Annotated in this window: 470 protein-coding genes, 2 tRNA genes, 10 pseudogenes, 1 riboswitch and 3 other annotated features (2 of these 486 cut by a window edge); of the genes and pseudogenes, 283 read left to right on the top strand and 199 right to left on the bottom strand. The window is 28.8% G+C overall.

The features are described from left to right. Positions 1–622, bottom strand: partial view of a PspA/IM30 family protein gene (locus tag M2214_RS10295; protein ID WP_248477187.1) — the 5' portion only. It extends 32 nt beyond the left edge of the window; only the first 622 of its 654 coding nucleotides appear in the window; it begins with the start codon at positions 620–622; its stop codon lies beyond the left edge, outside the window. Positions 623–1,006: 384 nt separating this feature from the next. Between M2214_RS10295 and M2214_RS10290 the strand changes: the two genes are divergently transcribed. From M2214_RS10290 to eutM, 22 genes are all read left to right on the top strand, one after another. Beyond that, positions 1,007–1,792: a histidinol-phosphatase HisJ family protein gene (locus M2214_RS10290; RefSeq protein ID WP_248477178.1), complete on the top strand. Its 786-nt coding sequence runs from the start codon at positions 1,007–1,009 to the stop codon at positions 1,790–1,792. Positions 1,793–1,871: 79 nt separating this feature from the next. Beyond that, positions 1,872–2,039 carry a hypothetical protein gene (locus M2214_RS10285; protein ID WP_248477169.1) on the top strand — a complete coding sequence of 56 codons (168 nt, stop codon included), beginning with the start codon at positions 1,872–1,874 and terminating at the stop codon, positions 2,037–2,039. 283 nt (positions 2,040–2,322) lie between these two features. Then, positions 2,323–3,402, top strand: a complete 1,080-nt coding sequence (locus tag M2214_RS10280) for a hypothetical protein (protein WP_248484816.1) — start codon at positions 2,323–2,325, stop codon at positions 3,400–3,402. Between the two features lie 5 nt (positions 3,403–3,407). Further along, positions 3,408–3,674, top strand: a complete 267-nt coding sequence (locus M2214_RS10275; protein WP_248477166.1) for a hypothetical protein — start codon at positions 3,408–3,410, stop codon at positions 3,672–3,674. A 134-nt stretch (positions 3,675–3,808) separates the two neighbouring features. Then, on the top strand, positions 3,809–4,105 hold the full coding sequence (locus tag M2214_RS10270; protein WP_248477164.1) for a BMC domain-containing protein: 297 nt from the start codon (positions 3,809–3,811) through the stop codon (positions 4,103–4,105). A gap of 27 nt (positions 4,106–4,132) precedes the next feature. Beyond that, the gene (locus tag M2214_RS10265) at positions 4,133–4,435 is read left to right on the top strand and encodes a BMC domain-containing protein (RefSeq protein ID WP_248477162.1); all 303 of its coding nucleotides are present in this window, start codon (positions 4,133–4,135) and stop codon (positions 4,433–4,435) included. Between the two features lie 54 nt (positions 4,436–4,489). Next, entirely contained in the window at positions 4,490–5,980 is a 1,491-nt protein-coding gene (locus M2214_RS10260) for an aldehyde dehydrogenase family protein (protein ID WP_248477159.1), read from the top strand. A gap of 76 nt (positions 5,981–6,056) precedes the next feature. Next, entirely contained in the window at positions 6,057–8,597 is a 2,541-nt protein-coding gene (gene cutC / locus M2214_RS10255) for a choline trimethylamine-lyase (protein WP_248477157.1), read from the top strand. Positions 8,598–8,739: 142 nt separating this feature from the next. Continuing rightward, positions 8,740–9,690 (top strand): choline TMA-lyase-activating enzyme, encoded by a 951-nt coding sequence (gene cutD, locus M2214_RS10250; RefSeq protein WP_248477147.1) that lies wholly within the window; start codon positions 8,740–8,742, stop codon positions 9,688–9,690. A 44-nt stretch (positions 9,691–9,734) separates the two neighbouring features. Beyond that, the gene (gene eutS / locus M2214_RS10245) at positions 9,735–10,088 is read left to right on the top strand and encodes an ethanolamine utilization microcompartment protein EutS (protein ID WP_248477139.1); all 354 of its coding nucleotides are present in this window, start codon (positions 9,735–9,737) and stop codon (positions 10,086–10,088) included. Beyond that, positions 10,085–10,537 (top strand): EutP/PduV family microcompartment system protein, encoded by a 453-nt coding sequence (locus M2214_RS10240; RefSeq protein ID WP_248477137.1) that lies wholly within the window; start codon positions 10,085–10,087, stop codon positions 10,535–10,537. Before eutS ends, M2214_RS10240 begins: the two co-directional genes overlap by 4 nt. Before the next feature lies 1 nt (position 10,538). Next, entirely contained in the window at positions 10,539–11,219 is a 681-nt protein-coding gene (locus M2214_RS10235; RefSeq protein WP_248477135.1) for an ethanolamine utilization protein, read from the top strand. Further along, positions 11,201–12,046, top strand: coding sequence for an ethanolamine utilization protein EutJ (gene eutJ / locus M2214_RS10230; protein WP_248477133.1), 846 nt, complete (start codon positions 11,201–11,203; stop codon positions 12,044–12,046). The genes M2214_RS10235 and eutJ overlap by 19 nt, the downstream gene beginning before the upstream one ends. Before the next feature lie 13 nt (positions 12,047–12,059). Beyond that, positions 12,060–12,359: a BMC domain-containing protein gene (locus M2214_RS10225; RefSeq protein WP_248477131.1), complete on the top strand. Its 300-nt coding sequence runs from the start codon at positions 12,060–12,062 to the stop codon at positions 12,357–12,359. Beyond that, positions 12,353–12,616, top strand: a complete 264-nt coding sequence (locus tag M2214_RS10220) for a EutN/CcmL family microcompartment protein (RefSeq protein ID WP_248477129.1) — start codon at positions 12,353–12,355, stop codon at positions 12,614–12,616. The genes M2214_RS10225 and M2214_RS10220 overlap by 7 nt, the downstream gene beginning before the upstream one ends. Positions 12,617–12,633: 17 nt before the next feature. Beyond that, positions 12,634–13,962: a 4Fe-4S dicluster domain-containing protein gene (locus M2214_RS10215; protein WP_248477127.1), complete on the top strand. Its 1,329-nt coding sequence runs from the start codon at positions 12,634–12,636 to the stop codon at positions 13,960–13,962. A 1-nt stretch (position 13,963) separates the two neighbouring features. Next, a complete protein-coding gene (locus M2214_RS10210) occupies positions 13,964–14,512 on the top strand; it encodes a BMC domain-containing protein (RefSeq protein WP_248477124.1) in 549 nt (182 codons plus the stop codon). Positions 14,513–14,573: 61 nt separating this feature from the next. Then, positions 14,574–15,251 (top strand): cupin domain-containing protein, encoded by a 678-nt coding sequence (locus M2214_RS10205; protein WP_248477110.1) that lies wholly within the window; start codon positions 14,574–14,576, stop codon positions 15,249–15,251. A gap of 19 nt (positions 15,252–15,270) precedes the next feature. Beyond that, complete coding sequence (locus M2214_RS18485; protein ID WP_248477108.1) at positions 15,271–15,873, top strand: BMC domain-containing protein; 603 nt, start codon at positions 15,271–15,273, stop codon at positions 15,871–15,873. A gap of 60 nt (positions 15,874–15,933) precedes the next feature. Then, positions 15,934–17,469 carry an acetaldehyde dehydrogenase (acetylating) gene (locus tag M2214_RS10195; RefSeq protein WP_248477106.1) on the top strand — a complete coding sequence of 512 codons (1,536 nt, stop codon included), beginning with the start codon at positions 15,934–15,936 and terminating at the stop codon, positions 17,467–17,469. Positions 17,470–17,503: 34 nt separating this feature from the next. Continuing rightward, complete coding sequence (locus M2214_RS10190) at positions 17,504–18,121, top strand: phosphate propanoyltransferase (protein WP_334302875.1); 618 nt, start codon at positions 17,504–17,506, stop codon at positions 18,119–18,121. A gap of 20 nt (positions 18,122–18,141) precedes the next feature. Next, positions 18,142–18,435: an ethanolamine utilization microcompartment protein EutM gene (gene eutM, locus M2214_RS10185; RefSeq protein WP_248477102.1), complete on the top strand. Its 294-nt coding sequence runs from the start codon at positions 18,142–18,144 to the stop codon at positions 18,433–18,435. Between the two features lie 134 nt (positions 18,436–18,569). Here the strand turns inward: eutM and M2214_RS10180 are convergent, their stop codons facing one another. The 3 genes from M2214_RS10180 to M2214_RS10170 form a co-directional block, all read right to left on the bottom strand. Then, positions 18,570–19,340 carry a response regulator transcription factor gene (locus tag M2214_RS10180; RefSeq protein WP_248477100.1) on the bottom strand — a complete coding sequence of 257 codons (771 nt, stop codon included), beginning with the start codon at positions 19,338–19,340 and terminating at the stop codon, positions 18,570–18,572. Between the two features lie 5 nt (positions 19,341–19,345). Next, positions 19,346–20,536, bottom strand: coding sequence for a histidine kinase (locus M2214_RS10175; RefSeq protein WP_248477092.1), 1,191 nt, complete (start codon positions 20,534–20,536; stop codon positions 19,346–19,348). A 104-nt stretch (positions 20,537–20,640) separates the two neighbouring features. Continuing rightward, positions 20,641–20,814, bottom strand: a complete 174-nt coding sequence (locus tag M2214_RS10170) for a hypothetical protein (RefSeq protein WP_248477090.1) — start codon at positions 20,812–20,814, stop codon at positions 20,641–20,643. A 211-nt stretch (positions 20,815–21,025) separates the two neighbouring features. Between M2214_RS10170 and M2214_RS10165 the strand changes: the two genes are divergently transcribed. The 17 genes from M2214_RS10165 to M2214_RS10085 all read left to right on the top strand — a co-directional run bounded on the left by M2214_RS10165 (position 21,026) and on the right by M2214_RS10085 (position 36,667). Then, positions 21,026–21,940, top strand: a complete 915-nt coding sequence (locus tag M2214_RS10165) for a choline kinase family protein (protein WP_248477088.1) — start codon at positions 21,026–21,028, stop codon at positions 21,938–21,940. A gap of 558 nt (positions 21,941–22,498) precedes the next feature. Continuing rightward, the gene (locus tag M2214_RS10160; protein WP_248477086.1) at positions 22,499–24,514 is read left to right on the top strand and encodes a methyl-accepting chemotaxis protein; all 2,016 of its coding nucleotides are present in this window, start codon (positions 22,499–22,501) and stop codon (positions 24,512–24,514) included. Between the two features lie 729 nt (positions 24,515–25,243). Next, complete coding sequence (locus tag M2214_RS10155; RefSeq protein WP_248477084.1) at positions 25,244–25,654, top strand: cytochrome b5 domain-containing protein; 411 nt, start codon at positions 25,244–25,246, stop codon at positions 25,652–25,654. 16 nt (positions 25,655–25,670) lie between these two features. After that, positions 25,671–26,543, top strand: coding sequence for a hydrogenase small subunit (locus M2214_RS10150; protein ID WP_248477082.1), 873 nt, complete (start codon positions 25,671–25,673; stop codon positions 26,541–26,543). 14 nt (positions 26,544–26,557) lie between these two features. Further along, the gene (locus M2214_RS10145; RefSeq protein WP_248477073.1) at positions 26,558–27,967 is read left to right on the top strand and encodes a nickel-dependent hydrogenase large subunit; all 1,410 of its coding nucleotides are present in this window, start codon (positions 26,558–26,560) and stop codon (positions 27,965–27,967) included. Between the two features lie 2 nt (positions 27,968–27,969). Further along, entirely contained in the window at positions 27,970–28,437 is a 468-nt protein-coding gene (locus tag M2214_RS10140; RefSeq protein WP_248477065.1) for a hydrogenase maturation protease, read from the top strand. Between the two features lies 1 nt (position 28,438). Further along, the gene (locus tag M2214_RS10135) at positions 28,439–28,681 is read left to right on the top strand and encodes a hydrogenase/urease maturation nickel metallochaperone HypA (protein WP_248477063.1); all 243 of its coding nucleotides are present in this window, start codon (positions 28,439–28,441) and stop codon (positions 28,679–28,681) included. After that, positions 28,682–29,227, top strand: a complete 546-nt coding sequence (locus M2214_RS10130; protein ID WP_326521613.1) for a Kae1-like domain-containing protein — start codon at positions 28,682–28,684, stop codon at positions 29,225–29,227. 4 nt (positions 29,228–29,231) lie between these two features. Beyond that, positions 29,232–29,447 carry a HypC/HybG/HupF family hydrogenase formation chaperone gene (locus tag M2214_RS10125; RefSeq protein ID WP_248477061.1) on the top strand — a complete coding sequence of 72 codons (216 nt, stop codon included), beginning with the start codon at positions 29,232–29,234 and terminating at the stop codon, positions 29,445–29,447. 70 nt (positions 29,448–29,517) lie between these two features. After that, positions 29,518–29,763: an AIR synthase-related protein gene (locus M2214_RS10120; RefSeq protein WP_248477053.1), complete on the top strand. Its 246-nt coding sequence runs from the start codon at positions 29,518–29,520 to the stop codon at positions 29,761–29,763. Between the two features lie 786 nt (positions 29,764–30,549). Then, a complete protein-coding gene (locus M2214_RS10115; RefSeq protein ID WP_248477051.1) occupies positions 30,550–31,626 on the top strand; it encodes an ABC transporter substrate-binding protein in 1,077 nt (358 codons plus the stop codon). A gap of 85 nt (positions 31,627–31,711) precedes the next feature. Continuing rightward, complete coding sequence (locus M2214_RS10110) at positions 31,712–32,521, top strand: ABC transporter ATP-binding protein (protein ID WP_248477049.1); 810 nt, start codon at positions 31,712–31,714, stop codon at positions 32,519–32,521. Then, positions 32,522–33,439 carry an ABC transporter permease gene (locus tag M2214_RS10105; RefSeq protein ID WP_248477047.1) on the top strand — a complete coding sequence of 306 codons (918 nt, stop codon included), beginning with the start codon at positions 32,522–32,524 and terminating at the stop codon, positions 33,437–33,439. A gap of 28 nt (positions 33,440–33,467) precedes the next feature. Then, entirely contained in the window at positions 33,468–34,379 is a 912-nt protein-coding gene (locus tag M2214_RS10100; RefSeq protein WP_248477045.1) for a YibE/F family protein, read from the top strand. A 64-nt stretch (positions 34,380–34,443) separates the two neighbouring features. Continuing rightward, positions 34,444–35,106 carry a corrinoid protein gene (locus M2214_RS10095; RefSeq protein WP_248477043.1) on the top strand — a complete coding sequence of 221 codons (663 nt, stop codon included), beginning with the start codon at positions 34,444–34,446 and terminating at the stop codon, positions 35,104–35,106. After that, a complete protein-coding gene (locus tag M2214_RS10090; RefSeq protein ID WP_248477041.1) occupies positions 35,100–36,173 on the top strand; it encodes a uroporphyrinogen decarboxylase family protein in 1,074 nt (357 codons plus the stop codon). The genes M2214_RS10095 and M2214_RS10090 overlap by 7 nt, the downstream gene beginning before the upstream one ends. A 137-nt stretch (positions 36,174–36,310) precedes the next feature. Beyond that, positions 36,311–36,667, top strand: coding sequence for a transposase (locus tag M2214_RS10085; RefSeq protein WP_248477039.1), 357 nt, complete (start codon positions 36,311–36,313; stop codon positions 36,665–36,667). A 456-nt stretch (positions 36,668–37,123) separates the two neighbouring features. Here the strand turns inward: M2214_RS10085 and pdxR are convergent, their stop codons facing one another. Continuing rightward, positions 37,124–38,530 (bottom strand): MocR-like pyridoxine biosynthesis transcription factor PdxR, encoded by a 1,407-nt coding sequence (gene pdxR / locus M2214_RS10080; RefSeq protein ID WP_248477037.1) that lies wholly within the window; start codon positions 38,528–38,530, stop codon positions 37,124–37,126. Between the two features lie 139 nt (positions 38,531–38,669). Here pdxR and M2214_RS10075 point away from each other — a divergent pair, with 139 nt between their 5' ends. The 3 genes from M2214_RS10075 to M2214_RS10065 all read left to right on the top strand — a co-directional run bounded on the left by M2214_RS10075 (position 38,670) and on the right by M2214_RS10065 (position 41,685). Continuing rightward, complete coding sequence (locus M2214_RS10075) at positions 38,670–39,080, top strand: CGGC domain-containing protein (protein ID WP_248477035.1); 411 nt, start codon at positions 38,670–38,672, stop codon at positions 39,078–39,080. A 255-nt stretch (positions 39,081–39,335) separates the two neighbouring features. Continuing rightward, entirely contained in the window at positions 39,336–39,569 is a 234-nt protein-coding gene (locus M2214_RS10070; protein ID WP_248477033.1) for a hypothetical protein, read from the top strand. A gap of 517 nt (positions 39,570–40,086) precedes the next feature. Then, the gene (locus tag M2214_RS10065) at positions 40,087–41,685 is read left to right on the top strand and encodes a DUF5050 domain-containing protein (protein WP_248477031.1); all 1,599 of its coding nucleotides are present in this window, start codon (positions 40,087–40,089) and stop codon (positions 41,683–41,685) included. Positions 41,686–41,839: 154 nt separating this feature from the next. Here the strand turns inward: M2214_RS10065 and M2214_RS10060 are convergent, their stop codons facing one another. Next, entirely contained in the window at positions 41,840–41,989 is a 150-nt protein-coding gene (locus M2214_RS10060; protein ID WP_248477022.1) for a hypothetical protein, read from the bottom strand. Positions 41,990–42,230: 241 nt separating this feature from the next. Here M2214_RS10060 and M2214_RS10055 point away from each other — a divergent pair, with 241 nt between their 5' ends. The 12 genes and pseudogenes from M2214_RS10055 to M2214_RS10005 all read left to right on the top strand — a co-directional run bounded on the left by M2214_RS10055 (position 42,231) and on the right by M2214_RS10005 (position 52,114). After that, positions 42,231–42,410, top strand: coding sequence for a hypothetical protein (locus M2214_RS10055; RefSeq protein ID WP_248477020.1), 180 nt, complete (start codon positions 42,231–42,233; stop codon positions 42,408–42,410). A 3-nt stretch (positions 42,411–42,413) separates the two neighbouring features. Next, positions 42,414–42,548 (top strand): hypothetical protein, encoded by a 135-nt coding sequence (locus M2214_RS18185; protein ID WP_256466670.1) that lies wholly within the window; start codon positions 42,414–42,416, stop codon positions 42,546–42,548. A 110-nt stretch (positions 42,549–42,658) separates the two neighbouring features. Beyond that, a complete protein-coding gene (gene yidA / locus M2214_RS10050; protein WP_248477018.1) occupies positions 42,659–43,477 on the top strand; it encodes a sugar-phosphatase in 819 nt (272 codons plus the stop codon). A 247-nt stretch (positions 43,478–43,724) separates the two neighbouring features. Next, the gene (locus tag M2214_RS10045) at positions 43,725–45,191 is read left to right on the top strand and encodes an MATE family efflux transporter (RefSeq protein WP_248477016.1); all 1,467 of its coding nucleotides are present in this window, start codon (positions 43,725–43,727) and stop codon (positions 45,189–45,191) included. Beyond that, on the top strand, positions 45,187–45,303 hold the full coding sequence (locus M2214_RS18445) for a DUF255 domain-containing protein (RefSeq protein WP_326521612.1): 117 nt from the start codon (positions 45,187–45,189) through the stop codon (positions 45,301–45,303). The genes M2214_RS10045 and M2214_RS18445 overlap by 5 nt, the downstream gene beginning before the upstream one ends. Before the next feature lie 649 nt (positions 45,304–45,952). After that, the gene (locus M2214_RS10035; protein WP_248477014.1) at positions 45,953–47,374 is read left to right on the top strand and encodes a S41 family peptidase; all 1,422 of its coding nucleotides are present in this window, start codon (positions 45,953–45,955) and stop codon (positions 47,372–47,374) included. Between the two features lie 249 nt (positions 47,375–47,623). Then, positions 47,624–48,577, top strand: coding sequence for a DUF4489 domain-containing protein (locus M2214_RS10030; protein ID WP_248477012.1), 954 nt, complete (start codon positions 47,624–47,626; stop codon positions 48,575–48,577). Positions 48,578–48,592: 15 nt separating this feature from the next. Then, positions 48,593–49,078 carry a DUF4489 domain-containing protein gene (locus tag M2214_RS10025; protein ID WP_248477010.1) on the top strand — a complete coding sequence of 162 codons (486 nt, stop codon included), beginning with the start codon at positions 48,593–48,595 and terminating at the stop codon, positions 49,076–49,078. Positions 49,079–49,254: 176 nt separating this feature from the next. Then, positions 49,255–49,872 (top strand): TetR/AcrR family transcriptional regulator, encoded by a 618-nt coding sequence (locus M2214_RS10020; protein ID WP_248477008.1) that lies wholly within the window; start codon positions 49,255–49,257, stop codon positions 49,870–49,872. Between the two features lie 90 nt (positions 49,873–49,962). Then, positions 49,963–50,799 carry an EFR1 family ferrodoxin gene (locus M2214_RS10015; protein WP_248477006.1) on the top strand — a complete coding sequence of 279 codons (837 nt, stop codon included), beginning with the start codon at positions 49,963–49,965 and terminating at the stop codon, positions 50,797–50,799. A 131-nt stretch (positions 50,800–50,930) separates the two neighbouring features. Further along, positions 50,931–51,179, top strand: a pseudogene (locus M2214_RS18440) (LUD domain-containing protein); the annotation flags it as partial. 548 nt (positions 51,180–51,727) lie between these two features. Continuing rightward, a complete protein-coding gene (locus tag M2214_RS10005; RefSeq protein ID WP_248477004.1) occupies positions 51,728–52,114 on the top strand; it encodes a hypothetical protein in 387 nt (128 codons plus the stop codon). Between the two features lie 388 nt (positions 52,115–52,502). Here the strand turns inward: M2214_RS10005 and M2214_RS10000 are convergent, their stop codons facing one another. Then, positions 52,503–53,195: a hypothetical protein gene (locus M2214_RS10000; RefSeq protein WP_248477002.1), complete on the bottom strand. Its 693-nt coding sequence runs from the start codon at positions 53,193–53,195 to the stop codon at positions 52,503–52,505. Between the two features lie 698 nt (positions 53,196–53,893). Between M2214_RS10000 and M2214_RS09995 the strand changes: the two genes are divergently transcribed. The 6 genes from M2214_RS09995 (at position 53,894) to M2214_RS18175 (ending at position 62,412) form a co-directional block, all read left to right on the top strand. Further along, the gene (locus M2214_RS09995) at positions 53,894–54,220 is read left to right on the top strand and encodes a hypothetical protein (protein WP_248477000.1); all 327 of its coding nucleotides are present in this window, start codon (positions 53,894–53,896) and stop codon (positions 54,218–54,220) included. Between the two features lie 171 nt (positions 54,221–54,391). Beyond that, positions 54,392–55,465: a Wadjet anti-phage system protein JetD domain-containing protein gene (locus M2214_RS09990; RefSeq protein ID WP_248476998.1), complete on the top strand. Its 1,074-nt coding sequence runs from the start codon at positions 54,392–54,394 to the stop codon at positions 55,463–55,465. Next, positions 55,440–57,020, top strand: a complete 1,581-nt coding sequence (locus M2214_RS09985; protein ID WP_248476996.1) for a hypothetical protein — start codon at positions 55,440–55,442, stop codon at positions 57,018–57,020. Before M2214_RS09990 ends, M2214_RS09985 begins: the two co-directional genes overlap by 26 nt. After that, on the top strand, positions 57,010–57,774 hold the full coding sequence (locus M2214_RS09980) for a DUF6063 family protein (protein WP_248476994.1): 765 nt from the start codon (positions 57,010–57,012) through the stop codon (positions 57,772–57,774). The genes M2214_RS09985 and M2214_RS09980 overlap by 11 nt, the downstream gene beginning before the upstream one ends. Then, on the top strand, positions 57,761–62,182 hold the full coding sequence (locus M2214_RS09975; RefSeq protein ID WP_248476992.1) for a coiled-coil domain-containing protein: 4,422 nt from the start codon (positions 57,761–57,763) through the stop codon (positions 62,180–62,182). Before M2214_RS09980 ends, M2214_RS09975 begins: the two co-directional genes overlap by 14 nt. A gap of 107 nt (positions 62,183–62,289) precedes the next feature. Next, the gene (locus tag M2214_RS18175; protein WP_256466669.1) at positions 62,290–62,412 is read left to right on the top strand and encodes a hypothetical protein; all 123 of its coding nucleotides are present in this window, start codon (positions 62,290–62,292) and stop codon (positions 62,410–62,412) included. A 399-nt stretch (positions 62,413–62,811) separates the two neighbouring features. Here the strand turns inward: M2214_RS18175 and M2214_RS09970 are convergent, their stop codons facing one another. Both M2214_RS09970 and M2214_RS09965 read right to left on the bottom strand, forming a co-directional pair. Further along, the gene (locus M2214_RS09970) at positions 62,812–63,477 is read right to left on the bottom strand and encodes a Shedu anti-phage system protein SduA domain-containing protein (RefSeq protein WP_248476990.1); all 666 of its coding nucleotides are present in this window, start codon (positions 63,475–63,477) and stop codon (positions 62,812–62,814) included. 35 nt (positions 63,478–63,512) lie between these two features. Continuing rightward, on the bottom strand, positions 63,513–63,803 hold the full coding sequence (locus tag M2214_RS09965; protein WP_248476988.1) for a hypothetical protein: 291 nt from the start codon (positions 63,801–63,803) through the stop codon (positions 63,513–63,515). A 497-nt stretch (positions 63,804–64,300) separates the two neighbouring features. Here M2214_RS09965 and M2214_RS09960 point away from each other — a divergent pair, with 497 nt between their 5' ends. The 17 genes from M2214_RS09960 to M2214_RS09880 all read left to right on the top strand — a co-directional run bounded on the left by M2214_RS09960 (position 64,301) and on the right by M2214_RS09880 (position 85,187). After that, the gene (locus tag M2214_RS09960; RefSeq protein ID WP_248476986.1) at positions 64,301–64,609 is read left to right on the top strand and encodes a hypothetical protein; all 309 of its coding nucleotides are present in this window, start codon (positions 64,301–64,303) and stop codon (positions 64,607–64,609) included. After that, complete coding sequence (locus M2214_RS09955; protein ID WP_248476984.1) at positions 64,593–66,047, top strand: hypothetical protein; 1,455 nt, start codon at positions 64,593–64,595, stop codon at positions 66,045–66,047. Before M2214_RS09960 ends, M2214_RS09955 begins: the two co-directional genes overlap by 17 nt. 159 nt (positions 66,048–66,206) lie before the next feature. After that, complete coding sequence (locus M2214_RS09950) at positions 66,207–67,268, top strand: HNH endonuclease (RefSeq protein WP_248476982.1); 1,062 nt, start codon at positions 66,207–66,209, stop codon at positions 67,266–67,268. A 298-nt stretch (positions 67,269–67,566) separates the two neighbouring features. After that, complete coding sequence (locus M2214_RS09945; protein WP_248476980.1) at positions 67,567–68,022, top strand: hypothetical protein; 456 nt, start codon at positions 67,567–67,569, stop codon at positions 68,020–68,022. 492 nt (positions 68,023–68,514) lie between these two features. After that, entirely contained in the window at positions 68,515–70,239 is a 1,725-nt protein-coding gene (locus M2214_RS09940) for a hypothetical protein (protein ID WP_248476978.1), read from the top strand. Positions 70,240–70,630: 391 nt separating this feature from the next. After that, positions 70,631–72,664 carry an AAA family ATPase gene (locus M2214_RS09935; protein ID WP_248476976.1) on the top strand — a complete coding sequence of 678 codons (2,034 nt, stop codon included), beginning with the start codon at positions 70,631–70,633 and terminating at the stop codon, positions 72,662–72,664. Position 72,665: 1 nt separating this feature from the next. Beyond that, complete coding sequence (locus M2214_RS09930; protein ID WP_248476974.1) at positions 72,666–74,732, top strand: UvrD-helicase domain-containing protein; 2,067 nt, start codon at positions 72,666–72,668, stop codon at positions 74,730–74,732. A 984-nt stretch (positions 74,733–75,716) separates the two neighbouring features. Further along, positions 75,717–76,373, top strand: a complete 657-nt coding sequence (locus M2214_RS09925; RefSeq protein WP_248476971.1) for a TetR/AcrR family transcriptional regulator — start codon at positions 75,717–75,719, stop codon at positions 76,371–76,373. A gap of 76 nt (positions 76,374–76,449) precedes the next feature. Beyond that, positions 76,450–77,175, top strand: a complete 726-nt coding sequence (locus M2214_RS09920) for an ABC transporter ATP-binding protein (RefSeq protein WP_248476969.1) — start codon at positions 76,450–76,452, stop codon at positions 77,173–77,175. Between the two features lies 1 nt (position 77,176). Then, entirely contained in the window at positions 77,177–77,896 is a 720-nt protein-coding gene (locus M2214_RS09915) for a hypothetical protein (RefSeq protein WP_248476967.1), read from the top strand. A 17-nt stretch (positions 77,897–77,913) separates the two neighbouring features. Continuing rightward, entirely contained in the window at positions 77,914–79,143 is a 1,230-nt protein-coding gene (locus M2214_RS09910) for an MFS transporter (RefSeq protein WP_248476964.1), read from the top strand. Between the two features lie 315 nt (positions 79,144–79,458). Continuing rightward, a complete protein-coding gene (locus tag M2214_RS09905) occupies positions 79,459–79,806 on the top strand; it encodes a hypothetical protein (protein WP_248476962.1) in 348 nt (115 codons plus the stop codon). Positions 79,807–80,173: 367 nt separating this feature from the next. Next, positions 80,174–80,632 carry a hypothetical protein gene (locus tag M2214_RS09900; protein ID WP_248476960.1) on the top strand — a complete coding sequence of 153 codons (459 nt, stop codon included), beginning with the start codon at positions 80,174–80,176 and terminating at the stop codon, positions 80,630–80,632. A gap of 307 nt (positions 80,633–80,939) precedes the next feature. After that, positions 80,940–81,890 carry a leucine-rich repeat domain-containing protein gene (locus M2214_RS09895; protein WP_248476958.1) on the top strand — a complete coding sequence of 317 codons (951 nt, stop codon included), beginning with the start codon at positions 80,940–80,942 and terminating at the stop codon, positions 81,888–81,890. Between the two features lie 128 nt (positions 81,891–82,018). Continuing rightward, the gene (locus M2214_RS09890) at positions 82,019–82,531 is read left to right on the top strand and encodes an SMI1/KNR4 family protein (protein ID WP_248476956.1); all 513 of its coding nucleotides are present in this window, start codon (positions 82,019–82,021) and stop codon (positions 82,529–82,531) included. A 213-nt stretch (positions 82,532–82,744) separates the two neighbouring features. After that, positions 82,745–83,101, top strand: coding sequence for a hypothetical protein (locus M2214_RS09885; RefSeq protein WP_248476954.1), 357 nt, complete (start codon positions 82,745–82,747; stop codon positions 83,099–83,101). A gap of 691 nt (positions 83,102–83,792) precedes the next feature. Then, entirely contained in the window at positions 83,793–85,187 is a 1,395-nt protein-coding gene (locus M2214_RS09880; protein WP_248476946.1) for an S-layer homology domain-containing protein, read from the top strand. Between the two features lie 658 nt (positions 85,188–85,845). On the opposite strand, the gene M2214_RS09875 is transcribed toward M2214_RS09880, so the two are convergent. Further along, positions 85,846–86,286, bottom strand: a complete 441-nt coding sequence (locus tag M2214_RS09875; protein ID WP_248476944.1) for a hypothetical protein — start codon at positions 86,284–86,286, stop codon at positions 85,846–85,848. Between the two features lie 423 nt (positions 86,287–86,709). Between M2214_RS09875 and M2214_RS09870 the strand changes: the two genes are divergently transcribed. The 5 genes from M2214_RS09870 (at position 86,710) to M2214_RS09850 (ending at position 89,934) form a co-directional block, all read left to right on the top strand. Further along, complete coding sequence (locus M2214_RS09870) at positions 86,710–87,492, top strand: stalk domain-containing protein (protein ID WP_408648326.1); 783 nt, start codon at positions 86,710–86,712, stop codon at positions 87,490–87,492. 60 nt (positions 87,493–87,552) lie between these two features. Further along, positions 87,553–87,789: a hypothetical protein gene (locus M2214_RS09865; protein WP_248476933.1), complete on the top strand. Its 237-nt coding sequence runs from the start codon at positions 87,553–87,555 to the stop codon at positions 87,787–87,789. Between the two features lie 44 nt (positions 87,790–87,833). Further along, the gene (locus M2214_RS09860) at positions 87,834–88,256 is read left to right on the top strand and encodes a VOC family protein (protein ID WP_248476931.1); all 423 of its coding nucleotides are present in this window, start codon (positions 87,834–87,836) and stop codon (positions 88,254–88,256) included. 514 nt (positions 88,257–88,770) lie between these two features. Beyond that, on the top strand, positions 88,771–88,914 hold the full coding sequence (locus M2214_RS09855) for a hypothetical protein (RefSeq protein WP_248476923.1): 144 nt from the start codon (positions 88,771–88,773) through the stop codon (positions 88,912–88,914). A gap of 648 nt (positions 88,915–89,562) precedes the next feature. Beyond that, the gene (locus tag M2214_RS09850) at positions 89,563–89,934 is read left to right on the top strand and encodes a hypothetical protein (RefSeq protein WP_248476921.1); all 372 of its coding nucleotides are present in this window, start codon (positions 89,563–89,565) and stop codon (positions 89,932–89,934) included. A 46-nt stretch (positions 89,935–89,980) separates the two neighbouring features. On the opposite strand, the gene M2214_RS18435 is transcribed toward M2214_RS09850, so the two are convergent. Next, positions 89,981–90,148, bottom strand: a complete 168-nt coding sequence (locus M2214_RS18435) for an ATP-binding protein (protein WP_305879796.1) — start codon at positions 90,146–90,148, stop codon at positions 89,981–89,983. A gap of 243 nt (positions 90,149–90,391) precedes the next feature. Between M2214_RS18435 and M2214_RS09840 the strand changes: the two genes are divergently transcribed. After that, entirely contained in the window at positions 90,392–91,489 is a 1,098-nt protein-coding gene (locus tag M2214_RS09840; RefSeq protein ID WP_248476919.1) for a M12 family metallopeptidase, read from the top strand. A 434-nt stretch (positions 91,490–91,923) separates the two neighbouring features. On the opposite strand, the pseudogene M2214_RS18360 reads toward M2214_RS09840, so the two are convergent. After that, a pseudogene (locus M2214_RS18360) lies at positions 91,924–92,022 on the bottom strand (L,D-transpeptidase); the annotation flags it as partial. A 470-nt stretch (positions 92,023–92,492) separates the two neighbouring features. Here M2214_RS18360 and M2214_RS09830 point away from each other — a divergent pair. From M2214_RS09830 to trpA, 22 genes are all read left to right on the top strand, one after another. Continuing rightward, positions 92,493–93,554, top strand: coding sequence for a hypothetical protein (locus M2214_RS09830; protein ID WP_248476917.1), 1,062 nt, complete (start codon positions 92,493–92,495; stop codon positions 93,552–93,554). After that, entirely contained in the window at positions 93,536–94,084 is a 549-nt protein-coding gene (locus M2214_RS09825) for a DUF5050 domain-containing protein (protein ID WP_248476915.1), read from the top strand. The genes M2214_RS09830 and M2214_RS09825 overlap by 19 nt, the downstream gene beginning before the upstream one ends. A gap of 395 nt (positions 94,085–94,479) precedes the next feature. Further along, positions 94,480–95,394, top strand: coding sequence for a DMT family transporter (locus M2214_RS09820; protein ID WP_248476913.1), 915 nt, complete (start codon positions 94,480–94,482; stop codon positions 95,392–95,394). Positions 95,395–96,609: 1,215 nt separating this feature from the next. Then, on the top strand, positions 96,610–96,762 hold the full coding sequence (locus tag M2214_RS09815) for a hypothetical protein (RefSeq protein WP_248476911.1): 153 nt from the start codon (positions 96,610–96,612) through the stop codon (positions 96,760–96,762). A 181-nt stretch (positions 96,763–96,943) separates the two neighbouring features. Next, the gene (locus tag M2214_RS09810; RefSeq protein ID WP_248476902.1) at positions 96,944–97,171 is read left to right on the top strand and encodes an RNA 2'-phosphotransferase; all 228 of its coding nucleotides are present in this window, start codon (positions 96,944–96,946) and stop codon (positions 97,169–97,171) included. Between the two features lie 958 nt (positions 97,172–98,129). Beyond that, the gene (aroF, locus tag M2214_RS09805) at positions 98,130–99,143 is read left to right on the top strand and encodes a 3-deoxy-7-phosphoheptulonate synthase (protein WP_248476900.1); all 1,014 of its coding nucleotides are present in this window, start codon (positions 98,130–98,132) and stop codon (positions 99,141–99,143) included. A 13-nt stretch (positions 99,144–99,156) separates the two neighbouring features. Further along, the gene (locus M2214_RS09800) at positions 99,157–100,005 is read left to right on the top strand and encodes a prephenate dehydrogenase (RefSeq protein WP_248476897.1); all 849 of its coding nucleotides are present in this window, start codon (positions 99,157–99,159) and stop codon (positions 100,003–100,005) included. A gap of 2 nt (positions 100,006–100,007) precedes the next feature. Beyond that, positions 100,008–101,072 (top strand): 3-dehydroquinate synthase, encoded by a 1,065-nt coding sequence (aroB, locus tag M2214_RS09795; RefSeq protein ID WP_248476895.1) that lies wholly within the window; start codon positions 100,008–100,010, stop codon positions 101,070–101,072. Between the two features lie 21 nt (positions 101,073–101,093). Next, positions 101,094–102,395 carry a 3-phosphoshikimate 1-carboxyvinyltransferase gene (gene aroA / locus M2214_RS09790; protein ID WP_248476893.1) on the top strand — a complete coding sequence of 434 codons (1,302 nt, stop codon included), beginning with the start codon at positions 101,094–101,096 and terminating at the stop codon, positions 102,393–102,395. Further along, positions 102,373–103,473, top strand: coding sequence for a chorismate synthase (gene aroC / locus M2214_RS09785; RefSeq protein ID WP_248476879.1), 1,101 nt, complete (start codon positions 102,373–102,375; stop codon positions 103,471–103,473). Before aroA ends, aroC begins: the two co-directional genes overlap by 23 nt. After that, on the top strand, positions 103,461–104,609 hold the full coding sequence (gene pheA, locus M2214_RS09780) for a prephenate dehydratase (RefSeq protein WP_248476877.1): 1,149 nt from the start codon (positions 103,461–103,463) through the stop codon (positions 104,607–104,609). The genes aroC and pheA overlap by 13 nt, the downstream gene beginning before the upstream one ends. Positions 104,610–104,631: 22 nt before the next feature. Beyond that, positions 104,632–105,462, top strand: coding sequence for a shikimate dehydrogenase (gene aroE, locus M2214_RS09775; RefSeq protein ID WP_248476875.1), 831 nt, complete (start codon positions 104,632–104,634; stop codon positions 105,460–105,462). After that, entirely contained in the window at positions 105,459–105,959 is a 501-nt protein-coding gene (locus tag M2214_RS09770) for a shikimate kinase (RefSeq protein WP_248476873.1), read from the top strand. Before aroE ends, M2214_RS09770 begins: the two co-directional genes overlap by 4 nt. 22 nt (positions 105,960–105,981) lie before the next feature. Continuing rightward, positions 105,982–106,413, top strand: coding sequence for a type II 3-dehydroquinate dehydratase (gene aroQ, locus M2214_RS09765; RefSeq protein WP_248476871.1), 432 nt, complete (start codon positions 105,982–105,984; stop codon positions 106,411–106,413). A 35-nt stretch (positions 106,414–106,448) separates the two neighbouring features. Continuing rightward, positions 106,449–107,561, top strand: a complete 1,113-nt coding sequence (gene hisC / locus M2214_RS09760; protein WP_248476869.1) for a histidinol-phosphate transaminase — start codon at positions 106,449–106,451, stop codon at positions 107,559–107,561. Positions 107,562–107,660: 99 nt separating this feature from the next. Beyond that, positions 107,661–107,924: a binding site (T-box leader), on the top strand. A 158-nt stretch (positions 107,925–108,082) separates the two neighbouring features. Further along, positions 108,083–109,552, top strand: a complete 1,470-nt coding sequence (gene trpE, locus M2214_RS09755) for an anthranilate synthase component I (RefSeq protein ID WP_248476867.1) — start codon at positions 108,083–108,085, stop codon at positions 109,550–109,552. Then, positions 109,549–110,112, top strand: a complete 564-nt coding sequence (locus M2214_RS09750; protein ID WP_248476858.1) for an anthranilate synthase component II — start codon at positions 109,549–109,551, stop codon at positions 110,110–110,112. The genes trpE and M2214_RS09750 overlap by 4 nt, the downstream gene beginning before the upstream one ends. Before the next feature lie 18 nt (positions 110,113–110,130). Then, positions 110,131–111,150, top strand: coding sequence for an anthranilate phosphoribosyltransferase (gene trpD / locus M2214_RS09745; RefSeq protein WP_248476856.1), 1,020 nt, complete (start codon positions 110,131–110,133; stop codon positions 111,148–111,150). After that, entirely contained in the window at positions 111,147–111,923 is a 777-nt protein-coding gene (gene trpC, locus M2214_RS09740) for an indole-3-glycerol phosphate synthase TrpC (protein WP_248476854.1), read from the top strand. Before trpD ends, trpC begins: the two co-directional genes overlap by 4 nt. 1 nt (position 111,924) lies before the next feature. Continuing rightward, positions 111,925–112,527 carry a phosphoribosylanthranilate isomerase gene (locus M2214_RS09735; RefSeq protein ID WP_248476852.1) on the top strand — a complete coding sequence of 201 codons (603 nt, stop codon included), beginning with the start codon at positions 111,925–111,927 and terminating at the stop codon, positions 112,525–112,527. Between the two features lies 1 nt (position 112,528). Continuing rightward, positions 112,529–113,731, top strand: coding sequence for a tryptophan synthase subunit beta (trpB, locus tag M2214_RS09730; RefSeq protein ID WP_330651480.1), 1,203 nt, complete (start codon positions 112,529–112,531; stop codon positions 113,729–113,731). After that, positions 113,721–114,515, top strand: a complete 795-nt coding sequence (gene trpA, locus M2214_RS09725) for a tryptophan synthase subunit alpha (protein WP_248476850.1) — start codon at positions 113,721–113,723, stop codon at positions 114,513–114,515. The genes trpB and trpA overlap by 11 nt, the downstream gene beginning before the upstream one ends. Positions 114,516–114,712: 197 nt before the next feature. Here the strand turns inward: trpA and M2214_RS09720 are convergent, their stop codons facing one another. Beyond that, positions 114,713–114,913, bottom strand: a complete 201-nt coding sequence (locus tag M2214_RS09720) for a transposase (protein ID WP_248476841.1) — start codon at positions 114,911–114,913, stop codon at positions 114,713–114,715. A 166-nt stretch (positions 114,914–115,079) separates the two neighbouring features. Between M2214_RS09720 and M2214_RS09715 the strand changes: the two genes are divergently transcribed. The 3 genes from M2214_RS09715 (at position 115,080) to M2214_RS09705 (ending at position 119,542) form a co-directional block, all read left to right on the top strand. Next, on the top strand, positions 115,080–116,798 hold the full coding sequence (locus M2214_RS09715) for a sigma 54-interacting transcriptional regulator (RefSeq protein ID WP_248476838.1): 1,719 nt from the start codon (positions 115,080–115,082) through the stop codon (positions 116,796–116,798). A 260-nt stretch (positions 116,799–117,058) separates the two neighbouring features. Then, positions 117,059–118,021 (top strand): agmatinase, encoded by a 963-nt coding sequence (gene speB, locus M2214_RS09710; RefSeq protein WP_248476822.1) that lies wholly within the window; start codon positions 117,059–117,061, stop codon positions 118,019–118,021. 75 nt (positions 118,022–118,096) lie between these two features. After that, positions 118,097–119,542: a YjiH family protein gene (locus M2214_RS09705; RefSeq protein ID WP_248476812.1), complete on the top strand. Its 1,446-nt coding sequence runs from the start codon at positions 118,097–118,099 to the stop codon at positions 119,540–119,542. 435 nt (positions 119,543–119,977) lie between these two features. Here the strand turns inward: M2214_RS09705 and M2214_RS09700 are convergent, their stop codons facing one another. The 5 genes and pseudogenes from M2214_RS09700 to M2214_RS18480 all read right to left on the bottom strand — a co-directional run. Then, entirely contained in the window at positions 119,978–120,163 is a 186-nt protein-coding gene (locus tag M2214_RS09700) for a glycosyltransferase (protein ID WP_248476809.1), read from the bottom strand. A 13-nt stretch (positions 120,164–120,176) separates the two neighbouring features. Next, on the bottom strand, positions 120,177–120,461 hold the full coding sequence (locus M2214_RS09695; protein ID WP_248476807.1) for a glycosyltransferase family protein: 285 nt from the start codon (positions 120,459–120,461) through the stop codon (positions 120,177–120,179). A 199-nt stretch (positions 120,462–120,660) separates the two neighbouring features. Then, positions 120,661–121,908 (bottom strand): glutamate-5-semialdehyde dehydrogenase, encoded by a 1,248-nt coding sequence (locus M2214_RS09690; RefSeq protein WP_248476805.1) that lies wholly within the window; start codon positions 121,906–121,908, stop codon positions 120,661–120,663. 55 nt (positions 121,909–121,963) lie between these two features. After that, on the bottom strand, positions 121,964–122,755 hold the full coding sequence (gene proB, locus M2214_RS09685; RefSeq protein ID WP_248476803.1) for a glutamate 5-kinase: 792 nt from the start codon (positions 122,753–122,755) through the stop codon (positions 121,964–121,966). 209 nt (positions 122,756–122,964) lie between these two features. Further along, positions 122,965–123,077, bottom strand: a pseudogene (locus tag M2214_RS18480) (transposase); the annotation flags it as partial. Between the two features lie 263 nt (positions 123,078–123,340). Between M2214_RS18480 and M2214_RS09675 the strand changes: the two are divergent. Continuing rightward, positions 123,341–124,111: a dimethylarginine dimethylaminohydrolase family protein gene (locus tag M2214_RS09675; RefSeq protein WP_248476801.1), complete on the top strand. Its 771-nt coding sequence runs from the start codon at positions 123,341–123,343 to the stop codon at positions 124,109–124,111. 15 nt (positions 124,112–124,126) lie between these two features. Next, positions 124,127–125,572, top strand: coding sequence for an alanine/glycine:cation symporter family protein (locus M2214_RS09670; protein WP_248476799.1), 1,446 nt, complete (start codon positions 124,127–124,129; stop codon positions 125,570–125,572). A 604-nt stretch (positions 125,573–126,176) separates the two neighbouring features. Here M2214_RS09670 and M2214_RS09665 read toward each other — a convergent pair. Continuing rightward, a complete protein-coding gene (locus tag M2214_RS09665) occupies positions 126,177–126,428 on the bottom strand; it encodes a hypothetical protein (RefSeq protein ID WP_248476797.1) in 252 nt (83 codons plus the stop codon). Between the two features lie 1,020 nt (positions 126,429–127,448). On the opposite strand from M2214_RS09665, the gene M2214_RS09660 reads away from it, so the two are divergent. Beyond that, positions 127,449–128,879, top strand: coding sequence for a Na+/H+ antiporter NhaC family protein (locus M2214_RS09660; RefSeq protein ID WP_248476795.1), 1,431 nt, complete (start codon positions 127,449–127,451; stop codon positions 128,877–128,879). Between the two features lie 108 nt (positions 128,880–128,987). Next, positions 128,988–129,977: a D-cysteine desulfhydrase family protein gene (locus tag M2214_RS09655; RefSeq protein ID WP_248476793.1), complete on the top strand. Its 990-nt coding sequence runs from the start codon at positions 128,988–128,990 to the stop codon at positions 129,975–129,977. A gap of 495 nt (positions 129,978–130,472) precedes the next feature. Here the strand turns inward: M2214_RS09655 and M2214_RS09650 are convergent, their stop codons facing one another. Then, positions 130,473–130,607, bottom strand: a complete 135-nt coding sequence (locus M2214_RS09650) for an ATP-binding cassette domain-containing protein (protein WP_248476785.1) — start codon at positions 130,605–130,607, stop codon at positions 130,473–130,475. A gap of 462 nt (positions 130,608–131,069) precedes the next feature. Here M2214_RS09650 and M2214_RS09645 point away from each other — a divergent pair, with 462 nt between their 5' ends. The 9 genes from M2214_RS09645 (at position 131,070) to M2214_RS09605 (ending at position 140,810) form a co-directional block, all read left to right on the top strand. Then, positions 131,070–132,503 (top strand): trimethylamine methyltransferase family protein, encoded by a 1,434-nt coding sequence (locus M2214_RS09645; protein WP_248476783.1) that lies wholly within the window; start codon positions 131,070–131,072, stop codon positions 132,501–132,503. A 270-nt stretch (positions 132,504–132,773) separates the two neighbouring features. Then, positions 132,774–132,977 carry a 4Fe-4S binding protein gene (locus M2214_RS09640; protein WP_248476781.1) on the top strand — a complete coding sequence of 68 codons (204 nt, stop codon included), beginning with the start codon at positions 132,774–132,776 and terminating at the stop codon, positions 132,975–132,977. A 2-nt stretch (positions 132,978–132,979) separates the two neighbouring features. Then, complete coding sequence (gene vorB, locus M2214_RS09635) at positions 132,980–134,041, top strand: 3-methyl-2-oxobutanoate dehydrogenase subunit VorB (protein ID WP_248476773.1); 1,062 nt, start codon at positions 132,980–132,982, stop codon at positions 134,039–134,041. A gap of 2 nt (positions 134,042–134,043) precedes the next feature. Beyond that, on the top strand, positions 134,044–134,775 hold the full coding sequence (locus M2214_RS09630; RefSeq protein WP_248476764.1) for a thiamine pyrophosphate-dependent enzyme: 732 nt from the start codon (positions 134,044–134,046) through the stop codon (positions 134,773–134,775). Between the two features lies 1 nt (position 134,776). Further along, a complete protein-coding gene (locus M2214_RS09625; protein ID WP_248476762.1) occupies positions 134,777–135,325 on the top strand; it encodes a 2-oxoacid:acceptor oxidoreductase family protein in 549 nt (182 codons plus the stop codon). 3 nt (positions 135,326–135,328) lie between these two features. After that, the gene (locus M2214_RS09620) at positions 135,329–137,416 is read left to right on the top strand and encodes an acetate--CoA ligase family protein (protein ID WP_248476760.1); all 2,088 of its coding nucleotides are present in this window, start codon (positions 135,329–135,331) and stop codon (positions 137,414–137,416) included. 22 nt (positions 137,417–137,438) lie between these two features. After that, positions 137,439–138,590 (top strand): Glu/Leu/Phe/Val family dehydrogenase, encoded by a 1,152-nt coding sequence (locus M2214_RS09615; protein ID WP_248476752.1) that lies wholly within the window; start codon positions 137,439–137,441, stop codon positions 138,588–138,590. Between the two features lie 240 nt (positions 138,591–138,830). Continuing rightward, a complete protein-coding gene (locus M2214_RS09610; RefSeq protein WP_248476749.1) occupies positions 138,831–140,090 on the top strand; it encodes an MFS transporter in 1,260 nt (419 codons plus the stop codon). Positions 140,091–140,174: 84 nt separating this feature from the next. Then, positions 140,175–140,810 (top strand): GntR family transcriptional regulator, encoded by a 636-nt coding sequence (locus M2214_RS09605; protein WP_248476747.1) that lies wholly within the window; start codon positions 140,175–140,177, stop codon positions 140,808–140,810. A gap of 240 nt (positions 140,811–141,050) precedes the next feature. Here the strand turns inward: M2214_RS09605 and M2214_RS18425 are convergent, their stop codons facing one another. Both M2214_RS18425 and M2214_RS09595 read right to left on the bottom strand, forming a co-directional pair. After that, positions 141,051–141,125: a hypothetical protein gene (locus tag M2214_RS18425; RefSeq protein ID WP_408648325.1), complete on the bottom strand. Its 75-nt coding sequence runs from the start codon at positions 141,123–141,125 to the stop codon at positions 141,051–141,053. Continuing rightward, the gene (locus M2214_RS09595; RefSeq protein WP_248476745.1) at positions 141,100–141,243 is read right to left on the bottom strand and encodes a hypothetical protein; all 144 of its coding nucleotides are present in this window, start codon (positions 141,241–141,243) and stop codon (positions 141,100–141,102) included. Before M2214_RS09595 ends, M2214_RS18425 begins: the two co-directional genes overlap by 26 nt. Before the next feature lie 467 nt (positions 141,244–141,710). Here M2214_RS09595 and M2214_RS09590 point away from each other — a divergent pair, with 467 nt between their 5' ends. The 6 genes from M2214_RS09590 (at position 141,711) to M2214_RS09565 (ending at position 147,659) form a co-directional block, all read left to right on the top strand. Beyond that, positions 141,711–143,147, top strand: a complete 1,437-nt coding sequence (locus tag M2214_RS09590; RefSeq protein WP_248476743.1) for an alanine/glycine:cation symporter family protein — start codon at positions 141,711–141,713, stop codon at positions 143,145–143,147. Positions 143,148–143,272: 125 nt separating this feature from the next. After that, positions 143,273–143,425 carry a hypothetical protein gene (locus M2214_RS09585; RefSeq protein ID WP_248476740.1) on the top strand — a complete coding sequence of 51 codons (153 nt, stop codon included), beginning with the start codon at positions 143,273–143,275 and terminating at the stop codon, positions 143,423–143,425. A 325-nt stretch (positions 143,426–143,750) separates the two neighbouring features. After that, positions 143,751–144,632, top strand: coding sequence for a proline iminopeptidase (gene pepI, locus M2214_RS09580; RefSeq protein ID WP_248476738.1), 882 nt, complete (start codon positions 143,751–143,753; stop codon positions 144,630–144,632). A 238-nt stretch (positions 144,633–144,870) separates the two neighbouring features. Continuing rightward, positions 144,871–145,371 (top strand): cupin domain-containing protein, encoded by a 501-nt coding sequence (locus tag M2214_RS09575; protein WP_248476736.1) that lies wholly within the window; start codon positions 144,871–144,873, stop codon positions 145,369–145,371. Positions 145,372–145,536: 165 nt separating this feature from the next. Next, positions 145,537–145,802, top strand: a binding site (T-box leader). 79 nt (positions 145,803–145,881) lie between these two features. Next, a complete protein-coding gene (gene hisS, locus M2214_RS09570) occupies positions 145,882–147,186 on the top strand; it encodes a histidine--tRNA ligase (protein WP_248476734.1) in 1,305 nt (434 codons plus the stop codon). A gap of 206 nt (positions 147,187–147,392) precedes the next feature. After that, positions 147,393–147,659: a hypothetical protein gene (locus M2214_RS09565; RefSeq protein WP_248476732.1), complete on the top strand. Its 267-nt coding sequence runs from the start codon at positions 147,393–147,395 to the stop codon at positions 147,657–147,659. A gap of 48 nt (positions 147,660–147,707) precedes the next feature. Here M2214_RS09565 and M2214_RS09560 read toward each other — a convergent pair whose 3' ends face one another. Beyond that, entirely contained in the window at positions 147,708–149,054 is a 1,347-nt protein-coding gene (locus M2214_RS09560; protein ID WP_248476730.1) for a glycosyltransferase family 2 protein, read from the bottom strand. A 292-nt stretch (positions 149,055–149,346) separates the two neighbouring features. On the opposite strand from M2214_RS09560, the gene M2214_RS09555 reads away from it, so the two are divergent. The 8 genes from M2214_RS09555 to M2214_RS09520 all read left to right on the top strand — a co-directional run bounded on the left by M2214_RS09555 (position 149,347) and on the right by M2214_RS09520 (position 159,932). Next, a complete protein-coding gene (locus M2214_RS09555) occupies positions 149,347–150,948 on the top strand; it encodes a peptidylprolyl isomerase (protein ID WP_248476728.1) in 1,602 nt (533 codons plus the stop codon). Positions 150,949–151,368: 420 nt separating this feature from the next. Beyond that, the gene (locus tag M2214_RS09550) at positions 151,369–152,754 is read left to right on the top strand and encodes a pyridoxal phosphate-dependent decarboxylase family protein (RefSeq protein WP_248476726.1); all 1,386 of its coding nucleotides are present in this window, start codon (positions 151,369–151,371) and stop codon (positions 152,752–152,754) included. Between the two features lie 219 nt (positions 152,755–152,973). Continuing rightward, positions 152,974–153,345, top strand: a complete 372-nt coding sequence (locus M2214_RS09545) for a hypothetical protein (protein ID WP_248476724.1) — start codon at positions 152,974–152,976, stop codon at positions 153,343–153,345. A 306-nt stretch (positions 153,346–153,651) separates the two neighbouring features. Next, positions 153,652–155,172 (top strand): phosphoenolpyruvate carboxykinase (ATP), encoded by a 1,521-nt coding sequence (locus M2214_RS09540; protein WP_326521594.1) that lies wholly within the window; start codon positions 153,652–153,654, stop codon positions 155,170–155,172. 265 nt (positions 155,173–155,437) lie between these two features. After that, positions 155,438–155,932 carry an NADH-quinone oxidoreductase subunit NuoE gene (gene nuoE, locus M2214_RS09535; RefSeq protein WP_330651479.1) on the top strand — a complete coding sequence of 165 codons (495 nt, stop codon included), beginning with the start codon at positions 155,438–155,440 and terminating at the stop codon, positions 155,930–155,932. 33 nt (positions 155,933–155,965) lie between these two features. Then, on the top strand, positions 155,966–156,367 hold the full coding sequence (locus tag M2214_RS09530; RefSeq protein WP_248476712.1) for a (2Fe-2S) ferredoxin domain-containing protein: 402 nt from the start codon (positions 155,966–155,968) through the stop codon (positions 156,365–156,367). A 12-nt stretch (positions 156,368–156,379) separates the two neighbouring features. Beyond that, complete coding sequence (locus tag M2214_RS09525) at positions 156,380–158,173, top strand: NADH-quinone oxidoreductase subunit NuoF (protein ID WP_248476710.1); 1,794 nt, start codon at positions 156,380–156,382, stop codon at positions 158,171–158,173. 25 nt (positions 158,174–158,198) lie between these two features. After that, the gene (locus M2214_RS09520) at positions 158,199–159,932 is read left to right on the top strand and encodes an NADH-dependent [FeFe] hydrogenase, group A6 (protein ID WP_248476708.1); all 1,734 of its coding nucleotides are present in this window, start codon (positions 158,199–158,201) and stop codon (positions 159,930–159,932) included. 130 nt (positions 159,933–160,062) lie between these two features. On the opposite strand, the gene M2214_RS09515 is transcribed toward M2214_RS09520, so the two are convergent. Continuing rightward, the gene (locus tag M2214_RS09515) at positions 160,063–160,233 is read right to left on the bottom strand and encodes a hypothetical protein (protein WP_248476705.1); all 171 of its coding nucleotides are present in this window, start codon (positions 160,231–160,233) and stop codon (positions 160,063–160,065) included. Positions 160,234–160,666: 433 nt separating this feature from the next. On the opposite strand from M2214_RS09515, the gene epsC reads away from it, so the two are divergent. The 3 genes from epsC (at position 160,667) to M2214_RS09500 (ending at position 162,483) form a co-directional block, all read left to right on the top strand. Continuing rightward, positions 160,667–161,203 carry a serine O-acetyltransferase EpsC gene (gene epsC, locus M2214_RS09510; protein WP_326521593.1) on the top strand — a complete coding sequence of 179 codons (537 nt, stop codon included), beginning with the start codon at positions 160,667–160,669 and terminating at the stop codon, positions 161,201–161,203. A 113-nt stretch (positions 161,204–161,316) separates the two neighbouring features. Further along, the gene (gene cysK, locus M2214_RS09505) at positions 161,317–162,231 is read left to right on the top strand and encodes a cysteine synthase A (RefSeq protein WP_248476703.1); all 915 of its coding nucleotides are present in this window, start codon (positions 161,317–161,319) and stop codon (positions 162,229–162,231) included. A gap of 84 nt (positions 162,232–162,315) precedes the next feature. Further along, on the top strand, positions 162,316–162,483 hold the full coding sequence (locus M2214_RS09500) for a hypothetical protein (RefSeq protein WP_248476701.1): 168 nt from the start codon (positions 162,316–162,318) through the stop codon (positions 162,481–162,483). 117 nt (positions 162,484–162,600) lie between these two features. Here M2214_RS09500 and M2214_RS09495 read toward each other — a convergent pair whose 3' ends face one another. Then, the gene (locus M2214_RS09495) at positions 162,601–162,873 is read right to left on the bottom strand and encodes a DNA alkylation repair protein (protein WP_248476691.1); all 273 of its coding nucleotides are present in this window, start codon (positions 162,871–162,873) and stop codon (positions 162,601–162,603) included. Between the two features lie 219 nt (positions 162,874–163,092). On the opposite strand from M2214_RS09495, the gene M2214_RS09490 reads away from it, so the two are divergent. Continuing rightward, positions 163,093–163,557, top strand: coding sequence for a DUF2935 domain-containing protein (locus M2214_RS09490; protein WP_330651587.1), 465 nt, complete (start codon positions 163,093–163,095; stop codon positions 163,555–163,557). Positions 163,558–163,706: 149 nt separating this feature from the next. Here the strand turns inward: M2214_RS09490 and M2214_RS09485 are convergent, their stop codons facing one another. Further along, a complete protein-coding gene (locus tag M2214_RS09485) occupies positions 163,707–164,411 on the bottom strand; it encodes a lysoplasmalogenase family protein (RefSeq protein WP_248476687.1) in 705 nt (234 codons plus the stop codon). 783 nt (positions 164,412–165,194) lie between these two features. Here M2214_RS09485 and M2214_RS09480 point away from each other — a divergent pair. The 7 genes from M2214_RS09480 to M2214_RS09450 all read left to right on the top strand — a co-directional run bounded on the left by M2214_RS09480 (position 165,195) and on the right by M2214_RS09450 (position 171,668). Beyond that, a complete protein-coding gene (locus tag M2214_RS09480; RefSeq protein WP_248476684.1) occupies positions 165,195–166,139 on the top strand; it encodes a GNAT family N-acetyltransferase in 945 nt (314 codons plus the stop codon). A gap of 83 nt (positions 166,140–166,222) precedes the next feature. Beyond that, a complete protein-coding gene (locus tag M2214_RS09475) occupies positions 166,223–167,950 on the top strand; it encodes an S-layer homology domain-containing protein (protein WP_248476682.1) in 1,728 nt (575 codons plus the stop codon). A 345-nt stretch (positions 167,951–168,295) separates the two neighbouring features. Next, on the top strand, positions 168,296–168,730 hold the full coding sequence (locus tag M2214_RS09470; RefSeq protein ID WP_248476680.1) for a bleomycin resistance protein: 435 nt from the start codon (positions 168,296–168,298) through the stop codon (positions 168,728–168,730). A gap of 11 nt (positions 168,731–168,741) precedes the next feature. Further along, positions 168,742–168,927 (top strand): hypothetical protein, encoded by a 186-nt coding sequence (locus M2214_RS09465; RefSeq protein ID WP_248476678.1) that lies wholly within the window; start codon positions 168,742–168,744, stop codon positions 168,925–168,927. 631 nt (positions 168,928–169,558) lie between these two features. Next, positions 169,559–170,071: a nitroreductase family protein gene (locus M2214_RS09460; protein WP_330651478.1), complete on the top strand. Its 513-nt coding sequence runs from the start codon at positions 169,559–169,561 to the stop codon at positions 170,069–170,071. Between the two features lie 6 nt (positions 170,072–170,077). After that, a complete protein-coding gene (locus tag M2214_RS09455) occupies positions 170,078–171,052 on the top strand; it encodes a helix-turn-helix transcriptional regulator (protein ID WP_248476676.1) in 975 nt (324 codons plus the stop codon). A 76-nt stretch (positions 171,053–171,128) separates the two neighbouring features. Next, positions 171,129–171,668, top strand: a complete 540-nt coding sequence (locus M2214_RS09450; RefSeq protein WP_248476674.1) for a nitroreductase family protein — start codon at positions 171,129–171,131, stop codon at positions 171,666–171,668. A gap of 417 nt (positions 171,669–172,085) precedes the next feature. Here the strand turns inward: M2214_RS09450 and M2214_RS09445 are convergent, their stop codons facing one another. Beyond that, positions 172,086–173,453 (bottom strand): peptide MFS transporter, encoded by a 1,368-nt coding sequence (locus tag M2214_RS09445; protein ID WP_248476672.1) that lies wholly within the window; start codon positions 173,451–173,453, stop codon positions 172,086–172,088. 757 nt (positions 173,454–174,210) lie between these two features. Beyond that, positions 174,211–174,345 carry a GyrI-like domain-containing protein gene (locus M2214_RS18350; protein ID WP_334302873.1) on the bottom strand — a complete coding sequence of 45 codons (135 nt, stop codon included), beginning with the start codon at positions 174,343–174,345 and terminating at the stop codon, positions 174,211–174,213. Positions 174,346–174,444: 99 nt separating this feature from the next. Between M2214_RS18350 and M2214_RS09435 the strand changes: the two genes are divergently transcribed. Beyond that, positions 174,445–175,029 (top strand): helix-turn-helix domain-containing protein, encoded by a 585-nt coding sequence (locus tag M2214_RS09435; protein ID WP_248476670.1) that lies wholly within the window; start codon positions 174,445–174,447, stop codon positions 175,027–175,029. Positions 175,030–175,202: 173 nt separating this feature from the next. On the opposite strand, the gene M2214_RS09430 is transcribed toward M2214_RS09435, so the two are convergent. Then, a complete protein-coding gene (locus M2214_RS09430) occupies positions 175,203–175,559 on the bottom strand; it encodes a NifB/NifX family molybdenum-iron cluster-binding protein (RefSeq protein ID WP_248476668.1) in 357 nt (118 codons plus the stop codon). Between the two features lie 301 nt (positions 175,560–175,860). On the opposite strand from M2214_RS09430, the gene hcp reads away from it, so the two are divergent. Next, the gene (gene hcp / locus M2214_RS09425; RefSeq protein ID WP_248476652.1) at positions 175,861–177,513 is read left to right on the top strand and encodes a hydroxylamine reductase; all 1,653 of its coding nucleotides are present in this window, start codon (positions 175,861–175,863) and stop codon (positions 177,511–177,513) included. A gap of 155 nt (positions 177,514–177,668) precedes the next feature. Here hcp and M2214_RS09420 read toward each other — a convergent pair whose 3' ends face one another. Both M2214_RS09420 and M2214_RS09415 read right to left on the bottom strand, forming a co-directional pair. Next, positions 177,669–178,136 carry a DUF441 domain-containing protein gene (locus M2214_RS09420; protein WP_248476650.1) on the bottom strand — a complete coding sequence of 156 codons (468 nt, stop codon included), beginning with the start codon at positions 178,134–178,136 and terminating at the stop codon, positions 177,669–177,671. Positions 178,137–178,246: 110 nt separating this feature from the next. Continuing rightward, the gene (locus M2214_RS09415) at positions 178,247–178,711 is read right to left on the bottom strand and encodes a nucleoside deaminase (RefSeq protein ID WP_248476648.1); all 465 of its coding nucleotides are present in this window, start codon (positions 178,709–178,711) and stop codon (positions 178,247–178,249) included. A 243-nt stretch (positions 178,712–178,954) separates the two neighbouring features. Between M2214_RS09415 and M2214_RS09410 the strand changes: the two genes are divergently transcribed. The 14 genes from M2214_RS09410 (at position 178,955) to proC (ending at position 197,874) form a co-directional block, all read left to right on the top strand. Next, complete coding sequence (locus M2214_RS09410) at positions 178,955–181,096, top strand: xanthine dehydrogenase family protein molybdopterin-binding subunit (RefSeq protein WP_248476640.1); 2,142 nt, start codon at positions 178,955–178,957, stop codon at positions 181,094–181,096. Beyond that, a complete protein-coding gene (locus M2214_RS09405; RefSeq protein ID WP_248476637.1) occupies positions 181,086–181,562 on the top strand; it encodes a (2Fe-2S)-binding protein in 477 nt (158 codons plus the stop codon). Before M2214_RS09410 ends, M2214_RS09405 begins: the two co-directional genes overlap by 11 nt. Continuing rightward, positions 181,556–182,455 (top strand): FAD binding domain-containing protein, encoded by a 900-nt coding sequence (locus M2214_RS09400; protein WP_248476636.1) that lies wholly within the window; start codon positions 181,556–181,558, stop codon positions 182,453–182,455. The genes M2214_RS09405 and M2214_RS09400 overlap by 7 nt, the downstream gene beginning before the upstream one ends. Positions 182,456–182,461: 6 nt before the next feature. After that, positions 182,462–183,673: a YgeY family selenium metabolism-linked hydrolase gene (locus M2214_RS09395; RefSeq protein WP_248476635.1), complete on the top strand. Its 1,212-nt coding sequence runs from the start codon at positions 182,462–182,464 to the stop codon at positions 183,671–183,673. 24 nt (positions 183,674–183,697) lie between these two features. Further along, entirely contained in the window at positions 183,698–184,681 is a 984-nt protein-coding gene (locus M2214_RS09390) for an ornithine carbamoyltransferase (RefSeq protein ID WP_248476634.1), read from the top strand. A 379-nt stretch (positions 184,682–185,060) separates the two neighbouring features. After that, positions 185,061–186,389 carry a putative aminohydrolase SsnA gene (gene ssnA, locus M2214_RS09385; RefSeq protein WP_248476633.1) on the top strand — a complete coding sequence of 443 codons (1,329 nt, stop codon included), beginning with the start codon at positions 185,061–185,063 and terminating at the stop codon, positions 186,387–186,389. 41 nt (positions 186,390–186,430) lie between these two features. Next, a complete protein-coding gene (locus M2214_RS09380) occupies positions 186,431–187,519 on the top strand; it encodes a 4Fe-4S binding protein (RefSeq protein WP_248476632.1) in 1,089 nt (362 codons plus the stop codon). Between the two features lie 30 nt (positions 187,520–187,549). After that, on the top strand, positions 187,550–188,944 hold the full coding sequence (gene hydA / locus M2214_RS09375; RefSeq protein ID WP_248476630.1) for a dihydropyrimidinase: 1,395 nt from the start codon (positions 187,550–187,552) through the stop codon (positions 188,942–188,944). A 1-nt stretch (position 188,945) separates the two neighbouring features. Continuing rightward, positions 188,946–191,507, top strand: coding sequence for a selenium-dependent xanthine dehydrogenase (gene xdh, locus M2214_RS09370; protein ID WP_248476622.1), 2,562 nt, complete (start codon positions 188,946–188,948; stop codon positions 191,505–191,507). 38 nt (positions 191,508–191,545) lie between these two features. Continuing rightward, positions 191,546–192,718: a YgeY family selenium metabolism-linked hydrolase gene (locus tag M2214_RS09365; RefSeq protein ID WP_248476620.1), complete on the top strand. Its 1,173-nt coding sequence runs from the start codon at positions 191,546–191,548 to the stop codon at positions 192,716–192,718. 670 nt (positions 192,719–193,388) lie between these two features. After that, positions 193,389–193,670, top strand: coding sequence for a pyrimidine/purine nucleoside phosphorylase (gene ppnP / locus M2214_RS09360; protein WP_248476618.1), 282 nt, complete (start codon positions 193,389–193,391; stop codon positions 193,668–193,670). Positions 193,671–193,745: 75 nt separating this feature from the next. Next, on the top strand, positions 193,746–194,648 hold the full coding sequence (locus tag M2214_RS09355; RefSeq protein ID WP_248476616.1) for a trans-4-hydroxy-L-proline dehydratase activase: 903 nt from the start codon (positions 193,746–193,748) through the stop codon (positions 194,646–194,648). A 4-nt stretch (positions 194,649–194,652) separates the two neighbouring features. Continuing rightward, a complete protein-coding gene (gene hypD, locus M2214_RS09350; RefSeq protein WP_248476614.1) occupies positions 194,653–197,022 on the top strand; it encodes a trans-4-hydroxy-L-proline dehydratase in 2,370 nt (789 codons plus the stop codon). A 51-nt stretch (positions 197,023–197,073) separates the two neighbouring features. Beyond that, entirely contained in the window at positions 197,074–197,874 is an 801-nt protein-coding gene (gene proC / locus M2214_RS09345; RefSeq protein ID WP_248476612.1) for a pyrroline-5-carboxylate reductase, read from the top strand. 72 nt (positions 197,875–197,946) lie between these two features. Here proC and M2214_RS09340 read toward each other — a convergent pair whose 3' ends face one another. Further along, positions 197,947–198,219, bottom strand: a complete 273-nt coding sequence (locus tag M2214_RS09340) for a hypothetical protein (protein WP_248476610.1) — start codon at positions 198,217–198,219, stop codon at positions 197,947–197,949. 181 nt (positions 198,220–198,400) lie between these two features. Between M2214_RS09340 and M2214_RS09335 the strand changes: the two genes are divergently transcribed. Next, on the top strand, positions 198,401–198,556 hold the full coding sequence (locus M2214_RS09335; protein WP_248476608.1) for a hypothetical protein: 156 nt from the start codon (positions 198,401–198,403) through the stop codon (positions 198,554–198,556). A gap of 94 nt (positions 198,557–198,650) precedes the next feature. Continuing rightward, complete coding sequence (locus M2214_RS09330; protein ID WP_248476606.1) at positions 198,651–198,839, top strand: hypothetical protein; 189 nt, start codon at positions 198,651–198,653, stop codon at positions 198,837–198,839. A 23-nt stretch (positions 198,840–198,862) separates the two neighbouring features. On the opposite strand, the gene M2214_RS09325 is transcribed toward M2214_RS09330, so the two are convergent. Together M2214_RS09325 and M2214_RS09320 are read right to left on the bottom strand one after the other, a co-directional pair. Next, positions 198,863–199,012, bottom strand: a complete 150-nt coding sequence (locus M2214_RS09325; RefSeq protein WP_248476604.1) for a hypothetical protein — start codon at positions 199,010–199,012, stop codon at positions 198,863–198,865. A 214-nt stretch (positions 199,013–199,226) separates the two neighbouring features. Further along, entirely contained in the window at positions 199,227–200,318 is a 1,092-nt protein-coding gene (locus M2214_RS09320) for an AI-2E family transporter (protein ID WP_248476602.1), read from the bottom strand. A gap of 272 nt (positions 200,319–200,590) precedes the next feature. Between M2214_RS09320 and M2214_RS09315 the strand changes: the two genes are divergently transcribed. The 21 genes from M2214_RS09315 (at position 200,591) to M2214_RS09215 (ending at position 216,713) form a co-directional block, all read left to right on the top strand. Continuing rightward, positions 200,591–201,298 carry a pseudouridine synthase gene (locus tag M2214_RS09315; RefSeq protein WP_248476595.1) on the top strand — a complete coding sequence of 236 codons (708 nt, stop codon included), beginning with the start codon at positions 200,591–200,593 and terminating at the stop codon, positions 201,296–201,298. 33 nt (positions 201,299–201,331) lie between these two features. Then, positions 201,332–201,751: a hypothetical protein gene (locus tag M2214_RS09310; RefSeq protein ID WP_248476587.1), complete on the top strand. Its 420-nt coding sequence runs from the start codon at positions 201,332–201,334 to the stop codon at positions 201,749–201,751. Between the two features lie 10 nt (positions 201,752–201,761). Beyond that, positions 201,762–202,337 carry a tRNA (mnm(5)s(2)U34)-methyltransferase gene (locus tag M2214_RS09305; RefSeq protein WP_248476578.1) on the top strand — a complete coding sequence of 192 codons (576 nt, stop codon included), beginning with the start codon at positions 201,762–201,764 and terminating at the stop codon, positions 202,335–202,337. Between the two features lie 221 nt (positions 202,338–202,558). After that, the gene (locus M2214_RS09300) at positions 202,559–202,786 is read left to right on the top strand and encodes an indolepyruvate ferredoxin oxidoreductase subunit alpha (RefSeq protein WP_248476562.1); all 228 of its coding nucleotides are present in this window, start codon (positions 202,559–202,561) and stop codon (positions 202,784–202,786) included. Continuing rightward, on the top strand, positions 202,776–203,927 hold the full coding sequence (locus M2214_RS09295; RefSeq protein ID WP_248476560.1) for a 2-oxoacid:acceptor oxidoreductase subunit alpha: 1,152 nt from the start codon (positions 202,776–202,778) through the stop codon (positions 203,925–203,927). Before M2214_RS09300 ends, M2214_RS09295 begins: the two co-directional genes overlap by 11 nt. Then, positions 203,912–204,739: a 2-oxoacid:ferredoxin oxidoreductase subunit beta gene (locus tag M2214_RS09290; protein ID WP_248476558.1), complete on the top strand. Its 828-nt coding sequence runs from the start codon at positions 203,912–203,914 to the stop codon at positions 204,737–204,739. The genes M2214_RS09295 and M2214_RS09290 overlap by 16 nt, the downstream gene beginning before the upstream one ends. Then, positions 204,736–205,281, top strand: coding sequence for a 2-oxoacid:acceptor oxidoreductase family protein (locus M2214_RS09285; RefSeq protein WP_248476556.1), 546 nt, complete (start codon positions 204,736–204,738; stop codon positions 205,279–205,281). The genes M2214_RS09290 and M2214_RS09285 overlap by 4 nt, the downstream gene beginning before the upstream one ends. Before the next feature lie 7 nt (positions 205,282–205,288). Continuing rightward, positions 205,289–206,152 (top strand): MurR/RpiR family transcriptional regulator, encoded by an 864-nt coding sequence (locus M2214_RS09280; RefSeq protein ID WP_248476554.1) that lies wholly within the window; start codon positions 205,289–205,291, stop codon positions 206,150–206,152. 83 nt (positions 206,153–206,235) lie between these two features. Continuing rightward, positions 206,236–206,856, top strand: coding sequence for a histidine phosphatase family protein (locus tag M2214_RS09275; protein ID WP_248476552.1), 621 nt, complete (start codon positions 206,236–206,238; stop codon positions 206,854–206,856). Further along, positions 206,849–208,054, top strand: coding sequence for a BaiN/RdsA family NAD(P)/FAD-dependent oxidoreductase (locus tag M2214_RS09270; RefSeq protein WP_248476550.1), 1,206 nt, complete (start codon positions 206,849–206,851; stop codon positions 208,052–208,054). Before M2214_RS09275 ends, M2214_RS09270 begins: the two co-directional genes overlap by 8 nt. A 35-nt stretch (positions 208,055–208,089) precedes the next feature. Beyond that, positions 208,090–208,473, top strand: coding sequence for a chorismate mutase (aroH, locus tag M2214_RS09265; RefSeq protein ID WP_248476548.1), 384 nt, complete (start codon positions 208,090–208,092; stop codon positions 208,471–208,473). Further along, positions 208,466–209,113 (top strand): (d)CMP kinase, encoded by a 648-nt coding sequence (gene cmk, locus M2214_RS09260; protein WP_248476541.1) that lies wholly within the window; start codon positions 208,466–208,468, stop codon positions 209,111–209,113. The genes aroH and cmk overlap by 8 nt, the downstream gene beginning before the upstream one ends. Before the next feature lie 12 nt (positions 209,114–209,125). Further along, entirely contained in the window at positions 209,126–209,719 is a 594-nt protein-coding gene (locus M2214_RS09255) for a lysophospholipid acyltransferase family protein (protein WP_248476531.1), read from the top strand. 12 nt (positions 209,720–209,731) lie between these two features. After that, on the top strand, positions 209,732–210,571 hold the full coding sequence (locus M2214_RS09250; protein ID WP_248476529.1) for a 4-hydroxy-3-methylbut-2-enyl diphosphate reductase: 840 nt from the start codon (positions 209,732–209,734) through the stop codon (positions 210,569–210,571). 30 nt (positions 210,572–210,601) lie between these two features. Then, positions 210,602–211,645, top strand: a complete 1,044-nt coding sequence (locus M2214_RS09245) for a 30S ribosomal protein S1 (RefSeq protein ID WP_248476527.1) — start codon at positions 210,602–210,604, stop codon at positions 211,643–211,645. Next, complete coding sequence (locus M2214_RS09240) at positions 211,645–212,418, top strand: CheR family methyltransferase (protein WP_248476525.1); 774 nt, start codon at positions 211,645–211,647, stop codon at positions 212,416–212,418. The genes M2214_RS09245 and M2214_RS09240 overlap by 1 nt, the downstream gene beginning before the upstream one ends. A 270-nt stretch (positions 212,419–212,688) precedes the next feature. Beyond that, positions 212,689–213,141 carry an acetyl-CoA carboxylase biotin carboxyl carrier protein gene (gene accB, locus M2214_RS09235; protein WP_248476524.1) on the top strand — a complete coding sequence of 151 codons (453 nt, stop codon included), beginning with the start codon at positions 212,689–212,691 and terminating at the stop codon, positions 213,139–213,141. 15 nt (positions 213,142–213,156) lie between these two features. After that, complete coding sequence (accC, locus tag M2214_RS09230; protein ID WP_248476521.1) at positions 213,157–214,503, top strand: acetyl-CoA carboxylase biotin carboxylase subunit; 1,347 nt, start codon at positions 213,157–213,159, stop codon at positions 214,501–214,503. Between the two features lie 36 nt (positions 214,504–214,539). Further along, positions 214,540–215,391, top strand: a complete 852-nt coding sequence (gene accD / locus M2214_RS09225) for an acetyl-CoA carboxylase, carboxyltransferase subunit beta (protein ID WP_248476519.1) — start codon at positions 214,540–214,542, stop codon at positions 215,389–215,391. Between the two features lie 12 nt (positions 215,392–215,403). Continuing rightward, positions 215,404–216,351, top strand: a complete 948-nt coding sequence (locus M2214_RS09220) for an acetyl-CoA carboxylase carboxyltransferase subunit alpha (protein WP_248476505.1) — start codon at positions 215,404–215,406, stop codon at positions 216,349–216,351. Between the two features lie 101 nt (positions 216,352–216,452). After that, on the top strand, positions 216,453–216,713 hold the full coding sequence (locus tag M2214_RS09215; RefSeq protein ID WP_248476503.1) for a stage V sporulation protein S: 261 nt from the start codon (positions 216,453–216,455) through the stop codon (positions 216,711–216,713). A 25-nt stretch (positions 216,714–216,738) separates the two neighbouring features. On the opposite strand, the gene M2214_RS09210 is transcribed toward M2214_RS09215, so the two are convergent. The 3 genes and pseudogenes from M2214_RS09210 to M2214_RS09200 form a co-directional block, all read right to left on the bottom strand. Further along, positions 216,739–216,954 carry a hypothetical protein gene (locus M2214_RS09210; RefSeq protein ID WP_248476500.1) on the bottom strand — a complete coding sequence of 72 codons (216 nt, stop codon included), beginning with the start codon at positions 216,952–216,954 and terminating at the stop codon, positions 216,739–216,741. Positions 216,955–217,079: 125 nt separating this feature from the next. Further along, complete coding sequence (locus M2214_RS09205; protein WP_248476498.1) at positions 217,080–217,268, bottom strand: hypothetical protein; 189 nt, start codon at positions 217,266–217,268, stop codon at positions 217,080–217,082. A 146-nt stretch (positions 217,269–217,414) separates the two neighbouring features. After that, positions 217,415–218,076: pseudogene (locus tag M2214_RS09200) on the bottom strand (aminotransferase class I/II-fold pyridoxal phosphate-dependent enzyme); the annotation flags it as partial. Between the two features lie 320 nt (positions 218,077–218,396). Between M2214_RS09200 and M2214_RS09195 the strand changes: the two are divergent. The 6 genes and pseudogenes from M2214_RS09195 (at position 218,397) to M2214_RS09180 (ending at position 223,442) form a co-directional block, all read left to right on the top strand. Further along, entirely contained in the window at positions 218,397–219,713 is a 1,317-nt protein-coding gene (locus M2214_RS09195) for a pyridoxal phosphate-dependent aminotransferase (RefSeq protein WP_248476496.1), read from the top strand. A 113-nt stretch (positions 219,714–219,826) separates the two neighbouring features. After that, positions 219,827–220,012: pseudogene (locus M2214_RS18475) on the top strand (IS701 family transposase); the annotation flags it as partial. A 152-nt stretch (positions 220,013–220,164) separates the two neighbouring features. Further along, on the top strand, positions 220,165–220,992 hold the full coding sequence (locus tag M2214_RS09190) for a sulfurtransferase (RefSeq protein ID WP_248476481.1): 828 nt from the start codon (positions 220,165–220,167) through the stop codon (positions 220,990–220,992). A 515-nt stretch (positions 220,993–221,507) separates the two neighbouring features. After that, positions 221,508–221,630, top strand: a complete 123-nt coding sequence (locus M2214_RS18170) for a hypothetical protein (protein WP_256466668.1) — start codon at positions 221,508–221,510, stop codon at positions 221,628–221,630. Between the two features lie 99 nt (positions 221,631–221,729). Continuing rightward, positions 221,730–222,749, top strand: coding sequence for an S-layer homology domain-containing protein (locus M2214_RS09185; RefSeq protein ID WP_248476472.1), 1,020 nt, complete (start codon positions 221,730–221,732; stop codon positions 222,747–222,749). A gap of 186 nt (positions 222,750–222,935) precedes the next feature. Beyond that, on the top strand, positions 222,936–223,442 hold the full coding sequence (locus M2214_RS09180; protein ID WP_248476470.1) for a metallophosphoesterase: 507 nt from the start codon (positions 222,936–222,938) through the stop codon (positions 223,440–223,442). Positions 223,443–223,475: 33 nt separating this feature from the next. Here M2214_RS09180 and M2214_RS09175 read toward each other — a convergent pair whose 3' ends face one another. Beyond that, on the bottom strand, positions 223,476–224,051 hold the full coding sequence (locus M2214_RS09175; RefSeq protein WP_248476461.1) for a 5' nucleotidase, NT5C type: 576 nt from the start codon (positions 224,049–224,051) through the stop codon (positions 223,476–223,478). Between the two features lie 231 nt (positions 224,052–224,282). Between M2214_RS09175 and M2214_RS09170 the strand changes: the two genes are divergently transcribed. Next, positions 224,283–225,050 (top strand): polysaccharide deacetylase family protein, encoded by a 768-nt coding sequence (locus M2214_RS09170; protein WP_248476459.1) that lies wholly within the window; start codon positions 224,283–224,285, stop codon positions 225,048–225,050. Positions 225,051–225,085: 35 nt separating this feature from the next. Here the strand turns inward: M2214_RS09170 and M2214_RS09165 are convergent, their stop codons facing one another. Next, positions 225,086–225,268 carry a hypothetical protein gene (locus M2214_RS09165; RefSeq protein WP_248476457.1) on the bottom strand — a complete coding sequence of 61 codons (183 nt, stop codon included), beginning with the start codon at positions 225,266–225,268 and terminating at the stop codon, positions 225,086–225,088. A 161-nt stretch (positions 225,269–225,429) separates the two neighbouring features. Beyond that, a complete protein-coding gene (locus tag M2214_RS09160; protein WP_248476455.1) occupies positions 225,430–225,612 on the bottom strand; it encodes a hypothetical protein in 183 nt (60 codons plus the stop codon). Between the two features lie 217 nt (positions 225,613–225,829). On the opposite strand from M2214_RS09160, the gene M2214_RS09155 reads away from it, so the two are divergent. The 11 genes from M2214_RS09155 (at position 225,830) to rpoD (ending at position 235,293) form a co-directional block, all read left to right on the top strand. Next, entirely contained in the window at positions 225,830–226,408 is a 579-nt protein-coding gene (locus M2214_RS09155; RefSeq protein WP_248476453.1) for an anthranilate synthase component II, read from the top strand. A 1-nt stretch (position 226,409) separates the two neighbouring features. After that, positions 226,410–227,759 carry an aminodeoxychorismate synthase component I gene (gene pabB, locus M2214_RS09150; RefSeq protein WP_248476451.1) on the top strand — a complete coding sequence of 450 codons (1,350 nt, stop codon included), beginning with the start codon at positions 226,410–226,412 and terminating at the stop codon, positions 227,757–227,759. Continuing rightward, positions 227,749–228,504: an aminotransferase class IV gene (locus M2214_RS09145; RefSeq protein WP_248476449.1), complete on the top strand. Its 756-nt coding sequence runs from the start codon at positions 227,749–227,751 to the stop codon at positions 228,502–228,504. The genes pabB and M2214_RS09145 overlap by 11 nt, the downstream gene beginning before the upstream one ends. Further along, on the top strand, positions 228,494–229,147 hold the full coding sequence (locus tag M2214_RS09140; protein WP_248476447.1) for a hypothetical protein: 654 nt from the start codon (positions 228,494–228,496) through the stop codon (positions 229,145–229,147). Before M2214_RS09145 ends, M2214_RS09140 begins: the two co-directional genes overlap by 11 nt. Positions 229,148–229,164: 17 nt before the next feature. Continuing rightward, positions 229,165–229,728, top strand: a complete 564-nt coding sequence (folE, locus tag M2214_RS09135; protein WP_305879795.1) for a GTP cyclohydrolase I FolE — start codon at positions 229,165–229,167, stop codon at positions 229,726–229,728. A 12-nt stretch (positions 229,729–229,740) separates the two neighbouring features. Continuing rightward, positions 229,741–230,532 carry a dihydropteroate synthase gene (folP, locus tag M2214_RS09130; RefSeq protein WP_248476442.1) on the top strand — a complete coding sequence of 264 codons (792 nt, stop codon included), beginning with the start codon at positions 229,741–229,743 and terminating at the stop codon, positions 230,530–230,532. Between the two features lie 9 nt (positions 230,533–230,541). After that, positions 230,542–230,907, top strand: coding sequence for a dihydroneopterin aldolase (gene folB, locus M2214_RS09125; RefSeq protein WP_248476440.1), 366 nt, complete (start codon positions 230,542–230,544; stop codon positions 230,905–230,907). Then, entirely contained in the window at positions 230,900–231,385 is a 486-nt protein-coding gene (gene folK / locus M2214_RS09120; protein ID WP_248476431.1) for a 2-amino-4-hydroxy-6-hydroxymethyldihydropteridine diphosphokinase, read from the top strand. Before folB ends, folK begins: the two co-directional genes overlap by 8 nt. Continuing rightward, a complete protein-coding gene (gene aroF, locus M2214_RS09115; protein WP_330651475.1) occupies positions 231,378–232,154 on the top strand; it encodes a 3-deoxy-7-phosphoheptulonate synthase in 777 nt (258 codons plus the stop codon). The genes folK and aroF (M2214_RS09115) overlap by 8 nt, the downstream gene beginning before the upstream one ends. A 219-nt stretch (positions 232,155–232,373) precedes the next feature. After that, positions 232,374–234,161: a DNA primase gene (dnaG, locus tag M2214_RS09110; protein WP_248476429.1), complete on the top strand. Its 1,788-nt coding sequence runs from the start codon at positions 232,374–232,376 to the stop codon at positions 234,159–234,161. Between the two features lie 16 nt (positions 234,162–234,177). Further along, the gene (gene rpoD, locus M2214_RS09105) at positions 234,178–235,293 is read left to right on the top strand and encodes an RNA polymerase sigma factor RpoD (RefSeq protein ID WP_248476421.1); all 1,116 of its coding nucleotides are present in this window, start codon (positions 234,178–234,180) and stop codon (positions 235,291–235,293) included. Positions 235,294–235,321: 28 nt separating this feature from the next. Here rpoD and M2214_RS09100 read toward each other — a convergent pair whose 3' ends face one another. Then, entirely contained in the window at positions 235,322–235,507 is a 186-nt protein-coding gene (locus M2214_RS09100; protein ID WP_248476418.1) for a hypothetical protein, read from the bottom strand. A gap of 67 nt (positions 235,508–235,574) precedes the next feature. On the opposite strand from M2214_RS09100, the gene M2214_RS09095 reads away from it, so the two are divergent. The 3 genes from M2214_RS09095 to M2214_RS09085 all read left to right on the top strand — a co-directional run bounded on the left by M2214_RS09095 (position 235,575) and on the right by M2214_RS09085 (position 238,122). Further along, entirely contained in the window at positions 235,575–236,273 is a 699-nt protein-coding gene (locus tag M2214_RS09095; RefSeq protein WP_248476409.1) for a tRNA (adenine(22)-N(1))-methyltransferase, read from the top strand. Further along, on the top strand, positions 236,263–237,363 hold the full coding sequence (locus M2214_RS09090) for a Nif3-like dinuclear metal center hexameric protein (RefSeq protein WP_248476407.1): 1,101 nt from the start codon (positions 236,263–236,265) through the stop codon (positions 237,361–237,363). Before M2214_RS09095 ends, M2214_RS09090 begins: the two co-directional genes overlap by 11 nt. Before the next feature lie 66 nt (positions 237,364–237,429). Further along, complete coding sequence (locus M2214_RS09085) at positions 237,430–238,122, top strand: zinc ribbon domain-containing protein (RefSeq protein ID WP_248476402.1); 693 nt, start codon at positions 237,430–237,432, stop codon at positions 238,120–238,122. Between the two features lie 63 nt (positions 238,123–238,185). Here M2214_RS09085 and M2214_RS09080 read toward each other — a convergent pair whose 3' ends face one another. Then, a complete protein-coding gene (locus M2214_RS09080; protein ID WP_248476401.1) occupies positions 238,186–238,404 on the bottom strand; it encodes a hypothetical protein in 219 nt (72 codons plus the stop codon). A gap of 164 nt (positions 238,405–238,568) precedes the next feature. On the opposite strand from M2214_RS09080, the gene M2214_RS09075 reads away from it, so the two are divergent. The 4 genes from M2214_RS09075 to M2214_RS09060 all read left to right on the top strand — a co-directional run bounded on the left by M2214_RS09075 (position 238,569) and on the right by M2214_RS09060 (position 241,701). Continuing rightward, entirely contained in the window at positions 238,569–239,186 is a 618-nt protein-coding gene (locus M2214_RS09075) for an acetate uptake transporter (protein WP_248476400.1), read from the top strand. A 65-nt stretch (positions 239,187–239,251) separates the two neighbouring features. Beyond that, a riboswitch (purine riboswitch) is annotated at positions 239,252–239,353 on the top strand. Between the two features lie 250 nt (positions 239,354–239,603). Next, positions 239,604–241,022: an NCS2 family permease gene (locus M2214_RS09070; RefSeq protein ID WP_248476397.1), complete on the top strand. Its 1,419-nt coding sequence runs from the start codon at positions 239,604–239,606 to the stop codon at positions 241,020–241,022. A 323-nt stretch (positions 241,023–241,345) separates the two neighbouring features. Continuing rightward, positions 241,346–241,519 carry a XapX domain-containing protein gene (locus M2214_RS09065; protein WP_248476396.1) on the top strand — a complete coding sequence of 58 codons (174 nt, stop codon included), beginning with the start codon at positions 241,346–241,348 and terminating at the stop codon, positions 241,517–241,519. 17 nt (positions 241,520–241,536) lie between these two features. Then, positions 241,537–241,701 (top strand): DUF1427 family protein, encoded by a 165-nt coding sequence (locus M2214_RS09060; RefSeq protein ID WP_248476392.1) that lies wholly within the window; start codon positions 241,537–241,539, stop codon positions 241,699–241,701. Between the two features lie 37 nt (positions 241,702–241,738). Here the strand turns inward: M2214_RS09060 and M2214_RS09055 are convergent, their stop codons facing one another. Next, complete coding sequence (locus M2214_RS09055; protein ID WP_248476391.1) at positions 241,739–242,557, bottom strand: peptidoglycan-binding domain-containing protein; 819 nt, start codon at positions 242,555–242,557, stop codon at positions 241,739–241,741. 198 nt (positions 242,558–242,755) lie between these two features. Here M2214_RS09055 and M2214_RS09050 point away from each other — a divergent pair, with 198 nt between their 5' ends. Further along, on the top strand, positions 242,756–243,580 hold the full coding sequence (locus tag M2214_RS09050; protein ID WP_248476389.1) for an aminotransferase class IV: 825 nt from the start codon (positions 242,756–242,758) through the stop codon (positions 243,578–243,580). Positions 243,581–243,628: 48 nt separating this feature from the next. Here the strand turns inward: M2214_RS09050 and M2214_RS09045 are convergent, their stop codons facing one another. Next, positions 243,629–243,814, bottom strand: a complete 186-nt coding sequence (locus tag M2214_RS09045; protein ID WP_256466730.1) for an IS3 family transposase — start codon at positions 243,812–243,814, stop codon at positions 243,629–243,631. 561 nt (positions 243,815–244,375) lie between these two features. On the opposite strand from M2214_RS09045, the gene M2214_RS09040 reads away from it, so the two are divergent. From M2214_RS09040 to M2214_RS09030, 3 genes are all read left to right on the top strand, one after another. Then, positions 244,376–245,734, top strand: a complete 1,359-nt coding sequence (locus M2214_RS09040) for an NCS2 family permease (RefSeq protein WP_330651474.1) — start codon at positions 244,376–244,378, stop codon at positions 245,732–245,734. A 159-nt stretch (positions 245,735–245,893) separates the two neighbouring features. Next, entirely contained in the window at positions 245,894–246,697 is an 804-nt protein-coding gene (larE, locus tag M2214_RS09035; protein ID WP_248476385.1) for an ATP-dependent sacrificial sulfur transferase LarE, read from the top strand. A gap of 82 nt (positions 246,698–246,779) precedes the next feature. Next, positions 246,780–247,922, top strand: a complete 1,143-nt coding sequence (locus M2214_RS09030) for a THUMP domain-containing class I SAM-dependent RNA methyltransferase (RefSeq protein ID WP_248476383.1) — start codon at positions 246,780–246,782, stop codon at positions 247,920–247,922. Positions 247,923–247,967: 45 nt separating this feature from the next. Here the strand turns inward: M2214_RS09030 and M2214_RS09025 are convergent, their stop codons facing one another. Then, the gene (locus M2214_RS09025) at positions 247,968–249,167 is read right to left on the bottom strand and encodes a dicarboxylate/amino acid:cation symporter (RefSeq protein WP_248476380.1); all 1,200 of its coding nucleotides are present in this window, start codon (positions 249,165–249,167) and stop codon (positions 247,968–247,970) included. Between the two features lie 469 nt (positions 249,168–249,636). Between M2214_RS09025 and potA the strand changes: the two genes are divergently transcribed. The 5 genes from potA (at position 249,637) to tpx (ending at position 253,986) form a co-directional block, all read left to right on the top strand. Continuing rightward, a complete protein-coding gene (gene potA, locus M2214_RS09020; protein ID WP_248476378.1) occupies positions 249,637–250,680 on the top strand; it encodes a spermidine/putrescine ABC transporter ATP-binding protein in 1,044 nt (347 codons plus the stop codon). A gap of 2 nt (positions 250,681–250,682) precedes the next feature. Next, on the top strand, positions 250,683–251,519 hold the full coding sequence (locus tag M2214_RS09015) for an ABC transporter permease (RefSeq protein ID WP_248476375.1): 837 nt from the start codon (positions 250,683–250,685) through the stop codon (positions 251,517–251,519). Next, on the top strand, positions 251,513–252,283 hold the full coding sequence (locus M2214_RS09010; protein ID WP_248476374.1) for an ABC transporter permease: 771 nt from the start codon (positions 251,513–251,515) through the stop codon (positions 252,281–252,283). The genes M2214_RS09015 and M2214_RS09010 overlap by 7 nt, the downstream gene beginning before the upstream one ends. Positions 252,284–252,298: 15 nt before the next feature. Then, a complete protein-coding gene (locus M2214_RS09005) occupies positions 252,299–253,354 on the top strand; it encodes an ABC transporter substrate-binding protein (protein WP_248476373.1) in 1,056 nt (351 codons plus the stop codon). A 122-nt stretch (positions 253,355–253,476) separates the two neighbouring features. Then, positions 253,477–253,986 carry a thiol peroxidase gene (tpx, locus tag M2214_RS09000; protein WP_248476372.1) on the top strand — a complete coding sequence of 170 codons (510 nt, stop codon included), beginning with the start codon at positions 253,477–253,479 and terminating at the stop codon, positions 253,984–253,986. A 33-nt stretch (positions 253,987–254,019) separates the two neighbouring features. Here the strand turns inward: tpx and M2214_RS08995 are convergent, their stop codons facing one another. Then, a complete protein-coding gene (locus M2214_RS08995) occupies positions 254,020–255,576 on the bottom strand; it encodes an ABC-F family ATP-binding cassette domain-containing protein (RefSeq protein WP_248476371.1) in 1,557 nt (518 codons plus the stop codon). 254 nt (positions 255,577–255,830) lie between these two features. Between M2214_RS08995 and M2214_RS08990 the strand changes: the two genes are divergently transcribed. From M2214_RS08990 to M2214_RS08960, 7 genes are all read left to right on the top strand, one after another. Next, the gene (locus M2214_RS08990; RefSeq protein WP_248476370.1) at positions 255,831–257,351 is read left to right on the top strand and encodes a SulP family inorganic anion transporter; all 1,521 of its coding nucleotides are present in this window, start codon (positions 255,831–255,833) and stop codon (positions 257,349–257,351) included. Between the two features lie 104 nt (positions 257,352–257,455). Next, the gene (locus M2214_RS08985; protein ID WP_248476369.1) at positions 257,456–257,866 is read left to right on the top strand and encodes a DUF3785 family protein; all 411 of its coding nucleotides are present in this window, start codon (positions 257,456–257,458) and stop codon (positions 257,864–257,866) included. 164 nt (positions 257,867–258,030) lie between these two features. Beyond that, a complete protein-coding gene (locus M2214_RS08980; RefSeq protein ID WP_248476368.1) occupies positions 258,031–258,621 on the top strand; it encodes a DUF1836 domain-containing protein in 591 nt (196 codons plus the stop codon). Positions 258,622–258,994: 373 nt separating this feature from the next. Continuing rightward, complete coding sequence (locus M2214_RS08975) at positions 258,995–259,342, top strand: cupin domain-containing protein (RefSeq protein ID WP_248476367.1); 348 nt, start codon at positions 258,995–258,997, stop codon at positions 259,340–259,342. Positions 259,343–259,432: 90 nt separating this feature from the next. Continuing rightward, positions 259,433–259,648, top strand: coding sequence for a hypothetical protein (locus M2214_RS08970; protein ID WP_248476365.1), 216 nt, complete (start codon positions 259,433–259,435; stop codon positions 259,646–259,648). Positions 259,649–259,755: 107 nt separating this feature from the next. Beyond that, positions 259,756–261,429, top strand: coding sequence for a DUF2207 domain-containing protein (locus tag M2214_RS08965; RefSeq protein ID WP_248476363.1), 1,674 nt, complete (start codon positions 259,756–259,758; stop codon positions 261,427–261,429). A 64-nt stretch (positions 261,430–261,493) separates the two neighbouring features. Next, positions 261,494–263,284 (top strand): P-loop NTPase family protein, encoded by a 1,791-nt coding sequence (locus tag M2214_RS08960; RefSeq protein ID WP_248484717.1) that lies wholly within the window; start codon positions 261,494–261,496, stop codon positions 263,282–263,284. 255 nt (positions 263,285–263,539) lie between these two features. Here M2214_RS08960 and M2214_RS08955 read toward each other — a convergent pair whose 3' ends face one another. Further along, the gene (locus M2214_RS08955) at positions 263,540–264,352 is read right to left on the bottom strand and encodes an undecaprenyl-diphosphate phosphatase (RefSeq protein WP_248484716.1); all 813 of its coding nucleotides are present in this window, start codon (positions 264,350–264,352) and stop codon (positions 263,540–263,542) included. A 184-nt stretch (positions 264,353–264,536) separates the two neighbouring features. On the opposite strand from M2214_RS08955, the gene M2214_RS08950 reads away from it, so the two are divergent. The 4 genes from M2214_RS08950 (at position 264,537) to purB (ending at position 269,267) form a co-directional block, all read left to right on the top strand. Beyond that, positions 264,537–265,436: a tyrosine-type recombinase/integrase gene (locus M2214_RS08950; RefSeq protein ID WP_248484715.1), complete on the top strand. Its 900-nt coding sequence runs from the start codon at positions 264,537–264,539 to the stop codon at positions 265,434–265,436. A 35-nt stretch (positions 265,437–265,471) separates the two neighbouring features. Then, the gene (locus M2214_RS08945) at positions 265,472–266,404 is read left to right on the top strand and encodes a dipeptidase (protein WP_248484714.1); all 933 of its coding nucleotides are present in this window, start codon (positions 265,472–265,474) and stop codon (positions 266,402–266,404) included. A 58-nt stretch (positions 266,405–266,462) separates the two neighbouring features. After that, positions 266,463–267,653, top strand: coding sequence for a pyridoxal phosphate-dependent aminotransferase (locus M2214_RS08940; RefSeq protein ID WP_248484713.1), 1,191 nt, complete (start codon positions 266,463–266,465; stop codon positions 267,651–267,653). Positions 267,654–267,830: 177 nt separating this feature from the next. Beyond that, entirely contained in the window at positions 267,831–269,267 is a 1,437-nt protein-coding gene (gene purB / locus M2214_RS08935; protein WP_248484711.1) for an adenylosuccinate lyase, read from the top strand. A 40-nt stretch (positions 269,268–269,307) separates the two neighbouring features. On the opposite strand, the gene M2214_RS08930 is transcribed toward purB, so the two are convergent. Then, complete coding sequence (locus tag M2214_RS08930; RefSeq protein WP_248484709.1) at positions 269,308–270,735, bottom strand: spore germination protein; 1,428 nt, start codon at positions 270,733–270,735, stop codon at positions 269,308–269,310. Positions 270,736–270,935: 200 nt separating this feature from the next. Here M2214_RS08930 and M2214_RS08925 point away from each other — a divergent pair, with 200 nt between their 5' ends. The 13 genes from M2214_RS08925 to M2214_RS18165 all read left to right on the top strand — a co-directional run bounded on the left by M2214_RS08925 (position 270,936) and on the right by M2214_RS18165 (position 282,103). Then, entirely contained in the window at positions 270,936–271,532 is a 597-nt protein-coding gene (locus M2214_RS08925) for a DUF3793 family protein (RefSeq protein ID WP_248484707.1), read from the top strand. A gap of 78 nt (positions 271,533–271,610) precedes the next feature. After that, entirely contained in the window at positions 271,611–271,910 is a 300-nt protein-coding gene (locus M2214_RS08920) for a hypothetical protein (RefSeq protein ID WP_248484705.1), read from the top strand. 80 nt (positions 271,911–271,990) lie between these two features. After that, complete coding sequence (locus M2214_RS08915) at positions 271,991–272,635, top strand: MBL fold metallo-hydrolase (RefSeq protein WP_248484703.1); 645 nt, start codon at positions 271,991–271,993, stop codon at positions 272,633–272,635. Positions 272,636–272,948: 313 nt separating this feature from the next. After that, positions 272,949–273,155 (top strand): hypothetical protein, encoded by a 207-nt coding sequence (locus M2214_RS08910; protein WP_248484701.1) that lies wholly within the window; start codon positions 272,949–272,951, stop codon positions 273,153–273,155. Between the two features lie 41 nt (positions 273,156–273,196). Next, positions 273,197–273,433: a hypothetical protein gene (locus M2214_RS08905; RefSeq protein WP_248484699.1), complete on the top strand. Its 237-nt coding sequence runs from the start codon at positions 273,197–273,199 to the stop codon at positions 273,431–273,433. 376 nt (positions 273,434–273,809) lie between these two features. Beyond that, positions 273,810–274,559, top strand: a complete 750-nt coding sequence (gene truA / locus M2214_RS08900; RefSeq protein ID WP_248484697.1) for a tRNA pseudouridine(38-40) synthase TruA — start codon at positions 273,810–273,812, stop codon at positions 274,557–274,559. Then, positions 274,560–275,252, top strand: a complete 693-nt coding sequence (locus M2214_RS08895) for a FadR/GntR family transcriptional regulator (protein WP_305879813.1) — start codon at positions 274,560–274,562, stop codon at positions 275,250–275,252. A 180-nt stretch (positions 275,253–275,432) separates the two neighbouring features. Next, positions 275,433–276,977 carry an L-lactate permease gene (locus tag M2214_RS08890; RefSeq protein ID WP_248484695.1) on the top strand — a complete coding sequence of 515 codons (1,545 nt, stop codon included), beginning with the start codon at positions 275,433–275,435 and terminating at the stop codon, positions 276,975–276,977. A 132-nt stretch (positions 276,978–277,109) separates the two neighbouring features. Continuing rightward, positions 277,110–278,384 (top strand): nickel-dependent lactate racemase, encoded by a 1,275-nt coding sequence (larA, locus tag M2214_RS08885; protein ID WP_248484693.1) that lies wholly within the window; start codon positions 277,110–277,112, stop codon positions 278,382–278,384. Positions 278,385–278,437: 53 nt separating this feature from the next. Next, entirely contained in the window at positions 278,438–279,226 is a 789-nt protein-coding gene (locus M2214_RS08880) for an electron transfer flavoprotein subunit beta/FixA family protein (protein ID WP_248484691.1), read from the top strand. 12 nt (positions 279,227–279,238) lie between these two features. Further along, complete coding sequence (locus M2214_RS08875) at positions 279,239–280,459, top strand: FAD-binding protein (RefSeq protein ID WP_248484689.1); 1,221 nt, start codon at positions 279,239–279,241, stop codon at positions 280,457–280,459. An 11-nt stretch (positions 280,460–280,470) separates the two neighbouring features. Continuing rightward, positions 280,471–281,865 carry an FAD-binding oxidoreductase gene (locus M2214_RS08870; protein ID WP_248484687.1) on the top strand — a complete coding sequence of 465 codons (1,395 nt, stop codon included), beginning with the start codon at positions 280,471–280,473 and terminating at the stop codon, positions 281,863–281,865. Between the two features lie 109 nt (positions 281,866–281,974). Then, the gene (locus M2214_RS18165; protein ID WP_256466717.1) at positions 281,975–282,103 is read left to right on the top strand and encodes a hypothetical protein; all 129 of its coding nucleotides are present in this window, start codon (positions 281,975–281,977) and stop codon (positions 282,101–282,103) included. Between the two features lie 47 nt (positions 282,104–282,150). Here M2214_RS18165 and M2214_RS08865 read toward each other — a convergent pair whose 3' ends face one another. From M2214_RS08865 to M2214_RS08835, 7 genes are all read right to left on the bottom strand, one after another. Continuing rightward, positions 282,151–282,753, bottom strand: coding sequence for a lysine exporter LysO family protein (locus tag M2214_RS08865; RefSeq protein ID WP_248484685.1), 603 nt, complete (start codon positions 282,751–282,753; stop codon positions 282,151–282,153). Then, positions 282,750–283,049 carry a LysO family transporter gene (locus M2214_RS08860; protein ID WP_248484683.1) on the bottom strand — a complete coding sequence of 100 codons (300 nt, stop codon included), beginning with the start codon at positions 283,047–283,049 and terminating at the stop codon, positions 282,750–282,752. Before M2214_RS08860 ends, M2214_RS08865 begins: the two co-directional genes overlap by 4 nt. Before the next feature lie 97 nt (positions 283,050–283,146). Beyond that, the gene (locus M2214_RS08855; RefSeq protein WP_248484682.1) at positions 283,147–283,794 is read right to left on the bottom strand and encodes a DUF4397 domain-containing protein; all 648 of its coding nucleotides are present in this window, start codon (positions 283,792–283,794) and stop codon (positions 283,147–283,149) included. A 65-nt stretch (positions 283,795–283,859) separates the two neighbouring features. Then, positions 283,860–284,132: a hypothetical protein gene (locus M2214_RS08850; protein WP_248484680.1), complete on the bottom strand. Its 273-nt coding sequence runs from the start codon at positions 284,130–284,132 to the stop codon at positions 283,860–283,862. 185 nt (positions 284,133–284,317) lie between these two features. Further along, positions 284,318–285,604: a branched-chain amino acid transport system II carrier protein gene (gene brnQ, locus M2214_RS08845; RefSeq protein ID WP_248484679.1), complete on the bottom strand. Its 1,287-nt coding sequence runs from the start codon at positions 285,602–285,604 to the stop codon at positions 284,318–284,320. Between the two features lie 140 nt (positions 285,605–285,744). Continuing rightward, positions 285,745–287,034, bottom strand: coding sequence for a branched-chain amino acid transport system II carrier protein (gene brnQ, locus M2214_RS08840; RefSeq protein WP_248484677.1), 1,290 nt, complete (start codon positions 287,032–287,034; stop codon positions 285,745–285,747). 539 nt (positions 287,035–287,573) lie between these two features. Then, a complete protein-coding gene (locus M2214_RS08835; protein WP_248484675.1) occupies positions 287,574–287,837 on the bottom strand; it encodes a hypothetical protein in 264 nt (87 codons plus the stop codon). Between the two features lie 290 nt (positions 287,838–288,127). Here M2214_RS08835 and M2214_RS08830 point away from each other — a divergent pair, with 290 nt between their 5' ends. Next, the gene (locus M2214_RS08830) at positions 288,128–288,328 is read left to right on the top strand and encodes a hypothetical protein (protein WP_248484673.1); all 201 of its coding nucleotides are present in this window, start codon (positions 288,128–288,130) and stop codon (positions 288,326–288,328) included. A gap of 733 nt (positions 288,329–289,061) precedes the next feature. On the opposite strand, the gene M2214_RS08825 is transcribed toward M2214_RS08830, so the two are convergent. Next, a complete protein-coding gene (locus M2214_RS08825; RefSeq protein ID WP_248484671.1) occupies positions 289,062–289,304 on the bottom strand; it encodes a hypothetical protein in 243 nt (80 codons plus the stop codon). Between the two features lie 197 nt (positions 289,305–289,501). Between M2214_RS08825 and M2214_RS08820 the strand changes: the two genes are divergently transcribed. After that, positions 289,502–289,822, top strand: coding sequence for a hypothetical protein (locus M2214_RS08820; RefSeq protein WP_248484669.1), 321 nt, complete (start codon positions 289,502–289,504; stop codon positions 289,820–289,822). A 123-nt stretch (positions 289,823–289,945) separates the two neighbouring features. Here the strand turns inward: M2214_RS08820 and M2214_RS08815 are convergent, their stop codons facing one another. Then, complete coding sequence (locus M2214_RS08815; protein ID WP_248484667.1) at positions 289,946–290,575, bottom strand: cyclase family protein; 630 nt, start codon at positions 290,573–290,575, stop codon at positions 289,946–289,948. 39 nt (positions 290,576–290,614) lie between these two features. Beyond that, a complete protein-coding gene (locus tag M2214_RS08810) occupies positions 290,615–291,232 on the bottom strand; it encodes a ribonuclease HI family protein (protein ID WP_248484665.1) in 618 nt (205 codons plus the stop codon). Positions 291,233–291,593: 361 nt separating this feature from the next. Between M2214_RS08810 and M2214_RS08805 the strand changes: the two genes are divergently transcribed. Beyond that, positions 291,594–292,718: a tyrosine-type recombinase/integrase gene (locus tag M2214_RS08805; protein ID WP_248484663.1), complete on the top strand. Its 1,125-nt coding sequence runs from the start codon at positions 291,594–291,596 to the stop codon at positions 292,716–292,718. A gap of 181 nt (positions 292,719–292,899) precedes the next feature. Here M2214_RS08805 and M2214_RS08800 read toward each other — a convergent pair whose 3' ends face one another. Together M2214_RS08800 and yneA are read right to left on the bottom strand one after the other, a co-directional pair. Next, positions 292,900–293,136: an alpha/beta-type small acid-soluble spore protein gene (locus M2214_RS08800; protein WP_256466716.1), complete on the bottom strand. Its 237-nt coding sequence runs from the start codon at positions 293,134–293,136 to the stop codon at positions 292,900–292,902. Positions 293,137–293,227: 91 nt separating this feature from the next. Next, the gene (gene yneA, locus M2214_RS08795) at positions 293,228–293,500 is read right to left on the bottom strand and encodes a cell division suppressor protein YneA (RefSeq protein ID WP_248484662.1); all 273 of its coding nucleotides are present in this window, start codon (positions 293,498–293,500) and stop codon (positions 293,228–293,230) included. A 155-nt stretch (positions 293,501–293,655) separates the two neighbouring features. Here yneA and lexA point away from each other — a divergent pair, with 155 nt between their 5' ends. Beyond that, positions 293,656–294,279, top strand: coding sequence for a transcriptional repressor LexA (gene lexA / locus M2214_RS08790; protein ID WP_248484661.1), 624 nt, complete (start codon positions 293,656–293,658; stop codon positions 294,277–294,279). Between the two features lie 129 nt (positions 294,280–294,408). On the opposite strand, the gene M2214_RS08785 is transcribed toward lexA, so the two are convergent. From M2214_RS08785 to M2214_RS08775, 3 genes are all read right to left on the bottom strand, one after another. Continuing rightward, positions 294,409–296,331: a type I glutamate--ammonia ligase gene (locus M2214_RS08785; protein ID WP_248484660.1), complete on the bottom strand. Its 1,923-nt coding sequence runs from the start codon at positions 296,329–296,331 to the stop codon at positions 294,409–294,411. 353 nt (positions 296,332–296,684) lie between these two features. Beyond that, the gene (locus M2214_RS08780; RefSeq protein WP_248484659.1) at positions 296,685–298,046 is read right to left on the bottom strand and encodes an alanine/glycine:cation symporter family protein; all 1,362 of its coding nucleotides are present in this window, start codon (positions 298,044–298,046) and stop codon (positions 296,685–296,687) included. Positions 298,047–298,209: 163 nt separating this feature from the next. Then, positions 298,210–299,511, bottom strand: a complete 1,302-nt coding sequence (locus M2214_RS08775; RefSeq protein WP_248484658.1) for a methionine gamma-lyase family protein — start codon at positions 299,509–299,511, stop codon at positions 298,210–298,212. Positions 299,512–299,667: 156 nt separating this feature from the next. Here M2214_RS08775 and M2214_RS08770 point away from each other — a divergent pair, with 156 nt between their 5' ends. After that, positions 299,668–300,693: a tyrosine-type recombinase/integrase gene (locus tag M2214_RS08770; RefSeq protein ID WP_305879811.1), complete on the top strand. Its 1,026-nt coding sequence runs from the start codon at positions 299,668–299,670 to the stop codon at positions 300,691–300,693. 44 nt (positions 300,694–300,737) lie between these two features. Here M2214_RS08770 and hfq read toward each other — a convergent pair whose 3' ends face one another. From hfq to miaB, 5 genes are all read right to left on the bottom strand, one after another. Further along, entirely contained in the window at positions 300,738–300,983 is a 246-nt protein-coding gene (hfq, locus tag M2214_RS08765; RefSeq protein ID WP_248484657.1) for an RNA chaperone Hfq, read from the bottom strand. Between the two features lie 37 nt (positions 300,984–301,020). Beyond that, positions 301,021–301,965: a tRNA (adenosine(37)-N6)-dimethylallyltransferase MiaA gene (gene miaA / locus M2214_RS08760; protein ID WP_248484655.1), complete on the bottom strand. Its 945-nt coding sequence runs from the start codon at positions 301,963–301,965 to the stop codon at positions 301,021–301,023. Positions 301,966–301,986: 21 nt separating this feature from the next. Then, on the bottom strand, positions 301,987–304,011 hold the full coding sequence (mutL, locus tag M2214_RS08755) for a DNA mismatch repair endonuclease MutL (RefSeq protein WP_248484654.1): 2,025 nt from the start codon (positions 304,009–304,011) through the stop codon (positions 301,987–301,989). Further along, on the bottom strand, positions 304,008–306,635 hold the full coding sequence (gene mutS, locus M2214_RS08750; RefSeq protein WP_408648324.1) for a DNA mismatch repair protein MutS: 2,628 nt from the start codon (positions 306,633–306,635) through the stop codon (positions 304,008–304,010). The genes mutL and mutS overlap by 4 nt, the downstream gene beginning before the upstream one ends. A gap of 65 nt (positions 306,636–306,700) precedes the next feature. Then, complete coding sequence (gene miaB, locus M2214_RS08745) at positions 306,701–308,134, bottom strand: tRNA (N6-isopentenyl adenosine(37)-C2)-methylthiotransferase MiaB (protein WP_248484650.1); 1,434 nt, start codon at positions 308,132–308,134, stop codon at positions 306,701–306,703. A 279-nt stretch (positions 308,135–308,413) separates the two neighbouring features. Between miaB and M2214_RS08740 the strand changes: the two genes are divergently transcribed. Further along, positions 308,414–308,752: a DUF805 domain-containing protein gene (locus tag M2214_RS08740; protein WP_248484648.1), complete on the top strand. Its 339-nt coding sequence runs from the start codon at positions 308,414–308,416 to the stop codon at positions 308,750–308,752. Positions 308,753–309,572: 820 nt separating this feature from the next. Then, on the top strand, positions 309,573–309,746 hold the full coding sequence (locus M2214_RS08735) for a Spo0E family sporulation regulatory protein-aspartic acid phosphatase (protein ID WP_248484647.1): 174 nt from the start codon (positions 309,573–309,575) through the stop codon (positions 309,744–309,746). 132 nt (positions 309,747–309,878) lie between these two features. Here the strand turns inward: M2214_RS08735 and M2214_RS08730 are convergent. The 3 genes from M2214_RS08730 to M2214_RS08720 form a co-directional block, all read right to left on the bottom strand. After that, positions 309,879–309,953 (bottom strand) — tRNA-Glu (locus M2214_RS08730). Positions 309,954–309,959: 6 nt separating this feature from the next. Further along, positions 309,960–310,035, bottom strand: a tRNA-Lys gene (locus tag M2214_RS08725). Between the two features lie 329 nt (positions 310,036–310,364). Continuing rightward, positions 310,365–310,919 (bottom strand): helix-turn-helix domain-containing protein, encoded by a 555-nt coding sequence (locus M2214_RS08720; RefSeq protein WP_248484646.1) that lies wholly within the window; start codon positions 310,917–310,919, stop codon positions 310,365–310,367. A gap of 173 nt (positions 310,920–311,092) precedes the next feature. On the opposite strand from M2214_RS08720, the gene M2214_RS08715 reads away from it, so the two are divergent. The 3 genes from M2214_RS08715 (at position 311,093) to M2214_RS08705 (ending at position 313,470) form a co-directional block, all read left to right on the top strand. Then, positions 311,093–312,208 (top strand): alanine racemase, encoded by a 1,116-nt coding sequence (locus M2214_RS08715; RefSeq protein WP_248484645.1) that lies wholly within the window; start codon positions 311,093–311,095, stop codon positions 312,206–312,208. A gap of 191 nt (positions 312,209–312,399) precedes the next feature. Further along, positions 312,400–313,086, top strand: a complete 687-nt coding sequence (locus tag M2214_RS08710) for a DUF421 domain-containing protein (protein ID WP_248484644.1) — start codon at positions 312,400–312,402, stop codon at positions 313,084–313,086. After that, positions 313,087–313,470, top strand: a complete 384-nt coding sequence (locus M2214_RS08705) for a DUF4363 family protein (RefSeq protein WP_248484643.1) — start codon at positions 313,087–313,089, stop codon at positions 313,468–313,470. It abuts the gene before it with no gap. Between the two features lie 108 nt (positions 313,471–313,578). Here the strand turns inward: M2214_RS08705 and asnA are convergent, their stop codons facing one another. Next, a complete protein-coding gene (asnA, locus tag M2214_RS08700; protein WP_248484642.1) occupies positions 313,579–314,589 on the bottom strand; it encodes an aspartate--ammonia ligase in 1,011 nt (336 codons plus the stop codon). A gap of 146 nt (positions 314,590–314,735) precedes the next feature. Beyond that, positions 314,736–314,985: a binding site (T-box leader), on the bottom strand. Between the two features lie 198 nt (positions 314,986–315,183). Here asnA and M2214_RS08695 point away from each other — a divergent pair. Beyond that, a complete protein-coding gene (locus M2214_RS08695; protein ID WP_248484640.1) occupies positions 315,184–315,480 on the top strand; it encodes a hypothetical protein in 297 nt (98 codons plus the stop codon). Between the two features lie 105 nt (positions 315,481–315,585). Here M2214_RS08695 and M2214_RS08690 read toward each other — a convergent pair whose 3' ends face one another. The 10 genes from M2214_RS08690 to M2214_RS08645 all read right to left on the bottom strand — a co-directional run bounded on the left by M2214_RS08690 (position 315,586) and on the right by M2214_RS08645 (position 324,161). Further along, positions 315,586–316,212, bottom strand: a complete 627-nt coding sequence (locus M2214_RS08690; RefSeq protein WP_248484638.1) for a MerR family transcriptional regulator — start codon at positions 316,210–316,212, stop codon at positions 315,586–315,588. Positions 316,213–316,324: 112 nt separating this feature from the next. Further along, entirely contained in the window at positions 316,325–316,522 is a 198-nt protein-coding gene (locus tag M2214_RS08685; protein ID WP_248484636.1) for a hypothetical protein, read from the bottom strand. Positions 316,523–316,598: 76 nt separating this feature from the next. Next, positions 316,599–317,234, bottom strand: a complete 636-nt coding sequence (locus M2214_RS08680) for an HDIG domain-containing metalloprotein (protein ID WP_248484634.1) — start codon at positions 317,232–317,234, stop codon at positions 316,599–316,601. Between the two features lie 437 nt (positions 317,235–317,671). After that, complete coding sequence (locus M2214_RS08675; protein WP_248484632.1) at positions 317,672–318,793, bottom strand: TolC family protein; 1,122 nt, start codon at positions 318,791–318,793, stop codon at positions 317,672–317,674. Positions 318,794–318,813: 20 nt separating this feature from the next. Then, positions 318,814–320,010, bottom strand: a complete 1,197-nt coding sequence (locus M2214_RS08670; RefSeq protein ID WP_248484630.1) for an ABC transporter permease — start codon at positions 320,008–320,010, stop codon at positions 318,814–318,816. Between the two features lie 24 nt (positions 320,011–320,034). Next, positions 320,035–320,721 (bottom strand): ABC transporter ATP-binding protein, encoded by a 687-nt coding sequence (locus tag M2214_RS08665; RefSeq protein WP_248484628.1) that lies wholly within the window; start codon positions 320,719–320,721, stop codon positions 320,035–320,037. Positions 320,722–320,740: 19 nt separating this feature from the next. Beyond that, positions 320,741–321,976 carry an efflux RND transporter periplasmic adaptor subunit gene (locus M2214_RS08660; protein WP_248484626.1) on the bottom strand — a complete coding sequence of 412 codons (1,236 nt, stop codon included), beginning with the start codon at positions 321,974–321,976 and terminating at the stop codon, positions 320,741–320,743. Between the two features lie 172 nt (positions 321,977–322,148). Then, positions 322,149–322,433, bottom strand: coding sequence for a hypothetical protein (locus tag M2214_RS08655; RefSeq protein WP_248484623.1), 285 nt, complete (start codon positions 322,431–322,433; stop codon positions 322,149–322,151). A 128-nt stretch (positions 322,434–322,561) separates the two neighbouring features. Beyond that, positions 322,562–323,155 (bottom strand): spore protease YyaC, encoded by a 594-nt coding sequence (yyaC, locus tag M2214_RS08650; RefSeq protein WP_248484621.1) that lies wholly within the window; start codon positions 323,153–323,155, stop codon positions 322,562–322,564. A 100-nt stretch (positions 323,156–323,255) separates the two neighbouring features. Next, positions 323,256–324,161, bottom strand: a complete 906-nt coding sequence (locus M2214_RS08645) for a DMT family transporter (protein WP_248484619.1) — start codon at positions 324,159–324,161, stop codon at positions 323,256–323,258. A 174-nt stretch (positions 324,162–324,335) separates the two neighbouring features. Between M2214_RS08645 and M2214_RS08640 the strand changes: the two genes are divergently transcribed. After that, positions 324,336–325,256: a TIGR01212 family radical SAM protein gene (locus M2214_RS08640; RefSeq protein ID WP_248484617.1), complete on the top strand. Its 921-nt coding sequence runs from the start codon at positions 324,336–324,338 to the stop codon at positions 325,254–325,256. A gap of 274 nt (positions 325,257–325,530) precedes the next feature. Here M2214_RS08640 and M2214_RS08635 read toward each other — a convergent pair whose 3' ends face one another. The 14 genes from M2214_RS08635 to M2214_RS08570 form a co-directional block, all read right to left on the bottom strand. Then, entirely contained in the window at positions 325,531–326,430 is a 900-nt protein-coding gene (locus tag M2214_RS08635; RefSeq protein WP_248484615.1) for a RelA/SpoT domain-containing protein, read from the bottom strand. After that, positions 326,417–326,836 (bottom strand): PPC domain-containing DNA-binding protein, encoded by a 420-nt coding sequence (locus M2214_RS08630; RefSeq protein ID WP_248484613.1) that lies wholly within the window; start codon positions 326,834–326,836, stop codon positions 326,417–326,419. Before M2214_RS08630 ends, M2214_RS08635 begins: the two co-directional genes overlap by 14 nt. Positions 326,837–326,858: 22 nt before the next feature. Then, on the bottom strand, positions 326,859–327,818 hold the full coding sequence (locus tag M2214_RS08625; RefSeq protein ID WP_248484611.1) for an aromatic acid exporter family protein: 960 nt from the start codon (positions 327,816–327,818) through the stop codon (positions 326,859–326,861). Positions 327,819–328,029: 211 nt separating this feature from the next. Then, the gene (locus M2214_RS08620) at positions 328,030–328,866 is read right to left on the bottom strand and encodes a DUF7847 domain-containing protein (protein WP_248484609.1); all 837 of its coding nucleotides are present in this window, start codon (positions 328,864–328,866) and stop codon (positions 328,030–328,032) included. A 201-nt stretch (positions 328,867–329,067) separates the two neighbouring features. Beyond that, a complete protein-coding gene (locus tag M2214_RS08615) occupies positions 329,068–330,930 on the bottom strand; it encodes a sensor histidine kinase (RefSeq protein WP_248484607.1) in 1,863 nt (620 codons plus the stop codon). Between the two features lie 793 nt (positions 330,931–331,723). After that, positions 331,724–333,139: a sensor histidine kinase gene (locus M2214_RS08610; RefSeq protein ID WP_248484605.1), complete on the bottom strand. Its 1,416-nt coding sequence runs from the start codon at positions 333,137–333,139 to the stop codon at positions 331,724–331,726. A 3-nt stretch (positions 333,140–333,142) separates the two neighbouring features. Next, positions 333,143–333,862, bottom strand: coding sequence for a response regulator transcription factor (locus tag M2214_RS08605; RefSeq protein ID WP_248484604.1), 720 nt, complete (start codon positions 333,860–333,862; stop codon positions 333,143–333,145). A 115-nt stretch (positions 333,863–333,977) separates the two neighbouring features. Further along, entirely contained in the window at positions 333,978–334,808 is an 831-nt protein-coding gene (locus M2214_RS08600; protein WP_248484602.1) for a 4Fe-4S binding protein, read from the bottom strand. Next, complete coding sequence (locus M2214_RS08595) at positions 334,801–334,938, bottom strand: CD1871A family CXXC motif-containing protein (RefSeq protein WP_248484600.1); 138 nt, start codon at positions 334,936–334,938, stop codon at positions 334,801–334,803. Before M2214_RS08595 ends, M2214_RS08600 begins: the two co-directional genes overlap by 8 nt. 36 nt (positions 334,939–334,974) lie before the next feature. Further along, on the bottom strand, positions 334,975–336,036 hold the full coding sequence (locus tag M2214_RS08590) for a TlpA disulfide reductase family protein (protein ID WP_248484599.1): 1,062 nt from the start codon (positions 336,034–336,036) through the stop codon (positions 334,975–334,977). 21 nt (positions 336,037–336,057) lie between these two features. Beyond that, complete coding sequence (locus M2214_RS08585) at positions 336,058–336,825, bottom strand: hypothetical protein (protein ID WP_248484597.1); 768 nt, start codon at positions 336,823–336,825, stop codon at positions 336,058–336,060. A 3-nt stretch (positions 336,826–336,828) separates the two neighbouring features. Next, the gene (locus M2214_RS08580; protein ID WP_248484595.1) at positions 336,829–337,716 is read right to left on the bottom strand and encodes an ABC transporter ATP-binding protein; all 888 of its coding nucleotides are present in this window, start codon (positions 337,714–337,716) and stop codon (positions 336,829–336,831) included. Positions 337,717–337,734: 18 nt separating this feature from the next. After that, positions 337,735–338,757, bottom strand: a complete 1,023-nt coding sequence (locus M2214_RS08575) for a hypothetical protein (protein ID WP_248484594.1) — start codon at positions 338,755–338,757, stop codon at positions 337,735–337,737. 657 nt (positions 338,758–339,414) lie between these two features. Continuing rightward, complete coding sequence (locus tag M2214_RS08570; RefSeq protein ID WP_248484593.1) at positions 339,415–339,825, bottom strand: DUF4279 domain-containing protein; 411 nt, start codon at positions 339,823–339,825, stop codon at positions 339,415–339,417. Positions 339,826–340,231: 406 nt separating this feature from the next. Between M2214_RS08570 and M2214_RS08565 the strand changes: the two genes are divergently transcribed. Then, complete coding sequence (locus tag M2214_RS08565; RefSeq protein ID WP_248484592.1) at positions 340,232–341,767, top strand: S-layer homology domain-containing protein; 1,536 nt, start codon at positions 340,232–340,234, stop codon at positions 341,765–341,767. Positions 341,768–342,094: 327 nt separating this feature from the next. On the opposite strand, the gene M2214_RS08560 is transcribed toward M2214_RS08565, so the two are convergent. Further along, the gene (locus M2214_RS08560; RefSeq protein ID WP_248484591.1) at positions 342,095–342,469 is read right to left on the bottom strand and encodes a hypothetical protein; all 375 of its coding nucleotides are present in this window, start codon (positions 342,467–342,469) and stop codon (positions 342,095–342,097) included. Between the two features lie 43 nt (positions 342,470–342,512). Then, positions 342,513–342,887 (bottom strand): hypothetical protein, encoded by a 375-nt coding sequence (locus M2214_RS08555; RefSeq protein WP_248484590.1) that lies wholly within the window; start codon positions 342,885–342,887, stop codon positions 342,513–342,515. Between the two features lie 597 nt (positions 342,888–343,484). On the opposite strand from M2214_RS08555, the gene M2214_RS08550 reads away from it, so the two are divergent. Continuing rightward, positions 343,485–344,042 (top strand): GNAT family N-acetyltransferase, encoded by a 558-nt coding sequence (locus tag M2214_RS08550; protein ID WP_248484589.1) that lies wholly within the window; start codon positions 343,485–343,487, stop codon positions 344,040–344,042. Positions 344,043–344,299: 257 nt separating this feature from the next. Here M2214_RS08550 and M2214_RS08545 read toward each other — a convergent pair whose 3' ends face one another. Then, positions 344,300–344,650, bottom strand: coding sequence for a bleomycin resistance protein (locus M2214_RS08545; protein WP_248484588.1), 351 nt, complete (start codon positions 344,648–344,650; stop codon positions 344,300–344,302). 420 nt (positions 344,651–345,070) lie between these two features. Here M2214_RS08545 and M2214_RS08540 point away from each other — a divergent pair, with 420 nt between their 5' ends. Next, positions 345,071–345,226 carry a hypothetical protein gene (locus M2214_RS08540; protein WP_248484587.1) on the top strand — a complete coding sequence of 52 codons (156 nt, stop codon included), beginning with the start codon at positions 345,071–345,073 and terminating at the stop codon, positions 345,224–345,226. A gap of 349 nt (positions 345,227–345,575) precedes the next feature. On the opposite strand, the gene M2214_RS08535 is transcribed toward M2214_RS08540, so the two are convergent. From M2214_RS08535 to M2214_RS08500, 8 genes are all read right to left on the bottom strand, one after another. Further along, entirely contained in the window at positions 345,576–345,968 is a 393-nt protein-coding gene (locus tag M2214_RS08535) for a hypothetical protein (protein ID WP_248484585.1), read from the bottom strand. 266 nt (positions 345,969–346,234) lie between these two features. Then, complete coding sequence (locus M2214_RS08530) at positions 346,235–347,173, bottom strand: MFS transporter (protein WP_248484584.1); 939 nt, start codon at positions 347,171–347,173, stop codon at positions 346,235–346,237. Beyond that, complete coding sequence (locus tag M2214_RS08525; RefSeq protein ID WP_248484924.1) at positions 347,160–347,384, bottom strand: hypothetical protein; 225 nt, start codon at positions 347,382–347,384, stop codon at positions 347,160–347,162. The genes M2214_RS08530 and M2214_RS08525 overlap by 14 nt, the downstream gene beginning before the upstream one ends. A gap of 907 nt (positions 347,385–348,291) precedes the next feature. Beyond that, positions 348,292–349,320, bottom strand: a complete 1,029-nt coding sequence (locus tag M2214_RS08520; RefSeq protein WP_248484582.1) for a DUF362 domain-containing protein — start codon at positions 349,318–349,320, stop codon at positions 348,292–348,294. Between the two features lie 219 nt (positions 349,321–349,539). Beyond that, positions 349,540–349,953 (bottom strand): cupin domain-containing protein, encoded by a 414-nt coding sequence (locus M2214_RS08515; protein ID WP_248484580.1) that lies wholly within the window; start codon positions 349,951–349,953, stop codon positions 349,540–349,542. A gap of 30 nt (positions 349,954–349,983) precedes the next feature. After that, the gene (locus M2214_RS08510) at positions 349,984–350,709 is read right to left on the bottom strand and encodes a carboxymuconolactone decarboxylase family protein (protein ID WP_248484579.1); all 726 of its coding nucleotides are present in this window, start codon (positions 350,707–350,709) and stop codon (positions 349,984–349,986) included. Positions 350,710–351,069: 360 nt separating this feature from the next. Continuing rightward, positions 351,070–351,372 (bottom strand): hypothetical protein, encoded by a 303-nt coding sequence (locus tag M2214_RS08505; RefSeq protein ID WP_248484577.1) that lies wholly within the window; start codon positions 351,370–351,372, stop codon positions 351,070–351,072. Between the two features lie 34 nt (positions 351,373–351,406). Next, positions 351,407–352,399: an alpha/beta hydrolase gene (locus tag M2214_RS08500; protein WP_248484576.1), complete on the bottom strand. Its 993-nt coding sequence runs from the start codon at positions 352,397–352,399 to the stop codon at positions 351,407–351,409. A gap of 101 nt (positions 352,400–352,500) precedes the next feature. Here M2214_RS08500 and M2214_RS08495 point away from each other — a divergent pair, with 101 nt between their 5' ends. Then, on the top strand, positions 352,501–352,956 hold the full coding sequence (locus tag M2214_RS08495; RefSeq protein WP_248484573.1) for a MerR family transcriptional regulator: 456 nt from the start codon (positions 352,501–352,503) through the stop codon (positions 352,954–352,956). A 345-nt stretch (positions 352,957–353,301) separates the two neighbouring features. On the opposite strand, the gene M2214_RS08490 is transcribed toward M2214_RS08495, so the two are convergent. From M2214_RS08490 to M2214_RS08470, 5 genes are all read right to left on the bottom strand, one after another. Next, positions 353,302–354,228 (bottom strand): serine hydrolase domain-containing protein, encoded by a 927-nt coding sequence (locus M2214_RS08490; RefSeq protein WP_248484571.1) that lies wholly within the window; start codon positions 354,226–354,228, stop codon positions 353,302–353,304. A 161-nt stretch (positions 354,229–354,389) separates the two neighbouring features. Next, positions 354,390–354,653: a CD3324 family protein gene (locus tag M2214_RS08485; protein ID WP_248484569.1), complete on the bottom strand. Its 264-nt coding sequence runs from the start codon at positions 354,651–354,653 to the stop codon at positions 354,390–354,392. Between the two features lie 670 nt (positions 354,654–355,323). Further along, positions 355,324–355,704 (bottom strand): aminoacyl-tRNA deacylase, encoded by a 381-nt coding sequence (locus tag M2214_RS08480; RefSeq protein WP_330651576.1) that lies wholly within the window; start codon positions 355,702–355,704, stop codon positions 355,324–355,326. A gap of 151 nt (positions 355,705–355,855) precedes the next feature. Then, positions 355,856–356,404: a GNAT family N-acetyltransferase gene (locus M2214_RS08475; protein ID WP_248484567.1), complete on the bottom strand. Its 549-nt coding sequence runs from the start codon at positions 356,402–356,404 to the stop codon at positions 355,856–355,858. Between the two features lie 1,204 nt (positions 356,405–357,608). Then, complete coding sequence (locus M2214_RS08470) at positions 357,609–359,024, bottom strand: IS4 family transposase (RefSeq protein ID WP_248484565.1); 1,416 nt, start codon at positions 359,022–359,024, stop codon at positions 357,609–357,611. 663 nt (positions 359,025–359,687) lie between these two features. Between M2214_RS08470 and M2214_RS08465 the strand changes: the two genes are divergently transcribed. Next, positions 359,688–359,879: a hypothetical protein gene (locus M2214_RS08465; protein ID WP_248484922.1), complete on the top strand. Its 192-nt coding sequence runs from the start codon at positions 359,688–359,690 to the stop codon at positions 359,877–359,879. A gap of 57 nt (positions 359,880–359,936) precedes the next feature. On the opposite strand, the gene M2214_RS08460 is transcribed toward M2214_RS08465, so the two are convergent. The 7 genes and pseudogenes from M2214_RS08460 to M2214_RS08435 all read right to left on the bottom strand — a co-directional run bounded on the left by M2214_RS08460 (position 359,937) and on the right by M2214_RS08435 (position 367,917). After that, positions 359,937–361,832 carry an ABC transporter ATP-binding protein gene (locus tag M2214_RS08460; protein WP_248484563.1) on the bottom strand — a complete coding sequence of 632 codons (1,896 nt, stop codon included), beginning with the start codon at positions 361,830–361,832 and terminating at the stop codon, positions 359,937–359,939. A gap of 1 nt (position 361,833) precedes the next feature. Further along, positions 361,834–362,475: pseudogene (locus tag M2214_RS18305) on the bottom strand (ABC transporter ATP-binding protein); the annotation flags it as partial. A gap of 12 nt (positions 362,476–362,487) precedes the next feature. Beyond that, positions 362,488–363,999, bottom strand: a complete 1,512-nt coding sequence (locus tag M2214_RS08455) for an ABC transporter permease (RefSeq protein ID WP_330651575.1) — start codon at positions 363,997–363,999, stop codon at positions 362,488–362,490. Positions 364,000–364,324: 325 nt separating this feature from the next. Further along, positions 364,325–365,803 carry a DHA2 family efflux MFS transporter permease subunit gene (locus tag M2214_RS08450; protein ID WP_248484562.1) on the bottom strand — a complete coding sequence of 493 codons (1,479 nt, stop codon included), beginning with the start codon at positions 365,801–365,803 and terminating at the stop codon, positions 364,325–364,327. Between the two features lie 10 nt (positions 365,804–365,813). Then, complete coding sequence (locus M2214_RS08445; RefSeq protein ID WP_248484561.1) at positions 365,814–366,461, bottom strand: efflux RND transporter periplasmic adaptor subunit; 648 nt, start codon at positions 366,459–366,461, stop codon at positions 365,814–365,816. A gap of 15 nt (positions 366,462–366,476) precedes the next feature. Continuing rightward, a complete protein-coding gene (locus M2214_RS08440; RefSeq protein ID WP_248484560.1) occupies positions 366,477–367,448 on the bottom strand; it encodes an HlyD family secretion protein in 972 nt (323 codons plus the stop codon). Then, a complete protein-coding gene (locus M2214_RS08435) occupies positions 367,435–367,917 on the bottom strand; it encodes a MarR family winged helix-turn-helix transcriptional regulator (RefSeq protein WP_248484559.1) in 483 nt (160 codons plus the stop codon). The genes M2214_RS08440 and M2214_RS08435 overlap by 14 nt, the downstream gene beginning before the upstream one ends. A gap of 934 nt (positions 367,918–368,851) precedes the next feature. On the opposite strand from M2214_RS08435, the gene M2214_RS08430 reads away from it, so the two are divergent. After that, a complete protein-coding gene (locus M2214_RS08430) occupies positions 368,852–369,079 on the top strand; it encodes a hypothetical protein (RefSeq protein ID WP_248484558.1) in 228 nt (75 codons plus the stop codon). Positions 369,080–369,147: 68 nt separating this feature from the next. On the opposite strand, the gene M2214_RS08425 is transcribed toward M2214_RS08430, so the two are convergent. The 9 genes from M2214_RS08425 to M2214_RS08385 form a co-directional block, all read right to left on the bottom strand. Further along, positions 369,148–369,339, bottom strand: coding sequence for a hypothetical protein (locus M2214_RS08425; RefSeq protein WP_248484556.1), 192 nt, complete (start codon positions 369,337–369,339; stop codon positions 369,148–369,150). 280 nt (positions 369,340–369,619) lie between these two features. Next, positions 369,620–370,102 carry a GyrI-like domain-containing protein gene (locus tag M2214_RS08420; protein ID WP_256466715.1) on the bottom strand — a complete coding sequence of 161 codons (483 nt, stop codon included), beginning with the start codon at positions 370,100–370,102 and terminating at the stop codon, positions 369,620–369,622. A gap of 636 nt (positions 370,103–370,738) precedes the next feature. After that, the gene (locus tag M2214_RS08415) at positions 370,739–371,305 is read right to left on the bottom strand and encodes a GNAT family N-acetyltransferase (RefSeq protein WP_248484554.1); all 567 of its coding nucleotides are present in this window, start codon (positions 371,303–371,305) and stop codon (positions 370,739–370,741) included. 18 nt (positions 371,306–371,323) lie between these two features. Next, the gene (locus M2214_RS08410; protein WP_248484552.1) at positions 371,324–371,497 is read right to left on the bottom strand and encodes a hypothetical protein; all 174 of its coding nucleotides are present in this window, start codon (positions 371,495–371,497) and stop codon (positions 371,324–371,326) included. Between the two features lie 48 nt (positions 371,498–371,545). After that, positions 371,546–372,073, bottom strand: a complete 528-nt coding sequence (locus M2214_RS08405) for a GNAT family N-acetyltransferase (RefSeq protein WP_248484550.1) — start codon at positions 372,071–372,073, stop codon at positions 371,546–371,548. A gap of 929 nt (positions 372,074–373,002) precedes the next feature. Beyond that, positions 373,003–373,422, bottom strand: a complete 420-nt coding sequence (locus M2214_RS08400; protein ID WP_248484548.1) for a hypothetical protein — start codon at positions 373,420–373,422, stop codon at positions 373,003–373,005. 454 nt (positions 373,423–373,876) lie between these two features. Next, positions 373,877–374,536: a YczE/YyaS/YitT family protein gene (locus M2214_RS08395; RefSeq protein ID WP_248484546.1), complete on the bottom strand. Its 660-nt coding sequence runs from the start codon at positions 374,534–374,536 to the stop codon at positions 373,877–373,879. Between the two features lie 5 nt (positions 374,537–374,541). After that, entirely contained in the window at positions 374,542–374,961 is a 420-nt protein-coding gene (locus tag M2214_RS08390) for a MarR family winged helix-turn-helix transcriptional regulator (protein ID WP_248484544.1), read from the bottom strand. An 898-nt stretch (positions 374,962–375,859) separates the two neighbouring features. Then, positions 375,860–376,468: an exonuclease domain-containing protein gene (locus tag M2214_RS08385; RefSeq protein ID WP_248484542.1), complete on the bottom strand. Its 609-nt coding sequence runs from the start codon at positions 376,466–376,468 to the stop codon at positions 375,860–375,862. A gap of 778 nt (positions 376,469–377,246) precedes the next feature. Between M2214_RS08385 and M2214_RS08380 the strand changes: the two genes are divergently transcribed. Both M2214_RS08380 and M2214_RS08375 read left to right on the top strand, forming a co-directional pair. Continuing rightward, positions 377,247–377,912 (top strand): DUF421 domain-containing protein, encoded by a 666-nt coding sequence (locus tag M2214_RS08380; RefSeq protein ID WP_248484541.1) that lies wholly within the window; start codon positions 377,247–377,249, stop codon positions 377,910–377,912. A 545-nt stretch (positions 377,913–378,457) separates the two neighbouring features. Further along, a complete protein-coding gene (locus M2214_RS08375; RefSeq protein WP_248484540.1) occupies positions 378,458–378,898 on the top strand; it encodes a hypothetical protein in 441 nt (146 codons plus the stop codon). Positions 378,899–379,178: 280 nt separating this feature from the next. Here the strand turns inward: M2214_RS08375 and M2214_RS18420 are convergent, their stop codons facing one another. Both M2214_RS18420 and M2214_RS08370 read right to left on the bottom strand, forming a co-directional pair. Beyond that, positions 379,179–379,457, bottom strand: a complete 279-nt coding sequence (locus M2214_RS18420) for a TIGR04104 family putative zinc finger protein (protein ID WP_408648320.1) — start codon at positions 379,455–379,457, stop codon at positions 379,179–379,181. 164 nt (positions 379,458–379,621) lie between these two features. Further along, on the bottom strand, positions 379,622–379,999 hold the full coding sequence (locus M2214_RS08370; protein WP_248484539.1) for a hypothetical protein: 378 nt from the start codon (positions 379,997–379,999) through the stop codon (positions 379,622–379,624). 610 nt (positions 380,000–380,609) lie between these two features. Between M2214_RS08370 and M2214_RS18415 the strand changes: the two genes are divergently transcribed. After that, the gene (locus tag M2214_RS18415; protein ID WP_408648323.1) at positions 380,610–380,705 is read left to right on the top strand and encodes a DUF5658 family protein; all 96 of its coding nucleotides are present in this window, start codon (positions 380,610–380,612) and stop codon (positions 380,703–380,705) included. A gap of 269 nt (positions 380,706–380,974) precedes the next feature. On the opposite strand, the gene M2214_RS08365 is transcribed toward M2214_RS18415, so the two are convergent. Next, complete coding sequence (locus tag M2214_RS08365) at positions 380,975–381,925, bottom strand: hypothetical protein (protein WP_248484538.1); 951 nt, start codon at positions 381,923–381,925, stop codon at positions 380,975–380,977. Positions 381,926–382,781: 856 nt separating this feature from the next. Here M2214_RS08365 and M2214_RS08360 point away from each other — a divergent pair. Beyond that, on the top strand, positions 382,782–384,182 hold the full coding sequence (locus tag M2214_RS08360) for an MATE family efflux transporter (RefSeq protein WP_248484537.1): 1,401 nt from the start codon (positions 382,782–382,784) through the stop codon (positions 384,180–384,182). 104 nt (positions 384,183–384,286) lie between these two features. On the opposite strand, the pseudogene M2214_RS08355 reads toward M2214_RS08360, so the two are convergent. Continuing rightward, positions 384,287–384,553 (bottom strand): annotated as a pseudogene (locus M2214_RS08355) (IS3 family transposase); the annotation flags it as partial. A gap of 363 nt (positions 384,554–384,916) precedes the next feature. On the opposite strand from M2214_RS08355, the gene M2214_RS08350 reads away from it, so the two are divergent. Continuing rightward, positions 384,917–385,735 (top strand): 4Fe-4S binding protein, encoded by an 819-nt coding sequence (locus M2214_RS08350; protein ID WP_248484536.1) that lies wholly within the window; start codon positions 384,917–384,919, stop codon positions 385,733–385,735. Positions 385,736–385,881: 146 nt separating this feature from the next. Here the strand turns inward: M2214_RS08350 and M2214_RS08345 are convergent, their stop codons facing one another. Continuing rightward, complete coding sequence (locus M2214_RS08345; protein ID WP_248484535.1) at positions 385,882–386,484, bottom strand: hypothetical protein; 603 nt, start codon at positions 386,482–386,484, stop codon at positions 385,882–385,884. A gap of 463 nt (positions 386,485–386,947) precedes the next feature. Between M2214_RS08345 and M2214_RS08340 the strand changes: the two genes are divergently transcribed. Beyond that, the gene (locus M2214_RS08340; RefSeq protein WP_248484534.1) at positions 386,948–387,622 is read left to right on the top strand and encodes a transmembrane-type terpene cyclase; all 675 of its coding nucleotides are present in this window, start codon (positions 386,948–386,950) and stop codon (positions 387,620–387,622) included. A 109-nt stretch (positions 387,623–387,731) separates the two neighbouring features. Here the strand turns inward: M2214_RS08340 and M2214_RS08335 are convergent, their stop codons facing one another. Beyond that, complete coding sequence (locus M2214_RS08335) at positions 387,732–389,144, bottom strand: M28 family peptidase (RefSeq protein ID WP_248484532.1); 1,413 nt, start codon at positions 389,142–389,144, stop codon at positions 387,732–387,734. Between the two features lie 649 nt (positions 389,145–389,793). Then, on the bottom strand, positions 389,794–390,732 hold the full coding sequence (locus tag M2214_RS08330; RefSeq protein WP_248484531.1) for a GNAT family N-acetyltransferase: 939 nt from the start codon (positions 390,730–390,732) through the stop codon (positions 389,794–389,796). Positions 390,733–391,016: 284 nt separating this feature from the next. Between M2214_RS08330 and M2214_RS08325 the strand changes: the two genes are divergently transcribed. Continuing rightward, positions 391,017–393,089 carry a RimK family alpha-L-glutamate ligase gene (locus M2214_RS08325; protein ID WP_248484529.1) on the top strand — a complete coding sequence of 691 codons (2,073 nt, stop codon included), beginning with the start codon at positions 391,017–391,019 and terminating at the stop codon, positions 393,087–393,089. Between the two features lie 359 nt (positions 393,090–393,448). On the opposite strand, the gene M2214_RS08320 is transcribed toward M2214_RS08325, so the two are convergent. The 10 genes from M2214_RS08320 to M2214_RS08275 form a co-directional block, all read right to left on the bottom strand. Continuing rightward, entirely contained in the window at positions 393,449–394,144 is a 696-nt protein-coding gene (locus M2214_RS08320) for a PKD domain-containing protein (RefSeq protein WP_248484526.1), read from the bottom strand. Positions 394,145–394,781: 637 nt separating this feature from the next. Continuing rightward, complete coding sequence (locus M2214_RS08315) at positions 394,782–396,164, bottom strand: FAD-binding oxidoreductase (protein WP_248484524.1); 1,383 nt, start codon at positions 396,162–396,164, stop codon at positions 394,782–394,784. A 60-nt stretch (positions 396,165–396,224) separates the two neighbouring features. Then, the gene (locus tag M2214_RS08310; RefSeq protein ID WP_248484522.1) at positions 396,225–397,385 is read right to left on the bottom strand and encodes a YkvI family membrane protein; all 1,161 of its coding nucleotides are present in this window, start codon (positions 397,383–397,385) and stop codon (positions 396,225–396,227) included. Between the two features lie 55 nt (positions 397,386–397,440). Next, positions 397,441–398,430, bottom strand: coding sequence for an electron transfer flavoprotein subunit alpha/FixB family protein (locus M2214_RS08305; protein ID WP_248484521.1), 990 nt, complete (start codon positions 398,428–398,430; stop codon positions 397,441–397,443). 2 nt (positions 398,431–398,432) lie between these two features. Beyond that, a complete protein-coding gene (locus tag M2214_RS08300; RefSeq protein WP_248484520.1) occupies positions 398,433–399,236 on the bottom strand; it encodes an electron transfer flavoprotein subunit beta/FixA family protein in 804 nt (267 codons plus the stop codon). Between the two features lie 200 nt (positions 399,237–399,436). Continuing rightward, positions 399,437–400,129 (bottom strand): FadR/GntR family transcriptional regulator, encoded by a 693-nt coding sequence (locus tag M2214_RS08295; RefSeq protein ID WP_248484519.1) that lies wholly within the window; start codon positions 400,127–400,129, stop codon positions 399,437–399,439. A 638-nt stretch (positions 400,130–400,767) separates the two neighbouring features. Continuing rightward, a complete protein-coding gene (locus M2214_RS08290) occupies positions 400,768–401,424 on the bottom strand; it encodes an HAD family hydrolase (protein WP_326521609.1) in 657 nt (218 codons plus the stop codon). A 729-nt stretch (positions 401,425–402,153) separates the two neighbouring features. Next, complete coding sequence (locus M2214_RS08285) at positions 402,154–402,744, bottom strand: YiiX/YebB-like N1pC/P60 family cysteine hydrolase (protein WP_248484517.1); 591 nt, start codon at positions 402,742–402,744, stop codon at positions 402,154–402,156. Positions 402,745–403,216: 472 nt separating this feature from the next. Next, complete coding sequence (terS, locus tag M2214_RS08280) at positions 403,217–403,954, bottom strand: phage terminase small subunit (RefSeq protein ID WP_248484516.1); 738 nt, start codon at positions 403,952–403,954, stop codon at positions 403,217–403,219. Positions 403,955–404,078: 124 nt separating this feature from the next. Continuing rightward, positions 404,079–404,228 carry a hypothetical protein gene (locus M2214_RS08275; RefSeq protein ID WP_248484515.1) on the bottom strand — a complete coding sequence of 50 codons (150 nt, stop codon included), beginning with the start codon at positions 404,226–404,228 and terminating at the stop codon, positions 404,079–404,081. 265 nt (positions 404,229–404,493) lie between these two features. Here M2214_RS08275 and M2214_RS08270 point away from each other — a divergent pair, with 265 nt between their 5' ends. Then, positions 404,494–404,667, top strand: coding sequence for a Spo0E family sporulation regulatory protein-aspartic acid phosphatase (locus tag M2214_RS08270; protein ID WP_248484514.1), 174 nt, complete (start codon positions 404,494–404,496; stop codon positions 404,665–404,667). Between the two features lie 150 nt (positions 404,668–404,817). Here M2214_RS08270 and M2214_RS08265 read toward each other — a convergent pair whose 3' ends face one another. From M2214_RS08265 to M2214_RS08240, 6 genes and pseudogenes are all read right to left on the bottom strand, one after another. Next, positions 404,818–405,144 (bottom strand): DUF898 family protein, encoded by a 327-nt coding sequence (locus M2214_RS08265; protein ID WP_248484512.1) that lies wholly within the window; start codon positions 405,142–405,144, stop codon positions 404,818–404,820. Between the two features lie 508 nt (positions 405,145–405,652). Further along, positions 405,653–405,907, bottom strand: coding sequence for a hypothetical protein (locus M2214_RS08260; protein ID WP_248484510.1), 255 nt, complete (start codon positions 405,905–405,907; stop codon positions 405,653–405,655). Further along, positions 405,891–406,034, bottom strand: coding sequence for a hypothetical protein (locus M2214_RS08255; protein WP_248484508.1), 144 nt, complete (start codon positions 406,032–406,034; stop codon positions 405,891–405,893). Before M2214_RS08255 ends, M2214_RS08260 begins: the two co-directional genes overlap by 17 nt. A gap of 84 nt (positions 406,035–406,118) precedes the next feature. Next, the gene (locus M2214_RS08250; RefSeq protein WP_248484506.1) at positions 406,119–406,301 is read right to left on the bottom strand and encodes a hypothetical protein; all 183 of its coding nucleotides are present in this window, start codon (positions 406,299–406,301) and stop codon (positions 406,119–406,121) included. 43 nt (positions 406,302–406,344) lie between these two features. After that, a complete protein-coding gene (locus tag M2214_RS08245; protein WP_248484504.1) occupies positions 406,345–406,974 on the bottom strand; it encodes a putative metallopeptidase in 630 nt (209 codons plus the stop codon). Continuing rightward, positions 406,971–407,459 (bottom strand): annotated as a pseudogene (locus M2214_RS08240) (Holliday junction resolvase RecU). The gene M2214_RS08245 and the pseudogene M2214_RS08240 overlap by 4 nt, the downstream one beginning before the upstream one ends. Positions 407,460–407,654: 195 nt before the next feature. Here M2214_RS08240 and M2214_RS08235 point away from each other — a divergent pair. After that, positions 407,655–408,152: a DUF2569 domain-containing protein gene (locus M2214_RS08235; protein WP_248484502.1), complete on the top strand. Its 498-nt coding sequence runs from the start codon at positions 407,655–407,657 to the stop codon at positions 408,150–408,152. A 432-nt stretch (positions 408,153–408,584) separates the two neighbouring features. Here the strand turns inward: M2214_RS08235 and M2214_RS08230 are convergent, their stop codons facing one another. Further along, positions 408,585–409,028, bottom strand: coding sequence for a GNAT family N-acetyltransferase (locus tag M2214_RS08230; RefSeq protein ID WP_248484500.1), 444 nt, complete (start codon positions 409,026–409,028; stop codon positions 408,585–408,587). Positions 409,029–409,245: 217 nt separating this feature from the next. Between M2214_RS08230 and M2214_RS08225 the strand changes: the two genes are divergently transcribed. Further along, positions 409,246–409,515, top strand: coding sequence for a hypothetical protein (locus tag M2214_RS08225; RefSeq protein ID WP_248484498.1), 270 nt, complete (start codon positions 409,246–409,248; stop codon positions 409,513–409,515). Positions 409,516–409,634: 119 nt separating this feature from the next. Here the strand turns inward: M2214_RS08225 and M2214_RS08220 are convergent, their stop codons facing one another. Then, positions 409,635–409,775, bottom strand: a complete 141-nt coding sequence (locus M2214_RS08220) for a hypothetical protein (RefSeq protein ID WP_248484496.1) — start codon at positions 409,773–409,775, stop codon at positions 409,635–409,637. Positions 409,776–409,851: 76 nt separating this feature from the next. Here M2214_RS08220 and M2214_RS08215 point away from each other — a divergent pair, with 76 nt between their 5' ends. Beyond that, positions 409,852–410,169 (top strand): hypothetical protein, encoded by a 318-nt coding sequence (locus M2214_RS08215; protein ID WP_248484494.1) that lies wholly within the window; start codon positions 409,852–409,854, stop codon positions 410,167–410,169. A 48-nt stretch (positions 410,170–410,217) separates the two neighbouring features. Continuing rightward, entirely contained in the window at positions 410,218–410,493 is a 276-nt protein-coding gene (locus M2214_RS08210; protein WP_248484493.1) for a hypothetical protein, read from the top strand. Here M2214_RS08210 and M2214_RS18160 read toward each other — a convergent pair. Together M2214_RS18160 and M2214_RS08205 are read right to left on the bottom strand one after the other, a co-directional pair. Further along, on the bottom strand, positions 410,480–410,602 hold the full coding sequence (locus M2214_RS18160) for a hypothetical protein (protein ID WP_256466714.1): 123 nt from the start codon (positions 410,600–410,602) through the stop codon (positions 410,480–410,482). The genes M2214_RS08210 and M2214_RS18160 overlap by 14 nt on opposite strands. A 12-nt stretch (positions 410,603–410,614) precedes the next feature. After that, entirely contained in the window at positions 410,615–410,755 is a 141-nt protein-coding gene (locus M2214_RS08205; protein ID WP_330651574.1) for a hypothetical protein, read from the bottom strand. A 254-nt stretch (positions 410,756–411,009) separates the two neighbouring features. On the opposite strand from M2214_RS08205, the gene M2214_RS08200 reads away from it, so the two are divergent. Next, entirely contained in the window at positions 411,010–411,246 is a 237-nt protein-coding gene (locus tag M2214_RS08200; protein WP_248484491.1) for a hypothetical protein, read from the top strand. Positions 411,247–411,438: 192 nt separating this feature from the next. Here the strand turns inward: M2214_RS08200 and M2214_RS08195 are convergent, their stop codons facing one another. The 21 genes from M2214_RS08195 to M2214_RS08095 all read right to left on the bottom strand — a co-directional run bounded on the left by M2214_RS08195 (position 411,439) and on the right by M2214_RS08095 (position 427,136). Further along, complete coding sequence (locus M2214_RS08195) at positions 411,439–411,891, bottom strand: hypothetical protein (protein WP_248484489.1); 453 nt, start codon at positions 411,889–411,891, stop codon at positions 411,439–411,441. A 20-nt stretch (positions 411,892–411,911) separates the two neighbouring features. Further along, positions 411,912–412,265 (bottom strand): hypothetical protein, encoded by a 354-nt coding sequence (locus M2214_RS08190; RefSeq protein WP_248484487.1) that lies wholly within the window; start codon positions 412,263–412,265, stop codon positions 411,912–411,914. 296 nt (positions 412,266–412,561) lie between these two features. Further along, a complete protein-coding gene (locus tag M2214_RS08185; protein ID WP_248484485.1) occupies positions 412,562–413,383 on the bottom strand; it encodes a hypothetical protein in 822 nt (273 codons plus the stop codon). Positions 413,384–413,621: 238 nt separating this feature from the next. Beyond that, positions 413,622–414,479, bottom strand: a complete 858-nt coding sequence (locus M2214_RS08180) for an NADAR family protein (RefSeq protein WP_248484483.1) — start codon at positions 414,477–414,479, stop codon at positions 413,622–413,624. Then, a complete protein-coding gene (locus M2214_RS08175) occupies positions 414,458–414,691 on the bottom strand; it encodes a hypothetical protein (RefSeq protein ID WP_248484481.1) in 234 nt (77 codons plus the stop codon). Before M2214_RS08175 ends, M2214_RS08180 begins: the two co-directional genes overlap by 22 nt. Then, on the bottom strand, positions 414,672–415,541 hold the full coding sequence (locus M2214_RS08170; protein ID WP_248484479.1) for an AraC family transcriptional regulator: 870 nt from the start codon (positions 415,539–415,541) through the stop codon (positions 414,672–414,674). Before M2214_RS08170 ends, M2214_RS08175 begins: the two co-directional genes overlap by 20 nt. Before the next feature lie 341 nt (positions 415,542–415,882). After that, complete coding sequence (locus M2214_RS08165) at positions 415,883–416,065, bottom strand: TfoX/Sxy family protein (protein ID WP_330651573.1); 183 nt, start codon at positions 416,063–416,065, stop codon at positions 415,883–415,885. A gap of 125 nt (positions 416,066–416,190) precedes the next feature. Next, the gene (locus tag M2214_RS08160) at positions 416,191–416,853 is read right to left on the bottom strand and encodes a 4Fe-4S dicluster domain-containing protein (protein WP_248484477.1); all 663 of its coding nucleotides are present in this window, start codon (positions 416,851–416,853) and stop codon (positions 416,191–416,193) included. Positions 416,854–417,226: 373 nt separating this feature from the next. Next, positions 417,227–417,529 (bottom strand): hypothetical protein, encoded by a 303-nt coding sequence (locus M2214_RS08155; RefSeq protein ID WP_248484475.1) that lies wholly within the window; start codon positions 417,527–417,529, stop codon positions 417,227–417,229. A 472-nt stretch (positions 417,530–418,001) separates the two neighbouring features. Then, a complete protein-coding gene (locus tag M2214_RS08150) occupies positions 418,002–418,646 on the bottom strand; it encodes a SurA N-terminal domain-containing protein (RefSeq protein ID WP_248484473.1) in 645 nt (214 codons plus the stop codon). A gap of 235 nt (positions 418,647–418,881) precedes the next feature. Beyond that, entirely contained in the window at positions 418,882–419,076 is a 195-nt protein-coding gene (locus tag M2214_RS08145) for a hypothetical protein (protein ID WP_248484471.1), read from the bottom strand. Positions 419,077–419,251: 175 nt separating this feature from the next. Then, positions 419,252–419,545: a hypothetical protein gene (locus M2214_RS08140; protein WP_248484469.1), complete on the bottom strand. Its 294-nt coding sequence runs from the start codon at positions 419,543–419,545 to the stop codon at positions 419,252–419,254. A gap of 216 nt (positions 419,546–419,761) precedes the next feature. After that, entirely contained in the window at positions 419,762–419,935 is a 174-nt protein-coding gene (locus tag M2214_RS08135; RefSeq protein WP_248484467.1) for a hypothetical protein, read from the bottom strand. 662 nt (positions 419,936–420,597) lie between these two features. After that, complete coding sequence (locus M2214_RS08130; protein WP_248484466.1) at positions 420,598–421,053, bottom strand: hypothetical protein; 456 nt, start codon at positions 421,051–421,053, stop codon at positions 420,598–420,600. A gap of 574 nt (positions 421,054–421,627) precedes the next feature. After that, positions 421,628–422,329, bottom strand: a complete 702-nt coding sequence (locus tag M2214_RS08125) for a copper amine oxidase N-terminal domain-containing protein (protein WP_248484465.1) — start codon at positions 422,327–422,329, stop codon at positions 421,628–421,630. A 328-nt stretch (positions 422,330–422,657) separates the two neighbouring features. Then, positions 422,658–422,900, bottom strand: a complete 243-nt coding sequence (locus M2214_RS08120) for a hypothetical protein (RefSeq protein ID WP_248484464.1) — start codon at positions 422,898–422,900, stop codon at positions 422,658–422,660. A 188-nt stretch (positions 422,901–423,088) separates the two neighbouring features. Then, positions 423,089–423,355 carry a hypothetical protein gene (locus M2214_RS08115; protein ID WP_248484463.1) on the bottom strand — a complete coding sequence of 89 codons (267 nt, stop codon included), beginning with the start codon at positions 423,353–423,355 and terminating at the stop codon, positions 423,089–423,091. A 324-nt stretch (positions 423,356–423,679) separates the two neighbouring features. Next, positions 423,680–424,237 (bottom strand): DUF4269 domain-containing protein, encoded by a 558-nt coding sequence (locus tag M2214_RS08110; RefSeq protein ID WP_248484462.1) that lies wholly within the window; start codon positions 424,235–424,237, stop codon positions 423,680–423,682. Between the two features lie 128 nt (positions 424,238–424,365). After that, on the bottom strand, positions 424,366–424,992 hold the full coding sequence (locus M2214_RS08105; RefSeq protein ID WP_248484461.1) for a chloramphenicol acetyltransferase: 627 nt from the start codon (positions 424,990–424,992) through the stop codon (positions 424,366–424,368). A 499-nt stretch (positions 424,993–425,491) separates the two neighbouring features. Continuing rightward, entirely contained in the window at positions 425,492–426,652 is a 1,161-nt protein-coding gene (locus M2214_RS08100; protein ID WP_248484460.1) for a serine hydrolase domain-containing protein, read from the bottom strand. Positions 426,653–426,800: 148 nt separating this feature from the next. After that, positions 426,801–427,136 carry a CPBP family intramembrane glutamic endopeptidase gene (locus M2214_RS08095; RefSeq protein ID WP_248484459.1) on the bottom strand — a complete coding sequence of 112 codons (336 nt, stop codon included), beginning with the start codon at positions 427,134–427,136 and terminating at the stop codon, positions 426,801–426,803. Positions 427,137–427,592: 456 nt separating this feature from the next. Between M2214_RS08095 and M2214_RS08090 the strand changes: the two genes are divergently transcribed. Further along, positions 427,593–429,287 (top strand): beta-propeller fold lactonase family protein, encoded by a 1,695-nt coding sequence (locus M2214_RS08090; protein WP_248484457.1) that lies wholly within the window; start codon positions 427,593–427,595, stop codon positions 429,285–429,287. Positions 429,288–429,848: 561 nt separating this feature from the next. Continuing rightward, positions 429,849–431,000: an iron-containing alcohol dehydrogenase gene (locus M2214_RS08085; RefSeq protein WP_248484455.1), complete on the top strand. Its 1,152-nt coding sequence runs from the start codon at positions 429,849–429,851 to the stop codon at positions 430,998–431,000. Positions 431,001–431,756: 756 nt separating this feature from the next. Here M2214_RS08085 and M2214_RS08080 read toward each other — a convergent pair. From M2214_RS08080 to M2214_RS08065, 4 genes and pseudogenes are all read right to left on the bottom strand, one after another. Beyond that, on the bottom strand, positions 431,757–433,136 hold the full coding sequence (locus M2214_RS08080; RefSeq protein WP_248484453.1) for a M20 family metallopeptidase: 1,380 nt from the start codon (positions 433,134–433,136) through the stop codon (positions 431,757–431,759). A gap of 196 nt (positions 433,137–433,332) precedes the next feature. After that, positions 433,333–433,545: pseudogene (locus tag M2214_RS08075) on the bottom strand (DDE-type integrase/transposase/recombinase); the annotation flags it as partial. Between the two features lie 51 nt (positions 433,546–433,596). Continuing rightward, positions 433,597–434,559, bottom strand: coding sequence for a cupin domain-containing protein (locus tag M2214_RS08070; protein ID WP_248484451.1), 963 nt, complete (start codon positions 434,557–434,559; stop codon positions 433,597–433,599). Further along, positions 434,526–436,514, bottom strand: a complete 1,989-nt coding sequence (locus tag M2214_RS08065) for an FAD-dependent oxidoreductase (protein WP_248484449.1) — start codon at positions 436,512–436,514, stop codon at positions 434,526–434,528. Before M2214_RS08065 ends, M2214_RS08070 begins: the two co-directional genes overlap by 34 nt. A 244-nt stretch (positions 436,515–436,758) precedes the next feature. On the opposite strand from M2214_RS08065, the gene M2214_RS08060 reads away from it, so the two are divergent. Next, complete coding sequence (locus tag M2214_RS08060; protein WP_248484447.1) at positions 436,759–437,358, top strand: TetR/AcrR family transcriptional regulator; 600 nt, start codon at positions 436,759–436,761, stop codon at positions 437,356–437,358. Between the two features lie 330 nt (positions 437,359–437,688). On the opposite strand, the gene M2214_RS08055 is transcribed toward M2214_RS08060, so the two are convergent. From M2214_RS08055 to M2214_RS08045, 3 genes are all read right to left on the bottom strand, one after another. Further along, the gene (locus M2214_RS08055; RefSeq protein ID WP_330651572.1) at positions 437,689–438,357 is read right to left on the bottom strand and encodes a LysR family transcriptional regulator substrate-binding protein; all 669 of its coding nucleotides are present in this window, start codon (positions 438,355–438,357) and stop codon (positions 437,689–437,691) included. A gap of 276 nt (positions 438,358–438,633) precedes the next feature. Next, entirely contained in the window at positions 438,634–439,440 is an 807-nt protein-coding gene (locus tag M2214_RS08050; RefSeq protein ID WP_256466728.1) for a DUF4346 domain-containing protein, read from the bottom strand. 117 nt (positions 439,441–439,557) lie between these two features. Further along, positions 439,558–439,764, bottom strand: coding sequence for a hypothetical protein (locus tag M2214_RS08045; protein ID WP_248484445.1), 207 nt, complete (start codon positions 439,762–439,764; stop codon positions 439,558–439,560). 557 nt (positions 439,765–440,321) lie between these two features. Between M2214_RS08045 and M2214_RS08040 the strand changes: the two genes are divergently transcribed. Further along, complete coding sequence (locus M2214_RS08040; protein ID WP_248484443.1) at positions 440,322–440,966, top strand: DUF3298 and DUF4163 domain-containing protein; 645 nt, start codon at positions 440,322–440,324, stop codon at positions 440,964–440,966. Positions 440,967–441,339: 373 nt separating this feature from the next. Here the strand turns inward: M2214_RS08040 and M2214_RS08035 are convergent, their stop codons facing one another. Both M2214_RS08035 and M2214_RS08030 read right to left on the bottom strand, forming a co-directional pair. After that, positions 441,340–441,492, bottom strand: a complete 153-nt coding sequence (locus tag M2214_RS08035; RefSeq protein ID WP_248484441.1) for a hypothetical protein — start codon at positions 441,490–441,492, stop codon at positions 441,340–441,342. 185 nt (positions 441,493–441,677) lie between these two features. Then, positions 441,678–442,745, bottom strand: a complete 1,068-nt coding sequence (locus M2214_RS08030; protein ID WP_248484440.1) for a GerAB/ArcD/ProY family transporter — start codon at positions 442,743–442,745, stop codon at positions 441,678–441,680. 565 nt (positions 442,746–443,310) lie between these two features. Here M2214_RS08030 and M2214_RS08025 point away from each other — a divergent pair. Both M2214_RS08025 and M2214_RS08020 read left to right on the top strand, forming a co-directional pair. Further along, on the top strand, positions 443,311–443,835 hold the full coding sequence (locus M2214_RS08025; protein WP_248484438.1) for a 2'-5' RNA ligase family protein: 525 nt from the start codon (positions 443,311–443,313) through the stop codon (positions 443,833–443,835). Positions 443,836–444,304: 469 nt separating this feature from the next. Continuing rightward, positions 444,305–445,684 (top strand): sodium:solute symporter family protein, encoded by a 1,380-nt coding sequence (locus M2214_RS08020; RefSeq protein ID WP_248484436.1) that lies wholly within the window; start codon positions 444,305–444,307, stop codon positions 445,682–445,684. A 33-nt stretch (positions 445,685–445,717) separates the two neighbouring features. On the opposite strand, the gene M2214_RS08015 is transcribed toward M2214_RS08020, so the two are convergent. Then, positions 445,718–446,320, bottom strand: a complete 603-nt coding sequence (locus M2214_RS08015) for a TetR/AcrR family transcriptional regulator (RefSeq protein WP_248484434.1) — start codon at positions 446,318–446,320, stop codon at positions 445,718–445,720. Between the two features lie 205 nt (positions 446,321–446,525). Between M2214_RS08015 and M2214_RS08010 the strand changes: the two genes are divergently transcribed. Beyond that, positions 446,526–448,451, top strand: a complete 1,926-nt coding sequence (locus tag M2214_RS08010) for an FUSC family protein (RefSeq protein WP_248484433.1) — start codon at positions 446,526–446,528, stop codon at positions 448,449–448,451. Positions 448,452–449,129: 678 nt separating this feature from the next. Further along, entirely contained in the window at positions 449,130–449,483 is a 354-nt protein-coding gene (locus M2214_RS08005) for a DUF1971 domain-containing protein (RefSeq protein ID WP_248484432.1), read from the top strand. Between the two features lie 194 nt (positions 449,484–449,677). Here M2214_RS08005 and M2214_RS18410 read toward each other — a convergent pair whose 3' ends face one another. The 10 genes from M2214_RS18410 to M2214_RS07960 all read right to left on the bottom strand — a co-directional run bounded on the left by M2214_RS18410 (position 449,678) and on the right by M2214_RS07960 (position 457,011). Continuing rightward, a complete protein-coding gene (locus tag M2214_RS18410; protein WP_408648318.1) occupies positions 449,678–449,797 on the bottom strand; it encodes an IS3 family transposase in 120 nt (39 codons plus the stop codon). 526 nt (positions 449,798–450,323) lie between these two features. Next, entirely contained in the window at positions 450,324–450,521 is a 198-nt protein-coding gene (locus tag M2214_RS08000; protein ID WP_248484407.1) for an alpha/beta-type small acid-soluble spore protein, read from the bottom strand. A 940-nt stretch (positions 450,522–451,461) separates the two neighbouring features. Next, complete coding sequence (locus tag M2214_RS07995) at positions 451,462–452,133, bottom strand: flavodoxin family protein (protein ID WP_248484431.1); 672 nt, start codon at positions 452,131–452,133, stop codon at positions 451,462–451,464. Positions 452,134–452,178: 45 nt separating this feature from the next. Continuing rightward, positions 452,179–452,763: a helix-turn-helix domain-containing protein gene (locus M2214_RS07990; RefSeq protein WP_248484430.1), complete on the bottom strand. Its 585-nt coding sequence runs from the start codon at positions 452,761–452,763 to the stop codon at positions 452,179–452,181. A gap of 519 nt (positions 452,764–453,282) precedes the next feature. Further along, entirely contained in the window at positions 453,283–453,522 is a 240-nt protein-coding gene (locus M2214_RS07985) for a hypothetical protein (RefSeq protein ID WP_248484429.1), read from the bottom strand. Positions 453,523–453,820: 298 nt separating this feature from the next. Further along, the gene (locus M2214_RS07980) at positions 453,821–454,420 is read right to left on the bottom strand and encodes a DUF3137 domain-containing protein (protein WP_248484428.1); all 600 of its coding nucleotides are present in this window, start codon (positions 454,418–454,420) and stop codon (positions 453,821–453,823) included. 257 nt (positions 454,421–454,677) lie between these two features. Further along, positions 454,678–454,839 (bottom strand): hypothetical protein, encoded by a 162-nt coding sequence (locus M2214_RS07975; protein ID WP_248484427.1) that lies wholly within the window; start codon positions 454,837–454,839, stop codon positions 454,678–454,680. Positions 454,840–455,043: 204 nt separating this feature from the next. Beyond that, positions 455,044–455,181, bottom strand: a complete 138-nt coding sequence (locus M2214_RS07970) for a hypothetical protein (protein WP_248484426.1) — start codon at positions 455,179–455,181, stop codon at positions 455,044–455,046. 410 nt (positions 455,182–455,591) lie between these two features. Beyond that, positions 455,592–456,638: a phosphodiester glycosidase family protein gene (locus M2214_RS07965; protein WP_248484424.1), complete on the bottom strand. Its 1,047-nt coding sequence runs from the start codon at positions 456,636–456,638 to the stop codon at positions 455,592–455,594. Next, on the bottom strand, positions 456,625–457,011 hold the full coding sequence (locus M2214_RS07960; RefSeq protein WP_248484423.1) for a hypothetical protein: 387 nt from the start codon (positions 457,009–457,011) through the stop codon (positions 456,625–456,627). Before M2214_RS07960 ends, M2214_RS07965 begins: the two co-directional genes overlap by 14 nt. Before the next feature lie 106 nt (positions 457,012–457,117). Here M2214_RS07960 and M2214_RS18405 point away from each other — a divergent pair, with 106 nt between their 5' ends. Beyond that, positions 457,118–457,327 carry a P-loop domain-containing protein gene (locus M2214_RS18405; protein WP_326521610.1) on the top strand — a complete coding sequence of 70 codons (210 nt, stop codon included), beginning with the start codon at positions 457,118–457,120 and terminating at the stop codon, positions 457,325–457,327. A 301-nt stretch (positions 457,328–457,628) separates the two neighbouring features. Here the strand turns inward: M2214_RS18405 and M2214_RS07950 are convergent, their stop codons facing one another. The 3 genes and pseudogenes from M2214_RS07950 to grdG form a co-directional block, all read right to left on the bottom strand. Continuing rightward, on the bottom strand, positions 457,629–459,164 hold the full coding sequence (locus M2214_RS07950) for a sodium-dependent transporter (RefSeq protein WP_248484421.1): 1,536 nt from the start codon (positions 459,162–459,164) through the stop codon (positions 457,629–457,631). 92 nt (positions 459,165–459,256) lie between these two features. Next, positions 459,257–460,567, bottom strand: a pseudogene (gene grdF / locus M2214_RS07945) (sarcosine reductase complex component B subunit beta). A gap of 16 nt (positions 460,568–460,583) precedes the next feature. Continuing rightward, positions 460,584–461,373 carry the 3' portion of a sarcosine reductase complex component B subunit alpha gene (gene grdG / locus M2214_RS07940; protein WP_248484419.1) on the bottom strand. The gene runs 497 nt beyond the window's last position, so only the last 790 of its 1,287 coding nucleotides appear in the window; its start codon lies beyond the right edge, outside the window; its stop codon occupies positions 460,584–460,586.

The following is a 461,373-nucleotide window of genomic DNA, read 5'->3' as shown; positions in this document are numbered from 1 at the left end:
GATCTATATCATTTTCTAATTTTTCAAATTCTTCATCTAGAGAATCTGAGTTGTTTTTAAGTTCAGACATTCCTTCAGCTAAAGCTTCTTTTTTAGAAATTTTTCTTTCTATATCATCTAAGTCAATACTATTAGACCCATTATCTACATTTGCCAATATTTCATTTACTTTTTGAGATGCTTCAGCATTGTTAAGTCTTGCAGCAGCTTCATCTCTGTAATGTCTTGTCTTTTTAATTTCATCTTCTAAATTCGTAAGCTTTGATTTTAATTGATCTGCTTTTATTTTAGCCTCATCATAAGATTTCTTTAAACTTTCATATTTTTTGTCACATTCCATTTTCTTTTGTAAAGCTTTTTTAGCTAAATCTTCGTTATTTTTACTCATTGCAAGCTTGACTTTTTCATCAAAATCATTAGATTCTTTTAATGTTTCATCCATTTGTTTTTTTATTAAGTGGGCATTTCCTATCACTTCAGCAGATGATAATTTAGCTTTATTAAGGCTTTCTTCCATTTCTCTTATTTTAAGGTCTAGAAGCTCTATTGGGTTTTCAGCTTTGTCTAATGCACTGTTTGCTTTTCCTTTTATAATGTTGTTTAATCTTGTAAAAATTCCCATTTTAACATACCTCCATATTAGTAAATAATATTTACAAGTGGTTTTTAAAACTACTTGATGTACTTATGATAATATATAAATGAAAAAAATGAAACCGCCATTTAGGTTAATAAATGCTTGAAAAATGAAATTACATCTAAATATCTAACTAATTCTAATATTTTCTTAAAAATAATACGAATATTACAAAAAAAGATAATCGAAAATACAATATATAGTTTTTAATACTATATAGCAAAACCTTTATATTTTTATAACTCACTTATTACATATTAAATGTAAACATTTGATACATTATTTGTTTAGAATAAAATACTTTAATTTTTTAAATACTAATAATGATAAATTTTTAATATGACATTATATGATAAGGAGGATACTATAGTGTATATATGCGATTATCATGTGCACACAGATTTTTCTTTTGACTGCGATACTCCTGTTGAAGAAGTTATAAAAAAAGGTATTTCTATTGGCCTTAAAGAGATGGCTTTTACTGATCATGTAGAGTATGATATTGAATTGATTGATTTTGATAACTATTTAGAAATGTATAATGAAATGAAAAATAAATATAGTGATAAAATAAATATTTTACTAGGAGCTGAAATTGGATTTCAACATCATGTAATAGATGATATAGAAAAATTAATAGATGATTATCCATTTGATTTTACTATATTATCAACTCATACAGTAGATAGGCTTGATATATGCAATGGAGATTTTTTTAAAAATAGAGATTTAAAAAATGCTTATCTTAGATACTTTGAGAATATGTTAGAAAGTATAGAAACATTTAAAAACTATAGTATATTGGGGCATTTAGATTTTATAAATAGATACACTAAGGGCAATCAAAAGCTATTATATAGTGATTATATAGATATAATAGATTCTATATTAACTAAAGCTATTGATAGTGACTGTGGAATAGAAGTTAATACATCTGGGTATAGATATGGTTTAGAAAGTGTACATCCACAAGTGGAAATATTGAAAAGATATAAAGAACTAGGTGGTCAAATAATAACTGTTGGATCAGATGCTCACAAATCAAAGGACATATGTGCAGATTTTGACATAGCATACGACATATTAAAAAATATAGGTTTTAAAAGAATTACAACATTTAAACAAAGAAAGCCAGAATTTAAAAATATCCCATAATGGGATATTTTTTTGCATAAAAAAACTTATATAATTATTAGAAATCAAATATTAGTTTTTGAGTAATATTAGGGGGATTGTGGTTAAGTTTAAAATAAAAATTTATGAAATAGTGCAAGAAAGTAACGATAGTGCAAACAATACAAAAAATGGTAGATATTCTACAATGGAAAATAGAAATTTATGCCATAGAAAAGTGCATCATTCTGTTAAAATTAATGTAATATTCAAAAAACTTACAATCTAATTGTAGAAGTAAAATATGAGGTTTAAGATTTAATATTTAGGTAAGATTGTGTTAATTCATTGTTTGTATTTAGCAAAGTTTAAAGATGATATAGAAATAATACAGTAAAGTGACCAAGATACAACTTAAAAGAAAACGTTTGCAGAATTGTACAGTTACATAAAACTCTGTAAATAAATTTAAATGACTATATTTGAGTAACTAAAAATAGTCATTATAAATTTTTATTTAAAGTTAGTAACTAAAAAATATTTAATGGAAGGGAGTTTTGTTTGTGTCAGAAATGTCAACAACGGCTAATGCATCTGCAATTGCTGCTAAAAAGAAGCTATCATCTCAGTTTTTTAGAAAAGGTATCACAATTGCATTAATCTCAGCTGTAATGTATGGATTCTATTCAGCGTTTTTAACCTTAGGTATGACTAAAGGTATTTGGGCAGATTGGTATGGCGAAAATACATCAGGTTTATCACCGTTTGTTATTACATTCGTATTAGGGGCAGTTGGAAGTGCAGTAAATGACACTTGTAGTGCTGTCTGGGCAATATTATATGCAGGTGTTAAAGGTAAGTTTGGAGATTTCTTAAGATGTCTTAATACTACTCCAGGGCGTGTAATGATTTTAGCGGCTCTAGTTGGAGGACCTATTTCTAGTACAGCTTATGTTATTGGACTTCAAATGGCTGGTTCAATTGTTATTCCTATTACAGCTCTTTGTCCAGCTATTGGTGCTATTTTAGGAAGAGTTTTATTTAAACAAGAATTAAACAAGCGTATGATGTTAGGTATTGCTATTTGTGTTCTTGCTAGTTTTATGATTGGTAGCACAAGTATTAGTGGAGATGCACAAGAAGGTGCGTTCTTAGGTGTTTGTATTGCTTTCATTGCTGCTCTTGGATGGGGATTTGAAGGTTGTGTAGCTGGTTATGGTACATCTATGATTGACTCTGAAATAGGTATTACTATTCGTCAAGCAACATCAGGGCTTTCAAACTTAATTATATTACTTCCTATTTTTGGAATAATGGCAGGGGATGTTGGGCTTTCAACTAATCTTGCATTTAAAGCATTTACAAGTGGACCCGCTATGATTTGGTTTGCTGCAAGTGGTCTTTGTGCATTCGTTTCTTATATGTTCTGGTATAGAGGTAACAGTATGTGTGGTGCAGCTCTAGGAATGGCTTGTAATGGAACATATTCATTCTGGGGACCATTCTGTTGCTGGCTAGTGCTTGGCGTATTCTGTGGTATTAGTGGTTGGTCAATACCACTTATAGCTTGGGTTGCTGCTGTACTTATGGTATTTGGTATTTTAGTAATTTCAATGAATCCATTGGATTTATTCAGAAAAAAGGAGGAATAAGTAGTATGAAACCTCTTAACTATGCTATTTTGAAGTATTTCACAAATATTGATGATGCTTGTGCAGAAGATGTTATTGAAGCTTTAAAAGGTGAATATGGTAATTTTAAAGCCTTAAATAAAAAGGATGTAATATCTGCTTTAATGACTGCTGAAGCTAATGGTCTTCTTGAAGAATCAAGATTTGAAATGGATGAGTCTGGTGAACTAAAAGTTTATTACCGTGCTCACGAAGAAGGAGCAGCTACAATTAACAAGTATATTAAAGATTAATAATTTAGATTAATATTAGAATTTTATTGGTTTAAAGTAAGAATGTATATTTTCAAGAAAATGCAGTTATATAACTGCATTTTCTTGAAAAGTTTATAAAACACGCATTGTTATAAAAGGAAGGAGGTAATGTAATGAGATATCATGGAGATGAGGCATTAGGTCTTATTGAGACAGTAGGAATGGTTCCTGCAATTCATGCGGCAGACAAAATGTTAAAAGCTGCTAATGTTGAACTTGTATCATATGAAAATATTGGTTCTACTCTTGTTACAATCATGGTAAAGGGAGATGTTGCTGCTGTTAAGGCATCTGTGGAAGCAGGAGCTGCTGCTGCTGCTGCAATTGGTAAATTGACAGCACAAAATGTCATGGCACGACCTATTAGAGATATTGGAGATATTGTTTCAATATATGATGTTGATAAATAAAAGTAAATTAGAGGAGAGGGACTATATATGAGCAGATACAATGCTTTAGGTTTAATAGAAACATTTGGTATAGTTTTTGTTTTGGAGGCTGCAGATGCAATGTGTAAAGCTGCTGATGTTGAATTGATTGGTTTTGAAAATGTAGCTTCAGGCTATATTTCTGTGTTAGTAAGCGGAGATGTAGGAGCATGCCAAGCAGCAGTAGAAACAGGTGTGAAAGCTGTTGAAGATATGGGTGCTGAAGTTTATAGTTCAGTTGTTATTCCAAGCCCTCATCAAGATATTCAAAAAATTATTTCACGCTACTCACTTGATGCTTTGAACGCTTAATAAATCAATAAGTTGAAAAATACATATTAATGTAAATGAAAGGGAGAGGCATAAATGAACATTATAGATAATGATTTGCTCTCCATCCAAGAGTCTAGAATTCTTATAGAAAATGCAAGCCAAGCACAAAAAGCATTAGCAACTTTTTCGCAGGAAAAATTAGATGAAATTGTTGAACGTATGGCAGAAGAAGTTAAAAAATATGCCTACGAACTTGCCAAAATGTGTGAAGATGAAACTGATTATGGAAAATGGCAGGATAAATATATCAAAAATCAATTTGCTTGCGAGTATGTACCAATTAGACTTAGAGGAATGCGTTGTGTGGGTATTATTGGAGAAGATAGAGAAAATAAGACTATGGATGTAGGAGTACCTATGGGTGTAATTATTGCATTAAGTCCTGCAACAAGCCCTATTTCTACTACCATCTATAAAGCTCTGATTGCAATTAAATCAGGAAATGCAATTGTTTTTTCTCCGCATCCTAGAGCGAAGAATACAATTGGCAAAGCTCTTGACATTATGATACGCGCTGCTGAAGGATATGGGTTACCGACAGGAGCTCTTTCATATTTACACACTGTAACGCCTGCAGGGACAAAGGAGTTAATGAATCATAAAGGAACATCAATTATTATGAATACGGGTGTTCCAGGAATGCTAAAGGCAGCATATGAGTCAGGAAAGCCTGTAATTTATGGAGGTAATGGTAATGGACCGGCATTCATTGAACGTACAGCAGATATTAATCAGGCAGTGAAAGATATTATTGCTAGTAAGACCTTTGATAATGGAATGGTATCAGCTGCGGAACAATCTATTGTTGTAGATAGCTGCATTGCAGCTGAGGTTAAACAGGAGATGCAAAACAGTGGTGCATATTTTATGACAGAGGAAGAGTCACAAAAGCTTGGTTCACTATTTTTTTATTCAGAGGGAAGAGTAAACTCTGAAATGGTAGGTAAATCTGCATTAGAATTGGCCAAGAGAGCAGGGTTTTGTGTCCCAAGCAGTACATTAGTACTGATTTCTGAGCAGAAATATGTTTCTGAAACTAATCCTTATTCTAAGGAAAAACTTTGCCCAGTTTTGGCTTACTACATAGAAGATGATTGGATGCATGCCTGTGAAAAATGCATAGAGCTACTATTAAGCGAAAGAAATGGGCATACCCTTGTTATTCACTCGAAAAATGAAGACGTAATTCGCCAGTTTGTATTGAAAAAACCGGTAGGTAGAGTACTTGTTAACACTCCTGCTTCCTTTGGTAGTATGGGTGCAACAACTAATTTATTTCCTGCGTTGACTCTTGGAAGTGGATCAGCAGGTAAGGGAATGACCTCTGATAATGTATCACCGATGAATCTAATTTATATTCGTAAAGTGGGGTATGGAGTAAGAAACATAGAGGATATATCTAATGAGGTTTTGACAAGAGAAAAAACGTCTATAAGTTGTATATCAGAATCAAAAGAGAATAATCAAAGTGAAATTAAGGTGCTACAGCATATTTTAGAAAAAGTTATAGAAGAAATAAAATAACTTTTCAGATTTGCTTAAGCACTGCAAAAAACATAGGCAACCAGGAATAATTGTAAAAGAATTGGGGGTAAGGATTTTGGATATTCGTGAATTTTCAAATAAACTTGCAGAAGTAACTAAAAATATGTCTGCAGAAGAACGATCATCTTTAATTAAGATTTTTGAAGGTATTTCAAATGAAATTACAAAAGATGACACTACAAGTTGTCCACAGCCTGATGTTAAGGAGACTGAAATTCCAAGTGGTATGACTGAGCGTTTAAAAAAATTAAAGGAAACATATTTAAAGTGGAAACCTAGTATTACTACATATCGTGCACGTGCTATTACCAAGATTACTAGAGAAAATCCTGGTATGCCTAAAATTTTATTAAGAGCTAAATGTTTTAGATATTGTTGTGAAACTGCACCGTTAGTAATTCAAGATGATGAATTGATTGTAGGAGCTCCTTGTGGTGCACCTCGTGCTGGAGCTTTTTCTCCTGATATAGCATGGAGATGGATGGAAGATGAAATTGATACAATTGGTACTCGTCCTCAAGATCCATTTTATATTTCAGAAGAAGATAAGAAGTATATGCGTGAAGAGCTTTTCCCATTTTGGAAAGGTAAATCTGTTGATGAACATTGTGAAGACCAATATCGAGAAGCTGGAGTTTGGGAAATTTCAGGTGAATCATTTGTTTCAGATTGCTCATATCATGCAGTAAATGGTGGTGGAGATTCTAACCCTGGATATGATGTAATTTTAATGAAAAAAGGTATGTTAGATATTCAAAAGGAAGCAAAAGAGCATTTAGATAAATTAAGTTATGAAAATCCTGAAGATATTGAAAAGATTTACTTCTACAAATCTGTTATTGAAACTACTGAAGGAGTTATGATTTATGCTAAGCGTTTATCTGAATATGCAGATGAACTAGCAGAAAAAGAGATAAATCCCAAGCGTAAGGCAGAACTAAAAAAGATTTCTGAAATAAATAAAAGGGTTCCAGCTCATAAACCTAGTACTTTCTGGGAAGCAATTCAGGCTGTTTGGACTGTAGAGTCTTTATTAGTAGTTGAAGAGAATCAAACAGGTATGTCAATTGGCCGTGTTGACCAGTATATGTATCCATTCTATAAGGCGGATATTGAGAGTGGCCGCATGACTGACTATGAAGCATTTGAGTTATCTGGGTGTATGTTAATTAAAATGTCAGAGATGATGTGGGTTACTAGTGAAGGTGGTTCTAAATTCTTTGCAGGCTATCAACCATTTGTTAATATGTGCGTTGGTGGTGTTACGCGTGAGGGTCTTGATGCTACAAATGATTTAACTTACTTATTAATGGATGCAGTTCGTCATGTTAAGATTTATCAACCATCATTAGCAACACGTATTCATAGTAATTCACCTAAGAAGTATTTAAAGAAAATTGTTGATGTTGTTCGTTCAGGCATGGGATTCCCAGCATGCCATTTTGATGATGCTCATATAAAGATGATGCTAGCAAAGGGTGTTTCTATAGAAGATGCTCGTGACTATTGTTTAATGGGGTGCGTTGAACCACAAAAGTCAGGGAGATTATATCAGTGGACTTCAACAGCTTATACACAATGGCCTATTTGTACTGAATTAGTTCTAAACAAAGGTGTTCCACTATGGTATGGTAAGCAGGTTTGCCCTGACATGGGTGATTTAGATAGTTTTAAAACTTATGAGGATTTTGAAAATGCTGTTAAGGAACAGATTAAATATGTTACTAAGTTAAGCAGTATAGCTACTGTTATATCACAGCGTGTTCATAAAGAATTAGCTCCAAAACCATTAATGTCAATAATGTATGAAGGATGTATGGATAAAGCTAAAGATGTTTCTGCTGGTGGAGCTATGTACAACTTTGGCCCTGGTGTTATATGGAGTGGTTTAGCTACATATGTAGATTCTATGGCTGCTATTAAGAAGCTAGTGTATGATGAAAAGAAATATACATTACATCAATTAAATGAAGCATTAAAAGCTGATTTTGAGGGTTATGAACAACTTAGAAGTGATTGCTTGAAGGCTCCAAAGTATGGTAATGATGATGACTATGCAGATTTAATTGCTGCTGATTTAATTAACTTTACTGAGATGGAACACCGTAAGTACAAGACTCTACATTCTGTACTTAGCCATGGTACTTTATCTATATCTAACAATACTCCATTTGGTCAGTTGACTGGTGCATCTGCAAACGGACGTAAAGCTTGGACACCATTATCTGATGGTATCAGTCCTACTCAAGGAGCAGATTTTAAAGGACCTACTGCAATTATCAAATCTGTTTCTAAAATGTCTTGTGACAACATGAATATAGGTATGGTTCATAACTTTAAGCTTATGGCTGGTTTACTGGATACACCAGAAGGTGAAGAAGGTATTATTACATTACTGCGTACTGCTTGTATATTTGGTAATGGTGAAATGCAGTTCAATTATTTAGATAACAATACCTTAATAGAAGCACAGAAGCATCCAGAGCAGTATCGTGACCTGATAGTTCGTGTAGCAGGTTATAGTGCATTCTTTGTTGAGCTTTGCAAGGATGTTCAAGACGAGATAATAAGTAGAACTATGCTTACACATTTTTAAATAGAAATTTTTTAAGAATGAGTTTTATTTTATCCGAAAGCTAAGAGTTCTAAGACTTCATCTTCTGTAAGTTGGAGATAAGAACTCTATAGCCTTTGGATTAATTACATATTTAAATGAATCAAACGGGAGATTAGATGATATGAGCAATAATAAGGCAGGTATGATTGAAAGAAAAGCATTTATATTTAATGTGCAAAAATACAATATGTATGATGGACCAGGAGTAAGAACACTGGTGTTTTTTAAAGGATGTCCACTGCGTTGTAAGTGGTGTTCTAATCCTGAAGGCTTAGAACGAAAATATCAAGTTATGTTTAAAAGTGAATCATGTATTGATTGTGGTGCTTGTGTCTCTGTTTGCCCAGTAGGAATTCATACTATTAATAAGGAAGAAAAACATGTAGTAAATCATAGTATTGATTGTCTAGGGTGTAATAAGTGTAAAGATGTTTGTACTAAAGCTGCATTATCTATTGTAGGAGAGGTAAAAACTGTTTCTGAGCTTTTAGAAATTATAGAAGAGGACAAAGATTTTTACGATGTTTCAGGTGGTGGAGTAACTTTAGGTGGCGGTGAGGTAACTATGCAGCCGGAATTTGCTTCAAATTTACTTATGGTTTGTAAGCAGGAAGGAATAAACACAGCTATTGAAACATGTGGCTATGCAAAGAGGGAATCTATACTTCAAGTTGCACAGTTCACTGATTTATTTCTTTATGATTTAAAGCATATCGACTCAGAAAAACATTATCAACTAACAGGAGTACGTAATGAGCGAATCTTAGAAAACCTAAAGGAACTGCTCCGTCGCAGATATAATGTAAAAATCAGAATGCCGCTTTTAAAAGATGTAAATGATAGTCAAGGTGAGATTAAAAGAGTAATTGAATTTTTGATGCCTTATCGAGATTACAAAAATTTTAAGGGCATAGATCTACTTCCTTATCATAAATTAGGTGTAAATAAGTACAAACAGCTAGGCATGAAGTATCAAATAGAAAAAGACCCAAAATTGAGCAATGATGAGCTAGAAATTATTGAGAGCTGGATTAAAGAATATGATTTTCCAGTTTCAGTTATAAAGCATTAATAAAAGTAGGGTTAATATAGAAAATAGATTGAGAGGTAACTTTTATGGGAGTTGTTGGTGAAAGATCTATACAACGTGTCATACAAGAATCAGTACCTGGAAAACAGGTTACAATTGCTCATATTATTGCTTCCCCTATGCAGGATATTTATGAACGCTTGGGAATAGATGATAAAGGAGCAATTGGAATTTTAACAATAACACCATATGAATCGGCTATTATTGCAGCTGATGTTGCAACAAAGACTGCGGATATTGAAATTGGATTTTTGGATAGGTTCACGGGATCTTTGGTTATTACCGGTGATGTACAGTCTGTTGAGACAGCACTTAATGCGGTAAATGAAACACTGAAAAATCTGTTGAACTTTACAACAGCTCCTATTACAAGAACATGAGAAAGAAGAGAGTAATGGTGATTGGACCTACAAAATCTGGGAAGACCACATTAGTGAATGCATTAAATGATTATGATGGTCCATTAAGAAGAACACAGGATATTATTTATGGAAAAAACACTATAGATGTTCCAGGATCTTATATTGAAAATACATGGATGTATAAGCATATTATTGCAGTATCTCAAGATGCATCTCATGTCTTAATATTAGTTGATCAGTCAAAATGCGATAATGTGTATTCGCCTGGATTTGCCAAATCCTTCAGATGTCCGGTAATTGGTGTAATAACTAAAGTTGATTTAAAGGTAGAAAATGAGGAGTTGTGTTATAAGCAATTGAAAGAAATAGGAATATCAGAGCCTTATTATAAGATAAGTGTTCCAAATAAAATAGGTATTGAAGAATTAAAAGAATATTTATTTTCAAGAACAGTAAAGGGGGATTAATATGAAGTTTATAATTGAAGAAGATTTGCGTAACTTATTCAAAAAAGAACCTTTTACAAGTTATGAGATAAAAGAAGGAGAAAGGCTTACGCCAGGAGCACGTCAGTTTTTATTAGATCGTGGAATAAATATATTTGACGATGATTCTTATATAAAAAAAGGCTCTGAAAATATAAAAGAACAATCAAAAGAGTTGGAAATAAGGAATGATTGGAAAAAGAAAATGTTTGACTCTAAGATGAAGTCAATGGAAGCACAATTTCTTATTACTGCCCAAGAACTTTTATATAGAGATATTTTTTTAGCTCAAAGTATTATCAATTTAGGTAAGCAATTCTCTAATATTAAAAAATCATTAGATGAGAAGAATACAGATGAGATATTCTGCTGTAAAGAATGTACAGGGATAAAAGCAGATAATTTTTCTGATGATTTGAATGATTGCTTTGAAATCACAGAGTTCCACATACAATTGGAAAAGGGCAGAGAAATAATTATTCTACATAGGCTACGTTGTGCTCTTAGAGAGCTAGAACCTTTTATTCTAGAGCTGTTTGAGAATAATGATAGTGAAAATGAATTTTGTAAAGAAACTATCGGGAAGGTTAACCAGAGTGTTAATACCTTATCCCAAATAATTTGTTCTATTTTTGGAGGTAAAAGATGTCAGAGAAAGAGTTAAGCTATGAATACTGTGATCAAATTGTCCAGAAATTTGAAGATGTTGTGGAACAACCAATTTTAGCTAAATCCTCAGTTTACTATACTGGAGTAGATTTGGGTACTGCATGTGTTGTTTTAGCAGTATTAGATGAGAACTATAACCCAGTTGCAGGTGCTTACCGATATGCTGATGTAGTTCGTGATGGTATGGTTGTAGATTATATTGGAGCAATAAAAATTGTTAGAGAGTTAAAGCAGGAGATTGAAGAAAAATTAGGCACAGAACTAATTTATGGAGCTGCTGCAATACCTCCGGGGACAGATGCCCTAGATTCAGGAGCAGTAAAAAATGTTGTTCAGGCTGCAGGGTTTGAATTAACCAATGTTCTTGATGAACCTACAGCAGCTAATAAAGTTCTTAAGATTCAAAATGGTGCAGTTGTAGATATCGGTGGTGGAACAACAGGAATTTCAATACTAAAGAATGGAAAAGTTGTTTATATTGCTGATGAACCAACAGGAGGTACTCATTTCTCACTAGTTGTTTCTGGGGCATATAAAATGTCATTTCAAGAGGCAGAATTGTATAAGAGAGAAATTAAAAATCATAAAGAGCTATCAATTGTATTAAAGCCGGTAGTTGAAAAAATAGCATCTATTATAAGCCAGCACATCCAGGGCCATGATGTTGATGAAATATTTTTAGTTGGAGGAACTTGTTGTCTAACAGGTATTGAAGATATCATAGAAAAAAAGACTGGCATTTTTACTCATAAGCCTCAAAATCCTATGTTTGTAACTCCTTTAGGAATAGCGCTTAGCTGCACACAAGAAATCATAGAATAGGAGATATTTGGTTATGGAATTTAGAATTATCAAATCTCCATCAAAGTGTACTATTGATATTCTTATGAAGAGAATAGGTGTTAATAGCGACTTGAGTTGTGTTGATGCAATTGGTCTAGTACAGGGTAGAATGATAGATATGATTTGTGCAGTTGATATTGCAGAGAAGACGGCTGGTGTTACAGTATCAGATATTAGAGGTAGTTGTCCACAAAATATGATAATGATAGGGATCTTTGGTGATACGGCTTCTGTTGAGTCGGCTATTTCAGAAATTAAATGCAATTTAGAAAAGGGGAAATCTGTATGTTAGCTGCAAAATTAATTGATAATGTATGGTCAACTAGAAAAGCAGATTCACTAAATGGATTAAAATTTATGTTGGCAGAAGTGATTGGCGGTAGTGATGATGGTCAGAGATTAATTGTTACAGACAACATTGGTGCCGGAATTGGAGATAGAGTTATTGTTTGTACAGGTTCAGCAGCGCGTAGAATGTTAGGAAATGATGATATTCCAGTTGATGCAGCTGTTGTCGGAATTATTGATAAAGGTTGCAATTTTGGATAAATTCAGGAGGTGTAAGAATGAATCTTCTTGATAAGGTAAGAGAAGCCGGTGTTGTTGGTGCAGGAGGAGCTGGGTTTCCGACTCATGTAAAACTTGCATCAAAAGCTGAATATATACTTCTTAACGGAGCTGAATGTGAACCATTATTGAGGGTTGATCAACAGCTTATGGAGCTATTTCCAGATGAAATTATAAAGGGATTTGAAGCAGCGGGAAAATTCGTTGGGGCAAGTAAAGCCCTTATAGGTATAAAAGGAAAGCATAAAAAAGTAGTTTCTATATTAAGTAAGAGGATTGAAGCACTTGGGTTAGGGAATTTTGTTGAAGTAAGAGAACTACCAGATGTTTATCCAGCAGGAGATGAACAAGTATTAGTTTATGAACTAACAGGTAGGGTTGTTCCAGAAGCGGGAATCCCAATTCAAGTTGGGTGTGTAGTGTTAAACTCGGAAACTGCATTGAATATATACAATGCATCTGAAAACGAGTCAGTTACACAAAAATATATAACAGTTGCAGGTGATATTCCGAAGAGCTTAACAGTTAAGGTTCCTGTGGGTACACCTATTATAGATGTGTTGAGGCTAAGTGGTATTGAAAACTTTGATAATTATGCAGTTATTGATGGTGGTCCTATGATGGGTCCTATCATGAGTAATTTAGATGGATATGTTACTAAAAAAAGTAAGGGGTTCATAATTTTGAAAAAGGATCACCATCTAGTAAAAAAGAAATCTGTTACCTCAGAACAGGCTAGAAGAGTTAATAAGTCTTCTTGTGAGCAATGCCGAATGTGTACAGATCTGTGTCCACGTTATCTTCTTGGGCATGAGATGCAGCCTCATAAGATGATGAATGCTTTAAATTATGCACTAGATGATGTTGAAGGTCAAAGGATTGCACAGCTTTGCTGCCAGTGCAATTTATGTGAACTGTTCTCATGTCAAGCGGGGCTTCATCCGAGATTTGCAAATGTATATTTTAAAGATAAATTGGCAGAGCAAAATATAAGATATAAGCCGAAAAAATCAGAATTTACAGTTCGCAAAAGCCGAGAATATCGCTTACTTCCAACTAAACGACTTATAGCTAGATTAGGTTTGTACAATTTTGACAAACCAGCTCCTATGACGGAAGTAGAAGTAAAACCAGAATTGGTTCATATATCAACAAGGCAACATGTAGGTGTACCTGCAGTTCCGATTGTTTCTATTGGTGATCATGTTGAGATAGGTCAGCAAATAGGTAAAATTCCGGAAGACAGTTTAGGGGCAACTATACATACAAGTATATCAGGAAATATAGTTGAAATTGAAAAGGAGTTCATTGTAATAAGGAGGGGCTAATATGCAAAATGCAATAGGAATGGTTGAATTTACAAGTATTGCACGTGGAATATATGCAGCAGACCAAATGGTAAAAGTTTCTGATGTAGAAATAGTTACAGCTGGTTCTACCTGTCCTGGTAAATATATAGCAATTGTTCATGGCGATGTTGCATCAGTTGATAACTCAGTGAGCACTGGAGAAAGAGTGGCAGAAGAATATTTGGTCGATTCAATTATTATACCAAATGTTAGCCCTCAAGTATTTCCAGCAATTACAGGTTCAACGATGCCAGAAAGGATTCAAGCTTTAGGAATTATGGAATCTTTCTCGCAAGCGACTATGGTTATTGCCGCTGATGCAATACTTAAGGCAGCGGAATTAGAACCAATAGAGTTACGTTTGGGAAATGGATTGGGAGGTAAGTCATTCTTTACTTTTACTGGTGATGTTGCTGCAGTTCAAGCCGGAATTGAATCAGGAAAAGCTATTGCAAAGGAACAGGGTCTTTTAGTAAATGTAGAGATTATACCTGCTCCATCTGATACATTAATTGCATCTTTACTTTAATTCATAAAAACTTTATGCATAAAAAGAAGTTTTAAATATTAGTATGAAAGGATGTGAAAAAATGAAAAAATTGATTTGTGCCAAGGATGTTGAAGCTGCTAAGAAGCAAGGTGAACAAGTAATTTATATTGATAGTAATACACTTATTACACCATCAGCAAAAGATGTAGCGAGATTTTCTGGAATAGAGTTTTCTACAGAAGCACCTGCTTGTAAACCAAAGAATACTTGTGAAGAAAAAGCAACTGAACAAGTAAAAGGCTTGGAAGGTGGGTTAGACAGTGAAGTGATTTACAAGGTATTGAAGGCTATGATGGATAAAGGACTTTTAAATGAAATACTTGGTTCAATTTCTAACCCTAAGCCATATATATCTGAAAGTGCTTCTAATGGCTTAAAGGTAGTACGTGGCGATTCTGTAAAGTTTGATGTTTTTGATACTGGAAATCCTGATGCAAAGGTATCCTATCAAGAATTAATTAGTAAAGAAGAATCTTCTATGAGTGCCGGATTTTTAACTATTGATCATTCTAAATTTGATTGGGAACTAACTTATCAAGAAATTGATTATGTTATTGAAGGTACTGTAACAGTTACTATAGATGGTAAGACTTTAACAGCATATCCTGGTGATGTACTGTATGTTCCATCAGGTTCAAAAGTTACTTGGGGATCTAATGATAAAGCTAAGCTATTCTATGTTACTTATCCAGCTAACTGGGCAGATCTTATAAGTTAGAATTAGGGAGGATTATGTAATGCAGGCACTTGGTTTAATTGAAACAAAAGGACTTGTTGCAGCTACAGAGAGCACAGATGCTATGCTAAAGGCAGCAGATGTGAGTTTCATGGAAAAAACATATGTTGGAGGCGGTCTTGTTTGCATTGCTGTGACTGGTGATGTTGGTGCCGTAAAAGCAGCTGTAGAAGCTGGTGGAGCAGCAGTCAGAAAAATTGATGAAAAATTACTAATTTCACAACATATAATTCCCCGTGCACATGAGGAATTAAAGGGCACAATTGTAACAGTAGAAACTGAATTAAAAGAAGAAACAAAAGATGAGGAAATTGTGATAGTAGAAACTGAATCAGAAGAAAAAAAAGTAAATGAATCTCAAGAAGAAGCAAATGATTCTACACAGATAGTTTTCGATGAGTTACATAATAAAGAAGTTGTAGATAAGATGGTACTTCGATATGGTTTAGAAAAAACTATTGAAGCTCTTAGAAAATTTAAGGTTATAGAACTTCGAAAACTAGCTCGTCAATATAAGGATTTTGGTATAAAAGGAAAGAGTATCTCTAATGCAGGTAAGAAATTGCTGATTGCAGAGTTTAAAAAATATTACAAGAATAATTAATCAAGTTAGAAAATTAAAATATAAACTAAAACACTATGAAAAAGGAATGGGGGGGTTTGATTGGAAAATATTGATCGCGATTTACGTTCAGTACAAGAAGCACGAGACCTTGCACGATTAGGAAAAATTGCTGCAAATCAGATTGCTGACTATACTGAAGAACAAATTGATAAGATTTTATGTAATATGGTTAGAGTTGCAAAAGAAAACGCAGTATCTTTAGCTAAAACGGCTGTAGAGGAAACAGGGTTTGGTAACGCTGAAGATAAGACATATAAGAACCATATGTCTTCTGTTATTCTTTATAATGAGATTAAAGATATGAAAACTATTGGTGTTATTAGAGAAGATCTAAATCAGCAACTGATTGATATTGCTGAGCCTATGGGCTTATTAATGGGTATTGTTCCTTCAACTAATCCAACATCTACTGCTATTTTTAAAGCAATGATATCAATTAAATCACGTAATGGTATTGTATTTTCACCACATCCATCAGCATTAAAGTGTACGCTTAAGGCTGTAAGTTTAATGCATGATGCAGCAGTAGAAGCAGGAGCTCCTGAAAATATTATAAGTAGCATTTCAACACCAACTATGCAAGCTACAAATGAGCTAATGAAACATGATGGCATTGCTTTGATTATTGCAACTGGAGGACCAGGAATGGTAAAGGCATCTTATAGTGCAGGTAAGCCTGCTTTAGGTGTTGGTGCTGGTAACTCACCTGCTTATATTGAGAGAACTGCTAATATCCAAAAAGCAGTTAGTAACATTATGGCAAGTAAGACTTTCGACAATGGCACAATTTGTGCATCTGAACAATCAATAATTGTGGAAGAGTGTAACCGCGAAGAAGTAGTAGCTGAGCTTAAGAAGCAGGGCGGATACTTTATGACAGTAGAAGAAACTAAAAAGGTTTGTAAGCTGTTATTTAAGAATGGTCACACTATGAATGCTAAGTTTGTGGGGAGAACTCCACAAGTTATTGCCCAGGCGGCTGGAATTTGTATTCCGGAAGGAACAAGACTTTTAATAGGAGAGCAGCAAGGAGTTGGTGAGGAATATCCATTATCATATGAAAAATTGACAACAGTTATCGCCTTTTATACAGTGAAGGATTGGCATGAGGCATGTGAACTTAGCATACAACTACTTCAAAATGGTATAGGGCACACTATGAGTCTTCATACTGAAGATAGAGATATGGTAATGAAGTTTGCTAAAAAACCAGCATCTCGTATTTTAGTTAATACAGGTGGAGCTCAAGGAGGAACTGGTGCAAGCACTGGACTTATACCTTCTTTTACATTAGGTTGTGGTACATGGGGAGGAAGTTCAGTTTCAGAAAATGTTAGTCCTATGCATTTAATAAATATCAAAAGCGTTGCATATGGTTTAAAGGATTGCGCTACATTAGCTTCTGCTGATTCGTCTTTTAATTATCCTGAACTTAATAATAGTGAAGTTAAGACTGAATCTATATCCTGTACAAATAGTTCTATATTAAATGAATTGAATATAGATTGTACTGATAATGAAAAGCTTTTAGGTTTAGTAAATGAAATAGTAAAAGCTATGAAGGGAGCTAACTAAAATGGACAATCACGAAGCTGTCCTAAAGCTTTTGATGGAGGCTATTCAATCAAACGCGTCTTCAACAGAAAAAAAAGAAGATATAAATGAAATTCCAGTAGGGATTTCAAACCGTCATGTGCATCTTTCACAGGCGGATATGGACTCTTTATTTGGGGAAGGTTATCAGATGAATAAGATGAAAGATTTATCCCAGCCTGGACAATATGCCTGTAAGGAGACATTAATAATCTGTGGACCAAAGGGTGCTATTGAAAAAGTTAGAATTCTTGGTCCAGCGCGTAGCAAAACACAGGTAGAAGTTCTAGTAGGAGATTCATTTAAGTTAGGAATAGTTTCACCGGTAAGATTATCAGGTGACTTACATGGAACACCTGGAATAACATTAGTTGGTCCAAAAGGTTCTGTTAGAATTACAGAAGGTTTAGTTGTAGCACAACGACACATTCATATGAGCTGTGAAGATGCACAACGCTTTGGTGTGAGTGATGGTCAGGTGGTCTCAATTGAAGTTACTGGGCCAAGAGGTGGTATTTATAATGATGTTGCCGTTAGAGCAAATGATACTTCTGTTTTAGAATGTCATGTTGACACAGAGGAAGCAAATGCTATGAATATTAATTCGTTATCAAAAATTAAAATAATAAAATAAAAGTTTAGGGGGAAATAAAAATGAAATATGATGCATTAGGAATGATAGAAACAAAAGGTTTAGTAGGATCTATTGAAGCTGCAGACGCAATGGTTAAGGCTGCAAATGTTTATTTAGTTGGTAAAGAGCATATTGGTGGTGGATTAGTAACAGTAATGGTAAGAGGTGACGTTGGTGCTGTAAAAGCTGCAACTGATGCTGGAGCTGCAGCTGCACAAAGAGTTGGAGAATTAATTTCAGTTCATGTTATTCCTCGTCCACACATGGAGGTTGAGACAATTCTACCTAAGGTAGAAAAGGCAGAAGTAAAATAGACTTAAAAAAGTAATACATAATATAAAGTAGAAACAGAGGGTAAATTTTGCCCTCTATTTTCTATTCTATATTAAGAATAATAAAGGCACCAATTATAAATTGGTACCTAAGATAATATATGTATAAGGTATGTTTAGTTTTTTGTCTTTGATTTATGTATATATTTTCTATAAGCTTGTGGAGTCATATTCATGTGGGCATAAAAAACTCTATTAAAATACGATGCATCTGAGAATCCACATTCTATTGAAATACGATAAGCAGGATAATTAGTTTCTTCTAATAAATGACAAGCATTTTGTACTCTAAGATTAATTACATATTCAGAAAACGATACGCCCATTTCTTTTTTAAAAACACGGCTGAAATACTTAGGGTTTACAAATACTTTAGAGGAAACTATTTCTAATGTGAGCTTTTCCATAAAATGTTCTTTTATATAATCTACTGATTCCTTTATAAATGATTGAATACATTCTTTAGGCTTTGTACTTTTTTTATTAGAAATTTCTTCTACCGCCACTGCACACTCAGATGTAGAGGCTAATATTTTGCTAAAAACTTGCTTAAAAACAGATGGTTTTACTGGTTTTAATAGATATTCTGAAACCTGTAATCTGATAGCCTTTTGTGCATAGTGAAAGTCTGAAGATGCAGATAAAATAACGATATATGTATTAGGAAGAAATTTTCTGATTTCTTCAATTGTACTTAAACCATCTAGTTCAGGTATCAATACATCCATTATAATAATATTTGGTCGATGTTGATGAGCAAGTTTTATAGCTTCAACTCCACTTTTACAGGTTAACAGTGTATCTTCTTGAGTAATTTCTCGAAGTATTATTGATTTTAGAAATTCCTGTTCAAGCACTTCATCTTCTACGATTAATATTATGCTCATCTCAATCACCTCTCTATAGGTTTAGTAGGAATTATTATTGCAACAGTACTTCCACTATAATCAGATTTTACAATTTTCAATCCGTATTGATTACCATATTGTTGTTTTAAACGTTTATCTGTGCTTTTAAACCCTAGACCTGATTTATTTTCAGAGTGTTGTATTTTTTGTAAAACATCCTTAGAAAAACCATTACCGTTATCTATAATAGAAATGATTATTTCATTACCATTTTTTTGAGCGCATATGCGTATTTTTCCTCCGTCACGCTTTGGAGTTATGCCATGGATAATAGCGTTTTCAAGTATAGGTTGAATTACCATGTTTGGTATCCTATAGAACTTAAGGCTTTCAGGCACATCAATTTCATATTCTAAACGATTTTTGAATCTAACTTTTTGTATATATAAATATTTTTCAATGTTATCAATTTCAGCTCCTATGGTGTGCAGTTGGTATTCTTGTCTTAAATTATATCTTAGTAAATCAGATAAGCAGTAGATAAGCTCTTCTGTCGTATGAGAATTCTCAAAATATGCAATCCGAGCAATACAGTTTAATGTATTGAATAAAAAATGGGGGTTAACTACTAAAGACATGTTTTTTGCTTCTAAGTCAATAATTTTTTTCTCTAGTATTTCCTTTTCAATGGATAATCTTTCTACATCAGAATATGAATTATTTACCCTTTGGGATAAATCAATAGAAATATCTTTTGTAATCTGTCCACATAATTGCTCATGTACTTTAATTTTATTTGATTCTACAGTCTTTAATGAAGATATAGATTTAGCTACATGTTCTAATTTAGAAAATTTATCTTCATTAAAAGATTGAATATCGATCATATATCTTTTATATTCATTTTCTTTTAAATATACTTGTAAACCAGCTAGATAACCTATAGTTTCATCATTTACTATAATAGGCAAAAGGATGTTTTCAAGCCCATATTTACATACAAATCTATTATCTGAATCGGCATTTAATCTACATTTGTAGTCATGACATACTTGATCTACATTTTCCTGGCATATACGGGTACAAAAGTTTGGGGAAGGTATAAACTCAAATAAAATATCGCCATTTATATCAATTAAAAACAGAGGGATATCTGATAAGGATAGGATATTACTATAGCGTGTATATAAATTTGAGGTTATTAATTCTTTTAGCATTTTTTTTGCGTTACTCATGCTTGTGTTACACCCCTTCTGACTTATAATCTATACTAAGATGAAGAAATTGCTTAGTTGATAGTATATAGAAAGTCTATATTGAATTATAGACTTTCTATATATTAATAAAATATTCTATAAATGTTAATTAAATCCTCCTTAGTAGGTTGTTTTGGATTTGTTAGAGTACATCTATCTATTAATGCTGTTTCTACCATATTTCCAATAGCTTCTTTGAACTCATTTTTATCTACTCCAAGGGAACGAATATTATTTTCTATCATAATATCATACATAATAATTAGTTTATTGTACAATATTGCTTTTCTTGGATAATAGGTACTTAAAGATTGTGATTTTTCTATTTTTTCTTTTATAAAAGGAATATTTATTATTATGATAAAGCTAATTTATTAGAATTATGCTATAATCATTTACATATAGGGTTAATTTTGTAAAATTATATTTAAAAAATAATAGATTAAAATATGAATGGTGGAAATATTGATGAAAATGGAAGAATTAGTACAAAAAAAACTACGTTTGGTTTTTAATGATGATAATATAATTTTTGATAAATCACGCTTTGCAGGTGGACTTACTAATTACAACTATATTATGAATATAAAAGGTATAGAGTATGTTATTAGACAACCGGGTGGTATGACTGATCTTATGATTGATCGAAAAAATGAAAAGATTAATAACACGATTGTATCAGAGTTAGGTTTGAATTCTAAATGTATTTACTTTGATGAGGTTAGTGGTATTAAATTTAGTGAGTATATTAAAAATAGCAACAATATTGCTCAAACTGATCCATGCTCTAGAACAAATATAAAAGCTGTTTCTAATTTAATGAAAAAAATTCATACAAGTCAAAAAGATTTTCATAATGTATTTGACTGGCAGGTAGAGTTAAACAAGTATGAACAGATTATTAGGAATCTAAAGGGCAGTTTTTTCTTTGATTATGATGAATTAAAAAATAAGTTAATTGATTTTACTGGGAAGAATATAAAAAATACAATGCTTGTACCTTGTCATAATGATACAGTACCAGAAAATTTTATCGTGGATGATAACGGGAAAATTTATTTAATAGATTGGGAATATTCTGGAATGAATGATCCAAGTTGGGATGTAGCTTCGTATATTCTTGAATCAAGACTGGATGAAGAAGCAATTTCATATCTGCTTTTTAATTACTATGGTCAGTTTCCTTCATCTTTTGAAATATTAAAAATTAAAGGCTATATGTTAGCACAGGATTTACTTTGGATGGTATGGGCAATGATTAGACATTATAATGGAGATGATTTCCTTGATTACTGTTGCTTTAGATACGAAAGATTTAAAAAGAATATAAAGGAAATCATGTTGTCACCAGATTATCCAATTGCTGAAATGGTAAAAAATTAGAACTAAGAGATACCTTGCAAAGGGCAATAACGCTTATTAATAAATATAGATATTAATAATTAGGAAAATATTATGAAATAAATTAATTTTAAAGAGAAGAATATGAATATAATTATTCTTCTCTTAATTGTAGGAAAAAGATCATTTAAAAATGTCATAAAAAGTGGATTAAATATTTTTCCTTTAGTTTATTTTGATAGATTTACCGCGCAGAAAAATGAATATATTGACAAATGTGGTAGAAATCATTGAATACCATGTAAAAATATAGTAAAATAGGACTGGAAAACAGTACATACAATGAATGGACTGCCAAAATGTATTAATATGTTAGTGGTATATATTTTTGAAGTGTATTACAACTTTTAATTATACACAATAATTAAAAAGCATCTATAAATTATAGATGCTTTTCTGTTTTAAATTATAAATATTACAATTACTATTTTTTTATATTAAAGGAGGACAGAGAGTAATAAGTTAAAATTAAGATGTAATATTTAATCTAGATATTATAAAACTTATAAAAAATATAAAAATAAGGAGTATGGTGTATAAGTGAAAAAAATCTTTAATTTTAAAAATAAAATAGTTTATAAACTTATTTTAGCATTTATTTTGTTAATAACTATATCACTAAGTGCATTAGGAATAGCTTCATATTTTAAATCAACAGTAATTTTAAAAGAAAACCTAAAAGATAATTCTTTTCAAATGGTTCAGCAAATACAAGAAAATATAAGTACCTTTGTAGAAGAAAATGAATTTAATATTATTCAAATGTCTCATGATCCAAATGTGCAGCAAGTTATATTGCATCCAGATTCACAAACATGGATGATGGAGACTTTTAAAAGTTATAAGGAAGCTCATCCGTTTGTTGAAAGTATTTATTTAGCTACGACAAATAGTGATATGTATTTATATCCTCAACATGACCTGCCAGAGGGATATGATCCTGTAGGAAAAGATTGGTATAAAAATACTTTAAGTAAAAATGATATAGTTTGGGAAAAACCGTATAAAGATATAGCTACTGAAAAAATGGTTACAACTGTTTATATACCTGTATACAATACTTATAACAATAATGAATTGGTTGGTGTGTTGGGAGTAGATATATCTTTAGAAAATTTTTCGACGAAAATAAATAGACTCAAACTTGGGAAAAGCGGTTATGCTGTTTTGGTAGATAAGGATTTAAATTTTATTACTCATAAAAATAAAGAATTTATAGGCACTCATATAGATGTAAAAGCGGTTGAAGAAGCTATACATAAAACTAATGAAGGAAGTATAGAATATTCTAAAAATGAACAAGGAGTTTCGAAAGATAAAATTGCATTATTTACTAAAATAGATAAATTAGGATGGACTGTTATCGGAACTATGTATGTTGATGAAATTAGAGATGATACTAAGGTTTTATTTTATACTACATTAATTATAGGAGTTATCTCTTTATTGGTAGCTGGAATTACTTCTATTATATTTTCTAAAAATTTAACAAAACCTATAAATATACTTTTAGATAATATGAAAAAAATACAGAAAGGTAACTTTACAGTAAGGTGTAATTTCAAAAGTAAAGATGAAATAGGTCAAATAGGAGAAGGATTTAATGAAATGCTTGATGATATTGTAAAACTTATAAATAATATACAAAATACATCACTGGAAGTTAATAAGTCTTCACAAAACTTAGCAGGAACTTCAGAAGAAGTTAGTGCATCAGCTGAAGAAGTAGCAAGAACTATAGATGAGATAGCTAAAGGAGCTTCTAATCAAGCTAGTGAATCAGAGATAGGATCCGTTTTAACATCTAATTTGGCGGATAAACTTAATGAACTTTCAGAAAGTACTGAGGATATGTTAAATTCTACAAAAGAAGTTATAGATGCTAATTTAACAGGAGTTAAACTTATAGAAGAATTAAAGGAAATAACAGAATTAAATAATGAAGAAACGAAGAAGGTTGCACAAGCAATATTTGAGCAAAATGATAAGGCAAGAAATATAGCTAATATATTAGATACAATAACTTCAATTGCAGATCAAACTAATTTATTAGCATTAAATGCTTCGATAGAAGCAGCAAGAGCAGGTGAAGCGGGAAGAGGGTTTGCTGTAGTTGCTGATGAAATAAGAAAGCTTGCAGAAAGTTCAAGTAATGCAGCTAATGAAATAAAGGAAATTGTTATTAATATTCAAAATGATAGTAGTAAAACTGTTGAAATTATGAATGAGGCAAAAGAAAGTACTATAAGACAATCAAATTCAGTCTCTCATGTTAATGATGCATTCAATGTAATTATAAAATCTATTGATAAGATTACAGATAAGATTAATTTTATTGGCGAATATGTCACTGATATTAATAATGATAAAGATAATATTGTACAAGCTATAACAAATATATCATTTGTATCAGAAGAAACGGCAGCGGCATCAGAAGAAGTTAGTGCTTCTATGCAAGAACAAGTAAGTGCTGTTGAGGAAGTTGCAAAAGCATCGGATTCACTTAATCAGCTTGCCATAAATTTAAACAAAGAAATAAGTAAATTCAAAATATGATAAGATAAATATAAATGAAAGCCATGGTTAAAATATAAAATATCAGCCATGGCTTTCATTTATATTTACAAGGTACTTAAAACATCCCAATTAGATTCCAAAATTTAAATAGAAAATGGATATTTACTTGATTAAACTTATTTTAAACTACTTGAGTTTATATACTCAAAGAAAAGAACAAAGAGTTAAATATACGTTCTTATATATCTAGTTGGTTTCCAACATATAAAGTAAGTCGTACTCCTACATAAATAGACGTAATTTTAAAAAAAATAAATCTAGTATTCTCTTTTTTATTCTTATTGATTTTATGTAGTATATTTATAGTTTTATTTACAATTGTAAATGTTTTTTGGTGTAGGGGTGGAGGGTTTCATTATAGCGACAGGATATTATTTAAAACATTTACGAACTTTATATAAAGTAAGTTTTCAGTAAGCTATATTGATAGAAATTGTATAATTTAGTTCTTTATATAAAAAACATTGATGTTATTACCTTTGTAAAAATAATGATTTGAAATTCATAGTATCTTTAAATATTGTTCAGTTAACTATAGAAAGAACAAGTATTATTTCAAACTATTATAGAATATTACTAGTTTACAAGAGAGGGATGCTTTGCATCTCTTTTTTATTGTAATAAAACATTATATATTTAAGTATTTATTAATAGATATTGTATTTATTAAAGTATATATTTCGCAACAAAAAATATGAGGTGAGTAAAGTGGAAAAGAGTCTGAAAATCAAATTTAAAATTCAAAAAATCATGTATTTAAAACAAATGGTTTACTTTGCAAAAGTTCCATCTCAAAAATTATATTATAAAAAACTCTTAAAAAACGAAATAAATAAATTAAAAAATCTGACTAACAATAGAGATGGGAAAAAGGTAAATACAGATAATCAAAGAAAATTTACAGTTGAAGAGTTATCAGAGTACGATGGATCAAATGGGAAACCAGCTTATGTAGCAGTAAATGGAATTGTTTATGATCTAAGTAATGAGATTACATGGGGTGGAGGTACTCATTTTGGTTTATATTCAGGAAAAGATTTAACAAATGAGTTTATGAAATGCCATGGCAAAGAAGAAATTTTAAATAATCTACCTAAAGTTGGAGTATTAAAGAAATAAATGAGGGGGATCTATGTTGCCTAATAAAAAGTGTCCCATAATAGATAGCAAAAATAAAATTCCAAGACAAATAGTTGACTTGGCTATAGAAAATATAAATGAAAACAAAAATAAGAAAATTAATCTCATTTGGCTTGAGGCATGTGGTTGTTCAGGAAATATTATATCTTTATTAAATGCAGAAGATCCAGATGTAATATATTTTCTTGATCAAATGGTAAACATGAAATATGACAATAGCATTATGGCTGAAGAAGGAGAAAAAGGATTTGAAAAATTCTTAGAGACTCTAGATACGGAGTTTATTCTTGTAGTAGAAGGTGCAGTTTCTACAAAAGATAAAGGACTTTATAATGTAATAGCTAGATACAAAGGGAAACTAATAACTGGAATGGAAGCTGTAGAAATGGCAGGCAAAAAAGCAAAATATGTTATAGCTTTAGGCTCATGTGCATCATATGGAGGACCTTCAGCAGCAAGTCCTAATCCATCATTAAGTAAAAGTGTGTATGATTTTTTAGATAGAGAAGTTATAAGAGTTCCAGGCTGTCCATCGCATCCACAATGGATAATTGGTACAATTGCTCACATTATATCGTTTGGAAAGCCAAAACTAGATAAAGAAAATAGACCTATACTTTTTTATGGTGTAACAATTCATGATATGTGTGAAAGAAGATCATATTTTGATAAAGGAATATTTGCTAAAAAGCTAGGAGATAAGGAGTGTATGTTTAAGCTAGGCTGTAGAGGTCCTATAACTAAAACAAATTGCCCAATAAAAAGGTGGAATGATAGTGTCAATTGGCCTATAGGTAATAATACTCCATGTATAGGTTGTGCTAGAAATGGATTTCCAGATTCTATGGAACCATTTGTGAGATATTAGGTAAGGAGGAAGGTATGGGGGAAAAGATTGTAATAAATCCACTTACTAGAATAAGTGGATTTTTAGAAATACAAGTTAATATAGAAAACAATATAGTAGTAGATGCAAAAAGTAGTGGTATGTTGTTTAGAGGATTTGAAAAAATGCTAGAAGGAAGACCTCCTCTAGATGCAATATATTTTACTCAAAGAATATGCGGTATTTGCTCAACTGCTCATTCAATATCATCAGCTCTAGCACTTGAAGATGCTTTTAAAGTAGTACCTAATGAAAATGATAGTATGATTAGAGATATAATACATGGGTGTGAATTTTTACAAAATCATCTAAGACATTTTTATCAATATACTTTCCCTGATTATGTTAATGGACCTAAAATAAATCCAGTATATAAAGAATCTTATGGAGATTATAGACTGCCAAAAAAACTAAATGAAAAATTAAGTAACCACTATGTAGAGTCTATACAATATAGTAGGTTATCTCATAAAATGTTAGCTATTCTTGGGGGGAAAGCACCACATAACCATGGTGTATTTATAGGTGGGGTTACAGTAAATATGAATTCATCAATACTTATAGAGTTAAAATCAATATTATCGTCTATAAAGGATTTTATAGAAAATATAATGATAGAAGATGTTTATATTATATCTAAATATTATAGTGATTATTTTGAAAATGGTAAGGGATATGGCAATTTTATGAGCTATGGAGCATTTGATAGTGACTACAATAAACCTTTAATATATGTTAAACCAGGAGTATTAATAAATAATAAAAGAAAACCTCTTGATGATAATAAAATTACTGAAAACGTACATTATGCTTGGTATAAGTCAGCTAAAAATAATATAAAACCTGAAGAAGGGTATGTTGAGCCAGATATTAATAAAGAAAATGCATATAGTTTTGTTAAGGCACCTAGATATGATGGATATGCGGTTGAAGTAGGACCTTTAGCAAGAATGTGGTTAAGTAATGATTATACTAGAGGAGTATCTACTATGGATAGAACTATTGCTAGAGCACTCGAAGCTAAGAAAATATGCAATATAATTGAGAATCTTTTAAGCAAAATAAAAATGGAACCTACAAAACAAGAAAAATATGAAATACCTAATAAATCCAATGGAATAGGACTTAAGGGAACTACAAGAGGGGCTTTGGGTCATTGGCTATCTATAGATGATAAAAAAATTGAAAAATATACAATTATAACTCCTACAGCTTGGAATGTATCTCCAACTGATTCAGATGGTGTAAAAGGAGTTATAGAAAAAGCTTTAATTGGGACTTATGTTAAAGATGTACAAAATCCTGTAGAGGTTGGAAGAATAGTTAGATCATTTGATCCATGTGTTTCTTGTGCTACTCATATTATAAGCGATAAACATTCTAGTATGAATATAAGGGTTGTTTAATTATGATAAAAGTCATTGGTATAGGGAATAGAGTTATGGGTGACGATGGAGTAGCTGTATATGTTTTAGAGAAAATCAAAGATAAAATTAAGAAGCTTAACTCAGAAATAGAAGTGATTATTGGAGAAACAGATTTTTTATATTGTTTAAATGAAATTGATGATAATGACTTTGTTATCATACTGGATAGCACATATTTAGGCTTAGAATGTGGAACAGTCTCATTATTCTCATTTGAAGAATCAAAAAGATACTTAAATAATCCAGAAACTCAGCATGATATTAATCTAGTAGATATGATAATAAATTATAAAAATTGTGTAAAAGGATATATTATTGGAATTGAAGTTTTTGATGTTGATTTTAGATTAAGTATTTCTGATTCTTTAAATAAAATATTTAAAAATATATGTAATGATGTTTTAAACAAAATAAAGAGAGTTTTAAATAATATTGAGGGAGGTAAGTAAAATGCATGAAGTATCTGCAATGTCTGAGATATTTGAGATAATAAACCAAAATATTGAGAGCTATAGTTTAAAAAAGGTAAATAAAGTAGTAGTTAAAATAGGAGAGTCTAGTTGCATCGATGAAAGTTCTATTAAATTTTCGTTTGAAACAATGGCTAAAGGAACTATATGTGAAAATGCACAAATAGTCATAGAAAAAGTAAAAGGACATGAGTTGTTACTAGATAGCATAGAGGGGGAATAAATAATACAAATAAATATAGTTAGAAAATATATAACAGTAAAGGGAATAGTACAAGGGGTTGGATTTAGGCCTTTTGTATATAAAACAGCTTCATATAATAATTTGAATGGATGGGTAAAAAATACTTCAGAAGGAGTATATATAGATATTGAAGGAAAAGAGAGTAATATTAATAAATTTATATATAACTTAAAACATAAACCACCTACTTTATCTAAGATAGATGAAATAATTATAGAAGATAAAAAAATAATAAATTACAAAAAGTTTGAAATAAAACATAGTGATAGTGTTATATCTAAAAAATTTCATAATACAGTAATAGATTTTTCAGTAAAAATGTGTACAATTATAGCTCAAAACTATAATATACATAAGGTTGCATTAAGTGGAGGAGTATTTCAAAATGAAATATTATTAAAGGGCATATATGAAAAGCTAGCTTCAGAAGGTTTTAAAGTCTATACTCATAAATTAATACCTTGTAATGATAGCGGTATATGTGTTGGTCAAGTAGTTATAGCTAATGAAAATTCTAAGGAGTGATAATATGTGTATAGCAGTTCCAGCTGAAGTTATAGAAGTTTATGAAGATGAAGCTTTAGTAAATTTTGGAGGAGTTAAAACTAAAGTAAATACGTGTTTATTAGATAATTTAAATGTAGGAGATTATGTTTTAATACATGTAGGATGTGCTATACAAAAGATAGATAAAAAAGAGGCAGAACACACCTTGAAATTATTTGAAAGTATATTAAAAGATTAAATAAAGGAAGTATATATGAGATATATAAAAGAATTTAGAAATTATATTAGTTAAAAATGAAGTAATGAGTATGTGTGAAATGTTAGGATTTGATCCTTTATATATGGCAAATGAAGGGAAACTCGTAGTTATAGTATCAAGTAATGATGCTAATAAAGTACTTGAAGCTATGAAAAAAAATCCTTTAGGAAGAGATTCTATGATAATAGGTAAAGTTATAAATGATAATAAAAGAAGTATATATTTGAAGACAGAAATAGGAGGAACTAGGATATTGAATATGCATGAAGGAGAATTGCTACCGAGGATATGTTAATAATATTTTTTAATGAAAGTAAAAATAGATTGGTATAACTTATATAAAGAGAACCTTAATTCAGATGGAGTAATTGCTTCATCTGAATTTTTAGTTTTATAAGTAATCATTTAAAGTATTACTGTTTTAGATATATATTTTTTTAAATAATATTTTCTTTTATGTTGTGGGTATTGGGTCAGTCGGTTTCTTTATAGCGACAGAATACGACTTAAAAATACTACTATATCCATATTATCAATTTAAGGTGTATGCATATTGTCTAATGGATAATCATGGACATTTAATGATTGACACCAGTGGAGCAGATATATCTAAAATAAGGATAAAGGATTTTTTATTGAATAGAATATTAAAAACTTTAACTGTCTCGTTTGTTCCCAAAGGGTTATGTGTAACAATTAGCAAAAAATTGGAGGTCCAAAATTATTTTATCCTTTCCTCTTTGTTTCTTTTAATATACATAGAAAAAAACAATGAATAGTAAGAATATTATAAAAAAATACAATTAACATACATAGAAAAAACAATGAATAGTAAGAATGTTATAAAAAATTACAATTAAAATACATAGAAAAAACAATGAATAGCCAGGATATTACAAAAAATTACAATTAAAATATATAGAAAAAAACAATGAATAGTAAGAATATTATAAAAAAATACAATTTGAACAACTATAGTAGAGAACATATAATTTAAGAGCATGTTACATAATGCTATAGCATATAGATTTGAACCTTAAAGCAGTAAGAAAACAAAATGTAGAAGAAGGAGTGACAAATGATGAAAAAAGGTATTGTTTTTTTTATACTAATAGCTCTATTAGGAAATGTAATACTTACTGGTTGTAGTAATAGCCAAGATGCTGTGAGTAATGAATCAACTGATAGCAGTCAACCTCTAAAAAAAATAAATGTAGGTTATCTGGCATCACCTGAGCATTTACTTTATTTTGTAGCAAAAGAAAAAGGTTTTTTTGAGGAACAAGGTATTGACGCAGAATTATTCCAGTTTACAAATTCAGCAGAAGGCCTAAATGCCATTACATCGGGTAAGCTTGATGTAGGAAGCTTTGGCGTATCAGCTCCTCTTGCATTTATTGCAAAGGATGTAGATGTATCTATTATTGGAGGCCAAAATTCAGGGGCATGTGCTGTTGTTAGCAAGCCGGAAAGATATGAAGAGATGAAGGATTTAAAGAATTATAAAGGAAAAAAAGTAGCTACTGTTAGACTATCTACAGCAGATGTAATATTTAGGGGTGCATTATTAGATCAAGGAATTGATTGGAAAAATGGTGATGTAGAAATTATAGAAATGGAATCACCTGCAGCTACCATGGAAGCTGTTAAAAAAGGAAGTGTAGATGCTGGTCTTGTATGGACGCCATTTGTAGCAATGGCTGAAGATCAAGGAGTAAGCATTGCTATGTATATCACTGATTTATTCGAAAATAATGTATGCTGTCGTCAACATGTTCTAAAAAGCAAGATTGAGGAAGATCCAGAGCTTTGGGAAAATTTCTTAGTAGCCTTAATAAAAGCATTTGATTTTTATCAAACAAATCAAGAAGAAACAGTGGATATCATATCTAAATATGTAAAAGTTGATAAAAAGTATTTGTGGAAAGAAACCTATGCAGATGATGCTACTATGATTACCAGTCCGGACCCACTTAAGAAATCAACTATTAAATATTGGAACATTATGAAAGAAACGGGCTTTATAGATTCTGACAAGAATATTGAAGACTATATTAATACAGATATTTATAAGAAAGCTTTAGACAGGGTTTTAAAAGAAGATCCTAATAATGAAAATTATAAGAGATTATTATCTGATTTTAATAAGTACAACTAGAACAATAATTCAGTAACAAAATATAGGGTAAGTTTATATAAATATATAAATTTACCCTTAAGACTTTTCTTGAAAGGGTGGTATTATGTATAAGATTAAATTAGACAATGTATCATTTAGTTATGAAGATAAAAGTTTGACTATTCCTGTTATTAATGATGTAAACATATCTATTCAAGAAGGGGAGTTTGTAAGTATTATTGGACCTAGTGGCTGTGGAAAAAGTACTTTGCTAAGTCTTCTTGCAGGACTAAATTTTCCATCAGAGGGGAAAATTTTGTTAGATAATAAAGAAGTTATAGGAACAGGAAATGAGCGTGGTGTTGTTTTTCAACATTATTCATTATTTCCATGGATGAGTGCTAGAAAAAATATTATCTTTGGACTAAAACAATTAGATGAAAATAGAAATCAAAAGGATATTGAAAGAATTGCAGATGAATATCTAGAATTGGTAGGGTTAAAAGAAGTTGCCCATAAGTATCCATCACAATTATCTGGTGGTATGCAACAAAGGGTTGCAATTGCGAGGGCCTTTGCTATGAATTCTGATATTTTGCTGATGGATGAACCCTTTAGCGCCGTAGATGCTAAAAATAGGATGGAATTACAGGAATTGCTTTTGGGTCTTTGGAGTAATGGAGAAAAGAAAAAAACAGTCGTTTTTGTTACTCATGATGTGGATGAGGCTATTTTATTATCAGATAGGATTATTGTAATGTCTGCCAATAGTAGATCTATTAAAGAAGAGATTAATATAGATTTTAATAGACCAAGAAATAGATCTATTTTAAGTAAAAATAATAAGTATATAGAATTAAGAAATATGTTGGTACAATTATTATTTGATGATTTGATAAATGAAACAGAGAGGAAAGTGTGGGAGGTATCGTAAATGAGAAGAATATTCAATATAACCAATATATTATTTGCGGCAATCATAGGACTAGAATTATTGTTACCTGCAAAAAAAAATAGTGAAATCTTCTACACTAAGGAACTGATTGGAATGATCGTTGGTATAGAATTTTTATATATTTTAAATTTAATCTTTAAAAAGGATGAAAAGAAAAGACAATCCATAGGAGATGTTACAGCCATTATATATGGATGTATCATGATATGGGAGCTATTAACCACAAAGCTAGATGTACTTCATAATCTACTCTTTCCGATGCCAGGAGAAGTTGTGGCAGTGTTTATATCAGAAATTCCAGCCCTTTTGGAGGGATTGGTAAGCTCTTTGAAGCTTTTGGTCATTGGATATATTTTGGCATTAGTTACTGCCATTCCATTGGCATTGATTATAGGATGGAGAAAAAGATTATTTTTAACTGTAAATCCTTTGACAAAGGTATTAGGACCAATACCTCCTATTGTTTATATTCCCTATGCTATAGCCATATTGCCTAATTTTAAAAGTGCTTCCATTTTTATTATTTTTATTGGGGCCTTCTGGCCAATATTTATAAATACATTAAATGGAACATTCAATATTGATAAAAGAATTATTGACTCAGCTAAGGTTTTAAATGTAAAAGAACAGACCATGTTATTTAAAATTATTCTTCCTGGGGTATTGCCTTCCATTATCAGTGGAACAACTTTAGGTTTGGTGCTATCATTTATTTTATTAACCTCTGCTGAAATGATTGGTGCTTCATCAGGCTTAGGGTGGTATGTAAAATATTTTTCTGACTTTGCCGACTATCCAAGAGTGGTAGTAGGAATTATTTTTATAGGAATGGTTGTAACAGGGATTACTCATTGTTTTGATAAGATAGAAAAACAATTGCTGAGATGGAAAAATTAGTATTCATTATTTTAGAGGGAGCGTATTTATGTTCAAAAACAAATTTACTCCATGGATATATATGATAGGTATACTGTTAATTTTAAATTTAATCATACCTCATTTACCAATAGATAGTTTATTAAAGGAAAAAATATCACTACTGTATCTATTGGTGATTTTTTTAGGAGGTTTGCTTATTATAGGAGGCTTTAAAGGCTTAAAGTCTATTTTTACTTTGGTATTTACTATTTTTGCAATCGTAAAAGTCCTCCTTCCAATGATTCTTAAAGGATATAATCCAGTATTTGTTTCTGTGTGTATTTGTGCTGTTGTGATTATCATAACCTTATTAATCGTTTGTGGAATCAATAAAAAAACACTATCTGCTATTATTGGAACAACAGGTGGGGTAATCATTGCTGGTTTTTTGGCCTTAATGATTGGATCTATGGCAAATCTTACTGGGTTGGGAAATGAGGAATCCATACATTTAATCCTTTATTCAAAAAATATAGATTTTAAAGGCTTGTTATTTTCAGGGATTATTATTGGTTCTCTAGGAGCTGCTATGGATGTGGGTATGTCTATTGCTTCAGCCATGCATGAGATAGAGCTGGCCAATCCTAAAATTACAACTGATGATCTAATTTCTGCTGGAATGAATGTTGGACGTGATATTATGGGAACAATGTCGAATACCTTAATTTTAGCTTATGTGGGAAGTAGTTTGAATCTTATGCTATTATTATCTACTTATGATATCTCCCTTATACAAATTATTACAAGAGACAATATTGCTTCAGAGGTTGTTAGAGCTTTGGCTGGAAGCACTGGTCTTGTTTTTACCATACCATTGACGGCAATAGTGTCAGGGGTGTTAAGTAGAAGCGAGAGAGTAAATGGATGGTTAGAAAAGATTAATTTTAAGAATTTCATGATTAAAGAAGAGAATACATAAGGAATCTAAACAGATGGTGGATAGTTAATAAAAAATAGACAATAAAAAGGGGTGGAAGAAGGATATGAGTGATTTACAAAAAAGTTTGTTAGAAGATTTGGCTTATTGTGTTGTAGAGATGGAAGAGGAGAGAGTACAGGAAGTAGCAAGCAGGTATATAGAAAATATGTTTGATGCTCTAGAAGGAATAAATGACGGTTTAGCCAAAGGGATGGAACGGGCAGGTCAGTTGTACGAGGAGGAAGAATATTATATTCCAGAATTATTAATGTGCTCTGATACCATGTATGCTGGACTAGATGTATTAAAGCCTCATATTGTAAGAAACGGGCAGGGGGAAAAATATAAGGCTGTTATTGGTGTAGTTGAAGGGGATACTCATGATATTGGTAAGAACTTAGTAAAGATCATGATGGAAACTGCAGGGTTTGAGGTGGAAGACTTAGGAAGAGATGTTCCACCAAGGGATTTCGTTGAAAAAGCAAAGGAAAAAGGTGCACAAATTATTTGTTTATCAACCCTAATGACTACGACCATGGTTGGAATGGAAGAGGTTATAAAAATATTGAAAAAAGAAAATATACGAGATCAATTTAAGGTAATGGTAGGTGGAGGACCTATTTCTCAGAGCTTTGCTGACAAAATTGGTGCAGATGCTTATACAAACAGTGCTGGAGAAGCTGCAAAGGTAGCGAAAGAGTTGGCAGGGGGGGTTATAAAATGTTAAAGGATCAAATGACTCCTATGGAGAGAGCTATCGCCCTTAGTAAAGGTGAGAAAGTCGACCGATTGCCATGTAATCCGAATGTAGCTAATGGAGTTGCTCGTGTTTATGGATGCAAGATATCTGAATTTAATACAAGTGCAAAGACCATTGCCAATGCTCAAATTGCTTCTTATAAAAGATTTGGATATGATGGAGTAAGAATTTTTACAGATCTTTTTCCATGGGCAGAAGCTATGGGAGCAAAGGTATATTTTCCAGAGGATAATACTGCTGATTTAGAGAAGCCCGCCATTGATGATATTGATAAAATATCACAATTACAGCCTGCTGATCCCTATAAGGATGGAAGACTTCCTATACATATTGAAGCAATGAAATATCTGCTAGATGGGGTAGGAAAGGAAGTGCCCTGTGCTGGTGGTTTGGTGGGACCCTTTACAAATGCCTTTTTCTTAATTGGTATTGAAAAAATGACTAAGCTCTTTTTTAAAAACCCAGAAGCTGTACATAAATTATGTGAAGTTTCATTAGAAACATGTATAAATTACGCTCAGGCCATTATTGATGTTGGACTGACTCCTACTATTTCAGAGCCTATGTCATCTTGTACAGTTGTGAGCCCTAAGCATTTTCGTGAATTTGGAAAGCCTTATTTAAAGAGGCTCATTGAGTTTATTAATAGCAAGGGCAAAGGTGTGACTATGCATATATGTGGAAATACAGATAAAATATGGGAAGATATTGTTGAGATGGGTATTGCAGGATTTAGTATTGATAATGTGGTTGATTTAAAAAAATGCAAAGATCAAATTGGAGATCGAGTTAAAATTTTAGGACATGTAGATCCTGCTTCTATTATATATGGAGGGACACCTAAGGATGTAAGAAGAGCTGTTATTGAATGTGTTCAGCAGGCTTGGGATAGTCCAAAGGGATATGTAATTATGTCTGGGTGTAGTTTACCTGTGGAAACCCCCTTTAAAAATATTGAGGCCATGATGGATACGGCGAGGGAAATTGGTTATCCTGTTGATATTGAGAAGTTGGAGAGGATGTTGCATAGATAAGTATTATATATTTAGTACAGACTATAAAAAAATATATTATATTATTATTTTTTATATGGGACAGTTAAACTATATAAATAAAATATATTACTTTAAAGAATACTATCCTTAAAAAGAATAAAGGGGTAGTATTTTTTATGCCTAGAGTAGCCCGTGTAAAAAGTGAATTAGATCTGTTCAAGGAAGATAGTGATAAATTAAAGTATTTATCATTAATAAAAGGGTATCAAAGGAAATATCAGTTTAAGGTTTATGCATATTGTCTTATGGATAATCATGGACATTTATTTCAGGATAGATTTAAAAGTAAAATTGTTACCTATGAAAAATATTTAATAACTTTATCATCCTATATACATAATAATCCAAAGGATATACCTAAATATGAAGATAAAGTAGAAAACTATGGGTTTTCTAGTTTAAAAGAATATATAAAAGGAACTAATAACTATGAAATACTAGATTTATCATTTTTGAATATAAAAAATTATTAGATGAATTTTTGAAGATAGCTTAGATTAATAAAATTTAATGAAAGATAAAGGGGGGGGTTGTTGAAAAAATATCAAAAACTTTAACTTTCCTATATGTTTTTTGAATGACTGAATCATTAGGTACATTAGAACGAGCATTATTTGAAGCTATTGAAAAAAACAATAAAAAAAATGCTAATACAGAAAAAACATAAGAAAGATAACAGGTTATTTTTAGAACCTCTTATTTCTTTTTTGTGCCAGGTTCTTGACATATTAACTTATTTAGGTAATAGTTCTCAATTAGAAAGAAAAGAACTATATAAGATTTAAAGATATAAGCAAAATTAGATAAATGAAAAAGTATTAAAAAATAGATCGTCAACACTCTTATACTAACATCAAGATAAAAAGTTAATTAATAACTAACATTGTCCTCATCTATTATATTAAAGACAATATTAGTATTTTTTATAATTAATTGCTATTTAATACGTCTCCAAGTAATTCTATCCCTTCTATTATTTGATTTTCACTTAGACCTCCAAAACCTATTAAGAAAATGGGGTACTCTAAATCACTATGAGTCATCCAGTATTTTGAGGTTGGATATATTTTAACACCTGCCATTTCTGTTTTTTGAATAATCATATCTTCGGACATACCATTTCTTATTTCTAGAAGTATGTGTAGACCTGCGTTTCCACCGATTAATCTCACGTTACTATTTAAGTAATCTTCTATGGATTTTATTAATAGACTATATTTTTTACGATAGACTTTACGCATCTTTTGAATATGTCGTTCCCAATAACCATCAGCCATAAACAATTGAAGAGTCTTTTGATTTAACCTTGAAGTTGATTGTTCGTACATAGACACATTCTGCTTGTATTTATCTAGCAATTTCTTAGGTAAAACCATATAACTCATACGTAAAGAAGGAGCAAGAGACTTTGAAAATGTACCAAGATAAATAACACGCTCATCATCATCAAGACCTTGCAAGGAGGGAATAGGTCTACCCATATAACGAAACTCGCTATCATAATCATCTTCAATAATGAAAGTTTTACTATTTTTAGCCCATCTTAAGAGGTGTTGCCTTCTTGTAATAGGCATAACTATTCCAGATGGAAATTGATGAGAAGGAGTAACATAAACAAATTTTGAGGAATTTTCTTTTAATGTTTTTAAACAGATACCATCTTTATCTAGGGGAATAGGAGTTATTTCAAAGTTGTTTTTCTCAAAGATAAACTTAGCATTACTCCATCCAGGGTTTTCAATTGCTATTGATCTATCATTATAGTCTATTAACTCACACAATAACTGTAAGGAATTATGAGTACCTGATGTGACTATAATCTGATCAGAGGAGCATAATACACCTCTTGATAACCTAAGATATTTTGCTATTTCTTCTCTAAAATCTAATTCTCCTTGAGGCTCTCCATACTGAAGGAGTTGTACCTTGGATGATTTTAAAACTTGAGAAGTTAACTTTCGCCATATATTAAAGTTAAAACTGTCAGTATCAATAGTTCCATAATGAAAGTCATACTTGATATGATTAAAAGATGGGGTCGGACAAATATTCATTTTATTAACTTCTATTGGTGTAATTAACATTTCTTCAATATGTTGAACGTACATTCCACTTCTCTGTCTACTTTCTATATACCCTTCAACTAATAGTTGTTGGTATGCATTATCCACTGTAATTTTGCTTACGTTTAGATAATCTGCTAGATGACGAATAGAAGGTAGTTTAGCACCTCTTTTTATTCGATTAGCTGTTATTTCTTCACGAATATATTTGTAAATTTGTATGTATAGTGGTTCGTTAGAGTTTTTTTGTAGATTAAGTATTATCTCTTTCATAACATACCTCCAAACTTGTACCTATTAGTTTAGCAATAACTGTATCTAACAGTATATACAATATTATGATACACTATTTTAAAATGGAGTTCAAAGTAAAATATAGAGTATGTATTGATAATTAAAGGGAGGAACCAACATGAATGTAAAGTATGTTGTTATTATTCAGTGTGATCTTACACATAGAAGATGTAGTGGTTTTGCTTGCACTAATGCCTTTTATAATAGGGAGGAAATGTTTGAAAAATATGAAAGTGATATAAGATATATTTCTTTCACTTGTGGTGGATGTTGTGGAAAAGGTATAGCAGCAAAATTAGAGCATTTTGCTAAAAAGGCTAGAAAATTTAATAGTGTAAATAAAGATGATGTTTTTATTCATCTATCATCTTGTATGGTAACTGATAATCATCATTCTGATAGATGCCCTCATGTTGACTACATTAAAAGCATTATTCTAAAAAAAGGATATAAAAATCTAGTAGAGAAGACTTACATAAGTAAAAGTGCAGAAAATAAAAGAGAACAAGGTGTATATAAAAATTATTAAAAGCTTTAAAGACAAAAAATAATATTAAAAAAATATGTACATATTAAAATGTATAATAATCTTAATTAAGTCTTAGAGAAATCTCAATAAAATGCTTAATTAGTATACATCCTAGAATGGAAAAATCTATTCTAGGATATTTTTTTTTATAAAATGACCTCCTTTAGAGTAGATACGGAGAACCGTGCCATAAATAGTAGCGGTTTTTTAGAAAAAACTTTTAAGTTAAAGTATACAAAAGGGAGGAGTACTAAAATGTTTAAAAAGATTATCATAGTTGGGGTATTATTATTTTGTTTATCAACAATATCTTTAACATCATATAGTATAGATGAGAGAGAAACTAATGAAAAAGAGTTAGATTCAAATATCTTATTTCAAACAAGTGAAGAGATAAAATATACTATTAGTACAAACGAAATGATAGATACATATATTATTGCTAGTGCATTATATATGGACTTTAATAGTGAGATATATATGGATTAGTTGCAGTATTTAAAGATCTGTATGGTAACCTATGGGATTTGGGTCAGTCGGGTTCATTATAGATATAGGATATTATCTAGTGTTTTTATACAAGATAAGTCTTCGGATAGCTTGTATTTATATCTATTTTATGCTTGAGTATTTTGTATGAAAAGAAAAACCTTATTGATATTATATGATAAAGAGTTCAAACCGTTAGTATAAGTTTTTTTAAATATATACAAGAGAGAATGTTAACTCATTTTTTCATAATATGAGACTACCTATTAAATTATATTTATATACTCAATTATTTAGAATAATGGTATATATGATAAATATTGTGTTGGATAGAATTTGTGTGAAAATCTACACTAAATATAGAATCTTCTATATACTATAAATGGCACAAAAACTTCTTTCCAATGGATGATTGAACTTGGATTAACTGAGTTACATAATATGTAAAAATGTAAAATTATTGCCAATAAACATGATATAATAATAAACATACTAAAAAACTAAGGAGGCGATTTATATGCGAAAGAAGATTTTTACATTGGTATTGGTATTTGTAGTTTGTCTAAGCTTTATATTAGTTGCAAAAGAAAGTTTTGCCGTAGAAAAAAGTGTAAAAGTTAGATTACCAAAATTTAATGTTACTATAAATGAAAATAAGATTGATAATTTATATCGAGAATATCCACTTTTGGTATATAAAGATATGACATATTTTCCAATGACATGGTATGATTGTAGGCTTTTGGGATTAGAAACAAAATGGACACAGAATGAAGGTTTTGAAATTATTCAAAGCAAGGTCACATCATCTTATGTACAATATAAAACAAAACATAAAAATAGAAATAGTTATAATGCAACTATACCTACATTTAAGATTACAGCAAATGGGAATTCAATCGATAATTCTAAAGAGGAATATCCTCTTTTAAGCTTTAACAATGTAACCTATTTTCCACTCACATGGAAATTTGCCCATGATACATTTGGGTGGGAATATGTTTGGGATAAGTCAAAAGGACTTATGATAAAATCCAATAACCCACAGGTAAAAACAGTAAATCTTCCTAAGTATGCAGGTGAAAATGATGTTGCAGTATTTAATGGTTATTATTATTTTGTAGAAACTGTAAATAAGACAAATAAAGTGTATAGAGTTAAGGATAGTAATATATATAATAAAGAATTAGTGTATTCTTATGAAATAGATACACACTATGGATTTAATAATAGTTTGACATTTTATAAAGCAGATAAAGCTCTCTGGTTTTATTATCATTCTGGAGGAGCTGCAATGGGGCAAGATGTATATTGTAAGGTAAATGATGAGGGGAAAGCTACAGTAGAAGAGAGTGGTTATCTTGATTTTAAAAATACTTCAAATGGTACTCTTAAGATATATCAAGGATATCCTAAAAGTGGAGCTAATTTTTTTCTTTCATCAAAACAAGGAGGTATAGATAAAGAAAAAAGTATAGGAAATCCAAATCTTATATATAGATGGAACATACAAGAGGGGTATAATTCTGATAAATCTACTACAGTAATAAATGATAAGGTTTATATACTTGCATATACTTATCCAATAAAAGATAGTGAACAAAGTTATATTTATAAGATAGATTTAAATAAAGATGAAACTATAAAGATTACAAATTTTGGAGTGGAAAATTTTAAAATTATAAATAATAAGATTTATTATTTAAAAGATGAGGACAAATATTTATATTCATCAGACTTAGATGGAACAAATGAAAAAAAATTATCAGATAATAAACTTTCTGGTTATTATGATAGGTATTGTGAAGTAGATGGAAATATATATTATACGGTATCAAATAAAGATGGAAATTTAAAATTGTATAAGGTAGATACAGCTAATGAAGATACACTTGTCTTAAAGGATCATTTAAAAAATATTAAAATAGAAAATAATAAAATAATATGTACTCTTTTATCAGGAGAAGATTATGGCATAAAAGTGCTTGATAAATCTGGTGATTTAAATTTAGCAATTACAGATCAAGTTTCTGATAGTTTCGTAGATGATGACAAAATTATAATAATTTCAGAAAGTGATAAATCAATAAAAATAGTGGACTTAAAAAGTAGTTAGAAATTATACAACAATTTGCCATTGTATGTTTCTAAGAGAGTGTTAATTTAAAAGTGGTTGATCAAAGAGAGCCTATATCTTCTGAGTTAAGAAATAAAAGATATAGGCTTAAATTTTATAAATTCGAGATATCCATCAGAGTAGTTTGTATTTGCTAACTTTCATATGGCGTTAGAATACTTTTTAAGTTTTGGAAATTATTTAAAGGAAGAGGTGCTTTTTCATCTTTTACCATCAGGATTATGTTATATATATCTTTTATTATGATGGGTCTTTTGGATAGAACTGCTATTTTGTATGCCATTGATTTAGCCGCATTAATATTCTTTTAATGGTAAAATATTATATAATTAAAATAAAATTACCTATAAGGGGCCGTTTTAGGTTAATACATAGAAAAAGCCTAATTCATAGTAGAATGTTAGATAATGATAAGTTGGACTAAAAGTAGTGAGAGTGAACCATATAGTAATGTTAGAAGATATTACAAATGGTAGGGGGGCTTACATATATGTGTAAAAAAATCAAAGTGGATACTTATACTTTTGTTAATAGAATTGCATTTTTATTTTAATAATCAACCTAAGAATCTAGAATTATTTTTCATGGTATGGGGATTTATATATTTAGCACTACTACTTTATAATATATTCAATGTAAAGTCAGATGCAGGATTAATAAGAATTGGTGGAGATGATCAAACTATATATGCTAATTTAGATTAGCCAATGCTAGAAATAGAGTATGGAACTAAAAATAGTAAAAAAAGAACAGGTGGTGGCTTATTAGATTGTATAAATATAACATACATTATTTTATTAATAGTAAATATTGTCGGATACATAGTAGTTATGCCCAAATAATGAATTGAACCCTTTAAGTTTATATCTTAAAGGGTTTTTCAAAATGTAAAAAATATATTATAATATTATTTTAATATATATAATGATTAATAGACAACAGGAGGAAAACTATGTATAAATTAATTGGATTAGATATGGATGGTACTTTACTTAATAAAGAAAAGAAAGTATCAAAGGCTAATTATGAAGCTATTCAACAGGCAAAGAAGCAGGGGAAGAAGGTTGTTCTTGCAACTGGAAGACCACTCCTTGGTGTAAAGAAATTTCTTAAAGAGTTAGACCTTATTTCTGATGAGGATTATGTTGTAGCATTTAATGGAGCGTTAGTTCAAACTACTAAAAGTGGAAAGGTTATCTCTAAGACAACTTTAAGCTTAGATGATTACAAAGAACTTTATGAACTGAGCAAAGAACTTGGTGTTAACATACATGCATTAACAGAATCTAGTATAATTACACCAAAGAACAATAAGTATACAGATTTAGAGGGTAGTATGAATGGAATAGATGTTCATAAATTACCAGTTGAGTCTGTTGATAAAGGTGAAACTATAGTTAAGGTTATGATGATTGATGAACCTGAATTAATAGATGAGATCATTCCTAAAATACCTCAAAATATTAAAGATAAATATACTATCGTAAAGAGTGCTCCTTTCTTTTTAGAGTTTTTACACAAATCTGTAAATAAAGGAGTAGGAATTAATGCAGTTGCAAATGAGCTTGGTATTAATTCAGATAAAGTAATTTGTGTTGGAGATGCAGAAAACGATCTTGCAATGATTGAATATGCAGGACTTGGAGTTGCCATGGAAAACGGATTTGATGAAGTTAAAGAAATTGCAGATTATATAACTTTATCAAATGAAGAAGATGGTGTTGCACATGTTATAAATAAGTTTATGATAGAAAAAGTAGAAGCAGTATAATAAAAAGACTCTAAGCAGCATGATTACGGTATTAAATCGGATTCATGCTGTTTTTCAATTGTAATCTCTTCTACCTAGGGCTAATACTAGCTGTAATATATGATTCTAGATTTTTATAACACTTGACATAGATATATTATAGATTTATAATGAATAATGGTTCATATAAGATGAATTGATATTCATTATAGATTTAAACCTAAGATTGAAATTAAAGAATGATTATTTAAGTATGGAGGTATATAAATTGAAGGTTGATGAAAGAGAAAAAAGAGCCAAAATAATGGGTGAAGGCGAAATGAAAAAAGTTTTATTAAGCCTTGCTATACCTGCAATAATTGCTCAGCTAGTAAATGTAATTTATAATTTAGCTGATACAGCATTTGTTGGAATGTTAAATGATACATCAGCCATGGGAGCAGTTTCTGTAGCATATCCATTAATGATGCTTCTTTCAGCTGTAGGATTAATGTTTGGTGTAGGAGCAGCTTCATATATAGCTAGATGCTTAGGAGAAAATAGAAAAGATGGAGCAGATAAAGCAACATCAACTGCATTTTTTTCTGTAGTTGCAGTTGGCATTATATGTACAATCTTTGGGCATGTTTTTTTAAATCAGATTCTTAAATCACTTGGAGCTACACAAACAATTATGCCGTATGCTGTTAGTTATTCTAAAATATTAATATCAGGTTCTGTTTTTATTATGCTTAATATGACACTTAACAATATGATACGTGCAGAAGGTAATGCAAAGTTTAGTATGTTTGCAATTTGTTTAGGGGCAGGTTTAAATATAATATTAGATCCAATATTTATGTTTGTATTTGATATGGGAATAAAAGGAGCAGCAGTTGCAACTGTTACAGGACAAATAGTATCAACAATTTATTTGACTCAATATTTCTTTAGAGGAAAAAGTTTTATAAAAATAGATGCTAAACTGTTTAGTTTTTCAAAAAAAATATATTCTGAGATTATGAAAATAGGAATTCCAACATTTTTCATGCAGTTTTTAACAAGTATGTCCATGGGGCTTTTAAATACAGCATCAGCAGCATATGGGGATAGCGCAGTTGCAGCTGTTGGGATTACTCTTAGAATAGTAACTATAGGAATTTATGTGATATTTGGTTATAATCAAGGTTTTATGCCTGTTGTAGGATACAATTATGGTGCAAAAAACTATGAACGTGTATCTAAATCCATAAAATTATCTTTGATATGGACTACTGCTTTTTCAACAATTCTTTCAATAGTATGTATAACGCAAGCTGAAGCCCTAATGAAGTTTTTTACGAAGGATACTGAGGTTATATCTATTGGTATTAACTATATTATAGCTTCAAATATATTAATACCATTTTTGGGGTTTCAATTAGTTTATGCATGTTTATTTCAAGCACTTGGTAAAAGTATTCCAGCTGGGATTTTATCTATTTCAAGACAAGGATTATTTCTTATACCATCAATAGTGATTTTACCTAGTTTTTTTGAAAGGCATATAAATTCACTTAGTTTTTTAGTAAATTTATTGCCAAATTCAATTCAGCCGGGAATGTATGGCGTAGTTTATACTCAATTTGCAGCAGATATAGTTACAATAGTTATTACTAGTATTCTAGCTGTTAAAGTAAATAAACAATTAAATAACAACTCTTTAGAAAATAAAAAATCTGAGGATATGTCATTAAAACTACAATTAAAAAATTAAATATATATTTAATTTAAGAACAAAAACTTTTAAAGTAGGTACAGTAAATAAAAAAAGTCCATACCTGTTACAGCATGCATATAACCCTGTAGACTGGTTTCCTTGGGCTTAAGAAGCATTTGCTAAATCAAAATCTTAATTCCAGGCATTAAGTTGAAACCGAGAAGGTGACAAAAAACAAATATTCACTTTGTTCAAGAGTATCCATATAGTTTTCTTCTATTTTGATTACTGAATTAAGTAAATAATAAAAAGATTTGTGATAATGAAGACAGCTTAAAATTAAGCTGTCTTTTTTACGTGGGTATTAGGTCAGACGGGTTTCTTATAGAGACAGAATATGACTTAAAAATTCTACTATATTTATATAATGCTAAAGGCCGATTGATTAGATTGATTGTTATACTATAATTTTGTCTAGTATATGATAATATATATCGATACATAAAAATTTTGATCCCGCCAAGTAATTACAATTTTAAATAAAATACAGTTTATATAGGCTTAATACATATGGAATTATATTGAAAAAATAGCAAAAATATAAAGCGTGCATGATATAATGAAGTATAGTTTTTATAATAATATTCATATCTTACACAATTTTTGTTACATTTTTATATTACAGAGAGAAGGCAAAAATAGAATGTAAATGCTATAAAAATAAAATTATTTGAGAAATTATATAGTTAAACAGGATTTTCTTTTTTTGTCTAGATAAGAAGTATAATTATATATTCTATTAAGATAGGGGGATTATCATGAAAAGATTGGTGAAAAATATTTTATTTACTTTTTTGGTTTTCAGTTTATGTTTAATTACTGCTTATGCAAATAATACTGAGGAAAAAGAAAACGTTTATTCAAAAAATCAGGTTAAAGAAGATATTGAATTTATGATAAAAACAATGGAAGATGTGCATCCTAATCTATATTTTAAAGTTTCTAAGGAAGATATAAAAAAAGAGATAGATGAACAGTTAAAAGAAATAGATAAACCTATAAATAGCATAGATGTTTATAGAAAGTGTGCACCTATTATAAGTAAGCTTCAAGATGGACACACGAGTATACAGCTTCCGCAAGATTACATAGAAAAAATCACAGCATCTGATAAGATATTGTATATGGATGTAGAGATAGAAGATGGTAAAATGTATATAAAAAATACGTATAAAAAAGAATATCAAAAATATAAAGGGTGGATGATTGAATCAATAAACGATAAAGATTCTTCAAAAATATATAATGAAATGTCAAAATATATAAGTGGTTCCCTTAAACCTTTTAAAGAATGTTGTATGGAAAATAATTTTATATTGAATTATTATATAGATAATGAATTAAAGGATGAATATATTATTAAAATTAAAAAAGATACAGAAGAAGAAATTATAAAACTAAAAGGTATTAGTAAGGAAGAAGCGGATAAGATAAATCCTAAGAATAAAAATAATAAAGATTATTACAGATATGAGAAATTGAATGATAATACAGGAGTAATTACTTTTAATGTGTTTGCAGACTTAGATAAGTTTAAAGTTTTTTTAGATAAAACATTTGAAGAAATAAATAAGGACAATATAAATAATCTTATAGTTGATTTGAGGAAAAATGGAGGAGGAAATTCTCAGCTAGGAGATTTATTAATAGAATATATTTATGATGGTAATTATGCTCAGGCAAATAGATGCGATATAAAGATAAGTAATGAAATAATAAAATATTATTCTGATTTAGCGAAAGAAAAAGGAGCAAGCGAAGAAGAAATAAAACAGCTAAAAGATGAATATTCTAAAATGCTTGGACAAATATATATGCAAAAACCAGTAGTTTCAAGAGATTATTTAGACAAACCTAAATTTAAAGGAGACGTATATTTTTTGATAGGAAGAAATACTTTTTCAAGCGCAGTTATGTTATCTTCAACTGTCAAGGATTATAAAATGGGATATTTAATAGGGGAAGAAACTGGTGGACTTGCTACAAATTATGGGGATATATATGGATTTAAACTTCCTAATACAGGATTAGATGCATTTGTATCGCATAAATATTTTGTAAGACCTAATGGACTTGATACAGGAAGAGGGGTTATTCCTGATTATGATATTAAGGATTTAGGAGGAATGGATGCTTTAGGTGTAGCATTAGATATAATAAAAAATAAATTAGGTAAGTAATACTTAGACCTTGAGAAATATATATAATTTGGTGAAAACCACGCTATTATACCTAAATCAAAAATTAAATAAGGTTGATTAATATAAGAGAGTCCAATAAATAAAATGGACTCTTTTTTCAGTTTTTAGAGTAGATATAGATATTATTTAACAGGTAACAGTCATTACTGTGACTGCATACTATTTAATAAGTACTGGTTGCTATCTCAACTAGAATAATTAGAAATATAAAATGTTAAGGAGATAAAAATGAGTATAAAAAGCTGTTTACCATCATATATCAAGTGTGGGGAGGTATACCAAACTGAGTTGCCCAATAACTTAGAGAAAAGTGAACCACCAATTGTACTAGCAGAGGTCAATGTGAATACAAAATATATACCAAGGCCATTTGTATTGGTTAAATTTTCTGAGTTTATAAACTTTACTTTATTAGGTTTGAATCCAAAGTTAAATATTACTTACCGTCTAGTTAGAAAAGATGTATGTTCAGAGTATGCACAAATTCTTCAAGAGTGGGAATTTGGACTTGAATCTTTAGAAATGCTAGAAATTGCTAATTTGGATACCAATCAACCAACTGTTCTTAGTTATTGTGATTGCTTAGATGAAAATATTAGTAACAGAATAATCTATAGATTAGAAATTATTCAAATTGAAACGAATAATGTTAAAAGCTACGGTTTAAATAATAAAAGTATTACAGCTACAGTTATAAGAGGGTTACATGGATGTAGTAAAAATTATTTGCCCTATATAAAATGTGGAAAAGTATTTAACCCTGTTTTACCTCTTCATCTTACAAAAGAGGATGAGCCTATTGTACTAACTCAATTAACAATTAACATAGAAAGTAATAATAACGCATGTGTTTTAATTAATTTCTCAAGTTTTATTACTTCGGTTTTAAAAGAAGGTCGCTTCAACAATTTAACTTTCAGGTTAGTGAAAACTTGTAGTGATTGTACTACAACGGTTCTTAAAGAATGGCCTTTTAGAAGAGTATTTGTAAATGATACTAATATTAAAGAACCACTTGTATATAACTACTGTGAATGTTTAAATTCTAAATTTAATTTATCTTGTACCTATACAATTCAATTAGTTGAGGCAGAGTTGTCAAAAGAATCTTTTTATAACATTAGCCAAAAAAGTATGACTGCTCAAGCTTATCTTGGAAAAGACCAACAAGGATTATGTTAGAAAGGAGGGGAATTCATGAAAGTTTGTTCAGGTATGCCTTTTTTAAATTGTGGAAAAGTATTTAAGGATAGTTTTCCAAATTATTTAACCCCAAATAATAAGCCTATAAATTTAGCTTTAGTAAAGGTAGATACAAGAAATATAAAAAATCCTCATGTCCTTATTAACTACTCTCAAAATTTAGAGTTTGAGATTGGAGGTTTTAATCCAAAGCTTAGCATAGCGTACAGATTAATTCGAAAGTCTAATCATACAGAGCGTACAAGAGTACTAGAATGTTGGAATTACAAAGCATCTGAAGTTATACCTACCACAGTACAGGAATTGAGTACTATTGAACCATTAGTACTAAACTTTTGTGATTGTTTAGGTGATAGCTGTGATAGTTCATTCATATATATATTGCAAATAGTAGAAATAATTACTGAAAATACGAGCTTCAATATAACTAATCAAGAAATGTCTGCTATAGTGAATTATGGAAATAGCAATAGAGGATGAATTTATTTTTGATATATCAAATTACTAAGTAAATTTCTAACACTGATTATATATGAACAAATAACAAGTCAATTATTTTTCATTGGCTTGTTTTTTAATTTGACTGTTTTATTATAAGCCAATATAATATGAGTATAATCATAAATGAGTATACTCATAATTTTAGGGAGGGATATATGGCTGGTCTAAGAGAAATTAAGAAGAAAAATACTAAAAAGGCTATATTAGAATATGCTGAGAAAGTTTTTAAGGAAAAGGGATATAAGAAAGTAAAAACATCTGAAATTGCAAAAGGTACGAATATTGCAGAAGGTACACTTTTTAATTATTTTAGCTCAAAGGGAGAGTTATTTGTTGAAGCTGTTTTTAGAGGTTTCGATATGGCAAGATACGAAGTATGTCTACCAGAAAAGATAGATGAAAATATAATAGTCAACGAATTGGTTAATCTCATTGATTTTCATATTAAAAAAATGGCCAATGTTAATAAAAATTTACTTAAAGAATATTTTTCAGTTGTTTATAGCATTAATAACTCAGAAGCATTAGGAGCAAGGAAAAGTCTTTTTAGTATGGATGAAATAGTTATGGAAGAATCAAGACAGTTACTTAGTAAACTGAAAAAAAAGTATGAACAAATAAAAGAATTTGATGTAGATATAGCTGTTGAAAGTATATATAGCTGTGTTATATTTCAATTCACAAAGTACACTTATAGCAATGAATTTTATTCCGATATGCTCAAGAACATAGGAGAACAAATTAAGTTTATTATTCGCGGTAATATGTTATAAAGATACTCTATAGTATTCAAGAAAATTGAGGACACCTAGTAAGGTAAGAACACTTAGTTAAGATAAAAATATTAAGAGTGGAGAGGTTGTATGAATATATTAATACTGCATTTTAGTGGTACAGGAAACACAGAATTTGTTGCCCGTTATATAAAACAACATTTAAAATGTAACAAAAATAAAATAACCGTTGCTCCCATAGAATCATTTAAAAAAGAATCTATATCATATTATGATACTCTTTTTTTTGGTTTTCCAGTATATGCAGGTGACGCGCCAAAATTTATTAAGGATTTCCTAAAAGATATACCAGTTACAACTACAAAAACAGCTTTCATATTTTGTACTAAGGCTTTTTTTACTGGAGTAGCTATGCAAAATGTGTTAAAAAAATTTCATGAAAGAGGATACATAGGACTAGTAAATACTGATGTCAGTATGCCTGGATCAGATGGGTTAGCATTTTTAAAAAAAGGCTCTAAAGCAGTGCATAAATTAACACATAAGGATTTTAATGAGATTAAAGAAATAGATAAAATAATAGAAATAAGTAAAGGACTAATAGAAGATTTTGAAAAGCAGAATATAGAAAAATTAATCGTAAATGAAAAATCTGTTATTACAACTCACCTTGCGAGTAAACTATTAGGATCACTATTCCGCATTATTGAAGAAAAAGTGAAAAAGGAGTTTTGGGCAAATGAGCATTGTATTAGATGCTTAAAATGTGAAAAAATATGCCCAGCAAAGAATATAAAAGTGAATAAAGAAGGGGTAGTATTTGGGGAAAATTGCTATCTTTGCATGAGATGTTTACATCAATGTCCAAAAGAAGCAATTCAAATAGGAAAAAGAACTGTCGATAAGTATAGGTGGAAAGGACCATTAGGAGATTTCAATCCACTACAATTTATAAAAAGTGAATAAAATAAATTAACTGAAGTATTGTAACAGTGAGAAAATTCGTTACTATATTATTTTCTTTGTCAATAAATAGAGTAGTCAAAAGTACTTGTCTCAAGGGCTTTAACTTTCAATAAGAAAAATATGGACCTAATCAAGTTATTTTAGTAACAGGAATAAATAAAATTGTTAGAGATATAGAAGAAACAGAAAGGAGGGTAAGGAGTTATGCAGCACCGATAGATGCTAAAAGATTGAATAAAGATACTCCATGTGTTCAACTAGGGTATTGTGTGGATTGTAAAAGTACAAATCGAATTTGTAATGATTTTGTGATAATTAGAGGACAATTTGTTAAAGGAAGAATAAAGGCAATTATTGTTGGGGAGCAGTTAGGTTATTAGGTTAATAATAAATAATAAAAAAGTAATGCATTTAGTTAATCATGGTGAATTACAAAACAAGTAACTAATGTTTTTTTCATAATAGATTGATGAGTTGTACACTTTGAAATCAAACCTGTTAAAGGTATGGCGAGATTATTTTGAGGTTGAAAAAAATTCCATATAATATTAAAATCTAGTTATTATTAATTTAGAAATAGTAAGTAAAGTGAAAATAATTCATGTGAAAATGGAGGATTATAAAATGAAAAAAATATGTAATCAATGCCAAACTGAAATGATAGAGGGCTGCAGTGTTAATGTTTAAGGTGGTTTATATGGAATTAAGATTAAAAAGAAAGGTAAAGGTTTTTTTAATAGTGCATAGGCTAAGCCTAAAGCAGCAGTATGCCCCAATTGTGGTTGTGTAGTTTTTTATATTTATGAATATAAAGATTTTGTTAAGTAAATACATATAATGGTGACAACATTTAGTTGCAATTAACTCAATGTTCTTTAGTTATGATGTAATAATAAAATTTTACAATATTAAATAGAGGTGGTAGAGAATGGTTGAAAAAAGACCTTTAGGGATAACATTAATTGGGTATTTCTATATTTTTGGAGCAGTTGTAATAGCAATAACATTATTTACAAATGCAAAAGATCAATTTGGAATTGCAGTTAGATTTGGAGTTCCTAATTTCCCAGAGAATATAATGAGAGTACTAGTGTCTATGATTTCTTTAATAATGGCTTATGGATATTTGAAACTTGAGAAATGGGGCTACTGGCTTATGCTAATCTATACTATATATTTCTTAACAGTAAGTATTACTTTGTATCAACAATATAACCAACAACCTTTTTATGGTAATATCATATGGTCAATTATAGTATTAATATATACTCTATTAAAAAGAAAATATTTTAATAAAAGGGATTATGTTTTGTAAGATATTTAAAACTATTTGCGCTATGCCATGGCTATAGTCAAACATTAAAAAGTAGAAAAAATAAGAAAATAGGAGCATATCATCATATAAAGTGAAACTGATTTGAATTATTATGTAGATTTAATAAATAATAGACCTCGGAAATGTTTAGGATATAAAACACCTTCTGAGGTCTTTTCTTTAGGATAATAGTAAAGTCTTGTACTTAACTTGACAAATTATCATAAATAAAAAGAGAATAAATTAACATCCTTATTTAATTTCTTTTTTTTCAAAAATCTCTGTTCATATTATTTATGATATGGTTCACCGTAACGGGGGTAAGTACGATTATTTATAAGACCTTTAAGTTGTGTCAAAATTGCCTGTTTCCTAGAAAAAACAAGCGTTACCCATACACACTTTCTTGAATGACTTTAATTTCTTCTCGTATACCTTGAAAATCGCCTGGCGAAAATAGCCCCTCAATAATAATAGGGGCATTGACTTGTTTCACTTTATTCAGTAGTTCCATTTGCCCACTCTCAACAATGGGGGTGCGCCCCAGTTCATCAATAAAGCCACTCACATGGATGGCTTTTATCTGTTCTCCATGATGATCCAAGTATTTATCAATATAGTCTTCAAAACGGATCGATCGATTGATATCTAATACACTATTAAAACCATGTTGATGCAATGCCTCATCAAAAGTCTGCCACGATGCATGATTAGGATTTTTTATATAATAAGGAAACGAGCAATCTCTAAATTGCGACCAATCCTTAATACAATCAAAGTGAAAAATGACCGCATCAATTTTCACTTTTTGAACAATCATCTCTAGATGAGCAAATACATCTTTCGTTGCTTTATTATTTTTGTAATTGATTCCACACCAAGGCGCATGAATCATCACATGATTAAACTGTGTCAATTTTTCACATAGCTTAGGTGATGAAGCAAACTGGCGAAGCATTTTCAATGTACTAAACGCAATAACAATACGATTAAATCCTAACTCCCTGCAAATGTTCAGTTTGCGTTCAGGTCCAATATCCCACAAACAGAATGCAGATGTTGAAATAGCAATATCACACATTAATATTTACTCCCTTCCAGTCCTAAATCTAAGTTACTTATAATTATACTTATAAAAACAGAGTCTTGTCTAATTGAATATTTCAATGTTGTTCTCTTCTGAATTCAATCTTTGAATAACTGGCTGAGAACATAAGGCCATACAACAGTAAATTATATGAAGAGCAACTAATAATAGTTTTTTTTATGTGGGGGTATTGGGTCAGTTGGTTTACCGACTGACTTAATACCCACATAAATAAGTTAGAGGCTGCTATATAAGATACTAGTCTCAAATGGTATAAAATTAGAACTATTATAGGGGAAGGTAGATATGTTTCTGTATACGCCTCATATGGAGACGGTCGTATTTATTGGTAAAAATAATTAGAAAATTGTATAGTGGTTAAGCCTTAAATGACACTTATTAAAATGCCGCTACTATAATAATATTTTTATAAAACTAAAGATTGTGTCTTATCCAATATCCTAAAACTTCTTAAACTCGCTCTGCTCAGACAAAAGAAGTTTATTAACGGATATAGTAATATCACAATCTAAGTTTTTGGAAGACTGTTAAAAATCAGTAGTTAACATTTTAATAAGTGTCAATTTTAGATTGAATTTAGATATCTTTTATGCACCATAAATATACATAAAATACAAATTTATGATAAAATGTTAAAATGGGTAATCACAGGGAGAAAGGGGAAGTCTTGAATGGAAAATTTACATAGTATTTTTATTAAAAACAATTTTGAACTAAAAAAGGAAACAAGCAAGGCTATAGAATATGAAAATATTAAAGGTCAAAATGTGGTGTATTTAATTCCTAATAAAGAAATAAGCATTGTTCTTAATCCAGATATTGTAGAAGTAAATGCTGAATTGAAAAGTAAAAGCAATAATAAATATCATAGTACAGCATTAACACAATTTCCTAAAAGAAAGAATAATGGAGAAAAGCCAATACATTATGGATATTCTTTCAAATTTGAAACAGAAGGCGAATTAGATTCCTTTTTAAAGAGCATAAGTGATATTTAAATTTAGTAAAAAATGAAAAGTTTAAAAAGCAGTATCTATTAAAAGCTACTGTTTTTTTTGTACAAATATATAGTATTTCTAACACTTTGCACGAAAAATATGAAAATTGTATATATTTAGACTATAATTAATATATAAGAAAAAGTATTTATATTATTATGTTGATTAGATATGTTTAATGAGAAAGTTGAAAGTGAGGTTAATGAGGTGAAATGTATAGTTGAATTTTTAAAAAAATATAACAAAAAGACAATCGATCTATATGATTTGGCCTATCACATAGATAATAGACCTATAATTAACTGGTCATCTACAGAAAGAAAATTATTTATAGATAAGCTAAATGAACTAGAAAATAGCAGCATTTTAGAATTGAAAAAAAGCAAAAGAGGTGAGATTCAGCTAGATTTTATTCATAGAAATATAAAAATAAATAAATGGAAACTTATGAGTAATGTGGAGATTAAAGATGATTTTCTATATAGAAAGGATATAGGTATTGATTCATCTTATTATTTAAAAAATACTGATAAATATAATCTAGAAAAAGAATACATTAAGAATATAGTTGATTTTTTAGATGAAAATAAACAAAATTTAACGTTAAACGAAATTAGTTACATTATTTTCAAAGATGAAAAGGCACTTTCTCAACCTCAAAAATCTTATGTAAATGGTTTAAATATACTTAAAAATCTTAATCTTACAATCGAGGATTTAAATTATTGTAATGTAATTGCTCCTTTTTATTATCATTTGAATAAATATGGAAATACAGTTTTGATTGTTGAAAATAAAGATACATGCTATTCTTTGTTTCGCATTCTATATAAAACTCAAACAAATATTAAAGGAGTAATATACGGTGAAGGAAGGGCTATATTAAAAAAATTTAAATTTTTAGATGTTTATAATTTAAATTCAGATATAAAATTTTTATACTACGGTGATATTGATCAGGAGGGTTTTGATATTTTCAGATCACTTTTACAAAAGTATCCTGATTATAATATTCACTTATCTAAGATTTTATATCAAGAACTTCTAAATTATGAATCAAGACTATTAAAGAATAAAAGAAAGCTAGACAAGCTTGAATTATCTACTTTGATTGAAAAACTATCAGAAGAAGAACAAAATAAAATTATAAAAATAATAGAAGAAGATAGGTATATTCCTCAAGAAGCATTAAATTTTGAAAAGATGAAGGTGTTGTTAAATGGATTACAAAATAGATTATACTGATTCAAGTAATAGACAAGATATTATAAGTGTTTATTCATTATATTTTTATATTGTGCAGTCTAGTGATTATCAATTTAATTTGGGACACTTAATAATTTCATTATTAGTATATATGGTAGAGGAAGGTCGTCTTAACTCATATGCTATGAAGGTGTTTGATTTAAAATCATTTGTAAATGAATATTTAAAAGGAATTGACAATAATGAAACTATAAGCTTGGATGAACTTGTAGAATCGTTATTATCTAAACTTCAAGGAGCTAAAGCAAGTGGAGAACCTATATTATTTAAATATTATGATTCAGAGACTAAAAAAAATAGGTCCTCTAAGATTTCATATATTGACTATGATATAAAAGGCGAAGGATTTAGGGTTACAGATAAGGGGTTAGAGTTTTTAATATCATCAAAGGAGATTCCTCAAGAAGCAAAGCTTACTGTGGCTCTTTACTTATTCAAACTACAGATAGAGAAAGGAAAGTATAAAGCTGCATTAAACACAATAAAAAATATTAGTTTAGAGACCTTGAGACAATTAGATATAAAGAATGAAGTTTTAGCAATGAATAGATTTGGACATGAAGATGCTAGTAAAATTTATAAAAAATACTGGGGAGATTTTTTCGAAATTAGAAGTGAAGAAACAAGCCATTATAATGATGCAAGAGATAAACTTAATTTATATAAAGACACAGTATTTTTAGAAAAAAACAATATAAAGTTAACACCAGAAGACATTGAGGTTCTTAAAGCTATAGATATTGAGCTAAATAAGAGCTCAAATCTTCAATCATACTATACTAGAGAAATAGCAAAGATGCCAAATGAAATGTTAGAGATAGATAAAAACTCTATGATTAATGTATTTATGAATTTGTTTAACCTTAAAGAGCATTTTAATAAATTAACAAGATTAGATACGCATATGGACGAATTTTTGTATTCTCTTCAACCACTTTTTATGCCAAAAGTAAATAAGGGATTGGGTATAGAAGGTTCTTTTGCTCCACAAAAGATTATTAAAACGGTTCAAAATGTCAAGCCGAAGGAGGTAGATATAAAGTCGAAAAATATAGTTGATAATACAACAGTATATACACAGAGAATGAAAAATAATTATTTTAAGCTATTTTCACTTATGATCATGTATTTAAAAGAAGAGAAAGATAGTATAGAAGATATTAAAGATTTTATAGATTATGTAAGAGAATCCAAAGAAAGCTTAGCTATAAAATCAATTGATTTTTTAAGTTTCTTTTTAAGCTTAAGCTATTTGCCGGATCAGAGTAAATTAAACGATGTAGATGAAGAAAATATTCAAACAATAAAGTTAGAATACGATAAGCGTATTGTTGACAAACCTATTCAAATATTTCAAGTTAAAGAATTATTGACGTATTTTTGGTTTGATAAATTACAAATGAAATATAATGCAGAACTTAAAATTTCAACAAATTCAAAAGCTATAGTCTACTTAGATGATAATAATGAAAGAAGTATAGGAAATTTAAAAATAAAACTAATTGAAACTGGGGGTGTTAAGTTTGATAGATAAGATAGATATTGTAGGAAAAGGCCTAAAAGTTTTAATTGAGAATGGAAAACTTGATAGAAAAGAAGAACCGAGACTATATGAAGAAATTATAAATAACATTGATATATTGAATGACTTGGAAAAGCTATGTCAAAATATAGGTCTATATTTAAGCCAAAAATATGGGGGATTTTATGTATCGCCTATACCCGGAGTCAGAACATTTAGTTATTCAAATGATGAGTTGAAAAAGGCTCTTTGGAATGGTTTTAACAATGAAGATATGTATACCGGTTTGTTTATTATTGCAACAATTGTAACAGAGTTTTTTCCAGAAGCAAATGAAGTTGCAGCAATTCCTTTTTTAAAGGTAAATAAACTAATAGAGATTATTGATAATAAGATTGATGTTTTAAGAAATAAAGCTAATCTTGAAGAGGTTAGTTATGAACAGTCATATAATTTTGAAGTTGTGGTGAAAAAATGGACCGAGCTTCCAAGAATAAGGATGAACAAAACAGATATTGATAATAGACTTGAACATGGTAAAAGGTCAAAAATACAAGTTGTAAATACAACATTGAGATTTCTTGAGAATCAGAACCTAATAAAGAGTGTGGATTTTAATAGTGATAAAAATATATATGTTACAGATAGGTTTAAAGCTACAATTCACAATGTTTTTAATAATGAATATATTCAAAATGAAATATATGATTATATAGAGGGTTTAAGAGAAAAAGGAAACTTGATTCAACTTAATGAAAGTAGGTGATGTAATGTCAACGCTTGAAGGTATGAGACTTGTAAATATACATGCAAATAATAATAATATTATATATACAGATGAATGGTTCAAAATAAATGGTAAAAATACTTTAATAGATATGAAAAATGGAGGGGGAAAGACACTTGCTGCCCAAATGCTTTTTCAAACCATACTTCCAAACTCATATTTCTCTGATAAAAACCCTATAATAAATCTATTTAATAATGTGCAAAAGGGATCGGCGATTCACTGTATATCACATTTTTCCGTAGAGGGAATGCAGTTTAGAAATATATATCTTGGATTTACAGCTATGCTAAAACCTAGGATTGATGACAATGAGGAAGCGTATGAAGAGTTAGGTAGTTTAAAGTATATGAATTATATTATTTTTGGAGATAACTTAGCGGTGGATAATCTATCAATTGATACATTACCTTTATCAAAAACAGTGTCTGGAAAATTTCAGGCAAGTGGTTACGATGATTTAAAAAAGTATCTTCAAAATAAAATGAGATCTGATAATCATAATCGTAAGTACATTATTACAGTTTTTGAAAATAGAAAGACACCATACTATAATGAACTTAAGAAATATGGTATAAATAGTGAAGTTTTTGAATTATTAAAAGAAATAAATAAAGATGAAAACTATATTAAACAGTTTTTCGAAGAAAATTGCAAAACACCTAGAGAACTTTTGAGTTCATTTATTATTCCTAATACGGAAAAAGCTTTAGATTCAAGAAATTTCATTATGGAAGTGGAGAAAATAAACAAATCACATCAGTTGGCAGAATCATTATATGAAAAATCACAAAGCTTGAACAAACTTAATACTTTCCATTCAGATAAGTCAGAATATGAAAAACTAAAAAACAGTACAATTGATTTGATAGAGTATATTAATTCTAATAAAGGAGCGCTAATATCTTTTGATAATCATTTAAGAGAGTATCCTAAGCAGACTGCTATGTATAAAGTTTTAATAGATAATAAAGAAGAATCAATAAGAGGTATACAATCAAAAAAGATTGAGTTAAATAATTTATTAGACAAATTAAAGGAAGAAATTGAGAATATTGAAATAAGAGAAATAAGATTAAAGTATTTAGAATTTAAAGAAAAACTTGAATACGCGCAAAAGGTATTACAAGATAATATAGATGAAATAGAATACATAAAAACACAATATCGAAGATTGGAAGCTACTAATCAGATAATAGACTATAAAAGATATGAATCAAATAAAATAAAAATTGATGAGAGACTAGAAAAATTAACAAATGTTTATTATGATGAGCTAAAATCAGTTTCGGAATATGCTAATACAGTTTTAAAACTCTGTAAAGATTCGTTAGATGAGCTTAAAAATGAAAAGAAAAAATCAAAAAGTGATCTAAAAGATAAAAATGAGTATAAAGATAAACTTATTGAATTAGGAGGAGAGTTAAAAACACAGATTAAGAACACTGAAAGTGAAATAATTAATTATGATGATGAAGTTAATATGATAAGTAATGAAAATAATAAACTGATTCAAGAATTGAGAAATTATCCTTGTTATAGTGGAGTATTAATTGATGCGGATGAATACGAAGCAGTTGATAAATTTATAGATGAAACATTATATAAGATAGATAAAACTGAAAAGGATATAAATTCTATAAAAAATGAAATAGAAAGCAAAAACATCGAAGTAGCAAAACTAAGCCAAAATTTTAAAAATACGAAAGAAAAACTTGAAGAAAAAAATGAATATTGGAATAAGTATCTAGACTCTTTAGAAAATGTAAAATCTAATGTAGGGATAGATGAATCTGATTTTAAAGATGTAATTAAAGAAAAGAAACAAGAATTAAAGAATAATACTGAAAAAAAATCAATATTGGATAATGATAAACATATTTTACAAGATGAAATAGATATACTCGAAGATTATGGATTTTTAAGAAGTAGATCAAAATACGATGCTTTAAATTATTTAAAAGGAGACTGGAAGTATGCTGAATTTGGATCAGAATTATTAAAAAACTACACAGAAGAAAAAGTGGAAAATATATTAAGTGTTTTTCCAGGATTTCCTGAGATTTTAGTAGTATCTGATGAAGACTATGAATTAGTTCGTAATGGTAAAAAACAAGTGAATTTATCTATTGCTAAAGAAAACTTGGTTTTAATGTCTAGATCATTGGTTAATAATTTAGATGAATTAACTTTTGATAATATATATTTATTAACCCCTAATAAACAATACTATAAGGCGTTACTAGACTCGAAAGTAGCAATTGAAGATAGAACTAGAAAAATAAGAAAAATAGAAAGTTTAATGCAAGTAATTTCAGAAGAAGAGGATATTCTTGAGAATCAAATCAATATTTTAACACAACATATTGCCAGATATCCAAAAAATGATATTGTATTACTTGAAAAAAATATTAACGAATTAAATGAGGAAATAGTATCGATTAAAAATAAAATAACTATTGAAGAAAATTGCATTACAGATTTAAAATTTAAAAATCAAAATCAAATTGATAAAAAAGAAGTATTAGAAGACGCCTTAGATAAAGCAAAAATAAAAAAAGAAATATTAATTAAAAAAATAGAAATAACAAAAAAAATTGATGAAATCTATGTTGAATTAAGTGTGAAAAAAAACATAAAAGTTAAATATGAAAAAGAATTAACTTCAAACAAATCAAATATTTCTTTGGTTGAATCAGAAATTGAAAATATATTGAACATAATTAAAAGACTAGATGATAATATCAATGAAAAAAATATATATGCTCAAAAAGTTGATAAATTTACAAATGCAGAATATGCTACATTGGAAAGCTTCAATATTGAAGAAATGTTTAATAGGTTTAAAGAAGCAAGAGAAGAGTATGATATAGAAAGTCAAAATTATGGTGATTTATGTAATAAGCAAAAAGAGCTTGAAGAAAATATGGATGAGATAAAACAAAACTTTAAGGTTAAAGAATTTGGATTTGAAATCCTTTATGGTGAAAATTATATTGGAAAAATTAAAAATGAAGAATTTATTTCAATGGAAATTAAATTAAAGAATTTAGAAGATATTAAATCTAATCTACAAGAAAAAAGAAATGATGTTGATTCAGATTTAAAAATGATTTCAAAACAACTTAAGGATAAAGAACAAAATAAAACTGTTTACTATGAAAAATTTGATGAATTAAATAAAGAAGAACTTAAATCAATCAAAAAAGAAGCTAAAGAAAATACTTGTAGAATTGAATCAGAGATGAAGAAATTAATATCCAAAGAAAAAGAAAAGAAAGAAAAGCTAGAAGTTTTAAAGTCGGAATTCAACAAGTATGAAGGATTTTGTCATGCAAGACAGCTCAGTTGGGCAGATTCTATTTGTGCAGTTGATAAAATTATTTATAATGAGATGAATAATAAATATGAAAAATTGAAAAATGAATACGAGCGAAGTATGAACAAAATTAACACTAGAATAAAACAGCTAGAATCGAATATTCAAAAACTTAATATAAACGTACAAGTTAAACAAAAGTTAAAACATAGTTTGCTTAAAAAGAATTCAATAGATGAGATTAATTCTTTAGTTAATCTTTTAGAACAAGCTATTAAGAATGTAGATACAACAATTGAAAATATTGAAGTATCAATACAAAATATTGGAAAACTTGATAAAGAAATTGCTATGCAAGTATATAGAATGTTAGAAACAATATTAAATGAAGTTGCTAAAATACCAGATTATTCAAAGTTTAAATATGGAGAATATACAAAACCATCTTTTATTATTAATTTAACTGAAAAAGATGGATGTAGAGTTGAACAGGACATTGCAATAAATAGAATCAAATCATATATTTATGATTTGGCAAATCGTGTTCAAAGTGAAGATCTAACTAAAAAAGATATTAAGAATAAACTTAGTATAAAGAATCTTCTTCACTTTGGTATAGATTTTGATAAATTACAGATAAAAATTCTTAAAATAGAAGAAGGAAAGCCTAAATACTATAATTGGGGAAGGTTATCAGCTTCTTCTGGACAAGGATATGTTACTTATGTTATGTTTGCAATTACCATGATTAAATACTACAATAATGTAACACAAATAAGAGAAAGAACAAAATCTCATATATTTATATTTTTAGATAATCCATTTGCATCTGCTTCATCTCTTGAATTGTGGGAACCAGTAAGAAGATTTCTTGATAAGAGTAATGCGCAACTATTATGTGTGGCTCATAATGTTCCAAGTTCAGCTCAAATATTATTTGACAAACATATATTAATAGAACAAAAAATCAACTCTAAAGGTCAGTATATTAATATAATAAGAAATGAAAAAACAGAAGCAAAAGAGATTGTGCAGATGAATTTACTAGATCATTTAAATATTGAGTAATAAAAAACAGAAAGTTAAATATATTACTTATAAAGTCAGCAGCAATTTAAGCCAAAGAGCTAGTAGTGTTAATAGATGAAGTTGAAATTAGAATTTATTATAGTGATTTGGCAGAAGTATGTAGATGGTTTATAAAATTATACGAAAGGTTTAATGTTCAAGCATTTATGGCTTTATCTAGTAATGTATTTTATATTGAGCTCAAATCACACACATCAAAAGCTACATAAACTAATATAACCAAGGGGGTATAACTCAATAAAAGATATAAGAGTATCAGACTTTCAAAAAATAATAAAAATATATTAGAAAAAGAAAACATACAGAAAAATAAGGATATAATAGATATTGTACCAGATATAATTATTCAATTTGGAAAATATAAAGGAAAAAGCTTCAAAGATATAATAGAAGAAAAATCAAATATAGAATATTTATATAAAAATACTAAAAGTCCAAACATAAAGAATGCAAGCCAAAAAGCACTTTAAATATATAAAGTCTAGAGAAAATCCTCTAGGCTTTAACTATGCTTTCATATATATACTATTAAAAATGGTTGGTGGTATTTGGTTTACCTACTGACTGGATAGCTACGTAAAGCATATAAAGATAGTTCATATAAAAAGTTACATATAAAATTGAGCTGTTACTCCATCGACTAAATCATCATAGGTTATTATTTCAAAATCTGAATAGTCAGCTTGTATTTCTTTCCAGACATCATCAGAAAAATTCCATCGTCTTCCAACTACAAGTATTCTTTTAGGTTTTAATACTTTAAAACCATACTTTTCTTCAAACCACTTTCTATTATTAGGATCTTCAAAATATGTTTTATATTTTCTCGTTTGACCTATATAGGATTGTAATTCAGCAGAAAATACTTCTCTATTATGCTTTCCAACTATTGATTTACTTTTAAGGTCAGGTAATTTGAATTCAACAATATCTGCATAATTATTTGGTTTTAATACAAAAAAATCTGGTCTGATATCTTTTATATCTTCACTCTGCCATTTGCATGCTAATTCTGGATAAATTTCTTTTGACAAAAATCCCATTGTTAAGATAAACTTATTTTCATTTCTTGATAAAAATTTTGTAATATCAATTTCTCTAGTTTCTTTATTCCCAATTAATTCTATAAATCTATTTATTTGAACAAGCTTTTTATATTTATATTCAATTGGTAGGGTATATATATATTTTAGGTCAAGATCTACTAGCTTTTCATAAAAAGACAAATTAATTTTAAAAATATCATTTTCTCTTCCACTATCGTCATATTTCAATGGAATAAAGTCAATCCATTTAATGTGTCTAGTTTTTAAACCATTTTAAATCTAATTATTTTATCTAAAAAATTTTCATCAGATTGAGAATAGTCAAATATTTTAATTTCAAATTGAGAATCTGGTTCTATACTAGTTATTTTTTCTGGTCCAACGTATTCTATTGCTAAATGAGTTTTACCTACATAAAAGATTATTTTCTCTGGATTAAGTAAAAAACCAGAAAATGAAGATAGTATATTTGGATTATTTTTTATCTTTTTATACATGGGATCCAAATATAGTTCCATAATCTTTTTTATAGACATAATAGCAAAATCTTGCATAGTTAATATATGGCTCAATTTAAACACTTCTCCTCAAAAAATCAATTTATTTTATATGATATTATACCATATTCTAGAAAAAAATTTTCAAGTAAAATATCAATTATATGACACGATTGTACGTTTGATATATTTAAATTAAGACATTTGTACCATTTATAGGGAACTTTATGTTTTTTATTTTTTTACATGATGTATTTGTAAACTATGTAATTGTATTTTGTGAATTTAACTTATATTACCAAAATATGATATAATATGAAAAGAAAATACAAAAAGATCCAATTAGAAAATCTTATACTATATACTGATCTGTCAATTATTTTTTAGTATGAGATTTTGGTTTTTAAAATAGCAATTAATCCTATAGATATAGCATTGTAGATACTTATTATGTCTAATAATGGAAAGTTAGGGTATGGTGAACCATATACTAGGGGAGTTAAGTTTTTATCATAGGCATTGAAATACATTAATAAAGCTAACTGGGAGGATTTATGATAGGTGAAAATTCTGATTTAGATTATTCTGAACTAATAGTTCATCTACAAATTGAGAAAATAATTCGTTATGGGACTATATCATCAGAGTTAAGTGATTTAGATTTACTAATAGTTTCAAATGATTTTGAGAGTATGTTTATGCCTAAAAGGCTAAGTGTTACAAAAAAATATGTAAAGGCAAAAAGAAAACTTGATTTGATTTGTTTGACTAGTGAGGAATTTGAAAAACTACAAAAAAAGCCAAATCAATTTAGTGTTAATATTCTAATCAAGGGGGAGTTGCTATATGAAAGAAGAGTATAAATATTTATTTCAACATCTTGCGAACTCAGTTCATGAATATGTAAATAAGTATGCTGATGATGAAAATTTAAATATGTTTATTAGAAGTAGATTAGCAGAAGCATACTTATCGATTGAGAGTTTACTTGAGAATAAATTTATTGAGCCTCACGAGAATGTAATCCTGAAAAGAGATTTGTCAAAAATTTTTAATAAAGTTTATAGTGAAGAGTCACTTTTTTATTATTCTAGCTTTTATTATGCATATCAAAAAGTCAAAAGTGGTGATATTGAAAAAATCCAGAATCAGTTTCATAAGATAAATTTAGATGTTATGACAATGTTACTTAGTGTTAGGTCAATAATGAAAGGTGAAAGTGACCTAGGTTCATCTACTGATGATTATTTCTTTTCAAGAATGAAAAATTGTACTTGGGCGTTTTCATATGTTATTAATAATAACTTAGAGGATTATTTTATTCCGTCAATGTATTGTATTGGCAATATGATGCAAACCCTTTCACTTTATTATAAAGCAGGGAAGAGTAAATATAGAGATAGAATTATTCCTTTAATGAGTTTATTGAGTAATGAATTAGATAAATATATATCTAAAGAAAGAGTGAAGGAAATTATCAAATCAAATTGTCAGTTAAAATATTTCCTTGAAAATCAGTTATGGAATTATTCAGACATGAATAATGAACACTATGATTTATCTATTGATATTGATGAAATAATGAATGAGAGGGCAAGGGGATCACTAAGAATACTTACAAGCTTATACAATATTGATATTGATAAGTTTAAACAATATTTTGAATTAAAATCTAATGACTTTGCTGAAAAAGCTGAGGAAATGCATATTCTTGATAAAATATTGTTTTTAAGGGTATTGTCAAATTATTTTAAATTAAGGGATGAAGAGGTGTCATATTTTGACCTTGGGCTATATGAAAAAATAACCAGAATTGATACAGAAGATTTTATAAACCAAGTTTTTAATTTAAATAAAATTGATATTGAAAGTGTAGAAAAATATCATATAGATAATTTGAAAAAAATGAAAGACGATGAATTACGTGTTAAGTTTTCAAAAACTATCAATGGTGTAAGTGAAAGAATATTACAAAGAGAATCATGCAAACCTCATGGTGCATTTGAGATTTCCGACATGGAAGTACCTATTATGTATCGAGGTAAGAAATATTATTTGTGCATGCCTTTTAAATCAGGTGTTGAAATAACAAACAAAACGGTCCCTGTTGATGTTTCATATCAAATTGTAAGGCCATTTATTGAATTTAAAAACTGTGTTGTGGTATTTGTAACTGCAAAAAAATGCTCAGAAAACCTTATGAATTACATTAAGAAAATAAAAGATTCTCTAGGATGGCCAATTGAAGTTATTGAAGAAAAAGTTTTGGCAAGCTTACTAATAATGAATGGTGAATTATAATAGGAAACTCAATAATATTTTACTTAGTTAAGAAGTAAAATACGAAGTTAGATTAAGTAGGGTGAACTGTATAATAAGTAAAAGTTTTTTTAATTATATATGACATATAGTGAAATAATTAAAAATTCTATAAAATATTGAATTAATATGGGGGTATATATGAATATAGATGAAAAAGTAAAAACTTGGTATAGTACAATGACTTTTGATAATAAACATTGTTTTTTATGTGGGCTACCATTAGATGAAAATAATGGTACATCAGAGCATGTTTTCCCAAAATGGTTACAACGCAAACATAATCTATGGAACCAATTCTTGACACTTCCTAATAATAGTAAGATTCAATATCGACAGCTAGTTGTTCCATGTTGTAAGAAATGTAATAATGAATATTTGTCAGAAATAGAAAATCAGATTAAGAATGCTTTTAATTTAGGTTTAGAAGAAGTTAGAAATTTAGACAGTAGAATTATTTATAAATGGATTATGAAAATATTTTATTGTTTAATGTATAAGGATTTGTCTTTACAAATAGATAGGGGTTCTAAAGAGAAAGGAAATATATTAACTCCAGAGATGTTATCAAAATATAGGTTTATGTTTGATTGTATGCAGTCCATAAGAATGTCTGTTGAAATAGATGAAAGATATTCTTCACTATTTATATTTGATATCCATAAAGATATTAGAAAAGATGCAAGTTTGGACTTTTTCTATGTTGATGACATCCTTCATTCGCAAATAGTCATACAATCTGACAATGTCGGAATAATATGTTGTATAGGTGACAACAAAGTTATTGAAGAACGTTTAAAAAAATATTTTGAACCTTTTTATGAAATGAAGTTACATCCCGTTCAGTTTAGACAACTTATAACAGATGTATTCTATCATAGATTGTTGCTAAAGAATAGCAGTAATAGTATTATGATGCCTAATGAAATTATATTAATGCCATCATTTTTTAATTCATTTGATGAGTATAATGTTAAGGAATACGCAAAATGCTTGTTTTATCTACTACATAGTTTTGGATTTGAGTTTGAAGACATATATGATTCTCAGTTAGATGCAGCACTTAATCTGTTAGTAGATAAAAATAAGAGAATAATTAAATATGATGAAAATAATTTAGTACAATTTGGAGATATACATGAAGGGTATATAGTAGAATCAGCTAAAGATGTTAGGATTTGTGCAAGCCCATTTCCAAAGTAAAATATTGACTTAGTAATAGTATGTAGAGAAAGTTCATAGAATATTGTCTATATTTTATTATCTGCACTTGAATATAGATTAATAAGATTTTATACAATAGTAGTATAGATTAAAAATTTTACTTTCTTTAATTTTAAGGTAGACATCTTTACTCAAAATAAGTATTAAGGTGCGTTCAAATATATACCGTGATAGACTCCTTACCTACCTTTTTGGTACAGTTTATAAACTATGAATAGATAATAGTACGTATAAATATAATTTAAAATAGTAAATTTTTCTTAGGAGGGTTTATTGATTGGGAACTAATAATGTAGCGGTATCATATGCTTTACAAAAGATTTACTATAAAACTGTAAAGAACCTAGTTGAAAAGAATATGTCATTGAATGATATATTAAAAGAACTTAAAATTATTGGACTAGAAAATAAAAGATCAAAAATAAAAGATTTAGAGGAGTATATAAAAAAACACTTAGGATTAGAATGGGATAAAGATAAGAATATATGGAAAAAAACATCTCAGATAAGTATGCTTACTGATTACTACGAAGACGCTGTTGAAATATCCTGTGATAATGCACTGTTATCCTTAACAGAGAATGATACTAAAAGTATGTTGAAGGATATGAAGTACATACTATCAAATGTGAACAAAATTACAAATGATGTTGATAGAATAGTTAGAGATATTGATACAATTGTTGCAACTATTAAGCCGAGGTATGATACAGAAAAAAAGGATGAAAAATAAAAGTACATACTACCTATCGTAGATAAAATATGAAAACATAAATATCTTTTATAAAAAACAGTAGATTATTAAATCTACTGTTTTTTTTGTATATATATACAAAATTCTACATAAAAGACAAAAAATAGATTTATTTTGTGGTAAAATATACCTATGGTAAATTATTATATTTTATTAACTTTATGATATAACTTAAATATTGAGTTTTTATAAGGTATACAGAATATTAAATAGTATTTAGTAATGCGGAGTTAAATGTAGAGAGCAAAGTAGTCAAATATTGAACAAATTTATTAAGATTTATAATATGATGCGGTGAACCGTACCATAAATAACGACGATTTTTTTAACTGATGAAAAGACAGATTAGAAATCATTAATTGAAATAAATCAACCACTTCTGATCTTGGATTATAACAAATCATTGTCAACATCAATTTTAGGCAAATACAAAAGAAATTGGTAGATTATTTTAAAGGAAGCGAGATTAACATGAATGAAAAATATTTTCAAAAAAAGTTGGCTGAGAAGCTAAAGACAGAACAATTGTATAATTTAATTAGTGAAGAAAGCATAGAAAAAGCTAGGAAGGATCTATCAGAATTAAAAGCGAAAAAGGACATAAAGGTTTTTTCAATAAATGAAATTTTAAAGCACAAGTATTTGGAGACTGTGGAAATGATAATTAATATTTTGAGAAATGAATTAACGGTTATTCTAGACAGTGGACATGACAACATATCCTTGGACAAGTGTAATTCGTTGAATCCAGATTTCGTGCTTTTTGATTTAGACAGTCACTCATATATAATAGTGGAACTGAAAGTATCGGTTTCAGCAGAAAGACAGGCAGTAACCGAAATTCTTGGATATCAATTAGAGATAAAAAACTATCTTCCGGGAATTTCCAACTATAATATACCGTTGATTATTATCTCCAATGATTTTAGACCGCTATTATTGCATTCTGTTGCTGGAGCTCTTATGCAGAATATACCAATACTGTGCTTGACACCTGTAGATGATGGTGCAAATATGTTCACGGTTGTTGATTGTAATGTATGGACACAAATCAATTATGAAACAATAAACAAGAAGTTATTTTCTGGATACACATTTTGCTTATATCCTTCAAAAGCAGCAACTTATACAGATAAAGATATGAAGAAATTTCAGATGATTGCAAGTGATTTAATATACAACAGAGCTGTGGTAAGTGGAAGCCAAGGGATGACAATTGCTTGGAAATATAGAGAAGCAGATGGAATTAGAGAAGATGATTTCTATTTAGCTAATTATTTTATTTCAATATTTTACTTAAATCCATTCAGTATTTTTGGATGGGTTGGTGAAAAAAGTCAGACAGATTTAGGGAGTCATATAGAAAAAGTGTTTAGAGAAAATAGAATTGTACATATGGGAGATGGTTTTTACACTGAAGATTTCATAAACTATTTAAGTCAGTATTTCAACGTTAGGCGAGAAGGATTTATTGAGTTAGAAGATTTTATGTATGATAGACACATGATAGAAAGAGAAATTGTTGGATGCGAATCATGGGGAGAATTCGGAAACATAATTAGAAACAATTATATTAATAATGTAATTACATTCACTGAGAATGATGACTTTCTTCCCGGTTATAAACAACCAGTAAATTTTTTGAAATTATTATGTTTATCCTGTAACGACTTTTTAACATTTGAAAATTTATTTGATTATTTCCGATATGGAAGTGAAACGGCATACTTTAAAGAAAGTCTAAATGATGGAAGCTACCGTTATATAAAATACATGGTTAGTAAAGATTGGTATAATAAAACGCATAGTTTGGGAATTACAAAAGAAAAAAAGAGATTATTTGATATTGGATATATGGATGGAATATACTATGAATTTACAGAGATTGATAGTATTGATGTTAATAGATTTTTTCAGTCAAATCTTGCTTCATTATGCTGCGAAGGTATAGAAAAGTATTTAGAGTTATTAGAAAATGGAGAAGTTGAAAAGACAAAACATATTACTGGTTTTCTGCTTAATTATTTTGAAAATATTGAAGAGTATGAGCTTGATAGGAGAATTGAAGGTATAACTATAAATGAAATATATTCTATTCTCAATAAAGCAACACAAAATAGCTTGATATATATTTATCTTACTCTTGCAGAAGAACTTATAAATTATGGATATTTTAAAATAGAGGGAGACGGTTAACAATTAACAGTGTAATAAAGAAAACTGCCATATAACTAATCACAGTTTATAAAAGAGAGCTCTTTATAAACTGTGATTAGTTTGAGTAACAATGCCTAGGAGTATTCTTGGAAATAATCTAAAATAACTTCTTAGATTGTTAAACTTTTTGCGTCCAAAATATTTACGTAAGTCCAGATTAACAACTAATAGTCCAGTAAACGTTTAAAGTAATAAAGAATTATAGGGACGGGTAACAATTAAAAAAATAATAGAGATAGTTAGTAACTATTATATATAATAAAAAACCGCAGTTATGTCGATACGGTGAATTGTATAGCAAGTAACGGCGAATTAGTTCATCACATAAAAAGCATAGTTATAATTAAAATAAAATTAGGGGAGTGTAGTTATGTATTTGAAGAGTATTCGACTAGAAAATTTCAGAAAATTCGGCAATAGTAACAATGTCATTGGCTTTGTTGACTCACGAGCATTTAAGGAATGCCAAGATGGAGTAGAAGGATTAAATGTTGCAAAAACTACTACATTGATTCTTGGAAAGAATAATACTGGGAAGACTACAGTCATCAAGGCAATGGAATCATTACTTGATAAAGGTACCGGATTTAGTTTCACCAACATAAATATGAGCTATTTGAAGAGGATATTTAATGAATATATCTCTTCAATTGGAACAGAGAATATAGTTCCTGCCGTACCTAAAATTAAAATTGATATTATTATTGGCTTAGAAGATAATAGTTCAGATCTTATTAGCAATCTAGGTCCTTTCATGACAATTGCAAATGCTCAAAATTCTGAGTTGATTATTCGAGTGGTATATGAGCCAGAAAATATTGAAGAATTTGTTAGTAGGATAGATGAAGTTATTGGAGCTGACCAGAATGCATACGGAAAGTATGTTAAGTTAGTAAAAGCTACGCCGTTTAAAATCCGATATTTCAATGCAGGTGATGAACCAGTAAAGAACTTTCAGTTGAAGCAGTTAATTGAACTACGTTCTATAAAAGCTAATAATGTTACTAGTGAGTATTGTCTTTCAAATGCTTTCAATAAGATTGTGAAGTATCGAGCTTCTAGACTTGAACAGCAAAGCGGTGTTGAGGGTATACTTGAATCTTTTAATGAATCCGTTACTGAACAATTACAATCAGAGCATACAGATAGTATTAATGAATCTGTAGGAAAAATTGAGTCATCAGGGCATATTGGTTTTCATCTTAGTTCTGATGTTTCATTTGATGATATGCTTAATAAGCTCGTAAAATATGAGTATGTTGAGAATGGTCTTTATATACCTGAAAACCAATTTGGTTTGGGATATACAAATCTTATGATGATAATTGCAGATCTTATAGAGTATATGGAGAAGTACCCAGAAGATTCTTTTAATAGTAAGATAAATTTGATATCTATAGAAGAACCTGAAACTTTTATGCATCCTCAGATGCAAGAGAATTTTATTAAGAGTATAAATGAAGCTATTATTACTTTACTTGAAGGAAGGAATAAAAATGTTAATAGCCAGCTGATAATTACAACACATTCATCACATATACTAAATAGTAAAATACACAGTGGTGATTCATTCGACTACATAAATTATATAACTTTTAATGAAAATGAGTCAGAAGTTGTATGTCTGAAAGACGGATTAGTTGCTCCAAATGAACCAGGAGAAGAGAATAAAGATAAAAATAAGAAAGATTTTGAGTTCCTTAAGAAGCATATAAAATATAGAGTTTCTGAACTTTTTTTCTCTGATGCAGTTATCTTTGTTGAAGGAATTACAGAAGAAGTATTATTAAACTATCATTTAGATAATGATGAGACGTTGAATAAGCATTATATCACAGTTTTTAATATCAACGGTGCTCACGGTCTTGTTTATCACAACTTAATACAAGCATTGAAAGTGCCAACGTTAATAGTAACAGATTTAGACATTAAGCGTGAGAAACCTGAGAGAGAAGCTTATTTAAAAATGACGTCGTTAAATAGTAGAGTTACGACTAATCAGACTCTAATTAAATATAATGAACATGGAGAATGTATTGAAACTATCAACTTGAATGTACCGATTGAAAATATGAAGATTGTTTATCAACAACTAGATAATGGTGTGTATCCAACAAGTTTTGAAGAAGCGTTTATTTTGGCAAATCATGATAATGATATCCTTAAAGAAGTACTAAAGGAAGTGAAGAGAAATACATATTTAAAAATAGTAAATGAAGAAGGCGGGTTGAAAGAACAGTCATATAAACTTCAAAGAAAGCTATCTAATAGCAAAAGCGATTTCGCTAATAGTCTGTTATATAGATACCTTCAGGAGGAAACACTAGAACATATTCCATCATTGCCACAATACATTACCGACGGGCTATCTTGGCTAAAAACTGAATTGGGTGGAGGTGAATAATATGTCCTTAGAAGTAATTACTAGTGAAAATTTTCAGAGAGAAAAGGAAATTCAAGAACAGATAAATTTCAAAATCGATAACAATGAATGTATGGTTTTTGATTCGGGTGCTGGAGCGGGAAAAACTTATGCATTGACAGAGAGTCTAAGGCACGTGATTAAAAGGCATGGTAAGCGATTGAGCCAACATGGACAGCAGATTATTTGCATTACCTATACAAATGTAGCCACAGAGGAATTGAAAGAGCGTTTAGGACACTCTGATCTAGTTTTGATTTCTACTATACATGAAAGAATATGGAATTTGATCGAAAGATATCAAGATGAATTAGTTAAAATTCACACAAGTAAACTCCGCGAAGAAATAGTTAAAATGCAAGATGAAATTAATTCAGATAAATTTCAGAAGTTCAATGAATTAGAAGATGTGGATAAAGAGGATTTCATAAATCTAATGAATCAGTTGAAATTGGAATTTTATAGATGCTATGAGATAAGAAGTACCGATTATAGAAGAGAGTTTGGTTCTCAAATGAGTAGGTTTAATGCACTACTACATAATGTAGCTACATTTAGAAAATTAGTATCAACAATTTATAAGATAGAGGGATATAAAAAAGCTTTAATAAAAATTGAGGCAGGTAATTCAAACTATAAAAAAGTGCAATATACAGCAAGAGTCAATAATGATAGATTAGAAAAGATGCAAATAAGTCATGATACATTACTTGAATATGGTAACAAGATGTTTGAGCGATACCACATTTTAAGACGTCTTGTTATTGATAAATATCCATATATCTTTATCGATGAATATCAGGATACGAATCCTTTGATAGTAAGTATAATGAAATGTCTTTCTCAAACAGCTCAAGAGATTGAGCATCAACTTTTTATTGGTTACTATGGAGATTCAGCGCAGAATATTTATGAGAATGGTGTTGGAAACTTATTGTTGGAAACTCATTCTGGGATCACGCAAATTGTAAAAGAGTTTAATCGAAGATCATCATCTGAAGTTATTGATGTAATAAATCAAATTAGATCAGATGGAATTAATCAGACTTCAATATATGAAGATAGTAACTGTGGAAGTGTAGAGTTTTATCAAGGTTCTAAAGATCAAATTGATGGGATGTTAGATGAGTGTAAGAAGGATTGGTCTATTGATGATGACAATAAATTGCATTGTCTGGTGCTAACTAACAAATTGGTCGCAGAGCAAACTGGTTTATCAAGCTTTTATAATATTGTTAGTAGAATGCCACGTTATTCTATTGGTAAAGGATATGAACAGCTTAACACTGAATTACTAAGTAGTGATTTGTCGAAGTTAGGGTATGCACAAAGAGCTATTTTTGAGTTTGTTGACTATTTTGTCAGTGTTAATAATCAACAGTCACCTATTTGTGATGTGTTTCCCAGAAAAGTATTAAGAAAGATGAATATTTCTCAACTTCGAGAAGTACTCACGATTATGCGTAGTATTGATGTTGAGAGATTTGGCGAATATTTAGATGAATTGATAAGAATTTATGATGATTTTGAATTAGAGCAATATAAAGAAGTTATTTCTAGTCTGTTTCCAGATGAGATTGTATCTAAGGAATCGCTCCTTGATGTTGTTAAAAATAGTTGGTCTAAGCGAAAGACAGATGAAGAACTGGAACAAATGCAATTATTGATAAGTGAATTGCTTAGTGTACCAATGGAAGAACTTAAGAATTGGCATAATCTGCTACGAAATAAACAGGATAGTGAAATTAATTATTACACTTATCATGGAACAAAAGGTCTTGAATTCGATAATGTATTAATTTTAATGGAAAAGAGATTTGGAAGATATCCAAATTATTTTGGAAAGTTCTTTGAACAGTATGGACAACGGGAGAACCTTACTGGAGAAGACAAAAAGAAGTATGAAAATGTGAGAAACTTGCTCTATGTATCATGTTCAAGAGCAATTAAGAACCTCAGAATACTTTTTTTAGATGATATCAGTGACTATCAAGATACTATTGAAAAGATATTTGGTAGTGTTAATCAACTGAGTACTGCATCTTTATAATTATACTTATACCCTTGTATAGTGATTATATTAAAAAAGCTACAGAAAGAATATATACTAAATCAAAAGTTAATTCTAAAAAATTGCCATTGCATACAGTACGGTGAACCGTACCATAACTAATCCTTAACTTCCAATTAACTATATTTTATGAAGCAAAGAAAAAGGTAATCTGATTTAAAATTAGGTTACTTTTTTTATGTGGGTATTGGGTCGATCGGTTTCATTATAGCTACAGGATACGACTTAAAAATGACATTACATTTATATAATGCTAAAGTTCGATTGATTAGATTGATTATTATACTATAGTTTTGTCTAGCATATATTAATATATATGGATACATAAAAATTTTAATCTCACCAAGTGCTTATAAGTTTGATAAATGTCAAATTATATTGAAAAAATAGCAAAAATATAAATTGTTGTATGAGATAATGGATTATAGTTTTTATAATAATATTTATATCTTACACGATTTTTTTACCTTTTTATATAACAGAGAGAAGCGAAAAATAGAATATATATGCTATAAAGATGAAATGATTTAACAAATTATATAGTTAAGCAAGGTTTTTTTGGATCTAGACAAGAAGCATAATTATATATTCTATTAATATATTAAAGATTAGGGAGGAATGGATGCTTTAGATGTAGCTTTAGATATAATAAAAAATAAATTAGGTAAATAATACTTAGATATTGAGGAATACATATTATTGTAGCACTTTTTCTTCAATTTGCAGGTGTATTTAGTGAATTGAAAAAATAATTTCTGAATTTATGTAATATAAAAGGCAATCTAGTATATAGTATATCACATGAAATTATTTATACTATATTGTTATGAAGAATACTTAAAATCACAACAAAATGAATAAAATATTGACATTGGACAAATTTATATTTTACTACTTGACGGTATAAGTAAAATAATTTACAATATACATACTGAATGAATGTATGTAAAAGGATGTGGTTTAATGGCTAGAAATAAGTATCCAGAAGAAACAATTGAACGAATACTTGATGTATCCCTAAAACTTTTTTTAGAAAAAGGATATGAACATACTACTATTCAAGATATTGTTAATGCTCTTAATGGGCTTTCCAAGGGTGCTATATATCATCATTTTAAGTCAAAAGACGAAATAGTAGATGCAGTTTGTGAAAAAGTTTTTTCTGAAAATAACTGTTTTTCAAAATTAAAGGAAGATAAAACCTTAAACGGGCTACAAAAAATACAAAAATTATTTACTAGTTCAATTGCAGATAATACACAAGCGCAAATGATTCCTATAACCAGTTCTCTTTTCAAAAATCCAAAGTTTTTAGCAAAACAGATTGAGCAAACACTTACACACGGGGCAAAGCTTTTAAAGGAGTTAATAGACGAAGGAATTACAGATGGTTCTATTAAAAACGATTCACCCAAAGAGTTGGCTGAGGTAATATTACTACTTACTAATATTTGGTGGAATCCTGCAATTTGTGAAGTTACTCGTGAGGAATGGATTGCTAAGGTAACATTTTTAAAAAAATTACTTGACGGAATAGGATTGCCATTTATTAATGATGAAGCTATAGAATCAAGCAAACAGTTTTATGATTTAGCTTATGGAAAAACAAATAATGTTTAAGTAATACTGCCTTCGTGGCAGTTTATTTTTACAACCATACATACATTCGGTCGGTATCAAAAAGGAGTGAATTAAAATGGATAATTCAATTGTTGTTAAAACAGAAAATTTAACAAAATCATTTTCGAACAAGGAAATTATTAAGAATTGCAACATAACAGTATATGAGGGTTCCATTTACGGACTTTTAGGAGCCAATGGCATAGGAAAAACAACCTTATTTAAACTTCTTACTGGTTTATTAAAACCAACAATGGGGAAAATAGAAATTTTAGGAATGGGTATGGCTGTAAGCAAAAATGACATTTTACGAAATATTGGTTGTCTTATAGAAACACCTGTATTTTATGAACACTTGTCTGCAAATCAAAATCTTAAAATTCATCTTGGATATATGGATTCAGACGAAAACAATATTGAACATACCCTTGAACGTGTAGGACTTGTAGGGCTAGGAAAGCAAGCAGTTTCAACATTTTCTGTTGGTATGCGTCAAAGGTTGGCTATTGCAAGGGCTATTATAAACAAGCCTAAGCTACTCATACTTGATGAACCTATAAGTGGCTTAGACCCAATGGGCATAAGGGATATGCGTGAATTCTTTCTGGAACTGGCAAAAACACATAATATGACTATTTTGATATCAAGCCACATTTTAAGTGAAATTGAACATATTGCTGATACTATAGGGGTTATTAATAATGGTAAAATTATGAAGGAGCATACACTAAGTTCCCTAAAAACACAATTTACAGACGGCCTTGAGAATTATTTTTTGGATGTTATGAATGGAGGAAAATAAAATGATTAAATTAATGCAACTTGAACTTAAAAGAAATAAACTTAAAACCTATGTAATTTCTACTGGATTTATTGCCTTAGCTTTGATTGCATTTATATATATGTTTTTGTTTATTTCAACAAAAACTGAGATTAGCGGAGATGTTTATATTAAAAATGTTTTGTCCAATTATGAAACAATCATATTACTTGTAAATATAATAAGCTGTGTATGTTTCACTACTCTTTCTGGGGTAATGTATGCACGATTTGTTATTGATGAATATTCCGGTAAAAGGGCTATACTTCTGTTTTCTTATCCTGTTTCACCTCAAAGGATAATGATTGTTAAACTCTTAATAGTTTCTTTGTTTACATTTTTTGCTTATATATTAATTAGTATTTTAGTTTATGCAATCTTTTTCATTGGAGAAAGGTTTATACACATTATTCCTGACACATTGACAGTTGCAAAATTAATTATAATTGCAAAAACTACTCTCATAATGTCTCTTTTTTCATCAGGTATAGGAATTATTGCAATGCAAATTGGCTTCTCTAAAAAGTCTGTTCCAGTTACAATAGTTTCTGCTTTTACTCTATCTATAATTCCATCAAACATTATATCTAATTCTATTGGAATTACTTGGTTCCCTTTTATATTTATGTTGATTTCTGTAATAATAGGGATGGCAGTATTTGTGAAGTTGGTGAGTACTGTTAACAAAATGGAGGTAAAATAAATATCATGAGGGAAAATATGGGATTGTTTAATAAAGACTTTTCTTTAATAGTTATTGGTCAGATAATTTCACTCATGGGTAATGCAGTCCTTCGTTTTACACTACCACTATATTTATTGGAAACAACAGGATCGTCTACTTTATTTGGTAGTATATTAGCTATAGCAATGATACCTACTATTTTGTTATCGCCTTTTGGTGGAATGATTGCAGACAGAGTAAACAAGGGTAACATTATGATTATACTAGATCTTCTAACAGCGGTAATTATGCTTGTTTTCGGAATTACTTTGTCTGATAGTCCATCAGTTCTTACCATATCTATAGTTTTAATATTGTTGTCAGTTATACAGTCTTTTTATCAACCTACAGTGCAGGCAAGCATTCCTGTCTTATTGTCAGAAGAGAACATATTAAAAGGAAATGCTATTGTGAATCAAATAAATGGACTATCTAATTTATTAGGACCTATTTTAGCTGGTTTTTTGTATGGATTCTTGGGACTTATGTCAATTCTTATTTTTAGTGGAATAAGTTTTTTTATATCTGCTGTAATAGAACTATTTATTAACATTCCTTTTAGCCCTCAGGAAAAAGAATCGAATATTTTTAAAGTTGTAGCACATGATTTTAAATTAAGTAAAAATTTTATTATAAATGATAAGCCCATTATTTTTAAAATAATGCTAATTATTGCAGCTTTTAACTTGTTTTTAACTGCAATGATTATCGTTGGTTTACCAGTGATAATAAAAGGCAAACTTGGTTTAAGTAATCAACTTTATGCCTTATCCCAAAGTATGTTGATGATAGGTACATTAATAGGAGGAATTTTAGTTGGTTTGTTATCTAAAAAAATTCACACAAACAAATTCGATATTCTTTTTCTAACTATAACTCTTGCTTTATTACCTATGGGTGGAATGCTTGTTCTTGATTTAAATCCAATTTTGTCATATATAATAATAGTATGTTCTACAGTTTTCATTATGGTTGTTGGAACAATGTTTAATATTATGATAATGGTATTTATTCAAAAGGAAACTCCTTCACATATAATGGCAAAAGTTATTGCTTTAATATCTACTATAAGTATGAGTGCATTACCTTTAGGACAATTAATGTATGGATATTTGTTTGATATCATGATAGATAAAGCGTATCTTATTGTTTTTGTTGTTGTTTTCGTAAGTATGTTCATCACAATTGCATCAAGGCGAATAACCAATAAAATCATAATTTCTTAATTAACTTTTTATATTGAAAAATATAAAAATGAGTTTGAACTTGGTGATTTAACACCTTATGAAAAGGTAGCTAGGATTTTAAACGATTTTACTGAAAAGAATAATGCCTCAAAAATCTTTAAGTTAAAACAAAGAATAATACTTATATCATAGTCTTTTAATAAGCAAACATTATCATCTGTAGCTTGTCTTATAGCTAATAATGTAAGTACTGATCTATTTTCAGATACAGAAAAGGAGCAGATGCGCAGAGTATTAACAACAGAATCATAAAGTACACGAAAATCTTTTGAATTTCTTGCAGTATCAAGACTAGTGAATACTTCACACCTGATTAATGAATATGCGCAATTATTATCTGAAACAAATAATCAAAAGCAAAAAGAATTACTAAAGAATGAAATGATGGTTGTGAGCAATTATGCCATATCTAGGGATGTAGTAGAAAGACAGTTTTACATTATGTTTTGGGATCGATATCAAGAGAATAGTGAGAAGGATATTTTAAAAGGGCGCAGAAAGTTTGAAAGTGAAAATATAAGATGTGAAATTTTAAAAAAGCATGAAATTGTAAGACTTTGTAATCTTATAAATGATTCTACTTATGTGCAGGTTGAGGATACGGAAGTTGAGGTTAGAGTGAATATTATCCATATTTTATGAAGCAAAGAAAAAGGCAATCTAAAATTAGGTTGTGTTTTTTATGTGGGTATTGGGTCGGTTGGATTCCTTATAACGACAGAATAAAACTTAAAAATACAACTATATTTATATAATGCTAAAATTCGATTGTTTAGGTTAATTGTAATACATTTTTTTACTATATATATAATTAAACATGCTGTTAAACTCTAAGGTAACCACTAATATAATCTTAAATTTAACATAAAATATTGATATAGATTCAATTTTTAAAATAAATATAATATTTATATGTGGACACATTCTTTATAAGGTTAAGGTGGTTATAGATTATAATATCAATATGAATATATAAAGTTAATATAAATTATGTTAAGGAGTTAAAAATATGAAATCAAATAGATATAGAAAGATTTTTAGCTTTGTATATATTTATTTTATATCTTTGGTTTGTGCTATTAGTTTTGTGATATCTACTTTTTTTGAAACGTCCAATATTTCAATTAATTTTCTATGGGTATTTATCGTAGGTTTTATAAGCAGTTATTTGTATATATCAGATAGTAAAATTGTTATAGACTATATGGGAATATATATAGGAAAATCATTGTACCAAACTAATAGCATAGTAAATATTGAAATTTATGACGAATTTGTTTTTAGGATGGGGATACAAACATTCTTAAAAATACATTATTTTGTTGATGAGAACAAATATAATGAGAAAAAAGTTAATTTATCAATGTATAATAAAAATGTATTAGAGAAAGAGTTAGATGATTTTTCACAAAAACATAATATTAATATTATAAAAAAAGAAAAATATAAAAAAACTAAAAGATTATAAAATAATTAGAGATACTATATCAATATTACGAGGGATTATAAAAATAACATTAAGAACTCATATAAATAAATCTTAGATTTGAAATTATCTATGTAAATATAATTTAGTGAAAACCTTGAATTCTATTAAAAATCTTAAGTAGTATTTATATTCTAATAATTAATGATGAAATAGAATTATGGATTAATAAGTTGAATAGAAGTTTTATTTCACTTAGAAAAGAACAAATTAATAATATTAGAGAATTATATATGACAATAGATAATAAATTAAGTAGTCTTTTTTGACTAATGAGTTGGAGGAAGAAATGATTAAAGATTATTCTTTTATTGAAATAAAATCACCAGTAAAATTCGAAGGTTTAGATATAAAACTAGAAAAACTTAGACGGATACAATTTAGTAAAGCATTGGATGAAAATGATTATATAAAAATAGCTGAGTTTTTAAAACAATATCCCAATATTATATTGAGAGTATATTTAGACTATAAAAAAAGCATTTTGAATTTAGATTTTCTTAAATACTTTTCTAATCATGCAAGAATTGCAATTGACCTATATAATATTGAAGATATATCAGGAATGAAATATTTAAATAAAGATTTAAGATATTTCAGCTTTGGAGCTACAAAGAAAAGATTTTCATTAAAATTCTTACAGGAATTGAGTAATCTTGAAGAATTATTTTTAGAAGGACATGCCAAAGATATTGAAGTATTATCAAATCTAGTGAAATTACAAGACTTAGTATTAAAATCGATAAAAGTTCCAAATTTAGAATTCTTATTGCCTTTAAAACGATTAAAAAAATTTGATATGAAACTAGGTGGAACTACAAATTTAAAATTATTACCTTATATCGGTGAAATTGAGTATCTAGAATTATGGATGATAAGAGGATTAAAGGAGATTTCATTTGTTTCGGAAATGACTAAATTGAGATATCTTTTTCTTCAATCGCTAAAAAATGTTGTTGAATTGCCTAATTTGAGAAAACTAGAGAAGCTAAAAAGAATACAACTTATTAATATGAAAGGTATAAAAAATTTGAGTCCATTACTTGATGCAAAGAAATTAAAGTATCTTGAAATATATGAAGCACTACACCTTAAACCAGAAGATATTTTTGTTCTTGGAAAACATGAATCATTAGAATATTTATCACTAGGGATTAGTAGCCTAAAAAAACATAGAGAAGTTAGGGAAATTATTGATTTACCCGAAGTTAATATGCCTAAAGGTTATATGGATTTTTAACGAAATATTTTTCATAACACAGTTTTATAGTGTTGTTTCTGCTCTTTAAAAAACTTTTAGGATATCTACAAAACAAGGATTATTAGTGAAAACATTTAAAGGAAAATTTGTATTGAGGTGGTTATATAATGTGGGATAAGTGGACAGAACGATGGGAAAAAACTTTAGAAGCAGTACAAAGTTTAAATGGAGATATAAGAAAATTTAAAATATGTAAACCAGCATCACAAAATGAAGTTGAAGAAGTAGAGAAGAAATTAGGATTTAAGCTACCTATAAGTTTTAGAAAAGTATTATTAGAGTTTTCTTCAAGTGTAAATTTTGAATGGTATTTGCCTGACAATATAGAATTACCACAGGAGTTAAGAGAAATATTTAGTGGTGATTGTTCTTGGAATATAAATTTGATATGTGAATTAGAAAAAACAAGAAAAGATTGGATTACTCAATGTTTTCCTGATATAAATGATGATTATGATAAGATTTGGCATAATAAGTTAGGATTTATGAATGTTCCAAATGGAGATATGATAGCTTTTGATTTAAAAGAGTATCCAGAAAGAACACCTATAGTATATTTAAGTCATGATGATGGCGAAGGACATGGCTATATACTAGGAGAAGATTTTATTATTTTATAGATAAATGGACATTACTAGGTTGTCCAGGGTCAGAAGATTGGCAAATGATTCCCTTTATAACAACAAAAACAAGTGGGATAGACCCTAATTGTAAAAATGCAATACAGTGGAGAAATTTTTAGCGATAAGTTTTGAGTAAATGATAGTGTAATAAGCCTTAAGTGGAAAGTAGAGTATGAAAATATTTCTATAAAAATATTAGGGGGTATATCAATGCCTTGTAGACATGAATTTGGAATAATAGATTGTTTAGAAGAATACAGAGAAGAGTATGAGCCTGAAAAATATAATTGTACTTATGTAGAGGATGATTTATTAGATGAAATATATGATGAAGATTTTAAAGCGAAGATAGAAAAACTTGAAACTTTTGCACATAATACAAATAGACCCTATAAGAACCTTGCATATTATGGAATAACTCTGATTCCACCAAAATCTCTTAAATATTTTTTAGATATTATTATTGATGCGAATGTAAAATATGAGTCAAAAGAGCTCAAAATGTTGATTGAAAAAATAACTTATGCAATTAAAGAAAATAAATGGATGATTCATTATGGAATTTAAATAGTATTTTCTATAACTTGAGATTAATTTGTTAGTATTCATGATAATTTTAAATCCTATGATTTGAAAAATAATAAATGGATTGATGTAGAAGATAAATTTGAAGAGGATTAATTTAAAAGTTTAAGGCAATTTATTAAGGATGTAACAAAACTATATATAGGGATAGATATGTTATAGTAACTGTAAGAAGTAGTAAAACTTTATCAAAATAAGGGTATAATAAAGTTACAATACTTATAATTAAATAATTTAAATATAGAGGTGTATTTTCATAAGAGCAACTAGCACTTAAAAAAGTGTGTTATTTGCAAATATAGAAAGGCGCCTTTTATTTTGCCTATAGATAGCAAATGAGGTGATTAACTATGAGTAAATTAAAGTACTTGATAAATACTGTTTATAGTATACCTCTAAGATAAAGTTAATCATGTGATTAAACAGCTGACAAATATATTTAGAACTGAATGCAATGATGTTAGTATAGTTTTGTTTGTTTAAACATTAAATTAAACAACTTCTTGAATAACTATAAAAGCCTAATATAATTGATGAATATATTAAGTTATACTATAAAAACGCTATATCCTTAATATAACAAGGATTTAATTAACAGTAGATTTATCAATACTGCCATGGTATATTCATTATACAATGGCAGATCAAGTATAGACAGTTAAGGGGTGAAAAAATGTTTAGAATTTCTAAAATCAGAAAAACACTAACAAGCATTATACCCTCGATAATAATTTTGATGAATTTTTCAGTGGTTAATGCTCAAGAAATAGCAGATATTAATTATAGTTCTGATTATGCAATAGAATCAATACAAAATTTATCGCAGCTGGGTATAGTAAATGGAGATGAAAACGGAAATTTTAATCCTAAAAAAGCAGTAACAAGATCAGAAATGATAAAGATGATTGTAAAAGCTCTAGATATTGATACTAATAATGTTGATGATAATGAAGTTTTTAAAGACGTTACAAAAGAAAGTTGGGAGTTTGAGTATGTTCAAGCAGCATATGAAGCAGGTATAGTAAAAGGAATTTCAGAAGATGAGTTCGGTAAAAACCAAAAATGTACTCGTGAGCAAATGGCAGTAATGTTTATTAGAGCATTAAGTATGAATAAAGGTAGTGATAGATTAAATAGCATCAAAGCACTAGATGATAAGGATAATATATCAGATTGGGCTAAAAAAGAAGTAGACCTTGCTATTGAATCAGGCCTTATGAATGGGTTTAATAGTAATACATTCGATCCAAAAGGTGATGCAAAAAGAGAACAGGTAGCAGTAGTAATAGATAGATTTATAAAAAGTAAAGAAGAATTGACTAAAAGATATGTGAATGCTTATAAATATCCCGAATTTTATGATGTAGTAGAAAGAGCTGCCTCAACACCATATAATGGAGAAATATATACTGATATAAATACGTATTATAGATACAAGCCTATAGGATATGAGGAAGCTTTTCTATATAGTAATGTAAAAATTGATCAAGTAGCAAATAATGATGACTATAAGTGGATACTTACAGTAACAAATGATACAGATTTAGAAATTAGTGAGGAAGAAATTAAAGATGGAACATATGCAAATATTAAAATAGGTAACAAAATATATTTAAAACAACCAGATGGTTGGAAAGAATATGAGATGGGTAAAGATGTAGATTATATAGATGGTGAAACTAAAATCGTAGATAGTAATTTCTATGATAATTTTAATAAACGTAATATTCAAAGAGAAGAAGATGTTTATTTAGATGGAACACATACAACTAAGTATGCTGTTGAAGTAAAAAAAGAAGATATAATAAATATATTATCAGGCCTTGAATATTCAACGATTACAGATACCTTGGAAGATTTAGAATATTTAAATTATGATGAAGTGACATTTAGGTATGAGTATTTTATAAATGATGAAAATGAAATTGTTCAAATGAAATTCACATTAAATCCTATAGAGGTTTATGACGAATACGGTAGTATTGAAATTTATTTTGATTCAACCTCACAATTTAAGAATATTGGAAAAGACATAGAAATAAAGCCGCCAAATGAATTAATTAAATAAAAAAATTAAGGAGCATGATTTCGATACTCAATCGGACTCTTGCTCCTTTTTGAATATTACTACTTTTAGATACTCGTTTCCCTTTGATAATAGTTTTTTTATGTGGATATTGGGTCAGTCGGTTTCATTATAGCTACAGGATATTATCTAGTGTTTTTATATAAAATAAGTCTTTGTTCAGTTTGTATTGATATCTATTTTATGATTGAGTGTTTTGTATGAAAAGAAAAACCTTATTGATATTATATGATAAAGAGTCAAAACTGTTAGTATAAGTTTTTTAGTATATATAAGAGCGAATGCCTATTTATATTTTTATAAAATGAGACTATTTATTAAATTATATATATACCTAATTATTTAGAATAATAGTATATATAATAAATATTGTGTTGGATAGAATTTGTATGAAAATCTACACTAAATATAGAATCCTTAATATTCTTTTAATGGTAAAATATTTTATAATTAAAATCAAATTACCTATAAGGGGCTATTTGGGGTTAATACATAGAAAAAGCCTAATTCTAGTAGGGTGTTAGATAGTTACAACTTGGACTAAAAATAATAAAGGTGAACTATATATTAACATTAAAAGATATTGCAAATGGTAGGGGGCTACCAATATGTTTTTTATTAAATCTTTTACTTGTTATATTTAACTAATAAAAGACTTTCTAAATTTAAAGTAAACAATTGTAGCAACTATAATACCAATTAAAGAAGCAATCATATCCTTGTTATCCCATACTCCTAAATTAAATATTACATGAAGATATTCTATAAGTGCAAAACTACTTATATTAAGCACATTAATTAACCATATAAACTTAGAATTGCTAATTACATTTGTAGTTTTAAATAATATAGGAACTACGTAAAAAATACCTATCAATGTAAAAAGGAAACTTGGTATAAGATTTGGTGCTGTCCAGGCAAACAAGGTAGTGTAATGATTATCTAATTTATATAAATTCCCCCTAAACATATAGACTAACATAAATAGAACATATATTACTAAAATAGTTCCTTTTAGATACTTGTATGCTTTGCCATTAAAAAGAGTTTTATCAGTATTACTTAGTTTTAAATTATTCATTGTATTCACCTCCATATTTAAACTTCATATTACTATAAGTACGTAAAATTATAGTATATTTATATGTCAATTATAATATTGGTTTTAAGTAACAGTATAAAATTATATAAATACAGGTTTTCTCTCTTTAAAATCAGTTATTTTTGTATAAGTATGGGCTACATTACATTGAACCATAAATAGATCGAGTGAAATTCTATCATGCAAAGAATACGATTTGGCTTGTAGACTCTATTGATTCAGATGAATTACCAAGTAATAATACATAATTATACTAAAAAATGGTATTTTCGTATATAATTAGATTAAGAAAATCAAATTTAAGAATATATATAAGATACTTACATATAAGGAGGATTCATATTTTGAAAAAATAGTTCTAATTACCTTGATCAGTATAATTATTGTTGCTATGGGTGCAGTCTGCAATGCCTCGGAAAAACCACTTACCATCACTGTAGATGGCAAAGTGATTCTGTTGAATCTACGGGATTTCCTTACGTAAGCGATACAGGCCGTACTATGGTAGCTTTACGAATTTGTTTGAGTTCAATAGGTTGTGAAGTGGACTGGAATCAACAGATACAGACTGTGATATCATGTAAGGGTGAAATTAAAGTGGAAATTCCTATGGGTAAAAAGGAGATTTTCAAAAATCAAATACCTATTTCTATAGATACAGCTGCAGTAGTAAAAAATGGACGCGCTTATCTGCCTCTTAGGCAGGTTATGGAGGCTTACGGATATGCCGTTGATTGGGACAACAAAACTAGGATTATTTCAGTAACTAAAAACACCTCATATGACAATGCGATAGAATTCACGCCATTTAATATCAATGGGGGTTCTACGGGTATATTCTCACGTAAACAGCTTGAGTTTAAAGGTTTTGATGGTGTACAAGCAGAAATTACGCTACCTATGGTTACAATAGCCGAAAAAGGAGACTGTCCCTATGTATATTTTGGTTTTGACCGGAAAAATGATGTGGGAAACGTTGAAGGTGGCTTTCAATTCATTGAAGATTCAAATCACCCTAACTACAATAAATGGACTATATATATGCGTCAAGGGGATGATTGGCGCTGGGGGGACAATATTGCTTTGGAGCAAGGTTCTACCCATCATATAAAAGTCTATAGTGAGAAAGTATCTAAAAAACAAGTGGATTTAGTGATTGAACTTGATGGGAGAGAAATAATCTGAAAAGTTTCAACGGTTACTGACTTTAGAAATGCTTCTGTAAAAGCAGTCACCTCAATAGCAATGTCTAAAACTTTTGATGGTACTAACTGCTTTTCACGATTAGATAATTGCAAGATTGCTAATATGAAGGTATCTGAGGTTAAATCCAATTTATATTTGTATTTCAAAAATTATGATTTATACAGCGAATGGAGACCAACAATTGGAGTTAGCGGTACATGGTTTGGAACAGTAGACTGCATTCCTTCTTATTCGCATATTGGAGCGGATGGAGCAATTTCCATATATAAACAATAAAACTGTTATTATTTATAGTATAGAAATGTTTAGGAGGTAAGAGAATGATACAATCAATTGTTCATATAGCTTTAGTTATTAAAGACTATGATGAAGCTATAGAATTTTATACGAAAAAACTTCATTTTACACTAATTGAAGATACATATCAGCCTGAACAAGATAAACGTTGGGTAGTTGTATCACCACCTGGTTCTGCTGGAACTACGATATTACTTGCAAGAGCATCGAAAACTGAACAAGAGGCATTTATAGGTAATCAAGCTGGTGGCAGAGTTTTTCTATTTTTAGGCACTGATGATTTTTGGAGAGATTATAACGAAATGATTTCAAAAGGGATAGAGTTTGTAAGAGAACCTAAAGAGCAATCATATGGTATAGTTGCAGTATTTAAAGATTTGTATGGTAACCTATGGGATTTGGTTCAATTTAAAGAGAATCATCCAATTGCAAAACGAGTAAAGTAAACAATGAATTCAAAACTATAATAAAGGTATTTAAAAACTTGAGTATAATATATTTTTTTATGAAGTAAAGAAAAATGCAATCTAATATAAAATTAGGTTGCTTTTTTATGTGGGTATTAGGTCAGTCGGTTTACCGAGTGACTTGATACCCCCACATGATTCATGTGGAGTGCTGCTCACTATGTATTTACATCTAAAGTATTACTATTCTTAGTAATTTAGACACATCGAAAGGTACTTTTTCTTTAATTTTCTTATGTCCTCTTCAACACTATATATTTGTGTGAATTTTAACTTATACTATTATACTTCGAAAAATTCCCTATTGTAAATAAGTATACCATTAGCCTGTTATTGTTAATAATACAGTTGTATAGCAAAGAACAAAGAAATTCAAGTAAGAGGTGCACTATGCATAATTAAAATAATAACAACAATATTAGAGAAAATATCATTTAATAAACCTAATACTTTCAATAAAAGTTTTGCTCAATATAAGGAAGAACTTAAAAATGTGACAAATAAACCAAGTATAAGTTTTCCTAAAGGGGAAATAAAAAGTGATGTTTTTTTATTATCTGGAGTAGAAGATTTGGTTCATGGCATGATATTGGAGGTATTTGTTAAGCGATATAAAGACGAATTTAGCACTTTATAGGAAATAAAAATCAAGTGCTACAGACCAAGGATAGAAAGTAGTTTTAACAGAATAGAAAAAATTAATGATCAAAAGAATGATTATTGGAAGATAGCAACTAGGACATATAAAGGAGTTAATGTTGAAAATATCACTTTAAGCAGTGATGGGAACAGAAGTACTTCGGAATATGATGAGTTGGGAACATAATAAAACTTAGCGTATCTAACATATAAACTACTTTATGTAAAGATTTTTAGTCCCTAAACTACTTCAAGCTCACAGGATTTCCCCATTTGTTGGGAAAGGAAACCGTTCTTACAATGATAATCCAACAAATATTTGAAAATTCATGTAGGATACATTTAATATCGGAACATAAGAATCAACCTGTGCACTATTGCTAACATATTGGAGGGGATATAGAACCCTAAAGCAAAGGTATAGTCATAACTTTAAATAAAAGATATAGAGAGGTGAAACGAATAGGTGAAAATCAGATCTTGATTTTGTATAAATAAAAAGGGGTTAGAGGCTATTCTAACAAGAGAAGTTTTACAAAAAGTTTTGTGAAGTTTTTTGATTTCTATTCCAATATGATGAACCAGATACAAATATCTAATAGATTTTAGTGCATAAAATTTCAGTGTTTTTATCATACTAAAGCTGATGAAAAAAGCTACGCATATCACGGAGGTGAACTTGTTAATGCCAACACTTATTATTGATAGAATATCCATTGATTATTCTTATCAGATTCCAGAAGATAGCCCATTTGCTTTTGAATTTTGCGTACAACATGGAGATAATAAAGTCCAGAAATCTATGGAGCCTAATCCAAGGTACAAAGTAGGTAATATCATTGAATTAGATTTACATGTTACTAATATAGAGATAGGTGCAATTATCGAATGGAGAGTAAAGGGGCAATACAATCTCCATTCCGATGGTGAATTTAAAGCTACGCCTAACGGATGGGCAACTTATCCTACAAGGGGGTATGGGACCAGCTTGTATTGGCATATGGCAGGAGTATTGTAAATGTCAATACTCAAATGTACTAAAATGTCATTCTCAAAATGCAGTTTTATACCAAAAGATTTGTATACTTTGTACTATCCTTGATAGAAATCATTATAACATGTGAGTGGGGAAGAAGTCTATCCAAAATAGCGTTAGCTATTATAGTATCACTTAAGATTTCGCTCCACTTACTAAATGGTTTATTAGTAGTTATAATCGTAGATTTTTTCATATCTCTTAGCTATCACAAATAGTCTCAATCATTTGTTTCGCATAGCCAAGATCTTGCTTAATAAAGATGTTTTTTTCTGAGGTGAGACAGATGAAGTTTACGCAAATGTCACCGTTACACCGAGTGTTCTAACTGGAGATTTTACAAAGAGCAATAAAGTTGAACGCAAATTTAAAACAATTGATTAATCACGTGGGTAAAGTGTAGAGTTATGTGAAAAATCATAAAAAAGGAGGTAGAAAAATGACTGAAGAAAAAAAAATCACCAACTATTGTTCAATGCCGGTAGTTTCTGAAAGAGAATTTGGGGTGCACGTAAACCCTTATCGACGTAGTCTTATAAGAATACTTGGAAAGAAGTGGGTAAACGGTACAGTGTTACATTATTATTTCTTCGATAAAGAAACTGATGGAGCGTATGTAGACCTAACTGATGGATCAAGAGAGTGGAGAACATGGACTACTAGTGAAGAGGAAAAGAATGTTGTTAGAAATGCTTTTAGTAAATGGAAAGATATAGGTATAGGGCTTGAATTTAAAGAGGTAGCAACAAGAGATGAAGCAGAAGTAAGAATAGGTTTTATGAGAGGTGATGGTGCTTGGTCGTATCTAGGTAGAGATATTATAGATCTAAATTTAGGAAAAGATGAAAGAACAATGAATTTTGGATGGGATTTGACACACGATGAAGATACAGCTATGCATGAAATTGGCCATACTTTAGGGTTTCCACATGAACACCAGAATCCTAAAGCAGGTATAGTATGGAATGAACAAGCTGTATACACCGAGTTAGCTAGTCCTCCTAATTATTGGTCTCCAGAAAAAACCTATTATAATATAATAAGAAAAATAGATTCGGATACTATACAAGGGTCTAAATGGGATCCAAATTCTATAATGCATTATCCTTTTGGTCCAGGACTAATTATAAGTCCAGAACAATATAAAAATGGAATATATCCAAAACCTGGCTTATCAGAGCATGATAAGGAATGGGTCAGAAAGTTTTATCCACCACTTGATGATAACGACTTAGAAGAACTTCCACCATTTGCAAGTAGTAAGCTTATGCTGAATCCTGGGGAGCAGAAGAACTTCATCATAAAACCAAGCGAAACGAGAAAATATAATATTGCTACTTTTGGTAAATCTGATTCTGTTATCATTTTATTAGAAAAAAACGATAATGGTGAATTATATATTGCAGGTGATGATGATAGTGGCGAAGATTATAATGCAAGTATGAACTTGAAATTATACAGAGGTAAAAAATACATATTGCGTGTTCGACTGTATTATCGTCAAAGAGCAGGCGAGACTGCGGTTATGTATTGGTAGAGCACAACGCTTACCTAACCCTTTAGTGAAGCGGGCATCAGTTTTGCCTAGACAGTGTTTATTACGTGAATATATCATTCAACTGTTTTACAAAGTATAATATTAGAAAATGTATAAGATTTAATGAATGAAGGAGATAAATAATAAGTTTTCAAAGCGTAAACATTAAATAAAGAATCATTTGGCATGATATCTAAATTCAATAGGTCCAAAGGTATTAGCAATGACGTTTAATTTCTAAAATTTTCTCTAAAAAATGTAATGTCCTCTAAGCAAATTGCTATTATATTTTTATGTAACTATAACATATCATGTATGTTGAGTAGGTGGTTTTGTTTAAAAGGAAATAAATATAGTAGCAAAATATTAAAAAATAAATTAATTTTAAAGAGAAGAAAAGTAGTATAACTTTTCTTCTCTTTTTTATACATAATCTATATAATTTGAACAACGGTTCCAATTGGAACTAAATTAGAAAGTTCAAGGACATCTTTATTATACATTCTTATGCAACCATTAGAAACAGCTTTTCTATAGAGGAAGGATTGTTTGTGCCATGGATATCGTAATGTGGTTTACTGAGTCCAAGCCATCTTACACCAAAAGGTCCGTCAGGATTGATTGCTTTATTTACAATTGTAAATGTTCTTTTTGGGGTAGGGGTGGAAGGCTTCGTTATAGCTATAGGATATTATCTAGTGTTTTTATACAAGATAAGTCTTTGTTCAGCTTGTATTGACATCTATTTTATAATTGAGTATTTTGTATGAAAAGAAAAATCTTATTGATATTATATGATAAATATTGTGTTGGATAGAATTTATGTGAAAATCTAAACTAAATATAGAATATTCTATAAACTATAAATGGCAAACAAAATCCTGTTCACATAGCTAATTGAACTTGGACTTACCTTGTTGAATAATATGTAAAAATTTAAATTTATTACCAATGAACATGATATAATAATTATAGATACTAAAAAACTAGGGAGTCCATTTATATGGAAAAGAAGATTTTTACATTGGTAGCTGTATTTGTAGTTTGTTTAAGCTTTATGCTAATTAGAGAAGAAAGTTTTGCTGCAGAAAAAAGTGTAAAAGTTACATTACCAAAATTTAATGTTACTATAAATGAAAATAAGATTGATAATTTATATAGAGAATATCCACTTTTGGTATATAAAGATATGACATATTTTCCAATGACATGGTATGATTGTAGGCTTTTGGGATTAGAAACAAAATGGACACAGGACGAAGGTTTTAAAATTGTTCAAGGTAAGGTTACATCTTCTTATGTACCATACAAGAAAAAGCACAAAAATAGAAATAGCTACAATGCAACTATACCTACATTTGAGATTACAGCAAATGGGAATTTAATAGATGATTTTAAAGAAGAGTATCCTCTTTTAAGCTTTAATAATGTAATATATTTTCCACTCACATGGAAGTTTGCGCATGATACATTTGGATGGGAATATGTTTGGGATAAGTCAGAAGGACTTATGATAAAATCTAATAACCCACAGGTAACAACAGTTAATCTTCCTAAATATGCAGGTGAAAATAATGTTGCAGTATTTGATGGGTATTATTATTTTGTAGAAACAATAAATAATACAAATAAAGTATATAGAGTTAAGGAAAATAATTTATCGAATAAAGAACTAGTATATTCTTATGAATTCGATTACAATAATAATTTACCATTTTATACAAGAGATAAAGCCCTTTGGTTTCACTATCATGTTGGAACTGCTGTAATGGGGCGAGATGTATATTGTAAGGTAAATAATAATGGAAAAGCTATAGTAGAAGAAAGTGGTTATCTTGATTTTAAAAATACTTCTAAGGGAATATTGGAAATAGATCAAGGGCCTTCGCAAAGTAGCAACAATCTTTGGCTTATACCAACAGGACAAGAAAGAAGGGATGGGAAAAGTATAGGCAATCCAAATCTTATATATGGATTGCATTTTGTAGGAACAGGATATAACCCGGATGGTTCTACTATTGTAGTGGATGATGATATATATATATATTGGCATCTGCTTATCTAATAAAAAATAATGAAAAAAATTATATTTATAAAATAAATTTAAATACAAATGAAACTATAAAGATTACAAATTTTGGAGTGGAAAATTTTAAAATTGCAAATAATAAGATTTATTATGTAAAAGATGAAGATCAGTATTTATATTCATCAAAGTTAGATGGAACAAATGAAAAAAAATTATCGGATAATAAACTTTCAGGTTATTATGATAGGGATTATGAAGTAGATGAAAATATATATTATACTATATCAAATAAAGATGGGAATTTAAGATTGTATAAGGTAGATACAGCTAAAGAAGACACACTTGTTTTAAAGGAGTATTTAAAAAATATTAAAATAGAAAATAATAAAATAATATGTACTCTTTTACAAGGAGAAGATTATGGTATAAAGGTGTTTGATAAATCTGGTGATTTAAATTTAGCAATTACAGATCAAGTTTCTGATAGTTTTGTATATGGTGACAAAATTTTAATAATTTTAGGAAGTGATAAAGCAATAAAAATAGTGGACTTAAAAAGTAATTAACCTGTTGTGCTAGTTAAATTATGAAATAGCCAATATGTAAATGAAGGAATCTTTAAACTTAGGAGTTTGCTTTAAAAAAATGGCGATTTTCATCTTTTACTGAAAGGATTATACATATATATGTTTTATCATAGTGAATGTTTTGGATAAAATTGCTATTATGTCGACTGGTGGATGTGGCCTCAGATATTGATCCAAATACATTATAGAAGAATAGGTGATTTTAAAATAATCAGGGCGATCTAATTAAAATGAAGTTGTTTTTTTATGTGGATAAAGTACAAAATTATTAGGATTTATTTGTATTATTTACAAAGGTATAAATTAGTAAAAGTAGAATTAATTAAAGGAATATTATAATTCATTACTAATTTGATTTGAAAGGGGAGGATTAAATGGAGAGTAAAACATTACAAGCTAATATACTTTTATTAATTATAGCTGCAATATGGGGATTTGCATTTGTTGCACAAAGAATAGGAGCTCAGTATGTAGGCGCATTTACTTTTAATGGAATAAGATTTGCTCTTGGAAGTCTTTCCTTAGTGCCATTAATTTTTTATTTTGATAAAAGAAAGAAAAATGAGGGTAGTAATGAGAATAATATTGAAATGATCCAGAGGAAAACAATTATATCTGGAGCATTAGTAGGATTAATGCTTTATTCAGCTGCAACACTTCAACAAGTTGGTATTAACTACACAACTGCTGGAAAAGCAAGCTTTATTACAGGACTTTACATGGTTATTGTTCCGCTTATAGGAGTATTTTTAAAGCAAAAAATTGAAAAAAACGCATGGGTTGGAGTAGCTCTTGCTGTTGTTGGACTATATCTCTTAAGCATAAATGAAAATTTCAGTATAAGTTTTGGAGACTTACTTGAACTTATAGGAGCTGTTTTCTGGGCTTTTCATATTTTAACAATAGATCATTTTTCTAAAAAGGTTGATCCTTTAAAGTTATCATGTATTCAATTTGCAACATGCTCAGTTTTAAGTCTTATATCAGCTTTAATCTTTGAACATATTACTGTTAGTGGGCTATCAAGTGCTTTAATTCCAATACTTTATGGTGGACTTTTATCAGTTGGTATAGCCTATACTCTTCAAGTAGTAGCACAAAAAGACGCTAAGCCATCTCATGCAGCTATAATCCTGAGTATGGAATCTGTATTTGGAGCTATAGGTGGTGCAATTATGCTTGGAGAGAGCATGAGTTCTAGGGGGTATATAGGCTGTGTTCTTATACTTGGAGGCATACTTGTATCACAGATTAAATTTCCTGAGAAGGAATATATAAAAGGTAAATGAGAAAATAACTATTATAATATAGAAAATCTCAAGCAAACTCTAGAAGAAATAGAAGAAGAGCAAAGAAGAGGGAAATCATTTTCATTTCGTTGAGATTATAAGGAGCTTGATTGAGATATATTCAAATGGCTGAGAGGGGCTATCCGATGATGGAGGTTCCTTTTTTCTTATTCTTTTGCACTCGTATAGATACTGCCTTTGAAGCGTAACAATTTAGAGAATTGTGATGGGCTTAATTACAATATATGGAGTCAAGGCAGTAGCGGGTTATGGCGCCGCTACACGCGCCTTGAATTTTTCATATTGGCGCTTGTGAATGCGTTGGCATTTCTCGGATCAAGCCTTTTGGGGATTGCCGGAATTTTCGGTGCCCTTGTGGTTTCGTACTTCATTACAGGTGCTGTTGCACATTTTATGGTGAAGGTTGTTTATTGCAAGATAGTATTTTTATTTCTTTTTCTGTAAATGCTTTATTATTCATATTTCCCTTCGCTAATCTACTTTATTTCATTATACACAAAAATACCCTATAGGATAGTCAAATTTTGATTGTCTATTCTATAGGGGACAGGATATATCAATACTTGATTTTTATAATAATATATTAGATTATGATAGACCATAGTCTATGAATAAAATAAAAGGCTTCTATAGTAAAAGTGTTAAAGAAATTACTAATATTGACGATTGAACTATGAAAAATGAAAAATAATTCTATAAAATAGAAAAAAACATATTAAATAATATTAGAAAAAGTATGAAGAGTATAAGCTTTTAATGGGGTAGAGTATAGGTATTGTAATTAGTCCATAGAAATAAATTTATATTTCACTAAATATATTCCTATAACCTCTATAAATTCAAGAAATGTTAAGTTAATATCAATTGTTGAAATATTCAGAAAATTATTATAATATAAATACAAATATTAAAATATACAGTAGTTATCAACATAAAGATATCTTCTATAAAATTTTAGAGAATATCAATCTTTTAGAAATTCAGTCATAGAAAATCAAATATTCCAATATTTTAATACCCGCAAAATTAGTTGGGGATAAGGAGGCTTACGCTCGACTTTAAGTAAAAACAGTTTTAAAGAAGAAAGAACCTTAAGAAACCATTAAACACAAAAAAACCAAAAAATACTCTAGAAAAAGAAGATTTTGGATTTTCGTAAATAATTTAGAATTAAGAATAAAAAGGAGGTTACTTATGGTTTCCAATAATAAGACTATGATTTGTGAAAAACATGAACTCAAGGATATTGAAAGTATTTTAAATTGGATGGGTAGTGATTATATCTTTTATTATTCATGTGAAAATTGTAAAAACTGCAAGAAATGTAATAAATGTCATAAAATTTAATTGATAATTTAGTTATTAAGTTAATAAATTTAGATCGTTTTTAGAGATTTAGGCAGGTAGGATGCGATTATTTGATTTAGTATATAAACTATATAAATTTAATAACTATTTGTTTTACAGTTATCCAAAACCCCTTTATACAAAGTTAAGACCAAATGGTATAATATATTTGTGTGAAGGGGTGTTTTTATGCAAAGAAATTTCTTTTGCTTTAAGGCATGAGCCATGGAAATATGAGTTGGAGTTAGCTGAAAATGGTTGGGTGGATATATATCAATTGATTGAATCATTAAGGTATGATATAAAGTGGAAGTCTTTAAATATAAAAGATTTAGAAATTATAATTAAAAAATTAGATGAAAACAGACAATATATTCACTTATCGTCAGATATTGAAACAGCAATATAAGTAGGAAAAAGAAGAGCTGAAATTTCAATTCTTCTTAAAATTAATGCAAAACAAGCATCAATAGATGGGGTGCAATTTTATCATACAAATGATACGATTTGATTTGTAGACTTTATTGACTCAAAATATATTATACAAGAATAGGTGATTTTGAAATAATCAGGGCAATCTTATTAAAATGAGGTTGTCTTTTTCATGTGAGTATTGCGTTAGTCGGTTTAGTTATTGATTTAATACATACAATTTTAAGATAAATTTACATCATAAAAAAAGTTATATAAAAAATAAAAAAAATATTGTGTGATCGATTGGATTTATGTTGACAATTTTGAAAATTCTGATATAATTACTAAAAATAACAAAATTATTATTAATGGAATATTACTTTGGAGGTATGAAAAATGGAAAAACTTATTAGAAAGGGAAATATAGAACAATTTAAATTTTATTTTTTTAGCTGGAGCTATTTTTACTTTTATAGCGCTGGATGGTTGTTATACAAAAAAATAAAAAATTGTCTTTCTAATGAGAATAATAAAAAGTTATGTATTTGTGTATAAAAAAGTATATATTAGTTTTTTTAATATATATATTTTTAAATAACATATACTAAAACAAAGAAGACTCATTAGACGGGTCTTCTTTTTTTATTAAAAAAATAAAAACAAAATTATTTTGGAGGTATGAAAAATGGAAAAACTTATTAGAAAGGGAAATGTAGAACAATTTAAATTTTACTTTTTTAGCTGGAGCTATTTTTACTTTTATAGCGCTGGATGGTTGTTATACAAAAAAATAAAAATTCATCTTTCTAATGAGAATAATAAAAAGTTATGTATTTGTGTATAAAAAATATATATATTAGTTTTAAATATATATTTTTCCAATATATACAAACATAAAGAAGACTCATTAGATGAGTCTTCTTTTTTTATAAAAATTTAAGGAGGTAATTAATATGGTCATTGTTATGAAACCAAAAACACAAGAAAGTGAAATTGAAAAAATTAAGGTTAAAATGCAGAGTTTAGGGTGCCAAGTTCATGAATCAATAGGAGATAATTATACTATTTTAGGTTTGGTTGGCGATACAAGTAAAATTGACCCAACTATTATTCAATCAAATAGAAATGTAGATAAATTAATGAATGTACAGGAACCATATAAAAAGGCAAATAGGATTTTTCATCCAGAAGACACTATAGTTACAGTGAATGGTAACAGTATTGGAGGAAATAAATTTGCTGTTATTGGAGGTCCTTGTTCTGTAGAAAGTGAAGAACAAATTCTAAGTATTGCTGAGGATATTAAACAAGCAGGTGCTACATTTTTAAGAGGAGGAGCTTTCAAACCTAGAACATCACCATACAGTTTTCAAGGGTTAAGAGGAGAAGGACTTGAACTTTTAAAATTAGCAAGAGAAAAAACAGGTCTTCCTATAGTTACAGAACTTATGTCTGCTGATGTTATAGAAAAATTTATAGAAGATGTAGATGTTATACAGATAGGTGCAAGGAATATGCAAAATTTTGATTTATTGAAAGAGGTAGGAAAAACCCAAAAACCTGTTTTATTAAAAAGAGGCATGTCTGCTACCATTGAAGAATTTCTAATGTCAGCTGAATATATAATGTCAGAAGGGAATGAAAATGTAATACTTTGTGAGAGAGGTGTAAGAACGTTCGAAAAATACACAAGAAATACTTTAGATTTAAGTGCTATACCTATAATAAAAAGACACAGCCATTTGCCAATAATTGTAGATCCTAGTCATGCAGGTGGACTATGGTGGTTAGTTGAACCATTAGCTAAAGCAGCCATGGCAGTTGGTGCAGATGGATTAATGATAGAAGTTCATAATGACCCTGCTAATGCTAAGTGTGATGGGCAGCAATCTATTAAACCTGAAAAATTTAAATCATTAATGAGTTCGTTAAAACAAATAGCGAATATAGAAAATAAAGAAATATAATGGGGTGATGTATTTGGATGAGTTGGATTTTAATATAACTATTGTAGGGTTAGGGCTTATTGGTGGATCATTTGCAATGGCATTAAATAAATTAAAACCTAAAAATTTATGGGCTGTTGATATAGATGAAGATGCTATTAAAACCGCAAAGAGTCTGGGGATAATTGATAAAGGATACTTACAACCTGAAATTCCACTTAAGAATTCTGATATAGTAATTATCTGTTTATACCCAGAATTAACAATAAAATTTATAAATGATAATATGAATAATTTTAAATCAGGAGCTATAATAACTGATACTGCAGGTATTAAACATAAAATATTAGAAAAAATAAATTCATTTTTACGTAAAGACTTGGATTTTATTGGTGCTCATCCAATGGCAGGAAGAGAAAGTAAGGGGATTGGGTTTGCATCAAAGGATATATTTAATGATGCAAATTATATAATCACTCCTACAAATAAAAATAAAAAAGAAAATATTGAGATTTTAGAAAATATTATTAAAAGTATAGGTTGTAAAAATATAGTTAAAGTTAGTCCGAAAAAGCATGATGAAATTATTGCTTTTACAAGTCAATTACCTCATATAATAGCATCAGCTCTTGTGAACAGTGATATTGAGGAAAATACAAATTTATTTATTGGAGGAAGTTTTAAAGATGCTACAAGAGTAGCAAATATGAATACTCAGCTTTGGTTAGAAGTGTTTATAGATAATGGGAAAAATATAATAGAAAAGATAGATATTTTTGAAAAAAGTTTATCTCAGATTAAAAATTTAATAATAAATAAAGATATTGATTCATTGGAATCTATATTTGAAAAAGGAAAACTTAAGAGAGGGGAGATAATGTAATTATGCATACTTTAAATATAAATCTTCCTCAGAAAAATTATCCTATATATATTGAAAAAGGGCTGATAAATAACATTGGAGAAGAGTTGAAAAAAATATACAAGAACAAGAAAATAGCTATAATTACAGATGCAAATGTTGAAAAAATATATGGAGAAAAAATAAGAAATAATCTTAAAAATGATTTTGAAGTCAAAATGATTGTTTTAGATCCTGGTGAAAAAAGTAAATCAATAGATGTTCTTCAAAATGTTTATGATGAGCTTTTAGATTTTGAAATAACTAGAGCTGATTTAATAATAGCATTTGGAGGAGGTGTTGTTGGGGATTTGACAGGTTTTGTAGCTTCTACACTACTTAGAGGAATACCATTTGTACAAATTCCAACATCTCTACTTGCACAAATTGACAGCAGTGTAGGTGGAAAGGTAGCAGTTAACTTACCTAAAGGTAAAAATCTTATAGGAAGCTTTTATCATCCAGAAGCAGTTTATATAGATCCAGAGTTATTAAATACTCTTGATAAAAGATTCCTATATGACGGAATGGCTGAGGTAATAAAGTATGGTTGTATAAGGGATGAAAATTTATTTCAAAATCTACTCAAATATAATAGTGATCAAGAGTTATTTAATAATATAGAAGAAATAATATATAGATGCTGCAAAATAAAGAAGGATATAGTAGAAAGTGATGAAAAAGACACAGGAGAGAGAATGATATTAAATTTTGGGCATACTTTAGGTCATACTATAGAAAAACATTTTAAATATGAAAAGTATACTCATGGAGAAGCTGTAGCAATAGGGATGCATTATATAACTAAAAAAAGCGAGGATATAGGTATAACTCAAAAAGGAACAGTAGATAAAATAAAGAAAATACTGATTAAGTATAAACTACCATATGAACTGCCTAATATGAATAAAAAAGAAGCTATCGAAACTATTAATTTAGATAAGAAAAATAAAGGAGATGATATTAATATTATTTTGCTAAAAAGAATAGGAGATAGTTTTTTAAAGAAGATAGATAGAAAAGATATGAATATTTATATAAAAATTTAGACGACAAAAGGAGTTTTTAGAGTGAAATGTGTAAAAATAACACCATCAATACTTGAAGGAGAAATCAGAATACCACCATCTAAAAGCATTAGCCATAGAGCTATAATTTGTGGGGGATTTAGTGATGGAATAAGTAACATAGAAAATATTGCATTTTCTGATGATATTATTGCCACATTAGAAGGTATGAAATCTTTAGGGATAAAAGTTAAAAAAAGTGAAATAGATTCAGGGAGTGGAACAAGTAAAATTTCAATAAAAGGAAATGAAGCATTAAAGCTAATAAATAATCAAATTGATTGTAAAGAATCGGGATCTACACTAAGATTTTTTATACCAATGGCTTGCTTGATTGGAGAAAGTATAACTTTTACTGGTAGAGGAAAACTTATAGAGCGACCTCTTGATACTTATTATGAAATATTTAAAAAACAGGGTATACAGTATTTAAATGATAATAAAAAATTACCTTTAAGTGTTAATGGAATATTAAAACCAGGAACTTTTGAAATTAAAGGGGATGTAAGTTCTCAGTTTATTACTGGACTTATGTTTGTATTACCAATACTTAATGGAGATTCTAAAATAGTAATAACAACTGATCTTGAATCAAAGGGGTATGTCGATTTAACAATTGATGTTTTAGATAAGTTTTCTATAAAAATAGAAAATAATAACTATAAAGAGTTTTATATAAAGGGAAATCAAAAATATGAAGTTAATGATTATAGAGTAGAAGGAGATTTTTCTCAAGCAGCCTTTTGGACTGTGGCAGGAATACTAGGAGATAATATTAAATGCATTGGTTTGAATGTTAGTTCTCTTCAAGGAGATAAAGCTATTTTAGATATAGTAAAAAATATGGATGGAGATATAGTTATAAATAATGAATTTATTGAAGTTAAAAGTTCAAAAACAAAAGGAATAGTAATTGATGCTTCTCAATGTCCAGACCTTGTTCCGATACTTGCAACCTTAGGATCTTTAAGTGTTGGAACTACAAAAATAATTAATGCTGCTAGACTTAGAATAAAAGAATCAGATAGATTAAAAGCCATAGCCACAGAGTTAAATAAATTAGGTGCAGATATTAAAGAATTAGAAGATGGGTTGTTGATTAATGGAAAAGAAAGGTTAAAAGGTGGAACTGTTGATAGTTGGAATGATCATCGTATAGCCATGGCTTTAGCAATTGCTTCAATAAAATGCAGTGAACCTGTTATTATACAAAACAGCGATTCTGTAAAAAAATCTTATCCAACATTCTGGAGTGATTTTAAAAAGCTAGGAGGAAGAATAGATGAGTGGAACATGGGGGAATAATATAAAACTTTCAATCTTTGGGCAGTCTCATGGAAAAGCCATAGGAATAGTTATAGATGGTCTTCCAGCAGGTATAGAATTGAATTTTGATTATATAAATAACGAAATGCAAAGAAGAGCACCAGGTAAGAATAAAATATCTACACCAAGAAAAGAAAGTGATGAGTTTGATATATTAAGTGGATATTTTAACAATAAAACAACAGGAACACCACTATGTGCTGTTATATATAACACGAATCAACATTCGAAAGATTATGAATCTATAAAAAATGTTATGAGACCAGGTCATGCCGATTATACAGGATATATAAAATACTCAGGTTTTAATGATTATAGAGGGGGAGGACATTTTTCAGGGAGATTAACTGCACCATTAGTTTTTGCAGGAGCAGTAGCAAAACAAATTTTAGAAAGAAAAGATATAATAATTGGAAGTCATATAAAAAGCATAGGTAATATAAATGAAGAATATTTTGATTGGGTAAATCTTAAAGGTGAATTTTTGAAAGAGATAGTAAAAAAAGATTTTCCTGTTATTGATGATGAAATAGGGATAAAAATGAAAGAATTAATTTTAAAAGAAAAAGAAGAAGAGGATTCTGTAGGAGGAATAGTTGAAACGGCAGTAATAAACTTCCCAGTAGGAATAGGTTCACCATTTTTTAATTCAATTGAAAGTAAACTTGCACATATACTATTTTCTATTCCAGCAGTAAAAGGAGTTGAATTTGGAGCAGGATTTTATATTACTAAAATGAAAGGTTCTGAGGCTAATGATGAATTTTTTATAGATGAAGATAAAGTTAAAACCTATACAAACAATAATGGAGGAGTACTCGGTGGAATTACTAGTGGTATGCCTATTATATTTAGAACTGCATTTAAACCTACTCCTTCAATAGGAAAAGTGCAGAAAACAGTTGATATATCTAAAAGAGAGAATATACAAATAAATGTAACGGGACGTCATGATCCATGTATTGTACAAAGAGCAGTACCAGTTGTTGAAGCTGCTTGTGCTGTATCTTTGTTAGATTTAGTGATAGAAAGGGAGGGGGTAAAATGGATAATTTAAGGAAAGAGATTGACTGTATAGATAAAGAACTTATTAAGTTGTTTGAAAAAAGAATGGAAAAAGTATTAGAGATAGCTGAATACAAATATGAAAATAATTTTCCTATATTAAATATATACAGAGAAGAACAAGTTTTAAGTAAAAATACTAATTATATTAAAAATAAATATTTTCAAAAATCAGCACAAGAATTTTTAAAAAATATTATGGATATTAGCAGATCAATTCAAGAAGATCAATTAAGTAATTATATTGATATAAGTGATAAAAAAAAACATAAAACAAAGAATACAATATACAAAAATAAAGAAAATGAATATATAGTAGGTTTTCAAGGAGTGCATGGATCTTTTAGTGAACAGGCTCTTATAGAGTATTTTGGAGAGGAGGCTAAAACTAAAAATCTAAATGAATTTGAAGATGTTTTTAAAGCACTCAAAAACGATAAGATAGATTATGGAGTACTTCCTATTGAAAATTCGTCTACTGGTGGAATATCAGAAATATATGATTTGTTACGTAAATATGGACTTTATATAATAGGCGAGAAATGCTTAAAAGTAGATCATAATTTACTGGTTATTAAAGGTACTAAAATAGAAGATATCAAAGAGGTATATTCACATTCTCAAGCTTTTCAACAGAGCAGTGAATTTTTCAAAGGATATCCTGATTGGAAACTGATTCCTTATAGTAATACAGCTATTAGTGCAAAGTTTATTAAGAATGAAAATTCAAAAACGAAAGCCGCTGTATCTAGTAAAAAAGCAGCACAATTATACGATTTAGATATACTTGAATCTAACATAAATTTTAATCAAAGTAATTATACAAGATTTATTGTAATAGGTAAAAATCTTGAAATAAGTAATGATTGCAATAAAATTAGTATATTGTTTTCTATTTCACACAAACCAGGTACTCTTTTTAATATTCTAAAGTATTTTGCTCAAAATAATTTGAACATGACAAAAATAGAATCAAGGCCTATTATTGATAAATCATGGGAATATTTCTTCTATATTGATTTTGAAGGTTGTTTGAGGGATGAAGTGGTAAAAGAAACAATTAAATTAATTGAAAAAGAGAGCATATATTTTAAATTACTTGGAAATTACAAATCGCATAAAATATAAAAAGTTTAAAAGGGGGATTGCTTTGAGTAGTTTATATGGACTTATAGGAGAAAAGCTAGGCCATAGCTTTTCTTCTATAATACATTCAATAATATTTAAAGAGTTAAGTATAGATGGACATTATCATTTATTTGAAGTTAATAATGAACATTTAAAAGATGCAGTGTTTGGATTAAATGCATTAAAAGCAAGAGGAGCAAATGTTACTATACCGTATAAGGTTGACATAATAAAATATTTAAATGGTATGTCAATAGAATCTAATAAAATAGGAGCAGTAAATACAATATGTTTTAAAGATAATAAAACTATTGGATATAATACTGATTACTATGGATTTGGAATAATGCTTAATAAATATAATGTTAATGTTAAGAATAAAACTGCTGTAATACTTGGAACGGGAGGAGCTTCAAAAGCTGTAGTCCAATACCTTTTAGATAAAGAAATAAATGATATTGTATTTGTAAGTAGGGATATTAGTAAAGTGGATGAAAAATTTAAAAAATTTAAATTAATATCATATGATGAAATAAAACATTTAAAACAAAAAGATATAATAATAAATTGCACACCATGTGGAATGCATCCTAATGTAAATATTTCTCCTATTAATAAAGAAGATATGTCAAAATTTAAAGTAGCAGTTGATTTGATATACAATCCTACACAAACTTTATTTTTAAAATATGCAAAAGAATTAGGATTAGTATCTATAAATGGATTGTATATGTTGATAGGGCAAGCTGTAAAAGCAGAAGAATTATGGAATAACACAGAAATTGATAGTGCTATTTGTGATAAGATCTATTATAAAATTAATTCAATACTGCAAGGTGGTAATAATGAATGAGAAAGATAAATAAAAATGTAGTTCTTATAGGAATGCCTGGATGCGGCAAAACAACTATAGGAAATATTTTAGCTCAAAGATTAAGTATGGAATTTATTGACATAGATAAATATATCGAAGAAAAAGAAGAAAGAAGCATTACAGATATATTTAATTATGGAGAAGATTATTTTAGAAAAATTGAAAGTAAAGCAGTAGAAGAGGTGAGTAGTAAGTTTTCTATGGTTATATCTACTGGAGGAGGTGTAGTGAAGTTATATTCAAATATAGAAAGACTTAATAAAAATGGAATAATAATATTTGTTAACAGGCCCATAGAAGACATAATTTCTAATGTTGATATAAGTTCACGTCCTTTATTAAAAGATGGAAAATACAAAATTTATAACCTATTTAAACAAAGGTATTACCTTTATAAGAAATATTGTGACTATGAGATAATTAATGATACAGAATTAAATGAAGTTGTAGGTAGAATAATTAAATGTGTAGATTAAATAAAATAAGGAGATGAAATCCTTGAAAGTACTAATAATAAATGGCCCTAATATTAATTTTTTAGGTATTAGAGAAAAAGATATATATGGTGAAAAAACATATGAAGAAATATGTTCATACTTATATGAAAAAGCAAGAGAGTTATTACTAAAAATAGATATAGTTCAGAGTAATATAGAAGGTGAAATTGTAAACTATATACAAAATGCCTATGGTGTTTATGATGCGATTATAATAAATCCTGCAGCATATACTCATTATAGCATAGCAATATATGATGCTTTAAAAGCAGTACAAATACCAACTATTGAAGTTCATATAAGCAATGTTCATGCAAGGGAAGAATATAGAAGAAAATCTGTAACTGCTCCGGTATGTATTGGGCAAATTTGTGGATTTGGAATTTATGGATACGTTATGGCTATGATGGTATTTGTAAATATGAATATTTAAATTTATATATAATGTAAAAATAAGGGGTTGAAATTATGAGTGAAAATCTGTTTAGAAAAGAAGTAGCTTCTATAAAACCGTATATACCTGGAAAGTCTGTAGATGAATTAAAGAAGGAATTAGGTATTGAAAATATTGAAAAGCTTGCATCTAATGAAAATCCATTAGGGCCATCTTTAAAGGCTATTAATGAAATAAAAAAAGAATTAGATAGTATACATATATATCCAGATTCTAACTGCACTAAGTTAAAAGATGGATTATGTAAAAGATACAATCTAAAGCATGAAAATATAGTTGTAGGTAATGGTGGGGAAGAGCTTTTAAAAATAATAGCTCAAACTTTTATAAATGAAGGCGATGAAGCTATAATGGCTAACCCTACATTTGGAAAATATGCGAGTGAAGTTCTTTTTATGGGTGGAGTTGCTCATCAAATAGATCTTAAAGACTATAAGCATGATTTTGAAAAATTTGTTCAAAAAATCAACGATAAGACGAAATTAATTTATGTATGTAATCCAAACAATCCGACTGGAAATATAATGACTAAGGATGATATTGATTATTTAGTAAAGAATACTCCGGAAGATGTAGTTTTAGTATTTGATGAAGCTTATTATGAGTATGCTGTAAAAAATGATAAGTATCCAGATTCTTTAGAGATATTAAGAAAAAGACCAAATACTATTATACTTAGAACATTCTCAAAGGCTGTTGGAATTGCATCAGTAAGAGTTGGATATTTACTTACATCAAGTGAAATAACTAGTGCTATGAATAAGATGAAGATGGTATTTAATGTTAACAGGTTGGCTCAAGCTGCAGGAATAGGAGCTTTAAATGATGATGATCATATAGATAAAACTGTAGAGCTTAACTATGAGTGTATGGGAATGATGGAAAAATATTTTGAAGAAAATAATATAGAGTATATAAAGTCTAATTCAAACTTTATATTTGTAAATGTTGGAGTTGATTCAAAAATAGTATTTGAAGAATTACTCAAAAAAGGAATAATAGTAAGACCTGGATATTTTTGGGATTGGAAAAACTGGTTAAGAGTTAGTACAGGAACTAAAGACCAAACTCAAAAATTTATAGATGCATTGCAAGAAGTGTTAGAAGAAAATAAAATACACGCTTAAATAAGAGGGGTTTATAAATATAAAAAATTAGAAATAGTTACTAGACAAATACGATGAATCATGTTAAAATAATAAAAAATATCAAAAATTACGAATATTAAAAATTCGACGATTAGAAAAAGTAAGTAATACATGAAGTTATAGAGAGTTGGGGATGGTGGAAGCCCGATATGAATTGGTTACTGAATGGTTCTATGAGAAGCGGTGTGAAATCGTAGGAGAGTATCACTTGTCGTGGGTCTCACGTTATAGGGACAGAGTATCGAAATAGATAGGTCTATTTCTGTACTTGGAAGAGAGAGATGGTAGTGATACTATTTTAAATTAGGTGGCAACGCGGAATATAAACATTTCGTCCTATATATTAGGATGAAGTGTTTTTTTTATTTTCTGTACAATTTTGTTACTTTTTTAGAAGGTAGTATTATATCTAATCAGGGTGGCAACGCGGAATATAAAGTATTTCGTCCCTAATTATAGGGATGGAATGCTTTTTTTTATTATAAAAAAGAGGTGATAATATGATTTATCCAGATTATTACAAATTCGAGAATTTAAGTGAAAGTTCAAAGATGGTTCCTATCTGTATGGAGATAGAAGGAGATATGGATACACCAATTACTCTATATAGGAAGCTTTGCAAAAGTAAAAACAGCTTTCTTTTAGAAAGTGTAGAAAATGGTGAAAAATGGGGAAAGTTTTCTTTTATTGGGAGAAATCCGTTTATTATTGTAAAATGCAATGGCGATAAGGTAATTATTAATAAAGAAGATAAAGTTATTAATAAAAAAGGAAATTCAATAGAAATTATTAAAAAATTAATTAATGATTATAAATCTCCTAAAATTAACAATATGCCTGATTTTACAGGTGGAGCAGTAGGATATATGGGATATGACATTATAAGAAATTATGAAAAACTACCTAATGTAAATAAAGATGATATAAAAATGCCAGATGTACACCTTTTAATTACAAAAGAGGTAATTGCTTATGATCATACAAAACAGAAGATAAAAATCATTGTTAATACATTAATAAAAGATGAGATAAAAAAATGTTATGAACAAGGAATAAAGAGATTAAAAGAAATAAAAAAAGAAATATTAGAAAATAATTTTTATGTTGAAGAACAACGAGAAAATTCAGAAGAAATAAAATATTCAAGCAATGAAACGAAAGAAGAATTTATGGAAAAAGTCTTAAAAGCAAAAGAATATATAAGAAATGGAGATATATTTCAAGTTGTATTATCACAACGATTTGAGGTTGAAACAAGTATTAATCCATTTAAAGCATATAGAACGTTAAGAACTTTCAATCCATCACCATATATGTATTATATAAATTTTGGAGATTATCAAATAGTTGGTTCATCACCAGAATTACTAGTAAAAGCAAATAAAGGGATAGTAGAAACGTGTCCTATAGCAGGAACAAGACCTAGAGGAAAAGATATAAAAGAAGATGATAAGTATTCTAAAGAATTATTAGAAGATGAAAAAGAAAGAGCAGAACATTTGATGCTTGTAGATCTTGCAAGAAATGATATTGGTAAAATATCAGAATTTGGAACTGTTAAAGTAAACCAATATATGCAAATACAGAAGTATTCTCATGTTATGCATATTGTATCAAATGTAATTGGAAAAATGAAAAAAGAATACGATATGTATGATGCCTTAGTAGCTTGTCAGCCTGCTGGAACAGTATCTGGAGCACCAAAAGTAAGAGCTATGGAAATAATTGATGAACTAGAAAATAACAAAAGAGGTGTATATGCAGGTGCAATTGGATATCTGGGTTTTAACGGCAACATGGATACCTGCATAGCTATAAGAACTGTTGTATTTAAAGATAATACTGCTTATATACAGGCAGGAGCTGGAATTGTTGCTGATTCTAATCCAGAAAGTGAGCATAACGAAACATTAAAAAAGGCGAAAGCTCTTATTGAGACAATAAAAAAAGTAGGGGAGGGAGAATATTGATTGTAATAATAGATAATTATGATTCATTTACGTATAACCTATATCAGTATATAGGAGAAATAAATCCAGATGTTAGAGTATTTAGAAATGATGCTATTACAATAGAAGAATTAATGAAAATGGATATTAAACATATAATAATTTCTCCAGGGGCTGGTTTTCCAAGTGATTCTGGAATATCAAAAGATGTTATTAAAAAATTAGGAAAAGACATTCCTGTACTTGGAGTATGTTTAGGCCATCAAGCAATAGGCGAAGTATTTGGAGGAAAAATAGTTCATGCTAATAAAATGATTCATGGGAAAACTTCTATGATTAAACATAATGAAACAGATATATTTAAAGATGTTCAAAATCCATTAGAAGTAACAAGATATCACTCTTTAGTTGTAGAAAAAAATTCTATTTCAGATCAACTTATTATAACTGCTCAAAGTTCAGATGGAGAAATTATGGGTTTAAAACATAAAAAATATCCTATATATGGATTGCAATTTCATCCAGAATCCATTTCAACTAAGGGTGGGAAAAAAATATTAAAAAATTTTTTAGGATTATAAGTATTGGGGGTTATATATGTGATAAAACAAGCAATTAATAAGTTAGTACAGAATGAAAATTTAAGTGAATCTGAAATGATCAATGTTATGAATGTGATTATGGAAGGAAAAGCAACATCAGCACAAATAGGATCTTTTTTAACAGCACTTAGAGTAAAAGGGGAAACGATAGAAGAAATTACAGGAAGTGCTAAAGTAATGAGAGATAAATCATTACATGTAAAAATAAATAAAGAGTATTCTATTGATACTTGCGGAACAGGTGGAGATGGGGCAAATACATTTAACATTTCTACTATAGTAGCATTTATTGCATCAGCTTGTGGAGTTGCAGTTGTAAAGCATGGAAATAGATCTATTTCAAGTAAATGTGGAAGTGCAGATGTACTAGAATTACTAGGGATAAATATAGATTTAAATTCTTGTGAAGTAGAAAAGTGTATTGAGGAGATTGGTGTAGGGTTTATGTTTGCTCCTAATTTCCACAAATTAATGAAGAATGTAATAACTCCAAGAAGTGAATTGGGTATAAGGACCATATTTAATGTACTTGGTCCATTAACAAATCCAGCTAGGGTAAATGGACAGGTGCTTGGGGTATTTGATGAAAAGCTTACAGCGGTTTTAGCAGGGGTTTTAAAGGAATTGGGTGTTGAAAGAGCCATGGTTGTACATGGATTAGATGGATTAGATGAAATTACGACTACTACAAAAACAAAGGTAACAGAGCTGAAAAATAATAATATAAGTACTTACTATATTAATCCTATGGATTTTAATATACCTATAGCAAATAAAGAGGATATACTAGGAGGACAAATAAAAGATAATGCGGATATTATGTTAAGAATATTAAATGGGGAAAAAGGTGCAAGAAGAAATATAGTTTTACTAAATGCTGGGGCTGCTATATATGTTGGAAAACAAGCAGATTCTTTAGAAGATGGAATTAATAAGGCAAAAGAAGTACTAGATAATGGCTTTGCATTAAAGAAGTTGAATCAACTTATTGAACTAAGTCAGGAGATGAAAAAATGATTTTAGATGAAATCGTAGATTACAAAATAAAAAAGGTAGAAGAAGAAAAGAAAATCATTAGTATTGATGAAATTATTTCTAAGTTAGACAACTGTAGTAAAACAAGAGATTTTGAGAAAGCCATGTCTGATAATAAAGAATTAAATATTATAGCAGAAGTAAAAAAAGCATCTCCATCAAAGGGCATTATAAAAGAAGCTTTTGATCACATTTATATAGCAAAGGAATATGAAAAAAATAATGTAAGCTCTGTATCGGTATTAACTGAAGATAGGTTTTTTCAAGGAAAGAATGAGTATTTATCTGAAATAAAAAAAATAACGTCTGTTCCTATTTTAAGAAAAGATTTTATCATCGATCCCTATCAAATTTATCAATCTAAGTTATTAGGAGCGGATGCAATACTTTTAATTGCAGCTATTTTATCTAAAGATAAACTGATTAAATTTCAAAATATAGCAAAAGAACTAGAACTTGACTGCCTAGTAGAAATACATGACGAGACTGAATTAGACATGGTATTAAATACAGAAACAAAAATAATTGGAATTAACAATAGAGATTTAAAGACATTTAAAACAGATATCAAAACAACAGAGAAATTAATAAAACTAATACCAAAAGATAAGATTATAGTAAGTGAAAGTGGAATAAATACAAGAAATGATATGAAATTTCTTGAAGGCTTAAAAGTGAATGGAGTGCTTATAGGAGAAAGTTTAATGAAATCAAAATATATAAATGAAAAATTAGATGAGCTTAGGGGGAGATAGATTGACAAAAATAAAAATATGTGGACTCAAAAGAGAAGAAGATATTTTATATGTAAATGAGTTACAACCAGATTATGTTGGATTTGTATTCACAAAAAGCACTAGACAAATAGATAAATACAAAGCAAAAGAACTAATAGATATTTTAGATAAAAATATAAAAAAAGTAGGAGTCTTTTTAAACAACTCTTTTGAGCAAGTAAATGAAATAGCAAAATATTGCGATTTAGATATACTTCAATTTCATGGAGATGAAAGTCCTATGTATTGTAATCAGTTTGATTATGAAATATGGAAAGCATTTAGAATAAGGGACGAAACGAGTTTAAAGGAATTAGAATCATATCCTGTAAAAGGTTTTTTACTAGACACTTTTGTAAAAGGACAGTATGGAGGAACAGGAAAAATATTTAATTGGGATATAGTATCAGATATAAATAAAGATAAATTTGTTATTTTAGCAGGAGGTCTTAAATGTGAAAATATAAAAAAAGCAATAAAAACTGTAAAGCCACATGTTGTAGATTTAAGCAGTGGTGTTGAAGTAAATGGAGTAAAGAATTTTGAAAAAATAAAAAAAATTATAGAAAGTGTGAGGGGATAAAATGAGTAAACTAGATATGCCAAAAAGATTTGGTAAATTTGGAGGACAATTTGTACCAGAGACTTTGATGAATGCATTAATAGAACTAGAAAGAGAGTATATAAGGGCTAAGGAAGATGAAAAATTTCAAAATGAATATAAATATTATGTTAAGGAGTATTCAGGAAGACCTACACCATTATATTTTGCAAAAAATTTAACAGAAAAGCTAGGAGGAGGGAAAATATACTTAAAAAGAGAGGATTTAAATCATACAGGTGCGCATAAAATCAATAATGTTATTGGGCAGGTTTTATTAGCAAGGAGAATGGGAAAAAAACGTATTATAGCAGAAACAGGAGCAGGTCAGCATGGAGTTGCAACTGCTACAATATGTGCCATGTTTGGATTAGAATGTGAAGTTTATATGGGAGAAGAAGATATAGAAAGACAATCGTTAAATGTATTTAAAATGAGATTACTAGGTGCAAAAGTAAATTCTGTAGCCTCAGGTACAGGGACTTTAAAGGATGCTACAAATGAAGCTATTAGAGATTGGGTTACTAATGTTGAAAACACATTTTATGTGATTGGTTCTGTTGTAGGACCTCATCCTTATCCAACGATGGTAAGAGATTTTCAAAGGATCATTGGTGATGAGGTGAAAGAACAAATATTCCAAAAAGAAGGAAGAAATCCAGATTATCTGATCGCTTGTGTAGGTGGAGGAAGTAATGCCATGGGGTTATTTTACCCATTTGTTGCCCAAGAAAAAGATATAAAAATATATGGTGTAGAAGCAGGAGGACTTGGAGTTGATACAGATAAACATGCAGCTACTATTAGCAAGGGATCTATTGGTGTGATACATGGAATGATGACATATTTACTTCAAGATGAATATGGTCAAATTACACCAGTACACTCTATATCAGCTGGGCTTGATTATCCAGGAATAGGTCCAGAACATGCATATTATCATTCTATAGGTAGAGTGAAATATGAAGCGATAAATGATGATGAAGCAGTAAATGCATTTCAATATCTAACAAAAGTAGAAGGTATTATTCCTGCACTTGAAAGTTCTCATGCAGTGGCTTATTTAATGAAGTTAGCACCAAACACAAAAAAAGATGACATAATTGTACTGAATTTATCAGGTAGAGGAGATAAAGATGTAAATACAATATTAAATGTGATAGGGGGAACAAAAAATGAAAAGTAGAATAAGCGAAAAATTTAATACATTAAGACAAAAAAATGAAAAAGCACTAATTACTTATATAACGAGTGGAGATCCTGATCTAGATACTACCTTAAATCTAGTACTTGAAATGGAAAAAGCAGGAGCTGATATTGTTGAGCTAGGCATACCTTATTCTGATCCTTTGGCCGATGGTCCAGTGATACAAAGGGCAGCTCAAAGAGCTTTGAAAGCAGGAACAAATATTGATTCTATTTTTGATATGGTTTCTAAAATAAGAGAGAAGACAGAATTACCTCTTGTGTTTTTAGTATATTTTAATACTATTCATAGATATGGAATAAATAGGTTTTTAGATAAGTGTCAAAACAGTGGAGTTGATGGATTAATTATTCCAGACTTACCATTAGAAGAGAGAAGAGAATTAAATGAGATTATGAAGAATTACCCTATTGACTTAATTGCTTTAGTTGCACCTACATCTGAAGATAGAATAAGAGAAATTGTTTTAGATTCTGAAGGATTTGTTTATTGTATATCATCAAAGGGAGTAACTGGAACAAGAGAGTGTTTTGAAGTAGATTTATCAAATTTTATAAATAAAGTAAAGAAATATACTACGATACCTTTAGCCATTGGATTTGGTATATCCAATAAAGAAGCTATAAAAAATTTAAAGGGATTATGTGATGGGCTGATTATTGGAAGTGCGATTGTTGAGAAAATTGAAAAAGGACTAGAAGAGGAAGCAGTTAAAGATAAAGTTTTTAATTTTGTAAGTGAATTGCATGGAGCTATTGAGTAGATATAAAAGGTTTATTGTAGAAATAAATTTAATTCAGATGAAGTCATTACTCCATCTGAATTTTTGCGTATTATTAGTTTAGGGGTATTTAACTTTAATAAGGCGTGGTATTGGGGCAGCCGGTTTCCTGATGCCTACAGAATACGACTTAAACATATTACTATACATCATACTTTGAAGAATCTTCTTTTATGAATTTAAATTTTTGTTGTTTTGTTCCTTGAGAAAGGTTGAATACTTTTTTTAATTTCGAATTCCTTTATCCATCTATATACCATATCTCTAGATAATTCTAATTCTTTAGCTATATGCGATATTTTCTTATCTTCTTCAATAACTTGTTTAACAACTTGAATTTTAAATTCCTTACTATATTTTTTTCTATGAAGTTTTATCATACTGTTACAGTGATGTTCGACAATAATAGTATTGGTTCGTCAAAGGAATTTATTTTTATATAAAGAAATAATTAAAGATATGATTTTATTAAATATCGCCTATTGAAAGAAGGTATTGAGGATGTTGAGTGGGGATTTTATTTTAGAAAAAAATTTTTATATTGATGTGAATGAAAAAGATCAAAGAAAAATACTAGATATATTCCAGGTAGCTGAGACAACTCAGCTACCTGTTGTTGAAGATAATAAGATTGTAGGAATATTAGATTTATTCTCTTTCACAAAAACATTTAGTTATAAAGAAAAAGTTTCAGAAATAGTAAATAAGAATATTGTAGTTGAAAAAAAAGATAGTAGCTTAATCAACTTTAATAAAATACAACAAAAAATTCTACCAATTGTTGATGATGATGGAGTATATATGGGATTTATAAGAAGTGAATTAATACAAATAAAAAATGAAAAAAAGATATTAGAAAGATTGTACTCAAAACAGATGCAGCATTATATATATTTAGAAGAAGAGCTTAAAGAAATTATCAACTCATCCTCTGATGGTATTCATGTTACAGATGGAAATGGAATAACTTTATATTTTAATAGTGCATGTGAGCGAATAGATGGAGTGGACGCTAGTAATATTGTAGGAAAACACATGAAAGAATTAGTGAAATGTGGAATATATTCAAAATCTGTTGCTCTTGAAGTATTAGAAAAAAAAGTTCCTATTACAATATTACAGAAGGTTAATGGGAAAGAAATAATGGCTACAGGCACACCTATATTAAAGAATGGGAAAATAAGTAAAGTAGTAATTAACTCTAGAGATATAACAGAATTAAATAATTTAAAAAGACAATTAAAAGATGCTCATAATATTAAAGAAAAATTCAAATCAGAACTTGAACTTTTAAGATGGGAACAAATGAACGAAGGTAATATCGTAATCAAAAGTTTTAAAATGAAAAAAATTCTAACCTTAGCAGTACGCGTAGCGAGGGTTGACTCTACGGTATTAATTCAAGGGGAATCAGGTGTTGGTAAAGGAGTAATAAGTAGGTTAATTCATCATAATAGTAGTCGAAAAAATAAACCGTTTATCAAGATTGATTGTGGTTCTATTCCAGAATCTCTCTTAGAATCAGAACTTTTCGGGTATGAAAAAGGTTCTTTCACTGGGGCTGCTAAAGAAGGAAAAATAGGATTAATTGAACTTGCAAATGAGGGAACACTATTCTTAGATGAGATTGGAGAGTTGCCACTTGAATTGCAAGCTAAGCTTCTTAGAGTTTTACAAGATAGAGAATTTTTAAGAATTGGCGGCAAAAAACTGATATCTGTTGATATTAGGATTATTGCTGCGACTAATAAAAATTTAAAGAAAATGATTGATGATAAGAAATTTAGAGAAGATCTATATTATAGATTAAATGTTGTACCTATATTTATTACTCCACTTCGCGAGAGAAAAGAGGATATTCAACCCCTTATTATGAACTGTTTGGATAGATTAAATAAAAAATATAAATTTGCTAAAAGAATAAATCCAAAAGCACTAAAATATCTTATCGAATACAGTTGGCCAGGAAATGTCAGAGAGTTAGAGAATATTATAGAGCGCTTAATTGTTACTACAAGCAATGAAGTAATAGGATTAGAGGATCTTCCTAATTTAATCACTAATTATACATCAAAAAATGAAAATATAATTAGTATAGGAAATCTATCTCCATTTAAAGACACTATGGACAGCTATGAAAGAAATCTCTTGCTTAATGTAATGGAGAAGTCTAAGAATACAAAAGAAATGTCTGATATTTTAAAATTAGATCGTAGTACAATAAGGAGAAAACTAAAAAAACATGATATAAGTATTTCTTTTTAAAAAGAGGCAAATTTGCATTGTGGAGGCAATTTTGCCTCTTTTTCTTAATCAAACAAAAACAGTAGACAAGCATGATTCTTTACATAAAATAGGAGGCAGTTTTGCCTTCAAGATTTTAATTTAATATTAAACTCTAAAAGGTAAACACTCTAAAGTTAAGTATTTACCTCATTTTTAATCAAAGTTTAAAATTGGCACAGTACTTGCTTAAATATTAAATAATTGAACGAAAATAAAAATTATAAATGGGGGTATGAATTATGAAAGAAACAAAATTAAATCAGCCAGCTAGTGCTTTAAACTCACCAAGATTTTGTAATACAGGAACATTTATGCGTTTACCAAGGTTAGAAACAACAGAAGGTTTAGATTTTGCTATTATAGGTGTGCCTTTTGACACTGCTAGTTCATTTAGGACTGGTTCAAGATTTGGACCAAGTGCTATCAGAAGTATATCAGCACTTATAAAACCTAACAATGTGAATCTACAAGTAAATGTATTAGAGAATTTAAATGGGGCAGATTATGGAGACATAAATATCGTTCCAGGTTACATTGAACCAACTTTTCAAAATATTGAAAATGGATTGCAGGAAATAGTGGATGCAGGAGTAATTCCTATAATTTTCGGTGGAGATCATTCAATATCACTTCCAAATTTAAGAGCTATAGCTAAGAAGCATGGCCCTGTTGCATTAGTTCACTTTGATTCGCATGCAGATATAAATGAAGAAGTGTTTGGACAAAGACACAATCATGGAACTCCATTTCGTAGAGCTGTAGAAGAAGGCCTTATAGACCCTAATCATACAATACAAATCGGAATGAGAGGTTCACTATATGATCCTAACGAACATAAAATTGCTGAAGAGGAATTAGGATTTAGACTTATTCCAGCGCATAAAGTTAGAGAAATGGGTTTTGAGGCATTGATACAAGAAATTAAACAAAGAGTAGGGGATAAAAAAGTATTTTTAACCTTTGATATAGATTTTGTTGATCCAGCGTATGCTCCAGGTACTGGTACTCCTGAAGTAGGAGGATTTACATCATATGAAACATTAACCGTTATCCGTGCCCTTAAAGATCTTAATTTTGTTGGTTGTGATATTGTTGAAGTAGCTCCACAATATGACCCAACTGAAATGACCGCTTTTATGGCTGCAAATGTAGGTTTTGAATTTATTTCAATGCTTGCTTTACATAAAAAATTAGAAAAGTAATAATTTTAGTCGCTATATCTATTGTTTTTGTAATAGTTCGTTGCAATATAAACATGGTATGATTGGAGGATTATTATGTCTGATACTACAATGAATACAGAAACTAATGTTGATGTTAATGAACCTAATGATCTCGATTCATTAAGATTGGATAAAAGAAGTTATAAAATAGGTTTATTAAAATCAATTTTCTTTACTGCTATAGCAGTAATAGTATTCTTTGTTCCTTTTAATATTGGTGGAAAATCCGATGTTCTATTTGGTTTTATTTATAATTACTTTATAAAACTATTTGGAAGTTTTGGATTATGGGCTATAACTGGTGTTATAGTAATTAATGCTTTTGCAAGCTTTTATGGTAAATTTGTTGCAAAAGAAGGTAGTAGGCTTCATGAGTATTTTGAACATGATTCAGTTTTTCATCCTTTTTTCTATCTTTTAGGGGCAGCTTACACAGTTATATATACTTTACATGTTAGTTTTGATCAATTTGTTGGTCCTGAATGGATTGTAGGAGGGGCTACAGGTGGAACGGTTATTCCAGCCATAGTTATTGGAGTCGCATGGATTATTCCTGTTGGAGCATTCTTTATGCCTTTCTTATTAAGCTATGGAGGAATCGATTTTGTAGGATCTATACTAGAGCCTTTAATGAGACCAATATTTAAGGTTCCTGGAAAAAGTGCTGTAGATGCGATTGCATCATTTGTAAGCTCTTCATCAATGGCCGTTATCATTACAAGTAAGCTTTATAAAACTAACATATATACGAAAAGAGAAGCGTCAGTAATTGCAACATGCTTTAGTGCTGTAAGTGTGGGTTTTGCAGTACTTGTAATTAAAACAGCAGGCTTAAGCGAACATTTCATTAAAGTATATTTTTCATCGCTGCTTATTGCTTTTATAATTACCATTTTTATGGTTAGAATTCCTCCACTGTCAAAAAAACCAAATGTTTACTTCAATGGTAGAAGACAAACTAAAGAAGAAATAGTTAGTGAATCTAAATTTGAGTTAGGTATTTTCAAGAAGGGTATCGACAGAGCTGCTAAAAGAGCATATACTGCAGAAAATATTTTTAAAGAAATTAGCTCAAGTTTAATTGATGGTTATACAATACTTCCTAAAGTACTTACATTATTGTCTGCTGTAGGTATAACTGGTTTGATTGTTGCGGAATATACTCCATTTTTCCATTGGGTAGGTATGTTGTTCATTCCGATATTGAAAATATTTGCTATTCCGAATGCTGCTGAAATAGCACCTTCTGTTCCAGTAGGAATAGCAGAAATGTTCTTACCAGTTTTATTAATAGCTGACAAAGTAGATGTATTAGATATTGGTGCAAGATATTTTATTACTACTTTATCAATGGTTCAAATTATTTTCTTCTCAGAAACTATAGTTGTTATGATAGCTACGAGATTACCAGTTAAGTTATCGGAATTAATTATTTGTTTTTTAGAAAGAACACTAATTGGAATCCCGATAATTGCATTATCTATGCATATACTATTTTAACAACTTTCATTTATGTAATATAAACTTAATCAAATTTATTAAATATAAATAATCTAGAAATAGTGTAGGGTTTAAATCCTACACTATTTCCATATTCTTTGTGTTTTGAGAAATTCTTGCATATATCCCAGAACAGATATAGGACTCATCAACATTTGATCAAATAGTACATATGTTATAAATCCTAAGGTGTTTTTTCTGATTTTAAGATTTAAATTATAAAATACACTTTTTTGATAACGATATAAAATGTAATTTTGAAGTAAAGCAAGAGGTAGGACAAACAGTGTTGTTAGACCAACAATCCAATAATATCCGAAAAATGCTAAAATTAATCCAGGTATCCAACAAAAAGTATATACAAAATCTAAGTAAGGCATTACTAAATTGCACCCAGTAAGATATTTAACTGTATATAGCGGTTGCCTCCATGGTTTAAACTTTTAATGCTTCTATCATCCCTCTTGCCCATCGACTTCTTTGCCTATAAAAATATTTTAAAACGACAGGAACCTCTGTAAAAGCAACTGCTAATGGTTCAAAATACACCTTCCAATTATTACTAAGAAATTTCCATGTCAAAACTATATCTTCACCAATAGCATCAGGCCATCCACCCACATGTTTTACTGCGTTAGTTAAATGCTCCTTGTGCTACTAATGTTCCCTGGAATAATCCCTGAAGTCTCTTTATACTTGCAATTCCTAGGAAGTAATCCCATTCTTGAACTTTTGCCAATAAATTACTACGACCATTACGAACTAACACTGTTCCTGCTATGGCACAAACATCATCTGGAGCTGTTAACATTCTTGAAATAATATTTCGAATTGCTAATTTATGGAGTAAAGTATCTGCATCTAATGTTAAAACATATTTCGTTTCTAGATGGTTTCCCCCATAAAAGTTGGCCACCAAAAAATACCTACACCATATATGTTTGATCCATTCTCAACGGCTTGTTTAATTGCCTTAATAGCAGACAATATATTTTCTACATATGGATTATGATATACAACTAAGCTATTCTTCGTTAGTAGGAAGGGATTAGCGGAAGAAGCTTAGATCTTTTCTGATTAGGAGCTATGTTTTCAATTTTTTAAATTCGTTATATTTCTTACTCTCTAATCTGACCATTTCCATAAATTATGTACTTAGTTGAAGTAAGCTCTTTTAGTCCCATAGGACCTCTAGCATGTAATTTTTGTGTACTTATTCCTATTTCAGCACCAAAACCAAATTCGGATCCATCTGTAAATCTTGTGGATGCATTTACATATACTGCTGCTGCATCAATTTCTTCTAAAAATCGTTGGGAATTATGGTAATTATTAGTTATTATAGCTTCAGAATGCTTTGTTCCATAGGTATTTATATGATTAATAGCATCATCTATAGAATCTACAACCTTAACAGCTATAATATAATCTAAATATTCCGTAGCCCAATCTTTTTCTGAAGCTTGTACTACATAGGGAACAATCTTTTTAACTATTTCATCTCCACGAATTTCTACATTTTTTTTCTTAAGACTTAGGCATATTTGTGGTAAAAATTCTTCAGCTATGTCTTTATGAACCAAGAGAGTCTCTGCCGCATTACAAACTCCCGGTCTTGAGGTTTTAGCATTATTAACAATTGATGTAGCCATATTCATATCAGTATTTACATCTATATAGATATGACAGTTTCCAACTCCAGTTTCGATTACTGGAACAGTACTGTTTTTTATTACAGATTGAATAAGTGCTGCTCCACCTCTTGGAATAAGTACATCTAAATATTCGTGTAGCTTCATTAAAGCTATGGAACTTTCTCTAGAAGTATTCTCTACAAGCTGTACGGATTCTTTAGGAATATTAGATTCTAACAAAGCATCTTGTAATATCTCTATAATAGCAATATTAGAATTGATAGCTTCTTTGCCACCCCTTAAAATCACAGCATTACCACTCTTTAAACACAGTCCAAAAGCATCCACTGTTACATTAGGCCTAGCTTCGTATATTATTCCAATAACTCCTATTGGAACCCTTTTCTGACCTATCATCAATCCATTTTGCATTTTTTTCATAGAGATTACTTCACCGGTAGGGTCATTTAAGGCTGCTATTTGTAAAAGTCCTTCTGATATAGATTTAATTCTATTTTGATTTAGCATTAATCTATCTAGTAACGCTCCATTAATACCATTATCTTTAGCATTAATTAGATCTTTTTTATTTGCATTTATTATTTCATCTTGTCTTTTTAATATTAATTTAGCAGCATTTTCTAATGCTTTATTTTTAGCATCAGGAGATAATTTTGCCAATACATAACTAGATTTTTTAGCCTTTTCCCCTTTGATTTTCAGATTTTCCATTTTAAACCTCCTACTATTTCAAATATTTATACTTTTAAACTATTAATTAGATTTACTAAGCTAAAAATAAAGTTCCTAAATCTTCGCCAGATAATATATCATATATTATATGAGGATCTTTTCCATTAGCAATCACCATATCAACTCCTGATTCATTACATATTTTTGCAGCCGATATTTTAGTTATCATGCCACCTGTTCCAAATGTTGTACCAGCACCACTAGCTACTTCTTCTATTTCACGAGATATTCCATTTACGATAGAAATTATGTTAGCTGAAGAATCTTTTCTTGGATCATTAGTATACAACCCGTCTATATCAGATAATAAAATCAAAATGTCTGCCTTTATTAAAGATGCTACAGTTGCTGATAACGTGTCATTGTCTCCAAATTCAATCTCATCAGTTGCGACAGTATCATTCTCATTTACAATGGGAATGATACCCATATCTACAAGAGTGTTAAAAGTATTTTCTGCATTATTCTTTCTAATAGAATTATCCATTACATCCTTTGTTACAAGAATTTGAGCCACCAATTGATTATATTCTTCAAAAAATTTCTGATATATTTTCATTAATACAGCTTGACCTATAGCAGCAGCAGCTTGTACTTCTGGTAATTTTTCTGATCGCTTTGTTAATCCTAGTTTCTCATTTCCCACCACAATAGATCCAGAAGAAACTAAAATCACTTTTTTCCCTTGATTACGTAAATCAGTTAATACTCTTGCTAATTTTTCCAATCGATTAAAATTTAACCTTCCATTGGAGTAGGTTAGAGTAGAACTACCTACCTTAATAACTATTTTGTCCGCTTTTTTTAATTTTTCTCTATATTGCATAAAATCCCTCTTTCTATTTGATATTAAATGATTATATCAAAAAATGTATGTTAATATTTGAGATAGAATTATATTTATTTATTTATTTATTTATATATACTTTTTTACTAATTCATAATGAAATTATTTTATTTTAAAAATATAGAAAAAAGCGATGACTTTTGTAATGACACAATTTCATTGTTTTTTATTACTTTTGGTTCATATTAGCCATTTCTATCTTTTGGTATACTAAGTTTTATTTCTCCAAAACCAGATAGAACATTTTTAGATCTATATCCATTTCTGCTGTTTTTGTTTTTTTATTCTTATAATCATATTGTTTAACAATAGAAGAAGTAGAAAAATCAAATGATAAATAATAGTACTAGCTTCGAATTTGAAAATATATAAACACTAATATAATTAAGATAACATTAGTGCTAGATAGAACTCTGGAAACCTTTGAGGTCCAGAGTTTTTTGTATAAGGAATAGGGGCTGTCTGCTTTAGAACCACAAATCATTTCATATGAACATATTTATTTTGGCATAACATATATTATATAAACAAACTATAAAACAAAAATTTGGAGGAGGATTTAGTATGTTTAAAAATGTAATTGTAAAAAGACCATCAAGATCAATGGTAGAGGGCATAACATCAGCACCAGAATTAGGAAAACCAAATTATGAATTAGCATTAAAACAACACGATAAGTATGTAGAAGCTTTGAAGGCTTGTAATGTAAATGTAACAGTTTTAGATGCAGATGAAAGATTTCCAGATTCATGCTTTGTAGAAGATACTGCAGTAATAACTAAAAACTGTGCAATAATAAGTAATCCAGGAGCTGAGTCTAGAAATAAAGAAACAGAGGATATGATAGATACTATAAAACAATTTTTCTCAGAAGATAAAATAGAGTACATAACAGCACCAGGAACTTTGGAAGGTGGAGATGTTATGATGGTTGGAAACCACTTTTATGTAGGTAAATCTGCTAGAACAAATGAAGAAGGATGCAGACAATTCATAGAGAAGTTAGAAAAGCATGGACATACGGGTTCTGTAATTGAATTAGAAGAAGTATTACATTTAAAAACAGGTTTAGCATATTTAGAAAATAATAATTTATTAGTAGCAGGCGAGTTTATTGAAAAAGATGTATTTAAGGATTTTAATAAAATAATTATAAGTAAAGATGAAAGTTATTCTGCTAACTGCATATGGGTTAATAATACAGTATTAGTTCCAGCTGGATATGAAAAAACTAAAAAAGCAATAGAAGAAAAAGGATATAAGGTTATAGAAGTTGATACTTCTGAGTATAGAAAGCTTGATGGCGGATTAAGCTGTTTATCACTTAGATTTTAAAAATAGGGGGATTATATGCAGACAAGAGCTTTAATTGAGAATATAGTTTGGAATTATCTTTGGGGAATGCCTCTAGTACTTATATTGCTTGGAACAGGATTGTATTTAACTGTAAAGACAGGATTTTTCCAATTTAGATTTGTGAAAGCTATTTGGAGAGAAACTAAAAATCAACTATTTAAAAAATCGGATAAAAAAAATGGAGAGGGTATGATATCTCCATATCAAGCTATGAGTATGGCACTAGGGACTACTATAGGTGTAGGTAATATAGGTGGAGTTGCAACTGCTATAGCTATAGGTGGTCCAGGAGCTATATTTTGGATGTGGATAGCAGGTCTATTTGGGATGACAATAAAAATGGCTGAGATTACATTGGCTGTTCATTATAGAAGTAATGGTATAGGAGACGAAACTTTTGGTGGTCCTACTTATTATATGAAAAAAGGCGTAGGAAAGCAAAAAGGATTTAATAGATTTTTCAAAATATTAACAGCATTATTTTCACTTGGATTTATTATAGCAATATTTATAAATATACAAACATATACTGTATCAGAAGCTGTAGCGAATACTTTTAATATAAATATGATGATAGTAGGGGTGATTTACACATTACTATTATATGTTATGATAGGTGGTGGATTAAAAACTATTGGGAAAATAGCATCTAATATAGTTCCTATAATGTGTATATTATATATATTAGCTGGATTATTTATAATAGGTAAAAATGCAGCAGTATTACCATCTTCTATAAGTATGATATTTAAAAATGCATTTACAGGAACAGCCGCATTTGGTGGATTTACAGGAGCTACATTTGCAATAGCTATAAAGACAGGTATGTCTAGATCTGTATTTTCAAATGAAGCTGGATGGGGTTCTGCACCAATGATACATGCATCATCAAAAGTAGATCATCCTGTGAAACAAGGTGTGTTAGGTGTTTGTGAAGTATTTGTAGATACATTTATAGTGTGTAGTGTAACCGCTTTAGTTATAATAACAACAGGTCAATGGAGTTCAGGTTTAGATGGAGCAACACTCACACTAAGTGCTTTTGAATCAGGGTTAGGTTCTTTTGCTAGAATAGTATTAGCATTAGCAACTTTCTTGTTTGGTATAACTACATCATCAGGTATATATGTTCAAATAGAAGTTGTACTTAGATATTTATTAGGGGAAAGACCTTTAAAAGATAAGTTTTTAAAATTGTATAAATGGATATATCCAATACCAGCACTAGGATTTGTGTATATGTCTGTTTATTGGGGTTATGAAGGGGCAACACTGTGGTTATTATCAGATATAACAACAGCATTACCTATATTTGCCAATATAATTGCATTATTTATATTATCGCCTAAGTTTATAGACCTTTTGAATGATTATAAGGCTAGATATTTAGGTGTAGGTAAGTTAAATAAGAAATTTAAAGTATTTCATGAAGACAAGTAAGAATTATATAAAGCAATAAGTTATTTCGTGTAAATAGAACCTAAATTTTTAGGTTCTATTTTTGAGATTATATTCTAGCTAAATCGGATTCAGGCTGTTTTTTAATTGTATTCTCTTTTATCTATGACTTAAACCATTAACTATTTTTATATAAAGTAAGTCTTCGTTCAGTTACATTTATAGTTATTTATAGAATGTATCGCAAATATTGTGTGCAATGTAATTTGTGTGAAAATTTACTATTAAATATTATAATGAAATTTAACTATTACAAATTTCGCAATAGATATTAAATGCTAATAAATAGTTTATATGCTATATAGCATATAAACTATTATGAGTTAGTGAAGGGGGATATCTTATGTATAAAATTCGCTATGCTGATATTAATGACGCAAAAATATTAGGGAAGATTCATTCCCAATCGTAGAAAGTAGCATATATTGAAAAACTAATATAATGATATCGCTAAAGAATTTGAAAGAAATGCATTTTCGAATTTGATTTTTAAACGTTTAGGCATAAAGCTTTTCAAAGATAGTTATTCAGATCAGCTAAGGATAAACTCAATTTGCTTTTAATGAATCTAAAATATTTATTACCATTATCTATCAAATAATATTTTTTTCTTATTATAGTTATAAGAAAACATAGGATGTTGTATTTTCTGTTTAACTAAATATATTTTCATCAATTCAATAGCCATGGGCTTATCTCCATATTTTTTACAAAACATACGTATAACTCTCATTTTTTCTATATCCTTTTCCGTAGTTTTTATTCTCTGTATATATATATTAATGTCTTTTAATAAATGAGTGTTTTTAGTATTTTCTATTTTTTTAAATTCGAACATTTAACAACCTCCTTTTAAAATAAGTAAAGAACACAGCCCTTTACTTATTTTTCCATCATACAAAACTATCATCTTTGAAAGAAACATATGGTATTTTGAAATATTAAATTTTTGATGGTGGAAGATATCTTGGTGTACCAACTATAGAAGGCTTTTTCATCTGCTCCAACAAAAATCCCTACATGTCTACCTACATTTTTTTGATAAAACTCTAAATCTCCAGGTCTTAAATCTTTTCCAGATATAGTATACGTTTTCTTCCATTGATTTTTGGTACTGTAGATCGGTAACACGTATAAATGCAGTAATAACAGAGGAAGAGATTCAAGACGGGAAATATGAAAATATAAAAATAGATAACAAAGTATATGCAAGAGGATTAAATATTAATCATACAACGATAATGAGATGGGTTTATCAGTATGTACCAAAAATAGAAAATAAAATACGAAAATATCTGGAACTGACTAAGGAATTGATTTAGCATCTAATATTTTTTGCACAAAAACCAGATATTAAAAAAATATAATTGCAAAAGTATCTGAAAAAGTGTGTGATTGTTGTTAAATTGAATAAATGAATATTATAAGAGGTGTGATAATAACCTGAAATCACACCTCTTAGTTTTTATTCTAAAGATATTCTATAAAGTTTCATTAAAAAGGGTTAGAAACGACATGTTTTATAGAAATCTAGAATAGATTATAAAAGAAGCCTGTTAGGCCTGAATGGGCATATCTTGTTTAGTTAGACTATAAAGATTTTGGCTTAGATGATGAGAGACTAAATAATTTCATGATAAATAGAGCAAGGTTTGCCTTAGATGGCGGAAGTTGGTTTGGTAAAGAGGGTAATGGGTATATGAAAATTAATATTGCTTATTCTAGGGATATGTTATAAGAAGGACTTAAAAGAATTGAAAAAGCAGTTAATGAACATTTAGAGTAGAAATAAATCAAGAATAAAAAGGGAGGTGAATATTACAATATTCTTGATTTAAATAAATAAGGAGGGAAATTTATGGAGTATGGTATTCTAAGTATTTTGCCACCACTAATTGCAATTTTATTAGCAATTAGATCAAAACAAGTTTTTATATCTTTATTTGCGGGTATTTTCGCTGCAGAGTTAATAATGGTTAGTTGGCATCCTCTAAGTGCATTAAATAATTCTTTGAATGGTATTGTAGCAGTTTTTGCTGAAGGCTGGATAACAAAAACTATTATATTCTCATTTTTAGTTGGTGCAATAATCACTTTAATTCAAGCTTCTGGGGGTGTAGCTGGATTTATTGATTATTTAACTAAAAAAACTAAAACTGTAAAGAGTAAAAGAGGAGCTATGATGTTGTCATTCATCATTGGCATAGTAATATTTATAGAATCTTCAATTACGATACTTGTTTCTGGAGTTGTAGCTCGTCCTTTAACAGATAAGTATAAGGTTTCAAGAGAAAAACTTGCATTTATCTGTGACTCTACATCAGCACCTATTTGCGCACTTATTCCTTTAAATGGATGGGGAGCAACACTTATTGCAATACTTGGAGTTCAAGTAAGTGCAGGAGTTATCTCAGGCAATCCGGTACAAATATTAATAAAAAGCCTTCCATTTCAGTTCTATTCGATTATAGCTGTAATATCAGTATTCTATTACATTTGGACAGGTAAAGATTGGGGACCAATGAAAAAGGCTGAAGAAAGAGTAATGACAACTGGTCAGGTTCTAAGAGAAGGAGCTACACCTCTCGTTTCAACGGATGCAACAGATGTCCCAGTAAAAGAAGGTGTAACGCCAAATATGATGAATATGATATTGCCTTTAATAGTTCTTATTGCAATGATGCCAATTGGACTGTATGTTACTGGTGAAGGTAATATGATGGAAGGTTCAGGCTCGACTTCTGTATTTTGGGCAGTACTTGCATCTCTAGCATTTTGTGGAGTGTACTTTATAGCTAAGAAGATAATGAATTTACACGAATATATGGATTATTTCTATAAAGGTGTAGGAGGAATGGTACCTGTTGCATCGCTATTGATATTTGCTTTTGCTATAGGTAACTCTATTTCAAATCTTGGAACTGGAAAGTATATGGCAAGCATAGTTGAAGGAAGGATTAATGGAGCACTTGGACCAGCAATAATATTCATTCTTGGTTGTATAATTGCATTTTCAACTGGCACAAGCTGGGGAACATTTGCAATACTCATGCCTATAGCAATGCAAATGGCAGTAGCTATGGATGCAAACATATATGCAAGTGCTGGAGCGGTAATTTCAGGCGCTATTATGGGAGATCATTGTTCTCCAATATCAGACACTACGATTTTAGCATCAATGGCATCGGCATCAGACCATATTGATCATGTTAAGACTCAGATACCATATGCTCTAGTATCAGCTGCTATAGCATTTGTATTATATGTTATAGTAGGATTTGTTGGTTAAAGAAAACGCATTTGGAGACCCGCTGTCAGTTAGTAGTGGTTTATACAACAGTAAAGAGAGCATTGTTGAATAATATTAGGAAATATAAGAAACGAAAGGAAGATTAATATGATAAATATCCCTAGTAGAATTAGAATTGCGAATCTACCTACTAAGATTGAGAAATTAGAAAGATTATCTAAAAAATTAGGCGGTCCAAATATATTTCTTAAGAGAGATGATCAAACTGGTACTGAGATTTCCGGAAATAAGGTAAGGAAGCTGGAGTTTTCTGTAAAGGAAGCATTGAATCAAGGGTGTGACTTACTCATTACTTGCGGTGGAATCCAGTCTAACCATGCGAGGGCTACTGCTGCCGTTGCTGCTAAGTTAGGGATATCATCTTGTTTAGTTCTTAGAAACAATGGAGAAGAAGACGTAGAGGGGAACTATTTCTTAGATAAGGTATTGGGGGCTAAAATTAGATTTATAACGCCTGAGGAATACAGAGAAAAGAGAATGGAAATTATGGAAGCGGTAAAGGAAGAACTATCAAAGGAAGGTTACAAGCCTTACATTATACCAGAAGGTGCTTCAAATGGTATAGGAACCTTTGGATATTTTAAAGCTATGGAAGAAATTATTCAGCAAGGAAAAGAAATGGGAACAAAGTTCGATGCCGTAGTGATTGCTGTAGGATCAGGTGGAACCTATGGGGGATTATTCCTTGCAAATAAGATTATGGGCTATGGCGCAAAGATATATGGTGTAAATGTATCTAATGATGAAGAATACTTTAAAAATCAGATTGAGAAAGTAATAAATGAAAGTCTTTTTTATATAGATGAAACCTTTCAATTTTCTAAAGAAGAAATCGATATTATAGATGGTTATGTAGGAAAGGGATATGCTTTAAGTAGGTCAGAGGAGATAGAATTCATTCATGAAGTAGCTAAATTAGAGGGGGTTATCTTAGACCCTGTTTATACTGGAAAAGCAATGTACGGATTAGTAAACGAAATCAAAAAAGGAAATTTCAAGAAGAATAATAACATATTATTTATCCATACCGGTGGCCTATATGGATTATTCCCTAAAAAAGATTTGTTTTCTTTTTAAAATTACAAATCTTTAATTCTTATAATAAAAAGACTAATAAAAAAATATTGTTTTGGTGCAAAAAATATTAAATACTAGAGCAATTTTTTTTCGATTTTATTTTATAGGCTAAACCAAATAACTTATTTATAAATTTAATTTCAACAAGGGCATATCGATTTATACCCTCGATCTGCCCTTCTCTTATAATATGAAAAGCTTCACTTTCTTATCATTAGTTGTATTCAGATTCCCAAATCATCACAAATAGTACAAGTACGGATGTTGGGTAGAATATTATTTAGAATTAACTGATTTTAAATAAGCTGTGTATTAACTAGAGTAGTTGTTACATCAAGCTTTTTTCATAATGTAAAGCTTAAGAAGTTTTTCTATCTTCTGTAAAGCTTCGTCGTTTAATTTTTTTTTGTATTTCTAGTCCGATTTTTATATTATCAATTATAGTTCTCCATTCAAGCAGATGGTCTCTTTGAAACATATATCCTATCTTACCATTTATAATGTAGGAGTTATAAGACTAGATAATATGTTCATTATTGTGGATTTACCGCAACCCGATGGACCAACAAGTTCTATTTCTAGAGTATAGTAATTCATAGAAAGATTGTTGATTTGAAGAATAGGATTCACGTATTCCACCCGAGATGATAAAAGACTTAGTATAATTTATATTATTAAGATATGGGAGATTTTGTAGCTATTTTAAAACTTAGAGTTTATAAAAATAGAATGATTTTATAAATTTCAAACATAATAATGCTAGATCGAGCTCTGGAAACTCTTTGAGATCCAGAGCTTTTTTTATCTATAATTAAAATTTTTATTTATAGATTGGATTTGAGGATATAGTGAATGATAGAATATAGGAAATTTTTAAAAAATTGAATTGAAGATTAAATAAAAATAATCTATCACATGGAATTGTATACGATTTTGATTTGAAATTTTATTCATAAATAAACAATAAAATTAATATAATTTCAATTAAGAAAATATTTTTTTGATATAAACAAATGAATATATAATTAAATCGTATACGATGCTATTTAAAATCAAAAAATCAAATATTCAATATTTAGGGGGGAAGCTTTAATGTGTTTTAATAATGCATATAAGGTATTACCAAGAGAAAAATTAGAAGAAATACATGATCAAAGTATAAAAATATTAGAAGAAAAAGGTTGTGCTTTTGAAGCAGAAGAAGTACTTGAAATATTTAAGAAAAATGGATTTAAAGTTGAAGGGAATGCAGTATATTTTACAAGAAATGCAATTGAAGATGCTATAGAAAAAACTCCAAGTAAATTTAAGCTTACATCTATAAATGAATCAAACTCTAAGATAATAGGTGAAGAACATTTAGTTCAACCTTCAGGTGGAGAAGTGTTTATGTTAGATTATGATGGTACACGTAGAGATGGAACTCTTAAAGACTACGCTAATCTTACAAAACTTCACCAAGCGCTAGATAATATAGATATAGTAGGAAGTTCACATATAGGTGTTTCAGATATTGATAAACGAGTTTCAGCATTATATTGTACTCTTGAACTGGCAAAAAATACTGATAAAATGTGGATATCACCATCGGAGGTAACTTCAGGTAAGCAAATAAATGAAATTATGCAGCTTCTTGAAATTGGATTTGGAAAAAAAGGATTTTTAGAAGGTAACTATGTAACATGGCAGTGTATATGTCCTAATAGCCCTTTGTTTTATTCTCAGTTTGCATGTGAAGCTATAATGGAATATGCTAAATGGAACCAACCTATACAAATAACATCAGCTCCAATGGCTGGAATTACAGCTCCAATGAGTATTTGGGGAGTTACATTATTAGCAAATGCAGAGATGCTTGCTGGTTTGGTATTATCACAAATATTACGCCCAGGAATTCCTGTTGTACCTACTATTACAAATATTTATGGAAATATGCAAAGAGCAACTTGGGAAAGCGGAGCTCCAGAAACAGCTTTGGCAACTGCAGCTGGAATACAAATGCTTAAAGAACTATATAAGATGCCTATAAGAGGAATTATGGGTGGATCAGCTGCTAAAACTATAGATTATCAAGCTGGATTTGAGACTATGCAAAGCTATCTATTAGGGGCTTTAGCAGGTGTACATGTCGGACTTGAAAATGTTGGAACACTAGATAATTTAATGTCTATGTCTTTAGAAAAGACTGTTCTTGATGATGAAATGGTGGGCCGTGTAAAACGTATACTCAAGGGTGTCGATATGAACGAAAGTGATTTTAGTATAAAAGCTATAATGGATGTTGACTTTAGCCAATCTTTCTTGACTCATCGTAGTACTATTAAGAATTGTAGAAAACCATGGAGACCAACTGTGTCAGATTGGGAAGGCTATGAAACTTGGGTTAAATTTGGATCACCTGATATAGTATCACAAGCAAATAAAAAGGTAAGACAAATATTAGATAGTGCACCTGAGTCAATGATAGATAAAGAATTAGAAAAAGATATGTTGGCATTTATTAAAAGTGTAGAAAAAAACATATAAATAAAGTTGATTAAATAATTTTTTGGAGAATTCTTTGATTTAAAAGAATTCTCTTTTTAAATAATTTTATTATCTATTACATAAAATTGTATACAATTTTAATTTTGAATTTTATTCATAAATAAACACTGGAATTAATATAATTTCATATGAAAGAAAAGATTTTTCTTATAAAAATAAATTAATTAATACTAAATTGTATACGTTATTACTTGAAAATTAAATATTCAAATAATATTATAAAAGTTCATGAAAATGGGGGAATATGTTATGGAAAAGTTAATACTTCATAAAGAAAGCTGTAAAAGCTGCCACTATTGTATAAATATATGCCCAAAAGATGCAATTAGCTTATCAAGTTACATGAATTCTAAAGGTTATCAAACCATTAAAGTAGATGAAGAGAAGTGTGTAAAATGTGGTTCATGCTATGTTATGTGTCCAGAATATGTATTTGAAATAGTGGAGGTGTGATTATGAAGAGGATATTTATGAAAGGTAATGATGCGATGGCAGAAGCTGCTGTTAGAGCTGGATGTCGCTTTTTCGCAGGGTATCCAATCACTCCACAAAGTGAGATACTTGAGTATTTATCTTGGAGAATGCCACAAGTTGGAGGAACTTTTGTTCAAACAGAATCTGAAATAGCAGGTGTATCTATGGTTTATGGTGGAGCTGCTGCAGGCTTTAGAGTTTTAACTAGTTCTTCTGGTCCCGGATTTAGTTTACTTCAAGAAGGCATATCATACGTAGCTTCTGCTGAATTACCATGTGTATTTATAAATGTAATGAGATATGGAAGTGGACTTGGAGATATATATCAAGGACAAGGAGATTATTGGCAAACTGTAAAAAATGGAGGACATAGTGACTATAGATGTTTAGTATATGCACCAGCATCAGTACAAGAATCAGCTGACTTAATACACCTTGCATATAATAAAGCGGAAGAATATAAAAATCCAGTAATAGTCTTATCAGATGCATCTATAGGCCAAATGATGGAACCAGTTGAATTTAGAGAACTTGAAGAGCATGATCCAGATAAATTTGATTGGTCATTAAAAGGGAAAGGGAATGACGAATTCCGTAAAGTGACTTCAATAATGTATTACGATCAAGATTATGATAATTACATTAAGAATAAATATGATCAAATAGAAGCTAGAGAACAAATGTGGGATGAATTAGAATTTGAAGATGCCGAGATAGTATTAGTTGCTTATGGTATATCTGCAAGAGTATGCCGTGAAGCTGTTAAGATTGCTAGGAATAAAGGAATAAAGCTTGGATTAATTAGACCTATATCTTTGTATCCTTATCCAATTAAAGCATTTAAAAATATAGAAGAGAAAAAAGCGCTACTATGTGTAGAGTTATCAGCTCTTGGGCAAATGGTAGAAGATGTTAAAATTGCATGTAAAATGAAACTGCCAGTTCATAGTTATCTTGCTGGCGGTAGTGTTCCTCTTGCTGAAGATATAGTTGAAAGAGTAGAGAAAATATTAGCTGATGGAGAAATGGAGGTGTCTATTTAGATATGTTAAAGAAAAAGCCAGAAATACTTGTTGAGGATAATAAGTTTTGTCCAGGATGCGGCCATGGGATAATAAATAGATTAGTGGCAGAAGTTTTAGAAGAAATGAATTTAGAAAAGGATGCAATAGGAGCTGTAGCTGTTGGCTGTGCTTGTTTAATGATAGATACCTTCGGAGTAGATTGGATTCAAGCTCAACATGGTCGTGCAGCTGCAGTTGCTTCAGGTATAAAGAGATGTAGACCTAATAAGCCAGTGTTTACTTATCAAGGAGATGGAGATGCACTTGCAATAGGATTTTCTGAGACTATGTATGCTGCTATACGAAATGAGAATATAACAGTTATATTTGTGAATAATGGAGTATTTGGAATGACTGGTGGACAAATGGCACCTACAACTTTAGATCGTCAAAAAACTACTACTTCCCCAAAGGGAAGAGATGTAGGTGTTACAGGAAAACCAGTTAATGTTATAAATCTTATGAAAAACTTAGATGTTGCATATCTTGCTAGAGGATCTGTTATAAATCCTTCTGAGATAAGCAAGACTAAAAAATATATACGCAGTGCATTTGAAACTCAAATAAGTGGAGAAGGATATTCGTTTGTTGAAGTAATTTCTCCATGTCCTACAAACTGGGGATTAACTCCTATTGACTCGTTAGAACGTATAAAAAGTGAGGTATTGGATATTTATCCAACCGGCGAATATGTTAAGAGGGGAGGTAAATAAAATGGCTAATGTTATTTTTTCAGGTTTTGGAGGTCAAGGAGTATTAACTAGTGGTCTTATACTAGCGAATATTGCTATGAATAATAAAAAAAATGTAACTTGGATTCCATCATATGGTTCTGAGATGCGTGGAGGAACAGCAAATTGTAACGTGAAAATTAGTGATGATGAAATATCAAGTCCATTTATAAATAAGATAGATATACTTGTTGCCATGAATGAACCTTCTTTGAATAAGTTTGAAAATAAATTGAAACCTGGAGGAGTGGTAATTTCGAATAAATCTATAGTTAAGAATTATAAGTTTCGTAATGATGTAAAGGTTATTGAAGTTTTAGCCACTGAAATAGCTGAAAGTAGTGAAAATATAAAAGGTGCTAATATAGTAATGTTAGGTGCATTAGCATCAGCTACTAGTATGTTTGATAAAGATACTTTTGCAAATGGTATAGATAAATTTTTCTTAGATAAAGGAAAAAATAATCCTAAAAATAGAGAATGCTTTGATAAAGGTTTTGAGTTGGCTGTAAAAAAAGCTGACGGGAGGTAGATAATGGATATTAGTAAATTATTAAATCCAAGAAATATATGTGTTATAGGAGCCAGTGAAAAAGAAGGGTTTGGCGGAGATACATGCAGAAATATATTGAGTTATATGGATATATCTAGAGTGTTTTTTGTAAATCCCAATAGAGATAAGGTGTTTGATATACCTTGTTACAAGTCTATATCAGATATCCAAGATACAATAGATCTTGTTATTATATGCACACCAAAAGCAACTGTAAATTTTATGCTTGTTGAGGCAGCTAAAAAAGGTGCAAAGGGTACTGTTGTATATGCGAGTGGGTACTCAGAGCTAGGAACCAAGGAAGGTATAGAAAGTGAAATGGAGTTAAAAGCGCTTTGCGAAAAGCTAGATATAGCCCTTATGGGTCCTAATTGTGCAGGATTTGTTAACTATGTGTCTGATGTTCAAGCTTTTGCATTTATATCGGATAAACACGATAGAAAAGGATCTGTTGGTGTAATATCTCAAAGTGGTCAAATATGCTTATCATTAATGGATAGTCCAAGTATGAAATTCTCTTATAATATCTCTGCTGGAAATAGTTCTATAGTAACAGTAGAAGATTATTTAGATTATTTGATAGATGATGATGATACCAAGGTAGTTGCAATGTATTTAGAAGGGATAAAAAATCCTAAAAGATTTGAAGTATCTCTTAAAAAAGCAGCTATCAAGCGTAAGCCTATAGTTATATTAAAAGTTGGTAAATCTGAAAAGGGTGGAAATATAGCATCTTCTCATACTGGAAGTTTAGCAGGAGCTGATAAAGTATATAATGCTGTATTTAAAAAGTTTGGTGTAATAAGAGTTGATGATATAGAAGAACTTTTAGCAACTTCATTAATGTTATCTATTTTACCTAAATATCCAGATAAAGCAACATTTGCTTCTATGAATCTTTCAGGTGGCGAGACAGGAGTATGTGCTGATCTAGGACACTTAAATGGAGTAGAGTTTCCAGACTTTGATGAGTCTACTATAAATAAGTTAAATAAAATATTACCTAGTTATGCAACCCCTAATAATCCATTAGATATGACGGCATCATTGTCATATGATAGTGAACTTTATGCGTCTGCATTAAGAACAGTAATGTCAGATCCTAATGTAGGATTAGTAGCTATAGGATATACATTATTACGTGAAATAGCAGACCCTGCTATACATTATATGGCTGAAGGTATTGAAATTGTAGTGAAAGAAGGAAATTCAAAGCCTGTAGTTATGATACCTTTTGTTGAGCATACACGCAACATTGAGTATAGTGAAAAACTAGCAAAGATTGGAGTACCAGTTATGCCTCCTGCTGGGTACGCATTTAAGATATTAAAATATTTAGCTGACTTTGTAAATTATAATCCAGAGAATGTAGATTTATCTTTATCTATACCAGATATGAAGAATAACGAATTTGAGGCTATATCAGAGTATGAAAGTAAAAAAATGCTAAAAGAATATGATATACCTGTGCCAAATGAGGTGGTAGCTGAAAATGTTGAAGATGCTGCTCGATTTGCTGAAAAAATAGGATATCCAGTAGTAATGAAAATAGACTCTGTTGATATACTTCATAAATCTGATATAGGTGGAGTAAAGCTAAATATACAAAATAAAGAAGAGGTAAGAGAAGCTTTCCATGGGATACTAAAAAATGCCAAAACATATATGCCTAGTGCACGAATTGGAGGGGTACTCATTCAGCAAATGGCAAATAAAGGCCTTGAAGTAATAGTTGGAGTAAATAACGATCCTCAATTTGGTCCCTGTGTTCTTTGTGGTTTAGGTGGGGTATTTGTAGAAGTATTTAAAGATACTGTTATATGTCCTGCTCCAGTTTCTAAAAAAGAGGCTATAGAGATGGTAAATTCTCTAAAAGGATCAAAGTTATTGAAAGGTTACAGGGGAAATCCCCCACTTGATGTGAATGCACTTAGCGATGTGATTGTCAATATATCTAAGTTTGCTTGTGATAATAAAGATAATATAAAGGAATTGGATATAAATCCAATATTCATATATGAAAAAGGACTTTCTGCAGTAGATGCTTTGGTAATAAAAAACAAAATATAAATAAAAATATGGGGGGTAAAAAATGTTAGATAAACCTTATGTAGTTATTGAATGGAATGATACTGAAACTGATGCTAAAGGATGGTTATGTGGATATAATTTTGTGAATAATTATTGTGGTGGAGGAACTAGGATGCATCCATCAGTAACCAAAGAAGAAGTTATAAGACTTGCACATACTATGGCATATAAGTATACAGCTTGTGAATCTGATACAACTGGAGGATGTAAGGGTGGTATAGCTTATGACTATAAAGCATCAGATGCAAAGGATGTTTTAAAGCGCTACTTAATGGCCATGTCTCCGTATATAAAAGCAGGGGTTTCAATTGGTGGAGATTTAGGAGTAGATTATGGAGATGTTTTAGAAATATTAGATGAATTAGGAATAGGTCTTCCACAAACTAAAGCTATGAAAGCTGATTCTAAGATACAAGAAGGTATAAAAAACCATGATGAAATGATGGGTATGACTTATGATGGGTTTAAGCTTTATGACATGATAACTGGATATGGAACTGCATATTCTGCTGATGAGGCTTGGAAGCTTATGGACGGAAAAAAAGGTGCTACAGTTGTTATTCAAGGATTTGGATGTGTTGGGGCTAGTGCTGCAAAGTGTATGGATAAATTAGGATATAAAGTGGTTGGAATATCTGATGCTAATTGTCTTGTAACCTGTGAAAATGGTCTTGATATAGATGAATTAATAAAACATAAAACTTCAAAAGGAGAAATGGATTCTAAATTCTTTAAAGATGATTATGTTGTTAGACCAAATACAAAGTGGATAGATGTAGACTGTGATATATTTATACCAGCTGCTCTTGAAGATGTTATACACAAAAACAATGCGAATAATGTAAAGGCTTCATTAATATGTGAGGGAGCAAATATAGCTGTAACAAAAGAAGGCGATGATATATTAAAGGAAAGAAGAATAGCTGTTGTACCTGATTTTGTTGCAAACTTAGGAGCTATACGTTTTTATGATGCTATAATATTTGGATATATACCAAAAGATGTTGTTGCTGCAGTTGATGATGTGGAACAGCTTTGCCGTAAGAATACTCGTAAAGTATTTAAAATAGCAAAAGAGGAAGGAAGGTATCAAAGAGATGTAGCGATGGAAATATTTGCACCATCTATAGCTGGAATACCTGATATATATTAATATAATAAATATATTGATTTTCAACAATTACACCAAAAATAAATATACTCGAATTTTATTATAAATTCCATAATCAAATAGGTTACTAATAAATAAAGTATTAGTAACCTATTAATATATAGGAACAAATAACTCCAAAGGATAAGTAAATAAGTATGTATATGTAATTTTCATTCTAATAACTAAATCAAAAAAGATAGATTAAAATGTATGTATTTTATCAAAAAGGAGGATTTGTTTATGAAGAATAGGTACAAAAAATATTTAAGTATTTTTGCACTTGCATTGAGTGGGGGTTCTATATATTTAATACCATTTATTAAATATGTATTTTATGATCAATTAATGGGGGCAATGAATATAAGCAATACCCAAATGGGTTTTACATTAACTATGTATTCAATAGGATGTACCTTACTGTATATACCGGGTGGAATTTTAGCAGATAGATTCTCTGCTAAAAAGAGTATGATAGCATCTCTTTTAGGAACTTCAGCACTAACTATATTGTTTGGGATTACATTGAATTATGCACTTTCAAATGTAATTTGGCTACTATTGGCTGTAAGTACTGGTTTTGTGTTCTGGAGTTCTCTTATGAAAGCTATAGGTTTAATTGGAGATGATGATGAAAAGGGAAGAATGTATGGTATATATTATGCTGGAAATGGTATAGTAGGAGCAGTTGTAAATTCACTTGCTTTATGGACATTTGCTCGTTTTTCAGATCCGGTAACTGGAATGAGAATGGCTATATTTGTTATGGCAGGAGCAACCATTGTTTCGGCTATAATGGTAGGTATATTCTTTGACGAAAAGAAAAAACAAAATACAAGTGAAAATAAAGTTGAAAATACAGAAAAATTTGATTTAAGTCAAGTTAAAGAAGTAATAAAAAATCCTTTAGTTTGGATGGTATCAATATCTATATTATGTGCATACACATTATTTACTGTAAATTCTTATTTCACACCATATCTTACAGATGTAGTAGGAATATCAGAGAATGCTTCTAGTACTATAGCTATAATTAGAACAAATTTATTCTTGGTATTTTGTGCACCATTAGGAGGATATATAGTTGATAAGATAAAATCAACTTCTAAGTGGTGCATAATAGGAAATATATTGGTTGCTGTATTCTTCTTATTACTATTAATAATACCATCTAATGTGAATTCTACATTATTAATTGTTTTAACATTAATACCAAGTGCTATATCTTTAATGGTGTATGGTGTTATGTTTTCAATGGTAAGTGAATGTAAATTTCCATCATATGTAACAGGAACAGTAATAGGTATAGCTTCAATAATAGGATATTTACCAGATTTTTATGCACATAATATATGCGGAAGGTTCTTGGATAAATTTGGAAATGGTGGATATACCTATATATTTGGATATCTTTTTGCTAATTGCATATTAGGAACGATATTAGGAGTACTAATTAGAAAAAAATTAAAATCTCAAAATAAAGAAATTTCTATAAATAAATAAATTTAATTCCCTCCATTTAATGAGTTAAGATATAATATTTTTAAATGGAGGGTTTACTATATTTTTACAAAAGAGGGGAAGCTTATGAAAAATGATTCACTTACACGTCAAGTATATGAATACATCTCACGAAAAATACAAGAGGGTGAGTATTTACCAAATCAAAGAATCACTGAATCAGAGATTTGTAAAGCAATTGGAGTGAGTAGAACTCCAGCTAGAGAAGCATTAACAAGGCTTGCAGGGGAGAATTTACTTAAAAAAATACATAATAAAGGATTTGTAGTTAAAGAGATTAAAGAAAAAGAAAAATTAGATATGTATCGTATTATAGGAGTGTTAGAAGGATTAGCTGGATGGTTAGCAACAAATTTATTAACAGAGAAAGAAATTTCACAGATGGAAGAACTCACAGAAATGATGGATATTGCGATAAAATATAAAGATTATCCTAAATATTTAAAATTAACAACAGAATTTCATGATATTTATATAAGTAAGTGCAACAATGAAATGCTTATAAATATGATTAACTCTCTACTTTATAATTTTGTACCAAAATCTTATACAAATGATGATGATGAAATATTATTTAAGGCATTAGCTCATAGTAACAACGAACATAAAGAATTAGTATTAAAATTAAAAAAAAGGAATTGTGGAGAAGTAGAAGAATTACTGAAAAAACATTGGGAAACTATAAATGTAAATGACCTATAGAGGCATTTATGTGATAGTAAAATAATCTTTATAGGTAAACTATATCGTAAATAATAGTCTTTGAAATAGAGGTTGATGATGCAAAAATATACAGCCTCTATTTTTTATATATAAAGTTTGCCATCAAGGGGACATTGCTTCCGATGTGTCATGTGTGACGAATATTGTAGTTTTATTTTCTTTTTTTATGATTTTTGCAATATCATCACATACTAAAAGTCGAGTTTTATAATCTAGTGCTTAAAATGATTCATCTAAAATTAAGATATTAGGATCTACTGCAAGTGTTCTAATTAAGGCTACTCTTTGTCTCATTCCGCTTACCATTTATAACAACTTCACCTTTTGTATGATTTAGAATTTCACTTTCTTCTAAAGTTAAATCAATATCTTTTAAAACCTCAAGTTCTCCTTTTAAAGTATAGTAATTCATAGAAAGGTCTTTTATTTGAAAAATAGGTTTAACATAGTCCCCACTTGGAGATATATATTGTATAGATGAAAATTTCTAATATGGTCATGTAATAAATTAATAATTAATATTAAAGAAAAAGTAGAAAAGTTATAACAAAGGTTTATTTATTTGATTTACACTTTATTTAATTAACTATATAATGAAATAAGTTAATTAAATAAAGTAAAAAACTATAAAAATTAAAAAAATAAAGAAAGGGACTATGGAAAGAAGAATAAATATATGCTATTTCTAAAGCGATTTAGTGATGGCAAAGTTTTAGAAAGATATGAAGTTAAATTTTCAAAATTAATATGGAGATTTAATAAAATTTATTGGTTTTAGAAATTTAAAATTAAAAATAGAAGGAAAGAACTGGTTGCAATCAAGTGGACTTATTAAATTATTTTTAAAAACGTCAAAATATTCTATTCAGGAGGTCAATTGTGGAAAAATTTTCAGATTTTGTTACTGCCCTAGGTAATTTTGCATGGGGACCTTTTATGATTGTTATGCTTGTTGGGACAAGTTTATTTCTAAGTGTTGGGACAAAGTTCCTACAATTTAGAAAAATGCCCCTAGCCTTTAAATTACTATTATCTAATCGTGAATCTAATGAAGATGGGGATATGTCACCATTTGCAGCTCTTATGACATCCCTTGCTGCAACCATTGGTACTGGAAATATTGCTGGGGTTGCAACAGCAATTACTGCTGGTGGACCTGGTGCAATCTTTTGGATGTGGGTTGTGGCATTAGTAGGTGGTGCAAGTAAATATGTTGAAGCAGTTCTAGCTGTTAAGTTTAGAGAAATAAATGAAAAAGGAGAGAGATCGGGTGGCCCAATGTACTATATCAAAAATGGTATGGGGAAAAAATGGGCATGGTTAGGTTGGTTATATGCATTTTTTGGTGTTATAGCATGCTTTGGCCCTGGCAACTTAGTTCAATCAAATGCCGTTGCTAGTGTTATGAATAGTTCTTTTGGTGTTCCTTATTTAGTAACTGGTATTATTGTTGCTATTGCAACTGCTATTGTTCTAATTGGTGGGGTAAAATCTATCGGTAAAGTTTCAGATAAAGTTGTTCCACTTATGGCAGGAATGTATATTGTTGGTGCACTAGCAATTCTTATTCTACATGCAGATAAAATTCCTGCAGCTTTAGGTATGATATTTTCTAATGCATTCACTGGTCATGCAGTACAGGGTGGTGTTTTAGGCACAGTTATTCGTTTTGGTGTAGCTCGTGGAGTATTTTCTAATGAAGCAGGTCTTGGTACTGCTGCTATTGCCCATGGTGCTGCTGCTACAAAAGATTCTGTAAAGCAAGGTATTATAGGTTCTTTAGGATCTTTTATTGACACATTAATGGTTTGCTCTATGACGGCTCTTGTAATATTAGTTTCTCCTACAATAAACATTGGACCAAATGGTATATTACAACTTTTGGCCTCAGATGGAGCAATGTATCCTGTTACTATGAAGGCAGAACTTGCATCTCAAGGTATTAATCTACTTAGTGGTGCTGCTCTTACTTCTACAGCATTTAATATGGGACTACCTGGACCTGGAGATCTTATCATTGTTTTTGGTCTTATATTTTTCTCTTATTCAACAATTCTTGGATGGTATTACTATGGTTCAAAATGTCTTGAGTATATTGCAGGAGTCAAAGCTGTTGAAGTATACAAGTGGCTTTGGATTGTAATGTGTGTTGTGGGTGCTGTAGTAAAGCTTGATATTGTATGGGGTCTATCTGATGCCTTTAATGGCTTGATGATTCTTCCCAACCTTATTGGTATGCTAGCTCTTAGCCCATTGGTATTTAAGATGACAAAAGACTATGAAGCAAATGAATTAAAAAGAGATATACTGAAATAGTTTCTGACTAAAAGGGTAAAAGATATAATACGGTATCTTTTACCCTTTTGTTTTAATAAAAAATTTCCTTTATATAAAACTTTGCTATAATTAGGTTCCAACATAAAAAAATCACAAGGAGCTATGTGAAAATATTTCAGAACTCAATTATAGCAAATGAATTAGAATTGGATGAAAATGGTTGGGTGTATATAGATCAATTGATTAAATCATTAAGAAGTGATAGAAAGTGGGAATCTTTAAATATAAAAGATTTGAAAATTATGGTTGAAAAATAAGATAAAAAGAGATATGAAATACATAATGGTAAGATTAGAGCATTATATGGGCATTGGGTCAGTCCGATATACATTAATGCATTTAAAGAGTCGAATTAACCTATTGGGACTTTGAAGTTACCTATCATCCGGTTAGCAAGTCCGTTGTCTCAGAACAAATAGTAGTATAAAGGCATGTATGCTAAATACTGTAATTAAACAAAAATTACAAATTTTACAAGAAAATAGAAAATTACAAAATTTAATACTCACATTGACATTTTCAGGTAAGCATATTATCATATTAGTATTTAATAACTAAAAAATAGAGATGAGGAGATTGGTTATGAAAATTACTGAAGGCTATATGCCGTATCTAGAATATAAAACTTACTATCGTATAGTGGGTGAATGTACAGGTAATAAGAAGCCATTGGTTTTATTACACGGCGGACCAGGTTCTACACATAATTACTTTGAAGTACTTGACAAAATTGCGGAAGATGGACGTGCGGTTATTATGTATGACCAATTGGGATGCGGATTGTCTGCAACACCTTCTCGTCCTGACTTGTGGCGTGCTAAGACATGGATTGAAGAATTAATACAGTTACGTAAACACTTAGGCCTAGATGAGATTCACTTATTGGGACAATCATGGGGAGGAATGCAGGCGATCCAATATGCTTGTGAATACAAACCCCAAGGAATAAAAAGTTATATCTTATCCAGTACTTTACCATCAGCTGCACTATGGGAAAAAGAGCAGCGCCGAAGAGTTGCATATCTTCCTCAGGAAATGCAGGATGCTATTGCAAAAGCAGAAAAAGATGAAGATTATTCGTCAAAAGAATATCAGGAGGCAGAAGCAGAATTCATGCTTCGTCACTGTGCGGGACAAGTAGGATCAGATTCACCAGAATGCTTAAGACGTCCAAAGGTTGCTGGAACAGAAGCTTATGTAACTGCATGGGGTCAGAATGAGTTCAGCCCATCTGGTACATTAAAAAACTTTGATTTTATGAAAGAGATTGAAGATATTCAAGAACCAAGTCTAATCATCAGTGGTTTGCTTGATCTTTGCTCACCACTTGTTGCAAAAACAATGTATGATAAGATCCCAAATTCAGAGTGGGAATTATTTGAATTCAGCCGTCATATGCCATTCGTAGAAGAGAATGACAAATATATAGAAGTACTTATTAAATGGTTAAACAAAAACGATTAATATATCATAATATGAGATGACTCTAACTGTTATGTAGCCCCCGGTTGGGAAATACTCAATAATCAATATGGAGTAAATTTTTTAAACATATTATAATAATTAACTTGTGATAGAAGAGGTAATCTAACTTGAAATTAGGTTACTTTTTTTATTGGGGGATTGGGACGCTATAATATTGTATGATGGCAAAAAATATAGAAAAAAATCATAAAAATAAAGATTAAAAGGAGTGCTAGAAATGTATACAGCAGGTTATTTTATAGAAAAACTAAATATGAATTCTCATCCAGAAGGTGGATTCTACAAAGAAACATTTGTTTCTGAACAAACTATTACAGATAATGAGTTAGATGTAGACTTTAAAAGTTCTAGAAAATTATGGTCAAGTATTTACTTTTTATTAAGAGATGGAGAAGTTTCAAATTTTCATAGACTTAAATCTGATGAAATGTGGTATTATCAATCAGGTTCTCCATTAACAATATATATGATTTCTCCTGAAGGTGAGCTGACAGAAGAAAAGCTTGGATTAGATATTGAAAATGGAGAAAAGCCTCAAGTTCTAGTTCCTAAAAATTATATATTTGGCTCTGCAATGAATAATCCCGGATATGCTCTTGTTGGATGTATGGTTTCCCCTGGATTTCAATTTGAAGACTTTGAGTTATTTGAAAGAGAATATCTTTTGAATAAATACCCTCAACATAAAGAGGCTATTATTAAATTGACAAGACAGTAATTAATAAAAGGTTATCTCAATAAGTAATTAGTATATGAATATTTTATTATGATTAGATAGAAGTAATTTAGTATGAAAATAAATAATTATATAAAAAAATAATTATTTTATTGACATAAAAAAATACTGTTGGTATAATGACAAACAATATTAAAAATAAAAAATTCAAATGCGTTGATGAAAAATAGTAGAGATATATTTTCTTAAACAGAGAGTTCCCGGTTGGTGAGAGGGTCATTAGAGTATATTTTGAACACATTTCTGAGCTGAACACCGAATCCATTTTGGTAGTAGACTGTTTCCGGAATCCTTGTACCCGTTATAGTGCTAGAGTATAAACAAAGTAATCTTTGTCGTACTTGAAGAGGTTGATATTGTGAGGTATCGATAAAAATAGGTGGAACCACGTGAATAATACTCCCGTCCTATAGCTAATAGCTATTGGAGGGAGTTTTTTTATTTTTAAATAAAAATCAAGTATATATAATTAAAATTTTAAGGAGGTACATTATGAATAAAAAAGTTAAACCAAGCATATTACCAGGTTTTATGGAACTATTGTCAAGAGAACAACTAATCTTCAACGATATATTATCAAAAATTATTAAAGTTTATGAGCAAAATGGATTTATACCTATGGATACTCCAGTAATAGAAAAAGAAGAAGTTTTATTAGCTAAGGCAGGAGGAGAAACTGAGAAGCAGATATACAGATTCAATAAAGGAGATACACCATTAGCCTTAAGATTCGACTTAACTGTTCCACTAGCAAGATTTGTTGCACAGTATATGGGCGAGTTAACTTTTCCGTTTAAGAGATATCAAATAGGTAAAGTCTATAGGGGAGAAAAAAGCCAAAAAGCAAGATATAGAGAGTTTTATCAATGTGATTTAGATATAATTGGAAACAAAGAATTGAGTATAGGAAATGATGCACTACTGATTAGTACGATTACATCTGTTTTTAGTGAAATAGGATTAAAAGGATTTAAGTTTTTATTAAGTAATAGAAAAATACTAGGAGGTTTATTAGAAGAATTAGAAATAAAAGAAAAAGCGAATGTTTTTAGAATTATAGATAGATACGATAAAGTTGGAAAAGAAAGATTTTTACAAATGCTTGATGAAGAGGTAGGAGAAAAAAAAGCAAATATAATCAATGAAATTATTACCTTTAAAGGAACTAATAAAGAGATTATTAGCAAATTAAAAAATATCAATATCAAAAATGAATCTTTTAAGGCTGGTATCTCTGAAATTGAAGAAATGATTTTATATCTAGAGCTTTTTAATATATGTGAAGAATATTATAAAATTGACTTAAAGATAATAAGGGGATTAGATTATTATACGGGAAGTGTATTTGAAACTGTGTTAGATGGATACGAAAAATATGGATCTATTTGTTCGGGAGGAAGATATAATGATTTGGCACAGTACTATACAGATAAGAACTTACCAGGTGTAGGTATATCCATAGGACTTACAAGGTTATTTTCAATATTAAAGGAGATAGGTTTTATAGATAATTACGAATATATACCAGTTGTAGATGTTTTGATTATTCCAATAGGAAATACAATAAACTATTGTGCTAATGTATGGAAGGTATTACAAGATAAAGGTATTAAATCAGAAATATATTTCGAAGAAGGAAAATTAAAAAAGAAGTTATCATATGCAAATAATCTTAACATTAAGGCTGTAATAATAATTGGAGAAGATGAATGCGATAATGGAAATATTATATATAAGAATATGGTTAGTGGTATTCAGGAAACAATAAAATTAGAAGATATACTTTTGAAGTTTTAATTATACTTAAATACCACGATGTTATATCTTACTGCTTTTTATGAACTTGGGTTAATAATTATAGATGACATATTATTAATCCTAGTTCATTTTATGTAGATTTAATAAATGTGACTTTTATTAAAATAAATACCAAAAATAAAAATTATTGTATGATATAATCAACTGTAGATTTTATAATAACAATAACTTTTTCGAGTGCAGTTATGCTATCTTCAACTGTTAAGGATTATAAAATGGGACATTTAATAGGGGAAGAAACTTGTAGGCTTGCTACAAATTATGGAGATATATATGGGTTTAAACTTCCTAACACTGGATTAAGTACCTTTGTATCACATAAATATTTTGTAAGACCTAATGGTCTTGATACAGGAAAAGGAGTTATTCCTGATTATGATATTAAGGACTTGGGAGGAAGAGATGCTTTAGATATAGCATTAGAGATAATAAAAAATAAATTAGGCAAATAAAAATAAGAAAACCCATAACTTGAAAAAAGTGTGGGTTTTCTTATTTTTTTATTTCCATATTCTTTGTCTTTTGAGGAATTCTTGAATATATCCTAGAACAGATATAGGACTCATTAACATTTGGTAGAATAATACATATGTTATAAATCCAAATGTGTTTTTTCTGATTTTAAGATTTAAATTATAGAACACATCCTTTTGATAACGATATAAAATATAATTTTGAAGTAAAGCAAGGGGTAAGACAAACAGTGTTGCTAAACCAACAATCCAGTAATACCCGAAAAATGCTAAAATTAATCCAGGCATCCAACAAAAAGTATATACAAAGTCTAAGTAAGGCATTATCAAATTGCATCCAGTAAGATATTTAACTGTATATAACGGTTGCTTCCATGGCTTAATAACTTTCAATGCTTCTATCATACCTCTTGCCCATCTACTTCTTTGCCTATAGAAGTGCTTTAAAGATTCAGGAACCTCTGTAAAAGCAACTGCTAATGGTTCAAAGTATACCTTCCAACTATTTCCTAGAAACTTCCATGTTAAAACTATATCTTCACCAATAGCATCAGGCCATCCCCCTACATGTTTTATTGCGTTAGTTTTATATAGAGAAAATGCTCCTTGAGCTACTAATGTTCCTTGAAATAATCCTTGAAGTCTCTTTATACTTGCAATTCCAAGGAAGTAATCCCATTCTTGAACTTTTGCTAATAAATTATTACGACCATTACGAACTAATACAGTTCCTGCTACAGCACAAACATCATCTGGAGCTGTCAACATTCTCGAAACAATATTTCGAATTGCTAATTTATGGAGTAGAGTATCTGCGTCTAATGTTAAAACATATTTTGTTTCTATATGATCTATGGCTGCATTAAGTGCAAAATTTTTACCAGGTGTAGATTCATGAAGAATTTTTAAATTTAGATCCATTTCTTTACCAGCTTGTAGTGCAACTTCGGATGTTTTATCATTTGAATTATTATCAATAACTATAACATTAATTCTTCCATTATATTCTTGCATGGATATATATCGTAAAGTGTCCCTTATAGCTTTTTCTTCATTATAACATGCAATCAAAATGGTAACAGGTACAGATATAGTAGTATACTTTAGTGGTGGTTGCCTATCTAGTAAAAGGCTAGAAACCATAAATGCATTCATATATCCTGGAATATATGCAATTCCAGTTATAATTAATATACTTACAGGAAGACTCACATATACTGCTAAACTATTTACCCAAGGAATAGAAACATAAATGGATATACTCATCCAAGTTAATCCTAGAAACATACTTATTATAAACTTAGCTTTAATAGAAACATATACTTTCTTTTTTGCTTTTTCAAAATGAATTTGTTGTTTTACTTTTTGAGTCATGGTTTCTCACATCCTCTTATTTTAAAAACTTAAAAAAATTTATATTTCCATTTTATATAACTCTTATAATTTACTTACCCAATATTGTATATAGTTAATCTGATTAATTAAATAGTAGTTTAATGGATAACTAGGGGTATAATTATCTAAGGATATTGATATGCAACTAAGGTGTTTGATTTATATAAAAATTTATTATTAAATTAACAAGGGTCTAATTAACAGTAGATTTATCCAAATTAACATGATATATTTTAATATACAATGACAAATCAAGTTAAGGGGTGGAAAAATGTTTCAAATTTCTAAATTTAAAAAAACACTAAAGAGTATTATACCTTCAGCAATACTTTTGATGAATTTCTCAGTTGTTAATGCTCAAGAAATAGCAGATATTAATTATAGCTCTGATTATGCCATAGAATCAATACAAAATTTATCACAGCTTGGAATAGTAAATGGGGATGAAAAAGGGAATTTTAATCCTAAAAAATCAGTAACAAGATCAGAAATGATTAAGATGATTGTAAAAGCTCTAGAGATTGATACTAACAGTGTAGATAATAACGTAGTCTTTAAAGATGTTCCAAAAGAAAATTGGGCGTTTGAGTATGTTCAAGCAGCATATGAAGCTGGTATAGTAAAAGGAATTTCAGAAGATGAATTCGGTAAAGATCAAAAATGTACTCGTGAGCAAATGGCAGTAATGTTTATTAGAGCATTGAGTATGAAGAATGGTAATGATGTATTAAATAATATCAATGGGATGCATGATATGAATAATATATCTGACTGGGCTAAAAAAGAAGTAGATATTGCTATTGAATCAGGGCTTATGAATGGTGTTGATAATAATACATTCGCTCCAAAAGGTGATGCAAAAAGAGAACAAGCAGCAGTAGTAATCGATAGATTTATAAAAAATAAAGAAGAGTTAACAGAAAAATATGTTAACCCTTATAAAGATTCACAGTTTTCTAAGGATGTAGTTGCTAGGGTTAACGACAAAGTAATAACTGTTAGTGAATATGAAAAGACTTTAGCCATGTACAAAAAGAATTTTGAAGCTATATATGGCGAGGGAATATGGGAAACAGAAGTTGAGACAGGACAGACTGTGATAGAGGTTGTAAAAGAGCGCGTCCTTAATAATATGATTAATGATGAGGTGATTTATCAAATAGCTCAAAACGAGAATATAACTGTAGAGGATAAGGACGTAGAAGAACAATTTAAACAGTTTAAAGCTCAAGTTGAATTAAACGAAGAATTTAAGAAGTTCTTAGAAGAAAATGGTATAGACGATCAATTCCTAAAAAATCAACTTAAAAAAGATATGTTAATATCTAAATATAACGAGAACTATACAGCATCTTTAGAATTGAATGATGAAAAACTAAAAGAGTACTATGAAAAGAACAAAGAAGAGTACAAAAAAGAAGAGGTAAGAGCTTCTCATATATTATTTAAAACTATTGACGATAGTATGAATCCTTTATCTGATGAGGATAAAAATGCAGCAAAGAAAAAAGCAGAGGATATATTATTAAGAGCTAAAAATGGAGAAGATTTTGCATCTTTAGCTAAAGAATACTCTGAAGATACTGCTTCGGGAAATTACGGAGGAGATCTTGGATATTTTGGAAAAGGTGTTATGGTTCAGGAATTTGAAAAGGGAGCTTTTGAACTTAATCCTGGAGAAATATCTGACTTAGTAGAGACTCAATTTGGGTACCATATAATAAAGGTTTTTGATAAAGCATATGAAATTATACCTTTTGAAGATGTTAAAGATGAAATACAGTTGGATATAGAAATTGGATCGTATGAAGAAAAAATTGATCAGTTTAAAAAAGATAATAAGGTCGAAAAATTTGAAGAGAATATAAAGTAATGCTTTATAAAAGGCAAAGACTAAAAATAAATACAAGATCTATATAAGAGCAACATATTGTTATATACATTCGAATCAAAAATTTTTTTTAGGAACAGATTTCTTCTAGATTTCATATAAATAGAAGAAAGGAGGATGTTAAATTCCTCCAAAATATCAACCAATGTATTGTCTGATATTCTTATTATTTTGATACAATGTAATTAAAACATGTGCAAAATGTTACTTTAAACCCTAGAATAGCTTAAAGCTGCTCTAGGGTTATTTTTTACATTAGATATTATACTTTTAATACATTCATTAAGCTGTGCTTATAGTTGTGGATGTAATTTACTCCCGAATTAACCTTAATATGTTAATATGATAATATATAAAAGGAACGAGTAGAGTGATTATAAAGAATATATCGGAGGTGGCAACGTGCTAAAAGTTGAAAGATTTGATGAATATTTAGACCAGCTTTTTGATGTAATAAAGGAATATCAACGTGACATATCTGTTGGAAGAGTTGTGCCAAAAGCTTCAAGACATGATATGGAGAAACTTTTGTTTGAAGATGTTCCAATGCAAGGATCGGATGCAGCACACATAATAGATGAGTTTAGAGAAAAAGTTGTTCCAAATTCAACAAAGGTTGGAAGCTCAAGATTTCTTTCATGGATAATAACAAGTCCTTCTCAGGCCGGCATTTTAGGAGAAATTGCGAATATAGGAATAAGTCAGGCTCCATTTAATTTTAAGGCGGGCCCGGCAGCCACAGTAATAGAAGAGATGGTAATAGGATGGATGGGACAGCTTTTTGGATATTCAAAAAAATCGGGAGGAATACTTGTAAGTGGTGGAAGTGTTTCAACTCTTACGGCTCTGGGGGCTGCAAGAGAGGCATTTTTGCCTGGAAGCACTCAAAATGGAATTCAAAATGTTTCAAAACCCCTTACACTTTATACTTCTAAAAAAGCTCATTCTTCAATAGATAAGGCTGTAGGGGTTCTAGGATTTGGGAAAAATATGCTTAGAAAAGTGAATGTTGATGAATTTTTCAAGATAGACATCAATAGTCTAGAAAAAGATATAAAAAATGATATTAAACAGGGATTAAAGCCATTTTGTATAATAGCTCAGGCGGGAACATCTCTTTCAGGAGCTGTTGATGATATAGATGCTCTTTCAAACGTTGCTAAGAAATATGGAATGTGGCTACATGTAGACGGAGCTTATGGAGGCGGTGCGATACTTTCAAAAAGAGGGAGGGAGATTCTAAATGGAATAGAAAAAGCGGATTCAATTTCAGTTGATCCTCATAAGTGGTTCTTTGTTCCAACAGAGGCTGGATGTGTGCTTGTAAAAGACAAAAGACATTTATACAATGCGTATAGAACAGGTATAGCGGAATTTGATGATAATGCGCCTATAAATTATCTGGACTACGGAATACAGTCAACTAGGACTTCAAGGGCTATAAAAACATGGTTTGCTATTAAAACATATGGGATTAAAAAACTTTCTCAGGTTGTAGATTCTAATATAGAGATGGCATCTTATTTTGCCAAAGAGATTGAGAACATAGATGGAGTAAGGCTATTACATAAACCCCAAACAAGTGCAGTTTGTTTTGCATTTGACGAAGGGTTGATTAGAAATGAAGCTTTTTTAATGGAAATAGAAGAAGAATTTTTCTTGTCTCCGGCAAACCTTATGGGAGAACACTGCGTAAGAGCATGTTTTTCAAATTACAGAACAAGCATAGAGGAAGTTGACCTATTGCTGTCTAAAATAAAAAGTTTTGTGGAAATGGAATTGAAGTAAAAGACATTAATAGTATTTATGAATATAATAAAGAAATGGTAAAGTCAAAGTGTATCCGAAAGCTAAAAGTTCTAAAACTCCATCCTCTTAAGGCTGGAGATAAGAACTTAACAGCTTCTGGATTAGCTTACCTAAAAGGTCACTAACGCAACTAAAAATTCAGTTGGAGTAAAAACTTCATCTGAATTAAGTTTCGCTTTATGTCAATGGGGGATTAATATGCTAAAATTTATTAAAAAAGTAAAAAGGATAATTATATTTACGATTGCATTTATAGCTATAGAACTATATTTTTTATTTAAGAGTCAACCTAATGATTTAGAATTATTCTTTATGGTATGGGGGGGTATATATTTAGCATTATTATTGTTCAACATATTTAATGTAAAGTCAGATTTAGGATTGATAGGAATTGGAGGAGACGATCAAACAATATATGCGAATCTATCAGGATCTATGACAGAAATCGAATATGGAACTAAAAAAAATAAACAAAGAACCGGTGGAGAATTATTAGACTATATGAATTTAGTATATATTATTTTAATATTAATAAATTCTATCGGTTATATAATAGTTATGCCGAAATAAATACAAAATTATATTTTGAATATATTACTGAAATACACATTTAAATTATCTTTATTTTTATATAATAAAAACAAAGATAATTTCCTAGTAGAAATAAAGAAATGTAATAAACAGAACATATCATACATATAATCACTTAATTTATAAAAGTAATTTTAAAATATTTTTTATTAAAAAAAAATATATATAAAATATACTTTATTTTATTTTTTGTTTTATAAGAATGATATACAAATGCAAAAAGTATGTTATACTCTATACTGTAATTAATAATAATATAACACATAAAATGGTGGAGGGGTAAAAGTGACATACTTAATGAATGATGAACTATTTAAAAATGTAATAACAAATCCTAATGTTAAAGAGTTAAGAAATATGAGTATAGATATGGAAAGTACAACAGAATTTAATAGTCCGTGTTATGTTACTGAAGTAAGAAATAGAAGTGCAAAGAATACATATGTTGTAGATGATATACCATTAGGAATAGACCAACAAGCGATTAGTAGAGAAAAAGCAGACAAAATTGTTAACGAAGTTAAAGATTACTTAAAAAATAAAGATGTAGTTAGAATAGATAGAAAAATGGGAATGTATGATAAACTTTCTTTTAATTGTAGACTATACATAACTAAAGAATATAGTAGAATAGCTTATATGTGGAATAATACTTTATTTGATCCTGTAGATTCAGAAAATCCAGATTTAATTAGTATATATGTTCCCGAATGGCCAGAAAGAATTATGATAGTATATCCAGAAGAAGGAATTACTTACATATTAGGTAGTGATTATTTTGGTGAAGCTAAAAAGTCTTTCTTAAGAAAAGCTATGTATAAAGTAAAAGAAATGGGTGGACTTGGATTACACGCAGGTAGTAAAGTATTAAGAGTAAAAGATAAGAATGAAAATTTAAAAGATGTAGGATTTATAATGTTTGGATTAAGTGGAACAGGTAAAACTACTCTTACAATACATGATCATGGTCTTAGCGGAGAAGAAAAAGCTATAGTAAGACAAGATGATGTTGTATTTATGGATGAGAACGGATATTGTGCGGGAAGTGAAAATGGATTTTTTATAAAGACAGAAGGTCTTGATGAAGGACAAAAAGTTTTATATAAAGCAGCTACAAGTGAAAATTCAATATTTGAAAATGTAAAAGTAGCTGCAGATGGAAAAGTAGATTTTGATGATACAACTCTTACAGCTAATGGAAGAGGGGTAGTTTTAAGAGAAGAAATATCGAATACAGATGATAGTATAGATATAGAAAAAGCAAATAAGATTATATTTATAACAAGAAGAAATGATATAGTTCCACCTGTTATGAAATTAGAGGTTCCACAAGCTGTTAACGCATTTATGCTTGGGGAGTCAATAGAAACTTCTGCTGGAGATCCTACAAAAGCAGGACAATCAAAAAGATGTGTAGGTACTAATCCTTTTATAATAGGACCTGAAGTAAAGGAAGGATGTAGATTATACCAAATATTAAAGAAAAATCCAGATATAGAGTGTTTTATACTAAATACAGGTGCTGTTGGAGCTAAAGAAGAATTTAAGGGAGAAAAAATAACTATTAAAGTTTCAACTACTATAATGAAAGAAATAGCAAAAGAAAATATTGAATGGGAATTGGATAAAGAATGGGGATATCTAGTACCTAAGGATGTAGATGGAATAGATATCAAAAAATATAATCCAAGAAATTATTATAGTGAAGAAGAGTATGAAGTAATAGCTAGTAAATTAAGAGAAGAAAGAGAACAGTGGTTTGCTAAATTTGAAGATGGAAAAGAAGAAGTAGCGGTTTCTATATAAGCTGGGATATATCCCAGCTTTTTTTGTGCATTATATTAGTTTTGCCTAGTATTCAATTTACTATATGAAATTAAATAAATACTTGACTGGAAATCAGGAAATTTAATTCTGTTTTCTTGTCAAGTATTTTTTGCTATAAAGAATATTTTTTTATTTTAAGCATAAGTATTTTTTACAGATGATAATTGATGCTAAATATATTTAATAAATTATACAAGCAATATATAAATATTTTAAAACCCTAAATACGGAGGAGATGATTTTATTGACTGAAGAGAGATTGTGTTGTAGTTGCACAGGAGAAGATATAGGACTAAAAAAAGTAAAAGAAGTTATCAAGAATCATAAAGATATAAAAGGTTGTTTGATTCCTGTGCTTCATGAAATGCAAAAAATATACAGTTATTTACCAGAAGAAATTTTACAAATAGTTTCAGAAGAATTGGATATTCCTATGTCTGAAGTTTACGCAGTTGCAACCTTTTATACACAGTTTAATTTAGAACCAAAAGGTGAACATATAATTAAAGTTTGTTTAGGTACAGCATGTTACGTAAAAGGAGCACAAGATATCTTAGATAGATTGTGTAGTGTACTAGAAGTAGAGGTTGGAAAGACAACTAAAGATGGAAAATTTACTGTAGAAGCAGCTAGATGCCTTGGAGGGTGTGGTTTAGCTCCTATTCTTATGGTAGATGATAAGGTATATGGAAGATTAATTCCAGATGATGTAATTAGGATAATTGAAGAATATAGATAATGAGATTATAGTATTTAATTTGGGGGGGAAGTAATGAAAACTATACAAGACCTTGAAGAAATAAAAAAGAAAACTTTTGATATAGTGAATCAGGGCATAGATAGAAAAAGTGCTAGGATTGTAGTAGGAATGGCCACTTGTGGAATAGCTGCAGGTGCACAGGAAGTCTATGAATCTATATTAGATGAAGTTGAAAAGTTAGGATTATCTAATGTAGTTGTAGCTAAGACTGGATGTATAGGTGTATGTAAATTAGAGCCAATTGTTGAAGTAATAAGACCAGGAGAAGAGAAGGTTACATATGTGAAAATGTCACCATTTAAAGCACGTAGAGTTGTAGCTAGTCATGTACTAGTAGGAACTGTTAGAGATGAGTATGTAATGCATGTGGTTAAAGATAAAATTCTTAATGATTATACATTAGAGAATGATTAAAGGGGGATTAATATGGAGGTTTACCGTTCTCAAATACTTGTCTGTGGAGGAACAGGATGTACTTCTCCTGAATCAGCAGATATTTTTAGAAAGTTAAAGGTAGAAATAAGAAAACATAAATTAAACAATGAAATTGAAGTACTAAAAACGGGATGTTTAGGACTTTGTGAATTAGGACCTATGGTAGTGGTTTATCCAGAAGGAGTTTTGTATAGCAAAGTAAAAGATGATGATATTAAAGAACTAGTAGAATCTCACTTTATTCAAAATAAAATACTTGAAAGGTTAGTATATAAAACTGGAGACGGAGAAGGGAAAGTAAGAAATTTAAACAAATTAGATTTTTTCAAAAAACAAATAAGAATAGCTTTGAGAAATTGTGGTATCATCGATCCGGAAAATATAGATGAATATATAGCTTTTGATGGATATAGTGCACTTGGAAAGGTATTAACTTCAATGAAACCTTTTGAGGTTATAGATGTTATTAAAGAATCTGGACTAAGAGGTAGAGGGGGAGGAGGTTTCCCAACAGGCACTAAATGGGGATTTGCAGCATCACAGGATAGTGATGAGAAGTATATAATTTGTAATGCAGATGAAGGAGACCCAGGTGCATTTATGGATAGATCAGTTCTTGAAGGAGACCCTCATTCTGTGATAGAAGCTATGAGCATAGGGGGATATGCTATTGGAGCAAGTAAGGGGTTTATATATATCAGAGCAGAATATCCTTTAGCTGTTGAAAGACTTGAAATAGCTATAAAACAATCTAGAGAGTATGGTTTGCTTGGAGAAAATATTCTAGGGACAGGATTTAAGTTTGATATAGAGTTAAGACTTGGAGCTGGTGCTTTTGTATGTGGAGAAGAAACTGCTCTTATGCAGTCTATTGAGGGCAAAAGGGGAATGCCAATGGCTAAACCACCATTTCCAGCAATAAGCGGTCTTTGGAGTAAACCTACAATTATAAATAATGTAGAAACTCTTGCTAATATAGCACCTATAATTTTAAAAGGATCACAGTGGTTTAGAAGTATAGGAACACAAAAAAGTCCAGGAACTAAAGTATTTGCTTTAGGAGGAAAAATTACTAATACAGGACTCATAGAAATTCCTATGGGTACTACCCTAAGAGAAGCTATTTTTGATATAGGTGGAGGTATACCGAATGGCAAGGAATTTAAAGCAGTTCAGACCGGAGGACCTTCAGGAGGATGTATCCCAGAACAATATATCGATACTGCTATTGAGTATGATACATTAACTGCTCTTGGCTCAATGATGGGATCAGGAGGAATGATAGTTATGGATGAAGATAACTGTATGGTAGACGTAGCGAGATTTTTTTTGGATTTCACTAAGGATGAATCTTGTGGTAAATGTACTCTATGCAGAATCGGAACTAAGAGGTTACTTGAAATTCTTGAAGATATTACAAAGGGGAAAGCAGAGACTAAAGATTTAGATAAACTTGAAGAATTGGCAGTAGGTATCAAAAAGGGATCTTTATGTGGACTTGGTCAAACTGCTCCTAATCCGATACTTTCAACTTTAAATTATTTTAGAGATGAATATAATTCCCATGTTAAAGATAAGAAATGTACATCTAAGGTTTGTAGATCTCTTGTAAAATATGTTATTTTAGAGGATAAATGTAAAGGATGTGGATTATGTACACGCAACTGTAATATTGGTGCTATTAGTGGTAAACTACAGGAGCCTCATGTGATAGATAGTGATTTATGTGTAAGATGTGGAATGTGTATGCATGTATGTAGATTTAAAGCCATTGTTAAGATGTAATTTATAGGAATGAGAGGTGAAAATTATGGGAATGGTAAGATTTAATATAGATGGAATCAATATAGAAGTACCTAAAGGAACTACTGTGCTTGAAGCAGCAAAAATAGCTGGAATCAATATACCAACATTATGCTATTTAAAAGAAATTAATGAAGTGTCTAGTTGTAGAGTTTGTGTAGTAGAAGTGGGGCAAAAAATAATAGCATCATGTACACTTGTTGCTGAAAATGGGATGGAAGTAAAAACGAATACCCAATCTGTAAGAGAAGTAAGAAAAATGGCAGTAGAATTATTGCTATCAAATCATAAAAGAGAGTGTACAACTTGTATTAGAAGTGAAAATTGTGATTTGCAGAGAATAGCCAAGGAATTAAATATAAGGGATATTAGATATACGGGAGAAAAGAGTAATGCAAAACTAGATTATTCTAGTTCATTAGTAAGAGACCCGCAAAAGTGTATTCTTTGTGGTAGATGTATGGCAACTTGTAGAAGTATCCAAAGTGTAAATGCCATAAATTTTTCGCAAAGAGGGTTTGAGACTAAGGTTGGACCTATATATGAAAGACCCATAAAGGATTCGATTTGCATTAACTGTGGTCAATGCATAATTGCTTGTCCTGTAGGTGCGTTGCATGAAAAAGAAGATATAAAAGGTGTTTGGAAGGCAATTGAAAATCCTAGTAAATATGTAGTTGTTCAAACAGCACCAGCAATACGAGTAGCTTTAGGTGAAGAATTTGGTATACCTATTGGTAGTAGGGTTACAGGTAAAATGGTCGCATCATTAAGAAGGTTAGGCTTTGATAAGGTATTTGACACTAATTTTGCAGCGGACCTTACTATAATGGAGGAAGGAACAGAGTTGTTAAATAGATTAAGTAAGGGAGAAGGACTTCCTCTTATGACATCATGCTGTCCAGGTTGGGTAAAGTTTGTTGAACATAAGTATCCAGATATGATTCAAAATTTATCTACATGTAAATCACCTAGCGAAATGCAAGGCGCAGTAATTAAGAGCTATTTTTCGCAGAAAATGGGAATTGATCCTGAAGATATAGTTGTAGTTTCAATTATGCCTTGTGTTGGTAAAAAATTTGAAGGTGAAAGAGAAGAATTATCTAATAATGGAATGCAGGATGTAGATTTTATATTGACTACAAGAGAATTAGCAAGAATGATAAAAGAGGTAGGTACTGACTTTGGAAATTTAAACGATGAAGAATTCGACCATCCATTTGGAGAAGCTACTGGCGCAGCAGTTATTTTTGGAACGACTGGAGGCGTTGCAGAAGCTGCTTTAAGAACTATATTTGAAGTTGTATCTGAAAAAGAAATAGAGGAAATAGAATATACCGCTGCTAGAGGACTAGAAGGAATAAAAGAGGCTTCAGTAGAATTACCTGATGGTAGAAATATTAGAGTTGCTGTTGCTCATGGATTAAGTAATGCTAAAGAATTATTAGAATCAATAAGAAAAGGTGAAAAACAATATGACTTTATTGAAGTGATGGCATGTCAAGGTGGTTGTGTAACAGGTGGGGGGCAGCCAATAGTTGATGCAAAAATAAAAGAAAAAATTGATATTAGAAAAGAAAGATCAAAAGCTATATATGATGAGGATAAATCTTTGCCTATTAGAAAATCACATAAAAATCCATATATAATCAAGATATATGATGAATTTTTAGGAAAGCCAAATGGGTCATTAAGCCATGAATTGTTACATACCCACTATATAGCAAGGAAAAAATTTTAAGTTAAGCAAGCAATGCTTATTAAAACACTACTATTAAGTGTTCTAATGAGCATTGTTTTTTTTGGAAAAATTTATTTATAAATCAGAAAATTTATAAGGTAAAAAAATAGGAGCTCTCGCTCCTATTTTTTTACTGATCTATTCTTGCCTTTGGGCCTTGCTTATTATTCTGCTTTCTGTATCCAACATTTGTTTGATATTCATCTACACGCAGTTCATTTCCAGTCTCTAGATTCATATTTTCTATTTTTTCTGCAATCTTTTTATCCTGTTTATTAAATTGTTTGTTTTTACCAGCCATACAAACATCTCCTTTATATATAATCTAATTTATTTTATGTAAAAATTTTGATTTTACTCTAAGAAATTTGTGGATAAAGTTATCTTTGACATAAAGTGAAAATTTTAGTTAAACTAATCCAGAAGATATAGAGTTATTATCTATAGCCTTAGGAAGGTGGAGTCTTAAAACTCTTAACTTTCGGATAAAATTAAATAATCTTTAAGTAAACAATGTTTATTAAAATACTATAAATATTTTAATAGCATTGTTTTTTTGATGCATAAAAGCTAGTTTATTAATAATGAAATGAAAATTATTACTAGAAAAAGAGATAATACTAAAAAATATATTGATATTTTTATCAATATGATATATCATATTGGTATAATTATCATATTGATAAGTGAGATTAATAAAAATGACGCTAGAAATTATTTGGGGAGGAACTACTATGCAAACTATAATTAGGGAAATAAATGTTATTAAAGAAAAGGATCCAGCAGCTAGAGGCACATTTGAGGTCATACTTAATTACCCAGGTCTTCATGCTATTTTAATTCATAGATGTTCACATTTTTTATATAATAAAAATTTATTTGTTATAGCTAGAATAATATCTACTATAAGTAGATTTTTAACTGGAATAGAAATACATCCTGGAGCCAAAATAGGAAAAGGACTTTTTATAGATCACGGAATGGGTATAGTAATAGGAGAAACCGCAGAAATAGGAGATAATGTTACTATTTTTCATGGATCAACTTTAGGAGGAACAGGAAAAGATACAGGAAAAAGGCATCCAACTGTAGGGAATAACGTTATAATATCAGCAGGATCAAAAATATTAGGCCCTATAAACATAGGAGATAATTCAAAAATTGGAGCTAATGCAGTTGTATTAAAAGATATTCCTGAAAACTGTACAGTTGTAGGAATTCCAGGAAAAATAGTAAAAAGAAATGGAATTAGGGTAGATGAAAAATTATAAAATATGATTTTTATTTTGAAAAATAAGGTTAATTATTATTTTGATATTGTAAATAATAAATTATAATTATGTTATTTAATAAAGTATTCTAATAAAAATAAGGAGGGATTTTTGTGATTTATAATAATATAGGTGAGCTTATAGGAAATACTCCTATCATAAAGCTTAATAAATTAGTTAATGAAGATATGGCTAACATTTATGTTAAGCTTGAATCTTTTAACCCAGGAGGTTCTGTTAAAGATAGAGTAGCACTTAATATGATAGAAGAAATGGAAAGAAAAGGGCAATTAAAAACTGGGTATACTATAGTTGAACCAACTAGTGGGAATACTGGTATAGGAATTGCCATGGTAGGAGCATACAAAGGATATAAAGTTATTTTAGTTATGCCAGAAACAATGAGTGTGGAAAGAAGAAAAATATTAAAAGCATATGGAGCTCAAATTGTACTTACAGATGGATCAAAAGGAATGAAGGGTGCAATAGATAAAGCTAATGAACTCGTTAACGAAAATGATGATTATGTAATTCTTAGCCAATTTGAAAATATGGATAATCCTAATATGCATAGAAAAACAACAGCTCTTGAAATTATTAAAGATTTAGATTCTAATATAGACGCATTTGTATCAGGGGTTGGAACGGGTGGAACTATAACTGGTATTGGTGAAGTTTTAAAAGAAAATATAGCTAATGTTAAAGTTTATGCAGTAGAACCTAAGGATTCTCCTGTTTTATCTGGAGGAAGTCCTGGACCTCATAAGATCCAAGGAATAGGAGCTGGATTTGTGCCTAAAGTGTTGAATACAGATATAATAGATGAAGTTATTACTGTCTCAACTGAAGAATCTTATAACACATCAAGAGAACTTGCTAAAAAAGAAGGTATATTTGTTGGAGTATCTTGTGGAGCAGCTATATTTGGAGCTATTGAAGTAGCCAAAAAATTAGGAAAAGGAAAAAATGTAGTTGTAATAGCTCCTGATACTGGAGAAAGGTATTTAAGTGTAGAAGATTTATATTAAAAAGGTATAGTAACCTCTAATATAAAAATTTATATTTTTAAAGAACTAATGTTCTGGTATAATTGAAAATAGAGGTGAGGATATATGGGGATAAGAACTAATAAAATAAATAAGGAGTTCGAAGAAAAAATCACAGAAAAAGATTTAAAAGTGATGCTTATGGCAGAAAAGTTTTTAAGAGAAAATGGATTTGCTCTTATGAAGGAATTTGAAGACACAGTTAGTAAAATAGCTTGTATAAATAATAGATAGAGTTAAAAAATACACTACTTATAAATTAAGTAGTGTATTTTTTTGATATAAACTATAAGTGTTTGCTTGCTTCACGTACGCTAAGAGGTTGTAGTGGATTAGACTTTATAAATGATTTTACCCAGCTGGCAAATCCCAAAGCATAAAAACAAAGTCCCAATCAATGTTTTTATCTTTTTTTGCTTGTTTAATAAATTCTTTTTGAAGTTGAACTCGATTGTTTTTTTGTATTTCTAAAAAAGAAAAATTATCTTTCATATAAGCTGCCATTTTTTCACCTTGTTCAATATTTCTATTATTATAAAATGAATCAATAAGCTGATGGTACAAGTTGTAAACCTCCTTATGATATTTCCAAAAACGAATATTATTTTTCTTTATTTTAAACATAGTATACCACTAAATACAAAGTAGTTAAGAAATATTATTACACACGTTATTTTTGTATATCTAATAATATAAAGCAAAGCTTAAATCAGGTGGAGTCTTTACTCCAACTGAATTTTTAGTTGCGTAAGTGCCCTTTTGGGTAAGCTAATCCAGAAGTTGTTAAGTTCTTATCTCTACCCTTAAAAGGATGTAGATTTAGAACTTTTAGCTTTCGGATGAATCGAAAACCTTTATAATCAAAGAACTTATGAGGGGGTATATTATGAGATTTTATTATGGAGAAAAAATATTCATAGGGCTTTAGATGAAATGGAATTTTGGAAAAGACAGGAAGCTGAGCATACTGTTGTTATACGTAAAATTGTAAATAACTTAGAAGATGAATTTGTTAAACAACTAGAGGGGTTTGAAAAAAACTTTTATAAAACTGAAGGAAGAGCAGTAAGATATATTGAAACAGTAATTAGATCTAATGGAAATTTAGGTCCTATAATGCATCAGCAAATAATGTATTTGATTAACTTTGCCTTACAACAAAGTCAACAATTTGTAGATTTGCTAGAACAAATGTTAGAGGAGAGTAAATCCGTATCTGATAACCCTGTAGCAGTGACGGTAATAAATTATATACGCAGAGAAAGTGAATACCTTATAGGAATAGCACAAACTATTTTATGCAATTGATAGAAGTAGATAAAACAAGGGACAGGAGAACTGTCCCTATTGCATTAAGTGAACTATTCAATATTGAGTTGAAGTGAATAAACAGATAAAAGAATTTGAAAAAAGAAGTCGATAGAAAGATTGAAAACAAATAGTAGGAGATTAAAATATTAACGTAATAGGTTATCATCGGCTAAAATATACACTATAAGAGTCCATGCTGGAATATATGAAACCCAAATAATATTTTTAAGCCATGGCACAAACTGACCAGCAAAAGCTGGGTTGAATAGTTCGTTAGCAACTCCCATATCACATACTAACATAAGGAACCCTGACAGTGCTACATAACGGGAAATCTTTGGAGTGAAATATCCTCTAAAAAGTGTACTAATAGAAGTCCAGACCATGTAACATAGCACTAAGCCAAATATAATTACTCCATAAAACATTGCCCCTGGGACATAGGGATAGAGCTTTACAAATATTGGTATAAAAATACCAAGCACAGGTACAATTGCTAAAAGTTCACCTGAACCAATTTTAAAATTTTTCTGAAAAGCTATGATAAGAGATAGATAAGCTAGCATAAACCCGATTATCCCGTAGAAAACTACTCTTCTGCTCAATTCTGGAATAGTGTTACAAAAAACTAAGAAAAAATCCGCAATGACTATAAAAAAAATGGATAGGTTCAAAAATTTTTGTTCATAATATTTTTTCTTAATACGAAGAGCAACTAAAAATAGCGTTATGATAGTGGAAAATTTGATATAACTAACAAGGTTTTCTCCTGGATAGAGATTATCAAGAATAAGAATAAAAATAGTTATAGGTAGATAAATTGATAACAGAACTCTTTGAATATTATTCATACTATCGCTCCCCAATTATTAAATATAAATAAAACATAATTTTTCTAGTATATTTATATGATATGCGTATTACAAATATGTAATCACTAAAATAATAAAACATAGTGTGAAGAAAGCAATATAAAAAGAAGGTCAGATTACAACTGTAAAAATTAGAAAATTAAGAAAAATAAAATAAATATTTCTCAGGAAATAATAAATAACTTTTGAGGAGTAATAAAAATGAATTTAAAAGAGCAGAGTAAAGCTGTAGAATAAATTCTAGTGGTTTGGAGTTTAAATACAAAAATAGTAAATTGTATTCTTAACATTTTCATTTTTGACTATTGATACAGCAAATGGAAAATATTACATAACAAAGAATACGTTACTTATTATAAGTATTAATACAATGGAGATCATTTTTTATTAACTACTCTATTTATTCTTATATGGCAGTATTTATAACGTTAATAGCTACTATATATATGAATTATTTTGTATAAACTACCTTTCTATTTTTTTAACGCTTACTATTTAAATTTTATCATAAATTAGCTTTATACTAATTAATTAATCTCGAAAATGTTGTACTAAAATAATAAGTAGCATTTACTTCGACTCTAGGTATACGATTCATTATAGATTAGTCAAATTATGGACTTAACCCACTTGAGTAGACATGCTGGGCGGGAGTGTTTTTGTTCTGTTATAAAATAGTTCAATACAATATATGGTAAATATTGTATAATGGAATAAGTTACTTAACTAAAGGTATCATAAAAATACTATGGAGGTGTTCGAATGAAAACTATACAGAAGCCTTGGATTAAACTTAAGGAGACCATTGATTATGAGGAGTATGATTTGATCAATAAGCTTCAAGAACAATGCATCCACGAAGATCAAACAGCTCTAAAGCTGGAGCTTGATTATAAAATGGGAATCACCTTTGAAAATGGTAAAATCTCTAGTATTCAAAACATAAATGAGTTTATGTATTTTGATGGACAAGAGATTATTGGCTATATGGGGGTTTGTAGTTTTGGAGGGGCAGGGTCATCGATAGAAGTGAATGGTATGGTGCACCCTGAATACCGACGACAAGGTGTTTTTAAGACATTAAGTAAACTGGTTACAGCAGAGTGGAAGCGAAGAAATTTAGGCAGTATGCTTCTATTAAGTGACAGAAAGTCAAACTCTGGACAGAAGTTTATAAAAGGAACTGGAGCACAGTACAAGCATTCAGAATATGAAATGTATCTCAAAGAAAGTAATTTAGAATCACTTAAAAAGAAGTTACATGGAATCACTTTTAGAAAAGCGAGCAATGCAGATGCTCTTGAGATTGCTAGACAAAATGCAATTTATTTTAATGATGAGGCAGATATCATTTCGGAAGAAGTAGAAATGATCATATCAAATGAAGACATGATACTACCCGAAGAGGAAGAAAAGAAGGGGATGACGATCTATCTTGCAGAAAAAGATCAACAGATCATTGGAAAAGTAAATCTTCAATTGATCTCTGGGATTGGTGGCATTTATGGCTTAGGCGTATTACCTAAGCATCGTGGAAAAGGGTTTGGACGAGCAATTCTAATAATGGCTATAGAAAAGCTAAAAGAATCGAATGCGAGTGAGGTTATGCTTCAAGTGGCTGCTGAAAACTCTAAAGCCCTTAATCTTTATAAATCCTGCGGCTTCACGGAGACATCGACTATGGATTATTATGAAATTAAAGCATGAGCTATGCAAATAGGAGTAAATTAACTATAGAAAGAATGTAAAAAAAGATGATATGATAAATATATAAGAAGGGGTGAGAAAACTTGAATAAAAAAACAAATGAAAATATTATAATCTTTCTTTTAATATTTACATTGATACCTATTTTTTCTTTTGCTCAAAGCCATGAAAACTTTACTTTTAAAGATGTACCAGAAGATTATTGGGCAAAGGAGTATATTTATAATTTAAAGGATAAAGGCATTACAAATGGAATAGGAGATAATGAATTTGGTATAAATGACACAGTAAAAAGAAGTGAATTTATTGCTTTTTTAGTTAGAATAATGAATTGGGAGTTAGTATCTAAAAATGTAGAAAGTTCTAATTGGTATGATTCTTATATAGAAACAGCAGTAAGTCATGGCATAATAATGGAATCTGATAAAAACTCTGATTTTAATAAAGCAATAACAAGAGAAGAAATGGCTATAATGATTATAAGAAGCTTAGGATATGATACTCTTGCAAAAAACATAGAGGTTGATTTAAAAGGTGTTAAACCTTTTGACGATGTAAATGAAAATAGTGGACATATTCTTATTGCTAAGGATATGGATATAATAAATGGTATGGGAAATAAGAAATTTGAACCACAAAGCAGTGCAACAAGATCTCAAGCAGCAGCAATGCTTACTAGATTAGAAGAAAAAATAAATAGCAAAATAAATGAACTACATGGCTTTTATGCTATAAGCTCTTATGGGCAATTTAAAGAAATAAAAAATAATAATGATTTGAAAAAATTTGATTCGATGAGTTTTGGATGGAGTAGATTAGAATATGATTCTAACGAAAAAAAGATTATTCTAAATACAACAAATAAGAATAATAATAACTTTAAGCTTCCAGATGATTTTTCTAATGTAGTAAATGAAGCAAAAGAAAATAATATTTCTGTACAGCTTAATGTATTTGCAAGTAATGAAATGAAAGTAGGTAATATTGGTTTAGTAGAATATATTATAAATAGTCCTGAAAATAAAAAAATAGTGGTTAAAGAAATTATAAGCAAAATACTTCTTACAGAAAAAGAAGGAGAAAAAGTTTCGTTTGATGGAGTTGTTATTGATTTTGAAAATTTAAGAAATCAATCTTCTCAAAGACCACTTAATGAATTTTTAAGTGAATTAAAGAATGAACTAAATAAAGAAAATAAGAAATTGTATGTAGCAGTGCATCCAAAAGCAAACTTTAAAGGCTATGATTATAAAAGCATAGGTGAAATTGCGGATAAGGTAATATTAATGGCTCATGATTATGGAGCAAAAACTTTAACAAAAGAAGAAATGGATATAGGTTATACAGAGACTCCACCAGCTCCTATTAAAGACATTTATTATGCATTAAGTGAAATTACAAATAAAGATTATGGAGTATCTAATTTAGATAAGGTATGGCTTCAAATTTCGTTTGATTCTATCCAGTGGAAAACTTTAAATAATATAGTTATTAATGAAAAAGCATATACTCCAGACTACAATAAAATTGCTGATAGAATAAAAACTGAAAAAGATAGTGGGAGAAATATTAAAATACAGTATGGAAATAAATCAAAAAATCCATATATAACTTATTATAACTCAGATAATAATGTTACTAATAAAATATGGTATGAAGATGAAAAAAGTATAGGATTAAAGATGGATTTAGCTAGATTAATGGGTGTAAAGGGAATTTCTGTCTGGAGAATAGGGAATATTCCAAACTTTGGAGATGATGAATGTAATTTAAAAGTATGGGATCTTATTAAAAATAGTGTAGAACATTAAAGTCAGTGTAAGGTATATAATGGAACAAGAGAAAATTATGTTGATTTATTTGGGATTAAAAAAATAAAAAAGAGTATGTAATTAAATGTACCTTTTGTCAAGGACAATTAAAAAAAGCCTAGGCAGCATTACTAAGATGATTTCTGTATTGAACAGGAGTCATCTTTTTTAGCAATTCAATTTATTTTGGGATGAATATGGTAACTGTGCTAAATAACTGTAGAGTTATTACTAAAGATCATGAAAAAAGTAGCCAATCAAAGCTACTGTTTTTTTATAGCGTAAATATACAAAAAATAGGAAATATGCTATATTAGGATATATATGGGAATGAGGTGAATTATTATGTTTAAATTTAATGGGTTAATACCAGAATTATCTGTTTCAAATATAAACAAAAGTCTTTATTTCTACTTAAATATTCTTTCATTTAAGTTAGAGTATGAACGAAAAGATGATAAGTTTGCTTTAATATCTATAAATGATTCTCAAATTATGATTGAAGAGATAAATGGGCATTGGGAGACTGGAAGTTTATCATATCCTTTCGGTAGAGGAATTAACTTTCAGATATCAGTAGATAATGTTGATGAATTATACAAAAAAATACATGACTATCCAATTAAAATAAAAATGCAAGAGAATTGGTATAGAGCAAATAATAAATTAATAGGACAGAAAGAATTTTTAATTATGGATCCAGATGGTTATTTATTAAGATTTGCTCAAGACTTAGGAGAAAAAGAATGTGAGATAGATATAAATGAAAGAGGATACTAAATCATTTTTTTTTGTATTTAGAAATAGGCGCAGATATTATCGTACAGAGCCATGGCGATATTACAAATAATGATTTAATAAAAAATAATATAAGCTATATAACCAAATTAATAAGAAAAGAAAAAATAGATTTGGGAAATAAAGATATTTTAAAAAAGCATTTGGTAAATATAGAATGTTTAAAATTGAATTTTTAAGTAAGTTAGTTTAAGTATAGATTGATAGTAATAAATAAAATGGCAAGTTATTCAGGGTTAATTTGATGTAGAGTTTAGGTTATCATTAAAATAGTAGAAATTTTTAATACATATCATATGTGTTGACGATTTGGAGGCACTTAATTTCAGAAAAAAATGGAGTCTCAAAAAGCTATAAACAAGTTCTGATAGCGGAAACTATGCAGTAGCATGGCTTCCAAGCGAAAGATTCACATTCATTGACAAGGAACTTAACAGAGTCACAGACAAGGACTTTAAGGATGTTTCAAAAGTAGAAAATGGATTTTAAAGGATATTGATTATAATAGTAGCCGTAACAGCGCAACTGGGCTTGATGGAGCGTTGTTTGAAATAGGAAGCCTAGGTGATGGACAAATATGAAAATATAATAATGTAAGAAGAGTTTGGTTCAATCCAGGTAATGGAAGAGAAAATATACGAACTAAAAGGAGAAAAATCATTTGAAGCTAATGTTAATAAAAAATATATTAATAATAACACTGACAGGTTTATGTCAGTGTTATTATGTTATTATTAATATGAAATTAGTAAAGATCGCAAAAGGTTACGAATCACTTGTGACTTAAAAGAAATATAGGGAGGCCTTATTATGGATACTATACAAGCTATTTTAGAAAGAAGAAGTATAAGAAAATATGAGGAAAAGGAAGTTTCTGATGAAATAGTAAAAGAACTTTTAAAAGCTGCAATGGCTGCACCGTCATCAAATAATATGCAACCTTGGGAGTTCTTAGTTATAAGAAATAAAGAACAAATGAGTAAAATAGTTGAGGCAAAGCAGGCTGCCACTCCACTTATGGGTGCTTCTGTAGCGATTGCAGTTTGTGCAGATTTAAATGTTTATAAGGGGAAACCTAATCTGTGGGTTCAAGATTGCTCTGCTGCTACTCAGAATATACTATTAGCTTCACATGCAAAAGGTCTCGGTGCAGTTTGGATTAGTATATATCCTGTAGAGACAAGAACTAAAAAGGTTCAAGATATATTAGGATTACCAGAAGAAATAATTCCTGTTTCTATTATATCTATTGGCTATCCTGGGGAACTAAAAGAACCATCAAATAGATATAATGAGTCAAAAGTACATTTTTATAAGTGGTGATTTAGTATGCAAAAAATAGAACGACTAATGGCTATAATTTTAGCCTTAAAGAATAAGAAAAAAATGACGGCAAAAGAATTATCAGAGATTTTCGAGGTTGATATTAGAACTATTTATAGAGATATGCAAGCTCTAAGTGAAATCAATGTACCTGTGATATCTTATCCAGGTAGCGAAGGTGGGTATGAAATATTAGATGATTATTTCATACCACCAATAATGTTTAATAAAGATGAAGTATTTGCCTTACTTCTATCTAAAAAGATTTTTGATATAATTAATATTCCAGGCTATGCTTCTTCTGCTAACTCTGCTTTTTTAAAGATTGAAAACATTGTAAATGAATGTTTTAAAAAAGATTTTGATGATGTTCAAAAAAAAATAGTTTTTGATATAAAATCTAATGACATTAATATTGAAAATTCTTATGTTTTTGATATTGTAAAACAGGCACTTAAACATAACTTTAAATTAAAGGTGACTTATAATGGAAATATACCTAAAAATCTAGAGGAGCAGATAATAAGACCTTACGGTATTGTGTTTGAAGATGGTATATGGTACATCGTTGCATTTTCAGAGTTGAGTAATTCAAAGATTCATTTAAATATTGAAAGCATAAATAATATTTCTGTATTAGATGAAGTATTTGATTCACCTGAGGATTTCAATATGACAAATTATTATAGTACTTGCTGTTTTAAAAATGCTTACGAAAATAAAAATAGCATACTTATAAAGTTAAGAATAAAGAAGAATATATATCCTAATATAAAAGATTATGTATTTTTTAAGTATGGAGAAATTAGAGAAGATGGTGATAGTTACATAATTGGTGTAAAAACAACTAATACTGATTTTTATGTTTCACTTGCCTTTAGATTTTTTAATGGTATAGAAATTTTGGAGCCTTTGTGGATTCGAGAAAAATTTAAAGAAGAGTTAAAGCAATTAAATAGAATTTATGAAATTAAATTTTAGAGATATGGAACAAAGCGAATATTAATAGACATTTATATTGGAAAATAAATTTAGAAAACTATAGGAGGTTAATGTTATGATTAAACAAATTGAAATGCGCAGAAGTATAAGAAAATATATGGATAAGCCGGTAGAGGATGAAAAAATTTTTCAGCTACTTGAAAGTGCAAGACTTGCTCCATCTGGTAGTAACACTCAACCTTGGCACTTTATTGTAGTTAAATCAGAATTAACTAGACAAAAACTAGCAGAAGCATCTCATGATCAAAAATGGATGAGAATTGCTCCAGTTCATATAGTGTGTGTTGCAGATATACGTGCAAGAATAAATGATGATGTAGATATATTACTGGATGAGAATAGTCCACAGCCAGAGCTTAAGATTATAATTAGAGATACATCTATTGCAATAGAACATATAGTGCTTGAAGCTGATAATTTAGGATTAGGTACTTGTTGGGTTGCGTGGTTTACCCAAGAAGAAATCAGGCCAATATTAAATATACCATCAGACAAATATGTAGTAGGTATTATTCCAGTTGGTTATGCAGATGAGGAACCAAAAGAGCGTCCTCGCAAGAAAATTCAAGATATAATACATTATGAAAATTGGTAAAAAATTAATAATAGTAGTCATATGAGTTATTCATATTTTTTAAGAGAAGTTTAATACATATACTCTTATTACATATGCTCAAATATACTATCAGTAGCAAACTATGAAAACAGAATGCCTTTTATAACTTAAATTTATACTTTAAAGTGTTCGGCTTTGTGTGTCTACAATAATATACTAACATAAAGTTATGCTTGTACCATTAATAGGGCACACTCTAATGAACATTTATCTTATGACTATTCTGTTTACTAATTCTCAAAATGTATAATTAATTATTTTCTATATTACTCCTTAATTAATATTCCTATACCTGATTTTCATTAGTATGAAAATTTGCCAAAAAAAATGACTACTTTGAAAAAAGTAGTCATTTTAAAAAATAAAATTATAATGTCAAATTATTACTTTAAAACTTTATGCAGTTTGTTCCGTTTCTTCATCTTCAAGCAATTTTACTAGCTTTTTATCGAAGAAGAATAAAAGTGTTGCACATATGAATAAAACGATTGGAATCGCAACATATGCTTGTATTACAGAGAATTTTGAAACAAATGCATATAGATATCCATATGATTTTCCAGCTAAGAATGTAGCAAAAGTCCAAACACCAAGTAAAACAGAGTAAATTCTAGCTGGCGCATATTTAGTTACAAAAGAATTACCAAGTGGTGAGAATAGCATTTCACCTATACTTAAAAGTAATCCAAATGCCACTAGGTAAATAAGGCTCGCTTTAGATGTAGCATCTGCACCAACACCTCTTGAAATTTCTGCAAACACTAGCATTAAGAAAGCTATACCAAGGAAACCAAGACCTAGAGCTAATTTTTTAAATAAACTAAGATCACCTTGAGGTCTTTTTGATAATTTAAACCAAAGTGCACCAAGTACTGGTCCAAGAGCAATACATGTAAATGAATTTAATGAATCAAACCATAAAAGAGGAACTTCAAATCCATTCACAACCATATTTATAAATTGACCACCGTAATCATAAGCTGCTAAATAAGTTAAGTACCAGAACACCCAGAATACTACTGAAAACATAGATACAAGTACGATAGCAAAAACTTTTTTCTTTTCAGATTTTGTTAATGGTTTAGATTCAGTTTCAACTTTTTCTTTAGCATTCTTTCCAGCTTTAAATGGTTTTTTTCCTACTTCTCCAAGGAATCTTGTACCAAATAAGAACCAAATAGCATTAACTACACATATAGCACTACAGATTTGGAAAACAGGTCTAAAACCTAAAACATCACCTTGTTTAAAAGTTGTCATATAAAGAGCTCCTAGAACTGTAGTACCTATAAAAGCACCAATATTAACAAAAGAGTATTGTGTTGAAAAAGCTGAGTCTAGTTGTTTTTTATCTGTAAATAAAGACCCAGTAAGTGCAGACACGTTACCCTTAAAAAGACCAGTACCTATAGAAACAAGTATTACTAACATATGCATACCAGCAAGGTCTGTTGCAGTTGACCCAGCATAGTATCCTCCAGCCATTAAAAGTAGTCCTACTGGAACACAATATCTGGCTCCTATATATCTATCAGTGATATATCCTCCGATAAGTGGTGCAAGATATGTAAATGCAACAAGATTTGATTGTATTAGTGCAGCTTCAACTTTAGTAAGACCTAATCCACCTGTTATTAAAGTATAAGAAATAAAGAAAAACATCATACCTTTGGCAGAATAATACGCCATTCTTTCTAACACAAATGCGATAGAGCAAACATAAAAACCAAAAGGTCTTTTATTTTTTACTGTAATTTCACTCATAATTCTCCTCCTAACATAAATTTATAAGTTTCACTTATCGTTTTTGGAAATCGTTTTCATAAAACCAACAGTTAATTCACTATAGAAAACGTACTTTATCTTATTGCTAATATCTACTACCCCCCTTTTTCTACTCTAAAAATGCATAACTACTAATTATGAAACTATTTATTATATATAGTTTCTAATTATATATATACAATTCTTCTGTAAAAAAGGTATTGTTAAATTTTTAGTTACTTAAAATTCATATACCTAAACAGAAGAGATTGTGCATAACAACGTATGAATCTAAACTTATTCAATCTTTTAAAGAATATCTACTTAAATTTCTTAGTACTATAAAGTATTAAGACTGAATATTATCGAAATAATATTTATCCTGTAGAAAATTCTCTTTATAATATAATATTATTTAATATTTATTTTACAGTATAACTGTAATTATATAGTTTAAATATAAAAAATACGTTCTGATTGATATTTGTTTTACAGTACGACTGTAATTATATCATTAAATTGGAAATTTTTCAATTATTACTAATATTTTTTAAAAAACATTTTCACATAGGTGAAAATAAGAGGTGAAATGTATAAATGTTCAAACAATCTATGTTATTTTTTTGTTTAACTGTATGCCAATGATTCTATAGGTAAAATATAAAAAAATAGTAGCCCCAATTTCAGTTGGAAAGCTACTATACACTATTAATTCGATAATTTTGTGAGTCTATATTTCTTGTTTATTTTACTCTTTTTACTTCTTAATAGGAATCCAAATTTCACATCTGTAATCCGGAGCGGTCATATCTCCTGGAGGAAAAACTTCAATATCTGGTGCACACTCATGCTGATATCCTGTAGAAGGCATCCATTCTGTATAGATCCTTATAAGAAGGGCATGTAAAGCTTCTTAAAAACATATACTCTACGATTCGTTGATTGAATTAAATTTCTAAGTAGTTTAAAGTTAGTATAAGAGGTGGTATTAATGGACTGTAAGAGAATTGGTAAATTAATATGTCAATTAAGAAAAGAAAAAAATATGACACAAAAACAAATTGCAGATGTTATGAACATAAGTGACAAAACAATAAGCAAGTGGGAAAGAGGACAAGGATGTCCTGATATTTCTTTACTTCCAGAACTAGCACAGATATTAGAGGTAAGTGTTGATGGAATTTTATCAGGTGAAATAAATTTAAACGAATTAGTAGGAGGAAATATGAATAAGTTAAAGTTTTATGTATGTCCACAATGTAATAACTTAATGACAGCTACAGGGGATGCAACTATAATGTGTTGCTCAAAAAAAATAGAACCATTAGAAGTAAAAAAATCAGATAATGATCATATGCTTGAAATAGAGCCTGTAGAAGATGAATTATATGTAACTTCTAAACATGAGATGAAAAAAGAACATTATATTTCTTTTATAGCTTATGTTAGAGGAGATAGAGCTCTTATTGTAAAGCAATATCCTGAATGGAATATGGAGTTTAGATTTCGTAAACAGGGCCATGGTAGATTGTATTTCTACTGTATAAATGATGGATTATTCTATCAAACAATATAAAATAAAAAATTTGATTATAAAATCATATATAATTTGAATCTACTAAAAAACTATGTAAAGATTATGTGAAAGTTGTGGGAATTAAAATATGGTATAGACTGAAATGGGTATACCCACTTCAGTCTATATACATTTTTTCTATTGTAACCATAAGAGTATTATTTTTGATTGATTTAGTTATGGCATTCATGTGCATGACATGAATCACCAGAATCCAAAATAGCACCTTCAAGCCATTTAAGTGCTACAGTCTTAAGATCCCCTGAACATCCGCGTATTACTTCAATTCCAGCGTTGTTTAATACACGTACGGCACCATCACCCATATTACCTGCAAGCATAACTGAGACACCTACATCTGATAAAGTTTGTGCTATATTTGATTTACAACCACATCCTTCTGGTGATGAAATAGTTTCTTGAGAAATTATTTCCTTATTATCTTTATCAACTGTAAAAATAGTAAAGTACTCGCAGTGACCAAAATGATCGTCTATAAGATTCTTTCGAGATGGTAATGCAATTTTCATATAATTATTCCCCCTATAAAATACTTAAATCAGCATGACACACTTGTAAAATTGTTGGCATATGCTCTTTATAAAATAATATAGGAGCATATGATATATGTCAAGAGTTAAACAACTTAATATTAAGATATATCTAATGCTGCATTTTAATTAGTGGAATTATTATATCTATATTAGGCAATAATAGTGAAGACACTGTGTTTTAGTTAAATATGAAGTTGAAGAAAGGCTAAATATTAAATTATGCACATAGTATATTATTAGAAAAAAATAAGAAATATTCTAAAGAGGTGAAGAAAAAATGGAAAATGCAATGTTTTGTTATCAGTGTGAACAAACAATGGGAGGAAAAGGTTGTACAAAAAGTGGAGTATGTGGTAAAACACCAGAAATAGCCAATTTACAAGATCTACTAATATACCAATTAAAAGGTATATCATGTTATGCAAAGCCTTTGATTGAAGAGGGGCAGATTATTGATAAAGAGATTGTGAAATTTGTAGAGAATGGATTATTTACTACATTGACTAATGTAAATTTTGATGCAGAGGTTCATGTAAAGTTATTAAAAGAATCACAAAAAATAAAAGAAGGTCTAAGAAGTAAAGCACCTATTGGACAATACCCTGATCCAGCTACATATGATCTTAGTGACACTAAGGAAGCAATGTTAAAGGACTCAGTAAAAGCTGGGATTATGTATGATCAGAATCTTGATGCTGATATTCGTTCTTTAAGATCTACTATACTTTATGGTTTAAAGGGTATGAGTGCTTATGGTCATCAAGCAAGATTTATAAATTATCACAGTGATCAAGTAGATCATTTTTATTTCTTAGGATTAGAAGCTACTACAGATGATAATTTAACTCTAGAAGATCTGATTCGAATGACAATGAGAACTGGAGAAATGAGTATAGAAGTAATGAGAATTTTAGATGAAGCAAATACTGAAACATATGAAAATCCATCTCCACACAAAGTTAATGTAAATATTAAAAAAGGACCATTCATAGTTGTATCAGGTCACGATTTAAGAGATTTAGAAATGTTACTTCAACAAACAGAAGGAAAAGGAATAAATATTTATACACATGGAGAAATGCTACCATCTCATGGATATCCATTATTAAAGAAATATAAACATTTAGTAGGTAACTACGGTTCAGCGTGGCAAAATCAGCAGAAGGAATTCGATGATATACCTGGATGTATTTTAATGACTACTAACTGCTTAATGAGACCAAGAGGATCATATAAAGACAGAATATTTACTACTAATGTTGTAGGTTGGGATGGCCTTAAGAATATTAAAGTTAATGAAGATGGTACAAAAGATTTTAGTGAAATAATAAATAAAGCATTAGAATTAGGTGGATTTAAAGAAGATGAAGAAGAAAAGGAAATTTTGGTAGGATTTGGACATCATGAAACATTATCTCATGCTGAAACTATAGTAAACGCAGTAAAGGAAGGAAAGATAAAACATTTCTTCGTAATAGGTGGATGCGATGGAGCGAAGCCAGGAAGAAATTATTATACTGAATTTGCTCAACAGGTTCCTAAAGATTGTGTAATTCTAACATTAGCTTGTGGTAAGTATAGATTTAATAAATTGGACTTTGGAACAGTAGCAGGATTACCTAGATTATTAGATGTGGGACAGTGTAATGATGTATATTCGGCGGTTAGAATTGCTTCATCTCTTGCAGATGCATTTGACACAAATGTAAATGATTTACCACTTACTATAGTGCTTTCTTGGTATGAACAAAAGGCTGTTGCAGATCTTTTAGCATTATTATCTCTTGGAATAAATGGAATGTATCTAGGACCAAGTCTACCGGCCTTTATATCTCCTAATGTATTACAATATCTAGTGGATACTTTTAGTATAAAACCTATAAGTACTCCACATGATGATTTGAAGAACTCACTGCAACAACATTGTTAAAGAGACAAACTTTATATACAAATATTTGTGAATAATAATGAACTTTACGGCCCCCTTATTTTTTAGGGGGTTTAATATTTACTAAAATACATATTTTCTGAATTACACTATAGATTTTGTCATGGCTTTTACTTAATACAAATTATTTAAACGATTTATGGTAATAATTTTTGTATAAATGTAAATAAGTTATATATAATTAATGTTACACCTGCTGATACTAAAGGGCCAATGGGTATACCTTTAAATAAAACTATACCTAAAATAGATCCCAAAACTATAGGTATTACAATTGATGGGCTTGATATTAGTAGTTCATATCCTTGACCGGTAAACATCATAATTAGTGAACTTGCAACTATTGCTGATATTCCCAGAGGAGATTTTATAGAGACCAATATATCTTTTAGTGAGTATTTATCTGCTGCAATTGGAGTAAGAATCCCTATTGTTAAAACTATTATACCTATCTTTAGACCATTAGCTTCTAATTTAGGGAAAATTGAATTTAGTTTTAATAGTTTTAATAAAATTAGTATTGAAGCTGAAATTGATAATGAATCATTTTTTATGAACAAACTCAAAGTTAAAATAATAAGTAATATGATATAGCTTTGGTCCATTTTTATCACCTCATAAGTTTTCTTCAAGTAAAAAAGTATTTATTTTTTTATGTATGTGGGTATACCAAAGACTAACGGGTAAATTCCTGTTAGCCTTATTTTATTCCTATTTAATATTGTACTCTATCTATTTTTAGCTCCCATTCTTTAAAAGGTTCAAGACACAAATTCCTGTAAGTTTGTGTTACTTGAACCTTTTTGTTTTTTTCAGTTCCATTAATAACATCATAAATATATTGATCATCGAATCCTATTTTTGCGGCATCTTCTCTTGTACAACCATAATATAGTTTTGTTATTTTTGCCCAATGAATTGCTGCAAAACACATAGGACATGGTTCACAAGAAGAATAAATTTCACAATCCGATAGATCAAATCTACCTAAAATATTTGAAGCTCGCCTTATTGCAACTATTTCAGCATGGGACGTAGGATCATTTGTCTTAATCACCTCGTTATGAGCTTTTGCGATAATTTCTCCATTCCTTACAATAACTGCGCCAAATGGCCCGCCATCATTATTTTTAATTCCAGAAAAAGCTTCTTCAATAGCTATTGACATAAAGTCATACATCTTTTTATATCCTCCTTTATAAAAATATCATTCATGAACTGGTCTTCTTAGTAAACACTTTTTTTGCAAGTGACTGTTATATAAAAATAGTATATGAACCAAATATGCTAATGATGAAAAGTAAGTTAAATAAATTTATAGAACAAGGTATATAATAGTCAAAATTTTATTATATATTAAAAAGATGTTTTTATGGGAATAGAAGGAAATATAAAATTTGTTCAGAAGGGGGTTTTGGAATGTATGGTTGAAGAAATAAGCAAATCTATTAAGCGATTTGATACCGGGCCTAAAATTAGAGGAGATGCAGAATATCTTTGCGATATGGATTTTGAAGATTTAGTATATGCAAAAACTTTAAGGTCTTCAAGGCCTAGAGCTAAAATCCTTTCTATAGAAATTCCAGATTTACCTAAAGGATATTATATTGTAGACAAAAATGATGTTTTAGGCAGAAATAGAGTAAAAACTGTATTTGACGATCAACCTTTCTTTGCGGAAGATGTAGTGAATTATGTTGGAGAACCAATCCTTTTAGTAGTAGGCCCAAAGAAAGATGTAATTCTTAATATTATTTCAGAAATTAAGGTGATATATGAAGATATTGATCCTATTTTAAGTATAGAAGATGCAGAAAATGAAGTTAAAAAACCTATATTTCAAAATCAAAAATGCTTTGTAGATTACGAATATAAAAAAGGAAATATAGATGAAATTATTAAGGAATCCATAAATTTTATTGAAGGTGAATACAAAACTGGATATCAAGAGCATGCATACTTAGAAACTCAAGGTATGATCGGAATATATGAAAATGAAAAGGTAACGATTTATGGATCAATGCAGTGTCCTTATTATGTTAAAGATGCAGTTGTTCAAGGACTTGGTTGGGATGAAAAGAGAGTACGGGTTATACAAAGTACAACAGGAGGGGCATTTGGAGGAAAGGAAGAGTATACGTCTCTTATTGGAGGGCATGTAGCTATAGCTGCTGTGAAAGTAAAAAGACCAGTAAAATTATTACTTGATAGATCAGAAGATATTGAATGTACAACAAAAAGACATCCTTCAATAATAAAAATAAAGACGTATTTTGATTCAAATAACATAATTATTGCAAGGGATATTGATATAAAAATAGATGCTGGAGCCTATGCAGGACTTTCTAGTATTGTTTTGCAAAGAGAGATGTTTTCAGTTACTGGTGTTTATAATATACAGAATTTAAGGGTTAGAGGAAGAGCTTTTGCAACTAATAATGTTGTATCAGGGGCATTTAGGGGATTTGGTGGTCCGCAGGCTATCTTTGCTATGGAAATACATATGGAAAATATAGCAGACCAATTGGATATAGATTCGATAGAGTTAAAAAAGAAGTACCTTTTGAAAAGAGGAGATACTTCTTCTACACAAGGTTTATTTCAATATGATATCAAACTGGATGAAATAATTAGCGAAATCGAAAAGATTTCAGACTATACAAAAAAACGTAAAAAAAACGAAAAAAATCCAGATAAATTAAAAGGTATTGGATGTTCTTTATTTTTTCATGGATGTGGATTTACTGGAAATGGGGAACAAGAGATTATAAAAGCTAAAATAAAATTAAAAAAATATTTAAATGAAAAGGTTGAGATTTTTGTTTCTAATGTAGAAATGGGCCAGGGAGCCAGCACTACATTAAAAAAAATAGTTTCACATGCACTTGAAATACCTATAGAACATATTATTTTTAAAAATCCTGATACGGACAATGTACCTGATTCCGGACCAACAGCTGCTTCTAGAACTATTATAATTGTTGGAAAGCTTTTAGAAGATGGAGCAAGGGAAATGAAAGAGCAATGGAATCAATTCTCAGAAATTGAAATAAAAAAGACATATAAATATCCTGAAAATATGAAATGGGATGCAGAAAAATTAGAAGGGAATGCGTATGAAGCATATTCTTGGGGAGCAAATGTTGTGGAAGTTGAAATTGATCCTATTACGTATGAAATAACGACCACAGGAATATGGGCTGTATATGATATAGGAAAGGCTATAGATGAACAAATAGTACAAGGGCAGATTGAAGGAGGAATAATACAAGGACTTGGATATGGAACAATTGAAGTAATGGATATCAAAGATGGAAAGCTTCTACAAAAAAGTATGACAGACTATATTATTCCAACATCAAAAGATTTCCCAAATATAAAGATTAAGTTAATAGACAATCCATATGAACATGGACCATTTGGATCAAAGGGACTTGGAGAACTGACATTTGTAGGTGCTCCGGCTGCAATTGCCTTAGCAGTACAAAATGCTATTGGTATTCCAATAAAGAAAATACCAATAACACCAGAATATTTAATGGAGTTGATGAAAAATGGAAAGTAATATTAGTTTTACTTTAAATGGGAAAGAGGTTGTGATAAAAACAGATCCACTAAGAAGACTTGTGGATATATTAAGAGAAGATTTTAAGCTAAAGGGAACAAAGGAGGGCTGTGGAGAGGGAGAATGTGGAGCATGTGCAATTATCATTGACGACAAACTTATAAATTCATGTCTTATCCCAATAGGAACAATAGAGGGAAGTAATATCACGACTATGGAAGGATATAGAGAAACGGAAAGATTTAAGGTTTTACAAGAGTCTTTTGAAAAGGCAGGTTCAGTTCAGTGTGGATTTTGTACGCCAGGAATGATTATGGCTACGGAAGCGCTCTTAAGAAAAAATCCAAAACCAAACGAAGAAGAAATAAGAGATGCTCTTTCAGGTAATTTATGTAGATGTACAGGATATAACATGATTATTGAGGGAGTTAAAACTGCTATAAAGATAGGTGAGGGATTATGGTAAATAGCTATAGAGCTCAAAGCCTTAGGGAAGCATTAGAGATTAGACAAAGCAAAAAAGTAATACTACTTGCTGGGGGAACGGATCTTATGGTAAAAAGGAAAAACTGGTCTGGAGTTTCTCCGAAGTTTGAACAAGATGTACTTTTTATTGGGCATTTAAAGGAACTAAAAAGAATAGAAATAGACAAAAATTATTTAAAAATAGGATCAAATTGTACCCTTGTAGAAATGGCTGAAAGTGAAATTATGCCAGAATATATAAAGAATATACTATTAAACATGGCATCACCTGCAATAAGGAATATAGCAACCATTGGAGGTAATATTTGTAATGCCTCCCCTGCAGCAGACATGCTACCTATCTTGTATGCTATGAATGCCAAGTTGATATTAAAAAACATAGATATGGAAAGACAACTAAATATTGAAGATTTTATATATGCACCAGGAAAAAATCATTTAAAAGAAAATGAACTATTAAAAGAAATAATCATTCCACTTGATCATTTTGATATAGTGTTTCATAAAAAGGTGGGAACAAGAAAAGCAACTTCCCTTTCAAAAGCTTCTTTTATTGGACTTGCAAATATAGAAAATAAGAACATTAAAGATATTAGAATAGCTTTTGGATCTGTAGCACCAACTGTTATTAGAGATAGAGAAATAGAAAATAACTTAAAGGGATTAGACCAAAAAGGAATTGAAAAAAATCTTTTAAATATAAAAGATATGTATTCAAAATCAATAACACCTATAGATGATCAAAGGTCAGGAAAGGAATATAGAAAACACGTTTCATTGGAATTAGTAGAAAATTTCTTGTTGAATGAGATAAAATGGGGGGCACTACAGTCAGTGCGTAGAAACTATACGAATTTTATTATAAAGGAGTAGAGAAAAATGAATATCCAATTCAATAAAGTACTTGAAAAAGCACAAGAGTACAAAGATAATATTTCAAAATTTCTTAGAGATATGATAGCTATTCCCAGTGAAAGCTGTAGAGAAAAAGAAGTTATTTTAAGAATAAAAGAAGAAATGGAAAAAGTAGGTTTTGATAAAGTTGAAATCGACCCAATGGGTAACATATTAGGATATATTGGTCATGGTAAACACATAATTGCTATGGATGCCCATATTGATACTGTTGGTGTAGGTGATTCTAGTCTTTGGGAATATGAGCCGTATAAAGGATATGAAGATGATGAAATTATTATTGGTAGAGGCGCTAGTGATCAAGAAGGCGGAATGGCTTCCATGGTATATGCTGGCAAAATCATTAAAGACCTGGGACTAGAAGATGATTATACATTAATCATTACTGGTACAGTTCAAGAAGAAGATTGTGATGGACTTTGCTGGCAATACCTTATAAATGAAAGTGGAATTAAACCTGAATTTGTAGTAATTACTGAACCTACTTCTTTAAATGTTTATAGAGGGCAAAGAGGTAGAATGGAAATAAAAGTGACTACGAAAGGTTTAAGCTGTCACGGCTCAGCTCCAGAAAGAGGGGAAAACGCCATTTACAAGATGGCTCCAATCTTAAATCAATTAAAGGCATTACATGAAAATCTATACGTAGATGAATTTTTAGGAAAAGGGAGTTTAACTGTTTCAGAAGTATTCTTCACATCACCATCAAGATGCGCTGTTGCAGATAGCTGTACTATTTCAATAGATAGAAGGTTAACTTGGGGTGAAACTTGGGAAGGTGCTTTACAAGAAATTAGAAACTTACCTGGAGTGAAATCAGTTAATGCAGAAGTTTCAATGTATAACTATGAAAAACCTGCTTACACTGGCCTTGTCTACCCAACAGAATGTTACTTTCCAGCTTGGGTTGTAGAAGAAGAACATGGAGCATGTCAAACAGTGGTTAAGGCATATGAAGAATTATTTAATAATAAGCCTTTAGTAGACAAATGGACTTTTTCAACAAATGGTGTTTCTATAATGGGCAGATATGGAATTTCATGTATTGGATTTGGGCCAGGGCATGAAGATCAAGCCCATGCTCCAAATGAAAGAACTTGGAAAGATGAATTAGTTAAATGTGCAGCTATGTATGCTGTTATTCCAAAAATCTATGTTAATAAATACGCTAAATAATCAAAAAAGAAAGGAGAAATTTTAATGCAAACTATATTTAGGGGAAAGCATTTCATAACTTTACAAGAATGGAGTAAAGAAGAAATAGACACCTTATTAGATGTATCATATGATCTTAAGAGAAAATTTGCTATGGGGCTTGATACTTCATATTTAAAAAATAAAACAGCTTTTTTAATGTTTTTTGAACAATCAACAAGAACTAGAAATTCAATGGAAGCAGGTATAGCTCAATTAGGGGGACACGGTAATTTTCTTGATACAAGTACAATGCAAATTTCACACGGGGAAGTTGGTAAAGACACAGCTGTCATTCTTTCAAGATTTGGCCATGGGATAGCATGTAGAAACTGCGTATGGGAAGTTGGTAACAAATATTTAAGCGAAATGGCTAAATGGTCAACTGTTCCAGTAATGAACTTACAATGTGACTTGTATCATCCAATGCAAGGTATTGCTGATTTAATGACTATTCAAGAAAAAGTAGGAGATATGAAAAGACTTAAAGTTTCAATTATCTGGGCTTATGCAACTAGTCATAAAAAGCCTATTTCAGTTCCTGCTACTCAAGCATTGCTATTCCCGAGATACGGTATGGATGTAACCCTTGCATATCCAGAAGGATATGACTTACCAGATTGGGTTATCAAACAAGCTAAAGAAAATGCTGAAAAACATGGTGGTTCATTTAGAATCACACATAATATGGAAGAAGCTTATAAAGATGCTCATGTTGTTATTCCTAAGAACTGGGGTAGTTGGGTAAATAATAAGAGTGATAAAGTTGTGGATGATCTATTAGAATCATATAGGAATTGGAAATGTACAGAAAAAATCATGTCTACAGCTGATAAGAATGTAATGTATATGCATGCATTACCTGCTGATAGAGGAAATGAAGTAGAAGATTCAGTTATAGATGGATCTCATTCTATAGTTTATGATGAAGCAGAAAATAGATTACATACAGCTAAGGCAGTAATGACTCTAACGATGGGTGGTAAATAAAAAAGAAGATAATGCAATTAAAAGTTAAAAAAATTAAATCATGTTTATCCATTCTAATGATGATTGGATAAATATGATTTATAATATTTTCTTTCAGCTTTATCTTGTAAATACCATATTTGTAAGGATTAATTTAATACTCTACTCTATAGGAAATTATATGATTCTCAAGTTATGGATAGTATTGCTGAAAGTACTGCAGCATCAACTATTTTAAGCAACAGAGTCGTGAGGCTTGTTGTCGTTATGAACTCATGTGAATTTTGAGAACGGAGCCCGTAGGACTCGTTGGAAACATGAACTATGCGGTAGTATAAAGCGAATTTTTTATATAAAAGACATGAGGAATTTTAATAAAAATATAGAGGGACTGATGCAAATGTTACTTGTAGGAAATGGGAAAGTCATAACTCAGGATAAAGATATGCCTTACATAGAAAATGGCTGCATTGCAGTAAAAGACAATGTAATCATAGAAATAGGAAAAACAGAGGATATAAAAACAAAATATCATTATAGAGAGTTTTTAGATGCAAAAGGGAAGGTTATAATGCCTGGCATGGTAAATACCCATCACCATATATATAGTGCTTTTGCAAGAGGTATGCCCTCAAAAAGTTCAGTACCTAAGAATTTTACACAAATATTAGAGGGACTATGGTGGAAAATAGACAAAGCCCTTAATTTAGAAGATGTAAAATATAGCGCTTATACTACTTATATAGATTGTATAAAAAATGGTACTACCACTATATTTGATCATCATGCAAGTCAAGGAGCTGTCAGAGAGAGTTTATTTACTATAGGTGAGGTTTCAAAGGAACTAGGAGTTAGAAGTTGCCTTTGTTATGAGGTATCTGATAGAGATGGAAAAGATGTTATGGAGGATGCAGTAAGTGAAAATATAGAATTTATGAAGAAGGCAAATAGTCTTGAGGATGACATGCTAAGGGGTATGTTTGGACTTCATGCATCATTTACCTTATCTGATGAAACTCTTTATAAATGTGTAGAAGAAAAATCTAATATAAATGGAGGTTTTCATATTCATACAGCTGAAGGCATAGATGACTTATATGACTCACTAAAAAAATATGGGAAGAGGGTAGTAAAAAGGCTTATGGATTTTAATATCCTTGGAGAAAAAACTATAGCTGTTCATTGTATACATGTGAATGATGGAGAGATTGAACTATTAAAGGAGACTAAGACAAATGTAGTACATAATCCTGAATCTAATATGGGAAATGCAGTAGGCTGTTCACCTGTCATTGAAATGATAAAGAGAGGCGTATTATTAGGACTGGGAACTGATGGATATACAAGTGACATGTTTGAATCATTGAAGGTAGGAAACATAATACATAAGCACAATCTTTGTAATCCAAGTGTAGCTTGGACAGAAATGCCACAGATGTTATTTGAAAATAATAGGAAGATATCATCTGAGTACTTTAACAAACCTGTTGGCGTATTAAAGGAAGGAGCACATGGGGATATAATTATTGTTGATTATAATCCTCTAACAATTATGAATGAAAATAACTATGATGCTCATATATTGTTTGGCATGTCAGGAAGAAATGTAGAAACAACTATTATTAATGGGAAAGTAGTTATGAAGGATAGAAAATTAGTAGATATAGATGAAGAAAAAATCTATGAAAAATCTAGAGAGTTATCATCAAAACTTTGGGATAGAATTTAAAGCTATAAACTATGAAAATAATAAATAAGGGGGATTTGTTTATGGCAAACCTAAGTGTAAATATATGTGGTTTAGAATTTCCTAATCCTATAATGACAGCAGCAGGACCTGGAGCTAAAGATGCCAAAATGTGTATAGCTGCTGCAAAAGGAGGAGCAGGGGGGATAGTAACAAAGACAATATCCTTAAATCCTGCATACGTTCCTCGTCCATGTATGGCAAGAACAAATAGTGGATTTTTAAATACAGAGCTTTGGTCAGAAATTCCAAAGGAACAATGGATAGAGAAGGAATATAAAAAAGCTAAGGAAGCTGGACTACCTCTTATAATAGGAATGGGATATACAAAAGATCAAATAAAAGAACTTGCACCTCTTGTTAAACCATATGCTGATGCAGTAGAGCTTTCTACTCACTATGTAGGAACAGATGTAACTCCTATAGTTGAAGCTCTAAAGGCTGCTAAAGATGTTTTAGATGTTCCCGTAATGATGAAAATGAGTCCACATACGGATATTCAAACTATAGCTAAAGCAGTTGAAAATGCAGGAGCAGATGCATTAGTAATGATAAATTCTTTTGGTCCATGTATGGCAATAGATGTTAATACAGGATATCCAATAATGGGAAGTAAAACAGGTTATGGATGGCTTTCAGGGGCACCTATTCGTCCGCTTGCAGTAAGATGTATTTATGAAGCTTCAAAGGTAGTGAATATTCCAATTATTGGAGTTGGTGGAGTAACATGTGGTAAAGATGCAGCTGAACTTATGATGGCAGGGGCTTGTGGAATACAAGTATGTACAGAAGCAATTCTAAAAGGACCAGATATTTACCGCAAAATTTCCAAAGAATTAAATGAATTTTTAAATGAAAAAGGATATAAAGATGTAAATGAGATTGTAGGATTAGCAATAAAAAAATCTAACCATAGAGAATTTAGAACACATTCTATGCCACCAGTAGTAGAGCATGAAAAATGTACCAAGTGTGGTCAATGTAGAATAAGTTGCGTGTATGATGCAATCACAATAGATGATAGATTGAACATAGATGAAAGTAAATGCTTTGGATGTGGATTATGTGTAACAAAATGTCCAAAGAATGCTCTTAGAATATCATATATTTAGTTGAGTATATTAGAGAAAGGAGACTTCCTTATGGCTATAGTTATTAAAGGGGGAAAAATAGTAACTGCAGAAGATATGTATGATTCTGATGTACGTATTGAAGAGGGAAAAATAGTTGCCATAGGAAACAATATAGAATGTGATGATGATGAGGTATTAAAAGTATATGGATGTTATGTTTTGCCTGGAGCTATAGATACTCATACTCATTTTGATTTGGAAGTAGGAAATACTGTAACAGCAGATGACTTCGAAAGTGGTACAAAGGCTGCTATTGTAGGTGGAACCACTACAGTACTAGACTTTGCCACACAAAATAAAGGGAACAGCCTAAAAAGTGTTTTGAAAAATTGGAATAAGAAGGCTGAAGGAAAAGCGTTTTGTGACTATGGTTTCCATATGGCCATAACTGATTGGAATAAAGATATTTCTAAAGAAATGGAAGAAATGATAAAAGTAGGTATTACTTCGTTTAAGATGTATATGGCCTATAAAGGTAGTCTTCAAGTAGATGACGGCACCATATTTAAGGCACTTAAAAGAAGTAATGAGGTTGGGGCACTCATAGGATTTCATTGTGAAAACGGAGATATAATAGATGTCTTAGTGAAAGAAGAAAGGGAAAAAGGTCATCTTTCTCCTGCTTATCACCCAATAACAAGACCTAAAGAGATGGAAAGAGAAGCTATAAGAAGACTTTTATCAATAGCAAAAGTAGCTAACGCTCCCGTTTATATCGTTCATTTAAGTAGTAAAGAGGGCTTAGATGCAATCGTTGAAGCTAAAAACAAAGGGCAAGAGATATATGTAGAAACTTGCCCTCAATATTTGTTTTTAGATGATAGGTGTTATGGAAATAAAGATAGTAAAGATTTCGAAGGAGCAAAATTTGTAATTTCACCACCTCTAAGAAAAGAAGAAGATAAAGAAGGCCTTTGGAATGGGATTAGAAATAGTTATATAAGTACAGTTGGAACAGATCATTGCTCTTTTAATTACAAAGGACAAAAGGATATAGGGATAAATGACTTTAGCAAAATACCAAATGGAGCGCCTGGTGTAGAACATAGACTTTCACTTATGTATACCTATGGAGTACTCACTGGTAAGATAAGTATCAACCAAATGATAGCACTAACATCTACTAATCCAGCTAAAATTTTCGGAATATTCCCTGAAAAGGGCACCGTTGCAGTGGGCAGTGATGCAGATATAGTAATTTGGAATCCAGAGCCAAGGGAAATAATTACTGCAAAGAATCAAATACAAAAGGTTGATTATACTCCATATGAAGGATACGAAATAAAGGGAAAGGTTCAGCATGTATTTTTAAGAGGAAATCATATAGTTAAGGATTCGAAATTAGTGGAAAAAGAAGCAATAGGAAAATATATACATAGAAAGCACCTAAAGAGGGGGGACTAAAGTGTATGGATTTATAGTAAATGGCAAAAGTGTAAATACAAAAGAAGATAAAAGTTTACTTGAATACTTAAGAGAAGATCTAGGGCTTATATCTGTAAAAGATGGATGTTCGGAAGGTACTTGTGGCACTTGCACTATACTGGTTGATGGAAAGAAAATCAAATCTTGCATTTTAAAAACGAGTAAAGTTGTTGGAAAAGAAATAACAACTGTAGAGGGTCTCTCAGATAAGGAAAGGGATGTATATACTTTTGTATTCGCAGAAGCAGGAGCAGTGCAGTGCGGCTTTTGTATACCTGGTATGGTTATAAGTGCAAAATCACTTTTGGATAATAACTTAAATCCTACAGAGGAAGAAATAAAAAAAGCAATAAAGGGAAATGTATGTAGATGCACTGGATACATAAAAATAGTAAAAGCTATCCAAATGGCTGCAAAACTCTTTAGAGAAAAAACTGAGGTTCTAAAGATTGAATGTAAAGGTTTTGTAGGGGAAAAAATGCATAGAACAGATGCCAAGAATAAAGTACTTGGTACAGGTCAGTATGTTGATGATATGTATATAAATGAAATGCTTTATGGTTCGGCAGTTAGGTCAAAGTATCCAAGAGCATTGGTTAAAAAAATAGATACTTTAGATGCTAAAAAACATCCAGGAGTTGTTGCCGTACTTACTGCAAAGGATATTCCAGGAAAAAGATATATTGGTCATTTAGTAAAAGACTGGCCAGCTATGATAGAAGAAGGAGAAGAAACAAAATATGTAGGAGATGCTATAGCATTAGTGGCAGCTACAAGTAAAAAGGCTTTAAAAGAAGGTCTAAATCTTGTAAAGGTAGAATATGAAGAGCTAGAACCCCTTACTTCACCAGAAATGGCAATGAAAAAAGGTGCTCCAAAGATTCATAAAAATGGAAATATATTGAGAAAGGAAGTATTAAAGAGAGGAAATGCTAACGAAGCAATAGAAAATTCAAAATATGTAGTAACAAGTAAATATTCAACTCCTTTCACGGAGCATGCATTCCTTGAACCGGAATGTGCAATTGGTATGCCTGATGGAGAAGACGGCATATTATTATATACAGGAGCACAAGGAATATACGATGAACAAAGAGAGGTGTCAGAATTACTAAGTATTCCAAAGGAAAAGGTTAGAGTAATCAGTAAGCTGGTTGGCGGTGCATTTGGTGGGAAAGAAGACATGAGTGTTCAGCACCATGCAGCATTGCTAGCATGGAATACAAAGAAACCTGTAAAAGTGAAACTTTCTCGGAAAGAAAGTATTATGATTCATCCAAAGAGGCATGCAATGGAAATGGAATTTACAACTGCATGTGATGAAAATGGAAAGCTTACTGCGATGAAAGCAGAGATCATAGCTGATACAGGAGCATATACATCATTGGGTGGGCCTGTTCTTCAAAGGGCATGTACCCATGCTGCAGGGCCTTACAACTATCAAAATGTAGATATTGAAGGTATAGCAGTATATACAAACAATCCTCCAGGAGGGGCATTTAGAGGATTTGGCGTCACCCAATCAGCTTTTGCCACAGAAAGTAACTTGAATTTTTTAGCTAAAAAAGTAGGTATATCTTCATGGGAGATTAGATATAGAAATTCCATAAGACCAGGAGAGATACTTCCAAATGGTCAGGTAGCAGACGAAGGAACTGCAATGGAAGAAACATTACTAGCAGTAAAAGAAGAATATGAAAAGCATCCTTATACAGGTATAGCATGTGCATTTAAAAACAGTGGCCTTGGTGTAGGTGTTCCTGATATAGGAAGATGTAGATTAACAGTTTTAGGTGGAAAAGTTTACATAAGAACCAGTGCTGCTTGTATGGGGCAAGGACTGGCAACTGTAACCACTCAAATTGTGTGTGAAACAACTAAGTTGTCACCAAACTTAGTGGTTGCTGATGCTCCAGATACAGCTAAAACTCCAAACTCTGGAACATCTACTGCTTCAAGACAAACCCTATTCACAGGAGAAGCCACAAGAAGAGCTGCATTAAAATTAAAAGAATTATTAGATACAGGGAAGACCTTGATAGACCTAGAAGAACAAGATTTCTATGCCGAATACGAAGGTATAACAGACCCAATGGGTTCACATAAACCAAATCCTGTAAGTCATATAGCTTATGGATATGCTACACATGTTGTCGTATTAGACGACAATGGAAAACTTCAAAAAGTAATAGGAGCTCATGATATTGGAAAAGCTATAAATCCTATAAATGTTGAAGGTCAAATTGAAGGTGGTGTGGTAATGGGATTGGGTTACGCTTTAACAGAAGATTATCCGCTGAATAAAGGTGTTCCAACAGCTAAATTTGGAACTTTAGGATTATTTAGAGTCACAGAGGTTCCTAAAATAAAGAGTATAATTGTAGAGAAGAACCAAAGCCCCTTAGCATATGGAGCAAAGGGTATTGGTGAAATAGCCACAATTCCTACAGCTCCTGCAGTACAAGGAGCTTACTATGAGCTAGATGGAAAACATAGAACAAAACTTCCACTGGAAGATACGCCATATAGCAGAAAGAAATAAATAAATATATAAATTTAATACAAGATGGGGATGGTATTATGAAAAAACAAATTATAGATATAGTTGAGGAAACTAGAGATGATTTACTGAAATTTACTCAGGACCTAGTAAGAATAAAAAGTTATTCAGGACAAGAAGAAAAGATTGTTAGGATTATTGAGAAAAAAATGAGAGATCTTGGATATGATGAAGTAATCATAGATTCTATGGGCAATGTTGTTGGGAAAATTGGAAATGGTGAAAGTGCAATCATGTTTGACTCCCATATTGATACTGTTGAAGTAAAGGACGAAGAAAAATGGGATGTTCCACCTTTTAGTGGTAAGATTGTCAATGATAAGCTTTATGGTAGAGGTTCCGTTGATATGAAGTCTGCAGCCGCTGCTTCAGTATATGCTGGTGCTATTGCGAAGAGATTAGGGTTAGATACAGGAAAAACAATTTTCGTTTCCTGTACGGTATTTGAGGAAGATTGTGATGGAGAAAATCTTAAGCATATGTTTAAAGAATGTAACATTAAGCCAGATTTCTTTATTACTTGCGAACCATCTGGTAACAAAATAGTAACAGGGCATAAAGGTAAAGTGCAAATTTCTATTAAAACAAAAGGGGTTTCAGCACATGGTTCAGCACCTGAAAAGGGAAATAATGCAATTTATGAAATGGCAGAAATTATACAACGCGTAGAAAAGACTAATAATGATCTGTTGAAAAAGGATGGCCCAAGAAGAACTCTTGTAATGTCTCAGATTTCATCTGTAAGTGTCTCTCTAAATGCTGTTCCGTCTGAATGCGAAGTATATTTGGATAGAAGGATGGTGCTAGGAGAAACTGAAGATACAATTAAAGCAGAGATGGATAAGATCATCGAAGGTAAAAACGCATCCTGGGAGATAGGAACAATTCATAGAAAAAGCTGGGCTGGAATGGATATTAGATATGAGCCTTTTCATTTAGCGTGGGAAATAGATTTGGAACATAAACTTTCCAAAGCTTGTATTGATTCATATAGTGAAACGTTCAACTGTGCTCCTAAATATGATTATTGGGATTTTAGCACCAATGCAGTAACTCCGGTAAGTATGGGGATACCTTCCATAGGTTTTGGCCCGGGAGAATATAAGCTAGCTCATATGACTAATGAAAATTGTAAAGTAAATCAGATAATTGATGCATGTAGCTTTTATACAAATTTAATTAATAAGTTATAAATCTTAGGATATCAATTAAACAATTTTATTGAGCTCTGGTGTGGTTTTGGCATCAGAGCTTTTGTATATATAAAACTAAAGTTCAAGTGATATTACCATTCTTAGATTATACAGTTTGTACCTAGTAGGTAAAATATCAAGTTTAGATTGGAAAATGAAATAAGTAGACAAATTTAAAAAATCTATCTTTGGACTGAACGTGATTGAATAGACATGAAACCTGGTGCTATCATAGCAAGAGAATACGGGCTACTTTGTGTCAGTGAAATCTTGGAAGTTACGTCACTTATTAAAGATGATACGAAGTTGGGTTGTTGTAAAACTATTATTAGTTTGGAGAAAAATTTCAGGAGCCGGATACGGTAAACGTAAGTCCGGTTCTGTGAGAGTAAAGAAAATAGGACTAATTATCATATTTTCTAGCTACTCGATTTTATATTTGGTCTTAGAAAAGTAGAGGGTTAGAATTTTCATATTTTGGATAAATACATAAAAATGAAAAAACTTCATATAATATTGTTAGGAATTCATAAAACTGCAATTAAATTCATTTTAAAATAAAAAATTTACAAAAATGAAAAAATTATAGAAAAAATAACAAACTTGTAGTATAATTAAAGCATTAAGAGGTAAATTATTCATATTAATTATAATAATAGGAGATGATCACATGTTTAAAACTAATGAATATTTTGATGGAAATGTTAAATCGATTGCATTCCAAACTAACGAAGGACCAGCTACTATTGGAGTTATGGCAGTTGGGAAATATGAGTTTGCAACTTCTAAGAAAGAATTTATGACTGTAACAAGTGGGAAAATGTTAGTTAAGCTTCCTGGCTGTGATGAATGGAAAGAATTTAATAAAAATGAAACTTTTATAGTAGAAGCTAATGAAAAATTCAATGTAGAGGTAAATGAAGAAACTGCTTATGTATGTTTATATAAGTAAAAGATTATAATTAAAGTTCAGATGAAACTATGTTTTATCTGAACTTGATCTTCGCTTGTCAAGGGGATGATTTAATTGAAGAATGCTAAAATAATAAATATTCAAAAATACTGTGTTCATGATGGACCTGGAATTAGAACTACTGTATTTTTTAAGGGATGTCCACTTACTTGTATTTGGTGTCATAATCCTGAAAGTCAAAGATACAAGAGTGAAATAATGTATAATGAAGAAAAATGCAGCAAATGTGGAGAGTGTGAAAAAAGATGTCCGCATGATTGCATAAAAATTAATGAAGATAAAATTATAAATGATTATAGTATTTGTAGCCATTGTGAAAATTGTATTGATTTTTGTGTTAATAACGCTAGAGAATTAGTAGGAAAAGAATATAGTGTAAATGAATTGATGAAAGAGATAGAAAAAGACAAAGTGTTTTATGAAGAATCTGGAGGGGGAGTTACTTTATCTGGTGGAGAGGTAATGAGTCAAATAGATTTTGTTGAGCAGATAGTTAAGAATTGTAAGAGAAAAGGAATACATGTAGCTATTGATACTTGTGGATATGCGCCGTTTGAAAGTTACGAAAGAATTATTGATTATGTTGATCTCTTTTTATACGATATTAAGTTAATGAATTCACAAAGACATGAAAAATATGCAGGAAAGCCTAATGAACTTATATTGAAAAATTTAGTTATGCTATCTGAAAGAGGAGCTAATATAAATCTTAGAATACCGTTAATACAAGGTATTAACTGTGATGATGAAAATATTGAAAACATGCTTAAATTTATAAAAAATTTAAATATAAGTAGCATAAACTTATTACCTTATCATGAAATAGGTAAAGACAAATATAAAAGATTAAATATTAACTATGAGGATGAATTAATGTCTAAACCATCTGATGAAAGGATAGAAGAAATTAAAAATATATTTGAAAAACATAACTTTAAAATTAAAATAGGGGGTTAGTTTAATGAGAAGAGGTATGAATGAAAGGGTTAAAAAACTTAGAGAACAAAGTATGAGTGTTCAGCCACATATTTCAATAGAAAGAGCAACATTAATGACTGAAGCTTATAAAAAATATGCTGGCACTGAAGCAGTTCCAGTTGTTAGAGCTTTGGCGTTTAAGTATTTTATGGAGAACAGAACACTTTGCATAAATGAAGACGAATTAATAGTAGGTGAAAAAGGAGAAGGGCCTCAATCATCTCCTACTTTTCCAGAACTTTGTTGTCATACATTAGAAGATTTCACAGTTATGGATTCTAGAGAAAAAATATCTTTTAGGGTGAATGACGAAACTAGAAAAATTCAAGAAGAAAAAATTATTCCATACTGGGAGAATCGCTCTATAAGAAAAATGATATATGATCATATGACTTCTGACTGGATAAATTGTTATGAAAATGGAATATTTACTGAATTTATGGAACAAAGAGGACCAGGTCATACTGTTGCAGATGGTAAAATGTATAAAAAAGGATTTTTAGATTTCAAAAAAGATATAGAAGAATCTTTATCTAAGATAGATTATATGAATGATAAGGAAGCATACGAAAAAGAAAATCAGCTTAAAGCGATGAGTATTTGTTGCGATGCTATAATGATTTATGGAAAACGTTATTCTGAATATGCAAAAGAGTTGGCAAGTAAAGAAACCAATGAAGTAAGAAAGAAAGAACTTCTTAAAATAGCTGAAAACTGTGAAGTTGTTCCATCACATGCTCCTAAAACATTTTATCAAGCTATTCAAATGTATTGGTTTGTTCATATTGGAGTTACTACAGAATTAAATATATGGGATGCATTTAGTCCAGGAAGACTTGATCAACATTTAAATCCTTTCTATGAGAAGGAAGTTGAAGAAGGTACTTTAACTTCTGATAATGCTAAAGAATTATTAGAATGTCTATGGGTTAAATTTAATAATCAACCAGCTCCCCCAAAAGTAGGTATAACTCTAAAAGAAAGTGGAACGTATACTGATTTTGCTAATATAAACACCGGAGGTATTACATCTGATGGGCATGATGGTATAAATGAAGTTAGTTATTTAATATTAGATACTATGGATGAAATGAAGCTATTACAACCGAGTTCTAATGTTCAAATAAGCAAAAAAACTCCTCATAAATTTTTAAAAAGAGCTTGTGAGATATCTAGAAAAGGATGGGGTCAGCCTGCTTTTTATAATACAGATGCTATAATACAAGAGTTACTTAATGCAGGAAAAAGTATAGAAGATGCTAGAGAAGGGGGTACTAGTGGGTGTGTTGAAACTGGAGCGTATGGAAAGGAAGCATACATCCTAACTGGTTATCTGAATTTACCTAAGATACTAGAGCTAACTCTTAATGATGGATATGATAAAATATCTGGTAAACAATTAGGTATAAAAACAGGAAAAGCTGAAGATTTCAAAAGTTATGAAGAATTGTTTGAAGCATTCAAAAAGCAATTAAATTATTTTGTAGATATAAAGATTGCAGGAAACAATATAATAGAGAGTATTTATGCTAAAAATATGCCATCTCCATTTTTATCTATAATAGTTAGTGATTGTATTTCAAAGGCTAAAGACTATAATGCTGGAGGAGCAAGATATAATACAAACTATATTCAAGGTGTGGGGATAGGAACTATAACTGACTGTTTATCTTCTATAAAATACAATGTATATGATAAAAAGAAATTTAGTATGAACGAGTTAATGGAAGCTTTAGACAATAATTTCGAAGGCTATGAACAAATTCATAATATTGTTTTAAATAAAACTCCTAAATATGGAAATGATGATGATTATGCAGATGAACTAATGCTAGATGCATTTAATGCATTCTATAATGAAGTTACAGATAGAAGAAATATGAAGGGCGGATATTATAGAATAAATATGCTTCCTACTACATGTCATGTTTATTTTGGAGAAGTAATGACTGCTAGCGCTAATGGAAGATTAGCTAATAAGCCTTTATCAGAAGGTATATCTCCTGCTAAAGGAGCAGATAGAAATGGGCCAACATCTGTAGTTAAATCAGCAGCTAAGATGGACCATTTAAGAACAGGTGGAACTTTATTAAATCAAAAATTTACTCCGTCAGTTGTTGCTGGTGATGAAGGTCTTGAGAATATGGCTGCATTAGTTAAATCTTATTTTGTTATGGATGGACATCATATTCAATTTAACGTAGTTGATAGACAATTATTAATAGACGCTCAAAACAATCCAGAAGAATACAAGGATTTAATAGTTAGAGTTGCAGGATACAGTGATCATTTCCATAACTTAAGTAAATCATTACAAGATGAGATAATAGAAAGAACAGAACAAGCTTTTTAGTATAATTAAGTGATATAATATAGATAATTATTTTAAATTTGGAGGTTTACTATGGATAAGGTGATTGGATTTATAGGTTGTGGAAATATGGGAAGAGCAATGATTGGTGGAGTAGTTAAATCTGGATTATTAAAGCCTGAAAGTATAATTGTGGCTGATGGATATAAAGGTAGTTTAGATCTTGTTTCAAATGAATATGGGGTAAAGACTACAATGGATAATAAAGAAGTAGCAAAAACATCAGATATTATAGTATTATCTGTAAAACCTAATGTATATAATCTTGTAATTGATGAGATAAAGGATTTTGTTAAAGAAGATGTTGCTATAGTTACTATAGCAGCTGGAAAAACTATCAAAGATGTAGAAGATGCATTTGGAAAAGATATAAAAATGGTTAGAACTATGCCTAATACGCCAGCACTTGTGGGGGAGGGTATGACAGGTATATGTCCTAATAAAAATATATCAAAAGAAGAGGTTGAAGAAGTAGTTAATATATTTAAAAGTTTTGGTAAAATAGAGATTATAGATGAAAAGTTAATGGAGGTATTTATATCAACTAGTGGATCTTCTCCAGCATATGTGTTTATGTTTATTGAAGCTATGGCAGATGCTGCTGTAGCAGACGGTATGCCTAGAGATAAAGCATACAAAATGGCGGCTCAAGCTGTTTTAGGATCAGCAAAAATGGTTATTGAGACTGGAAAACACCCTGGAGAGCTTAAAGATATGGTGTGCTCACCGGGAGGTACTACTATAGAAGCAGTGGCCACTCTAGAAGAGTATGGACTTAGAACTGCTGTTATGAAAGCTATGAGAGAATGTACCAAAAAAGCTAAAAATATGTAATCAAAAATTCGCTTCATGCTAAGGCATGGCTCAATATGCAAAAAATACCAGTCTTTTGACTGGTATTTTTAATTAACAGTAAAAACTATCTATATTTCTAATATCTGTTCCCCAAAATCTCCAACCGCCTCTCATCCATCTAAATCCAGCTATAGATGTAGGACCAACAAATACTAGCCAAGTCCAAAAGCTGCGTCCATTTTCAAGCCAAATATAAGTGAATTTATAACGGCAGAATCTTATAGCTCCTGGATCGACCATTGCTAAACCTGGACCTGAACTTGGTTTTTTTGGTGTATATGATGGTGGAGGTCCTGGTGGTTGCTGACGATTATAAAAAAACATACCTATTCCTCCTTTCTTATATTAAGTTATGATATAAAAATTTAAATTGCTACAAGATTTAAATTTTAAAATATAAGAGGAAAAAGTAAAATTGAAGAAGGGGATGAAGTTGATATAGCTCTTTATAATAAGGCTAAGGGACATCAAAAAATTGATAGTATAGGATATAAAACAACTCATAGTGGATTTTATATTTGTAGGTTTTACTTTAGGAGTTATGCTACTTTTTCAAATAGACGTAAATGATTTAGGGATAAAAAACTTAGGCAAAACTATTGGTATAACTGGTACTGTTGTGTCTATAATAATGATGATAATGAGTAATAAGTTTTTATAAGATGATACACATGAAGAAGAACTTAAGAAAATGTCTTTAAAAGAAACTTTAATACATAATGCTTAAGAAACTGTATTTGTATCAACTTGGGTATATGTTGCATGAAATATTTATATTTATAGTAGGTAGGGGAAACTATGCTGCAGGGGAGCTTGCACTTACCAATATTATGGTATCTCAAGGCTTATTCTCTATTATAGCAGGTGTCTTAATTGGATTAATACCAGATCTAATTATTGGAGTTGTAGTTTACTTTATAGAAATAAAAATGGGCTTATTTTAATTAAATAGCCCATTTTTATTTCTCTACTTTTTCTTATACTTTTTAGGTAGCGGTCTACTTGTGTTCTGGCTTACAGAACCTGTTTGTTTTGGATGTTGAGAATTAGGTAGATTCAATTCATCAGCAAATTCTAATCTATCATTACATGATTTGTTTTTAGTATATCTATACATTGATTTACCTCCTTTCAAACTATACTTTACCCAAAGAGCACTTACGTAGCTATAAATTCAGATAGAGTGAAAATTCCATCTAAATTAAGTTTCGCTTTATATTAATTTAACCAATGGAGCAAATTATATATTTGAAGTTTTTCACTTTTTTGTATAAAAAGAGTTATTTCGCTTTGAAATTAATTTCTAAAGTGAAATAACTCTTTTAATTTGTTTACACTATATTTTTATTTTTTAGTTTTATATCTATATATTTCTCAAGTTGTATTTTTGTAATAGCCATTGCAGGAACACCTAAAAACATGCCTGCAATACCAAATAGTCCTCCACCTAATATAACTGCAACTATAATCCATAAGGGGTTCAGGCCTACTTTATCTCCCAATATTTTAGGTCCAAGGTAAAGACCATCAAATTGCTGAAGCAGTAGTATAAATAAAGCTACCCAAATAGCTTGTATAGGATTATTTATTAAAGTAATAAGAACAGCAGGCACAGCTCCTATAAATGGACCGAAGTAAGGAATCATATTAGATACACATATTATTATGCTTATCAAAAGAGAATAAGGAACTTTAAGCATTAATAAACCAGCGAAACATATAATACCTATTATTAAGGAATCTATAGATTTTCCTATTATGTACTGAGAAAAAATCTTATTTACTATCTTAAAAAAATCTGCAACTTTATCTGACTTGAATTTTCCTAAAATTGCATATAAAAGTCTTTTAATATTGTATATAAGGTTTTCTTTATCTTTTAATAGATAAATAGAAATTATTACTCCAAGTATAGCATTAAATAAATTAGAAGTAATATTTATAGCTTGAGTTACTAAATTACTAGATGTAATATTTAAAAAGCCTAATACTTCATTTATTATTTCCTTTAAATTTTCTTTTAAGAAAGGATTACTATATTGTAGTAATTTGGATTTTATGATATTTTCGTTTATCCACTCTTGAACTGTAGACATATATACTGGAAGATCTTTAGATAAATCATTTATACTATCGATTATTTTAGGAGATAGTATAGTAATGGTAAAATTTATAATACTTATTAATAGAAAGTAAATTAGCATTATACTAAAAGATCTTCTCATATTAAATCTTTTTTCAAAATAAACCATTATTGGGTTGAGAAGATATGCAATACAAACAGCCCAAATAAAAGGACTTATCAAAGAAATCGCAGAGTTAAATCTTTGGATAAAAAATTCGGGATTATTTACAAATTTAAAGATGATTAATGATATTAACAGTAAAAAAATTATATGTTTAGTTTTATATCTTGAAAGCATTACAAACCTCCTACAAAATAACTTCGATATTTGAAATATATGATATAAGAGGTATTTTAACATTATATTAGGCCTTTCACAACATAAATTGGTTAAAATCTATAGAAAAAAAACATATATAACTATATAATAAAAAAGTCTTTATTATTAAAGGGGAAACTTTTTTAAATTCACTACAGAGATTATGCTTACTTATAAGTTAAAAGGAGCATAATCTCATATCCATTATAAAAAAATATATCTTAGCAACAAATTAGAAAAGGAGAATTAGTATGAGATTAAATAAATATATGGCATTATGCGGAGTGGCTTCAAGAAGAAAATCTGATGAGTTAATAAAAAATAAAAAAGTAAAAGTTAATGGAAAGATAGTAGAAGAACTAGGAATAGATGTTGATGAAAATCAAGATGAAGTAGAAGTCAATGGCAAAATAATAAATATAGAACAAAAAAATGTATATATACTTATAAATAAGCCAGAAGGCTATGTTACAACTGTAAAAGATCAGTTTAATAGAAAAACAGTACTTGATTTGGTTAAAGATATTGATGAAAGAATATATCCTATTGGAAGGCTTGACTATGAAACATCTGGGCTTTTAATATTAACTAATGATGGAGACCTTACATACAGATTAACTCATCCTAAGCATGAAGTTGTTAAAACTTATTTAGCAAGACTTAAGTTGGTACCTAATGAAATTAAAATAAAACAATTTAAATCTGGATTAAAAATAGAAGACTATGTAACTGCACCAGCAGAATTCAAAGTTATAAAAAAAGAAGAAAAACAAAGTATGTGTGAAATCAAAATACATGAAGGCAAAAACAGACAGGTAAGAAAAATGTGTAAAGCAATAGGTCATCCTGTTTTATCTTTAAAAAGAACAGCTCTAGGAGATATAGAACTTGGAAATCTTAAAGTTGGAAAATATAGAAACTTAACTCAAAACGAAATAAATTATTTAAAATCTTTATAATTAGAGGTGAAAATAATGATAAGTATTTGTAAAATGTATGAAAAAAGTGAAATTAGAATTAAAAGCATTTTAGAAAAAGAAAATTTAGATTATAGCAAAATAAAACAAAATATATTATGCTCATATGAAAATGAAGAACTTTTAGGGTTTGCAGGATATGAGATAAAAAATAATATAGCTTTTTTAAGCACAATAAATATATTTGATAAGACACTAGAAATGGTTTTAAAAGATGGGCTTATAAAATCTTTATTAAATATGGCAGATATTAATGGAATAAAAATATTTATGGTTAAAGAGTGCGGACAAATGAATTTTTATAAGAATATAGGTTTTGATAAATTATATAATAGAGATTTTTTATTAGATATAGATATAGATGAAAATGAATATTCATATATAAAACTTGCAGATTTTTTTGAAAATCCTTGCAGGAGTAATAAAAAAGATTAGGAGGAAAAATTTGAGATCTAAATATTTAACTAATGTAACTGATTTTACAAAACTAATAAACAAAGACATAATTAAAGAAGGCTGTGTAGTTATAGATGCTACTGTTGGTAATGGATATGATACACAATATCTATCGGAAAAGGTAGGGAAAACAGGTAAGGTTTATGGGTTTGATATACAAAAAGAAGCTATAGAAAATACAGAAAAAAGATTAAAAAAAGAAAATTTATTCGATAATGTTACGTTGATATTAGATGGACATGAAAATATAGATAAGTATATAAATGAAAAAGTGGATTCTATATTTTTCAATTTAGGATATTTGCCTAAATTAGATCATAATATAAAAACTAAAGCAGACACAACTGTTGCAGCATTAAAAAAGTCACTTGATCTTTTGAAAAAAAATGGAGTATTAAGCATTTGTATATATGTAGGACATGAGGGCGGGTTAGAAGAAAAAGAAGCTGTAGAAAAGTTATTGTTTAACTTAGAACAAAGAAAATTTGATGTATTGAAATGTAGTTTTAAAAATCAAAAAAATAACCCTCCGCAACTTATATTGGTGGAGAAAAAAGTTGATTGAAAATAGCTCTTTTATCAAGGGGCTATTTTTTTTATGTTCAAAAATATAGAATAAATACGTGTAAAATATTGGAATTGTCACGTTTGGAATTTTTAGAATAAAGAAAGTTTGACTTCAAAATGAAGGGCTTGAAAACAAAAATGAAATTTAAATTGCAATATATCAAAAAATTTGATAATATGAAGTTAATAAAGATTTTAAAATGCATTGGGGGTAAAAAAATGCCAGGGGATGATAAACAATTAGTTATAAAACGTGATTGGTGCAAGGGTTGTGGAATATGTGTAGAATTTTGTCCTAAAAAAATTTTGGAAATAAAAAATGATAAGGTACATATAATGCAAGAAGACAAATGTATAAAATGCGGATTATGTGAAATGAGATGTCCTGACTATGCAATATACTTAGAAAATGTAATGTGTAAGGAGGATAAAGCATATGCACAATAATATAAAACTTCTTCAAGGTAATGAAGCTTGTGTACATGGAGCTATTTATGCTGGTATGAAATTTTTTGCCGGTTATCCAATAACACCTTCAACTGAAATTGCAGAATTATCAGCTGTAATGCTTCCGAAAATTGGAGGCAAATTTATACAAATGGAAGATGAAATAGCCAGCATGGCAGCTGTTATTGGTGGATCATTAGGGGGATTAAAATCAATGACAGCAACTAGTGGCCCAGGATTTTCATTAAAACAAGAAAATATAGGGTATGCATGCATCACAGAAATACCATGTGTAATAGTGAATGTGCAAAGAGGAGGACCAAGTACGGGACTTCCAACTTGTCCATCACAAGGGGATGTAATGCAGGCAAAATGGGGTACTCATGGAGACCATCCAATAATAGTATTATCACCAACGAGTGTTAGCGAGACGTTTGAGCTTACTGTAAAAGCATTCAATTTTTCAGAAAAATATAGAACGCCTGTAATATTATTAATGGACGAAGTTATAGCACATATGAGAGAGAAAGTAATAGTTCCAAATCAAGGAGATATGGTTGTAATAGATAGAAAAAAACCTAAAGTAGAACCTAATGAGTACAAAGCATATGAATATACTGAAGATTTGGTTCCTGCCATGGCTAATTTTGGAGAAGGCTACAGATATAATGTAACAGGACTTGTGCATGATGAAACAGGATTTCCTGTTAATAGCACTAATGAAGCAGAAAGATTATTAAACAGATTAATGGGAAAAATAAATTCAAATTTAGATGATATATTGATATATGAAGAATATTTAATTGATGATTCTGATATCTTATTTGTTACATTTGGATGTATGGCAAGATCTACTAAAGAGGCAGTTGAAAATCTTAGGAATGAAGGTATAAAAGCAGGTATGTTTGTTTTAAAAACAATATGGCCATTTCCAGAGGAAAAAATAAAACAAATAAGTAAAAACAAAGATATGATATTTGTTCCGGAGATGAATTTGGGTCAAGTAAGACAAGAAATAGAGAGAATAGTTAAAGAGGATTGTAATATTTATGGAGTCAATAAGGCAAATGGAGAAATTATAACTCCTGAGCACATAAATGATTACGTAAAGGGGGTATTGGAAAAATGCCTAGCAAAATAATAAAAAATAATTTTAGAGTAGATAGACTTCCACATATTTGGTGTCCAGGATGTGGGCATGGAATATTGATGAGAAGTATAGCAGTTGCAATAGAAGAATTGAATTTGGATAAAGATAAAGTATGCATAGTGTCTGGTATAGGATGTTCATCAAGAGCAGCTGGGTACATGGATTTTAATACTTTACATACAACACATGGAAGAGCAATCGCATTTGCAACCGGTCTTAAAGTTTCAAATCCTGATTTAAAAGTTATAGTTATATCTGGAGATGGGGATGCCAGTGCTATTGGTGGAAATCATTTAATACATGCATGTCGAAGAAACATAGATATAACAACTATTATATTCAATAATAATATATATGGAATGACAGGTGGACAATATTCTCCTACAACTCCAAATAAAGAAAAAGGTACTACAGCACCTTATGGAAATATAGATAAGGCATTTGACATTTGTGAACTAGCATCAGGTGCAGGAGCTACTTATGTAGCTAGATCTACTGTATATCATGTTAAAAAAATGATTGAATATGTAAAAAAAGGAATTGATCATAAAGGCTTTTCTCTGGTAGAAGGGGTAAGCGTTTGTCCTACTTATTATGGAAGAAAAAATAAAAAAGGTAGTGCAGTTGATTTAATAAAAGGTATGAAAGATAAATTTATTGATATATCAGCTAAAGATAAATTAAATAAAGATGATATAGAAAATAAAATATTTATGGGAGAATTTAAAGATGTCCATGAACCTGAATATATAGAGGAATATTTTAAAATTATAGATATGTTTAAAAAGGAGATGTCTATATGAGAAAGGAATTGAGATTAACAGGATCAGGAGGGCAAGGGTTGATACTTGCTGGTATAATATTAGCTGAAAGTGTTATAAAAAATGGATTTAATGCAGTTCAAAGTCAATCATATGGGCCAGAGGCTAGAGGCGGTGCTAGTAAGTCAGAGGTTATAATAAGTAATAGAGATATAAATTATCCAAAAGTTAATGATCCAGATTTGCTTTTATGCCTAACACAAAAATCTTTTGATAAATATGCAAAAAATATGAAGAAAAAATCGATATTGCTGGTTGATTCTTGTGTTAATATAGGGGATAATATAGATACTGACTTTTGTTATAAGATACCTATAATAGATACAGCTAAAGAAAAAATAGGAAAGCAAATGGTTTCGAATATAGTTGCATTAGGAGCTATTAAAGAACTTATTGAGGATATCAAAGACGAAAGTTTAAAAGAAGCAATATTAGCAAGAGTACCTCAAGGAAGTGAACACTTAAATATAAAAGCTTTTGATGAAGGGAAAATGTTGATAAAAAATATATTAAATAGGAGTTAAGTTTTATATGGAAGAAGCTAGAGATTTAATTGTCATTATAAAAGAACAATTTCCCAAATTAAGTAAAGGTCAAAAACTTATTGCTCAGTTCATACTTGCGAACTATGACAAAGCGGCTTTTATGACAGCTGGTAAATTAGGTGAAAAAGTAGGTGTAAGTGAGTCAACTGTAGTTAGGTTTGCTAATGCATTAGGATTCGATGGATATCCTAAGCTTCAAAAATCGCTACAAGAGCTTATAAAGACAAAACTTACAACTGTTCAAAGAGTAGAAATGTCTAATAAAGAATATTCTAATGATTGGACTATACTTAAAAAAGTATTGAAATCAGACATAGAAAATATAAAGACAACTATAGAAGAGCTGGATGAAGAAAGTTTTCAAAGAGGGATCAATAAGATATTAAAAGCAAAGAAGATATATATAGTAGGTCTTAGAAGTTCAACTGCTATATCTGAATATTTAGGTTTTTATTTAAATATAATTTTAGATAACGTGAATATAGTAAGTTATGGAATAAGTGATGTATTTGAGCAAATTCTTAAAGTTACAGAAGATGATTTGGTAATAGCTATAAGTTTTCCAAGATATTCAAAAAGAACATTTGAGCTTGCAAATTATGCTAAAAATCAAGGAGCTAGCATAATATCATTAACAGACAGTGTGCTTGCACCTGTTGCATCTATATCTGAAGAAATTATTCCGGTTAAGAGTAATATGGCATCGTTTGTGGACTCTTTAGTTGCTCCTTTGAGTGTTGCAAACGCAATAATAGTAGCTATAGGGATGAGAAAAAAAGAAGAAATAAAAGAGTATTTTGATAAATTAGAAACTATATGGAAAGAATATCATGTTTACGATGAGAAATAGGAAATTTTCCTATTTCTTTTTGTTTGGAGTTATTTATTATATAATATTTAGTTGGAATTATAATAGACAATAGGAGGATATATATGAATAGATTTTTTATAATAAGGCATGGAGAAACTTTTTGGAATATAGATGGTAGAACTCAAGGTCATGGAGATTCAAAACTAACTGAAAATGGAATTGAACAAGCTCAAAAACTTGCTGAAAAGCTTTCAAAATACAACATAGACTATATATATAGTAGTGACCTTGGCAGAACAATTCAAACCTCTGAAATAATTTCTAATACTTTGAGTAAAAAGGTAGAATATAAAGAATCTCTTAGAGAAATAAATTTTGGTGATTGGGAAGGTCTTACAATAGAAGAAATAAAAAGAGACTATCCAGATATTTATACTATTTGGAGAAACGAACCTCATAATGCGTTAATACCTAAAGCAGAAAATCTATATAAGTTAAAACAAAGATTGTTGGGTTGTATAAATGAATTAAATAAAAAGCATGAAAATTCTAATATAGTGTTAGTATCACATGGGATGTCTATAAAAGTATTATTATTAAGCTTATTAGAAAGTGAATTATCAAATATATATAGGATAAAACAAGACAATACAGCTTTAAATATAGTGGAATTTAGAAGTTATGGACCAGTAATAATAAAGACTAATGATACAAGTCACTTGGAAGGTGAAAAATATGAGTAAAGTTATTGTAATTGGTGGTGGACCGGCAGGGATGATGTCTGCCATAGCAGCTGCTAGGAATCATGAAGTAATATTAATAGAAAAAAATAAAGAATTGGGCAAAAAGTTAAAAATCACAGGAGGTGGAAGGTGTAATATAACTAATATGAGAGATATAGAGGACTTTTTAGATAAAATAATAAGAAATCCTAAATTTTTATATAGTAGCTTGTATACTTTTACTAATCTAGATCTTGTGGAATTTTTTGAAAAACGTGATGTAGAATTTAAAATAGAAGAAGATTTTAAAGTTTATCCTGAAAAAGATAAGTCTGATATAATAATAAAAGCTTTACATGATGAGCTGGATGAAGTTGGAGTAAAAGTGATATATGAAAAAACACTTGTAGATATTATTATTGAAGACGAAGAGATTAAAGGTGTTATTTTAAATGATAACGATATTATAAAAGCTGACAAAGTAATAATTGCTACTGGTGGACATTCTTACCCTAAGACAGGATCTGATGGTAGAATTCATAGTATACTAAAAAAGTATGGAGAGAATATAACTAAAATATATCCATCTTTAGTACCTCTTGTATTTAGTGAAGATTGGATAAAAAATTTGCAGGGAATTTCATTAAAAAATATTAAGGTATCTGCAAAATATTTTAAAAATAAAAAGATAAGTATGGATGGGGATATTTTATTTGCACATTTTGGATTAACGGGGCCTGTTATACTTAACTTATCTTCTTATATAAATAAACATTTACAAGATGGGAGTATTGAATTAAACCTTGACTTTGTTCCGAATGTTTCAAAAGATGAAGTACGTAAAATTATAAGAAAGAATAATAACAAAAGCATATATAACAACTTAAAAGAAATTCTTCCAGTTAACTTTACAAAACAGTTATTAGAATACTTGAATATTGATAAAAAACCAAATAATTTAACAAAAGAAGAAGAAAATAAGATAGTAGATAGTATAAAAGAATTAAAATTAAATTGTAAAGGAACAAAAAGTATAAATGAAGCTATAGTTACTTCAGGAGGAATAAGTGTTAAATCTATTAATTCATCTACTATGGAGTCTAGGGTTATAAAAAATCTTCATTATGCTGGAGAAGTGATTGATATAGAGGGTCTAACTGGAGGATATAATCTTCAAATTGCCTTCTCAACAGGCTATCTAGCTGGTATAAGTGTATAAAATTTGATATAATATTGATTTGCGATGGTGATAAAATGAAGACATTAGCTATAAGAGGTGCGACTACTGTAGAAAAAAATGAAAAAACGTGTATATTAAATGAAACAAAAATATTAATACAGAAAATAATAGATATGAATAATTTGAAACAAGAAGATATAATTAGCATTATATTTACTATGACAAGGGATTTAGATGAAGTATATCCTTCGGTTGCTGTAAGAGAATTATTAGGTCTTAATGATATACCTCTTTTGAACTTTGAAGAGAAGTATATAAAAAATAGCTTAAATAAATGCATAAGAGTATTAATACATGTAAACACAGAGAAAGAAAAAAATAAAATAGTTCATATTTATTTGAATGAGGCAAAAAAATTGAGAACGGATTTAAGTATAAGGAGTGAATCTAATGAATAATATGGTTATAGCGATAGATGGACCAGCCGGGGCGGGAAAGAGTACTATTGCAAAAATAATATCAAATAAACTGAATATAAACTATATAGATACAGGTGCAATGTATAGAGCTATTACGTACAAAGCTATCAGAGATGAAATTGATATTGATGATGAAAAAGCTTTGATAGAAATGGCTAAAAAAACTCAAATAGACTTTAAAGATAATAATATATATTTAGATAATGAAATTGTAAATGAAGAAATAAGGACTTTAAGTGTAAGTGGAAATGTTTCGAAAATTGCACAAATAAAGGAAATAAGAGAAATAATGGTCGACCTTCAAAGAAAAATGGGAAAAAAATACTCTGTAATAATGGATGGTAGAGATATTGGGAGTTATGTATTTAAAGATGCGAATCTTAAGTTTTATTTAACAGCTGGTATAAATGAAAGAGCAAGAAGAAGATATAAGGAATTAAAAGGAAAAGGGCACGATATAAATTTAGATGATATAGTTAATGATATTAAAAATAGAGATGAAATAGACTCAAAAAGATCTTTTGCCCCCTTGATTAAAGCAGATGATGCTGTAGAAATAGATACTACTAGCAAAAACATAGAAGAAGTAGTTTCTGATATAATGGAATATATGAAATAGGAGGAGAGTTATTTGGGATTATACGAGATATGTAAAGGTATATTTATTCCAATTATAAGTATATTTTATAAAGTAGAAGTAATAGGTAAAGAACATGTTCCTATGGATGAACCTCTAATATTTGCTTCAAATCATAAAAATAACCTGGATCCTATGTTAATAGGCTCTCTTATGCCAAGAAAAGTTTCTTATATGGCAAAAAAAGAACTTTTTAAAATTAAAATAGTTGGATACTTTTTAAAAAATATAAATGTTTTCCCAGTTGATAGAAGTAAAACAGATATATCTACCATAAAAACAGCTCTTAAAATATTAAAATCTAATGGAGCCTTAGGAATATTTCCAGAAGGTACTAGAATGAAACAAGAAGGTTTAGGAAAAGCAAAAGCTGGAACAAGCATGTTGGCAATTAGAGGAAAGGCTAAAGTTTGTCCTGTATCTATAATAGCTACGTATAAATTGTTTAGCAAAATTACCATATACATAGATGAACCGATAAGCTTTGATTCGTATTATGGACAAAAGTTAAATTCAAAGGATTATGAAGGTTTAAGCCAACAGGTTTTAGATATTATAGGTGAAAATATTAAAAAGTATACAGAATAAGGAGGGATGTATTTGAAATTTAAGGTTGCTGATTATGCTGGATTTTGCTTTGGAGTTCAACGAGCTATGGATATGGCTTGGGGTGAACTAGAAACGATAAATGAGGAGAATGTTTATTCTCTAGGTCCTCTTATACATAATAAACAAGCTGTAAAAATATATGAAGATAAAGGTTTAAAGGTCGTAGATGTATTAGATAAAGTAGGTCAAAAGTCCAAGGTTATAATAAGATCTCATGGAGTATCAAAAAATATATATAAAGATGCTGTAGATAAAAATCTTAAGATTATAGATGCTACTTGTCCTTTTGTAAAAAAAATACAAGATATAGCAAATGAATATTATAATAAAGATTATAAGATTATAATTGTAGGAGATAAATCTCATCCAGAAGTTGTAGGAATAAATGGTTGGTGTAATAATGAGGCCATAATCATAAAAAATATAGAGGATTTAAGTGAAATTCCTAGAAATTATAAAAAGTATTGTGTCGTTGCACAAACCACTATAAACCTGAATATGTATCAAGAAATAAGTGGAAAATTAAAAGAGATTTTAGACGATGTTACTATACACAATACTATTTGTTTGGCAACTAGAGATAGGCAAAAGTCAGCAAGTGAACTTTCAAAAGAAGTCGATTGTATGATTGTAATTGGAGGTAAGCATAGTTCAAATACTCAGAAATTGGTTAATATATGTGAGGATAATGTTAAAACATTCCATATAGAGACTGTAAGTGATTTAGATGAAGATGATATAAAAAAATATTCTTTTGTTGGTATAACAGCAGGAGCATCAACTCCTAGTTGGATAATAGAAGATGTAATAAAATTTATAAAAAATATTTGATTAAAATAAATGCAAGGGAGAGATGGATAAATGAATAATGAAATGGAACAGCTACTTAATGAAGAAAATCTATTCAAAACTATAAAAGTAGGTCAGAATGTAGAAGGTAAGGTTATTTTAGAAAAGTATGATGAATACTATGTAGATCTAAATTATAAGACTGATGGTGTTCTTCCTAAATCAGAGGTTTGTGAGGATGAAGAAATAAAAGTTGGAGATTCTATCAATGTTAAAGTCATAAAAATGGATAGAAATTCAGGAGATGTAATAGTTTCTAATAAAAGAGCTCAAGAAGTAAAAATATGGAACGAATTAGAAAAGGGTCAAATTATAGATGTTAAGGTAACTGATGAATCTAAGAGTGGGCTTATAGTAAGTTATAAAAGTATAAGAGGATTTATTCCACTTAGTCATATAAATACTAAATATATTAATAACATAGATCTTAAAGAATATAAAAATAAAATCATGAGTTGTGAAATTATAGATATAGATTCAAGTAAAAAAAGATTTGTTCTTTCAAGAAAAAATCTTTTAATTAAAGAGGAAGAAAAGAAGAAATTGGATTTTATGGAAAATACAAAACCTGGAGATTTATTAGAAGGTACAGTAAAAGATATAAAAGATTATGGAGTATTTGTAGATTTAGATGGCTTTGTAGGACTTGTTCATAATTCTGAGTTATCTTGGTCTAGAAAGCACGAATGTGAATATAAAATAGGAGATTTAGTAAAGGTTAAGGTTATATCTTTAGATAAAGAAAATCAAAGACTTGCTCTTAGTATAAAAGCATTACAAAAAAGACCTTGGGATGAGTTTGTTGAAAATTACAATGTAGGAGATATTGTAAGTGGTAAGGTAAAGGTAGTTAAAGATTATGGAGCTTTTGTAAAATTAAACGAGATAGTAGATGGATTTGTACACATATCTAATCTTTCTTATGAATTTGTTAAAAATCCAAAAGATGTAGTTAAAGTCGACGAAGATGTTAATGTTAAGATAATAAATATTGATAATGAAAATGAAAAGGTAGAACTTACTATGAACATAAATGGGGAGGACGAAAACATTTAATGAAAGGATATGATCTTTTTAAAGATAGAATTTATAAAAAAACAGGAATAAATCTTTCTTTATATAAAGAAAAGCAGATGAGTAGAAGATTAGAGTCATTAGCTATGAGAAATGGGTATGATGATTTTGAAAAATATTTTGATGCTATAAATAGAAACCCGGATTTATTCAATGAATTTATAAATTATATGACTATAAATGTGTCAGAATTTTATAGGAATTTAGAACAATGGTCAGTTATGGAAAAAATAATATTTCCTGAACTTATGAGCAAAAATAAAAATCTGAGAATATGGAGTGCTGCTTGCTCTACAGGTGAGGAACCTTACTCGTTAGTTATGTTGCTTAGTAAATTTATGCCTTTAAATAAGATTAACATTATTGCAACTGATCTTGATAAAGAGGCCATGGAAAAGGCTAAATTAGGTATGTATCAAGAAAAAAGTTTGAGAAATTTACCTAAAGAATTTATAAATAGATATTTTGATAAAAGATTAGATAGGTTTGTAATAAAAGAAGAGATAAAAAATAGAGTTACATTTAAAAGACATAATTTATTAGAAGATAAATATATAGATAATTGTGATTTGATAGTTTGTAGAAATGTAATGATATATTTCACAGAAGAAGCTAAAGCGGATATATACTCAAATTTTAGTAAATCATTAAACAACAATGGGGTTTTATTTGTTGGAAGTACTGAACAAATAATAATGCCAAACAAGTACAATTTAAAACCTATAAAAACATTTTTTTATGGTAAGTCAAGTTAAAAAATACTGTTGACTAATTAGTCAACAGTATCTTTTTATATGAAGGAAATTAAATAATTATTTATCGCTTATATGAGTTTACCAATGAGTTTACCAAATAGTATAATGTTAACTTTTTTATAATGAATAGTAGATTAAAATATCTATGAATTTCCAAAAAGTCTATATTGAAAATGTTTATAATAAAGACTTTTTTATTGTATCTGTAAATAATAATATGGTATAATATGATATAGTATTAGTACCAGGTATAAAAAGGAGGTATAATTTATGAATATAAATGAAATTAAAGAACTAATTATGGCAATAGATAAAACTAGCATAAATAAATTTGATATAGAAATGAATGATTTAAAATTATCTATACAAAAAGGTGATGTTAAGACTACTGGTTTATCCGCTGATGTAAAAGATGAATCAAAACAAGAAGTAAGTACACTTAACAACGAAAAAATTGAAGAATTTGAAACGGATAAGAACACATACATAGTAAATGCACCTATAATGGGAACTTTTTATTCAGCTTCAAGTCCAGAGGCTGGTAATTATGTTAATGTTGGAGATCAAGTGAAAAAAGGTGATACTTTATGTATTCTTGAAGCTATGAAGCTTATGAATGAAATAGAGTGCGATGTTGATGGAGAGATTATAGAGGTATTAGTAGAAAATGAAGAATTAGTCGAATACGATCAACCTTTATTTAAGATTAAAGTTAACGGATAATTAAAGGAGGATATTATGATAAAAAAGCTACTTATTGCAAATAGGGGAGAAATAGCTGTTAGAATAATAAGAACATGCAAAGAAATGGGGATAAAAACTGTTGCTATATATTCTCAAGCAGATAAGGAATCGCTACATAGATATATGGCGGATGAATCTATATGTATAGGTCCCAATAATATAAGTAAAAGTTATAATAATATAGATAATATAATATATTTGGCAATGAAAATGAAATGTGATGCAATTCATCCAGGGTTTGGTTTTTTATCTGAAAACTCTACTTTTGCAAAAAAATGTATAGAAAATAATATTATATTTATAGGCCCAAATTATGATCAAATAGACAAGATGGGAGATAAATCAACAGCTAGGGATACTATGATAAAAGCTAATGTACCTGTTGTTCCTGGATCAAAAGGTATAATTTTAAATATAGAAGATGCGATTGTAACAGCGGAAGAAATTGGATACCCAGTTCTTATAAAGGCGTCAAGTGGAGGCGGAGGTAAAGGAATGAGAGTTGCTAATGATGAAGAAGAATTAGTAGCTAATTTCAATATAGCCAAAGCTGAAGCATTGTCTGCATTTGGAAATGATGAAATGTATTTGGAAAAATATATAAAAAACCCTAGACATATAGAAGTACAAGTTTTTGGAGATTCATTTGGAAATGCAGTTCATTTTGGAGATAGAGATTGTTCTATGCAAAGAAGAAATCAAAAAGTTATAGAAGAATGTCTTTCACCGTATTTAAACGATAAAACTAGAAATGAGTTATATGATGCAGCAATAAAGGCAACTAAGTCTGTAAATTATATAGGCGCTGGGACTGTTGAGTTTATAGTTGATAATGATAGAAATTTCTATTTTATAGAAATGAATACTAGAATTCAAGTAGAGCATCCTATTACTGAAATGATAACTGGAATTGATTTGATAAAATTACAAATATTAATAGCATCAGGAGAGAAAATTCCTTATTCTCAAGAAAATATAAAATTTAATGGTCATGCAATAGAGTGTAGAATAAACGCTGAAGATGCTTTTGATAATTTTAGACCTTGTCCAGGTAAAATGGAGTCTATTCATGTTCCAGGAGGACTTGGAGTAAGATTTGATAGTTTTGTATATGGTGGATATGTTATACCTCCTTTATATGATTCTATGATAGGAAAACTTATATGTTGGGCAAACAATCGAGAAGAATGTATAAATAGAATGAAAAGAGCATTAGATGAGTTGATTATAGAAGGCGTAGAAACTAATTTAGAATTTCAGAAAAAATTAGTGGCAAGTGAGGTTTTTATGAAAGATGAACACCATACTAAATTTATAGAAAATGAGTTTATGAATAAATAAAAATATAACATAGGCATAAATTTATAGAGGTGAAATATGATTAAAAAATTATTGAGTAAAGAAAAAGGATATGCACAAGTATCTGTTAATAGAAAATTTAATAGTAAAAATGTTGATGAGAAGTTTTGGATAAAGTGTGAAAGTTGCAATAGTAATATTTTTATAAAAGAAGTAGAAGAAAATATGAGCTTATGTCCTAAATGCGATCATCATTTTAAACTTTCTGCTAGAAAGAGAGTTGATTTACTGATAGATGAAAAAACATTTGAAGAGCTAGACACAGATTTAGTTTCTATGAATATATTGGAATTTCCCGAATATGAAGAAAAGTTAGAAAGATATACTGCTAAAAGTAAAGAAAAAGATGCTGTTATAACTGGTGCCGGTAAGTTAAATGGTATAGATGTTATACTTTGTGTAATGAATTCAGAGTTTATGATGGGAAGTATGGGCTATATAGTAGGAGAAAAGATAACTAGGGCTATTGAGCATGGTATAGACAATAAATTACCTGTTATAATAGTATGTGCATCTGGAGGAGCAAGAATGCAAGAAGGTATAATATCCTTAATGCAAATGGCAAAAACTTCTCAAGCTTTGAATAAACTTAGTGAAAATGGATTACCGTATATCTCTGTATTCACAAATCCTACGACTGGTGGAATAACAGCTAGTTTTGGCATGCTTGGAGATGTTATAATGGCAGAGCCAAATGCTTTAATAGGGTTTGCTGGTCCTAGAGTTATAAAACAGACGATAAAACAAGACCTTCCAGAAGGCTTTCAAAAATCTGAATTTTTACTAGAACATGGATTTTTAGATTTGATTGTAAGTAGAAAAAATATGAAAAATAAAATCCAACAAATATTGAAAATGCATGGGTATTAAGGAGGTCTAAGTATGAATAGTTTAGATATAGATAAGCCCATTATAGAGCTTGAAAACAAAATTGTAGAATTTGAAAAAATATCGAAAGAAAATAATATAGATTTATCTGATGAAATAAATATGCTTAGTAACAAGCTTGTGAACCTAAAAAATGAAATATATGAAAATTTAACTGCTTGGCAAAAGGTAAATATAAGTAGAGCTGGTGATAGGCCTACAACTGAGGACTATATAAAAAATATATGTAGTGAATTTATAGAATTTCATGGAGATAGACTCTATAAAGATGACAAAGCTATAGTGGGAGGTATAGGTATAATAAAAAATATACCTGTTACTATAATTGGTCATCAAAAAGGAAGGGATGTAAAAGAAAATATACAAAGAAATTTTGGTATGCCGCATCCCGAAGGATATAGAAAAGCTTTAAGACTTATGAAGCAAGCTGAAAAATTTAATAGGCCAATAATAACTTTTATAGATACTCCTGGTGCTTTTTGTGGTCTTGAAGCTGAAGAAAGAGGTCAAGCCGAAGCGATAGCTAAGAATTTATTTGAAATGAGCTCTTTAAAGGTTCCTGTAATATCTATAGCTATAGGAGAAGGAGGAAGTGGAGGAGCACTGGGTCTTGGTGTATCTAATAAAGTAGCTATGCTTGAACATTCTATATACTCTGTTATATCTCCAGAAGGGCTTTCAAGTATATTGTGGAAGGATGCTTCTAAAGCAAAAGAGGCATCTGAGGTAATGAAGCTTACAAGTTCTGACCTATATAAGCTAAATGTTATTGATAAAATAATAAAAGAACCTTTAGGTGGAGCACAAAAAAATATTGAGTTTACATCAGATAAAATAAAAGAATATATAGTTGAACAGCTGAATGAGTATGCTAACAAGAATCAAGAAGAAATAGTTTTCGAAAGATACAGTAAATTTAGAAAAATCGGATATAATTTATAAATAAAAAAAGGATTTAGATTTTGAATGTAGAATAATATAACAAGGAATCCAATTTTAGATGCACAAGGAAATATAATAATATTAAGGGGGGCATATTTGAAATGGAAGTATTAAAAGTTTCGTCAAAATCTAATCCAAATTCTGTAGCAGGAGCTCTAGCTGGAGTTTTAAGAGAAAAAGGCTCAGCAGAGATACAAGCTATAGGTGCAGGGGCTTTAAATCAAGCAGTCAAAGCTGTAGCTATAGCTAGAGGGTTTGTTGCACCAAGTGGTATGGATCTTATATGTATACCAGCTTTTACTGATGTTGACATTGATGGTGAAGAAAGAACAGCTATAAAGCTTATAGTAGAACCTAGATAATAAAAGAACCTCTGAAGAGGTTCTTTTAATTTTGTGGGTTAAACATTTGAAGCATCATCATCACTTGATCCATTGTTATGCCGTATTGTTCTAATAACTTATCAATTACAGGTGAAAATTCTCTCATTAAATCATCTTTATTATTTTTAACTAATGACTCAATTTGTGGAACTATAGATTTTATAAATTCTATCTGTTCTTTTTCTGATAGGTTATTAAAACTTGAAGTAAGTTCATTCATATTTAAAATCCTCCTTAGTGTTAAATTATACTTATCCAATGACTATTATACAAAAAAAATATGGTTTTGCAAATACTGCAAACATTATAATAACATAAAAGCAGCCATTAATGGCTGCTTTTATGTTATCCTTCAAACTTATTTAGTAATTGTTGAAGTTTTTGCGCTTGAGCTCCTGATTCTTCTGCAAACTGTTTAAATAAATTACATACTTCAGAATCATCTACTTTTTTTGAAAATGATTCATAATCTCTAACGTTTTCTTGAGCGTCTAATAATTTTTTTACTATAGTATCTCTAGTGTTTAATTCCATAAATAATCAACTCCTTCTAGTGTAGTTTTTTCATTAACAATACTTATTATTCATTTATTAATAATAAAAATTAATTAATAAAAAAAGACTTTCTTAATTTATTAAGAAAGTCTTTTTTTATAATTTATAAGATGTATATTGAGATTTTATTTATTTAGTTTTGCAGGTTCTTCAAGACCTGCTTTTAAGACCTTGATAGCCTTAGTTAAATCGGATTCATTTAATATGTAAGCTATTCTAACTTCATCTCTACCAAGACCTTTAGTTGAATAGAATCCTTCAGCTGGCGCCATCATTACAGTTTCACCATTTTATTTAATTCATTATATACGATATCTCTTCTTTTTTTGTACTCAGAATTAACTGTTTCAAAATAAGACTTAGGAGTCTTATAAAGCTCTATAGCACCTATTCTAACACCAAATGCGCTGTATCTTTTAGAAACACTAGAAGTTATTATAAATAAAGCATGTTCCTTAGCAAGTGACGCTATCATTTCTATTTGATCTTTAGTATAAAGAGCACCAGTTGGATTTCCTGGATTAGAAAGAAGTATAGCTCTAGTTTTTTCAGTAATAACTTTCTCAATAGCATATTTAGAAGGTAATTGGAACCCTTCTTCTTCAAAAGTAGCTATAGGTTTTATATTAACATTTACGGCAGTAGCGAAACCATTGTAATTAGTATAAAAAGGTTCTGGAATTAATATTCCATCTCCTGGATCTGCTATTGCTGTAATTGAAAATAATAAAGCCTCACTACCTCCGTTGGTTATTAGAATTTCATCTTGTGAAAAATTCATATTATAGTTAGTAAGAGATGATGTAAGTGGATTGTAATAAAATTGGTCAATTGATATATTGATTAAGAAAAGAAAAAACATGATGCCATGAATTATTCTATCAAACAATATAATATACACAACTTTTTTCTAAAGAGAATTGGAAATACCAATTAAACTAGAGAAGCATTTTTTTATAATTACAGCTAGGTAAGAATTATTAAGGCGAATATTATGTTTTATAATTTACTTAATAAAACATAATATTAAAAAAAGAGTGAAAATTATACAATTTCATGTTAAAATTACAATGTAAGAAAAAATTCTAATGAAAAGGGGTATTTGACATGAACAAACCTATATTATCTGCTCACTTTGAGTCAAGAAAACCATCAGCAGTTCGTCTTGCACAAATGAAGTATGAAGAGCGAAAAGTAAAACCGGAAGCTGTTATTAATGTGGGCATTGGAAACGTTTCTCTTCCGGCAAACACTGCAATGCAAAAGAGAATGTTTGCATTAGATGCAAAGAACAGTCCATTTGCTAGTGGTGTTATTAGGTACACAACAACTGCTGGAACTCAGGAATGTCAAGATGCTTTCAGAAACATTTTAAATTGTGAAGGTTTTGATACAAGTAAGCTTCACTTTCAAGTTACAGATGGTGGATCAACAGCAATGGAATTACTACTAATTGGTACATGTGGGCCAGCTGGAACAGATGAAAGACCTTTGTTGATGATTGATCCAGCATATACAAATTATATTTCTTTTGCGGAAAGAACTGGAAGAAAAACAGTTACTGTAAAGCGTCAATTAAATGAAAATGGAAACTTCGATCTTCCAAAAATCGACAAAATTGAAGAAGTAATTAAGGCGAATAACCCAGGAGCATTGCTAGTAATACCATATGACAATCCTACTGGTCAGCTGTATGACTATGATTCTATGAAAGCATTAGCAGAGCTTTGTGTGAAGTACAATATGTGGATGGTAAGTGATGAAGCATATCGTGAACTTTATTATGATACAGATAAGCCACTTGTAAGCATTTGGGGTGTAACTGACGCAGATGTTCCTGGAATTGAAGGCAGAAGAATTAGTATTGAGACTGCTTCTAAAGTATGGAATGCATGTGGTTTAAGAATTGGTGCATTAATTACAGATAATGCCGAATTTAATAACCGTTCAGTAGCTGAATATACAGCTAATCTTTGCGCAAATGCTATTGGTCAGTACATATTTGGAGCATTAGCTCACGAGAGTAAAGAAGGAATCATAGGATGGTGCCAAGAAATCAGAGAATATTATAGAGAACAAATTTTAAAAGTTTATAAAGGATTAAAGGAGCAAGAGCCTAATCTTATCGTTTCTAGTCCAGATGCATCTATTTACACAGTTATAGATGTTAGAAATGTTGTTAAACCTGGTTTTAAAGCAATTGATTTTGTATTATATTGTGCAGGAGAAGGTTCAGTTGATATTGATGGTGTTGAAACAACTCTATTAGTAGCACCTATGAACGGATTCTATGATATTAAAGATAGTGAAGCCAATCCAGGCAATACACAGTTTAGAATTTCTTTTGTTGAAACACCTGAAAAGATGGATAAAATTCCTGAACTATTTGTAAAACTACTTAGAGAGTATGAAGCACAAAGATAATAAATAATGTTATTAGAATTTAATATGCCACTAGTCAAGACTCAAGAAGTCTTGACTAGTTTTTTTGTATAAAGAAAATTACGTTAATAAACAGATAATTATTTTTTACATTTTTTATTAGCTTTACTTTTAAAGAGTATAGATTCTGTAGTCCGCAGGAAGTTAAGCATGTAGTTGGCGAAGTCATTAGAGAAGAACTATTTTTTAGTAAGTTGTTGAAAATACAGCAAATTAAAAAAAATCTATCTCGCATCCCATACCTATGTATATATATCAATATAGAGGATTTAGAAAGTTAGATTTTCTTGTAAAGTGGTGTTAAAAATTTTAAAATTCACTTTAAAAACACCAATAAATATATTATTTGTATTTAATTTTAGATGTAGAACTAATCTTAATTAATTGGTAAAATAAATATATATGTTATTATTTAAGATTAGGAAGTGATATTTTGAAAAATTTAGTTAGTGCAAAATGGTTAAAGGAAAATAATAATAATAATGATATGGTTGTAGTAGATTGTAGATTTGATTTACAAAATCCGTCATATGGGAAAAATAGTTATTTGGAAGGACATATTCCACACGCAGTATACATGGATATGGACAAAGATTTAGCTGGAGAGGTAAAAGAACATGGAGGAAGACACCCTTTACCTGATTTAAATGTATTCAAATCTAAATTAGAAAGTTGTGGAATAGGAAATGATACAACGGTTGTCGCTTATGATGATGGAGAAGTTGCAGGTGCTTCTAGATTTTGGTGGATGTTAAAATATATAGGTCATGATAAAGTATATATTTTAGATGGAGGAATAAGAGCTTGGATAAAGGAAAGCTATTCTTTGTCATCTGATATTTCTAAGAAAGAAAAGCAATTCTTAGATGTTAACATAAACGAATCCATAATAGCAACAGTAGATGAAGTTAAAGAAAATATAGCTAAAGATACATCCGTTATAATTGATTCAAGATCTTTTGAAAGATATAAGGGAGAAGTAGAACCTATTGATAAAAAAGCAGGTCATATTCCTAGTGCTCAAAATTATTTTTGGATGGATGTTTTAGAAAATGATAAAGTAAAGAATAATAAAAAATTAAAAGATCATTTTAACCAAGTATTAAAATATAAAAATGTAATTGTTCATTGTGGATCAGGAATAACTGGATGTGTAAATTTTCTTGCTCTTGATGAAATAGGAATAAAACCAAAACTTTATCTAGGTTCATGGAGCGACTGGATAAGCTATGATGAAAATGAGGTGAGAATAGGAGAGTAAATAAACTTTTACTCAGATATAATGAACTAGATAAAAGTATTAGTAATTTTAAATGTAATGAACTTAACCTCTTTTAAGCAAGGTAAAAATAGCTTATTGGAGGTTTTTTATGTTAGAATTAAAAGAAAAATTTATATAAAACTAAATTTCACCTCTTACAAACCTCACTTTACCGCTATTTAACTACAATTAGAACGTATTTATAATGTGTGGAATAATATCTACTATGGTGTTGCAACATGTCTTAAATCGTCTTCAAAGACGAATAAAACTAAAAACAAATAATATTAACCCTGTGTTATCTAGATTCAAAAAATTAGATAGTAGAATATTAACACTATTTCTTAATCTTTTGTAGTAAAATTTATATAACATGTAAATTGATTTTTAGAATTAAGAATAAGGCGGTTTTCATAAAAATATGGTATGATTATAAGGTGTACATATTTTAAAAACTTACATTTAACAGGTAAATCGTAATAAAAAAATTTAAGAGAAATTTGTGAGGTAATATTATGAGAGACAAAAACAGAAAATTAGACCCTAAGACAAAAGAAATTTTATATAACATTGACGAAGAAGATTTTTACTGTTTATTTGAAATCAAAGAGTTACTTATGGTGAGTTTTTGGAACTAATTTAAAGGTGTAAATTGCAGTTTTGAATTAAAACAATTTGTAGTTTTTCATAATTATGATAAAAAAATTATTTTAAAGCAAGAAAGGAAGATTATAACTATGACTTTAAAAAGAAAGATTAAAAACGCTGGTTTATTATTAAGTATCTTTTCTCTTTTGGGTATTAACTCAATGAATGTATTTGCAGAACAAACAGTGTCTGATTGGGCTCAAACACCATTTAGTATAATGCAACAGAAACAACTCATACCTAAATCGTTGGAGAACGATGAAAATTTTCAAGATGAAATAAATAGAGAAGAGTTTGCAGAGTTAGTAACTACATACTATCTACAATTAAAACCTCAATCAATAGAAGGTGATGGAGTATTCAATGATACAGTGAATCCCCTAGTGCAATTAGCAGGTAGACTTGGAATAGTAAACGGAACTGGTGAAGGAAAGTTTAGTCCTAATGATAAACTAACAAGAGAACAAGCTTCAACGATGTTCGCAAGGGCAGAGAAAATGATAAACAATAACCTAGAAACAACTACCGAAAACTCTTTCAATGATAAAGATAAAATATCAAGCTGGGCAAATGAAGGTGTGTCAACAATGAATAAGCAAGGAACAATTAAGGGATATCCTGATGGTTCATTTAAACCCAAAAGTGAAATGTCAAAAGAACAAGCAATAGTAGTAACAGCAAGGATGGCTAAAAAACATGGAATAGTAAGTTTTGATGAAAGCCAAGAGCCGAAGGAATCTACTCCTAGTAATTCAATAGAAGAATACGCAAATAAATACGGTTACAGAATACATTCAAGCGATAAATATATTACAGTAGCAGATAAAAATGGTGAAGACCTTATATCAATAGAAAGAAAAACTAAGGAATGTATTTATGCTTTTGGAGCAGACCAAATATCTAAAAATAGAGATCAATCTTATGAATTCCTTAATATTTATACAAAATTCAATGAATTTGATAAATTGAAAGAGTCTATAGATACTTATATAGATAATGAAGAATCTGGATTAAAAATAGTATATATCGATGGAATAAAAGTATCTATGTATAACACTAGTTATGGTTTGATTTTAACTATTTCAAATGAAGTGAAAACAGGAGAATAATAAACAAACGCCTCTTTTAAGCAAAGTTGAAATTCTGTTTAAAAGAGGCGTTTTATGTTTTTAATAATTGGATAATATTCGTATAACATACAGAGAATAAAAAGATTATTTTAAACTAAAAATAAGAAAATACAAAAGATATATATATTTATGAATATAAAATTATTATGAGGATGTGTTATATAAATGCAACATATTTATTTTATTTCTGATATGCATTTTGGACATGGTAATATTATTAAGTATGAAAATAGACCGTTTAAAAATATAAAAGAAATGGATACAACTATTATTAATAACTGGAATTCTGTTGTGAAGAAGGATGATAAAGTTTTTGTTTTAGGAGATATTTCTTTCTATAATAAAGAAAAAACTGCAGAGACAATATATTCCTTAAATGGATATAAAGTATTAATTTTAGGTAATCATGATAATGAAAGATCGATACATTGGTGGAAAAGTGTTGGATTTGATGAAGTAATTAAATACCCTATAATTTATAATGATTTCTATATATTATCGCATGAACCAATGTATTTAAATGAAAATATGCCATATATGAATATACATGGACATATACATAATCTGAAATATGAGAGTAAACAATTTTTCAATGTAAGTGTTGAATGCATTGATTATACTCCAATTAGTTTTGAAAAAATTAAAGAAATAATTAAAATTTCAATGAATTAATACAATAAAAAATTTCAATATATGAGTTGAAATTTAACTTACTTTTTCTAAATATATATTTATTATTATATTATATATTTCATCCCAATTTGTAACTCGTGTGATTTTATCATTCAGTTTTTTTCTATTATAATAAGTGTCTATCAAAATAACATTGAACCCTGCTTTGGATAGTTGAATAGCATTATTATAATTATCTTCTATAAAAATATCGCAATCAAGCTCTATAGCTTGATCTACTTTATAATGTTTTCCTAATAAAAAGATATCATTATACGGTATGTTATTATCTTTTAAAAAGTTTATTGTAATATCTTCTACTCTTTTATCTCTGGCTGTTACAAAATATAAATTATTTGTTTCGCTTAGTTTGTCTAGTATAGGCTTTACGTCTTCTTTTAATGTTGCTGTTTCATGTATTTCTCTAATATAATTATTGTAAAATTTCATATATTCTTCTTTTTCAATATTGAAAACTTCGTGCATTTCATATGACGTAACATCTTCTTCTTTTATATGTTTATTAAAATACTTATTTGCTAAATGTATCCAATAATATGCATCTGTTATAGTTCCATCAATGTCTATACAAATATTCAATTTCATCATTATACATACCTCCTTATTATCTTGCTTATTTATATTTTAAAATAAATTTTTTGATTTTGTATTAATGTAAGGTTAAGTATATGTTAAGGTACATCTATTTAGTATGAATATATTATAGAATTTGTAATTACTAATATATAAGATTATAATTAAGTGAAAACATGAGAATAAATAAACTCTTTATATAATATCTATTAATGTATACATTTTTTAGTAAGGAGATCATTTTATATGAAAAATATAAAAATTGTATTAATAATTATTATGTTAATGTTAATGGGATATCAGTCTGGAATAATAATTGTAAATTCTATAAAAACTAATGGAAGTCTACTTAATAGGATATCAGATAATACAGAACTTGTTTGGAATGGTCCTAGAGATAAAAAAATTATAGCTATTACATTTGATGATGGTCCCCATCCACGATATACGCCTAAAATATTAGATTTACTAAAGAAATATGATGTGAAAGCTACATTTTTTGTATTAGGCAAACATGTTGAATTCTACCCAGAACCATTAAAGAGAATAAAAGCTGAAGGTCATGAAATAGGAAATCACACATATTCTCATGTTGATGTAAAAAAAATACCTAGTAGAAAAATAGAAGAAGAATTTAACAAGACACAGGAAAAAATATATGATGTAATAAAAGAAAAACCAAGTATATTCAGACCGCCTTTTGGATCATGCAATAAATATCTTAAAGATTTAGCTAAAAAACATAATGTTAAAATAATATTATGGTCATCTAGCCAAGATTGCAAAGATTGGAGCAATCCTGGAGTTGAAAAAATAGCAAATACAGTTCTCAATAATGTAGGAAATGGAGATATTATATTACTTCACGATTATGTAAACACTAAAAGCCAAACATATGAAGCATTAAAAATAATACTACCAGAACTTAAACGTAGAGATTATAAATTTGTAACAGTATCTCAGCTTATAGAAAATAAAAATTATGAAGATGAAATAAAAATTATAGAAAATTAAAATACACACTCAATTAAGAATGTGCATTTTAATTTTTACTCTAATTTAGTACTTTCAAAGGATTGTGTTCCAGATAGTCTATGTCCTTCGCTTTCTGAAACTATATAACTAAATACACCTTGTTTATTATAGTTCTCAACTTTGGATACAGCCTCCTCTATATTCATCGGTTGTGAAATAGAGTTGTTATCAGAACGGATTATTATATATTTTTGCATAAAATCCTCCTTTAATCTAATTATTTATTAAAAAGATGATATTTATATAAGTTTTGTTTTATATGTTATTATTATAATTCCTCAAAAGTATATTTAAATACTAAGAATTAAGTGGGAATAACTATAAAAATACACATTCTTAAGAATGTGTATTTTTATAGTTATTCCCACTTAGGAGTATAGAAATTTCCGTCTTTAGCTATTCTATTTCCTTCATCTTCTGATACTATATAGCTTGATATACCTTGCTTATCATAATCTTTTACTGTTGATATGGCTTTTTGTCTATCCATTGGCTCTGAAATGGACTTATTGTCGGAACGTATTATTACATATCTTTCCATGAAATCCTCCTTAATGTAATTGTTTATTAAAAAAATGGTATTGATTTAAGTTTCACTTTATATACTATTATAATTTCTCAAAAAAATATTTAAATACTAAGAATAATGTGGAAAATATACATGTATATGTAGATAAGAAATTTATAAAAAAAGAGGTGTTTAATGGTATAATATAAATGATATTTACAATATTTTTGCCAAAAAAGGGGGAAAAAAATTGATCTTAATGATAGATAATTACGATTCTTTTACTTATAACTTAGTTCAGTTTCTAGGAGAATTAGGCGAAGAAATAATAGTCAAAAGAAATGATGAAATAACAATATTTGAAATAGAAAAATTAGATCCAGAAATTATAGTATTGTCTCCGGGACCGTGTTCTCCTAATGAAGCAGGTATCTGTATAGATGTTGTAAATTACTTTAAAGAAAAAAAACCTATATTAGGTATATGTTTAGGGCATCAAACTATAGCACAAGTATTCGGATCTACAATAAAAAGAGGTATAAGACCTGTACACGGAAAGGTTCATGCAATAAAACACTTCAATAAAGGGGTGTTTAAAGATCTAAATAATCCATTAAAGGTTACAAGATATCATTCTTTAGTTATAGACAAAGAAACGTTGAGTGACGATATCGAAATAACAGCTATTACTGATGAAGGCGAAATAATGGGAATTAAACATATAAATTATCTTATAGAGGGAGTACAGTTTCATCCAGAAGCGATACTTACTGAACAAGGTCATGAAATATTAAAAAATTTCTTAAGACAAGCTAGAGGAGATGATTAATATGATAAGAGAAATACAAACAAATTTAAATTCATTTGAAATATATACTCTATTTAAAGATGATAAATACAGTTTTATACTTGATAGCGCTATGGATGAAAAAAAATTAGGTAGATATTCATTCATAAGCTCAAGTCCTTTTAAAATCTTAAGATATAAGGACAGTGAAGTGAATCCTCTAGAAAAACTTAGAATAGAACTTGATAAATATAAAATAAAAAATAATACAGAACTACCGTTTATAGGTGGCGCAGTGGGATATTTATCTTATGATTTAGGTAATTATATAGAAAAATTACCTAGAAGTGTAGTAGATGATATACAATCTCCTGATTTATATTTTGGATTATATGATTGGGTTATTGTAATTGACCATTTAATGAATAAAACATTTATAGCAACTCCAGATATAAATGTGAGAGATGAAAAGCATATAATTGATAGTGTATGTAATTTAATAAATGATGCTCAAAATAATGGTATAGATAGATTATGTTATGAACAAAAGACATTTCCAAAAGTAAAACTAGAGTCCAATTTTAAAAAGAAAGATTACATAGATGCAATTGAGAAAATAAGAAATTATATAAAAAATGGTGATATATATCAGGCAAATATGACACAAAGATTTCATGGTAAAGTTAGTATGTCTAGTTTTGAATTATACAGAGATCTTAGAAGAATATCGCCTGCACCTTTTGGAGCTTTTTTGAATTTTGAAGATATTCACATCTTGTCAAATTCTCCAGAAAGATTTATAAAAGTTAGTGATAATTTTATACAGACAAGACCTATAAAAGGAACTAGACCTAGAGGAAAGAATGAAGAAGAAGATTTGTTATTGAAAAACGAACTTTTAAATAGTGAAAAAGATAAAGCTGAACTATTAATGATTGTAGATCTAGAAAGAAATGATATAGGTAGAGTTTCTAAAATAGGGACAGTAAAAGTACCTGAACTATTCAAATTAGAAGAATATGCAAATGTTCACCATTTAGTATCAACTGTTGTTGGAGAGATGGAAAAGGATAAAGATATAGTAGATGTTATAAGTTCTACTTTTCCTGGGGGTTCAATAACTGGAGCTCCAAAAATAAGATCTATGGAGATTATTGATGAATTGGAGCCTACAGCTAGAAATGTATATACAGGTTCCGTTGGGTATATAGGATTTGATTCTAGTGCAGACTTTAATATCTCTATTAGAACTATAATAAAAAAAGATGATGATGTATTTTTCCAAGTTGGAGGAGGAATAACTTGGGATTCTAACCCGGAGGATGAATATGAAGAAACTCTTCATAAAGCAAAATCTATTATGAATGCTATAAGGGGGTATTATGAAGAGTAAAGTCTCTTTTGATAGTGAATTAACTAAATTTGGAATAGGAATATTTGAAACTATGAAGATAATCAATGGTAAGGTGATATTTTTAGATGAGCATTTGAACAGAATGTATACTTCCATTGAAAAATTGAATTTAAATAGACCTATTGAAAAAAATGAATTAAAAGAGAAAATAAGCTGTTTTGCAGAAAACGTAGCTTATAAAGCATTAAGAGTAAGTGTATATGATGAAGGTTATAACATTCAATTAAGAGATATAAATTACACTAATAACGATTACAAAGACGGATTTAAATTAAATATATCCCCCATCAAAAGAGGTAAAAGTATATTATATAATCATAAGACTACAAACTATTTTGAAAATATGTACTCTAAAAGATATGCTTTATCTAAAAATTTTAATGAAGCACTAATAGTTAGCTTAAATGATAAGGTTTTGGAAGGGTCTATGACTAATATATTTTTTATAAAAGAAAATAAAGTATATACACCTAGTATAGAAAAATCACTTTTACCTGGTATAATAAGGGCAAAAGTAATTTATATTTGTAAAAAAATGAATATAGAATTAATTGAGAGAGTAATAGAATTGGATGAAATTAAAGATTTTGAATTTTGCTTTATAACAAATAGCCTTATAGATTTAATGAAGGTGATAACTATAAACGATGTAAATTATAAAGAAGAAAATAATATATTTAGAAAAATAAATTGTAAATTAAAGGAAATGTACTATGAATATTAAACAAATATATGAAGACGTAGTACTAGAACTGAAAAAAGATCAAAATAATATAGCAATAATAGTAGTTGGGTCTAGTGCAGATTTAAATTTTGACCAAAATATAAATGATATTGATTTGTTTGTTATAACTGAATATGGAGATAAACAAATCAGAAAAAGATATAATGTGCAAAATGTTGAGTTTGATATAAATTATTTTTCTGAAAAATTAACTTATGATTTTATAAAGAAAAATGAGCTCTTCTTTATAGAAGGAATTATTAGAGGCAATAATATATACGACAAAAAAAATATACTAGATGGTATAAAAAAATACGCTGAAAGTGAATATAAAAAAGGACCTTTAAAGTATAGCTTATCTGAGATAAAGGAATTAAAACTTAATATTATAGATAATATAAAACGGATTGAAAATAGTAAAGATTTAACTTATGTTCATTTTATGTCAAATTTATGTCTAAGAGATATATTAAAATCTTACTTTATAGTAAATAATAAATGGGTTCCAAAAGATAAAAAATTGTTTCAAAAGATAAAAGAAAAAGATTATAATCTGTATAGTCTTTCTCAAAATTTATATATAAGTTATGATTTTAATATTCTAAATGCCATGGTTGAATATGTATTTAAAAATATAAAATAAAAAGGGAGTTGGTAGAAATGGATAAAGAAAAAATCAAAAAAGCTGTAAGAGATATATTAGAAGCAATAGGAGAAGATCCTAATAGAGAAGGTTTAATTGATACTCCTGATAGAGTAGCTAGAATGTTTGAGGAGATATATAGTGGATTAAACGAAGATCCTAAAAAACATTTACAATTATTTTTTCAAGATGAAAAACATGAAGAATTAGTTCTCGTAAAAGATATACCTTTTTATTCAATGTGTGAGCACCATTTAGTACCATTTCACGGAAAAGCGCATGTAGCTTATATTCCAAAAGGAGGAAAACTTACAGGTTTATCTAAGCTTGCAAGAGTAGTTGAAACAGCCGCTAAAAGACCTCAACTACAAGAAAGAATAACAAAAACTGTAGCGGATGCAATTGTTGACGTTTTAAATCCATATGGGGTTATAGTAGTAGTTGAGGCTGAACATATGTGTATGACTATGAGAGGAGTAAAAAAGGCTGGTTCAAAAACTATAACTTCAGCTGTTAGAGGAATATTTGAAAAAGATGTAGCAGCAAGAGCTGAAGTTATGAGTTTGATAAACTATAAATAGGAGGGGTTGGATTTGTTCAGTTTTGGAGAAAAGACATATATAATGGGGATTTTAAATGTAACTCCTGATAGCTTTTCAGATGGAGGAGAGTATACTAATATAGAGATTGCTATAAAGCATTCTGAAGAAATGATAAAACAAGGTGCAGACATTATAGATATAGGAGGCGAATCTACAAGGCCTGGATCAGAGTTTGTGGATGAAAAGGAAGAAATAAAAAGAGTAGTTCCTGTTGTTAAAAAATTAATAAATACAATTGATGTACCTATTTCGGTTGATACTTATAAGTCATCTGTTGCTAGTGAAGTCCTACAGCTTGGAGTACCTATGATAAATGATGTATGGGGATTACAAAAAGATGAATTAATGGCAGATGTAATTGCTAAACATGATGCATATATAGTTATTATGCATAACCAAGATGGGACAGAATACGATGAAGATATTATACTGTCTATAAAGAAATTTTTAAACAAAAGCATACAGATAGCAAAAAAAGCTGGTATAAAGGATGATAAAATAATACTTGATCCGGGAATTGGATTTGGTAAGACTCCAGAGCAAAATATGAATGTTATGAAACGCATTCATGAATTGAAAGATTTAGGATATCCAATTCTATTGGGAACATCTAGAAAATCTATGATCGGAAAAATTTTAGATCTTCCTGCTAAAGAAAGAGTAGAGGGAACAATAGCCACTACTGTGATGGGAATAATTCAAGGGATTGATATAGTAAGAGTACATGATATAAAAGAAAACATAAGAGCTGCAAAGGTTACAGATGCTATATATAGAAAGTAGGTATAATTAATGGACAAGATTATATTAAGTAATTTATCATTTTATGGATATCATGGGGCATTAAAAGAAGAAAAGATACTAGGTCAGAAGTTTTTTATTGATATAGAGCTTTACTTAGATTTTAAAAAAGCTGGTAAAAGTGATGATGTTAAAGACTCTGTTCATTATGGTGAAGTGTATGAAGCTGTAAAAAAAGTAGTTGAAAATGAAAAATATAACTTGTTAGAAGCTTTAGCAGAAAATATATCAAGACAAGTATTTAACAATTTTGATTTAGTTCAAGAAATTATGGTTAGAGTGAAAAAGCCAGAAGCTCCAGTAAATGCTATATTTGATTATTTGGGTGTGGAGATAAGGAGAAAAAAGTATGAGTAGAGTTTATCTTGGACTTGGAACTAATGTAGGCGATAGATTAAAATATTTGAATGATGCTATAAAACATATAGAACAATTTGAAAATACAGAAATAGTTAAAATATCCAACGTATACGAAACAAGACCATGGGGATATACTAATCAAAATGACTTTTTGAATCTTTGCGTATCTATAGAGACAAATTTAAAACCCCAAGAACTGTTACAAAAGTGTTTAGAAGTAGAAATTAATCTTAAAAGAGAGCGAATAATTAGGTGGGGACCTAGAACTATAGATATTGACATTTTAGTATATGATGATATAATTTGTAATGGTGAAAAATTAACTCTTCCTCATCCGAGAATACAAGAAAGAGCTTTTGTATTGATACCTTTGATTGATTTGAAAGAAGACTTGACTATAAAAGGTAGGTTACTAAAAGATTGGTTAAGTGAATTAGATGCGGAAGAAGTAAAGGAGTACATAGGGAATGAGTAAAATCATACTAAAAAATATGGATATTACTATAAATTTGAAAAATGGTATAACTATTCCGAATGATAAACTTATGATTGCTGGACCTTGTGCAGTGGAAAGCTATGAGCAACTTTTAATGATTGCTAAATTTATAAAAAGCAAAGGTGCAAATGTATTAAGAGGTGGAGCATATAAGCCTAGGACTTCTCCTTATTCTTTTCAAGGTATGAGAGAAGAAGGTCTGAGGATATTTAAATCAGTAAAAAAAGAAGTGGATATCCCTATTGTTACAGAATTAATGGATGTAAGAGATATTGATAAAATATATGATGTAGCAGATATTATACAAATTGGATCTAGAAATATGCACAATTTTTCTCTACTTACTGAGGTTGGAAAGCAAGACAAGCCTATACTTTTAAAAAGAGGTATGTCTGCTACAATTAAAGAATGGATAAATGCTGCTGAGTATATAGCTGTTGGAGGAAATACCAATATAATAATGTGTGAAAGAGGAATAAGAACATATAATGATTATACTAGAAACACATTAGACTTGGCTGCTGTTCCTATAATAAAAAATGAAACAGGCCTTCCTGTGGTAGTTGATCCAAGCCATGGAACAGGAATAAAGGAACTGGTTAAACCAATGAGTTTGGCATCCTTTGCAGCAGGAGCAGATGGGATAATGATAGAAGTGCATCCAGAACCTGAAAAAGCACTTTCTGATGGACCACAATCATTAACATTTAATGAATTCGAAGATGTTGTAGAATCTTTAAATAAATAGGGCTATATTAGCCCTGTTTATTTTTTTAAAAATAATTTTCAAAAATAAAGAAGGAATTTATTTAAAAAAGTCGAATTATAGTAAATTGTATTTATAAAAAATAATACAAAAGTAATACTCAACTATTAATTCTTGATAAAATTTAAGAATTTTCAAATGAAGGAAATATAAATTTTATCAAGAATTAATAAATATTACACCTAAATAGAAGGTGATTGTATGAATAATATGAATGATATTATAGAAGAAATAAAATCAAGAAATGACATTGTAGATATAATATCTAGTTATATACAGGTAAAGTCTGCTGGATTAAATTATAAAGCACTATGTCCTTTTCATTCAGAAAAGACACCATCATTTTCAATAAGCACTCAAAAGCAAATGTATAAATGCTTTGGATGTGGAGAAGGTGGAGATGTTATAAATTTTGTAATGAAAATGGAAAATATAGATTTCATGGAGGCCTTAGAATTTCTAGCTCAAAAATCGGGGGTTGAAATTAACAAGGGAAAAATAAGTGATGAATCTAAAGAAAATATAAATAAAAAGCAGAAATTATATCAAATTAATTTAGATGCAGCTAGATATTTCTTTAAATCTATGTCGGATTTGAATAATACCGGATACAAATATTTAAAAAATAGAGGACTTGACAATAAGGTGATTAAATATTTTGGTCTAGGATATTCAAGAAATGACTGGCATGATTTAAATAATTATTTACTAAAAAAGGGATATGATCAGCAAAATTTGATAGATGCTGGATTAGCTATTCAAACTAAGAATAAAAAAAATTATATAAATAGGTTTAGAAATAGAGTTATGTTTCCTATATTTGACCACAGAGGAAAGGTTATAGCTTTTGGCGGAAGAGTACTAGATGAGTCTCTTCCAAAATATTTAAACTCATCAGAAACTATACTATTTAATAAAAGAAAAAACTTGTATGGTTTAAACTTTGCTAAAAAGAATATAAAGAATGATACATTAATCATAGTAGAAGGTTATATGGATGTTATAAGTCTTTTTCAATATGGTATAAAAAATGTGGTTGCATCATTAGGAACTGCTCTAACTATTGAACAAGCAAAACTAATAAAAAAATATGCTAACAAAGTAATTGTAGCTTATGATAATGATGAAGCTGGTGTTAAGGCTACACTAAAGGCTGTTGAAATATTAAATGGGGTTAGTCTGAGCGTGAAAGTATTAAATTTAGGAAAATCCAAAGACCCAGATGAATATATAAGAACAGAAGGGTTGGATAAATTTAATATATCGTTAAAAAATGCTATACCATTAATTCAATTTAAAATAAATATATTGAAACAAAAATATAATTTAAATAATGATCAAGATAGGCTATTGTTTACAAAAAAGGTAGCTAATACTATAAAAAATATTAAAAGTCCTATCGAAGTTGAGTATTATGTTAACAAGATATCTAAAGAAACAGATATATCCATACAAGCTATAAATAGTGAGATTTATGGTAAATACTACAAAGCAAATAAGAATCAAAAAGAAATTAAACAACAAATAGAGGAAATAAAAATCAAAAAAAACGGTATCGAGATTGCAGAAAAACAAATTATTCATATATTTCTAAATGAATCAAAATATAGAAGTGATATTTTGATGAATTTAGATATAGATGATTTTTTATTGAAAGAAAGTAAAGAAATATTAAATTATATAATTAAAAGCAATGAATTGGATATAATAACTATTGACAAATTGAAAAATTTAGGCATATCAGAAGAATATATACAGGATATATATAATATTAATATAGATTCAAATGTTAATTTAAACGATATTATAAAAACTTTGCAAAAAAATAGTCTAAAGAGAAAAAGAGATTATTTACTTAAAAGGCAGCATGAATTACAGCAAAAGAAACAGAATGATAAAAATATAGAAGCAAGTGAGGTTGATAGAGAATTGTTAGATATTGCAATGAAAATAATACGATTAGAAAAAGAGATGAAGAATATTTTATAGAAAGGAGGAACTTAGGATGGCGAAAAAAATAAGTAAAGAACAAAGACAATCTGTAAAAGAATTAATGGATAAAGGAAAGAAGCAAGGTTCTTTAACATATAGTGAAATAATGGAAGTTTTAGGAGAAGTTCAATTAGACAAAGACCAAATTGAAAACTTATATGAGACATTAGGTCAAATGGGAATTGAAGTATTAGAAGAAAAAAATAAAAAAGAGAGTATTAAAGTAGAAAAAGATGAAGATGATAGCGATGATGAGGAATTTGATTTTGAGAGTATAGATTTATCTTTACCTAAAGGTATAAGTATAGACGACCCAGTTAGGATGTATCTGAAAGAAATTGGGAAAATACCTCTTCTTTCGGCTCAGGAAGAAATAGAACTTGCTAAAAGAATGGAACAAGGTGATGAAATAGCTAAAAAAAGACTAGTTGAAGCCAACCTTAGATTAGTTGTAAGTATAGCTAAAAGATATGTAGGAAGAGGAATGTTATTTCTTGATTTGATTCAAGAGGGAAACTTAGGTTTGATTAAGGCAGTTGAAAAGTTTGATTATAGCAAAGGATATAAGTTTAGTACTTATGCTACGTGGTGGATAAGACAGGCAATAACTCGTGCCATAGCAGATCAAGCTAGAACTATAAGAATACCTGTTCATATGGTTGAAACTATAAATAAGCTTATAAGAGTATCAAGACAGTTACTTCAAGAGTTAGGTAGAGAACCAAAACCTGAAGAAATTGCTAAGGAAATGGATATACCGGAAGATAAAATAAGAGAAATATTAAAGATAGCGCAGGAACCAGTATCATTAGAAACTCCTATCGGAGAAGAAGAAGATAGTCATCTTGGTGACTTTATACCAGATGAAGATGCACCTGCACCTGCAGAAGCTGCAGCTTATTCTCTTTTAAAAGAGCAAATTGAAGAAGTTTTAGGATCTTTAAATGAAAGAGAACAAAAAGTCTTAAAATTAAGATTTGGATTAGCAGATGGAAGAGCTAGAACTCTTGAAGAAGTAGGTAGAGAATTTGATGTAACAAGAGAAAGAATTAGACAAATAGAAGCAAAAGCATTAAGAAAATTAAGACATCCAAGCAGATCTAAAAAATTAAAAGATTATTTAGATTAAAAAATTCGCCTATAAGGCGAATTTTTTTCTAATTCCAATATTGAGGCATATTTCCATACTCTATCTCTTTTTTTAATTTATCTTTAGATATATTTTCTTCTTGAGCATCTTGTATTTGAGCATTTATTTCTTTAGCTTCTTCAGCCCATTCAAAAGTAGTGCCACCCCATTTATATTTTAATAATTTTTTTGGTGGAATTATTTTTTTTTCCATATTAAATCACCTCATTATTATTATTTTAAAAATATTTATTTTAATTCAAGAAAGGAAGTGTAAAAAAATGAAATTAACTCCAAGACTAGAAGCAGTGGCCAATTTAGTTAGTAATAATGCAAAAATAGCAGATATAGGAACGGATCATGGTTATATACCAGTATATTTAATAAAGAAAAATAAAATAAAGTGCGCTATAGCAGCTGATGTAAATGAAGGGCCATTGAATAATGCAAAAAAAGAAATTGCTTCAAATAATCTGAAAAATAAAATAGAATTGAGATTGGGAAGTGGACTTAGTGTATTAAAGGTAGGAGAAGTAGACGAAGTAGTAATAGCAGGCATGGGAGGAGTTTTAATAAGCCAATTAATAGAGAATGAACTTAAAATAGCAAAACAATTAGATAGGATGATACTACAGCCAATGCAGGCATCCGCTGAACTTAGAAAATATTTACATAAAAATAAATTTGTTATTGAAGAGGAAATTCTAGTTAAAGAGGACTTTAGGATCTATGAAATAATGGTAGTTAAATATGATGGCAGAGAAATACCTCAACAAGATGAAATTTATTATGAAATTGGAAAAGGGCTTTTAGAGAATAAAGGTTGTTTGGTTTTAGAATTTATAGATAAAAAAATAAAAGAATATTCTAAGATAATAGAAAAAATAGAAGGAAAACAAGGTGAAAAAATAGAATTAAAAATATATGAATGTAGAAATAAAATTCAAAAGCTTGAGGAGTTGAAAGATTATGTACGTTAAAGATGTAATAAAAATATTTGAGAATAAATATCCTAAATCATTAGCGTATAACTGGGATAATATAGGGTTAATTATAGGAGATCAAATGTCTAAAGTAGAAAAAATTCTTGTTACATTAGAGGCTACTCAAGCTGTTATAGATGAAGCTGTGGAAAACAAAGTAGATTTAATAATAACGCATCATCCGTTTATATTTAAAGGATTGAAAAAAATAAATACATCTATAACAAAAGGAAATGATATATATAAACTAATAAAAAACAATATTAGTGTGTATTCGGCACATACTAATTTTGATATAGCTTATGATGGTCTAAATGATGAAATAGTTAAAAGGCTAGATTTAAAGGATGTTCTTGTTTTAGATACTACATATGATCAAAAACTATATAAAATAGCTGTATATACTCCAGTATCGCATCAGGATTGTATAAGAAAAGCTATGGCAGATATGGGATGTGGTAACATAGGAAAATATAGTGATTGCTCATTTACTTTTAATGGTGTAGGAAGATTTAAACCTTTGAACGATTCTAAACCGTATGTAGGAGTACAAAATGAAATAGAGATTGTAGAAGAGGTTAAAATAGAAAGTATATGTAAAGAAAGTAATTTAAAGCAAGCTATAAATAATATAATAAAAGCACATCCATATGAAGAAGTTGCATATGATATATATGAATTGAAAAATACAGGTAAAAAATATGGTCTTGGAAGAATTGGTAAACTAAAGAATACTATGAAGTTTGAAGAATTGTCAGAAAACGTAAAAAAATATTTAAATATAAAAAGTTTAAGAGCTACAGGAAACTTAAAAGAAGATGTAAATAAAGTAGCTATAGTAAGCGGATCTGGATCTGAATTTATAATCAAAGCTCACAGTATGGGAGCAGATGTTTTAATTACTGGGGATGTAAAATATCATGATGCTCAAAATGCTTTAGAATTAGGTATAAAGCTTATTGATGCTGGTCATTTTGGAAGTGAGAATATATTTTCAGATATAGTTTTACAATATTTACAAAAAGAATTTGATAGTATAGAAATATTAAAATCAAAATCTAATATAGATCCATTTATTACAATATAAGGAATAGTTTTATCTATTCCTTATTTTAATATAAAAAAATAATTATAGTAAAATGGAGGTATTATTATGAATAAAATTATAGAATTGGATAAAAAATATAATTTGATAGATAAAATTAAAAATCAAATAACTTATATACAAGAATATCCTAAAATGTCCGAATTAAAAATGAAATTATGTAAAATAGAGAAAGCTGAAAAAATGTATACAAAACAATTACAACTTTTGAAACAATCAATTATATCATTAGAAAATAATTTGAAAGACAAAGAAAATGAACTTAAAAAAGTAGATGAAGATTTATACAGTGGATTAATAAAAGATATAAAGCTACTTGAAAATATAAAAAATAAAGAAATGAATTTACAAAAATCAAAAGAGCAAATTGAACAAGAATTGATAGAAAATATGGATATAGTGGAAGATTTAAATATTAAAATACAAAAGTGTAAAACTAAATGTAATGAATTAAAACAAATTATTAAAAATTTAAATCAAAAAATTAGTGAAAAAATAGATGAATATACAAAAAATTTACATACTAATTTAGACCAAATAGAAAGTTTGAGAAGTGAAATAAATAACGAAAATCTAATTAAATATGATACTATTAGGAAGAAATATAAAAATGCTTTGGTTAAAGTAGACAATAATATTTGTGGTGGATGTAATGTAGAACTTTTTATGAATAAAATTAGTAAGTTAGATAACAATCAGATTATTGAATGTGAAAATTGTGGAAGATTAATGTATAAGTAATATATTTTGAACAACTGAGCCCACTAGGGCTCGTTGCCATATAACAAGATAAATAGTAGGTTATTAGTCTTTTGTATAAATTTTAGGTATATATAAATTAACGTTATTTATTGAAATTATAATATTATATACATAATCTATATGTTCATTTAAGTCGTTGAATGGGAAATATGTACTTTTAATTATTTCTGTCTTGTCAAAAATATTTAATTTTTTTTCTGAAGGATCAATTTTGATAGATATATGTTTATTGTATTTTAAAAGTCTAGATAGTTTATTCAATAAGATCACCTCTATAATAATTAGTATATAATATTATATACTAATTATTATTTTTTGTGTAAAATTGTGAAAAAAATGATTAAAATGTTTAAAAAAATAGAATTTTGTGATAATATATATATCGAAGAATTTATAATATATTAAATTATTTATGGGAGGTTTTTATGAACACTAATGAGACAAAAATTGTAAAAATTAGCAATGCAGATCCATCAGCATTAGGATTATTTGGATTAGCTATGGTAACTCTTGTAGCATCATCTCAAAAGTTGGGTCTTACTCACGGGGTATCATTTATAATACCATGGGCAATATTTTTAGGAGCATTTGCGCAATTATTTGCTTGTATTAACGATTCAAAAAAAGGTAATGTTTTTGGAACAACTGCTTTTGGAGGATATGCATTTTTCTGGTTTGCAGTTGGAACTTCATGGCTTATTCAAAATGGAGTATTCGGAGAAAAATTAGCTGCTGGTGTAGATGTTAAGCAACTTGGATTTGCTTTTTTAGGATATCTAATATTCACTTTATTTATGACTATAGGAGCTATGGAAACTCATAAAGTTCTATTTATAATATTTGTATTGATAGATTTCTTATTCATAGGATTGACTTTAAGCACATTTGGGATAATGCCTGAATTTGCTCATGAAATTGCTGCAGTTTCAGAACTGCTTATTTCGATAGTGTCTTTTTATGGTTCTGCAGCTTCTGTATTGAATCTTCATTTTGGAAGAGTTTTTCTTCCTGTTGGAAAGCCTTTTGGAATATTCAAAAAATAGACAATTTTATTATTTCAAAATTATTATTGACTTTATAAAAATATAATGTTACTATTTTGAAATATAAAAATTAAAAATATGCCGTCCGTATAATTCTGATGATATGGTTCAGAAGTTTCTACGAGATACCGTAAATTTTTCTCTCTATGGGTGATCCTAATAAAAAGCTAGGTTAAGATTACAAATTATCCGCTTTAATATTATAAAAAACACAATTGGATTATCTCATAATCCAATTGTGTTTTTTATTTATAAGGAAATTATATAATTTTCAACTTATAGATAATATTGATTAGTGAACTAAAGAGCAATTATTTTAAGCAACGGAGACCGTTAGGGCTTTGCTTGGTGACATGTGCGATGCATTAGCATGAAGCAAATTTTTTATGATGGTATATGAGAAGGAGATGACAATATATGAAATCTACAGTTCAAAAAAATACTAATATATTAGAAAAACTTTTTGAACTAAGAGAAAATAAGACAAATATTAAAACCGAAATCTTAGCTGGATTTACTACGTTTATGACTATGGCTTATGCTCTTTTAGTAATCCCTAATCTCTTAAAGTTTTCAGGTATGAATGCATTAGGAGCAAGAGGAGATGAAGCTGCTTTACTATCTATATTAAATGACCCTGTAATAGGATCGGCTTTTACAGGAACGTGTATAGTGTCTGCAATTGGAACTCTAATAATGGCTTTATATGCTAATCTACCATTTGCAGTAGCACCAGGAATAGGATTAACAGCATTTTTTTCGTTTAGTGTATGTTTAAACTTGGGATATACATGGCAACAAGGGTTAGCAGCGGTTATGATATCTGGAATATTATTTATAATAATAACAGCAACATCTATTAGAGAAAAAATAGTGGAATGTCTTCCTAATAATATAAAAATTGCAATAACTTCAGGAATAGGTCTTTTTATAACATTAATAGGTTTAAAAGGAGGAGGTATTGTAGTTTCAGATCCGGGAACTTTAATTAAGTTTGGTGATTTTACAGATAAAGCAGTAATATTAACCTTAATAGGAATAATGATAATGGGAATATTAATGGCTAAAAATGTAAAGGGTGCCATGTTAATATCTATAATACTTACAACTATAATAGGTATACCTATGGGAATTACAAATATAGAAGGATTAAAGATAATAACAGCTCCTCCATCTGTTTCACACACTTTTATGGCTATGGACTTTAAGGGATTATTAAGTAATAGTGGGGCAGGAATTATAGGAACTGTTACTAGTATAATAATGGTTGTATTAACTTTTAGTTTAGTAGATTTATTTGATACAATAGGTACTCTAGTAGGAACAGCTCAAAAGGCGGATATGATCCAGGAGGATGGAAGCATTAAAAATATGAAAAAAGCACTTTTAGCAGATGCAATAGCAACAACTATTAGTTCTATGTTTGGTGGAACTACTACAGCAACATATATAGAATCTACTGCTGGAATAGCAGAAGGTGGAAGAACAGGACTAACATCTATGGTTGTAGGAATTTTATTTTTATGTTCATTGTTTTTAGGTGGTATTGTAGGGATAGTACCATCACAGGCAACATCGCCTGCATTAATAATAATAGGAGTGCTAATGATAGAATCTATAAAAGATGTTGATTTTTCAGATTTAACAGAAGCAATACCTGCTTTTTTTACAATAGTTATCATGCCTTTTACTTATAGTATAGCAAATGGTATTGCAGCTGGAGTGATATTTTACCCTATAATGAAGTTAGGTACAGGAAAACATAAGGAAGTTCATCCCATAATGTATGTATTATCTATATTATTTATACTAAGATTCATATTGTTACCAGAATAGAAATATTAAATATAAAAAAACAAAAGACTTAATCTTCGCTGTATATAAATGCAAAGATTAAGTCTTTTGTTTTTTTATATAGTAAGTATATTATTTTGATTTTATAGATAGCTGGATATGAAATTTTATTTATAATTATATATAATATAAATGAAAAAAATATTTAATATTGAAAAATTTTTTAAAAAAATATATAATGGATATGGAATCGGTAACATATTTATATAAATTTAAGCTTCATTATAAACGTTTAATTTATATAAATATTACAATATTGAAATATATTAACAAAATCAGAGTTATTTCATGAAAGGATGATATAAATGAATGACATTAAAGTAGTATTATTATCTTTATTGACAGGAATGATAACAGGAATTATATTTACAATTTTAAAATTTCCTTTGCCAGCACCACCTACGATACAAGCCTTTATGGGGATATTTGGTGTTTGGTTCGGAGCATTTATAATAAGAAAATTCGAAGGTTGTAAGTAAAGAAGGGGGTCTAATTAATGGAAGATTTAATAATATCATTAAAAGCAACTTCAGCAGGAGTAGTCTTAGGCGCTATCTGTCAAAAATTAAAATTACCTTTACCAGCACCGCCTGTTTTTGCAGGAGTTATGGGAGTTTTAGGGGTTATAATTGGAGGCAAAATAGCACAGCTTTTATTTTAATAAATAAAATCCGGTATATGAATATACCGGATTTTATTTATTTACCTATATATTTTTGAGCAATTTTTATGTTGTTTTGATGTACATTATCAACTCTATTACTGCTGTGAGTCCTACTACCTATGAAATGTATATCAAAGACTCCATGCATTCCATTGTTTTTGATTGCATCTAAGTTAGTCCCTGCACCATAACCACCACTTCTCCAAGTAGTATAAGATGCTGAAGGTGCATTATCATTTCCAGCGTGAGGCATACCAGCCATAGACGCTGGTAGCGATATTCCATTATAGGTAACTATAATTGGTCGTTTATTCCAAGACCAATTTCCTCCGAATATACTTTTGTATATAGATGTATCATATTCACTTATAGTTTCTGCATCTATATGGTTAGTACCATATGTTCTATTGGCTTTAAACGATTTTCCAGAATATATATCTAGTACTTCAAATGTAGCCCCTCTAGGAATTGCATATTGAACTTTTGAGAACCATGTCCAATTAGACTGTGATGATGAGCCTCCTCTTGTTACAGAAGAAGTGCTTTTTCCATTTAATAAGTTTAGTTTTTTAATTGTATTCTTTCCTGCTATACCATCTGCCATTAAATTATTAGCCTTTTGAAAATCTAAAACTGACTTTTTTGTTATACTTCCATAATAACCTGTGGGATTCACATGAAAATATCCTAATTCCTTTAGATTGTTTTGTAGAAGCATTACATTTTGATTTCGCATGCCAGTTTTAAGTAATAATGAACTATTAATTTGCGTATAGGCGTTAGCTGTATTAATATGTAATGGAGCAAATGCAATTCCTAGACTTAATATACTAGATATTATTATTTTTTTCATATTCTTCCTCCTTGAACTTTATATAATTTACACATAATATAAATATAATACAAACGTCGAAAAAAGTCGAAGGAAATTAATGTAATTACTATTCTTTAAAATGAAAATTTAAATTATAATAATTAGTGTATAGTTAAAATATCTGTTTTTATAGTTTAAGCTTTAATAAATTTTTATAAGAGGTAAGAGGTGTTTAAAATGATCCGAACAGAAGAAAAATATTATATTTTCAATGGGATAATAAAGAATAAATATGAGAAAGTGGATTTTTCAGAAAATAGTAATAACAGTATATATGAAGTTATAAGAGTAATAAATGGAAAAACTTTATTTTTAGAACAACATCTTGAAAGGTTATTTAAATCTGCTGAGATTCTTGGTTTCAAACTAAACATACATAAGTATATAATAACTAATGATATAAATATTCTAATAGAGAAAAATAATTGTAAAAATATTAATATAAAATTAATATTTAGTGATTTAGACAAAGAAGAGCAGAAGTTGATTATTATGTGTATAAAAAGTTATTATCCAGCTAAACAAATGTATGAAACTGGGATAAGTACAATAATATATCATTCTGAAAGAGAAAAACCAAATGCTAAAGTAGGAAATAATAAACTGAGAGAGAAAATAAATAATGAACTCAAATTAAAGAATGCTTTTGAAGCTCTTCTTGTAAACAAAGAAGGTCTAATAACAGAGGGAAGTAGGTCAAATATGTTTTTTGTTAAAGGAGAATGCATATATACTGCTCCATCAAAAAATGTATTATTGGGTGTTACTAGAAATGTAGTAGTTGATATATGTGAAAACTTGAACATAAAAATAAAAGAGGTTTGCATAAAAGAGAGTGATATATATTGTTTGGATGGAGCATTTATGACAGGAACTTCTGTTAATGTTTTACCGATCAAAAGTATAGAAGAGTTCAATCTGAATTCTACGCATAATTCTATAATAAAGAAAATAATTGAAGAGTATGATAATAAAATTAACGAATACTTATATAAAAAGTAGGACCATCAATTGTGTACTGAACCCCAAAGTTCGGACTAAAATTTAATATTATGCAACTGAAAGTTGGTTCCTGTATTCTGCAGGAGCCATTTTTAGTTTACTTTTAATTCTTCTATTATTGTAGTAGTAAATATATTCATGAAGACCTTTACTAAAATCTTCAACAGTTTTAAAATGATTAACATGAAAAAATTCAGCTTTCAACTGCGAGAAGAAATTTTCTGAATCGTATATTTAGGTATTGGAATCCTTGAACTGAATGAATGATTAATCTTTCATATTTATCCTTTTTAAATCCATTTTTAAGCATTTTCATTACAAAAGAAACACTAGGTTTAAGCATGTCCATTCTCCCAAAAACAATTAAGTGCTTTTATTTTTTCTTCTTGTATATATGTTTTATTTTTCTTTCTCATAAGCCCAACGGTCTCAATTTTAGACACCATCTATACAATATTTCCTTTGTAATACCGCATTTTTGAAGGTTGCATTGAGTCCAATTTTATAGCATGATGACAATACTTTTTTCTTAAATTCTATACTATATTTGACCATTAATAAAGCACATCTTTTTCAAACTATTATTTAGTTCGGAAATAGGTGTGTTTTACATTGATGGTCAAATTTTTTATATAAGTATACGTTAATTACGTAAATATACAGAGTTAATTATAAAAAAGTATTGACTACAGTTTGAAAATCAATTATCATCTATATGCGAACGAAAATAAATCAAATCAATATAAAGTTCGTTAGATATTAATTAAATTGTTTGAACTAAGAGGAGGAAAAATAATGCAAAAGACAACTAATGTTATATCTGAATCAAATATTGAAAGGCTATTTAAATTAAGAGCGAATAATACTAATATAAAAACTGAAATAATAGCTGGTATCACAACCTTCATGACAATGGCATACATATTAATAGTAAACCCAAGTATATTATCTGCTGCTGGAATGGATTTTGGAGCCTTATTTACAGCAACAGCTTTATCGTCTATTATCGCAACTCTTGTCATGGCATTTCATGCGAATCTACCATTTGCTTTAGCTCCTGCTATGGGACCGAATGCTTTTTTTGCTTTTACAGTTGTTCTAACTATGGGATATTCGTGGGAATTTGCACTTACTGCTGTATTTTTAGAAGGAATTATATTTTTGATACTTACGTTTTTTAATGTTAGAGAAGCAATTTTAAATTCTATACCTATACAACTAAAAAAAGCTGTTTCTGTTGGAATAGGATTGTTTATCGCATTTTTAGGTCTTGTAAATTCAGGTATAGTAATTAGTGGCAAATTTATAAATGATCAAGGTCAATTAGATGGACTTCCTGTTTCTATAGGACACATATCTTCAGGACCAGCTTTACTCGCTTTAACAGGACTAATTATAACAGGATTTTTATTATCTAAAAATGTTAAAGGGGCATTATTAATTGGTATAGTTGTTACTACAATAATAGGTATCCCTCTTGGAGTAACTGTTATACCAGAAGGATTCAAAATTTTTAGCGCACCACCTTCATTATCTCCTATATTATTTAAATTTGAGTGGAATAATATATTTTCGGTAGATATGATCATTGTCTTGTTTACATTTTTATTTGTGGATTTATTTGATACAGTTGGTACATTGGTAGGGGTTGCTACAAAGGCAGATATGTTAGATGAAAAAGGAAATGTACCTAATGCAAAACAAGCATTATTAGCAGATGCTGTTGGTACAACTGTGGGAGCTATATTTGGAACAAGTACTGTATCAACTTTTGTAGAAAGCGCAGCAGGGGTTGCTGACGGAGGAAGAACTGGTCTTACAGCTTTATCTACTGCGATTATGTTTATAGTAGCGCTGTTTTTATCTCCTTTATTCATAATGATACCATCTGCCGCAACAGCGCCTGCATTGATATTAGTTGGATTATTTATGATATCGCCTATAAAAGAAATAGATTTTGATGATTTAACTGAAGCTATTCCAGCTTTCTTGACTATAATAATGATGCCACTTACGTATAGTATATCTGAAGGGATTGTGTTTGGAATATTAAGTTATGTTATACTGAAAGTACTAAATGGTAAACAAAAGCAAATAACACCTTTGCTATATGTAATTTCAATACTATTCATAATAAAAATGATATTAGGATAAAAAAAGTATAGATGACACTAGGTTCATCTATACTTTTTTTATTTATAAAGTTCTGTTCTTATTCCTAGTAGAATAAAAACAGAACTTTATATTCTATTAAAGAAATTATTATGATAAAATCTAAAATGTAAAACAGTTCATATATAAGGAGGAAAAATTTTGACAGCAATCGAAAAATTAAAAGTTCTAAAAAACAATTTAAGCAAGTTAGATAATTTAACTGTAGCTTTTTCAGGGGGAGTTGATAGTACTTTCCTTTTAAAAATAGCACAAGATGTATTAAGAGAAAAGGTATTAGCTGTGACAGTTAATGCATTTATTCACACTAACAAAGAGATTCAAGAATCTATAGATTATGCTAATGAAATAAATATTAAACACATTGTACTAAACATAAACGATATAAATATTAAAGAATTTATAGATAATGTTCCAGAAAGATGTTATTTTTGCAAAAAGGATATATTTACAAAAATAAAAAAAGTTTCTAATGAAAATGATATAAATAATATAGCTGATGGAAGTAATATTGATGATTTAAGTGATTTTAGACCTGGAATGAAAGCTTTAAAAGAGCTAGGAATAATTAGTCCTTTAAAAGAAGCTGGTCTTACAAAACAAGATATTAGAGATTTATCTAAAATGTTAAACATACCTACTTGGAATAAACCATCTTTTGCCTGCCTTGCATCTAGAATTCCTTATAATCATAAAATTACTCCAAAAAAGCTTAATATGATAGAGAAGAGTGAAGAATATATTTCTCAGTTAGGATTTAAACAATTTAGAGTTAGACATCACGGGGAAATAGCAAGGATAGAGTTAAAGCAAGATGAAATTTTAAACTTTTTAGAATCAGGATCATCAAATAAAGTTTGTGAGTATCTAAAATCTTTAGGGTTTAATTATGTAACTATAGATCTTTTGGGCTATAGGACAGGGAGTATGAATGAAGTTTTATAAAATTAAATAGATATTCATGTAAAGTATATGATACAATTAATTGGTAATTATATATAATAATATATACAGCAGGAGGAATATAATGAAAGATGTAACTTTGATAGCACCATGCTTTTTTGGAGTTGAAAAAATACTTAAAAGAGAAATTGAAAATTTAGGTTGTGAAATACAAAAAGTAGAAGATGGAAGGATTACTTATAAAACAGATAGTTATGGTATATGTAAATCAAATTTATGGCTTAGAACAGCAGAAAGAGTATTATTAAAAATTGGAGAATTTGAAGCTAGAAGCTTTGAAGAACTTTTTCAAAACACAAAAAAATTGCCTTGGCATAAATATATAAAAAAAGATGCTGTTTTTCCAGTAGCAAAGGCGTCTTCTATAAAATCGAAATTATACAGTATTCCTGATATACAATCTATAGTAAAAAAAGCTGTAGTTGAAAATTTAAAGCAAGAATATAAAGTTAACTGGTTCGATGAAAATAGCGATGAAAAATATCCTATATACGTATTTATACACAAGGATAAAGTTACTATATCAATAGATACGTGTGGCCAAGCGCTTCATAAAAGGGGATATAGAGAAAATGCTAGTAAAGCACCTATTAGGGAAACTTTAGCTGCTGCTATTGTTTCATTGACTCCTTGGAAGCAAGATAGAATACTAGTAGATCCATTTTGTGGTTCGGGGACTATTTTAATAGAAGCAGCAATGATGGGACTGAATATGGCTCCAGGACTTAATAGAGAATTTTTATCAGAAAATTGGAGTATATTGGGTAAAAAACTATGGTGGAAAGCTAGAAAAGAAGCTTTTGATATGATGAAAACAGATGTTGATTTTAAAATATATGGATATGACATCGATGATGAGGTACTTGAAATAGCAAAAGAAAATGCTAGGCTTGCAGATGTAGACAATTATATAGAATTTAAAAAACAAGATGCTAGAAATTTAGAAAGTGACTATGAATATGGATTTGTAATTACGAATCCTCCGTATGGTGAAAGATTAGAAGATAAAGATAGTGTAAGACAATTATATAAAGAAATATCTATTCCTTTTAAGAAACTGAGTACATGGTCATTTTACATAATAACTGCTTATAGTGAATTTGAAGATGCATTCGGAAGAAAAGCTGATAGGAAAAGAAAATTATATAATGGTATGCTAAGAAGTGATTTATACCAATACTATGGACCTAAACCTTTAAAAAAATAAGCATAAAAAAAGTAGTTATTGAATAACTACTTTTTTTATGCTTATTTAAGCTACTTTTTTATTGATATTGTCATTTTTATTAAGCTTATAACCTGATATCCTGTTAACCATTATAGCTATAGCTCCATCACCAGTTACATTACAAGCAGTTCCAAAACTATCTTGAGCAAGATATAATGCTATCATTAAAGATAGTAAAGTTTGATCAAATCCAAGCATAGTTTCTAAAAGACCAAGTGCAGCCATAACAGCTCCTCCTGGAACTCCAGGTGCTGCAACCATAGTAACACCTAACATTAATATAAATCCGAATATAGAATTAAAAGTAACCGTCATTCCATTTAACATCATGACTGCCATAGCACAACTTACAAGAGTTATTGTACTTCCTGATAAATGAATAGTTGCACAAAGAGGTACAACAAATTCAGCAACACCATCATTAACTCCATTTTTCTTAGTTTGCTTAAGAGTAACAGGTATACTAGCAGCTGAAGATTGAGTTCCTATAGCTGTGAAATAAGCTGGAATCATATTCTTAACTAAAACAAATGGATTTGCTCCAGCTAATGTACCAGCTATAAAATACTGTACAATTATCACAGTAAAGTGTAAAAGTAGTATGAGAGCAAATACTTTTGCAAATACAGACATTATAGTAGCAACTTGGCCAGCATATGTCATATTAGCGAATATACCAGCTATGTGGAAAGGTAATAAAGGGATAACTATATTAGATATTAGGCCTTCAACAATTCCTTGGAATTCCTTCATAAATTTCTTTATAGTATCACCTTCACTTGCTGCAATACCTAGACCTAAAGTAAATGCAATTAAAAGTGCAGTCATAACTCCCATTATAGGTGGCATCTGTACTTCAAAGAATCCTTTTACTAAAGAATGCTCTGGATTTTCAGCATTAACTAAATTCATACTACCAGGAGTTAATAAGTAAGGGAAAATAACACTATTAGTAAAAAATGTTAAAGAACCAGCTACTACTGTAGAAAGGTAAGCGATTCCTGCTGTAATACCCAGTATTTTTCCAGCACCTTTACCTAAATCACCAATACCTGGAGCTACGAAACCTATTATTATAAGTGGAATCGCAAATCCTAAAAAGTTACCGAATATTCCATTGAATGTAGCTAATAACTTAACTAAAAATTCATTATGGATAGAACCTATACCGATACCTAATATGATAGCGATAATAAGCTTAGGTAATAAACCTAATTTTTTCATAAAAATTTCCTCCTCTTTTAAATAAAAAATTAAATTATAAATAGAATTATTCCTATTTCGACACAATTATAACATGAAAACAGTTTCCTATACAACTAAAAAACAAAATTCTGATTTTTTTTAAAAAAAAATAAACAAAAAAATTGATGCAATGGCGAATTTTCAAAGTTTACAGAAAATAAATGCAATCAAAAATTTCACTATTATGATATTTTTCTGAAAAAATTCTATTTTCTATATTATTATTTATATATCATATAATTACTATTTAGATTAATAAATCAACTTCAATTGTGCATATACATGGAATATTTGAAAAGTATTGCCAATTGAGGTTGACAAAATATGATAAAAGTTTTAAAATTATAACTTGAGTTTAGTTTTAGGAAACAAAAAGTTTACTATGAATAAATATAAGCTACATATAATATAGGATGATATTTACTTTAAAGTAAGGGGGAGTTTATTGTTGAAACAAAATATAGTAGAACTTAAAAATATAAATAAAAAATATGAAGACAAAGAAGTTCTTCATAATATAAATTTGAGTATAAAACCTGAAGAATTTGTAACTTTATTAGGACCAAGCGGTTGTGGTAAAACAACAACATTGAGAATAATAGGCGGGTTTGAAACACAAACTCATGGAGATGTTCATTTTGAAGGAGAAAAAATAAATAATATCCCTCCTTATAAAAGACAGATAAACACAGTTTTTCAAAAATATGCATTATTCCCACATATGAATATTTTTGAAAATATAGCTTTTGGATTAAAAATAAAAAAAATGAAAAAAGATGAAATAGAAAAAAAAGTAAAACGTATGCTTAAACTTGTAAATTTAGAAGGGTTTCAAAATAGAAGCATTGATTCACTAAGCGGAGGTCAGCAGCAGAGAATAGCAATAGCTAGAGCCTTAGTTTGCGAACCTAAGGTACTTCTTCTAGACGAACCTCTTGGAGCTCTAGATTTAAAATTAAGAAAAGAAATGCAGCTAGAACTTAAAAATATGCAACAGCAATTAGGTATAACCTTTATATATGTGACACATGATCAAGAAGAAGCTCTTACTATGTCGGATAGAATAGTTGTAATGAGTGAAGGTGAAATTCAGCAAATAGGATCTCCTGAAGACATATATAACGAACCTAAAAATAGGTTTGTAGCAGATTTTATTGGAGAAAGTAATATTATAGAAGCTATTATGATTGATGATTATAAGGTTAAAATAGAAGATGAAGTATTCGAATGTTTGGATAAGGGTTTTGATAAAAATGAAGAGGTTGACGTAGTAGTAAGGCCAGAGGACATACAAATAACAAATACAGATAATGGAATGATTAAGGGAACAGTAAAGACTGTTGTATTTAAAGGGGTACATTACGAGATAATAGTAGAAGATGAAAAAAATATAGAGTGGATAGTTCATACTATACATATGTCAAAAATCGGAGATAATGTGGGACTTGCTATAGAACCAGATTCAATCCATGTAATGAAAAGGAGAGGGTAGATATGAAAAAGAAATGGCTTTCTATCCCTTATGGAATTTGGGCAATCATATTTACAATTGTTCCATTGTTATTGATTGCAGTATACAGTTTTTGTTCAAGATCTGCCTATGGCCAAATAGTTTATACTTTTACACTAGATAACTATATAAAATTTATGGAGCCTATATATATAAATGTGCTTATAAACTCTTTGATGCTTGCCCTAAAAAGTACTCTTATATGTTTTATACTAGGATATCCTATGGCTTATATACTATCTAAGTCAGATATTAAAAGAAGAAATCTTATGATGTTATTATTTGTGTTACCACTTTGGACTAATACTTTATTAAGGACTTATGCCTGGATGGGAATATTAAGAGAGCAGGGTGTTATAAATCAAGTTTTAATGTTTTTAAATATAATAGATACACCTTTAAAATTACTTTATACTGATAAAGCAGTTTTATTAGGTATGGTGTATAATTTTTTACCGTTTATGGTACTTCCTATATATTCGGTTTTATCTAAAATAGACTATAGTCTTATAGAAGCATCGTCAGATTTAGGTGCAACATCTTTTTACACATTTAAAAAAGTAGTTTTCCCGCTTAGCTTACCTGGTGTTGTATCAGGAATAACTATGGTGTTTATGCCTTGCGTAAGTACCTTTGTAATATCAGACTTATTAGGAGGAGGGCAATCTATACTTCTTGGTAACCTCATTCAAAATCAGTTTTTAGTAGCTAGAAATTGGCAGTTCGGTTCAGCTATTTCTATGATTATGATGTTTATAATAATTATAAGTATGAAAATTTTAGGAAATAAAGATAGAGAAGAAGGAGGTAAACTATGGTAAAGAATATCATAAAAAAATCTTATTCATTTTTGATATACTTATTTTTGTATCTACCTATATTACTTCTTATTCTGTACTCATTTAATGATTCAAAATATAGAGGCAATTGGAATGGTTTTACTTTAAGATGGTATAAAGAGTTATTCAGTGATACATCTATAATGACGTCTCTATACTATACATTTATAATTGCTGCATTAGCTTCTGGTGTAGCTACTATAATAGGAACGATTACTGCTATTGCAATAAATAAAATGAAACCTAAGCATAAAACTACTTTTTTAAATATAACGTATATACCTGTTGTTAATCCTGATATAGTTATAGGAGTTTCTCTACTTGCCTTATTCACATGGCTAAAAATGACTTTAGGATTAACTACTATTTTAATAGCTCATATATCATTTACTATACCTTATGTAGTTTTATCTGTACTACCTAAGTTAAGACAATTAAATCCTCATCTTGAGGAAGCAGCTCTTGATTTAGGAGCTTCGCCATTATACGCTTTTTTTAAAGTTGTACTTCCTGAAATAATGCCTGGAATTGTAACAGGAGCTTTATTTGCATTTACTTTGTCGCTGGATGATTTTATAGTGAGCTTTTTTACTACAGGTTCAGGAATAAGTACATTGTCTATAAAAATATATTCCATGACAAAACGAGGTGTCAGTCCTAAAATTAATGCGTTATCTACATTGATGTTTTTAGGTGTGTTAATATTGTTATTATTAATAGAAAAAAGAACAAAAAAATCTAAATAAAAAGGAGTGGTTCTATTGAAAAAAATATTTAGCTTTTTAATATGCTTTACTTTTATTTTTTCACTTGTTGGATGTTCAGAAAAAAATGAATTAACAAAAGATGGCTATTATAGCAAATTAAACGTATATAATTGGGGAGACTATATAGATCCTCAAGTATTAAAAGATTTTGAAAAAGAATATGGAATAAAAGTTAATTACGAAGAGTATGGAAATAATGAAGAAATGCTTGCTAAAATACAAGCTGGTGGAACAGATTATGATGTTATATTTCCATCTGAGTATATGATAGAAGCTATGATAAATCAAAACTTATTACAAGAATTAGATATGAATAATTTAAATAACTTCAAAAATATAGGTGAAGAATTCAAAAATTTAGAATATGATAAAGATAATAAATATTCTGTTCCGTATTTTTGGGGAACTATGGGTATAGTTTATAATACTAAAAAGGTTAATACTACGATAGATAGCTGGAATGCATTATGGGATCCTAAATACAAAGGAGATATTTTAATGCTTAATAGTTCAAGAGATACTATCGGTATTACTCTTAAAAAATTAGGATATTCGTTGAACACTAGAAGTTTAGATGAACTGGAAGAAGCAAAAAAAGCTCTAATGGATCAAAAAAGTTTAGTAAAAGCTTATGAAGTTGACACATATAAAGATATGATGATTGCAGGAGAAGGTGCCATGGCTCTTACTTGGTCTGGAGATGCAATGATGTTAATAGAAGAAAATCCTGATTTAGCATATGCTATTCCAAAAGAAGGAACTAATCTATGGTTTGATGGTATGGCTATACCTGTTACTAGTAGGCATAAAAAGGAAGCTGAACTATTTATAAATTATATGATGAGACCAGAGGTTTCTGCTAAATGTGCAGAGTATGTTGGATATTCAACACCTAATAAAGAGGCTGTAAAGCTTTTACCTGAAGAAGTTAGGGAAAATGAATCAGCATATCCTAAAGGTGATATCCTTAAAAATGGAGAAGTATTTGTTGATTTAGGAGAATTTACAACAGAATACGATAGAGTTTGGACAGAAATAAAATCCTATTAAAAAGAAGAGCACATGCTCTTCTTTTTTTATATATATTTTTAAATTCATAAAACTGTGTTTATATTCATGCTTGTGGGGTAAATTTATAATATAAAATAAAAATGTAGGAGGTTTTATTAATTATGAATAAAAGAACAGGAATTATAACTATGGGATCAAACCCTATGACGTTATTAGGAAATGAAATAAAAATTGGAGATACAGGATTTGATTTTATGGCTTTTAATAATGATTTAAGCCAATTCAAATTAAGTGATATAAAATCCAAAACTAAAATCATAAGTGTAGTTCCATCTGTAGATACAGGGGTATGTGAACTTCAGACAATAAGATTTAATGAAGAAGCGTCTAAATTAGAAGATACAGCAATAATAACTATAAGTGTTGATTTGCCATTTGCTCAAAGTAGATTCTGTGCAAATAAGGGAATAAAGCAATCTATAACGGTATCAGATTATAAAGATTTATCATTTGGATTAAACTATGGATTTGTAATTGAAGAGCTTAGATTGTTAGCAAGAGGAATTGTTGTCTTAGATGAAAATAATGTAGTAAAGCATATAGAGTATGTAACTGAAGTAACAAATCACCCTGACTATGATAAAGCAATCGAAATTGCTAAAAATATATAATAAAAAATCCGCTTAAGCGGATTTTTTATTATATTAAACTATTTTAGTAGTCCAGTCTTCACAATTCCATACATCTGTTACTATATCTCTATAAAATTCAGGCTCATGACATATAAGAAGTATACTTCCTTTATATTCTTTTAAAGCTCTTTTAAGCTCCTCTTTAGCTTCAACATCCAGATGATTTGTAGGCTCGTCTAATAATAGTATATTAGTATTATTATTTATAAGTTTACAAAGTCTTACTTTAGCTTGTTCTCCACCACTTAAAACTTTAACTTTGCTTTCTATATGTTTTGTAGTAAGGCCACATTTAGCAAGTGCTGCACGAACTTCATATTGAGTAAATACAGGAAATTCTTCCCAAACCTCTTCTATACAGGTATTATTATTCCCATCCTTAAGTTCTTGTTCAAAATAACCTATACTCTGTTCATATCCAAGTTCCACTCTACCAGATAGGGGTTTTATCAGTCCTAATATGCTTTTTAATAAAGTTGTTTTACCTATTCCATTAGCACCTACCAAAGCTATTTTTTCGCCTCTCTCCATTTTTATACTCAAAGGTCTTGTCAAGGCCTCATCATAGCCAATTACAAAATCTGTAGTTTCGAATATCAATCTACCAGAAGTTTTGGCTTGTTTAAAATTAAATTCTGGTTTTACACGTTCTTGTGGCAATTCAATTCTGTCCATTTTATCTAATTTCTTTTGTCTGGACATAGCCATATTTCTTGTTGAAATTCTAGCTTTATTTCTAGCTACAAAATCTTCAAGTTCAGCTATTTCTTGTTGTTGTCTTTTATATTCTGCCTCAAGCTGGCGTTTTTTAGCTTCATATATATTCATGAAATTATCATAATCTCCGACATAACGATTAAGTTCTTGATTTTCCATATGGTATATTAGATTTATGACACTATTTATAAATGGTATGTCATGAGATATAAGTATAAAAGCGTTTTCATAGTTTTGTAAATATCTTTTTAACCATTCTATGTGTTGTTCATCTAAATGATTAGTAGGCTCATCTAATAATAAAATATCTGGCTTTTCCAATAATAGCTTTGCAAGTAATATTTTTGCTCTTTGACCTCCACTTAAATCATTTACGTCTTTATCAAGTCCTATTTGTGTAAGTCCCAACCCTTTTGCAACCTCTTCAATTTTTGCATCTATAACATAAAAATCATTGTTAGTTAATATATCTTGAATAGTACCTACATTTTCAAGCATATCTTCTAGTTCTTCTGGCGTTGCCTCAGCCATCTTTTCATATGTTTCATTAATTTCTGATTCTAGGTTAAAAAGGTACTTAAAGGCATCTTTTAATACATCTCTTATAGTTCTTCCTTTTTCTAGATAAGTATGTTGATCTAAGTAACCAACTCTTACGCGTTTTGCCCATTCTATTTTGCCTTCATCTGGCTCTACTTTGCTTGTTATTATATTCATGAAAGTAGATTTTCCTTCTCCATTTGCACCTATAAGCGCAATATGCTCTCCAGGTAAAAGTCTGAATGATACATTATTGAATATAGCTCTATCTCCAAAGCCATGGCTTAAATTTCTTACTGTTAATATACTCATTATAAAATCTCCTTTAGTAAAGTTTTAAAAATAACACAATTAAAATTATATAATAGAGTGAGTTTTTTTGGAATACAAAATTTATGTATTTTCAAATATATATTAGTGTATAGCTTACAAATCAAAATCTCAAGCATATAAAGTCTGGATTTGAAGATTCGGAAAAATCAAAATTAAAGCTTTGTTATAGCTTTTATTTAAAAAGCATGATATTATTAGTTTTTGTGATAAAAAAATAGAAGGAAGGTGTAACTTTGAAAAACAATAAAGCAATAAATTTAAAAGACGAGGTACTATCAGGACTTACAGTAGCACTGGCACTTGTACCAGAAGCTATAGCATTTGCATTTGTTGCTGGAGTCGATCCATTAACTGGATTATATGCAGCATTTATAGTAGGTTTGATAACTTCTATTTTTGGAGGAAGACCAGGAATGATATCAGGAGCTACGGGTGCTTTAGCTGTAGTTATGGTTGATCTTGTGAGTGAACATGGAGTAGAATATTTATTTATAACAGTAGTTTTAATGGGAATTATACAAATACTTGTAGGATTATTTAAGTTAGGTAAATTTGTAAGGTTTATACCTCATACTGTAATGATAGGATTTGTAAACGGACTAGCTATGGTTATAGGTATAGCTCAATTTAATCAATTCAAATTTATTGATAAAAGTGGAAATATGAATTGGATGCAAGGTAGAGAATTGTTTTTAATGGTAGGATTAGTAGTTTTAACTATGGCAACAATATATATTGTACCTAAGATAACGAAAACAATACCAGCACCATTGGCAGGTATTGTTTCAATTTCATTATTAGTTAATATACTTGGAATAGATGTTAAAACAGTAGGAGATATAGCTCATGTAGGTGGAGTTTTACCAAAATTCCATATACCTAATGTACCGTTTAATATTAAAACTATAGAAATAATATTTCCATATGCAGTAATACTTGCATCTATAGGACTAATAGAATCACTTATGACATTAACTCTTATAGATGAAATTACTCAAACTAGAGGTAGAGGCAATAAGGAATGTGTTGGACAAGGTATAGCTAACATAATAACTGGATTTTTTGGTGGAATGGGTGGCTGTGCAATGATAGGTCAGAGTATGATAAATATAAAATCTGGTGGTAGAAATAGACTATCTGGAATATCAGCTTCTTTATTCTTATTAGGATTTATATTATTTGGATCAAGTTTGATCGAAAGAATTCCAATGGCTGCACTAACAGGAGTAATGTTCATGGTAGTAATAGCTACATTCGAATGGTCTAGTTTTGAAATAATGAGAAATATTCCAAAATCAGATGCTTTTGTCATAATACTAGTTTCTGTAATTACTGTATTTACAGATTTAGCTATTGCTGTTGGAATAGGAGTAATTGTATCATCACTTGTTTTTGCATGGGAAAAAGGGAAACGAATAGATGTAGATTCATATATAGATACATGCGGATCAAAAGTTTATACGATACGAGGTGCTGTATTCTTTGGTTCAGCTAGAAATTTTTCTGATTCATTTGATATAAAAAATGATCCTGAAGATGTTATTATCGATTTTGCAAATGCAAGAGTATTCGATCATTCTGGAATTGAAAGTGTAAATACATTAACAGAAAAATATAAAACAGAAGGAAAAACACTTCATTTAAAGCATTTAAGTATAGAATGCTATCAATTTATTAAGGATGCAGAAAAAATACTAGAAGTTAATATAATAGAAGATCCTAAATATCATATTGCTATAGACAACTTGGCGTAGAGTTACAACTAACATATAGCTCTGGATAATACCGTTATATATTGATAATTAATTGCTTATATGAGATACTTAACATATATTATTAATTTTAAAGGAGTTAAAGTATGGGAAAATATACATTTGAATTTGATGAAAATTTATACGCTATAGATATGTCAAATTATATAAATAATGAAATTAACTTACCAACTGGGCTTACACACGAAGTAATAGTTGATCTATTGAAGCATCAAAGTAATACAGATTTTGATATAGGTTATTACGATCAAGCTTGCCAAAGTTGTCTAAATGGAGTAGCAGAAAAAGCAAAATACTTTAAATTTCTTGAATATTATTTTTATGCGTTCACGAAGAATGGTAAATATGTGATGAGTAATATATCTGAAGAGTATAAAAATACATCATTTAAGAAGATGCTAAAAAAAGGTGTTGTAGATAATAGCTATATAATAAGTGTTATAGTATGTATTGAATGTGGAAAATATAGTATTGAAATAGAAGAATGTGAATCTTAATATCTAAAGTTTTATTATTATTAAAAAAATCTAATCGAAGCTGATAATTGAAAATTATTAAGCTGAGATTAGATTTTTTTAATAATAATAAAACTTTTTAAAATTTATATACATATGTTGATATATAGTTTTGAATACTATATTATATAAGAGAGGTGATTTAAATGATAGATGAAAATGAATTAATTAAACTTATAAAAGAATTGTGTTTAGGCGATAAAGTGGGATTAGAAGAGATACCAGATTTAAATTTGTATATGGATCAAGTAACAAATTTTATAGATGAAAGGCTTTCTAATTTAAAAAGAAATGATGATGATAAGATATTGACTAAAACAATGATTAATAATTATACCAAACAAGGATTGTTAATGCCCTCTAATAATAAAAAATATAGCAAACAGCATATAATACTAATGATTTTAGTGTATTATTTAAAGCAAGTTCTATCTTTAGATGACATAAAACTTTTGTTTGAACCTGTACTTAAAGATATGTCTAATATCGAAGATGATGTAATATCTTTAGATGATATATATTCGATTTTTTTAGAATTAAAAGATAATGAAACAAAAGATTTCGAAAATTTCATATCTTCGAATATAAGATGTATAAAAGAAAAGACTAATGAAATAGAAAAAGAGAATCAAGATTTAGCTCAGTTATTTTTAATTGTTATAATGTTAGTTGCTCAAGCAAATGCACAAAAAAGACTTGCTGAGAAGATAATAGATGTTCATTTTAAAAATCAGTAAAAAAATTCACGCATAGTTGATATTATTAATCTGCTAGATATCTAGGTGGAAAAATATTTTAATAAGAAATGAAAAATTAGTAAAAGATAAGGATGTATACTTAGAAAATATGAAACAAAATTTATTTTGGGCATCTATATATAATTTAAATTCTAATAGCTATGGGTTTATTGTACATATTTAACAGTCTATTATTAAGTCCAATGTTTGTACCGGTAGCTAAGCGTTTAAACTTTATATAAGTTCTAACTAATGCATTTAGATCAAAAAAATTTACAACTCACAGGTAACATATGTTACTTAATAAATGTGATTTTTGTTTTATACTATATATAAATAAAAATAAACTTTACAATTGAAAGGGGAATATAATATGAATAAAAATTTTATAAAAAACATAGATTTTTCAACACCTATTGAGACAACATCATTGGTTGATTATCAAAAAGGAACTGTCATTAGCAAGACTCTGACTCAAAACAAATATGTAAATGTAACTGTATTTGCTTTTGATAAAGATGAAGAAATAAGTACTCATAAGTCTGAAGGGGATGCCATGGTGTCTATTTTAGATGGAGAAGCTAGAATTACAATAGGGGAAGAAAGCTTTGATGTTAAAAAAGGTGAAACTATAGTAATGCCAGCTAATATAAACCACTCACTATTAGCCGTAGAGAAGTTTAAAATGATATTAACAGTAGTATTTGATATTGATAAATAAAATTTTGCTATATATGTTTTAAATTCTATTTTTTAGCAAACACTCTGAATATAGATTTTAACAAATTTATTTAAGGAGTGGTTATATATAATGGAAAGTGAGGATATAAAGAAAAGATTTTTGTTGTTCAATACTATATCTAATAAGTTGGACCATGTATATTCTTATGATGAAAAAAATTTTAATGAAATAAAAAATTTATTAGATTCATATATGCATGAATATAAAGAACCTGATTGTTGTCTAATAAAAAAATTTTATTTAATTAAAAATGGTATTAAAGAATCAATGAAAAAACATAGATAAATTCCAATTATCATATAAGCCAAAAGACTTAAAATCTAAAAAGATTTTAAGTCTTTTTAATTTTATTAAAAATAGAGGTTAAATATGGTTTATAATATATATTAGAGGTGATTAAAATAAAAAAAAGAGTCAATTTAATATCATTGATAATATTTATTTTTTTAATAAAACCTGTATTTTCACAAGAAGATTATTCTATTGAAAATTTAAGAATGCACATAAATGTAGATGATAAAGGCGATGCTCATATTATAGAAAAAATAACATATAAATTTCATTCTCAATCAAATGGAGTAACCAAAAGTTTATATCTAGACAATAATTCTAAATTAGATAATTTAAGAGCATATGAAATATATCCTAATAAAAATCAATTACAATTAGAGTTGTTCGATCATAATAATAACTTGGATTTTAGAGTTTACGATAAATCCAATATTGAAACTAAAATATATAAAATAGAATATGATTTAGAAGATTTTATTATAAAACATAATGGTGTTGATGAGTTTAAATTTAAAATTTTCAATATCGATAATGAAAAAACTATAAAAAAGTTGAATATATCTATATGTTTTCCAGAGAGCAAAACATACGAAAATATTAAAGCTTTCCAACATGGATATTTATATAAAAATGTAAAAGTAGAAAAAAATAAAGTTAGTTATAGTATAGATGATTTTCCACAAAATATAGAGCTGAAGTTAGAAATACTATTAGAAAAGGATATACCTGATTATAACATCCAAAATAATACTGAGTTAACATCATATGAACAGCTAGTAAATGAAGAAATTAGTATTGAAACAAAATATAAAAATAAAATAGGTAGAATTAAAAAAATTAATATAGCATCTATTTGTGTATTAATTATAGATATGGTTTACATAATTATTTTATTTTCAAATATCTTGATTTTTCAAAAGGGAAATTTACCTAGAAATTACAACTTAAAATTACCAAACGATTATACTCCTGCAATTATGATTAGCATATTAAAATATAAAAAAATAACAAGTAAAGATTTTTTTGTTACTATAATTGATTTAATTAGAAAAGGATATATTTTAGAAATATATGATAGAACTAGTGAAAAGTATAAATTACAATTAACAAATAAGGATACTACAGAATTGAAGAAACACGAAAAATATTTATTAAACTGGTTATTTGGTTTTATTGGAAATAACAAAATCATTTGTTTCGAAGATATAAAAAAACACAATCAAGATGAAAAAAAGTTTTTGGAATTTAAGAGGTTTTATAACACTTGGAGAAGAAAAGTATATAAAGAGTGTGCAGATTATGGATATTTAAAAACAAATAAACATATGAAATTCTTATTATATTTATATTCCTGTATAAAAATTTCATTAGGAGTTTTATTTATATATAAATATTACCCATATCTATATATTGTATCTATAGCTCTTATTATATCTGGTTTTATAAATAATATATACCTTTTCAAGTCTAAATTAACAAGATTAGGGTATAAAGAGCGGAAAAAATGGATTAACTTTAAAAAATTCATAATTAATTTTAAAAATCCCAAAGTCTTAAATTCAGATAATATTAAAACTTGGGAAGCTTATATAGTTTATAGTATATCTATGGGCATACAAAAAGAGTTATTATACAAACTTAGAAACAACAAAGAAATAAGACGCCTTATGTATTTAAATAAAGCCAACGATAACACTTTTATACAATTAATAAATACAGCCTTTAGAGTTAATGAATTGGATTCCGTTTTCATAGTTAAAAAAAATAATAAATAATATGTCCTACTAGAAAAATAATAATTAAATGATATAATAATATAAAAAGAAAAGGGGGATACAATTGAAAATATATTCAAATAATATTCATTCTAATTTAGATTCGCTTAGAATAAAAGACAGTGAGATGCATTTTTATGAAAATTGTATAAACTCTTTAAGTGGTATAGGACTAACAAAAGTAGTTCCTGTAAATGGTATTAATATAGATTTAATGTATATTAAAAATAATAACATTCTATTCATTAAATTCATGGATACTACCGAAGAAATATATTCTATACTAGAAGATGAATTATTAGAAGTAATGGAAGAAGAATACTATACATTACAAGAAAATTTAAAAAGTTTTAATTTAGATGTTAAATATAACTTAATATATATTATGCCCTATATTGAAATAGATAATATAGAAAATGATTTTATAAATAATCATATTATTGATAATATTAAATATAATGAGTTAATTAATGATACAAGCCTATTAGATAAATACTTAATGGGTGAGAATGATGATGTTATTTTAAATCTATTTAGATTCTATATATCACCTGAATACCATGTCATAAAAAAATATGATAAGGAAAATACGAAAAACAAGTTTTTCAAAAAGATATTATTTTCTAAAGATGAATATAGATATAATTCATTATTTTTAAGTCCTTCTCAAATAGAAAAAATCAACTCTATAAAGTATGGTAATACTCTATTTACAGGTCCTAATGGCAGCTCTAAAACAACTATATTAATATCAAGAGCTATAAAACTTGCTAAATTGTATCCAAAGGAAAGATTTTTATTTATAACATATAATAAGCAGCTGATGCATGATATTAAAAATCAAATTAATTTATTATATAAATCACCTGATAACTTAGATATATATAACTATCATGGATTTATATTTAAGATGGCTAAAGATTTGAATCTAGTAATAGATTACAATAAGCTTAAGCTAGATTTTTCTAAATATTTTAAAAATGTTTTTTTACAAGTAAAAAACACATTGAAAGAAAAGAAAATATACAAAGGAATTTTCATAGATGGATGTGAAAACTTTAATGAAGAAGAGATAAAATTTATCCATGGTATATTATTTAAGTCTAAAAATATTTTTAATATATCAGTTGATAAATCTCAAGATATACAAAATAATATCAAATCATTCAAAGGTTTTTGGGAAAATATAGCTTTTGATGATATTATAACTCTTGAATATAACTATAAGCAAACACAAAACATATCTTTATTTGTAAATAATTTCAGAAGTAATATAAAGAAATATATAGAAAATTTCGATGACAATCTACCTAATGATTATTATTTAAATACAAAATCTTTGCGATGTGAAGGTGAAGATGTAGAGATTATATTTGTTGATGATATAGAAGAAAAAATCAAATCAATAATATGGGAAATAGAATACTTAATAACAAAAAAAGGATTCGGTTATTCAGATATAGTGATTGTATATCCGTATAATAAAAGAAAATTGAAAAATGGAAATATGATATATTTTCAATATATTTTAAGAAAAGCATTAGAGGAAAGTAATATACCTTATATATACGCAAATGATGAATTAACAAATTTAAGCAATAAAAATGGAGTAACAATATCTAATATATATTCTATAAATAATCTAGAATATAAATCACTTATATTATGTCAAATTGAAATGTTATATGGGCATCATTTGAGTGAGTCTAGTTCTAATAACGAAATTAACAATTTCATAAAAAACTTAAATATGATATGTACTGCATTAACATGTGCTCTAGATAAGATTACAATAGTTACAACGTTTAAAGAAGAGAACAGCGATATAATAAAGATGATTACAAGTTCGCTCTAAATTAATAGACTAAAACCATCAGGATGGTATATAATACCTATATATAGGACCAAATACCCATTTTAAAATGGGACACATTATGAAGATTTATATGCAATCATATAAAGAAAAATTAGATTTTATTGAAAAATCTATATCTTCAACTAGAAATGAAACTGAAAAAAATTACTAGAGAGGCTTTTGGTTGGATATCAATACAATTACAAATATATGTTAAATAAAATAAGAATGTAGGTAATTACCTACATTCTTATTTTATTTAACAAAGTAATGAAAAAGTATTATTACAGAAAGAACTATTCTATAGTATCCAAATATTTTAAAATCCTTTCTTTTTATATAATTCATAAAAAAAGATATAACACATGTAGCTACTATAAATGAACCTATAATACCTACTAGTAATACCATCCACTGATTAGATGTTATTGTCACTCCACTTTTAACCATCTTGAGCACAGAATAAGCTGTTGCGCCTGCCATTGTAGGTATTGCTAAGAAAAAAGAAAATTCTGCAGCTACTTGTCTTGACGTGCCTAAAAGCATTGCTCCTATGATTGTAGCAGCAGATCTTGAAGTTCCAGGAATCATTGCTAAACATTGAATCATACCTATTGAAAAAGCCGTTTTATAGCTTAGTTTATCAAAATTATTTATTTTGACTCTTTTAGAGCTATTTTCTAAAACTAGTATAAAAATACCACCAATAAACAGCATTATAGCCACTACTATAGGATTACTTAAATAGTTTTCTATTATATCTGCAAATAAAAATCCTAATATAGCAGCTGGAATAAATCCAACTATTACTTTTGACCATAAATTAATAGTTTGCTGTTTTTGTATTTGTGTTTTGGATTTATCAAAAGGATTGAGTTTTTTAAAATACAAGATTACAACAGATAAAATAGCTCCAAACTGAATAATAACATTAAAGTAAAATCCAAAATTACCTTCAAAATTTATCCATTGATTGACAAGAATTAAATGCCCCGTGCTACTAATAGGTAAGAATTCTGTAACCCCTTCTACAATAGAAAGGATTATAGCTTTTAAAATATCGCTCATTGCAAAGCCTCCTTCAAATTATGTACTTTAATACATTCTATAAAATTAACATATAAAGTATATCAGTAAAATTGAATTTTTTCAAAGGATTTTAATTATTAAGTTAGAATTATTATAATTTAATAATATTTGTATTTAGAGTATAATTAATGTGATCTTAAAATATTAAAGGGAGGGAGTATTTATGGAGGGTTTATCAGAATATGAACATGAACTATTCAAGGAATTTTCTAGAAAACTTAAACCTCTAAGTAGATCTGACTATTTAAATAAAATAATCCTATTTAAGTCTACTTTAAGCGATAAAAATTTGCTAAACATAAATATTAATGAAAGCAAACAATTCATAGAATATATCAACAGTATATATGCTAAATCAACTTGCGAAAAAATATACAGTTATTTGCACAGTTTTTATAATTTTCTAGTGAAAGAAAATTATATACAAAATAACCCCTTTGCTAATATAAGTAAACCTTATGTATCTAGAATAAAAAATAAAAACGATGTATTGAGTCTTGATGAGTTAAATAAGTTAATATCTATATTCCCTAATTTGAATAAGAGAGATAGGGCTATAATTTCTTTTTTAATTAGTACAGGATGCTTATTGAACGAGTTAATAAACTTGAAATGGAAAGACTTAACATCTAATACTCAAAATAACTGTTCATGTAAAATAGGGAATCAAAAAAAAGAACGCATAGTGGAACTGCCCTCGTATTCATGGGATTTGATTATGGATTATAAAGAATCTATACAAATTACTAGTATTGACGATTTTGTTTTCAAAAGTAGAAATAGTAACACAATTACTGATAGAAATGTAAGACTTATAGTAAAAAATGCTTTGTCTATGGCTGGTCTTAGTAATTACTCAGCAAAAGACTTTAGACACTCTTTTGCCACATTTTCTTTAAAATCTGGATTAAAAGATGAAAATGTAAAAGAAAAATTGGGATGGAGTGATAAGAACTATGCAACGCGATATAAATACGTTATGAATTTTGTAGATAGTGATGATATTGATTATATTATAGATGATGATGAATTAAATATATATAAATCAAAAAATAATAAATAGCATAGTTATTATAATAATAGAAAGAGGTGAAATAAATGAAATATAAAATAATAGATAGCCATTGTGATAGTGTAACAAGAATAGAAGACAATAATTTGTCTTTTTATGATAATGATATTACTCATATAAATTTGCAGAAATTATTAAAATCCAATGTTAAAATTCAATTTATGGCTGTATACATAGATTATACCATTCCCTTTCCAGATTCCTATTTTAAAGCTATAGGATATATAAATAAATTGCATGAATATGAAAAAAATAGTGATAATATAAAAATAATAAAAAATAAAAGTGATTTAGATTATGTCATGAATAATGATAATATAGTAGGAATTATTATTTCCATAGAAGGAGCTCATATAATAGATGACAATATAGAAATAATAAAATCATTAAATATATTAGGAGTAAAATCATTAACTCTAACTTGGAACTATAAAAACAAAGTGGCTTGTGGCACAATGGAAAGTATTGATTTTGGATTAACTGATTTTGGTAGATCTGTTATAAATACTATGAATAACATGAACATAATAATAGATGTTTCTCACGCTTCTTATAAAACATTTTATGATGTTCTACAATTGACTAAACAACCTATAATAGCTTCTCATTCTTTAAGTAATCATATAAATGAACATAAAAGAAACTTAACAGATGATCAAATAAAAGAACTTTCCAAAATCAACGGAATAATAGGTATTAATTTTTATGAAGAATTTGTTGGAAAAGCTAAGAATATAAGTTCGTTAGTAGATCATATAGAGAGAATAATATATATAGGTGGAAGTGAATGTGTAGGGTTTGGATCAGATTTTGATGGATGCAATGTTATAAATCCTTTAAAAGATTGTACATATTTATACTTAATAATAGATGAACTATTAAAAAGAAATTATAATAATGATTTTATAAAAAAAATATGTTATAAGAATTATTTAGATTTATTATCTAAATTTTACTAACTTTTGATATAATAAAATTAGATTTAAATATAGTTATATATTAGATAGGAGAGATATTATGGAACTTTCAATTAAACATAGCAATATTTCATCATCATTAACTTTAGCTATAAGTGCTAAAGCTAAAAAAATGCAAGAAGATGGTATTAAGGTTATAAGTTTTAGTGTAGGAGAACCTGACTTCAATACTCCTGAAAACATAAGAAACAAAGCTATTGATGTAATTCAAAACAATAACATAGGGTATACAGCAGCTTCTGGTATGCCAGCTCTTAAAAATGCTATATGCAATAAGTTAAAAGTAGACAATAACCTTGTTTATAATTCAAAAGAAATAATTGTATCTAATGGTGCAAAACATTCTTTGTATAATATATTCCAAGCTATTTGCAATCCTGAAGATGAGGTTATAATATCTACCCCATACTGGGTAAGCTACCCTGAATTAGTTAAAATGGCTGGAGCTAAGCCTATATTAATTGACTGTGATGAAGACAATGATTTCAAATACAATATTGATGATTTAAAGAAAAACATAACTCATAAAACTAAAGCTATAATACTAACTAGTCCATCTAACCCTACAGGATCTGTATATACATTAGATGAATTAAAACAAATTGCAGAGTTAGCTGTAAAAAATAATATAATAGTAGTTTCTGATGAGATTTACGAAAAACTTATATATGATAATCAGAAACATATAAGTATAGCTTCATTAAATGAAAAGATAAAAGAATTAACTATAGTTGTAAATGGATTATCTAAATGCTGCGCTATGACAGGATGGAGAATAGGATATACAGCTTCTAATGAAAAAATAGCTATTATAATGTCTAACATCCAAAGCCATGCTACATCAAATCCTAACACTATAGCTCAATATGCTGCAATTGAAGCTTTAGAAGGAGATCAGTCTGCAATTGAATATATGAGAAATGAATTTGATCAAAGAAGAAAAAAAATGGTTGAACTTATAAATGATATACCTAATATTTCATGTAATATGCCTAAAGGTGCGTTTTATGTAATGGTTAATATATCAAAAGTCATAGGTAAAAAATTAGGTAATTATGATATAAACAGTTCTATGGACTTTGCAAATTATCTGTTAGAAAACTCTCATGTAGCTGTTGTTCCTGGAGTAGCTTTTGGGAATGATAATTATATTAGATTATCGTATGCAACTTCTCAAGAAAATATAATAGAAGGATTAAATAGAATAAAAGAAGCTTTATCTAATATATAAAAAAATTAATAATATTTTTTAGCAATTAGAAGTAAAATAAGCTTGATACTATTTAAATAGTATTGAGCTTATTTTGTTTTTTCCTTACGTTTATCATAAAAACATTTGTTAAAGTTCGCATTATATTGTATAATACTATTGTGATATGAAAAAAATAAATATTTCAAGGAGGATATCATGCAAAAACACGATTATTATCAAAATCCTTTAATTCAAAGATACGCAAGCAAAGATATGAGTTACATATTTTCTCCAGAAAAGAAATTTAAAACTTGGAGAGAATTATGGGTTGCTCTTGCTGAATGTGAGATGAAATTAGGAATTAATATAACTGATGAGCAAATTGAAGAACTTAAAGCTAATATAGATAATATAAATTTTGATGATGCAAAAAAATTCGAGAAGGAAACAAGACACGATGTCATGTCTCATGTTAAAGCTTATGGACTTTTATGTCCGACTGCTAAAGGCATTATACATTTAGGTGCTACAAGTGCCTATGTAGGTGATAATACAGATATTATCATCATGAAAGATGCAATGGAATTAGTATTAATCAAGCTTGTAAATTTAATTAATAATTTAAAAAAGTTTGCTTTTAACTATAAGAATATACCTACTCTTGGATTTACACACTTTCAAGCTGCTCAACTAACTACGGTTGGAAAAAGAGCTTGTCTTTGGATACAAGATTTATTAATAGATTTCGAAGATTTAAATAATAGATTAGAGAATTTGAAATTAAGAGGAGTAAAAGGTACTACAGGTACTCAAGCAAGTTTTTTAAGTTTATTTGAAGGAGACCATGATAAAGTAAAACAATTAGATGAACTTGTAACATCTAGTATGGGATTTAAAAAATCATATGCAGTAACTGGACAAACTTATACTAGAAAGTTAGATCATCAAATTTTATCTACTTTATCATCTATAGCTCAGAGTATGCATAAAATGACTAACGATATAAGAATACTTCAAAGTTTAAAAGAAATAGAAGAACCTTTTGCTAAAAATCAAATAGGCTCTTCTGCCATGGCATATAAAAGAAATCCTATGAGAAGTGAAAGAATTTCTTCGTTATGTAAATATGTAATAGCAGAAACATTAAACCCAGCTTTAGTTCACTCTACACAATGGCTAGAAAGAACCTTAGATGATTCAGCAAACAGAAGATTAAGTATAGCTCAATCATTCCTTGCTATAGATTCAATATTGGAAATCGGTATTAATGTTACTGATGGACTAGTTGTATATGAAAATATGATTAAAAAGCATATCGATGAAGAACTTCCTTTTATGGCTACAGAAACTATATTAATGGAAGCAGTTAAAAGAGGCGGGGATAGACAACATCTTCATGAAAAGATAAGAGTTTATTCAATGGAATCTGCTAAAAATGTAAAAGAATTAGGTAAGCAAAATGATTTGATGGATAGAATAATAAATGATCCTGAGTTTAAAATGACTGAAGATGAAATATTATCTATAATGGATCCTATAAACTTCATAGGTAGAGCTTCTGAACAAGTAATTGAGTTTATAGAAATTGAGGTTGATCCTATAATTGATATATTTAAAGATAGACTTGGATTAAGCATAGACTTACAAGTATAAACTAAACTCTATATATTATTGTAAAAAGCAGTAAAAAAGATTAATCTTTTTTACTGCTTTTTATTTCTACTATAGGTTTTCTAAATAATATATTTAAAAGAGCATCTTTATTAAATGGAATTAAAGGCCATAAATATGATTGATTTGCAAAACCCTTAGTTGTACAAATTATAGTACATACTATAATCAAAGATATGAAAAATCCTACGTTTCTAAATACGCCAGTCATGATTAGTATAAACAATCTAAATATTCGTATTGCCATAGCAAATTCTATACTAGGTGTAGCAAATGTTCCAATAGCAGCAATAGCCATATAAAGTATGCTCTCTGGAGTAAACCAACCAACCTTTACTGCAAATTCACTCAGAATTAATCCTCCTATAATTCCCAATGATGTAGATAAGGAATTAGGCGTATGTATAGATGCAAGCCTTAGCGTATCGAGCCCTATTTCCAATAAAATAAACTGTATAAATAAAGGAATATGACCAACTTTAGATGGACCTATAAATTTTAATGCGTCTGGTAATAATTCTGGATTATACACTAAAAATAGCCATAATGGAGTTATTATCATAGAAGAAATCATAGATATAAATCTAACCCACCTTAAATAAGTACCTACCATTGGATTTTGATAATAGTCTTCGGCATGTTGAGTAAAATGAAAAATTGTTACAGGAAGCAACATAACACTAGGAGAATTGTCTACTATTATAGCTATGTGCCCTTCTAATAAATGAGCAGCAACAACGTCTGGTCTTTCCGTAAAGCGCACCTGAGGTAGTGGGTTAAACCATTTTTTCTTAATAAGTAACTCCTCAAGGGTTTTTTCTCCCATAATTAAAGAATTAGTTTTAATTTTATCTAATTGCTTTTTTAATTGTTCTAAAAAATCGTGGTTAATAGCACTGTCTATATAAGATATAGCAACATCAGTCTTAGATTGAGAACCTATAGTTGTAAGTTCGAATATTAAATCTGGGTCTCTGAGTCTTCTTCTAATTAAAGCTGTGTTAAAGATTATAGTTTCAACTAATCCATCTCTAGAACCTCTTGTGACCTTTTCTAAATCAGGCTCTTGGGGTCCTCTTACAGGGTATTCTCTTACATCTAAAAGTATACCTTCTGATTGTCCATCTACAAATAAAGCTGTATTTCCTGAAAGTACTGCTGGTTTCATATCCTCAAAATCAGAAAAAGTAGAAACTTCTATATAAGGAATATCATTTTTTAAAAGAGTTTTTATCACATCTATATCAATGTGATCTATATTTTTTATAGATTGAAGCTTAGTCATAATAAATAGCATTATTTGATCTTTAGTAAATCCATCTATAAATACAAAATTAGCCTTTGTATTTCCTATTGTCCATTCTCTGTTAACTATATCAAAACTTTTATCTATAGGAAGAGTTTTTTTTAATGTTTTAATATTATCATTTAAACTAGAAGATACTTTCATCTTTAAACCTCCATATAACCCTATTCAATTTATATAGTTATTATCTTCTAATTTAGTTTAAATATTCTCTTAATATAATATCCAATTTAAATCGTAAATTATTTGACATTTTATACAAAACTGTAATATTATATTAATATAAACGAAAATGATATTTACTTTCAATTGATTTGAATTTTCTTAAAAGGCGGATGATATATATGAATAATAACTTGAATAATTGTTTTTGCAGAAATGATAATACAGATTCTTTTACAAAATGGTTACTACAATTGTTAGGACCTGTAATATTTGGAGTGAAACCTGCTGAAATAATAAGTTTTCCTTACTCTGACAAACAAAATTTATATAGATTAACAGAAATTAAACATATTTTACATAAAAACAGTAAGATATCCTACAAAGAATTTAGTTACTGTAATAAATGTACTAAAATATTATTTTATAATTCAGCGGAGTTAAACAATACATTATCAGAATATAGAAATTTAAAATTTTTAAAATCAATAGGATATCCTAATAATTACGATTTCGATATATATCTTGATTTTATAATAGAAAAAATGAAAACTGGAAATATTCCAGACGAAATAGGTATATTTCTAGGATATCCATTAAAAGATGTATTGGGATTCATTGGTCACCCTTCATTAAAACTTACAAAAATAAATGGATGGAGAGTGTATGGTGATTCTAGAATATCTGACATTAAATATATGCAGTTTATAAACGCAAAAAATAAAATGAAAGAATTATTGAATTACCACAATGTTAATAATGTTTTAAAAGCAATATAAACATCTTATTTAAGTAATATTAATCACTTATAAACCTATTTATAAATATAATATATAAAAAGTAAAGGAGTAATTAGTATGATTGAGTCTATATACGTATGGATAATATTTATTCTTTTAATAAGTGCTGGATATGTATATTATATTTATAAAACACTTAGTGAAAAAATAGCTTTAAAGCAATCAAAAGAGATAGCATATAGACTTATGCTTTATGCTGAGAAAAACTTTGAAACTGATAAGGAAAAATTCCAGTGGGTAGCTCAAAAATTTTACGAAACAACCTCTTCATCTATTAAGGATCTAATCACACAAGATATGATAGAAGATTTCTTACAAGAAACATATGATGAAATGAAGGAGGTCTTAAATAATTAAAAATAAATATATAAATTCTTGGGATTAAGTCTCCTTTATTATATAATATATTTAACCTAATATAATAAAGGAGACTTAATATGATATTAAAAAGATTTGTTGTAGGCAAAATAAGTACTAATGCATATATAATTCACGATAAGCACACTCTTGATGCTGCCGTTATAGACCCTGGTGATAATTCTAAAATATTAATAGATTATATAAATAGAAATAATTTAAAGTTAAATCATATAATACTTACTCATCACCACTATGACCATATAGGAGCTGTAAAAGACTTAAAAAAACAATATAATAGCGATGTATTAATTCATAAAAAAGACTTAAAAGGTCTTAAAAATCCAAGTATAAACTTATCTAAAAAAGCTAATACAAAGCAAATATCAATTGATGCAGATAAAATTCTTTCAAATGGCTCAGTTATAAATATAGGAAATATACCTTTAGAAGTAATCCATACTCCAGGACATACAAAAGGAGGAATTTCTCTAAAAGCGGAACATCAAAATACAATATTTACAGGAGATACTTTATTTAATGATGGGATAGGTAGATTAGATTTACCAGGAGGTAGTGAAGAAGATATGATAAATACTATCAAAAATATAGTTTCAAAATGGGATGATAGTATTATTATATACCCTGGCCATGGCAATTGGGATACAATGAAAAATATACGAGCTAGAAATGAAGAATATAAGTATATAATTAACTTATGTTAATATATTTTCTTAAATTATTAGATTTATTAAAAGTATAATAATTTATCCGAAAACTAAAAGTTCTAAAACTTCATCATCTTAAGGCTCGAAATAAGAACTTAATAGCTTGTTGATTAGCTTACCCATAGGTCATACGGAACTAAAAATTCAGCTGGGGTGAAAACTGTATATGAATTAAGTTTTGATTTATAATAACTACAAAAAAGTCTTTATTTTAAAGACTTTTTTGTAGTTTTATTCATAATTCTTAATAATAATTAATATTTTGATAATAATCATATATATACTATATTAATTATATTAGAGGTGAACTATGGAAAACAAGTTAGATTATATAAAATATCATCTGGATAACGGATACAAAATAGAAAAATTAAAAAGAAAAAATAGACATATAGGTAAAATTATTCTTTCTTCTGAAGGTAGACAAAAGAAGATTATAGCTTTATTTGGTGAAGAACTTAACAAAACAGCTCAATTTTATTTTGAATTGCTTGATAAAGGATATTATTTATTGTAATATATTAACATACTATATAATTTAAATTAGGGGGAAGTTTATTGAATAAAATATTTACACTAATATTAGTACTAGGTATATCAATAGGGCTTTTGCTAGGATCTTCCATAAACATATTAGCAAATAAAAATAATGGACAATCTGAAAGTAAAAAAGAAAATGAATTTCCTCAATCAATAAATAAGATAAATAATGAAGCACAAAATGAAGAGGAAGAGGATAGAGATCAAATTCCAAATAAAGAACCTGTAAAAAAAATGATAAAGAAGAGTGCGTAAATATAATTATACAAAATGGATTTACTTCCAATAAAGTAGCTGATATTTTATATGAAAATGAACTTATACTTAGCAAAGAGGATTTTTTAACTTTACTTAGATGTTTAGATTTGAGCTCTAAACTTAGAGTGGGAGAAAAAAGCATAAAAAAAGGAAGTAGTATGATGGAAATTATAAATATAATAACTAATTAAGCTACCTAATAAAATAGGTAGTTTTTTTATATACAAGAACTATATAAATTTCAACTAAAACTCGGTGAAAACCCTATCCATTAGTTAACACAAAGTGAATTTTTTTATTTTTGTTATAATATCATAAAAAAAATGTTATGATTAAAATATAACTATTATACAATAGAAAGGAATACTCGATAATGCGAAATATAAAAATTACAATTAAATATGATGGAAGCAAGTACAAAGGATGGCAAAGGTTAAAAACTACAGATTCAACTATACAAGCTAAGATTGAAGCTGTAGTTTCTAAAATGCTAGATGAGAAAATAGAAATAATAGGTTCTGGAAGAACAGATGCTGGAGTTCATGCAATTGCTCAAATAGCGAATTTTAAAACTAATTCACAAATGAATATTTCTAAAATGCATGAATATTTATATAATTACTTACCTCAGGATATAGTTATTAGCAACATAGAAGAAGTAGATGTTAGATTTCATTCAAGATATAATGCTGTATCAAAAACTTATTTATATAAAGTAGACAACAATAAAATACATGATCCTTTCTTAAGAAAATATACAACTCATATCCCAGATAAACTTAATATTGATAATATGAAAAGAGCTTGTAAGCACCTTATAGGGGAACATGATTTCTCTAGCTTTAAATCTTCTAAATCTAAAAAGAAATCTAGTATTAGAACTATAAATTATATAGATATAGAGATAGAAAATGGTTTTATTGATATTAAAATAAACGGAAATGGATTTTTACATAATATGGTTAGAATTATAGTTGGCACCTTAATAGATATAGGGCATGGACAGATAAATCCTGATTATATAAAAGATATACTAGAAAGTAAAGACAGGTCATTAGCAGGATCTACTGCATACTCTCAAGGCTTATATCTATATAAAGTAAATTATAAAGAGGTGATGTAGTTGTTTACCCCAGTTAAAAGTACAAAAGTTTATGAACATGTTATAAATCAAATTCAAGAAATGGTTATGAATGATACCCTAAAAAAGGGGGACAAGCTTCCTCCTGAAAGAGATTTAGCTGAACTTTTAGGTGTAAGTAGAACCTCTATAAGAGAAGCATTGAGAGCACTACAAGTAATGGGTCTTATAGAAAGCAAACAAGGAGAAGGAAATTTTATAAGATCTAATTTTGATGATACATTATTTCAACCTTTGTCTGTTATATTTAAACTTCAAGAAAGTAAACCTGAAGAGATATTAGAACTAAGAAAAATGCTTGAAATAGAAACTGTAGCTCTTGCAGCACATAAAATAACAAATCAAGAAATTGAAGAACTTAGGATTATTATGAATCAGTTAAAAGAATGTGAAAATGAAGATACAAAAGTAAAACTTGATAAGGAATTTCATTATAAAATAGCTGATATATCTAAAAACTCTTTAATTGTAAATATATTAAGCGTTATTTCTAGTTTAATGGACTTTTTTATTAAGGATGCTAGAAAAATTATACTTTCAAATAATGAGAATAAACAGATACTTATAAAGCATCATGAAGATATATACAATGCATTATCTAAAAAAAATGCTACAGAAGCTTCTATATGTATGGCAAAACATATGGAATTTATATATAAAAGTTGCATTAATTAATTTATTAACAACCTGTTCTGATAAAACAGGTTGTTTTTGTATATATTTCCAAAAAAATGCATGTTTCCGAAAGGATAGATGTTAAAAAATAAATTATTCTTGAAATTTTCTGAAAATTAAGGTAAATTAAAAACAGATATGGTATTACCATATTACCATAAAGAAAAAGGAGGGAAAGTATTGAATATTTATCTATTATTTTTAATTGCTTTAGTTCCAGTAGCATGGTTAATGATCTCTTTAGGAGTTTTAAAAATCCCAGCCCATAAAGCATGTCCTTTAGGTCTTTTAGTAACAATATTTCTATCGATTTTAGTATGGAATATGGATTTTGGATCAGCTATCTTAGTATCAATAGAAGGAGTAGTATTAGGGCTATGGCCTATAATGATTGTAATAATAGCAGCAATATTCACTTATAATTTAGCACTTTATACCAAAAGCATGGATATCATGAAATTAATGCTTTCTAGTATATCTAGAGATAAAAGAATTCAAGTTCTTATACTTGCATGGGGCTTTGGGGGATTTTTAGAAGCTGTTGCAGGATATGGTACTGCTGTAGCTATTCCAGCAAGCATATTAATTTCTTTAGGATTTGATCCTATATTTGCAGCAGTAATATGCCTAATTGCAAATACTGTTCCTACAGCTTTCGGAGCAGTCGGTATTCCTGTTTCTACTTTAGCTAATGTAACAGGACTTGATGTTAACTTACTAAGTTACTATGTAGGCCTGCAGCTAACTATTTTTATTATAATTATTCCAATAGTTCTAGTTGTAATAACAACTAAAAGTATAAAAGGTTTAAAAGGTGTATTTGGAATTTCTTTAGCATCTGGTATTAGTTTTGCAATTCCTCAACTATTATGTGCAAAATATTTAGGAGCAGAACTTCCAGCGCTATTAGGTAGTATTTGTTCTTTAGGAATGATTATTCTTTGGGCAAAGGTTTTCTTGAAAAAAGAAGATGATTTTGAAAGTGAATACAGTGTAGGTGAAACTGGATCAAGTATTACTGTAAATAGAATCACAATTAAGGAAGGTATTTTAGCTTGGATTCCGTATATACTCGTGTTTACATTTATTATTTTCACAAGCCCTCTATTCCCAAATATTAATGAATATTTAAGTCATTTCAAAACTAGTATAGTTATCTATGAAGGTAAAACTGTGTTTAAATGGATTTCTACTCCAGGAACTTTAATTATATTAGCTGGGTTTATAGGAGGATTAATTCAAGGAGCTAAAATTAAAGAAATAATTAAAGTTTTTTTATCTACATTAAAGCAACTTTATAAATCAACGATTACAGTCGTATCTATAGTTGCTTTAGCAAAAGTTATGGGGTATAGCGGTATGATTACATCATTAGCTATAGTATTGGTTAAAACTACGGGTAAATTTTTCCCTTTAATATCTCCTATAATAGGAGCTTTAGGAACATTTATAACAGGAAGTGACACTTCTTCTAATGTATTATTTGGAGCACTTCAAAATGAAGTAGCTAAATCAATAGATGTAAACGCTTATTGGCTTACAGCTGCAAATACGTCAGGCGCTACGGCAGGAAAAATGATATCACCTCAAAGTATTGCTATAGCAACTTCTGCTACAGGAATGATAGGAAGTGAGGGGAAAATATTTAATAAAACATTAAAATTTTGTGCTGCTTACGTAGTTATTTTAGGAATATTAGTTTATATTGTAAGTTTATTTATATAAAATACTTATGTTAAAAATTAAACTTTAATAGAAATTTTTGAAATATTGTGATAAAATACTTATTAAATTGGTACTACCAATACACCATTTTATCTAAAATATTTTATTATTTATTATAAAGGGGGATTATTAATGGCTTCAATAAAAATGCCTTACTCTAAAAGTTCTATAGATGCAAATATCCCAGATAAAAATTTAATCAAAATATTAGAATCTAAAGTACATAATTATAGACCGGAATTGTCTCAATTAGAAATAGTACATAAGGCACTAGACAATCCAATAGAGTCTAAATCATTAGAAGAATTAGTAAAGGGAAAAAATAACATGGTAATAATTACAAGTGACCATACAAGACCTGTTCCTAGCAAAATTACAATGCCAATCATTTTAGATAGAATAAGAAATATAGCTCCTGATATAGATATTAAAATATTAATAGCTACTGGATATCATAGACCTACAACAAAAGAAGAAATGATAAATAAATTTGGAGAAGAAATAGTAAAAAACGAAACAATAATCAACCATATGTCAAAAAATAAAGAAGACTTAGTTAAAGTAGGTATACTTCCTTCAGGAGGAGAATTATGGCTTAATAAAATAGCCATGGAAGCTGAACTTTTAATAGCAGAAGGTTTTATAGAACCACATTTTTTCGCTGGATTTTCAGGTGGAAGAAAAAGTATACTTCCAGGAATTGCTGGAGCAGAGACTATATTAGCTAATCATTGCTCTGAATTTATATCAAACAAAAATGCTAGAACTGGCATTTTAAAATGTAATCCAATTCATACTGATATGCTATATGCTGCTAAGGTTTCAAATCTAGAATTCATATTGAATGTTGTGATAGATAAAGATAAAAAAATAATAAATGCATTTAGTGGAGATAGCGAATTTGCTCATGCTAAAGGCTGCGATTTTGTCAAAGATCTTTCTAAGGTTGATAATGTGAAAGCTGATATAGTAGTAACTTCAAATGGAGGATATCCACTAGATCAAAATATATATCAGTCTGTAAAGGGAATGACATCTGCAGAGGCTTGTTGTAATGAAGATGCTATTATAATTATGGTTTGTGCTTGTAATGATGGCCATGGAGGTCAATCCTTTTACGATCAAATGGCAAATGCATCTACACCTAAAGAGGTATTAGATAAGGTATTAAAAATTCCTAGAAATAAAACCATACCAGATCAGTGGGAGTTTCAAATTCTAGCAAGAATTTTAGATAAGTATAAGGTTATAATGGTAACTGATATGTGCGATCCTCAAATGATTAAAGATATGCATATGGATCATGCATATACTTTCGAAGAAGCTTTAATAAAAGCATTTGAGCTGAAAGGAAAAGGTTCTAAAGTTGTTGTCATTCCGGATGGAGTTTCTGTTGTAGTAAAATAATGCATTTAATGGTATTACCACAATACCCATTTATATAAAATAGGAGGATTGTTATGAATATATTTGTATGTATTAAGCAAGTACCAGGTACTACAGAAGTACAAGTAGATGAAAAAACAGGTGTGCTAAAAAGAGATGGTATAGACTCTAAAATGAACCCATATGATTTATACGCAATAGAAACAGCTATGAACATCAAAGAAGAAAAAGGAGGAAAAATAACCGCAATAAGTATGGGTCCACCTCAAGCAGCAGATGTAATAAAGGAAGCATTTATGATGGGAGTTGATGAAGGTGTCCTTTTAACAGATAGAAAATTTGCAGGGGCTGATGTTTTGGCTACAGCTTATACTATAGCTCAAGGAGTAAAAAAATTAGGAAATCCAGATCTTATAATCTGCGGAAAAATGACAACAGATGGAGATACTGCACAAGTAGGTCCTGAGATGGCTGAATTTTTAAATATTCCTCACATTGCAAATGTTTTAAAAATTGTAAAACTAAAGGAAAATTCATTAATTGTTGAGATGGATATGCCAAATACTGTAGAGGTTGTTGAAGTAAGTTATCCTTGTCTGATAACTGTTGAAAAAGATATTTTTCAACCTAGATTGCCTTCATTTAAATTAAAATTATCTAGCAAAGATCGAGAAATACCGTTTTTTAGTTTAGATGCTTTTGACGATAAAGATGAAAACAATTATGGTCTAAACGGTTCTCCTACACAAGTAAAAAGAATATTCCCACCTGAATCAAATGTTGATCATGAAATTTGGAAAGAAGAAAGTTTTGAAATTGTAGATAAATTATTTAATAAATTAAAAGAATTAAAATTCGTATAGGGGGATTATAGCATGGCAAAAATAATTATTAATAATGATAAGATAAAAAACCCAGAAGAATTAACATCTCTTTGTCCATTCAATGCCATAGAATACAAGAATGGTAAGCTAGACATTAATGCCGGTTGTAAAATGTGTAAGATATGTGTAAAAAAAGGTCCTAAAGGTGTTTTTGAATATGTAGAAAACAATAAAATAAAGATTAACAAAGATGAGTGGAAAGGAATTGTAGTATATGTAGATCATGTTGATGGAAATATTCATCCAGTTACATTAGAGCTTATAGGAAAAGCTAAGGAAATGGCTGATAAAATAAACCATCCTGTATACTGCTTGTTTATAGGTCACAATATAGGCGATAGTGCGAAAGAACTTTTACATTATGGAGTAGATAAAGTCTTTGTATATGATAACAGAGAGCTTAAACATTTCAGAATAGAACCATATACTGCCGCTTTTGAAGATTTTATAAGTACAACAAAACCTAGTATAGTCTTAGTAGGAGGAACTACAATAGGAAGATCTTTAGCCCCTAGAGTAGCAGCTAGATTCAAAACAGGATTAACAGCAGACTGTACAATACTAGATGTTCAGGAAAATACAGATTTAGATCAAATAAGACCAGCTTTTGGTGGAAATATAATGGCTCATATATACACTCCTAATCATAGACCACAATTTGCAACTGTTAGATATAAGATATTCTCTGCTCCTGAGAAAAGTATTTATACAAATGGAGAAATCGTTTTTTGTGATATAAAAGAAGATAAATTAAATTCTTCTATATCTGTTTTAGAAGTAAGGAACAAAGAACAAGTATCTGGAATTGAAGAAGCTGAGGTTGTTATTGTAGCAGGAAGAGCAATACGTAAATTAGAAGATATGGATATGATTTATAAATTATCAGATATACTAAATGCTAAAGTAGCTGTTACACGTCCTTTAATCGAATCTGGATGGGAGGATGCAAAAACACAAATAGGACTAAGTGGAAGAACTGTAAAACCTAAATTAATTATAACATGTGGAGTATCTGGAGCTATTCAATTTGTAGCCGGTATGAATAAATCTGACTGTATAATAGCAATAAATAAAGACGAAAATGCACCTATATTCAATTGTGCACACTATGGCATAATTGGAGATATTTACGAAATTATTCCTAGATTAATAGAAAAGTTAAGAAACGATGAAGTATCATTAGATAATTTAGTTGCGGCTAGTAAAGGTTAGGGGGGGTTAATATGGATTATAAACAAATAGATAAATATGATATCGACTTTTTAGTTTCAATTTGCACAAAAGATAGAGTCTTTGTTGGATATGAAATTAATGAAGATTTTAGCCATGATGAACTAGCAGGAATAAAAAAATATCCAGAAGTTTTAGTAGAAGTTTTATCAACTGAAGAAGTATCCAAAATTATGAAATACGCATACGAAAATAATATACCTGTAACTCCTAGAGGGCAAGGTACTGGTCTTGTTGGGGGGGCAGTTCCTCTATATGGAGGAATAATGATTAATCTGAGTAATATGAATAGAATATTAGAGTTAGATGAAGATAATTTAACTTTAGATGTAGAACCAGGTGTTTTATTAATGGAATTGTCAAAATATGTAGAGGAACATGATCTTTTCTATCCGCCAGATCCTGGTGAAAAAAGTGCCACTATAGCGGGAAATATAAATACAAATGCAGGTGGAATGAGAGCTGTTAAGTATGGGGTTACAAGAGATTATGTAAGAGCACTCGAAGTAGTTCTTCCAAGTGGCGAGATTATAAATGTAGGAGGTAAAGTTGTAAAAAATAGTTCTGGATATAGCTTAAAGGATTTAATAGTAGGATCAGAAGGAACATTAGGTATAGTTACTAAGGCTAGCTTAAAATTACTTCCTTTACCTAAAAAGTCTATAAGCTTACTAATACCATTTCCTAATCTAGAAACTGCTATAGAAACGGTTCCTAAGATTATTAAATCTAAGATTATACCTACTGCTATAGAGTATATGGTCAAAGATGTTATCTTAGCTTCAGAGGAATTTTTAGGGATGAAATTTCCTGATAATTCTGCAGATGCATACCTATTACTTACATTCGATGGAAATTCTACTCAGGAGATAGAAAAAGCATATGAAAAAGTTGCTCATATATGTCTAGATTCCGGAGCCTTTGATGTGCTTATATCAAATACACAAGAAAGACAAGAGTCTATATGGAAGGCTAGAGGGGCATTCTTAGAAGCTATTAAAGCATCAACTACAGAAATGGATGAGTGTGATGTTGTTGTGCCTAGAAATAAAATAGCTGAATTCGTTAAATTTGCAGATGACCTTCAACATAAGTGTAATATAAGAATAAAGGGCTTCGGACATGCCGGAGATGGAAACCTTCATATATATATACTAAAAGATGAACTTGATGATAATGCATGGAAGAAGAAACTTGATGAAGTATTTAAGCTAATGTATTCAAAGGCTGTAGAGTTAGAAGGTAAGGTATCAGGTGAACATGGAATAGGTTATGCAAAAAGACATTATCTTAAGTCATCTGAAGGCGAATTAATAATGAATCTATTTAAAAATATCAAATTATCATTTGACTCTAAAAATATATTAAATCCTGGAAAAGTTTTTTAACATAAGCATAATTAAAATTTGAAAATCCTCCTTAAGTTGTAATCCTATGAATAATTATTAATGTTTAAGAATATTATTTATAGAAGAAGATAACTAGAGGAGGCTTTTTATGAACTGTGTATTAAAAATAGCAACTAAATCAAGAGATCTTAAAAATACATTGAAGATATTTATGCAACTTCAAAAATCCGGTTTAATACCAAATGAATTATCAAAATGGGGAAATGATAAAAAGTAATAAAACACTTTTTATCATTTCCCCATTAAAATTTCCCAAATATATATTTATCCCAATAAGTTATATACAAGTGGTACTAATACTGGCACTAATATTGATAGTAAAGCCCCGTTTATAAACGCCATTACAACAGTTTCTTCATCTGTACATTTTACTATAACAGGCAGAGTAGAATCCATAGAAGTAGCTCCTGCAGGTGCTATTGACGTTATATGGTTCATCCGTTTAGCTATAATAGGTATTAATATAACAGATATCATTTCTCTAAAAACATTACTTAAAAAAGCTATAGTTCCTATTTGAGCACTACATATTTTTGATAATATAACAGCAGAAAGACTATACCATCCAAAACCGCATGATATAGAAAGGGATACATTAATAGGAATTTTATATATAAATGCACATACAATTCCTCCAATACAACTTCCTATAACAACTGAAAATGGTATTAAAAGAATTTTAAATCCTCGTTCTTTTATTTTTTCGAAAACGGCTTTATTTTCTCCAAGATCAATTCCAACAGATAAAATTAATAGATTTAAAGCTACAGTTGATATTGAGTCTATATTTTCTAATATATTCTGAGGTACTATGTAATATCCTGAAAACACACCTAATAGTAACGCGGATAAAATGTAATATATCATTCTTTAGTATCCTCCTTTTGGGATTCTTTTGTATTGAAAAATAGATTAGTTATTAGATACAAAACCAATGTGCTAAATATTATAGTCATAATAGAAAAAGACACAGCTTGCAATCCTAATGTATTGATTGAATTAAACATCTCTTTATTAGACCCTATTGATATCCCCATTGAAAATAAAAGTAGTATCAGGGCAAATAATTGAAATTTTGAATTTAGTTTAAGATATTTAATAGGAATAATTTTGAAACTTCCTAATAAAATTCCTATTAAAAGACTTAATATAAGAATTTTCATTTTATCATCTCCTTTTAAAAGATTATACCAATTTTTTGAATTATATGTAAGTTCTATTTGCACACAAAATAAAAAACCTCTAATACACATAGAGGCCTTATTTTATATAGCTATTTCCATCTAGAGGTATTAAAACTTGTAGAGGAGGTTTATCATCTAAAAAACCAACTGCATATATACTATAAAATCTGTTAGGTTTAAGGTTGATATTAGGAACTATTAAAGCTGTTTGATCAGTTCCTGCAACTTTTGCTTCAACTGTATAATTTCCTGGTGGAGCAGGTATATATTCTGTTGCTTCTTCATATTCAACATCTTCAAATAATACAGTTCCATTTGGTAAAGTGATGTCTATATTTGGAGTATTTGGAGATAGATGAACAAATCTAATCATAGTTTTATTAGTAGGTATAGGCTCTACAGGCTCTACTATAGGTAATAAATCTAAATCAGATGCATAACCAGTAGCAGCAATAGTTGCTATAGTGTCATTCGGAACCTGAATATTTTTTACTAAAACGGGATTTTGTGTGGTTCCAGATACAAAAACAGATATTACATAGTTTCCAGGAGCGACGCTGATATAAGGAGTAAAGCCTTTATAAGGTATATTTTGAGCTATTAAGTTGTTATTTGCATATATGTCTACAGGTGGAGCATCTGGAGAAGCATGTAATACTCTAATGTGAGAAGGCTTTACCTGTCTAATAAATGGAGCATATGGATATAAAAAATTATCAATCATAATCTCAACACCTTTCAAATATCTTCTATATAATATATGATTTTATTTAAAAGATGTTAATTGAGTTATTTAAAGGTTATAGGGTATCCATTGTTAATGTCATATCCAAGCCCTATCAATCCACCAATTATTATTAATGTAAATATTGATATCATAACTATTTTATCAAATTCATTTTTCTTGAAACTATTTCTAAGAGCATACATACAAAATAGCAATACAGATCCTACTATAAATATAAAGTACGGTATTATTCCGAAATTATCTATAAACCATTTTATAAAATAGTGAAATATAATAAATTTAGGTGAGGGAAAATCATAATCAGAAACGTTCATACTAAAACTCCCTTCTATTTCGTTTGAAAAGTTTAACTTTTCTAAAAATTCTTAATTTTATTATATAACAAAATTTAATAAAATTAAATAAAAAACATCAACTTTTAAAGTAAAGTTCATGTTTTTTATTTGGTAATTATAGGAATTTAAATTTTTTATATGTAGAATTAATTTAAGTACAATAATTATACTGTATGCTGTTTTTTCATAGTAGCCATGGCAATTAAAGATCCTAATATAGCAGGTGTTAACCATGCAAATCCTGAGCTTGCTAACGGTAATTTAGATATTATAGAATTAACATTTGATATTTGAATACCAATAGCGCTCAAAGCATCAAATAAACTTATACATAAGGCTCCGTATACAGCACCAGTATAAGCAGCCTTATTAGGTATGTAATCATCGAATATATTCATAACTATTAATATTATTACAACAGGATAAACAGTTACAAGTAAAGGAACAGCTATTTTAACTATAGCTTCAACTCCAAAATTAGAAACCACTGCACTAAAAGCAGCAACTCCAATTACTATTGACTTATAGCTCAGTTTACCTTTTGATAGTTTAGAAAAATACTGACCACAAGTTGCTGTAAGTCCTATTGATGTAGTAAGACAGGCTAAAGATACAGCTAAGCCTATTATAATTTTACCTGTATTGCCTAATATTCTTTCTGTAATACTTATAGTAAGTTGAGTCTTTGTAATGTCAGGTGAGAATACAGTATTAGATGTAGATCCTAAATACATTAACCCTCCATAGATAATAGCAAGGCCACTAGCTGCTACAAGACCAGCAATAGTTGATAATTTAACCTGATCTTTAATATCTGTGTATCCTTTTTGGATTAAAGAATTAATTACTATACCAGCTAATATAACAGATCCTAATGCATCCATAGTTTGATATCCTTCTGTAAATCCCTTTGAAAACGAATTTTGAATTCCTGTATCAGTAGGGATTCCTATAGGATTGATAATACCTTTAATAATTATTATAAGTAGTGATACTAATAAAACAGGCGTAAGAATTTTGCCTATTTTATCAACTATATCTGATGGATTCATAACCAGGTATAGTGTTATACCAAAGAATAGTATAGATACTAATACAGGACTTACTTGAGGAAATAAAGGCCTAATTCCCATTTCAAAAGTAGTAGCTCCAGTTCTAGGTATAGCTAAAAGAGGGCCTATAGATAAAACTATGATAGTCCCTAATATTTTACTAAATGTTGGGCTAATTTTATCAGCTAAATCACTTAAGCTTCCACCGGCTTTAGATGCAGCTATAATTCCAAGTACAGGCATTCCTATACCTGTTAATAAAAAACCTAAAAACGCTGTAACCCAAGAAGTACCGGTTTGCATACCAAGAGCAGGAGGGAATATTAAATTTCCTGCACCAAAAAACATTGCAAACAGTGCAAATCCAACTACAATAACATCTTTGTTCTGTTTATTCATATCTCAACACCCCTTTTGAAGAATTTTGGATATAATCCAAAAATTGAATTTAATTCAAAAATTCGGAAAATTAAAATTAAAAAAAATTATTTTTAAAAATCCTTACCACCTGTGTAGGCGATAAGGATTTTTTTTATTTATTATACGTTTTCTTGCTTTTTCTTCATAGTAGCCATGGCAATTATAGATCCTACTATAGCTGGTAATATCCATGCAAATCCTGCACTAGCTAAAGGTAATTTAGAAATGAACCCAGTAGCAGCTGATATTTGAACACCCATAGCTGCTAAAGCATCAAATAAACTTACACATACTGCTCCAAATACTGCACCTGTATATGCAGCCTTATTAGGTATGTAATCATCAAATATATTGAAAACGATTAAGATTATACCTACAGGGTAAACAGTTACAAGTAGAGGAACTGCTATTTTAACTATTGCATCAACTCCAAAGTTAGACATAACAGCACTAAATACAGTAACACCAATAACTATAGGTTTGTAACCAATTTTACCATTTGAAAGATTAGAGAAGTATTCTCCACAAGTTGCTGTAAGTCCAACTGCAGTAGTTAAACATGCTAATGATACAGATACTCCTATTAAAGCTTTTCCAGCATTGCCCAATATACTTTCTGTAATGCTTATAGTTAGTTGAGTTCTTGCTATATCAGCTGGGAATACGCCACTTGATGTAGCTCCTAAGTACATTAATCCACCATATACAATAGCAAGACCAGCAGCTGCAACAAGACCAGCCATTACAGTTAATTTAATTTGCTCTTTAGTGTCAGTGTATCCTTTTTGAACCAAAGATCCAATTACTATTCCAGCAAAAACCATAGAAGCTAAAGCATCCATAGTTTGATACCCTTCTGTAAATCCTTTTGAAAATGCATTTTGCATCCCTGTGTCAACAGGAGATCCTATAGGATTCATAATTCCTTTGATTATAATAACAAGTAAAGATATTAATAAAACAGGTGTAAGAACTTTACCTATTTTATCAACTATTCCAGATGGGTTTATAACTAAGAATAACGTTACCCCAAAGAATATAACAGATACTAATATAGGACTTACTGAAGGGAATAAAGGCGCAAATCCCATTTCAAAAGTAGTAGCTCCAGTTCTAGGTATAGCTAAAAGAGGTCCTATAGCTAACATTATAACAGTTCCTATAACTTTACTAAATGTAGGATTAACTTTATCAGCTAAATCACTTAAACTACCACCAGCTTTAGAAGCAGCTATAATTCCAAGCACAGGCATTCCTATACCTGTTAATAAAAATCCTATTAACCCAGGGACCCAAGCATCACCTGTCATAAGTCCAAGAGCCGGCGGGAATATTAAGTTTCCTGCACCAAAAAACATTGCAAATAGTGCAAATCCTACTACAATTACATCTTTAGATGTTTTGTTCATGTTGTTTCCTCCTTCGATTTCGTGTAAATGATTTTTCTTAGAAAATAATTACATTATGATAAAATAATTATTTATATTAAAGATTATAATAGAAATTATATTCTTTAATATACTTATGGAATATATTGTCTTGAGTGAATTTTATGACAATTCATCCCAAAGCTTCGCGAATTTAAAGTAATTATAACAACATTCATTAGAAATATCAATAGACCAAAGTTTATTAGAATTTTTAAAATTTTTTATATATTTTAAAAAAAGAAATAATGACGATTTATATTTTCAAATAAAAGAAGCATACATTTAAAATGCATGCTTCTTTTATTTGGATTGAAAAAGCCTTCAAATCCGATAAAACCTTTAAATCAAATATTATAGTAGTGAATATATAATTCTGTTTTTGTTTTTTTAATCTTTAGAAAATACCAACAAAAGATTTTTGAAACCTTTCATTTATAAGGTTGTTTAATGATTATTTATTAAATAATGAATTGTAACAAAAAACGCTTATATATCTTTTAAAATATAATTTTATATTTTTAAGAAATATAATGTTGTATTAGGCTTAAATTTGAATTATGATTTATACCAGAGTTGCTATTCATCTCTATATTCATTATATTATCAGTTCGTTTTACAGGAGTCAGTAGAGAAAACAAGCCAACGATACTGAGTATAACTATAAATACCATTAATAGAATCTTATTATTTTGAAATTTTATGTTTCTAAAATAATTATTTTTATTTTGTTGTTTATGTTTGATCTTTTTTTTAGCTAAATTAAAGTCAATAACCTTTGACATACTCTAACCCCCTTTTAAATATTCGACTATATTATATATTATTATAACAGATAAACAATGTGAACGGTTTAAATATTTAGAAAATTCAATAATTTAGGTCGGTTGTGTTGATAATAAAGATTATATCCTTATTATTTTTAATCATAATTTCATAATAATACACTCATATATTAATAGTAGAAGGCATTATTATAAAATCTATTTTATTCCTTATATGTATTTACATTCTCTTTATTAAATGTTATGATTTGTTTCACAGATTAATAACTAAATATTAAGGAGAGAATTTAATGAGAGAAGAATGTAAAAAGTGCGGCTTATGCAAAAATGTAACTGTAGAGCCTTTAGAAGGAGAATATATAGAGTTAATAGATAATAATGCAGACTTAAAAGAAAATAAAAATTCTACAAATGAGATTAAGTATAATCAACAACCAAAACCTTTGCCAGAAGAATATATAGAATTAGTAGATGATTTTGAAGATAAATAGAGAATAGTAAGTTATAATAAAAATTCGCATTGTATTTGTAGTGCGTTTTTTTATTGTAAGTTAATACAAAATTTCAAATATGAATTAAACAGGGGAGATTTTACAGCAAATTGTCCGATCATACTATTTTATACGCATAATGATATACTAAGTATTGTTAATATCAATAACTTATATATATAAATCTTGAATTTAAGATTATTTATTAAATATGTATGATGTTGATTTAACTCATGAATTTTAGATAAAACTTGTCGAATTTAAGTACAATTTGAATATAATATAAAATAGCTAAAAATAATTAAATAATTAATTTATACTTATAAAATGAATAAATATATAGTATTAAGAAAATATACGCAAAATGAAGGTATATATAAGTATTACTTAGATGTCTTTATCCAACTATTCCCTAAATATACATTTAAAAACTAGTTGGATTTTATTTTTAGAGGTACCCTCTAATACTTTTTATACATCATACCTAAATTTTTTTAGAATTAATTACATATTAATATTTATAAAATCATTTGTATAGAATATAAAATCTATATTTCATATACAAAATAATTTATTTTATAAATGATTCTTAATCTAATCTTTCAAATTTTTGTCTTACACTTTAAATGGTTTTATATTTTCATTTGAGTAAATCAAATTCTATACCATGGCCTATATACTGTTTTTCTCATTACATTAATAAATCAGTTCAAGTAACTTGAACTGATTTATTTTATACTTCCATATGATTTACTCTTACACCATTTAATTTGCTTAATTCATTCATCATATTATTTATCCTATTTTTTTCTGCTCTTAAATTTAATGTTATTAAACCAGTATTTACTTCTATAGGATCATGCATACCAAACCTATTTAAAATCATATCTCCGTTTTGTGTTAATATTTCTTGTACTTTAGTAGCAGAATCTGTTCTTTGATCTATCCTTATACCTGCAATGCTTAAATTATCCATAATATACCTCCACTATTTAATCTTATACATTTTATTTTAAACTTTTTTCTAATTTTCATACACAAAACTAATAGAAATTTAATATAATCCAAATTTTAGTAACAAATGAATAGTTTTAAAAGCCATGGCGTACTAGAATAATACTACTTAAATAAGGATATTCTAAAGTTAGTATTGTTTATTAGGAGGTTTCAAATATGAACATTAAAAATACAACTTGGAAAGAATTTTTAATAAATAAAGGTTTTGATGCATCTGTATCAAAATCATTTATAGGATTTATATCTTGGAAAGAAGGTGAAAATTTTTCTAATTTAGGAGAAGAAATAAATGACGTATTAGCTGGATACGAAGGAAAAATAGTAGCTAAAGATGTTGTATATGATAAATATAAAAGCATAGGTATATTGTTTTTTAGTAAAGATATATCTCAAGATATTGCAAATAATGTCTTTAAAGCTATCCAATCCTGCGAATATAATGAAGTTTATGATATCAATGACATAGACTCTATTTAAGTTAATTTGATCAAGAACTCTACTATATATATTCTAATCAAAATTCTCTATTTAAAATATAAATGAACTAAATATTATACCTGTGTATTCAATCTAGTTCATTTATATTATGATATCTATCTACTATATAATAGCTATAGCTCTTATAGGTGCTCCATCAGCATTAAGTGTTTTTAAAGGTAAAGCTGTTAACGTAAAGAATTCATCTTCTATTTTTTCTAAATTAGTAAGGTTCTCTATTATAATTAAATTATTTTTCATTAATGTTTTATGGACTTGGAACGAAGTAGATTTCATGTCATCTATAGATATAGCATCTACTCCTATACCTTTTAAGTTAAATTTAACTAGCCAATTAGCTACATCTATACTTATATATGGAAACTCTTCGAAATACTCTTGTTTACCCCAAAACTTACTCCATCCAGTTTTAATTATCACAAAATCACATTTAGCTATTTTATCTTCATATTGAAGTACATCTTTTAACTGTATATGTTTTTTATCTTTAAAATCCAAAATAATAGCCCTACCTACAAAACAATGTACATCCATTTTATCTAATGTAGCTCCATCTTTTAGCATATGTGCAGGAGCATCTATATGTGTTCCTGTATGAGAATACATCGTCATCTTCATTTCACAAAAATTGTCTTTTTCTATAGTATTTGCAGATTCAAGAATAGGCGTCTCAGTTCCTGGAAAAACAGGCATATTCGGATGAATCACATGAGTCAAATCTATAACCTTCATAAAACCTCCCCCTTTCAATCTAATTTTATATAATCTAATCTATATGTTTTTGATATGCATTATATGATTACAATTTTCTCTGTTGTTTTGATTTTTTGAACAAGAACAAACCTCTCTATTAATATCCACAGCATAAAAACATTCATTGTCTACAACTTTGTATATCCCATCCCCTAGATTAAATACAGTTATTTCTATATCCCCTTCATTTGTTTCTTTATTAGGTACTGTATCTATTTTAATATCTTTTTTGCTTAGACCATCTTTGGATAATTTATCTGCCATGGCATTTTCATTCCTACGCACCCATTTTATATTTAAATTAGCAAATTTACTCATAAGGCTAACAGCTTCGTCTCTAAGAGGAATTAAATGTTCTTTTTTACACTTCCACTGTCCTGTAACCTGTTTTATTATAAGATCTGAATCTCCATATACATTGATTTCTTCTTTAATTAGCCCTAATCCTATTAAATCTTTCATACATTCTATCAAAGCTTTATATTCAGCTGTATTATTAGTACCTTTTCCGCCGTATAAAGCAACTTCCTTTAAATAGGCATTGTATTTTGTATCATAAATAGCATATCCTAACCCCGTGTCAGCCTCTTTATTTCCATTATCATTACAAGCACCATCAAAATTACATTTAATCAACAATAACACTTCCTTTTCATATAACTTATTTTCATGTTCATTATAGCATTAAATATGTATAAATATAATAAAAATATTAATTATAATCTAGTTAGATTCAATATTATTGTGTTTCTTGTAATATTAATTTTTAATTAAATGTTTTATTCTATCCTTATTCAAGGAACAAAATGAAAACAACTTCATTTTAACGAACTTTTTTTAAATTGAAATTTGTTTAGTTCGTTATTTTATAAAAAAATATCGGGTTTAGAATTTTAAACCTAAGTAAATCGTTCGTATTTATTGAACTCTTGTTTTTTATAAACTAAATTGATATCATATAAATAGTATATTTTTATACACAAAAGGAGTGTTTTAATTGCATAAGAATTTAAAAATACATAATAAGTCAGATAAACCAGACAACATAGTTTTAAAAGAAAATTCAATAATAGAAAATTGTGTTAAAACCGAAAATCAATTACCTAAATTCATGAAGGATTTTTTTGTATATCTTAAAAGCGCAGTTGTTTCATCAACTAGATTAGCTTATTTAGAAGACATTTTATTTTTTTGTAAATACCTAATAAATGAATCAGAATTAACATCATCTAGTAAGTGTAAAGATATAAGTATTGAAGAATTTAATAATATGAAAGCAAGAGATATTAATTTATTTTTAGGAGATTATTGCTCAAGGTATTATAAAAAAACAGATAGAAACACATTAGTATTTGAAAATAACAATAGATCGTTGGCTAGAAAAAAATCTTCATTATCTTCTTTATTTAAGTTTTTATACAGAAATGAACAAATAAATCAAAATATTACAGATGGTTTCAACCCTATAAAACTTCCAAAGCCTCAGCCGGATGCTATTAAAAGGTTAGAGATTGATGAAGTTGCTAAAATGATAGATGTAGTTGAATCAGGAGAAGGTTTAACGGAAAGAGAAAAAATATATTGGAAAAAAACAAAACTTAGAGATAAAGCTATATTGATATTATTCGTTACATATGGTTTAAGACTTAGCGAACTTAGAGAGCTTAATATTTCTTCGTTTAACTTTAATAGAGGAGAATTTAAAATTTATAGAAAAAGAGGAAAAGAAGCTTTAATGCCACTTAATAAAACATGCGAGTCCGTGGTTTTGGATTATATTAAAGATGAAAGAACAAATTCTGATAAGCTTCAAGACGAACATAAAGATGCGCTTTTTTTATCTATTCAAAATAAAAGAATGACGTTAAAAGCAATAAGAGAATTAGTTGTAAAATATACATCTATAGGTATGAATATGCCTAGAGGCAATGGATATAGCCCTCATAAATTAAGAGCTACATCTGCTACATCTTTAATACAATATGGATTTTCAATATATGATGTTCAAAATTTGCTAGATCACGATAATGTAACTACAACTCAACTTTATGCAGCACATAAGAAAAATGTAAAACGAGAAATTGTTAAGAATTTTGAATGGCTAGAAGATAAAACAGAGTAGAAGCCAAATGTTTTAACTATAAATAGTATAATGAATATCGGATACTAAATATAATATACATGTTTGTATCTAGTATTATGCTTAGCGAAAAGCGACAAAGTATGCCGATTACCTCTATTGGAGATTGATTCTAAAAAAGGATGAACGAATTTTTCGTTCATCCTTTTAATATTTAACTTATCTAATCTAAATTCTGTGGTGCTGAATTACTACCATAAGCCATATTCCTTGCAGCATTTTCTACTAATCTTTTTGTCATTTCTCCACCTAGTTTTCCACCCGTTTGACCTGCTTGTCTAGAAGTAATATTACTAGATAAATTTGAGTTGGGCATAGAAATGCCCAACTCATTTGCAATTTCTTCTTTAAATTGATTTAATGCCATTCTTGATTCTTTTACTACAGGATTTTTCGACAATTTGTACACCTCTTTCTTTTTCGATTACTATTATTATTTACAAAGAAGAAGTACAATATATTAGGAAATAAACACCATAAACATATAGTTTCTATTCTTTTTCATAAACAGGAATTAATAGTTGATCTCCAGGATGTATATTTGCACTTTCTAAATTATTAACCTTTCTTATCATATATATGTACTTTCTTATATCTTCTTTTTCAGGTATGTTTTCTTTTGCTATATTCCAAAGAGTATCCCCTTGTATCACATTGACAGTTTCATACTCTACTATATTTTTATAATTTTTTAAACCCGAAAAACCGCTTAGTAAACTTATTGCAGAAAATAATATTATTATGTAAACTAAATTCCTTTTCATAACAAATTCCTCCTCTTTATTTTTCAGAACACTTGTTCTTATTAAAGTATAACAGAACAGATGTTCTGAGTCAACGAAAAAAGAACGAATGTTTGTTTTTTATTCTGTTTGATGTTATAATATAATTATAAACTTATGATGGGAGGATATTTAAAATGTATTCAGATTTAACCAGTAAACAAATAGAAATTTTAAACTTTTTAAAACTACAAATTAATAAAAAGGGTTATCCACCATCTGTCAGAGAAATATGTAGTGCAGTAAATTTAAAATCAACATCTACAGTTCACTCACATCTAAATAAATTAGAAGAAAAAGGATACATTAGAAAAGATAAAACAAAACCAAGAGCTATAGAAATTCTAGATTCAAATGACGATAGTCTCTTTAGTAGAAAAGAAACGATAGATATTCCTTTAGTAGGAAGCGTTACAGCGGGAGCTCCTATACTAGCTACTGAAAATATAGAAGAATTCGTCCCTTTACCCTCTAGTTTAATAGATGCTAATAATGCATTTATGTTAAGAGTAAAAGGAGATAGCATGATTAATGCTGGAATATTAGATGGGGATTATATTATAGTAAATAAACAAAACACTGCTAGAAATGGGGAAATAGTAGTGGTTTTAACAGAAGATAATGAATCTACAGTAAAAAGGTTTTTTAAAGAAGAAAATAGAATTAGACTTCAACCAGAGAACCCTTATATGGAACCCCTGTATTTTAATGATGTTAAAATATTAGGTACTTTGAAAGGCGTATTCAGAGTTGTAAAATAAGTGAAAGGCTTATAGTATAAACTGTGGGCCTTTTATTCATTTTGTACATATTAATTGCCTATAGAATAAAAAATGCTGGATTTATTAATGAAATCCAGCATTTTTTTATTTATTAAATTTAGTTTTTAACTAAAATAAATTTTTCTTATATATTATATATAAATCCTTAAGTAATTTTATCTTCTCATTCATTTCTATTTGAAGATTAGATACTGAGTCATAATTTTGTGCCTCTATCGCATCTCTTATTCTTGTAAATAAAGATTTTTCATCAGTCTTATCTTTCATTAAATAACATCTTAATGTGTGTATTTTTTGCCAATTAACTATATCTAAATCTGTAATATCTTCAAAGTGCATCTTTTTACAAGATCTTACTATTTCCATGTTGTCACATATTATTCTATCTTTCAATTCTCGTAACCATTGATTTATGATGGATTCTTTAAATGAGTCTATTGTTTGTTCTGTAAAAACATCATTATATATTAATGCTTTTTTCTTTTCTTCATGTCTATCGAAATTCTTTGCATTTTCCCAAACCGTTTTAGGAGGTATTCCAAATAAATTATTTCGTTGTTCTTCTGTATAAAATTCAAAAACGTCTTCTTCACTTCTATATTCTCTATGTTTTTCTAAATATCCAGTTATTTCACCTGATTTTTTAGAAAATTCTTTTTCAAGTTCTTTAGATGTTTTTTTGTTTTCTATAGCATACTTTATTCCATCAAGCATAACCTGATAAGATGCTGCTATTATTATATACGTATTAGACATAGGATTTGGAGCTCTTAATTCAAATCTTGTAGCTAATGGATTTTCTAAATCTCTTATCAAACCAACCAATATAGATCTATTTCTTGATGGATTATCTACACTTTTTCCAAGTGATGACACAATACAAACAGGAGCTTCGAATCCTGGTTTTAATCTATTTAAAGCATCATTTGAAGAAGTTACAAAAGGATTAAGTAGTTCGTAGTTCTTTAAAATTCCCATTAATGCACCAAATCCAATAGGACTTGCATATTCAGCTTTCATGTCAGATGGAGAAAATAGATTCACTATCTTTCCGCTATTTAGTCTTGCAGCTACACCTAAGTGTGTATGTTCTCCACTTCCTGCTACACCTTCTATTGGTTTTGCAGCAAAGGTAACTTCTAATCCATAATTTTTAAATACGTCATTTACTAAATTCCTAATTATAAGCTCGTTATCAGCTGCTTGAATAGCATCACTATACTTCCAATCTATCTCAAGTTGTTCCATAACGTGATTAGATTTTCCTCTTGAGTTGATAGCTGAAGTTATTCCTCCTACTTCTTTATGTCCCATTTCAGGATTAACTCCGTATTTTTCCATTAAATATATACTCTTTTCTAATGCTGTTCTAACTGTTCCTTGAGTTCGCTTCCAATATTGTTCTTTTAAGTTTTGTGATGTAGAAAGTTTTTCTTCATCAGCTTTATCCTCAGGTGTGTTAACCCAAAATTCAAGCTCCGTAGCTGATGTTAGTAGAATTTCCTTTATTTCATCACAATCTTTAATTCCAACAGAATTTAAAACATCACTATTTTTACACACTAATCTAAGTATCTCATCTTTAAAATTTTCTATAGATTTTTTTAGTATAGATCTCGAGCACACTTTATTTCCGTTATGCACTAAAAACGAAGGTATTCTCAAAGTTCCAACAGGAAGATGTGTTTCATCATTTAAGTTCTGAAAATTATAATCAACAAACCACGCTACATCCTTATCTGGAATTATTTCTACTTTGGCATCATTTAAAGTTGCTATATTATCAAGAACAACGCTCGAACCATCTGTTTGAATTCCAGTTTGAATGAATTTATCTATATCTTCTAAAAAAACACTACTCGGTATTTTTTCGTCAGTATCATTACCTCTTAAATCAATCCCAACTAATGAAACAAATTCGATTTCTGGATGATTATCTAAAATCTCCTTAACATTTTCTGCTGAGTGCTTATCTTTCGGTATAAAATATACAAGCTTGCTTAAAATATCTTTCTTTAACTCCTTCAACATGAATAATACCCTCCCTTATAAATGTCTTATTATAGCAAAATAACTTTAATTAACTTACATAAATATATATTTTAGTAATAACGTACGTGCTTCTACGTATTTTAAAATTTTTTTTATGCATATTGTTAACAAAACTTTTTTATTAATATTGAAATTATATTACACATCTCATTCTTTGTAAAGTAAATACATTAATAAATTTTTAAAATATATTAATGTTACAAATATTTTTACTTTTCTTCTTAAATTCATAATTGAATCTACTAAAATTATTATCTATTTATCTATATAACACATAAAAAAACAAGCGTTATCTATTTAAACAGATAATGCTTGTTTTTTATAAAATAGTGCTAAGCACTAGCTTTTATCTTTTCTTTTTCTTTATTTTCAAAATCTATTAAACTCGATTTTGTAACTTTTAATAAATAAACAAGAGCAATTATATTAGGTATAACCATAAGTCCATTAACAGTATCTGCTAATTGCCATACAACAGGCACTTCAAGTAAAGTTCCAAGTACCAATACCATAATTATGAATAGCTTATAAAATTTAACTCCTTTTATACCAATTAAATATTTAACATTTAATTCTCCATAGAAATACCATCCTATTATAGTTGAAAAGGCAAAGAAAAATAAAGAAATTGCTATAAATACCCCTCCAAAACTTCCGAGCCCATTTACAAAAGCTTGTTGAGTTAATTCAATTCCAGTTGTAGTTCCATCTAAAGCTCCAGTTGTAAGTATAACCAAAGCTGTTAAAGTTAATATTACAAATGTATCTATAAAAACTCCTACTATAGATACTAACCCTTGCTCTATAGGATGATTAACTTTTGCAACAGCATGTGCATGTGGAGATGATCCCATCCCAGCTTCATTTGAAAATAATCCCCTAGCAACTCCGTATCTCATAGCTTCTTTCATACCAACACCTATTAATCCTCCAGTGGCTGCTTTTGGATTAAATGCTCCTAGAAAAATCATTTTAAATGCAGGTATTATATTCGATGCATTTATTCCTATTATTATTAAGCTACCTATTATAAATAATAACGCCATTATTGGAACTAGTTTTTCTGTAACAGATGCTATACGTCCTATTCCTCCAGAAACTACTAAAAAAGTTACTCCGGCGATTGTAACACCTACAACTATCCCCGGTACATTAAATGCCATTTTAAAAGCTCCCGCTATTGAATTAGATTGGATCATACCTCCAGTTAAACCAGCTGATAATATCATTGCTATTGCAAAAAATGATGCTAAGAATTTACTATTAAGACCTTTATCTATATAGTATGCTGGACCTCCACAGATCTGACCATCTACTTTAGTTTTATATTTTTGCGAAATAACTGCTTCACTAAAGCTAGTTCCAAATCCAAAAAATGCACTTACCCACATCCAAAATATAGCTCCTGGACCTCCTGCTGCAATAGCAGTTGCTGCTCCTGCTAAATTACCTGTTCCAACTTGTCCTGCTATTGCTGTTGCTAAAGCTTGGAAAGATGACATTCCATCGTCATCTGCCTTATTTCCTTTTAGTGATACACCTCCAAAAGTATGTTTGAAAGCTTTTTTGAACATTCTTATTTGAACAAACCTAAAAGAGAATGTAAATAATATACTGGCTCCACACAATACAAACACTAGTAATTTCCCCCATAAAATGTCGTTAATACCTTTTATTAATGCTAATAAATCCATGTTGACTCCTCCTTAAAATTTTGATAAATAAATTTTATGTAAAAATAATTATTTATGTAACTATTTGACAAAATATAACGTTTTCCTTTGGTTTTTTTCTATATTTCATAAAGTTCTCCAATTGGGAATGTTGTGAAATTTCAAACTATAAAAATACCAACCTCTATATAGAAGTTGGTATTTTTATAGTTTTATTTTTTATCATTTCGGTTAAAGCTTTTAGTGATCCAAACTTAGAATGAGTATAAGTCAATCCTCCTTGGAAATATACATTATAAGGCGGTTTTATAGGTGCGTCAGCACTAAGTTCTATAGATGAACCTTGAACAAAAGCTCCAGCCGCCATTATTACATCACTATCATAACCAGGCATAGGCCATGGCTCCGGACTTACAAAAGAATCAACAGGAGCTGCATATTGTATTCCTTTGCAAAAAGATATTATCTGATCGGCGTTATCAAATTTAATTATCTGTATTATATCACTTCTAACATCATTAGGTTTAGGTAGAATTTCAAATCCTAATTCTTCAAATAATTTAGAACAAAATATAGCACCCATTAAAGCTTGACCTACAGTATGAGGTGCTAAAAATAAACCTTGAAGTACACTTCTGGTAGTTCCGAAAGTCAACCCACATTCTTTTCCTATCCCAGGAGATGTAAGTCTATATGATATTAACTCAACTATTTCTTTTTTACCAACTATGTACCCTCCTGTTAAGGCTAATCCTCCCCCTGGATTTTTTATTAAAGATCCAGCCATTATATCAGCACCAACATCAGTAGGTTCTTTCATTTCTAAAAATTCACCATAGCAATTGTCTACCATTACAATTATATCTTCTCTTACAGATTTAACTGTATTTATTATTTTTTCTATATCATCTATAGTCAGAGATTTTCTCCAGCTATATCCTTTTGACCTTTGTATTAAAACAAGCTTAGTTTTATCGTTTATTTTTTCTTTTATATTAATGTAATCAGGCTCTCCATTACCCAAAAAATCAACTTGATTATAAGTTACGCCGAACTCTTTTAAAGATCCTCTTGAATTTCTAATTCCTATAACTTCTTCTAATGTATCATACGGTTTTCCTGTTGCTGATAATATTTCATCTCCTGGTCTTACTATCCCACTTATACAAAGTGATAAAGCATGAGTTCCGTTAACTATTATAGGCCTTACTATAGCATCTTCTGTATTAAATACATAAGAGTAAATTTCTTCTACTTTTTCTCTTCCAACATCATTATATCCATACCCTGTAGTCCAGTTAAAATGATTATCAGAAAGGTTAGCTTTTTGCATAGACTTTAACACTTTGTATTGATTATATTCACTTACTTCATTTATTTCTTTAAATTTACTTTGTATTTTACCTTCTATATTCTCGCTTAATTTTACGACAGATTTATCTATATCATAAAAATCAAACAGCATATCTTTAGTTTGTTCAAGCACTATATACCACCCGTTTCTTAAGTTATTTTTGACATTAGAATTTTATCATAAAGAAATAACATATTCAATTTTTTCGCAAAATAATATATAATAATACATATAACTTCGCATAAGATATGTTATGCGAAGTTATATGTATTATTAAGGGGGGTTATGATGAAATACACGACAGATGATTTAATCAGCAGTTTAAAACTCAGACGACAATTATTCCCTATAGCTAATTATCCAATGGAGTTTAAAGAAGCTTTTGAAGTATTTATAGATGCTTTAATTTCAGCTCAAAAATCTATAAACACTATACAAGCCTATTATTTCGATTTAAAGACGTTTTTTGAGTTTTTGATACTAAACTATGAGGACATAGAATATCTTTCCGATATACGCCCTCTAGCACTTACCCGTTTTTATACATATTTACAAACCGAAAGGAAAAATTCATACAAATCGATAGTAAGAAAAAAAATGGTACTTAACGTATTTTTTAAATATTTAATAGAACAAGGGGTTATATTAGAACGTCAAAATCCAATAAAAAAAGAAGAGGTTATAAAAAGTAGGGTATCAAACAAAAAATCTCCACCTGTTTTTTTAGAGACATATGAGATAAAGAAGATATTCGATTTTATAAAAAACTCACGCTCTAATAAATTTTATAAATTAAGAAACCTGAGTATAGTATCATTAATGCTTTATAGTGGTCTAAGAGTATCCGAAATTATAAGTATAAACTTAAAAGACATAGAATATGCACTTAATCACGAAATTTTATCAATCGTAGGAAAAGGAAGTAAGGAAAGAAAAATTCCTATATTAAAAGATGAGCTTTTAAACGGAAGTTTAAACTCTCTATATCAATACTACATAGAAAGGTTAAAATTAGATATTAATACAGATGCACTTTTTGTATCAACTAAAAAAACTAGACTTACAACAAGAGCTGTTCAAATGCTTATGAAAAAATATTCAGCAAATACTGATTTAAATAAAACTATAACACCTCATAAATTAAGGCATACCTTTGCTACTCACTTAATAAAGAATGGAGCTGATATAAGAAAAGTACAAGAATTACTTGGTCATTCATCTATATCAACTACTCAAATCTATACGCATATACAAATAGATGATTTAAAAGATACTTTAAAAGAATATAAACTCAATTTAAATTCTTTAATATAATAAAAAGCACATCTAAATTTGTTTTAGATGTGCTTTTTATTATATTATTTCTTAAGGTTACTATTAGAGTTAATTAAATTTATATTAGTATTAGGTATTATTGTAGAAACAGCGTGCTTATAAATCATTTGCTGTTTACCTTCATTTTCTAAAATTATTATATAACTATCAAATCCCTTTACTCGACCTTTTAACTGAACTCCATTAACTAAAAATATTGTTATAGCTACTTTTTCTTTTCTAGCTTGATTTAAAAATAAATCCTGTAGATTCAACGTGTTGTTTTTCAAAGCTACCCCTCCTAATTATGTATATTTTATTAATATTCTATAAATTTCTTAAAAGTCCTTCTATATAAGATAAAATTAATGATTTTGCCTCATCTTGATCCGAAAAATTATCTAAATCTATCCATTTTGCAAAATCATACCTCTTGAACCATGTTATTTGTCTTTTTGCATATCTTCTACTATCCCTTTTTATCAACTCAATAGCATCTTCTATAGAATACTCTCCTTTCAGAGATTTAATTATTTCTTTATATCCTATAGCCTGCATAGAAGTCAATTTCTCATTGTATCCCATTTCTAAAAGTTTGTTTACTTCTTTTAAGAGGCCTTGACTCATCATGATGTCCACCCTTTTATTTATTCTTTCATAAAGATGTTCTCTATCTCTATTCAATATTATAAAGATAGGGTAATAATCTTCGTTAAATTTTATATCATTTTTAAAATTCCCTATTTTTTCTTCAGCTTCTAAACAAACTTCAATAGCTCTAATAACTCTTTTTATATTATTAGGATGTATTCTTTCTGCGCTTTTTTCATCAAGTTCCTTTAATTTGTTATGAAGGTATTCAACTCCATATTCATCTGCTTCTTTTTGGAGTTCATCCCTAAGCTTTGTATTTCCTTTAGATTTAGTAAAATCCATGTCATATATTAAAGAATTTATATAAAGACCCGTTCCACCTGCTATTATAGGAAGTTTTCCATTTTCATAGATTTCATTAATATATATTTTGGCTCTTTGTTGAAAATCAACTACAGAAAACTCAACGTCAGGTTCAACTTCATCTATTAAATAATGTTTTACACCATACATCTCTTCTTCTGTTATTTTAGCAGTCCCTATATCCATGTATTTATATATTTGCATAGAATCAGCAGAGATTATTTCTCCATTAAGTTTTTTTGCTAAATTTATAGATAAATCCGTTTTTCCAACAGCAGTAGGCCCTGCTATAAATACTACAGGTATTTTCCCCATATCTCAATCACCTTTCTAATATCAAATAATTCTCTTAAACATTTTCTCAATTTCTTTTTTTGTCATCTCTACTATAACAGGTCTTCCATGAGGACAAGTATATGAATTGTTACACCTCTTTAACTTTGCTATAAGAGTATTTATTTCTATGTTTTCAATTCTATCATTCGCTTTAATAGCACTTTTACAAGCCATAGATGCTATTTGTTCTTTTTTGAAATCATAATTGTTAAATAGCTTGTCTATATTATCTATTATGTCTAATATAAAATTCTCAGATTCAGGAATTCCGAATATATTAGGCACAGATCTAACTATAATAGAATTATCTCCAAATAATTCAACTTCAAAACCAAATTTCATAAATATATCTAATTTATCTTCTATAATAAGCATATCTTTATTAGACAACTCCATAATCATTGGTTTTAATAAAATTTGACTAGATATATTTTCGGTTTTGAATTTTGCTAAATAATCTTCATATACAACTCTTTCATGAGCAGCGTGCTGATCAATTAAAAATATAGATTCTTTAGATTGACATATGATATAAGTATTAAAGATTGTTCCTACTATATTTAAGTCATTCAATTTTTCATTATAATATTCAGCTGATATCTCTTCACTACATTCTTTAGCTTCTTCTACATTAAAGTTTATAGTTTCTTTTGTATTATCTTTTAAAAAATCATTATTTTCTTTTTCAGTCAATTTTTTATTATAATCAAATTCATGTGAATTAGTTTTCAATCCTATTTTATCTTCTTTAAAAATACTATCATTACTGATAGTTAACTTATCTAAAGTATTATCTATATTAGTTATATATGGCTTATCTAAGATACTATCTATATTTTCTATTTTTATGCCATAATCAACACTTTTTTCTTGGATATTATCTATTTTAACTTTAGTTTCATTTTGCTCCGTTTTCTTCAAGTCTATTTTTTCTTTATTAATATCCATTATCAAATCATCTATAGATATTACATTTTCTTTATTTTCTTCTTTTTTAATATCTTGATTATTTGATACATACTTAGGGATTAAGTTTGTCCTAAGTAAAAGTTCATTAATTTTAATTTTTATCAAATTAAATATTCTTTGATCATCTTCAAATTTAATCTCAAGTTTATTAGGGTGTACGTTTACATCTATCTTTTGGGCATCTATTGATAAATTTAAAAAGCATATAGAATGCTTGTTTATAGGAAGTATACCTTTATAAGCTTCATATATAGCAGCTAATATCAATTTACTTTTCACATAACGTCCATTTATATACACATGCTGAAGTGTTTTGTTGTTTCTATATATAGTGTTATTACCTATATATCCTGTCAATTTCAAAAAATCAGTTTCTATTTCTATATTTTTCAAATTATCAGAAATCTTTTTACCGTAGATAGATCTTACAGTGTTTTTAAGATTGTTATCTCCAGGAGTAGTTAACATAATTCTATTATTGTTAATGTATTTAAACTGAATATTAGGATTTCCTATGCAAAGCTTGTTTATCATATCAGTTATATTTATATTTTCACTAGTAGATGACTTTAAAAACTTTTTTCTAGCTGGAGTGTTAAAGAATAGATCCTTAACTATAATAGTAGTTCCTACAGAAGTTCCTATAGGCTCTTTATTCTTTATAACTCCACCTTCTATACATACCTTCACTCCTATTGTATCTTCTATTGTTCTAGTTATAAGTTCGACTCTAGCAATTGACGCGATACTTGCCAAAGCTTCTCCTCTAAATCCTAATGAATCAAGTTCGTAAAGATCTTCTATCTCAGATATTTTACTTGTGGCATGCCTTAAAAATGATTTTTCAACTTGATTCTTAGGTATGCCATGGCCATTATCTGTAATTCTTATTAAATCTTTACCGCCATTTGATATTTCTATTGTTATTTTAGATGATCTTGCATCTATACAATTTTCAACTAACTCCTTAACTACGGAAGAAGGTCTTTCAACAACCTCTCCCGCGGCTATTTTATTTATTGTATATTCATCTAGAAGATTTATTTCTTTAATCACTTCTCATCATCTCCGATTAATTTAACCTTATTTTGAAGATTATATAAAGTATTCATAGCATCAATAGGTGTCATACCCACTATATTTAAAGACAATATTTCTTTCAATATAGATTGCTTTTCTAAGATACCAAAACTGATTTGTTGATTCAAATCGTCTTTTTTATTATCAACACTATACTCCTCATCCGTTATAGCACTTTCTTTAACTTGCAACGAAGAATTTACTGTATCTTTTTCATTACCTTCTAGTTGTGCAAGTATTTTATTTGCTCTATTTATAACATCATCAGGCAACTCAGCAAGCTTTGCAACATGTATTCCATAACTTCGATCTGCTCCACCTTTTATAATCTTTCTTAAGAAGATTATATCTTCACCTTGCTCTTTTACAGCTACACAATAGTTTTTAATACCAAATAACTTTTCTTCAAGTTCTGTTAGTTCATGATAGTGAGTAGCGAATAGTGTTTTACAGCCTATTCTTTCATTAATGTACTCCACAATAGACCAAGCTAAACTAAGTCCATCAAATGTACTAGTTCCCCTACCTATTTCATCAAGTATTACCAAACTATTTTTCGTAGCATTCTTTAAAATATGAGAAACCTCAGTCATCTCTACCATAAAAGTACTCTGTCCTTGTGATAAATCATCACTTGCTCCGACTCTTGTGAATATTCTATCTACAATAGGTACATCAGCTCTTTGTGCAGGTACAAAAGATCCTATATGCGCTAGTAATGTTATTAAAGATACTTGCCTCATATATGTTGATTTTCCGGCCATATTAGGTCCTGTAATTATACCTATTTTACTATCTGATATATTTAGATTAGTGTCATTTGGAACAAAGTTTTCTTCACCTATTATATTTTCAACAACGGGATGTCTTCCATTTACTATACAAAGTTCTTCTTCACAAGTTATATTAGGTTTACAGTAATTATTTTGATAAGCAACCTTACCTAATGAATTTATAACATCTATAAATGCTATTGTTTTAGCAACTTGTTGAATTCTATTTATATTTTCATACAGTCTATTTCTAACTTGTACAAATATACTATATTCAAGATCTTTTATCTTTTCTTTAGAATTTAGAATTTGCTCTTCAATTGTTTTTAATTCTTCAGTTATGAATCTTTCAGCATTACTCAACGTTTGCTTTCTTATATAATAATTTGGTATTTCAAATTGCTTCAAGTTAGTTTTAGTTATTTCTATATAATATCCAAACACCTTGTTAAAACCTATTTTTAAAGATTTTATTCCTGTTTTATTTCTTTCTTTATCTTCTATCTCACTTATAACAGCAGCGCCATTTTTAGTTAAATCTCTTAATCTGTTTATATCTTCATCATAACTTGACTTTATTATATTGCCATCTTTTAAAGTTAACGATGGTTCCTCTATTATAGATTCATCTATCAACTTATAGATATCATATAACTCATCTATATCATTCACTAATTTTTTCATATAATTAGTATCTGATTCTCGCAGTAATTCTTTTATACCTGGTATCTTTTTAATTGATTCTTTAAGATTTATAAGTTCTTTAGGATTTATTTTCTCAAAGGCTAGCTTTCCACACAGTCTTTCTATATCATATATGTTTTTTAATTCTTCATTAAGGTCCTCTCTCAAAGAAAAATCGTCTTTTATCTCTTCTATTAAATTAAGTCTTTCTTGTATTCTTTCTTTATTAATAAGAGGTTGCTCAATCCATTTTCTTAAAAGTCTTCCTCCCATCGCAGTATTAGTTTTATCTAATACATGAAGTAACGATCCTTTTTTTTGTTTGCTTCTCATTGTTTGTGTAAGTTCAAGATTAAGCCTTGTAAACATATCAATAGACATAAAATCATTAGAGTTATAAATAGAAATAGTACTTATATTAGAAGATATCTGTTTTTGTGTTGAAAAAATATAATTTAGCAGACCTATCAAACTAAACTTTATATGAATATCTTGATTTAAGTTAAGAGTATTTATATATTCTTTAGAAAAATATTTTTCTAAAATATTATCATCATCATTATAATATATAGATGAGTCATTGTTTAAATAAGAATTATTAAGAGTGCATATTGTTTGTAACTTCTCATTTTCTACATTAAAATATATAACTTCCTTAGGTTGAATTTTAGCAATTTCTTCAATCAAATTCGATTCATCTATGCTAGTTGCATAAAAATCACCAGTGGTTATATCTACATAAGATATACCTATCTTACCATCTTCTTTATATATAGATAAAAGGTAGTTATTTTTTTTGTTATCTAGTAGATTTTCTTCCATTACAGTTCCAGGACTTACTACTCTCACAACATCTCTTTTTACTAACCCTTTTGCAGCAGATGCATCTTCTACTTGTTCACATATAGCTACCTTATATCCATTTTCAATTAATTTTGATATATATGAACTAGATGAATGAAAAGGTACTCCACACATAGGAGCTCTTTCTTCAAGACCACAGTTTTTACCAGTCAAAGCTATTTCTAATACTCTAGATGCAACTATTGCATCCTCAAAAAACATTTCATAAAAATCTCCAAGCCTAAAGAAAAGTATACTATCCTTATAGTTTTCCTTTATCTGAAAATATTGTTTCATCATAGGTGTTAACTTATTCAAATATTCTCCCTCCAATCATTAGAAGAAAAGCACTCATAATTTGAGTGCTATTCTTCGATAAGTATTCCATTTAAAGAAAATCTTCTAACTTCTGCTATCTTCACATTAACTAATTGTCCTACAAGCTCTTTTGGACCTTCAAAGTTTACAAGTTTATTATGTCTAGTTCTACCAGAGAGTTTCGAACTATCATTCTTGCTTTCCCCCTCAACTAAAACTTCTACAATGTCACCCTTATACTTCATATTTTTTTCTTTAGCTATATTGTTAACCTCTTCTAGAAGTCTATTAAAACGATCATGCTTTACATCATTAGGAATTTGATTTTCCATATCAGCTGCTGGAGTTCCTTTTCTAATTGAATATATAAATGTAAACGCGGAATCATACTCTACTTTTTTAACTACATCCAATGTATCTAAGAAATCTTCTTCTGTTTCCCCGGGGAAGCCTATCATTATATCCGTAGATAAAGTTATTCCAGGTATTTCTTCTTTTATCTTCTTTACTAAAGATAGGTAATCTTCTTTAGTATATTTTCTGTTCATTTCCTTTAAAACTTTAGTGCTACCAGATTGGATAGGTAAATGTAAATATTCACATACTTTATCGCACTCTTTCATAGCATATATCAAATCATCAGATAAATCTTTAGGGTGAGATGTCATGAATCTTATTCTTTCTATTCCATCTATCTTATTAAGTTCTCTTAAAAGATTCGCAAAAGAAAATGGAGTTTCAAATGTATTACCGTATGAATTCACATTTTGACCTAATAGTGTTATTTCTTTAGTTCCATTTTGAGCAAGATCCTTAACTTCTTTTATTATATCTTCTGGATTTCTGCTTCTTTCACGGCCTCTAGTGTAAGGTACTATACAGTAAGTACAGAAATTGTTGCATCCATAAGCTATATTTACAAATGCCTTTAATTCATATTTTCTATTGCTTCTTAATCCTTCAACAACCTCTCCATCTACGTCCCAAACATCTACAAGTATTTGATCACTTTCTAATGATTCAGAAAGAAGCTGTGCAAATCTATATAGATTATGTGTTCCAAAAACTAAATTTACATGCTTAAATTTTTTCTTTATTTCTTCAACTACGTGAGGCTGTTGCATCATACAGCCACAAACAGCAATTACGAGATTGGGGTTTTTTTCCTTTAAAACTTTTAGATGGCCTAAATTTCCATATACTTTAAGCTCAGCATTTTCCCTAACAGCACAAGTATTGTATATTATAAGGTCTGCCTCTTCGGTTTTATCCGTCTTGTCGTATCCCATTTGGTTTAACATTGCATCTAACTTTTCTGAATCATGTTCATTCATTTGACAACCATACGTTACAGTAAGATGTTTTTTTCTCTTTCCAGCCATTTCAAAATATCTATCATTTTGAGATTTTATAACCTCTATATATTTATCCTGTTCTCTTATTTTTTCTATAGGAACATGTACTTGTTTTCTTTTACCCAAAATAATTCCTCCTTAACTACTTTAAAGCTTGTTATATTTGCTTTTTTGATTCAAATTTTATTATATCAAAATTATATAGAAAAAAGAAGAGAATAAGTTGCATTCTCTTTTAAAAATTTATTCTTTTCAATTGTTATATCTTAAAAATTTATTTATTAAAGTTAAATTTCCTACTTTATAATTTACTTCAATTTCTAATATAATTAACATTTTTTATAGCTAATTAATATATTATATGTATATTAAAAAATCTAACGTATATAAAAAGGTGGTTATTATATGTCAAATTTATTCACTTTTGAAGGCCGAATAAATCGTGCTAAATATTTTGGATATTCATTATTAATAAGCTTTATTCTGATGTTTTTATTGCATGTTACAGAGTATACAGAGAATACTTTTTTAGTTTATATATATATAATATCAGCTATTATTGCATCTATAATTAATATTTGTCTTATAATCAAAAGACTGCACGATATAGAAAGAGCTGGGACTCATTATTTTTTACTGATAATACCTATATATAATATATATCTCCATCTACTTTTATTATTAAAAAAAGGAACTGATGGACCTAATCAGTACGGAGAAGACCCTCTACGTGAAATGTATTAGTTACGTATCTCCTTAATATATTCAATTTACTTCTTTTCGTTCAAAAAATAAATCTAAAATATGCTACATTAAAAAAAGGTTAATAGTTAATAATCTTTATTAACTATTAACCTTTTTTCTTCTAATATACCTATTACTATTGTACCCATAGTTTGTAGAATACTATTGATAGCTTTTTATATATTAATCATAAGAATTTATACAGTAATTTTTATTCATTAGTTGTTTTCTTGCTATCTAAAAAAATATTTACTCTTTTCACTTCATTATATTGTTGATTTCTAAGGATATTTTCTTTTATAACATCAGTTGAAGAACGTACACTTACTTCATAATCCCCAGGAACAAATACTAATGCTGTAGGCAGTAATAGACATAATATAATACAAACATTTCTTTGTGTAATTTGAGTTTTTATATTAAATATAAGTTTTATTAAATAATTTTATTTTGAAGCAAATTCAATAGCAACCACTATAAGAATATAGCTATTGTTCAATATTAATTTATTCTTATTTAAATTTCTTCTATTCTACTTTTTTTAATTCCAAAGATATGCTATAATACAATAAAGAACAAATGTTCTTTACCGAAAAGAAAATTTAAGTTTATTGCTAAATAGAAAATCACTTGGAAACCTGATAGAGTAAGAGGCGTTTATGTTTACATACTTTGTATTCTATTAAATACCTCTTTTGAGAATAATATTTAAACTTTATATGTTTTTATGAAACTTTTTTTTATTTTTACAGTCTAATTATTATGTACAAAATAAGTAATTAAAATGGTCTGATTGCTATTTTAATGGGAAGGTGGACACATGAATTTAATAAACAAAAAAGAAGAAATTAATGAACTTAGAGAAAAAATATATGCTGTAACAGCAAATCAAAACATTTTATATAAAAATGAAGAATTAATAAATCTAAGTAAACAATTAGATGTTTTAATAAATGAATATATAAGCATGAGTAGTTTAAAAAAAGATCTTTAACAAAACATTTACCTATCTGCTTTTATTGATAGTATATTTACTTTAGGAGATCTACCTGGGCATTAGTTTTAGAAATAATAAAAAACCTCAAGAATATAATTCTTGAGGTTTTATTTAATGTAGCCTTGACATTGGTGACCCCTAGGGGAATCGAACCCCTGTTACCGCCGTGAAAGGGCGGTGTCTTAACCGCTTGACCAAGGGGCCAAATTTTGGTGACCCATCCGCGACTCGAACGCGGGACACCCTGATTAAAAGTCAGGTGCTCTACCGACTGAGCTAATGGGTCTTATTTGACTACTCACAAGTATATATATTACTAGTTTTTTCTACATAAGTCAACTTTTTTTTCATCGTATTATAATAGTTCTTTTATTGAAAATTTTAAAACAATTAAGCAAAAGACTTACTATGTCATTATGAGTTATATCTATACTTATCTTGATTTCTGTTATCCTATTAATATTGCTTATTCTAAATTATTAAATCAAATCTGTTTTAAAAAGAAACTGTCTCATTCTCGAATTTCAAAAATATTATTCTATAGTAACCAATAAATAGCACTAATAAAAAAAGAGGATAAAATACATTTTACTATAAATGTATTTTATCCTCTTTTTAAAAAGATGGAGGCGTAATAGCAAATATAACATTTGCATCCTTGTTATATGGATTCTCCCATTTATGTTTCATATGAGGGAGTATTTTTATACTATCACCTTCATTCAATGTAATCACCTCGTTGTTTAAATGAATATTTACTTTTCCATTTATAACATACGCAACCTCCTCACCTTCATGAGACATAGATTCATTAGATGATTGAGAATTAGTAGTTAGTGTTATTAAGGCAAATTCAATAGCTCCATTTAAATTTGGTGATAATAATTCATATGAGAGATTATTATTTTGAGGAAATATCATTTTTTTTCGCGTATTCGATCGTACTATTAGCTGATTTGTATCCACCTGTGTAACAAAGAATGTAAATAGGGGTATATCTAGGGATTTCGAAATAATTTTAAGTGTATTTATAGATGGATTAGCAGTTCCCTTTTCAATTTGACTCAATAAAGAAGGTGTTACACTAGCCATTTTAGCTAATTGAGTAATAGTTATATTCTTTGATTTTCTATACTCAGATATTTTTTTACCAACATTTATGTCATTCATATAATTCTCCTTTTCTTACTGTAACTTCTTTTTTAATAATGTAAATTATATCATAATTAATAATTTAAAACATTGACCATAATAAATATTATTGCTAGAATATTAAATGTGATTTATTATTTTTAAATTAAATTTAATGTTTTTAAAGTTTTATAATAGAAAGGGGAATGAAAATGAATATTTGTGAATTGCAAACACCTAGTTTTTTATTAAATTTAGATATTTTAGAAGCCAATCTAAAAAAAGTTCAAAAACTTTGTAATGAAAACAACAAAGAGCTTTGGCCTATGACTAAAACTCACAAAAGTACATATATAGCAAAGCTGCAAAGAGAATATGGAGCAAAAGGTTTTTTAGTTGGCACAATCGATGAAGCAGAAGCTTTTATTAATGCTGGACTAGATAATATATGTTTAGCATATCCCATAGTTTCTAAAGCAAATATAAAAAGAGTCATTGATTTATCTAAAAAAGCTAGAATAATTTTAAGTTTCGATGGAGAAGATGGTGCAAGACTTTTTGATAACGAACTAAAAAAAGAGAATCTAACAATGGAATACCTAATCATAATCAATTGTGGCTTAAACAGATTAGGCGTATCTCCTAATGCTTCAAGTGATTTAGCTAAAAAAATATGTAACTATTCTAACTTGAAATTAATAGGAATTAGTACTCACCCAGGTCAAGTTTACGGTGTATCATCAGGTAAAGAAATTTCTGAGGTATCTAAGCAAGAAAGTGAATCATTAAAAATAGCTAGAGATAATCTAATCAGTAATTCTTTCGATATAAGTATAGTAGCAACAGGTAGTACTCCTACATTCTTCAATGTTATAACAGATTCAAATATAAATATTTTAAGACCTGGAAACTATCCATTCTATGACAATATTCAGCTTTCATTAAATGTATGCGAAGAAAACGAATGCTCTTTAACAGTTTTAGGTACGATAATTTCTAAACCTAAAGATGATTTATTTATAGTAGATGTTGGTAGCAAATGCTTAGGCTTAGATAAAGGTGCTCATGCAAGTTCTCTTATAAATGGATTCGGTAAGGTTAAAGATCATGATGAATTAGAAATTATAGGTTTGTCAGAAGAAGTAGGAAAAATAAGAATAGCTTCAAAAACTAATTTAAAAATCGGAGATAAGATACAGATAATACCTAACCATTCATGTTCTTGTGCTAATATGACTGATTATATAATTGGATTTAAAAATGATATCGTGGAAAAAATAATTGATGTTGATGTTAGAGGTAATTCTATAAAGCCAAATTTAATATAATGATTATTTTAAAATCAAAATAAGATATGCTCTTAAATGTATATATAGTTCAAATTAACCCCTTCTACTTTTTGTTAAAAGTCGTAGGGGTTTTAATTTTATCATTTAAGTATTTATTTAAAATTAAGTATAAATATTTATATATTGGAAATTCTATCTAATATAATATGCCAATAAGGAGATATGTTTAAATGATCATAATACTAGTTAGAACTTTAATATTATATATATTTGTACTTATAAGTGTTCGCATTATGGGTAAGGGAGAATTGTCGGAAATGCAACCTTTTGAGTTAGTAGTCACATTGATGATAGCTGAACTTGCAGCTCTTCCTATGGAAGATACTAAACTTCCTTTAATTAACGGAATTATAGCTATCTTTACTATATCATTTGCTCAAATAACTATATCATTCATAAATTTAAAAAGTGAAAAAGCGAGAACGTTCATATGCGGAAAACCAAGTATTTTAATAAACAAAGGTATTATAAATGATAGAGAACTTAAGCGACTTAGAATTAATATGAACGATCTAATAGAACAATTGAGAATAAAAGACTATCCTGCAATTAAAGATATTGAATACGCTATATTAGAAACAAGCGGAGATTTAAGTATAATTCCAAAACCAAATAAAAGACCACCTACAGTCGAAGATCTTAAAGTTTCTCCCATATATGAAGGGCTACCTACATCGTTAATAATAGACGGTAAGATAAATTACGGAAATTTGAAATACCTTAACCTAGATGAATCTTGGTTAAAACATATTCTAAAACAAAACAATATAGTTACTATAGAAGAGGTGTTTTTTTGCAGCATAGATGAGAGTAAAGATATTTTCGTACAAAAAAAATTAAATAAAGGAGATATTTAAATGAAACCTTTTATTATATCTATAATAGCTGCCGTTATTATAATAGTTTCTTGGAATTATATATACAGTCATTATATAGATGATAGTTGTATTGAATTTATAAATTCAATAAACTCTATATCTGATAATATAGATAAAAACAATTGGAAAAAGGCACGTGATGAATTTATGAAGATTGATAAGAAGTGGGATAATGTTAGATATAAATGGAGTGTTTTGTTGGATCATCATGAAATTGATAATATTGATATTGCCATGGCAAAACTTATAAAAAATATTGAACTTAAAAATATATCTCTATCCCACGAACAATTACAATCCCTCAAGAAATTTTTCGAACTAATATCTGAAAATGAAAAACTAACACTTACAAATATATTATAATATCTAAAATTATAAAAAAAGAAAAAGGATATTAAGAAAGGTAATATATTACCTTTCTTAATATCCTTTTTCTTTTTTATATAGTGTCTTAACTTCTTACCTATTTTTTTATAATAAGAATATATTTTCTTCTTCACATTTCTCTATCATTTCTTTTGGCCAAATAGAAGCTTGAACTTCTCCTATATGAGCTTTTCTTAAAAAGAACATACAGATTCTAGACTGTCCTATTCCACCACCAATTGTCAATGGTAATTTATCTTCTAGCAACATTTTATGGAACTCAAATTCTTTTCTTGATTCACAACCAGCTAAAGAAAGTTGCTTCTCTAAAGCTTTTTTATCTACTCTTATTCCCATTGAAGAAAGTTCAAACTCTCTCTCTAATACAGGATTCCAGAATATTATATCTCCATTTAATTCCCAATCATCATAATCCGGTGCTCTTCCATCGTGTTTTTCTCCTGATTTTAAAAGATCTCCTATTTTCATTATGAATACAGCGCCTTTTTCTTTTGCAATTGCAGATTCTCTTTCTTTAGAAGTAAGTCCTGGGTACTTATCTTCTAATTCTTGTGATGTTATAAAGAAAATTTCTTCAGGAAGAATTTTTTCTATATCATATAATTCATACATACGTTGTTCTGTTTCTTTAAAAACACTGAATATAGTGTTAACTATATTCTTTAGATACATCTCACTTCTATCCTCTTTTGTTATAATTTTTTCCCAATCCCATTGATCTACATAAATTGAGTGTAAGTTATCTAAATCCTCATCTCTTCTTATAGCGTTCATATCTGTATATAGGCCTTCATGTACATCGAATTTATATCTAGCTAAAGCCATTCTCTTCCACTTAGCTAAAGAATGTACTATCTCTGCTTCTGAATGATTGTCTCCTCTAACATCGAATGATACTGGTCTTTCTACACCATTTAAGTTGTCATTAAGGCCTGATTCAGGTTTTACAAATAATGGTGCTGATACCCTAGTTAAGTTCAATCTATCTGATAAGTTTATTTGGAAAAAGTCCTTTATTTGTTTTATGGCAATCTCTGTTTCTTTAAGTCCTAATTTAGGTTCATATCCTGTAGGTATTACTAATCTCTCTAACATAATGTATATTCCTCCTATTATTGTTTAATTTAGTTTTTTAATAGTTATAAATTTGTAATTCATCACTTTATTTAAACACGGCCATGTTTTTTAATTAATGAATAAAGATTTTTTTATAATAAAAAAACCTCTCATCTCTATATAAATATAGAGACGAAAGGTTTGACTTCCGCGGTACCACTCTAATTAGCTCTAAGCTCCCTTAGCAAGTACGGAGTTTATATAAACTCGATACTGCCTAACTATAACGGTTTAGATCCGTCTAAGCCTACTCTCATGTGATTTCGGTTAGAAACTCAGAGATGTTCTTCACTATATTTTTTATATCGATCTCCCACCACCATCGATTCGCTGAAATAAAACTAATATAGTTACTCTTCTCTTCATAGTCTTTAAATCAATTGTTTATCTTTAAAATGTATTATATATTTATTATTTTGAATTGTCAATATAATAAATTTTTTTTATATATAAACTTTATAGTAACTAGGAATACATATAAATATGCCTGCATATATTAAAATAAATTCAATTCTATTTATTACTTCAAGAATTATAATTTCATATTTTTTTGTTAGAAAGGAGGACATACATATGAGAAAGGTATTTATTTTTTTATTGATTTCAGTATTAATATTTAACCTAACAGGATTTACATTCAATGATAAGCAAGAACATGTAGCTACAGGCTGCTATAATGGAATGATCGATGATAATTCTATAGAGGTTGAATCAAATAATGAAATATTAGTATTGAGATTAACATCTAATTTAAAACCATATTTTATGGAAAATATCCTAAATGAAAATGAATATGTAGAATTTAAATATTATAAAAATGAATATAATCAGTTTATTTTGCAATATATAAATTTCGAAATAAATCCTTAATTTTAAGTCTATCTTTAGAGATGTAAATAAGCCTTAGGCGAACAATGCCTAAGGCTAAGAGTTATTATAATCGTCATTACGTTTACATTAAAAACATTATGTAAACTATTTATTTTTACTGAATAACCTGCTTAACCCCGTTGGCTCATCTTTAGGTTCTTCCTTTTGAATTAAAAGATCTACTTTAGAATTTAATTCATATATCATATTTATTAATCTTTTATTTTCTGATCTTAACTGATTGTTTTCAACTTTTATTAACTTTATCAATTTTTCTATTTGTCCGTCAACTCTATCATTTAAACAATGATTAAATTCATTTAACAGTATATCATTATTATTTTTAAATAATTCCTTTGTAAAGTTTGTTATGTATTTTTCAAAATTTCTTCTCACATCATTTTGAGATTCTAAAGAAATATAACTGCTGTTTTGTATAGAATTATTTATAGTATTTTCCAAACCTCCGTTATATTTATTAGTATTCTCTAATAAGAACTGATTTTTATTCTTTTTTGCATTTTTTAAGTTCAATATTTCTTGAAACTCATTAATATTTTCAACAGAGTATCTTCTATGCCCTTTTTTATTTCTTTGAACATGTATATTATATTTTTCTTCGTACTTCCTAAGTGTAGATTGAGAAATATTTATTATTTCAGCTGCTTCTTTAGTAGTATATACGCTATTATTAAGATTATTACAATATGCATTAGTTGATTTACTAGTCATTTTTTACCTCCTATATTGACGTCATAGCTTAAAATTATACTATAAAACTGTATATTAAAAGTGCATATATTGTCAAGATAAACAATATATGCACTTTAATTTTCATATGATTTTATTTACGCTTTCCCATCTTTCCATTAGGAAGCATATTGTCATCAGGAGAATATCCCTTTTCTTTATTAAATTCTCTGCGTTTACATTCTTTCTTTTTTTTACCTTTACAGTATAGTTCTATTAAATCATCGTATAATCCTATATCTTCATATTTTTTTATAAATCCACAGTGTTTAAATCTAGAGCATTTTTTCATTTAAGACGTCCCCCTACTTTTTGATATAATATATGGTATCAAAAAGTATAGTGTGATTAATCACGGTACATCATTTTTATTTTTTATTTTGTAAATGCTGTTTGCATTTTTTTATAAATATTTCTATATTTTTATCTTCCTCTTTTATTTTTTCTTCAGACATATTACCTCTACCCAATCTGTCGCAAGTTCCAAATAAAGCTAATTCCTCAACAGTTGTTTCAGATAACATTTCATCTATTTTTGCAAAGGGTAAATCTTTTACTACGAATAATAAGTGCATATGCCATCTTACAAGAATACATACTTCATCAATAAATTTATTATCATCAGTAAATTCAACTAAAAATTCTCTTGCCAACTTAGCTCCTATAGAATCATGGTTATAGGATGTTATCTTCTTTTTACTTACTTTAGTTGTAGATGGCTTACCTATATCATGAAGCAAAGCTGCCCACATAAATACTCTAGGATTCTTACTCAATCTCTTTTTATCCGCAGCAACATCAAGTACCATCATAGTATGGTTCCATACGCTTCCTTCTGGATGATATTTCTCAGATTGAGGAGTATCTTCTAATTTTTTTAACATTGATAAAGGATGTTCATTTAACATATTATTATTTTTAATTTCATTAAAATATACCGAAGGCTTACTATCGTTTAATAAATGATTATCCCACTCTTTGAATACTTCTGCCTTAGAACTCATAAAAAACCTCCTAAAAAATATTACTTATATTTATATATATTTTTTTAAAACTAACTATTTCTTATAATCTAATATATTTTTAAAACATTTAGTATTAATATTATCCCATACAAATATAATAATATTTATTTGTATGGGATATTACAAAAATTATAATCTAAATTCAATAACTAATTCAAAATATAAAAAAATTAAAATTATAAATAACTATACTATAATTTTAATTTATACCTCAGATTTTTACTAAATATTCCAGAATATATTCATTAGAATCGGTTATTATAATATTACAACGAGAAATTAATAAACAACTACATAAATCGCAGAGATGTATAAATCTATATGATTTTAAGCACTCATGCTCAGTAGTTTAATTATTAACTTCTTGTTTAATATAAAAGAAAGCTTAGAATAAATTCTAAGCTTTCTTATTACATTTATTTAGTATAATCATAATTTGATATATATTTATATAAATTTCTTTGAAACTCAAATTTATTACTCATATAACTGAGTTCTTTATTCATCGTATCTATTTTAGCATTTTCCATATCCATTTTGCTTAATCTGCCGCATTCAAAAAAATTATATTTATTTTGAAGATTGATTTTAGCATTTTTTAAAACTTGTTCATTATTATTTAATTTTTTCTTAGATAGAGCAAGTTGAGAATATTCATCTTCTAACTCATTTTTTATTGAAATTTCTTTTTCTTGATATGATTCTTTATAATTCTTTAGAGTTCTCTCTTCCTCTTGATATATGTATGTATTTGGAGTATATTTAATTTTGATATTATTTAAATTTAGATTTTGAATTTCATAACTATTTTTTAAATCTACATAATCAGACCTATTTTCCAAAACTACATCTATAATATTTTCAGGTTTTTTTATATTATCAATATTAAAGTCTATATACATATCAGCTAGTACAACAACATACCTTTTATTAATTTCATGTCCCATCAGTTGATTCAAACTATTATATAAATTTTCTAATTCAATCTCTTTGGTGCTTAATGATGTAACAATCTCATCATATTTATTTTGGCTACTTTCTAAATTAATGTTTGAGATTTTACCAAGCGTATTTTTTAACTTTGATATTTCTAACTGATTATATTCATATTCCATATTCATTTTTGCTATATCTAATTCCTTTTGCTTTATAAGAATATCTTGAAATAAAGTTAATACTTTTCTCTTTATTTCTTTTTCTTCTTCTTTTAATTTTATTTCACTACCTTTGATCTTTATATCTACTATTTTCATTGCATCACCAGATTTGTATTTATAATCTTCGAGTGTAAATGAACCTAAATTTTTTGTTTGTTTTTCTTGCCTCTTTGTTTTTGAACGTTCATCGTATAATGACTCCAAACTCCTCTTACCTTCGCTTAATATATTTGAATTTAATACAGCTTTAGTTTGAGCTTTTTCCAAAGTTAATATATTATTTTCCTTATCATCTGTAAATGATTTGAATGTTATGATTGAATTAAAAAGTGTAAACAATGCAATCATAACAAATAAAAATATATATCTATTTTTTTTCATGTTAACCTCCAATCAATTATTTATTCATATCTAAGTGCTTCTATAGGATCAAGTTTAGCTGCTTTATTAGCAGGATATAATCCAAAGAAAACTCCAACAATAGCTGAAAAAGAAACACTTATTAGTATGTATCTAATTGGTACGCTAGGGTTTACTTTCAATACAATAGCTGCTATATTAGATATTCCAAGCCCAAGTGTTACTCCTATTAATCCTCCTACACCTGATATTATCATTGATTCTACCAAAAACTGAAGTAATATATCCTTTCTTTTAGCTCCTAAAGCCTTTCTTATTCCTATCTCTCTAGTTCTTTCAGTTACAGAAACCAGCATTATATTCATAACACCTATTCCACCAACTAATAAAGATATAGCAGCTACTGCTCCTATTCCTAAAGATATCTTACTTAATACATTATCTACTATATTCATTTCACTTTTTGCAGATCTTACACTATACAAACCTTTCTTGTTTTTTATTCTAGATGCATATTCTGCAATTTTATTACACGTTAAATCAATATCAACGGTTTTAGATAGTTGTGCTTGAACGGAACTATACAAACCACCATATTCTACAACACTTACAGGAGCATAAAGTAAAGTTGTATCATCTTTATTGAATTTATCAAATACTGAAGGTGGGTCTTGATATACACCTACTATAACAAAACGTTGTGCAGAATCTCCACTTTCTATCTTTACAGTTTCTCCAACTACATTTGCTCTTTTAAACAACTTAAGAGCAAGTTTTTTGTTTATAACAGCTACATATCGTCTTGCTTTAATATCTGAATTATTTAAAAATCTTCCGTTTATAATGTCTACTTTTCCTACATATTTATAGTCATCATTTGTTCCCTGTATATCTACACCTGCAAATGATTTGTTCTTCTTAGCCTTTCCAGATCCCCAAGTAATAGGAGATATATATTTAATTTCCTTGGAAAATGCATTCTTTATTTTTTCAAGTTCACTATCGCTTAAAAAATCAGTAGATCTTATTTCATCACTCCAATTTAAGCGAATACTTACTCTATGAGTACCAAAGCCTTCGAATTCTTTACCTATACTTGCTTTACCAATTTCTCCTAGAGTCATTATTGTAATAACAGAGCTAATTCCTATTATTATACCAAGCATTGTCAAAAAAGATCTCATCTTATTTGCTCTTAGACTGGATATAGCTAGCTTAAAATTTTCTAAAAAAAACAAGATAATAACCTCCAATCTAAAAATTTATAATCTATTTTTAACAAGTTCATCTTTTATTAAAATCCCATCTTTAAAAGCGACTATTCTTTTGCAATGTTGTGCGATTTCAGGTTCATGTGTTACAAGTATTATTGTTACACCTTCATCATTCAACTTCTTAAAAATTTCCATTACTTCATCTCCTGATTTTGTATCAAGATTTCCAGTTGGCTCATCTGCTAAAATTAAAGGTGGTTCATTAGCTAATGCTCTAGCTATTGCAACTCTCTGCCTTTGACCTCCAGATAGTTCATTAGGCATATGATGTATTCTTTCTTTTAATCCAACCTTTTCTAAAATCGAGATAGCTTTCTCTCTTCTAACATTTTGGTTTTTTCTAGCATATAAAAGTGGTAATTCTACATTTTTCAGTGAAGATGTTCTTGGAATAAGGTTAAATGACTGAAACACAAATCCTATCTTCAGATTTCTTATATTTGATAATTCTTCTTCATTTCTATCTTGTATTGGTATTCCATCCAATAGATATTCTCCAGAAGTTGGTTTATCAAGACAGCCTAAAATATTCATAAAAGTAGATTTACCTGATCCAGAAGAACCCATTATTGCTACAAATTCTCCCTCTTCTATAGTAAGAGAAATGTTTTTTAATGCAGGAACTTTTATATCTCCATTTTGATATACTTTTTCTAGATTTTTAACTTCTATCATTTTTATACCTTCTTTCTAACTACTTCATAGTAGAAACCTTCATACCATCTATAAAAGCTTCATTAGGATTAAGTGCTACTTTATCACCAGGCTTTATATCTTTTGAGATAACTTGTACAACTAAATCACTTTGAATTCCTAGTTTAACAGGTATTTCCTTTAGCATTTCATCTTTTACCACAAATATGCAATTAGTTTTATCTTGTTTTTCATAAATTGCTTCATAAGGAAGAACTAACGCATCTTTTCGTTTCTCTGTCTCTATTTTAGATTCAATTATAAGTCCTGGTCTTAAACCTTTTATATTTCCAATTAAATCTACTTCTACAGGAATTATTATTTGTTTACCTGAAGCGGAACCCTCTTTTATTCGTGCTGTTGGATAGATATTAGTTATCTTTCCTTTAAAAGCAGCATCAGGAAGAGATTCAGTAGTTAAATTTATTTTTTGTCCTTTATGTAATTTACTTATATCAAATTCATTTATATCAAATGTTGCTTTCAAATTTTTCAAATCTTCGATAACAAATATTCCTCCAGCACCTTTAGGAATTGATCCAATTTTTGCATCAATAGCTGTAACCGTTCCATCAATTGGACTTATTACTGTTGATTTACTTAAATCATCTATTTTTTGCTTTAAATTTAATTTTTTAAGTTCTAATGATTTCGCATCAGAATCATTATTCTTTTCTCTTATAGCTTTATTTAAATCTACTTTTATTTTATCTAAATTATTTTGAGCTTTTTTATATGTATTATAATCAGAATCAAGTTCATCTTTACTAATACTTCCTAATTCATATAATGATTTAGAACTTTCATATTTATTTTGAGCAATTTCAAAATCCATAGTTTGGTTTTCTACATCTTTTTTTAGACATAATATACGTTCTTCAATATTTTTTTCTTTATATTGAGCTTCTTGAATTTCAAATTCAAGTTTAGCAGATTCTATATCTTGATTTAATTCTTTCATATCAAATGTTGCTAATTTATCCCCTTTTTTTACTTTGTCTCCTACGTTTACAAATATATTATCTACTATATATGTAAGATCTGAAGATATTTCTGATTTTATTTTACTTTTTAATTCACCTTTGACATATATATCAGAGCTTATATTACTTGTTCTTATATCAGTTGTTATTACCGGTATGTCATCACTTGATCCTGCTGATTTAAAATTTAGTACTATAAATAATAAAATAACTAAAATTATTGATATACCCATTATTTTCTTTTTTTTTGTCATTTAATTTACCTCCTACCTTATTTAAATTACATGGAATAAATTGTAATTATTTTGTTTACAGTACGATTATAACATTTTAGTATTTTAATTTACTTAAATTTTTCTTAAATTTTTCTTAAATTTTGTATTATTTTCAAAAAAATAGTAGAACAACACATTATGTGTTGTTCTACTATTTTTCTATTTCACCATCATCTATTAATTCTATAATTTCAGTAGTATTATTTTTATTACTTTTACTGTTTCTATTTTTTTTCTTTTTGCTTGGCTTTGGTCCATTATCAATTTCTTCATTAAGATATTCTATATTATCTTCTCTTGCTTCATTATGTTTTTTTTCTTCCAAATTTTCACGTTTTGTTTTTTTTACTTTTTTGCTCACTTTTAGTTCTTTTTTATTGTTATCATCTGTTAGATTCTTTTTCTTCTTTTTTTTGAAAGCTTTAAATAAACTCATATTATACCTCCTTACTATTTAAGTACATATTATTTTATGTTTTATCTTTTTATATTGTTACAATAAAATTTAAAATTTTTTCTTTAATTTTCTACTAGGAACAATACATTATTAAAAAGCCATTTGCATTAATGCAAATGGCTTTTTAATAATGTATTGTTCTGTACTTGATTTTTCTGAGTGCATGTCCATAACGCATGATCTATTCCCCTTGATATAAATTCAGACATTTTCATTATTAATTGTAATCGTGTATTTTGTAAAACCATAAATTCCATGAAACCTGATACATTTACTATTCCTAATATATTTATATCTCCTACAGAAGGTAATGTTTTATTTACACCTGCTCCAGGTTTCAATGCTCCATTTGATACTTTAATACATCCTATTCTATCAGATGACCCTAGGCATGCATCTATAGCTATTATAAAAGGGCTTTCATAATGTTCATTTATATATTCAATTGTATCATTTAAATTTTTTGCATGAACAGGCTCTTCTAATGTTCCATGTATATAGATTTCTTTGTATTTATTTATTTTATTTTGAAGCTTATATCCAATTAATGGCCCCAGTGAGTCTCCTGTACACCTATCTGTCCCTATACATAATATAACTATTTCTTTATGCCCCTCCTTATAATTTTCTTTAATATGATTTCTGAGTATATTTGGAAAATGTATGAAAGCATTATTATCTTTTATATTTATTTCATTCAAGTATATTCACCTACCTTTTCTTACAATACAAGTTTTTCCTGAATATGCAAAAAAAATTCATCTATATCAAATATAGATGAATTTTTTTAATAAATGTTCTTTATTCACTATTTATTAAGTTATCTTCTTCTTTTTCTTTTGATCTTAAGAATATGTTAAAATCAACTTCAGATATTATCATTCCCAATAATATTAAAAATGCTCCTATTCCTGTTTTAATAGTTATGACTTCAGAATATAAAAAATATCCAAACATAGCTGCAAATACAGGTTCTGCTGAATAAATTAGAGCTGTATGATTCGAAGTTGTAAACTTTTGGGCAACACTTTGTATTATAAATGCACCCGAAGTACATACTACACTCAATATAATTATATTCATCCAAACGTCATTTCGAGATGGTACTATAGGACTTTCCATCGCAATTGAAGTTACAGCACTTAAAAAAGCAACAACCCCAAATTGAACAACAGCTAACGATATAGACTCACATTCCCAAGTATATTTTCCTACAAATATTATATATATAGCAAATACACCAGCACATACCAAGGTATATATATCACCAATATTAATACTTGTGATGTTTTCATTTAATGTAAGCATTGCAAGCCCTATTAATGCAAGCATTGCACTTATTAATGACTTTCTTTTAGGAGATTGCTTAATCATAAGTGCTGATAATATAGGAACCATTATAACATTTGAACCAGTTATAAATGCAGATTTTGAAGCTGTTGTATAGTTAAGTCCAACTGTTTGAAATGCATAATGGGCATAAAGTATAATACCTAATATAAGCCCATATTTTATAGTTTTCTTATCTGATTTAATCATATTTTTAAAGAATACACAGCTAGATATTATAAAAGCTATTAAAAATCTTATGGCTAAAAAATTGTATGTTTCCAATTCCGATAATGAATTTTTGGTTAGTATAAAAGAAGCTCCCCATCCTATAGTTACAAATAATAAGGCTAGGTCCGCTTTTAATTGTCTACGCATTATAAACTTCCCCTCTATTATTTTTTAATATGTATATAATTACACTTTTATCAAAAAATACCTTCTAAATATGTTTATATATATTCAGAATTCATATTATTATTCCTTGAAAGATTTTATTTTGCATAGTAAAATAAAATCTACACTATATAAATATAAAGGATGTGTAATAATTTGCGTTGGTTTGATAAAAGGTATCATTCACTAAACTTCGAACTTAGAAAGATATTTAATGAAAAAATTTTCAAGCTATCACTAGATGGGGGATTTACTTGCCCTAATAGGGACGGAAAAATAGGTTTTAATGGATGTATATTTTGTAGCGATAGCGGTTCTGGAGAGTATGCTTCAGACAGAATTTTATCTATAGATAAACAGATTGAAGATCAAATTAATCTACTAAGTAATAAATGGCCTAATGGCAAATATATTGCCTATTTTCAGAATTTCACAAACACTTATGCTGACGTTGACATTCTAAGAAAAAAGTATGAAGCAGCTATTAATTGTGATAGTGTAGTTGGTATTGCAATAGCAACAAGACCTGATTGCTTAGATGATGATGTTATACAGTTGATAAGTGAATTGAGTAAAAAAACATATCTTTGGATTGAGATTGGACTTCAAACTATACATGATGGAAGTGCTGAGTTTCTAAGAAGAGGATATCCTTTTTCTTTGTTCAAAGAAAAAGTAAAAAAATTAAGATCTTACAATATAAATGTAGTAACCCATTTAATATTAGGTATTCCAAATGAAACAAAAGATATGATCTTTGAATCAATTTCAAAAGTTTCTAGTATGGATATTCAGGGGGTAAAGTTGCATCTACTTCATATAATTAAGGGAACTGACCTTGAAAAATATTATAATTCAACTAAATTTGAGTTGTTAGAAAAAGAAGAATACATCCATTTAATCTGTGATATTTTAGAAAGGCTAAATCCTAATATAACAATTCACAGATTAACAGGAGACGGATCTAGGGATACATTGGTCGAACCGTGGTGGAGTCTTGATAAAAGAAGTGTTTTAAATGGTATAGATAAAGAGCTTTCAATTAGAGATTCCTACCAAGGAAAATATTATTTATAGTAGATAATATTTTCCCAAAATATAAAGTATATGGAGACAACTAGCCTTGAGTTATTAACTCCATATACTTTCACATAAATATACCTTTGAAATATTCAATAATATATTTGCATATACCTTGCATTAAACTGTAACCACTCAATTATTGATTTAGGTTTTAATTTAAAGCCAGTCTGATCTTTTTTTATTTCTTTTAAGCATTCTTTTTTGATATATTTCTCTATAATATTTTTTATTTTCTCTTGTTCATTGTTTTGAGTATTTATTATTCCTATTATGTCTGTATCATATTTTTAGTAAAACTTATTGATGAATCGTCTTTTAATATTTTATCTAAGCTAGCTATTAAGTCTTTTTTTTCTTTTTCATCTATATTTATGTTATCTAATATTTTATCTTTGATTTCCAAGATTTGATCATTTTTAGATTTTATAACTTCATCATATTTATGTTCCATTTGAGACCAGTTTTTATTTAATAAATTGATTAAAGATGCCATTTCATCAGAACTTCCAGCAATTCTATTGAACAACAATAAATTTAATGCTAAAACTTCTGGAATTTCCTTATGACTATATCTGAGTTTATGATCTATTTCTCCATACCCTTCCTCAAATATTGTTCTAACTTGGATTTCTGCAATAACTTTTTGATTCGTTGGAAAAAATTCAATCAAATAATGAACTGAACGATATCCTGACTTTCTAGAATGTATTTCAATTCCTAATTCTTTGAATTTTTCAGTATCATCTCCATCTCTTACATTTGCTGTTATTTCTATTACTTTCCATGTTTTCATTATAAATTTATGTATTTCTTCCCAATCTTCTTTGAATATATGTATAGCTCTAATTCCTATTAAGTCTGTTATTTCTTCTTTGTAGTTATCGACAGAGAAACAAAATTCTTTTCCATGTTTATTTTTTCTACTAGGAAGCTTTCTAATTATTTTTTCTATAAGTCTATCTGGATCTTTTACTCTAGATTTAACAGAATGTATATTTTTGTGAGTTCTAAAAATAGTAGCAATGAATTCTGCTTGACTTTCATAACTTTTTTTATATTCATTAAAGTCATTATATATATCATTTAGCACTTGCCAATCTATATCTATATTTTTTATTTTATCTGCTAAATGGTATTTCATTAAAAATTCTTCTTTATTTATTGTCATTTACTGTCTCCTTTATATAGTTTATATTTAATTCTTTAAAACCTGTATCTTCACAGTACTCTCTTTTAAAAATAATATCTTCTAATTTCCCTATGACTATTTCAGCTGTTGTATATATATAGCATTCATACATAAGATGGCCTCCTATGCATATGCCTTTTTCATTTGCTAAACATACATGTAAATGAGATCCATTTTTAGATAATGTACCTCCTAAAGATATTATTTCAAATTTTTCGTTGTATTCCTTTACTATATTTTCATCCGCTAACCTTATTTTTGCACAGTTTAAGCTCCCTATACAAGCCATAACTATACCAGCTTCAATATTTTTTTGTGAAATAACATTCTCTATCTCTTTTTTTAAATCTTGTCCTGGTTTTAATCTCATAACATGATATTTCATACTATATCCTCCATATTCCAAACTACTTATTTATATTTTTTCTAAATTCTTTCTTTATAATCAAAAAAGTTTCCATATCATTTAAAAATTGAAAAAGCATGGCTCTATTTTCAAATTCTTCTCTGTCTTTAGGAAGTGGCATTTGTTTAAAAACTAATCTTAACTTATTCAATTCACCTATCAAGCCTTCTGCAGTATTGTCTTCATATAATAAATTAGCTACTTGCTGTGTAAAATTAGATATCATGATAGCTTGTTCATAAGTCATAAAAAATCTTTGAAAATGTTCTTTCATACGTTTTATAGTTTCAAACTGTTTTATTCTCATTTCCATATAGTGTACATAATATATTTCATTTTGAAATACATAATTGTTAAAATTAATGTAAGATCTTTTTAGTGCTTCTTCTAGTCTATCTTGTAATCCATCAAATAAATCATCTGTATCAAATGAGTACGTATGATTTTTTAATGCTATAGACATCTTGTGTAGTATTTCTTTCATCATTTCCTCTATGTATATTTTATCATTTCGTATTTTATCTTCTATACTAGGCATATACAGATTTAGTATTAATGCTACAAAAGCACCTGTTATCATAAGCTTTAACTCATTTTTTAGCCAGAAAGTTTCTACTGATTTTTGTACAAGTAAATGAGTTACCAAAACTGAACTCACTACTATTCCCTCTCCTATATTAAATTTTACTGCAAATGGTATGAATACTAATAAAAATATACTAAAGCTTATCTCTCTATATCCGAATAAATTAAATGTTATAAAAGCTATACCTAAAGCTAATACACATGCACAAATCCTCTGAAAAGCTATTTCAACAGATTTTCTTTTAGTATTTTGTATGCTTAAAATAGTTATTATCCCTGCAGATACAGCATACTCAAGTCCTATGTATTTTGATATAATTATAGAAATTGCTGCACCTATAGCTGTTTTTAATGTCCTGTAACCTATAAACTTCATAAAAACTCCTTTTTTATATTTTATTTTGTAAAAATATTTAATTCTTTATTATTTTATCACAAATAAATACCCTCCTAAACTAGATTTTATAAAAGCGTTCCATGGCTTTAATTCTAATTCAAGAGGGTCTATTCTATATTAATAGGTTAAACATTTCATATCTTGGATTTGCTATTACAAATTTATTCATTAATATACCATCTTTAATCTTTTATTCTTTAATCTCTTCTATACAACTTTTTCTGTCTACATATATATTAAAATATATTATATTAAAATATATATTCAACAATGTTTTTAATATAATTATTAAGCAAATCCACATCATATTAAAATATCCATAAGATATTAAATCATTGTATTTTGCAATGAAATTACTATTATACTTAAATTCTTTTGAACCTTTAATATTTGTCAAAGTAGAATCTAGTATAGAAATCACTATTGTTAAACCTATATTCTTTTTTACAAACTTAATACTCATAGAAAAAGACTTTTGTATATCACAATCTTCATTTACTAATATAAATTTCCAAAAACTAATTAAAAAACAAAATATTACAAATGGAATTATCAATATAATAAAAGCTACTATAGCTGTTGTTATAATACTATTTCCATCGTAATGTACTATATCTTTCATCAAAAAATTCCCTAAAACTTGATTTTGCTGAGTTATAATTATTTGTGTAAACAAGAATAATACTAAAGTAGCTATAACTGTTATTAATATATTCCCTAAAAGTATTCTTCCTGAATATTTTTTTACTCCATAAATAAAATCTTTTAAAGTAGGCTTTTCTTTCATGCTTATTTTTATCATATTAAGAACGCCTGATTCTGTAATAATTTCAAACAATGCAACTAATACAAGCATTCCTATAATAACTATTAAGCTGTTTTCTCGAATATTATCTATAAAAAAATACCCTATAACAAATGATAGTAGATATACTAATAAAAGTATACATTTAGGAACTATTAAAATTGGATTTTTAGATATATTTTTAAATGCTAATTTAAAGTACCCTGAAATTGAATTGTACACAAAAATCCCCCCTATAATCGAATTTCATTACCATTATATGGTTATTTATGTATTTTGTTTATATTTTCTTATAATATATACATAAAAAAATAACTATGACTTAGAAAAGAATTTTTCAAGTAATAGTTATTTTTTATGTATGCGATTTGATATATCGCAAAATTCATAAATTTTCACACAATAATCTATGATATGAATTAATTAGAAATATATATCTGAGAATTCAATTTGAATTTGCTCTCTATTTTTATTAATATTACATATAGCTATTTCTTCTAAAGTATTTTCTTCTATCTCTTTATTAGGAAGTTCTATAATAAATTCACTTCCATATCCTAACCTACTTTTTAAAGAAATTGTGCCTCCTTGCAATTCAATAAAATCCTTAACAAGAGATAATCCAATACCACTTCCTTCTCGATTTCTCGAAAGAGATTTGTCAACCTGTATAAATCTGTCAAATATCATATCTTGCTTGTCTTCTGAAATACCTATACCAGTATCCTTTACTGATATGACTATACTACTCCCTTTATCCTCTAAATTTACATATATACTTCCATTCATATCTGTAAATTTTATTGCATTAGATAAAAGATTAAGTAATATTCTTTCCATTTTATCTAGATCACATGGCATTATTTTTTCTTCTACATCCGTATCAAATATCAAATTTATATCTTTATCTTTAACATATTCTGCAACAGATAATGTAATATCTTCAATAACTTTCACAATATTGCATTTTTTTAAATTTATATTGAAATATCCAGTATCTATTTTTGTAATATCAATTAAATTATTAACCAGTCTTATTAACCTATAACAGTTTTGTTTCATCATATCTGAATAGGTCATCATTTTGTAAGTTTTACTTTCACATGGTTTGTCATTTAAAAGTAATTTAAACATCTGTATTGCTCCTAACATTACATTAAGTGGAGTTCTAAGTTCATGTGAAATATTCGTAATAAACTGGGTCTTTATCCTATCATATTCAAGTGCTTCTTTTAGCAATCTCTCCTTATCTTTTACACTCTTACGTAAGCTTTCTGCTTGCTTTCTCTCAGTTATGTCTCTTACCACACTCAAAATCATCAGTTTTCCATTCCATGGAAAAGGAGTTGAAGCAACTTCAAGGTTTACAATTGTTCCATCTAAGTCAATAATCTTATAATCGCAAAACGAAAGAAGGTTTCCATTATTCTGTAATATATTCATTCTTTCGTTAAAGTTTTCATGAAAATCCCTATGAATAAAGTCTTTTATGGATTTTCCAATTAAGTCTTCACTCTTTTTGGCTCCAAACAGTTTTGTAGCAGCTTTATTAACAAATACTATATTAGAATCAATATGAACAAAAACTGAATCAGGTAAAAGTTCTACTAAAAGACAATATTGTTCTTGACTTTCTTTTAATTCTAATTCGACTCTTTTTCTTTCCTTTATTTCTTCCCTTAATTTTTTTACTGTATTTTTCAGATCATTTGTTCTTTTTTCTACGGTTTTTTCTAATTTTTGATTATTTTTTTTGGTTTTTTCGTACATTACAGCATTTTCAATTGAAATAGCTGCTTGTGTAGATAATATTTTTAATACTTCGATATGATTTTTAGAAAATGCTCCAATAGATAGATTATTTTCTAAGTAACCAATCCCTCTTAAATGTCCTCTATAAATTATAGGCATGCATAGAATAGATTTTGATTGGTTTCTTATTATATAAGGGTCAGTAGAAAACAATAATTCATTAGATGCATTGTCTAAAACTATATTTTCCTTTGTTCTTATAACATAATTCACAATACTTTGGGGAATATCTTGATATTTTTCTAAGGGAATACTCTGCATTACAGAAATATTCTCATGGTTTATTTCACATTCAATAACGAATTTATCATCTGACTTCATTATAAAATATCCTTTTTCAGCACATGAATTTTCTACAACAATTTTAATAAGCCTTTCAAGTAACTTATCTAACTCAATTTCACTAGAAATAGTTTGAGACGCTTCAATAACTGCATTCATATCTATAAAATGACATCCTTTTTGTGAGAACATTACTTTCCCTCCTTATAGCTGAATTTTTTCTAGATTATAGGATATGTTTTCGATTTTTAGCAGCAGAACATATGACTATATATTCTATATACTCTGTATTTTTCCCTTCAAAACTCCAAATTTCTCCAAACATTAAAACCCTATAGTTCAATATATTTCCTCAGATTAGCAAAACCCTACTCTATATTTATCCAAATACAATTATTCAATCCATTTTATACCCTATAATAGTAATAATTCTTAAACCTATTGACTCAATAAGAACATAAAAAAGACAGCTTATTTCAATAAAGCTGCCTTCATTACCACAAATAACTAATATATTAATATTGTTGAGTTGTCAAGATTTAAGTTCGTATCCTTATACATAGCCCATTAGTTGTACAAGCATAGCTTGTCTAATTTTTCTTGTATATATTCTAAAAAAATGTATTAATCTATTTTTTAATATAAAAAAGAAAGCCGTGTAAATAGACTATTTATAATGTCTACTTAAGGGGTTCAGTCCATTTATTGTGAGTGTCTTTACTATTTCATTAGTTTTAAAAATAGTAAAGACAATAATTTTAATTCTAAATCGCACCTATTTATGATACAGTTCACCTCTAATAATTCTAAATAGTTAACAGTTCTACTTCTCTTAATCTGTACATATATTTCTAACGGTCTTGTCTATTTTTTCTTATATAGTTAATATCTTGAGCTATTTTATAGCAGATAAATAAGCTATTCTGCTCTTGGATATTTGTCTTATTTAGAATTTGAAAAACTAAAAATTTATTTGCCTAAATATTTATAATATAACCTCTATTTCCGTGCCTTCTCCAGGCTTACTATTTATTTTTATATTTCCGTCATGTGCATTTACTATTTCCTTAGATATAGCCATTCCAAGTCCCGAACCTTTATGTCTTTCCCCAGTATTTGTTCCTCTATAATATCTATCAAATATATACTTTATATCTTCTGAACCTATTCCTTTTCCATCGTCTTTTATAAATATATGAACATTATCCTCCTTAATAACTTTAACTTCTATCTTGACCTCGGCATCATTGTGAATAAGAGAATTATATAAAAGATTGTTTATTACTCTCTTTATTAAAATACCATCTACTTCCTTTAAAATAATATTTTCTTCACAAATAAAATTAATATCGCTATCACTGTATTTGGGATCATTTAATATATCGATAACACTTTCTCTAACCAGTTTTACTAAGTTAATTTCTTTTTTATTTATTATAGAAGTTTTATTTTTAAGCTTTGTAGTTAAATTTAAATCTTCTACAAGTTCATTTATATAATTAGACTTTTTATGAATAACATCTGCATAAGATACTATTTCTTCCTTAGAAAATTCATAATCACCATCACTTAAAATCTCTGCATACCCTTTAATAGATGCCAAAGGAGTTTTTATATCATGAGATATATTTGCTATCCAATCCTCCCTCATTTTATCTAACTTCTTACGTTCTATTTCATTTATTTTAAGTGTATCTGAAAGATTATTTAAATTATAATATATATGATTGTATATTCCTTTTGGAGAGTAATAAACATCATAATCTCCTTCTCCCAACTTTTCTACTCCGCTAATAATATTACCTAATGGCTTTGTTAGTCTTCTACTAAATAAGTATCCAAAAAATAAAGCTATTATAGAATCAATTAAAAGCACCGCAACCGTAGTATTCTTCATAAATTCTCCAATATCATCTGTATTATAAATTAAAATGTGTTTTTGAACCTTTCGCATAGGAAACCCTATAATATAACTATACTGCTTGTCTTTAACCATTTTTTCTCCTATAAATATAGTTGATGAGTTACCTATCCCCCCTCTATACTTATATCCATGAACAAGCTGAAACGGCGTGTATTTAACTGGGGTATTTTCTGGCCTTTTGTAGCTGTATATTTCTTTTCCATTCTCATCTAAAATTTGTATCCACGTTTCCTTATTATCAAGCTCTTTTTTTCCTTTATCACTTACATTTATGTTTTCTTCCTTTATTAATATATAGTTATTAAAATTTCTCACAAAATCCTCTGTACTAGCTCCTGTTAAAAATTTCTTGTCTTTATTATTTATATCATTTCGTGTAAAAAATAATATTGTTATAGACACTATATTTATAATCATTACTATAATCACTACTGAAATTACAGTAGATACAAACCTTAAGGTAAGTTTCCATTTCATATTTTATTCATCCTTCACTATTAGCTTATATCCAAGTCCCTTAACATTTATAATGTACTTAGGGTTTGACGGATTATCCTCTATTTTCTCTCTAAGTCTTCTTATATGTACCATTATTGTATTATCAAATCCTATATAATCTTCTCCCCATACTTCATCACAAATTTTCTCTTTACTTATAATTTGATTCGGGTTCTTTGCCATATATAAAAATAGTTTAAGTTCCTTTGGTTTAAGCTCAAGAATTTCTCTATTCTTTTTAATTTCTAGTTTTTTTTCGTTTATCTCAAAAGGACCAAAGGATAGATCTTTCTCATCTTTTTTTTCTTGGATAAAATTTATAGAATTTCTTCTCAATTGAGCTTTTACTCTATAACATACCTCTTTAGGACTAAATGGTTTTGTTATATAATCATCTCCTCCTAAAGCAAATCCTAGTATTCTATCCATTTCCTCTGATTTTGCAGATAAAAATAAAATAGGTACCATAGAGTTTTCTCTAATTTTCTTGCAAACCTCATAGCCCTCCTTATCTGGAAGCATTATATCCAAAAGAATAATTTCAGGCTTTACAGATTCGAATAGCTTGAGTCCTTTATTACCTGTTTCTGCTGTATATATATTTTTAAAACCTTCCTTAGTTAATACTGTTGATAGTAATTTCAATATATCTTCTTCATCATCTATAATTAATATTTTCTTTTCCTTTATTAGCCTTTCCATATCTCACTCTCCTATTAAATTATCTATGTATATTATCCTTCTACTCGCTTAATAGTATAACAAAAAACCTGATATTTTAGTGAATCAGGTTTTTATATAGTTTAATACAAACATATTATACTCTTATTTCTTTTTTGATTGCTTTTGTAGGACACGCTTTAATACAATTATCACATCTAATACAATCTATACTGTTAGCATTTTTATTAATTTCTATATTCATATTACATTTTTTCACACAAGTATTACAGTTTGTACATAAGTTTTTGTGTAATTTAAATTTGTAAAAGCTTATAGGATTAAACAATGCATAGAATGCACCTAAAGGACAAATATATCTACAAAATGGTCTGTATATAAATATTGAAGCTGTAGTAATACTAAGTAAAATAAACATTTTCCATACAAACAAAACCCCAATGGTTTCTCTTAAAGATTTATTTAATAATACTAGTGGAATTCCTCCTTCTAAAGTACCAGTTGGACAGATATACTCACAAAAATAAGGAGGGCTCATTCCAAATTCATTTACCAAAAACATTGGTAATAATATTACAAAAATAATTAAAATAAGGTACTTAAAATACTTTAATATATTATTTGTTTTTTTACTAACCTTAATCTTTCGAGATGGTATCTTATAAAGTAAATCTTGAAATAATCCAAAAGGGCATAACCATCCACAAATAAATCTACCAAATATTATTCCCATTAACGAAATAAATCCTATTATATATAATGAAACATTATATTTCATACTACCTATAACAGCTTGTATAGAACCAATAGGACAGGACCCTATAGCCCCTGGACAAGAATAACAATTAAGTCCTGGAGCACATACCTTTTTGATAGGACCCTTATATATATTTTTTTCAATAAACCCATTTATATTTGCATTTGTAATGATAGTAACAATTGTTTGATATAACCCTCTTTTATCCAATTCCTATGCACTCCAAACATATATTTATTGCTTTTCTAAAAACAATATCTACTTCTTTTCTATATAACCCTAAATTTATAAAGCTTAAACTGGTAATTAATATTCCATACCTATATAGTCTTTCTTTCATCTAGATCACTCCAGTACATCTATAATTATTTGAGTGCTACTTTAAATTTTCTAATATTTTTTCTATCTTTTTCTTATATTCTTCTTTGCTGCGGCTACCCACTATAGGTTCTCCAACCATATTTCCTTCACTATCAACAAATATAGTTGTTGGAACCCCAGATATATCTTTTAATATTCCTTTATTTAATTTTTCATCAGGAACTATATTTGCAAATTTCACATCTTTTTTATCAAGTATTTGCTTTGCAAGTTCTTCATTTTCATCATCTGGTATATCTGAAATAATACCAACTACATTTATATTCTTATTCTTTACTTCATCATAAAGATTTTGAATATCAGGCATTTCTGCAATACAAGGTCCACAAAATGTTGCCCATATATTTACCATTGTAAGTTCATAATCTTCAAATATGCTACTGTCTATTTTTTTCCCATCAATAGTTTTAGTTTCAAATTCTATAGTTTTGTTTTCACTTATTTTTTTACTTATATCAATTGGTGTAAATAATTTTATATTCTTCTTAAGTTCATCTATACTCTCACGAACTTCTTTGAATTCTTTTCTTTCTTCTTCAGACAATCCGCTCTCATCATATTTATCGTTATATAATATATAACATTCTAAATTATCTATTTCAGCTACCTTTTCCTTATACTTATATTCTTTAAAAACTTTCTCTTTTCTTTTTATATCCTCAATTGGTCCATTTTTTTCTTTAGTTTTGTCCAGTACCATAATATTAAAGAAATTCTTCGCTTTCTTTTGATATTTTTCAAATATTTTTTTTTGATCTTCCTCAGTTTTTGCATTTTCACCATCTTTAATTAATCCCTTAATAAAATCAGTTGGTAAAAATTCATACGGAATTTCTGCTACTATATAAGCTACTCCGTATTTCCCACCTGCTACACAAGCTGGAGATACTCCCTCTTTTTCATCCCATGCTTGAGGTTCATAATATTCTAACCCTACTTCTTCAAATCTCATCTTTTTGACTTCTACAGATTTCTCATTTTGTTCTACTTTACCACATCCAACTATGGATACACAAAGAGCTATAATCATAACTATAGCTAAATATGTCTTTTTCATATTAATTTCCCCATTCTATTATTAATTTTTTATAAAAGCCTTATATGTTAATTTAGGAAATACAATCATTCCAACCACAAAAATACCTAAAAGAATAAAAGGAGTTGCAAACCCTACATTATACCTTATAAGCTGACAGCTCATCATTGCCCAAAGAGGTGTAAATCCTAGATATTTTGCAAATCCAATACCTTTTAAAAATCCTTCTAATATATATGGTACTCCCATAATAAGTCCTCCAAATATGAATGGAATTGCTGCTGACTTACTTATAGATGATAAAAATAATCCTAATTGTGCAAAGAAAAACGACCATATTGTAATAGTTACAATCATAATCAAAATCATTTGAATAACCGTTATATCTGATCCACTTTTTCTAAAATACCAAAGACTTTTTAATGGTAACTCTAATCCACCAAATTCATGCTTTGTTAAAGCAGATAAACATACAGTTAAAAAAACTAAAAGATTTATTATGGCAGCACCTAATCCTGATGCTATTGATTTAGCTAATACAATTTCTTTCTTACCATTTTTAGTTGTTTTAATTAATTCTGACATATTTGAGTTATACTCTGAAGTATAAGTTCCCGAAAACATCATAAACATCATAATTCCCATCAAAGGAACTAATCCATATCCTTTACTAAATATATCTGCATAAGTTTCTTCTATTGAAAAGGCTCTTATTGAAACAAAACTTAAAAATAATGATCCTGTCAAAACTATTAACATTCTTTTTTTCAAAAGTATTTTTCTAAGTTCAAGCTTTATAAGTGTTCCCATCATTTATACCTCCCTAGTGTTTTCTAAGTCAAAGTAAAACATATAAACATCTTCAAATTTAGATTCTACTAATTGTGACTCTTCATATGGAGGCATCTTATCACTTATAATTCTAAGTTCTGTACCGTTAACACCACGCTGAATATTTACTATTTTATAATTATTTTGTATCTCATAAACCTCATCTTCACTAGAAACTTTTATGCTATATACCTTACCTTCCATTCCTAAAAGTATATCTCTATGAATTCCCTTCATAAGAACAGCTCCATTTTTTATCATAATGGTTTCCTTTGCTATAGATTCTATATCTGAAATTATATGAGTAGAAAGTATTATAATCTTATCCTTAGAAATTTGTGAAATAAGATTTCTAAATCTTGCTCTTTCCTGTGGATCAAGTCCTGCTGTTGGCTCATCTAATACTAAAATCTTAGGATCATTCAATAGAGCTTGAGCTATTCCTACTCTTCTCTTCATTCCCCCAGAAAATTTACCAACTGCTTTATTTCTTACTTCATATAATCCTACAAGATTTAAAAGTTCATCTATTTTTTTATTAGCATTTTTACCACTTAACCCCTTTAAAGCAGCTACATACTGTAAAAATCTCTTTGCTGAGAAATTCTTATAAAACCCAAATTCTTGAGGAAGATATCCAATTAAAGATCTGTACTTATCATCTAAATCTTTTACATTCTCTCCATTGTATAAGATTTGTCCTTTTGATGGCTCTATTAAGGTTGTTATCTGCTTCATAAGAGTTGTTTTACCTGCTCCATTAGGTCCTAAAAGTCCATATACACCATTTTCAAAAGTAATATTTATATCATCGTTTGCTTTTTTTCTACCATAATTTTTTGTTAAATTCTTTATTTCAAGCTTATTCATTAATCATTCCTCCTAAAATTATCTAGTTAAAATCTTTTTAAATGTAAAAACGCAAAGTCCTACTCCAATAGATAGCATTAATACTAAAATACCATTGCATAAATTTATAACATCTAAACTGTTTCCAAGAATATTAACATCTCCAGCATACATTCCTATAAAGCTATGCGGATAAAATATCAAATCCACATAATTTACTTTACTCAATACAATTAGTAATTCTTTTGGTAGAAATTTAATAATTGTACATGCTTTACCCAATATTAAAAACATTAAAGTTCCACTTATAGATGCTAAAGAATTCGTTGAAATAAACGAGGATAAACTCGAGAATACAGATATGCTAATAAATATTGATGTCATAGTTAAAATCTTAAGCATTAGATAGTTATTGATAGTATAAGTTTCATTCAAAAATATATATCCATTATCAATAATTCTAAAAGCTTCTGATCCTCCATTTACAGGCCTTCCATACTGAACTAAAGTTACTAAAAATTCTATTCCTAAATAAAATCCATAGATTACAATAGGAAAAATTATAGCAAATGCTAGTTTTGAGTACAAAACTCTGAACTTATTTTTAGATGAAAGAATTATATTATCTACATCAGATACTATTTCATTTGTATATATATTTGAAAATATTAAAATGAGAATAATAACCATAACTATCGACATCAAAGAATGATCTATCCTATAATCAAAAACCTTAAAAAAACTAACATCCTTATATTTTCTATATTCCATAAATCTTAAATTATCTCGTGATATCTCTATAATTTTATTCATAGATTCATCGTCTACATACGTATTTGCCATTTCTTCTATTTGATTTATTTTTTCATTAAATTTATCATTTGCAATTTCATTTTTAGGTCTAGTGTCTACTACTAGTTCATATTTATCATTTCTATATGAATTTTCTGTTTCTAGTGTAGGCTTTAAAAAACTCATAATACCAGAAAGAAAAACAAATAATGCTATTACAATTAAGCCTGTTTTTGATTTAAATATTTTTTTTAATTCCCAAAGAATCATGATTTTTACACCTCCTCTTATTTACTGCAAATTCATTATACAATCCCAAACTTACACCATAATGAACTAAACCTTAATTAAACCTTACAAAAAAAAGATTGCATAGTAAAAAACTCTACTATACAACCTTTCAATAATATCTTTATAATGATTTTTGAAATCATAGTTATTTATAATACGGTTCACCTCTGTTAATTCTAAATACTTACTTAATTAATGTTCTATTTATTTCAATATAATCATTTAATTTAATGACCAAATTTAACAAGAAGGTGACTGTAAATATCCTTCTTAAATAAGCAGATAGTTATTTTCAAAATGTAAAATACATTCTTATTGGGATGTGCCCCATTAATTGTACAAGCATAACTTGTCCATTTTTTCTAAAAAAACTAACTCTCCATAAGTTAACTTCATTAAAAGTTATTGCTACATTTATAGATATTGTGTATCAATATTAAACTAATAATTTACGCAATATAAGAGGATTGTGCTATTAACTTGCTACACGTTATACCCATACTCTAAGCAAAATTCCACATAATCAACTGGTACATCCATTTTAATAGCAGTTTCTTCAATTGATAGAACACTGTTTATGAATTTTCTGACAACCATAATCATATTTTCTCCTACTTCAATAATATGTTTATCAAATTAGCTCAAAATGTACAAATCAAAATCTAATTCTGCACCTATATCATTTGCGAATTTGATTATTTCAGATTCAATGTATAAAGCTGGAGCTTCACCATTCTCAATGTTGATTACAGCATCAATTCTATAATCAAAACTATATACTTTTTTCAAATCCTGTAGTATTGCTTTTTTATCATTAAGAATATTGATAATTTTATTCAATTGCAAAACAATATCCACAGACTCTTCATATCCAGTACTTATACGCCAACATGAATACTTTTTTTCAAGGTTTTTCTCACGCCTTGTAAACTTATCTCCTTTTTTCCAAGCTGATGTAGGCGTTAATGATAATTTTGATGTAATATCACTAGGTTCAAAATTATCTCCTACAATTCTAAAATCTACTTTTATATTAGTTTTATCCACTAATATCACTTCCCTTATTTTATAAATTCACCCATTGGAATGCCTTCAACTCTTTCACCTTTTCTGTAAACCCATAATTGTCCTGTATCTTTAATAAGTTAAAAAATTTATTTGCTTAATTTCCACTACGTCAGATAAAAGCCGCTAATACAATAGTGATCATCAATTATGCTTCTAGATTAAAGAGATTAAGCTTAGCAAAATAGTTATGTCTCATAATTTAAAATATTAGAGCAAATATACAATTTATAAAGGTCATTATAACTAAAAATGGTTAGGTTTTCATAATATATTTAACTAATATTACGAAAAAAATAACTTATAAGAAGTCAATTATTTATAAAAAATATAAATGAAGTAGGTGATTAAAATAAAAAAACTACAATTAAACCATAGGATGTTAAAAATGAGTTCTATTGTAATAATATTATTATCAGTATTGGGTACATCTTATTATTTTTTTGGTGTTGAAGCTACTAACCTAAAAGATTTAAATCAAGCATCTGATTATGCTAAAGATTCTATTGTAAACCTTTTTGATAAAAAAATCATTACAGGAGATGAAAAAGGGAGGTTTAACCCTCGTCAAAATATTTCTCGTTCACAAATGGTAACTATGATTGTGAAAAATCTAAAGATAGACACATCAAATATTCCTGATAAACCAACCTTTAATGATGTTCCCAAAAACCACTGGGCATATAAATATATAGAACTGGCATATCAAAAAGGTATTATAAGCGGTATGGGATTTGGAAGGTTTGGACCAGATGAAGAGTGTACAAGAGAACAAATGGCAACTATATTAATAAATTCTATTGGTTTATCAGAGGGAGAAATAAAACAGATGTTACCTTATGTAAGTAAATTTGAAGGTTCATATACAGATAAAAATAATATTTCATCGTGGGCCTATAATAAAGTGAAATTTGCAGTACAATATAACTTGCTGAATGGCTCAAAGCATGAGGATTTTACTTATACTTTTAACCCTAAAGATAATGCAACCAAGGAGCAAATGGCTGTAGTAATGGACAGGTTTCTAAGGGAACAGTCAAGCATTGAAGATTCTTATACTATGGGGGCAAATATTCAAGTTTCATCGTATGGGATACTGACATTTCCAAAAGCAGTTAAGTGGCTTAGTGTAAGAGAAATACTTGATGCTGATGGAAATAATGTTACTTCACAAAAAAAATCATCTTCTAATCCGTATATCGATTGGACAGAAGGATATAAAATTGTAAATGCTAGATTTATGAATATGGAAAGAGGAGAAACTTATACAGTAAAGTTTGAATTTAAAACTCGAGAAAATGATAAAATTTATTTCTATGAGAAAACTATAGAAATACCAACCGAATATAGATTAGGTGTAAGATCAATTATATTTCAAGAAGCTTCAAGGATAAAAATATTCTTTGATGGGTCTGTAGATAAAGAATCTGCACAAGATATAAATAATTACACTGTTAAGGATGATCAGGGTGATGCTATTAATATTGAAAATATAAAAGCTTATGATTCTGCTGGAGAAGCGGTTATTACACTAGAAAGACCAATTACTCAAAATGAAAAAGTACAAGTGATAGTAGAAAATATTAAACATTTAAGACATTATAGCGAAGGGGTAAAGATGTTATCTTATGCTACTAGAGAAATAATAGGGGATGATACTAATCCGCCTAGAATAATAGAGGTTCATACAACTGAAAATAATGAAAATTTCACTTCCGTTACGATTGTATTTAATGAACCTATTTACTCTGGAAACATAAGAATAGATGGGAATATAGTAGGAAAAGCAAAAGGCGAAAAAGTGACAATAAACGGATTAAATTTAGATAAAAAAGAACGTCACTCCATTCAAATAAATGAGCTGAGTGATGGGATTAATGTAACTATGGGATCTAAAGGTATACAACCTTCTTTGAATCAATAATATTTATTAAGAGAAAGTTTATACACTCTATGGTATTGTTTAACTAGATTAGTTCTATCTTTATATATTAGACTCAAAAAACTTACTTATTTAAAATAAATAGATAAATAGGGTGCGTAGAGTAGTTTGCACTCTATTCTTTCCTTTATACGCATATATGGACATACCTAAATGTTAAAAGTAAAATATATTAATTCTTTATATAGTTTGAATGATTTTTATTCTACATAATATAGTCATATGTCATCCTCTATTTTAGTTAATTTATTTTTCATGAATACTCTACTTTTTAATTCATCATATAAGAACATTCTGAATTAATCAAATTCATTTTGCATGGTATAAAAGTTCAATATCCCCATCTATAAATCCAACACCAACAGCCTGTAGATTTTTCAGTATATTGGCTTTCTTTCCATCTTGAAGATATCTTTCTATAATTTTCGATACAAAGGATAGACCATCTTCCCAATCATCTATATCGTCAGTTCTTGGTATTAGAAAAACATCTTCTCCTGTAGAAAATATCTCATCACATGCCCAATCTTCATCTTCTTTATCAAACTTATCAGTTCCGATTAACTGAATATCATAGGTCTTGTTTGGACCTTCATATAAATTTAATTTAACTGCAATGGCATCTGATGGAAGTTGGTCTAAATTACTATCTAGCCATTTAGAAAAATCCTTATAATATAACATAGATATCTTCCTTTCTTTTTTCAATATGATGAATTTAAATAAATTAAATGCAATCAAAACATAAAGTCACACTATCAGTTCTAAATTTAATAATTTTAATATCCTTTCCACCTTCAAGAACTGCTTCAATAAGGGAAATTCCATTATTTTTTTCGTTTTCTACAATGGAAAATTTTAAAATTATATCATTATCAATTTTATTATTTTCACTCTCAAAATTAAAATTAAGTACATTTTCAAATATTAATTTAATATCTCTTATTTCTTCATCATAAGCATTATATTCTGATTGCTTCCAATAGCATAATTCTATATCAATCACTAATTTAGAGCCATCATATAAAATGTTTTTAACTAAGCTATCATGAAAATAATATTTTTTGAAAAAATCATTTATATCAAAATATTGTTTCATCATAATAAATCCTCCTTCCATTCTTATATATTATTACTTTTGAATGTTTCCTTATTCCTGTTCTATACATTTAAACATATTTATAAACTTTATTAAATATAATTAAAAGGAAGGTGACTACAAGTCGCCTTCCTTTTAATTAGCAGGTAATTATTTTTTAATGTAAAAAGCATTCTTCTTGGGGTGTGCCCCATTAGTAGTACAAGCATGACTTGTCCTTCTTTCTAATAAATCTATACTCACACTCATATTATAAATAACATCTATCTCAAAACCATATTTTAATTCAACAAATATATATAACTTATCTGAATATTATGTTTAAAGAGTACACTACGCTACGTTTATTTAAGCTATAGTCTATTTAAATTTTTTTCATGTCCATATATTTTAATATTTTTCAAATTACAACAAATACTTTGCGTATTATGACACAATTGCTGTTTATCGTGGCTACCCTCAGGATCATCCCTAAAAATCCCATTATTTAATTTATTTTGAAATTTAAAACAAATAAAAGTATAATTAATTCATAAGAAAAATAGATTTTTAATAAATTATATTTTTCTTGTGAATTAAAGTGAAGGATGGTGGATACATATGGCTTTAATAGACTGCAAAAGTCATGACATAGAATTAGGGCAATTGATGATTGAATGTGCAAAAATAGAAGATGCAGAGGAATTAATTTCATTTACTAAACAAGTTGATGGTGAAACGGATTTTTTAAATAGAGAACCTGGTGAATTTAATATGAGCATTGAAGACGAAATAAAATTCATAAAAAATAATAGGACTGATGAAAATAGCCTATTTTTAACTGCAAAAATTAAAAATAAAATTGTGGGAACAATCGGGTTTTCAGTTCCGTCATTTAATAGGTATAGACATAAAGGACAATTTGGAATTGCACTTGTTAAAGAATTCTGGGGTTACGGTATAGGAAGTAAATTACTGGACACTTTAATAAAGTGGGCTGATAGTAAAGGTTTTGTGAAAATCACTTTAGATGTAGATTCAACTAATCAAAAGGCTATAAAATTATATGAAAAGTTTGGATTTATCCAAGAAGGCTATTTAAGAAAAGATACATTTATAGGGAATGGTGAATACAGAGATTCTATCATAATGGGAAGAATAAATGATACTAACTTATAGTAGTTAAAAACCTTTACATATTGCTAAATAAAAGGAACTCTATACAACTAAAATCGTAGAGTTCCTTTTATTTAGCAATATATAATTCTATTTGAAGATCTGTATAACCTCACAGAATATCAATTGTGTTAAACTCAAGTTTATTGATTTAATTAAATTTGAGTGAAAACTAAACACTAATAATTTATATCTATCTCACATTCTTTTTCTCCTAAATCTTGAGCAAATCTTAATAAATACCCATCTGGGTCCATAATTTAAAATTCTTTCTGACCTATTAATTTATTATTTGCTCTATACCAATTTTCTTGCATTTCTATTTTAATTGGATAGTTATGTATTTTTATATTTTTGTATAATTCATCAACATTATCTACTGATATTTGAAAGTTAATTCCTCTACCAAAAGGATATGATAAAATTCCAGCCTCCCAATGTCCATTGATCTCTTCAATCATAATTTGAGAATCATTTAGAGATAATAAAGCAAACTTATCATCTTTTCTTTCATACTCTAACTTAAATGAAAGAATATTTAAGTAGAAATAAATACTTTTGTTTATATCTGAAACAGATAATTCTGGTATTAAAGCATTAAATTTAAACATAATAATCCCCTAATTTACATTGTAATATTCTACTATTGCAAAACTAATAATAAGCATATCTTACAACTTTGTGGTAAATTATTCAAATTTGTAAGTTGTAAATAACTTCGCATAATGTACGTTATTATATAAAACCTTAACTATACTGCAAATGCATATTTCAAGATTAGTTGAAAATAAAAGATAACCCATGGTAAAATATTGTAAATATGTAATAAATAAAAAAGGAGATAGCCAATATTAAATATTGGCTAAATGACTTAAATGATAAAAAAAACTATAAATACAATTTGCATATTATCAACTTGTAACATTTTCTATACAATATATTCTTTTTTTAAAGATGTAACATTGTTTTTTTATGGTCTTATATTGTGTGGTCTATTTACTCTAGCTCATATTTTTTTAATTAAATTTTTAATGAAAGAAAAAGAACAACTACTTAATAATATAAACGAACAACAAGAATATTTAATTGATAATAATATATTTATAAACAAATTATTATTAGTTTTAAATCTAATAATTGTTTTATCTTTTATAACTATGATTTCATCTCTTTATGGTTATGCTTAAATAGAAAAAACCTCTTAATTAGAGAGTCTTTGTAACCGAAATCATCATTATTAAAAAGTTAAATTCCGATTCTAAAATTCCAAGGTTAAATAATGTAATTAAAAGAAGGCGACCCCAAGCCTCTTGCCTTAATAAACAGGTAGTTATTTCTTAAATGTGTATCGTATTCTTGTTGGGGTGTACCCCATTAATTGTACAAGCATTGCTTATCCATTTTTCTAATAAATCTATACTCTAATCTACTTTCTATATTTTCTTATAAGCAAAACTCATATAGCATTTCTTTATCTATATTATTATATAAACGTTAATCTTATAATTAGAATTTTTATAAGATATTATGGCATATCTAGATAAAGTTCACTTTTTTAAGAAAAATTAAAGATAATATAAATAAAACGAAAACTACCACAAATTTAATGAATGATTTAACTTGTTTTTTTACCATTTCATTTCCACTTTTCCATCCAGTAATGGTAAAGCAAGCTATACTTAATACTGTAAAGAACATAATTAAATTTTTCATATAAGGTAAATACAGTATATAATTATTTAATTTTACATTGTATATCAATATACTTTCTGTGAAAATTCCTAAAACTGACATAATCGTAAGTGAAATACCTCCTACTATTATAATATATCCAGCTCTAACCTTTATAGCGCTAACAGAAAAATATAGTGATCCTATAGCTGATATTATAGCTATTATTAACCTTTTGTATTGTAAAAAATCTAACACATTACTCTTATCCTCTCAAAAGTATTTTTATATTTTTGTTACTTAGTTATAAAATTTAGTATCTATTAATAATTAATACTGTCTCTAATAGCAATAAGTCCCCTTCTTCTATAACTTGTCTATTGTTAACATTATTTAGTAAAAATCGTACTTATTTATGATCCCATTCACTGCTTTGCTATAATTACGGTTTTTCAATCCTTACTTCTAAATATATAAATCTAATAAAGCCCCTACTCTATTTTTATTTAGTAGGGGCATACTTTTTAGTTATTTTTTTCTTTGGTTAATTTATAGTACACAATCATCAATATTAACCCTAAAACACACATCATCGAGCACGTTATAAATCCCATCTCCAAAGAATAGTCAGTAGTTTTTCCTATTATAATATTTCCTATAGAAGCTATTACACTTCCTGCCATAGAATATATGGATAATATTGTAGCTCTATTTGATGTTCTAATAGTTTTATTCTTAATATCCATTTCTATTGGAGCTATCATTGCTGCACTGAATGATATTAATATAATTGTCATAACACTCAAAATAGAACTAGATGTAAAAATTAAAACTATACAACATAATACCATCAAAAAATTCAAGGCTACTATCGCTTGGCAACTGCCTAATTTTTTGCTCAAATAATTAGATTTTACAGAAAACAGTCTAATCACCTGTATTCCGGCTAAAATAACACCAAAGTATTTTGCATCAATACCACTTTTTAAGTATTGAGATTGGTTTAAGAAAACTGTTACTGCTTGAAAAACTTCAATAATTAGGGCAATAGAAATAATGAATATAATAATTGTTTTATCTCTAAAAGCTTGTTTGAAGCTCTCTTTAAGCTTCGGTTTCTCTTTATTATCAACCTTAACTTCTACTAGAAACAAGGTTAATATCGCTGCCAGCGCATAGGGAAAAATAGTACATAACGCTGTAAAATCAAGTGATATCTCTACCATAAATGATGAAAAAACGGAAGCTAATAAGAATCCCAATGTTTCAAAAGCACTATATCTGCCAAAAACTCTTTGAGCTTCATCTTCTTCTATTGATGAATATATAAGGGCTGTGTCACAACCTGATAAACCTGCTAATACTATTGATAATAACACTCTTTCCAGTAAAAATAACATAAATGAACTCGACATATAAAAAACTATTTTAGATACAAAAAATAATACATTAACACATATCAATGTTTTTTTTATAACCAAATCTATCTGAAAACCAGCCCCATGGAACCTCTAGGATAATCATCAATATCCATGATACAGATTCAATAAGAAATATTTCAGATATAGAAAGACCCCTATCTTGTCTATATAATGTAGCTACGGGGGCATAAAAAACAAGACCTTGCAAAAAAATAATTACATACATTAAGTAAATATTTCTCTTATTATTCAATTTAGAACACCTCCGAATTTGCATAACAAAAAAACTTATAGCTATTAGAAACTCATATAAACTAATAAGTTTTATAATTTTGAATAAATAAGTTTTTAAAATAAATTGGTTGTCTTCTAAATTGGACGTTACATAACAAAGCCTCCTTATAAAATTACAATCATTTTCTATTATATATATTTTTTTACATTAAGTCAAATACAAAAACTATTTTAAAACTTGAATTAATTTGAAAAAAGATACTTATTTATAGTACAGTTTACATATATTAATTCTAAATATTTCTTTGTTAATGTTCTATACATTTCAATATACTCCTGTATTTTAATATAAAAAAGAAGGTGACTTTAAGTCTCCTTCCTCAATAAACAGATAGTTATTTTTTAATGTAAAACGCATTCTTCTTGAGGTGTACCTCATTATTTGTACAAGCATGACTTGTCCAATAAATTATAGAATTTAAGCATTAATAATTGAAAATCTATGTATTAAATTATGCTCTCTTCACTATGTTTCCTTTCTAGCCTTACTACGCACTTCACATGTGTTTTGGCAGTTTATTAATACTAAAACGCATAATATTGATTTTGCGTAAAAATGTACCCCCTAAAATTAGGGAGTCGTTTAAATTAGTTTTTTATTTATACATGAATTTTTAAACGTTATTTTATTTTGTCTAAAAGATTAATTGAATCAAATAGAGATCTCCTGCCTTTTTTAATGTTATTTTTTTATAATTCCCCTCAAATTCAACGCATCCAATGCTTTTGAAAATTCTACATATGGTGTTCAATGATAAATTGCTTCCTTTATTTCTATGGGAGTTATCTCTGCATTTAGTGATACTCCTATATGTACTCTTACATCATCTAATGTATAGATTAAAGAAAGTCATTTTGACTTCCCACTACATATTATTTATTTCAATACTTTCATACTCCATTGTTCCCAAACCTATTTTTTCTGCATGTATAAGAGATGACTTGCCTTTTTCAAAAAGTTTTTCTCCACTACTTTTCTGAACTAAGTCCAGGCATGCTGTATCTAAGGCCACAGGATCTTTTCCGGCAACAATACCGATATTATCTACAATTGGTTTCATAGGTATCCCGGCACAGTCACACTCCTTAGTAATATTATGAACAAAGGTAATGTATATGATATCCTTGTCTTTGGATGCCCCGTACGCATATTCTGAAAGTTTCTCATAAAAATGAGACCCTGACCACGAATTACTAATTGCACTTTTAGGACAAATAGCAATACATCCTGCACAACCAGTACATTTACTATCATCAATTTCTGCTGTATCTGCTATATGGATGGCACCAAAGTCGCATTTATCAACACAAACACCACAAGAAATACATTTTTCAGCTTCTATGATAGGAGATATATCGGTATGCTGTTCCAACTTTCCACCGCGGGCAGCAAAACCCATAGCAAGCTGCTTTATAGCACCACCAAATCCCGCTGCAACATGCCCTTTGAAATGGCTCGTAACAATAAATTGTTTGTATTTTCCATATTTCTTACCTATTTTACATTTATTGAAAAAGGTTTTATTTATTTCTACTTCATCGTATTCTTTCCCTATCTCTCCGTCTGCTATTATAATTGGAAGCTGTGTGAAGCCATGGAATTTTGCTGTTTCAATATGATCCTTTGTAGTAGTTCTTGATCCCCTATACAGTACATTGGTTTCGATATAAGACGGAGACACTCCATTTTCTTTTAGATAATTTATGATTCCATCATAGCATTTTGCAGGAATAAAGGTTTTGTTTCCTTTCTCACCAAAATGAACCTTTATAGGTACTTCTTTTTCAAACCTATGTCCTGTTTCTGATACTATTCTTTTCAAAAGTTCCAAAGCATCTTTTCCAAGCTGATTATAATCAGCTTCTGAATTTTTAATAAAATATACTTTACTCATGTCAACATCTTCCCTTCTTAATTTTTATCTATAAGAGCGAGATCACCGCCAATTTCATGTTAAATCATCTCTGCAATTCACTTTGTATTTCCACTATAGTAATAATATAAAATTATTGTTTTCATAATTTATTTAACTATAACTAACCTTATTCAAATAAAATTCTTATTGGTACATACATACTGAAACTCATAATTTATCTTTATATATTAAACGTTTTTATTTCAATCCTTCATACTGCTTATCATCCACCGGTTCCAACCATTCATTCGATGCACCTTCTGCCGGAACTTCTACTGCCAAATGTTGAAACCAACTATCTGGTGCCGCCCCATGCCAGTGTTTGACTTCCGGTGGGATATTGACTACATCCCCCTGATGCAGTTCCTGCGGCTCTTTTCCCCACTCCTGATAATAGCCTCTTCCTGAGGTTACCAGAAGAATCTGACCACCTTTATGATGGATATGCCAGTTGTTACGACATCCCGGCTCAAAGGTTACATTACCGATAACCACTCTCTCCAGAGAAAGCATGTTCAGATAACTCTTACCCACAAAATACTGTGCAAATGAGGTGTTTTCACCCCCCATTTCAAATACTGCTCCCGGTCCTAAATTATTTTCTTTATTCATTGTAATTACCTCCGTTTTTTTATTTGATTTTTACTTTCCTGTTTCTATTTGTTTTGCCGCATCATTTATACATCTTAATGCATTTAAAGACCTTGGATAACCAATATAAGGAACGCATTGACTAATGACACGGATTAATAAGTGTTTATCATTTCCGATTCTCATGTTTGCCATTGCATGAGAAGTCAACTGCAGTTCACATCCTCCCTGTGCAGCTAGAAAACAAAATGTAATCATCTCACGTTGTCTATAATCCAATCCATTTCTGGTATAGTAATCGCCAAAACAATTTGCAGCAAGCCACTTATTAATATGCCTGCATTCCTCAGTACCGGACTTATAAAACTCTCTCATTCCTTCTCCAAAAATATCCACCTGTGACTGAATGCCTTTTTCCAGACGATTATCCATTGTAGTAGTTGACTGCTCCTTTAATGGAAGTTTATAACCACTGGATATCAATACATCATTCACCGTATACAGGAAGGGTAACACTCTCCCCATACCAAGATAAGCCACTGCCTGATAAACAATTTCTTTTACTTCTATAGGTGTTACACCTAGCTTCAATGCCTCAGACAGCATTATTTTGAACTCATCCAATCCCTGACATCCAATCAGTGTTGAGAGAATTGCCATCATTTTCGGTTTCACTTCAAGTTCTGCACTCTTTTCATTAATTACCTCATCAAATGCAAAATTATGAAACCTATCCATAAACTCTGCATCAGTCTTCATCAATTCAGTCATTAACATTGATTATTCCTTCTTTCTCATTCATTCTTACCTTGCGTTACACCAAACACCTCAGATATCTCCAATACTAGTCAGTTAATGGAAACATCAGAAACTACTGGTTTACAGTATATCTAAGCCATACACTCCTGCCATCCATAATCTAGACATTTTTTAATGTGAAACCTATGGGTTTGTCAGTAGCCAGTCCTTCTTTCGCTGCAAACAAAATAGGTGTTTCTGTGGAATCGTCTGCTAATGCATATATAACAACACTTAGTTCATCACACATACCTGCCTACTTTAGGACACCCCTCCCCCCTAGCATCAAAATCTCAATACCAAACAAGGTCTTAACCTTTTCTAATAACAAATCATAATCTAGCTTTTCTTAACCTCAATAACATATGCAGTAGTATCTACATATATCAATTCATTGCTTTCCCAACCCAGTTTACCAGAAGAATCTATCGAAACATAATACATAGATGCCTGTTTTGCAACAAAGTCACCTTCTGGCACGATAGGCACATTCTCATCCAGTACAGCTTTGCGATAAAACGTAAAATTATCGTCAGTTGGCACTCTGCCCAACAACCAGCCTTGATGATGATAATATAGCTCTTTACCAAAAGCAATGTCATAAAATACACTACTAGCACGCTCGCCTTTAATGGTATCCATATAATTTCGCATAATTTTACCATCAATAGAATCTCTATTTCATGTTTTCTTTGAAGAAGGACTCAAGCTTGTCGAATGGGATGTACTGGAATCTGTCATATAGATCTACATGCCCTGCACCTGGAACACTATAAAGTTCCTTCGGTTCAGCCGCTAGCTTATAGGCATCTTCACTAAAGTACTTTGAGTGAGCATGTTCACCAACGATAAACAAAATTGGTCTTGGTGAAATTGATTTAATATAAGTATGCAAAGAAAAATTCATAAATGACATATCGCTCGTCATGGTAAATTGAGTAATTGAATTTGGGTGATAACCACGAGGAGTGGAATAGTATTCATAGAATTCACGACTGATTGGATCTGTATTTTCATCAACTTTTTCTGGTGCTCCTCTAGGAGTAAGTTTTTTCTCTCCTAATTCAAATTCATTCCAACGTTGTTCACCAAGTTGGTCAAGATATTTGTTTCGTTCTTCTTCAGTCATGGAATCTAAAAAGCCCTTTGATTTCAAACGACTTATATCATACATACTAACTGTGGAAACTGCTTTAATACGTCTATCAACCTGTGCTGCACTGATTGCAAAACCACCACTACCGCATATACCTATTACCCCAATTTTGTTTCTATCTACAAATGGACGTATTCCCAAGAAATCCACTGTGGCACTGAAATCTTCAACAAATATATCTGGAGAAGAAGTTCGTCTTGGCTCTCCGCCGCTTTCTCCGTTAAATGATGGATCAAATGCAATGGCAACAAATCCTCGTTCTGCCATAGTTTGAGCATAGATACCTGCTCCCTGTTCTTTAACGCCTCCATATGGTGCACCAACAATAATGGCTGCGTATTTTTGAGATTTATCGATGTCTTTAGGTACATATATATCTGCTGAAATGATAATATTATACCTGTTTTTGAATGAAACTTTCTCAACTGTTACCTTGTCACTCTTAGGAAAAGTTTTCTCCCATGACAATGTATCTGCCGCTGTGTGTTGTGTCATAATAGATTCATTTTTCATTTTAAATTCCTCCTATTTCTTGACTTATTATTTTTTATAATATAATATGAGTATACAACTTAAAGTTAACTTTAAGTCAATACCTTTTAGGAGGAAAATCTATGAGCTATACTATTGGCCAAGTTGCAAAAAGAATGAACATTACATCATCTACATTACGCTACTATGATAAAGAGGGACTTCTTCCATCTATTGACCGCACTGAAGGGGGAATAAGAAGATTTAAAGAAGAGGATTTCGAATGGCTCTCAATTATTGAATGCTTAAAAAATACAGGTATGTCAATTAAAGATATCAAAATATTCATCGATTGGTGCATGGATGGTGATTCCACATTGCAACAGCGATACGATATGTTCCTTGAGCGAAAACTAGAAACAGAAAAACAAATAAAAATCCTTCAAGATTCTCTTGATAAGATTAATTACAAATGTTGGTATTATAAAACCGCGCTGGATGCTGGCACTACTAAGATACATGATAATGCTTCAGAGAATAATGAAAACACATGTTCCTACTCACAACAATTATTAAAGCAAATTTCAGATGCTGAATAGAGAAAGTATCATAAAATAAACAAGCAAATCCTATACTTTTGCGCAATCTTCATTAATTCTGCGTTATTGTTAAACCCCCTAAGAAAAATTCCCACAGCCTTATTCGTCTGTGAGAATATGTGAAACGCTCTAAATTCGCTCTATTAGTGTAATTGTTTCCACATGTATCGTATGCTAACAGTAGACAATCTTAAATATAAATATGTAGTTAAGTTTATCTTAAAAAATAATGTAATTCATAAAATTAGGCTTACCATTAAAAGTAAGCCATTTTTCCATTAAATAACTATGATACTAAATAAGAAGAATGCGTATTAAAACAAAAATGCATAATCCTCAACATGATTATAGTTTATCTATTAATGTATTCCATGTGAGCTCAAGAACCCCTGTCATATTTTGAGACTCGTTTGAAATGTATGTTACAACAGTATTCTTATCTGGTAGTATTACAACATATTGACCATATAAACCGTCCATACGATATGAATTAGCATATGAGTTCATCCATATTTGATAGCCATACCCTTGATGATGGTCTGCAGTCGCAAAGTATGAGTTAAAATCACTGGTTTTAATTTGAACCGATGTTGCTTTCTCTATATAACTTGAAGGAATAAGTTGCTTATCCTTCCAAACCCCTTTATCAAGAATTAATTGTCCGAATCTAGATAATTGCTCTGCTGTTAAATATAAACCTGAAAATCCTTGTGGGATTCCTTTTGGACATGTATCCCATTTAGGTTTAGGTATATCCAATTGTTGAAATATTCTTTTATCTAAGTATTCATCTAAGTTAGTACCTGTAGTAATTCTTATGATTTTTGAAAGCATATAAGTTGCAGAATTGCTATATGTAAAATGAGTTCCAGGTTCAAATACAATCGGTTCATCAAAGAACAATTGGCAAATATCCCAACTCTTCCCGTTGCTCCAATCAGCCTTTATCACTGGGCATTCTTCATGTCCAATTCCCATACAAAGCAAATCATGTATAGTCATCTTTTTAAGATGTTCATTTATGCGTACATGTGGAAGGTCCGGGAAAAAATCTATAACATGATCATTGATTTTGAAGTAACCCTCACTAATTGCAATACCAACTGCCATTGAAGTAAATGTTTTGCTTACTGACCACAAAAGAGTAGGCTTTTCTTCTTCGAAATCATGTTTAGCAATTATATTACCATCTTGCCGAACAACGACATTCAGTACGTTAAGATTTTGACTCTTTACGGATAATACCAACTCATTCAATAGTTCATTGTTCATTATAACCATCTCCATTAATTATATATTTTTTAATAGTCCTTAATTCGTATAAAACTACTATAATAATTTTAAAACAATACTATATAAAAATATATCCTTACTATTTTTATAATAAAAAAATACATACCCCCTGTATCAATAAATGTTACAGAGGGCATTTCTTAACGTGAATATACAATTTTCTTAATAGTTTCAACAGAAAGACAGTATTTTTCTGACAATTCATTTATTGAGTTCCCATTTTTATACGAAATACGGATTTCATTATTACGTTGTATATATTCATATTTTGCTCCGTTTTTTTCACCCCAAGTCTTACGAGTACCTGTTTTATTAGGGATATATATTGCATGTCCTTCGATATATTTATGAATTTCAGTAATAAGCTGTTCTGGAAGTATATCGGATGCTTTTATGTATTTCATTAACTTCACTCCTTAATTATTAATGATTAAGGATGTAAAGTCTGCTTATCAATTAAATAAAAGTCGATGATTATTTTATTATAATTTAAACTCCATTTAAAGCATCATCGACGCTTATTTTGCAGACTTTACATGGAGTTTATAAACTACAATTATTCTCATAATTTTAACCCCTCTCATTATATTTACAATCTCTAATTGGTCTTATTTTGAAATTGTAATTTATTACCTAAAACAAATTATACATCTCATTCATAAGTAATTCAAAAAAATCCTTAAAAGTTTGCAAGATAATTAATCTTTTGTTCTTAATTCATAATAATATTTAGCTATAAAAATAATTTACCACCTAACAAAAACCGTCAGTGGCAAAAATGTTCTATATTTATATGATCATATACTTTAATGACTAAAATTAAAAAGAAGATAACTCTACGTCCCTTCCTTAACAAACAGGTAGTTATTTTTTAATGCAAAACGCATTCTTACTGGTGTGTACCCCATTAGTAGTACAAGCATAATTTGTCCGTTTTTTCTAAAAAATAAGTTCTCCTTAAGTTAACTTCATTAAGAGTTCTTACAACATTTATAGGTGTTGAGAACTACTCTAACATTCCAACAACTTTATTTAATTTTATTAAAGCGTCAGGACTAACTTTTAACGTCAAATTTAAATTTCCTGTTCCTCCATATATATATAAGAAAATTGAAAAAACTTGTTGTCTATTATATATGGCAATGAAATACCAAGCAAAGGAACACATCCAATTAAAAATCCTGTAACTGCCTTGACTTCATCTTTAGTTGCTAATCTAACATTTTTACAGTTTAAAATACGTTTTATTTCTTTGAAATTTACACGACCTCGTTCTCCTGAAACAACCAGTGCATAAAAGCCCATATCAGTATATATTATCAAGGTCGCTGCCGTTTGACCGATATTAATTTTAAAATAATCAGCACCTTCTTTTGCCGTATAAATAGGCTTGTCATTATTAATTAGTTCAAATGAAAATCCATGTTTCTTTAAAATGTCTTTTATATTTTCCATAAAGAATCTCCTTCCATCATCTATTTAACAAATATTTTTTAATTTTATTCTTTTATTAGGTTATTTTACTTCGCAATAATTATATATTGCGTATTAAATTTCCATTTAATTTCTTCATGAAATAAGAATATTATGTTCTAGTTTTTAATATCTATTTATCTAACAACCTTCCCATTATAACTGTATTATAATAATTTCCATCTTTATGAATACGATCCTTTATTAATAATCCTTCTTCTGCAAATCCATATCTTTTATATAATTTAATCGCTTTTGTATTTGTTTGTACTACAGTTAATGAAATTTTTTCAATTCCCACATTATTTGCCCATATCAAAATATTTTCTAGTAGTACTTTACCAATTCCATAGCCCCAGTATTTCTTTGATATACATATTCCAAACTCTGCTTTATGTCTAAATCTACTTAGTTTAGTTCCTTGACAACGAGTAAATCCAACAATTTCACCTTCTACTTCTGCAACTAAAAATATACTTTTTTCATCTATTGAATCTTCATAAATAAGTTTTTCAAAATCTTCTGGTGTTAATAAACCTTCACCAGTTTCCCTATCAAGATTTTCTGTCTCTCCATCAATTTTAACTCTTAATTTAGATAATTCAATTGCATCATATTTTGTTGCACAACGAAGTATCCATGTTATACTTTTACCTTCTATTCTTTTCTTTTCAATAATCATACATTACCTCCATCAGTATTATGAGCTTTTGATCTTAGTAAAATATTTATATTTCTTATAAACAATAAGTACATTTTTCTCTAATTCACATTTAAATTCTTTTAATCAAAATTTAAAAACTCATTTTTATTATATAATACTTTCCACAAATTGTAATACTTGTGATCAGTAATTATTTTTTATGTTCTAATCAAATTTGTTTCTACATATATTTTTATAAATAATCCTATATCAAAAAAAGAGAATGGTTTATCCATCCTCTTCACTTCATAAGCAGGTAATTATTTTCTAAATGTAAAAAGCATTCTTGTTGGGGTGTCCCCATAGATATCAAGCTAAGAAATATAAGTAAAGTTATTTATTGCAATAGGCGTGATATTTTCATATATTACCCTATGGTTTTTCTATATTTATGTATGCCAAATGATAACATATTTCTAGTTTTTAGTATCCTTAGCTGGATAGCTATTATAGGTGTTAAAAAAAGTTTGATCAAAATCTTGTTTGAAGTATAGTTTCGTAAACATCATTTTTGTAATGAAGTTTTTTGGAATTGGTTAGCGTGGTTTTTTTATTCAAAACTTAGAGCCTTAGAGTAATATTTTGTTAAATAGCTGGTGATAACCCATACTAAGGTACCGTAAGGTATTGGCACTTTTGCAGCCTAAAAAAAGACTGTATATTTAGATAACACACATCTCCAATACAATTCATAATATAAGTAATAAATAGTTTATAAAGAGGTGAATCCAATTGTACTTTTATAATCCATATGTTTATCCAGGAGTTCTAAACCTATATCCCTTTATTGTAATATGCGACTTAGGATGTACAATCCGTTGTACTCTTGCAGGTGGGTCTAAATGTGATTGCCGTTGTTGTCTTATGATTCCTGGAGGGGAGCTCCCTGGTTGTTCTAGATATCCATTTCCCCCAATTTAGCGTAGTACCAGCAATCGTGTTCTGAGGTGCAAAGTATGAGTTTCGTATACGAATTTATAAAACACCCCAGAACAGTAGTAGGGGTCTCGCCACATAGCCATCAAGCTAAGAAATATCAATGCGGTTACTGATATACATAGGATTATATATTAATAGATAGTCCTATGTTTTTTCTAATTTTTATAAAGTCTATCCCTTTTTTAGTATGCCAAATAAAGCTACTCGGGAATAGCTTTAAAAGTTTGTATTTAATCTGCCTAAACTAAGCTGCTACTTCTGGATCTAGATCTTTCATAGCTACTCCTTTTAGTATAGCCAGAGCTGTTAACTTATCCTTTCTTTTAGATTTAATACCGTTTTTAGTAATTACCTTTAAGATCTTACAAAGTAATTTATAGAGCTTTTCACTACTCTTAAATAGCTTTTCTCTAAGGAGTTTGAAATACTCTTTTACTATACTAAAAGCCTTATATTCGCTTACTTCTTTATTTTCATTAGAATATATAATTTCTCTCATTTTAAAAACTATAGCAGAGCAAAGAAGTAATCTTATTAATTTACCATATAAACTGCATTCAAACCTTTCTATCTTTACTTTTTTAGCCATATGAATTTTAAATAGAGACTTAAATATTTTAAACATAATCTCTATCTGCCACCTTAAAGAGTATGTTTCATAAACTTTTTCTTTAGGCAAAACAAACTGCTCTGCATTAGTTATATACATATTGACACTAGCTAGCTTTACAGCTTTTTCACTAAATTTCATCTGCTTTTTCTTTTGAATTTTTTCCTGATAAGCTAACTTTTTACCCTTGTTTTCCTCAGACAATTTAGTTATAATTAATCTGTTTTTTAAAGACTGAGTATTTCCAATATAAACATCCTTAATCTCTATTGTTTCTCCCTGTGCCAAGGGTGAAATAATATCTAAGATGTTAAGCTGGATATACTCTTTCCCTTTTTTTAGTTTACCATTTTTAAAAGTTTCTATATGACTATTTTTAACATACACTTTTATATTAGTCTTAAGTCTTGATAAATAGTAGGCTTTCTTTTCTTGCATTGTCTTCAAATCATCTATTTTAAAATACCCTAAATCCTTTAAGTACAAATCCTTAGGCTGGATACTGCTTTGTATCTTAGATAAATATGTAGCATCATTGTAAGTACCATCAAATACATCCATATTTAAAAATTGTCCAGTATTTAAATTATATTCAAGTTGAATTTTAATACCAGATGCAGTTTGATTGCCACCCGTACCTTTGTATTTACCTTGGAAGACACTAGGCAATTTAAAGGCTGAGGAATCAGTTATTCTTATTTGATTAAAATGGGTATTTATCATAGTGCCATCACTTAAGATACTACTTTGCATCATCAAAAGCTCTTTAAATATATTCTTCATAAATGATACAGATTTATCATTAAACTTTTGATTTAAACCTTCCGTTGTAATAGATAAATCCACACAAATATCTAACCTAGTGGAAAGCTCTGCTAAGGTAGATGTACACATTTCTTCATTCAAAAATGTACACAGAGATAAGAACTTTACAGGACTAAGCTTGCTTTTCCTTTGTAAAAAACCAGTTTTATACGCTATTTCATTAATAAATTCTTGCGAAAACACTTTTTTGAGTTTATTTGCTAAATCTTTTAATGTAGTTTTCATTATTTTATTATCCTTTCTATAAAGCTATAAAAAGAATAGCATATTTCCAGGTTTTAGTCATCTTAGCTTGATGGCTATGTGGGGTGTCCCCCATTAGTAGTACAAGCATAACTTGTCCATTTTTTCAAATAAATCCATACTCAAATCTACTTTCTATATTATGTTAAACTCCAAAGCTATGGCAAAACCCATACGTAATTCAACAAATATAGATAATTAATATTTAATCTTTTATTACCCATATTTCACTAGTTTTAGCACCTGAAACTTTATGTATTTCACTCTTTACTGTTTATGAAATATTTCTATATATATTCATCAAAGGAATCTCTATATTGTTTTCCAGTTAATGACCTTATACACTTATTCATACTTATAGTACAACATCCAAGTATAATTCAGTAACTGTTATCCATATATTCAATTTAATGTTAATTATGATATAATAGCCGTAACGTATAGGGGGTGTTTTTATGAAGGTAATTGATACATTCAGCTCCAAATCAGCTTGCTCCTTGCAAAGACTAGAACAAGTCAGCCATGCTTTGTTTGTAGCCTAAGCTGTTAAGTTAGCTGAAATATGTACATGTTTTAGGTTCTGTAACACATAGCTTTTTAGTATTCTTTGCTTTAATACTATGATAAGAGTGGAGGAGTAAGGAAATGAAGTATATAAAATCACAAAATGTGTTACCAGAAGAAATCGTTAAAATAATACAAGAATATGTAGACGGCGAATATCTTTATGTACCCAGAAAAAATGAAAATCGTAAGGCCTGGAGAGACAAGTTAAAAATCAAGAAATACATTATAATTGAGGTTTCTCTGCCTAAAGCACCTTATATCATGCTTTAGGCTGTTTCCTATTAACCACTAGTTATGCCTTGATTAACAGTTTAGCAAAAGTTCATGTTATTTAATGTATGGTTCATATTTTTTACTTGCCTGAATTCCTTCAAATTGGCTGTTATAAAGATTAGCATAGGCTCCAGCTTTAGCAAGAAGTTCTTCATGATTACCTTGTTCAACAATGTCTCCATGATTCATAACAAGAATTAAATCAGCATCACGAATTGTTGATAATCGATGAGCAATTATAAAACTTGTACGATTTTTCATAAGATTATTCATGGCCTTTTGAATTTGCACTTCAGTACGGGTATCTACAGAGCTTGTAGCTTCATCGAGAATAAGAATACTTGGGTCTGCAAGTATAGCTCTTGCAATAGTTATAAGCTGTTTTTGTCCTTGAGACACATTTGAAGCTTCCTCATTAAGCATCATGTTATAACCATTTGGAAGAGTATGCACAAAGCTGTCAACATGGGCAGCCTTGGCTGCTTCTATCAATTCTTCATCAGTAGCATCAAGACGACCATATCTTATATTCTCCATTATAGTTCCATTATAAAGCCATGTATCTTGTAAAACCATACCAAACATTGAGCGTAAGTCACTACGTGTAAAATCTTTTATGTCATATCCATCTATTGTAATCACACCCTCATTTATATCATAAAAACGCATTAACAATTTAATCATAGTAGTTTTACCTGCACCAGTAGGTCCAACAATAGCCACTTTCTGTCCTGGTTTTACCGATGCAGAAAAGTCATTGATTATAATCTTATCTGGATTATATCCAAAATGAACATGCTTAAAATCAACTTTTGCATCTACATCCATAAGCTTTACAGGGTTAGATGTTTCTGGTATTTCCTCTTCCTCTGCTAGAAATTCAAATACACGTTCTGCTGAAGCTGCAGTTTGTTGAAGTATATTTGAAATGTTTGCAATCCGAGAAATTGGTTGTGTAAATTGGCGCACATACTGGATAAATGCCTGAATATCCCCAACTTCGATAGTTTTCTTAGCTGCAAGATATCCACCTAAAATACATACTGCTACATATCCTAAGTTTCCTACAAAATTCATAAGTGGCATCATTATACTTGTTAAAAATTGTGCTTTCCATGCTACACTAAAAAGCTTGTCGTTCATTTTATCGAATTGCTCAACACTTTTCTTTTCACCATTGAAAGCCTTCATTACAATATGTCCACCATACATTTCTTCGACATGTCCATTTACATGTCCTAAGTAATCCTGTTGCTCCTTAAAAAATCTCTGAGAATTCTTTACAATTCCTATAACTAACATCATAGATAGAGGAATTGTATAAATTGATACTAATGTTAATTGCCAGCTTATAGAAAGCATCATAATCAATATCCCTATACCCATTGTAACTGAGGTAATAATCTGACTTAAGCTTTGATTAAGGGTCTGACTAAGGGTATCAACATCATTCGTGACACGAGATAATACTTCGCCATGATTTGTACTGTCAAAGTACTTTAGAGGAATTCGATTAATCTTCTCTGAAATATCTTTTCTTAAGTTATAGCTTACCTTCATAGATACACTAGACATTATAAATCCTTGAATATAACCAAACAATGTACTTATCAAATATAAAACTGCGAGTATAAGAATAATTCTTCCTATATAATCAAAATCTATACTTCCTGTCCCTGATATTTTAGCCATGGCACCTTCAAATAGCTTTGTAGTCGCTTTTCCCAAAATTTTTGGACCTACTATATTAAATATAGAACTAACTATGGCAAATATTAGTACAGTTAACATAGACAGTTTATAAACGCTCAAATATTTCATAAGTTTTTTCATTGTACCTTTAAAATCGTGAGCTTTTTCTCCTCCTGCCATCATAGCGCTAGGTCCATGTCCCATGGGGCCTTTTCTTCTTTGATGAGCGCATTTCTGTTTTCTATATTGCTCATTCATCCTAATTCAACTCCTCCTTTGAAAGCTGTGATAAAGCAATCTCTTGATATGTTTTACAACTTTTCATAAGCTCATTATGCGTCCCTATATCCATTATCTTACCTTCATCAAGAACAATTATCTGTTCAGCATTTTTTATTGTAGATATGCGCTGTGCAACAATAATAAATGTACTTGACACTAATTCATTCTTTAGTGCCTTTCTAAGAGATGCATCTGTTTTAAAATCAAGAGCTGAAAAACTATCATCAAATATATAAATTTTGGCTTTCTTAACAAGAGCACGTGCAATAGATAATCTCTGTTTTTGTCCTCCAGATACATTAGTACCCCCCTGAGAGATTTCAGTATTAAATCCTTCTGGCTTTTCGCTGATAAATTCCATGGCTTGTGCAATATCAGCTACCTTTCTTATATCATCATCACTTGCATTTTCGTCTGCATATTTTAAATTAGACGCAATAGTCCCTTTGAATAAAGAAGCTTTCTGCGGCATATATCCAATTTGTTCTCTCAATTCATGCTGCGTTAAGTCTCTTATGTCCACTCCATCAATGAGTATTTCCCCATCAGTTACATCGTAAAAACGAGGAATTAAATTAATAAGTGTTGACTTTCCTGCACCTGTAGAACCTATAAATGCTGTAGTCTGACCTTAAAAAGCTTTGAAGCTTATATTTTTAAGCACATCTTCTTGCGCACCAGGATATCTAAAGTATACATTTTTAAATTCTACTACACCTTTGACTTTCTTTCCCAAATGCTTAGGATTCTTTGTATCTACAATAGAAGGTTTTATATCTAAAACCTCTGCAATTCTCTGTGCAGATACAGAAGCTCTTGGTATCATAATAAACATAAATGACATCATTAAAAATGCAGAAATAATCTGTATAGCATATTGCATAAATGCCATCATGTCTCCCACCTGCATTCCTGAATTTGCTATCTGATGCGCACCTACCCAAACAATGAGCAGTGTAACACCATTCATTATAAGCATCATTGCTGGGAATAATACCACCATTACACGATTTACAAAAAGATTTGTATACGTAAGATCTCTATTCGCTCTATCAAATCTATCCTCTTCAAACTTTTGTGTATTAAATGCCCTTATTACCATCATTCCAGATAAATTCTCACGAGTAACCAAATTTAGTCTATCAACAAGTTTTTGAACAGTCTTAAATTTAGGTAATGCTAAGGCAAATATACTTCCAATTAAGCTCAAAAGTACTATGACAGCCAATGCAATTATCCAAGACATAGAGTTACTCTTATTAAGGGCCTTTAAAACTCCACCTATCCCCATAATAGGTGCATATATTAGCATTCTAATGGCAAGAACGATTAACATTTGTATCTGCGTTACGTCATTCGTTGTTCTAGTTATTAATGAAGCTGTAGAGAATTTATCAAACTCAGCATTTGAAAAACTCTCAACCTTTGTAAATATGTCCTTACGCAGATTTCTAGCTACACCTGTAGCAATTCTTGAAGCTAAAAGACCAACAATTACAATACATAAAGCAGCTAACAAAGATAATACAAGCATTTTAATTCCTGAAAATATAATGTATCTACTCTGAATCTTATTCGTATCCATTCCTAAAGCTTTATATTCTGCCTTAATGACACTAGTAGCGCCTTGAATAATCATGCTATCACCTAAAGCTTCAAGTTTTTTTTCGATTTGTTCGCTGATTTTTGCTCTCTGCTCAGCAGACAATGCAAACAAATCTGTATTAACTTTGATCTTTTCGATTCCACTAACAGTTAAGAATGCTTTACCCATTATAGAATTTAACTTCTCTATTTCAGCTTCATTAATATCCTTCAATACATAAATTGGCTCCTTTTCAAGCACTGGGTATTTTTTAACATACTCCCTATAATATTTACTTGACTTGTCAATTAGTATATAGTTGTTAATAATCTGTTCTTTATTATTTTCACTTATAAACAAATTTAATTTATCCATTTTACTTTTTCTTATAGCTTCTGGTACTGCATTTTCAATACCACCTTGTTGTATACCTTTATTTACTATATAAGACATGTAGTCTGGTAAGGAAAGATCAGCCATGGCCTGTATAAATAATAATACAACCGCTATAATAAGCATTCCAATAAAAGGTTTTAGGTACTTTGCTAATTTAAACATTCTATAATCTGCTCCTTATTAAATATTATCTTTTTATTTTATACGTTTTCTTACATACCTATTCTTTTTGCCTATCTATTACTTTTTCTTATGAATGTTTTGTAAATTTTCTAAAAAAATATACTAAAAAAGAAAAATAAATTTACAAAAAAAAAGAAAAATAAATTTACAAAAAGCTGATTTTAAATATCTTAAAATCAGCCTTTTAAAATGCTCTATCTAATTATCATAAAAAATATCATTAGATATATCATCTGAAACAGAATAAATAACGTAATGATTCTTAAGTAAAATTATCGATCTTTCATTTTCTTTTTTTGTAATACTAAGATACAATATTCTCCTGTTTTTTGCTTTTCATAAAAAATACCATTAATAAAGCTGCTACTACTGCAATTATAGAAACCTCTATTGCATACCTCATTCCTTCCATATTTGAATCTATTAGAATGAATCGTAATATTGTACCTAAATTTTTATCATTAACCATATCATTAAAAAGTGTTATCTGTTCTGACTTATATGCATATACAAAATTAAATCGATTTTGAATCAGTGTAGTCATAATAGTTACACTAAGAGCTCCTGAAATCTGTCTTATAGTGTTAGATAATGCTGATGCTTTACCAATCAATTGTTTAGGTACCGCATTCATTCCAGCTGTACTTATTGGCATCATTGCAAGTCCCAATCCAATACCCCTAATAGTTAAAATAAACTTTATAGAATTAGCACTGGAATCCAAATTTATTCTACCTACCAACAAATACGAAGCAGCACCTAATAACACAATTCCTGGAATAACTACAGGTTTCGCTCCAACTGTATCAAAGATTGATCCACTTAACGGCATCATGACTCCTACTGCAATAGCTGATGGAAATAGAATCATCCCAGTTTCCATAGGAGTATATCCCCTAATATTTTGAAGAAATAAAGGAATTACATAAGTCCCCCCCATTAAAGCAAATGTAAGTACACAAGAAATTGCTTGACTTAGGGAAAACTCAAATATCTTCAATATCCTAAGTTCTAAAAGAGAATTTTCATGAGTCAACTCATTAACTACAAAAAATATTAAAAATAAAATTCCTATAGTCATAAGTATTGCATTTTTAGGATCTGACCAGTCTATAGTTGAGCCTTCTCCTAAAACATATAAAATTGATACTATTCCTAAAGTTGATGATATAAACCCTAAATAATCAAAATTATTTATTTTTTTAATAGGAGAACCTTTTAAAAGTATACACGCTAAAACCACACCGATTATTCCTATTGGTACATTTATATTGAAAATTAATCTCCAATCTAGATTTTCTATTATATATCCACCTAAAGTTGGCCCTATAGTAGGTGCTGCCATGGAAGCTATTCCCCAAAATCCCAACGCTAAGCCCCTGTCTTTTTCAGGAAACGTTTGATATATAATGGACATTCCTATTGGCATAATCATACCTCCGCCAACAGCTTGAATTATTCTAAATATTATCATAGAAGTATTGCTCCAAGCAAAACCACACAAAAGAGATCCTAATGTAAACATACTTAAGGCAAATATGTATACTCTTTTATTCCCAAAAATATCACCTAAAAATCCTGTAAGAGGAATAATTGCACCTAAAGCTAATGTGTACGATGTTAGTATCCATTTTACCTCATCTAGGGAAACTCCAAATACAGACATCATTTTTGGTATAGCTATGTTTACAATACTACTATCAAGAATAGACATAAATGTACCTATAATTACAACAAAGAGGGCTAACCATTGCTCTATTTTTTTATCTTTCTCACTATCCATAGAGAGCCTCCTAATTCTTTAAGTGTATTTTTACTACCACATTAGTTCCTGGAAGTATTTTATATCCTTGGTCTTCAATACTTATTTTTACAGGTATTCTTTGTACTATCTTAGTAAAGCTTCCACTCGATGAAGATGGTAAAAGAGAAAAACTAGAATTTGCTGCTAAACCTACAAATTCAACCTTACCTTTGAACTTTATTCCATCAAATTCATCTATACTTATATCTACAATCTGTCCTTCTTTTACTTTTCCAATCTTTGTTTCTTCTATATTGGCACTTACATATAACTTTTCCGGATTTACTATATATCCTAAAACTTGTCCTGGATTATAAAATTCTCCTATATTTGCTTGTTCTTTTATTATTACTCCTTTTTGCGGAGCTCTAATTATAGTTTTTTCTGCATTTTTATTTTCAATTTCTTGTCTTCCTAAAATCTGATCTTTTATTACCCAATCGCCTTCTTCCATATCTATATCTACAAGCTTTCCTGATCCTCTAGAAGTTATTTTTATCAAATCTCCAGTTATTCTGGCATCTTCCGTAGATATATAATTTACACTTTGATACCAATAAAAACTTGATATTCCCAATATAGAAGCCACTATTATGCAAAGTAATCCTATTAATATCTGTTTTCGCTTATCTTTCATACTTTTTCTTCTCCTCTATTTCTTTAGTCCTATTTCTGCAAATGAACCTGGTTTTATATTCTTATCGACTTCAGTTAAAACCACTTCCACTTTCAATCCTTCTCCACTCTCATCTATACTTGGACTTACAAGTACAAGTTCTCCTTTATATTCTTTTTTTGAATAATCCGGAATTTTAACAACCACTTTATCTCCCTCTTTAACTTTATTAAATAAAGATTCAGGTAACCTTCCTTCTACTTTTAATCCTCCTGTTCCCTGAATAGTATATACCTTCATTCCAGTACTTACTAATTCTCCAACTTCAACATACTTATTTGAAATTACACAGTCATATGGAGCTGTGATTATTGTATTATCGATCTGTACTTTTACACCTTCTACTATAGCTTGAGCCTGGTTTATCTGAGATTGTAAAACTTTTAAATTTTCCTCAGTTGCTCCTTTATTTATTAAATCTAATTGTGCTTGAAATGAGCTTTCTTGAGATAATGCTTCTTGAAGCTTAAGTTCTGATTTTTCTAATTCCTGTTTTGATATAGCTCCTGATTCATATAATTCTTTATCTCTATCATAATTTACAGTAGCTATTTTTTTAGCCTTTTTTGCACTATTTAAAGCTGCTATAGCTTTAATTTTTTCTTCATCTCGTGCTCCTTTTTTTATATTGTCATAATTTGCTTGAGCTAATGCAACACCTGCATTTGCTTGATTTAACTTAGCATTCAGTTCTTTATCTTCTAATTTTAACAACGGTGTATTCGCCTTTACAAAACTTCCTTCTTTAACAAAAGCTTTTTCTACTATACCAGAAATTTTTGATGATATATCTGCATTTGCAATAGGAGCTACTCTACCAGCTATTATATACTTAGCCTTGTTATTGATCTTATCATATTCTGCTTTTGAATATTCATCTTTAGTACAACCTGTAAACAAAAACATACTAATGACTAAAAAAATTAAAATATTTCTATTTTTTTTCATTCTTTTTCAACCTCAATTCTTGACTTTTTTCTTCTAAAACATTTTCTAATACTCCTAGATTTTCGCTTAAATCCTCCCACCACTTTTCTGTTAAATTTATTTTTGAATTTTTTAATAAATCTGTTAACTCATTATGATATATTCTATTTTTTTCAATAACTAGTTCGCTTAGCTGTATAAATACTACCCTTTTATCTTTTTCATCTCTAATTCTTTCTACATACCCTCTTTCAACAAGCCTATCTATAACACCAGTAAGAGTACTTGGCGAAATACCTATTTCCTTAGCTAAATCCATAGCTTTATAGGAACGTCTTTTTAACATAAATAATATTACTATTTCAGTCTTCGAAAGATTATCTTCTTCCATAACTTTCACTGCACCACTCATCAAGTTTTTATATATCATAAAAATTTGTCTTACAACTTTAGCCCTTATATCTAAATTCTTTTCACCTTCATTTTTCATATTAATCTCCTTTTTATTTCGAAACCGAATTATTTCTATGCAGCATAATTTTACCTATTAAAATTAAATTTGTCAACATAGACTATATTATGATTAGATAACCTATTTTTTTCATTAGATTTATTTTTAAGAATAACTTATTTAATTGAATAAAGTAATGAGTAATTCTACTTAGAGTGAATTTAGATATGATTAAGCTATACAAAAAGCTGATTTTAAGTATCTTAAAATCAGCTTTTTAAATCCTCTATACTTTTGTAACCTGTACCTCTTTTCCTTCAAATACAATAGTCATTTGTATGAGATATAATAGATTCAAGTAATCGTAATTCAACAAATATATATTATTCTTAATAGAAAAAATCTAGATTTTATAAAATACATGTTTTAAAACAATAAAAACAATTCTAAGTAAAAAATTTATACATGCTTATATTATAATGTAAATTAATTTCGGTTTAATTTATTCCTATTAGATTTTTTTAGGATAAATATTATATTTAGTATCAGAGAATGTAAAATATATATTAAAGTTATTAAAAAAGGCTCCTGATCAGGAGCTTCTTAATTCGCACAATATACGTTCCTCAATTATGCATTAAACGAGTATTTAAAGATTAGTATAATAGTAGAATAGTCTTTTATATATCATTAATGGTATAATGTTCCTAAATTCATTAAAAGGAGGTAAGAATGGTTATTATTTTTTCAAAAATACTTATTGCTTTAGTTGTTACAATGTTAGTAAACATCCTTATTTTCCGCAATATTTATTATATTAAATACATACTATTCATTTTGTTCGGAAGAAAACATGAAGATAAGATAAATAAAATCATTAATTTTTCTATAAAAAAAGATATTTACTTCAAAATATTATTTTTATTTATTTTCATTTTTGTACTTAATAAGCTTTTTTAGGAGTGATTTGATAATGCTTTTTGTTCTAAAATCAGTATTATTTTTAGTTTTGGAAATGGTTCTTCTTTTCGGTCTTGTATACATTGGTGTTTCTGATATTAATTTTAAAGATTATATCACCAAGAAAAGTAACAATCCTAACGAAAAGAAAAAAATATTAAAAGATTTTAAAACTGGAATTACAATAGTAATTATTATTCTTCCAATTTTATTTTTTCTATTTCAATCTTTTATAGGGTAATAGCCTTTTGTATGTTATTTTACCAAAGAAAAAATCGTTCTTATTTCTAAGAACGATTTTTTTCATGCCTATAACTTATCGTTAAGGTCATCTACCATATTAGCTAAGTCTTTACAGTTGCTTAGTGCAAAATATATTGTTGGTGCTAATGCTAATGTTTCCACCACTACAACCGGAACAGAAGTTTCGAATAATGCAAGGAACATGTTAACAACATCATCACTACTATAGTCTTTAGCAGATGCTACTATAGTGTCCATAAGTGATATTGGGGTATGGCCACGATTCATGTAAAAACCGCAATAAGGAGTAAATATTTGTAAAATACAGTTTCATAAATCGTATTTTTAAAATTACGGAACTAATAATAATATGGAACTATTTATGGTACAGGTTTTAATATGGTTTGTAGTTAAAAAAGGCTATTATCTGTAAGTACCATATACCAAGGGTTGTGGAACTTACTTACAGATTTTAACTCTCTATTGCACTTTTTACACGAATCATGGCCGTATGCCTGTTAGACGTAGTTCAGAACGATTAACACTTAACTACTGGAATCCAAATTTCTTCTTTCGCACTTTCGTCCATTGGATTGTAACCTTCTTCGAGCAACTCAAAATGTTCTCTATTATCAATCTTATAGCCTGATTGTGGCATCCACTCTTCAAAGATATACTTCATTGATTTCTCAAATGCACTCGCTGGACCAATATGTTTAAATACTGCATATATTCCACCGCTTAATTTATACGTCTCCATCTCAGATGCCAAATTTTCTACTGAACTAACTTCAACAGCTGCCCATTTTGTAAACTTTTTAGACGGATCAAAGCTACGGTAGTCAAAAATATCATTATAAACTTGCATCGAATAATATTTATTATCCACTCTGTTTAAAACCTTGTTCCTTATTCGCATAAACGATCTCCATAATAATGCGGTCGTATTCTCTATATAAGACATCTTAAGCTTCATACCTACTAAAATTTTCTTACTTATTCGTTCTATTCTATGTTCCATAACTAACTCCCTCTCTATCTCTTTTAGTGATGAATTACATCTAACTACTTTTTCCGGAACTCCATTTGCTTTTCACCCACATATGGTAGAATTTGGGTACTGATTTAGGAATATTTACTTATCTTCAAATCTTCAAATCATAAGTTTATACATTGAATTGTTTTCAGGTCGTATATAAAAAACAGTATACACATAATCTTTAGTACTTTTATTGCTAATCCCAACTGGCCATTATAGACATTATATAACTATATTTTACCATAATATAAATCGACCATTTCCATTTATATATAATTTTGTAGATATACTAAATAGAAAAACTATCTCTAAGTTTCTACTAATTTTATTATTAATGTTTTATACATCAATATACTTATATATTTTAATATAAAAAAGAAGGTGACTATAAATCTCCTTCCTTAATAAACAGGCAGTTATCTTCAAAATGTAAAAAGCATTCTTGTTGGGGTGTCTCCCATTAGTAGTACAAGCATAACTTGTCCATTTTTTATAAAAACACAAACTTTCCTTAAGTCAACTTCATTAAAAGTTATTACGACATTTATATATATTGTGTATTAATATTAAACTGCTAATTTACACAATATAAGAATATTATGAATTAAATCTTTTCTGTTAAAATGTAAGAACGTACTTATTTTCATCACTCAAAGAAGCAACTAAATTAAAATTGCAATTATTTAAGACTCTATTTGACCCTGTATTTGATTTTAATACCCTCGTTGCTGTAATACCCTTACAATTTGGAAAATTTGAAGCCCAATTCATTAGAGTTGACAATGCTTCAGTCATAAGCCCTTTACTTCTGTAATTAGAAGATATGCTATATCCCACCTCTGAATAGCCACTGTCATCTGGTATTCCTTTAAAACCAATAAACCCTATACCATTTTGATTATTCTTATCGATAATTAACCAATATGTATACCAGTCATGAATATCTTCATTAACCGTTTGCATTTTCTCTATTTTCTTTGATATTGCCAATTTTACAACATCAGATATTGCTTCCAATTCAATTGAAGTCTCAATACTTTTAATCATATTGTTTTTAATATATAGTAGTTCATTAAAAGACAAAGGTTTTAAAAACAATCTTTCCGATTCTAATAATTCTAATACTTTTGTACTCAATATAAAACCTCCATTCTCTGCTTTTCCTAATTTTACAATATTAAACATAGTTGAAATAATTATATTTTATTTTACTACAATATAACTTACATAATGATCATATAGCCATTCTATTTTTCTTAATACTCCTTCATTCTTAAAAGCTAATCTCTCTAGTATTGACCTACTTTTTATAATTACATTTTCTAAAACCATAAGTAATCTACATTCACCTACAACATCATGATAGATAATCCCCAATAAAGAACTAATAAATTTTCGTTATCAACAATTTCTCTTCATATATTCTTACTCTAAATTTTCATTTAATTTTTCAAATAAGATACCATCTTCCCACTTTCCATTAATATTGATAACTTTTCTAGTTTTTCCGATAAATTCGAATCCATTCTTAATTAGAACTATTTGAGAACCAATATTTTTACTAGAAGTTCCTGCCTCTACCCTATTAAGTTTATATTTTTGAAATGCTTCTTTACATGCTAATCTAACAGCTTCAGTTGCATATCTCTTCCCACTATATTCTTTACCAATTCGGTACCCAATCTCTGCTTTTTGAAATACGCCTCTTACGATTGAGAATAAATTTACTCTTCCTACTAATTCTTCTTTCTCATTTCTAATTAAATACATGTAACAAAGCCCTCTTCTTTGTTCTTCTTCTATTTCTTCTAAAATTTGCTTGAGCTTTTCTATATTGTAGTAGTCATCTCCTCTTGGCGGGACTACAGTTTCAAAAAAGTCTCTGTTTTTCTTTTCAAACTCCAGTATTTCTTCTGCATTACATTTTGATAATAAATGGATTGAAATAGACATATTTTTCTCCTCCCTAATATATCATACTTTATTAAATTAATTATTAATTTAATCTATATTCATGTCTAAGCTTTGATAGTATACAATAATGGCGTCTAACTATGCTATCCCCATCATTTATCAAATGTTCTTTTTCACAACTTTGCATTATAGACATTATTTAATAAGTTAAAAATAAAATATAGGTATATATTACCACAATATAAACTCAATAATGGATTTATGTGCAGTTTTGTATATATATTGAATAAAAACAGTAACTTTAATTACTACAACTTTGCTAAAAGGTGACTATAAATCTCCTTCCTAAATAAGCAGATAGTTATTTTTAATATAATGCATTCTTGTTGGGGTGTGCCCCATTTTTGGTACAAGCATAACTTGTCTATTTTTTCTAATAAAGCTATAATCTATTCAAATAGTTTTTATATTTCTAGTGATTTAGCAGTTTTAAACATATACTTTGCGTCTGATGACACAGTTGCTGGTACTACCCCATCTAGGGAATTTAACGCAATCCAAATATTACTTTAATAAGCTATAATAAATAAAGTTGAAGAATTAAAAATAAGTTGAGGAGTTGAATTATTATTTTAAAATTTTTTTTACTATTTGTTAGTATAGTTAATATTATTGACGGAAAAAACAAGATAGAGAGTCTGTGTATAGGGATATCAGGACTTATACTTAGTATAATCATCATCATTTCTAGTTTAATCGAATCATATGTATTAAAAAATATACTATTACTGTTGTTTATTGTATCAGCAATACTATATTTAGCTTCCATTGTATATGCTCTTATAAAAAATCTAAAATTATAAGAAAAGCCATTTAAATTTAAAGTAGGTGGCTTTTAGGCGCACAGAATATCAATTTTGTAGCACTCAGTTTAATTTATTTAAGTCGCAATTCAAGAATATTGCGACTTATTTAGCACTATGAAAATATCTTATTTTTATATATGTTCCAATAATATTTGCGATTACTATACTTACACACTGATAAACGCATACAAACAATCCTATAAGTCCAACTCCATAGTCATCAGGGGAAATATGCATAGGAAATAATTTAGAACTAATCCATAATACTATAAACCAATAAATTAAATACGGAATTGAAATCATCAATACATTTAACCATCTACCATCTAAAAAGAGTGTAATTAGTATTGTAAATATAATTATAAGTACAATAATTTCTATTCCTAATAGGCTACTATTTGTAAACATCCAATCATTTGTAATCAATAATCGAAGATGTATCTCCGAAATAATTGCAAAAACAATACTTAATAACTGTGTTATCAAAAGTCTTTTATATAAATTTAAAGAATTTACTTTCATATAGTCCCCATCTCCACTTTTATTTTAATTTACTTTAGTACTATAATTCATCATAAGTTTCTTTTACAGCATCAAATAATTCATTAAATTTCCATTATTTCATAAAATAACCTCCTAAACACATTATAACAACATAGTGAGCTATTATGTTCTAAACAATTCTATATCTACATATACTTTTATATATAAAAAAAGAAGATGTATTAGCATCCTCTCTAATTTCAATAAGCAGATAGTTATTTTCTAAGTGTAAAATGCATTCTTCTTGGGGTATGCCTCATTATTAGTACAAGCATAACTTGTCCACTTCACCTTATAAATCAAAATATTCTTAAATCAATTTTCTTAAAAACTATTACTCACTTTGTAGATATTCTAAAGTAATAATATACTAAATTACCTACTTAATGATACGCTCAACCTTATCTAATCTAAATGAGAACTTTTCTATAAATTAATATAAGCTATATAATTTATTTAATTGTATTGTCCAAAATTTCAACGAAGCTTGCATAATAGGTCCAATTAAAAATACTGAAACAAATGTACCAATAGCAACAGGACCACCAATTAACCATCCAGTTGTTAATGCTGTTATTTCAAGTAAAGTTCTAGATAGTCTAACCGAAATCGAAAATCTTTTAGCTATGAATAAAGTCATACCATCTCTAGGTCCAGCTCCTACTTTAGATGCCACATACATTCCAGATCCAATTCCCATAAGTACAATACCTACTATTAACAATATAATTTGTGATGCTAATCCATTAAAAGATTGTATCAGGTTTAACTCTAAAATACTATTGAGAAAAAATCCAACTAACAGTATATTTAATACACTCCCAATACCTGGCCTCTTTTTTTCAAAAAAAGATGTCATTAAAACCATAACAATCCCTACTATTTGAACCCATCTACCTACAGATAAATTAGTCAAGTTAGCTAATCCAATATGCAAAACATCCCATGTTGCTACTCCTAGTCTTGCTGTAATTACCGTTGCAGCTCCTAAAGCCAAAATAAATATTCCTAATATAAATACCACAACTCTAATAATATAAATAAAGTTAATTCCTATTGGATTGTCTATTAACTCATAAGTATTTTCTTGCATATGTATTACCCTCTTTCTAAGTTTTTCGTCATCTTCTCTAAAATATTATTAAAAATATCTAATTCTTCTTCACTAATATTTTTTATAGCATCTGTCTCTAAACTTTTAAAAGCTTCATCCCACTTCGGAAACACCTCATAAGCTTTTTCAGTTAGTTTTATATTCTTTTCACGTTTATCCTTTCCTTCTTTACGTACTACCCATCCCATTTTTTCCATCCTACTTAATGTTCTAGTAATAGTTGGAGCCTCTACATGGAGATACTGACTTAATTCAACTTGTGTACACTCCCTTTTTTTATATAAGTACACTATTATTCCCCATTGTGAAGTATATAAGCCAAGTGGAGAAATTTTTTCATTTAACTTTTTACTAAAACATCGAGCTAGTTGGTTCACTTTATGACCATATAAATTCATTTTCATTTCACCTCCAATTAATTACCTAAGTAATAATTACCTAGGTAATTATATCATCTAAACCAATAGTTATCAATCTTTAACTTTGTCTGTTCTATCTAAGTTCATTCTATAAAAATTTTTTAATGTATTTATTTGTATTTTAAATTATTGTTTCAGTAATTACATCAATCTCTTTGAAATAAAAATAGACTAGAGCAGATTTCTCCATTCTAGTCTATTTTTATGAGGACTTAATATAGTTATAACCTTCTATGAAGTAACGACCTCATTTATTTATGTGATACAGTTCACCTCTATTAATTGTAAATACTTATTACTATTTTATACATTTAAACATACCCATATACTTTAATTAGCAGGTAATTATTTTTAAAATGTAAAAGCATTCTTGTTGGGGTGTGACCCATTAGTAGTACAAGCATGATTTGTCCATTTTTTCTAATAAATCTATACCCAAATCAATTTTCTATATTCTACTACAAATAAAATCCATAGCAAAATCATATAGTAATTAAAAGTCTTTAATAAGGATTTTAAGATGTTAGAGATAGTTACAGATGCTATTGGAGATATTTAAAATAGAAATACAAAAAAGAAATAACTCCTATAAAAGGACACACCATGTATTAGAGGTGTGTCCTTTATGAATCTTAAATCTATATCACTGATTCTATTTCATCTAAGTGACGTTTCTTATCTTCATTACTCAAGTAAGATAAATTTGGTATTTCCTCTAAAACATATTTAATAAGTCCCATGTGTTCTACAGCCTAGGTGTAATAGATTTATATTTTCTTCCCCTTCATGTAATCCATTTAGAGATGGGTCTTCCATGATTTGTTTTAACTTAGAGAGGATGTTGTTGTAGTTGGGTATCCCCAAGTTTATTTGGACTTCACCTTTATTTAACATTATCTATCACATCCTTATATCTTTCTTGAAGTTGTGCTAGTTCTGTTTTATAGCACTTCTTACGTATTGCATGTACGCACTCTTTCTCATTAGCATTGAAGTAGAGTATAAGTTTCTTTAAACTCTTAGCATCATCTAAAGCATTGTGTTTAGTTCCTTCTTCTTTTAGGGAGAATAATTCAAGTAAATCAGATAATGCTAAATTCCTGCGTATATTGGTTAATGTGGCAATATGCTCTTGGAAGTCCTTAACTTTAAACATATAAGGTGTCCCATGTTTTCTGCAACAGTGACGCAAAGCTTTATCATCATAATTACCCCATGTGTACAGGTCACCTATAAGTGCACCTTCACCAATTAACTCATAGTATATTTTAGGGAACATAGGTGCATTCCACATCTCCTCTTCAGGTAGGTTTAATAGTTCTTTCATAAAAGTCGGAACTTCCTTCTTCTTCTTGAATGGTCTCACTAGGGTGTAGTATTCACTTTCCCCTTCTAAGTCTACTAAACCTACACTAACAATATCTGGATCATCCCTATCATCTTTAGTTTTAGTACACCACATCTCTAAATCTAATGCATAGCCCTTATTCATAATCTGACATCTCCTTGGTTTATATTACCCCATTTAAGCTTGTAACCCAAGGTGTTTAAAACTCAGTGAAGCCTACATCAGATTACCTTAGGATGATATAGGCTTGAGGAATCTTAAACATGGTTAATTACACCACTTCTGTAAAGTCTAAGTGACAATCTATCTCATTTGAAATTTTCTCCATCTGTTACATGTATGAATTCGTAATGCTCATTTAATTACCTTTTTCATTTTATTTTTTATTAGTATATTCGTTTTTTGCGGTGAAATTCGTAGTTTTTAGTTAAGTTGTTTTTTCTTAAGCATTCTAGTAAATTAATTATTTGTTTTTTGAAGTTTCATATTATTACTTCTGAATATTTGCTTGTTCATGTTCTATACATTTAAAAATATTAATATACTTTATTAAATATATTAAAAGGAAGGTGACTCCAAGTTACCTTCCTTTTAATTAGCAGGTAATTATTTTTAAAGTATAAAAAGCATTCTTATTGGGGTGTTCCCCATTAGTAGTACAAGCATATCTTGTCCATTTTATCTCTTATGTCAATCGATCCTTAAACTAACTTCGAAATTCTTATAATGCATATTTATAGTAGCTATATGGTGCCTGATACTACGTGTATTAAACTCACATAGATTATTTATTATTTGCTATGATTATTGGAATCATTTTGCAGTATGTAGCCTCTCCCAATTAAAAGAAAAATATGAATAAAATACTTTATTAAGGAAATGCTTAATTTTAATGAAAGAAAATAAATTAGAGGTGTACTAAATGTTGATTTTTATAGCAAAATTAGTTTTTTTATTTATATTTCTAGTTATAATAATACGATTTCTAGGAAAGTCCGTATTGGCCCAATTAACCCCACATGATTTTATGACAATTGTATTTTTATCATATTTATCCTTCCAACCTCTTAAAGTTGATGGAATGATGGAGACAATTGTTGGTATAATTGTAATATCAATCGTACATGTCCTAATTTCCAAGCTTAGTCTTTTGCAATGGCTAAATAAATTTATTATTGGACAGCCTACTATTTTAATTAAACATGGAAAAATTATTAAATCCAACTTAAAAAGCAGCCGTTATTCTTTAAATGAACTGCTATCTGCTATTAGAGCTTCTGGCCATCCATATATTCAAGATATAGAATATGCTATTTTAGAGCCAAATGGCCAATTAAGTATCTTACCAAAACCAGATATGGTTGCAATTACACCAAAACATTTAAATATCAAAACAGAGTATGAAGGTCTTCCAATTGCTGTTGTTATTGAAGGTAAAATCAAACATAAGAACTTAAACCTAATTAATAAAACTGAACAATGGTTAATAAAAGAGCTAAAATCAAAAGGTTTCTATAATATTGATTATATCTTTTATGCTGCAGTTAATGATACAGATTATTCATTAATTATTGATACTGGAGAATAAATATGAATAAATCTTATTTTATGAGACATACAGAGATTAAAATATCCTTGTATGTTTCATTTAGATAAATTTGTATTAATTCTTTATTTTTGTTAATATATTCATACAAAACTTTTCTTGTTACATCTATAAGAGATATATTTTTCTTTTTTGTTATCTTTTCTAAATTATCCTTTAAATCTTGATTTATTTTGAATGCAAGAATAACTAAAATTAAAAAGAAGTTGACTCCAAGTTTCCTTTCTCAATAAGCAGATAGTTATTTTTAAAATGTAAACGCATTCTTGTTGGGGTATGCCCATTAATAGTACAAGCATAACTTGTCCATTTTTTAACAAATATAATTTCTATTATCATTAGCTATTTTGCATCACATGATAACTATCGTGCATTATTCCAAGTAGTGAGTTTATGTGCTCTCAATATAAACATCTAATTTATAATTTTATACCGTTACTTAAAATCAATATTATAATTGACATATAAATATACTATAATTTTACGCACTTATAGTAATATGAAGTTTAAATATGGAGGTGAATACAATGAATAATTTAAAACTAAGTAATGCTGATAAAACTCTTTTTAATGGCAAAGCATACAAGTATCTAAAAGGAACTATTTTAATAATATATGTTCTATTTATGTTAGTCTATATGTTTAGGGGGAATTTATATAAATTAGATAATTATTACACTACCTTGTTTGCCTGGACAGCACCAAATCTTATACCAAGTTTCCTTTTTACATTGATAGGTATTTTTTACGTAGTTCCTATATTATTTAAAACTACAAATGTAATTAGCAATTCTAAGTTTATATGGTTAATTAATGTGCTTAATATAAGTATTTTTGCACTTATAGAATATCTTCATGTAATATTTAATTTAGGAGTATGGGATAACAAGGATATGATTGCTTCTTTAATTGGTATTATAGTTGCTACGATTGTTTACTTTAAATTTAGAAAGTCTTTTATTAGTTAAATATAACAAGTAAAAGATTTAATAAAAGGCATATTGAATAGTAGTGTTTAAAAATAATTTAATATGATTTTTATTATTTGTTTAAGGAGAAATATTTTTTCTTCTTAAATTATGAGTATATTTTCAACACTATTTTAAAACATAGCCAATAATTAAAAAGAAGGTGACTCTAAGCCTCCTTACTTAATAAACAGGTAGTTGTTTTTAAATGTATAACGCATTCTTGTTAAGGTGTCCCCCATTAGTGGTACAAGCATGACTTGTCCTTTATTAGTTAATATTATTTTTTATCTATTTTATATTTTACAAAGAATGGAGACATTGAGCTTATTAAGGAAATCCAAAGTACAATGACTACGATTCTGTATGAGCCTTTATAAAAGAAAAATGGAAATAGAAATAATCCAAATACTATTTTATTCGATGTATCAATAAAGTGTTTAGTTTTGCAGTAATTACATTCTATTGCCCTGTAACCGCCCCAAATAGAACAAAAAATCTCCTTATAACTGAATGGCTTAGAACAATTGCAACATTTTTGTATAGACAAAGTTATCACCTCCAAGATATTTAGTCTAAATATGATTTTTATACTACAATAAGTATGGCAATGTTATTCATATTCTTAATATTTAGCTGTGGCAATGCCATAGAGCACATAACTTTTAAACTATATCCTCTGTTTAATTTATTTAATTCATAACTAAAAAATGTTCCTGATTATTACTTAAGACCTTTAACAGTAATAATTATAGTACCTATTGTGAATATAGGTATTGTAAGAATACTAAATGATAATAACCTTAATAAACTATCTTCAAGTAAATAATAACGTTCATCCTCAATATAAGTTGGCCATTTTTTATTGAGAGATCTTCTTTTATAAATCCACCAAATAAGTAATATCATTATTGCGTAAACTAGTAGCATAATCACTAGAACAAAAGGTAAACTCCGTTTGTATACAAACCATTTCCCTGCCTTAACACTTTCATATATCCACATATATAGAGAAATAGGTGTTGCCAACAAGTATTCTAATTTAACTATTTTAATTAATACATTAATATCTTCTTCACCAATTGAAAAAATAATAAACATTGCAATTATAAATAAAATTGTTCCAATAATCCATATAATTTCTAACATAATATGCTAATCCTTTCTTCTCATTAAGTTGCATGTATGATCTATTATCTCCATATATGATCCTCTTTTGTACTGTTAATATATGGCTTCAATCCTGTTGAGAATTCGACAATTAAACATTAATACTTCTTAAATTATTTTTCAATCTATTCAAATTAATAATAAATAAACCTTAGAATACTTATCTTCAATCTCACTCAACAAAATATTTTCAACTATCTCACAAATGCTTTTATTGAAGAATAGTGTTGAAATTGAATAATCTCCTAATAATTAGGTATAATAAGGCTACACAAATGATTACTCTATGAGAAAGTATGCACAGATAGTTAGAATAAGTTTACATACATCATTTTATGTAATTAAATCACGAAATAAGGGAACCTCAAAAGAGGTTCCCTTTGAAATATCATTATACCAATACTATTCTTTAACAAACCCAATAAAATTAATTTGATATAGAAACTTAATTGAAACATATATATTCGTTATATTCATAATGTATATTAACTATAATAAATGTAAAAAATTTATACTAAAATCACAATATAAGAAATGATATATTAAAGAAGCAAATCCAATTATGAATTACTTTTATAATATATATCTTAGGTTATTTATTTTAATTAAAACCTTTATTGTTTTAACTTGTCTGTAAATATTCCATTATAATTATACAAAAGTTAATTGAGTTAAAAAACTATCGGGCTTCCTATATCTGCATACCTAGATGTTGCTTTTCTTCATTTTTATATTTTTTATATGTTAATTACTAACAATATATAACTTATAAATCAAATTATACGCAGTAGTTTTTTGACACTAAATCTAAAAATACGATGGTGACCCTAGTGGGTTTTACTCCAATAAAAAACTAAGGCTTCGTTGAGTTCTTAGTTTTCTCTTTTTCTTGATATTCTATTTGTTTTAGTCAATTTCATACTTTCGCTCATATAATAGATTATTATTTTTATCTCTTATTTCTTTAAGATCTCGATGCATAGGTTGTATATCGTAGTCATCTACATGCTTACCCTTCTCATCTATTTGCTCTATAAATATTATATATTTATAATTAAGACCGTAAGAATCTTGCACTTTAGCATATACTGTAAGGTTATCACTAGCACCAAGGTCTATCTTCTCATTAAAAGGTATTAATATATAATCTGATACATTTATTGGCTTTTCATCAACAATTTTTCCATTAATATCTTTAACAATACTAACTTTTACCGGTTTATTGTTTTTCGTATTATAAACATAAAGTTCAATTTTTCCATTATATGTGTATTTTGAGTTACCATATGTTGATTGCCCACTAAATCCTCCATGGATACCTAAAAGATATTTTGATTCTAACCTAGAACGAGTTTCAAGAGTTTCTATTTTTTCTATACTATTCTTTTCTAAAATAACTTTAATTTCTAAAGGTTCAAAAATATATGCATCAGTTATTACAGTAAACGATGTTCCATTTTTTTGCATATCAATCTCTTTACCATTTAGTTGCAATTTAGCAATTAATTCCTCAGAATATTCTTTTGGTGTTAAGTCTACAGTAACTGGAACAGTATAATTAGTAGATTCCAAAGTACCAAATTTAATGCTATAATTATCTAGAATACTTGCTTTTTTTTCAAGCATTTTTTCAACATTTGAATAGATATTATTTATTTCAGTTTTTAAATTATCTTCAGCAATAGCTCTTTCCTCAAAACGATTATGTATTAAATTTTCTATATTATTCAATCTGAATAAAGTGAATAAATTCGATAGAACAAGTGCACTAATGATGAAATATAAATTCTTCTTTTTCATATATATCCCCTTTTTAACATCTTTACCAATAAAAACTCCTAGTTTAACTTCTTTCATAGTACTTACATCAATTTGATTTTTAAAAAACTTAAATCCATCATCGCTATTACCGATGAGTTTCTTAATACCTTTACTGTCAGCTTGAGGTAAAGCTCTTAAATCATCTACTGACTATTTTTTCATGAAATCAAGCTTACCCATCACCTTAGGTTAAAAACTGTATTTAAAATTTAATGGTATCAACAGTTTTATTACCTGCTACTACCATTTTATCATATCTTATTTTTAAGTTCATTTGCTTACTACAGCATTTAGTTTATGCAGTTAGTATTCTATCCCTAAAAATACTAAAGGGTGATGAAAAGACTTGATTGTCTCTCCATCACCTTGGTCAGTTATTGTTTTGTAGCGAGTTCTACCTAATTTATACATTCACTTCATCGTTTAGCATTCATCTTCATAATTAGGGCATTTTATACATATCTCTAACATTTCTTTATTAGTCATATTAAGTGCTTTTCTCAATTTTAAAATAGTTATATTTTATTTTACTACAAATAAAAGAATTCTTTAAATCAAAGATTATAAGCTTATTTTTATTATACAACATTTTCCATAAATTGTTATACTATTAATCAGTTATTATTTTTGAATCTATGTCAATAGGAAAGTAAATAAAGTTATACGAGCAAGTTTAATAAAAATAGTATTATTTATCTATACATATGACTTATATGTAAATTCAAATAATTAATAAACATACTGTTGTTACTACTTATAAATACGTGTATAATTATTTTGATTCTTAGAAAATTAAATTATCAAAAATCTAGAATTATAAAATTAAATACATTAATATAAATATTTGTTTTTAATAGTTATTATTCAGCATTAAATGAAGGGAAGATGATTTATGAAAAATAGAGTCGATCTCACTCAAGGAAGTATCATTGGGAGGTTATTTAAACTTGCAGTGCCAATCATGTTAACATCTTTTTTACAAATGGCTTATAATATGATGGATATGTTCTGGTTAGGTAATTATGATTCCTCTGGGCAAGCGGTTTCAGCTGCTGGAACCGCAGGATTTTTTTCCTGGTTTGCAATGGCATTTATTATGCTTGCTAAAACTGGAGTAGAAGTTAAAGTTGCTCAATCTATAGGAGAGAATAGGTTTGAGGATACTAAAAAATATATAAAAACTGCAATTGAGATAATTTTAGTACTTGGCGTATTTTACACAGGGGTAATATTAATATTTAAGGAAAACCTAATAGGATTTTTTAATATCGAAAATCAAGTTATAAATACTATGTCTGTCGAGTATCTTTCAATAATAGGATTTGGATTTATTTTCTATTTTATTAATCCAGTATTTACAGCAATATTTAACGGTTCAGGAGATAGCGTAACTCCTTTAATAATGAATTTTATAGGATTATTTCTAAATTTGATTTTAGACCCATTGATGATAAATGGTATAGGGCCTTTTAGTGAAATGGGCGTAAAAGGGGCGGCACTAGCAACAATTATTTCACAGACTCTAGTTACTATTGTATTTATAATAGCAATTAGGATGAGTAAAAATGGAAAAGCTTTATTTAATGGATTTAATATATTTTTAAAAGTTGAAGTTCCATATATAAATGATATACTAAAAATAGGTACACCTGTTGCTATTCAAAGCGGGCTTTTTACTTTCTATAGCATGTTAATAGCAAGAATAATTTCAAATATAGACCCTGTTGGAATTGGTGTGCAAAAGGTAGGTTCTATGATTGAATCACTATCATGGATGACTGCAGGAGGGTTTCAAACAGCTCTTAGTGCCTTTGTAGGGCAGAACTATGGAGCACAAAAATGGGACAGAATATATAAGGGATATTTTTCAGCTCTTTCAATTGTATCTGTATTTGGTATTGGGGTGACATGCCTCTTAGTATTTCAAGCTGAACCAATATTTAAGCTATTTATATCAGGAGAAGAACCTTTAAAAATGGGAACTATTTATCTGAGAATATTAGGTTTATCTCAACTATTTATGTGTGTAGAAATAACAACAGCAGGTGCATTTAATGGGTTAGGAAAAACTAAAATACCTTCATGGGTAAGTATACTATTTACTGGAGCAAGAGTTCCAGCTGCATATTTTTTATCTACCTTTACGGTTTTAGGAATTAAAGGAGTTTGGTGGAGTATAACTATGAGTAGTGTATTTAAAGGACTGATATTAGTAACATTATTTATCATACTTTTAATGAAAAGACCAGAGATTGGAGTCGATAAGATAAAGACGCATTTTAAGATAAATTGAGTACTGTGACACTCCCACCTCTCTGGCGAAATTTACTTTTATAATAAAAAGAGGTGTATTTAACTAAAGTTGACCCTATGTCAAGGACATTAAAAAAAAGAGAGTTATGCAGCTAAAAGCTGATTTCTGTATTTTATAGGAGTCAGCTTTTTTAAATTCCACTGACAACGATAGTTGTTATAATAATCCATGTAATGATCTATAGCTTCTTTCAGTTCACAAAAATCATTGCATTCCTTATAATTTATATCGTCTTTCATGTGACCAAAGAATGATTCTTGAGGAGCATTATCTCAACAATTGATACATATAAACATGGATTGTCCAATGTTATTTTCCTTTAATAACTTTTAGAATATAGGACTTGTATGGAGAAAATCTAGATTTTATAAAATACGTTTTTTAAAACAATAAAAACAATTCTAAATAAACAAGATTTATGCATGTCTACACTATTTATTTAAACTATAATTCATTTAAATACTTACTATGTCTATGGATTTAAGTTTTTAAGGTATTGTGTTAAAATATACATGTTACGTAGAATATATGAATTTAATTAAATGATTTTAAATGTAACGAGATTCATGGCATTGTTCTAAATCATTAGGTGTGTTGTTATTAATATTGATAAATTTTATTGATGATTAAAGAAATGGTGAATGTAAATCAATACTAAACCATAATTTTGCTTATACAGTAGCAGATAACTATTATGAAATGAGATGAGATAAATGATAGAAAAATTAGCGACAGATTATATTTTAGAAAATGGTTTTATAAGTGAAACAGAGGCTATTAATGATGGTTTAATAGGTTTAGAGATTTTTGATACTCCAATTGTAGGATATGCTAGTGCTGATGACGAACTATTTTTTAAATACAAAACTGATTACAGTATAATGTATAACAAATTTATGGTGCCTAAAGAATGGTTGAATTGCGCAACCACTGTTATTTCAATATTTTTCCCGTTTACAGATAATATTAAAAATAGTAATATCATTAATAAAAAAATGCCTTCTGATGAATGGCTCCATGCTAGATATGAGGGGCAAAAAATTATCAATGAGTGCTGTAAATATCTTGTTTATACTTTAAAAGAAAAAGGGTTTGATGCAGTTGCACCATCTATTGATGAAAGATTTTCTGCAACTAAGGGAACGTATCTTGAAAATCAAGATAACTTAAGTAATATGGATTACTATAGTAATTGGTCAGAAAGACATGTTGCCTTTGTAGCTGGACTTGGTACTTTTGGTCTATCAAAAGGTCTTATTACTAGAAAAGGAATGGCAGGAAGATTTGCTAGTATTATTACTAACTATAAGCACGATATAACAGAAAGAACATACACGGATATTTATGAAAACTGCATAATGTGTGGAGAGTGTATTTCTAAATGTCCTGTTAAGGCAATTACTTTTGAGAATGATAAAAATCATACAAAGTGTTCTAAATTAATAGATTTTACACTTGAAAAGTTTAGTCCTCGATATGCTTGCGGTAAATGTCAAGTAGGTGTACCGTGTTCTAGTAAAATCCCAAAATAAAAATACATATTTTGGACAAATAATTAACTTCTAGAACTGATATATCTCAGCATCTGCGAAGATATAATGGATGTAAATAGCTGTTGTATCTATTTATCAAACTTTTTTATAAAACCACATTTGTAGGGTATTATCTTTTTTTTTGATTACTTGTAATATATTGGCGTGGTTGGAAGTTTATAATATTTCAAGTTTTCTTTTATATCAAAAGTTCTTATAAAGTGATTTTCAGTAGAATCAGTATCTTTTATAAAAATTACATAGCCGTTAACAACTTTACCTACGCTATATATTTGAGGTTCTTTCTTAATATCTTTTAGAGATAAATTGTCTAGGTTAGGAAGTTTAGATGAAGTATTTTGACCTATAGATACGTATTTAATGTTTTTATCTCTAACTTTTATTAAAGACACGTATTGATGTTTGTTTTTTTTATTGTTTGTAAAAGTCCAATACTCTGAAAATGGTTCACTTATATCATTAGAAACATCAAAACCAGAAGAGGAATCTTTTTTTATAATAAAACCTAAATATATTTTGAGACAATCTATACCAATAGTATTAGAATCAAATGATTCATATGCAACTATTTTTCCATAATAAGATGGGATTGATGAAATAATTCTTATATTTTTATTACTTTGAAAAGCTGTAATAGCACTTTTTTCTGAAAATCTAAATCCTTGAAACCAAAATATTAAAAGTAAAGCCATTATAGTTAATAATATAATTTTTATGTTTTGTTTCATGTAGTAAATACCTCCTTTAAGTATATTAATATATAATCAGTTATAAATTAATGATATTTTTATGCCCATTTTGTTGCAATGAAAATATATTTTATAAAAAATAAGTAATATAGTTGTTTTACGCTTACATAAGCTTGTTTTTGTCCAGACATAATCCTGTTCTTTTAACTCTAAAAGCCACCCTAACAAGGTAGAAATTAAGTTTAAGAAATCATTATTATCAAGTATATTTACAAGCCATTTATCCAATCTTATCCATGAATATCATTAAATGTTCATTATCCATACATTCTGTAATAATCATTTTTGCTTGAATTTAATTCAACAATATCACCTCTCATACATCAAATTTAAATCATCTTTATATGTAAACATCGAACTATTAAACGTATTTAAAATAAACTCTTATTTAATAGACACTAATAAAGGAGTAAATGAATACCCTTAATAGAGGGGTGATTTTTTGAATATAGAACTAATACTATGTGGTGTTTTTTGGATTATAACTTACATTTTAATAATAGCTAAAAGTTTTAAAGATAAAACATATGGTATCCCATTTTTTGCTATTTCTCTTAACTTAGCTTGGGAATTTACCTTTTGTTTTATATATCCACCTGAAAACTTTTTAATAGCTCGTATTATATTTTTAATATGGTTAATTCTTGATTTGGTCATATTGTGTATTTTTTTCAAATATGGATATAAGGAATTTAAATGTAAAAACCTTATAAGCAAAAAATTCTTTTATACTTTCTCTATAATATCTATAATATTTTCTACAACTTTCATGATATTATCAGTAAATGATTTTGCTTCATTATATCAAAATAGTATAGAACAAGCTTCTGGATTTATTGCCATTTTATCAAATCTACTTATGTCAATATTATTTGTATCAATGCTTTTGCATAGAGGTAACACTAAAGGTCAGTCTATACTTATAGGTATATTCAAATGGGTTGGGACTTTAACTATTGCCATATTAAAGTTTAGTAAAGCGCTACCATCAACTACTACAGAACTTTTTATAATTGCATTAATTCAAATATTTGACATATTGTATATATACTTAATGTATAAAACCTTAAAAAATCCTTGTAAAACAATAAAAATACTAGATTACACTGAGCACTGATGATCTAAAGAAGTATCTTATATCACTATTCTACTTTTTACACCAAAACCTATTGAAAACCCACGATTAAAAAATCGTGGGTTTTCAATATTTTTACATATAAACTATTCTATTGTGTTCTTCCAAAGCTACGTACTTCATTAGAATCAGCTCTTCTGATTATACTTTTTTCAAGATTTGGAGTTTCTGTTCTTAATACATCATATAATGCAGAACCAATAATTTCACCTGCTGTTTGTAATCTATCTAAACTAATATTCATTTTAATTGTATCATTAGGTGTATGATACCAATCTTCTAAATCTCCATTTTCATCTCCCCATATGAAACAAGCTGAAGGTATATTTGAATATCCAAATGGAGCATGATCTGATGCATCAACTGCATTTGTTCCTAAAATATTATTTCCTAATCTTGCTCCAGAAGCTATAGCAGCTTCAGTAACTAAATTTTGTTCTCCATCAACAGTGTCTGCATATAAAATATTACACTTTTCAGCGCTTGTAGAAATCATGTCCATGTTAAAATTAGCCATACTTCTTTTTAATTCATCTTCTGATAATTGACTTACATAATAATCTGATCCTATTATTCCAACTTCTTCTGCACCACAGGCAATAAACCTTACTTCTTTATCAATTGGATATGCCTTAAGAATTCTAGCAAATTCAAGCATCATAGCAGTACCAGATGCATTGTCATTTGCACCAGGTGCTCCAGGGACACTATCATAGTGAGCTGTAACATAAATAATTTGGTTAGTATCTTTATTTTTATTTTTTGGTTTTCTTACTGCAACAACATTTTGTGAGTGGTGTAAATCTTCTTTAGTAATAATAGTAGCAGTTACACTCTCTCCTTCAGCTAGCTTTTTTCTGATTTTTACTCCATCGTTTTTTGAAATTGAAACAAATGGAATGCTAATTCTTTCTTCTCCTAAATATGTACCCGGAATAGCGTCTGGATCTACAATGTCCTTTTTATTATATAAAATAACGCCAATAGCTCCTGCATCTATTGCATTTTGTGCCTTTACAGAATAATATTCAAATCCACGTTGAATTAAAGCAATTTTACCTTCAACATCCTTAGGAAAATCTTCAAGTTCGTTTCCAAGGGCGCAATCAACAACTTCTGCAGTAACACCCTCTTCTTTAATAGCACTTTGATCTGATGCTAATGTTTTAATTTCATCTGAATCTACTGTCAACTCTCCTTTTGTAGTATCATAACTAAATTCCTGCATTTGTGGATCGTAACCATATTTCTCTAACTCATCTTTTATATACTCAGCTGCCAATCTTTCTTCTTTTGTAGCTGCTACTCTTGGACCAATTTCTTCACTTAAATACCTAATGTGCTTAAGAACTCTATTTGCATCGACTCTAGATAATACTTTCTTGTCAAATGCCACATCTGATTTTTCATTTGGTGCTGCAAAACCAATAGAAGTCATTACTACAACTAAAATCAGTGCTAATGATAATAGTTTTGACTTTTGAAGCCTTAATGCATTTCTCATTAGAATACCCCCCTGAAAATTTAATATTAAAATTTACCCATATAACTAAATTATGGGATCGCTATGATTATACCATATTTTTCTAATTTTGTTTATTTATTTCTGAATTTTTTGAATATCTTTTTTTATTAAGCATATGTTATTTTTAATCCAAACAATTTATAACTCTCATCAAGAAATTAAGAAATGCTCTTACAAAAACTTGCATCATCCTTACCCGTTATTAATCTATATCATATATAAATAGCAACCCAACCCTCATTTGAGGTTCAAGTTGCTATTATCTTACACTGCCTTTATTATTCTACATTGTTTTTAATCATATCCCATACTTTTAAATTATATTCGTCTTCTCCAAAGTTTGGAATATTTCCTATCCTCCAAGTTATAATGGATTTTTTGATTTATTTCCATACTGCATTTGAATATTTCTTCCACTATCTCTTTCAATTTTTATTCTATCAGCAATTTTATTATAATCTGGGCTATATGCTTTTTCATTAATAACTATATTATTTAAAGTTTTCCACTGGATAGAATCAAAAGAAATTTGAAACCAAATTTTATCTAGGTTAGATACTCCATAATCTTTATTTGTAATTTCACTTAATGCATAATAAATAAGTTAATCTACTACTTTTTGTATATCTCATGCTTTAATTTCATAATAATCCATAGTCGATGTCTCTATGAAGCCACAAGACTTATAAAGATTAAGGGCTTTAGAGTTTTCAGCAGCCACTTGAAGCATAACCTCATTCGCATTCAATTTTTTTAGCTTTTCTATAGCCATTATCAGAATTGCTCGTCCAAACCCTTTTCCACGATGCTCAGGTAATACGCCTAACCCATAAATGCCACCAATTCCAGCGATTAATTGAAGATTTGCTTTTCCAATGATCTGTTGATCTTTTTCTGCAATATAGATTGTCATCCCATTCTTTTCTTCCTCTTCAGGTAGTATCATATATTCATTTGGTATGATTGTTTCTGATGAAATAATATCTGTCTTATCATTAAAATAAATAGCATTTTGTCGAGCAATCTCAAGAGCATCTGCATTGCTTGCTTTTCTAAAAGTAATTCCACATAACTGACTTTGAAGTGGTTTTACATTACCTTCTTTGAGATACATTTCATATTCTGAATGTTTGTACTGTGCTCCAGTTCCTTTGATAAATTTCTGTCCAGAGTTTGACTGTCTGTCACTTAATAGAAGCATACTACCTGAATTTCTTCGCTTCCACTCTGCTATAACCAGTTCACTCAATGTCTTAAAAACACTTTGTCTTCGATATTCAGGATGCACCATACCATTCACTTCTATCGATGATCCTGGCCCTCCAAAACTACAAACCCCCATATACCCAATAAGCTGTTGTCCGTCAAAATACATAAATTCATTTACGTTTTGAATACTAGCGATTTTACCATTTTCAGAAGTGATTCCCATTTTATAATCAAGCTCTAGTTTTAGAGCTATTTGATCTTCGCGGATACATTTTTCTTGAAGCTTATTGATCAAATCATGCTCCTCATAATCGATAGTCTCCTTAAGTTTAATCCAAGGCTTCTGTATAATTTTCATGCGAATACCTCCTTTTATAATCACTTTAATTAAGTAACTTGTTTCATTATACAATATTTTCCACATGTTGTGTTGATACTATTGGTTAACTCCTAGGCTTCATCACCATCTACATTTCTCCCGAAAATGCACTTTACTGTTTGAACTTCTTCTTCATAAATCTTGACATGGATGAGAATTGAATAATAAAAAATAATCAAAGGCACGGTTTTCACAAGATAACTTTTTGTTTCATACCATATAATGTTAAATACTTTTAATTTAGAAAGGAATGAGATTAAAATATGAAGATAGGTATACTGGGAGGAAAGGACTCCAATAAACCAAAAGATTTTCAAAAATTCAAAGCAGCAGCAGAAATGCTTGATATATCTGTTGAGTATTATAATTCATCAAACTTAATTATAGAAGTTCATAAGGATAATGTTAGAATTCTTGATTATAATATGCAACCTATTCAAGTAGACGGAATTGTTAACTGGATGCTTTACGCAAAGAACTACTACGAGCTATACGAAGCCTTTTCTTATGCAAATATACCTTGCATAAATAGCGTTTCTTCTGTTAGAAACTGTAGAAATAAACTATTAACTAATATTATTCTTAGCAAATATAAATTACCTCAACCAAAAACAATTTTCATGTCTAAACTTTTAGATATCCCAGAAATATCGCTAAAAACACCTATAGTATTCAAAAAGAAAGATGGAGGAGGAGGTATTGGTGCGCGCAAATTTGATGATTTTAACGAAACTAATGATTTTTTGGAAGAAAAGTTAGGACATAAGGATTTATACCTCCAAGAGTATGTAAAAAACAATGGCTGGGATATGCGAGTAATGGTTGTAGGAAATAAAGTCATTGGCGGAATAAAAAAGATAGCTAAGGAAGGTGAATGGCGAACACATGTGGCTCATGGAGGACGTGCAGAACCATATCAATTAAACGATACTGTTATATCCATGTGTCTAGAGGCTACCCAGGCTTTGAATTTAGACTTTGCAGGAATTGATATTATCCAAGATATCCAAGGAAATTATTTTATATTAGAAGTGAATAGCCGTCCTGGTATGTCCATATTTTATGAAACAACTGGTATAAGTATTGCTTATGAAATACTTAAATATTTTAAACAGAAGATATTAGAACTTTCAGTAGCTGATAAAATGTCGTCAGTAAATTATTATCAAATAGTTCCAAGTAAAATGGAAAAAACACAAATTATTATGGAGAATCCACTCATAAAACCTTATGTCCCTGAAACACTATATCTAAACTTAAATAATCTAAAATATATGCTTAACCAATTCCCAATGGTAGTTTTTAAGCCTGATAAAGGTAGTAGAGGTAATAATGTTGGATTAATTAAAAGAAATGATAAAACTACTAATTACACTATACATTATGAAACAAATTTCTACGAAAATATGAGTATTGATGAGATTATTCCATTTATTAAAAAATTAGCATCAAACAAGCAATTCATCATACAAAAGGGTATTGATTTAATAAGATACAATAACAATCCTGTAGATGTAAGAGCATTACTCCAAAAACCATATCAATATTGGGAAGTTACTGGTATAATAGCAAAAATTGCAGCTAAAAATAAAATGGTAACAAATCTTCATGCCGGCGGTACAGGTATTCCTTTAATAGATGTTTTGAAAAATACTTCCTGTTGTGAATCAGATATAAAAAAACTAAAAACAATAATATATGACCTCGCATATAATGTTGCAGACACTTTAAATAGAACTTATCCAGGCCTTAGAGAACTAGGTATAGATATCGGAATAGACAATAACCTCTATCCATGGATTTTAGAGGTGAATACAAAACCTCAATACAGTAAATTTGCCCTCCTTGAGGATAAAACCATGTATAACACAATTGATAAATATAATAAAATAATTCATAGCTCAATAGAATATTACGATCGTAAAAATAAAGTTATAAATAATGATGATTATGAAAAATTAGCAATAGAGCCAGAGCAATATATGGATTACAAAGATAATAAAGAAAATAAGGATAAATTCACAGAATATTTCTCTATAAACAATTCTAAAAAAAGTTTCGGAAAACATAAAAAATGCCATTGCAATTGCTGTAAATTAGGAGAAATGCTAGTAGAGTCTGGAGTTATGCTTGAAACTAGTTTATCTCTATTCTTAGAAGCTGAAAGTAAAAAAATACAATATTTGATAGGCAAAGATGTTTGCCCAGAGAAACTAATAGAAGTAAATGAACAAATAAGAAGGACAATAGAAAAAATACAATACCTTGATAGACAAATCTTAGAAAAAATTGATAAAGGACTATCAATATGTGGATGTACAGATGATGAAAGTTAGTAAAAATACCCCCACTAATGAAATTATAGTAAGCTTGATCATATCTATATTAATTTGATGAAAAGTTATATTTTAATACAATTATATGTTTCAGTTCAATTAGTATGGTTTATCTGCTATCCCTCCTTTTAATTAGCAGATAATTATTTAAAAAATGTAAAAAGCATTCTTCTTGGGGTATGCCCAATTGATTTTACAAGCATAACTTGTCCACGTATTTAACTAGTTCATATAATAATACCTTGTTTATGAAACATACTAAACTTTTGATTGTTTTTAATATTAATCATACTAAAATAGCTAACAAAAAAATAAATTTTATTTTCTGTTAGCTATTTTATAAATATCTAATCATTTAATTATAAAATTTCCTGTATATAAAATTTTTCTAGTGATATTCCTCTCTTTTGACTATAAATTATAACATACTTATAAGTCGATGTACCTACACCACCATCTTTGTCAGTAACTTTGAGTGTAATTATATACTTGCCACATTTTGTATAAATATGACTACCACTTACCGATCCAGAGCCGCTTACTTCAATCACTTCACCAGGTGAAGTAGTACTATCCCCCCAATCCCACTCTGCTGTATGAGTATCTAAAATTCCAGGATCAGTGAAGTTTGCACTTGCAACTATTTCTGTATTAACCAATACTCGATCATTAGAAAGAGAAATCTCTCCAACTATTGATGGAACATTATTCACTGTAACAGTAGTATCGCTTGTATCAGTAGCTCCGTTATTATCCCTAACTTCTAATCTTACTGTACATAAGCAGTTATCTTCAAAAGTATAAGTAGCTGTTGGTTGACTTGACCAGCTAGTATCCCATATTCCGTCCCCGTCAAAATCCCAACGATATTCCAGAGTACCTCCATCAGGATCATAAGAAGCAGAACCATCAAAGATTATCGGTGATCCTTCATCACCTGTATACGGACCACCAGCATCAGCTATTGGTGTTGAATTACTACTGTCCTCCAAATCACGTGTATAAGATGAGCCTTCACCATTTTGTCTTTTTTTATGTGTAATATCATTTTTCATTTTTTCTTACCTCCTTAAGCACTATAACGTTAAAAAAAATCATAAAAACATAAGATTAGCATATTCCCTATTTCATATCATTTTTTATATAATTACAATTATAATCTTAGTTTCGTTCTAATTTCATTTATTAAAATAATTTGTTTTCACTAGTATTGTATGATTACACTAATATGTTGTTCTTCAATATTCATAACTGCTAAAATAGATTAGGTACAAATGTAACACTATAAAACATTTGGTATAAATGTTTTATAGTGTTTCGTCTTATGTATATATCATGTTTATGTTTAATTTATTATTATTTTTTAATTATAAATCATTAATAACCCATGTTCTGTATATTTACGCTTAATAACTAAATTTAAAAAGAAGGTGACTCTAGGCCTCCTTCATTAATAAACAGGTAGTTATTTTTTTAATTTTTTAAGAGAAAATATGCAAAGGGAAATAGTATGCGGGATTATAGGGTTAATAATAAGTTTTATAACCAATTAATGTATAGAATTTTTAATATCAAACAAAAATCAGCTAATAGACCATATGGTCTATTAGCTGCTTACTCTATTTTATTACTTTTTCAGTAAATATAATTTTTCTACCATGGCTCTATATACTATAATTCACTATATATCTTTTAATCAATTACTGTTCCCGGATTTAATATTCCATTTGGGTCAAATACTTTTTTTATTCCACTCATAATTTCTATTTCTCTATTAGTAAACTGTAAAGACATATGTTTTTTTCTTGTTTTACCTGTTCCATGTTCTGCAGTAATTGTTCCTCCATATTTAATAGCAGCTTCATACATATCTTTCTTAATATCATCAAAGTAAGGTGGAAGTCCTCCATTTTCAGCCATTATAAAATTATGGATATTACCATCTGCTATATGACCTACAGCTGGGGTAATAGTATTATATTTTTTTGCTATATTAATTAAATCATTCATTAAATCAGGTACACAAGCAGATGGTACAGCAATATCTAAAGCATCTGCAACATTTTCTTTAAAAGCTGTGTAAGCATTACTACGTATATCTAAAATATTTTTCTGATCTTTCGAGCTTTCAGCTATCAAACTGTCTACTGCATTATATTTTTCACACAAATCCACAATTGCTTCGCTTTTACTGTATAAATCATCTTCTGTGGCTTCATCTAAAATAAATATTAAATCTACAGAACCATTCGTTGTTGGCCATGTTAATCCAATATGTTTTGCAGATTCTTCTGAAACAAATCTTTCCATATATTCAATAGCTAAAGGTATAATTCCTTCCTGTAATATTTTAGGTACTACTGCTGAAGCATCTTCTCTATTATCAAAAGATACAACCAATGTAGCAATATTATTAGTTTTTGCATATAACTTTAATGTTACTTTAGTTACTATTCCTAAAGTTCCTTCACTACCTATCATCATATGCAATAAATCATAGCCCATATTGTTTTTAAGTAATTTGCCTCCTAAATTAACTATTTCTCCAGTAGGAAGAACTACTTCTAAAGCTTTAATATGATTTCTCATAATTCCATGTTTTACTGCCCTTACACCTCCAGCATTTTCTACAACCATTCCACCAATTTGCGCTCCTTCATCACCTGGATGAACAGGGAAAAACAATTTATCATGTTTATTTAATTCTTCAATTAAGTCAGCAAGAGTAGCTCCTGATTCTACTGTAATCATAATATTATCTTCATCTAACTCAATAATCTTATTCAATCTTTCTAATGATATTATAATACTAGGTTTAGTAGGTATTGCTCCACCACATATACCTGTACCTCCCCCTCTAGGTACTATAGAAATTAATTCTTCATTAGCATATTTTACTATTTCACTTATTTCCTGTGCATTCTTAGGTTTTACTACTACACAATCTTCACAAGCTTTTGGACGTATCAATAATTCAGTTTCATCATATAAATAACTCTGCATATGAGATAATTCAGTAACTGCCCAATCATCACCTACAATTTTTTTTAAGTTATTTATTATTTCTTGTTTCATTGTAAATCCCCCTTTTTAACACACATAATATATTTAAACTATATAATTAGACTTTAAGTTTTATTCTGTATCAACTTTTGCGCTAGTATTGTTATCCCATCCTTTAATCCCTTTAATTAATATAGGAATTATAATAACGAATATTGAGATATATCCTAAAGTTCCATATCCTTTTGCAATTAAAGGTATTAATCCAAATAATGCAATGCACCATGTTAATAATACATAAATAGCAGATGCAAAAATATTTCTTCTTCTTTCTTTTTCTTTTGCTACTTGAGGATTATCTTTTCTACCCATAAATGTAACTATTCTTTTAGTTATACCAAATATTAAGTTAACACCAGTTGAAATAACTCCTAAAATTATAAGTATTGATACTAAAGGTGTCATCCAAGCTGAACCTAAACCATTTTTAACTACAAATAATGCAGGTACAGCTTCACCAAGAATACCGTCTTGATAATATACCATAATTCCCAAAGTAGCTATTACTAATATAACTGAATTGATAATAAATCCCCAAAGTGCTGCTTTTTTAGCTTCATTTACATCTTTTAATATATCTGCATGTGCAATATATGCGCCTAAGCAACAAGATTGAAATCCAGCATACACTATAGCCTTGCGTAGCGCATCCCAAAATGAATATTCATTTTGAATTGTTCCACTCTTAAGTGCACTTAAATTTTGCACAATTTTAGGCCAGAAATGTATTATATTAGGAATATATATTACAAGTATTCCTAATACTATTGCTATAGCAATAGTTGATGCTGCTTTTCTTACTACATTTGCTCCAAAAATTGTAAGTAAAAATATAGCTACTGCTATAACAATTGTATTGATTATATAAGGAGTTCCAAAAACACCTTCTATTGTAGCTCCTCCAGTTGCAAATGCAACTGCTGTTGCTGTAACTAGAATTAAATTGAATATTATTTCAAATAAATTTGAAAAAAGCTTTTCAAATGGCTTATAAATACCATTTGCCCAGTTTCTATAATCATATGCTTTATGCTGCACTGCATACTTCCATGCATAGTAAAAAACAAATGTTTGTAATAATGTTGCTATAATAGGCATGAATATTGAATACCATCCATAATTAACATAATAAGCTACAAGTTGCCTACCCGATGCAAATCCCCCACCAAAGTGAGTTGTAAACCATACAAAAGCTACTGCAAAAAAACCAGGCATAACACTTTTTTTAGTCATAAATTTCATTCTCCTTTTTAATAATTTTGAATAGTGCATACCATAACTTATTATTTTAAGCTAAACTTTTAGATTTTACTTTATCAATAATTCTAGGTACTACATCATATAGATCTCCAACAATTCCAATATCAGCTATATTAAAAATCTGAGCAGATGGATCTGAATTAATGGCAACTATAGTATCAGACTCACTCATACCAGCTATATGCTGTGGAGCACCAGAAATTCCACATGCAATATATAATTTAGGTTTTACTCTATTTCCGCTATATCCTACTTGATATTCTTTAGATATATAACCTTCATCAACTACTGCTCTACTAGCTCCAACCATACCGCCTAGTAACTTAGCTAACTCTTCTAACATTTTAAAATCATCTGGACTCTTTAAACCTCTACCACCAGAAACTACAACCTCAGCTTCTGAAATATCAATTTCCTTGCTTCCTATTTCTTTAATTACCTTAACTAAATCATCCTCAATTTTAATAGAATCTAATTTTATTATTTCACCACTTAAATTAGTATTTCTTTCTGCCTCTGAAAACTCTTTATACCTTATAGTTGCCATTTGTGGATATGTGTCTGTCTTTATATGTGCTAATATGTTATCACTAAAAGCAGGTCTTATCTGAATTAATTTTCCATCATCATCAATCTTTAACTCAGTACAATCTGCTGTTAATCCTGTTTTTAAAGATGCTGCCAAGCGAGGAGCTAAAGAACGCCCAAAACTTGTTGCTCCAATTAAAAATATTTCTGGCTTAATATCATTTATTAATTTAACTAAATTTTCTTTATACAATATTTCTTTAGGTTGATTAAATATATAATCCTCAATATAATAAACCTTATCTGCACCACGATAAATTAATTCATTTACATCAATATTTTTAGATCCCAATACTACACTATATACAGGTAAATCATTTTCTTTTGCCATTTCTCTTCCTTTATTTAAAAGTTCATAACTCACTTTGTGGATTACTCCATTTTTCTGTTCAGCAAAAACTAAAATTCCATTGTAATCTTTATTTGCCATCACTATCCCTCCATAATTTTCTTTTCTAATAATGTTTCAACAATCTCTTCTACAGCTTCTTCAATATTGTCTCTAAAGAGTTTACCTTCCCTTTTTAAATCACCAGGAACTTCTATTTTCTTAACCTTTGTTGGCGAACCTTTAAATCCAACTTCTTCTAAAGACAATATCCCTTCCAAATCTTCCAATCCTATTTTTTTAATTACTGCTTTTCTAGCCTTTAGTTTACTTTTAAATGAAGGTAGTCTCGGTGTATTAATATCTTTAGTAACAGTTATTAATCCAGGTAAATTCATCTGCATTAAAAATGTGCCTTCCCAAATCTCAGAAACTAACTTAATTGTGTCTTCATCTATATTTTCAACATTACAAACATATGAAACATGTGGAATTTTTAAATATTCTGCTGTCTCAGCTCCTACCTGACCCGTATCTCCATCTACACTTTTTTCACCAGCAATAATTAAACTAAAATCTCCTATTTTTTTAATGGCCGCTGCTAAAATTGCTGAAGTTGCTTTTGTATCTGAACCGCCAAATGTTTTATCAGTAACTAAAATCCCTTCATCCGCACCTCTAGCAATAGCTTCTTTTAAAGCCTCTTCAGCTTGAGGGGGACCCATACTTATTGCAATTACATTACTTTGCGTTTTTTCTTTTATTTGTACAGCAGCTTCTAGGGCATTTAAATCAAAAGGATTTATTTCTGTTCCAGCAGATTTTCGATCTACAACCCCTCTTTCGCTATCAAACTTTACTTTTTCCATATCTGGTACTTGTTTAATTAAAACTATTAAATTCTTCATACATACCGTCCTTTCCACTATTCTTTTATTTATATCTTAAGCTTTCGTTATTATTTTCTTTTATTTAATCATTCGATTAATAAATTTCTATATAATATCAAAATTGGTATTACCTTTTATAAAATATATGCTGTTATATGTCAATCATTCCTTTTTAAAAATTTTTTACATAATAAAAAGCTAATATCCCATTTAGGATATTAGCTATAATAATAACAAGAATTTATTAATTCCATATGATCTCTCATAGCATCTGAAGCTCCTTTACAATCTCTATTTAACAGTGCTAAATAAATGTTTTTATGTAGATTAAATATTTTCTCGCTTCTATCTTCTTCAAATACTTTTAGCCTAGTTTCTTTAATAAAAGAATCCATTATAGATGACATTGCGTTATAATAGTTTAAAATTATTAAATTTTTAGATGCTTTTGCTATAATATAATGAAATTCTTTGTCATATTTTGCACTTAAATTTTCATCCGTTTCATTTACCATTTTTTCAAATACTTTACTTAATTGAGTTATCTCATCATCTGTAATTCTTTTTGCAGCTAAAAATGCTGTTTCTGCCTCTATCATATTTCTTAGTTCAAGTATTTCAATAACATTACACTCTTCCAATTTAAACATCATAGATAAAGGCTCAAAAAGACAATCATCAAAATTATTTTTAATAAATGTTCCATCTCCTTGTCTTCTGTTAACTAACCCTATTGTATCTAGAGTTTTTAGTGCTTCTCTAATTGAAGTTCTGCTTACATCCAATTTTTTTGCAAATTCTCTTTCTGTAGGTAATCTATCTCCCTTTTTTAGCTTTCCATCTATTATCATATTGTTTATGTATTCAATTACCTGCTCATATACTTTTTTATTTTTCACTTGTTTATTCATAAATTTCTCCTACTTTCTTTTGAAAACATACATTTAATTTTATATTTTAAGTACAAGCATCTATTCTTACTTTAAATTTTATTTATTTTCAACTCATCTTATGAGTAAATTCTATAATTCAAGAGTAGAACTTTCTTTTGCCTATTCTTTTAATTTTCATATTCTTCTTTTCTAACTTTCTATTATAATTAAAATGTAAATGAAGTCTGTTATTTATCTAATCTACTTTTCATCCTAGTATGTAAAACTACTTATAGCTTATTTCATTCAAAATACCTTACATTACTGCTATTTTAAATCTATTAATAGCAACCTAGAAATTTTTTTATTGTACAATATTTTCCATGATCTTAATACTAATATAATTTTTTATTTTTTAAGCCAATCTGCCTTTTCATATATTTTTATAAATAATCCTATATACAAAAAGAGAATGGTTTATCCATCCTCTTCATTTCATAAGCAGATAATTATTTTTAAAATGCATATCGCATTCTTGTTGAGGTGTTCCCTATTTTTAGTACAAGCCTAATTTGTCCAATTATACGGCAAATTTTATTATATGATTCAATAACATTATACTTCGATCTGACTCTATTATATTAGGTATTCTATTATGAATTTCCCTATCATTATTACTATAACAAAACTAAATCCTTCAATTCTTTAACTTCATTGAAATAATAGTCAGAATTTTGATACATATATTCTTTAATACTAGGAATAATGTGAGACCATCCAGCACACGCAAAATCAACTTGACAACTTCTAGCCATATCTAAACCCGGTTTCAAGTCATCAATCATTATCAATTCTTCATTTTTCAAATTAAAACGTCTCATAATCTCTTTCAAAGGGTAAGGATTAGGCTTTCTTTGATGCTCTTCATGCTCCCACCCAAAAACTAAATCTGGTTCTATACCTAAAGTCTCACGGTAATCCCTTAAAATTCGATTTCTTTCAGAATGGGATACAACACAAATATATCCACTTAACTCTTTAAAAGTCAAAATTAGATCCGAAAACCCATCATAAAACTGTGGAATAACTTCACCTGTATAACTACGCCAAATCTCCTGCTGTCTTAACTCTTCTCTGTCCGTATATTTTAAAATATCCTTGCACAAGCTATGAAATCCAGGATCAAAACAATAACCTACAAATTCTTCAAAAGTATAAGGTACTACTTCAGGGCGTAGTTCATTCATCGCTTCAACGAATGAAGGGTAATGAATTGTAGGTGTACTTTTTACTACAGTATCATCATGATCCAAAACTAAGCATTTGTATTTCATCAAAACAACTCCCGTCTGTTATTATCATTGATAAGCAATCAATACTTTGTTTCTTCTAAACACTTCCTATCAAAATATTATCATTCATTACTAGTTTTTTAAAGTCAATCACCAAGTAAATGTCTTGTTGATTCAAGTAATGTAATAAATGATATCATGAAAATAAACTTTACTTTTTAGTTGATATTGAATAAGAAACTTATATATTTTTTAAAACATATCGCTTAGTAAATATAGTTAGAAACATCCTTTTGTTATATTACATAACTTCTACTGTATATCTATTTCAATAAATATTATTACTAAAAACCGCCATTTCTTATAGTACTGTTCATCGTATGATATTCCAAGTTTCCAAAAATATCTCATACTCTATATTGTCAACTACGAATTATAGACATTATGTAATATATTAAAAATAAATATATAGCTATATTTTAACATAATATGAATAGATTATTTTCATTTATATGTAATTTTGTAGATATATGGGAAAACAATAACTTTAATTACTACGATTTCCCTAATAAGAGATAATGGTGGACTCCAAGTCTCTTTCCTTAACAAAGTTGTTTTGAGTTAAAAACATTGATATATTAACAAAAAATAAGAAGCGAAACCATATGCAATTTCGCCTCAAAATTGAGTTGTTATTTTTCATTTTCTACTTCAAAACTGAACTACTTATGTTCAACAGCTCCTATTTTTTTATAGTAAGTTATCATAGACTCATGGTGAGATTTCAAACAACGGTCTGATATTTGAATCTGCAGCAATATGTTCAGGATAAATAAAATCCTTTGGATCACGTGAAAGTTCTATTTCCAATTGCTTGAAGCATTCGTCAACGAATTCTGAACATATATACTCTTCATTATCTCTGTGTCTTCCGATACCTAAACCTATGCGCGCAACAATCTGAGCTATCTCATCTTTATCATAGTTTCGATTAAGTAAATCTACCGCTTTTCCAAGCATTCTTTTTATTTTTTCTTTATCAAAGTGAGAACTAGCGACTACTTCATGCCGAGCTACATACAACTCTCCGTTATATTTTTTCTTACTATTTTCATAATTGTAAAGGTAATGAGAAAGAGGGACTGCCCTAACACCATCGTCCTCCACACTTTCTAATACAACTATACGGTTATTCCAATAGAATAACAAGCCTACATGGCTAAATATGGAGTCTGAAGCTTTTTTTATCAGCTCACTAACTAAATAGCGACCGCTACAAAAAAGAATGTCTCCTGTTTCTATTTCTTTTTTTGCTTGCTCATAAGAAATTTGGTTCACCCCGTTAAATTTACTGGTTCCCATATGTAATTCCTCCTTTAATTAAACGATTGACACCCTTATGCTTTTTTATTAACTATTTGAAAAATTAATAACGATATATTCTTTCATTGGATTGATTTGCATTTGATATTTTCTACCGCAAGGGAAGAATATGTTTATGCTGTGTAGCTTTTTGCTCAAAAGTTCATCAATCTCTATACCAGTAAATGTATTTTACATAAGTAAATTCATCACTGTTCAGATGAAAGAAATTCCAAAAATCTTCTTTTTTTCTGATGACACCTAATTTTTATAATATTTATTATTTTTAAAAACTCCACCAGACTTTCTAATAAACTCTTGTCTTGTCCTAAGATTTTTCCTACTTTCTATTTTTGCTTATCATTACATACAAAATACTTTAATTACACTTCATAATTATTGTCTACTAATATTATTTTTAAACACAAGTTTTATTTCACAAATACATAGTTTGAATTTAAAAGGTTTTATTCTATTTTTCTTCATCTGCCCACACCTCAGCAGTCATACCTTTTAATACTTTTAAGAAACCATCGTCTCCACTTTCTTCACTATCACCCATGACTTTAGTCTTTTCAAGTTCAAATTTTTCATGATCCATCTCCCATTTATGAAGTTCTGAAATTAGTTTTGATTTTTTATCCTGGACTCTAGTTAATGCTTCTTCTATTCTTTGTATCTCACCTACTTTATCTATTTCACCCATAGGACCAATACCTTTATCACTGTCTTTTTTAACTACAGTGAAATCATATTGTTTCAAGTCATTTATTCTTTTTAACATCCTTCTTTCTCTTATAGTTATAAGCTGAATCTCTTGCTGAATTAATGTCCTTTTTTCTATCTCTATTGAATTAATTAATTGTTTCTCATCTTCTTCCAATGTATCAAAGAATATAGATTCAAATTCTCCTGTAGTTAATGCTTTTTTATTACCAACAGGTCCTCCTGGTCCTCCTGAGCTCTCTTTAGCATTTTTATTTCCAGGTTGGCTACCTTTTTTTCTTTTGTAACGTTCCGTATTTTTCTTATTATTCTTTTGGAGCGTTCCATTTAATTGATCTTCCCATTTATCTTTATTCTTCCATCCTCTTACACTACCTGGAGAAACATCTAATTTTTTAGCTCTTTCAACTAAGTCAATATTTCCACCATGGCTTTTATATATTTCAAATGCCTTGTCTCTATTCGGACTTCTCGCTCTTGCCATTATCACCACCTCAGCCCTAATTGGTTGTTTGAGTTGTTTTCTTGTATTAAAAAAGAGCCTATGGCTCTTATGTTATTTTCTGATTATTTTATATAGGATATAGTCTAGCTTCGATTCATTCTAATCATTCTTCAGCTTTCTCTAAGTTTTTAGCTGTATCCTCTAATTTTTTAATAATAGAATCTAGCTCATTATCATCATAAGATAATTTTTTAAGTTTATTAACTACATCCTCCAATACATCAGTAATTCCCTTAATTGTACATTGTTCCATCTCTACCCTCTCCTTTCTGTATGCATAATTCTACATAAAGAGAGCATTTTCCTTTCTATTATATACATATATTAAATCCTTTATCTCTATTAAGACTTCTTACTCTTGACATTATCACCACCTCATCCTTAATTGGTTTTTAAGTTGTTTTGCTTAAACACTAAATTTCTAAAATATTTTCCAATTACAAATTTATCAATTAATATTTTCTATAACACAGCAGGTTAAATCTAACTAATTATGCAAAAGAAAAGGGGAATGTAAAATGGATAATTATAATAACAAATTAAATTCTATCAGGCTTGAAATTGAAAATACTAGAAATATGTTAAATGAGTTAATAGAGCAAAGAAACTTTAATCTTCTAGATTTAGAAGTAATAGAACTAAGCCAATTACTTGATCAATTACTGTCAGAATACGATACAATTAGAAAATAATAACATAGCACACTAAAGCAAATCAGATTTAGCCTGTTGTGTTACTTCTTTTTTATTTCATTTTTTATTTTTTCTTGCATAATAAAGGACACCCCAAATATTAGATTCGTGTCTAATATTTGAAGTGTCCTTTAAAGTATCTCTATAATTCTATTGAAAACTAGTATTCTTAACTTTCCATTTTTCAATTGCTATACCTAACCAAAAGGAATATATTCCAAATGTTACAATACAAAGTAACCACCATTTAATCCAGTTACCAAATAGACCCATGGCAGTTCCATCAAATCTTAATCTTCTTCCTTCTATTACTGTATGTTCTGCTTTCCATTTCATTATCATACACATAGCCCATGGATAACAAATCCCTAAAGTACAAACTGTTATAATAAGTCCTAATATACTCCATCCTATAAGTTGTAGTAATCCTCCATCAAAATACGATTCTTGTTTTGTTGTTAAGTTTAATTCATTCATTATTGCTCTTCTCCTTTCTGTATTCTTAATTACAACCTGTATAATTTTAACATATTTGCTTATATACAGAAAGGATTTTATCTCCATTTTCCTTCATATAATTCAAAATTCCTTCTTTCGTTGTCATTGTTCATCTTCTATCTACATAATAGATTAATATTATAAAAAAAACAGACTAGACAAATAATCATCTAGCCCTAATAACACTATAAATCCTTTTCAATAGCTAATTATGTGAGATTAGCTCATTTCTCTATGCTACCATATTACCATGGCTTCCCTAAGAAATGTGGCAGTTTTCGGGAAGTAAAAGTGCAGTATATCCAAATATCCCTAAAGATAATTTTCCTATAGAAACCTTCCTCTTTTCCTTGCACCACCTTTCACTGTATTTTGCCATACCAGATACCTGCCACCACTGTAAACCATCTATGTACCTTAACTTAATTATTCTTCTTTCATCATCATTAAGAGCATCTAATGCCCTGTCTATTTTATCAATCTTATTCTAAGTTTTCATGACCTGCTTTTCTAACTTATTAATCCTTTCAATATTATTTATAGCTTCTTCCTCTGTAGTACAAACTATATTATATTTTGGAGAAGACTTTTCCTTGTCATATCTAATAGCTCCAGTTCCTACAGTATCCATTTTCAGCTCCTGAATCTCTGACTTTAGATTTTCAACACTAACCTTAAGCATCTTATAATTGTAAAGCATCCACTCAGTTTTTTTATACATATCTTTATTTTTTCTTTTCACAGTCTTTCCTCCCCTTTTTATTTCCTCTGTTCTTTGTATTTTGATATATCATCATCTTTTCAATTATTTTTAAACTATCAGGTATATCCGCTGCAGCTATTACTCTACTAGTTATATCCTTCTTCACTTTCTCTCTCTCCTTTAGTTAAATAAAAAAGGACACTCCTAGCCTATATTAGACTTAAGAGTGTCCGCTGTTTTTACAGTAGGACTAATATGCCTTTTTTCTATTTCTTAAAGTGTAATCCATTTGAAGGTTACCATTATGGTTATTTATCTCTATATTAATATAATCTAGCTTATTCTCATTATCTGCTGAATCTAGCACACAATCTATAAACGATACCATCTGATACTTTAACATTTCTTTTTTACTCTGCTCTTTTGAACTCATCTGATTCCTCCTCTAAAGTTATATCTTATTGCCTGAGAAATATCTACTTTGCCAATCTTAATGTTTCAAACATATTTATCTGTCTACCTGCTTTTCTGAGATCATTCCAACCTTCAAAATCATCATCTAGTATGTTTTGTATGGCTTCTTTTGTTGTAGCCCAATCTTTTCCTAAAGTAGCTACCATGTTGCCCCAATCCTCTATATCATGATTTATTAAATCTCCATCTTTATCTATATGTCTAAGTTCATGATATAGTATTCCTATAATCTGACTTGTACTCATTCTTTCTATGTAGTAATTTCTTGTTTCTAAAACATATTCATATCCAAGCATATATTGAAGCTCTTTATTAGCTTTTTTAATCTTGGCCATCCATGGCTGTTTAGAAGCTCCTGGTTCCCACTCCATATCCTCAATAAAAAGTATGCTCTTAGGTCTTACATGCTCTAACTCTTTAAACTTCTCTACTAACTTGTCAGCTATAAATCTATATGTATAATTCTTTATCCAATGTTTACTTCCATACTTAGCATTATCCAACGTTCTTATAAATCTAAGATTTCCTCCATCATGTATATTAGTAATAGCTATATTATAACCACCTGTAAACTCTACTCTTTCTAATTCTTCTCCAGTATCTTTATCCATTATTATTAATTTTCTTTTCATATTGCCCCCTCCAATCCTTCAAGATAATCAAGTACTATTCCATTTCTTGAATTAACCTCTCTCATAATAGTTGTTGGTATGTAATTAAATCCTCTCTTACCTTTGTTAGCTTGCCATCTATCCCAATAATCAATTACTCTATGTCCAAGTATTAAGTATCTATTGTCATACTTTTTCATGTAGCACAGGATGAAACTTATCTCTCCCATTTCCAGAGCATTTCTTATATATTCAATTTGATGTGGCTCTATATGTTTAAGAGGTAATCCTCTTTCATCTTCTGATTCCTTACAATCAAAACTTATTGAAAGTCCTGGCTTAACTGTTCCTCTAAAATCTAGAGTTGATTTTTCTACTGGAAATGCTGATACTATTTTCTTTCCTTATCTCTTTACTTTCCAAGGTGTACTAATCTTTTGTATTAAAGCTATTCCTCTATTTTTATATCCTTGATTTGATTTTATTATTTCCTGTTCAAACAACATCCCTTTGTTAGCCATTTTATAGTTTTTTCTATAGCTTGTATCTATCAAAATATCACCTTCCTAATTCTTAAATTATATATTTAGATATCCTCCCTGTTTTGAATTATTTTACATATTAGTTAAACGTTTACATAGGATATGCGATATAATATTGTAGCGCTAAAAATCATCCAATAACAAAAGGAGGTAATTTACATGTCTACTAATAATATTGATGAAACAAATAATGTTGAAGAAGTCGAATATAAAGGATTGGGAGGTTGGTTGATACTTCTTGGAATTGGTATAGTATTAAACCCCTTAAATTCAATACTTTCAACTTATACTATATTTAAAGCCTGCTTTTCAGAAGGTAAATGGTCTATATTAACTTCCCCTACCAGTGAAACTTATCATATATTACTTAAACCAACTATTATTTTTGAATTTGCTACAAACATTATTATGGTAATTCTTTCATTGACAGTTTTAGTTTTATTTTTTAAAAAGTCTAAACATTTTCCTAAAGTATGGATAACTAATTTTCTAGTATTAATACTTTTCTTAGCGATTGATATAGTTCTATGCAATCAGATTCCATCAATCCCTGTAGATAATCTATATACTCAACTATTTAAAAATATAATTCCATTAGCAATATGGGGGACATATTTAAAAAAATCTAAGAGAGTAAGAAACACATTTGTAAAATAATACTTTTAAGAGATTACATTGATTTGTAATCTCTTTATCTTTTTATAACTTCTAATACTCTTATTCTAAAACTTAATTTCAAACTTGCCTGACTTGACTTCAACTTCAAGTACTTCTCCTGTGATCTTATTAATTATATTACCATTGTCTATAACTAGATGATTGTTCTATAATTTTTTTGCATTCATCCTTACCCTTCGCTTTCAAATTTCTATATGATATAATGAATTAATTAAATTATAGGAGTGAATTTTATGCCAATACCTGTTTTTATTGCAATCATCAGTGCAGTTCTTTGTATATTTCCTATTGTTCTAACAAAAAACAATCAAAATAAGTAGTTGCAAAGTCTTATTTTAATGTTACTAGCATAAAAAATACCGTAAAATTCATTCCTGAATAATACGGTATTCGAAAATTAAATTAACTTTACTATTTTAGCTGCATATATAGAGTGTTTGGATAAAAGCCAAGTTTTTCATAAAATGATATAGTAGATTTGTTTTCTTGAGAAACCGTTACTCCAATTACGATGCATCCCTTTTCTCTGATCCATTCAATATGCCTGTTCATAAGTTCCTGTCCTATTCCGTTTCTTCTACTGTCAGCATTCACATGTAGTGATTCTACTTCCCCTTTACTACCATTGATTGTTGATATGCAATATCCAATATATTCATCCTCTTTTTTGGAAACAGTTATTTTTAGCATATCATTAGGCAATATACTAAAAGCTTTCACTCTTTGGTCGAAACTAATAGAATGATATAGTTCCTTAAAATATTCTGAGGTATTTTCATGATATTGCCTATTTTCTTCCCAAAGGTTTTTAATAACCCCGATTTTGTCAAACGAAATATCGTAGAATTCAACCATAATTATCTAGCTCCTTATACTCTTTTAGGATAATTATAGCTTAATTACCAATATAATACATCTATTTTTGTTAAAAAGTCGTTTTTTTCAAATACCGTATTATTCAGTTTTCAATGTACGAGTGATTCTAAATCTTATTTTAACGACTACTACCTGTTTTATGTAACATAAATCTAATACCTTTCATATACTTTTATTAGAAAGGGGGACTAAATTAATGCCAGGTTATATTATTAGTCTTAATTTAACTAGACCCATTGAATATTACGTAGGACTTTTTAATAGAATTAAATCTTTAGGTTATTGGATGTCCTATGTTCCCTGCACTTGGGTAGTAACTTCTAATTTAACAACCAAACAAATCTACGATATTTTAATTAATTATTTATACCCTGAAGATAATATTTTAATAATGAGATTACAAGGCGATTGGTATGGACGTTTACCTTCATATGCTTATGATTGGCTTCATAGCCAAATAGGTTAATATTTTATATTTCCAATATCCTAATTTTTTACTCTGTACCATTATTATTACCTTTAAAATATAAATTATCTTGGTTGGGCTTTTTCTCAAGCTCAACCATTTTCAACGCAATTAGAATCTTATTTAAACTCGTTTTTCTTTAACAGTCTACTTCTTTTCAATTCTTCTGTAACTTCCTCTATAACGTCAACCCATGGCCTATGATTTTCCTCTTCAATCCTCTTTTGGATAACCTCAACTGCTTCAAACAAAACTCTCATATCCAACACCTCTATTGATAATTCTTTTTATTAATGGTATTATTTGGTTGTAAATCTTATATAAAGGAGACTTAATATGAATAACGAGTTTTTAAAATTCAAGCCAGATACCGCACTTAACCTTTTTGAAAAGCTATTTCATACAGGAATTTTTTTCTTAATATTCCCTAGTTTTTTTATTGGAAAATTTGTTGCAATAGCTAATCCTACTAGTGTTAGAGTTCCTACTGAAAATCCAGAGTATTTTACTTTTAAATATGAACCTAATTTTGCATTTGGATTTATTTGTTCTTTAGTAGCTTTTTATTTCTTTTTAATGTTATGGAAAATCACTTGCCAACTTGTTTATATAATTTTTAGAGCTTTAGAAAAATATATAGAATCAAAAGATTAAAATGGTAAATTAATTCTAAAATATTTTTTATATAAAGGAGTCTTTTTTATGAATGATACTAAAAGTTCAAATTCTTTTGTTCAAGGTTTATTAGGCATTCCTATTTCTTTTACATGGGGTCTTTTTTATGTAAGTTTTATAACTCATAGCACCAGTTTATCCGAATATAGTGCTATAATTGTTTATTTTTTAATTAGTAGTGTATTTGCATTTTGCATAGGAAAATATGCAAATTACAAACCATTTGCTTTAAGTTTTTTTATTACAAGCATAGCTATAAGTTTTCTTGTATATGCTCTTATAGGATCTATTAGTTGGTTCTAATAGACTCTATGTTATCTTTAACTTCCTCTATAACCTCAAGCCACGGCCTATGACTTTCCTCTTCAATCCTCTGTTGAATAACCTCAACTACTTCAAACAAAACTCCCATAGCGCCACCCCTTTATTCGCTTAGTCTAGTAATACAACCACTACATATATTCTTACCTTCGAAATGCTTTATATCTTTTGCATTTCCACAGAATATACAGCTTGGTTCATACTTTTTAAGAATTACCATATCTCTATCAACATATTTCTCCAATTTTTTTCCCAGAAACTAAATTATAGAAATATTATAATCTTTTTGCATTTTAGGTGTAGTAAAAAAAATAAGTATATACAGTGTTTTTACAGGCTCTAACTTTTTATTATTTTCTTCTTAATGTCATACCATAACAGTTCTGAAAAGAAATTTACTTACCTTCGAATAATACATTTGGATATTAATGTAAACATTATGATATAATATAATTTGTATTATTTATGTAAAATATTAGATAACAAGGGTGATTTTAAATGGACAGTAATACAGCTTACTTGATAGGATTAATTTTAGGCGCATTATTCGTAGGAATATTATTTGGATTACTACCGTTGCTAATAGGACTTAAGCTTAGACAACGGACTTTAGCTATTGTTGCTTTTATAGTATCAACTATTTCTGGTCTAATTTCAGGTTTTTTAGCTGCATTATTAGTGTCTTTAATATTTACTGCTATAATTATGTTGAGAAAGCAAAAGTCATCATTATAGTTAAAGACAAAAGATATGTACATATTTTTCATACATATTGTATATTTGTACAAAAAAACAGTAGCTTTGATTGGCTACTGTTTTGGTGTTTATATTTATCTAGTTTTCTATGGTTAATGTTTTTGATAAGATATAAAAATTAATCCTCAAATGGTCTCCGTGCACCAAGATGAGTATTTTGTTGTAGTGAAGTTAATTTTCTTTCTTTAGTTCAATAGTTTCTTTTTTGTCATTCCATTCAATCGTTAGTGTTACAATGCTAGGTTCTGGTAAACTGCTACCATTACTTTCAGTACATCCAAAGTATGCAGTACCATTCTCATTTAATTCTACTCCTGTGGCACTTCCCTTTCCATGTATATTTTTATACTCATATTTTATATTATGTATATTTTTGATATCCTTACCTTTATACATTACGCTGCCTACGCTCTTATTATAACTATCCATATGTGGCATTTCATTTTCATCCATCATACAATACTCGTAATATTTGCTTTTATATTCTGCTTCCCAAGTTGAACTCTCTCCCTTAAAACTTATTTCTTTAGTAGGATTTAATTTTTCAAAAACTATATTACTAATTTTTTGTGATAAATCCCAATATGCATAATCCTTCTGTGATTTAGGAATGTAAAGTATCAATGCATTTTTAGCTGGATATTTTAAGCTAAAAAAGGACTGTCCTCTAAGTTAAAATCTCCAAATATTTTCTTGTATTCTTTATACTTTTGTACATCTTTTCTATCTGCAAGAGTTTTGAATACATAGATAAATAAATAATCATTATTTTCTTCTAATTCATATATACTTGGATTTACTCTATTTAATGTATACTGATCTTTTAGCTGTATATTACTAGACTGCAATTTTATTCCTTGTTTTCTCAACGTATTTGTAATATCTTTTTCCTTTATTTCTTTTATAGATAAATCTTGATGTGTATTTATGCTACTACATACAATACATAAAATTGTTAATACAGTAAATAAGAATAAATAAATATTTTTCTTTATCATTGATAGTTCACCCCTTTATTATTATATATTTATTACAGACTGTCATTTATAAGGAGTACAGCTCATAGCCACTAATATAACTAAAACGATAACTTCGCATAATACACATAATCAACCTAAAATCTTCCACATATAATATATTGTTTTTCTATATATACTTTACCATAATATAACAATAAATCATACTTATTGTATATTTGTGCGAGAAAAAACAGTAGCTTTGGTTGGCTACTGTTTTGATTATTTGTGTTTATGTAGTTTGAATGGGTTAGTGTTTTAATATTATAATAAAATACCTATTTAGTATGCATATAATCAATAAGTATATATCTACCATCATCTAATCTTTCTATAGTTTCTATAGCCTTATCACAAACAGTAGGTATATACTCTGGTTCATTTCTCAATTCCCACTCTTTAGGTTTTTCATCATAAATTTCACCATTAAAATCACTATCTGGATAAAATGAATATATATTGATACTAGCCTTATATACATTTTGTTCTTTGTTATATTGAAATTTAGTGACTTGTGAAAATTTATCCGTTTCTCCAGTTGGATGTCTATAAGGATCTATTTGATATTGTTCATTTTCCCCGATAAAATAATACCCACTGTTATATTCATAATATCCTACATCTGAATCTACCTCATACGCTTTGACTGTCTTATTTTGAGAAATTCTCTTTCCAAAATACTTTTCACATGAATCCTCAACATATTTACTTGAAATCTTCTCGTCATTAACAATCCGTTTTGGGTTATTAAGTATATTATGTCTTATTCCAAAAGCAATCATCTCATCTTCTTTTAATCCATCTTTCTCAAAAAAAGGTACATCGGCCTCTGAAAAATTACTAAAAAATATATTAAGTGTCTTCCATGTTTTCTGATCCAAGTTTATATCCTCTAATATAATATTTGATTCATCGCTTATTTTTTCTTCTGTAATTAAACTTTCAGTTGTCTTTTGATCTCCAATAGAAGATTCATTCAAATTACTATTCTTATTACAACCACCAACTAAAACAATTAAAACAAACAAAGTAATAATGTATATTTTTTTCATCAACATTCCCTCGTTTACAATCATATTTTTACTTTCAAAATCGCTCATAGTATTACCATAGAACCGATAGAGAACAGCGAGTATATATTAATCCACAACATGTTGCCTAATTACTTTTTAATCTAACTATATTCGTTTTTTATCCACATATAGTGAGATTTGCGTACTGATTTGAAAATATTTGCTTATATTCAAATTATAAGTTTGTAGACACAACGTATATAATTCTATAGATAATAATAAGTTTAAATATTGTCTTATATAGTCATTAGTTTAAAATAAGATGTTAACCAAATTTTTTATGTAGTTCTTGAAAATTCAATTTTTTATAGTTTTCACAAACACGAATAAGTTCATCTCTTACTTCCATTAAAGCAAATCCTAGTAAATTTTGCCCCTTCCAAGATAAAGGATTATTAATATTTTCATTATCAGCAGACATACCAATCCCCCATATATTATCGTAAGGACTTGCTTCAACTAAAATCTTATCTCCTGTACTAATTAAAAACTCCCTTAAATCATCATTTTGTATAAACTTATTGTAATTACCATTTAAAACAATTGAGTGTTTTACATCATTCCATATTTCTTCATCAAAATTACGAACTTTTCTTCCAAGTCTTTTAATTTCCTTTGGATCCTTACACTCCATTATTTCTTTTTTTATTTCTTTATCTCCAAACAACCTTGCCTTTTCTGCCATCATATACTGTTCCATACAACAATATTTATCTAAACCAATACTAAATTCTGACATCCACCACTGACTAAAGCATGATTTTGTTATTTTCCCATTCTTATTTGGTTGATGTCCCCAAAAGAATATATAATCTAAATTTTTTCCATTATTATAATCATATATTAAACTTTTTAGATCATATTTAGGTAGTCCTTCCTCCTCCCAAAAATATGTCCAATACTCTTTATATTCAACATAAAAACCTCTCCATGCTTTAGGCTCTGGAAACATTTTTTTGTATATTTTATTTTCTTCTTCAGATAATGTATTTAGCCATCTACATAATTCCATTGAATAACTTTCTCCACGTCCCATTCTCCAACCGATGCTTCCGCTCGGTATATAAGGATACATTAGCCAACGTGGTGCCATTGGGCTTTCTATACTGAACTTTTCTTCCATAATTCTCCTCCTTTTGTTTCTAGATATATCTTACCATAATATAGTATATTTTCATACATCTTGTATATTTGTGCAAGAAAAAACAGTAGCTTTGGTTGACTACTGTTTTGAATATATATACTTGTATTGTGTTTATATCGTTTATCTATTACTAGTATATACAAGAAAATATGATTTTTAAGTGATGCATAATTATTTCTGATTTTTCTCAACTACAGGTACCCAAACTTGACATTTATAGTCCTCTTCATTTGGATCCCCTGGTAAATACACTTCAAGTTCAGGAGCATCTGCATGTTCATATCTAGTTGCAGGAAACCATTCTGCAAAAATTTTATGCCAAATCTTTTGGATTGCATCTGGCATTGGCCCAATACTTTCAAATATAGCCCATTTACAACTAGGCACATTAACAACTTCATAATTATCTAAACCTTCAATATGTTCTCCTTCTGTTGCTATCATATAATTAAATTCTTCTTGTTCTTTATCGTAATCATGGCAAACTCCTAAAACTCCTAGCTCACTTGCATTTTTCTTTATTTTTTCAAGTATTCCATTTTTAGCAACTTCATCCCAAAGTCTTGGTATTACCTTAAAATTTTCATGATTCTTAGTTGTTACACGTTTTGAAATCCCTACAATTTTAAACTCTTCCTTTTTTACAACCTTATAATCCATTCTTTTCTCCCCTTTAACTGTTATTTGAAAGGATATTGGAGGAATAGCTTTTAAACTCTCTCCTTTTTTTCTTGCTTCTGATGGAGAAATGCTGTGCAATTTTTTAAAAGCTTTTGTGAATGCTTCTGGTGTTTCATATCCATATTTATATGCAATGTCTATTATTTTCTTATTACTTGACATTATATCCTTAGCTGCAAGAGACAATCTTCTTTGCCTAATATATTCACCTAATGTCATACCTGTTAACATGCTAAACATTCTCATAAAATGAAATTTAGATGAATAAGCAACCTTAGCAATGTCATCAGGCGTAATACTATTATCAATATTTTCTTCAATATATTCTAGTACATTATTCATATTCTCAATCCAGTTCATTCAGCACCATCCTTTCCCCTTAATTATAGCAATATAGAAAAAACTTAGCCTGTTATAAAATGCTTTACAATGACAGATTGCTTTATATTATTTATCTATATGTATATCATCATTTCTATATTTTACCATGTATTTCTATGCGTTGTATATTTGTGCAATAAAAAACAGTAACTTTGGTTGGCTACTGTTTTGAAATTCGTATGATATGTATAAAGCTTATTTAGTACTACATATTATAAATCTTATTCTGAAACAACAAAAGTTCTAGTTTATTTAAAAGAATTATAAAATTCCTTTAATTCCTCTTTTTTTGCTTGTGATAATTGACTTTTTTTAATACCTTAAATTGCTCCTTCTAATGCATACAAACGATGAATACATGCCGAAAAATCAATAGCTCTTATTTTTAACCACGCCTGTTTACTGCCAATTTCCTCTAACTGTTCATAACTAGTTATTCCTACTTGATTTAGTTGTTCTTCAACTACACTTCCTATGTTTGGCAATTTAGAAAATTTGCCCATCACAATCACTCCTCATATGCTTATTATGCAAATATACGTTGATTTCTCTAATAAATATCAATTACAGTGCATACATATTAATCCTCTTGCTTATTTTTCTGGGTTCGTATAATTTGCTAATCATCTTACCTAAAACTATTATTTTTCATATACTTCTGAGTCCACGGACAATTAGCTAAACATTTTAAACAAGTATCACAGTGGTATACATCAACTATTAAATCTCTATTCATACCCATTTGCCATATTGAACCATAGATAGCCCCTGTAGGGCAAATATCCTTACAAACAGTACATTCCCCGCATTTAGGCATCATTATTGGCCTATTTTCAGTAAGAAATGGTGCATTTGTCAAGACACTACACATGCACAATGCACTTCCGTATTCGTGGGTAACTAACAAATTGTTTTTTCCAATCCAACCTAATCCAGCCAATATGGCAATTTTTTTATGTGGAAGTGGAGTGGTTTTCGTAGTTTCATCATAAAATCCATGTAACTCAAGATTTCTTTCAGATTGTGCAAAAGCCTTGTATCCTTTTTCAATGATAAAATCAGCTGTCCATTCTGCGAGTCTATCAGCACAGTTTTCCTTTTCGGTAAACTCCGAATAGTCGATCATGTTTTCTTTAGACAAACGAAAAATATAACTTGGCTCCATAACTATTCCTATCAGAAGAGCAACGCTGTACCCCCCATTTTCATTTGCTGAAAGCATTGATATATCAATTGCCTTAACAAAATTTGCACCATAGGTATTTAACTCGAAAATCAGCTCGTTCAACATATACACCCCCTATCACCTTTTAGTTACAATTACATACTTCACATTAAATTCTTCTATTTATTTCTACCTATATATTACCATAATATAGTAATCATTTATTCTTATTGTATATTAGAGCAATAAAAAACAGTAGCTTTGGTTGTCTACTGTTTTGGTTGTTTGTGTTTATGTAGTTTGTCTATTATTAGTTTTTGAGAGTATGTAAAAATAAACCCTCTTAAACATACTATAGCCTATTCCCCTTGTAGAATTATTTTTCTGAATTGCTATTTTCAGTTCCAATCAAAAATAAAGTAATAGAACTACTTATTTTGTCAATTCTATTACCTCTAAACTTTATTATCAAATCAGTTATTCAAATTAATGTCCCCAGCTAAATCATATATTGCTTTGCTGTTTTTATACTTTCTTCAATTGGTATGTTTGGATACTTTTCAAATATTCTATCAAGACATTCAATAAATTTTACACTTTGGAAGTTGTATGCAATATCTTCGAATACTTCACTAAACCAAAGAATTTGTTCTTCTGTGCAATTATCGAAAAAAGAGATTGTTTCTTCTACATTTTCAGATAATAATTCTGTTAACTTATCCCAAAATTTTTCTACAGTTGGATCTTCTATATGAAGTGCTTTTCTTTGTTCTAATACTTTTAGAATATTTTTTATATCCATATTTCCCTCCTATAATTGAATTGAGTAAGAGAATATTGTACTTATCTCACCATTTGCTTTTACTACATATACTTTGACACCCTTTACCCATCAACATCATAAACGTTTTATCTAGATTACATTCCTCTTCTCCTGTAACATCAATAGTAAGTCTCACATTTGGGAATTTCTATATATACCTTGTTTATAATCTAGTTTCTGGTTCCATGTGTATTTTACTATAATATACCATAATTTTATACTTCCTGTATATTTGTGCAAAAAAACAGTAGCTTTGGTTGGCTACTGTTTTGGTTGTTTTGTATTTATGTAGTTTGACTATGATTAGTGTTTTTAAGGGTATGTAAAAAATAGAAAATAAATCAACTATTTTTGATTATTATAAACTACTACAATTACATTCCTTTATGGAGAATATTAATTAATTTAAATTACCTATCTCTATTTATTTTAAGTAAATTTTATATTATTACTAGTAATTTCTTTTTATTTTCATATTTGATTTTTCTTTCTTTATCATATTGTCAAGTTTATCTATCATAAGTTGTTCTATCTCATTATGTGATTTAGAAGGGTTTTGCTCTTTTAATTCTTTTCTCATTTGTCCCTTAAGTTTTCCTGTTATTAAAGTTTCTTTATAAGATCTAATAATATCCTTGTCATTCCAAAATTGGCTTTCTGTCATTCCTAATCCTTCAATATAACTTTCAAATTGAGCCTTAGCTTCTTCATTATTATTTACAGCTTCTTTGTTTTTATCAATGAATTCTTTAACTTCATCATCAGTAGCAGTTATTCCTAAATCTTTAGCTATTTTCTGCGTAGCCATACGTTTAGTAATCACTTTCTCAACTTTCTTATTATCATCTGTATTAAGAGATATTTTTGCTATATTTAAGTCTTTCTTTGAAATTTTTCTATCATCTATTTCTAATACTATTTCATCAGATATATTATTATTTTTTTCAGCTTTAATATCCTTTTCCATTTTTTTAATAACTTTTGTATCTTGTATATTTACAGTTGAATCATTAAAATCATCTGCATTTACTCCTATCGAAATGACTAATACGACTAAAGCTACAATTGTCATAATAATTTTTTTATTCTTGCACATATTATCCCTCCTAACTAGTTATATACATATTTTCACATTATCAAAAACTTACCCCTAATATTCTTGATTTAAAAGGTAAAATATACTCATCGGAGTGCTACCATCAGTATACTACATAATATAACATTTTTTATACTTCTTGTATATTTGTGCAAGAAAAAACAGTAGCTTTGGTTGGCTACTGTTTTGGTTGTTTGTGTTTATGTAGTTTGGATATGATTAATGTTTTGAAAATTTAAGGTCTCCCGCCTTGACAGCTAGGACACTTTCGTTGCCAAATATCTGATCCATTTGCTTTATACTTATAATTACAGTTTCTACATTCCATTAAATAAAACCATTGCATATGATCTGTTCCAGGCTCATCTGTTCTACCTAAATTCACTTGGTTATTTTTATTTAAATATCCTGTTTCAGTAGTTTTTTTCACGTTTATTTCCCTCCTTATCTTGCTTATTTTGCATAAGCCTTTTCTTACACTATTCTTTGCCTAATTCCTTAAATCATATATTAATAAGTATAATTACAGCTATCATATATAGGTCTACTATTTTTGAACAAATGCATTTTATATATTTTCATATACTTTATGTCTTTAAGTAACACTATATAAAAACTGCAGCCATAAGGAACATTAATGGAATAATAGCCAAAAATGATATTAGAATATGTACATAAAATAGTTTATTCACACCTTTTTTTACAACTAGAAAATATGAAAACCCTATATTTAAAAGAAAGTAAAGACCTAAATACGAGTAAAAGAACATTTCCGTACCTACAATAACTGAATTGTATAAATAAAGTGTTGCAAATAACAATCCAAAACATAATATTCCAATAACATTTATTGCTATTGATATAAATATGATTTTAATAAGTCTTACAGTATTATTCACGCTGAACCTCCTCATTCACATTAATCATAATAACAAGTTATTATTACTTATTTTGCAACATGATAAGAACTCCTAGATTTCTAAGCATTTTTGAACTCAATAGACTTTATATTTTTTATGGTGTTTATTTTATATCTAATGTAATATGTAATTTGATTATTATAAGTTAGTACTCATTTTAAGAAGATTGTGTATTATTCTGACTACAGATTATGCTCATTTTCTTTTGTGACGACTTTTAATAATAAAAATGATAAGAGATACTGCTGACAACAGCATAAGTACAATTGCTAACCAATCAGGTATTGATATTACAAAACTATTTGTCAATATTGTTCCTGAACTAATTCCCAACGATAATATTAAATAAAATAAATTCTTGTTTTTCATTTTTTTCTCCTTTTATATGAGTAGTTTTTTCTTCGTAATATTTTACAATTGCATACTTTACATTTTTTCATATAACTTTCCTCTAAGTATCTCTAACTGTTCCTTTAATTTTTATTCTATTCTTCAAGAATCAAATTAAACTGAATCCTTAAATACCACAAATGCTTTTCATGTATATAACTTTCATTTACTTTCAGATATATTTTACCATAATATAGCATAATTTCATACTTCTTGTATATTTGTGCAACAAAAAACAGTAGCTTTGGGCGGCCACTGTTTTGATTATTTAAGTTTGAGTGATTTTTAGTATGATTAGTATTTTTGATATTATTTGAAAATAAATCCTTCTGTTGTAATTCAAAAGGGTTTTAAGGTTTGTATGTTATGAATACTGTTAAGTTATATTACTCTAAAAATCTTCATCAGTTTATATATACTATATAACTAATAAACCTTTTATTTATGATAAGGTTCAATGTATCACTCTAACTACACTTTTTATGTCAAAAAGCAAGTCAATAGCAACGATCTCAGTCAACTTATTTTTACAGAACTTGTCTCTTTTTTGCTAATTGGTAACTTCACAAAGTCATTGTTATGAAGACATTATTTGGGACAAAATGAAACATACTTTATATAGAAAATAAGAGCAACAATATCTAAAAAAAGTAAGGTGTAAAATGTATTTTTTCCATAGAACCATTTTTATATTTTTTATTAAAATAGAATTCATAATTATCGGAGTGATAATAATTATTTTTTTTGAAAACAATATTTAAATCGACTGTATAATCATTGTCTTCAGTATCTTTGCTATCATTAAATACTACATTATTTCTTAAAACATTATCAGATACAAATATTTTTTCTATTTCATCAGAATTTGTAATAGAACCCTGAAATTTCGAACTTATATCATTGTTAATTACTATCTCATATTTGTCCCAGCCTAAATTATAATTATCTGTTAAGATATTGCTGATTATTTGCATTTTAATAAGATAATCATCGTACTTTTCAAACTTTCTATTATCCTCTAAAACTGTAATTACTTCTTTAAATACCTTTGAAAGATCTTCAAAATGATATTCGTGAAAATCATTGAACTTATACAAGTAAAAATTAATATTTGAAATAAATTCTTCTTCTGAAATATGTTGATAACAGAAAACTGGACTCAATTACTATCTTTTAATTTATTATTGGAGGAACTAAGTAATTCTTCCATTTTCATATTTAAAGAAATTTACTATTTGCATAAATAAACACTGAAAGCAGATTCGCCAAACATAAGTTTTTTAAGATGTCCAGAATTATCCTTGCTGACTTCATTACAAATATGAAAACTATCGATTAGTTATTTGCTCCATTCATCTTCTAATTGCTTGATTATACAAAAAAACATTACTTATGGTACAGTTCTTCGTATCATATCCTAAATTTTAATAAATGCTAGTAAATATTCGGCTATATATTGTAGCACAATATATACTTTCAATATAATTAAACTAAAATCTAAACAAAATTTAAATTCTTAGCAAATCCAATATTTATTACTATTAATATCTTACCATAATATGTAACATCTTCATACTTATTGTATATTTGTGCAAGAAAAAACAGTAGCTTTGGTTGGCTACTGTTTTGGTTGTTCTTGTTTATATTAAAATATAGATGTAATTAAAAACATTAATTCATAAGGTCCATTTGCGCTGCTGTTATTTCAATATATTCTAAATGGTTATAATATTGCTTACGTAATAATTCTATATGTTCTTTACCCTTTCTAATATCTAAAATCATCTGTTCTACTTCTTCCATTTGTTCAGAAGATACAGCTCCTGCCTCATGTAATTTTTTCACTCGCTCGTAAGTTTTTTCAAATTCTGATGCTTTATTATAACATTCTTCGGCTAATTTTAAGTCTTCCTCCATATCTTCAAGGATTTCTTCAAGAGCTACCATTTCTGGAGTTGTAATTGTTATTATAATAATCTTTTTACTGTCACCATTCCAATATACCTTTCCTCCAAAGGTTTCAGTTATAAATCTTATTGGGACTAGAGTTGTTCCATTAACAACTTTAGGAGCAACAGCTAAAGTAAATTCTTGATCATTAATCTTTGCTATTGGGTTATCTTGCTGTAACCAAACATTGATATCATCCTTTACTGCATATACAGATTTGTCTTCACTCTTCCACTCTACAGTTGCTCCTAATGCTTCAAAAATGGTCCTCATAGGAACAAGGGTTGTCCCATTTTCGATAATAGGATCAGTAGAAAAATTCATAGGTTTACCATTTAAAGTTATCTTGTTAATATCATTTGCATATACTACACCTGTAAAAAGTAAAAGAAAACATATTGAAACTAATAATATCTTTTTCATTGTCTACACCCCTTGAAAGTTTTTATTATTGCTGTAATTATAAAAATTGTTGAAGATACATTTTTCATAAATTATATTATGAAAAGTTCTTCCGTTCTCAGTATTAAATTTTAAATTCCATATAATCCTAAGATATATTTTACCATAATATAGCATATTTTTATACTTCTTGTATGTTTGTGCAAGAAAAAACAGTAGCTTTGGTTGGCTACTGTTTTTTGGTTGTTTGTGTTACAGGTAGAGACATGTAATTAACGTAGTATGTAATTTAATTATTATAAGTTAATACGTATTTAAAAAAATTGCGAAATAAGCACTTAATAAGTTTTCAAATTATTCCATACAAAATTAATATCCCAATTATTCTAAAGACTGTTGCTGTTATAAATCCAATTAAAATTAATCTATTTGCTACCTTAAGTTCGTCTAAAGTTTCCTTACTAACTATTTCTGTGTCATCTTGCTTTTTTAATTCTTTGGATACCTTTATATGCCTTATATATCCCCAAATTAATATACAATAAGAAAGCAGTTCTATTAAATTAAAAAATACTCTTAATATATCCCTCAAATTTATCCCCCCTCATATTGTAGTGCGTAATATACTACAATTACGTGCGTTATATTTTTCATATGACTTTCATTTATTTATACGTATATGTTACCATAATATACCACTATTTTATACTTATTGTATATTTGTGCAAGAAAGAACAGTAGCTTTGGTTGGCTACTGTTTTGGTGAAAAGCACTTTTTACTTATATCTTGAAAAGCTCCCATTTACAATTCTCTAGCACGTATCTTAATTCATATATTTTCTCAATTCCATTAATATTACTTTGACACTGGAACATATATATTCTATTACCTGCTCTTTTATCTATATCCCTTGTAATAACTCTATCTACTTTTATATTTACCCAACTATCATCTTCACCTACAATGCGAAATTTTATAGGGTTAGGAATGCCTTCTTTAGTAAAACAACAAATCATTTCTGCGGGCTTTCTAATGATTTTAAACAATATCACCCTCTATAATATACTAGACATAATTTATCTTTAGTGAGAGAGTGTATTGTAAGCACCAAACTCTCACTAAATCCCCCTCCCTTTCTTACTATTCACTTTTTAGTGTAAATAAGTCATTTTACTTTCTTATTATCGTTCAGTAAAACTACTGAACGATCAAACCTATTTTCATCTATAAATCCATTTGATATATTTTTTAAATTTAATACAATGAATCATATTGAACTTTTAGCCCTTTCTTTGCTTCGTTTAGTTTTAATTTCTAAACGAATTCTAAGATACTCATAATAAGAAATTGCGAACTAGATTAAGTTATAGTTATTTATTATATATTTTATATAATTCTTCATCACTATACATTTCAAGTAGCAATAATTGTTCGTAGGGGTTACCTTGTAAATCTAGTACTTTTGCAAATGCTGGCTCTGTTTTCAAACCCTTATCCTTTAAACTAATTATTTGTTTTGTAAAATCATCTCCATATAAATTTAATAATCTATCTTCTATAATCATGTGCCTGTATCCATTTGATTTATCAATATCATCACTTGAGCCATAGATTTCTATTTCAATATCATTTACTATAAAATTGCAAACTAGCACATTTTCTTCTTTATGTGCAATTTTAAAATTTCTATATTTTTTGAAATTATTTATTAATACTTCTTTAAATATTTCAAAATTATCAACTTTGCAAACTAAGTCTAAATCACTATTTTCTATATCAATCCCTATAGGTATTGTCCCTACCAATACCGGGGTGTAATCATTTAATATATTTAAAATTTTTGTATTTATAAGTATTTCATAGATTTTCCTTTGTTTAAAATTGCCAAATTTTAAATAAGATATATCTTTCCAATTTTTATTCTTCATATAAACTCCTTTATATTCTAATTATTGATAGATTAAGTACCAAGTTTAACTCTCATCATATCATTCTTAATTTACAATAATTATTTGTGTGAGGATATGCTTGCTAAAAATGTAAGTTTGCGTATATTTTATTTTACTTCATTAATAAATTTTTGTAACTGTTCTACAAATTTACCAACGTGAACTCCATCTAAAAGCATATGATTTACTTGTATTGAGTATGGTAACAAGATTTTGTTATTCTGTGTGAAATATTTTCCAAATGATATTCTAGGAATAGAATCCTCTTTGTTCATAACTATTTCATTTGAGATACTAGTAAATGAAATCCAAGGAATACATGAAAAGTATATCAGCTCATCTTGGTTAACATCAACTTTAGGGAAGTACTGCTTTTGAGATTCAGACATTTTTTTTACAGTATTTGAGAACTCTCTCATATTATCAAGTAAAGGTAGTGTAACGATTTTAAATAAATTTTCTCCAGCTCCCATATCAGTAAATGATGGTTGCAAAGAACTATGAAGGATAATTTTTCCTTCTCTAATTTTATAACGAAAATCTTCAATTTGATTCATAACATAGGTTGATGCATATATCATGCTATAATAAAAAGATAAATTATTCTCTTTCACAAATTTCTTAAAATTTGTAATATCCAAATTCATACAAATATTAAATTGAGGATTGTCAACATTTTCGAAAAATTTATAGTGTTCTTTTCTATTCCAATTATCAAAATTAATATATTCCATAAGTCCCTCCTGTACTAATCAATAATGTTAATCAGTAGTATATTGTTTATAAATTATACCATTATATATAAGGTATTACTATATCTTAACGAGGGTTTTATCGAAAATATTGTTATTATAAATTCCCTCTAAATTTAACTAAACTAATTTGATGCTACAGTCACATTTTCTTACAAATGCGACTTTATTTTATATTCCTAATCTTATCTAACCGTTCCTTTAGTCTTTTATTTTCATCTTTCAATTCTTCCATATCAACTAACTGAACAATTAGATTTTTCTTATCTTCTTTTAACTTCTTAATTTTCTTACATATATGACTTCCATTTATTTATATGCATACATTACCATAATATGTTATATTTGTATATTTTTTGTATATTTGTGCAAGAAAAAACAGTAGCTTTGGTTGGCTACTGTTTTGGCTATTTGTGTTTATATAGTTTTCCTATAATTAGTGTTTTTATAATATGGATAAACCCTAATCTATATTTCATTATTATATATTATTATCAATAAAATCTTTTATAACAGTAGGCCACCATTCATTTATACCCCACTCTCTCCCTAATCTTATAACTATTGTATTTTTCCTAGGACTTATATAAAGAATTTGTCCTAAAACTCCCATTGCAAAATAGTCGTATTCTATCTCATTAATTTTATATCCCCACCAAAAATTTTTATAGTACCCTTTACCAGTTGAAAACCACTTACCCCAAGGATGCTTATTATAATATCTAAAATAATCTTTTGGTTGATTTAAATTATTAACCCCAGTTGAATCAACTATCCATTTTTTATCTATAATTTGTTTTCCATTCCAAGCTCCATAATTAAGGAATAATTTTCCGAATTTTGCTAAATCAACAGCAGTACAACTTAACCCACTTTCCAATTTAACAAAACAATTTTCATTATTATCTACTGCTAAGCAAGCATCATATTCCATTCCAAGCGGTTGCCAAATCTTCTCTTCTAAAAACTCCTTAATTGAAGTGTTTAAAGTTCTCTCTAACAATAAACTTAACAGTAAGGGATGATAATCATTGTAATGAAAAAATTCTCCAATTTTATCTTCAATCTCTATATTATAAAGTAATGTCCTACAGTCAGGAGAAAAATATGTTTTTATCTCATCCTTCCATGGAAAATGACCTTCTCTAAACTTAATTCCTGATTGCATGTTTAGTAAATGCTCTATAGTAATTTGGTTAAAACTACTTTTCAACTCAGGTATATATTTGGTTATTGAATCATTTATACTCTCAATAATTCCTTCTTTAATTGCAATTCCAATTAATGTAGAGGCAATAGATTTAGTTATTGAGTAAAGTCTGTGCATTCTCTTCCTTTGATAACCATTGAAATAATTTTCTGATATTATTGAATCATTATTGATTACTAAAAATGCTGTGGTTCCTGAAGATACTAACAAATCTCTAAAGCTTTTATTTTGAACCCTATAATCTTCTATTATATTTTCCCTTACCTCTTCCTTAAATTTAAAATGAGCAGAAGAGCTATCTATCGATATAAAAGGAAAATGCTTATAATCTTCAATTGTCTGCTTAAACTTATTTTTGATTCCATAAGTTAAATATCTCCCAAGGTAAGATTTGTCTAGAAACAACTTTCTTTCATCTATTTTTTTTAACATAACAAGCTCCCCCTAATAACAACTTTGTATACTACATTGCAAAAGTAATTATTTTTATTATATTTAGTATAATAATATATAAAATTATATATCAACTTAAAGCCTAGTTATCAATAATCACGATAGTGTTGACAAAACTCTTTCACTGTTATCTTAAAGTAAATCCTATAAAATTATTAAGAGAATGTACAATAATACATGTCCATAGTGAATTTGTTTTATTAAAGATTTTACCTTGAATAATAGAAAACATGAATATGAAAATTATCCGCCCTATAATTCCTACACTTTCAAATAAACCGTGTGCATACCATTTAGGAAAATGTATTATCAAAAACAACAATGATGTTATTAAATTAGCTTTCCAGAAGCTAGTAAACTCCATAAGCTTTTGAAATAAAAATCCTCTGAACACTATCTCCTCAGTAAAACCAACTAAAATAATACCACCAAGCCATCTATCTAATCCAAAACTTAGATTCAAGTCTATTCTCCTAATGTAGATGCATATATTAATTGATATATCATAAGTAAAGATCCTATTGAGAGTCCCCATTTTATACCTCTTTTAATATCCTTAGTTTGTTAATACATTTAATACAGGTATAGAAATAGATTTATGATTTAATAAATCAAATATTTCTTCAAATAGTATACCTTTATTTTTGTCATAACTACAAGTAGGACTTTCACTTATACCTATTATTCTAATACTTCATTTGAATTATTTTGACAATTTGAATAATAATTGACGATTAATTTGTGGAATATTTTTTTGGTAAAATCCAAAATTAAAGTTATTTGGATTATTCTCTCATTATACATTTCCAACATCCTAAATTGCAAATAGCTTTTATAGTCTATAGCTCCTAAAACTATTAACTTATTGTTATATACTAACATATATAATAATAAGACAAATATATAGGGGTTGATGAATATGCCTACTTTTGCTTATGTTGCAAATGGTGGTAATAAAGTATCAGTTATAGATACAAATACCAATACAGTGGTGAATACTATACCTGTTTTATCTGTTGATAATTTTACAAAAGTTATTGCAATAACACCAGATGGTAAATTTGCTTATGTTACAAATCTCTATAATGTGGTGGCCGTTATAGATACATGCACCAATACAGTTGTAGATACTATAACTGTTGGAGATTTCCCTGTAGGTATAGAAATAACACCCAATGGTAAATATGTCTATGTCACAAACTCTGGTCTTGCAACCTCTGTTTCAAGTACTGTATCAGTCATAGACACAAATACAAATATAGTTGTAGATACTATACCTGTTGGCAGGGATCCTATCGGTATAGCAATAACTCCAAATGGAAATTTTGCTTATGTTACAAATACAAAATCAGATAATGTATCTGTTATAGATACTAATACAAATACAGTAGTGAATACCATAACTGTCGGAGATTTTCCCCAAGGCATAGCAATAACTCCAAATGGTAACTTTGCTTATGTTGCAAATCAAGGACAGAGCGCTGTAACTAATACTGTATCTGTAATAAATACAAGTACTAATATAGTGGTAGATACCATAACTGTTGGCACTGCACCTTCTTATATTGCAATAACACCAGATGGAAATTTTGCTTATGTTACAAACATTTTTGATGATAATGTTTCTGTAATTGACACAGACACAAATACAGTGGTTCAGAGTGTGCCTGTTGGAGCTTGCCCTTTGGGTATAGCAATAACACCAGATGGAAATTTTGCTTATGTTACAAACACTTGTGATGATAATGTTTCTGTAATTGACACAAATACAAATATAGTTGTAGACACTATCCCTGTTGGAGCTTTACCTCTTGGAATAGCAATAGCAAATATTGATTTTCCATGCCCAACTCCTTTAGATAGAATGTGTATTGAAACAACAAGAATCTTTGACTCATGTATGTTTGAAGAAGAACTTCGAAAAACTTTTGAAGTTCCAAATTCAAATAAAACTCAAGACATTCAATGTAATATTATAAAAACTAAATGTAGTATATTGGATATAACTCAAATAGATCAACAACAAGATTTAGTGGATGTAAAATTGCAAATAAAAGTACTTATTAGTTTTACAAGCAAATGCTTTAATGACAACACATTTAAAAGAGTAGCATGTTTTGATAAGAATATTACTCTTGTTAAACCAGAAGGTGCAGATGTATACTGTGATATTAATAATGTAACTTGTTCATGTAGCCAATCAAGTCATGTTGGAATGGTATCTTGCAATAATAAGTTATGTTGTACTGTAAAAGTAACTGCAGTTGTTAAATCTAAAAAACTTGTTCAATTTGAAGTACCGGTTTTAAAAAACTGTGAACCAAAACAATGTTGTCCTAATAAAGGAATAATAATATCACCAGGTAAAAGTTATCCTTTACCTAATGAACCTTCTGAAATAAATAGTATTATGTTTGTTGCAAAGACCGACCCTGGTATAACTTCTCGAGTTATGGTATTTCTTTATGGCTTGCCTTCTACTTTTGCAACTGTAACTGAGGAACTAAAACAATTTAAACTAAATCTCCCAGGTGGACCATACCCTGTTGAAAATGTATCACTAAAAAATCTAGGGAACTCAACCATCTATATTTATAATTTAACAACTAAATAATTTTGACACTTTTAAATAATTATTTAAAACTCATCAGACCGTAGGCTATAATTTATAACAACCTACGGTCTTCTATTGATAATATAATTTAAAAACACATGTTGTTATTATCCATGTTAGATAGACATATATAGAAAAACCGTATAGTCTAATATAGGAGGGATAATTTTGTACATATTTATATTTGTGCAACAAAAAACAGTAGCTTTGGTTGGCTACTGTTTTGGTGGTTTGTGTTTATTTAGTTTGACTGTAATTAGTGTTTTTAATAGGATAATAAATTTAATATAAATTAACTACAACTTCACAATAAAATAATAAAAAGCCCCGTAATTAATCACTAAAACGGTATTTAAGGATTAATTAATGGTACGATGATATTTTTTAATGTAATAAGTTGCACCTGGTGACAGCTACCCTTTACCCCTAATAGGTATATTTTGCATATTTCTATCATAACATTACAAATAACATAGTTTCATCCTTCCTATTTTGTTGACAAAGAGAAGATTGGAATTATGTATAATTTATTTAAAATTTAATTTTAAAGGGGAGATTTAAATGGCGGTAACAGGGTATTTTATTCCTTCAGTAAATTTACAGGGAGCAGGTTGTGTACAAGAAATAGGAAATAGGATTAAATCACTTGGCGGAGAAAAAGCTTTAATTGTAACAGATTCAGGTTTAGTTAAGTTAGGAATGGCAGACAAAATCAAAGCATTTATTGAAGAGGCTAATCTAAAAGCAGTTGTATTTGGAGGAGCAGAGCCTAACCCTACAGATAACAATGTAGAGGCTGGTTTAAAAGTATGGGAAGAAGAAAATTGTGACATACTGGTATCATTAGGCGGAGGATCATCTCATGACTGTGCTAAAGGTATTAGATTAATCGCTGGTAACGGTGGAAAGATTCATGACTACGAAGGAGTTGACAAATCTAACAATCCTTTGGTTCCATTGGTTGCAATAAATACAACAGCTGGTACTGCTTCTGAAATGACTCGTTTTGCTGTTATCACAGATACTAATCGTAAGGTTAAAATGGCAATTGCTGACTGGCGTATTACTCCTTCTATATCTATTAATGACCCTGAATTAATGGTTGGTTTACCACCTACTTTAACAGCTGCTACGGGTATGGATGCATTAACCCATGCAGTAGAAGCTTATGTGTCTATAGATGCAAATCCTCTAACTGACTCGGCTGCTTTAACGGCAATCAAATTAATTGTTGAATACTTGCCTAAAGCAGTTGCTAATGGCGCTAACATAGAAGCTAGAGAAAAAATGGCATATGCTCAGTTCTTAGCTGGTATGGCATTTAACAATGCTTCCTTAGGATATGTCCACGCTATGGCTCATCAATTAGGTGGTTTCTACAACTTACCTCATGGTGTATGTAATGCAATACTTCTACCACATGTTTCACAATTTAACCTTATTGGTAATGCTGAAAGATACAGTGATATTGCAGTAGCTATGGGCGAAAATATTGATGGTTTATCTGTTAATGAAGCAGGACAAAAATCCATTGATGCTATCAGAAATCTTTCTACTTCCATTGGTATTCCATCTGGTCTTGCTAAATTAGATGTAAAAGAAGAAGATTTTGAAATTATGGCTACCAATGCTAAGCTAGATATTTGTCAATTTACAAACCCACGTACAGCTACTTTAGAGCAAGTTATTCAAATATATAAAAATGCTCTGTAATACAAACGTTAAAAGGAATTGAAGTTTTTCATATGATAAAAAAGGGCAGGTCGATGGTATAAATCGATGTGCCCTTGCTGAAGTTTAATTCATCAATAAATTATTTAGTTTAGTGACATAAAGTAAAATTGAAAAAGAGGTTATTCTAGCATTTAATATTTTTTGCACCAGAACCCAAAATATATAAAGACCTCTTATTTTCTTTTTACAGAAGACAAGAGGTCTTTATTTGTTAAAGATAAATTTCAGATATATTTTGAAATAAAAAAACTATTAAAATAGGTTACAAATTTCTTATTATTTAATCAATGAATTTAATACTTCTCATAATGTACGTTATTATATAAAATCTTAACCTTTGATAATAGATTAAGATTTTTAAAGTTGCATATTATTACTTCTGAATATCTCCTTATTCATGTTCTATACATTTAAACATATTCATATACTTTATTAAATATAATTAAAAGGAAGGTGACTCCAAGTCGCCTTCCTTTTAATTAGCAGATAATTATTTTTTTAAATGTACTAAGCATTCTTGTTGGGGTGTTCCCCATTAATTGTACAAGCATAGCTTGTCTATTTTTTTCTTATATACTTAATGTCTTGAACTATTTTATATCATAAAAAAGAAGATACTCTACTCTTAGATATTTGTATCCTTTAAAGTTTGAAAAAACAAACTCACTTAAATAGACTATTTATAATGTCTACTTAAGTGAGTTCAGGCCACTCTAAGATTATATGTTAATAATATTAATCGTTTTTAAATTCTTTTGGCAATCTTGTTTGATATTCTTCACTAACTTCTTTAAACTCTTCTTTAGCTTTATCTAATATATCCTTTCCATCTGATAATAAGTCATAAAGACTTCCTGCTAATACTTTAGAGGCATATACGGCTCCTTTTAAGCCTAATTCCGAACCAAATGATGAAGTAGCTTGCCATGAATGGCCTGCAACTCCTACAGGAATACAAGCTGTTCCAAATTGTGCAGTAGGAACTTTATAAGACACATCACCTACATCAGTTGAGCCACCCATAACGATTCCTTTACCAGTAACTCCAAGAGCTCTTTCATCAATATAGGTACCTTCTTTTAACCCTAATTTATTTAGTTCTTTCTTATATACATTTTCTGGAATAGTTTGTACAAGTTTTTCAGCAAATTCTTTATCTTCTTCGGTAAATCCTACTTTTCCTGCTTCTTTCATGTTCTTAGAAAGTAATTCTTCTAAAGTTCTATTATTTAAAACATTATAACAGTCAGCTTTAATTTTATATTCAACCTCTGTTTCTGTCATAAGAGCTGCACCTTGTGATACTTTAACTAGTCTATCAAATATGTCATATACATCTGACTTTTTAGGAGCTCTTACATAATACCATACAGAAGCCTCTGCTGGTACAATATTAGGAGCAACTCCACCGTTTGTTATAGTATAATGCATTCTAGCACCATCAATTATATGCTCTCTTAAATAGTTTGTTCCAACATTCATAAGTTCAACAGCATCTAATGCACTTCTTCCTTTTTCAGGCTCTTGTCCTGCATGAGAAGATACTCCTTTGAAGAAAAATTCTGCTGATAACATAGCATTAGTTGAAAATCCACATACTCCGTTAAAACTGAATGGATGCCATGTCAATGCTGTGTCTAAATCATCAAAAACACCCTTTTGTGCCATAAAAGTTTTTCCAGATAGTAATTCTTCAGCAGGGCATCCATAAAAACGTATTGTTCCTGAAAGCTCACCTTTTTCAATCATTTCCTTTACAGAAAGACATGCGCCAACACCACCTACTCCAATTAAGTTATGACCACATCCATGTCCGTTTCCATTCTCAATCACAGATTCTTTAACAGTACTTACCTTTTGTGAAAGACTTGGAAGTGCATCATATTCTCCTAAAATACCAATTATAGGTGAGCCACTTCCATATTCAGCAATAAATGCTGTTGGAATGCCTTCTACTTCTTTTATTAAAAATCCAGCATCTTTTAATGTTTCTTTTAGTAGTGAAGATGCAAATTTCTCTTTATATCCTAATTCAGGGTTTTCCCATATTTTTTTACCCACATCTTTTATTAATTCAGCTTTACTGTCAACAATTGAAAATATATCATTTTTCATTTTTTCATCTCCCTTAATATATTAAATAAAGATTTTTTAGTCTTGTATTGCCTTCAATTCAGATTGTAGTGGCATTGTTTTTGCAATTATCAAAATTAGGTGCAAAAGTTAAGGTATTCCTCCTGGTATAACATTTCCACCTGTTCTGGTTTAAAATTATAAATTATAAAAAATACCCATCAAATTTAATATTTCCTTATACCTTAACTCTCATAATTTTATTTATGAACTCAATTTCAGAAAGGGCACATTGAATTTCTTCAACCTGCCCTTTTCTAATCATATTCATTGTTTCGATTCCACAAATAGTTTTTTCTGATGTTTCAAAACTATGAAATCCTAACATATTATTTATCTTCCATTTTATAAACCTATGGTCTTGTTCTATAATATTATTTAAGTACTTAACTTATTACCACTATTCTACTTTTTGCACCACAACCATTATTTTGGCATTCAATTATTTTTCTGGCACAGGTTTTGTTATATATTCTGTTCCTAAAAATACTGGACATGCACCACCAAATTTACCTTCATCTATTCTTTTAGCTTCAATTGAATGCGGTAAACCTGCTGGAATATATACAGCTGCTGGTGTAGTAACTTCATAGTATTCTCCGCCTAAAGTCACAGCAATTGTTGAAGAATTTTCATCCCCAACGAGCAAATACATCTCATCTCCATCATGTATATGTGGAGTCGCTTTACCAAATGATCCATTTGCAATTGCTTCACTTGTCTTTTTATCCGCTGTTAAAAGAGCTGGACAAACCCATGCTTTAGCTTCTGGAACAAATTCGTTACTCATTAATATTGGGAAACCTTTATCACCAATGGAACCTTCATGGTCTGGTAAACTTTTCACCCATTGTATATCTTTCATTACCAACTTCTCAGTATTTTCAATTTTTAATGGATTTTCTGGTACAGGTTTTGTGATATATTCAGTTCCTAGGAATATTGGACATGCACCACCAAATTTACCTTCATCTATTCTCTTTGCTTCAATTGAGTGTGGTAAACCTGCTGGAATATATACAGCTGCTGGTGTAGTAACTTCATAATAATCGTCTCCTAAAGTCACTGCAATTGTTGAAGAGTTTTCTTCTCCTAGGATTAAGTACATCTCATCTCCATCATGTATATGTGGAGTCGCTTTACCAAATGATCCATTTGCAATTGCTTCACTTGTTTTTTTATCTGCTCTTAATAGTGCAGGGCAAACCCATGCTTTTGCTTCTGGCACAAATTTATTGCTCATTAATATTGGAAAACCTTTATCTCCTATGGATCCTTCGTGGTCTGGTAAACTTTTTGTCCATTGTATATCTTTCATTATTAAGTGTTCATATTTATTTGGCATAATTAAAATCCTTTCATCATCAATTTTTAAATATTCTTTGCAACTTCGTAAGCATCCCAAATAGCGTTCATAATATTTTTAACCTCACGAGAATCTCCTATATTATAAACTGGAATTGCAATGTCTTGTAATTCTTTTTGTAATGTATTTTCACTTCGATATCCAATAGCTGTTATTACAGTGTCAACTTCAACTTCTTTTGTTCCATTTTCATCTTCTAAAATTACAGAATTATCGTTTACTTGCATTAATTTTGTGTTGCAATAAACATCTATATTATCGTTAGCTGCTAATAAATCTTTTAACATATCATAATTCATAAACGGAATACCATGTGGGCCTCCAGCAATATCAGGCATCATTTCTACTATACATACATTCTTACCTTTTTGTGCTAACCAAAGAGCAGTTTCACAGCCTACAAGGCCTCCACCTACAACTGCTATTTTTTCACCAAATTCACATTCTCCATTTAGAACATCATTTGCTGTACAAATATGGTTTTTATCTCCAAAGTTTGGTTTGATTGGTTTAGAACCAGTTGCTGTAATTACAGCATCTGCATCACTATTTTCAATATAAGCACGATCTACCTTTGTGTTTTTCTTTACTGCTACACCTAATTTTGCAAGCTGATTTTCATACCATTTAATTAAAGCGTGATCATCTTCTTTAAAATCTGGTACACCACCAGGAATAATATTTCCACCTAGTTGTCCACTAGCTTCTACAAGTTCTACTTTATGACCACGTGCTGCACAAACACGTGCGCTTTCTAAACCTGCTACACCACCACCTACAATAAGAATATTTTTCTTCTCAGCAGCAGGAGTTAAACCATATTTAACCTCACGTCCACAAGCAGGATTTACTGCACAAGATAAAGGAAGTCCATGAGCGATACGGCCCATACATCCATCATGGCATGAAAGACAAGGTCTAATATCTTCTAAGTTATTTGTTTTAATCTTGTTTACTAAATGTGCATCAGCAAGTAATGGACGACCATATGAAACAATATCACAGCAACCATTTAGTGCATCAATGGCAATTTCAGGATCATCCATACGTCCAGCAAGTATAACAGGAACATCCACTGCTTTTTTTACAATACGTCCAAATTCACGGTACATACCCTTTTCAAAATACATAGGTGGATGATTCCAGTACCAAGAATCATAAGTACCAGCATCTACATTAAGGATATCATATCCAGCATCTACAAGAATTTTTGCTGATTCGATTCCTTCATCATAGTCCTTACCTACTTCTATAAATTCTTCTCCTGGTAGTGCACCTTGACGTATTCCCTTCATAAAGCTTTTTACACTAAAACGAAGTGAAACAGGGAAATCAGCTCCACAAACAGCTTTAATACCCTTTACAATATCAGTAGCAACTTTTAGTCTGCCATGTAAATCTCCACCATATTCGTCTGTACGTTTATTAAAAATAGATAATGCAAATTGGTCAAGTAGGTAGCCCTCATGCACAGCATGAATTTCTACACCATCAAAACCTGATTTTTGTGCTATTGCTGCACTTTGTATAAAGTCCTGAATTAGTTTTTCAATCTCTTCCTTTGTCATTTCTCTATGACTAATGCTTGGATCAAATCGATTGCTATTTTCTGAAGGAGCAACTGCCTTTTTTATAAATGCAGGCATTGCAGAACGTCCAAGTCCACCAGTAAGTTGTAGGAAAATTTTCGCATCATGTGCATGAATTTTTTCTACCATTTGTGCTGTAGATTTACAAAACATTAAAGGATTATGTGTTGGACAAGGCAATGCTTGTTCTGGAAGTTCATCATAGTTTACACAGCAAATACCTGTAACAATTAGACCAACTCCACCTTTAGCACGTTCAATATAATAGTTTTGTGCCTCGTCATTAAATCCACCATTTGCATCAGAATAACATACTAAACCCATTGGGGCCATAGAAGTTCTATTTTTAATAGTCATTCTTCCAATTGTAATCGGTTCAAAAATTTTATTAAATTTAGTTTTCATAAAACATCTCCTTTTAAAGTTAATCATAAATTCGTATTATTACATTCGGAGTAATATCCTCCTTTTCTCAACAGAATCATTTCGCCGAATCAATTCTGTAGCTTGTTTATATAATAACTATTCGTTAGCTAATTGTCAATATTTTTTATTAAAAAATAAAAACCTTTTCATAAAACTTTACTAATATAAAATATTGTGTATAATTAAATTGTTATACATAGGATTGAAAGTAGGGGATTTTAAAATGAATGAAGGTAATTTAACTAAAAGGCAAGCTCAGGCTATAGAAACTAAAAAACAAATATTAGATACTTCAATGAAATTAATTTCGGAATATGGATATGATAATGTGAAAATAAATCAAATATGTAAAGAAGTTGGTATATCTGTAGGAGGGTTTTATCATCACTTTAAGTCTAAAGAAGATATAATAATAGAATTTTATAAAGAATTTGATATTGTACTTGAAGATTATGTTAATAATAATCTTAGTGAAGAATCTTATATAGATAAAATACTATCAATAATTTTATACCAAGTTAGTTATGCAAATAAAATGGGTATTGATATACTTAAACAAGTATATAAAGCACAACTTTATGATGGTAGGGAATTTTTCATATCTGAAGAAAGAAAATTGAATCAAATACTAAAAAATACTATAAAAATTGGACAAGATAATAATGAGATTACAAAAGAATTTACCGCATATCAAATAACAACCTATTTACTTAGATTGTCAAGAGGTATACTTTATGATTGGTGCATTCATAATGGAGGTTATGATCTATTAAATGAAACTTATATTTCTATAAATATGCTATTAAATTCCATGAAAAAATAAACTGCTCTTTAATATAAACTTTAGTGTGTATAAAAATTTCCATATAGCTATATCTCTGTTAAGAATTTTATTAATAAAGGTAAATCTTATTAAACTCCTTGTATAATATATTTAGGTTAGTAAAGGCAACCTATAATCCTTTATTAGCAGAAAAATTATACTTTATTAAATGTAATTAAAAAGAAGGTGACTCAAGTCGCCTTCCTTAATTAGCAGATAATTATTTTTTAATGTAAAAAGCATTCTTCTTGGGGTGTGCCCCATTAGTTGTGCAAGCATAACTTGTCCACTTTTTATACTTACAATTTATACTACAATCAGTTCTATCTATCATTCCCAATTGACAGAATCTTCTAATGTCATTTTTATTAATTCACTCATCGCTTGATGTATATTTTTATTTTTGTGGTACACCAGTTGAGTTGCAAACTTATCACAAAATTCTTTTACTTCTATTCCCTTAAGGCTTCCTTCACTTAGCTCGTTGTTAACTACATAGAAGGGTAAAAATGAAATTCCTAAACCATTAATTACACACTTTTTAGTAGCTTCTATGCTTGAAAATTCTAGTGGATTTACATGTTTTATTCTTTTCTTTTTTAAATAATTTTCAAAAGCTATTCTAAAACTACACCCTTTTTCACTGAATATAATACTTTCTCTTGCATCTTTACTTTTAAAATCTGAATATAAAAATTCTAAATCTGTATCTGGAGCACCGATAATAAACATACATTCATCTTTTAAATTTCTAACGACTAAATCCTCATCCATAACTTGAAGTTCAATGGTGAAAATAATATCTAACTCCCCATTTCTCAATTTACTTCTTAAATCACTACAGATTGAATTCTTCAAAATAATATTTACTTTAGGAAATCTTTTTTTATATTCCTTCAAAAGCTTTCCTAGCCTATATATAGATAACGATTCCCCTGCTCCAATAATTAAATCCCCAGACACACAATTCTTCTCTGACGTTATATTTTTCATTTCCATCCCAACAGTCTAAATGCAGTATTCTTTCGAATCAATTCATAGATAAATAATGAATTTGATTAAATATATAAAATACTATCAAAATTAAAAAATCATACATTCTACGTATCTAATTTACTGAGAATACTCCAAAATATTACTTTTGCGTAAATATACAATTCCTAAAAGTAAGTAGATCATCCAATTCTATTGGTTTACAATTTTACTCAATAATTATTGAATATATTACTTAATAAAGAACTGGTCATTTTTAGGGAAAATGACATATTAATAATATTAGGCCTTATCCTGAACATATTTAAAACCTAGCTTTATTGACATTTCAGCTCTTGTAAGTTCTTTACCTAGATAAGCGGCATGACTAAGTTCAGTAATCCAACCATTTTCTATAATACTCCAATAAATATTTCTTGCATCTTCACCTTTAATAATACGAAGTAGCTTATTATTATAACTGTAATGTTCCACTAAGATTGTGTTGTTATTTTCTTTAGGCACAATTACAAAATATCCTGCTTTATCTAATTTAACTTTATTAGGGTCCTTTTCTTCAACTTTTATTATTTCAATTGACGATGTTTTCAGTTTTTTATTATATAAAGAACATTTTCCCTCACAGCTATAACTAGACCTAGCTTGTTCACAAAGCTGTTGTATCTTCTCTAAAATTTTATTTAAATCTTCACATTCAATCATATCAATAATTTCTATTTGGTTCCTAAAAGCATTTACTTCTTCTTTTGTTGTATTTGATAAAATGGGTTTCTTTCCCTTGGAAGCAATAACTCTCATATTATTATCAATACCATTATTAAAAAGAGATACTAATGTATTTCCACTATAATGACCTTCAGAATCCTTACCACAAACTATTAAGTACTTTATTGAAGGCACAGCTAACACATTTTTTATAATTTTTTCAATTCCTATATTTTCTGTTTCTGTTTTGCCTACAATACTTAATCCCTTTGGTTTTAACTCTGATATCTTGTAAGCTAATTCTATATTTCCTAATGTAGATATTACTACAGGATAGCCTTGGTCTAATGATAGTACATGATACTCACCAACAGCAGGGAGTATATCTAAATCATGACTATTAACTAAATTGTTTTCTATGGAATGAATACTATTTAACTCACAAAAAGCTTCATCGAAAGCATTTGAAATATCTGCTGACCAGCAATGCTTGCATCCCAGTCAAGTATATTCAATAGACTCCATTTTTTGTATTGAATTTTCTAACTCGTTTAAGAACTCCAAAAAGTTATTATTCTTAATCTTTAAAATTTCATTTTTCATAGTTTTTAAAGTTTCTTTCATACATCCACACTTTCTGCACTTGAGAAGCTCCATAGCCATTTGTATATTTTCTTTAATACTTTTAATAGGATTGTTTTTTTCCATTTTCATTACACCCCCATAAAAAATTTTTATAATATAATAGTATACAATACTTCATCAATTGTTTGATATATCTGATAAACAAAATTAATCCAATAAAAACTCTACTTTTTTAATTAAGATATAATATCTCCAGTTACATACAACCTTTCTTTCAATAATACCAACGTCCATTAGAATTTTAAGATGATAAGAATGCTTTAATTGAGGCAAATCTAGTAATTATAGTATGAGTTTGGTCATAGATTAAAATGCCTAAGTAACCATATAATCTTAAACTCTTTATATATAATCAATAAATTCGGTTAAATATATTTATATATCTTTATCATAACAAAAACCGCTGTTATTTACGACACGGTTTACCTATATTTCCACTTTCAATTATAGATATTAGTTTTACTACAAAAACTAGTCCCAAATATCACCTAACTAATGATCTGACCTAAACACAATATATAACTAGCCTAAATTTTTAACTAGAGACATTAACAGCTTTATGGACCTTTTAATATTATATATTGTAGTATTATTATTTAGAATAAGTAGGTGTATATTATATGAACTATATACAGAATTTTGTTCAGATCATACCAAAAAAATTGGTTAAACCAGGCTACAAGGTGGTTATAGAGTACCCTCTCGTTATTGGTATGACAAATCAATCTGTTCAAAAGAAAATAAATGATTCGATACTATTTCTTGTGAACAAGCTTTATATTGATCAGGTCAATCAACTGGTTTTTATTCAAGGATATCCTCAGATACCAAAAATAGAAGTTACTGGATGGTTTGAAATTAAAACAAATGAAAGAGGGATTTTGAGTTTATCAATAGGCAATTACACAATAGCATACCCTTCTGCTCATGGTTTTACCATTATTAAATCATTAACATTTGATATCCAAACAGGGAAAATCTATCAATTATATGACTTGTTTAAACCCGAAAGCAACTATATGGAAATACTATCTAACATTATTTCTAATCAAATAAAGGATCGAGATATTCATCTAATCAATAAATTTAAAGGTATTAAAACTAGTAATCAAGACTACTATATCGCTGACAAAGCTTTAGTAATTTATTTTCAATTATATGAGTTAACGGCATATGTATATGGATTTCCTTATTTTCCAATCTCAGTATACGAAATACAAGATATCATCCAAGAGGATAGCCCCCTTTATAAAATGCTATCATAAACCGTTGAATTAAAGGATATTACCAGATAGTACTACCTGCACGAAAAAGTACTTTGTTAGTACTGTAAATTGCTAACTTGATTTTTACTATTTTAAACAACAAAAGACTTATTAAAATAAATTGAAACTTTCCATATGATAAAAAAGGGCAAATCTATTGTATAAATCGATATGCCCTTACTTAAGTTAAATTTATCAATAAATTATTTAGCTTAGTTTGAATTAATCATCATAAATTTTTCTCTTAATTACAGACTTACACATCATATCTACTAACTCATTTCATCGCATCAGAAGTACACTACTGTTTTAACCTAACATAATTGCGCCCATTATACTAATAGAACCTACCTTAATTCTACTTTATCTCCAACTATAATACTTGATGATTAGTATATTCCCAGTCATCAAGTATCTCAATATCGTTTATAATCACTCTATAACCCATAGAATCTAATTGATTGATAATTTTACTTAAAGAAATTATGTCTTTATAGTACGTTGTTAATTCCTTTATTGCACCCATTCATTAATCACACCTTTACTTTAGTGCATCAATATTTCTAAATGTAAAATGCATACTTGTCTATTTTTTTTATAAATCTATAATCTATATAAACTTCAAAAAAAAGAATAGATTTAAACTGTCTTTGATTTCACCATATATATTACGAATTAAAATTTTATTCATATATTTTTATTAATAGATGATTATTTCTTTTTAATCTCAGCAGTAGTCCATATAATAATAGGTAAAATTACTTGAAATAGAAAAGCATAGTATCCCCATATTTTAGCTATTTCTAAATACTCCATTGTACTATCAAAAAAAGAATAAGATTGATTGAGTATAAATAAAGCAACAGGTGTTACCAAAAACCTATAATTTTCACATTTACATATTTTAGCAAACCCTTTACAAGTAGCTAATAAGTATATGCTTAATTTAACAACACCTCCTAATATAAATACAATAGCTGCTACAGCTTCCATTCTTTGAAGAACATTTCCTATATCTACTCTTGAAACAGTAACATAGGATGGATAATATAAACTTTCAGCGTGATTTACTCCTAAAACTAAAACATTAGTTACTGAAGTTGCAAATATTATTACCCCTCCACATAATAACCCCGAAATATAAACTTTATATGGAGATTTTCGACTCTCAAAATTAGAAAAAATAAGCATAAGCATTGGTGCTAAAAATTGAATTGTCGTTATACTCAAAACACCTTCTACAATCGGTTTTATACCTCTGTATAGTGTAGGACGAATATTGTTAATATCCATTTTAGGAACTAATAATAATATCGTAACAAATATAAGTCCTACAATGGGAGTTAAAAAAATTTCTGATGTTCTTCCTATTACTTCAATTCCTGCTTTTACTGACCAAACGCATATAATCATAATAATTATCATTACAAAAATTTTAGGTGTTTCTGGAAGAGATACTACAATAATAAATTCACTAATAGTATATACGATTGCTGAAGATCCAAGTAAAAAGTGCAAAAAAAATAAAATACATATTCCCTTTCCAATATATTTTCCGAAACAGATTTCAAGAATATCGAATAAGTCATTACCTAAAAATATATGGTGAATACGAGCATATATAAGAATTATTAGCAGTGCAGTAAATAATGATAAAAGAATAGCTATCCATAAATCTTGTTTAGCAACTATTCCTGAGGTTAAAATTGTTTCAATTCCTATCATATTCATAATAATTACATGGATACATTGCTTATCTGAAATAACCTCTTTATTCACGATTTATTCCTCCAGGCTATAGTTTATTATCATTTAAATTAATATAATATTTGAATTAAAATATTATATAGTTTTCCCAAATTAATGAAATTTATCAAATAAGTCTCTAGGAATGCTAATCTAAATAACATACTACTAAAATGCTTATTAATATTCATTACAGCAGGGATATTTACTACCCCAGTTTTATATTGTTCTGAGAATTGTAATTACCCTTTTATGATTTTAAATATTTATAAAAGAACTAGATAAAAATCTATGTAGAAAAATATCTTAAGATACATACAAATAAATAGGTATGGTACTATAACAATTTTTAATGATATACAAAGAGAGTTTGATTATAATGGTAATTATGATGCTATAAAAAAGAAATAATTTCCTATAATAAATGATATAAAGTTAGATGTGTTAATGATTATAACAACTATAATTCTTAGCTCATATTATTATATTTTTGTATTTATTCTAAATTTGTTTTTTGACTATTATGATAATAATTTTTTTAGGATATACTACTTAATAGTATATAGAATATTTATTAAATTAATTTTGGAGGTATATTTTGAGATATGTAATTGTAAGTGTTGTAAAAGGTGATGCTGGTAATTTTAATAACAACTTAAGAAAAGAAGTTTTTGAAAAGTTTAAAGCTAGATCTTCAAAGCTTCCTGCTCATTTTACTATAAAAGCTCCTTTTGAAAGTGATGATATAAATGACTTAGAAAATATTTTAGATAATTTTTCTAAGTCTCATAATTCTAGTGAATATAAAATTAAAGGGTATGACCATTTTGATGATAGAGTTATATTTATGAAAGTTTTAATGAGTGATGAAGGTAAAACTATTCATGATAAATTAATTGATGATTTAAATAAAATTAATTATTTAGATTTCTCTAAAGAAGATGGTAAAGATAAAGTTTTTCATGTTACCATAAGTTCTAAAAAAATAAGAAATATATTTAATAAATTATGGAATTATGTTTCTTTAATACCTTGTAATTTTGATTGTCATTTTGATAATATTTGTATTTATAAATGGGTTGATAATACTTGGGTATTACATAAAGAGTATTTATTAGATTAGTTTTTAGAATAATAAATAGTTAAAATATATAAAAAAAGTAAGTAGTTTAACCTTAAGCTACTTACTTTTTTTAAGAGAAGGTAAGACCTCCTCTTAAAAGTTTCAATATCAAAATATATTATTTTAATTCAGTATTTTGTTCTAATGCATACATCGGTCTAACTATTTTGTTGTAAGTTAAATATGAGAATGTAGTATTACTGTAAGCATAAGAATCTACTGTGATGATTTTCTGAGATCTATTTTGGAAAAATCCCCGGAACAGAACAAACAATTTTTTCTGCAATGAACATGGCACTGTTCCCATTCAAATTCCAAGCAGTAAACATTTCATCAGAATTTACTTCTAGTTATTTCATCTATTTATGATAATTATACTTTTAATTTTTTATTTAAGGTGTATAATTAAACCATAAAATGATTTGGTGTATTTTTACATAAAATATTGTTAGTATAGGGAGATGAGACAATGCTCTTAATAATCAGTGCCATTGTTACGTTAATTATTACGGCAATAGCTGGGTATTTAGGCAAAATTAAGGTTAAGAATTCAAAAGATTTCATTGCAGCAGGAAACAAATTAGGAGTAGTCGGTGTTACCAGCATGCTTATGGGTTCTATAATTGGAGGTGCATCTACCGTTGGTACTGCACAGATGGCATATAAACGTGGTTTTGCTGCTATATGGTTTATTATAGGACTTTCAGCCGCAAGTATATTATTAGGGTTAATTTACTCCAAGCAGTTAGATAAAAAAAACAATGAAACAATACCTCAGATTATTGGCAATACTTATGGTAAAAATACAAGAACTGTCTCAAGCATTTTATTATCATTGGGCATGTTCATACATATAAATGGTCAAATAATTGCTTGTATGGCGTTGTTTAGTACGGTTTTTGGAATTGATACCATAAAAACTGCATTTATAGTTGTTACTCTCCTTGTTATATATGTAGTTTTTGGAGGATTTTGGGGTGGCACTATGGTTGGTGCTGTTAAAACTGTACTTTTATACAGTACAACTATAATTTGCGGAGCTATTCTTATATTTAAATTCAATGGAATTAATGAAATAAAAACATTTTTTCCACATGAGCCATGGTTTAATTTGTTCAGCGGTGGTATATTTTCAGATTTAGGATCAGCAATTTCAACAATTGTAGGAGTGCTATCAACTCAAACATATTTTCAATCAATTATGTCTGGTAAAAATAGTACTGTTTCTAAATTGAGTTCTTACTTAGTAGCTTTTTTAGTATTTCCAATAGGCATTATTTGTACATTGATAGGTATGTATATGAAAATTCATTATCCTAATATTACTCCAAGCGAGGCATTCCCTTTATTTTTAATAAATTACTTAAACCCTGTGTTGGGTGGGGTTTCTATATCCACAGTACTTATTTCATCAATAGCTACAGGTGCTGGTCTTACATTAGGTGTATCAACTATGTTTACTCGTGATATATATAAAGAACTAATTAATAAAAATGCTAGTGACAAAAAACAGATTTTTGTTTTACAAATAGTAATAATATTAATAGGATTATTAACTTTTCTTATAGTAATACACAATGATGATTCAATGATACTTGACTGGGGATTTATTTCTATGGTGTTTAGGGCAGCACCAATATTTGTTCCTGTTACTGCAGCAATATTTTTTGAAGATAAGATAAATCATAAAGTAGGATTATATTCCGTAATAGTCGGACCATTTGCTGCTACAGTGTGGATTTTATTAGGATTTGAAAAGCTTAGTTCAATTTATATAGCATTAGCTTCAAGTTTAATAGTACTCTTTTTATCTTTAAGAAAATCAAAAGAAAATCTCTTAAATTCTTAATTTGAGGGATTTTCTTTTATTGTATTTTAAAATCTAGAACATATAATCATGTATTAGACATACTATCTCATCTATAAATTTTACCTTATCATCTTGATTTTCTATTTTTGATATTAAAATATAATTTGCATCTATGGTTGTCATTATTATTTCGCATTTTATATCTAGATTTTCTATATTTTCTTTACTATTAATTTTATTAAAAAGATCCATCATTAACTTTTTTATATATTGTTTATTTTTGTCATTATATTTTCCTATTTCTTTATATTCTTTTTTTATTGTTTCTATATCTTTATAAATAAAAGCCAACTCAGATAAGAGTTTTATATTTTCAATAAAAAAACTTTTTAATACTTTTCTTTTATCATTTTCTTTAGATAGTTTATCCAAAAATTTTTCTGTTTTTAGATATCTTTTATGAGATATTCTATTTAATATTTCTAAAAAAATATCACTTTTATCTTTAAAGTAATTATAAAATAATCCTGTTGATACTCCTGCTTTTTTCGCAATTTCCTTTGAATTTGTATTATAAAACCCTTTTTCATTAAATAACTCAAAAGCTGCATTTATAAGACATTCTTTTTTTTCTATAGCCCTTTTTTGTTTAGGCTCTCTTATGTTTTGTTGCATACAATCACCTATTTCCATACATTCTTATAATAATTATATATGTAACTAAGACATTAATCAATAAATATGAAATAAAGTTCAGTTTTCGTTGACTTTTTTTAATTAAAACATTAAAATATAATATGAAATAAAGTTCAGTTTTTAAGAAAACTATTTATTAATGGAAAATTTTTGATGAAAAATAATTGTAAAGGCGTGACTTGGTATGAAAAGTAATACAAAAAATAACGCAACTTTAATTAGGTTGAAAATGTTTTTAATAGCTTTAGTAGCTATTTTTATATTTTGCATATTTGGAAGCAATAACTTGATAGTTGGAGTAATGGCAGTTACTACAGCGTCAACTATGTTTGGAGAAGATTATACTGCTGATATAGCAACTACTACTATACTGCTCGCTATATTAGAAGTTCTTATAGGAGTTTTTGCATATATGGCAGGTGTAAATCCCTTTTTAGGATTAGCTTGTACATTTTTTATAAGTTTTATTATTTACTATTTATTCAGTTATGATGCTAAACCATCAAAAAGTCTTGGATTTATGCTAACATATTTAATGCTATTATATTTTCCAGTTCCATTGAATAATATGCCTTTAAGGTTAATCGCTCTTGCATTCTCAGGAATAGTGATAATGCTATTATATTGCACTTTATCTAAATACAACTTTAATGCTGTTGTCAATAAAGAAATTATCAATATTATAGATTTAATAAAAGAAGAGATAGATTTAATTTTAACCAATGAAACAATAAATGATAGAAATAAATACGTAAACATTAGATTGAAAAATATAGAACTCAAAATATATGAAAGAATGGAGAGTTCTAAAAATGATTTAGAAAGTGTTTATATAAAAGATATAATAATAGTTTTATTAAAGAAAATCACTACAATTCTCACTATGGCAAAACGAAAAGAAAGTAATATAGTTATACTTGAAAATATAGCAAAACTACTTGGAGATATAAAGTTATATATATTAAATGAAGATAGTTTAGAAAAGTTAAAAAATAACTTAAAAAATTATTACAATACTCTAGATACAGATAAAATAGCAAATAATATAGACACATATAATTACTATAATTTAAAATCTTCAATAGAGGAAATTTATAAATCCATAGAAGATATGGATGATATTAAATCTCTTTATATAAATGAAAGAATTAAATTATTAAAATTAATTAAAGAAATTTTATATGGATTAAAAAATAATATTAAAATGACTTCATTAAGATTTAATATAGCAATAAAAGCATCCATATTAATTTCTTTATCTGTTTTTATAGTGAACTATTTTCATATATATCGAGGACAATGGGTTGTATATACAATAGCAATATTGCTATTCCCAAATGCTGAATTTAACAAGAAAAGAGCTAAGGATAGGGTAATAGGTACTATTATAGGATGTATTTTATTTAGTATAATAAACTTGATTATAAATGGTAATGTAGTTTTGATGATAATTTTACTGATTATATCTGCATATCATGCAGCATTTGTAGTACCTTATAATATAAGATCTATCTTCATAACATTTAATGCTTTATTAGGTGTTGGAATAATGTATCCTAACAATATAGGTTTTTTATTACCTGAATATAGAATACTATTCACTTTAATAGGTGCAATTGTCACAGCAATAATAATGAGTATTTTCTTTCCTTTTAAGTTAAAAGATGATACCAAAAATACTATAATAGACTATATAGATTTAAATCAAAGCATTTTAAATGAATTAGAGAAAGATAATATAAATAAAAATAAGTTAGAGATTATGCTACTTACTGATAACTATTTTTGGAGAAGAATCAATTATAATAATAAAGAATTAAAATGCAATTATATTGAAAGTCTATTAAGTGAACAAAATAATTTTATTACTGATATAAGCTTTCTATTAAAGGCAAGTAATTATCTAGATAATTACTCTACTTTCGTAAACTCAATAGCTAAGATTTTTAATACAAATATTAATGCCCAAAATTTTGATGAAAAAGCAAAAGAAACCTTTAATTCATTAAATAGTGATACGGAGAAATTAATAGTAATAAACATGTATAAAATCTATTCAGATGTTAAAAACATAAATTTATTAGGTCAGAAAATTATTGATACTTTATAGAAATACTTTTTTAATGCTGATTGTATATAGTTATTGCATGATTATTTTTAAAGACGTAACAAGGGCTTACTTTATCATAGTAAGCCCTATTTTATTAAGTATATATAGCTAGCTATAGTTGCATTAATATAGCCTTCAAGTATTATAATCCTATTACTGAAAAAGTCTATTTCATTTATTATACGATTCACCTCTATTAATTCTAAATACTTATTTATTAATGCTATATATATTTCAATATACTTATATACTTTAATAACTAATATAAAAAAGAAGGGACTATAAGTCTCCTCCATAAATAAGCAGATAGTTATTTTCAAAATATAAAATGTATTTTTATTGAGTTATGTCTCATTAATTGTAGAAGCATGAATTGTCCATTTTTTAGCATTTATATTAATTTAATTTTATTTTTAGAAGCAAAATCTACTATTTTATATTAATCATTCTTTGTATCTTTTAGCTATATTAGCATTATAAAAAAACTCATTGAAATATTCATCAATATTGACATAAAAAATTCAAATATCCATTTTTCATATTTTCTATATAATTACAAAATCTTATTACACTATATTATTTACACTATATTATTGCTGTATAAAAACATTTACTTAGATACATAATAAAAAAGTAGTTAGTATAAATTATCTATAATTCAGTTTGGGAGGAACAACGATGAGATATCAAGATAAAAAGTTACCATATGGAGCTATAAAAGTCAGTGAAACACCTTTGATGAATGAGAATACAGTTTTACCTGGAATTTTAAATAAGCACATGTCTCCAAAAGAAAAGTATGGTTATATAGTTGTAGAAAAAGGAAGTTTACAATTCGTTTGGGAAGATAATTTAGAAGATGTAATAATGTGTGATAAGGAACATCCAATTGTTATTACACCTGAAAGATATCATCACGTAATAATTACTGGTGAAGTAGCGTTCAAGATTGAATTTTATAAAGTTGAAAATACTAAAATAGATATATCAGATGAGGAAGCTTCTAGGCCTGGAGAAAAATTTATCCAATAATAAGTATGATGGTTTCAGTTTAATAAAATGAATTTATTATATATAGAATCCCAGATGTCTAATATTCAGAAACACATTTACAAAACATCACATTTGTTTATGATACTGTTCATAGTTATTTTTCCTAAATATATATAAATAAAAATCACGGCATTAACTAGTCTAAACCCCTAAGTTGTGATTCAGAAAAACACCTACTCTGTATAAAATTGCTCTCGATATTTAATCGGGAGCAATTTATTTAGTTTTAATTGTATCCTATTGTTGTTATAATACTTCACCAGATTACCTAGCAAGATTTTCTGTTTCTTCATCAATATTATGAGTATTTGATGTTAGTAAAATATCTATATTTCTTATAAATAATAAGTACATTTATATCTCATACGCAGGTAATTATTTTTGAAATTCATATCGAATTCTTATTGGGGAATGCCCCATTAATGCTACAAGCACAACTTGTCCATTTTTTCTAATAAATAAAAGCCCTGTAATTCTAAGCATTCTCATCCCAAAATTACATAACTTTTCAACTTTTTAAATAATTTACAACCCTTTTATATTTATGTGTATTATGAATGCTTTAAGCCTAAAACTTTTTAATATTTGATACAGTTTATTCTACAACATGTTGTCATACATTTCCTTTACCAGCTAACCCTAAATATTTCTTTAATTTATAAAAAGAACTGAATTCTTCCCCTTTATGTAAGAAGATATATTATTAGCATAATATGTGCTGATAATTAAGATTCTGATATACTGTAAATCAAATATAAAGTAAAAGCCATGGCTCCAGATATTAATCTTTAGCCATGGCTTTTACTTTATATAAATATACTATTTTCCACTCATTTGCTTTTCTGCCATTTCAACTAACTTTTTAGTCATATATCCACCAACATAACCATTTTGTCTAGCAGTCAAGTTTCCTTTATCTACATTGTTATAATTAGATAAACCTAATTCATTAGCTGTCTCAAGTTTCATTTGATTAAGTGCAGCTCTTGCTTCAGTAACAACTTTCTTATTTGCCATGATTACCCCTCCTATATGTCTAATTTGTAGTTATTAGATTTATTATATGCGATAATATCAGTTTTATTCTGTTAATATATGTAAATGAATTTATCAGTTATAGTTTAAGAGCCTTTGTCTTTTTCATCATAAAATCTAGGTTATTTAATATTGATACATACATTGATGCAAGCTTGTAATATCCACATTTATCACTTACCACAAGAGCTTTTCCTTTAAGACCTTGAATTAATTTAATAAATATATAGTATAGAGCTTACATTAGTTATGTATTATTTATTATGATCATTGAACTCATTCGGCACTTAAGTCCCCCAGCCCAATTGGAAAATGTATTCTTCTCTCCATCACTTGTTATATTTCCTTGTTCCTACATTAAATTAGAAGAGTAACCATATTTATCTATAATTTTTTTCTAAATTTCTAAATAAATAACCTATCGTTTATCATATACTATTTTACATTAACTACTCTGATATTTAATATAAAAAATCATTGCAACATAGGAAGTTTTTGTGTTCTAGGTAATTCTATATCTATATATACATTTATAAATAATGCTAATATGCAAAAAAGAGAACGCTTTAACATCCTCTTTTATTATTAATACGCAGGTAATTATTTTTCAAATCTACCGTGTATTCTTCTTGGGGTGTGCCCCATTAGTTGTACAATCACAACTTGTCCATTTTTTCTAATAATTCTACGCTCAAATCAATTTCCTATATTTCACCACAAACAAGATCCATGGCAAAATTCATAGCATAATTCAACAAATATGGGTAATGGGAAGTTATATTATGCTCAAGTTTTTATTAATTTATATATACTGTATGGGACTCTAAAAAAACTTTATTTATGATATAGTTCAGCGTAATGCTGTAACTGCGGTTTTTTATACGAGTGATATGCATATCCCCTTGCTCCTTTATGATTATTTTTACATTCCTAATAATTTTATATATTCATCTAGTGAAACTAAATCCTTTTCTAAATTCACTCTTGTATCATATGAAATTTTATTTTTCGTTACAATTTCATACCCTGATTGCTTTACATATTTTAAATAGTCATTTACAATTATCTTAATTTTTTCATCCTTATTTTTAAGTAATTTCCCGCAATTTCTATAAATTTCCAAAATCGGATTGCAATACTTAAATATCTCTTTCATAGTATTAAAGTTATTATCTCCAGGAAAACCACTATTAGATATAACAATAAATTGTTGAGTTTTGGGTATACTATCCTCTAGATTAAAGTTTCCATTTTGTTGCATTAAAATTGGACTTTTTAAAGATACAAGTCTATCCACAAAATTCTTCATTGCTGCTGTCATATTCCAAGTATATACAGGAGTTGCAAAACATACTATATCTGAATCTTTATACTTATTTAATAGTTGTTCCATATCATCATTAAATACACATTTTCCAGGCATCTTAAACCAACAATAAAAACATCCTTTACAATGTTCAATATTTTTTTCAATCAAAAATATATTTTGTGTTTCAGCTCCCCCAAGTCTTGCTCCCTCTAAAAATGCTTCAACAATAACATTTGTATTGCTTTGTCCTGCACTAGGGCTACCGTTAAATACTATTATTTTCATATACTCAACCCTTCCATTAGATGTATTTTAATCAAATTTATTATCTTATATTGTTTGATAGAATAACCCATCGTTTATGCAGTAGAAATATAATCTGCCATGACCTTGTTTACGGAATCTAAATTCCATATTCCATTCAGGATATTGCTTTACAATAAGAGCTCTATCCCCTCTAACATAAGCTATAAAAGAAATGTAATGTTCCTTTTTCATATCATGTTTAGAAGTTACATATAATTCATCTTCTACAGGCTCTATTTCAAGCATATGTTCATTATCTGCTTTTTTTACTTCTAATGGTTCTAGCTTTTTTGAGCAACATAATATAGTTGCGTCTCCTGTAGCTGTCATTAGATTATTACATTGTTGACATACATAAAACTTTAATTTATTCATATTTCCTCCTATTAATTCATTTAAATTTATTTCACCTGATAAAATTCCATCAACACTTACCTCTAGTATATGTGCTAGTTCTGGAAGTAAAGAAATATCAGGACATCCTTGTCCTCGTTCCCATTTGCTTATTGTTTTATCACTTATGTTCATAGCATCTGCAATTTGTTTTTGTGTCATATTTTTTTCTTTTCTCAATTGATATATTAATTTACCAATTTTCTTACAATCCATTGATATCACCTCTTATATTAATTTAAACTACTTAGGAATTTTATTCAATAAACGAATCGTAGAGTATGTGTTTTTGAGTATTTTTACCGTTTTTTATAGTAAAAATAAAAATCATATTGATTATTACATCAATATGATTTTTACGGATTTCAATAGTAAAGATGAAACACACCTAACCACTATACTACAAAAAATCGCCGTTATTTATAATAAGGTTCAATGTTTTGCTTTGACTGCGACCTTTTATAATTCAAGTTAATTAAGTAATATCTATAATTGCGTCAGGGAGGAATACTTGCTCCCTGTATTTCTTTGACTTATTAGTTTCCCTATAATTTATTTAATTATCTATGCCCTCTAATTAAATCTAATATCTTATTTATTTTTTCTCGTAAAATATTAAAAAACATCCTTTTTATTTATCTCTTTTTCTTCTAAAATATATATTTCATTTTTATTTAAAATACTTTTTCTTACTGCTTCACCAAAAACAGATTCTGGGTTAATTAATAAATACAATTACCATGCATTATATCCTTGCAACCTATGACTAATATTGGAATCTAAAACGATTCCTTTTACATAAAACTTATCTTTCTCTATATATGCACAAAAGTCTTTTTCTAGCCCTATTGTAATTTGAATATAGTTATGACTGTGATAATCAGTATCTATCTTGTTAGTAAGAAATGTAATATGCTCTTTATTATCAAATAAAAATATTTTTTTGTCTGATGACTTATCTGAGTTTGAAATCAAGGCAAATTCTCCTCCTTCAAATTAGAAACCGTTTTATCTCTTAAGAACTTAAATTTTTAAAAATCGCCGTTACTTATAGTATGGTTCACCTCTATTAATTCTAAATACTTCTTTATTAGTCTTCTATATATTTAAAAATATTAATATAATCTATTAAATGTAGTTAAAAAGAAGGTGACTCCTAGTCTCTTCCTAAACAAGCAGATATTATTTTCAAAATGTAAAACGTATTCTTCTTGGGGTGTGCTTCCATTAATAGTACACGCATAGTTTGTCCATTCTTTTATACGAACTATCATCATAATTCAACATTTGCTTTACATTTATCAGTTACTCCTATATCATTTAATTCATTTAATACAACTTCAAACAAATCGAATAATCCTTTAAGCATATTAATGTCTTTTATAACTCCCGGTACGCTAAAATATAGTTCATCTACATCTTTTGGGAAATAGACCCCAAAAACACCTTCATCATCTTTTATTTCTAATAGTATTTTAGGCTGACTCTTAATTAAACTTCTAATTCTATCATTTGAGAACAATTCAATTATTTTATTTTGTTTATTTCCTTTTATTATAAACTCTTCATCAAAATCTTTATATCCTATATTAATATCTTGCATACCAAAGCATTTACCTATTTCACTAAATATTCCAGCTCTATAAATCTTAAATTTGAAATTATTTTTATTAACAAATGGTGCTCGTATTCTAGTATATGTGGTACTTGTTTTTCCGTTTGATACAGCATACGTATCTAATGTTATAGTCCAATTATCAATATTAAATTCAACTTTTGAACTCTTTAACAAACCTCCGCTTATAAACTTTGCTTTAATCTCATTACTAAATTCTTCCCATACTTCATCTTTACCCGGTCCAAATAATCCCATTTTTTCTCTCCTATTTATATATTTTTTATTTACTTTATTATTGTATTTATACCACTAGTGCCATAAGCCTCTCTAACTATATGTATATTACTAACATATACATATAACAGTACCCCATTTAATTTATAATAATTCAAATCAAGTCACTCCTGAAAATTTTCAACCAATCACTCTCTTATTCTTAAAATTCTATATAACTACTTTATACTTTCTATAATTATCATAATATTATTGAAGAGCATTGTTGTATACTGCCATTATACAGAATATGTTTTACCTTCTATTTCAACATTGAAATTTGATTCAAAGTCATCAATTACTTTATTCGAATATTTTATTGGATACATTTTGTTATTAGTCTTTTCTTTCTGATAATTTCTTCTACTAAATAAAGAAAATATATAAGTAATGTTACACAATATAGAAATATATCTACAATATAGTCTTTTAGTCTGCTATTAGCTATTTTTAGTGACCATGTACTGTATCCTATGACATAAAAATTTAAAATACCTATTGTGATAATTATAGTTATTAATAAAATATATTCTTTAATTAAGATTATTCATTTCCTCATACCCTTTGGTTGTTATATACCAAATATCAGTAATTTTTTATTTATGTTACATTGTTTTAATACTTCTGATAAATACTCCTATCTTAATTATACAATATATTCCATTAACTGTCTTTAGCTCTAGACTTGAAGATGTTGTAAAATATATCATTTTATAAGTCATTCTAGATTTATTTTCAAACAAAAAAGAGAATCTTTTAACATCCTCTTTTATATTAATACGCAGGTAATTATTTTTAAAATCTATAGTGTATTCTTATTGGGATGTGTCTCATTAGTAGTACAAGCATGACTTGTCCAATTTTTCTTGTATATGTTTTTTAAATCAATGCATCAATCTATTTTTTAACAGAAAATAAGACACCCTGCTCATGGCTATTTGTCTCCTTTAGAATTTGAAAAAACAAACCCGCATAAATAGACTATTTATTGTGTCTACTTAAGCGGGTTCAGTCTATACTTTGGCTAATCTATACATCTATTAGAAAGGGTTCAGTCCCTGTTTTTATTATTTCTACTGTCTACTTGCCAGAGGGGAGTTCAAATCTTGGCATGGGCTTTTGTATTCATTATTTGATATAGAAGGGTTTTTGATTATGGCAGTATTACAATGTTATTTGCAACAGGTCTTTGTCTACCATCAGAAGGCCTATTTAAAACTTTACCATTATAGTACATAGCAGTTGAACCGCCTCCATCTAAATTGTAAGCTTCTTTTACTCCTAGTTCTAATAATTTATCTTGTAATCTCTCAAGACTCACTCCATAGCTCCAATTTCCTTGTCGCCCATCAACTACAATCATAATCAAATCATCATTTGCATATTTTCCAATAATAGTTCTTGGTTGTCTTGTTTCTTTCCACTTTTTAGGAATATCAACTTTCTTACCATCTTTTAATAGTACCGGTATAAAACTAACTCCTTGAGAAGGGTTTAGATTTGAAATATCTGACTCAGATTGTGGAACATTACCAACTACTTCTCCTTTTTTATTGATTCCAGCAAAAAATAGATCACCTGGATATCCATTAAATGGCTCCACTAATTTTCCATCAATAACGGTATTTCCAATTAACTGAGCATATTTTTTAGCATTTCGTGTTTCAGTATAAAATCCTCCACCATTAATAGCAAGTATTGCATTTTTTCTTTTAGCTGCACTTGAAGTAGTTTCAAGTTCACCTAGAGTATTCTTTGCAAGAACAACCTTAAAAGCTTTTGGATCAAACAGCTTTACTTTAGCTATATATCCACGATAATCTAACTCATTTAACTTGAAAATCTTTATTTCAGTACGGTCACTAATGTGAGCTTCCACAGCTGGTCCCAGCATTTCTAGAATTTTTTGTTCATATATATCATTAGATAATTCTCTTTGAGAAGCACTAAGTTCTGATAAATTAGTCAATTTTTGGTTTTGATTATTAAAAACTTCTTCATGCTTTTCTATAATCATACCAATTTCAGAGATTTTTTCTGCTAAATTATTTGTCTCTTCATGTAATGCACTAATTTCATCATTAAGAGATTGGGCCTCTACATTAAGCAGTTTACTATCATCTACAAAATTTGAACTTATAAGGAAAAGAGCTAAAAATGGAGCTACTAAATAAAATAGAAACATATTAATTTTCAGCATTCGGAGCCTCCTTTAAAATGTCTAAACTTTTCTGTAGTTCTTTTAACCTATCATCTAACTCTTCTAATTTATTGTCGATTTTATTTTGAACATCTGTAGTATTTGAAATAGTCGAATCTGTATCATCTAAACTATCACTTAATTCTTTTATTTCATTGCTAAGTAACTTGACTTGATCACTTAACCCTTGAATATTCATTGCATTTTCTTGTCTAACATTATTTATTGAAGTATCAATATAATTTTTAGCATAGCCATAACCATAGTAAACAATACCTCCCCAAAGTCCTATACTAATCATAAAAATCAATATATTTATTAATACATTTCTGCTTTTCTTTCTTTTACAGCTGCATATTTTGTTCTCACTCATAACATCACCTCTTCTACAGATTTTTGCAGTTATATATATATTTCGGCATTTATTTACGATATCTTTATATATTATTAGAAAGTATATTTTTCCAGACTATTGATTTATTATACTTAAAGTAGACATTTCACCATATATTTCTCAACCTCCATTTAATCAATATACATCTAGATTTTCTGCTAAAGATGCTAGTGGAAGTACCTCACAAGCAATAAATATAATAGAGACCTTAGAAGTATGCAGCAAAGTATTACTTATATATGAAGATACTAGTACGACACACTTTATGATTAGGGACGCTTGCATGTATGGTTGATTCCATTTGTTTCTGGCGCTGTTTCTCATATGATTTAATCCAAGCTTAAAGCAAGCTATAATAATATATAGAATAAAAAAAGTAGGATCAATGATCCTACTTTTAATTTAAACATTAAGCATAATATACATATATACTATATAAATATCCTCCCCTTCTTTTCTAGTTAGATTTGGATTTTTTAAGGAAAAACCCTATAAATCCAAAATATATTCCAAATATTATAACCATTTCTATTATTGCACTGCTATTCATCCAAATTCCTCCTATCTCTGATTTTGCCTTTAAAACAACTCAATTATCATTCTATTTTTTGTTTTATTTCTTCTTCTCTATTTGGAATTGGTGGATATGTTTTTCCATCGAAATATTTATGTTTTACAGAATTAGCCACCTTATTATTAAATATTTTAACAACCATTAACGCAATGATAATTTGGAATGCAATTGTTCCAAAGCTGTATACTTCAAACGGATCCCACCAAGTTTCTGGATACCATTCAATACTTTGCTTTAACCACCACCCTGTTACTAAGATAACAGAAAGAGGAACTATATATTTAAGACAAATATCCCACCATATACCAGTTTTGATATCTGCATGCTCATTATTTAAGAATTCATTTCTTGCTCTACTTAAACCAAATTTGATTACTGCATAAGCAGTAAATAAACTAGCTACCAATAATGCTACAGCTAATACCATATCTTGGTTATTTAGAAAATTTATATTTAAAGCAGATGGTATACCTCCTATGAATATAATAGAACAAATGATAATTGTTGCTTTTTTTCTGCTAAGTCCAGAATCTATTAAAGGAAGTACTCCTGTTTCCATACATGAAATTAATGTAGAATAAGCAGCGAATGCTAAAGCTAAAAAGAATAACGTCCCTAAAACCCATCCACCAAACATTTGAGAAAATACTAATGGAAGATACTCAAAAACCAACCCAGTATTTCCTGAACTCATAGCTTCTGTAATATATTCTTGGGAAGGAGCTAGTGCAAATATTGCTGGTATTATTGTTAGTCCTGCTAATAAGGCTACTACATTGTTACCTACTCCTTGACCTATTTCAAGCAGTGTAACGTCTTCTGATGATTTCGTATGGGCTGCATAAGTAATAACTAATCCCCATCCTGGGCCTACCGACCAAGCTGACTGTGTAAGTGCATGTAACCAAGTCTGCGGGTTTTTTAAGGTTTCCCAATTAGGTGTAAAGAAGTAATTAAGTCCATCTACTGCACCTTCAAGAGTGAGTGAACGTATTGCAGTTACAATTAAAATTCCAAATACAGCTGGAACAAGTATTTTACATACCTTTTCTATTCCTCCAGAAACTCCTCTATATATTACATTACCACCTAATACTACAGCGACTAAATGAAATAACAATACTTGCCAATTACTATTGATAAATGAATTCCATATTCCATTTGATGCTTCTAAACTTGTTAAATTCAAGTTGCCTAATGCTTGTAAAGTAAAGTATTTAAATGTCCATCCAACAACTACAGAGTAGTATGCTGCAATTCCTAGACCACAGTACATCATAAATGTTCCCATCCATGTATATTTTTTACCAAGAAAATCCCTAAAAGCACCTGGACAACCATGTCTAGTTGACCTTCCTATTATTGTTTCTGCCATAATCAATGGTATAGAAAATACAAATAAGAATACGGTCCATGCTATTACGAAAGATCCTCCACCATTCATTGCTACCATCCTAGGGAATCTCCAAATATTACCACTACCAACTGATAATGCAATTAATGAAAATAATAGTCCCCATTTACTACTAAAGCCTTCACCTTCTATTTTTTTACTCAAAAAGCCTTCCCCCTTTCACTAAAATCTATTTTTAATTTTTATAGGTAGTTAAAAAGGGCGATCATTTATCACCCTTTTATTTTAATAACTATTTAATCTTCAAATACTGTTTGTTCTTCTACTTCTGTCTGTAAAGCTTTTAATGCTTTTTTAACTAACATTCTTCTTACTTTCTTATCTCCTGCTATACCTAAGTTAGGATTACCTAATGGATAAGGAATACCAATTGCAGGTACTATCCTATTTGCACCTATTGTTAATGATATAGGTACTACTGTAGCAATATGAACTACAGGTATTCCTGCTCTTTAAATCTCTTTTACCATAGTTGCACCGCAACGCGTACAAGTACCTCATGTTGATGTTAATATAACTGCTCCTACTCCATCTTCGACTAATTTCTTAGAGAAGTCTTCTCCAAATTTCTTGGCATTACCTACTGAAGTACCTGTTCCTGTAGTAGCTACGAAGTAGTTTGCTAGTTCTCCAATAACGCCTTCTCTTTCCATATCTCTCATAACATCTAGAGGAACTACTAAGTTTGGATTTTCTAATACATAAGCTCTGTCATATCCACCATGAATAGTTGTAAATTTATCAGGTGTTAATTTTTCCATTTCTGAGATATCATATATTCCATATTTTGTTGCACTTGATGATTCGATTCTATCAGGATTTCCCTGTGGCACAATACCTCCCGAAGTAACCAATGCAACCTTAATATTTGACAAATCTTTAACAGCAGGATTTGGATTCACACGACCAAAATCTGGCATTGGATATTCTGTTAAACATTCTTTACCTTTGAATATATTAACTAGCATGTCAACAGCTCTTTCTGAACCTCTTATCTCATGGAAGTAATTCGTTCTTATTCCTCTCTCTATATATCCTTCTTCTTCCGGTGATCCTACTTCCTCACCTTTAGCAATTTTTAGGCCAAACTCTGAAATTTTAGATATCGCTTTTCTCATATCTGCAGCTGAATCTTTAGTTTCTATAATGTTTAAATCCTTCTTAAACATATCTACTCCAGGATTTTCTATATACATTCCAGTTACTGCAGGAATATTTAGTTCTTCTTCAACAGCTTTTGCTAGTGTCCCACATGCTACACCATATCTACCAGCATTAAATGCAGGGCCTGCAACAAATAAATCAGGCTCATATATCTTTATTATTTCTATAAGCTCTGCTTTAGCATCTTCCATATGCTCACCAAAGTATGAGTCACCACATATAACTGTAGCTACTACCTCAGCTTCTCCTTTAAATGCACGATTTAATGCCATCCCTGGGCCTACCACACCTTCTTTTACTTGTGGTGGTATATCAGCTTTTTCCTCTCCACCAATTCCAGCGAAAAAGTTATTTATATAATGAACTACTTTTATTTTGCTCATATATTCTCCCCCTTTCTTAATAATTTCTTGCAGTTAGCTTGTTATAGCCATTTGCTATTGTAGAAGCTATAATAATTTGAATTTCTGCTTCAATACTTCCATCAGCTTTTAAACTACCTTCATATCCACCTATCATAGTCTCTATATAATCTAAAGTCCCTATTACCTTTTCCATTGGCGGAAGGTTTACAATTACATTACCATTTCCACATGATATAAGAGAACTTGCTTCAGGTGTAGCATCTGCAAGAGATTGTGATTTCCCATCTCTTCCAGGAAACTCATCTGTTATTAATACAACCTTAGCTCCTGCTTTTGTAGCTTTCTTACAATTCATCATTAAATCTGTATCAGGGTTACCATATCCTTCTTCAGTAATAATAACTCCATCTAACCCAAGAAATTCTACAAATTTTCCAACCATATCTGATGATCTTTCTTTGTCAGCAAGGAATACATTTTCGTTCGTTAGAATAACTCCAACAAAATTTATATCCTTTCCATGTCTCTTATAAAGGTCTTCTATTACCGGATTGTTCAAATGATGGAATGTTGTAACCTTATCACAAGGTGCAACACAGTTACCACTTACAATTGCTCCATCCATAATCTCAGTTGGGTACATTAAAGTAGGTACAATTTGCTTTGCATCTACACCATAATAGAAAGTATCATGGAGTAATCCTTGTGATTGAAGCATATGTATATACCCAACCTTTGGTAGTTCAGGAAACTCAGCTATCTGTTCAATAAACGGTTTTGTCTCATAAACTACTACTTCATCAGGCTCTACATTTTTACCAGCT

Origin of the sequence: Tepidibacter aestuarii (genome assembly GCF_934924865.1) — a bacterium.
GTDB classification, from domain to species: domain Bacteria; phylum Bacillota; class Clostridia; order Peptostreptococcales; family Peptostreptococcaceae; genus Tepidibacter_A; species Tepidibacter_A aestuarii.
The sequence above is the reverse complement of the archived record's forward strand: the minus strand, read 5'-3'. Positions and strand labels throughout refer to the sequence as shown.

Coding starts and splice junctions, on each gene's coding strand:
- M2214_RS18170 (WP_256466668.1), top strand. CDS start 221,508: ATGAGAGACAAAAACAGAAAATTAGACCCTAAGACAAAAGAAATTTTA.
- M2214_RS10085 (WP_248477039.1), top strand. CDS start 36,311: ATGCCTAGAGTAGCCCGTGTAAAAAGTGAATTAGATCTGTTCAAGGAA.
- M2214_RS09895 (WP_248476958.1), top strand. CDS start 80,940: ATGATTAAAGATTATTCTTTTATTGAAATAAAATCACCAGTAAAATTC.
- M2214_RS08735 (WP_248484647.1), top strand. CDS start 309,573: ATGAATTTAATAAACAAAAAAGAAGAAATTAATGAACTTAGAGAAAAA.
- M2214_RS08585 (WP_248484597.1), bottom strand. CDS start 336,825: ATGGGAACACTTATAAAGCTTGAACTTAGAAAAATACTTTTGAAAAAA.
- aroH (WP_248476548.1), top strand. CDS start 208,090: ATGAAGACATTAGCTATAAGAGGTGCGACTACTGTAGAAAAAAATGAA.
- M2214_RS08615 (WP_248484607.1), bottom strand. CDS start 330,930: ATGTTCTCACAAAAAGGATGTCATTTTATAGATATGAATGCAGTTATT.
- M2214_RS08200 (WP_248484491.1), top strand. CDS start 411,010: ATGGACAGTAATACAGCTTACTTGATAGGATTAATTTTAGGCGCATTA.
- M2214_RS09660 (WP_248476795.1), top strand. CDS start 127,449: ATGGAGTATGGTATTCTAAGTATTTTGCCACCACTAATTGCAATTTTA.
- M2214_RS09975 (WP_248476992.1), top strand. CDS start 57,761: ATGAAAGTAGGTGATGTAATGTCAACGCTTGAAGGTATGAGACTTGTA.
- M2214_RS09520 (WP_248476708.1), top strand. CDS start 158,199: ATGGGAATGGTAAGATTTAATATAGATGGAATCAATATAGAAGTACCT.
- M2214_RS08460 (WP_248484563.1), bottom strand. CDS start 361,832: ATGAATGAGCAATATAGAAAACAGAAATGCGCTCATCAAAGAAGAAAA.
- M2214_RS09875 (WP_248476944.1), bottom strand. CDS start 86,286: ATGAATAATTTAAAACTAAGTAATACTGATAAAACTCTTTTTAATGGC.
- M2214_RS09640 (WP_248476781.1), top strand. CDS start 132,774: ATGGAAAAGTTAATACTTCATAAAGAAAGCTGTAAAAGCTGCCACTAT.
- M2214_RS08925 (WP_248484707.1), top strand. CDS start 270,936: ATGAATAATAACTTGAATAATTGTTTTTGCAGAAATGATAATACAGAT.
- M2214_RS08275 (WP_248484515.1), bottom strand. CDS start 404,228: ATGGAACAATGTACAATTAAGGGAATTACTGATGTATTGGAGGATGTA.
- M2214_RS09340 (WP_248476610.1), bottom strand. CDS start 198,219: ATGTTTTTTTATAATCGTCAGCAACCACCAGGACCTCCACCATCATAT.
- M2214_RS10115 (WP_248477051.1), top strand. CDS start 30,550: ATGAAAAAAGGTATTGTTTTTTTTATACTAATAGCTCTATTAGGAAAT.
- M2214_RS08575 (WP_248484594.1), bottom strand. CDS start 338,757: ATGATTCTTTGGGAATTAAAAAAAATATTTAAATCAAAAACAGGCTTA.
- M2214_RS09920 (WP_248476969.1), top strand. CDS start 76,450: ATGGATAATTCAATTGTTGTTAAAACAGAAAATTTAACAAAATCATTT.
- M2214_RS08350 (WP_248484536.1), top strand. CDS start 384,917: ATGATAGAAAAATTAGCGACAGATTATATTTTAGAAAATGGTTTTATA.
- M2214_RS10070 (WP_248477033.1), top strand. CDS start 39,336: ATGTTTAAAAAGATTATCATAGTTGGGGTATTATTATTTTGTTTATCA.
- epsC (WP_326521593.1), top strand. CDS start 160,667: ATGCAAACTATAATTAGGGAAATAAATGTTATTAAAGAAAAGGATCCA.
- M2214_RS10075 (WP_248477035.1), top strand. CDS start 38,670: ATGAATGTAAAGTATGTTGTTATTATTCAGTGTGATCTTACACATAGA.
- M2214_RS08235 (WP_248484502.1), top strand. CDS start 407,655: ATGTCTACTAATAATATTGATGAAACAAATAATGTTGAAGAAGTCGAA.
- M2214_RS08295 (WP_248484519.1), bottom strand. CDS start 400,129: ATGAATAAACAAGTGAAAAATAAAAAAGTATATGAGCAGGTAATTGAA.
- M2214_RS08510 (WP_248484579.1), bottom strand. CDS start 350,709: ATGTTAATGACTGAATTGATGAAGACTGATGCAGAGTTTATGGATAGG.
- M2214_RS09995 (WP_248477000.1), top strand. CDS start 53,894: ATGGAAAATTTACATAGTATTTTTATTAAAAACAATTTTGAACTAAAA.
- M2214_RS09245 (WP_248476527.1), top strand. CDS start 210,602: ATGAATAATGAAATGGAACAGCTACTTAATGAAGAAAATCTATTCAAA.
- M2214_RS09495 (WP_248476691.1), bottom strand. CDS start 162,873: ATGTTTAAAATAAAGAAAAATAATATTCGTTTTTGGAAATATCATAAG.
- M2214_RS08325 (WP_248484529.1), top strand. CDS start 391,017: ATGAAGATAGGTATACTGGGAGGAAAGGACTCCAATAAACCAAAAGAT.
- dnaG (WP_248476429.1), top strand. CDS start 232,374: ATGAATAATATGAATGATATTATAGAAGAAATAAAATCAAGAAATGAC.
- M2214_RS09220 (WP_248476505.1), top strand. CDS start 215,404: ATGAATAGTTTAGATATAGATAAGCCCATTATAGAGCTTGAAAACAAA.
- trpC (WP_248476854.1), top strand. CDS start 111,147: ATGATTTTAGATGAAATCGTAGATTACAAAATAAAAAAGGTAGAAGAA.
- M2214_RS09275 (WP_248476552.1), top strand. CDS start 206,236: ATGAATAGATTTTTTATAATAAGGCATGGAGAAACTTTTTGGAATATA.
- M2214_RS09470 (WP_248476680.1), top strand. CDS start 168,296: ATGTTTAAATTTAATGGGTTAATACCAGAATTATCTGTTTCAAATATA.
- M2214_RS08675 (WP_248484632.1), bottom strand. CDS start 318,793: ATGAAAAAAAATAGATATATATTTTTATTTGTTATGATTGCATTGTTT.
- M2214_RS08270 (WP_248484514.1), top strand. CDS start 404,494: ATGGATAATTATAATAACAAATTAAATTCTATCAGGCTTGAAATTGAA.
- M2214_RS09320 (WP_248476602.1), bottom strand. CDS start 200,318: ATGCTTTCAAGATATAAAACTAAACATATAATTTTTTTACTGTTAATA.
- M2214_RS08085 (WP_248484455.1), top strand. CDS start 429,849: ATGGCGGTAACAGGGTATTTTATTCCTTCAGTAAATTTACAGGGAGCA.
- M2214_RS09025 (WP_248476380.1), bottom strand. CDS start 249,167: ATGAAAAAATTAGGTTTATTACCTAAGCTTATTATCGCTATCATATTA.
- M2214_RS09140 (WP_248476447.1), top strand. CDS start 228,494: ATGAATATTAAACAAATATATGAAGACGTAGTACTAGAACTGAAAAAA.
- M2214_RS10060 (WP_248477022.1), bottom strand. CDS start 41,989: ATGGCATACAAAATAGCAGTTCTATCCAAAAGACCCATCATAATAAAA.
- M2214_RS08020 (WP_248484436.1), top strand. CDS start 444,305: ATGCTCTTAATAATCAGTGCCATTGTTACGTTAATTATTACGGCAATA.
- M2214_RS08815 (WP_248484667.1), bottom strand. CDS start 290,575: ATGAAGGTTATAGATTTGACTCATGTGATTCATCCGAATATGCCTGTT.
- M2214_RS08690 (WP_248484638.1), bottom strand. CDS start 316,212: ATGACTAGTAAATCAACTAATGCATATTGTAATAATCTTAATAATAGC.
- M2214_RS18160 (WP_256466714.1), bottom strand. CDS start 410,602: ATGGGAGTTTTGTTTGAAGTAGTTGAGGTTATTCAACAGAGGATTGAA.
- M2214_RS08865 (WP_248484685.1), bottom strand. CDS start 282,753: ATGATATATTACATTTTATCCGCGTTACTATTAGGTGTGTTTTCAGGA.
- M2214_RS09965 (WP_248476988.1), bottom strand. CDS start 63,803: ATGCAAGATTTTGCTATTATGTCTATAAAAAAGATTATGGAACTATAT.
- M2214_RS08060 (WP_248484447.1), top strand. CDS start 436,759: ATGAATGAAGGTAATTTAACTAAAAGGCAAGCTCAGGCTATAGAAACT.
- M2214_RS08785 (WP_248484660.1), bottom strand. CDS start 296,331: ATGTTGAAGGAGTTAAAGAAAGATATTTTAAGCAAGCTTGTATATTTT.
- M2214_RS08385 (WP_248484542.1), bottom strand. CDS start 376,468: ATGAATAAGGGCTATGCATTAGATTTAGAGATGTGGTGTACTAAAACT.
- M2214_RS09880 (WP_248476946.1), top strand. CDS start 83,793: ATGTTTAGAATTTCTAAAATCAGAAAAACACTAACAAGCATTATACCC.
- M2214_RS09050 (WP_248476389.1), top strand. CDS start 242,756: ATGATCCGAACAGAAGAAAAATATTATATTTTCAATGGGATAATAAAG.
- M2214_RS10145 (WP_248477073.1), top strand. CDS start 26,558: ATGGGGGAAAAGATTGTAATAAATCCACTTACTAGAATAAGTGGATTT.
- aroC (WP_248476879.1), top strand. CDS start 102,373: ATGAGTGGAACATGGGGGAATAATATAAAACTTTCAATCTTTGGGCAG.
- M2214_RS09560 (WP_248476730.1), bottom strand. CDS start 149,054: ATGACTCAAAAAGTAAAACAACAAATTCATTTTGAAAAAGCAAAAAAG.
- M2214_RS08330 (WP_248484531.1), bottom strand. CDS start 390,732: ATGAAAATTATACAGAAGCCTTGGATTAAACTTAAGGAGACTATCGAT.
- M2214_RS09310 (WP_248476587.1), top strand. CDS start 201,332: ATGTATGAAAAAAGTGAAATTAGAATTAAAAGCATTTTAGAAAAAGAA.
- M2214_RS08660 (WP_248484626.1), bottom strand. CDS start 321,976: ATGACAAAAAAAAAGAAAATAATGGGTATATCAATAATTTTAGTTATT.
- trpE (WP_248476867.1), top strand. CDS start 108,083: ATGATTTATCCAGATTATTACAAATTCGAGAATTTAAGTGAAAGTTCA.
- pepI (WP_248476738.1), top strand. CDS start 143,751: ATGAAAATTACTGAAGGCTATATGCCGTATCTAGAATATAAAACTTAC.
- M2214_RS10005 (WP_248477004.1), top strand. CDS start 51,728: ATGGTTGAAAAAAGACCTTTAGGGATAACATTAATTGGGTATTTCTAT.
- M2214_RS09145 (WP_248476449.1), top strand. CDS start 227,749: ATGAAGAGTAAAGTCTCTTTTGATAGTGAATTAACTAAATTTGGAATA.
- eutM (WP_248477102.1), top strand. CDS start 18,142: ATGAAATATGATGCATTAGGAATGATAGAAACAAAAGGTTTAGTAGGA.
- M2214_RS08715 (WP_248484645.1), top strand. CDS start 311,093: ATGAATATTTGTGAATTGCAAACACCTAGTTTTTTATTAAATTTAGAT.
- M2214_RS09015 (WP_248476375.1), top strand. CDS start 250,683: ATGAAAAAGAAATGGCTTTCTATCCCTTATGGAATTTGGGCAATCATA.
- M2214_RS10165 (WP_248477088.1), top strand. CDS start 21,026: ATGAAAATGGAAGAATTAGTACAAAAAAAACTACGTTTGGTTTTTAAT.
- M2214_RS09935 (WP_248476976.1), top strand. CDS start 70,631: ATGTATTTGAAGAGTATTCGACTAGAAAATTTCAGAAAATTCGGCAAT.
- M2214_RS10275 (WP_248477166.1), top strand. CDS start 3,408: ATGAAACCTCTTAACTATGCTATTTTGAAGTATTTCACAAATATTGAT.
- M2214_RS10215 (WP_248477127.1), top strand. CDS start 12,634: ATGAATCTTCTTGATAAGGTAAGAGAAGCCGGTGTTGTTGGTGCAGGA.
- hisS (WP_248476734.1), top strand. CDS start 145,882: ATGAATAAAAAAGTTAAACCAAGCATATTACCAGGTTTTATGGAACTA.
- M2214_RS08610 (WP_248484605.1), bottom strand. CDS start 333,139: ATGAAATGGAAACTTACCTTAAGGTTTGTATCTACTGTAATTTCAGTA.
- M2214_RS08310 (WP_248484522.1), bottom strand. CDS start 397,385: ATGACTAAAAAAAGTGTTATGCCTGGTTTTTTTGCAGTAGCTTTTGTA.
- M2214_RS08440 (WP_248484560.1), bottom strand. CDS start 367,448: ATGAAAAAAAATAGAAATATTTTAATTTTTTTAGTCATTAGTATGTTT.
- M2214_RS08470 (WP_248484565.1), bottom strand. CDS start 359,024: ATGAAAACTACATTAAAAGATTTAGCAAATAAACTCAAAAAAGTGTTT.
- M2214_RS08825 (WP_248484671.1), bottom strand. CDS start 289,304: ATGGATAATTTAAGCATTGCAGGTATAAGGATAGATCAAAGAACAGAT.
- M2214_RS09655 (WP_248476793.1), top strand. CDS start 128,988: ATGATAAATATCCCTAGTAGAATTAGAATTGCGAATCTACCTACTAAG.
- M2214_RS08870 (WP_248484687.1), top strand. CDS start 280,471: ATGGATTATAAACAAATAGATAAATATGATATCGACTTTTTAGTTTCA.
- M2214_RS09480 (WP_248476684.1), top strand. CDS start 165,195: ATGAAAACTATACAGAAGCCTTGGATTAAACTTAAGGAGACCATTGAT.
- M2214_RS09525 (WP_248476710.1), top strand. CDS start 156,380: ATGGAGGTTTACCGTTCTCAAATACTTGTCTGTGGAGGAACAGGATGT.
- M2214_RS08375 (WP_248484540.1), top strand. CDS start 378,458: ATGAATAATTTAAAACTAAGTAATGCTGATAAAACTCTTTTTAATGGC.
- aroF (WP_330651475.1), top strand. CDS start 231,378: ATGAGTAAAATCATACTAAAAAATATGGATATTACTATAAATTTGAAA.
- M2214_RS09615 (WP_248476752.1), top strand. CDS start 137,439: ATGTTAGATAAACCTTATGTAGTTATTGAATGGAATGATACTGAAACT.
- M2214_RS09070 (WP_248476397.1), top strand. CDS start 239,604: ATGAAATCTACAGTTCAAAAAAATACTAATATATTAGAAAAACTTTTT.
- M2214_RS09290 (WP_248476558.1), top strand. CDS start 203,912: ATGCCTAGCAAAATAATAAAAAATAATTTTAGAGTAGATAGACTTCCA.
- M2214_RS08515 (WP_248484580.1), bottom strand. CDS start 349,953: ATGAATAAAGAAAATAATTTAGGACCGGGAGCAGTATTTGAAATGGGG.
- M2214_RS08180 (WP_248484483.1), bottom strand. CDS start 414,479: ATGGAAGAAAAGTTCAGTATAGAAAGCCCAATGGCACCACGTTGGCTA.
- M2214_RS08875 (WP_248484689.1), top strand. CDS start 279,239: ATGGCAAAAATAATTATTAATAATGATAAGATAAAAAACCCAGAAGAA.
- M2214_RS09925 (WP_248476971.1), top strand. CDS start 75,717: ATGGCTAGAAATAAGTATCCAGAAGAAACAATTGAACGAATACTTGAT.
- M2214_RS18185 (WP_256466670.1), top strand. CDS start 42,414: ATGCTAGAAATAGAGTATGGAACTAAAAATAGTAAAAAAAGAACAGGT.
- M2214_RS08485 (WP_248484569.1), bottom strand. CDS start 354,653: ATGAAATACATAAAAGCATCCGATATACTTCCAGAACAGCTTATTACT.
- M2214_RS09770 (WP_248476873.1), top strand. CDS start 105,459: ATGAGAAAGATAAATAAAAATGTAGTTCTTATAGGAATGCCTGGATGC.
- yidA (WP_248477018.1), top strand. CDS start 42,659: ATGTATAAATTAATTGGATTAGATATGGATGGTACTTTACTTAATAAA.
- M2214_RS09095 (WP_248476409.1), top strand. CDS start 235,575: ATGAAATTAACTCCAAGACTAGAAGCAGTGGCCAATTTAGTTAGTAAT.
- eutJ (WP_248477133.1), top strand. CDS start 11,201: ATGTCAGAGAAAGAGTTAAGCTATGAATACTGTGATCAAATTGTCCAG.
- M2214_RS08345 (WP_248484535.1), bottom strand. CDS start 386,484: ATGAAACAAAACATAAAAATTATATTATTAACTATAATGGCTTTACTT.
- M2214_RS09815 (WP_248476911.1), top strand. CDS start 96,610: ATGGTTTCCAATAATAAGACTATGATTTGTGAAAAACATGAACTCAAG.
- M2214_RS08980 (WP_248476368.1), top strand. CDS start 258,031: ATGATAGATGAAAATGAATTAATTAAACTTATAAAAGAATTGTGTTTA.
- M2214_RS09420 (WP_248476650.1), bottom strand. CDS start 178,136: ATGGACCAAAGCTATATCATATTACTTATTATTTTAACTTTGAGTTTG.
- M2214_RS09395 (WP_248476635.1), top strand. CDS start 182,462: ATGAATATCCAATTCAATAAAGTACTTGAAAAAGCACAAGAGTACAAA.
- M2214_RS10110 (WP_248477049.1), top strand. CDS start 31,712: ATGTATAAGATTAAATTAGACAATGTATCATTTAGTTATGAAGATAAA.
- M2214_RS08005 (WP_248484432.1), top strand. CDS start 449,130: ATGAGATATCAAGATAAAAAGTTACCATATGGAGCTATAAAAGTCAGT.
- M2214_RS08035 (WP_248484441.1), bottom strand. CDS start 441,492: ATGGGTGCAATAAAGGAATTAACAACGTACTATAAAGACATAATTTCT.
- larA (WP_248484693.1), top strand. CDS start 277,110: ATGGCTTCAATAAAAATGCCTTACTCTAAAAGTTCTATAGATGCAAAT.
- M2214_RS09605 (WP_248476747.1), top strand. CDS start 140,175: ATGAAAAATGATTCACTTACACGTCAAGTATATGAATACATCTCACGA.
- M2214_RS09330 (WP_248476606.1), top strand. CDS start 198,651: ATGTTGCATGAAATATTTATATTTATAGTAGGTAGGGGAAACTATGCT.
- M2214_RS09565 (WP_248476732.1), top strand. CDS start 147,393: ATGCTATCTTCAACTGTTAAGGATTATAAAATGGGACATTTAATAGGG.
- M2214_RS08455 (WP_330651575.1), bottom strand. CDS start 363,999: ATGTTTAAATTAGCAAAGTACCTAAAACCTTTTATTGGAATGCTTATT.
- M2214_RS08125 (WP_248484465.1), bottom strand. CDS start 422,329: ATGAAAAAGATATTATTAGTTTCAATATGTTTTCTTTTACTTTTTACA.
- M2214_RS10220 (WP_248477129.1), top strand. CDS start 12,353: ATGTTAGCTGCAAAATTAATTGATAATGTATGGTCAACTAGAAAAGCA.
- M2214_RS08705 (WP_248484643.1), top strand. CDS start 313,087: ATGAAACCTTTTATTATATCTATAATAGCTGCCGTTATTATAATAGTT.
- M2214_RS08560 (WP_248484591.1), bottom strand. CDS start 342,469: ATGTTATATTATAAGGATTTTTCTAAATGGCTAGATAGTAATTTAGAC.
- M2214_RS08860 (WP_248484683.1), bottom strand. CDS start 283,049: ATGAAAATTCTTATATTAAGTCTTTTAATAGGAATTTTATTAGGAAGT.
- M2214_RS08425 (WP_248484556.1), bottom strand. CDS start 369,339: ATGGACACTATAGTAGCATCTGCTAAAGACTATAGTAGTGATGATGTT.
- M2214_RS10015 (WP_248477006.1), top strand. CDS start 49,963: ATGAATATATTAATACTGCATTTTAGTGGTACAGGAAACACAGAATTT.
- M2214_RS08185 (WP_248484485.1), bottom strand. CDS start 413,383: ATGAGCGATTTTGAAAGTAAAAATATGATTGTAAACGAGGGAATGTTG.
- M2214_RS09900 (WP_248476960.1), top strand. CDS start 80,174: ATGAAATCAAATAGATATAGAAAGATTTTTAGCTTTGTATATATTTAT.
- M2214_RS08415 (WP_248484554.1), bottom strand. CDS start 371,305: ATGTTTAATATTGTAAAATTAGGAAAAGCAGAGAATGGAGGTTTTATA.
- M2214_RS08920 (WP_248484705.1), top strand. CDS start 271,611: ATGATTGAGTCTATATACGTATGGATAATATTTATTCTTTTAATAAGT.
- M2214_RS09010 (WP_248476374.1), top strand. CDS start 251,513: ATGGTAAAGAATATCATAAAAAAATCTTATTCATTTTTGATATACTTA.
- M2214_RS09485 (WP_248476687.1), bottom strand. CDS start 164,411: ATGAATAATATTCAAAGAGTTCTGTTATCAATTTATCTACCTATAACT.
- hydA (WP_248476630.1), top strand. CDS start 187,550: ATGGCTATAGTTATTAAAGGGGGAAAAATAGTAACTGCAGAAGATATG.
- M2214_RS10190 (WP_334302875.1), top strand. CDS start 17,504: ATGGAGGCTATTCAATCAAACGCGTCTTCAACAGAAAAAAAAGAAGAT.
- pdxR (WP_248477037.1), bottom strand. CDS start 38,530: ATGAAAGAGATAATACTTAATCTACAAAAAAACTCTAACGAACCACTA.
- M2214_RS08595 (WP_248484600.1), bottom strand. CDS start 334,938: ATGAAAGAAAGACTATATAGGTATGGAATATTAATTACCAGTTTAAGC.
- M2214_RS10225 (WP_248477131.1), top strand. CDS start 12,060: ATGGAATTTAGAATTATCAAATCTCCATCAAAGTGTACTATTGATATT.
- M2214_RS08370 (WP_248484539.1), bottom strand. CDS start 379,999: ATGTTTATTATTTTTTCAATTGGTGAAGAAGATATTAATGTATTAATT.
- M2214_RS08090 (WP_248484457.1), top strand. CDS start 427,593: ATGCCTACTTTTGCTTATGTTGCAAATGGTGGTAATAAAGTATCAGTT.
- rpoD (WP_248476421.1), top strand. CDS start 234,178: ATGGCGAAAAAAATAAGTAAAGAACAAAGACAATCTGTAAAAGAATTA.
- aroF (WP_248476900.1), top strand. CDS start 98,130: ATGGTCATTGTTATGAAACCAAAAACACAAGAAAGTGAAATTGAAAAA.
- M2214_RS10065 (WP_248477031.1), top strand. CDS start 40,087: ATGCGAAAGAAGATTTTTACATTGGTATTGGTATTTGTAGTTTGTCTA.
- M2214_RS08165 (WP_330651573.1), bottom strand. CDS start 416,065: ATGGGCAAATTTTCTAAATTGCCAAACATAGGAAGTGTAGTTGAAGAA.
- vorB (WP_248476773.1), top strand. CDS start 132,980: ATGAAGAGGATATTTATGAAAGGTAATGATGCGATGGCAGAAGCTGCT.
- M2214_RS08930 (WP_248484709.1), bottom strand. CDS start 270,735: ATGAAAGTATCTTCTAGTTTAAATGATAATATTAAAACATTAAAAAAA.
- M2214_RS09240 (WP_248476525.1), top strand. CDS start 211,645: ATGAAAGGATATGATCTTTTTAAAGATAGAATTTATAAAAAAACAGGA.
- ppnP (WP_248476618.1), top strand. CDS start 193,389: ATGTTTAAAACTAATGAATATTTTGATGGAAATGTTAAATCGATTGCA.
- M2214_RS09630 (WP_248476764.1), top strand. CDS start 134,044: ATGTTAAAGAAAAAGCCAGAAATACTTGTTGAGGATAATAAGTTTTGT.
- M2214_RS09555 (WP_248476728.1), top strand. CDS start 149,347: ATGTTTCAAATTTCTAAATTTAAAAAAACACTAAAGAGTATTATACCT.
- M2214_RS09410 (WP_248476640.1), top strand. CDS start 178,955: ATGGTTGAAGAAATAAGCAAATCTATTAAGCGATTTGATACCGGGCCT.
- M2214_RS09960 (WP_248476986.1), top strand. CDS start 64,301: ATGATAGGTGAAAATTCTGATTTAGATTATTCTGAACTAATAGTTCAT.
- M2214_RS08365 (WP_248484538.1), bottom strand. CDS start 381,925: ATGAAAGAAGTTAAACTAGGAGTTTTTATTGGTAAAGATGTTAAAAAG.
- hypD (WP_248476614.1), top strand. CDS start 194,653: ATGAGAAGAGGTATGAATGAAAGGGTTAAAAAACTTAGAGAACAAAGT.
- M2214_RS08500 (WP_248484576.1), bottom strand. CDS start 352,399: ATGAAAAATGAATCTATTATGACACAACACACAGCGGCAGATACATTG.
- M2214_RS08490 (WP_248484571.1), bottom strand. CDS start 354,228: ATGAACAATGAACTATTGAATGAGTTGGTATTATCCGTAAAGAGTCAA.
- M2214_RS08190 (WP_248484487.1), bottom strand. CDS start 412,265: ATGATAAAGAAAAATATTTATTTATTCTTATTTACTGTATTAACAATT.
- M2214_RS10205 (WP_248477110.1), top strand. CDS start 14,574: ATGAAAAAATTGATTTGTGCCAAGGATGTTGAAGCTGCTAAGAAGCAA.
- M2214_RS08215 (WP_248484494.1), top strand. CDS start 409,852: ATGAATAACGAGTTTTTAAAATTCAAGCCAGATACCGCACTTAACCTT.
- M2214_RS09500 (WP_248476701.1), top strand. CDS start 162,316: ATGGGGATAAGAACTAATAAAATAAATAAGGAGTTCGAAGAAAAAATC.
- M2214_RS09060 (WP_248476392.1), top strand. CDS start 241,537: ATGGAAGATTTAATAATATCATTAAAAGCAACTTCAGCAGGAGTAGTC.
- M2214_RS09160 (WP_248476455.1), bottom strand. CDS start 225,612: ATGGAAAGATATGTAATAATACGTTCCGACAATAAGTCCATTTCAGAG.
- M2214_RS10100 (WP_248477045.1), top strand. CDS start 33,468: ATGTTCAAAAACAAATTTACTCCATGGATATATATGATAGGTATACTG.
- M2214_RS08335 (WP_248484532.1), bottom strand. CDS start 389,144: ATGAGAAATGCATTAAGGCTTCAAAAGTCAAAACTATTATCATTAGCA.
- purB (WP_248484711.1), top strand. CDS start 267,831: ATGCAAAAACACGATTATTATCAAAATCCTTTAATTCAAAGATACGCA.
- M2214_RS08910 (WP_248484701.1), top strand. CDS start 272,949: ATGGAAAACAAGTTAGATTATATAAAATATCATCTGGATAACGGATAC.
- M2214_RS08945 (WP_248484714.1), top strand. CDS start 265,472: ATGAAATATAAAATAATAGATAGCCATTGTGATAGTGTAACAAGAATA.
- M2214_RS10175 (WP_248477092.1), bottom strand. CDS start 20,536: ATGAGTAACGCAAAAAAAATGCTAAAAGAATTAATAACCTCAAATTTA.
- M2214_RS10170 (WP_248477090.1), bottom strand. CDS start 20,814: ATGTATGATATTATGATAGAAAATAATATTCGTTCCCTTGGAGTAGAT.
- mutS (WP_408648324.1), bottom strand. CDS start 306,635: ATGATGAAACAATATTTTCAGATAAAGGAAAACTATAAGGATAGTATA.
- lexA (WP_248484661.1), top strand. CDS start 293,656: ATGTATTCAGATTTAACCAGTAAACAAATAGAAATTTTAAACTTTTTA.
- M2214_RS08315 (WP_248484524.1), bottom strand. CDS start 396,164: ATGAAACAAGAAATAATAAATAACTTAAAAAAAATTGTAGGTGATGAT.
- M2214_RS09670 (WP_248476799.1), top strand. CDS start 124,127: ATGCAGACAAGAGCTTTAATTGAGAATATAGTTTGGAATTATCTTTGG.
- M2214_RS10135 (WP_248477063.1), top strand. CDS start 28,439: ATGCATGAAGTATCTGCAATGTCTGAGATATTTGAGATAATAAACCAA.
- M2214_RS08850 (WP_248484680.1), bottom strand. CDS start 284,132: ATGAACGTTTCTGATTATGATTTTCCCTCACCTAAATTTATTATATTT.
- M2214_RS08155 (WP_248484475.1), bottom strand. CDS start 417,529: ATGGATATAAAAAATATTCTAAAAGTATTAGAACAAAGAAAAGCACTT.
- M2214_RS08420 (WP_256466715.1), bottom strand. CDS start 370,102: ATGGAACATAGAATAGAACGAATAAGTAAGAAAATTTTAGTAGGTATG.
- brnQ (WP_248484677.1), bottom strand. CDS start 287,034: ATGAACAAAACATCTAAAGATGTAATTGTAGTAGGATTTGCACTATTT.
- M2214_RS08550 (WP_248484589.1), top strand. CDS start 343,485: ATGGCTTTAATAGACTGCAAAAGTCATGACATAGAATTAGGGCAATTG.
- accC (WP_248476521.1), top strand. CDS start 213,157: ATGATAAAAAAGCTACTTATTGCAAATAGGGGAGAAATAGCTGTTAGA.
- M2214_RS08625 (WP_248484611.1), bottom strand. CDS start 327,818: ATGAAGTTTATAGGTTACAGGACATTAAAAACAGCTATAGGTGCAGCA.
- M2214_RS08580 (WP_248484595.1), bottom strand. CDS start 337,716: ATGAATAAGCTTGAAATAAAGAATTTAACAAAAAATTATGGTAGAAAA.
- M2214_RS07960 (WP_248484423.1), bottom strand. CDS start 457,011: ATGAGTGAGAACAAAATATGCAGCTGTAAAAGAAAGAAAAGCAGAAAT.
- M2214_RS08360 (WP_248484537.1), top strand. CDS start 382,782: ATGAAAAATAGAGTCGATCTCACTCAAGGAAGTATCATTGGGAGGTTA.
- M2214_RS08655 (WP_248484623.1), bottom strand. CDS start 322,433: ATGAGTTTATTTAAAGCTTTCAAAAAAAAGAAGAAAAAGAATCTAACA.
- accB (WP_248476524.1), top strand. CDS start 212,689: ATGAATATAAATGAAATTAAAGAACTAATTATGGCAATAGATAAAACT.
- M2214_RS09705 (WP_248476812.1), top strand. CDS start 118,097: ATGTCTGATACTACAATGAATACAGAAACTAATGTTGATGTTAATGAA.
- M2214_RS08450 (WP_248484562.1), bottom strand. CDS start 365,803: ATGGATAGTGAGAAAGATAAAAAAATAGAGCAATGGTTAGCCCTCTTT.
- M2214_RS18435 (WP_305879796.1), bottom strand. CDS start 90,148: ATGAAAAAATCTACGATTATAACTACTAATAAACCATTTAGTAAGTGG.
- M2214_RS09165 (WP_248476457.1), bottom strand. CDS start 225,268: ATGCAAAAATATATAATAATCCGTTCTGATAACAACTCTATTTCACAA.
- M2214_RS10025 (WP_248477010.1), top strand. CDS start 48,593: ATGAAAGTTTGTTCAGGTATGCCTTTTTTAAATTGTGGAAAAGTATTT.
- M2214_RS09325 (WP_248476604.1), bottom strand. CDS start 199,012: ATGTATAGATATACTAAAAACAAATCATGTAATGATAGATTAGAATTT.
- folB (WP_248476440.1), top strand. CDS start 230,542: ATGGACAAGATTATATTAAGTAATTTATCATTTTATGGATATCATGGG.
- cutD (WP_248477147.1), top strand. CDS start 8,740: ATGAGCAATAATAAGGCAGGTATGATTGAAAGAAAAGCATTTATATTT.
- M2214_RS09030 (WP_248476383.1), top strand. CDS start 246,780: ATGAAAGATGTAACTTTGATAGCACCATGCTTTTTTGGAGTTGAAAAA.
- M2214_RS09990 (WP_248476998.1), top strand. CDS start 54,392: ATGTTTAATGAGAAAGTTGAAAGTGAGGTTAATGAGGTGAAATGTATA.
- M2214_RS09185 (WP_248476472.1), top strand. CDS start 221,730: ATGACTTTAAAAAGAAAGATTAAAAACGCTGGTTTATTATTAAGTATC.
- yneA (WP_248484662.1), bottom strand. CDS start 293,500: ATGAAAAGGAATTTAGTTTACATAATAATATTATTTTCTGCAATAAGT.
- M2214_RS08480 (WP_330651576.1), bottom strand. CDS start 355,704: ATGGAAAATATAAAAGACATTTTAAAGAAACATGGATTTTCATTTGAA.
- folK (WP_248476431.1), top strand. CDS start 230,900: ATGAGTAGAGTTTATCTTGGACTTGGAACTAATGTAGGCGATAGATTA.
- tpx (WP_248476372.1), top strand. CDS start 253,477: ATGAATAAAAGAACAGGAATTATAACTATGGGATCAAACCCTATGACG.
- M2214_RS08080 (WP_248484453.1), bottom strand. CDS start 433,136: ATGAAAAATGATATATTTTCAATTGTTGACAGTAAAGCTGAATTAATA.
- M2214_RS09400 (WP_248476636.1), top strand. CDS start 181,556: ATGGTAAATAGCTATAGAGCTCAAAGCCTTAGGGAAGCATTAGAGATT.
- M2214_RS10260 (WP_248477159.1), top strand. CDS start 4,490: ATGAACATTATAGATAATGATTTGCTCTCCATCCAAGAGTCTAGAATT.
- M2214_RS09285 (WP_248476556.1), top strand. CDS start 204,736: ATGAGAAAGGAATTGAGATTAACAGGATCAGGAGGGCAAGGGTTGATA.
- M2214_RS08955 (WP_248484716.1), bottom strand. CDS start 264,352: ATGAGCGATATTTTAAAAGCTATAATCCTTTCTATTGTAGAAGGGGTT.
- M2214_RS09415 (WP_248476648.1), bottom strand. CDS start 178,711: ATGTATGACTTTATGTCAATAGCTATTGAAGAAGCTTTTTCTGGAATT.
- M2214_RS08010 (WP_248484433.1), top strand. CDS start 446,526: ATGAAAAGTAATACAAAAAATAACGCAACTTTAATTAGGTTGAAAATG.
- M2214_RS09930 (WP_248476974.1), top strand. CDS start 72,666: ATGTCCTTAGAAGTAATTACTAGTGAAAATTTTCAGAGAGAAAAGGAA.
- M2214_RS08045 (WP_248484445.1), bottom strand. CDS start 439,764: ATGGAAAAAAACAATCCTATTAAAAGTATTAAAGAAAATATACAAATG.
- M2214_RS08995 (WP_248476371.1), bottom strand. CDS start 255,576: ATGAGTATATTAACAGTAAGAAATTTAAGCCATGGCTTTGGAGATAGA.
- terS (WP_248484516.1), bottom strand. CDS start 403,954: ATGGCAAGAGCGAGAAGTCCGAATAGAGACAAGGCATTTGAAATATAT.
- M2214_RS08635 (WP_248484615.1), bottom strand. CDS start 326,430: ATGACAATAAATAAAGAAGAATTTTTAATGAAATACCATTTAGCAGAT.
- M2214_RS08040 (WP_248484443.1), top strand. CDS start 440,322: ATGAACTATATACAGAATTTTGTTCAGATCATACCAAAAAAATTGGTT.
- speB (WP_248476822.1), top strand. CDS start 117,059: ATGAAAGAAACAAAATTAAATCAGCCAGCTAGTGCTTTAAACTCACCA.
- M2214_RS09055 (WP_248476391.1), bottom strand. CDS start 242,557: ATGAAAAAAATAATAATATCTAGTATATTAAGTCTAGGAATTGCATTT.
- M2214_RS09885 (WP_248476954.1), top strand. CDS start 82,745: ATGCCTTGTAGACATGAATTTGGAATAATAGATTGTTTAGAAGAATAC.
- M2214_RS08940 (WP_248484713.1), top strand. CDS start 266,463: ATGGAACTTTCAATTAAACATAGCAATATTTCATCATCATTAACTTTA.
- proC (WP_248476612.1), top strand. CDS start 197,074: ATGGATAAGGTGATTGGATTTATAGGTTGTGGAAATATGGGAAGAGCA.
- M2214_RS09610 (WP_248476749.1), top strand. CDS start 138,831: ATGAAGAATAGGTACAAAAAATATTTAAGTATTTTTGCACTTGCATTG.
- M2214_RS09270 (WP_248476550.1), top strand. CDS start 206,849: ATGAGTAAAGTTATTGTAATTGGTGGTGGACCGGCAGGGATGATGTCT.
- M2214_RS08880 (WP_248484691.1), top strand. CDS start 278,438: ATGAATATATTTGTATGTATTAAGCAAGTACCAGGTACTACAGAAGTA.
- M2214_RS09645 (WP_248476783.1), top strand. CDS start 131,070: ATGTGTTTTAATAATGCATATAAGGTATTACCAAGAGAAAAATTAGAA.
- proB (WP_248476803.1), bottom strand. CDS start 122,755: ATGCAATATAGAGAAAAATTAAAAAAAGCGGACAAAATAGTTATTAAG.
- M2214_RS09625 (WP_248476762.1), top strand. CDS start 134,777: ATGGCTAATGTTATTTTTTCAGGTTTTGGAGGTCAAGGAGTATTAACT.
- M2214_RS08065 (WP_248484449.1), bottom strand. CDS start 436,514: ATGAAAACTAAATTTAATAAAATTTTTGAACCGATTACAATTGGAAGA.
- M2214_RS08390 (WP_248484544.1), bottom strand. CDS start 374,961: ATGAAAATGAATTTATATGGTCATAAAGTGAACCAACTAGCTCGATGT.
- M2214_RS08150 (WP_248484473.1), bottom strand. CDS start 418,646: ATGTGCAAGAATAAAAAAATTATTATGACAATTGTAGCTTTAGTCGTA.
- M2214_RS09280 (WP_248476554.1), top strand. CDS start 205,289: ATGGAAGAAGCTAGAGATTTAATTGTCATTATAAAAGAACAATTTCCC.
- M2214_RS08835 (WP_248484675.1), bottom strand. CDS start 287,837: ATGTCAAAGGTTATTGACTTTAATTTAGCTAAAAAAAAGATCAAACAT.
- M2214_RS09175 (WP_248476461.1), bottom strand. CDS start 224,051: ATGATGAAATTGAATATTTGTATAGACATTGATGGAACTATAACAGAT.
- M2214_RS08950 (WP_248484715.1), top strand. CDS start 264,537: ATGGAGGGTTTATCAGAATATGAACATGAACTATTCAAGGAATTTTCT.
- M2214_RS09820 (WP_248476913.1), top strand. CDS start 94,480: ATGGAGAGTAAAACATTACAAGCTAATATACTTTTATTAATTATAGCT.
- M2214_RS08830 (WP_248484673.1), top strand. CDS start 288,128: ATGAGAGAAGAATGTAAAAAGTGCGGCTTATGCAAAAATGTAACTGTA.
- M2214_RS09390 (WP_248476634.1), top strand. CDS start 183,698: ATGCAAACTATATTTAGGGGAAAGCATTTCATAACTTTACAAGAATGG.
- M2214_RS10140 (WP_248477065.1), top strand. CDS start 27,970: ATGATAAAAGTCATTGGTATAGGGAATAGAGTTATGGGTGACGATGGA.
- M2214_RS08220 (WP_248484496.1), bottom strand. CDS start 409,775: ATGAGAGTTTTGTTTGAAGCAGTTGAGGTTATCCAAAAGAGGATTGAA.
- trpA (WP_248476850.1), top strand. CDS start 113,721: ATGAAAAGTAGAATAAGCGAAAAATTTAATACATTAAGACAAAAAAAT.
- M2214_RS08710 (WP_248484644.1), top strand. CDS start 312,400: ATGATCATAATACTAGTTAGAACTTTAATATTATATATATTTGTACTT.
- pabB (WP_248476451.1), top strand. CDS start 226,410: ATGATAAGAGAAATACAAACAAATTTAAATTCATTTGAAATATATACT.
- M2214_RS09460 (WP_330651478.1), top strand. CDS start 169,559: ATGGATACTATACAAGCTATTTTAGAAAGAAGAAGTATAAGAAAATAT.
- M2214_RS08055 (WP_330651572.1), bottom strand. CDS start 438,357: ATGGAAATGAAAAATATAACGTCAGAGAAGAATTGTGTGTCTGGGGAT.
- M2214_RS08380 (WP_248484541.1), top strand. CDS start 377,247: ATGTTGATTTTTATAGCAAAATTAGTTTTTTTATTTATATTTCTAGTT.
- M2214_RS09665 (WP_248476797.1), bottom strand. CDS start 126,428: ATGTTCGAATTTAAAAAAATAGAAAATACTAAAAACACTCATTTATTA.
- M2214_RS10180 (WP_248477100.1), bottom strand. CDS start 19,340: ATGAGCATAATATTAATCGTAGAAGATGAAGTGCTTGAACAGGAATTT.
- M2214_RS09195 (WP_248476496.1), top strand. CDS start 218,397: ATGAACAAACCTATATTATCTGCTCACTTTGAGTCAAGAAAACCATCA.
- M2214_RS09840 (WP_248476919.1), top strand. CDS start 90,392: ATGACTGAAGAAAAAAAAATCACCAACTATTGTTCAATGCCGGTAGTT.
- M2214_RS09210 (WP_248476500.1), bottom strand. CDS start 216,954: ATGAATGAACTTACTTCAAGTTTTAATAACCTATCAGAAAAAGAACAG.
- M2214_RS10095 (WP_248477043.1), top strand. CDS start 34,444: ATGAGTGATTTACAAAAAAGTTTGTTAGAAGATTTGGCTTATTGTGTT.
- M2214_RS08605 (WP_248484604.1), bottom strand. CDS start 333,862: ATGGAAAGGCTAATAAAGGAAAAGAAAATATTAATTATAGATGATGAA.
- M2214_RS08015 (WP_248484434.1), bottom strand. CDS start 446,320: ATGCAACAAAACATAAGAGAGCCTAAACAAAAAAGGGCTATAGAAAAA.
- M2214_RS09455 (WP_248476676.1), top strand. CDS start 170,078: ATGCAAAAAATAGAACGACTAATGGCTATAATTTTAGCCTTAAAGAAT.
- M2214_RS07990 (WP_248484430.1), bottom strand. CDS start 452,763: ATGGATTGTAAGAAAATTGGTAAATTAATATATCAATTGAGAAAAGAA.
- M2214_RS10090 (WP_248477041.1), top strand. CDS start 35,100: ATGTTAAAGGATCAAATGACTCCTATGGAGAGAGCTATCGCCCTTAGT.
- M2214_RS08210 (WP_248484493.1), top strand. CDS start 410,218: ATGAATGATACTAAAAGTTCAAATTCTTTTGTTCAAGGTTTATTAGGC.
- M2214_RS08680 (WP_248484634.1), bottom strand. CDS start 317,234: ATGAGTTCTAAGGCAGAAGTATTCAAAGAGTGGGATAATCATTTATTA.
- M2214_RS09065 (WP_248476396.1), top strand. CDS start 241,346: ATGAATGACATTAAAGTAGTATTATTATCTTTATTGACAGGAATGATA.
- M2214_RS08645 (WP_248484619.1), bottom strand. CDS start 324,161: ATGCGTAGACAATTAAAAGCGGACCTAGCCTTATTATTTGTAACTATA.
- M2214_RS10265 (WP_248477162.1), top strand. CDS start 4,133: ATGAGCAGATACAATGCTTTAGGTTTAATAGAAACATTTGGTATAGTT.
- M2214_RS09910 (WP_248476964.1), top strand. CDS start 77,914: ATGGGATTGTTTAATAAAGACTTTTCTTTAATAGTTATTGGTCAGATA.
- M2214_RS09890 (WP_248476956.1), top strand. CDS start 82,019: ATGTGGGATAAGTGGACAGAACGATGGGAAAAAACTTTAGAAGCAGTA.
- cmk (WP_248476541.1), top strand. CDS start 208,466: ATGAATAATATGGTTATAGCGATAGATGGACCAGCCGGGGCGGGAAAG.
- M2214_RS09530 (WP_248476712.1), top strand. CDS start 155,966: ATGAAAACTATACAAGACCTTGAAGAAATAAAAAAGAAAACTTTTGAT.
- M2214_RS10000 (WP_248477002.1), bottom strand. CDS start 53,195: ATGTGTGATATTGCTATTTCAACATCTGCATTCTGTTTGTGGGATATT.
- M2214_RS09675 (WP_248476801.1), top strand. CDS start 123,341: ATGTTTAAAAATGTAATTGTAAAAAGACCATCAAGATCAATGGTAGAG.
- truA (WP_248484697.1), top strand. CDS start 273,810: ATGCGAAATATAAAAATTACAATTAAATATGATGGAAGCAAGTACAAA.
- M2214_RS10125 (WP_248477061.1), top strand. CDS start 29,232: ATGTGTATAGCAGTTCCAGCTGAAGTTATAGAAGTTTATGAAGATGAA.
- ssnA (WP_248476633.1), top strand. CDS start 185,061: ATGTTACTTGTAGGAAATGGGAAAGTCATAACTCAGGATAAAGATATG.
- M2214_RS09450 (WP_248476674.1), top strand. CDS start 171,129: ATGATTAAACAAATTGAAATGCGCAGAAGTATAAGAAAATATATGGAT.
- M2214_RS09955 (WP_248476984.1), top strand. CDS start 64,593: ATGAAAGAAGAGTATAAATATTTATTTCAACATCTTGCGAACTCAGTT.
- M2214_RS09620 (WP_248476760.1), top strand. CDS start 135,329: ATGGATATTAGTAAATTATTAAATCCAAGAAATATATGTGTTATAGGA.
- M2214_RS18165 (WP_256466717.1), top strand. CDS start 281,975: ATGAACTGTGTATTAAAAATAGCAACTAAATCAAGAGATCTTAAAAAT.
- M2214_RS08720 (WP_248484646.1), bottom strand. CDS start 310,919: ATGAATGACATAAATGTTGGTAAAAAAATATCTGAGTATAGAAAATCA.
- M2214_RS10270 (WP_248477164.1), top strand. CDS start 3,809: ATGAGATATCATGGAGATGAGGCATTAGGTCTTATTGAGACAGTAGGA.
- M2214_RS09405 (WP_248476637.1), top strand. CDS start 181,086: ATGGAAAGTAATATTAGTTTTACTTTAAATGGGAAAGAGGTTGTGATA.
- accD (WP_248476519.1), top strand. CDS start 214,540: ATGATTAAAAAATTATTGAGTAAAGAAAAAGGATATGCACAAGTATCT.
- M2214_RS09985 (WP_248476996.1), top strand. CDS start 55,440: ATGGATTACAAAATAGATTATACTGATTCAAGTAATAGACAAGATATT.
- M2214_RS09180 (WP_248476470.1), top strand. CDS start 222,936: ATGCAACATATTTATTTTATTTCTGATATGCATTTTGGACATGGTAAT.
- M2214_RS09915 (WP_248476967.1), top strand. CDS start 77,177: ATGATTAAATTAATGCAACTTGAACTTAAAAGAAATAAACTTAAAACC.
- M2214_RS08245 (WP_248484504.1), bottom strand. CDS start 406,974: ATGAAAAGAAAATTAATAATAATGGATAAAGATACTGGAGAAGAATTA.
- miaA (WP_248484655.1), bottom strand. CDS start 301,965: ATGGGGAAAATACCTGTAGTATTTATAGCAGGGCCTACTGCTGTTGGA.
- M2214_RS09090 (WP_248476407.1), top strand. CDS start 236,263: ATGTACGTTAAAGATGTAATAAAAATATTTGAGAATAAATATCCTAAA.
- trpB (WP_330651480.1), top strand. CDS start 112,529: ATGAGTAAACTAGATATGCCAAAAAGATTTGGTAAATTTGGAGGACAA.
- M2214_RS09315 (WP_248476595.1), top strand. CDS start 200,591: ATGAGATTAAATAAATATATGGCATTATGCGGAGTGGCTTCAAGAAGA.
- M2214_RS08590 (WP_248484599.1), bottom strand. CDS start 336,036: ATGAAAAAGACATATTTAGCTATAGTTATGATTATAGCTCTTTGTGTA.
- M2214_RS08110 (WP_248484462.1), bottom strand. CDS start 424,237: ATGAAGAATAAAAATTGGAAAGATATATCTTATTTAAAATTTGGCAAT.
- M2214_RS18410 (WP_408648318.1), bottom strand. CDS start 449,797: ATGAAGAAACAGAAAATCTTGCTAGGTAATCTGGTGAAGTATTATAAC.
- M2214_RS08265 (WP_248484512.1), bottom strand. CDS start 405,144: ATGAATGAATTAAACTTAACAACAAAACAAGAATCGTATTTTGATGGA.
- pheA (WP_248476877.1), top strand. CDS start 103,461: ATGGATAATTTAAGGAAAGAGATTGACTGTATAGATAAAGAACTTATT.
- M2214_RS09865 (WP_248476933.1), top strand. CDS start 87,553: ATGTCTAAAACTTTTGATGGTACTAACTGCTTTTCACGATTAGATAAT.
- M2214_RS08770 (WP_305879811.1), top strand. CDS start 299,668: ATGAAATACACGACAGATGATTTAATCAGCAGTTTAAAACTCAGACGA.
- M2214_RS08630 (WP_248484613.1), bottom strand. CDS start 326,836: ATGAAATATCATGTTATGAGATTAAAACCAGGACAAGATTTAAAAAAA.
- M2214_RS08305 (WP_248484521.1), bottom strand. CDS start 398,430: ATGGCAAATAAAGATTACAATGGAATTTTAGTTTTTGCTGAACAGAAA.
- M2214_RS08855 (WP_248484682.1), bottom strand. CDS start 283,794: ATGATTGATAATTTTTTATATCCATATGCTCCATTTATTAGACAGGTA.
- M2214_RS08985 (WP_248476369.1), top strand. CDS start 257,456: ATGGGAAAATATACATTTGAATTTGATGAAAATTTATACGCTATAGAT.
- M2214_RS08520 (WP_248484582.1), bottom strand. CDS start 349,320: ATGAGTAAAGTATATTTTATTAAAAATTCAGAAGCTGATTATAATCAG.
- M2214_RS08495 (WP_248484573.1), top strand. CDS start 352,501: ATGAGCTATACTATTGGCCAAGTTGCAAAAAGAATGAACATTACATCA.
- M2214_RS10035 (WP_248477014.1), top strand. CDS start 45,953: ATGAAAAGATTGGTGAAAAATATTTTATTTACTTTTTTGGTTTTCAGT.
- M2214_RS08780 (WP_248484659.1), bottom strand. CDS start 298,046: ATGGATTTATTAGCATTAATAAAAGGTATTAACGACATTTTATGGGGG.
- M2214_RS08740 (WP_248484648.1), top strand. CDS start 308,414: ATGTCAAATTTATTCACTTTTGAAGGCCGAATAAATCGTGCTAAATAT.
- M2214_RS08430 (WP_248484558.1), top strand. CDS start 368,852: ATGCTTTTTGTTCTAAAATCAGTATTATTTTTAGTTTTGGAAATGGTT.
- M2214_RS09950 (WP_248476982.1), top strand. CDS start 66,207: ATGAATATAGATGAAAAAGTAAAAACTTGGTATAGTACAATGACTTTT.
- M2214_RS08665 (WP_248484628.1), bottom strand. CDS start 320,721: ATGATAGAAGTTAAAAATCTAGAAAAAGTATATCAAAATGGAGATATA.
- eutS (WP_248477139.1), top strand. CDS start 9,735: ATGGGAGTTGTTGGTGAAAGATCTATACAACGTGTCATACAAGAATCA.
- M2214_RS09850 (WP_248476921.1), top strand. CDS start 89,563: ATGAAAAAAGCTACGCATATCACGGAGGTGAACTTGTTAATGCCAACA.
- M2214_RS08540 (WP_248484587.1), top strand. CDS start 345,071: ATGAAAGAAAAAGAACAACTACTTAATAATATAAACGAACAACAAGAA.
- M2214_RS10105 (WP_248477047.1), top strand. CDS start 32,522: ATGAGAAGAATATTCAATATAACCAATATATTATTTGCGGCAATCATA.
- folE (WP_305879795.1), top strand. CDS start 229,165: ATGGATAAAGAAAAAATCAAAAAAGCTGTAAGAGATATATTAGAAGCA.
- M2214_RS09075 (WP_248476400.1), top strand. CDS start 238,569: ATGAACACTAATGAGACAAAAATTGTAAAAATTAGCAATGCAGATCCA.
- M2214_RS08685 (WP_248484636.1), bottom strand. CDS start 316,522: ATGAAAAAATGCTCTAGATTTAAACACTGTGGATTTATAAAAAAATAT.
- M2214_RS09515 (WP_248476705.1), bottom strand. CDS start 160,233: ATGGCTGGTAAAAACAAACAATTTAATAAACAGGATAAAAAGATTGCA.
- M2214_RS08290 (WP_326521609.1), bottom strand. CDS start 401,424: ATGAAATACAAATGCTTAGTTTTGGATCATGATGATACTGTAGTAAAA.
- M2214_RS08565 (WP_248484592.1), top strand. CDS start 340,232: ATGAGTTCTATTGTAATAATATTATTATCAGTATTGGGTACATCTTAT.
- M2214_RS08395 (WP_248484546.1), bottom strand. CDS start 374,536: ATGCAAGAAAATACTTATGAGTTAATAGACAATCCAATAGGAATTAAC.
- M2214_RS08300 (WP_248484520.1), bottom strand. CDS start 399,236: ATGAAGAATTTAATAGTTTTAATTAAACAAGTACCAGATATGGAAAAA.
- M2214_RS08405 (WP_248484550.1), bottom strand. CDS start 372,073: ATGTCTATTTCAATCCATTTATTATCAAAATGTAATGCAGAAGAAATA.
- M2214_RS08230 (WP_248484500.1), bottom strand. CDS start 409,028: ATGGTTGAATTCTACGATATTTCGTTTGACAAAATCGGGGTTATTAAA.
- M2214_RS09860 (WP_248476931.1), top strand. CDS start 87,834: ATGATACAATCAATTGTTCATATAGCTTTAGTTATTAAAGACTATGAT.
- M2214_RS08285 (WP_248484517.1), bottom strand. CDS start 402,744: ATGGGAACCAGTAAATTTAACGGGGTGAACCAAATTTCTTATGAGCAA.
- M2214_RS09430 (WP_248476668.1), bottom strand. CDS start 175,559: ATGAAAATTGCATTACCATCTCGAAAGAATCTTATAGACGATCATTTT.
- M2214_RS09940 (WP_248476978.1), top strand. CDS start 68,515: ATGAATGAAAAATATTTTCAAAAAAAGTTGGCTGAGAAGCTAAAGACA.
- M2214_RS09085 (WP_248476402.1), top strand. CDS start 237,430: ATGAATAAAATTATAGAATTGGATAAAAAATATAATTTGATAGATAAA.
- M2214_RS08465 (WP_248484922.1), top strand. CDS start 359,688: ATGAAGTATATAAAATCACAAAATGTGTTACCAGAAGAAATCGTTAAA.
- M2214_RS07995 (WP_248484431.1), bottom strand. CDS start 452,133: ATGAAAATAATAGTATTTAACGGTAGCCCTAGTGCAGGACAAAGCAAT.
- M2214_RS08435 (WP_248484559.1), bottom strand. CDS start 367,917: ATGAAAAATGAAGGTGAAAAGAATTTAGATATAAGGGCTAAAGTTGTA.
- M2214_RS07965 (WP_248484424.1), bottom strand. CDS start 456,638: ATGCTGAAAATTAATATGTTTCTATTTTATTTAGTAGCTCCATTTTTA.
- M2214_RS09830 (WP_248476917.1), top strand. CDS start 92,493: ATGGAAAAGAAGATTTTTACATTGGTAGCTGTATTTGTAGTTTGTTTA.
- M2214_RS08000 (WP_248484407.1), bottom strand. CDS start 450,521: ATGGCAAATAAGAAAGTTGTTACTGAAGCAAGAGCTGCACTTAATCAA.
- M2214_RS09435 (WP_248476670.1), top strand. CDS start 174,445: ATGGACTGTAAGAGAATTGGTAAATTAATATGTCAATTAAGAAAAGAA.
- hisC (WP_248476869.1), top strand. CDS start 106,449: ATGAGTGAAAATCTGTTTAGAAAAGAAGTAGCTTCTATAAAACCGTAT.
- M2214_RS09690 (WP_248476805.1), bottom strand. CDS start 121,908: ATGGAAAATCTGAAAATCAAAGGGGAAAAGGCTAAAAAATCTAGTTAT.
- M2214_RS08555 (WP_248484590.1), bottom strand. CDS start 342,887: ATGATGAAACAATATTTTGATATAAATGATTTTTTCAAAAAATATTAT.
- M2214_RS10020 (WP_248477008.1), top strand. CDS start 49,255: ATGGCTGGTCTAAGAGAAATTAAGAAGAAAAATACTAAAAAGGCTATA.
- M2214_RS08975 (WP_248476367.1), top strand. CDS start 258,995: ATGAATAAAAATTTTATAAAAAACATAGATTTTTCAACACCTATTGAG.
- M2214_RS09215 (WP_248476503.1), top strand. CDS start 216,453: ATGGAAGTATTAAAAGTTTCGTCAAAATCTAATCCAAATTCTGTAGCA.
- M2214_RS09445 (WP_248476672.1), bottom strand. CDS start 173,453: ATGAGTGAAATTACAGTAAAAAATAAAAGACCTTTTGGTTTTTATGTT.
- M2214_RS09205 (WP_248476498.1), bottom strand. CDS start 217,268: ATGGAATTAAACACTAGAGATACTATAGTAAAAAAATTATTAGACGCT.
- M2214_RS10280 (WP_248484816.1), top strand. CDS start 2,323: ATGTCAACAACGGCTAATGCATCTGCAATTGCTGCTAAAAAGAAGCTA.
- M2214_RS09380 (WP_248476632.1), top strand. CDS start 186,431: ATGGCAAACCTAAGTGTAAATATATGTGGTTTAGAATTTCCTAATCCT.
- M2214_RS08445 (WP_248484561.1), bottom strand. CDS start 366,461: ATGAAAGATAAGCGAAAACAGATATTAATAGGATTACTTTGCATAATA.
- asnA (WP_248484642.1), bottom strand. CDS start 314,589: ATGTTAGAGAGATTAGTAATACCTACAGGATATGAACCTAAATTAGGA.
- M2214_RS09575 (WP_248476736.1), top strand. CDS start 144,871: ATGTATACAGCAGGTTATTTTATAGAAAAACTAAATATGAATTCTCAT.
- M2214_RS09720 (WP_248476841.1), bottom strand. CDS start 114,913: ATGATAAAACTTCATAGAAAAAAATATAGTAAGGAATTTAAAATTCAA.
- M2214_RS08695 (WP_248484640.1), top strand. CDS start 315,184: ATGAGAAAGGTATTTATTTTTTTATTGATTTCAGTATTAATATTTAAC.
- M2214_RS08475 (WP_248484567.1), bottom strand. CDS start 356,404: ATGATTATTGAAAAGAAAAGAATAGAAGGTAAAAGTATAACATGGATA.
- M2214_RS08970 (WP_248476365.1), top strand. CDS start 259,433: ATGGAAAGTGAGGATATAAAGAAAAGATTTTTGTTGTTCAATACTATA.
- M2214_RS09595 (WP_248476745.1), bottom strand. CDS start 141,243: ATGAATTACTATACTTTAAAAGGAGAACTTGAGGTTTTAAAAGATATT.
- M2214_RS08100 (WP_248484460.1), bottom strand. CDS start 426,652: ATGTTAAAAAAAATAGATGAAAGAAAGTTGTTTCTAGACAAATCTTAC.
- M2214_RS10235 (WP_248477135.1), top strand. CDS start 10,539: ATGAAGTTTATAATTGAAGAAGATTTGCGTAACTTATTCAAAAAAGAA.
- M2214_RS08225 (WP_248484498.1), top strand. CDS start 409,246: ATGCCAGGTTATATTATTAGTCTTAATTTAACTAGACCCATTGAATAT.
- M2214_RS07980 (WP_248484428.1), bottom strand. CDS start 454,420: ATGGGATTATTTGGACCGGGTAAAGATGAAGTATGGGAAGAATTTAGT.
- M2214_RS09040 (WP_330651474.1), top strand. CDS start 244,376: ATGCAAAAGACAACTAATGTTATATCTGAATCAAATATTGAAAGGCTA.
- M2214_RS08505 (WP_248484577.1), bottom strand. CDS start 351,372: ATGGATACCATTAAAGGCGAGCGTGCTAGTAGTGTATTTTATGACATT.
- M2214_RS08105 (WP_248484461.1), bottom strand. CDS start 424,992: ATGGAATATATTAATTTTGATAATTGGAATAGAAAAGAACACTATAAA.
- M2214_RS18485 (WP_248477108.1), top strand. CDS start 15,271: ATGCAGGCACTTGGTTTAATTGAAACAAAAGGACTTGTTGCAGCTACA.
- M2214_RS08250 (WP_248484506.1), bottom strand. CDS start 406,301: ATGAGTTCAAAAGAGCAGAGTAAAAAAGAAATGTTAAAGTATCAGATG.
- M2214_RS10030 (WP_248477012.1), top strand. CDS start 47,624: ATGAGTATAAAAAGCTGTTTACCATCATATATCAAGTGTGGGGAGGTA.
- M2214_RS08545 (WP_248484588.1), bottom strand. CDS start 344,650: ATGTTTAAATTTAATGCTTTAATACCAGAATTATCTGTTTCAGATATA.
- M2214_RS09170 (WP_248476459.1), top strand. CDS start 224,283: ATGAAAAATATAAAAATTGTATTAATAATTATTATGTTAATGTTAATG.
- M2214_RS09295 (WP_248476560.1), top strand. CDS start 202,776: ATGCACAATAATATAAAACTTCTTCAAGGTAATGAAGCTTGTGTACAT.
- hcp (WP_248476652.1), top strand. CDS start 175,861: ATGGAAAATGCAATGTTTTGTTATCAGTGTGAACAAACAATGGGAGGA.
- M2214_RS08135 (WP_248484467.1), bottom strand. CDS start 419,935: ATGAAAAACAAGAATTTATTTTATTTAATATTATCGTTGGGAATTAGT.
- M2214_RS09545 (WP_248476724.1), top strand. CDS start 152,974: ATGCTAAAATTTATTAAAAAAGTAAAAAGGATAATTATATTTACGATT.
- M2214_RS10120 (WP_248477053.1), top strand. CDS start 29,518: ATGTGTGAAATGTTAGGATTTGATCCTTTATATATGGCAAATGAAGGG.
- M2214_RS08170 (WP_248484479.1), bottom strand. CDS start 415,541: ATGAACTGGATTGAGAATATGAATAATGTACTAGAATATATTGAAGAA.
- M2214_RS09300 (WP_248476562.1), top strand. CDS start 202,559: ATGCCAGGGGATGATAAACAATTAGTTATAAAACGTGATTGGTGCAAG.
- M2214_RS08915 (WP_248484703.1), top strand. CDS start 271,991: ATGATATTAAAAAGATTTGTTGTAGGCAAAATAAGTACTAATGCATAT.
- M2214_RS09100 (WP_248476418.1), bottom strand. CDS start 235,507: ATGGAAAAAAAAATAATTCCACCAAAAAAATTATTAAAATATAAATGG.
- M2214_RS08400 (WP_248484548.1), bottom strand. CDS start 373,422: ATGAAAGTAAATTCTTTAAATTTATATAAAAGACTTTTGATAACACAG.
- brnQ (WP_248484679.1), bottom strand. CDS start 285,604: ATGAATAAACAGAACAAAGATGTTATTGTAGTTGGATTTGCACTGTTT.
- M2214_RS10240 (WP_248477137.1), top strand. CDS start 10,085: ATGAGAAAGAAGAGAGTAATGGTGATTGGACCTACAAAATCTGGGAAG.
- aroB (WP_248476895.1), top strand. CDS start 100,008: ATGCATACTTTAAATATAAATCTTCCTCAGAAAAATTATCCTATATAT.
- M2214_RS08820 (WP_248484669.1), top strand. CDS start 289,502: ATGAACATTAAAAATACAACTTGGAAAGAATTTTTAATAAATAAAGGT.
- M2214_RS08320 (WP_248484526.1), bottom strand. CDS start 394,144: ATGAAAAATGATATTACACATAAAAAAAGACAAAATGGTGAAGGCTCA.
- M2214_RS09365 (WP_248476620.1), top strand. CDS start 191,546: ATGAAAAAACAAATTATAGATATAGTTGAGGAAACTAGAGATGATTTA.
- M2214_RS08160 (WP_248484477.1), bottom strand. CDS start 416,853: ATGTTGAACGAGCTGATTTTCGAGTTAAATACCTATGGTGCAAATTTT.
- M2214_RS10210 (WP_248477124.1), top strand. CDS start 13,964: ATGCAAAATGCAATAGGAATGGTTGAATTTACAAGTATTGCACGTGGA.